Consider the following 461,373-nt stretch of genomic DNA (forward strand, 5'->3'; position numbering starts at 1 on the left):
AGGGCATCGTCCTCCTCCATCAGGTCGGGCTGACGCAGGAGGCGGGCGCAGCGCAGCGTGCGATCGATCACGAAGAGGTCGGGCAGCCGCTCCGCGCACATGCCGCAGGAGACACAGGCGGTGCTGTCGATGGATAGGGTCATTATGTCCTCCAAACAAAAACTGCGGTGTGGCGTATGATTCCACACCGCAGCTACTCTGCATAGATTTTTCAGAGAATCACGGATCAGCGATTCTTCAGATCTTCGCGCTGGCGTCCGATGCCTCGAGCGTCTTGTGCATGTAGGCGCGGATATCGACGCCGTGCTCCATCTTCATCACATCGTCGAGGAGCTGCTTTGCCTGTTCCATGGTGACGGAGCGGATCATCTCCTTGACGCGCGGAATGGACGGCGCGCTCATGGAGAGCTCCGAGATGCCCATGCCGAGGAGGAGGACGGCAGCGTACGGGTCGCTTGCCATCTCGCCGCACATGCCCGCCCAGATGCCCGCTTCGCGCGCACTCTCGATTGTGCGCTTGATGAGACGCAGGACGGCGGGATTGAACGGGTTGTAGAGATGGGCGATCTGCGCGTTGCCGCGGTCGACCGCGAGGGTGTACTGAATGAGATCATTCGTTCCGATGCTGAAGAAGTCCACGTACGGTGCGAGGAGTGAGGAGACGACAGCGGCGGCAGGGGTCTCGACCATGATGCCGACCTGTACGTCGTCGGAGTACTCCTTACCCTCGTGGGCGAGCTCGACCTTGGCCTGCTCGACGAGCTTCTGCACGCGCTGGATCTCGCTGACGCTGATGACCATCGGCACCATCATCGCCGCCTTGCCGTAGAGGCCGGCGCGCAGGATCGCCTTGATCTGCGGGAGGAAGAGGTCGTGCCGGTCGAGGCTGATGCGCAGGGCGCGATAGCCGAGGAATGGGTTCTCCTCCGGGTCGATGTTGAGATAGGGCAGGGGCTTGTCGCCGCCGATGTCCATCGTGCGTATGACGCAGATGTTGCCGCCGCATTTCTCGACCGCAGCGCGGTATGCCTTGAACTGATCCTCCTCCGTCGGGATCGTTGTCGAGCCCATGAAGATGAACTCGGAGCGGAACAGCCCGACGCCCTCCGCACCGTAGGTCAGTGCGTTGTCCACGTCCATGTGCGTGCCGATGTTTGCCGTCAGCTCGACGCGCACGCCGTCCTTTGTGACGGCGGGGAGATCCTTGAGCGCGGCGTAGTGCGCCGCGAGTTTTTTCTGCTCCTCGATCTTCGTCTCGTAGAGGGAGCGCTCCTCCTCCGTCGGGCGGATGACGATGTCGCCGCGGCTGCCGTCGAGGATGACCTCGTCGCCGTCATGGATGAGGTCGATCTTGTCGCCGATGCCGAGGACGGTCGGGATGGCGCGTGCCTTTGCGATGATGACGACGTGGCTCGTCGCGCTGCCCGAGCCGAGGATGACGCCCGCGATCTGCTCGGTGGGCATGCCTGCGACGACGGACGGCTCGATCTCCTCGCCGACGAGGATGACCTGACTGGAGCCGATCTCCGGCTCCTTGACGCCGAGGACGTATTTCGCGATGCGCTTGCCCACGTCGCGCAGATCGACCGCGCGCGCGGCGAAGTACTCGTCCTCCATCTGCTCAAAGAGCTGTGCCTGCTCGTTCGCCGCGTCGAGGATGCCCTGCGGTGCGCTGCCCGTCGCCGCGATCTTGGCGGCGATGTTCTCCGCCATCATGGGGTCCTGCACCATCATGCGGTGCGCCTCGAGAATGGCGGCCTGCTCCGTCTGCTCCTCTTTGCGCAGACGGTCGATGGTTGAGAGCAGCACCTCAGTGACGGCGGAGATTGCCTCATTCGCCTTTGCCTGCTCCTCGTCCACCGTACCTGGTTTATAGGCGGCAAGGTAGCCGTCAAGGTTCTGCCCAGCGAGCAGGACCTGTCCGACAGCGATGCCGGAGATGACGCCTTTTCCACGGATGGTTTCTGCCATAACAATCCCCTTTCCCCATGGGAATCTGCACAGTGAAAATTTTTCTGTGGTGACTGATGAAAAAACGCCGCGAGGAATATGTACCCTCGGGCGTCCTCCGTATGATTTTACTCCTCGCCGAACTTCGAGTTGACGAGATCGGCAAGAGCCTTCACGGCATCTGCCTCATCCTCACCCTCGGCGATGATATTCATCTGCGTGCCCTGCACGAGCCCCATGCTCATCAGCATGAGAATGCTCTTGGCATCGACCTTCTTGCCCTTTGCCTCGATCTGGATCTTGGACTTGAACTTCGTCGCCGTCTGGACGAATACCGATGCGGGACGCGCGTGAATGCCCGTCTTGTTCTCGATGGTTACTGTCTCCTGCGTCATATAAAACCTCTCCCATCCGAATAGATAGATGACCATATCCCCTGTGCCGCACCGATGTGGGGGCACACGTGAACCAATAGTATGGATATTATACTATAAATGAAGGGGCTTTTCAATAACTCTCACCGCTGTGAGCGCGGGATAATTTTGGCGGATGATTGATCCGGTGAAGCCTGCTGACTGCTGTCAATGGTTCGTCTGAGCGGCACTCATTTTTTCTTCAGCGTGCGCAGTGTATCCGCCACGATCTGCTCGGCGGTGAGATGATGCTCCCGCGCCAGTTCCTCGGGATTGTAGCGGTCGTGGAATTCCTTCGAGAGCCCGTAGCAGCGCACGCGGATGTGCTCGTCCATGCCGTAGTATGCGGCGATCTTCTGCCCGAAGCCGCCCTCGAGCGTGCCGTCCTCGAGGGTGAGGATGAGGCGGTGTTTCGCCTTCAGCCTGTCGAGCAGCTCCGTATCGAGCCCCGAGAGGAAGATCGGGTTGATGACCGTCGCGTGCACGCCGTCCTTCGCGAGCTCGGCGGCCGCGTCACTCGCCATCTGTGCGAAGTTGCCGGTACCGATGATGGCGACCTCCGCGCCCTCCGTGACGACCTGATAGCGATTGAGTGCGCTGTAGTCCGTGCGCACGGGGTAGGGCGACGTCTCATAGCCCATGACGGGCACGCGGATCATGACGGGATGCGCCGTCTGCGCGAGCGCCCAGCGCAGCACCGCGAGATACTCCTCGATACCTGCGGGCGCGAGAAAGACGAGGTTCGGGATATTCGCGAAGAGCGGGATGTCGAAGAAGCCGAGATGCGTCACGTCGTTCATGTAGTACATGGATGCTCCGACGGTGAGGAAAACGGCGGGGTTGTTGTTGACCGCGACGTCCTGCGCCATCTGATCGTAGACGCGCTGGAAGAACGTGCTGTACGTACCGAAGATGGGGCGCGCGCCGCCGCGCGCGAGCCCCGATGCCATCGCGACGGCCTGCTCCTCTGCGATGCCCACGTCGACGTACTGCGCGCCGAGCGCCGCGCGGTCGGCGGGCGTGAGCCCGATGCCGCCCATCGTGCCCGCCGCGAGGAAGACAAAGTTCGGATTCCTCTGTGCCTCTGCCTTGACGAAGTCCACCGTCGCCGCGAGGAAGGGATCGGTGTACGGCTGCTTCAGTGCGCCCGTCTCAATGTCAAAAGGCATACGGTAGTGCCACGTCTCATGGTCTTCCTCGGCGAATTTGTAGCCCTTGCCCTTCTGCGTATGGATGTGGACGACGACGGGCGTTTGGCTGTCCTTTACCGCACGGAACGCATCAATCAGTGCCTCGCAGTCGTTGCCGTCGGCGACGTAGCGGTAGTCGAGGCCCATCGCGCGAAAGAGGTTATTCTCCGCCGTGCCGTTCGTCTCGCGCAGGCGGCGGAATTCCTTATACATGCCGCCGTGGTTCTCGGCGATGGACTGATCATTGTCGTTAAAGACGATGATGAAGTTCGTCTGCATCTCGCCCGCGACGTTCAGCCCCTCGAGTGCCTCACCGCCCGACATCGAGCCGTCGCCGATGAAGGCAATGATGTTCTCGTGGCGTCCCGCGAGGTCACGCGCCTTGGCGAGACCCGTCGCGAGGCTGATCGAGGTGGACGTATGTCCGACGTTGAAGAAATCGTGCGGGCTCTCCTCGGGATTCGTATAGCCCGAGACCTCATCGTACTCCTTTTCCACGAGATACGCCTCGACGCGCCCCGTCAGCATCTTATGCGGGTAGGACTGATGCGACACGTCGTAGACGATCTTGTCCGTCGGCGAGTCGAACACTGTGTGCAGGGCGATGATCGCCTCGACTGCGCCAAAGTCGGGGCCGAAGTGCCCGCCGTGAATGCTCGCGCGCTTTAGGAGTGCCTCGCGCATCTCCTGTGCGAGCGCCCTGCGCTGCTCTGCCGTATACCCCTTGATGTCGGCAGGCGACGTGATGTTTTCCAGATACAAAGAAATCCCCCTTTTCCTGTGTTCCAATCCATTCCTATGGCGATTATACCACCGATGGAGCCGCAGGTGTCAAGGAGGATTTTGCCGGTCATCTTTTGTTGCCCATGTGACGGATTTTTTCAGTTAAATATGATAAAATCACTTTGATCTACGTAATTTATGGAAGGGATGGAACAGAATATGAGTGAATGCAAAATGAAGGACAGCCGCATCGTCATCAGCGAGGTCATGATGCCGAGTCAGGCCAACCCGAACGGGAATGTCCACGGCGGTGAGATCATGAAGCTGATGGACTCGGCAGCATACGCGGCGGCGCGGCGCTATGCGCGCTCGAACGTCGTCACGGCGCGCGTCGATGAGCTCGAGTTTCACCTGCCGATCCGCATCGGCGACCTCGTCGTCGTGACGGCAGATATCGTCTACGTCGGACACAGCTCGATGGAGATCTCCGTCAACGTCATCGTCGAGGATCTCGATGAGGGCAGCGATCCGCAGCTCGGACTCTCGGCGTACTTTACCATGGTTGCGCTCGACCGCAATGCACGCCCGAAGACCGTGCCGCCGCTCGAGCTCAAGACCGAGGAGGCGCGTGCCGCCTTCGAGGAGGGCAAACGCCGCTACGAGGCGCACAAGGCGCGCAAGCGCGGCGTCACTATTCCCACGGGCGGCTGTGTCTGTGACGCGATTGCCCAGCAGGCGAAGGCGTCACGTGAACAGAGAGAGGCGGAGAAGCCGTGAAGTAAGTGCGTCGTGAAGCCGCTCGGGGAAACGCTATAGAACCCCCTCAAGCCGCAGCAGATACTCCTTTTTGTCCAGTCCACCCGCGTAGCCCGTCAGACTGCCGTCTGCACCGATGACGCGGTGGCAGGGGATGATGATGGAGATCGGGTTGCGTCCGACCGCGCCGCCGACGGCCTGTGCCGACATCCGACCGCCGCGTGCGGCAGCGATGCGCGCGGCGATCCTGCCATACGTCGTCGTCGTGCCGTAGGGAATCCCGCGCAGGACCTTCCAGACCGCCTGCTGAAATGCTGTGCCGTGCGGCGCAAGCGGCGGCAGAGCACCGGGATCACGCCCCGCGAAGTACACATCGAGCCAACGACAGACCTCTCTAAATACGGGGAGGTCTTTTTGTGTGTGCACAGCAGATACCTCGGGGACTCCTTCGGCGAAGTCCAACTCCGTCAGTGCCGTACCGTTGCTCACGAGGATAATTTTGCCGAGCGGCGAGGAATAGTGTGTCGTGTAGGTCATGCGGATGCGCCCCTTTTCACAGGCGGCAGGAGGAAGGCGAACACAGCGGGGATGAGGGCGATGGCGGCGACGGTGAGGAGTGCTGTCGTGAGTCCCTGTCCATCTGCGATATGGCCGAGCACGGGCGTAAAGACGCCGCCGACACTGACCGCGAGCCCGAGCGTCACGCCTGAGGCGAGCCCCACGCGGTTCGGGAGGTACTGCTGACCGAGCACCACCATCGGGCTGTAGATGAGACTGAGCGACGCCGCAATCGGCAGGAGGAGCAGGGCGGCGAGCACGAGGGAGTGTACCTGCGTAAAGAGGAAGATGCACGGCGGCAGAATCACTGCTCCGATGCGGATCATGCGGTGATAGCCATAGCGGTCGGCGAGCCGCCCGCCGAGCAGCGTGCACGCCGCGCCGATTGCATAGTAGACGCTCAGCACGGCGTTGCCCATCGCCTCCGTCTGTCCGAGCGCCTGAATCCAGTACAGCGCGAGAAAGGTATTGATGCCGAAGAAAATGATCGAACGCCCGAAGACAATGGCGGTCAGACGCAGGAACGAGCTCCACTGATCGACGCCCTGCGGACGTGCCTTTTCCTCCGCCGCCTGCGGTGCAACGTTCAGCTCGTAGAGCCCACGCAGATGATGGCGGAAGACGGCGCAGATGATGACCTCGGGGATGAGAAAGACGAGCGTTCCCACGAGGCCGAACGTTGTCACGGCGGCGGTCATGACCACAGGACCGAGGGCAAAGCCGAGATTGCCGCCAAAAGAAAAGATGCTGATATTCTTCGCGCGCTCGCCCTCCGCCGTGGCGTGATGCACGAGCCGCGCCGCCTGCGGGTGGAACATCGCCGCGCCCGTCCCGCTCACCGCGACTGCTGCGCACAGAGCGGGGAACGTCGTCACCACACCCGTGAGTGCCATGCCGCCGCCGGCGAGGAGGAGCCCGAGCGGAATCAGCCACGGGCGATTGTGTCGATCGGCGAGCTGCCCGAAGATCGGCTGCACCACCGAGCCGACGAGATTTGAGAACAGCACGAGCGTCGCCGCCGTCGCATAGTCGTAGTGATAGGCCGCGATCAGGAACGGCAGCACCGCCGCGAGCGCGCCCTGATTGATGTCCGAGCACAGATGCCCGCACGAGATCAGATAGTTATAGGTCCTTACCTTTGTTGTTGCCACACAAAATGCCCCCTGCCGAATGAGATGCGTTCTATTATAGAACAAAACGGGCACGCATGGTAGGGGGCGTCTGTGACTTAAGGCATCACCGATAGATCAGCAGGCACATTTATAAAGCCACTCAATACTTCCCGCCCGTGTCGCCGTGGCTGCCGCCGCCCGAGGAGGACGATGACGAGGAGGATTTTGCCTTCGCCGTGCGCACGACGCGCGAGGTGATATAGCTGTCGTCGCTCACGGAGGACGACTGGTCGGGCACGCGTGGCCTCGCCGAGGACGTACGCTACTACGGCGAGTGGATGAAGCAGCGGGCGTTTGAGAGGATTGGACACCTCTATCCGAAGGTCAAGGATGCCGATGGCGTGGAGCATACCGTTATCACATGGCTCTGGACAAGGACTGTGAAATGTCCGAATTCTGCGTGTGCTTGCGCAATGCCGCTCGCGAGCAGCTTTGAGCTGTCGAAGAAAAAGGGAAAAGAGGCATACGTTCAGCCGATTATCGAGAGAACACATATTCGCTATTAGGTAAGGCAGGGAAAGGGCCCACCAGAGCCGCCGAAGATGGGGCGCGGCGCGAAGTTTCGCTGCCTTTGCTGTGGGGAGATGGCAACGCCCGAGTATATCAAGATAGAGGCAACAGCGGAGCGCATGGGCGCGGATTTGATGGGGATTGTTGCGAGGGGGTGAATGGACGAACGTATCTGCCCGCTGATGAGGTGCAGACAAATGCCGCAACGGTTCACAAGCCGACGGATGTTCCTGTCCAGTCCTTGGCAAATGACCCCCGCAATATTTGGTGTACGAACTATGGTCTGGATACGGTCGACAAACTCTTTACGAATCGTCAGCTCCTAGCCCTCACGACGTTTAGCGAGCTTGTTGCCGAGGCGCGTGCGCAAGTTGAAGCTGACGGCGGAAGTATGGAATATGCACAGGCATTGTCGGTGTATTTGGCGTTTGGTGTTAGCCGTATGACAGACATTAACAACGTACTATGCCGATGGGAGACAACGAAAACACAGGTACGAAATTTGTTCGGGCGACAGGCGATTCCTATGATGTGGGATTTTGCTGAAAACAATGTATTTGGTGAAGCCGCTGGCGGGTATATGGTCAGCTTGCGCTCAATTATAACAGTCATAGAGCGATTTCAAACGGAAAACGAAAAAAGCGTGGCTGCCCAGTGTGATGCCCAGTCGGACTGTGGTCTCGAAAACATTATGATTTCGACCGACCCGCCCTACTATGATAATATTGCCTATGCGGATCTCTCGGATTTTATTTATGTATGGATGCGCCAGAGTCTCAAAGACATCTATCCCGCGCTGTTTCGGACGATGCTCGTTCCGAAGGCGGAGGAACTCGTTGCAACGCCGTACCGATTCGGGGGGAGTACCGAGAAGGCGAAAATGTTTTTCGAGGATGGCATGGTGAACGCATGCAAACGGATGTATGCAGCTGCCGTTGACGATATTCCCGTTACGATTTACTATGCGTTCAAGCAGCGCGATACAGACACGCAGGATGCGACTGCCTCCATGGGCTGGGAGACGATGCTCTCAGCGATCATCCGAGCGGGATTCTGTATCACGGGCACATGACCGATACGGACGGAGCTTTCCAATCGGATGATTGGACGCGATGCAAACGCTCTCGCCTCCTCCATCGTCCTTGTCTGTCGCAAGCGTCCCGCCGATGCACCGGTCGCTACCCGGCGTGACTTCCTCACGGCGCTCAAGCGTGAGCTAAAGCCCGCCCTTGTGAACCTCCAAGAGAGCAATATCGTACCCGTGGATATTGCGCAGAGTGCCATCGGTCCCGGCATGGCGGTCTACTCGCGCTATCGCGAGGTGCTTGAGGCAGACGGTATGCCGATGACGGTGCGCACGGCCCTCCAGCTCATCAATCAAGAGTGGTATCAATACTTCTTCGAGCAGGAGGGAGAACTCGATCGGGATACGATTTTCTGTGTGGCCCTCTATACGCAGTACGCATTCCGCGAAGGTGAAGTTCGGCGATGTGGATGTGCTCGCGCGTGCGAAGAATACGAGCACCGACCGCCTACGGGAGAAGGGCATTCTCTACGCGGAGCGGGGGACGGTACGCCTCCTGCAGCGCGATGAGATGGCAGCACAGAGGACGTTCGATGCCTCTGTGACATGGCAGGTTGTTCAGCGTCTCGCCCATGCGCTCGATGTGGATGGTGTGGAGGGCGCGGCGCAGATCGTTGTGGGGCTTTCCTCGGAGGACGCAGAGAAGGCACGCGCACTCGCCTATCGCCTGTTCCAGACGGCGGAGCGGCGGGGCTGGGCGCAGGAAGCCTATGCGTATAACACGCTGGTCACGAATTGGCGGGCGGTCCAGGAAGCTGCCGCGCAGATAAAGAAAGAGCAAGCAGCGAATCAGGGCGGGCTCTTTGCCGAGTAGACGTTTCACAGGAGGAATGTAGGATGGGCAGCAATCACGAAAAGGTGCGACAGGGGGAGCGTATTCTGCTCTTTGCACTCTCGGACTATGTCTGCAAGGAGCTAAAGCAGACCTATGGGGCGGACTGGTGGGAGGACGGCGTTCTGGACATCCTCTATGATGATCAGAAGCGCAGTCTGCCGCTGTCGGGGGACTGGGGGACGCTCGTCGACTCGCTCGATATGGCGTTGGCGCTGCTCCTCTTTGACCTGCACTGGGGTGATATCTTCTCCCGCAAGCTGTCGGTGAGCAATCGCACCTGGGTGAAGGAGCTCAAGGGTGTGCGCAATAATCTTGCCCATCTCGGCGGCAAGGATTTCACCGATGATGATACATGGCGTGCGCTCGATACGATGGCGCGTCTCTGTGCGTCGATCGACGCCGATAGTGCAGAGGAGATCCGCGAGATTTTGCGCGAGCTGCGCTATGGCTCGGCTGCCGGCTCGATGAATGGTACGGCAGCGGTCTCTGCCCCCAAAACAGCTGCCCCCAATACGAGCGGCATCCTGCAGTCTGTCCTACTGAGCAGTCTGCCGAGCTGGCGCGACGTAATCAAACCGCATCCGGATGTGGCGGCGGGACGGTACAAGAACGCCGAGTTCGCCGCAGATCTCGCACAGGTCGCACGCGGCGAGGGCTCGTTCGAGTATCGTGACCCCGTGGAGTTCTTTGCGCGTACCTATGTGACCGAGGGCATGGCGGGGCTGCTCATGCAGGCACTTCGACGCATCGGCGGCAAGGACGGCGAGCCCGTGATCCAGCTCAAGACAGCATTCGGCGGCGGCAAGACGCACAGTATGCTCGCACTCTATCACATGCTGCGCGGCACAGTACCGCTCAGCAAGATCCCGGCAGTGCAGCCGGTGCTCGCACGTGCGGGGCTGTCCACACTGCCCAAGGCGAACGTGGCGGTGCTCGTCGGTACTGCCATCGACCCGACGCGGGTGCAGCGTCCGCCGCACATGCCGGGGTTGATGATTCATACACTGTGGGGGGAGATGGCGGCACAGCTCGCTGCATCGGCGGGCAATCCGAAGCTCTACGACTATGTGAAGGAGGCGGACAAGAAGGGGGTATCTCCCGGATCGGAGGCGATCGTAAGTTGTAAAATAAATTGACGCAAAAAGTTCCATTTTGCAAACGGTTCAGTTAAACTTTTAGTCACAACACAAAAAGAAACTGAAAGTGAGACTGCAAAATGGAACAGAATCATTGTACTACAAAAACAGGGAAATGGAAACAGCTGACGGAGCGGGATCGGTACAAAATCGAAGCCTATTTCCAGGCCGGGTTGAAGCCGCAGGAAATCGCTGCGTACATTGGCTGCTCCAAGCGTACGATTGAGAGGGAGCGGCGTCTTGGAATGACAGCACAGCTCAAACCTGCGACGAAGAATATCAAGACCTGCGGAGACCTGCAGGTGCAGTGGGTGTATCTTGCCGATGCAGCACAAAGGCGACACGAGGAAAACGCTGCTCGTAAAGGGCGGGGGCTGAAAATCGATAAAGACCACGCGCTTGCTCGACACATTGAACATAAGATCAAAACAGAAAAATGGTCTCCTGCGGCAGTTATCGGTGAGCTCTGTCAACGCGGCTGGAGCTATGATGTCCGCATTTGTGTCAAGCCCCTGTATAACTATATCGATCAGCAGCTGTTTCTCGAACTCACAAACGACGACCTCCTCTACAAAAAGAATCGAGACAAACAGACAGAAAACAGCAGGCGCGGCGTTGCGTGGAATAACCGGGACGGGAAAAGCATCGACGAGCGCCCTGAGCCGGTGAATCGGAGAGAGGAGTTCGGACATTGGGAGATTGACTTGGTCGTCGGTCGCAAAGGGACAAAGCCGGTAATTTTAACATTGGTCGAACGGCAGACGAGGAAATCGCTCTATGTTCTGATAAAGAACAAGAGCCAAAAAAAGTACTGCAAGCACTTCGTCGGTTGCAGCGGCGCGTCAAAGGAGACTTTACGCACGTATTCAAGAGTATCACGGCGGACAACGGGTCAGAGTTTTTGGATGGCGAAGGAATGAAGCGTGCCGCCAAATGCGGCGAGGTGTATTACGCGCATCCGTACAGCAGCTGGGAGCGTGGAAGCAACGAAAACGGAAATCGGATGCTGCGCAGGTTTCTTCCCAAGGGAACGGACTTCAGCAAATTGAAGCCGAAGGAACTGCAGCGGATCGAAGATTGGGTTAACAACTATCCGCGCAAGATTTTCGGATATAAGTCAGCAAACGATATGTATGCTGCGATGATATAACTCGCTAAAAGTTTAACGAGACCTTGCGACAATTAAACTTGCAATTTGCCATCACGGCATACAATGCAGAAAAATTCCTTGCCATGCACTAGCTCCTATGATATAATGCGACTTGTCGCACAGCGGCATGGAGAGGTGTCCGAGTGGTCGAAGGTGCTTGACTCGAAATCAAGTGTGGTGATGAGCCACCGTGGGTTCGAATCCCACCCTCTCTGCCATTGGAAAATAAGGCTTCGTGGAGATTTCCACGAAGCCTTTTCTGTGTCCTTTTTTGAGTGAAAAACACGATTCTGGGCACATTTTGGGCACACGAGATTTTAAAAGTGGATTTTGGGGTGCTCGAATGAGGGGAGCTGACATAGAAAACGAGGATGCCGTGCAGCATCCTCGCATTCATTTGAGCATCACTTTTGAGGTCTTAGTGGGAGATGTATAATCTCCTCCTCAGCGGACGAAATAGCTAGCTTTGTCCCTTGTCCTGTGTCATTTTTGCAGAATATCCATGTCTATGGGGCTATCCATACCATGTTATTTGCATGGACAGGGCGGACAAGGGGACAATGGCCTAGCGGACAGTGCATCACTTTTTGAAGAAGCATACGAGAAAAGTGACGCAGACTTCTCCTTAGAGGAGTGCCAGATACTTCGGTTGATCGGACTTGGCAATCTTCAGCGCATCCATTGCAGCTTCGGCGGTGATGCCTAGGCTTGAAATGAGGTTCTTGATGCTTTTTATACGTTCTGTTTCTGCACCGCGAATTTCACCACGAACCTCGCCGCGAACTTCGCCAATAGCAATACCGTCGTTGTAGATTTCTTCCATTACCTTGCACATAGCTGCAACCCCCTTTTCGTCTTCTTTGAAAAAGCGTACGCGCTCGGCGAGCACGTCGCTGTACATATCGTTTGGATTGGTGCAGAAAAAGTCGTGCATAAGACGTCCGAGTGGGCTTTCGCTCTGACATTCCCCGTTGACGTAGAGAATGTGTGCACCGTCGTCGAAAACCTCCTCGGTGTCCTCGAATGTTCTCCGCACCTTGTAGAGCGGTTTTCCGCGCTTCCATACGTCATGCTCTGTGATGAAGATGACGTAGGTTTCCGGCAGATCGGGGAAGAGTGTTCCCTTGCTGACCTCACGAGAATCGATCATGCTGCTGTTGTAGCGAGCGCGGCGTGGAATCGCACCCTCGTCGCTGCGCTGAATCTCCACATCGTAGATGCTCTCGCCATCGGTTGCAAGTGCGTCGAATCGTACGGCACGTCCATAGAGATTTGGCACACTCTGCTGCGTAATGACCTCTGTCACACGCAGACGGTCATTGCCCATGACAGCGCGAAGTACGACCTCCATACAGGGGATGTTCCCGTCGAAGCAGCTGTTAAAGAACGTGTCATCCATCAAACGAAGCTGTTTGATTTTCTCAAGGTATCGAATTTTCTTTTGTTCGAGTTCGATGATACTCACCTCAAATCAAATGATCTACCTATATTTTATAGGGATTTTCTCTTTTTTGCAAGATTGTCATTTCTCTTGCGTGCCAAAAACGTAATCGCCAATTTTTCCGGCAGCTTCCTCCTTCGTCTTTTGCATTACGTGTGTATAAAGGTCAGCTGTAATGGCAATCGAACTGTGTCCAAGGATTTCGGAAGCTGTTTTCATGGCAACGCCGGATTGCAGCATCAGCGAAGCGCATGAATGGCGTAAATCGTGAAAACGGATGGTACGCATATTGTGGCGTGCCAAGAAATCCTTGAATGCTTTTGTGAAATTGCCGGGGCGGATCGGCGATCCATTCCCACGGCATAGAACAAGATCGTGCTCGTCGTATGCATTGCCGAGCCATTCCTTACGTTGGTCTAGTTCCTCCTTTCGCCGCCTCAATATGGCGAAAACCTCAGCAGGGGCGTGAATGGTGCGAATGCTTTCAGTACTCTTAGGCGTGGAGAAATGTATTTTGTGATGAATCTCTATAGTTTTGCGGAAACATAGTATATTGAAAAAGAGAAGGAAGTTTGGTATTATACGATTTAAGGAAGTGATAAAATGAAGATATATAACACAGAACTAATTCCCAATGATAGAGAAAATGAGATCAAGGCACTATCATGGTTGGCTGATTCTAAGAGGGGGGGAGATAAAGCCATAGGTTTTTTCTCTAAGAATAATTTTACGCCTGTTTTTCAAAGAATATTGGGAAGGGATAATGTTGAGGATATATGGAAGAAAAAAGAGGTGCAATTGTCTGATGCTGAGAATGCTATGATCGTCACAGCACGAGCTTTGGGAAGAAATCACTATTCAAATGTCGTGTTGTTTTATCCCACTATGGATTGGTTTCATAAACTTGCGGATCAAGAATTTTTTGAACAGGTGCTGATTGTTCCATGGCTTCCTGAAGAGTTAGAAAAGTTGAGAGAGATGGGCTCTGAAGAGATATGATTTTTTGCGCGTAGAAACGGAGAACTAGTTACATACAAAAATTGATATTTCCTGTGGAACATTTCAAGAGTGATCTTGCTCTGCAACTGTGATATTTCATGCCTTAATATAGTTTATCGTCGAAATAGCACTTTGGCAAGTGATTCCAAACGCACAAAAGCGCGGCGTGCGTGCCGCGCTTTTTTTGTGAGGAATGTGCTGTGTTAGTCGATGTTGTCGAGGAAAAGGAGCATTCCGTCGGTTATGTATTTTTGAATATAGTTTCTGTTATACTGATCTAAGTAGATGCCATCGGCTTGTCTCACAGAAACACCCGTTGGTGACCCCGTTCCGTTCAGGTCCCTATTCTCCAACGCGCCGTCTTCGCGAAAGCGGCGATAAGCATACGGCTCATCTCCCGAGCACGCATTATACATCGTGAAGACACCATTTGAATCGTCGTAGGTAAATGCGACCCATTCATGTGAATTGTTTGCGTTGATGAGGATGTAGCGCGGTTCGTTCGAGGCACTCGTCTGCCGGATATTCCTGCGCACGCTGAAATTGCGCCAGCTGCCATCGCCCGGAACGGTGGAGGAGAACGTGACGCCCTCTCCGCTCTCCAAGAAATACTCCATCGCGTCGGTAATGTAGTGCGGAATGGCATGCGAGCCATAGCGGTAGATGCCCGTACCGTCCACCTCATAGACGCCGCTTGCGTCGCTGTTCTCAGGAAGCCGCTCCTTCACTATGATCTGACCGGCGCCGAGGAACTGCAGATCCTCGCTCGGTCCCCGCCCGTCGTAGATGGTGAATGTTTTCGTCTGCCCGTTGTAGTCGAATGTCTTGTCCCAACATGACTGGGAATAGTCCTCGATAAGGTAATCCCCCTGCGGGATGCCCGAACCCGCTGTGCCTGCCGGTGTGTCGCGTTTCAGGATAAATGTGCCGGGGGTGTCGTTTGCGTCCAAACTGTTGTAGCGCAGCCCCTGCTGCTCCCATGCGTACTGTGCGTGGGCAAGCCCGCCCTGTATCAGGAACAGGACGAGGAAGAATCCCGCCGCGAGAAATGTGTGCCGTAGTGCTTTCATGTTCGCTGTCACTCCTTTGATCTGATGGGGGACAATCCTATTCTAAAATCCGCGCCCCTCATCTAATAAGCTCAAAATCTACTAAACCTAGTATATATATATATATATACTGTCAAGTGTTTGCGGGCAATTTTGCGGGAATGAAAAAGGGGCTGTTGCACGAAACTCTCGTGCAGCAGCCTCAATTTTGTTGCAAAAAAACAGTTCCCGGTGTTTTCAAACACCGAGAACTGGCGTAAAATAAGGGTATGAAGAACCAAATTTTACACAAGGATTATACATCCTTCGGAGGCTCATTTCAAGTCAGCCTCCCCCTCAATTTTGAATTTCAAATCGAACGGGACGATCCCGTCCGTCTCCTGCGCCACTGCATCCACCAGATGGATCTTACGGCGCTCTTTTTGAGCTTCCACCGAGCAGAGCGAAACCTCATCGCACCGCACAAACTGCTTGCTATCCTCATCTATGCCTACATGAACCGCATCTACAGTTCCCGCCGCATCGAGGAGGCCTGTCGCAGGGACATCAACTTCATGTACCTCTTGGAGGGCTGTCCTGCGCCCGATCATACGACCATCGCCCGTTTTCGCAAGAAGCACTTCGCTCCCTGTGCCAAGGAGATTCTCGCACAGATGGCACTCCTGCTCGGGGAGGTTGATGCAGTCTCATTTCAGAACCTCTTTGTGGACGGAACTAAGATCGAGTCCGTCTCCAATCGGTACAGCTTCGTCTGGAAGAAGGGCGTCCAAAAGCACTGCAGCAGGCTCATGGAGAAGCTTTCTGCTTTTCTTGCATACGTGGAGAAGGAGTTCGGTATCCATCTGCGCCATGGCGGGGACATCCACATCCGACATCTGAAACGACTGCGCCGCCGCTTGAAGCACGTGCAGAAGGCGCAGGGCATCGTCTTCGTCTATGAGAGCGGAAGACGAAAGAGCGTGCTTCAGCGTGCAATAGAGACACTGGACACGTATCTTCTCCGTCTGAAGGACTACACGAAGAAACTCCACATCTGCGGGGCACGTAACAGCTTTTCAAAGACCGACACGGAGGCAACCTTCATGCGGATGAAAGAAGATGAGATGAAGAACGGTCAGCTAAAGCCCGCCTACAACCTCCAATATGGTGTAGAGGCATCCTTCATCGTATGGGCAGGCATCTATGCGAATCCGACGGATACAAGGACACTCATCCCGTTCTTAGAAGATTTTCAGGAATACATCGGAACAAGGAGCAGGAACATCATCGCTGATGCAGGCTATGAGAGTGAGGAGAACTACCTGTATCTGCGGGACAAGGGACAGGCATCCTACATCAAGCCGAACGACTACGAGATCAGCAAGAAGCGCAAGTGGAAGAACGACATTGGACGGCGTGAGAACATGGTGTATCTTGCAGGAGAGGACGTCTACCTATGTGCTGAGGGCAAACGCCTCAGTGCGGTGGGCACGCGCAAGACAAAGAGTGCGGGCGGATACATCAGTGAAAAGACGCTCTATTCGTGCGCGGAGTGCAGGGGGTGTGAACGGAAGGAGCGGTGTATCCACGGCAACCACAGCAAGATACCGCTTCAGGAGCGGGTAAAACGGTTGGAAGTGAGCAAAGTCTTTCAGCGGGAGCGGGAGGAAAATCTGGCACGGATACGCAGCACGGAGGGAATCCTCCTGCGGATGAACCGGAGCATACAGGTAGAGGGAGCATTTGCACAGATCAAGGAGAACTTCGGATTCCGACGGTTTCTGACGCGGGGACAAGAGAGCGTCTTAGGAGAAGCAATCCTGCTGGCACTTGCTCACAATGTCTTGCGGTTGCACGAAAAGATACAACGGGACACGGTGGGGCGGCATCTTATTGCGCTCAAGGAAGCTGGATAGGACACGGGACAGAAAAACAAATAAGAGCAGAGGAACAAGGGCGAATACAGGGATCGCCCTTGTTCCTCTGCACTGTTTTAATGGATCTTGTCTTTTTTGCTGGGCTTTTACGAAAATGATGCGCTTCCATGAAAAGAGGGCTGCTGTACGAAGACAAATTTGCCTTCGTGCAGCAGCCTCGCTTTCCTTTGTGCATCACTTTTGAGGCCTTAGTTGGAGATGTATAATCTCCTTCTCAGCGGACGAAATAGCTAGTTTTGTCCCTTGTCCTGTGTCATTTTTGCAGAATATCCATGCCTATGGGACTATCCATACCATGTTATTTGCATGGACAGGGCGGACGAGGGGAGGGCTTCCCTCTTTTTTGTAAGATTGTCATTTCTCCTGCATAGCAAATCCATATACCGCTCAAAAGACCGTTGACAGAAAGTGTTCGGCGTAGTAGCCTATACGAACATGGAAGGGGGCGTTTCGTTGCCATTTTATACCTACAGCTATATTGAGCAAGTTGGACAGGCGAGCCATACGGCGTGGTATGTCGTCTCATTCCTCGCGCTCGCTGCACTGCTTGTTGTGAGCATCAAGTATCTGCGCAGCAGCTTTTCCTCGCGCTACCGCGATCTTGTCGTCCTGCTGTTTCTGGCGGTGATCTTCCTCGGGGGCATGCAGTACGGCGACTACAACCGCATGAAGAGCGACCGCGAGCAGACCTCACGCATGGCACAGTTCGTGCAGAGCCTCGGGAAGGATCTCGATGTCCCTGTCAGTGATATCAAGGTGAACTCGACCAATCTGAAGCAGGGCATGCTCGTCGATGTAGAGGGCACGTTCTACGTGATTCATTTCAATGCGGACTACACCGCGTTTCAGTATGAACGCACGCACCTCCTGCGGCGGGATATACAGATCGTAGATAAGGAGGACTGAGATGATCGTTTACTCAATGGTACTCGCAAAACTCGCTCTCGGTCTGCTCTGTCTCATCGTGCAGATCAACCTCCTCGGCAAGGGCAACCTCGCCCCCACGTCCGCGACCGATCAGGTGCAGAACTACGTGCTCGGCGGCATCATCGGCGGCGTCATTTACAACAGTGCCATCTCCATGATTGACTTCCTCCTCGTGCTCGTCGCGTGGACGCTCCTCGTGCTCCTGCTGAAATATATCAAGGCGAACAACCGCCGCGTCAAGGAGATCGTTGACGGCTCGCCTGCCATCCTCATCGAGCGCGGCAAAATCCTCATGGACGAGTGCATGCGGCAGGGGCTCCTCGCGCATGATCTCACGCTGAAACTGCGTCTGGCCGGCGTCTACTATATCAAGGACGTCAAGCGTGCCGTGCTCGAGCCGAACGGACAGCTCACGATCATCCAGTATGGGGAGGAAAATGCGCGCTATCCGCTCATCCTCGACGGACAGGTCGATGAGGATATCCTTGAGCTCATCGAAAAAGACCACGTCTGGCTGAACGCGGCTCTGCGCGATGCGGGCTACGAGCTAAAGAATGTCTACGTTGGCGAATACAAGGACGGCAATCTCGCCATCTATCCATACGCGGCATCGTGAAAAAGGCAAAAAAAGAGCCACGCGAAAGTAACTCTTTCGCGTGGCTCTGCTTATCTATGACAGAAAGGCACGGGATCAGTGGATCTCGATCTGCTTGCGCTCGGGCGCATCTGCCGTCTTCGGCAGGTTCACCTGCAGGACGCCGTCCTTGAACTCGGCGCGGATGTTCGCGTCGTCGATGCCGTCGATGTAGAACGAGCGGCTGACTTCGCCCGTATGACGCTCGCGGCGGATGTAGTTTCCGTTGTCGTCCTTTTCATCCTTTGACTCGTTGCGCGTCGCAGCGATGGTGAGGTAGCCATTCTCGTAGCGGAGACTGATGTCTTCCTTCGCCATGCCCGGCAAGTCGGCGCTCAGCTCGTAGTGGTCGCCGCTGTCCTTCACATCAACCTTGAATGAGGATGCCCCCCAGTTCGCTGCGGGGAAGCTGCTGTCGAAGAAGGAATCGCGCATGGCGTCGAAGAGATCAAACGGGGTATTATGCTCACGTGAGGTAAGCCCGCGATGTCCGCCAAAAGGTACAAGTCCAAACATGATGATCAACTCCTTAGATCTTTTTGTTGGCTGATGCGCTGTTTGGTATTCGCCTCAGCCATGGCATTATCTTTATTGGGAAGGTGCTTCAATCACCTTTCGATTGTTATTATACCACTAAAAGTCAAAAAGTCAATAGATCAAAAAGAAAAAATTGCTAAAGTGCAAAAAATTCCGCTGCTGACATTTTCGTCGGCAGCGAATTTTTTAGTAAGGGCTTGTTATTTTGCTTCGATACGGGCTGCGTACATCTCAAGCAGACCGAGATCGTCGAGCACACCGAGGATGGTGTATTTGTTTCGCACCTCTTTGGCGTGGCGGATGGAGTCGGCAGCTTCCTTATCTGTGAGGTGGATATCTGCGGGCGCTGTCGCTGTGCCTGCGGACTTCAGCATGGCAACGATTTCCTCATGTGCGGGCATGGCGCGGACGATCTCGAGGACTGCCGGCCAGTTCTTCTCAAGTGCCGCTAAGCGACGCGCACGCACATTGGCATCGTAGCGGTGATCGCCGCGAATCTCCTTCAGGATGTCATCGGCATCGCTGCCGAAGTAGTCGTGCACACCGGCTTCCCACGCACGCTCATCGAAGGGAATTGCACGCGCTGCGGCAAAGTCGACCGTCTCTGTTTTGAGCCATCCGTACAGCATCGAGATCAGTGCCTCGCCGACGCCAATCTGAATGCCGTGCGGCGCGAGTTCTTTGCCCTCCTTTGCTGTGCGCAGCTCCCAACAGTGTGAGAGATGGTGCTCGGAGCCGGAGGCGGGACGCGAGTTTCCGATGAAGCTCATCGCAATGCCTGCGAGCACGAGCGCCTCCATGACGGACTGTACGGCGTGCGGTTCACGCAGCTTCAGCGCTTCGAGATTATCGCGGCAGATGCGGACAGAGCGGTATACCATGTCCGCGAGGGTTTCACAGTAGTACTCGTCATTCACGATATGTGAGATCTTCCAGTCGGAGAGACAGGAGAATTTGCCCATGATGTCACACCAGCCGGCGATGATCATGGACATGGGCGCATTTTTCAATACGTCGACATCGCCGACGATGATGGTCGGACAATGTGTGGTAAAGGAGACTTTGAGGCGACCGATGACAAGCGCCGCGTGTTTGGAGGCAAAGCCGTCCACAGAGGGCGCCGTGACAACGGCGGCGGTATCGATGCCCATTTTGTACGAGATCATCTTGCCGATGTCGCACATGACGCCCGTTCCGACAGCGATGATGATGTCCGCATCGCGCGGCGCGTGGATGATGATCTCGCCGATACGCGCCTCATCTGGGACAACGCGTCCCTCAAGGACGAGCGTCTCATAGGGGAAGCCGTCGCGTTCGAGATACTCTGCGACATCCTTTGCCGCGATATCCCATGTGATGCGGTCGGAGAGGATGAGCGCCTTCTTATAGCCGCACTCGCGCAGTGTGCGCGGGATGTCTGCGGTAACGCCGGAGCCGATCAGAACGCGCTTCATGGGAATGCTGTGCGCATGACCGCAGGAACATGTGATCTTCCGTCCGAGCAGCTCGTTGATGGAGAGATCCGCTATATTCTCCCGTGTATGTGTCATATTGTTTCCTCCATTTCCGAAACCATTCTGCAAAATGCGATTTCAGTATAGAGGTTTCTATATACCGTGACGGCTTTCTTTCTTCATATGTTTGATGCAGTCGTTTCTGAAATAAATCTGATGAATTTCGTATATATTGCGAAAAAAGATTGTCATATATAGCAAGAATTTTATGATATGATTCACATATGTCGACGAATCGCCATGCGGCGCCCATGGCAAGGAGTATGATGGATCGAAATTTCTATATTGAGGCGAGGTGATTTGATGAAGATTGTTGTTGTGTCGCACGGTCCTTTTGCCGATGGGCTCGTCAGCAGTGTGCAGATGCTCGTCGGAGCGCAGCAGGAACTGCTTTCTTTTGGTCTCGCCCCGGAGGAGGATCGATCGACACTGCAGGACAAGGTGCGTCAGGTCCTTGAGCGTGCGGGTGGCGAGGAGGTACTCGTCCTTTCGGATCTGTTCCACGGGACGCCGTTCAATGTCTGTGTAGAGCTGATGGAGCACTTTTCGTTCCGTCACATCACGGGGATCAACCTTCCGCTCTTGGTGTCCATTATCATGAACCGCAATGCGGGGATGGGCGCGGAGGAAATCTGCGTGCAGGTACTGAAGGAAGCAGCGGCTACGGTGAAGGATGTCAATCTGCTGCTCACAGAAAATGAGGGGGATGAAGAATGAGAAATATTGTATTGGCACGCGTGGATGACCGCCTGATTCACGGAGAGGTTGTGTCGGTCTGGTCACCGTCGCTCAGCATCAACCGCATCGTCATCGTAGACGACGAGGTCGCCGTGGATGCATTCAACAAGCGCGTTTTGAAAGCCCTTGCCCCCGAGGGGATCAAGGTGCTCGTCTATGATGTGGCGACGGCGAGCGAGAAGCTGAAGGGCGAGCCAAAGCCCGGGGAGAAGATGATGGTGCTCACCAAGACGCCGATCTCCTATCTGCGTCTTGTGGAAAACGGTGTCGGGATCAAGGAGGTCAATCTTGGCGGCATGGGCGTACGCGATGCCCGTAAGCCGTTCATCAAAAATGTTGCCTGTGACGAGGCCGAGATCGAGGCAATACGAAAGCTTGAGTCGCTCGGCGTACGCGTCTACTATCAGCTCGTCCCGGAGCAGCAGGTCATTGAGGCGAAGACTTATATCTGAAGCCTCAACGAAACGGATTTATGTTTCATTTCATTCATTAAGGAGGGAAACTGTATGGATATTTCGGTTACGCAGGCGGTATTGCTTGGTATCACATACTGGCTTGCCGTCGGAAATCTGCCGTTTGCAGGACTTTGGTCTCTTCAGAGACCGCTCGTATGCGGCTTGGTTGCCGGCATTATTCTGGGTGATCCCGTACAAGGTGCGGTGGTTGGCGGCTCCATCAACCTCGTTTACCTTGGATTCATCTCGGCGGGCGGCAGTATGCCCGCAGATATGGGGCTTGCAGGCGTGCTTGGTACGACGTACGCGATTGCGGGCAACCTCGACTCAGGGACGGCGCTTGCGATTGCCGTGCCGCTCGGCGTGCTCGGTACGATCGTCTGGTACGGGCGCATGACACTGGACTCGATTTACGTTCATATTGCGGACCGCTACATTGAGCGCGGCGAGTACGATAAGATCTGGCGCGCGAATATTCTCTTTCCGCAGATGATGTGCTTCCTCATGACGGTTGTCCCGTGCGGACTTGCCGCATACTTCGGTGCATCCTACATCCAGGGGATGCTCAGCCTGCTCAGTGGAACGATCCTGAAGGTGTTCCAGATCATCGGCGGCGTGATGCCGGCACTTGGTATTGCAATCACCCTTCTCTATATCTACAAGGGCGAGGCGAAGGTGTTCCTCTTCCTCGGATTCATCCTTGCGGTATTCTCGGGCTTCAGCCTGCTCACCCTCGGCGTGATCTCTCTGCTGGTGGCGATCGTCTACATGCAGGTTACGAGCGCAAATGAACCCGCCGTCGCCGGTGCTAGAGATGATGACGATGATGACGACGACTGAGAAAGGGTGAAACGACATGCAGGAAAATCAGGTAACAAAAGGCGCGCTGCGCCGCGCATGGTTCATCTGGGAAACGTTTGTGCAGACGTGCTACAATTATGAGCGTATGATGGGGCTTGCCTGCGCGCATACCTTTACGCCCATCGTAAAATGTCTCTATCAGAATGATCCCGAAAAGCAAAAAGAGATGATGAAGCGCGAGATCGAGTTCTTCAACGTGCATCCGGAGTTCGGTGCCTGCATCCTCGGTATGGCGATTGCGCTCGAGGAGGAGAAGGCGAAGGGCGAAAACATCCCGGCGCAGTTCATTACGAACATCAAGACCTCGCTCATGGGCCCTCTCGCGGGCCTCGGCGATACCGTGTGGCAGGGCGTGCTCATCCCGATTCTGCTTGCGATCTGTATTGACATCTCGCTTGCGGGCAGTGGAAATATCTGGGGCGCGATCATCTATGCCGTTCTCATTGTCGCTGCTGCCTATGGATTCAGCTATGTGAACTTCATGTTCGGCTACCGTGCGGGACATGATGCCATCATGGACTTCCTCGAGAGGGGAACCCTGCAGAGGATCCTCAAGGGTGCCTCGATCATGGGCTGCATGGTTATGGGCGGTCTGATTGTGAACTATGTCAAGGTGACCTGCGGCATCGAGATTGCGAGCGAAGCGTCGGTGTTCAGTATCCAAAAGGACTTCCTCGATCACGTCATGCCAAGCATTTTGCCGCTCAGCGTGACCATGGGAATCTACTGGCTGCTCAAGCAGCGCTGGTCGTCGATTAAGATCATCGGTCTGATTGTGGCTCTCGGTATTGTCTGTGGTGTCACGGGGATTCTGACCTTCTGAGGAAAGAGGAGTCGAGACGATGAAGGCAATCGTTTTGAAGAGGCCGGGGGATTTTTCCATAGAGGAGATTCCAACGCCGGAGCCGCAGGCGGATGAGGTGCTCATCCGCATTCACGCGGCGGGGATCTGCACAAACGACGTGCGGGATTTTCGCGGAGACTGCAGCTATTCCTATCCGCGCATCGGCGGTCATGAGTACTGCGGTACGATCGAGCGTCTTGGCAGTGCGGTGAACGCGGAGCGCTTTTCCGTCGGGCAGAAGGTTGTGCAGTATATTATTGACGACTGCAAAGCATGCCATTACTGCAAGCGCGGTGAGGAAAATATCTGTGAGGATTTTCCAAAGACAGAGACCTTCCAAAAGCCGAATGGTATCTCTGGCTATAAGGGCTTTGCCGAATACATTACGGCAAAGGCGGGCGATCTCTACGTCTATCCGAAGGATGCCCGCTTTGAGGATATGGCGTTCACAGAGCCTCTTGCCTGTGTGATCAACAGCATTGAACGAGCGCAGCTGCGCTTTGGTGATGATGTGCTGGTGATCGGCGGCGGAACGATGGGGATGCTGCATGTCATGGCCGCACAGCTGAAGGGCGTGCGCGTCATCCTCAGTGAGCCGCTCGCCGAGCGCCGGGAAAAAGCGCTTCAGCTGGGCGCTGCCGCCGCCATTGATCCCATTCACGAGGATTTACAGGCACGCATCAGAGAGCTCACGGAGGGGCGTGGGGCAGACGTTGTATTCAATACGACGGCAATTCCCGCAATTGCCGGAGACGCAGTGCGGGCGACCGCACCCGGCGGGACGGTCATCATGTTCAGCTCGATTCACCCGAACACGCCTGTGCCCGTCGATCTAGGGTATGTTCATTCCTATCAGCAGCGGATCATCGGTGCCGTGAATCCGTCGATTTCTTCCTACGATCAGTCGGTGCTGCTCATCGGCAAAAAGATCCTGTCACCGGAACCCCTCAGGGAAGCGATATTCGATTACCGGGATTTCGGGCAGGCCATGGAAACGGCGATGCGGCCGGATACCTATAAGGTGCTGTTGAAATTCGGAGAACTCGAATAAGGGCAGCGCGCTTTCCTGGCGCAGAGAGGAGGGGTGGTATGCTGAACGCGCGTCAGGTCAGGATGATGCTCGAGATGTACGAGGCGGGCAGTACGTATTTCACAGCGTCGTATTTCTCGAAGAAGCATGCCGTCAGCGTCCGCACGACACAGGCGGATATGAAGAGTGTGAAGGAGGAGCTGGAACAGACAGGGCTGGCGCGCGTAATCTCTCAGCAGGGACGGGGCAGCTACCTCGCCGTCGAGGATGCGGAGATGTTCTCCGACTGGGTCAACAATCTCTATATGCAGCACACCGTCGGCTCGCTCTCCTACCCGCTCAGCCGTGTGACGAAGATCGTCTTCATTCTGCTCGGCAGGTTTCGCGAGATGCCGATGTATGAACTTGAGGAGGCGCTCTTCATCTCGCGGTCGACACTGCTCACGGACCTGCGCAGCGTTCAGAAGAGCCTTGCGCCGTTTCGACTCAGCGTTCAGCGCAAGGATAATCGCCTGCGCATTGTTGGCTCTGAGATCGACAAGCGCCGCTGTCTTGCGGAAAACGGGCTCTACCTCGCACATCTGCAGGGCATTGAGGAGGAGCGTGACAACCACATCGATCTGCAGCGCATCTCCTATCTCAAGGATGTACTGCTCAATGTGTTCGTGGAGTTCCACTACTACATTCAGGATGCGGATTTCAGCAATGCCGTGCTGACGCTGAACATCATGCTGCACCGTGCGCAAAAACGCTTCTTTATTCAGGAGAAGGAGCTGCGCATTACGGACGATATTGAGAAGGAACTGCGTATCTCGGAGCGCATTTTTGCAAAGCTCTCCGATCGTTTCCTCTGTCGTTTTCCGAGGGAGGAGGTACGTTTCTTTGCCATCTATCTCAAGGGGCAGGAGATCTTCAAGAATCACGATATCATCTCCAAGGAGCTGGACGAATTCATCCGTGATGCGTTTTTGCGGATCAAGGCGAACTACGGCGTGGACTTCACGAACAGCATCAGCCTGCGCATCGCCATCGCACTGCACTGCATCCCGCTCATGATTCGGGTGAAGTATGACATGCAGCTTCAGAGTGCGAGCCTCACGGAGGTGCGCGAGACGTTCCCGCTCGGCTATGAGATTGCGACGTATTTTTCCTATCTGCTGCGCGAAGCATATCTCGATGATGCACGCATTATCGACGATGAGATCGCACTGATCGCGGCGCATTTCTATGGCACGCTGCTTGAGCTGCGTCAAAAGAAGAAGGAGACGCGCGTGCTCGTCATCTCGTCGCTCAAGATGAGCATGACGGTGCTCCTGCGTTCCATTCTGATGAAGTGGTTCTCGCGGGAGATCGCTGCACTCGATTTCATTCATGCCGATGAACTGCATCCGAGTGTGTTGGATGACTACGATGTCTTTCTGACGACGGAGAAGAACGAGGTATATGACAACGGGCTCGCGATGTATATCACACCGTTCCCGACGGAACTTGATCGGCGCAGCATCAAGCTGCTGCTCGACGGCTTTTCGGATATCGAGGACGTGGTCGGGATCTTCTCCAAGGACCTCTTCTTCTATCGGGAACATGCGACCAAGGCAGAGATCCTCGAGCTGCTCTCCGCGCACGCCGAGGAGCACTATGGGCTCAGCGGAATACTTGACGCCGTGCTTGAGCGTGAGAACATCGGCAGCACCTTTTTCAGCCGCGGCATCGCCCTGCCGCATCCCATGCAGGCGGTATCCTCCGATACCTTTGTCAGCACCTGTGTCATTCGGAACCCGGTGTGCTGGGATGAGGAGGGGAGCGAGGTGCAGATCGTCATGCTGATCCACATCGGCAAGAACAATCCGCGCTCGTTTCAGCTCTGGGACTATTTCTCGCATATCTTCGAGGAGAAGAAATTTGCCGAGGAGATCGCGGCGGAGCCGACGTTCGAGCGGTTTACGCAGCGGCTGAAGGAACTCCTGACGGAGCGATTTGTAAAATAAGAAAACAGCGTTTTCCCCCATATAGGAGGAGGGCGCTGTTTTTGATTGCAAATATTTTCTGCGTTTGTATAATGGAAATGACTGCATTTGAAGGAGGAATGACAATGACAAAGAACGATGTGCTCTTTATCGGCTACCCGAAGTGTTCAACGTGTCAAAAGGCGGAGAAGTTCCTGCGTGCGCACGGCTGTGCGGCACCGATGCGCGACATTAAGACACAGAACCCGACGGCAGAGGAGCTGCGTGCGTGGCACAAGAAGAGCGTCCTGCCGCTGAAGCGGTTCTTCAATACGAGCGGGATGATCTACCGCGACCGCGGGCTGAAGGATACGCTGCCGGAGATGTCGGAGGAGCAGCAGTACGCCGCGCTCGCCTCGGACGGAATGCTCGTGAAGCGGCCGCTCCTCATCACGAAGGACCGTGTCTTGGTGGGCTTTCGTGAGGCGGAGTGGGCAGAGCTGTTTGCGTAGGGGATGATCCCGCAGGCGCGTTTTGAAAGAAGGATTTCGATGAAACGAGAGTACATGGACGGCATCCTCTATGCGATGCTGTTTGCCGTGCCGGCCTACGTGCTGGGGCTGTATTTCCCCATCGTGGGCGGACCCGTGTTCGGCATTCTGCTCGGGATGCTGTTCGCGAAAAAGCGGCGTCCGGAGAAGACGGAGAGCGGCATCCGCTTTACGGGCAAGAAGATTCTCCAGTATGCGATCATCCTGCTCGGCTTTGAGATGAATCTCTTTCACGTTGTGGAGGTGGGAGAGCAGTCCCTCTATGTGATGGTCTTTACGCTCGCAGCAGCGTTCCTTGCGGCGCTTGTCGTGGGACGTTTGATGGGGCTTGATCGCGACATGACGGCGCTCGTTGGTGCGGGGACGGCGATCTGCGGCGGCTCGGCGATTGCGGCGGTTGCCCCTGTGATCGGGGCAAAGGATCGGGATGTGGTGATCTCGATTGCGACGATTTTCTTCTTTAACGTGATTGCGGTCTTTCTCTTTCCGTTCCTCGGGCACACGATGGGGATGTCCGATCAGGGCTTTGGCATGTGGGCAGGCACGGCGATCAACGATACGTCGTCCGTGGTTGCGGCAGGCTATGCGTACAGTCACGATGCGGGCGCGTATGCGACGATTGTGAAGCTGACGCGTACGCTGATGATCGTGCCGGTCTGCCTCTTCTTCGCGCTGCTCGTGATGCGCGGGGCGAAAAAGAGCGGCGCAGGGTTCTCTCTTCGGCGCATCTTTCCGATGTTCGTGCTCTACTTCATCGTCGCGTGCATTGTGAATACGACGGGCATTCTCCCCGCAGAGCTCTCGCATGGGCTGGGGATGCTCGGAAAGTTCGCGATTGTGCTCGCGATGAGTGCGATCGGGCTGAACACGGATCTCCCGTCGCTCGTAAAGAATGGGGCGCGGCCGCTTGCTCTCGGGATGGTGTGCTGGGCAGCAGTGGCGGTGACGTCGCTCGTCGTCCAGCACGCATTGGGGCTGCTGTAAGAGGGGACAATGGGGAATAAAAAGACAACGAATCAAAAAAATACCGCAGCGGATGAACAGAACGTCGAGCTGCGGCCGTTCCCGCCGTTTCTGCCGCCGCAGGCGACAGTGCTGATGATGGGGAGCTTTCCGCCGGCAAGGGAAAAACGGGCGATGGCATTCCACTACCCGAACTTTCAGAACGATATGTGGCGCGTCTATGGGCTCGTGTTCTTCGGTGATGCAGCACATTTTCAGGTGCCGGGGGAGAAGGCTTTTGATGCGGAGCGCATCAAGGCGTTTCTCACGGAGCGCGGCATCGGCTCATGTCCCGGCGTGCGGCGCGCCATCCGCACGCACGGCAATGCGTCCGACGCCTATCTGAAGGTCGTGGAGACGGTGGAACTGCCCGAGATTCTGGCGCAGATCCCACAGTGCCGCCGCATCTGCACGACGGGTGGAAAGGCGACGGAGATCCTTTTTGATCTGCTCACGGCGGAGAAGAAGGGCAAGGATGTCAAGACGGGCGAGACCGTGTCCGCACGCTGCGGCGGTCGTGAGCTCCTCGTCACGCGCCTCCCGTCCACTTCGCGTGCCTATCCGATGAAGCTCGAGAAAAAGGCAGAGGCGTATCGGCAGTTCTTCCGCACGGCGGGGTTTACGGTGGCGGAGTAGAACGAAAAATAAAAGACAGGTCAACGGTTGCGTTTCATGCCGTTGACCTGTCTTTTTTTTGTAGAAAAACTTCAAAAATATTTTAATATTAGGCAGGAATATGAAGGGGGGGGGGTTAATAGACATAGATGAGAAACACTGCGCTTTCAGTTGCAAAGGAGATGTTTGTTATGGGGAAGTTTAAGAAGGCACTCTTAGGGCTGGTCGGTATTGTGGTCGTCGCCAGCTTAGTTGGTGGTTGCGGCGGCAGTGGACAGAATAAGGCAAACGATGCGAACAAGAGTGATTCAAGCAGCACAACACAGCAGCAAAAATCGAAACAGAAAGATTATGCAGAAGCGGATATTAATGTACTGTTGAGCGAGGCAAAGGATAATGCTGCCGCTGCGAATCAAAATTATAAGGGAAAGGCAGTAAAGATCATTGGTGGACATATCGGTAATATTGATTCGGATGTGAAGTATATTACCATTGATGGCACAGCAGCAAAGTACACGATGATTCACATTCGTTGTGATGTAGATGCTAAGGATAAGGAACTAAAAGATGCTGTTCTGGCATTGAAAAAAGGGCAGAATGTCACGGTATATGGGACGATAAAGGAAGTCGGAGATATCATGGGATACTCACTGAAACTGGATAAGGTGGAGTCGGCACAGTAAAAGAAGTACCTGACTCGTCAAGAGATGAGAAAAACAGCTTATCCAAAATGTTTATTTCGCAAGGAGAGAAGTGTCTGAGATGCATCCATCAGGATTCCATTCGTGAGGTATTCCTGCTCTGCTTCTGTCATTGCGATATCGATCATACGGGTGAGATGATTTCGCTCTTCTGCGGGGATTTCTTTGGCATTAGTTGATGCTGCCGCTGATGGTTGAGTGTTTATCATCTGTGTGTATCCTCCAGTGGACATCTGAATAAGTCAAACGGCACGATATGAGATGATTCATACCGTGCCGTTTTTGTATTCTCTTAGAACAAGTCGTTTGCAAGGACGATGGTCTGCTCGCGTGAGGGGCCGACGGAGACGATGCCGAGGGCGATGCCCGTGATCTCTGCCATGCGCTCGAGGTATTTGCGTGCCTTTTCGGGGAGGTCGCCGTAGCTGCGGATGCCGGAGATGTCCGTCTTCCAGCCCGGGAAGGTCTCGTAGACCGGCTCGACCTCGGCGAGGACGTTGAGGCTTGCGGGAACGCCCTTGAGGAGCTCTCCCCTATACTTGTAGCCCGTGCAGATCTTGATCTCGTCAAAGCCGTCAAGGATGTCGAGACGCGTGACCGCCATGTAGTCGATGCCCGAGAGCATCCCCGCATGGCGGACGACGACGGCGTCGAGCCAGCCGGTACGACGCGGACGCCCCGTGACGGTGCCGAACTCATGTCCCGCCTCACGCAGTTTCTCTCCGATGGGATTCAGCTGCTCTGTGGGGAAGGGACCCTCGCCGACGCGTGTGCAGTATGCCTTGACAACACCGACGACCTTGTCGATCTTCTTCGGCGCAACCCCCGCGCCGATGGTGACGCCGCCCGAGATGGGGTGTGAGGCGGTGACGTAGGGGTAGGTGCCGTAGTCGATGTCCAGCATGGTCGCCTGTGCGCCCTCGAAGAGAATTTTGCGCCCCGCGGCGATCTCCTCGTTGATGAGGGGGATGGTGTCGGTGACGAGTGGACGCAGACGTTCTGCGTAGCCCTGGTACTCCTTCAGCACCTCGTCATAGTCAAGGGGTTCGTGGTGGTAGACAGCGGCGAGCTCTGCGTTCTTGTTGTCAAGGTTTTTCTTAAGCTTCTTGGCAAACTCTGCGCCGTCCATGAGGTCACAGACGCGGATGCCGATGCGGTCGTCGCGGTCCATGTAGCAGGGGCCGATGCCACGTCCTGTGGTGCCGATTTTGTCCGCGCCGCGCTGGGCGTCGCCAATGCCGTCCATCAGTCGGTGGTAGGGCATGACGACGTGCGCACGGTCGGAGATGCGAATGTTCGATGTGTCGATGCCGCGCGCCGCCATGGCGTCCATCTCCTGCAGACAGACCTCGGGGTCAAAGGCGACGCCGTTCGCGATGATGTTGTGCGTGCCTTTGTAGAGGATGCCTGAGGGCAGAAGGCGGAGTTTATACTCTTCGCCTGCCGCGACGACGGTGTGCCCCGCGTTGCAGCCGCCCTGATAGCGGACGACGGTGTCTGCCTTGCTCGCGAGGTAGTCGACGATTTTCCCTTTGCCCTCGTCGCCCCACTGCGTACCCGTAATAACGATGGTTGACATAATGAGTCCCCCTTATTTCTTCTCCTTAGAGATCAAATCGTGCAAAGATGTCGTCGACGTTGCGCAGGAAGTACTGGTAGTCAAAGCACGCGTCGATTTCCTCCTTCGTGAGGTGGGCGGAGATGTCGGCGTCCTTCTCGACGTTCGTGCGGAAGTCCTCCTTGTCGAGCCAGCGCTTCATGGCGTTGCGCTGCACCCAGACGTAGGCAGTCTGACGCAGGATGCCCTTGTTGACGAGTGCCGTGAGGATGCGCTGACTGTAGATGAGACCACCCGTGCGGTTCATGTTGTGCAGCATGGCGTCTGGGTAGACGAGGAGCTTGTCCACGATGCCGGTCAGCTTGTGCAGACAGTAGTCCACATTGATCGTGCTGTCGGGCAGGATGACGCGCTCGACGGAGGAATGCGAGATGTCGCGTTCATGCCAGAGGGTGATGTCCTCCATCGCCGCGACGGCGTTGCCGCGCACGAGTCGTGCCATGCCCGAGACACGCTCGCAGTTGATCGGATTGCGCTTGTGCGGCATCGCCGACGAGCCCTTCTGTCCCGCCTTGAAGAACTCCTCTGCCTCACGGATGTCCGTGCGCTGGAGGTTGCGGATCTCTGTGGCGATCTTTTCCAAGGTGCTCGCGATGATGGCGAGTGTCGTGACGAACTCGGCGTGGCGGTCACGCTGGATGACCTGTGTCGCCAGACGGACGGGCGTCAGCCCCAGTTTTTTGCACGTCAGTTCCTCGATGCGCGGGTTGATGTTGGAGTAGGTGCCGACGGCTCCCGAGAGCTTGCCGACGGAGACGATTTTCTTGGCATGCGTAAGACGCTCGATGTCGCGCTCGATCTCCGCACTCCAGAGCAGAAGCTTCAGCCCAAAGGTCATCGGCTCCGCGTGGATGCCGTGTGTACGTCCGATGCACGGCGTATGACGGAACTCGTTCGCGCGGCGGCGGAGCACGGTGCGGAATTCCTGCAGATCGTCGAGGATGATGGCGGCGGCGTCGCGCATCATGACGCAGTATGCCGTGTCCTTCACGTCGCTCGAGGTGAGTCCCTTGTGGATGTATTTCGAGTCCTCTCCGATATTCTCCTCGAGGTTCGTGAGAAAGGCAATGATGTCGTGGTCGGTGGTCTTTTCGATCTCGTTGATGCGCGCGACGTCAAACTTCGCCTTTGCCTTGATGTTCTCTACGGCGGCGGCGGGGATCTCGCCCAGTTCCGCCATTGCCTCACACGCAGCGATCTCGACGTTCAGAATGGTCTGCCACTCGTTCTGAATCGACCAGAGATGCCCCATTTCCGGCCGCGTATAGCGTTCTATCATGTGCGTCCTCCTGCCTGAAAATAAACAAATTTATCCTGCACTATCATATATCTCCATGGGACGATTGTCAATGTTATGCGGAGACAGCGTTTTGTATACGGGATATTCTCATGCGGATTTCAGGGTTCTTACGATATAATAGAAATGTTTATTGCGGAGGGGGGCGATCGGATGTTCCGCCGGATTCTTGCTGTCGGCGATGTGCACGGGGAGGCAGACGGGCTCGAACGTCTCTGGAAGAAGATTGCGTTTGACGATGAGCGGGATCTGCTCGTCTTTCTCGGCGACTATATTGACCGCGGCACCGCGCCTGTCCGTGCCCTGCAGTTCGTGCAGCGGCAGGTGGAGAAGTACCGCAATGTCCACGCACTCATGGGCAACCACGAGGCGATGATGCTCAGCTATATTGATGCGTATGGACTGGGGCGCACAATCATGGGGCACTTCGATCTCTGGCTGGCGAACGGCGGCAGGATCACGAGGAAGCAGCTTGCCACTCTGCCAAAGGCAGAGGCGGAATCGCTGACGGCATTCGTTCGGTCACGTCCGATTTCCTTCCGCACATCGCATGCCGGTGAGGACATTCTCTTCGTTCATGCGGGTGTGAATCCTGCGGCGGAGGACTGCCGGGAGGATATGCTTTGGATTCGTGAGAAGTTTTTCGCGGGGTATCACGGCAGCACGCTGGTTGTTGTCGGGCATACGCCGACGCAGATGCTGCGGCGCGGCGGCGCAGCAGTGCCTCTCTTTTTGCCGAACAATATCATCGCCTGCGACACGGGCGCGTATCTGCCCGGCGGACGCATCAGCTGTGTGGACGCGGCACACTATCTGCGCCTGCGAGCGGGCGGACATGCACTCACGGCGGGAGAACGCGCATCCTGCTATATGCAGGCGGAGCGCGGGTAAGGCTCGTGTGATTCCTTAGATGTATCAGTGATTCCTTTATATAGGAGAGAGGAAGAAGTTGATGGAAAGGAAAAAGACGTTTACGCGCCGTACGTTTATCAAGGCAGCGATAGCGGCGGGGACAGCCGCTGCAGGCGGTGCGGCGCTCTGGAAGCTTGCCGGCATGGAGTGGCTGCGCAGGAAGGGGCTGCATCCCTTTCCCAATACTCTCTATATCGAACGCCTGCGGCAGATCATCACCTCGGATCCCGGGAGCAGCCGTGTCCTCATGTGGGAGACCGATGCAGACGAGATGGATCAGATGGTCGAGATACGGGCGGAGAACGCGGAGGAGATACGGCGCATCCCTGTGAACGATACGTGCTTTTCCGATGATGATGTGATGGTACATCAGTATACGGCGGAGATCGACAAGCTGATGCCGGGAACGAAGTATCGCTATCGCATTGAGGCGAATGACGGGACGACGGGCTGGCAGGAACTCTATACCCCTGCTGCTGATGCACCGTATAAGATGCTTCTTTTTCCCGACAGCCAGTCGAGCGACTATGCGGACTGGCAGCAGATGGCGCATCTCGCGTGGGCACGCAATACGGATACGGCACTTTTTGCCTGCCTTGGTGATCTCGTTGACAACGGCGAGGATCGGTTTCAGTGGACAGAGTTCTTTAAGGGCATAGATGAGATGGCCCATGTGATCCCAATGGTGCCTGTCATGGGGAATCACGAGACCTACGACCGCCAGTGGCAGACGCGCCTCCCTGCCGCATATCTGAACTACTTTCAGACCCCGCGCAATGGAAGTAAAGAATTTGAGCGGTATTACTATTCCTTTGACTACGGAGACGTGCACTATGTTGTGCTCTGCACGCAGCAGAAGGAGATCGACGGCTTTAAGAGCGGGATGGTCGAGGAGCAGCTCGCGTGGATCCGCCGCGATCTGAAGGCACATCGGCGTAAGTGGAATATCGTTCTCATGCACAAGGACGTGCTGCGATACCGTATTCATGGACGCCCTGAGCGCAGTGAGGGTATTGATGAGGAGATCGGCCGGGTGTGGATGCCCGTCTTTGACGAGCTGCTCATCGATGTTGTTTTCACAGCGCATCTGCATACCTATCGCAATCGCGGGCATATCTACGCGTTTGTCAAAACGCCGGAGCAGAAGGGACCACTCTACATCCTCACGGGTGTTGCGGGGAATGTGCGCTATCCAAATCTCTGGATCGACCATGCCTTTGACGAGGTGACGCTCCCGCAGCCGGAGACGGACAACTATCTCACGATGGAGGTCCGGGATGATCGGCTTGAGATCGCGTGTTTCCTGTCCGACGGCACGGAGATGGATCGCGTGAAGGTGACGAAACGGTAAGGGGATCGTCCGCTCGTGTGCAAAGTGACTCGATGGAACTGCTGCACAAAGCTTCGGCTTCGTGCAGCAGTCCCGTCTTTTTTATATACAATCGATATACAACTTTAGTAAACCTACATAGAATATTCTGGTTGACAATAAATAAAATAACGAGTAAGATAAAGCAAGTTTATGAGTCTGTCAGTTTTTATGGAGGTATCTAAAGATTATGAAGTTACGTGAAGTAATCCTATGCGGACTATTTATCGCGCTCATTACGGTCGGGACGTTCGTGCGCATCCCTGTAGGTACGGATGTCTACACGCTGCAGTTCCTCTTTACCCTGCTCGCGGGGCTGATGCTCGGTGCGCGGCTCGGTGTGCTCGCCATCGGCACGTATGTACTCATGGGGCTCGTGGGAATTCCCGTGTTCGCCTCGGGCGGCGGCCCTGCCTACGTGCTTCAGCCGACGTTCGGCTATCTCGTCGGCTTCATCCTGCAGGGCTGGGTGACGGGCGCGCTGGCGCGCCGCGGCGTGCCGACGTTCCGGCGTGCACTTGCCGCGTGTGCAGCAGGCATGGTGGTGCTCTATGCCCTCGGCATCCCGTATTTCTACTTCATATCGAACTACATTATCGACGCGCCGATCGGTTTCTGGGTGGCGGTCTGGTACTGCGGCGTGCTGCAGGTTCTGCCGGACTTCCTGCTCTGCGTCGCGGCGGCGTACGTCGGGATTCGCCTCTACAAGGCGGGGCTCTGGATTCGTGAGACGCAGGAGACGCAGAGCACTGCTCCCGTGCAGGGGGCAGCAGTGCATGCGAATCGCATGGATGGCTGACGGGAGGCGTATCATACGTGGGTAAGGCGTTATTTGTCACGGGAACGGGGACGGACATCGGCAAGACGTATGTCACGGGGCTGATTGTGAAGTGTCTCCGTGACGCGGGATTTGCGGCGGGCTACTATAAGGCGGCACTCTCGGGCGCGGAGGTCGCCGCGGACGGTACGCTCCTGCCGGGTGATGCGCTCCATGTGGCGCGTGTCGCGGAGCTCGATGCGGCGGATGTCACTGTCTCCTACGTCTATCGAGATGCGGTCTCGCCGCATCTCGCGGCGCAGATCGAGCACCGCCCGATGGATTTTGCAAAGGTGGCGCAGGACTACCGCCGCGCGAAGGAGCGCACGGACTATCTGACGGTGGAGGGGAGCGGCGGCATTATCTGCCCGCTGCGCTGGGACGGCGATGAGCACGTCGTCCTTGACGATCTTGCCGTGCGGCTGGGGCTCGCTGCGCTCGTTGTTGCCGATGCAGGGCTCGGAACGATCAATGCCGCTGTGCTGACGGCAGAGCATCTCTATGCGCGCGGCATTCCCCTGCGGGGCTTTATCTTCAACAATTGGCAGGGCGGTCTGATGCAGGAGGACAATGTGCGGATGGTCGAGGAGATCACGGGAGCGCGTGTCTTGGCGCGTGTGGCGCACGGCGCGGCGGAACTGCCGATGAGGGCGGATGCGCTTGCCGCGCTGTATGAGTAATGTGTGTTTAGGGAAGCACTGATCAATTCAACCCGCGGCTCTTGACGCCTCTTTTTCCCGCATTTCGGCGGAAAATCTACGCCAATCCGAGGGGACTGTTTTATCCGTGATTCCGCAGGAGGAGAGCTTTTATGCCGACGATTGAGGAGCGTGACCTGCGCCATATCTGGCACCCGTGCGCGCAGATGAAGGACTATGAGCAGCTGCCGCCGATGGTGATCGATCACGCAAAGGGCCCATGGCTCTACGATGTGCACGGCAAGGGCTATCTCGATATTATCAGTTCGTGGTGGGCGAATCTCCTCGGACATACGAACGAGAAGATCGATGCGCGGATTACGGCGCAGCTGAGGCGGCTCGAGCACGTCGTCTTTGCGAATTTCTCCCATCGTCCGGCGATTGAGCTTGCGGAGCGGCTGGCGATGCTCGTGCCCGAGGGACTGACGAAGTTCAATTTCAACGATAACGGCTCGTCCGCTGTAGAGGCGGCGCTCAAGATGGCGTTTCAGTACTGTCAGCAGACAGGGCGTACGAAAAAGACGCGGTTTATGTGCCTTTCTGAAGGGTATCACGGAGGGACAATCGGGGCGCTCTCCGTGGGGGGCGTGGATCTCTTTGCCGAGATGTACAAGACGATGATGATGGACACTATCCATATCGAGGCACCCGACTGCTATCGCTGCTCCTATGGGGAAACGCGCGACAGCTGCTCCTGCGCGTGTTTTGAGCATGCGGAGCGTGCCTTTGCCGCACACGGACACGAGACGGCGGCGATGATCGTCGAGCCGCTCCTGCAGGGGTGCGCGGGGATGCGCATCTACCCCGAGGACTATCTCAGGAAGCTGCGCGCCCTCTGCGACGCATACGATGTCCTGCTCATCGCCGACGAGATTGCGACGGGGTTCGGGCGCACGGGACGGCTCTTTGCGTGTGAGCGTGCGGGCATCACGCCCGATCTCATGTGCCTCTCAAAGGGGCTGACAAGCGGCTATATGCCCACGGCCATCACCGTCGTCAAGGAAAAGATCTACGACGCGTTCTATGCGGACTGGAGCGAGGGCAAGGCGTTCATGCAAGGTCACACGTATGCGGGCAATCCGCTCGGCTGCAGCGCAGCGCTCGCCGTGCTCGACATTCTCGATGAGGAGAATGTTCTGGAGCGGGCGGAGGAGACAGCATCGTGGCTGACTGCGCGCATGACGGAGACGTTCGGTGTGCATCCGAACGTCGGCGAGATCCGCCACATCGGGCTGATTCATGCGGTTGAGCTGGTCGAGGATCGCGAGGCAAAGCGTCCCTTTGATCCCAGTCGCCGCCTTGGCTATGCGATCTATCGCCGTGCGCTCCGGCACGGGCTGCTCCTGCGCCCGCTCGGCGACGTGCTTTACTTCAATCCGCCGCTGAACATCGGGCGTGATGACCTCAGCACCGCCATCGCATGGATGAAGGCGTCGATGGATGAGGTGCTGGGGGCATAGGAACTCTGTAGGGGAAGCTGCCGCACGAAATGAAAAACTTCGTGCTTTGTGTGTAATGTGTGTTTAGGAAAGCACCGCGTGTATCAGTGCTTTCGTAGGAGGGGTCATTTTTATGCCGACAATTGAGGAGCGCGACCTGCGCCGGATTTGGCATCCGTGCGCGCAGATGAAGGACTATGAGGAGCTGCCGCCGATGGTCATCGACCACGCAAAGGGGCCATGGCTCTGCGATGTGCACGGCAAGTCCTACCTCGATATTGTGAGCTCTTGGTGGGCGAATCTCCTTGGTCATTCCAACGAGAAGATCAACGCGCGCATCAAGGCGCAGCTCGACCGCCTCGAGCATGTGATCTTTGCAAATTTCTCACACCGCGGCGCGATCGAACTTGCCGAGCGTCTGACGGCGCTTGTGCCCGAGGGTCTGACGAAGTTCCACTTCAACGACAATGGTTCCTCTGCGGTCGAGGCAGCGCTTAAGATGTCCTTCCAATACTGCCAGCAGACGGGGCGTACGAAAAAAATTCGCTTCATGTGCCTCTCGGAGAGCTATCACGGCGAGACGATCGGCGCGCTCTCGGTGGGGAGCATGGATCTCTTTGCCGAGATGTACAAGCCGATGATGATGGACAACATCCATATCGAGGCGCCCGACTGCTACCGCTGTCCCTATGGGGAGACACGCGGCACCTGCTCCTGTGCGTGCTTTGAGCATGCAGAGCGTGCCTTTGCCGCGCACGGGCACGAGACGGCGGCGATGATCGTCGAGCCGCTCCTGCAGGGGAGTGCGGGGATGCGCATCTATCCCGAGGAATATCTCAGGAAGCTGCGCGCCCTCTGTGACGCCTACGATGTCCTCCTCATCGCCGACGAGATCGCGACGGGATTCGGGCGCACGGGACGGCTCTTTGCGTGTGAGCGTGCGGGGATTACGCCCGATCTCATGTGCCTCTCGAAGGGGCTGACGGGAGGCTATATGCCCATGTCCATTACCGTCGTCAAGGAGAAGATCTACGAGGCATTCTACGCCGACTGGAGCGAGGGCAAGGCGTTCATGCACAGTCATACGTACGCGGGGAATCCGCTCGGCTGCAGTGCGGCGCTCGCCGTGCTCGACATTCTCGATGAGGAGAATATTTTGGAGCGGGCGGAGAACACGGCCTCGTGGCTGACTGCGCGCATGACGGAGACGTTCGGTGCGCATCCGAACGTCGGTGAGATCCGTCACATCGGGCTGATTCATGCGGTTGAGCTGGTCGAGGATCGCGCGGCGAAGCGTTCCTTTGACGGAGGGCGGCGCCTTGGCTATGCGATCTATCGCCGTGCGCTCCGGCATGGGCTGCTCCTGCGCCCGCTCGGTGACGTACTTTACTTCAATCCGCCGCTGAACATCGGGCGCGATGATCTTGACACGGCGATCACGCGGATGAAGCAGTCGATGGATGAGGTGCTGGGGAGATAAAGAAGGATGGCGGACTGCTGTACGAGGGGCGATGAACCTCGTACGGCAGTCTTTTTCGTAGAGAGTAATTTTCACTGATTGAACGGGGGACGTATTCCATGCTATAATAGCATCATTCGAATTCGTGCAAAGGGAGGTGTGGCAATGCCGCTGGATGAGTTTGCGTGGCGCGTGCGCCTCGCACGCCGACGCAGGGCGAGTCAGCGTAAATTTCGCGCGGCAGCAGGGGTGATCGTCCTGGCGATCGCCGTCCTCGCGTGGTATCTCGGCTACTACATACAGCGTCCCGCCTACGCTCTCGAGCAGGCGGCGGCAGCGCTCACCGCGCATGATGCGGAGGCGTTTCAGCGGCGCGTGAATATCAATGCTGCAACGGCGGCGGGATATGACGATCTCACCTATGTCCTCTTTTCGGGCGATACACATCTGAAGGAAAAAGAACGAAATAAATCGGGAAAGTTCTACGAGAGCATCAAGGACAGCGTCGCAGGCGGGATGGCGCAGAGCATTTTGACGGCGGTCGGGAGCGGGACGTGGCCGACCCCTGAGGGCGTAGACCCGCTGAAGGGACGCCAGCTCGGCATCGACTTTGAGTATCTCATGGAGTGCAGCCACCTGCGCGACACGACCCTCCTGCACATCGACAGCGTTGTGCGGGACGGGAGCACCGCAATGGCGAACATTGCCGTGCGCGACGAGGGGACCGACCTAGAGTTCCCCCTGCAGCTGCGCATGGAGCGCGGCGATACGGGCTGGCAGGTCGTGCGCATCGTGAACTATCGTTCCTATCTCGAGGCAGTGCAGAAGGCGGCGGCGAGCAACCTCGGGCGCTACATCGACGCGACGCGTCCTATTGTGGATCGCTATAATGGTGTATTTCGCTCGAAGCAGCGGGAGTTCCGCAATCTGACCGAGACGGGACGCAGTACCTATACGACGGTGTACCGCAAGTCGCTGACACATCTCCTGCAGGAGGATATGATTCCCCTGCTTAAGAAGTATCAAAAGGAGCTGGACGGCGTAGATGTTCCCCACGGCGCACAGTATCTTGCTGCACAGCGCAAGGCGGCGACCGAGGCGTTTATCGGCGCGTATGAGAGCTTTGTGAAGGGGCTGAACGGCGGGACGACCGAGGACTTCGCTCGAGCAGAGACCCTGCACAAGATGGCGCTCTCCTATGATCTGCGTGTCGGCGACATGATCCGCCGCGGTGCGGTAAGTGCGGAGACGCCCGCAACACCATAAATATGAATGAAAGAAGGGGTGTTGTACGAAGCCGAACGCTTCGTACAACACCCCTTTTGTGCCCCTTCCACCGCTTACGCGGTCCCCCTTCCCCGTGATAACGGGGGATGAGGCTAGATTCCTTTGCTCTTACGATCAGAACGCGGGGACAATCGCGCCCTTGTACTTATCGTTGATGAAGTTCTTGACCGTCTCAGAGTGGAGCGCCTTGACGAGCGCCTGAATCTCGGGACGGTTCTCATCGCCCTGGCGGACGACGAGGATGTTGACGTACGGCGAGGTCTTGTCCTCCATGATGAGGGCGTCGCGCGTCGGCACGAGATCCGCCTGCATTGCCCAGTTCGTGTTGATGACGGAGATATCGACGTCATCCAGCGTACGCGGCAGCTGCGGCGCCTCGATCTCCTGGATCTTGAGGTGCTTCGGGTTGTCGACGATGTCCTGCACCGTCGCCGTCGTACCGGCACCGTCCTTCAGCTTGATGAGGTTCGCACGCGCGAGGAGCAGCAGCGCACGGCCGCCGTTCGTCGGATCGCTCGGGATGGAGACGGATGCGCCGTCCTTCAGCTCGTCGAGCTTCTTGATCTTGTGCGAGTAGACGCCCATCGGCTCGATGTGGACACCGAGAACGTTCACGAGCTTCAGCTCGGGGTGTTCCTCAATAAAATTCTTCAGGTATGGCTCATGCTGGAAGAAGTTTGCGTCGATTTCCTTATCGTTCGTGGCGATGTTCGGCTGAACATAGTCGTTGAACTCGACGATTTCGAGCTTTACGCCTTCCTTTTCGAGTTCGGGGCGGATCGCCTCGAGGATCTCCGCATGGGGAACGGGCGATGCACCGACCTTGACGACCTTCTCCGCCTTGGCGTTGTCGGCGGGTTTGTCTGCGCTGCCGCCGCAGCCGGCGAGGGCAAATGCGGTGACGGCAAGCACAAGAGCGAGCAGTTTTTTCATAAAATACCTCCTTAAATAATCTATCTCTTATTCAGCCGCGCAGCGAGGGTGTTGCCCACGAACTGCACGAGCTGGACGAGAACGATGAGAATGACAACGGTCGCGAGCATGATGTCGGGGCGGAACCGCTGATAGCCGTAACGGATCGCGAGATCGCCAAGACCGCCGCCGCCGATCGCACCGGCCATGGCGGACTCGCCGACGAGTGCGATGACGACCGTCGTGAGCTGGCTGACGATGCCGGGCATGGACTCCGGCAGGAGCACGCGCGTCACAATCTGCAGCGGCGTCGCCCCCATGGAGAGCGCCGCCTCGATGAGACCGTGCGGCACCTCGCGCAGCGAGGTCTCCACCTGCCGTCCGATGAACGGGACCGAGGCGATGACGAGCGGCACCATCGCCGCCGTCGTGCCGATCGCCGAGCCGACGATGAGACGAGTCAGCGGGATGATTGCCACCATCAGGATGATGAACGGGATGGAGCGGATCGCGTTGACCACCGCGCCGATCGAGCGGTTCACCGCCGGCGCATCGAGGATCTCGCCCCGCGCTGTCACGTGCAGGAGCACGCCGAGCGGGATGCCGAGCGCACTCGAGATGACCATACTGACCGCGACCATGTAGACGGTCTCTCCGAGTGCCTTAGTCAGCAGGGGAATCATTTCGGCGGACATAGCCGATCACCTCCTGTTTCAAATGCTGTTCCGAGAGATAGTCGATGGCGCGCTGTATCTCCTCCGGTGCGCCGCGCATCCCGATGATCATACGCCCGAACGGCAGCTCCTTGATCTGGTCGAGTGTACCGAAGAGCATCGTCACCTCAATGGTTGGGAAGCGGCGGATCATCTCCGCGAGCACGGGATCGTCCGCGCGCTCGCCGAGGAATGTAAGGCGCAGGAGCATATAGCTCCCCTCGCTCGGCGTTTTCTCGATGGGGTTGCCGCGAAATGCCGTCGGCAGCTCGTTCGATAGGAGCACGCTGATGAACTCCTTCGTGATCGGCTGCTGCGGTGCGGTGAACACGTCCACCACATCGCCCTCCTCGGCGATGATGCCGCCGTCGAGGACGGCAACGCGGTCACAGATATCCTTGATGACCTGCATTTCATGCGTGATGACGACGACGGTCAGTCCCATACGGCGGTTGATGTCGCGGATGAGCGCGAGGATCGACTTCGTCGTCTGTGGGTCGAGCGCCGAGGTTGCCTCGTCGCAGAGCAGCACCTTCGGATCGCCCGCGAGTGCACGTGCAATGCCGACGCGCTGCTTCTGTCCACCCGAGAGGTGGCTCGGATAGGCATCCGCCTTGTCGCCGAGCCCAACGAGCGTGAGCAGTTCCGTCACCTTGGGGCGGATCTCCTCGGCGGATCTCCCCGCGAGCCGCAGCGGAAACGCCACGTTGTCGTAGACCGTCGCGGAGGACAGCAGATTAAAGTGCTGGAAAATCATGCCGATGTGCCGCCGCTCCTCGCGCAGTTCGCTCTCCGAGACCTGCATGAGATCGCGTCCGTCCACGAGGACAGCGCCGCTCGTCGGGCGCTCGAGCATATTGATGCAGCGAATGAGCGTGGACTTCCCTGCACCCGACAGACCGATGATGCCGTAGATGCTGCCGCGCTCAATCGTGAGATCGATGCCGCGCAGAGCGTGCACATCGCCTGCGTATGTTTTGACAATATTCTTTAGCTGTATCATTTGTAGCCTTTCTTTATCGATACCGATTAAACGTAGCATAGACGCGCCGCTTTGTCAATGACTTCGCCATTTGATGAAGGATGTGTCTGTGGGTTTGTCAATCATATATTACCCAAGAGAGAAATAGAGAAAGAGCCTCACGAGGAGACTTCCATTATTGTGACACCGTGCCTATCTGCATAGGAAAGAATCGCTTGATAGTACTCGATGTCTTGTGTTATGTTTTTCATGAGAAAGCCTCCTTTGTGTGTGGCTTGTTTGCGTAGATAGAGCATAACACAAATTGGCTTCCCCTTTTTATTTACTGTGCGTACCATATCTATAGGAATCGCTGATAAAATGAAGTCCGTCGGATTGGTACAGATTTTTTGTCCTGTCAAGGAGACAAACCGGACGCATAGCAGAGGCTATGTGGAGGATTCTAGGGCACAGACAGGGCGAAAAAGATGTGCTAAGACTGCGGTGCTGAATTTATCAGTGCTTCCTATAGTATAGCCAAGCACTATGACGTTGCGATCCGCTTTAGGGAGGAATAACGCATGGACAACCAGATGGTAGAAGTATTAAACCGTATTCGCTTTGTAGAGAGATATCAAGCGCTCCGCATACAGTATTCTTTTGATCTAGAAGAGAGCTTTGAAGACTACGATAATCAGCATGTCTTGGAAATGCTTCAAGAGATAGGTTATACATCTGTGAAATATTGGAGAAAAGAGGATTTTTTTCAAGCCAAAAAGAAGAGCAACATATATGAATTTAGATATCATATATGTATAAAGTATGGTGTCACTGAATTGATGTGGTACGCTATGAAGGATAATAAATATTATGAAGGGGGTACTTTCCCAAATTTAGAATATGAATTGCTGAATTTGGAAAACAGAAATCATCTGCCAATTTTCCGCAACTACGAGGATCTCCACGGAATTCTCACACTTGCATTCCAGATGTGCGAAGATATGACAACTGAGTTTTTGAACGTATATGGTGACCCTATCTCGCGGCGGAGACCCTCGTGCTGAAGGACAAGACACTCTGGAAGCACGGCGCGGCGGAGGAGGTCATCGATGAGGCGGGCATGAGTGCACTCTACGGGCTGCCCGTCTACATCGCTCAGATCGGCACGCGCACGGTCTGCGTCGGCGGGGATATTGCGTGAAAAATTTCCGATAAAGCAGGAAAAACGCGGGGGGGGGGGGGGGAATAACTAATCATCGTTATTATTTTGGAAGCGGCAAAGGAGTGCTGACTATGACAATGCGGGTGAATGGAGAAGCGCCGTCTGTATACGCGGCGGCAAAGACGACGAACGCAAACGCGGCACAGAAAAACGATGCGGCACAGACGGGGCGCGTGGAGACACCCGCGTACCGTGTCGAGATCAGTGCTCGCGGACGCGACGAGAGCGATGGTGCATACATCGCGCGTCTGATGAGTAGCACCACGCGCTACGACGGCGAGATCAAGGCAGGCTCGATGGAGGAGTTCTACACATCGTGGCGTGCGAAGCAGAAGGAGCTGACGGAGTGCGCGGCGGAGAAGAACAGCGAGGTTCTCATATTGCCTGAGCCATATTCGGACGAGTTGTATTGGAAGGGCGATCAGATACTCGGCATCAACATCTACGCCGAGCACTGGACAGAGAAAAAGGGTGTAGAGAATCCTCTGTATGCGGAGGCGGACGAACACTTTGAGTCGTATCGAAATGTCCTCGGCAAGGTGCGTGCAGGCGGTGCATCTGCGTTCCGGCAGTACAATCTGAAGTTCGCGGGGATGGCGGCGCTTGCGAATACCGCCTATGCGGACGAAGAGCTCGGCAAGCGTATCGCGCGTGGACATACAACGAGGGCGGAGTATACGCGTGCAAAGTCGTACGCAAACGAACTCCAAAACCGTGCGGGTGTCTTTGTTGCAGTCGATTTTAGTTCGCCATCGACTAAGTTTGCCGCGCGGATTCGTTACGAGTATAATGGTTCACTTGCGAACATCGGTGTCAAGGAACTGGATTTCATGGCGCGCCATAAGGAAGCGGGTGACGTGTGGGTCAAGGCAGCACAGGGCGCGTACAAGAACCATGCGGAGATTACAGCGGCGCTCAAGGACGCAGGACTGGATGATACAGCCACGGCCTATCAGGAATTTGTCGGCGGCTTGACCCGCCGTCACTATTCTTTGGATGAGGCGATGAGAGCGAACTTCTCTTATGCACATGGCGAACTCTGGGAGGCGGCAACGAACGATGCGGACGGCTATGACCGCTTGCAGCATTCCATGCGCGACAATGATAACGCTTCGATTCGCTATACGCAGGGAGAGATGAGCCGCGCACTTTCGGACGGCGCAGATGAAATCAAGTTCCTTCACCGTCTCAGCCGTCAGCGCGATCCTCTTCACCTCATCCAGACGGCGGATGGTCACTGGGTAAAGGCGAATGAAGCACAGCAGAGCGACAAGAGTGCACGCCGCCATGACAACCCGCTCGATCAGGAACTGGCGAACCTGCACAAACAGCTTGCCGAGGTGAAGAAGTCCGCGATGAGTGACGATCAGAAACAGCCGCTCATCACCTCCATCCAGAACCGCATCAACACCATCCTTGCACAGCGCCTCTCGGAACTGACGGCAGAGAGCAAGAAGAACAAATACACGTGAGCGATGTGCTCCTTTGAACCGCATGGCAAAGTCATGCGGTTTTTGAGCGAAAAAATTCATACGATGAAAAATTTTTCTTGACACGGGTATTGCCAATGTAGTATCATACAATGACCTATTGACGTAAGTATGGGATTTGTGCGCCTTTTTTCAGGGGAGGACGCCGCGCAGTATGCTGTGCGGTTAGAAAGGACAAGAGAGCAAGGTACTCACATGGCTGCCTTGTTCTTTTTGTGTCTGTTCAATCCTGAGAGCGGCGCTCAGATGCCAGAGGATATTCCAGCGAAAGGGTGACAGCGTTCATGTTCAATCCTGTGTCGGTCGGCCGTCGAACCCGCTACAGCTACGCGCGGATCAAAGAAGTGATGGAGATGCCGCATCTTCTTGACATCCAGCGCGAGAGCTATCGGTGGTTTCTCGAGGTGGGGCTTGCGGAGATTTTCCGCGACATCTCGCCCATTCAGGATTTCTCCGGGAATCTCATCCTTTCCTTTGAGTCGTTTGCGCTCGGTGAGCCGAAGTACGATCTCGATGAGTGCAAGGAGCGCGATGTGACGTATGCCGCGCCCCTGCGCGTCAACGTGCGCCTCGTGAACCGTGAGACGGGCGAGATCAAGGAGCAGGAGGTCTTCATGGGTGATTTCCCGCTCATGACGGATACGGGGACGTTCATCATCAACGGCGCAGAGCGCGTCATCGTCAGTCAGCTCGTCCGCTCGCCCGGTACGTACTACGGTGTGGAAATCGATACGACGGGCAAGGAGCTCTACAACGCGACGATGATCCCGAATCGCGGCGCGTGGATCGAGCTGGAGACGGATGCAAACGACATCGTCTCCGTGCGTATCGATCGTACGCGCAAGATGCCCGTGACCTATCTCATCCGCGCCCTCGGCTACGAGACGGACGCGGAGATTCGTGCGCTCTTCGGCGACGATCCGCGCATGCTCGCAACGATCGAGCGCGATACGGACGAAGTCAAGACGCGCAGCCGCGCGGTCATCGAGATCTACCGCCGTCTGCGTCCGGGTGAGCCCGCGAACGAGGACAATGCGCGTCAGCTTCTCGAGACGCTGTTCTTTGACCCGCGCCGCTACGACCTCGCGACGGTCGGCCGCTACAAGCTGACGAAGAAGCTCGGCTGGCGCCGCCGCCTGTTGGGCAAGGTGCTCGCCGAGCCCGTTGTGGACGTGGAGACGGGCGAGATCGTCTTCCCGAAGGGCGAGCCGATCACGCCTGCGATGGTGGATGCGGTCAGCGAGGAGCGCGAGACGGCGCTCTTCGGCGACGGCGAGCTCATCGCATTTCAGGTACAGAAGCCCGACGGTGATATCTATCGGATGCTCTGCGCACCGACGCGCGACTATCAGTACCGCACGGTGACGCGCGAGGACATCATGGCGGCGATCAGCTACCTCCTCGGCCTCATGGACAGCTTTGGCAATACGGACGACATCGACCATCTCGGCAACCGCCGCGTGCGTGCCGTGGGCGAGCTGCTGCAGAACCAGTTCCGCATCGGCCTCTCGCGCATGGAGCGCGTCGTGCGCGAGCGCATGTCGATCCAGGAGACGGAGAGCATCACGCCGCAGGGGCTCATCAATATCCGCCCCGTCGTGGCGGCGGTAAAGGAGTTCTTCGGCTCCTCGCAGCTCTCGCAGTTCATGGATCAGCACAACCCGCTCTCCGAGCTGACGCATAAGCGCCGCCTCTCGGCACTCGGCCCCGGCGGTCTCTCGCGCGAGCGCGCGGGCTTTGAGGTGCGCGACGTTCACAACTCGCACTACGGCCGCATGTGCCCGGTCGAATCGCCGGAAGGTCCGAACATCGGTCTCATCGGCTCGCTCGCCAACTATGCGCGTGTGAACCGTTTCGGCTTTATGGAGACGCCGTATCGCCGCGTGGACAAGGAACATCACCGCGTGACGGAGGATGTGCGCTACCTCACGGCGGACGAGGAGGACGATCTCATCATCGCGCAGGCGAATGAGCCGCTCGATGCGAATGAGTACTTTGTCAACGAGCGCGTGACGGCACGTTTCCACGAGGAGACGGGACTGCATCCGCGCGAGCGTGTGGACTATATGGACGTGTCGCCGCGCCAGGTCTTCTCCATCGCAACGGCGATGATCCCGTTCCTCGAAAACGACGATGCGAACCGTGCCCTCATGGGTGCGAACATGCAGCGTCAGGCGGTGCCGCTCCTGCGGACGCAGGCGCCGCTCGTCGGTACGGGCATGGAGTACAAGGCGGCGTGCGACTCGGGCGTTATGGTGCTCGCAAAGCACGCCGGCGAGGTCACGGACGTTACAGCAGATGCGATCACCGTCCGCTCGGACGAGGGCGCATTTGATACCTATAAACTGCAGAAGTTCATCCGCTCGAACCAGGCGACCTGCATCAACCAGAAGCCGCTCGTCTACGCAGGCGACCGCGTGACGGAGGGGCAGCCCATCGCCGACGGTCCCTCGACGGACAACGGCGAGCTCGCCCTTGGCTACAATATTATTGTTGCCTATATGCCGTGGGAGGGCTACAACTACGAGGACGCCATCCTCCTCAGCGAGAATCTCGTCAAGCGCGATCTCTACACCTCGATCCACATCGAGGAGTATGAGTGCGATGCGCGCGACACGAAGCTCGGCCCCGAGGAGATCACGCGCGACATCCCGAATGTGGCGGAGGAAGCGCTCAAGGATCTCGACGAGGACGGCATCATCTCCATCGGTGCGGACGTGCGCCCCGGCGATATCCTCGTCGGCAAGGTCACCCCCAAGGGCGAGACGGAGCTGACGGCAGAGGAGCGCCTGCTGCGCGCGATCTTCGGCGAGAAGGCGCGCGAGGTGCGCGATACCTCGCTGCGCGTGCCGCACGGCGAGGCGGGCAAGATCATCGACGTGAAGATCTTTACCCGTGAGAACAACGACGAACTGCCGCCCGGCGTCAACCGCCTCGTGCGCGTCTATATTGCACAGAAGCGCAAGATCTCGGTCGGCGACAAGATGTCCGGCCGTCACGGGAACAAGGGTGTCGTCTCGCGCATCATGCGCCAGGAGGACATGCCGTTCCTGCCGGACGGCACGCCGGTCGATATCGTGCTGAACCCGCTCGGAGTTCCGTCGCGTATGAACATCGGTCAGGTCTTGGAGACGCATCTCGGCATGGCGTGCCGCGTCCTCGGCCAGCGCATCAAGGACGGCGATCCAACGGTGGAGGGCGATCTCCGCGCGGCGGGCTATGATTTCGATAAAAACGGGATGCCCGTGCCCGACGTGGCCGGAATCCACATCGCGACCCCGGTCTTTGACGGCGCGGGCGACGACGACGTATTCGGCACGATCCGCGCGGCGGGACTTCCCTCCGACGGCAAGACCGTGCTCTACGACGGCCGCACGGGCGAGCCGTTCGAGAACCGCGTCACGGTCGGCTGCGTCTACATGCTGAAGCTGCATCATCTGGTTGACGACAAGATTCATGCGCGCTCCACGGGGCCGTACTCGCTCGTCACGCAGCAGCCGCTCGGCGGCAAGGCGCAGTTCGGCGGACAGCGTTTCGGCGAGATGGAGGTCTGGGCACTCGAGGCATACGGCGCGGCGTACACCCTGCAGGAGATCCTGACGGTGAAGTCCGACGACGTGGTCGGCCGTGTCAAGGCATACGAATCCATCGTCAAGGGGGACAACATCCCCGAGCCGGGCGTACCCGAGTCGTTCAAGGTGCTCATCAAGGAGCTGCAGGCGATCGGCCTCGACATCAAGGTACTCAATGAGGACGCGAAGGAAATCGCGATCCGCGACGAGGAGGACGAGGACATCAACGAAAAGGCACGTTCTCTCGATCTCGATGTGGAGGGCGTGGACGAGAACGGTGCCGCGCCGCCGCCTCCTGCGGATGACTACGAGGAGAACGTGGAGGCTGAGGAGTCTGCGGATGAGGATCTCATCGCTGACCTCGGCACCGACGAGAATCTCGCGGCGGACGACATGGATGCGATTCTCCATGGCGGACTGGACGACATCGACAATCCTCATGAGGACGATCTATAAGGAAGGGAGTGGCAGCTGTTGCTGGATGTAAACAATTTTGACTCGATGCGGATCGGACTCGCTTCTCCCGATAAAATTCGTGCATGGTCGCACGGCGAGGTGAAAAAGCCGGAGACCATCAACTACCGCACCTTGAAGCCCGAGCGTGACGGCCTTTTCTGCGAGCGCATCTTTGGACCGACGCGCGACTGGGAGTGCCACTGCGGAAAGTACAAGCGCATCCGCTACAAGGGCGTCGTCTGCGATCGCTGCGGCGTCGAGGTGACGCGCGCAAAGGTGCGCCGCGAGCGCATGGGACACATCGAGCTCGCCGCACCCGTCTCCCATATCTGGTACTTCAAGGGCATCCCGAGCCGCATGGGACTCATCCTCGATGTCTCCCCGCGCTCGCTTGAGAAGGTGCTCTACTTCGCCTACTACATCGTCCTCGATGCGGGCGAAACCGATCTCAAGAAAAAGGAACTGCTCTCCGAGCGCGAGTATCACGATGCACTCGAAAAGTACGGCAATACCTTTCGCGTCGGCATGGGTGCGGAGGCGATTAAGGAGCTCCTTGAGGAGCTGGATCTTGAGCAGATGAGCGCACAGCTGAAAAACGACGTGCGGACGACCTCCGGACAGAAGAAGGTGCGTGCCATCCGCCGCCTTGAGGTGGTCGAGGCATTCCGCAAGTCCGGCAATCAGCCCTCGTGGATGATCATGGACGTCGTGCCCGTCATTCCGCCTGACCTGCGCCCCATGGTGCAGCTCGACGGCGGACGCTTCGCGACCTCTGATCTCAACGACCTCTACCGTCGCGTCATCAACCGCAACAACCGCCTGCGCCGACTGCTCGACCTCGGTGCGCCTGACATCATTGTGCGCAACGAGAAGCGCATGCTGCAGGAGGCCGTGGACGCGCTCATCGACAACGGCCGCCGCGGCCGCCCCGTCACGGGACCCGGCAACCGCGCGCTGAAGTCCCTCTCGGATATGCTCAAGGGCAAGCAAGGGCGCTTCCGTCAGAACCTCCTCGGCAAGCGTGTCGACTACTCGGGACGCTCTGTTATCGTCGTCGGCCCGGAGCTGAAGCTCCACCAGTGCGGCCTGCCGAAGGAGATGGCGCTCGAGCTCTTCAAGCCCTTTGTCATGAAAAAACTGCAGGCGGACGGTGCTGCCCACAACATCAAGTCGGCAAAGCGTATGGTCGAGCGTGCGCGCCCCGAGGTCTGGGACGTGCTCGAGGATGTCATCAAGGAGCATCCCGTGCTCCTCAACCGTGCGCCGACGCTGCATCGTCTGGGCATTCAGGCCTTTGAGCCGGTGCTCACCGAGGGGCGTGCCCTGAAGCTGCATCCGCTTGCGTGTACGGCGTACAACGCGGACTTTGACGGCGACCAGATGGCCATCCATCTGCCGCTCTCGGCGGAGGCGCAGACCGAGGCGCGTGTCCTCATGCTCGCCGCAAACCACATCCTCGCGCCGAAGGACGGCAAGCCCATCATCGTCCCCTCGCAGGATATGGTGCTCGGCTCGTACTATCTCACGAAGCTGAGACCCGGCGCGAAGGGCGAGGGCAAGGTGTTCACCGGCATCGCCGAGGCACTCCTCGCGTATCAGGAAAAAGTGCTCGACCTGCAGGCGGAGATCCGCGTGAAGCTCGCGGGCTACGGCCTCGTCCGCAGCTCGCTCGGCCGCCTCATCTTCAACGAGATCCTGCCCGAGGAGCTGCGCCACTACACGCAGGATGCAGAGACCGGCGAGTGGCGCCTCGGAGTCCTCATGAACAAGAAGGCGCTCGGCAAGCTCGTCGCGAACTGCTACGACCACTTCGGCGCGACCAAGACTGCTGAGGTCATCGACAACGTGAAGAACCTCGGCTACCACTACGCCTGCATCGCGGGCATGACGGTCGCCGTCTCCGACGTCATCGTGCCGCCGAAGAAAAAGGAAATCATCGCGGACACGCAGGCGAAGGTCAACAAGGTTGAGCGTCAGTTCTCGCGCGGTCTCATCACCGAGGACGAGCGCTACAAGAAGGTCGTTCAGCTCTGGACACAGGCGACGGACGACGTTGCGGACGCCATGATGGACAACATGGATCCCTTTAACCCCATCTTCATGATGGCGGACTCGGGCGCCCGAGGCAACAAGCAGCAGATGCGTCAGCTCGCGGGTATGCGCGGACTGATGGCTGACCCGTCCGGTAAGATCATCGACCTGCCGATCACGGCGAACTTCCGTGAGGGACTGTCCGTTTCCGACTACTTCATCTCCTCGCATGGTGCGCGCAAGGGTCTTGCCGATACGGCACTCCGTACGGCGGACTCGGGCTACCTCACGCGCCGTCTCGTCGACGTGGCACAGGATGTCATCGTCCGCGAGGAGGACTGTGACGTCTCTGCGATCAACCTCCTGCAGGTGCGTGCGCGCATGGCAGAGTCTGCGTTTGACGCACTCGAACTCCTCGTCGACAGCCTCATGGGACGCCTCCTCGCGGCGGCGATCTATGACCCCGAGACGAAGGAGATCCTCTACCCACAGGATACGACGCTCGACGACGAGGTCCTCGAGACCATCGGCGAACGCGACATCCGCGAGATCATGGTGCGCGGTTCCTCCGTCAACGCGGAGGGGGCGGTCAGCAACGCCATGGTTACGGAGAGCATCACACTCGGCGAGCCGGATGCGAGAAAGCGCAAGAAGGCACACGCTGCCATCGTGCGCGAGCTCAGCGGCAAGGAAGTCGTGCGTGAGGCTGTCCTCGACGACGGCACCGTTCTCGCAGAGGAGGGCGCGATCCTCACTGACAAAATGGTCGAGGCGATCCTCTCCTCCGAGCTCCACGAGATCCACATCCGCAACAACAATGTGCGCGGCATCGAAGTCGAGGCCATCATGGAGGGCGCGGGCGTCATCGAGTCGCTCGCCGACCGCATCGTCGGCCGCGTGCTCGCCGAGGACATCGTGGATGAGGCGACGGGTGAAACCATTGCCCACATCAACGACTCCGTCGATGAGGCACTTGCCAAACGTATCGAGGGCGTCCGAAAGCGCGTTTCCATCCGCAGCGTCCTCACATGCAAGTCACAGTTCGGCGTCTGCATGAAGTGCTACGGCCGCGACCTCGCCAACCAGGCGGAGGTCGAGATCGGCGAGGCGGTCGGCATCATTGCCGCACAGTCCATCGGCGAGCCGGGCACACAGCTCACCATGCGTACCTTCCACTCGGGCGGTGTCGCAGGTGACGACATCACACAGGGGCTTCCGCGCGTCGAGGAGCTCTTCGAGGCACGCAAGCCCAAGCACAACGCCATCATCGCAGAAAACGAGGGCGTCGTCGCCATCGACGATACGGGCAAGGGCATGCGCACAGTCACGATCACACCCGAGGGCGGCGTGCCGCGCGAGTACTCCGTGCCGTTCGGTGCGCGCATGGCCGTGCGTGACGGCATGGTCATGAAGCCCGGTGACAAGATCACCGAGGGCTCCGTGAACCCGCACGACATCCTGCGCGTCTGCGGCCTGCAGGCGACCCAGCGCTACCTCGTCTACGAGGTACAGAAGGTCTACAAATCGCAGGGCGTTGAGATCAATGACAAGCACATCGAGGTCATGGTACGGCAGATGCTGCACAAGGTCAAGATCGAGGAGGCCGGAACCACCGACTTCCTCCCGGGCGAGTACATCGAGATCAACGCATTCGAAGCGGCGAATACCAAGGCAATCGAGGAGGACGGCGAGCCCGCAGTGGCAAAGCCCATCCTGCTCGGCATCACGAAGGCATCGCTCGCCACGGATTCCTTCCTCTCGGCGGCGTCCTTCCAGGAGACCACGCGCGTCCTCACCGACGCCGCGATCAAGGGCAAGATCGACCCGCTCGTCGGCCTCAAGGAAAACGTCATCATCGGCAAACTCATCCCGGCCGGTACGGGCATGACCCGCTACCGCCACCTCGAGATCGTCGACCATGCACCGCAGCCGGTGCCTGAGCCGCCCGCGCCCGAGGAACCTGAGGAGGAGATATACGAAGAAGTTGACCTCTCGCGGCTCGAGAGACTGAGCAGCTGAACCGACATAGAGTCATAAACATACCGCACAGAGGCAATGTGCTCTGTGCGGTATGTTTATCTATATAAATGATAAAGATATATCATTTACACAATAAAATATGATATTTAGATTGCTTTTTTTCTATTGTCGTGCTAGAATGAGGAAGAAAGATCATAGAACATGACTCTTCGTTTTGCAGAAAGGCAGTGCTATCATGGGTGAGACCATTAAAGAGCAGCACATTTGGATCGGGGTAGATGTGGGGACGACGGGCGTCCGCGCTATCGCATACGAGGCGTCCGGGGTGAGCCGTGCGTCGGCGGAGGCATTCTACCCGCTGCGTACACCACATCCGGACTGGGCGGAAGAACGTCCTGCCGAGATCTGTGCCGCGACGGAGCAGGTTGTCCGCGAGACAGCAGATGCGCTGCACTATCAAGGACGGACGGCATCGGGCATCGCATTGAGCACGGTCATGCACAGCCTGATCCCAATGGATGCGGAGAAAGAGCCCCTCACGGATATGCAGACGTGGGCAGACAGCCGCAGCGCAGGCATTGTACGCGAACTCAAGGAAAGTGATCCTGCCCTCTGCCGTGCCTTCTATGAGCACACGGGCTGCCCTATGCATGCCTGCTATCCGCTGGCAAAGATCCTCTGGCTTAGGCGCAATCGTCCCGAGCTCTTTGCACGCACGAAGTACATTGGCTCGATCAAGGATTATCTCTTTCACACGTTTACGGGGGAGTTTCTCATTGACCGTTCAACGGCGAGTACGACGGCTCTTTACAATGCACGAGAACTTGCCTGGGATCAGGAGATCCTGACGTTCATCGGCATTACGGAGGATATGCTGCCGCCCGTCATCTCGACGACGGAGTCACGGCCGCTTACGGCAGAGGCAGCAGAGCGGATGCATCTGCCTGTCGGACTCCCCGTGGTGATCGGCGCGACGGATGGTGTGCTCGTCAACGTCGGTATCGGTGCGGTCGCGGCGGGGCAGCTGAGTGCAACCATTGGGACGAGCGGTGCCGTACGCATGCTTGTCGGCGAGCCACGTGTCGATGAAAAGATGCGCACATGGTGCTACAATCTCGTGGACGATCTATGGGTCGCGGGCGGTGCGATCAACAACGGCGGCATGATCCTGCGCTGGATGCGGGATAAGATCTGCCATTTCAGCAAGGAGCAGATGGCGGCACTGGATGTCGATGCCTACGACCTCATGACAATGAAGGCATCCAAGGCAGCTGCGGGATCGGATGGCCTGATTCTCCTGCCGTTCTTCACGGGCGAGCGTGCCCCCTACTGGAACTCCGATCTGCGCGGGCTCTTCTTCGGACTCTCTCTGAACCACAGTCGATCCCACATGATTCGTGCGGTGATGGAGGGGATTTGTTACGGCATACGCAATGTATTCGAGGCGCTGCAGGAGTTCGGCACAGTGCGTGACATTCGCGCGAGCGGGAGCTTTACGAAGTCGTCGCTCTGGATGCAGATCCTTGCGGATGTTCTCGGCGAGCCGCTTGTCCTTCCTGACAACAGCGAGGGCGCGGCGTATGGCGCGGCAGTGCTGGGCTTTATCTCCGCAGGAGAGATGGCAGGAATTGCCGATACAGCGGATCTCGTACACGCGAAGAAAATCTATACGCCAGATTCCGCAAATACAAAGATCTATGCAAAGCTCGCGGATATCAGTGATCGTCTCTATCACAATCTGCAGCGGGAGTTTGCTGAGATTGCGGAGTATCAGGCCGGAATCTAAGGAATCGCTGATAAAACAGGCTCTCAGATTGGCATAGATTTTTTGTCCGATTTGAGGCAGCAAACCGGACGCATAGCAAGGGCTATGTGGTGGATTTGCTAACGATAAGCGGGCGAAAAAGATACGTCAAGATGGTGGTGCCGAATTTATCAGTGATTCCCTAAGGATAAATCGACAGGATAATGGAGGAAAATCATGACAGAGGAAATGACTGGACAGATGGATATCGGCGTCTACGGCATGGCGGTCATGGGCAGCAATCTCGCGCTGAACATGGCGGATCATGGCTTTAAGGTAGCTGCCTACAACCGCACGGGAGATCTGACCAAAAAGGTCGTGAAAGATCATCCCCACGAGAACATGACCCCATTTTACACATTGGAGGACTTCGTCCATGCGCTCAAGAAGCCGCGTCGCGTTGTTCTGATGGTACAGGCGGGAAAACCGGTGGACATGGTGATCGACTCCCTGTTGAAGGTGATGGAGCCGGGCGATGTCATCATCGACGGCGGCAATTCCTTCTTTAAGGATACGATCCGCCGTACGAAGCTGGTTGAGGAGCATCAGCTCCACTACTTTGGCATGGGGGTTTCGGGCGGTGAGAAGGGCGCACGGCTCGGTCCTGCGCTGATGCCGGGCGGCAGTGCGGCACTCTATGAATCCATCCGGCCCATTCTCGAATCGATCGCGGCACATGTGGGCGGCGAGCCATGCTGTACGTACATCGGTACGGATGGGGCAGGACACTATGTGAAAATGGTGCACAACGGCATCGAGTACGCCGATATGCAGCTCATCGCAGAGTCCTACCTCCTGCTGAAATATCTGGGGGGCAAGACAAATGAAGAGCTGTCGAAGATCTACCATGAGTGGGATGGCGGCGAGCTGAAGAGCTACCTCATCGGCATCACTGCCGACATCTTTGCCGAGCGAGATCCCGCCGGCGGCATGATCGTGGATCACATTGTCGACAGCGCCGGGCAGAAAGGAACGGGGCGCTGGACAAGCATCCAAGCGCTCGAACAGGGTGTGAATACGGCGATGATCACGTCTGCCTGCAACGCACGCGTCATGAGCAACCTCCTAGTAGAGCGCGAGAAGTTCGCCAAGCTCATTCCGTCACCGAAGCAGCCCCCATTGGCGGGGAACATTGTGGAGGATGTGCGCCGCAGTCTGTATACGGCGAAGATCGTGGCGTATGCCCAGGGATTTGCCCTCTATCGTGCGGCGGGACGTGATTTCGGCTGGGATCTCGACCTTGGACGCATTGCTGCCATCTTCCGCGGCGGCTGCATCATCCAGGCAGAGTTCCTCGGAAAGATCACTGAGGCATACCGTTCACAGCCGAATCTTGAGAATCTGATGGAAGCAAAGTTCTTTCTGACGAAGATCAACGCAAACCTTGAGAGCCTGCGCCGCATCGTGGCGGCTGCTGCAGGCGCAGGCATTCCAGTGCCCGCCATGATGAATGCGCTTGCCTACATTGATGCGAGCCGCGCCGCGCACCTTGGCGCGAATCTCATCCAGGCGCAGCGCGACTACTTTGGGGCACACACCTTCCTCCGCACGGACAAGGAGGGCTCGTTCCATCACGAGTGGCAGGAGCACTACGGGAAATAAGGATACAGCGCTTTTGAGAGCTGGCGCACGAGGATATTACTTCGTACGCAGCTCTTTTTATATTCAAAAAAAGAAAATAAAACAACAAAATAAATTTAAATAAATGAAAAAGTATTTACAAATGACGCGACAGCATCTATAATAATATCAACAATTGTTATGGAACTTGCTATTCGGTCAAACGACGGCAAGGAAATGAAGTGTCTGTATCTATGAAAGGGGAGAAATCCTATGCCGCTCATTATTCTTGCAGTGGGCATCCTGCTGCTGTTCTTCCTCATCGTTCGCGTGAAGTTGAACAGCTTCATCTCATTGCTCATCGTTGCAGGTGTCGTTGGCTATGCCGAAGGGCTGCCCGTCACACAGATCATCCCCGTGATTCAGAAGGGGCTCGGCGGAACGCTCGGCGGTCTCGCGATCGTCGTCTCGTTCGGCGCGATACTGGGCAAATTGATGGCAGAGAGCGGCGGTGCACAGCGCATCGCCATGACCCTCATCAATATGTTCGGTCGGGAGAAGGTCAAGTGGGCCGTCTGCTTGACGGGCTTTATCGTCGGCATTGCACTCTTCTATGAAATCGGTTTCGTCCTTCTCATCCCACTTGTCTTTACGATTGCGGCATCCGCACAGATCCGTCTCCTCGAGGTTGGTATTCCGATGGCGGCAGCTCTCTCCGTCACTCACGGTTTCCTGCCTCCGCATCCCGGCCCCACGGCGATCTCGGTGATCTACAATGCGGACATTGGGCTGACACTGGTTTACGGTGCGATTCTCGCCGCTCCGATTGCCATTATTGCCGGCCCTGTGTTCTATAATTTTGTCAAGGATCTCAATCCTGCGATTCCACAGGGACTCTATAACCCGAAGGTGTTCAAGGATGAGGAGATGCCGAGCTTCGGTATCAGCGTATTCACAGCACTCGTTCCCGTTATTCTCATGGCGGGCGCAGCCATTGCGAAAATGACTCTTCCCGCCGGCTCGCATGCACTGGCCATCATGACCTTCCTCGGTTCGCCGGATATGGCACTCACGATTTCCATCTTTATCGCGTTCTACACGTTCGGTATTGCACGCGACAAAAGTATCCCTGAGATCATGAAGATCTGTGAGAATGCAATTCTCGCCATTGCCATGATCCTCCTCATCGTGGGCGGCGGCGGTGCGCTCAAGCAGATTCTCATCGACAGCGGTGTTGGTCGTTATATCGGCGACCTCCTCATGGGCTCGGATCTCTCTCCGCTTGTCCTCGCCTGGTCGATTGCCGCCGTCATCCGCATTGCCTGCGGCAGTGCAACGGTTGCGGCACTTACAGCAGGCGGCATCGCGGCTCCTGTGGTCGCACTTACGGGCGTCAGTCCCGAGCTGATGGTGCTTGCAACCGGGGCGGGCAGTCTCATCATTTCCCCGCCGAACGATCCAGGATTCTGGCTCTTTAAGGAATTCTTCGGCCTCACTGTCAAGGAGACCGTCCGTACATGGTGCACAATGGAGACGATCATCTCGGTACTCGGCCTCGCGGGCGTTCTGATTCTCAACATGTTCGTCGGCTGATCAGGCTGATGCATCGAATTTCGTATCCGAGGGGGCGTGATGACCATGGGATATCTTCTTGGGATTGATGCGGGGTCGACAAACTACAAGGCAATCGCGTGTGATGCGGCGGGACAGTTCCTCGCCTCTGCCCGTCGCCCTGCCAATACCAAGTACCATGAAAATGGATGGGCAGAGACCTCACCGGAACAGATCTGGGAGGGTGTTGCCGCCTGCATCGCAGATGTGGCAGCACAGCTCCCCGGAGAGACATGCGACGGTATTGCCGTCGCAAGCACGGGGGAAGATGTCCTGCTCGACGGCGATGCGCAGTCCGTGCATCCTGCGATTCGCTGGTTCGACACCCGGACGGAGGCTATCGCCTCCGCATGGGAGCCATTCGGACGGGAGTATGTCTATCAGATCACAGGGATCAATCCGAATCCTGTGGCAAGCATCACGAAGATGCAGTGGATCAAACGCTATGTGCCTGAGGCATGGGAACGTGCCCGCCTCTGGATTCCGATTGCAGGGTTTCTCAGTCTGAAACTGACGGGGCAAGCACGTGCCCCTTGGACGAATGCGTGCCGCACGATGGCCTTTGATCTGCGGCAGCGCGACTGGTCGGAGGAGATTCTTGCAGAGGCAGGGATCGACCGCTCCATGCTCGCAGAGCCGATCCGTCCCGGTGCGCAGATTGGCAGCCTCACGGCCGCCGCGGCTGCAGTGACCGGACTCAAGGAGGGAACCCCCGTTTTTGCAGGCGGTGTGGACTATGCCTGCGGCACGTTTGCAACGGGAATCATCCGTCCCGGACAAATGCTCGACTCGACCGGAACGAGCGAACAGCTGCTTGCCATCCTTGACGCCCCCGAGAGCAGCACTGCCTGCATGGAGAAAAACTTTACTTCCGTTGCCTATGTGGTGAATGATGCTTACTATATCATGGGAATGATCGTGGCGTCGGGCGGAATTTTCGAATGGTTCAAGAATACCTTTGCATGTGAGTCTTTCGATCAGCTGGTGGAGGAGGCGGCGCGCGAGCCAATCGGAGCGCGCGGCTGCATGATGCTGCCATATTTTTCGGGGCGGCATACCATGGGCAGTGATCCTGCTGCGCGCGGTGCTTTTCTGGGGCTCACGCGCGGGACGACGCGCGGCGCATTCGTCCGAGCCATTCTCGAGGGCCTTTGCTACGAAATGTATAGTATTGTCGAAGCGATGCAGGAACTTTCGGGGCAGCATGTCGAATCTATCTATACCATCGGCGGCGCGGCGAAGAGCGCGTTCTGGATGCAGATGAAGGCGGATGTCACTGGGATTCCTGTACGGAGTAAGAACGTTCCCGAGGCAGCTGCTCTTGGTGCGGCGATGTTGGCGGGGCTTGGTGCCGGGATCTATACGAGCCCGGAGGATGCCGTGGCACGCGTGCAGTTTGACGAACATCGCTATGCGCCGGATGCAGAGCGTCATGGGCGGTACATGGAGCTGTATGAGACGCTGAACCGTCTGATCTATCCTGCTCTGCGGGAGTTCAATGCGGCAGTGACACATGACCAAGGGACGAATGAAGTGAAGTGAAACGGAGGAGATATGCGATGAAGTATGAAGTAACAGTCACGGGGATTGGGGATTTTGTCCTTCCCTTTATGCAGACACGCGAGTCTGTTATCCTCTTTAACAAAGATGTGCCCTATGAGTATGAGAATATGGTTGTGTCACATACCAAGGCAGTCCTGACGGAAGATGTCGCGGTGGGGGATACGCTCCGCCTCGCGGATCGCAGCTATACTGTGACGGCAGTGGGCGATGAGGCGATAAAGACCCTGCGCGAGAATGGACACTGCACCATCGTCTTTACGGGGAAGGATGCCGTCGAACAGCCGGGACAGATCATGGTCAAGGGCGATGGGGTGCCGCGCTTCATGGTCGGGGATGTCATCCGTTTTGAATGAGGTGAACAATATGAAGACTTTGGTGATTGGGGATCCGCTGCTCTCGTCGGAGCGCTTGGAGACTGCTGTCAAGAAAATCATGGGGGACGTAGAGGTCGCACGTGTGGACTGGAAACCTGCGAGCGATGAGGAATTCTGGTTTCTGCGCAGCGAGGTGGAGAAGAAAGGCCCGTCTGCCGGAAGACCGCCGAAAGAGATTTTCGACCACGTCGGCGATGTCGAGCTGATCATTACCCATCATACGCCGATCAATGCAGAGATTGTGGCGGCTGCGAAGAAATGCCGCATCATCGGGGCATGCCGTGCGGGCGTGGAGAACGTGGATGTCGCGGCAGCGTCGAAGCAGGAGATTGCCGTATTTCACACGATGGGGCGCAATGCCCATGCCGTATCGGACTATGCGATCGGCCTCATGCTTGCCGAGATGCGCAATATTGCCCGTGCTCATGCGGAACTGAAACAGGGGCACTGGAAGAAACAGTATTCGAATGCCGCTTTCGTCGGTGATATGATCGAGAAGAAGATAGGGCTCGTCGGCTTCGGCTATATCGGGCATCTCGTCGCAAAAAAACTGAAGGGCTTCGACGTGGAAATTCTCGTCTACGATCCGTATGCGAAGGCTGCCGATGTTGAGGCAGCGGGTGCACGTCTCGTCTCGCTGGAGGAGCTCTGCAAAGAGGCGGATTTCATCAGTATGCATGCGCGTCTTTCGGAGGCGACGCAGGGGCTTATGGGAGAGAAGGAGTTTGCGCTGATGAAGCCGACGGCGTACGTCATCAATACGGCACGCGCAGGCCTCATTGATGAGCAGGCACTTATCAACGCTCTGTGTGAGAAGCGCATCGGCGGCGCTGCGATCGATGTTTTCTGGACAGAGCCGCCGCCGGCGGATCATCCGTTTATGACGCTCGAGAATGTAACGATCACACCGCATCTCGCAGGCTCGACGCGCGACGCCTTTAACCGTACGCCGTATCTCCTGCTGGAGGAGATCAAGGGCGCGATCGCGGGCGGTACACCGCGCTGGGTCGTCAATGCAGATGCGGTTTCGACGGATTTCTCGGGACTCGCATAAGAGGAGAAGCGTATGAAAGCAGCAATATATCACGGCACGGCAGACGTGCGCGTGGAGGAGGTCGCAAAACCTGTGATCGGTGCGGGGGAGCTACTCGTCAAGGTCAAGGCATGCGCGATCTGCGGCGGCGATCTTCGGACCTTCCGCCACGGGCATAAGGCGATCCATCCGCCCATTATTCTGGGGCATGAGATCGCAGGTGTGATCGAGGAGGTCGGTGCGGGCATTGAGCGCTACCATGTAGGAGATCGCGTTATTGTGGCACCCGGTATCGGCTGCGGTGCATGCTCTTACTGCCTTTCGGGACGGCAACATCTGTGCTATACGCGCGAGACCATTGCGCATCACTATGACGGCGGCTTTGCGGAGTATGTGCGCATCCCTGCGAATGCCGTCCGCGCGGGCAACGTCAATTTTATCCCCGATGAGGTTGACTACCTCGCCGCATCGCTCTCAGAGCCCCTCGCCTGTGTCATCAACGGGCAGGAGGCGATGGATATTCAGCTGGGCGATACGGTGGCGGTCATCGGTGCCGGGCCGATCGGTATCATGCATGCAGAGCTTGCGCGTGCGCGCGGCGCAGGGAAGATCTTCCTGCTGAACCGCAGTAAAAATCGTCTGGACGCGGCACGTGACCTAAACTATGATGCCTATACCGAGACGGGGGAGGACGGCGGCGTGCAGGCCGTCCTCGACGCGACGAACGGGTTGGGGGCGAATGTCGTCATCGTGACAGCAGGAAGTGCCACAGCACAGCGCGCAGGAATTGAAATGACGGGGAAGATGGGTAAGGTCTGCCTCTTTGCGGGATTGCCGAAGGATACGCCGGAACTGACCTTTGATGTCAATTTTGTCCACTACCGTCAGATTACGTTGTATGGGACATTCTCCTCCGCTCCGCGCCACAACGCACTTGCCGTGGAGCTGATCCGCAGCGGCAAGATCAATGCAGACCGGATTCTCACCCATGCGGTCTCACTCGATGATATTGTGCATGGGTTTGATCTGGTGGAGCATCGGGCGGGGATGCGCGTCGCCGTTGTACCGCACCTAGAGGAACTCGCAGAGGATCTTGCACGACATCCGGATCTTGTCGTCTCAAAGGGATGATTTTTATGCAGGCTGCTGTACGATTTTTGTGCGGCAGCTTTGTTTTATTTGTGTATATTGTGTGTATTATATATGGAAGGGTGGAACATCTATGTCGATGGAGAGCCTGTATGCAAAGGACCCTGCAGGACTGTATGATGTCTGTACACGCCGGGAGGGGCCCCAGGGGCAGCTGCCGCTGACAGACGAAATGCTGCGGATGTCACCGAGCGGGAACATCTTCGGTATGACCATCAATGCCGGAATGGGGTGGAATCCCGACGACCTCGCGGGCGGGGATGTTCTAATCATCAGCACGCAGGGCGGTATCCGGCGCGACGATGGAACGACGGTGGCTGTGGGGCTGCACAACGGCCATTTTGAGCTCGGGGGATTGATGAACTCAGCGGCAGAGGAACTCAAGGAGGAGGGCTATGTTCCTCACGCAGCATTTGTCACCGATCCATGTGACGGACGCTGTCAGGGTACCGTCGGCATGTTCGACTCCCTGCCCTACCGCAATGATGCGGCGATGGTTATGCGCCGCCTGATGCGTTCACTCCCGACGCGCAGAGCGGTCATCGGTGTGGCGACCTGTGATAAGGGGCTTCCTGCAATGATGATGGCACTTGCGGGCATGCATGATACACCGGTGATTCTGATCCCCGGCGGGGCGACACTGTCCCCCATCGACAGCGAGGATCTCGGTACAGTGCAGACGCTTGGCGTGCGTTATGCAATGATGAAGTTACTCTTGACTATGCACGGAGAACGGGATGCAGCTCCTGTGCCTCGCCGGGCGGCGGCTGTCAGTTCCTTGGCACGGCGGGGACATCACAGGTGGTCGGAGAGGGACTTGGACTCACGCTGACCCATGCGGCACTCGCTCCATCGGGCGAAGAGATCTGGCGGGAACTCGGACGTGCGCCGGCACGTGCTGTGATGGAGCTCGCTGCGTGCGGCATTACGGCACAGGACATCCTGACGGACAAGGCAATCGAGAATGCGATGGCAGTGCATGCGGCCTTCGGCGGATCGACCAACCTTCTGCTGCATCTTCCCGCCATTGCCCATGCAGCAGGCTGCCATATACCGACGGTTGCCGACTGGTCTCGCATCAACAAGGAAGTGCCTCGTTTGGTGAGCGTCCTGCCGATCGGTCCTGTCAACTATCCGACGGTCTTTGCCTTCATGGCGGGCGGTGTGCCGGAGGTGATGCTCCATCTCCGCAAACGTGGACTTCTGCATGAGGATGTGCTGACGGTGACGGGGACGACTCTCGGCGAGAATCTTGACTGGTGGGAGCACTCCGAGCGGCGCCGCCGGCTGCGCAGACATCTTGAGGAAATCGAGGGGCTCTCTCCGGATGAGGTGATCTTCACTCCAGACGAGGCAAAACGGCGCGGCATCGGCTCGACGGTGACGTTCCCTACAGGCAATATTGCGCCCGAGGGATCGGTGGTGAAGTCCACGGCGATCGACCCCTCGGTGATCGGTGCAGACAAGGTGTTTCGTCATACGGGGAAGGTCAAAACTTTTGTTTCGGAGAAAGCGGCGATCGCCGCCCTCAAAGAACCGGGGCGGATTGTGGCCGGCGATATCATGATTGTCATGGGCGGTGGACCGAAGGGCACTGGAATGGAGGAGACCTATCAGCTCACCTCAGCGCTCAAGACGCTGTCGTTTGGAAAGCATGTCTCTCTCATTACCGACGCGCGTTTTTCGGGTGTTTCGACGGGAGCGTGCTTCGGCCATGTGGGACCTGAGGCGCTCTCCGGCGGACCGATTGGCAAGCTGCGCGATGGGGATGTCGTTGAGATCATCGTCGATACGGAGCATCTCGAAGGAAGTTTGAACTTCATTGGCAGCGAGGAGCATCCTCTGAGTTATGAGGATGGGGCGTGTGTCCTCGCCCAACGTCCCATGCATGAGGGGGTCGGCCCTGATGCGGATCTCCCCGCAGATACGCGCCTCTGGGCAGCACTGCAGGAGGTGAGCGGCGGAACATGGCGCGGCAATGTCTACGATGTGGAACGCATCATTTCTGTACTCGAGGCCGGGAAAAAGGCATTGCGCCGGCAGGTTGACGATTGATATGAAAACGGAGGATATAATGTTTAAGGGAGTCAATTCACCCGTCATTACGATCATGAAGGACGACGGCAGCATCGATTATGCCAATATGGAGCGGCACATCAATCATCTCGTTGAAGCAGGGCTGAACGGGCTGCTCTTCCTCGGCAGTCTGGGGGAGTTTTATGCGCTCAGTGATGCTGAAAAGCGAGCGCTGATCGATTTTTCCGTGCGGACGACTGCGGGGCGGACGCAGGTGGTGATTGGTGTCGGACATACAGAGGAAGCAGAGACCGTTCGCCTCGCTGACTACGCTGCTAGAGCCGGGGCAGATGCGCTCAATATTGTCTCACCCTATTACTTCGGGCTGCCTGACACGGAGGCAGTCGGTTATTTCGAGCGCATGGCAAAGGCGGTCTCTTTGCCCATCATGCTCTATAATTTTCCCGCACGGACGGGGAGCGACCTCAGCCCCGCCATTATCTGTGAGATTGCACAGCGCTGTCCGACGGTCGTGGGGATCAAGGATACGGTGGATAATATCAGCCATACGCGCCGCATCTGCCAGGCGGTAAAGCCTGTGCGCACTGATTTCTCGGTGCTCTCGGGGTTTGATGAATACTATATGGTGAACCGCATCGCAGGCGGCGACGGTGTCCTATGCGGGCTGACGAACGTCGTTCCGGAGCTCTTCGTCCAGATGCACAGGGCGTATGAGAGCGGTGACTGCACCGCAGCACATGACTGTGCCAAAAAGATCGCGGGCCTGATGCGGATTTACGAGGTGACGCCACTCTTTATCACGGGGATGAAGGCGGCGGTCCGTGCTGCGGGACTGCCGATCTCGACCTATACCCGTGCACCGGGAGGTTCACTGACCAAGGAGGAGGATCAGAGGATCCGCACCATTCTCGCGGAGTGCGGTGCCTAGCGTCATCATCAGCAGTAAAGGAATACCACCTGCGAATCATCGTCGGTGGTATTCTTTTGTGCACAATTTTGCTATAATGGAACCAGCTTGTAAAAAGAGGAGGTCACCATGGCGACAGAACTTCTGCCGCTGCCGATTTTGCGCGGCAGCTATGCACATATGACGCGTACGGAAAAGCGGATCGCAGACTATGTATCCGAACATCGCAATGAGGTGATGGAGCAGACGATCTCGGAACTTGCCGCCGGGGTTGGCAGCTCGGAGATCACGATCTCGCGCTTTTGCAAAAAACTTGGCTTCAGCGGGCTGCAGAGCTTTAAGATTGCGCTTGCCGCCGAGCTAAGGCAGACGGATACGGTCTATCGGGACATCACAGGCAATGATGGGACGGAACTGATTGTACAGAAGATTTTTCGCAACATCGCCGAGGGATTGCAGGATACGCTGAAGCTTCTCGATGCGGCGGCGCTTGAACGTGCGGTTGACCAGATTTGCCGCGCCGGGCGTATCGCCGTCTATGGGTTCGGCAACTCTGCGACGGTTTGCCGGGATATAGAGACACGCTTCCTGCGGTTCGGGATGGTCGTTCAGGCATACAGCGATGCACATCAACAGGCAACGTCGGCATCGCTTCTCACCCCACATGATGTGGTGATTGCCGTTTCACATACGGGATCGACGCTCGAACTCCTTGACAGCGTACGCATCGCGCGGGCGGCGGGAGCGGTGGTCGTTGCCATCACCAGTCATGCGAATGCACCGCTGACAAAACTTTCCAACGTCGTGCTGCACGGGATGGGGCGGGAAACGCACTATAGCTCTGAGGCAATCTCCTCGCGGCTTATCCACATGGCGATTGCGGATGCTCTCTATACCGTGATTGCGATGCGTAATCCACAGGAATATCGTCGTAATTTGCAGAAGATGCGTACGGTGATTGCAAAGAAGCGGTCGTAGGGAGAGGTGTTTTCCTAAAAGGAGGTACTATCATGGGGAAAATCTTAGGGATTAAGATTCAAAATTATGGCTCCTTGCAAGATGTTCAAATGGGACGTTTGTTTAGTGACCAATCTGGGAAAGATTTGGATAACATGGTCGCAATTATTGGGGCAAGTGGGAATGGAAAAAGTACCTTAGCGGATGCGTTTGGTTTTATTTCGGACTGTCTTTCCACCGATGTTGAATCCGCCTGTGATGCAAGTCATCGTGGTGGTTATGATCAGCTGATATCACAGGGGGCAGAGGGATCCATTCATTTTGAAATTTATTATCGTGAGACGTCAAATGCGCGTCCGATTACCTACGAATTAACGATCAGTAAAGATGAGAGAGATCGTCCTTTTGTTGCAGAGGAGCGACTCCGGCAACGCAACAAAACACATGGACGACCGCTGTCTTTCCTTTATCTTATCAGCGGGAAAGGCTATGCGTTTGAAGGGACAGAAGGCGGGCAGGAAGACGGCGGGCAGGTACATGGTGAAAAGAAGGAAGTAGAGATGGCTGATTCCAGGAAACTGGGCATCGTTACATTGGGGGCGATGAAGCAGTATTCCAGAATCGAGAAGTTCTTGCTCTTTTTAAGAAGCTGGTATCTTTGCTATTTTACGCCCGATGCGGCGAGAGGTATTCAATCTGCTGCACCGACGCAGTATTTGGATCGTACAGGCAGTAATTTGAATAATGTGGCACAGTATATGTTTCGAGACAACCCAAAAGCTTTTCGGAAGGTTTTGGATGAGATACAGACCAAAATTCCAAATATCGAAAAAATTGAGCCGGCAAAAATGTCGAATGGACAGATGGTTTTGGAGTTCTTGCAGAAAGGCTTTACAGAACCGTTCTTTTCCCCACGGATGTCTGATGGGACGCTGAAACTCTTTGCGTATTATCTCCTGTTGAACGAGAAGACGCCACGTCAACTGGTTTTTGTTGAGGAACCCGAAAATGGCCTCTATCACAAATACTTAGCGCGTCTTGCAATTGAGATGAAAAAAAGTGCAGGGACAGGTTACATCAAGCAACTATTTGTTACAACGCACAGCCCTTTTTTTGTAAATGCTCTGGCGCCAAAACAAGTTTGGGTTCTGGAGAAAGAGCCGGATGGATTTTCTACCATTAAGAGAGCTTCTGATTATGACGCTGTGAGGGAATTGGCGGAAGAAGGCGTGCCTTTGGGAGACCTGTGGTACAGTGACTACTTTGGGTGAGGGGGCGCGGAAGTGCACATTCAATTTATGATAGAGGATCGCTCAAGTGCGGTTCTGATTGACCTTCTCATGGAGAAATTGCAAGGGACATTTCCAGCGTTTACATGGAATATAAAGTCTTTTCGAGGAATCGGCGGATTTACGAAGAAGAATACGATAAAGGAGACGAAGACCGGAAAGCTGTTGAATGATTTGGCAACCTATCTGAGTGCGTTTGACAAGCAGCTTCAAGGAATTGCTGCAGCAGTTTTTATCGTTGTTGATAATGACACACGGGAAACGGCTGATTTTCGCAGGGAGCTGGAGCAAGTTGCACAGAATAAGCGTATTTCGATAGACCATGTTTTTTGCATTGCTGTGGAAGAGGCTGAGGCGTGGCTGTTGGGAGACCGTGATGCTGTAGAGCAAGCGTACCCTTCTGCAAAATCTTCCGTTTTGAACACGTATATACAAGACGGTATTTGTGGAACATGGGAGTTGTTGGCAGATGCTGTTTATCAAGGCGGCAGCCGAAAGCTAAAAAAAGACTGTCCGACCTACATGGAAATTGGCGAAAGAAAAGCTGTTTGGGCTAAAAATATTGGTACATATATGCAGCTGAATAAAAATAAATCACCGAGCTTCCAGTATTTTATCGGCGAGCTAACCAAAAGACTGCGATCTGCATGACGGTTCGTTGTGATTGGGAGACGCGTGAGAGGAACATGAAATGGATGATCTGAGTTTTTACAAGGGCAAGCGCGTCCTCCTCACAGGGCATACGGGCTTTAAGGGAATGTGGCTCACGCTTCTGCTCCTGCGGGCGGGGGCGGAGGTGACAGGATTCTCTCTCGATGCACCGACGGAGGGCGGACAGGAGGCACTGCGCCGCCTCGGCATATTGAAAGAAATACGGGATGTGCGCGGAGATGTGCGCGACCTTGCTGCGCTCTCCCGCGCATTTCACGAGACGCGTCCCGAGGTCGTCTTTCATCTCGCGGCGCAGCCCATCGTGCGCGAGAGCTACCGTCAGCCCGTGGACACCTTTGCGGCGAATGTGATGGGCACGGTCAATGTCCTTGAATGTATCCGCACATCGGACACCGTTCGTTCTGCGCTCATTGTGACGACGGACAAGGTCTACGAAAACAAGGAGTGGGCATGGGGCTACCGCGAGAACGAGCCGCTGATGGGGTACGACCCGTATTCGGCGAGCAAGAGTTGCGCCGAGATTGCCGTCTACAGCTATCGGCAGAGCTTCCTTGCGGCGCAGGACGTGCGTGTCTCAACGGCGCGTGCGGGCAACGTGATCGGCGGCGGCGACTTCGCGCCCGACCGCATCATTCCCGACTGCATTCGCGCCGCCGTGCGCGGGCAGACCATTGACATCCGCAATCCGCATTCGACGCGCCCCTATCAGCATGTCTTAGAGCCGCTCTCCGTGTATCTGATGCTCGCGGCACGGCAGGTGAAGGATGCCGCTCTGGTCGGGGCATGGAATGTCGGCCCCGACGATGCGGACTGCGTGACGACGGGAGAGCTCGCCGATCTCTTCTGCCGGACGTGGGGCGATGGTGTACGTTGGCAGACGCATGCGGATGGCGGTCCACATGAGGCGCATTTTTTGAAACTCGACTGCTCGAAAATAAAGAGTGAACTCGGGTGGAAACCGCGCTGGCATATCGCCGAGGCCGTGGAGAAAACGGTGGAGTGGGCAAAGGCATGGGAAGCGGGCGCGGATATGCGCGTTGTGACTGAGGGGCAGCTGCACGATTTTGGCGCTGCTCCAAAACTAGTGGAAATACTATTGCACTAGTCTGCGTCCAGTTTGCCTTCTCGTTCGGACAAAAATCTGCGCCAATCTGATGGACTTCATTTTATCAGTGATTCCTAAAGTATATAGAAATACATGACGATATTATTTATTAAGATAAGGGTTGGTCGCTTTGCAGGACAGGGGGATGATAAGGATATGGGAAAACAGCGCATTGCGGACTATATCGCAGAGATTTTGGCAGCACGTGGCTTTGATACGGTTTTTACGGTTGTCGGCGGCGGTGCGATGCACCTCAATGATGCATTTGGCGCGTCGAAGCAACTGAAAGACATTCATCATCATCACGAGCAGGCAGCCGCTATGGCGGCAGAAGGCTATGCACGCGTTACAGGAAAGCCCGCGATCGTATGTGTAACAAGCGGTCCTGGCGGAACGAATGCCATCACGGGGGTATTGGGGGCATATCAGGACAGTGTGCCCATGCTCGTTATTTCGGGACAGGTGCGTTATCCCATCACAGTCGAGGCCTCCGGTCTTCGCCTCCGTCACTTCGGCGAGCAGGAGCATGACATCGTGCGAACGGTGCGCCCGTTGACGAAGCATGCGGAGATGGTGCGGCGTCCTGAGGATATTCTCTATGCGCTGGAAAAAGCATTGTACATCATGGAGGAGGGCAGGAAAGGCCCTGTCTGGCTGGATATTCCTCTGGATGTGCAGGGGGCGGAAATTGAGGTGGGAAACCTTCGTCACTTCACGCCGCCCAAGCCTCTGAGACAAGATCATTTGGCATTGGCAGAACTCGTATTGACAAAGCTTCGGACGGCGAAAGCACCGCTGCTTCTCGCGGGTTCATCCATCCGCCTGTCGGATTCATATGCGTCCTTTTGCCGTGTCGTACAGGCACTCGGCATCCCCGTTCTTGCGACGACGTGCACGGCAGATCTCTTCGAGACGGCACACCCCCTGTACTTTGGAAATTTTGGCATACTGGGCGGCCGTGCGGGGAATTTCCTCGTACAGAATGCGGATGTGATCGTCTCCCTCGGCTGCCGCTTTGCCCTGAATCAAATCGGTTTTCGACATGAGGCATTTGCGCCGCAGGGATATAAGATAGCGATTGATATTGATGAGGAGGAGCTCAAGAAGGAAACCATGCGCCCGGATCTTCCGATTCATGCAGATCTGAAGGCGTTTCTCCCCGCCATGGAAGCCTGTCTGGCAGATAAGCCTATGCCGGAAAAAAGGGCGTGGATGTCCTATGCAAGGCGTTTGCGCGATGCCTTTCCCGTCTTGGCGCAGGCAGCGGACAGAACGGGCGTAAATCCCTACCTTCTTGCGGATCGTCTGATGTCGCTGCTCCCTGCGGATGGTATCGTCGTCGTTGGAAGCAACCTCGGCGGCGAAATGGCGATTGAGACGGGCATACGCAAGGATGGACAGCGGCTTTTCTGCAATAAGAACTGCGGCAGCATGGGCTACGGGCTTCCCGCAGCAATCGGAGCGGCGGTGGCGTCGGGTAGAACCGTGTTTTCCTTGGACGGCGATGGCAGCATACAGATGAATTTGCAGGAACTGCAGACCATCGTATGCAATCGACTCCCGGTCAAGATTCTCGTCTACAACAATGGCGGCTATGGCAGCATTGTGCGCACGCAGCGGGGCTTTTTCGATGGCCGACTCACGGGCTGCACAAAGGAATCCGGTCTGGATTGTCCGGATTTTTCCAAAATCGCGTCTGCCTTTGGAATCCCGTACTTTGCCATTCGGGAAAACGGAGAGACGGATGCTGTCCTTTCGGCGCTGCTGGAACAGGATGGCTATGCGTTCTGCGAAATCTTTGAAGATCCGGAGCAGGGGCTTGCCTTTAAGACAACCTCGAAGAGGCTTTCGGATGGATCGATTGTCTCTGCGCCGATTGATGAGTTGGCACCGCCCCTGCCGCCCGAGGAATTTGAAAGATACCGTCTTTTCCGAGAGGAGGAAGAGTTGTGAGCAAGTTTCAAAAGGTCTTGGTCACGGGTGCGGATGGCTTTATCGGATCGCATCTCGCTGAAACCCTGATTCGCAGAGGGAACAGCGTCAAGGCTTTCGTTCAGTACAATTCGTTTAACTCCTGTGGCTGGCTCGATACACTGGATGCGGATGTCGTTCGCGCAATGGAAATCTTCTCGGGAGACGTGCGTGATCCATATGGGGTAAAGACTGCAATGCAGGGGTGTGATGTGGTTTATCATCTCGCGGCGCTCATTGCCATCCCCTATTCGTATCATTCGCCCGATACCTACATTGATACGAACGTCAAAGGGACGCTGAATATCATGCAGGCCGCGCGAGAGCTTGGCGTGGCTAAAATTGTGCAGACCTCCACAAGCGAGGTGTACGGAACGGCGCAGTTCGTTCCGATCACGGAGGAGCACCCGCTCCATGGACAGTCGCCCTATGCAGCGAGCAAGATTGGTGCAGACCAGCTTGCCATGTCCTTTCATTATTCCTTTGGCACGCCTGTTGCAGTCATCCGCCCCTTTAACACCTATGGCCCCCGGCAGTCTGCGCGTGCCGTCATTCCGACGATCATCACACAGATTGCAAACGGCAGGAGGAATCTGCATCTGGGCGCTGTCTCTCCGACACGTGATTTCAACTATGTGGAGGATACGGTGGACGGCTTCATTGCAGTTGGTGAGCAGGACGCTTCCGTCGGAGAGGTCATCAACATCGGGAGTAATTTTGAGATTTCCATTGAGGCAACGGTTCAGCTCATCGCGGACATCATGCAGGCAGATGTGACGATCACGACGGCCGAAGAACGGCTTCGTCCCACGGGGAGCGAGGTAGAGCGCCTTTGGGCAGACAATAGGAAGGCGCGGGAGCTTCTTGGCTGGTCGCCGCATTACGCCGGGCGCGATGGATTCCAACGGGGGCTGGAAAAGACAATCGCGTGGTTCACGGACGAACGAAACCTTCGGAAGTATAAAGCAGACCAATACAATATCTGAGGAGAGAGCATGGAAATGAAAGATTCATCCGATGTGCAGGCGATTGTTGCAGAGATAAGGGACGCAGTACGGAAAAGCGTCGCGCCGCCGTATGCATCGGAGACCGTGCCGCTCGCCCTGCATGAGCCGTGTCTGCAGGGCAACGAGAATGCCTATGTGAAAGAGTGCATCGACACGGGCTGGGTATCCTCTGCGGGTAAGTTCGTTGACCGTTTTGAACAGGAGCTTGCCGACTACACGGGCGTGAAGCGTGCTGTCGCTGTTTCCAATGGGACGGCGGCACTTCACATCGCGCTCCTTCTCGCAGGGGTGGAGGCGGGAGACGAGGTGCTTGTGCCGGCACTGACCTTTGTCGCGACGGCGAATGCTGTCTCCTATCTGGGTGCATCCCCACACTTCGTTGACAGTGAAGATGTGTCTCTCGGAATGGATGCGGAAACACTGGATCGGTACCTCTCTTCGACAGTGATGTTAAGGGATGGACACGCCTTCAACAAATCGACGGGACGCAGGATATCGGTCCTCCTTCCCATGCACACCTTTGGGCATCCCGTCAATCTTGATGCGCTGACTGCAGTTGCAGAGAAATATCATCTCACGCTCGTAGAGGACGCAGCGGAATCCATCGGCTCTTTCTACAAGGGACGCCATACAGGCTGTGTTGGCAAGCTCGCCGCCCTGAGTTTTAATGGCAATAAGACCATCACAACGGGGGGCGGCGGTGCCCTGCTAACAAATGATGATGCTCTGGGGCGGCTTGCCAAGCATCTGACAACGCAGGCGAAGCTGCCTCATGCGTGGGTGTTCATGCATGATTACATCGGCTACAACTATCGCATGCCGAACATCAATGCCGCCCTAGGCTGCGCGCAGCTTGAGGAACTGGACGGCTTTTTGTGTGCGCAGAGAGTGCTGGCGGATCGCTATGAGAGTGCCTTTGCGCCAATCGATGGGATTCGTTTTGTCAAAGAGCCGCCATATACCAGAAGCAATTACTGGCTTCAGGCGATATGCCTTGAGGGCGCAGATTTCGAGATGCGCGATGCGGTCATCTCCGGCCTTCACGCAGCAAATATTTTTGTGCGGCCTGCATGGCGGCTTCTCTACAAGCTGCCGATGTTCGAAAGTGCCCCACGGATGGATTGTGCGACAGCGGAGCGCCTCGAAGCATCCCTCATCAACTTGCCGAGCAGCGTCCGACTGGGGCAGACAGCCTCTGAAACGAGGGAAAAGAATGAGCCGTAACATCTGCGTTGTCACAGGGACACGGGCAGAGTACGGACTCCTGCGCCCCCTTCTTACGGTTCTGGCAAGCGATGCGGGTGTTTCTCTTCAGCTTGTCGTGACAGGTGCGCATCTATCACCGGAATTTGGCAGGACGGAAGAGGAGATTCGGGCGGATGGATTCGCCTTTGAGCGTCTGGAGATGCTCCTTTCGAGCGATACGCCCGTCGGCATGGCGAAATCGACGGGGCTTGCCGTAATCGGCTTCGCTGATCTCTTTTCCCGCCTCGCTCCCGATATCGTCGTCGTCTTAGGCGATCGCTACGAGATCTTGGCGGCAGCTCAGGCGGCTATGCTCATGCGGATCGGACTCGCACACATCCATGGAGGGGAGATTACCGAGGGCGCCGTCGATGATTCCATACGTCATGCCGTGACGAAGATGGCAAACCTTCACTTCGTCAGCGAGGAGGAGCATAGACGGCGCGTCCTGCAGATGGGCGAAGAGCCGCATCGCGTGCATCTCGTCGGTGCGCTCGGCTGGGATGCCATTCTTGGCACGGAAATTCTTTCTTTGTCTGCTTTGGGGAGTTCGCTCACATTTCCGCTACAAAAGGGCTTTTTCCTCTTTACCTATCATCCGGAGACGAGAGGTGAGGAGGGGGGCGCATCCTCTTTAGAGGACATCCTCGCTGCCCTCGATGCCTTTCCTGCGCATCAGGTGCTCATGACGAAGGCGAACAGCGATGCCGGCGGCAGGGCAATCAATCGACGGTTGGAACAATATGCCGAGGAACATCCGGAGCGCTGCGTGCTCTGCGCGTCCTTGGGAACGCTGCGATACCTGTCCGCAATGCGTGCGTGTGCGCTTATGATCGGGAACTCTTCCAGCGCACTGCTCGAGGCACCGCTCTTTGGTGTTCCTGCGGTCAATATCGGAAACAGGCAGAAGGGGCGTCATCACTACGGGAATGTCATTGATGTCGGGACGGCTCGAACAGATATTGAGCGGGGCATCTGTGAGGCACTCTCGCCGCGCTTTCAGGAGACGTGCAGGGATGCTGTCATCCCCCTCGCTGACGGGAATGTTGCAGAGCGCATTGCACATGTCTTGAAGAACGTACCCCTAGAGGATTTATGTCGGAAAAGATTTCATGATTTACAGGGATTGGGACTTTTACCGTCGTAGGGCTGAGTGAGGATAGACAGCCATATGGAAAAATTTTTGGGAAATCATGTGTATATCATTGCCGAAGCCGGCGTGAATCACAACGGATCGCTGCAAACGGCAATGGAGCTTGTGCGTGTCGCAAAGGACGCCGGCGCAGATGCCGTGAAGTTCCAGACCTTTCGGGCGGAAAGCCTTGTTACATCGGATGTGGAAAAGGCACGGTATCAAAAGGCGGCAATGCCATCGGACACCCCTGCGCAGCTTGCCATGTTGAAGCAGTTGGAACTTCCGCCGGAAGCCTTCATTGAGCTGTCGGACTACGCGAAGAGCCTTTCCATCGACTTCCTGTCCACACCGTTTGACGAAGTGAGTCTTTCGTTTCTTACAGAGAAAACGGATATGCCATATCTGAAGATTCCGTCCGGAGAGATTACGAATGCCCCGTTTCTTCTGGCATGCGCGCGAACGAAGATGCCGATCCTCCTGTCCACGGGGATGAGCTTTATGGGGGAGGTGGAGATGGCGCTCGCCGTACTTGCCTATGGATATACAGCAGAGGGAGAGCCTGCGTCTCTTGAGGATTTCTGCCGCGCCTATGCGTCTGCCGAGGGGCAGCGCGTTCTCTCTGAGAAACTGTGCCTGCTCCATTGTACGACGGAATATCCCGCGCCCGTCGATGAGGTCAATCTGTCTGCAATGGATCGGCTGAGAGCCGCATTCTCACTCTGCGTCGGCTACTCAGATCACACGGAGGGTATCGCCGTGCCGATTGCAGCAGCTGCACGGGGGGCTGTGGTCATAGAGAAGCATTTCACGCTGGATCGGGCTCAGGAAGGCCCCGATCACAAGGCCTCTCTGGAACCCTTGGAGCTGTCCGCTATGGTCGAGGGCGTGCGCAGAGCGCACCGTGCCATAGGCTCCATGGTAAAGGCACCTACGACGTCGGAGTGGGACAATCGCTGTATTGCACGCAAGAGTCTTGTTGCCGCGCATGATATTGAGAAAGGAGATGTGTTCACGGGAGACTGCATCACAGCGAAGCGTGCAGGTGCGGGGCGGTCTCCTCTTTCTTATTGGGAGCTTCTGGGAGCGCGTGCAGCGACCGACTATCGAAAGGATGAGCCCTTATGAATCCTTCGAAAGATATGCCTGTCATCCTGCTTGGTTCCGGCGGACACGCAAAAGTTGTCCTCGACCTGCTTTTGGAGACGGGCTTCACCGTCCGAGGGATTACGACCTCGGATCCCGCAGTGCTCCGTGCATCTCTTTGGCGCGGGATTCCCGTTCTGGGAGACGACGAAGTCCTCGCATCATATCCCCCGGAGACCTATGCCCTTGCCAACGGCATCGGCTCTGCCAGAATACCGACGGTGAGAATGCAAATCTATCAGCGCATGAAGGCAAAGGGGTATTTCTTCCCGCCGCTCATTGCACGAAGCGCCATTGTAAAGACGAGCACAGTAATCGGTGAGGGGGCGCAGATTCACGCCGGTGCCGTCGTGCAGACAGATGCCGTTGTGGGGGAAAACGCCGTTGTCAATACACGTACTGTCGTCGAGCATGAGTGTGTCATCGGACCGCATAGTCACGTTGCCACAGGGGCAATTCTCTGCGGTCAGGTGACGCTCGGAGCTTGCGTGCACATTGGTGCAGGGGCGACGGTACGCCAATGTACGACGATTGGGGAAAATGTCTGCGTTGGTGCGGGCGCGGTCGTCACTGCCGCTATTGACGCATCGGGGACCTATTACGGCGTGCCCGCGCGGAAGAATGGAGAATTTCATGAGCAGGTCTAAACTCCTTGCTGTCCTTCCGGCGAGAGGCGGGTCGAAGGGAATACCAAAAAAGAACATCCGCCTTCTTGGCGGGAAGCCTCTCATAGCATATACGATTGAGGCGGCAAAGGGCGTTTCTGCCATCGATCGTCTGATTGTCTCCACAGATGATGCAGAGATTGCAGAGGTCGCAAGAGAATACGGGGCGGATGTACCCTTTCTCCGCCCGAAGGAGCTTGCCGGCGATGCCGCTCCGGTATCGGGTGCAATCCTGCATCTCCTGAGCACTTTTCCGGCGTATGATTCGGTTCTTCTCCTGCAGCCGACAAGTCCCTTTCGGCAGAAAGAGGACATCGAGGGATTCCTTTCGTTCACAAAGAAGAGTGCAGCGAAAGTATGTGTGAGCGTTACCGAAGTGGAGCACAGTCCCTATTGGATGTATACAGTGGAAGCGGAAGACCGCCTCAAGCCCATCCTTCCACTGCCTACTGAGGCAATGTATCAAAGGCAGAAACTGCCGTCTTGCTATCGTCTGAATGGCGCACTCTACTACGCACAGACAGCATACTATAAAGAGCACAAGACATTTTTGACGGAGGACACCCTTGGCTATACGATGGATCGAAGACGCAGTCTCGATATCGATACGGAGGAGGATCTCGTCATGGCGGAGTGGATTCTGGCAAATAGGAGGGAAGAGGCGTGAAAAAAGGCATTGTATACGTTCTGCATTGCATCGATACGGAAGGCCCTCTCTATGAATCCCTCCCCGCGACCTTTGAGAGGATTGCCTATCTGACGGGGGTGCAGCTTCCGCCGACGGCGGAAAACCTGCGGAAGATCCAAAAAAAGGAGATTGCGCTGAACGGCTTCGAGGAGGTCGCAAGCCGTGCGTTCTCCCCCCATATTCTTGGCTATAACAAGCATTGGGGCGAAGTCGATGCGATGCTTGAGCGCATCATGGACAGGAACTACCGCATGCGCCACAGGGACAGCTTTGGCGGCGGCTGGGTGTATAACTGGTTCCTCCTCGACTGGGTTGGATTTACCGTAAATCCTCGATGCAGAGACATTGGATACCATAATATCTACGATCACTATCGGGATTTCTATGCCTCACATGGCACTGTTCCGGAGGAGTGGGGGGATGAGTTTCACTGGCATGCACACCCTATGAGCGTTTATCGGGAGGCGCATAAGTGTGCGACATCCTTCTTGAACTCGCCGCATATTTTCGAGAGCCTTGCAAGGCGTCTGATTGACCGCAAGGACTTTCCGCGCTGTTTCCGCGCAGGATTTCATACGGAGCGTCCGGACAGCCATTGGTTTTTGGAACAGTTCATTCCTTATGATTTCTCGAATCAGGCGATGCTGCTGACGGAAGAAGATGTGAAGCAAAAGGATCTTGCGAACGGGCGGTTCGGAGACTGGCGTCGGGCTCCCGCCAACTGGGACTGGTATCATCCGTCACATGAGGACTATCAGAAGCGGGGACAGTGCAACCGCGTCATATTCCGCTGCCTCAATGTCGGGACGCGTCTGCGCCTTTTGACGCAGAACGAGGTAGACAGGGCGTTCCAACGTGCAGATCACGGGGAAGATACGGTGCTGGCGTTTACCGATCACGACTTCCGCAACCTTGGTACGGGGGTGGAGGAGGTCTATGGCTATTTGCAGAAAGCGCGAGAAAGCTATCCCGATGTCCTATGGAAGAACGCGGGCGCATATGAGGCGGCACGTACGGTGCTCAAGGAGACGAGAGTGCCTGTAGGACTGAGAGCAGAACTTTTCTCTGAGGGCGGCATGCACGGTCTCTCTGTCTCCTGCGATGAGAAGAGCTTTGGTCCGCAGCCCTTCCTTGCACTGAAGCTGTCTACGGGACGCTATCTCATGGACAATCTCGACGTTCAGGAGCCGAGAAGACGTTGGTCGTATATCTTTGATGAGCACAGCGTACCGCTCTCCGATATCGAGAAGATTGGCGTTGCGACGAACTCCTCCTGTGGCAGCGGTGCGCTGATCGTCATAGATGTGAAGCAGAGCGGCATACAGGGCGCAGCCTCTGTGGAGAGGACGTGGTGATATGGATCGCAAGGACTATTGGAATCAGACCTATGTAGACTACTACAAGGCGCGCGTGAAGGAATCGAACATTGAGAAACAGGACGCTTCGAAGCTTGTAGAGGGCGATGTCAAAGTCGCAGATGACCATGTGGCGGAGGTTTTCTTTGATCAAGTGGCGTATGCGCCCGGTATGAAGCTTCTGGATTTTGGATGCAGCTGGGGCAGATTTTCCCCTTTTTTCCGCAAAAAGGGCGTGGACTATTATGGCATTGATATCTCTGAGCAGATGATTGCTTCTGCCTTGGAGGACTATCCCGATCTGGAGGAGAGACTCTTTGTGGCGGAAGGAGAGAATATGCCGTTCTCCTACGGATTTTTTGACCGCATCATCTGCTATGGTACGTTTGATGCCTGTTATCAGGAGAGTGCGCTCGCTGAGATGCTCAGGGTTCTCAAGAAGGGGGGCTGCGTCCTCATTTCTGGAAAGAACGACAACTACTTTGACGATGATGACAAGGCGCTCTTAGCCGAGCACAATGCAAGGGAGAAGGGGCATCCGAACTACTTCACAAATGTTCCCGCGATGCAGGAGGCACTTGTGCGCAGTCATGTTTCTGTTCCCTACGCTGAGTATTTCCTCCGCCGCGGTGACATGGGAAAGCTCGCGTTCTCCCGCGTCATGCCGGAGCAATTCTATGAGTATCGCCTTGTGCTCGAAAAAGAGGGGGATGAGGAAAACTATGCATTTCCCTCCTTTTCTGATGCCTATTCTGCCACCTATCGACGCATTGCACATACGGGGGAGGCAAGATTTGCGTGAGAAAAGAAGCGTTTGAGACTGCAGACGGAAAAGTATGCTGTATTGTGGACGGCATCACCGTTTCCGTGCTCCTATCCATTCTCTTCCAAGGGCGAAAAATTGACTGCTGCATCATGGAGGAGCGCGCGCGCCCCTTCTTCTCCACTGCATCGATTGGAGAGCGGCTCGTCATAGCCCTCATCCTCTCCGAACTTTGCATTGAAACCGTATATGTGGAAAAATGCGATGATGTCAGTCTCGTGGACACGGGAACGGACGAAGGGATGGCTCTCTTGACGAAGAATGCAGCGCGGGCGAGGGAGCTGTGGGAAAAATTTCCGCAGGAGCAGCTGGAACAGATGCATTTCTACGGTGCACCGACATCGACCCTGATGCAATTCCTGCCCATACGAGAGGAGCACATCCATCATCTCGATTCCGGGACAGAAGGGCTTTTCCGTATGCAGGCTGCACGCGGAAAGGATCTTCCATTTTCCTTGGAGGAGACAGCGGCGTCCGCACTGCAAAAGATCCTGCCGAAGCACAATTACCCGAACCGCAATCTCATGGGGCAGGGCTATACGCTTGCAAGTCTGACAGGGGATTTCTATACCCATGTGGACTATCGTGCCTTTCAGAACCGAAAGATGGCAGCGTTGTTCCATGAGAGCAGGGAGAAGGCAAGGCGCATCGGGAAAAAAATTGTCCTCATGTTGCCCGCATCGCAGTTGGAGTATGACATCCTGCAGGCAACCTATCAGGGGGAGCAGAGGACGATTGATTTTTTGGCTGTGTACGAAAAGCTGCTGGCTGCCGTGAATCCTGCCGAGGAGGCTGTGCTCATAAAGCTCCATCCCATATCGTATCTGAAGGGGGCTGGGCAGGTGCAGGAAGTTCTGGAAAGCGTACGTGCCGTCTGCACGAAGCTGTCCATTGCATCGTATTCGGTCGAGGAGTTCTTCGGAGACAGCATTGCAAAAACGATACCTGTGGAGCTTTTTTGCCGCTATTTATCCGTGTCCGCACTCCTCATGATGGGCTCGACGGCAGGGCTCAATGTCGCCATCCCCGACGGGGATGTGCGTTGCTGTAGCTATACGGAGCTTCCCGGGTACGAAGAGGAGTACATGGGCATCTACAAAGAGCTCAATCCGCGCATCGTACATATCAAATAGGATGAGAAAAGGGGGAAGAGGATGGAAATTTGGCAGAGATGCTTGATCGATGTGACGGAAAAATGCCGTAAAGCCGTCGAGGTCGTGGATGCGACTGCGGCACGTATTGCGCTGGTCGTCGAGGACGGATGCCTTGTCGGCGTGGTGACGGACTTTGACATCCGAAAAGCGCTTCTGTGCGGCATTCCTTTGGAGCAGCCGGTCAGAGAGATGATGAACTGCCATCCCACGGTGATGCAGGAAGAGAGTACGGAGAGCGATATCCTGCAGACGATGAAGTGGGAGAATCGAAAGCAGATTCCAATCGTAGATGCCAAGGGGCGGGTAAAGGATCTTCGACTTTTTAAGGATATGATTGCAGAGAGCGGGCCGCGCTTCTCTCTTCCTGTCCTTTTGATGGCAGGGGGGCTTGGTATGCGGCTGCGTCCCTTGACGGACAACTGCCCCAAGCCTCTCCTTAAGGTCGGCGAAAAGCCGATATTGGAAATCATATTGGAGAACTTCATCGAGGGCGGGGCGCGGGAGTTCTATATCTCTGTCAACTATAAGGCGGAGATGATACGGGACTATTTCGGCAATGGACAGAACTACGGGGTATCCATCACGTATATCGAGGAGACCACCCGCCTCGGTACAGCCGGCGCCCTCGGACTTCTCCCCAAGACGATTGACAGCCCCATTCTGGTGATGAATGGGGATCTCCTGACAAAGGTGGACTTCCATCAGCTCGCCTCCTTCCACAGGATACAGAGAGCTGATGCGACGATGTGCGTCCGCGAGTCCTGCTATCAAATCCCCTATGGCGTAGTGAAGTCCAAGGATTTCATTATGGAGGATATTCAGGAAAAACCGATGCGGATGGACTTTGTCAACGCCGGCATATACGTTCTGTCACCTGAGGTCGTAAAGCATGTGAAGGAAAATGAGCATCTCGACATGACAGATCTCTTCCTGCAGTTGCTGAAGGAGAAGAAGCGTGCCCTCGTCTTTCCCATCCGCGAGTACTGGCTTGATGTCGGGCGCATGGAGGATTTCAATCGCGCCAAGGAGGAGTTTTTCTAGGGAATCGCTGATAAAATGAAGTCCGTCAGATTGGCGTAGATTTTTTCGTCCGATTGAGGAGGAAAACCGGACGCAGAGTGGTGCTCTGTGGAGGATTTGCCGACAAAAAGCGGGCAAAAAAGATACGTCAAGATGGCGGCGCTGAATTTATCAGTGCTTCCCTAGGATTGTTCGGCGGTGACGATTGAAAGGCGGTGTGCATGAACGAGAGAGCTTCTTCATTTTCCTTGGATGACCGTGTTCCAGTCGTGCTCTATGGGGGCGGCATGCGCGGCAGACAATTCTTTCACAGGCTGCATGCGAGAGGCGTGCCCGTTCTTGCGTTTTTCGATGCCAATGCAGCCGAGGGGGCGCGTTTCTTTGACCGTCCTGTCTATGCGCCCCAAGCAATCCCTACGCATGAGCTCGGGACGCTGCGTTCAGCGCTCGTCATTATCACACTGCAGAATGCCGGAATTCACGAAGAAGTCGCAGGGCTGTTGGTGCGTCAAGGCTTTACCAAGCTCCTCTATCTCCCATTGACAGGAGATCGCTTTCACGACGAGGCGGATGCCCTCCTCCTGCGAGAGACCTATCTCGCCTATACGGGCGAGCATGGCATCCGTGGAATGTGTACCGTGCTCCCTCTGACAGAAGTGCGTCCCGTGGAGTATACGGAGCATCTCATTCTGGAGGAAAGCGGTGACTTCATGATTGCGGCGCTTCCCTTGGATCTGCTCGCAACGGATGGCCGCAATCATGCTGCCGAGAGCTACGTGCATTCGCCCGTTTTACGCCTGTTTTCCTTTTTCTCTACGGGTATGGGCGATCTTACAACGATAGAGGAGAGCTTTCATGCACATGAAGAGGAATTTGGCTATCTGCTCCAAAAGAGCTTTTGCGAATATGTGAACGACCGGCAGAACCTTTACAGCAGGTTCACGGCGGCGCTCGGTGATGGCATGAAATTTTTTCAGACCTCGCCGGCCTATGGCGTTTGGCGTGACGGCTATTTCGCGATTGAGGACGGCAATCATCGAACTGCATTTCTCTATGAAAAGAACCTCTTTTTTGCACCCGTTCGCGTGACGAGAGACGACTGTCAGAGATGGCGCAATCGAACGGTCGCAGACCGCATCATTCGAGAGCTTCCGGATGAAACGGCAGCGCGCATCTTCTTCTGGCATCCGTACGCCAATAAGAGCCTCATTCCCGCCATGCAGGCAGATCGCATCCTGCTCCGCTTCCTGCTAATCTTGGAGCGGCGACTCTACGATAAAGAAAGTGAATGCCTTTTGTATCGTCTGCCGAAAACGCGTGGATTTGCTGTCTTCTTTGGCTTCCCACCTGTTTCCTATCCGATGCTTGCGCTTTCGATGGAGGGATACAACGTTCTCGCATATTTTGAAGAGAAACAGGATGCGCGCGCGGCAGAGATGTTTTTCTCGCTCTATTATCAAGACATTGCAGTGATGCAAAAAAAGGAACTGCCGTGCATGCCAAAACTCCTTGTTGTCACGTGGGACTGCTTCCACGCGCATGCGCAAGGGTCTGCTCCTTTTCGCTGTCATATCCTCGTTCTCGTGGATATCCCGGAGGGGCAGGGGCCGCCAACATGGCTGTTGGAGAAGAAGGAGATTCTTCGAAAAGATTGCATCAGGGCGAATGGGCACTATTATATCAAAGCTTGGGAGATGAATTAATGGCTACAATCAATCGTAAATTTTATCATGGAGAAAAAGGGCTCGAGTACAAGGATTCGTTAGAAGAGCACATGCTTGCCATCCTGAAGGAGCACCCCGATGACCTCGAAGAGTATCTGTCGATCGGTGAAGAGCGCTTTATCATCGGTGATATGTCACGCCTTCGCGAAAATCTTCTCTCATGGTATCCCTTCAAAAAGAATGCCTCCTGTCTCGAAATCGGTGCAGGTGTCGGTGCACTCACGGGATTCCTTGCAGGGCGGATGAACTCCGTGACATCCATCGAGATGACGGAGTCCCGTGCGAACGTGATTGCTGCGCGCAACCGGGAGCGGGACAATGTCGAAATCGTCCTTGCGAATCTCGATGATGTGGAGTTCGACGAGCCGTTTGACTATGTTGTCGTCGTCGGGGTCATGGAGTATGCACGCCGCTTCATTCAGGCGGAGCACGCTTCGGTTCGCTTTATGGAAAAGGCAAAATCCTTTCTGAAGAAGGATGGCATCATCCTCCTTGCCATCGAAAACCGCCTCGGTCTGAGGTATTTCGCCGGTGCCGGGGAAGAGCATACCAAGCGCCAATTTTTGGGGTTGAACTCCTACGACACATACGATTATGTGCGTACATTCAGCCGATCCGAGTTGGAGAGCATACTTGACCGTTCGGGATTTTCCGATTGGTCGTTCTTCTACCCGTTCCCCGACTATGGAATGCCGTCAGAGATTCACTCCGATGCCTCTCTGGAACTGCTGCCCTATGCACATAAGCACTACAACCCAACGCTCCAGCGCTATCGCTTCTTCGATGAGACGCGGCTGTTCCGCACCTTCCAGAAGGAGGGAATTGCGGCAAATTTTGCTCATCATTTCCTTGTCGAGATTTTCAACGGCAAGCCGTCTGCCCATTACATTCTTTACGCGCACGCACCTCTTGAAAGTGGGGAAAAGGATTTCCTTGTCACATCCTTGGTAAAAAGAGATGGGAAGCTCTTCCTTGAAAAGCGGGAGGTCTATAAAAACGGGAAAGTGCATCAGCTCTACGAGGCGTATCAAAAGCTCATCGAACGGGGGAAATACGCCCTTCGATACAATCCTCTGTCACTGGAGACCGATGCGCACGGGGATGCTGTTCTCGTTCAGTCCTACAGCGAGGGGAAGACACTCAGAGAAGAACTGCTTGAGGCAATGGATCGCGTTTTAGAGTGCAACGATGACCATCTGCCCGCACGCATTGCGGCTTGCCTTGACATCTTTTCCGCGCTTGCCCATATGTGGAGAACGAACGCGGTGCAATGCGGGAACTATGGCAATGAAGAATTTGTTTCCCTGTTTGGAAAGAGTGAGACACCGCCGCTTGCTTGCGCGGAGGGCAGCGCGCTTGCTCTTTCTGCCGGAGATTTTCAAAAGAGCGGCGACGGCAGCTACACTGTCGTTGGGTACGAACACATCGCCCTGTGTGCCGTCCCCGTCGATTTCCTTCTCTATGATTTTATCACGACGTGGTATAAGGAGACGGTCGAGGGGTATCATAATGCCGAGAAACTCATTGCGCCGGAGGCAATTCTGAAGGCTGCTGACATCTCTGAGGAGCATATCGAACTCTACAAGGCTTGGCAGAATCATCTCTATGCAGGGCTGCATTCCAATCACGTGATGGAGCACATGGCGTGCCCCGTGTATGAGCCCGCATTCCTCCATGTGGACGATGTGAAAGCATATGCCGCAGATTCTGCGAGCACATTGCTTGTCTAAAAAGGCGGTTCGGAATGGAACAGAGACAGGTGAGGGAGCTCCTTGATCTCGCAATTGAGGGTGCTGTACAGTGGAGGCCATATCTTGAAAAAATACATCATCACAGGCGCAGCGGGCTTCCTTGGCATGAATCTCGTGGAGCGGCTTCTGCGGGAAGAGAACGTGCATATCTATGCCGTTGTGCGTCCGAATTCGCCGCATAACGCGCGTCTTATCGAGTCGGAGCGGCTGACTCTTGTTCCTGCCGATTTGTCTGAATACGGACATCTGGACGAACGTATTGCAGAGCCGTGCGATGCGTTCTTTCACCTTGCGTGGCAGGGCGGTCGCTATGATTTCGTGGCGCAGTATGGGAATGTCGCGGATACACTGGCGGCGCTCGAGGCGGCTGTGCGGCTCGGATGCCGCCGCTTCATTGCCACGGGGTCGCAGGCGGAGTACGGACCGAAGACGGCACTCATCACAGAGGAGACCTGTCCGCACCCCACAGATGCCTACGGCGCGGCAAAGCTCGCCGCGTGCGCACTCTCGCGTCAGCGTGCCGCTGATCTCGGGATCGAATGGATCTGGGGACGCGTGTTCAGTCTCTATGGGAGATATGAGCAGGAGGGGCGGATGCTGCCCGCACTTGTGAACTCCCTGCGTTTGGAACAGCCCTTTGCACTTTCTTCCTCGGGCGCACAGAATTGGGACTATCTCTATGCGGCGGATGGGGCGGATGCTCTCGCTGCGCTCGCTGAAAAGGGGCGTGCAGGTGAGATCTACAACATCGCACACGGCGGCTATCGTTCCCTATGTGATTTTATTGAGGAGGCGCGCGCAGTGTTCAATTCGCGTGCGCACGTGTCCTATGGGGGCGAGGCCGGTGCATTTTCCCTACAAGCCTCTGTGGAGAAGCTACAGCGGGATACGGGATGGATGCCATCGACGCCATTTTCGGATGGGATACGTGTGGGATATGCTCTTTGAGCGGTAATTTGTATTTGTGTAAGGGAGAGCAAGCGAATGACTGAGCAGGAAATGCGTGGGGAGATTCTTGCGTTGGTACGGGCGTATGCTGAGAAATATCATGCACCGAAGGAGGGCTTTGCGCCGGGGGATCGGCTTCCGTATGCGGCACGGGTCTATGATCACGAGGAGATGGAGAACCTTGTAGAGAGTGCGCTTGAGTTCTGGCTGACGGCAGGGCACTATACGGAGGAGTTCGAGCGCGGTCTTGCGGCATTCTTGGGTGTGAAGCACTGCTCACTCGTCAACTCGGGCTCATCGGCGAATCTTCTCGCCTTTATGGCACTCACCTCGCCGCTCCTCGGGGAGCGGGCTGTGCGGCGCGGCGATGAGGTCATCACGGTCGCGGCGGGATTTCCGACGACGGTTGCGCCGATCATCCTGTACGGAGCTGTTCCCGTCTTTGTGGATGTGACACTGCCGACGTACAATGTCGATGTCAGTCTTCTTGAGGGAGCACGCTCAGAGCGGACAAAGGCGGTGATGATCGCACATACGCTTGGCAATCCGTTCGATCTGGCGGCGGTGAAGGCGTTTTGTGACGCGCACAATCTGTGGCTCGTCGAGGACAACTGCGACGCGCTCGGATCGCAATACACGCTGCATGGGACGGAGCACTATACGGGCACGATCGGCGATATTGGCACGTCGAGCTTCTATCCGCCGCATCATATGACGATGGGCGAGGGTGGCGCAGTCTATACGAATAATGCCCTGCTGCACCGCATTGTGCGCTCCCTGCGTGACTGGGGGCGTGACTGCATCTGCGCGTCAGGGCAGGACAATTTCTGTGGACATCGCTTTGACCGGCAGGACGGGGAACTGCCGCTCGGCTACGATCATAAGTATGTCTATTCGCATTTCGGCTACAATCTGAAGGCGACGGATCTACAGGCGGCGGTCGGCGTCGCGCAGCTTAGGAAACTGCCGTCCTTTGTGGAGCGGCGGCGGCACAATTTTGCGCGTCTGCGCGCGGCGCTTGCGGATATGGAGGAGTTCTTCATCCTGCCGGAGGCGACGGAGCACGCGCATTCGAGCTGGTTCGGCTTTCTCCTGACTTGCCGCAAAGGGATCGACCGCACGAAGATTGTGCGCTATATCGAGGAGCACGGCATTCAGACGCGCATGCTCTTCGCGGGCAATCTGACGAAGCATCCCTGCTTTGATGAGATGCGGCGTTCGGGTGAGGGCTATCGCATTGCGGGCACGCTTGATGTGACCGACCGCATTATGAACGACACGTTCTGGCTCGGGGTCTACCCGGGGCTGACGGATGAGAAGATCGACTATATGGCGCAGACGGTAAAGGACGCTGTGCGCGGATAGCAGACAAAGGACTTTGGGAAAGGCAATGATATGAAACAGGAAGAGATGCGTTCGCTGTTGGATGTTTCCGTTGAGGCAGTGGAATACGTGCAGGGCGTGCTGGCTCGTGGAGAAGAGGATTCTGCTATTGCGGAAATTATGGATCATCTGCGTCGGATTGCAGAGGCGCTCGAAGCTGAATATTCCGGTGCCACAGGGCTTTTGCAAAAAGTGTATCTATATGCGCGCAATATTCAGGCGTCTATAGATGAGCTTCGGTGTGATCCGAGCTTGTTTACACGGATTTTTTCATTGGAGATCCGCCCCTTCGTCCTCGAGATGAATCGGCTCTGGCGCCTTGATGCCGATGTCCTTTCGGATGCGAGGCAATGGAGGGCGCATCAACAGGAACTGATGCAGTCGATGACCGCATTGCACCAAGCACCACGCAAGAACTATCCGTATGAGGTGTCGATCATACTGCTCGCCTATAATAAATTGGAGTATACAAAAGCTGCCGTTGAGAGCCTCTTTGCCCATACGGATTTTTCGGATGGACGGGTCGAGCTCATCACGATCAACAACGGCTCGGATGATGGTACGCGGGAATATTTCGAGCGTCTGCCTCATACGAAGAAGGTGAACCTCAAATACAATGTCCTTGCCATCAATGCGCATCAATATATTGTCGAAGGCAGGTACGTTGTCGGATTCTCAAATGACATTATTGCAACGCCGCATTGGCTCGACCATCTGCTTGTGGCGATGGAATCGGACGCGCGTATTGCCTGTGCTGTTCCGACCTGCAACGAGGGCGGGATATCAAATAACCAGGGGATTCCCGTTCCCTACCCGAATACGTTTGAGGGTGTTGAACGTATGCAGGCATTTGCTGCCGCACATAATCATCTGAATCCTGCGCTTTGGGAGGATCGGTGTCTCCTGATGCCATTCCTTTCGATTATACGGACCGATATCTGTCGGATGGGGGGATCGATCCCATCTATACACGTGCAGAATTTGTGGATGACGATCTGTCTACCCTCCTGCGCCGTACAGGCTGGCGGCAGCTGCTTCTCAAGGATACCTTTATGCACCATTTTGGCGGCGTAACACTCGGCGAGGGACGCCGCAAGGCGGTGGGAAATGCACTCGATGAGATGCGACGTGTCTATTATGAGAAATGGGGCGTGGATGCATGGGATTCACGGGGCTCTTTTATCGCCGTAGAGGATGTGTGGAAGTGGCATGCTTTTCGTGCTGGTGAACACGTGCTGATATTGGAGCCGCGTTTTGGCGATTTTGCCTGTGGTCTGGTCAATGAATATCGGCGCAGCGGATTTGCACCGCATATGACGGCGGCGGTCTTTGATGAGCGCTATCTGCCGGATACGGACTATCTCTTTGATGTGACAGTGACGGCGGAAGGGATTGAAGATGTTGCTGCGGAGGGGGGGCGGTATGATGTAATCTCTGCGGGCTGTTATCTGGACGAGCTCCCTCTTAAGGATGTGATCGCTGATCTGGAGCACCTTTATTCGCTTCTTGCAGAGGACGGAATGCTGCTCCTGCCCGTGCGGAATCCTGGCAGTGCCTATGAACTGGATCATGTCATGAACAAAGGGATGCGGGATGTGTACGGCCTCGAGAACGAAGTAAAGAGCTATCGCAGCTTTTCTTATCGGCATCTCTTGCGTGCGCTCTATGCACATCCTTACCTGCATCGTTATCAAGTTCATTCCATCATGTTCCGTGAGGACGAGCCCCTTGTGGAGCGTATGAAGCCGCTCCTTCGGAGCGATGAGGATGTGCCGTCGGATCTGGAAGTCAGCCTTTCGATACGTATGTTTTTTCTTGGTATTTTCAAAGAAAATGCATAGCTGTACATCGGGCGGAGGTCAGTCCTCCGCTCTTTTTTTGCGCCGCGGGCGGATGGTGATGAGGAAGGCGGTGGTGTAGGCGGTGATGGGGATGGCACAGAGGAGGCCGATACTGCCGACGAGGGAGCGGACGATCTCGGTGGCGATCATGTTGAGATTCAGGACGTGGCGGAGCGGGAGATCGGGCTGCGCGGAGATGAGGAGGATGAGCGGGAGCGCACCGCCAATGTAGGCGAGGACGAGGGTGTTCGCCATGGTGCCCATGACGTCGCGGCCGACGCTCATGCCCGAGGAGACGAGAGCGTCGAATTTCGTCTTGGGGGCGAGTTGTTTCATCTCGTATTGAGCGGAGGCGATGGAGACGGCAACGTCCATGACGGCACCGAGCGCACCGAGGACGATGCCCGCAAAGAGCAGCTCGCGGAAGTCCACCGCCTGCAGGTAGAGTGCCTTGAGCATGCCTGCCTGTTCCTCGGCGATGCCTGTGAGGTAGGTGCCGTGGATGGCGATGACGGCGAGGATGCCCGCGACGAGGATGCCGCCGATGGTGCCGATGATGGCGCCCGCCGCCTTGACATTTCGCCCGCTGACGATGAGCTGGGTAGCGAGGGTGATGATGCTGCCGATGAGGAGCGTCCAGAGGATGATGTGCGAGGGGGCGTAGAGGATGAAGGAGATGAGCCCCTTCGCGATGAGGAGGACGGCGAAGAGGAGGACGAGGAGTGCCTTTGCACCCGTTATGCCGCCGAAGCAGATGAGGAGGGCGGCAAAGAGGGTGAGAAGGAGGAGCATGGCGGGGAGGCGGTCGTAGTCGACGATGGCATAGCTCTCACCTGTTGGGCGGACGAGGATGTGCTCCCCCTCGTCCGGGTGGATGTCAAAGGCGGGATTGTTGAAGGTGTGGTGGAGGATGGTCTCCTCCGTCCCCGCTGCAGGACCTGAGTCTAGGCGGATGCGCACCTCATAGGCGGCGCTGTCAGGCGCAAAGGAGGTTGTGCCGCCCGCCGCATTCTCCACGTGGAGGATTTCTGCCTTATAGGTCGGCGGGTCACCGTCCTCGCCCGCCGGGAGATGGGTGAGGACGGCATAGAGGAGGACGAGGGAGAGCACTGCGATGAGGAGGCGGGGCAGACGGCGAGGATAATGTTTCATGACGAACTCCTTTGAATTGTTACAGTATTTAGGAAGCACTGATAAATTCGGCACAACCATCTTGACGCATCTTTTTCGCCCGCTTTTCGTTAGCAAATCCTCCACATAGCCCTCGCTATGCGTCCGGTTTGCTGCCTCAATCGGACAAAAAATCTACGCCAATATGGCAGACCTCATTTTATCAGTGCTTCCTTTACACATATTATGGCACGAAGAAAAAGTGATTTCAATAGTTATTCCTGATTATGTAAGACCTATTGACAGATACATCATTCTCACATATACTGAGAACAACAAGATGATTCCAGAGAGGATGACGGTTCTGTCATACCTCACGGCGCAGGAATTATCATCGTCTCACGGAGGAATCCATCAAGGCTGCCAGTGGGCGGTCTTTCTTTATTCGGATTCATTTCCGTATGGATTCGTGAGATGCTTGCCCTATGGCGGGACAAGGCGCCAAGGAGGATAAAGGAGCTTTCGACGGGCTGCAGAGGAGGTCTCGGCAGACGCGGGAAAGCGATATGGAAAAGGAGGAGACACGATGTTCTCGAAGACGGATTTTTGGATTGGCCTTGCAGTTGGTGCTGTTGCCGGTATCTTTGGCTATCGTTTCATGCAGGAGCGCACGCAGCAGCTGGCGGCACTCGAGGCCGGCACGGCGGATCTCTCGCTCGCTGAGCTCCAGCGTCAGAAGGAGGAGCTCGAGGATCTGATCGCGGCACAGGCTGCATCGGAGAAGTAAGTTTTCCACGCCACGGGGGCTGCTGCGCATCTCTGCGCGCAGCCCTTTTTCGACAAATATGGATAAAGAGAAGGGGGTTTCAATGAGTATTTTCGATACGATCAAGAATGCGATTCCGCACTCGGCGATGGATCTGTTCATCCGCTCGACGGATGTCGCTTCCTATATGCCGGGACGCGTGCGTCTCTACAGCAAGCAGCTCGTGAACAATGCTTCACTCGAACAGCAGGTGCATGAGCGGCTGAACGCACTCGCCGAGATCGAGTGTGTGGATACGAATATTGCAACAGGATCGATTCTCATCACGTATGAGCCGGAGCGTCTGCGTGCGAATGCAGAGCTGCGCCGCGTGGAGGACTATATGCGCACGCATGCGAGGAGGCGGGCATCATGACGTATCTGTCCGGACTGATGCTCGGCGCATCACTGGCGAATATGGCGCGTCAGATGATTCTCGGCACAGGGGGGCGCCCTGCTGAGGGCAATATCCTGCATGGACTGGGCGGCGGACTGTTCGCCGCATCGGAGCGCTCACATGGAACACATCCACATGTGCTGGCGCGCACGGAGGCGCCGTCTGCCATGCCGGTTTCCTGCGCGGTGCCGACGGCGGTCTTTTCCTGTGTCCACGCCTCGCCGGGACGGCGCCGCTATCGTACGCCGTATTTGACGGAGTCATTTGCCGCGGTGCTGGAGGATCGCCTCCTGCGCCTGCCGTTCATCCGTGCCGTGCGCACGAATACCGTGTCAGGCAACATTCTGCTCATCTATGCGCCCGAGGATGAGGCGCATGTCCTCGTCCTGGCGGAGGGGCTGAGTGCCATCTTTGCCGAGGGCAAGGTGCAGCCGCCTGCGACGCTCGCGAAGAGCGTGCGCCGTTCAGTGGAGTCGCTCAGTGCATGGATCCAGCGGAATACGGGCGGAGCCCTCGATCTGAGTTCGCTTGTCGCCGGGATTTTCATTATGCGCGGCATACGTCAGCTGGTGATTTCCAATAATACGCCCTCGGGCTCGCAGATGCTCTGGTGGGCGCTGTCGCTGATGAGGGGATGGAAGGTATGACACGAGTGATGCACAAGCGGATCCGTCTCTCGGCGGCATTGCCGCGCGAGGATGCACAGCAGCTCGCAGCGCGCCTGCGCCGCTTCCCTGCAGTGGTGGCGGTATCCGCCCATGAGAAATACGTGGATCTCTGGCATGTGGGGACGCTCCCGACGGCGCGCGTCCTCACAGCGGCAGAGCGTGCCGTGCGCGCGGCGGCAGAGAAGGCAGTGACGCCGACGGAGCGGCTGGCGGAGTTCCGCCGCGATGCAGTGATCTCACTCGCGAGCTTTGCGGCGATGGAGCTGCTGCGGCGCGGTGCACCCGAGCTCTTTGCCTCGGTGAAGGTACTGCGCTCGCTGCTCGTGCTCGCGATTTCGCGTAATTTCATCAAGACGGGCATCGGCGGTCTGATCGAGGATCGGCAGCCGAATGCGGATACGCTCACGACGACGGCGGTGATCGCCTCGGTGCTCGCGGGGAAACCCGAGTCGAGCCTCATGCTCCTCGCGCTCAGCAACGGGGCGGAAATGCTGACGAGCTACGCGGCGGAAAAGGCGCGCTCGCACATCTCAGGGCTCCTGTCCCTCGGCCAACGCGATGTCTGGCTCGTGGAGCAGACGCCGAATGGCGAGGTGGAACGCAAGGTGCCCGTGGAGGAGGTACGCCCCGGTGATACGATCGCTGTGCACGCGGGAGAGAAAATCGTCATCGACGGCCGCGTTCTGCGCGGCAATGCGGCGGTGACGCAGGCGTCCGTGACGGGCGAGTCTGCCCCTGCGATGAAGGAGGAGGGCACTCCGGTCTACGCGGGCAGCGTGGTCGAGGCAGGCGAGCTTGTGATCGCCGTGGAGAAGGTGGGCAGTGATACGTCGCTCGCACACATTGTCCACCTCGTCGAGGAGGCGCAGACGCGCCGCGCACCCGTGCAGAATTTTGCCGATCAGATGGCGAACTATCTCGTGCCCGTGTCCTTCCTCGGGGCGGCGATTGTCTACGGGGCGACGCGCGACTGGGGGCGTGTGCTGAACCTGCTCTTCATCGACTTCTCCTGCGGCCTGAAGCTCTCGACGGCGACGGCGATGTCAGCGGCGATTGCGGCAGCGGCCAAGCGCGGGATCCTCGTCAAGGGCGGCAACTACATTGAGGCGCTGGCACGCACGGATACGGTCGTGCTCGACAAGACGGGCACACTGACGGTCGGCATCCCAGAGATCACGTTTATCCGTACGGCGTCAGGGGTGACGGAGAAGGAGATGATTCTGCTCGCGGCATCCGCTGAGGAGCACTCTGTGCATCCGCTCGCCGTGGCAATCCAGAAGTATGTGGAGGAAAAGGCGTGGCAGGCACCGCAGCACCGCTCCTCTAAGACGATCGTGGCGCGCGGAATGCTCGCTGAGGTGCCGGATTTTGAGGGCTTTACGGGCGGAACGATCCGCGTCGGCAGCCGCCGTTTCCTGCAGGAGAACGGCGTGACGGATCCGGAGGATCTCGCCGCGTCGACATCCGGCAAAAATGTGCTCTTTGTTGCGCGCGACACGCGCCTCATCGGCGTGATCGGGATTGAGGATCCCATCCGTCCAAAGATGAAGAAGACGCTGAATCAGCTGCGTCGCTGCGGTGTGGATGAGATCGTCATGCTGACGGGCGATTCTAAGGCGGTCGCGGCAGAGGTGGCGCGCGATATGGATGTGGACTCCTATCATGCGGAGATTCTGCCCGAGGACAAATCGCGCTATGTGAACGAGCTGAAGCAGCGCGGGACAGTGATGATGGTCGGCGACGGCATCAACGATGCGCCCGCACTCGCCTTTGCCGATGTCGGCGTTTCCCTCGGCGGACGCCAGACGGATATTGCGGCCGAGTCCTCGGCGGTGACAATTCACGGGGAGGATCCAATCCGCCTCGTGGAGGCGCTGCGCCTCGGACGGCGGACGATGCATCTCGTGCATCAGAATTTCAAGGCGACGCTGCTCGTCAACTCGTCGGCGATGCTGCTCGGCGCACTCGGCGCGATCAGCCCGCTCGCGGCGGCCGCGATCCACAATACAGCGACGCTCGCGGTGGTGCTGAACAGCTGCCGCATTCTGACGCCCGAGGGCGGTATGTTTGCACGGAAGATGACAAAGTAGAAAGCCGAATCTTTGTTTGTTGATTTTTCTCTCATACTGTTGTAGAATATGACATGTGAAGATGAGATAGGATCTACGATATGCCGATCCGCTGTTTTGAGAGGAGAGTTTGACCGATGGCAGGAAAGATGAAGAACTGCTCGAGCTGCGGGAAGGTGTTCGTTTCAATCAATAACTCCCGCATCTGCGCGGACTGCCGTGAGAAGGAAGAGAAGTGGGAGAAGGAGATCATCGAGTACGTGCGTGACCATCCGAAGAGTCAGATCCCCGAGATTGTTGAGGCAACAGGCATACAGGAGCCTGTCATTCGCCGCATGATCCGGGAGGGACGGTTTCTTTCGAGCGATGTGGAGCTCTTTTATCCGTGTGAGAAATGTGGCTCGCCCATCCAGAAGGGGCAGTACTGCGATAAGTGCCAGAAGGAGATGCGTGATGAGCTGAAGGCAGCTGTCAGCAAGCAGAGTGCCTCGGGCATGCGCACCACCTCGGAAGGCGGCAGCGGCCGCCGCGGCTATGTGACCCTCGGCGGGAAGTAAGAATCCCCGATACGTACTTAAGAAAAAAATCTTAAGTACGTATCTTTTTTTTTCGATAAAGAAGGTGAAAGGATTCCGAACCCATTTCGCAGCGGGAACGCGAAGGCCGCGCAGCGATCGGTTCGGAGATACAGGTGGTGAACGATATGTTAATCAGAAATCAGACAATCGCAGCAGTGAGCAGACTCTACGCCGGTGCACCGGCAGCGGGAACGCGCCGTGTGGACGCGGCGGGTGCCGTGCAGGCACCGGATGCACTCGAGCTTTCGGGTGAGGCACAGAGCTTTGGAGATATCCTGCAGCAGCTGCGCGGCATGAGCGATGTGCGCAAAGAGCGCGTTGCGGAGATCTCCGCACGCGTCGAGAGCGGCTGCTATGCACCGGCCTCGGCGGATATCGCGGCAAAGATGCTCGCCATGCGCTATTGATGGAGCAGCTTATGTGGAATGCCTTTACGGCGACGCTTGAAGAGCTCTCGCGTCAGTATGAGAAGATCCGTGTCGTGCAGGAAAAGAAACGCAAGATTCTCGTCGCACTCGACATGGAGTCGCTCGAAAAACTGACTGCTGAGGAGGATTTTCTCGCGCGTGCGGTGGAGCGGCTCGAGACGGATCGGCTCGCGCATCTCGCCCACATTGCGAAGGCAACGCCGGGCGTGAGCGCCGAGACAAATATGGAGGAACTGGCACTTCTCGCGCCGAGCGATGCCGTACACCGCAGCGTGCTTGCAGCAAGCCGCAGGCTGAGCAAGGTCGTCGCGGAGACAAAGGAACTGCGCGATGGGAATGCCCTCCTCATCGAGGGAGCGCTCATGGCGGTGAACCGCCAGCTCGGACGCATTGGCGGTGCAGTGGTCGACCCCGTGTACGGGAGCGGCGGCACGGAGCAGGTGCGGCATCTGCGCAAGAACCTGGACTATGAGGCGTGAACGGCCATGACGAATGAGACCCGCGCGGCACTCATGCTCCTGAAGGAGCAGCTCGCGGCCGCGGAGGAGGCACTTGCCTCCTATGATGCGCTTGTCGCCGCGCTCCAGCACAGTGCATTTGGTGCGGGGATCAGCGAGGCAACAGCGACAGCTGAGCGGAGCCTCTCTGCGGTACGTGCACTCGCACGGCGGCAGGAAGAGTATCTCGCGGAGGTGCAGGAAGACAGCATGGCGGACGCCGTTGCACGCGAGCCAAATCCACGGGAGCACTTCGCTGCAGTACGTGCCATGCGTGCTGTGCAGACACGGCATGAGAGACTGCGTGAGCGCGTGCGAACGGCAGAGCAGCTGCTGGAAAAGAGTGCAGAGTTTATCCGCTATCAGCTCAACGTCGTTTCGGGCACGATGGCGGATGATACCTACGGATGCTCTCAGCCTGTGGCAGGGCCGCCCGTCGGACTGCGGCGCGAGATCGCCATGTTCGACGCAGATGTATAACGGATGGAATAATCAGGACTTCCAAACAGGGAAAAGAGTGAGGGAATATGCGGTCAACATTTGCCGGGCTTAATACGATGGTGCGGGGTATCCAGAACAATCAGCTCTCGCTTGATACGACCGGTCACAACATTACCAACGCCTCGACAGAGGGGTACTCACGTCAGCGCGTGGACTCGGCGGCGACGAACTATCAGGAGCGGCCGTCCCTCTACGGGAATGTCTACGTCGGCGGCGGTGTCGATGTCGTCGCGCTGAACCGTGCACGCAATATTTATGCAGACAAGCAGTTCTGGTCGGAGACCTCGACGCAGAATCTCTATAAGACGTACAAGACGAACTACGACAAGGCACAGGCCGTCTTTAACGATGCAAAGGAGACGGGCGTTCTTAACGCGATGCAGCAGTTCTACAGCGCGTTGGTCAACCTCTCTGACTACGCGAGCGATTCAGCGTCGCGTACAGCGGTACTGACGAAGGGCAACAACCTCGTGGACCGCATCAAGACGGGTGCACGTCAGCTGCAGGATCAGATCAAGGCGCAGTACGATGAAATGCGCATTCAGGTCGGCAAGGCAAACAGTATCGCGGAAAAGATCGCTGTCCTCAACCAGAACATCATGCTCGCCGAGAACAACGGCGGCAAGGCAAATGATCTGCGTGACCAGCGCGATCTCCTTGTGGACAAGCTTTCGGAGATCACAAACGTCAATGTCTATGAGGAGGCAAACGGCCAGTACACCGTCGTCTCGAACGGCATGACACTCGTCCAGCGCGACAGTCACCTCACCATCGAGATGAGCCCGCCGACCGACAACGTGCGTTATGGTATCAACGACTATACGCTGCGTATCAAGGAGGCGGGCGGTATCGGCTATGTCCCGCAGGGCGGTGTCCTGCGGGCACTACAGGATACGATCGTGCAGGACAAGGGCTATATTGACAATCTTGCCGACATCTCGGCGACGCTCCTTACGACGTTTAACGGCGTACACAAGCTGGGGGCGGGGATTGATGCGGATGCGACGTCGTGGTTGAATTTTTTCGGTCGGAATAAGTTCACCAGCCCGTCGGGCACATACGACCAGATGAACTACGTATGGCATGTGCATCCGACGACGGGCGACAGGTGGCTCGAGGCCTATGGCGTAAATATCACACGCACGACAAGCGGTGGACCTCCTCCGACGTCGGCCACAGTGACAATGGCAACGGCCGCGACACCCGATGAACTGCGCTCCATCCAGATTATCAATGAGCTGCAGGTCAGTGAGCAGCTTATGGCGCAGGGTGGACAGAACCTCGTCGCTGCACGTCAAATCAAGAATGCGACGATCTCTGCCGGCGGTATGACGTATGATTTTGCAAATGTCAACGGAACAGCAGACGGATCACTGGCTGTTGAACTGAGCAAGCTGTTTAACATGGATGTGAAAAACACCATGAATCCGGCAGACATCATGAACCTCACAGGATTTTCTGTGACGCATGACCGCCCGATCGGATCGGTCTCGATTAACCAATATTATAACACGGTGATGAGCCATCTCGGTGCGGATGCCGAGAACCTCGACAAGAAGATGAAGCAGCAGGATGACCTCATGGTGCAGATCAACCAGTGGCGGCAGTCGACGGCAGGCGTAGACTGGAACGAAGAATTGACGAATATGATTAAGTTCCAGACGGGCTACGGCGCATGCTCGCGTGTCCTGACGTCGATGGACGAGATCCTGGATCGCCTCATCAACAGCACGGGTGTCGTCGGAAGGTAGGGGATGAACGATGATTCGTATCAGCAGTAACTACATGGTGCAGCGCTATCAGAAAGACTTGAATGAGCTGGACTACACCAAGTCGAAGCTCATGGAACAGGGCGACGGGAAGAAGCTTCATCGCCCCTCCGACAACTCCGTGGACTATTCGCGCTATCTGCGCTACAACGTCTCCGAAGGCGAAAATGACCGCTATCAGGCGAGCGTCAAGGCGGGCATCTCATGGATGAACACAACCCAGACAGCCCTCAGTTCGATGGAAGACATTCAGAAGACGTTCAAGGCGAAGACCATTCAGGGCGCGAACGACGATAAGGATGAGAACGGCGGCGACTGGCCCGCGATTGCACGTGAGATGAAAGCAGAGATCCAACAGATCGTTTCTCTCGGCAATACACAGCTCGGCGACCGCTATATTTTCTCGGGGCAGGCAGATCTGCGTCAACCGTTCTCCATCTCAGATGAGAACAAGCCGCTGCTTCGCGGTGTTGCCAAGACGCTCGATGACCGGCAGGCAGCCTTCTTTAATGACGCAAGCAATGACAAGAGCGCAAACTTCCTGCATCAGATGATCTCCCTCGACGGCAGTGACGGAGAGAACTACTATATGAACACCCTGACGGGCGCAGTCTACTCGCGGCAATTTGTGCAGGAAGGGTATAAGGCTCTGCTCGCCAAGGGGTATAAGACGGTGGGAGAAGCTGCCGCGGCCGGCGAAGCGACATCCATCGGGAATGGCGGCGCAGGCCCGAACTTTATCAAGAATAATTTTAAGAATACAGGAGAGGTACTCAATCCCGGATGGTCGGTCGGTGTGGGCGGTGTGACGATGAAATTCTCGACCGTACGCCAGCAGATCGTTTCCTACAACGGCGATTTTCGCTACATTTCGATGGTTAAGCAAAATGGATCGGTTGAACCGACGGCAGACACGGTGAACAAGACGGGGCTCGATATCTTTGGGCGTGACCTCTTCGATGACGAGAATTCGGGCAACGAGCCCTCGGGGACCGCGATGGTGAACAGTATGCTGACCGTGTACGCCAAGACGAAATCTGCCGACCCGCATTGGCTTAGCTCGGACGGCATCTCGCTCGCCGATGCGGCGAACCAGGTAACGCTGCAGGCCCATACGGAGACGGGCGCACGCACCCAGCTCTACAAGAATATGACCGATGTTCTCACCGATTATAAGGAAAACATCACGCGCGATATCACAAATGTTTCGTCGGCGGACGTCGCGGAGCTCGCGATGAAGATGATGCAGCAGCAGACAGTCATGAGCATGTCGCTCTCGATGGGCGCGCGCATCCTGCCGCTCTCGCTCGTGGACTATCTGCGGTAGGACGCCACACGGATGATATGATGGGAAAGGATGCCCAAGATGCCGATGCTCTACCTCAATGTGCGCCATACGCTGCCGATGATCGGGATTCAGTCGCAAAAGAATACACTGGACTCCGGTATTCAGCAGCCGCAGTATGACCAGGAAACGCAGAATGCGCGTTCCAATCTGTACGCGACCCAGCCAAAACTCGATATTGACAGCTATCCGAGCCGGCATAGCTATGGATGCACCAGCAATTCGGATTTTGCCCGCGAGAATATGGAGCGGGGCTTTGAAGGGGTTCAGGAGGGGACGTCGAAGCACACGCAGATGGGCTGGTCGCTCGCCGAGGATGGGCCGAAGCCCGGGCGTCAGATAGCGATCGAGCAGATTTACCGTGATATGATGAGCATTGCCGACCAGAACCGCGTGCTCGTCGCACAGGCAATCCCTGATCCCGAGGTGCATTTCACTATCGGCGAGGTCGCCGGCGAGCCGGCCGTCGGGCGCACAACACCGCACTGGAATGTGACAAGCCGTGCGCGCGTCGAGTACAACCGCGGCAATATCGAGATCTATCTGCAGCAGAAGGGCAGCATCCGCGCGTGGGTCAGCGAAGGAAAATATGATATACTTGCGTAACAGGAGTCTCTGACGATGAAGATTATGACCAGCCGTTTCGGTGAGATTGAGGTCGCTGAGGATGCCGTCATCCATTTTGCAGCAGGCATTCCCGCGTTTGAAAAGGAGCACGAGTTCCTCATCATTCCCTATGGGGACGACAGCCCATACTCATTTCTTCAGTCGGTGAAGACCCCGGATCTTGCCTTCTTGATGGCGATGCCGCACACGTTCTTCCCAGACTATGAGGTCACGATTGACGATGATGTGGAGCGCGAGCTTGCACTCAACTCGCCGGATGATGTGTTGATCTACGCAGTGCTGACGCTTTCGGGCAGCAACATCCGTGACCTGACGGCGAATCTCATCGCCCCAATTGTCATCAATGCCAGAACCCGCAAGGGAAAACAGATCGTGCTTGACCGCAGCCCGTATACGACGAAGCATCGGCTCTTCCCACAGGATCAGGAGGAAAAGTAATGCTCGTACTCACACGGAAACCCAGACAGCAGATCATGATCGGCGATAATATCGTCATCAACATTGTGGAGGTTCAGGGCGACAATGTGCGCATTGCCATTGATGCGCCGCGCAGTGTCAAAATTTACCGCGGTGAGATTTATCGTGCCATTCAGGAGGAGAACCAGCGTGCCGCAGCACCGCAGATGATTGATCTCGAAGCGCTGCCCATGCGTTCATCATAAAGATATATCAAAAATAACATGTCCCAAGGAAGGACAGACGGGTGCGCGGGATGTGCACCCCCGTAGCACATGGAGGGATGCCTTATGGCCGTAGGTAGTGTTCAGGATTACATGTTGGCGGCGGTCGCTGTCAGCAGCATGCAGGACGGCGCAGCACCGCAGAGTCCCCTGCCGGGAGACGGGAAAACGGAGGCGGCAGCGCCGCCCAATGCAGCTGCAGCGGCTGCAGAGAAGGCACGGAAGGAAGCCGATGCCGCCGCTGCCCATGAAAAGAAAAAGCCCATCAACGAGGAGCAGGCGGCGTATATTACGAAGCAGCTCAACGAGATCATGCGGCGCATCGACGTGAACCTCAATTTTCAGTATCACAAAGAGATCAACATTATGTCGGTACGCATGCTGGACAAGAAGACGGGCGAGCTCTTGCGCGAGATTCCGGCGGAATCTCTGGTCGAGCACATGATCAAGGTGCGTGACTGGCTCGGCGCATTCCTGGATAAGACGGCGTAAGGCGATAAGGAGGAAATCATGGCAGGAGCAAGAGGTATCTACGGACTTTCGGGTTCGGGGATTGATGTGGAGTCACTGGTCAAGGTCGGCATGATGTCCGAACAGAAGAAGTATGACCGTATCTATAAGAAGGAAGTCGAGACGGAGTGGCGCAAAGAGGCCTTTGCTGATGTCTACAGCGCGGTGAATACATTCCGCAGCAGTATGTCTGACATGCGCCTAAGCTCGCGGACGAAGCCGATGACGGCGACGAGCTCCCTCTCAGATGCTGTGACGGCAACGGCAAATGCAAATGCCGGCGTGATGTCGCATACCGTGGAGGTCACGCAGGCAGCGTCGAACGCCTATCTGATGACTGCCTCGGGGCAGAAGGTGGCGCGTACGAACACGGCAGCTCCCACGAGCGTCGCACTGAAGGATGTTGCCTTTGCGGGCGGCACAATGCCGGCAGGCATGACGAGCACCGATACGGCGCTCAGCTTTAAACTTTCAAACGGGACGGGCACGACGGAGATCAAGTTTACGGCGGAGGAGGTATTCACAAAGAACCTTACGCTCAACGATCTCGCGAAGCGCATCAACAATGCACGCTTTATTGGCAGCGACGGCAAGAAGTCAGCGCTCAGCATTACGGCGAGCTACGATGCCGTATCCGATGCGTTCTCCATCGTGAACACGAAGTCGGGCAGTGACAATAAGGTCAGCCTTTCCGTGGATACGGGGGCACCCTCGGCAACGTACACGACGGCACTGCTCAACAACTTGAAGCTCGGGCAGGTCAGCGGCGGGTCGATCAGCGCACCGCTTTCATTTACGATTTCGGGCACGACGGCCAAGCTTGAGGCAGCGGGCGCGAATGCGAGCGTCAAGGTCGACGGCCGCACCTACACGAATCTGCAGGACAATAAGCTGCAGGTCAACGGCGTCACCTACACCTTTAAGAAGGCAACGCCTGTAGGGACGCCGGCACAGGTTACGATCGCACAGGATCAGGACAAACTCGTCGAGAACGTCAAGAAGTTCGTCGAGGACTACAACAAGCTGCTCGATGATCTCCACGGACGTTACAACAACAATAAGTATCCGGACTACGGCGTTCTGACGAAGGAGCAGGAGGCCGGGATGTCGCGTGAACAGGTCGACAAGTGGAACGAGCGTGCCAAGTCGGGGCTGCTCTACCGCGACGGCTACCTCCGTTCGATCATCAGCGATATGCGCGATGCCGTGACCAATCGTGTCGGCTCTGCGCCGGGACGCTACAACAACCTCGCGGCAATCGGCATCACGTCGAAGGATCAGAGCGGGCATCTGAAGCTCGATGAGAACAAGCTTCGCACGGCGATCGCAGCGGAGCCGGATGCGGTCAACCAGATCTTCTCCCATACGGATGACGACGACAACTACGGCGACAACGGTGTCGCTACACGCCTTGCCGAGCGCCTCGGCAAGCGCATGGAGTCGCTCAAGAGCCATGCGGGCATTACGGCGGACAAGTCCGACCGCAGTGAGCTCGGCAAGCTCATCGAAAACTACGAGAAGCAGATGAGCGATTTCAAGCAGCTCATGAGCTCCTTTGAGAATCAGCTCTACAAGAAGTACAATGCGATGGAGGAAGCAATCTCGAAGCTCTCCTCGCAGTTTGGCTTCTTCTCCAGACAGTGATGCTAGGAGGATTCCCACATGGTCAACAGTGCCGCGGAGGCCTATAAGAAGCAGCAGATCATGACGGCAACGCCCGAGGCGCTGACGCTCATGCTTTACAACGGCTGCCTGAAGTTCATCAAGGAGGGGGCCGACGCGCTCGCCGAAAAGAACTATGAGGCGGCAAACACCTCGCTGCAGAAGGCACAGAACATCATCTCCGAGTTCCGCGTCACCCTCAATATGGACTACGAGATCTCGCATCAGCTCCTGCCGCTCTACAACTATGCGTACGACCGCCTGGTCGAAGGAAATCTCGATGACAATTTCGACGCGATCAAGGAGGCGACGGACATCATCACCGAGCTTCGCGATGCGTGGGCACAGGCGATGAAAAAGGCACGGGAAGAAAAGGGCCGGCAGGGAACAGAGGGGAGCGGCGTCTATGCCGGATAACGTCTACGAAGAGGCGCGTTCCCTCTGGGAAAAGTACCGTATGCTGACCCATGAACTCATGAAGTTCATCGATGAGGAGGAGGTCGATACCTTCCTCGCCCTCGTCGATCAGCGCGGGCAGGTCATCGAGATGCTGCAGGCACTCCCGTCGGATCCCTATCGGGACAGTACGGATTTTGCCGCACTCGACGCGGAACTCCGTCCGCTTGAGATGCAGATCCAGTACAAGGCACGCGCGTGGCTGAACCGCTCGCGCCGCCGCAATGCGGCCGTGCACAGCTACGATACAGGCGAAGGAAGCCCTGTGGGCGGCTATCTCAACCGGCGGCACTGAGATACGGGACTTACTTCCCGACGACCCTTGACAAACGATCATAAAAAAAGTAAAATTTTTTATGAAAGTCGCTTAAGAATGTCGCTGCTTTGACGATATACTATATGTAACAGGGTAATACGCAAGCGGTGCGGCTGCCATGGATGGCCAGCTAGCAGCCAACCAGGATAGACGCGTCACTTGCATATTATACAGCGGGCATGGATGTCCGCACATAAAAGTTAAGATTCCGGATCATCCGGAAACACACCAGGGAGGAATTTTCACATGGCAATGGTAGTTAAGAACAACATGTCGGCGGTCAACACGCTCAACATCCTGAACAAGAACCAGTCGGCTCTTGCGAAGAGCCTGCAGAAGGTCTCTTCGGGCATGAAGATCAACGATGCCGGCGACGATGCATCGGGCTATGCCATCTCCGAGCGTATGCGCGTCCAGATCCGTTCGCTCGATCAGGATAAGCAGAACACGCAGAACGGCAACAGCATGATGAAGACGGCCGAGGGTGCTGTCGCAAGCACGGTCGAGATCCTCAAGACCCTGAAGGAAAAGGCCATCAACGCTGCGAACGACACGAACACGGACGAGGATCGCCGCACGATCCAGAAAGAGATCAACCAGATGGTTGACCAGATCGACGACAATGCGCTTGCTACGTACAACGGCAAGTACCTCGTCGATGGTTCGCGCAACAGCATCGGTACGGCAACCTGCACGACGCTGACGAACAGTGCACTGAGCACGGCTGCGGATTGGAGTTCTGCGCTGACGGCTCTTCAGAGCCGCCAGAACGAAGGCCTCAACATCCAGTCGACGGATAACGTCACGGTCTCCTATGTCCGCCAGGGCAAGACCTACACGACGACGTTCTCGGTCGGCACGAATGCACTGTCGGATATCATCGCGAAGACGGCATACAACGGCACGGATTCCCTCAAGGGCTCGGCTCTTGTTGATACCGGGAAGGTGACGGCTGGTGCTTGGATCGGTCTCGACAAGGCCGGCAACAGCGTCTACACGGCGGACAACAAGACGGCACTCTCGATCAACTCTGCTGGTGCTGGTACGTCCTATCAGATCTCGGCATTCACGATCGGCATCACGGACAACACGGGTGCTCTCCGCAAGACGGCGAACACGGCGCTCGATGCATTCAACGAGCGTATCCGCTCCGAGAACAAGTCCGAGGACAACGCTCTCGTCCTCCAGACGGGCGTGAAGTCGAACCAGGCGATCAAGGTCAGCATGACGGATATGCGTTCGCTCGCACTCGGCATGAAGGGCATGGATGGCTCGGTCATCAGCGTCCAGACCCAGGAGAAGGCAAACGCGGCGATCAACTCGATCGACTCCGCTCTCCAGAAGGCGCTCGACGAGCAGGCCAACATCGGTGCTGTTCAGACGCGTCTCCGCTACACGTCTTCGAACCTCACGACGGCTTCCGAGAACGTCCAGAACTCCGAGTCCACGATTCGCGATGCGGATATGGCAAAGGAGATGACGGAGTACACGAAGAACAACGTTCTTCTCCAGGCTGCTCAGTCGATGCTCGCACAGGCGAACCAGAACAGCTCTGCTGTCCTCTCGCTCCTCCGCTAATTCGTTTCGACGATTTATACGGATGTCAGGAATCCCTCCCCTCGGGGAGGGGTTCTTTTTTTGCCAAAAATCCCTGTATCGCGTATAATAGAGCGTAGAGAGAGGGTGTACCGGATGAGGATATCTGCGTGCTATATTGTCAAGGATGAAGCAGAGGAGCTGCGCCGTTCTCTTGCCTCTGTACGAGCTGTCGTGGATGAGATCATCGTTGTTTCAACGGCGGGCAGCTCCGCTGTGCGGGACGTATGTGCTGCATTTTCGGCAGAGGTTCATGACTTCGCATGGGTGAATGATTTTTCTCTTGCCCGGAATAAGGCGCTGCGGTATGTAACGGGAAATATTGTTATTTTCTTGGATGCAGACGAATATTTTCTGCATCCGAAACATTTGCGTGGAGCCATTGAAGATATTGTTCAAACCTCACGCGGTTTTGATATTATCATGCTGCGACGATATTCATTCGTTACGGATGAATCGATGATCGATGCCCAGCAGGATTACAGTCCGCGTATTCTTCGTATGCCGGGAATGCACTACGAGGGAATGATTCACGAACAGTTGGTACGCGACGACGGAGAGCAGTGGATTCTTGTCTATGCAGATGAGGACCTTTCTCTTGGTCATACGGGATATCTATCGGAACGAGGACCCGAGAAGATAAAACGCAATATTGCCATGCTGGAGGAGGATGCGGCGCGGCATGGGCATACGACGATGCACGATGCCTATCTGGCGGACTGCTACTTTGGGTTGCAGGATTATGCACGTGTTCTTTCCCTCTCACGTAAGGTGCTGGCAAGTGATGTGATTCTTGTCGGGACAGGGAGCAAGATCTATCATCAGATGATCGAGTCGATGCGTGCGCTGCACTATTCTGATTCGGAAATGCTTGTCCTTGCTGACGAGGCGCTTGCGAAGTATCCGGATCTTCCCGATTTTTATGCGCAGCGCGGGATGATCCTCTGTGGACTAATACGATATCCTGAGGCGGCAGAGTGCCTGCGGACGGCACTATATAAATTCGATCATGGCTTTTCCGCGCTTCACGATTCGAGCTTCTTTAACCCCATGGTGGCTGCGCGTGTGGCAGCGCGTCTCGCTCAGATCGATACGCATCTGGGGAATGCAGTACAGGCAAAGCACTGGCAGGAGAGAGAAAGGGCATATATGCAGGGAAATACTGTTGAAAACGCAGAGAATATTCGCATCAGTGCTTGCTATATTGTGCGCGATGATGCTGTGCATCTGAAAAAATCAATCGAAAGCATCAGGGATGCTGTGGATGAGATCATCGTCGTTGATACGGGCTCGCATGACGACACTGTGGCAGCCGCGCAGACCTGCGGAGCTGCTGTGTACGAATTCCCTTGGGCGGATGACTTTGCTGCGGCGCGCAATGCAGCGCTTTCCCGTGCCACAGGGGATTGGATTGTTTTTATCGACGCAGACGAATACTTTTCAGATGAGACAAAAGGAAATCTCCGCACAGCAATCACGGCGGCGGATGCCGAGGGCACGGAGGTGCTTCTCATCCCTTGGCATAATATCGACGAGGTGACGGGTGAAGTGCTGCTGGACTCCTATGCGCCGCGCATCTTTCGCCGCTGTGCAGGGCAATGCTATGTTGGCCGTATTCACGAAGAGCTGCGTGATGCCGATGGCACTGTGCCCAAAACCAATGCCGTTGCCCCTGCCATGCTGACACTCGTACATACTGGTTACTCTGCTGTGCTCACACGTGAAAAGGGAGAGCGCAATCTGCGCATTCTACTGGCGGAACTCGCAGCGACCAAGGAGCCGGAGCGGATCTGGGGCTATCTCGCGGAGACCTATGATAATCTGGGCGACGCCTATCATGCGGAGCAGTACGCACGCAAAGATGTGGCACTCGGACGGCGCAGCATCGTCTATGCGAGTCGCTGCTGGCGTATTCTGCTGCGCATCTATGGCGTACAGCCGGAGCGGCGGGATGCGTATCTGGCTCTTGCGGAAAAGGCCGTGCAGGTGTTTCCGGAGCTGCCCGAGATGCATGCGGAGTATGCGGAGGCACTGGCGGCATTTCATCGCTACCATGAGGCGGCAGCGGCGGCTGTGCCGGCACTGGAGATGCCGCTCCCGACGGGAACGGAACAGTCCCTTTTTACGGATGAGATGAGAGCGGAGCTGCGGCGGCGCATGGCGATCTGGCAGCGCATCGACGCTCATGCACGAGAGATCCGCATCGCAGCCTGTGTTTTTGCCCGCAATGATCGTCAGGATATGGAGCGCTGGCTTGAAAATGCCGCGGCCTATGCGGATGAACGCATCGTCCTCGACACGGGATCGACGGACGGTACACGGGAATGTGCGGAGAGCGCAGGTGCGAAGGTCTATGATTTCCTCTGGCAGGACGACTTCGCCGCTGCGCGCAATGCCGTGCTGGCACATGCGAATGCAAGTTGGGCAGCCGTGCTCGATGTGGATGAGAGCTTTTTTGACCCCTCCGAACTGCGCTCTTATCTAGCGATGATGGATGTCGTGATGCCGCATAAAGATGCTGTCCTTCTGCCGATTGTGCATGTGGATGAGGATGATGATGACCATGAGATCGGGCGTGCGCCGCACATCCGCCTCCTGCGGATGGGCCGTGAGCTTTTCTACGAGGGAAGGGTGCATGAGGCACTGCAGAAGAAGGACGGTGCGCCGCAGCTCTATCATGAGCCCGTCGCCCTCGCCATCCGCCACGTGGGGTACTCGGCAGGGCGGATCCGTGCCAAGCACGCGCGCAACCTTGCCCTGATGGAGCGGCGGATCCATGAGGAGGGCCTTCGTCCGGGGGACTATCGCTATCTCGCCGATATCTATTATGGTCTTGGACAGTACGCATCGGCGCTGCTCTATGTGCGTGCGGCCTTGGAGGAAAATGTCACGTCCGTCGGCGCGCAAAGTCACCTCCATCACCTCCTGCTCGGTGCGATGGAGAAGGAGAATGTTCCTCTTGCCGAGCAGATCGCAGCGGCGCATGCGGCATGCGAGGCCTTTCCGCATCTGCCGGACTTTTATGGGCGGCTTGGCCTTCTCCTGGATGCAGCGGGAGAGGATGCACTTCCTATATTGACGCGTGCGATGGAGCTCTATGCGCAGCCCGAGGATACGGGCGGCGAAACATCGGCATTCGTTGCATGGGCAGGTGCGGTGTCGGCGGCACGCGCGCGTATTCTTGCCGCGGCGGGAGCGCGTACGGCGGCTGAGGAGGAGCTTGCGCGCGCGTTCTCGCTCGGGACGGCGATGGAGGAGACCATGGATGCCTTGGTCGAGCTGCATCGCGATATGGATACGGGCGCGTTGCTCACAGCACTCCGCGAGCGGCTCGGCAGAGGTCGGGAGAGCCTTTCGTATCTTATCCGTTTTGCTGACAGCTACGGCTGGCTGCATTTGGGTGAGGCGGCACGTGATGCGTATCAGCAGGAGACGGGCACAGAGTTTCCAGAACCCCTGCCCTATCGGTGGCTGCGTTCGGATGCACCCGTGGAACTGGGACAGCATATCGTTGGAATGCTTGCGGGAAACGTACGGGAGATGCCCGAGGTATTGCTCCGCCTCGAACAATCCACGCACGCGGAAAGTCCGCGTCTCTATGAGCGGCTGCGCGGCCTTCTGCCGCGGGAGATGCAGGAGTTCTGGCGGCATTACGATGAACCGGATGCCGTCCCGCGCCCGCAGCGCGCGGAGGGACTTCATCTCGTGCGCGAGGCGTTTGTACGCCATGCGGATACGGCGCAGACGGAGCGTTTCCTGCGCATTGTGGTATCATACGGCGTGGAGGAACTGCGTATTGCTGCCGATGCCTATATGGCGGCGGGACGCCATGCGGCGGCGCGTGCGGCATGGGAACTCTGTGCGCAGCAGGAGCAGGATGCGGATGCTCTCTATGGTGCGGGGCTTTGCACGATACGCATGGATGACACGGACGCGGGACGTGAGTATCTCATGCAGGCACTGGCAGCGGATCCCGCATATCGTAAGGCGAGAGAATTGATGGAGTGGATCGGATGAAAATCTCAGCGTGTGTCATTGTCAAGAATGAGGCGGAGAACCTTCCGCGCTGGCTCACCTCGATGCGCAGTTTTGCCGACGAGATGATTGTCGTCGATACGGGCTCGACGGATCAGAGTGTGGCGATTGCACGTGCAGGCGGTGCACGGGTGCTCCGTTTCGACTGGATCAACGATTTTTCCGCAGCGAAAAATTTTGCGCTCGATGCGGCGATGGGCGACTGGATCGTCTTCCCCGATGCCGATGAGTACTTTACGGAGGAGAGCAATCCGCGCGTGCGCCCTCTGCTTGAGGAGTACGACGCACATCCGTATCTTGACGGCTTCATCGTGCATCTCGTCAATATCGACGTGGATACGGGGGCGCTTCTCGGGACGAGTGCCGAGGTGCAGCGGATCTTCCGCCGCGCACCGCACATCCGCTTTGTGGGCAGCATTCATGAACACATAGAGAATCTCAGCGGCGATACGGCGCGGCAGATGATGATCGCGCCCGGTCTGACACTCTATCACACGGGCTACTCGCCGCGCATCATCAAGGGCAAGTCGCAGCGCGATCTGGAGCTCCTCCTTGCGCGCCGTGCACGCGGAGAGTGTGCGAGACTCGACGAATACCATCTGATGGACTGCTATTATACGCTTGAGGACTATCCGCAGGCGGCACACTATGCACGCCTTGCACGGGACAGTGCGGATCGGCCGGTCGGCTCGGAAAACCGCCCCCATGCGGTTCTCCTGCAGTCTCTCATTCTGATGGGGGCATCGGACGCGGAGATTCGAGAGGCGTATGATGCGGCGCGCGCGGCTCTTCCGGAAAAGGCGGACTATCCGCTGATCTACGGGACGTATGCGTGGGATCAGTCGTATATCATGACGGCATGTGCCGCCTACGCGGAGGGGATCCATCTGCATGAGGAACACTATCGTGAGGGGGACTTCTCTGCCGTGCTTCTTCCAACGGCGTATATGCGTCTCGGCGAGGCGGCACTGCTGCGCAATGCACGGGAGGAGGCGATCCTATCGGCAGAGCATGCACTCCGCCTGAATCCGCGCCATGCACCACTCCTCGCCGCGTTTCTGCGGATCATGGCGGCGGTCGGCGCAGACGATGCCGCCATGATCGAGATCTTGAACGGGATCTATGATCGTGAGGCAGATGCGGCATTTCTCGCTTCGGTGCTGGCAGGCGCGGACGTTCCCCTCGCAGCGCTCTACTATGATCGGCGTAGTACGGCAAAGTTTCCGCCGCGCCGCCGCCTCCTGCTCGCAGGGGATGCAAATGCGGCAGCGGCATCGCTCATCGAGGAAATGGAGTGCGCCGCTGCGGTCGGTGCGGCCTGTGGAGTGACGCTTTCTCCCGAACAGCAGAGCGCACTCGCCATGCTTCTGCCGCGTTCCTGTACCGAGGTCCTCGCGGCACCCGAAGCACAGCGGATGCTGCGGCGCGTTGCACGGCTGGCGGAGGTGCGGCAATGAACGGACAGAAGCTTGAGGCGCTGCGCGACCGTATCTTTGCGGCACTTGAGCGCGGGGCCGTGCGGGAAGCGCGGCGCAGCATCGAGAAGCTGCGTCGCTATGAGCCGGCGGAGGCGGCAAGTCTCCTGACGGCGCTCTGCATTGAGGAGAGGGATGCGAAGGGTGCCATGAAGGCGTGGCAGGAGTGCAGGGCGCGTGCGCCGCACGAGCCCTATACGATCTTTCTGCGTGCACGCATCCACCTCCTTATGGGAGAGCGCAGGGCGGCACTGCGTGTCCTGACCCCTCTTTTCGGCGCGCCCATGTCTGCGGAGGTCGCGGAGAAAGTCTATAATCTCGCGGGGCAGTGCGCGCGTTTTCTTGGTGCTGCGGATAAGGCCGTCGCGTTCTATGCGCGTGCGCGCGATGCCGCGCCAAATCTCGCACTGCGTGCACTCAACGCGAGCAATGTGCTCTTTAACCGTCACTATCTTCCTGCTGCGCCCGCGGAGGAGCGGAAGGCGGCAGAGGAATACGGCAGTCTCTTTGCTGCGATTCAGGGGCTTGATCACCGTGCACACCAACGAGGGCAGCGGCTTCGCATCGGCTATCTCTCTCCCGATGTCAGAGAGCATGTGGTGCTCTCGTTTTCGTATGCGCTGATGACGGCGCTCGACCCTGCGCGCTTTGCGGTGACCGTCTATGCGCTCGGCGCGGAGGACGCCTATACGGAGCAGGTTAAGCGTTCGGTGCAGGACTTTCGTAATCTGTCACGCCTCACACCGGAGGCGGCAGCGTATGCGATCTATCGCGACGGGATCGACATCCTCGTTGACCTTGCGGGGCATACGGCGGGCAGTACGCTGCCGATTCTCGCCTATCGTCCCGCGCCCGTCCAGATCTCGGGCATCGGCTATTTCGCCTCCACGGGGCTCAGAGCGGTGGATTACTTCCTCGCCGATCCCGTCCTTGCCGCAGGAGATGCAGAGCAGGGCTTTACCGAGGAACTGCTCGTTCTCCCCGCGACGCATTTCTGCTGGCAGCCGCTCCGCCCCGCTCCCGCCGCCGTGCATCCGCCGGCCGCCGGCCGCGGCATTGTGTTTGGCAGCTTTAATAACTTTACCAAGGTCAATGACCGTGTCCTGCGCGTATGGGCGGAGATCCTGCGCCGTGTGCCGGAGAGCCGGCTCTTTCTCAAGGCGGACATTTTTTCCGAGAATGATGCGCACGCGGAGGTGCTGGAACGGATTGCCGCGGCAGGCATTCCCACGAGCTGTGTGGATGCAGAGGGAAATTCTCCGGACTATCTCGCGGCGTACAACCGCATGGACATTGCGCTCGATCCATTCCCCTATCCCGGCGGCGGGACGACCTGTGATGCGCTCTATATGGGCGTGCCCGTGGTGACGCTTTCAGGGGAAACACTTGGCAGCCGCTTTGGTGCATCGCTCCTCACGAACATCGGGGCAGAGGCACTGATCGCTCATACGGAAGAGGAGTACATCGCCTTGGCCGTTTCTCTTGCGGGGGATATACAGACGCTGGATGCACTGCATACGGGGCTGCGCGGGATGCTGGTCCAGTCGCCCGTGATGGATGCGGCAGGATACGGCGCGGCGGTCGGCGCGGCATACGAACAGGTATGGTCAATCTATGAACAGCACAGTGAACAGCTAAAGTCCATTGATGATCATGACGATAGTATCTATAAGGATAGTAAGGCTCTGCGGGAGCGGCTCTTTGCCCTCCTTCGGGCAGAGCAGTATACTGCGGCGCAGGAGCTCGCGGAGGATGCCATGGCATATGGCGCAGCGGAGGATATGCTCCGCTATCTTCACACCTACGCCATAGAACGGCAGGGGGATCTGCCGCGCGCGATGGCTCTCGCGGAGGCGTATCTGAAGACGGGGAGCAATGCGCTGCGCCATGAGTTCATGCGGCTGCGTGCTGCCGTCGCTTATCGGATGGGGGATGTGCGGGCGGCGGAGTACTATCGCTGCGCCTATGAGGAGGAGCCGTCCGATCCGGCGCTGTATAGTTCCTTCCTTTTGGCGAAGAATGCACAGGATGTGGATGACGAGGAGCTCTTTCGGGCGCATTGTGCCTACGGTGAGCTCCTCGCTCACGTGCCGCAGTATACCTACCGGAAATCATACGCGCATCCAAAAATTCGCGTGGGCTATATTTCGCCGGACTTTCGCCGCAATGTGTTGCAGCATTTCGTGCAGCCCTTTCTGACGATGTATGATCACACGCGCTTTGCGGTCTATGTATACAGCACGGCGGAGCAGCCGGATGAGGTGACGGCTGGGCTGCGTCCACATGCGGATCAGTGGCGGGAGATGGGCGGACGCACGGCGGAGGAGATCGCCGCGCAGATTCATGCGGATGAGGTCGATATTCTTGTCGATCTGGCGGGACACGCGGCGGGCGGCGCCTTGCCCGTGCTCGCACGCCGTCCCGCTCCCGTACAGATGATGGGACTCGGCTATATGGCGACATCGGGGCTTTCTGCCGTCGATTACTTCCTCACGGATGCGCTGTGCGACCCCATTGGTGGTGAGAGTGAACGGTATTTCACCGAGAAGCTGATCCGTCTGCCGAGCCAGTTTGTCTATGTGCCGCGCGCGGGGCTGCCCGCGCCGACGGGGACGCCCGCGCGTCAGCGTGGATCGATCCTCTTCGGGGGGTTCAACCAGTACCGCAAGTGGACCGACGAGATGCTCTGTGTATGGCGGGAGATTTTGGAACGCGTACCGCAGGCCAAACTGCTGCTGAAGTCACAGGTGTTCTTTGCCGCTGCGATGCGGCGGGAGGCAGAGAAACGCCTTGCGCGGCTGGGATTTGATCTTGACCGCATCGTACTGGAACCTGCGACGACGGACTATATGGAGCGCTATCTCGATGTGGATATTGCGCTCGATACCTATCCGTGGCCGGGCGGTGGGACGACCTGCGACGCGCTCTATATGGGCGTGCCCGTGGTGACGATGTACGGCATGCGGCGCAGTACGCGCTTTTCCGATGCGATGCTGCATCTCGTCGGTGCGGAGGAGCTGGCGGTCACATCTGTCGCGGCATACATCTCCTGCGCCGTCTCACTGGCGGAGGATCTGGATCGTCTGGACGAAATGCACCGCACGCTGCGCAGGAAGATGGAGACATCACCGCTCATGGATCAGAGGGGCTATATGCGCGCACTGGAAGAGGCTTATATCATGGCATTGAGAAATGCTGGACAGGGGCTATGATGAAAAAGAAGAAAAAGCAGAAGGCGCGAGTGGAGGCAGGGAGCGGCCTGCAGAAGATTCGACTGGGCTATCTCTCCGCCGATCTGGGTGAAGGGCGACTGCGCGAATGGCTGCCCATGTTCTTCACAGCGTACGATGCCTTTCGCTATGAAATTTATGCCTATCATACAGAGATGGGCGGCGATTCGTCACGTTTTGCTGAGAAGGCGACGGTACGTGAGGTTGGTACGTGTACGCCCGAAGAAGCGGCGGAGCGCATTCGTCGCGATCATCTCGATCTGCTCGTCGATCTTTCACTCGATGCGGTCAGCGCACATCATGCTGCGGTGATCCAGCAGAGGCCGGCAGAGCATATCGTGTCGCTGGCAGAGCATATTCCCGCAGGGCTTGCCGTGCGTCTTCCGATGGTTGAGGGACAGGAGGTTTTCCCCTACTGCTATACGCAGATCGAGGAAAAAACAGCATATACCTATCGCCCCCCGCTGCTCGATGCGGGCATCCCAACCATCGGCGTGAGCGGCAGCATGACGGCAGGCGAATCCTCCCATTTTTTGGAACTACTGTCGTATCTGCTGCCCGCGATCGGCGATGTGCATCTCGTTTTGCCCGCGTCCATCGCGGGGGCACTGGGGGCAGAGGACATCGAGCAGATTGCTGCGCGCGGCAGTGCGGGGTCGTCCCTTGACTTCGTGGATGAGCTCTCATACGATACACTGGATGTTATGCTTGGCCTGTCGGTCGATCTCGTCGATGTCTGCCGTGCGGCAGAGCATGGGATTCCCTTGATTACGGCAGAGCATCTTGTGCGGGATCGCTATGCAAAAAAACTGCTGTGTCAACTGGAGCTTCCCCCACGATGCGACGTACAAGGAGCGGCAGCTGCGTGCCTGGCTCTGTGCGCTGACCGTGAACGACTGTCCGCGTACCATGGTCTGCTGCGCTGGCGGCTGATTGATTTTTGCGATGCGGGAGCGATTCAATTTGCACTGGAGCGTGCTTACGAGCGCGTTCTTGCACAGGGAGATGGACGAACTGCCGCTGCGCTGAGTGATGGACTTGCCCGTGCCGCCTCCCGTCAAGACTGGGATGCGGTTCTCACTGCGGCACATCAACTGGATGGGTATGATGCACTCACGGCGGAGCAGCGTATGAGCCTTGCATGGGGCTATTACTTTCGCGGCGCCGCCCCGCTGGCGGCACGGTGGGCAATGTCTGCACAGGGGCTTCCCGCGGACCGTGAGGGGGCGCGGCTCTACCTCTCGGTTTCGGGGATTGTGCCGGGAACACAGAATGGCGTGTTTGAACGTGTACAGCATGGGCTAAAGTGCATCGAGGAAGGGCTCCATGTTGTGCCGGAGGTTCGCGCGGCACTTTTGAAAGCCTGTGTGGATCAGTCTCCCGCCGATTATGATCCAGAACAGGTTTCGCAGTATGCAATCGCCTATGCACGTGAGGCGGCAGATTCTTTTCTGCAGCGTGTTTATTATGGTGCGGGGCTGATGAAACTCAACGCTGCTGATGTCAGTGCACAGGAGGTGTATGAGAAGAGCCTAGGCTATGGCGCACTCTTTGCTGATGTTCGGCCCTGCACGCATCAGGGACGACGAAAAAAGGATAAGATTCGCATCGGCTATATCTCCGGGGACTTTCGGCAGCATGTCATGCAGTATTTTATATGGCCGTTTCTTGCCGGATATGATGCAAATGCGTTTGACGTTTACGTATACAGTCTTGGGAAGTCGGATCAGTATACGGACTTCTTTAAGACCCTCGTGACAAAATGGCGCGATCTTTCCGCGCATGAGCGGGATATGGAGCGGATTGCGCGCGAGATCCATGCGGATGAGGTGGATATTCTATTCGATCTTGCGGGACATACGGCGGGCACAGGGCTTGCCGCTCTCGCATGGAAGCCGGCACCTGTCCAGATCTCGGGGCTTGGCTACATGGCGACGACAGGTCTGCCTGCCGTGGACTACTTCGTGACGGATCACTGCTGCGACCCCGAGGGCAGCGGCAGCGAGGAGCTCTATGTGGAAAAACTCCTGCGCCTGACGAGTCAGTTCTGCTATAATGGGTATACGAATCTCCCCGCACCAACGGGAACGCCGGCGCGGGGGCGCGGCTATATCCAGTTCGCCTCCTTCAACCAGTACCAAAAATTCTATGATCCTATGCTGCGTGCGTGGCAGGAGATTATGGAACGTGTGCCGCAGTCGCGACTTCTTCTCAAAAACAACGCCTATGCAAAACCAGGGGTGGTGCAGTCGGCCTACGAGCGACTGCAGCGGCTCGGCTTTGATATGAGCCGCGTGCAGTTTGAATGTGCAACCAAGGACTATATGTGGCGCTATCTCGATGAGGATATTGCGCTCGACACCTTTCCGTGGCCAGGCGGCGGGACGACCTGCGACGCGCTCTATATGGGCGTTCCCGTCGTCTCCTACTATACGGAACGGCACAGCACGCGTTTCACGTACAGTATTCTGGCGAACATCGGGCTCTCCGATCTCGCGTCGACCAGCCTCTCGGACTATGTCGAGACGGCCGTGGCTCTGGCGGGGAATCTCGACCTCCTCGATGCCCTGCATCGTGAGCTTCGCGATCGGATGAAGGCATCGCCCGTCATGGATCAGGCGGGGTATATCCGTGAAATGGAGGAATGCTATCATGCCATCTGGGCAAAGTGGGAGAGCGAAAACAAAGGCCTTTCAGCAGGCATATCGTCGTGTCAAACGGGAGTTAGGTGCCGGTCATCTAGGGAAGGGGCTGAACCTCCTGCGAGAGATGGAGCAGGAGCGTTTGTTTCCGGCGGAACGCCAGTGGGAACTGCATGACCTCATAGGACAGGCACTCTATTGGCTGGCGGATCTTCCTGCGGCTCTGCCGCATCTGCGGCTGGCGTGGGAACTGCCGCGCGAGCATCATGCCGATCGCCTTGCTGCACTGAGCAACTATCTCATGTATCTCCACTATGCGGATGGAGTCACGGATGAGATGATGCGTGATGCTCATGCCGCCTATGCGAAAATGCTTGGATCTCTGCCGCTGTTTTCCCACACGGTACGCAAACACGGAAAACTGAGAATTGGGTATCTCTCACCGAATCTGACCGACCATATTGTTCTGAACTTTGCGATACAGCTTTTTTCTGCCTATAACCGCAGTCGATATGAGGTTCGTCTCTACGACATAGGAACGCTCCAATGTGAGACGACAGATTGGGTCGCCGGCATGGTGGATGGTTACACAGATCTCTCCAAGTGCCGTCCGCAGGAGGCGGCGGCACGTATTCATGCGGATGAGATCGACATCCTCTTTGATCTGGCGGGACATTCGGCAGGCGGGAAGACGCTGATGATTGCGGCGTATAAGCCTGCCCCCATACAGCTCTCAGGCATCGGGTACTTCAATACGACGGGCCTCTCTGCGATGGATTACTTCCTGGGTGATCCATTCTGTGATCCGCCCGGGGAAGAGGCCAATTTCACAGAGCAGATTCTGCGTCTGCCGCAGACGCATTTGTGCTTTACCCCGTCGGAGCGGTTCCGTCCCTATGAGCACCTGCAGCGCACCCCGCATGAGAACGTCGTCTTTGCCAGTTTCAACAACTTCGCAAAGATCACGGATGCGATGCTGACGGCGTGGGGGGAGATCCTGCGCGCTGTGCCCACGGCGCGGCTCCTGCTGAAGAATGTGCATCCGCTGAAGGAGACGCTGACGCGGATGAAGAAGCGCGCCGTGCGGGCGGGGATCGATCCGGCGCGGCTTGAGCTGCGGCCGGGGTCAAAGGACTACCTCGCGGACTATCTGGATGCGGATGTGATTCTGGATACATTTCCGTACCAGGGTGGTGGGACGACGTGTGAGGCGCTCTGTATGGGGCTTCCTATCGTTGTGCGGGCAGGGGCGCGTCATGGTGCACGGTTCGGTGTGAGCCTCCTGCACAATGCAGGCCTTTCCGAGTTGATTGCGGGCAGCACAGAGGAGTATATCGAGCGAGCCATTTTGCTGGCGCGTGACAGGGAGCTCCTCCGTGCACTGCAGACGGCTGTTCCGCACATGATGCGCGCCTCTCCGCTGATGAACGGCATGGGCTATGTGCGTGCGATGGAAGCAGCGTATCAGATGATATGGGAGCGGTATCTTCATGAAAAAACGTAAGAGAAACAGCGCAGAACGTGCACGCAAAAAACGTGCGCGGCGGGAAGAGAAACGGCAGATGAAAGGGACGATGACGATGGCAGAGAAGAAAATCATTACGGCAGAGCAGATTCATGCGTACGTAAAGAAGGAGAAGTACGCAGAGGCGATCAATGCCTTTGCCGATGCGCTTGCACAGGGAGAGCCGCCGAAGGAGTGCTACGCTGATGTGGCACGTGCCTACTTTGAACTGGGCGACTACAAACGCGCGGCGGACTGGGTGTCGAATGCCCTCTCGGTGGATCCGGGCAATGTCGATGTGCGCATCCTGCTGGCACGCATCTGCCAGCGTGAGCGCCGGACAGATGACGCGCTGAAGATCTATGAGAATATTCTTGCGGTACATGCGGCCGCACTTACCGCTGCACAGCGTGCGGAGATCGAGCAGCGTGCAGGGCTCGACGCACGTCTCGCGCAGGACAAGACGCGCACGGCGTACCCCCATCTCGCGGCACTTCTGGGACTTGCCCCCGCACCGGCTGCACCGGGGGCACAGACCGTATCCGCTGCGCCGGCTGTATCCGCTGCGGCGCCGATCGCGCGCGTATCCGTTCCGGCCGCACCGGCAGCTCAGTCCTCCGGCAGCGCTAAGGCGCAGGCCGCACAGATCCTAGCGCAGCCCATCCGCCCCGCCGAGAAGATGGCGGCACTCAATGCCTTTGCGGGTGCGGCATACGTGCAGAATGACTATGCGGGGGCACGGGAGCTCCTGACGGCAGCGCTTGAGCTTGATCCTGGCTGTGATGTGACGCTGCGCAATATGGCGCTCCTCCTGCATGAGATTGGCGAACGGGAAAAGGCTCTCCAGGTCGCGGCAAAGATGGGGCAGACAGACTTCATGCTCCTGCGCACGCTGAAATCATGAGCGCACTCAGCCTTATCCTTACGCTGACGGAGGCGGGGGAATATCTGCGGGAGACGGCGGAGTCCGCCCTTGCGGCGGCGTCTGCGGCAAATCTTACGGCGGAGATGATCGTCCCCGTTCCGCAGGGAGCGGCGGACGCCGTGCGGGCGGAGCTCCATGATCTGCCCTGCCGTGTTCTCCCTGTGGCGGAGGAGTATCCTGCTGCATGGAACAATCGCGGGGCAGAGGCGGCGTCGGGCGATCTGCTGCTCTTCCTGCAGGAGGGGGTAATCCTCACCGCAGTCGGTCTGGAAAAAATGGCGGAGGTGCTTCTCCCCGATGCGCAGATCGCTGCGGTTGGTCCATTTACGGACCATACCATATTTTCATGGCAGTATCTGAATGCGGAACGGATGAGCGCACAGAAAATAGAGGTGGAGCAGTGGGTACGAACGAATTTGCCATACCCGACGGAGAGCCTGTTTCTCGAACACTTTGCACTCCTCATGCGCCGTACGTTATTTTGTCAGTACGGCGAGTTTGATGAAGCATTTGAGGGGAGCAGCGGCGCCGATATTGATCTCTCGTTTCGCTTGCGCTATGCAGGATATACGCTTCTGCGTGTTCCAGCATACGTTGTCCATCGTGCAGCGGGAAAATGCGAGCTCTGGGATCTGACGCTGACATCCATGCGTGCGCCGCTTATAGAGCGATGGGGGCTAGACGTCGGTGTGCCGGAGATGCTCTGGCAGAGAGCGCTCGACGGCATTGGCAGAGCGTGGGATCCTGCCCTCGTGCGCGCTACCTGTCGCAGTGCGGCGCTGTGTGCGCCGCTCGTCAGCATCATGATTCCGACGTATAATCGTCCCCGTTATTTCCGTGAGACACTCGAATCTGCACGCGCACAGACCTATCCGAACATCGAGATCATCGTCTGTGACAACAGCACGGATGAGCGGACGGCGGAGCTGATGCAGGCGTACGAGGACGATGTGCGCATCCGCTATGTGCGCAATCGCGCGGCGCGGAAAAAGGCGGAGAATTTTATGCCGTTCGAGCATCTGGCACAGGGGGAGTATCTACAGTGGTGCATGGATGATGATATCCTCCTGCCCGACAAGATCACGCGGATGATGGATGCCTTCCTGCGCGAGCCGGGCATTGCCTTGGTTACGTCACTGCGCGGCGTGGTCGACGGCGGCGGAAATTATCTTGGACTATGGCAGGGGAATGTGCCGGTGCATGGCCTGTATGAGTGTTATCGCGGCGCGGATGTCGGGCGGGCAATGCTGATGGATCGCTCGAATTTCCTCGGTGAACCATCTGCTGTACTCTTTCGGCGCAGTGATCTCCCGCACCACTATTGGCGGGCAGAGGTGCGCGGATATCAGACCATTTCGGACTGTGCCATGTGGCTGGAGCTCATGGAGTGCGGCGATGCGGTCATCTTTGCGCGTCCGCTCAGTCTCTACCGCCGCCATGAAGGGCAGGAGGGCGCACAGGCAGAGGTCATCGTACGCAGTCGTGTGGAGTGGCGCCGCCTGATCGAAGAATATTGGCATAAACGCATGTTTTTGACAGAGCACGAGGAGTATCTGTCCGTCCTTGCACGGCTTAGAGAGGAGCGCAGCAGGATTGCCACTCTGCTTCCTCAGGTTCCCGCAGCGCTGCGGAAGGCATACGAGCAGGAGACGCCTCCATTTTCCGTCATTCTGATGAATCGTGTGGAGGAATGCGCCCCTGTGCGGATGGATGCTCCACTGAATCTGCTCGCCGCGCGCGGCAGCGTTTCGCTTACGGGGTGTATGAGTGCGAAAGATACGCCGCTTGAACTGTATGATGTGACAAGCATGCATGACAGCATCATCCTATTTGAGCGTGCCAACCTCATGCCCACAGCCAACGTGCGGCAGATGCTGGCAGAGGCTGTATCACATGGCAGCATCGTATTGCAGGAGATGGACGATCATCCTAATGTGAATGAAGCGGCGGCGCGTGATCATTATTTTCTCTTCCGCGCCGTTTCTGCGGTACAGACCTCAACGAAGTATTTGGCCGATTATCTGCGGAAATTTAATCCTTATGTCTATCTCTTTGAAAATCAACTGGCAGAGCTGCCGTTCGCGCGCAGCTATGAGGGGAATGCATCGCAGGTGACGATTTTCTTCGGTGCGCTGAATCGCCGCGCGGACTGGGAACCCCTGATGCCAAGCATCAATGCAGCGATTCAGGGGCATGGAGATCGCCTGTATTTTCGCGTGGTGTCGGACTACACATTCTATCAGCAGCTGCGGACGGAGCAGAAATCATACGTCGGCGGCACGCAGGATGGATCTGTCGTTGCCCCCTATGAGCGCTATGTGGAGGAACTCCACGCCTCGGACATCGCGCTCCTGCCGCTTAATGATACGGAGTTCAACCGCGCCAAGTCCGACCTCAAGTTCATCGAGGCAGCAGGGAACGGTGCGGCGGTGCTCGCCGCGCCGACGGTCTACGCGGCGACCGTGCGCGACGGGGAGACGGGGCTGATCTACCGCAGTCAGAAGGAGTTCGCACAGAAACTCGATCTCCTGATCCGCCGCGCTGATCTCAGGCGCACGCTCGCGGAGAATGCCTACCGCTATGTGGCAGAGCATCGGCTTCTCGCAGGGCACCTTGATGAATACATGAATGTCTATCGGGAACTCTTTGACCGCAGGGAGGAGCTGGAACGGGAGCGGCTGCGGCGTGTGGCGGAGTTTTTTCCCCATCTGTAATATAACGATAGAAAAGCTGTTGTTTTTCACAGGGAAAGACAGCAGCTATTTTGATTATGCATCTGCGGCATGTCAAAGAGTATGAATAATTGCTCTTCGCTGTGACTTTGGATAATGATTGACAGATGTTTCGGCGGCTTTTATAATAAAGACAGGTTATGTGTAAATGGGGAAGGATTCTGCCTTTTTTGCACGATGATTCTATCATGGAAAGGAGAGCCGACATGACGGGAAAAGTAAAATGGTTTAGTGCGGACAAGGGATATGGATTTATCTCCCGCGAGGATGGCGATGATGTGTTCGTCCACTTTTCTTCGATTCAGGGTGAGGGATATAAGACGCTGAGCGAAGGACAGGAAGTGGAGTTCGACATTGTCGAGGGTGCACGCGGTCCGCAGGCGGACAATGTGGTCAAAAAGGAATAAGACAAAAAATCTGAAAAGCCCGGCTTACACAGCGGGCTTTTTCCTTTGACGATGGATGAGAAAAATCCTGGGAAAAATCTGAATTTAACAAAGTGAGCGTGATTTTTTTGCAGGTATTTTCTCCTTTATGTCGAACTAAACAGGTAAAAGAGGGAGTTCCTGCTCCCGTAGATAGAAAGGGGCTGTGTTTCATGGCTGCATTCACGATTCGAGGAAAGAATGTCGAGGTTACCCCCGCCCTGCGCGACTATGTGGAAAAGCGCGTCGGCAAGATCACGAAGTACTTCGATAATGTCGGTGAGATTGCGGTTCTGCTCTCTGTGGAAGGGAAGCATCACAAGGTGGAAGTGACTGCCCCCGTCGCACGCGGTATCCTGCTGCGCGGCGAGGAGCATTCAGAGGATATGTACAGCTCCATTGATCTGGTCATCGAGAAGCTTGAGCGTCAGATTCGCAAACAGAAAACGAAGCTTGCGCGGCGTTTCCGTCAGGGCGGGTTCAAGGCAGAGGCGGTCGAGACGTTTGCCCAGCCGATTCCGGAGGAGGATGAGCTCTACCCCGTTGTCAAGACGAAGCGTTTCACGCTCCAGCCGATGGATGTGCAGGAGGCGATCATGCAGATGAATCTCCTCAACCATCATTTCTTCGTGTTCCGCAACGCGGAGTCGGAGGAGGTCAACATTGTCTATGGGCGTCACGATGGAAAGTATGCGCTGATCGAGGTCGAAGAGGGCTGATCGCGCGATCGGATTCTGAGGAAAAGGACGGCTGCGGCCGTCTTTTTTGCTGTCCCTTTTCGGCAGATGTGCTATAATGCAGCCATTGGGATAGGAGGAAACGATGCGAAGAATCTATGTTGTTCACCAGTGGGTAAGTCTGATCTGTGCGCTCTTTTTGCTGCTGCTGACGCTGACGGGGCTGCCGCTGCTCTTTCGCGGGGAGATCAATGCCTGGAACACGGTGAATATGCCGCAGAGCGGGGAACCCATGCCGATGGCGGAGCTCTGGCAGGCACTGCCCGAAGGAGAGGCGGCGGTGCGTGCGGCGTATCCGACGAAGGATATCCTGGCAGTGACGCCGGACGATACGGATGGGACGCTCTATTTCCGCGTCGTGGAGCGCGGCGGCGCGGCAGGGCGTTCCCACATGCGCATGGGCGGCGAGCAGATCATGTACGATGTGCGTACGCATACGGCATTTGACCGCAAGGAACGCATTTATCGCTCCGAGGGTGTACAGACCTTTATGCACACGATGCACATCCTTCATGTCCGCATGGGGCTGGAGGAGGGCGGGCGTGACTTTCTCGCTCTGATGTGCGCCCTCTCGGTCGTCTCCATTGTGACGGGCATTTATCTCTATCTGCCGATGATGAAGAGCATGGCGTTCGGTACACACCGGCGCAGGACCAGCCGCGTGTTTTGGTCGGACTGGCACAAGATCACGTCGATCTTCGCAGGAACATGGGCGACGGTCATGTGCGTGAGCGGGATTGTGATCGTCCTCTACTCGGTCGGGATGCGGGACTATCACCGCACGGCGCATATTGCGGCGATGGAGCATTTTGCCGCGCAGGAGCAGCAGGCGGAGACGCTCCGTCCCGCAGATGCACTGGCACTCGCAGAGGAGAGCAGTCCCGCGCGGGATGTGATCTCCATGCAGCTGCCGACGGCATCATATCCCTTCTACGTCTTTCAGACCGCCGACCCGCCTGTGCGCGCGACGGACTTTGTGCTGGGCGAGCAGACCTATCTTCCGGCGGGCGGCGGCACGCCGCTTACCGTCCCCGTGCCGGCATGGATGAAGGCGGCGCCGTTCTTCTTGAACATCCACATCCACAATCATGAGCTCTTTGCCGTAAAGATTTTCTGGGGGCTGCTGATCCTCATGACGGCGGCGATGATTGTCACGGGCATTGTGCTCTGGCTGACGCGCTGGCAGAGGTGCATCGCGGCGGCCGCTGAGATCGCCGTTGAGAAACGCTCCAATGCGTCGTGGGAGGAGCCCGCACGCATCGCATTGGTGAGCCTTGTGATCTTCATCGCGCCGATTTACGGTGGATGGGCAGGCGAGGGTCTGGCACTTGTACTCAGTGCGTACCTTATCGTGTATTTCGTACGCGCCGTGTGCAGATGATCGTTTGCCGCTGTGAGGCGGCGCTGCATCGGGGAGGAGAACAGCGTTGACGCATAGAGGACTGACAACGGCGGAGGCGGAGGCCTCGCGCCGTATCCATGGGGCGAATGTTCTGCCGGAGCCGGCGCGGCTGACCTTCGGGCAGGCGTTTTTGGAGACCTTCCGCGACCCGATGATCCGCATCCTGCTCGTGATGGTCGCACTCATGGTCGCGATGTACTTCGTCGGCTATGCGGAGATCTATGAACCGGTCGGTACGATTGTCACAGTGCTCATTGTGGCGACGGTGACCGCGCGAACGAGCCTGACGAGCGACAGCGAATACCATGCGCTGCGCGCGCGTACGGCAAAGGACAGGGCAAAACTGCGCCGCGACGGCGGACTCCATGTCCTGCCCGTGGATGAGATCGTGGCGGGCGATCTCGTCATCCTGCAGGGGGGCGACAAGATCCCCGCCGACGGCGTGCTTATTGTCGGTGATCTGCGCGTGAGCAACGCGGCGCTGAACGGCGAAACGGAGGAGTGTCATAAGTGCGCCGATGCAGCTGCCGCATTTCCGGAGAAGACGACGGGGGATACCTTTGTCGATGGCACGACGCTCTTTCGCGGGAGCGTCGTCTTTGACGGCGAGGGCGTACTGAAGGTATGCCGTGTCGGCACGGCGACCGTGATGGGGCAGATGGCGTCGGAGATGCAGGGGCGTGAGCCCGCGTCTCCGCTGCAGGTCAAGCTCGCCAAGCTCGCCGATCAGATCTCGGCGTTCGGCTATATCTCGGGCATCGTGATCGTCGCGCTCTACATGATGTTCTTCGCCCTGCGTGCGGGCGGCATCGAGTCGTATGTCCTCCTCGGCTGGGGACAGATCCTCGTGGACGTGATTGAGGCGGTCTCGCTCGCCATCCTCATCATCGTCTGTGCCGTGCCCGAGGGGCTGCCGCTCATGATCTCCATCGTCCTGATGCAGAATACGAGCCGCATGCTCTCGCGCGGCGTGCTCGTGCGCCGTGCCGTCGGCATCGAGACGGCGGGTGCGCTGAACATCCTCTTCAGCGACAAGACGGGGACGATCACGGGCGGGCGGCTCTCGGTGGTCGAGTTTTTTACGGCAGACGGTGCGGTGTACGGCGCAGATCTCCTCGCGGGAGAGACGGCGCTCGCGGAGCAGCTGCGGCTTGCCATCGGCAGAAACACTGCCTCCATGTACGATGAGAGCGGGACTGTCGTCGGCGGGAATCCGACCGATCAGGCGGTTATGTATGCATTGGGGAAAAAATACTATCGTGCTCTGCAGGCGGATGAAAACGCGCGTACGGGGCAGCGGCAGACGTTCAACTCGGTGAATAAATTCAGCCAGGCAGAGCTGCCCGCGCGCGGCGTTGTCGTCTATAAGGGCGCCCCCGAGGTGCTCCTTGCCCGCGCACAGTATGCACTCAATGCGGCGGGAAATGTCGTACCCTACGATGCCGGCGCCCTGACGGAGACGATCAACGCCTACGCCGCGCGCGCCATGCGCGTCCTTGCGTTCGGGTATTCTGCATCGGCATTCTGCACGAATGAGGTGAATGCGGACACCGTGCTCATCGGCTTTGCCGCGATTCGCGACGATGTACGCCCCGAGGCGCGTGCGGCGATCGCCGAGGTGCAGGCGGCGGGCATCCAGGTCGTCATGGTGACGGGCGACCGCCGCGAGACAGCGGTCGCGATCGCACGTGATGCAGGCCTCCTGCGTGCGGACGGGGAGCTCGTTTTGACGAGCAGCGACCTCGCGCAGATGGACGATACTGCCGTGCAGCGCGTCCTGCCGCAGCTGCGCGTGATTGCGCGTGCCCTGCCGACAGACAAGTCGCGCATCGTGCGCCTCGCACAGCAGATGAATCTCGTCGTCGGCATGACGGGAGACGGGGTCAATGACTCGCCTGCCCTGCGGCGCGCCGATGTCGGCTTTGCGATGGGGAGCGGCACGGAGGCGGCGCGGGATGCGGGCGACATCGTTATCCTCGACGATAATTTCCGCTCAATCAAGGACGCGATCCTCTATGGACGCACGATCTACAACAACATCCTGAAGTTCTGCCGCTTTCAGCTCGTCATCAACATTGCCGCCGTTGTCGTCAGCGCACTCGCGCCGTTCTTCGGCATCATGGAGCCGCTGCGCGTGACGCATCTGCTCTTCATCAACCTCGTCATGGACAGTCTCGGGGCGATCATGCTCGGCAACGAGCCCGCCCATGAGAGCTATATGCACGAGAAGCCGCGCCGCCGCGACGCGAGCATCATCAGCCCCGCGATGGCAGCACAGATTCTCTGGATGGGGACGTGGCTGGTGCTGCTCAGCTTTGCCTTCCTCACACAGCCAGTTTTTGCCGCATGCTTTGCGGGGCAGTCGGAGCAGTACACGGCGTACTTCCTGCTGTTCGTGCTGGCCTCGCTGATGAACGGGTTCAATGTGCGGTCGAGCGGCTTCGGCATCTTCCGCGATCTCGGGGCAAATCCGGGATTTCTGCGGGTTTGGGGCGGCATCGTCCTCATCATGGCGGCCATCATCAATGCACCGCTTTTCCCGCATGAGGTCGGCGCGTGGATCGGTGCAATGTTCAGCTGCACGCCCATCCATGCAGGCGGCTGGGTGCTCGCCTTCCTCCTCGCCGCAACGATGCTCCCCGTCGACCTCCTCCGCAAGGCGATGGTACGCGGCCTGCGGTGAGGGGGAATCAGTGATTCCCTAAACGAAAGCCTCCCCCGTGGTCACGGGGAGGGGGAGAGATCACAGGGGTAGGGGCACAAGAATCCATTATCTAAAGTCGGGTACGTACTCTGTGCCGACCGCCTCCGCACCCTGCACGTAGACCTGCGTCATGCCAAGATCACGTGCGGCATCGACGACGGACTCGTACTCGAAGGTCGTGAGCCGACGGTGGAGCGGCGGGAACTCCGCCGCGCGATAGAGCGGGGTATACTGCCGCATGAGACTGAGCTGTATGCACTCACCGAACGCCTTCCAGAGACGCCGTACGAGGGCGATGCTCTCGTGACGGTGTCCCGGCAGGACGAGATGACGGACGAGGACGCCGCGCAGGAGCCGTCCGTCCGCGGCAAACTGCAGTGCGCCGACCTGCTCGACCATGGCACGGAGCGCGACAAATGCGGCTGCTGCGTAATCGGGAGCAGCAGAGTAGAGCCGTCCGCTCTCCTCCGCGTTGTACTTGAGATCGGGCAGGTAGATATCCACCACTCCCGCGAGGCGTGCGATATTCTCCTCCGTCTCATAGCCGCCCGTGTTCCAGACGACAGGGAGGGTCAGCCCTTCTGATCGTGCACGCGCGAGTGCGGTGAGAATCTGCGGCGTGTAGTGCGTCGGCGTCACGAGATCGAGGGTTGCGGCGCCCTGCGCCTGCAGCGTGAGAAACGCCGCCGCAAGCTCCTCCTCCGTCATCTCTCTGCCGTGTCCCTCGTGGCTGATCTCGTAGTTCTGACAGTAGACACAGCGGAGTGTGCAGTGGGCGAAGAACACCGCCCCTGCGCCGTGCGCTCCCACAAGACATGGCTCCTCCCATGTGTGCAGCATCGTGCGCGCGACGCACGCCAGCCGCCCTGCGCCGCAGAACCCGCGCCTGCCTGCCGTGCGGTCGACGCCGCAGCGCCGCGGGCAGAGCGTACAGTGTTTCAGTAAATCAATCAATCGTTTCCCCTTGTATGTTTACGGTTTTCCCCAACCTTTCATCGAGGTTATTCACCCTGCACCGTGCAGTGCTCTGCAGCAAACCTTAGTGGAGCAGGCGGGAAAAGCACACGTTTTGCCCCCTGCGGATTTCTGCCGTTCAAGCGAAGCGCGTTTAGGAATCCGCAGGTATTTAGGCAGATAAGTGTACGACCGCCTGTGCAGCGAAGTGTTTGCGAGGAGCACGCACCGTAACTATAGGAAGCACTGATAAATTCGGTACAACCATCTTGACGCATCTTTTTTGCCCGCACTTCGGCGGAAAATCCTCCACAGAGCACCACTCTGCGTCCGGTTTTCCACCTCGTTCGGACGAAAAAATCTACGCCAATCTGGCAGACCTCATTTTATCAGTGTTTCCTATATTTTCGCACAAGAAAACCGAGACGGCAAGCCCGTCTCGGTTCTGTCCGATCAATGAGAGATGTTACGGAAGTACGACATCAACCCCCAGGTCTGCGGCAGCGGCACGAATGTCGGATGGTGGTTCCGTATCCGTGACGAGCCCCGACAGGGAATTGAGCGGTGCATAGTCATAGTTGCCGTCCGCAGCGAGCTTGCGCGCCTCCGCGAGTACGTAGGAACGCTTGCTGCGTGCGATAATGGTTGCCTTGTTGAGTCCGTCGTCGATGTCGTAGGTGGAGACACTGTTTGCCTTAACGTTGACGCCGACGGCGCCGACAAAGGCAATATCGGGCTTCAGCTTTCCGATGAAGTCCTGCGTCATACCGCCCCAGAATCCGTCACGTCCGCGGTTGATCTGCCCGCCGGCAAAGATCAGCTCGATGCGGGGATTGCGTGCCAGGACGCCGAGCACATCGACCATGTTCGTGACAACGGTCAAATCACGGTCGCTCTTCATGAGCAGTTCTGCAATGGCAAGGTTGCTCGTGGACACGTCGAGGAAGACCATATCCTTGTCATGGATGAGAGAGACAGCTGCCTGCGCGATGCGCCGCTTTGCCTCGACATCCATGTGACGATGACGGCTTACCTCGATCATGTGAACGCTTTGGGTCAGTTTCACAGCACCACCGTAGGTGCGCTTGAGGCGTCCTTGCCGCTCCAGTGACCCGAGATCCTTGCGGATGCAGTCCTCGGTGACTTTGAATTTGGCGCTGAGCTCCTTGACCTTAACCTTGCCGTCACGCTCCACCATGCGGACGATGAGCTCTTGACGCTCCTCCAGAAACATGATATTCACTCCCTTTACGCAGATGAAAATAGAAACGCTCATATATCTGCGATTCAATGTAGCGTCCATCCTTTGCGTTCAGTGTAACGCAAAACAGACAAAATAGCAAGACAATTTTATCTATTGAATTAAATTTATAGGAGTGAAATCGTTATTTATATTCTATTATAATAAACAAATTCCTGTATTTCGTAGTATTAAATTATGATTATATGGGAATAACAAGAAAAATCCCCCGATCACGATGATTTCCATTGTCCTGTATACAATGTTGATATCGCAGTAGGACGTGTCTGATCGGGGGAATTCTTATTCGAAAAAAACCATTCTGTTTACTAATCGAAAGAAGATGCTTTACGCACCGACTTTCAGCTTATCGCGTCCGAAGACGTGGCGATTGAAACCGATCTCTTCCTGTGTCATGCCGAGTGCGAGCCCGACGAGCTGCTGCAGGTGGAGGATGGGCATGTCGGTCTCACCGCGGACCGCGTCGCGTCCCTCGGGTCCGTACATATCGAGCTGCATCTGGCAGAGCGGGCATGGGGTGGCGATGAGATCGGCATCTGCGTGTGCCGCACTTGCGGCGATCTGTCCCGTGACGGTCAGCACGTCGTGCTCGGCGGTGAACTGTGCGTGAAAGCCGCAGCACTTGCGCCCCGCATCGAACCAGACCGGCTCCCCCCCGAGACGGCGTACGAGACGCTCGAAGGACTCGGGATAGTCGCCTTCCTCATAGTGCATCTGCGGTTTCGGGCGCAGAATGTGGCAGCCGTAGTAGCAGGCGACCTTTGTCCCCTGCAGTGCGTCCGTGATCTTTCCGTCGAGCACCTCGGGATGCTCATCGAGGACCCAGAGGAAATGCGTGATGTCGCTCGTCCCCTGATATGCGTACGGATGACCTGCTTCCTCCAGGATGGCGTTCACCTTGTCCTTCAGCCCCGGCTCATGGTCGAGTCGGTATTTTGCCGTGCGCAGCTGCAGCGTGCAGGTATTGCAGACAGTGAGGATGGGGAGTCCCATATTCTCTGCGATGGAGATGTTGCGTGCGTTTATGGCGAGCATGGCGAGGTCGTTCACGCCCTGCCCGTGGGATGCGCCGCAGCACGTCCAGTTCGGGATTTCTTCGATCTCAATGCCGAGCTTTTCGCAGACCTTCTTGAGCGAGGTATATGCCTCGGCTGCCGCGCCGTCGAGGACGCAGCCCGGGAATAGTGCGTATTTCATTATGCGTCCTCCTTATCGGCGTTCTCCGCCGCCTTGACAATGGCGTCGATGGTCTTGATCTCGGGATTGACGGGATGCTTGGCGAGCGGATCCATCTTGCCGACGTTCATGAGGCGCAGTGCCATCGGCAGGCGCAGGCTCGACATGAGGTATCCCTCGGATTTGATGTTGAGCTTCGACTCATCAAGCGTGCCGGAGGTCTGGATGTCATCGTAGATCGCCTTTGCGTGGCGTGCACCGACGTTGTCGTCGAGGTGATGCTTAAAGGTCTCTGCCTTCAGCTTCTCGATGGCACCGGCGGGGTCGAGCCCCTTCGGACATTTTGCCGTGCACTCCTGACAGTTGAAGCAGCGCCACAGCCCGGCCTCGATGACGGCCTTCAGATGCTCCTCGGGGCTTTTGCTGCGCGAGTCGGCGACGAGCTTCTCCGCCTTGACGAAGGCAAAGGGATCGAGGAAGTCGTCCTGATTCAGTGTGTTCTTGTTGCACTCGGAGACGCAGGATCCGCAGAGAATGCAGCCTGCGTATTTTTTGTACTTGTTGAAGTCCTCGGGGGACTGGAGACAGCCCGTTTCCGCCGTGAACTCGTCCTTCGGATGGAGGGAGGGTTTTACCTTTTTGAGGCGCGCGTATTTTGGATCCCAGTCGACGATGAGGTCGCGGATCACGCGGAAGTTGCCGAGCGGCTCGATCGTGAGCTCGTCGCTCTGATAGCGTGCCGTGAGGTCGTCAATCAGCACTTCGCAGGAGAGCTCGGCGTTGCCGTTGACGCGCACGGCACATGCGCCGCAGATGCTCGAACGGCAGGAGCAGGTGAAGGAGAGCGTCGGATCCTGCTGCTCCTTGATGTAGGTCAGTGCGCCGAGAACAGTAAGTCCTGTGGAGCGCGGCACGGTGAACGTGTCCACCCACGATTTGCCCTCGACATAGCGATGGATTTTGAGTGTTGCGTCCATGTCAATACTTCCTTTCCTTTGGCGGATACTTCGTGATGACGACGTCCTTGTACTCCGCCGTGTACTTCCCGTCGGGCTGCTTGTAGATCAGCGTATGCTTGAGGAAGTTCACATCGTCGCGCTTCGGGAAATCGCGGCGCGAGTGTCCGCCGCGGCTCTCCTTGCGTGCCGCCGCGCCCTGCACGATGGCATGGGAGATCTGCAGGAGATTGCCGAGCTCGACATACTGCTCGAATGCTGTGTTGTAGACATGGGAGCTGTCGCCGACATAGCAGTTCTTGTAGTCCTCTTCAAGCGCACGCAGTTCCTTCGATGCTGCTTCGAGCTGCGCACCGTCACGGAACACGCCCGCCTTGTACCACATCGTGTTGACCATGGCATCGCGGATCTCGGGAACCGTGCGGTTCGTCGTGTGCGGACGTGCGGTCACCTTGTCAAAGTGATCCTTCCACTTCGTGCACGCTGCAGCGAGCTGATCCTGTGTGCCCTCGTAGCTGTGTTCCTTGGCGTAAGCGGCGGCACCCTCGCCTGCCGTCTTGCCAAAGACGAGCACCTCGGAGAGACTGTTTGCCCCAAGGCGGTTCGCACCGTGGACGGAGACGCAGCTGCACTCGCCCGCCGTAAAGATGCCGGGGATGCGCGTCGCGCCCGTCTTGTAGTCGGCCATCTCAAGGCCTCCCATGGAGTAGTGGCAGGTCGGGCTGATGAGGACAGGCTCCTTCGTAATATCAACGCCCGCAAAACGCTTTGCGAGGCCGTAGACCTGCCCGAGGCGTTCGTGGATGCGCTCGGGCGGGATCTTTGTAAAGTCGAGGTAGACGCCGGCAGTCAGCCCCTCGCCGATGCCGCGTCCCTGCTCGATCTCCGTGGCGATGGCGCGTGCGACAATGTCGCGCGTCGCGAGCTCCATCTTCTCCGGGGCATATTTCGACATGAAGCGTTCGCCGTTCTTGTTGAAGAGCTGTGCGCCCTCGGAGCGGCTGGACTCGGAGAGCAGAACGCCGTTGACGGAGAGACCTGTCGGATGGAACTGCACCATTTCGGGATCCTTGAACGGGATCCCGACGTTCATGCCTGCGACGATGCCGTCGCCCGTCGAGCTATACGGATTGGAGGTACGCACCCAGTAGGCACGGCCGTAGCCGCCTGTGGCAATGATGATCGTTTTTGCGGGAATGCCGATGAGGTCGCCCGAGCGCATATCCATCGCGACAATGCCCGCGAGTTTGCCGGCGTCCGTCATGCTGATCTCGAGCATCTGGCACTCGGAGATGAAATCAATATTGTGTGCAAGGCACTGTTCGAAGAGTGCGTGCACCATGGCGTGTCCCGCACGATCCTCGAAGTATGCTGCACGCGGATAGGATGAGCCGCCCATCTTGCGCTGATGGAAGTGACCATCCTTCTGACGGTTGTACGGATAGCCCATGTAGTCCATCTCGAAGATGGTTTTGCCCGCGTTCTCCGCGAAATACTCGACTGCGTCCTGATCACATAGATAGTCGCCGCCCTTGATCGTGTCGAATGTGTGCGACTCGATACTGTCATTAGGGTCGGTGACGCCCGTCACGCCGTTCATGCCGCCCTGCGCCATCGTCGATGCCGAGCGCGTCGGGACGAGCTTCGTCAGGACAGCGACTTTCAGATCCTTGTTCTGAGCTGCCGCGAGTCCTGCACGCATCCCTGCACCGCCGCTGCCGATGACGAGCACGTCATAGGTCACGTCGCCGCGCCGTACCTGCTCCGGGATGTTCTTTCCCCCGCAGCCGAGATAGGCACCGGACATGAGGACAACGCCCGCCGCTGCTGTTCCCTTGATAAAGGTGCGGCGTGAGATTTCCATTGCCATTGCTTTTCCCTCCTAATGATACATAGAATCTATTTCAATTATAAATAAATCCTATAATAGATTCCTATTTCGTTCTTGGAGAAAGAACTCCTTCTTTTTGGATAAAAGAAGTACTTTACTGAATATTGCGGAGCATAAGGGCTAAAATGGCATAAAAAAGCTCCCCTGACAGAGCAGGGGAGGGGCTATGCGGCGGTGGGCGTGCTGTGAACGGAGGCTGCGTGTGTGCTGCTGCATCAGAACTGACAGTATGCCGGCATTCCCGTGCTTGCGCAGCGCGCGGGATGTTGTTAGAATACAAGGGAATCGCTGATAAAATGAGGTATGCCAGATTGGCGTAGATTTTTTGTCCGATTGAGGCAGCAAACCGGACGCATAGCGAGGGCTATGTGGAGGATCGCGGGCGATAAGCGGGCGAAAAAGATGCGCTGGGAAGTACTGATAAAATAAAGTCCGTCGAATTGGTGCAGATTTTTTGTCCTGTCAAGGAGACAAACCGGACGCATAGCAGAGGCTATGTGGAGGATTTGTCGACACAGACAGGGCGAAAAAGATGTACTAAGACGGCGGTGCTGAGTTTATCAGTACTTCCCTAAGATGGTCGTGCCGAATTTATCAGTGCTTCCCAAGATATCAGTACTTCCTTAGCTGCGCAGGGCACGGCGCTTGAGGACGTAGTTCCACACGGTGACGATGCCGGCGGCAATGATCTTGGCGAGCATGTAGTAGACGCTGAGTCCGTCGACGAGCACCCACATGAGGAGCTGGTTGAGGGCAAGTCCTGCGATGCTCGAACCGAAGAAGAGGATTTTCGCGCGGTGCGTTTCGGCGGATGCGCCATGAAAGACGTAGATGAGGCAGAGACGATAGTTGACAAAGACGGAGATGCTGAAGGAGATCCCCGACGAGAGGAGATAGTAGAGCCCTGCATACTCTGTGAGGATGTAGAGCAGTCCGTAGTCGAGCAGAAAGCAGCCGCCCCCGACGAGGAGGAAACGGAGAATTTCATGAAATCTGGATGGCATGGGTCACCTCGGAGGATTGAACTGCGGCGTGAATATCGTCTGCTGTTTCTGCATGCTGCACAGAGGCACTTGCTCTGCTAAGGTTCACTTAGGAACATGGTGCTCTCTTGCTTCGATATATTGGTGCAGAAGGATGATCATACGATATCGCCGCTGAAGAAAGGAATCCTATATATGATACAAAAGTTTTTCCGGTTGTTCAAGTCGCCCCTTGTTCTTCTGCTCGGCATGGCACTCTTCCTCGGCGGGTGCGGGGGGGATGTGACGGCGGAGGAGACGCGGATCGTGATGGGGACGGTGGCACGTTTGACCGTGCGTGCGGATGAGATCACGTCGCAGGCGGCGCTGCGGGACGGGATGGCGGTGCTCACGGCGACGGAGGAGGATGCGGACGGTGCGGTGCTCGCCCGTGTGGAGGCGGCGGCAGGAACGGGGGAATGGACGGAGGTGCCGTCCGGGCTCTATGAGACGCTTGCCCTTGCGCAGGAGATGGCGCGCCAGTCGGACGGCGCGTTTGATATCACTTCGGGCACGCTGACGGAGCTGTGGGATGCGGCGCGTGCCGCGCAGTATCCGCCGACGGCGGAGGAGGTCGCCGCGGCGCGCGCACATGTCGATTGGCATGCGCTTGAGCTGCGAAAGCGTGCCGCTGATGATGGAGATCACACGGAGGTGCGGCTTCTGCGCGCGGGGATGAAGATCGACCGCGGCGCACTCATCAAGGGGCTGGCACTCGACGGCATCGCGCGCAGCTGGGCGGCAGGCGGCGCAGTGAATGCTCTTGCCGATCTCGGCAGCAGCTCGATTCTCGCGTGCGGCGTGAATGCGGAGGGGGAGCCGTGGCATATCGGCATCCGCAATCCGCGCGGGGAAAGCCGCAGCGATCTCGCTGCGGCGGCGCAGCTCTCGGATGCCATGCTCTCCACATCGGGCGACGATGAGCGGTATTTCCTCTGCGAGGGGCGGCGGTATCACCATCTCGTCAACCCGCGCACGGGCTATCCCGCAGAGACGGGACTCGCGTCCGTCACCGTCATTCTGCCGCAGAATGCGATGGCGGGGACCGCGTGGGCAGGGCATGAGGGACAGCTCTCGGATATGCTCTCGACGGCAATCTTCGTCATGGGCGCGGAGCGTGGGCGCAGCCTCCTCTCGGAGATTCCGGGTGCACAGCTCATCTTGATTGGGACAGATGGACATGTGATCGAGTGACAAAAAGGCCTGCCATTCGGAAGCGTATTCCGAATGGCAGGCCTTTGCTGCAGAGAAGGTCACCCGATCTGTGTGACGTGGCTGACGTTGAAGCCCTTTGCCGCGAGACGCTCCCTGACTGTCTCCACATCCGGTATGTCGGCGCGGATGATGATGTCGTAGGTGCCGCTCGGCTGGGGGATGGTGACCATGCTGTCGATACTGATGTCAAGATCGGCGAGTATGGTGGCAATGTCGCGGAGGACGCCCTTGCGGTCGGTGACCGCGATGGTCAGGCGCGTCTTGCCGCTGTCGAGTCCCATGATGGTGACGAAGGCGCGGAAGATATCCGTGGAGGAGATGATGCCGACGACTTTGCCGATCTCGGAGAGGACGGGCATGCCGCCGATCTTTTCGCGCGCCATGATGAGCGCCGCTTCCTCGATCGTCGTTGTGTCGGTCACGGTGATGACGTTCTTCTGCATGACGTCGGCGACCTTGATCTTCGAGAGCAGGGTGCGCAGCTCAAAGCGGTCGAGCGTGGTTGCTGCCGAAGGCGAGGCACGCAGGAGGTCGCGGTTTGTGAAGAAGCCGACGAGCTTTCCGTGCTCGACGACAGGCAGGCGGCGGAAATGCCCCTTGTCCATGATCTTTGCCGCCTCGTCGATCCCCACATCGGGGGCAATGGTGATGGGGTTCTTGGTCATGCAGTTGGCAACAAACATAATGCTCCTCCTTGCAGGGATGAATTTGTATATTACTGTAATATTCGCGCTTTAGGGCGTGTTTTCCTTCTTTTCTTATCCGCCCAGATAGGCCTTGCGTACCTCCTCGCTCGCCGCGAGATCCTTTGCGCCGCCCGAGAGCGTGATGCGTCCCGTCTCGAGAACGTAGGCACGGTTTGCGATGGAGAGCGCCATATTGGCGTTCTGCTCGACGAGCAGGATGGTTGTGCCCGCCTTGTTGATGTCAACGATGATGGAGAAGATTTCCTTGATGAGGAGCGGCGCAAGCCCCATCGACGGCTCATCGAGGAGCAGGAGACGCGGACGGCTCATGAGTGCGCGTCCCATGGCGAGCATCTGCTGCTCACCGCCCGAGAGCGTGCCCGCCTGCTGGGAGATGCGCTCCTTCAGACGCGGAAAACGCGTAAAGACCATCTCCATGTCGCTCGCGATGCCGTCCTTGTCATTGCGGATGAAGGCACCGAGCTCGAGATTCTCGAGGACGGTCATATCGGCAAAGATGCGCCGCCCCTCGGGCACCTGTGAGATGCCGCGGCGTACGATGTCGTGGGCGCCGAGCCCCGCGATGCCCTGACCCTCAAAGTCGACAGCGCCGCTCTTCGGAGCGATCAGCCCCGAGATCGTGCGCAGCGTCGTGGACTTGCCCGCACCGTTTGCACCGATGAGGGTGACGATCTCCCCCTGATGCACCTCAAGCGAGATGCCCTTCAGTGCGTGGATTGCACCGTAGTAGACGTTGAGATCCGCGATGCGGAGCATGGGGGTGCCGTTCTGCGGCTGTGTTGCTTCGTTTGCCATGATTATTCCTCCGACCCCAGATACGCGCGAATGACCTCGGGGTTTTTCCGAATCTCGTCCGGCGTGCCGTTTGCGATAATTGCACCGTACTCGAGCACGTAGATGCGCTCGCAGATGCCCATGACAAGTGACATATCGTGCTCGATCAGGAGAATCGTGATGCCGAACTCCTTCTTCACCCAGCGGATCATCTCCATGAGTTCGATCGTTTCCTGCGGGTTCATGCCTGCCGCCGGTTCGTCGAGGAGCAGGAGGGACGGCTGTGCCGCGAGGGCACGCGCGATCTCGAGACGGCGCTGTGCTCCGTAGGGGAGGTTCTTCGCCTTCTCCTGCGCCATGCCGTCGAGATGGAAGATCTCGAGCAGACGATGTGCCTCCTCTGTGAGTTTATCCTCCTCCGTGCGATAGCGTCCGACGCGCAGTATCGCCTCGATGAGACCGTAGTTCATGTGGCAGTGATAGGCGATCTTGACGTTGTCGAGGACGGAGAGCTCGCCAAAGAGGCGGATGTTCTGGAACGTGCGGGCGATGCCGCGTGCCGTGATCTGGTAGGGAGAGAGTCCGACGATACTCTTGTCCTTGAATAGGATTTCGCCTGTCGTGGGATGGTAGACGCCCGTAAGGAGATTGAACGCAGTGGTCTTGCCGGCGCCGTTCGGTCCGATGAGTCCGATCAGCTCACCGTATTTGATGTGCATGTTAAAGTCGGCGACCGCTTTGAGTCCGCCGAAGACCATGGAGACATCCGTTGCTGAGAGCAGGTTTTTTGCCATTATGCTTCTCCTCCCTTCCGAAAGAAGCGGCGCAGCGGCTGCATCGCCGTGACCTCAACGTAGCCGAAGAGGCCCTGCGGACGGTAGAACATGAGCAGGATGAGCGCGAGCGCATAGATGATCATGCGCGCATTCGGGAAGCTCGCGAGAGCCGCCGAGAGGAAGGTCACGACAAGTGCGCCCGCGATCGATCCCGTCATCGAGCCGAGACCGCCCATGACGACCATGATGAGGATATTGAACGACTGCATGAAGGTAAAGGATGCGGGGCTGAGGATGTACATGTTGTGCCCGAAAAGGCAGCCCGCCACGCCCGCAAAGAATGCGCCGATGGTAAAGGCAAGCACCTTGTATTTCGTCGTGTTGATGCCCATGGACTCCGCCGCGATCTCGTTCTCACGGATGGCGAGGCAGGCACGGCCGTGGCGGGAGTTTACAAAGTTCTTGATGATGCAAAGCGTGGCCAGCATGAGGAAGAACACCCATGTGAAGTTCGTGAGGTGCGGGATGCCCTTGAATCCTGCCGCACCGCCGACATAGGGAACGTTGATGATGATGATGCGGACGATCTCGCCAAGTCCCAGGGTCGCGATGGCGAGATAGTCGCCGCGCAGACGCAGCGTCGGCAGACCGATCAGAGCGCCGAGCAGTCCTGCCGCAGCGCCGCCCGCGAGGAGTGCCGCCGCAAAGGGCAGGTGGAAATTCGTTGTGAGCACGACGCCGACATAGGCACCGATCGCCATAAAGCCCGCGTGCCCAAGGGAAAACTGTCCCGTGTAGCCGTTGATGAGGTTGAGGCTCGCCGCAAGGATGATGTTGATGCCCGCGAAGATGAGATTGAGCTGCCAGAAGGCGTTCAGCATCCCCGCACTCGTCAGTCCCATGATGACGGCGTAAATGATGAGGGCAAAGACGAGCATTTTGAGATCATTTTTCGTTGATGGATTCATCGTCACCCCTCCTTAGACCTTTTCCTTAACATTCTTGCCGAAGATGCCCGCAGGGCGTATGAGCAGGACGAGAATCAGGATGGCGAAAGCCGCTGCATCGCGGAACATGGAGAAGCCGAGCCCCGAGATAAACGCCTCGACAATGCCGAGAACGATGCCGCCGACGACGGCGCCCGGCAGGATGCCGATGCCGCCGAACACCGCCGCGACGAACGCCTTGATGCCGGGCATGATGCCCATGAGCGGATCGATCGAGTTGTAGTAGATGCCGATGAGTACGCCTGCAACAGCGGCGAGCGCCGAGCCAATGGCAAACGTGATCGAGATGATGCGGTTCGCATTGATCCCCATGAGCTGTGCCGCTTCCGTATCGTAGGAGGCGGCACGCATCGCCTTGCCGATCTTTGTCGAGCGGACGATGTAGGTGAGGATGAGCATCAGCAGGAGGGTGACGCCCATGATGAGCATCTGCTGGCCGCTGATGATGAGCCCGCCGAGGTCAAACGACACGTCGCTGAGTGTGGCGGGGAACGTGCGCGGCGTCGGTGAGACAATCGCCATCATCACGTACTCGAGGAGGAAAGACACGCCGATTGCCGTGATGAGCACGGAAATGCGCGGCGCGTGGCGCAGCGGACGGTAGGCCAGCCGCTCCACCACGACACCGAGCAGGGACGTGACCGCCATGGAGATGAGAATCGCCGGCACAACGGGGATCCCGAGCGTGATCGCGTAGAAGCCGAGGTATGCCCCGACCATGTAGATATCGCCATGGGCGAAGTTGATGAGCTTGATGATGCCGTAGATCATCGTATAGCCGAGAGCGATCAGCGCGTAGATGCTGCCGAGCGAAATCCCGTTGATGAGCTGCTGCAGAATCTGTTGCAGTACCTCCATAGAAAAACCTCCCTGAGATGATGAAAAGAGCCGCAGGATGCGGCTCTTTGAACGTTTCTGTGCAGATTAGTTTGCGCTCGGCATGATCTTTGCGACCACCGCGCGGTCGCCATCCTTATTCTCGAGGATGACTGCCTGCTTGATCGGGTTGTGGTTTGCATCCATCGTGATCGTGCCCGTGCCGACGATGAGGTCCTTTGTCTCCTCGAGGGCTTTGCGCAGCGCCTCGGGATCGTCGGAGCCTGCACGCTTCAGCGCATCAACGAGCAGCTTGCCGGCGTCATAGCCGAGGGCAGCAAAGACGTTCGGCATGTGGCCGTATTCCTTCTGATAGGCATCGATGAAGGGGCGCACTGACTCATCCTTGTCGGAGTAGTGTGTGCTGAAGTACGTGTTGTTCAGCGCATCCGCTCCTGCGAGTGCGGCGACCTTTGGATCATCCCAGCCGTCCGTGCCGATGATGGGTGCTGTGATGCCGATCTCACGCGCCTGCTTGACGATCTTGCCGACTTCCTCATAGTAGGCGGGGACGAAGATCACATCTGCATTCGCCTCGCGCAGACGCGTCAGCGTCGCCTTGAAGTCCTGATCCTTGCCCAGGAATGCCTCGGTCATGAGCACCTTGCCGCCGCCGGCGGTGAAGACCTTCTCAAAGACCTGTGCGAGGCTCTTGGAATAGTCCGTCGAATTGTCGAGGTAGATGACCGCCGTCTTTGCTTTCAGTGTATCGAGGGCAAACTTCGCCATGACATCGCCCTGCTGCGGGTCGATGAAGCAGCTGCGGAAGATCCACTGCTTCACCTGACCATTCTCGACCGTGACGTCCACGGCCGTTGCATCCGGGGCGATGACGGGGATCTTGTTGTCCGCCGCAATCTGTGACTCGGCGATGACGTTTGCGGTTGTCGCAGGGCCTACGATGGCGCGGACATGATCGTCGGAGATCAGCTTTGTCGCTGCATTGACGGACTCTGCCGCTTCGGACTTGTTGTCCGCCTCAACGAGGGTGATCTTTTTGCCATTGATGCCGCCGGCATCATTGGCTTCTTTGATCGCGAGCTTCAGCCCTTCGAGCGTCGATGTGCCGTAGTTCGCCGTGTTGCCGGTCATTTCAAAGTTTGCGCCGATGCGGATCTCGTCCGAGTTCGCCGTATTTCCTCCGCAGCCGGCAAGTGCCGAGCCAAGAAGAGCCGTGCCGACGAGTGCAGCGGCAAGACGCAAGGCTTTTCCTCCGAATCTCATGGATATACCCCCTTAGATAATGCCTATGAAAAATATAGTCCACATTATACGGGAGCGCACGCCGTTCGTCAAGGGATACATTTGACAGAGAGGATTTTTCATTGCTATAATAACGGAACTTCATATATATATCTTTCTCACAGCTATGGGGGAAGAGGGATTTACACCAAGGGAGAATAATATGAATGAGAAGAAATTTCCGCTCACGAAGGAGGAGACGCTGCGTCTCATCGAGCGGTACCCGACCCCGTTTCATCTCTACGACGAGGCAAAGATCCGTGCGAACTTCCGCCGTCTGCGCGAGACATTCGCATGGGCGCCGAGCTTCCGTGAGCACTTTGCCGTAAAAGCACTGCCAAATCCGCGCATTGTTCAGATTCTGCATGAGGACGGCGCGGGCACGGACTGCAGCAGCACCCCCGAACTCATTATCTCTGCCGCAGCGGGCGTCAAGGGCGAGGAGATCATGCTCACCTCGAACGATACGCCGTATGAGGAGTTCCAGAAGGCGATCGAGCTCGGTGCCGTCATCAACCTCGATGACCTCAGTCACCTTGACTATATGGCGGAGCACGCCGGCCTGCCGAACCTCCTCTGCTTCCGCTACAACCCCGGCAACCTCGTCGAGGGCAACGATATTATCGGAAAGCCCGTCGAGGCAAAATACGGGCTCACGCGTGAGCAGATGTTCGAGGGCTATCGGCGCGCCCTTGAGATGGGCGTGAAGCGGTTCGGCGTGCACACGATGGTGATCTCTGCCGAGCTGCGCACGGAGGCATTCCTCCTCACGGCGCGCCTCATGTTCGAGCTGGCGGCGGAGCTGAAGGAAAAACTCGGCATCCACGTTGAGTTTGTCAACCTCGGCGGCGGCTTCGGCATCCCGTACCGCCCCGAGCAGGACGGCATCGACTATGACGCCGTCGGTGCGGGCATCGAAAGGCTCTACAATGAGATCATGCGCCCCGCCGGGCTCGGCGATGTCGGCATCCGTACGGAGAGTGCACGCGGCATCACGGGTGATGCGGGCTGGCTCGTCTCCACCGTGCTCCATGAGAAGGACACGTACAAGAAGTACATCGGACTCGACTCCTGCATGGCGAACCTCATGCGCCCTGCGATCTACGGCGCCTATCATCACATCACCATCCTCGGCAAGGAGAATGCACCTGCCGACCACGTCTATGATGTGACGGGATCGCTCTGCGAGAACAACGACAAATTTGCCATTGACCGCGCCCTGCCGAAGATCGACATCGGCGACATCCTCATCATCCACGATACGGGGGCGCACGGCAGTGCGATGGGATTCAACTACAACGCAAAGCTCCACTGCGCGGAGCTCCTGCGCCGCATGGACGGCAGCATCGAGCTGATCCGCCGTCCTCAGACCATTGACGACTACTTCGCCACGCTGAAATATGAGGGCTCACTGATGAAGTGAGACGGTGAAGGGGGCTAGGACTGCACACTCCACGCAAACACCTCGTTCGCAAGCGGTCGTGCGCTTGTACGCTTAAATACCGACGAATTTCTTAACGCGCTTCGCTTGAACGGGCGAAATCCGTCGGGGCGTACCGCGCACTATATCCGCTTGCTCCACTAAGGTTTGCTTAGGAGTATTGCAGTTACGCCTCTACGTAAGGCTTATATACCGTTATCCTAAGCCTTCCCCGTTATCACGGGGAAGGGGGACCGCGAGCGGTCAACGTCAACCAATCACACGTCGCTAACGCTCGTGTTCTTGGGACGTTTTCGCATACGACCTGTTTCCCAATCAGCTGCGCCCTATGGGCTTGCTTCTTGGACAGGTCAGCAAGCGGTGGAAGGGGCAAAAAAAGGACTGCTGCACGAAATTCGAAGCTTCGTGCAGCAGCCTTTTTATTAGGGAAGCACTGATAAATTCGGCACAGCCATCTTGACGTATCTTTTTCGCCCGCTTTTCGTTAGCAAATCCTCCACATAGCCCTCGCTATGCGTCCGGTTTGCTGCCTCAATCGGACAAAAAATCTACGCCAATCTGGCAGACCTCATTTTATCAGCGATTCCGTAAATATTTCTCTCTATGCGTCAGCGCAGCACCATGCTCAGGAGGGCGATCTCGACCATGGCGGCGATGCCGAGGACGAGCGTGCCCATCGTCTGGACGCGGTAGCCCTGATCGGGAGTGAGACCGCTGAACTCGGAGACGACCCAGAAGTACGAGTCGTTCGCATGAGAGACGGTCATTGCTCCTGCGCCGATCGCCATGCAGACGAGCGTCGCCTGCAGCGGCGTATCAAAGCCGAGCACCGTGAGCAGCGGCGCAATGATGCCCGCCGTCGTAATCATGGCAACGGTGGACGAGCCCTGCGCGGTCTTGAGCACCGCAGAGAGCAGGAATGGGAAGAAAATGCCCAGACCGCCGAACACATCTGCGTGTGCCGAGATGTATTTCACCATGTCGGAGGTCGCAATTACCTTGCCGAGCACGCCGCCTGCCGCCGTGATGAAGAGGATGGGGCCGACGGTCATGAGGCTGTCATTGCAGATGGCGTAGAACTCCTCCGACCGTCCGACGGAAAAGAGCTGCATCGTTGCGAATACCATGCCGACGCCAAGGGCGATGATCGGCGTACCGAGGAACCTGATTACCTCGGCAGAGAGACCGGTCATGCCCGCCATAGTGACAATGGAAGACAGCGCCATGAGCGCAATGGGGACGACGATCGGGGCAAGTGTGCTGAATCCGGAGGGGAGTTTGCCGTAGGAGGCGATGAGCGCGGTGTAGCTCTTTGTTGCCTCGTCAGGCTGTACCTCATCCTTCGACTGTACTTTTGTCCCAATCCAGCGCGCGTAAAAGTATCCTGCGATCAGCGGAAAGATCGAGCAGAGAAGACCAAGCCCAATCACCTGCAGGAGATAGTCGCCGATGCCGAGTGTGCTTGCCGCAGCGATAGGGCCGGGGGTCGGCGGGATAAAGACGTGTGAGATAAAGAGTCCCGAGCTCAGGGCAAATGTCATGGCGACGGCGGAGACTGCCGTGCGGCGGACGAGTGCTTTGCGGATGGGGCTCAGGATAACAAAGCCCGAGTCGCAGAACACGGGGATGGAGACGACCCAGCCCATGAGCTGTACGGCGATGACAGGCTTTGTCTTGCCGACGAGGCGGATCATCATGTCTGCGAGCTTCAATGCGCCGCCCGTCTTTTCGAGCACGGTACCGATCATCGCACCAAGGATAATGACGATGCCGATGCTTGTGAAGGTCCCCGAAAAGCCCTGTCCGATGATGGTGGCAAGACCATGCTGCACCGTTCCGTTTTCGAGTTTGTGATCGACAAGCGGGATGCCGGCAGCAAGTCCAAGTCCCAGGGAGACAAGCATGATGGAGATGAACGGATGGATACGCAGCTTTGAGATCATGACGATCATGATGACGATCGCCAGCCAAAAAGCGAAAATCAGCGGTAATCCGGTCATAGCAATACCTCCTTACGACGGGAAGACAGAGGTCTTTTCCCCTTTCAACGAAATATCAATGCACTTTTATTTTAATCCTATTAGAAGCGTTTGGCAAGTGCGAAAAAATAAAAAACGGATGCAATGTCCTGCATCCGTCGTCTTTGCTTGTCTTGTTTATCCTGTAATCCCGAGAATCTTGTCCAGTTTCTCGCGGTCATAGCTGACGGCAAAGTCCTTGCCGTCAGCCGTCGTCACGGGGACGATCGTGTCGCCTGAAAGCGCTCTGCACTCCGCGAGGGCGGCGGGGTCATGCTCGATGTTGTGCTCTTCGTAGGGGATGCCACGATATTTCAGGTAGCGTTTCACCTTCGTGCACCATGGACAGACCGTGATGGAGTAGACCTTTACCATGGGAACCTCCTTATGCTCCGATGAGCTTGTCGATGGCGGGCTGGTCAAAGCCGCGCACGTACTCTCCGCTGTCGGCGAGGATGACAGGGCATGCACCCTCGCCCGTGAGTTTCACGAGCTCGTCGTAGGCGGCAGGCTCCTTTTCAATGTCGCGCACCTTGTAGGCGACGCCCTTCTTGTCGAGATACTTCTTTGCCTTCGCGCACCACGGGCACGCATCGAATGAAAAAACCTGAATCATGGGAATTCCTCCTTGTTGCTTGTATCAAATAGCGCGCTACTTCTGAACGCCCCTATCAGCGCACAGACCCGCCGCTTCCCTTCATTACTTCTTCAAACCCGCGAGATACTTCTCCGCGTGGAGAGCGGCGGTTGTGCCGTCGGCGGCAGCGGTCGTCAGCTGGTGAATCTCCTTGACACGGATATCGCCGGCAGCGAAGACCCCCGGGATCTCCGTGCGGCAGTCCTCACCCGCCGGGATGTAGCCCGCCTCCGTGAGGGCGAGCTGCCCCTTGAAGAGCTCCGTGTTCGGGATAACGCCGATGTTGACGAAAATCGCATCGACCGGCAGCGTCTCCTTCGCGCCCGTATCCTTGTGCAGGAGATCGACGGACGTGAGGCGATCCTCGCCATTCAGATGCGTGATCTCCGTCTCGAGCATGACCGTCACCTTTGGATTGGCATAGAGCGCATCCTGTGAGGACTTATCCGCGCGCAGCTGGGAGCGGTGGATGAGGTAGAGGTGCTTGGCGTACTTCGTGAGGAAATTCGCTGCATCGACCGCCGCGTTGCCGCCGCCCATGACGGAGATCACCTTGTCCTGATACGTGTGCCCATCGCACAGCTCGCAGTAGTGCACGCCGCGATTGAAGTAGTGAGGCTCCTGCGATAGGGGGAGCTTGCGGCGGTTCATGCCCGAGGCAATGATGATGACGGGCGTCTCGTAGACGCCCGTCTCGGTCTCCACGATCTTCGGCGTACTCTTTAGATCAACGCGCTCAATGCGGTCGAACTCGTCGATCTCCGCACCGAAATTCATCGCCTGCTTTTCGAGCGTGCCGATCAGTTCCATCCCGCTCACGCGCTCGAAGCCCGGGAAGTTCTCAATATCCGCCGCCGTGGCGATCTGACCGCCGACGAGCGAGTTCTCGAGCACGAGCGTCTTGAGATTCATGCGCCCCGCATAGAGCGCGGCAGTCAGCCCCGCCATGCCGGCACCGATGATGATAATATCCTTTTCGATATGTTCTTTTGCCATAGGTTCATCTCCCTGTGATCCACGATATTGACCTTTTGATTTATTATAGCATGGCTGTCAATAGAGTATTTCTGTTTTTGGAGAGTTGTTGTTAAAAAATAACACAAAAATAGCCCACACTCCACTGTGGACTATCTTTGCTGTGTATTATATTTTAGGAGAGCTTTGGAAACATCCGAGGATGTTTCCTCAACGAAAGCTTGTATAGAATATATCACATATGAGAAAGAAAATCAATAGGATTTTGAGAAAAATTTTCAATAATTTTTTAGGGTAAGCGTTTTTTATTTCTCAGCTACATCGAGAGAGGTGAGCGGCGTCCCCGCGGGACTCTCGGCAAGACGCTGCAGGAGCAGGGCATAGAGTGCCTCGATGGGGAGTGTGCCGCCCGAGAGAGCGCCGAGCTCTGCCGCCCGCACGCCGACCTCATAGCGGCGGATGTCCGCGCCGCCCTCAATGCACTGCGTTGTGAGGACGACGGTGCAGCCCGCCTCGCGCGCGAGCTGCAGGGCGGGGAGGAAGCTCGCCTCCGCATCCCCTGTGGGGACGCTGCCGAGGCCGTAGCCCTCAATGATGAGGCCGCGGCAGCCCGCCTTGATGCAGGTTGTGACGGCGTCGGGGGACATCCCCGGGTAGAGACGGAGGACGGCGACGCGCCGCTCCAGTGTCCCATGCAGACAGAAGGGGGCAGATGGCGGGACGGGCGCGGCATCGAGGTCGATCTCTGTACGCCCGATGCTGCGGAAGGCATCGTCGGCGAGGGAGTGAACTTTCTTTGCGGCGTTGCCGTGAATGATGCGTCCGCCGAACGCGATCATGACGCCCGCATGTCCGCTGAGCGCAGCGCGTGCAGCGAGGCGCAGATTTGCCCCCGCATCCGAGTCCGCCGTGCCGAGTGGCCGCTGCGCCCCCGTGAGGACGACAGGGCGGTCGATATGCTCGAGCATATAGTAGAGGGCAGCGGCGGTGTACGCCATGGTATCTGTGCCGTGTGAGATAATGATGCCGTCGTGTGCCTGACGACAGTCGGCAACGCACCGGGCGATCCGCTCCCAGTGCGGCGGGGCGATGTTGGTCGAGTCGAGGGCGAGGAGGTCGAGTGTATCCACGGCGGCGTCTTTCACGCCCATCGCAGCGCGCAGGTCATCTGCGGAGAGTGCGGGACGCAGACCGTGTTCCGTTTCCCGCGAAGCAATGGTGCCGCCCGTGGCGATCAGCAGGATTTTTTTCATGGATGCTGCTCCTTTTTCTCGCGACGTCGTGAACGGTAGTCAATCCACATGTGATGCAGGGTCATGAGCGGGTGATGCAGGAGCATGCGAGGTCCGCTCCAGCGCATCACCTCACGGATTTTCTCCCGCATTTCTCGGCTGTAACAGTGGACGGGACAGGCAGAGCAGAACGACTTGACATCCATGCGCGGGCATGCCGTGATACGGCTGCGGGCATAGGTGAGGAGGCGGCGGCAGTCGGGACAGAGCGAGGGCTCGCTCTCAGATGCAGCACTGCGATTCGCGTGATGGTGTCCGCGGCAGTAGATGCCGATGATCGTCTCCATGACCTCCATTTCGAGGTGTCGTTTCTTCTCTGTATTCATCATTCCTCCGTTGTGTACGAATGAAAGCAACCGGCACTTGCGCACGGGCGCAAGTGCCGGCTGCTTTTTGCTGTGTTATTTTGCGGATAGGGGCAATCATTCTGCTACTCGATCGTGAGGGTATCACCGACCATGATGCGCGGCAGTCCGCTGCCGACGAGGAGAATTTCGCCGGGCTGGACAATGGCTTCACTGCTTTCCTCGACAAAGCGAAGGGTGACGTGCCCGCTTTCGCGCAGGTTCGCATTTGCATCCTCGCCGACGTCCGAGACCGTATAGGTGCGTTCTGCGATAACGAGACGATCCCCTGCACAGATATCAGCATTCAGCGTTCCCTTCGTATGTGAGATGACCACGTCTTCATAGGAGTAATGCACGTCCTTGTCAAAGATGATGAGGCTGCGCCGGTTCTTCAGCAGTTGGAGTGCAAAATTTCCGATGGCGGTGAATGTGACGGTGTACTTCATAGAAAATCTCCCCCTTTATGACACTAATCCTACGCTTATCTTACTCCTTTGTGTGGGGAATGGCAAGAGAGTTCCGCTGTGTACTTATCCGTGTGCGTGCTTCTTCGCTTCCTGTGCCTTCAAAAATTTCTCCAGCAGATCCATTTTGTGCTCCATTTTGTGGACGAATTCACGTGCGGCAGCGCGATCCGCTTCGTTTGGATGCTCGGCGGCACGCACCCAGCGCTCCTGCGCCTCGGGGCTGTTGTGGGTGTCGTCGGGATCGGATTTCTTGCGTCGCTCGATGAGGGCGGGCGCGAGCTTTCCCTGCGCGGAGAATGTGCCGAGGATTTCGCAGCCCTTTCCGAGGAGGTAGGCGGCACGCGCAAAGGAGGTGACGGCGTGCTCTGAGCCGACGTCCGTTCCGTGCGTCTGGAAGAGGACAACGCGCGCATCTGCGACCTGCGGCAGGTATGCCTTCATGCGGTCGTCGGGACCGCCGCGCCGTATCCAGTAGCCGAGGGCGACAACCTCGTAGGCGGAGAGATCCGTTGGCGCGTTCTGGATGGGGAAGAGGTCAGCCCCTGCCGTCCCGGCGATCTCCTCGGCAATCGTTTTGGTGTTTCCAGAGGCGGACGAATAGATGACGGCCCATTTTCTCATGTGACAATACTCCTTTACATTTCCCTGCGGTTTGCTAAAATTATATTCTGTTGGAATTATTACAACATACTTTTGCGTATTGTGCAAGGAAATCAATCACAGGAGGCAATATGAGATGAAATATGAGATACGTCATGCGGCGGCCCTGCTCTCGACGGGACATGGGATGGTGGATTTCTATGGAAACTTTCTGCCCATCCTGCTCCCGCTGCTCATGACGCAGTTCGGTCTGTCCCTGACGATGTGCGGCGTGCTTGTCATGGTCTCGTCGGTGACGACGAATATGCTCCAGCCCGTCATCGGCAGCGTGATGGATCGGCGGAACTTCAGCCCGCTCCTCCCGTGGCTCGTGCCTGCCGCCGCTGCTCCCATGTGTCTGGTGGGGTACGTATCGCATACGGCACTTCTCTTCCTCGTTGTCGCCGTGACGGGCATCGCTGTTGCGGCGTATCATCCGCTCTCCTCCATGCTCATCGGACGGACAGCGGCGGAGGGGCGCGGAAACGGGATGATGAGCTACTTCATCGCAGGGGGGAACGCGGGCATGGCGTTTGTCCCGCTGATCCTCGTCGCCTTCCTCGACTTCTTTCCGTTGCGTGCTCTGCCTCTTTTGCTCCTCCCGACGATCCTGATCGCTGTGCTGTTTCTGCGCTCGGGGCTCTGCGCCGTCTCCTCGCTGCCCGAACACACACCCGCACATCCGTCGAAGCTCTCGCACGTTCTCTTTGCCCGTACGACGATCACGCTGAACCTCGCGATGGGGCTGCGCTGCTGGACACACGGTGCATTCGGGACGTTCCTCCCGCTCCTCCTCGTCCGCAGCGGCGAGGATACGCACGCAGCGGGGCTCTTTCTCATGATTTTCATGGTCGGCGGCATGGTCGGCGGACTCGTCGGCGGCAACCTCGCCGATTCTCTCTCGGGGCGCAGAATCATCGTGGGGGCGCTCCTCCTCGGGATTCTTCCATGCGCCTACTACTTCACTCATGTTAGTGCAGACATCGTGGGCGGCATCCTGCTCTTTGCCGCAGGATTTATGCTGATGGCACCGCAGCCGAGCTCGATTATCTGGGCCCAGCAGGCGCTCCCCGAGAATGCGGGCATGGCGTCGGGGATGATGCTCGGCATGTCGTTTGGCCTCGGCAGCCTTGGTGTCGCGGCGACGGCGGCACTCGGCGACCACATCGGGCTCGCGCCTGCGCTCCTCGTCTCTGTCATCGCGCTGCCGCTGGCGGCTCTTCTTGCATTCGTGACACCGGAGCCGGGGGCGGAGCGGGAATAGCTCTATTTTATGAGCTCATGAGGAATGCTGCGGTCATAGCGGACGGCGATGATACTCCGCAGCAGCCTTTCGTGGGGCAGGCATACAACTGCCTGCGTCGGGAAATTTGCACGGCGGATGCTGTCTGTCTTTTTTGCTGCAGAACCTATATTGTTTTTTTATGATTTTCATGAAAAATATTGATATCGTTTATCTTCTGAAAGATATTGAAAAGTGAATGTGATTCAAGTATCATAAAAGTACCGAATGAGGGATTTTCTCAATAATAAATAACAGGAGGTATATTATGCTGCACAGCAAATATTGGGATGGATTCACAGGCGGCGTGTGGCAGGAGGAGGTCAATGTCCGTGACTTCATCCAGCGCAACTATACACCGTATGACGGCGACGAGTCCTTCCTTGCGCCGCCGACGGATGCGACGAATCGTCTGTGGGCACGCGTGCAGGAACTCCAGAAGGAGGAACGTGCCAAGGGCGGCGTTCTCGACATGGAGACGGAGGTCGTTTCAGGGCTGACGGCATACGGCCCGGGCTATATCGATCCCGCACATAAAGACCTTGAAAAGGTGGTCGGTCTCCAGACAGACAAACCGCTGAAGCAGGCATTTATGCCGTACGGCGGCATCCGCATGGCGGAGGAGGCTCTTGAGAACTACGGCTACAAGGTCAGCCCGAAGCTTCACGAGATCTTTACAAAGTACCATAAGACGCACAATCAGGCAGTTTTTGACGCGTATACGGACGAGATCCGCGCGGCACGCCGCAGCCACATCATCACGGGACTGCCCGACACCTACGGACGCGGGCGCATCGTGGGCGATTACCGCCGCGTCGCGCTCTACGGCATCGATCACCTCATCGCGTTCAAGCAGGAGGATCTCCTGAACTATGGCGACGGCATCATGAGCGACGATGTGATCCGTCAGCGCGAGGAGGTCGCGGAGCAGATTCGTGCGCTGAAGGGCATGAAGGAGATGGCGGCGAGCTACGGCTTCGACATCGCGCAGCCGGCGCAGAATGCACGCGAGGCAGTGCAGTGGCTCTATTTCGGCTACCTCGCGGCGATCAAGACGCAGAACGGCGCAGCGATGAGCGTCGGACGCATCTCGACCTTCCTCGACATCTACATTCAGCGTGATCTCGCACGCGGCCTCCTCTCCGAGGAAGAGGCGCAGGAGCTGATCGACCACCTTGTGCTGAAATTCCGCATGGTGAAATTCGCGCGCATCACCTCCTATAATGAGCTCTTTTCGGGCGACCCGATCTGGGCGACGCTCGAGATGGCGGGCATCGGCATGGACGGCCGCCACATGGTCACGAAGAACGACTACCGCTTCCTCCACACGCTCGAGAACATGGGGCCTTCCCCCGAGCCGAACCTCACCGTCCTCTACTCCTCGCGCCTGCCCGAGACGTTCAAGAACTATGCGGCGCGCATCTCCATCCGCACGAGCTCGATCCAGTACGAGAACGACGATGTGATGAAGCCCGCATGGGGCGACGACTACTCCATCTGCTGCTGCGTATCGGCGACACAGACGGGCAAGGAGATGCAGTTCTTCGGCGCACGCGCGAACCTCGCAAAATGCCTGCTCTACGCGATCAACGGCGGCATGGACGAAATGACGGGTGTGCAGGTCGGTCCTGCCTACCGCCCGATCCGCACGGAGTACCTCGAATATGACAACGTCATCGTGAAGTACGAGCGCATGATGGACTGGCTCGCACATGTCTACGTGAATGCGCTGAACATCATCCAGTACATGCACGACAAGTACTACTACGAGGCGGCCGAGATGGCGCTCATCGACACGGATGTGCGCCGCACGTTCGCAACGGGCATTGCGGGCTTCTCGCATGTTGTTGACTCGCTTTCCGCGATCAAGTACGCGAAAGTAAAGCCGATCTACAATGACCGCATCGTCGTGGACTACGAGGTCGAGGGCGACTTCCCGCGCTACGGCAACGACGACGACCGCGCGGACGAGATCGCAAAGTGGGTGCTCAAGACCTTCCTCTCGAAGATCAAGGCGCGCCACACCTACCGTCATTCCGAACCGACGACCTCGATCCTCACGATCACGTCGAACGTCGTCTACGGCAAGTACACGGGCGCGATGCCCGACGGCCGCAAGGCAGGGACACCGCTCGCCCCGGGGGCAAACCCAAGCTACGGTGCGGAGTGCTGCGGGCTGCTTGCCTCGCTCAACTCCGTGGCAAAGCTGCCGTACCACTGGGCACTCGACGGCATCTCGAATACGCAGAGCATGACACCAGCCTCGCTCGGCCACAACGAGGACGAGCGCGTGCAGAACCTTGTGAGTGCGATGGACGGCTACTTCGATCAGGGGGCGCACCATCTGAACGTCAACGTATTTGGGCGCGAGACGCTCGAGCATATCATGGAGCATCCCGAGGATCCCGCCTATGCGAACTTTACCATCCGCGTCTCGGGCTATGCCGTCAAGTTCATCAGTCTGACGCGCGAGCAGCAGCAGGATGTGATCTCGCGTACCTTCCATGACCGGATGTAACGGTCGGATCAGCTCCACGGAGAGCTTTGGCTCGGTGGACGGCCCCGGCATCCGCTTCATCGTCTTTGTGCAGGGGTGCCGCTTTCGCTGCCGCTACTGTCACAACCCCGAGACATGGGAGACAGAGGGCGGCGAGGAGCGCACGCCGGCAGATGTGCTGCGGCAGGCACTGCGCTATCGTCCGTACTGGAAGGAGCGCGGCGGTATCACCGTCAGCGGCGGCGAGCCGCTGCTGCAGCTCCCGTTTGTGACGGAGTTCTTTCGCCTGGCGAAGGAGCAGCAGGTCAGCACGGTCATCGACACGGCGGGCGGCCCCTTTACCGAGGATGAGCCATTCTTCAGCGCGTTTCGGGCGCTGCTGCCGCTCACCGATCTCTTTCTCCTCGACATCAAACACATCGACCCCGCGCAGCATCGTGCGCTGACGGGCACGTCCAATGCACCGGTACTGGCACTCGCGCGGTACCTATCGGAGCAGGGGAAAAGCATGTGGATCCGTCACGTGCTCGTGCCGGGATGGACGACGGATGCCGATGACCTGCACCGGCTGGCGGACTTCATCAGGACGCTGCGGACGGTCGAGCGCGTGGAGGTGCTGCCCTATCATGCGATGGCGCGGCACAAATATGAGGCACTTCATCTGCCGTACCCGCTCGGGGATACGCCCGTGCCGACGGCAGAGGAGATCGCGCGCGCCGAGGCAATCCTGTGCGGGGGAAATGACCCGTCGCGCGGAGGATAAATAATGGAAGCACTGATAAATTCAGCACCGCCATCTTAGCGCATCTTTTTTGCCCGCACTTCGGCGGAAAATCCTCCACAGAGCACCACTCTGCGTCCGGTTTTCCACCTCGTTCGGACGAAAAAATCTACGCCAATCTGACGGACTTCATTTTATCAGCGATTCCATAAAAAACTGCGGTATGGAGCACGATGCTCTGTACCGCTTTTTTTATCAAAGTGGCGCGCAAACTCGGAAAATGGCTCTCAATTTTAACTCACATCCCATTCTTCATGAAAAATTCAGGTCAAAGTGGGAAAATACCTCCAACAAAAGGGGGAATTCTATGCAGTGGAACAGCGTAGGAAAATACATCCAATCCAAGAAGAACACGGTGCTCTGTGCGGCGCTGGCGGGCATGATGCTGATGTCCAGCGGCTTCACGATGAACGGCTTGCCGAAGAATATGCACCGCGTGAGTGTGCATGTCGATGGAGAGACGATCAACGACATGACGGTGCAGACGCAGCCTAACGATATTTTTGCAAAACTTGGCGTTACGCTCGGCGAGAAGGACACCTACGAGGTGCAGGAGAGCAAGGATCCGCCGCGTACGGACATCTCCGTACGGCGCGCCGTGCCCGTCACCATCTCCTTCTGGGACGATACGCAGCAGGTTATGACGAGCGGACATACCGTCGGCGACGTTGTGGCCGAGTATGGCTACAATATGAACGAGGTTGATGTGAACCCCGGTGTTGATACACCAGTCACCGCAAACCTTGCGATACAGCTCACAGAGAATGAGCAGGCGGCGGAGCAGCGGCGCGCGCGTGAGCGCGAGGCCGAACGCGTAAGTCGGGGGATTCCCCGCTATCGTGCAGCCTATACAATGCACGCATCCGCCTATCTCCCGAGTGACGGGGGCGGCAGCGGCATTACGGCGACCGGCATGGCGGCGCGCCGCGGTGTTGTCGCCGTCGATCCGAACGTCATTCCGCTCGGCTCGCGGCTTTATATCCCGGGCTACGGCGAGGCAATCGCTGCGGATACGGGCGGGGCGATCGTCGGCAACACGATTGACCTCTGCATGGAGAGCTATGACGAGGCAATCCAGTTCGGCCGGCGCTCGGTTGAGGTCTACGTCCTCGAGTAACAAAAGAGAGAATCACTGTGGAATTATTCACACAGTGATTCTTTTTTATTGACAAGAAGTGCTTTCAGTGGTACTATTCTATCGTACCATAAAAATTACATATAGAAATTGGATCAAGTGCAGAGGTTTTGCTGTGCAAAGCCTTAATGCTTCATAGGGAATCCGGTAGGGAGATATGATCTCATAAGCCGGAGCGGTCACGCCACTGTAACAGTGAGCAAATTCGCACGCCAGCGCGAGCCGGCAGTCACTGGGGAAGCCCCCCCGGGAAGATGCGAAGGAGCGATGAACTGGAGCCAGGAGACCTGCTTGATTAACAATCACCGATTGACCTGCGAGTGATGGGGATGGAGATTTTGCGGATTCGTTCGCTTGATATAAAGTTTGGCGCAGCCGCGACCAAACGACACGAGAACTGAGTGACGATACCGAAAAAGACCCATTCTGCTGCTGCGGGATGGGCTTTTTCTATGCAAGGCTCGATTCCCTGCGCGATCCTGCGGAGATCTGTGCGCACGTATGGGAACATGCGCAGAGATTTCCCCGGGATGAAGGAGCATTGCTCCTTGGGGAAACATTGCTCATCTTTTCAGTTCTCGTTTTTCCCTCGTGATGGGGGAACGCTCTGAGGGTGGAAGCTCAGGGCGATTTTTTTTCAAGGAATGCAATTCCGCGCGTTTATCTTTTTGCCGCTCTCTGCTTCGCTGCGCCTCCACGTAGTTCCTTCTACGCGTTCGGCACATCTCATTGACAGCGGCAAAAATTCAGGGAATCGCTGATAAAATGAAGTCCGTCAGATTGGTGCAGAATTTTTGTCCTGCCAAGGAAACAAACTGGACGCAGAGTGGTACTCTGTGGAGGTTTGTTAACACAGGCAGGGCGAAAAGAATGCGCTAAGATGGCGGTGCTGAATTTATCAGTGCTTCCCTAACCCGCACAGAATTGCTTTTTTCTACGTCAGTTCATCCATTGAACTGACAGAGCCTTCCCGGAATAAATTAAAGGAGGACGTACTATGCCGGAAGAAAAAGAGCGGTCGAGCGACGAGGAACTTCAGAAGCTTCTGAAGAAATCAGCGGATGTCGAGGATTTCCCCGATGTTCCGCTCGATGAATTCACGCCGCCCACGGATGAGGAGTGGAAAGCCGCCTGTGAGGCACTCCTGAAGGGTGCACCGTTCGAAAAGAAGATGTTCACGAAGACCTATGAGGGGATCACCTTTGACCCCATGTACACGCGGAAGCATACGGAGGACATCCTGCCGAAGGGAGTTATGCCCGGCATGGGGGACTATCTGCGCGGCGTGGATGCGGCGGGCTACATCGGCAAGCCGTGGGGCATCGCGCAGGCGTGTGACGAGACGCTCCCGGCGGAGAACAACGAGCTCCTGCGCCATGAGAACGACAAGGGCGCAACGATCTACCACATTGTGCTCGATACGGCGTCGCGCGCCGGTGTGGATGCGCGTCAGGCGGAGAAGGTCGGCGACACGGGGACGAGTGTGACGACGGTCGAGGATATGCACGTCCTCCTCACGGGACTTGACCTCGCGAAGTTCCCCCTCTACGTCTACGCGGGCGCGAACGCCGTGCCTCTGCTTGCATTCGTCGCGGCGGCACGCCGTGCAGCAGGCGAGGATATGAAGAATGTGCGGGGCATTGTCGGTGCAGATCCCATCGGCGCTCTTGTGACGGACGGGAAACTGCCCGCGTCCCTTGACTCATACTATGACAGTCTCGCGTCGGCGGCGCGCTGGGCGACGGTGAACGCACCGCATCTGCGTACGGTATTCGTGCGCAGCGATGTCTACAGCAGGGGCGGAGCGAACGATGTACAGGAGGTCGCGGCAGTTCTCGCCGCGGCGACGGCGTATCTGCGCGCCCTCTGTGAGCGGGGCCTCACGATCGATGCGGCGGCATCGCAGATTGCCTTTGCGTTCTCAATGGGGGCAAACTTCTTCCTGCAGATCGCTAAGCTGCGCGCGGTGCGCCCGCTCTGGGCACAGATCGTCAAGGCGTTCGGCGGGAATGCCGAGGCGCAGAAGATGCGCATCCATGCGCGCCCCGCACTCTTCTTCAAGACCGTTTACGATCCGTATGTCAACATGCTCCGCAACACGACGGAGATCTTCTCGGGCGTTGTCGGCGGCATCGACTCCTTTGAGAGTGCGCCGTTTGATGAACCCATCCGCAAGGGCGATGAGTTTTCGCGCCGCATTGCGCGCAACGTCCAGATCATGCTCCAGGAGGAATTCGGTCTCCTGCAGCCGATCGACCCCGCCGGCGGCTCGTGGGCGGTTGAGACGCTGACGCGCCAGATGAAGGAAAAAATCTGGGCGGCGTTCCAAGGCATCGAGAAAGAGGGCGGCATCGCTGCGGCACTGCGTGCAGGCACGGTTCAGGAGGGCATCGCGAAGGTGCTCGCCGACCGCTTTAAGAATGCCGACCTGCGCCGTGACCGCATTGTCGGCAACAACATGTATCCGAACATGACGGAGACGCTGCTCGAGACACGCGCCGAGGATACGGCAGCGCTCAAGGCACAGCGCACGAAAGATATCGAGGCATATCTCTCCGACATCGACACAAAGCACCGCGACGAGGCACTTGCGGCGTTCAAGGCAGATGGTTCCGTTCAGAATGCTGTTGAGGCGGCGCTTGCGGGGGCGACGATTGCCGAGCTGATGGCGGCGCTCACGGCGGGGAAAGGTGCGGAGACGGTCGCGGCGATTGCCCCGCATCGCTGGAGCGAACGCTTTGAGGCACTGCGCCGGCGCACAGAGGACTACAAGGCAGCGAAGGATGACAATGTGAAGATCTTCCTCGCGAACATGGGCCCTATCCCGCAGCACAAGGCGCGCGCAGATTTTACCACAGGCTTCCTGCAAGTCGGTGCATTCGAGGTACTCGGCAACGACGGCTTTAAGACCGTCGATGAGGCAGCGGAGGCGGCGCGTGCAAGCGGTGCGGATGCCGTCGTCATCTGCTCTACGGATGCGACCTATCCCGAGATCGTCCCTGCCCTTGCACCAAAGCTCCACAAGGTGCTGCCGCAGGCACGCGTTTTTCTCGCGGGCGCCGCGCCGAAGGATCTGCTTGAGACGTACAAGGAAGCGGGCATTGACGAATATATTTCCGTCCGCGCGAACTGCTATGAGATCCTTGAGGGTCTCCAGAAACAGAAAGGGATGATTGCGTAATGGCAGGCTTTACGAACCCGGATTTCACGGGCATGAGCCTCGGCGAAAGCCCGTCCGCAGACTCCAAGGAATGGCGCGCCCTTTTCGAAGGCGGTACGGGACGGACGTTTGAGGCACTCACACACAAGACGATGGAGCGCATCCCCGTGAAACCGTTCTACGATCACGATGTCTATGCGCACATGAACCACCTCGACTTTGCGAGCGGGATTCCGCCCTGTCTGCGCGGGCCCTACTCCACGATGTACGTGTTCCGTCCGTGGACGGTGCGCCAGTACGCTGGCTTCTCGACGGCCGAGGAGTCGAACGCCTTCTATCGGCGCAACCTCGCCGCCGGGCAGAAGGGACTCTCGATCGCATTTGACCTCCCGACGCACCGCGGCTATGATGCGGACAATCCGCGCGTGGTCGGCGACGTGGGCAAGGCAGGCGTCTCGGTCTGCTCCATGCTGGACATGAACATCCTGTTCTCGGGCATTCCGCTCGACCAGATGTCCGTTTCCATGACGATGAACGGCGCAGTGCTGCCGATCCTCGCGTTCTTCATCGTTTCGGGCGAAGAACAGGGCGTCGATAAGAAGATCATGGCGGGCACGATTCAGAACGATATTCTGAAAGAGTTCATGGTGCGCAATACCTACATCTACCCGCCGGAGATGTCCATGCGCATCATCGGCGACATCTTCGAGTACACGACGAAGTATATGCCGAAGTTCAACAGCATCTCCATCTCCGGCTACCACATGCAGGAGGCTGGTGCGCCGGCGGACATCGAGCTGGGCTACACGCTCGCGGATGGTCTTGAGTACATCCGCACGGGCATCAAGGCGGGACTTGCCGTTGACGACTTCGCGAAGCGTCTCTCATTCTTCTGGGCGATCGGCAAGAACTACTTTATGGAGGTTGCCAAGATGCGTGCGGCGCGCGTTCTCTGGGCGAAGATTGTCAAGTCCTTCGGCGCGAAGAACGACAAATCGATGGCGCTCCGCACGCACAGCCAGACCTCGGGGTGGTCACTCACAGCGCAGGATCCGTTCAACAATATCGCGCGCACGGCGATGGAGGCGATGGGAGCGGCACTCGGGCACACACAGTCGCTCCATACGAATGCGCTCGATGAGGCGATCGCCCTGCCGACGGACTTCTCGGCACGCATCGCACGCAACACGCAGCTTTACATTCAGGACGAGACGAGCGTCTGCAAGATCATCGACCCGTGGGGCGGCTCCTACTACGTCGAGTCACTCACAAACGAGATCATTCGCCGTGCTTGGGCACACATCCAGGAGGTCGAGTCCCTCGGCGGCATGGCAAAGGCGATCTCGACGGGACTGCCGAAGATGCGCATTGAGGAGGCGGCGGCACGCCGTCAGGCGCAGATCGACTCTGGGCTGGAGAGCATTGTCGGCGTGAACAAGTATCGCCTCGAAAAGGAAGATCCCCTGCAGATCCTCGCGATCGACAATACAGCGGTGCGCCAGGCACAGGTGGAACGTCTCGAAAAACTGCGCGCAGAGCGCAACGCAGACGACGTGCGCCGATGCCTTGAGGGCATCACGAAGGCGGCAGAGAGCCGCGACAACGGCAACCTCCTCGAGGCGGCCGTCGATGCGGCGCGCGCACGCGCCTCGCTCGGCGAGATCTCCGATGCGGTGGAGAAAGTCTCCGGACGCTTCCAGGCGGTCATTCATACGATCTCTGGCGTTTACTCCTCCGAGTTCACAGATAAGACCGAGCTTGACCGCGCCCGTGAGATGGCGGACGAGTTCGAGGAACTCACGGGCCGCCGCCCGCGTATCTTCGTCGCGAAGATGGGACAGGACGGACACGACCGCGGACAGAAAGTCATCGCGTCCTCCTTCGCCGACATGGGCTGGGACGTCGACGTGGGGCCCCTGTTCCAGACGCCCGCAGAGACGGCGCAGGACGCGGTCGACAACGACGTGCACATGGTCGGGTTCAGCTCTCTCGCAGCGGGACACAACACGCTCCTGCCGCAGCTCGTCGATGAACTGAAGAAGCTCGGACGTGACGACATCATGGTCTGCATCGGCGGCGTCATCCCCGTGCAGGACTATGACAACCTCTACGAGCACGGCGCGGTCGCGATCTTCGCACCGGGTACGAACATCCCCGAGGCGGGCATCAAGCTCCTGACCCTTCTCATCGCACGCGCGAAGGAAGAAGCCGCAGGATAAGGCAAATAGCGGCGCCGCTCTCTGCATGAGGGCGGCGTTTTGCCGCCATACAACAGAATGGTTGCCGTGCGTGCCCCTTCGCAGAACCCTCGTTACGCAAGCGGTCGGACACTTATCTGCCAAAACACCTGCGGATTCCAAACGCGCTCCGCTTGAACGGTTAAAATCCGCAGGGGGCAGAACGTGTCCTCTTTTCCGCTTGCTTCTCTAGGGTTTGCTCAGGGGAACTGCACGTCTATACAATACAGAAAATATCAACGCCATAATTTTTCCTAGTAGGAAAGGAGGCTTTATGAGCGAAAAATATACCACAGAACGGCCCGACTGGGTACCCGAGGACGCCGACGCGAAGTTTACGACGAGCGTCATGGGCGGCATCGAGGGCATCAAGGATCTGACCGTCGGCAACATCAATCCGAAATTGCTGAACGGGACAGGGATGTCCCACCGCAAACTTGTCCTCAGTGAAGATGACTATGTTGAGGGCGTGGCCCGCGGCGACCGCATGACACTCTCTCGTGCGATCACGCTCATCGAGAGCAACAGCAGCAAGCACTTCAAGCGTGCCCAACGCGTGCTTCAGCGCCTGCTGCCGAAGACGGGCAATGCTCTGCGCATCGGCATCACAGGCGTGCCGGGGGCAGGCAAGTCCACGATGATCGAGGCGTTCGGCAATATGCTCTGCGATGCGGGACACCGTGTCGCTGTGCTCACCGTTGATCCCACAAGTTCCGTCACGAAGGGCTCGATCCTCGGCGACAAGACACGTATGGGAACCCTCTCGCGCCGTCCCGAGGCATTCATCCGCCCCTCTCCTGCAGGTGGAACACTCGGTGGTGTCGCGCGCAAGAGCCGTGAAACCATGCTGCTCTGTGAGGCGGCAGGCTATGATGTCATCATCATCGAGACGGTCGGTGTCGGTCAGTCCGAGACGACCGTACGCTCGATGGTGGATTTCTTCCTGCTCGTCGTGCTGACGGGCGCGGGCGACGAACTGCAGGGCATCAAGAAGGGCATCATGGAGCTTGCGGACGCGATCGTCATCAACAAGGCGGACGGGGACAACCTCATCAAGGCGAAGGTCGCACGCGGGCAGTATGAGCGCATGATCGAGTTTATCCGCCCCGCGACACCGGGCTGGGAGACGCACGCCTATCTTGCCTCCGCGATCGAGAAGACAGGACTTGCCGAGCTGTGGGAGATCATCCGCATCTTCCGTGAGAAGACCACGAAGAGCGGCGTGTGGAAGAAGCGGCGCGACGGGCAGCTGCTCGACTGGATGAACAGCATGATCGACGAGCATCTGCACAACCTGTTCTTTGACGATGCCGTTGTGCGCGGGCGCATGCCTGAGGTAAAGGATGCGGTCCTCTCGGGCGGCATCTCACCGACCCAGGCAGTTGCGGAGCTGCTCAGTGTATTCGATGTGCACCGTGCGGCGGGACGGCAGGTCGACCTCTTTACGAATTGAGGAGGTGTACCCATGATGAAACGCATCTGCCTTTCGGGTGCGGATATGTACGAGCTCGAGGAGGTATTTCGCGGACGGCGCGGCATCGTCTCCGTCCGCACGGGCTACATCAACGCTGCGCCGCAGACCGCGCATGAGGACGCTCTGACAGGCGCGTCGGGCGGTCGTGTGGGCGTTGAGATCGTTTACGATCCCAAAAAGACGGACATCTCACAGTTGCTCGATCTGCATTTTTCCGTCGTTACGCCGTACAGCATCGATGGGCAGGGCTATGTGCGCGGTGCCGTGTATCGCGCGGGCATCTTCTACGAGAGTGCGGAGGACGAGCCGCAGATTGCGCTCTACCTCACCTTTCTCGCAGGCAAGGGACGCTGCCCCGCGACGGGGGAGCACCTGACGCTCAATGACCCAAACAGCAGTGCGGCAGCACGGCGCGTTATGCACGCAACGATGGAGCGGCTGACCTCTTTCCAGCCAGCAGCGGACGAGCATCAGGGCTATCTGCAGCGGCATCCCGAGACGGAGACCTACATCGACCTTGCACGTCTGCGCGAACTTGTTAAACTATAGGAAGTACTGATAAATCCAGCACTGCCGTCTTAGCGCATTTTTTGCCCGCACTGTGTCGGCAAATTGGACAAAAATCTGCGCTAATCTGACAGATTTTATTTTATCAGCGATTCCCCCAAAAGACCATTGGCCTGTGGGACCAGTGGTCTTTTTTTGGAATCATAGACGATTTTTATTTTCATACAGAATTATTTTATGCTATAATCAAAAAAATAAAAAAGTTCTATAGTGTCGTTCCATACGCGCATGTGTCGGATCTTGCGACAGTGTGCAGAATGGACGGGGAAACCAAAGGGGAGACGGGTATGAGCATACGCACGAAACTACAGTCGATTCTTATTCTGCTGTTTGTATTCATCGTGGGATTAGTTGGGCTGAACTTCTTTACGTTCAATGAACTCAAGGGGGATGCGCCTGCGGTCAACGCTTCCGGCTCGCTGCGGATGCGCGCCTATCAGCTTTCGTGGGGGGCAGCACGGCTCGTGTCGGCAGATGAGGGCGACGCACAGACGCTGCGCGCGGCGATGCAGAAGAATCTGGAGGACTACGATCGTATTCTGAAGGGGCTGGAGCAGGGCGATGCGGCGATGGGGCTGACGGCACCCTCGGATGAGGCGGTCCAGCGACAGCTCGGCGTTGTGAAGCCGCTGTGGGAGGCGTACCGCGCTGATATCCGTGCCGCTGCCGAGGGAACGGATGAGGAGGCGCGCCGCACCGCAGAGGCAAAGGCAGCAAAAGAGGTTGCGCCCTTTGTGGCAGAGGTCAACAAGTTGGTCGCTGCCTACGATGCCGCCGGACAGGCGAAGATCGAGAGGTCCAAGGACATCCAGCTCGGCGTGATTCTGCTTGCTGTTCTTGTGGTGGGTGGTGCACTCTGGCTGATTCTCACACAGATTCTGCGCCCCCTGGCGGCGCTGACGGATTCGTTTCGCGGCATTTCTGAGGGCGAGGGGGATCTGACGCAGCAGCTTCACGCAGAGCGCGATGATGAAATCGGACGGATCGTCCTCTACTTCAACACTTTCGTCGGGAAACTGCGTACGATCATACGCGGCGCACAGGAGAGTGCAGCGGAGGTTGCACAGATCTCCGGTGCACTCTCGCAGGCAAGCGGTGAGAGCAGTAAGGCCGTCGAAGTGGTCGCCGGCTCCGTCACCGATGTCGCAGGGCGGGCGAATGAACAGAATACGGATATGCAGGCTCTCGCGGACCATGTGGCACAGATCGCGGAACACATGGCGCAGATGCTCGCGGCTGCCAAACGCTCTGCCGCACTCTCGGCGGATTCTGAGGAAAAGGCAGCGGATGGAAGGGACGGTGCGGCACGTGTTGCATCCCAGACCGATGGCCTGCGCGATATTGTCATGACGATGGATCGGAATGTGCAGACGCTCACGCAGTATGCGGAGGACATCAATCAGATCATCGATCTCATTAAGGGCATCTCGGGGCAGACGAATCTGCTCGCGCTCAACGCTGCGATCGAAGCTGCACGTGCGGGGGAGAGCGGACGTGGTTTTGCTGTCGTCGCGGAGGAGGTGCGCAAGCTCGCTGAGAGCTCGAGCCTTGCGGCGGACGATGTCACGGAAAAGATGACCGGCATTCGTCAGCAGGTGCATGAGACGCGCAGTGCAAATCAGGAGCTGGTCAGCGAGCTCGAGAAGATCACGGAGGCGGTTGCTGCAGTGCGTGCCTCGCTGAATGCCATCGCCGCGAGCTCCGAGGAGAGCCGTCGCGCGGCAGCTGAGATCGTGCAGCTGAATCAGACGGCATCGACAGGCGCACAGAACGTTGTGGGCACGTCGGGGAATGTCGCATCAGCGGCAAAACAGATCGCGGGGCTCACCGAGGACTCGGCGGCTGCCATCGAGGAGCAGAGCGCGACCATGGAACAGGTCGTCGCTACTGCAGAGCGCTTGTCCGGTTTGTCGGCGAAGTTGGACGGTCTTGTCGGAAAGTTCAAGGTCTGAGAAAATATCCAAAATAAATCCGTGTGAATACATTGTAGTTCACACGGATTTATTTGGATGGGGTATTGCACAGGCTACATTCTGCGATATAATACAAGAGAGGAATTTTTTGAAACGAGAGGAAAAATGTCAATCCATAATAAATTACGAATCACGCTTGTTGCCCTCTTCGTCTTCATCATCGGACTTGTCGGACTGAACTTTGCCACCTTTGCCCAGATTGAGGGGGATTCTCCCGCCGTCAATGCCTCCGGCTCGCTGCGCATGCGTGCCTATCAGCTTGCATGGCTCTCGGCACGTATGGTCTCCGCCGATGCAGCGGAGGCAGCGGAGCTCCGCAGTATGATGATGGTGCAGATCGAGATGTATGACCGCATCCTTGCGGGGCTGCGCAGGGGAGATGCCGAGCTCGGCCTTCGTCCGGCATCGGATGAGGCGATCAAGGAACAGCTGCGCACGCTGCAGCCTCTCTGGGAGGAGTACCGCACAAATGTGTTCGCCGTCACGGGGGCTGTGGGGACGGAGGAAAAGCACGAGGCGAATGCCGTCGTTGCTGCCGAAGTTGACGGCTATGTGACCGAGGTGGACAAGCTCGTCACGGCGTATGACAATGCCAGCCAGGCAAAGATCGGCGTTTCCAAGGAGATCGGCGTGGGCGTGATCGTCCTTGCGTTCCTTGTCTTTGCCGTGTCCTCCTACTGCATCATCATGGAGGTACTGCGGCCGATTGCGGCACTGACTGCATCGTTCCGCGAGGTCGCGGGCAAGGAGGCGGATCTCACCCAGCAGCTCACCACCAGACGATTTGACGAGATCGGGCGCATCGTGCAGTCCTTCAACACCTTTGTCAGCGAGCTGCGCCGGATCATGCAGCGTGCGCAGACTTGCGCAGCCGAGGTCGCGGGGCTGTCGGATACGATGTGGCGGGCAAGTGTTGAGAACAGCAAGGCAGTCGAGTACAATGCGCTTGCCATCACCCATGTTGCCGCGCACACCAGCGAGCAGGATGAGAATGTCCAGATGCTCGCGTCGAGTGTGACCGGCATCTCTACACATCTGGAGGAGATGCAGGTACTTGCACAGGCGGAGAACGTGAACCGTACGGCGCTTCTCACCTCTATTGAAGCGGTACGCGCCTGCGCACAGGTCGCAGCAGCGGCATCGGAGGAGGTCGCCAAGGCCTCACATGAGATCGCGGGACATACAACGGATGCGGCGGCCGCAATCGAGCAGGAAACCGCCTCTCTCGATGCCTTTGCCGCAACGGCCGAGCATCTCAAGGGCCACGCTGCCGAGCTGGATGAGCTGGTTGGCAAGTTCAAGGTGTAGCACGGTCGATTCTTGCCTCGCATGGAGCAATGCCGTACCATAGGATCGGGATTTGGATGTGTATGAAATAGGAGGTATACCATGGAGGTCAAGGCAGATCTTGCGCAGGATGTGTTCAAGGATGCGGGGGAGAGCGTCATTTTTGTCATGCTCTCGTTGAAGCGTGAGGACATCGAGAAGGAACGGGAGATCATCGCCGATATGGCGGACCGCATCGGTGCGATTCAGCGATCGATGAACATCCGCGTTGCGCCGGAGACGGTGAAGCTCTCGTTTGGCTTCAGCAACCGCGCGTGGGAATATCTCTTCCCGCATGCCGCGAAACCGAAGGAATTAGAGGATTTCAAGGGCGTCAATGGGAAGAACCATCAGGCCCCGACAACGCCTGCCGATCTTTTCCTGCACGTACGTGCAGATGAGGCATCGACGACCTATCTCGTCGTCGATCAGATCATGGGCTTCCTGCGCCCCATCGTGGATGTTGTGGATGAGACGCACGGTTTTCACTATCGTGAGGGGCGCGCCATCATCGACTTTATCGACGGGACGGAGAATCCCGTCGGTGAGGAGGCGAAGGAGTGGGCGATCATTGGCGCGGAGGATCCGGAGTTCATCAACGGCTCCTATGCCTTCGCGCAGAAATACGTCCACGACCTTGACGCGTGGCGGGCACTGCCGACGGAGGTACAGGAAAAATACGTCGGACGCCGCAAGTACAGCGATCTCGAGCTCTCCGACGAGGAGAAGGATCCGCGCGCACACAATATCATCTCGCAGGACAACCGCGACGACGAGGAACACAAGATCGTGCGCATGAACGTCGTCTATGCGCATCCGGGCGAAGGCGTGCGCGGCACTTACTTTATCGGCTATGCACGCCACTGGGATGTGACGCGGCAGATGCTCACCAATATGTTTACGCAGGACGATCGTCTGCTTGAGTACTCGACGGCACTGAAGGGACAGCTCTTCTTCATCCCGTCGAAGGAGCTCATGGGGCGCATCGCCGAGAGTGAATTGTTCTAAAACGGAAAATACCGCCGTGCCGAGGATCTCGGTGCGGCGGTATTTTCTATGCCGTTATTCTTTGATCGGTTTTTTGAGCATCGACAGGATGACAGCACCGACGAGGGCGCCGATGATGATGCTCACGAGGTACATGAGCGGGTTGCCGATGGTCGGGACGACGAAGATGCCGCCGTGCGGGGCGCGCAGGGTGCAGTCAAAGACCATGGTGAGTGCGCCCGCGAGTGCCGAGCCGACGACCATCGAGGGGATGACGCGCACAGGGTCTGCCGCCGCGAAGGGGATTGCACCCTCCGTGATGAAGGAGAGCCCCATGACGTAGTTCGTGATGCCCGCCTTGCGCTGGCTCTCGGTGAAGCGGTTCTTAAAGAGGGTGGTGGCGAGGGCAATCGCGAGCGGCGGAACCATGCCGCCGGCCATGACTGCTGCCATGACGTGATACTCGCCCGAGGCGAGGAGCCCCGTGCCCGTGACATACGCCGCCTTGTTGATCGGGCCGCCCATGTCGATTGCCATCATTCCACCGACGACGATGCCCATAAGGACGCGCGCTGAGGGATCCATGCTGCCGAGTGTTGCGACCATCCATGTGTTGATGGCGGCGACGGGCGGCGTGATGATGAAAAGGGTGATAAAGCCGATGATGAGGATGCCGAAGAACGGATAGAGCAGGACAGGCTTGATGCCGTCGAGTGCGGCGGGCAGTCCCGCAAAGCCCTTCTTCAGCAGGTTGACGGCGTAGCCGCCGATGAAGCCCGCGAGGAGCGCGCCGAGGAAGCCCGTGCCGTGCGCGCCCGCGAGTGCACCGCCGACGAAGCCGACGGCAAGGCCGGGGCGGTCAGCGATGGACATGGCGATGAAGCCCGCGAGAACGGGGAGCATGAAGCCGAACGATGCGCCGCCGACATCCATGAAGAATTTGGCGAGCGGGGTGTTCGAGCCGAAATACGACGGGTCAATCGTGTAGTCGTCAAAGAGGAAGGCGAGGGCGATGAGGATACCGCCGCCGACGACGAACGGGAGCATGTGCGAGACGCCGTTCATAAGGTGCTTGTAGATCTGGCGCCCGAGGCTTTCCTCCTCGGATGCATCCGCCCCCTCTGCCGTATCCGCACCGTTCGCGTGATAGACGGGCGCAGAGCCCGCGAGAGCACGGTCGATGAGCTCATCTGCCTTGTTGATGCCGTCCGCAACCTTCGTGATGACGACGCGGTGTCCGTCAAAGCGCGACATGGCGACGTTCTTGTCCGCCGCAACGATGATGCCGTCGGCAGCGGCGATCTCCTCCGGTGTGAGGACGTTCTTCACGCCCGCCGATCCGTTCGTCTCGACCTTGATGGAGATGCCGCGTTTCTTCGCGTGCTGTTCCAGGCTCTCTGCCGCCATAAAGGTGTGCGCGATGCCCGTGGGGCAGGCGGTGACGGCGAGGATCTGGATGTGGTCGGCGGCAGGTGCGCTTTCCGTGCTCTCCTCCGCCGCGTTCGGTGCGGTGAAGGTGCCGTTTTCCTTCGCGTCGATGAGGCTGCGGAATTCCTCGACGGTCTTGGCGGCGATGAGTGCCTCCTTGAAGTCAGGATCCATAATCATGGTCGCAAGGCTGGAGAGGATGGTGAGGTGCTCATCGTTCGCGCCGTTCGGTGCGGCGATCATGAAGAAGAGGCGGCTTGGGTTGCCGTCCATCGCGGCAAAGTCCATCCCGTCGGGGATGGTCATGGCGGCGAGCCCTGCTGTCTTTACGCCGTCGCTCTTGGCGTGCGGCGTTGCAATACCGTCGCCGAGGCCTGTCGTGCCGCTCGCCTCACGTGCGAGTACGTCCTTGACGTACTGTTCCTTGTCACTGAGGTTTCCGCCCTTTTCCATGCAGTCCGCGAGCAGGCGGATAGCTGCCTCTTTGGAGGCGGGGGCGGAGACGCCGAGGGCAATGCTCTCGGGCTTCAAAAGGTCGTTGATATGCAAAGGGAAAACCCTCCTTTTTTATCGTGTTGTATGTGCTGTGCAATACTCCTCGCAGAACATTCATGTTGTTTGGAGTGGCGTGCAGTCCTTTAGCAAACCCTAGTGGAGCAAGCGGCACAGAGTGTGCGACCCGCCCCCTGCGGATTTTAATCGATCAAGCGCAGCGCGTTTGGAATCCGCAGGTATTTTGGCGGACGAGCACACGACCGCTTGCGTAACGAGGGTTCTGCGTAGGACGCACGCCACATGGACTGCACAGGTGCGATGGGGGTGGATTCATTTGCGTAGGACGCACGCCACCATTACCTCACTCGATGGTTTTCAGCAGCGCGAGAGCCTCCTCGCGTGTGGCGAGGTTCGGCGAGAATGCCGAGGCGGAGCCGGTCGCAACGCCCATGTAGAAGGCGCGCTCGTAGTCGCCGTCCGACTCCATATAGCCCGCGAGGAAGCCCGCGACCATCGAGTCGCCCGCGCCGACGGAGTTGACGAGGGTGCCCTTCGGCGCGGCAGAGCGATAGAATACGCCTTCCTCTGTGAGGAGGATCGCGCCGTCGCCCGCCATGGAGATGAGGACGTTCGTCGCACCCTCGTCCTGCAGGCGTTTTGCGTGTTCGATGATCTCGTCGTCTGTTTTCAGCGTCACGCCAAACATCTCGCCGAGCTCATGATTGTTCGGCTTGATGAGGAACGGGTGATACTTCAATACGCGCCGCAGGAGATTTTTGGTCGCGTCGACGGCGATGCGGATGCCGCGTCCGTCGAGGTGCTCCATGATGCGCTCATAGATGTCGTCGGGCAGTGTGTTCGGAATCGAGCCTGCGAGGACGAGTGTATCGCCGCGCTTCAGCCGATCGAGTTTTTCAAACAGCGCGCGCTGCGCTTCGGGTGGAATCTTCGGCCCCTGCCCGTTGATCTCCGTCTCACGCTCCGCCTTGATCTTGACGTTGATGCGTGAGAACCCTTCGTCGAGATGTACGAAGTCCTCCGTCACATTGAATGAGCGGAGCTGCTGCTGCATCGCCGTACCTGTGAATCCCGCGAGGAAGCCGAGTGCCGTTGCATCATGCCCGAGATTTTTCAGTACGATGGCGACGTTGATGCCCTTGCCTCCCGGCAGGATCTGCTCATAGTTCACGCGGTTGATCTCGCCCGGGGTGAACTGCTCCAATCGGACGATGTAGTCAATCGACGGATTGAAGGTGACCGTGTAGATCATATACATCCCTCCTGTCCCATTACAGATGAATCTCTTTCCGATATTGCCATCATATAATGCAGGTATAGTAAAGTCAAGAAAGTCGTTCTCATAGCGGTGGACTTGTCAGCGGATTTTCTTTCCTCTATAATAAAAAAGAAAGGTACAGCGTTTTTGGGGAATGGGAGGACGTATGAACGAAATCGTAGACAGCAGTACTGAGCAGGTGCTCGTGGAGGCACAGGAAAAGCCGGCACCGACGCCGCGCCCCAAGAAGGCAGCTCCGAAGGGGGCATTTTTCTACATCAAAAAATGCCTGCGGCTCATTCTCGGCGCGTTCATCACTGCCGTAGGACTCGATCTTTTCCTCATCCCGAACAATGTCATCGACGGTGGTGTTGTGGGTCTGTCGATCATGTCGCAGACCATCACGGGCATGAGTCTCGGTGTGTTTCTCGTGCTCTATAATATTCCCTTTGTCTTTATGGGGTACAAACAGATCGGCAAGAGTTTCGCGCTCTCGACGGTCTTTGCCATCATCATGCTCTCGATCTGGTCGAGTGTGCTTCACGACGTACCGCAGGTGACGAATGACCCGTTCCTCGCTGCGATCTTCGGCGGCGTGGTGACGGGGCTCGGCGTCGGCATCGTCATGCGTACGGGCGGCTGCTTCGACGGGACAGAGATCGTCGCGATCATCATGGATGCGCGGACCCAGTTCTCCGTCGGCGAGGTGGTCATGTTCATCAACCTCTTTATCCTCTCCTCGGCGGGACTGCTCTACGGCTGGGACAAGGCGATGTACTCGCTCTTTGCCTACTTCGTCATCGCGAAGATGATCGACGTGGTGCTCAAGGGTCTCGACGAATCGTACGCCGTCATGATCGTCACGAGCGAGCACGAGGAGATGACCATTGCGCTCAATGAGCGGCTCGGGCGCGGTGTGACCCTGCTGCACGGGGCTGGCGGCTACACGGGCGAGGCGAAGGAAGTCCTCTACTGCGTCGTCACGCGCCTTGAGCTCGACAAGCTGAAGGAAATCGTCCTCGACAAGGACGAGCGCGCCTTTGTGACCATCAATGCCGTGCATGACATCGTGGGTGGACGGTTCAAGAAAAAGGCGATTCACTAAGGATTCCCCAAAGCCTCCCCCGTACACGCGGGGGAGGGGGCCGCGAGCGGTCAACGTCAACCAATCACACGTCGCTAACGCTCGTGTTCTTGAGACGTTTTCGCATACGACCTGTTTCCAAATCAGCTGCGCCCTATGGGCTTGCCTCTTGGACAGGTCAGCAAGCGGTGGAAGGGGCATCGTCTGCAATGTATCCGTGCTTTCTTGGGGGAGATTGATCGGTGATGAAACAGTTTCTCAGATATACGGCTCTGCTGAGCTTCTTTCTCCTGCTCCTGCCCACGGCACCTGCGCTTGGCGCTGCGCGCATCGCACAGCTGCCGCTCGTGGTGGAGGGCGGTGCAGGGGATGTCGATGCGGAGACGGTGGATGCGCTCGAGGAGATGGTCGCGCGCGATCTCTACATGCCGCTGAACGATACGGTGGGCTGGCTCACCTACGTCGATGACCGTGCGCTGATGGATGCGTATGATAGTGCCTGTGGGCAGTATGCCACGCGGCGCGGCTATGACTATCCTGCTGTCCTGCGTGCGACGGCAGATGCCGTGGAGGCAGACCTCGTCGTTCTGCCGATCCTCACGACCTACTATGAGGAGATATATTACACGAGTATCTTCTATGAGGAGAATTTTCTGCACAGCGGTGCCGCCGTCCGCCTACTCGTCTATGACCGCGCAGCGGGGGAGATCATTGACCGCCGCGATGCGCGCTCATACGCGGATGAGGATCAGCCGAGCGGCAGGGCGTATGTCCTCGCGGGCGAGGTGATGCGTAACGTCCTCGCCGCGGCTAATCTCCGTGCGCACGTGCGCGATCTGCGCGAGACGGCGCGGGGCGCAGAGGGGCAGCAGTAAGATAACTGAAAAACCGCATCACGCGAGATGGTGAATCTCAGTGTGATGCGGTTTTTTGATGTGTTGAGAAAGTGTGACTAAGATGATGAAGAATTTATCCGTGATACACTAATTGTTCAGCTTCGGATAGAGCCGTTCTGCGTTCTCTGTCGTATAGCGTGCTACGTCCTCGATGGTCTCGCCGCGGAGCTCGGCGATCTTGGCGGCGATATGCGTGACGCAGGCGGGCTCGTTGCGTTTGCCGCGCAGGGGGACGGGAGCGAGGTAGGGGCAGTCCGTCTCGACGAGGAGTTTGTCTGCCGGAGCCTCGCGGACGATGTCGGGCAGTTTCGCCGCATTCTTGTACGTGAGCGGCCCGTCAATGCCAATGTACCAGCCCATCTTCCACAGCTCACGAGCCATCTCAAGACTGCCCGAGTAGCAGTGGAGGACGCCCGTGAGTCCCGCCCCCTCGGCGCGCAGTATGGCGAGTGTGTCGCCGTGCGCCTCGCGGTCATGGATGCAGACGGGAAGACCCGCCTCGCGTGCGAGGTCAAGCTGCGCTGCAAGGAGGTCACGCTGCAGGGCGCGGCGCGACGCGTCCTTTTCCCAGTAGTAGTCGAGTCCGATCTCGCCGATGGCGACGACCTTCGGATGCTGTGCCCATGTGAGGAGCTGACGGCGCATCTCGTCCGTCAGCACACATGCGCTCTCGGGGTGGATGCCGACGGCGGCATAGAGTGCGGGATATTCCTCCGCATCCTGCACCACCTGCGCGGATGCCGCCATCGTATCGCCCATGCTGATGATCTTCGTTACGCCCGCCTCATGCGCGCGTGCGATCACATCGATGCGGTCATCGTCGAATTTTTCATCGCAGAGGTGGGCGTGCGTGTCGATGAGTGTCATGCCTTCTCGACCTCGATGCGCGGGAAGAGCTGCTCTGCCGTGCCGACCGCATGCCCGTCAGGCGTTGTGCCCCATGCGGCGATGTCCGCCAGCTGCACGCCGTCAAAGTCCGCATGGAAGCCGAGCTGCTCGTGGGTGCGGCGTGCCGTCGTCGGCATGAACGGCGCGATGAGGACGCTGACGATGTGCAGCGTCTCGACAAGGTGATAGAGCACAGCGTCAAGCTGCGCCGCCTTCGCTTCGTCCTTGGCGAGCGTCCACGGCGCAGTTTCGTCGATGTATTTGTTCGTACGCGAGATCAGCGCCCAGACGGTCTTTACTGCGGCGGAGAGCTCCATCGCGTCCATCTGCTCCGTATAGTCGTGCACCGTCGCCGCCGTCATCGTTTCGAGTGCCGCGTCGAAGTCCGTGCGCCCTTCACCCTTTGTGATAACGCCCTTCCGATATTTTTTTGCCATGGAGAGCGTGCGGTGAAGCAGGTTGCCGAGATCGTTCGCCAGATCGGAGTTGATGCGTCCGATGAGCGCATCGCGCGAGATGTTGCCGTCCTGTCCGAGTGCGATCTCGCGCAGGAGAAAGTAGCGGATGGCGTCCGCGCCGAACTCCTCGATGAGGGCAATCGGATCGACCACGTTGCCGACCGACTTCGACATCTTGGCGCCGTTGACGATGAGCCAGCCGTGCCCGTAGACCTTTTTCGGCAGGTCAAGCCCGAGCGCCATAAGCATACAGCCCCAGATGATCGTGTGAAAGCGCACGATTTCCTTGCCGACGAGATGCACGTCCGCCGGCCAGTATTTATGGAACATTTCCTTGTCGTGGAGATAGCCGATCGGCGTGAGATAGTTCGTGAGTGCGTCGAACCAGACGTAGACGACGTGCTTCGGGTCGAACGGCACGGGGATGCCCCAGTCGAACGAGGTGCGCGAGACGCACAGATCCTCCAAGCCCTGCTCGATGAAGGCGATCATCTCGTTGCGGCGTGAGACGGGCTGGATGAAGTCGGGATGCTCGTTGATGTAGGCGAGCAGACGATCTGCATACTTGCTCATGCGGAAAAAGTATGCCTCCTCGGAGACCTCCTGCACAGGGCGGTGACAGTCGGGGCAGCAGCCGTTCTCGTCGAGCTGCAGCTTCGTCCAGTAGCTCTCGCACGGTGTGCAGTAGAGCCCCGTGTACGCGCCCTTGTAGATGTCGCCCTGATCGTAGATGCGCTGGAAGATGTCCTGCACGAGCTCATGGTGGCGCGGCTGCGTCGTACGGATGAAGTCGTCGTAGGAGATGCCGAGCAGCCGCCACAGCTCCTGAAAGCTCGCAACGATGCGGTCAACGTACTGGATGGGCGTGATGCCCTCCTTCTCCGCCGCCTGCTGGATCTTCTGCCCGTGCTCATCCGAGCCGGTCAGGAAGAACACGTCAAACCCCGCGAGCCGCTTGTAGCGCGCAATGGTATCCGCAACCGTCGTGCAGTAGGCGTGACCGATGTGCAGCTTCGCGCTTGGGTAGTAGATGGGGGTGGTGATGTAAAATGGAGTCTTTTCGCTCATAAATCATGCCTCGTTTCGATTTGATGTATTATATAGTAGCATAGAGTGTGCGGGGTGACAACTGCGGCGGCATTCATATACACAGAGAACTGTATTTATCATATCTACTTTTACAAGAATGATGTGCTCTGGACGAGCATCTCCATCAGCATCTGTGCCGCTGCGGACAATCGTCTGCGCTAGGGAATATTTCTGTATCGGAGGTGAAAGACGACCCCATATGTATCGGCATGGTCAAGCGGAGACATTTTTGATCGCGTGAATGACCTTGTCTGCAACCGCCCGATACACGGCCCAACCGCGATCATAGTGATTGCACTCACAGCAGACATAGCCGATAAACCCTGCCAACTCATCAAGAGCAGGGGCATTCCGCCACGGGGGACATGCCTTCAGCCGCTTGCAGATCAAGTGAACCTCATGCTCATATTCGTCCAGCGGCGCACACGGAAACAAATGCAGGGGGTCCCATTCGTCGATGACCTTTTTCACGGCGAGAAAGGTCTCCAACTGTGGTATTGATGCGCTTAAATACAGATTCATGTATCGCATAGCTTCTCCCCCAGCACCGCCTGATATACCTCCCTGCGTGAGATGCCGCATTCCTGTGCGGTGCGGCGCATGGCTTCCTTCTTGTCGAGGCCTGCGGCGATATGTGCTGCATAGTGCTCTATGAGGGACATCTCCTCCCCATCATCCGCAGCGACATTCTCATCTGCGCCCGCGACGACGATCACGAACTCGCCGCGCGGCTCGTTCTCCCGGTAGTAGTCTGAGAGCTCGCCGAGCGGCGCACGGCGGAACTCTTCGAACTTCTTCGTCAGTTCGCGTGCGGCGCACGCCTGCCGCTCTTTTCCAAGGCACTCTGTGAGAGCGTCAAGCGTTTCACGCAGACGATGCGGCGCCTCGTAGAAGATGAGCGTCGCGGGGGAGGCGGCGACGCGTGCCAGCACCTCGCGCCGTTTCTTTTCCTTGCGCGGGAGAAAGCCGACGAAGGTGAATCCTTCGAGTGGGAGTCCCGCGCAGATGAGTGCGGATAGTGCGGCGTTCGCGCCCGGCAGCGGGGTGACGGAGATGCCGGCGGCGACGGCGCGGCGCACAAGATCCCCGCCGGGATCGGCGATGCCCGGGAGCCCCGCATCGCTGACGCAGACGATGGTCTCCCCTGCCTGCATCCGTGCGATGAGTTCGGGGCCCTTGGCATCCTTGTTGTGCTCATGGTAGCTGGTCATGGGCGTATGGATGTCGTAGTGCGCGAGGAGTCCGCGCGTATGGCGCGTGTCCTCGGCGGCGATGAGATCCGCCGTGCGCAGCATCTCAACGGCACGGTAGGTGATGTCGCCGAGGTTGCCGATGGGCGTTGCACAGAGATAGAGCCGTCCGTTTTCGTTCACTGCTGTTCCTCCATTTTGTCATTCCTACCTTGTTTTATACGGGACGGATGCACTATTGTCAAGGAAAACCAAAAGAAAACCGGGGGAAATCGTCATGTCCTTAAAATTTCGATTATATTTTGCTGTTTTCGCTTTTAATTCTTCCTGCATTCATATATAGTATAGGCATTAAATACATCAATAGGGAAATGATGTGAGGTGTTTCAGATGGAAGAGAAGACACATGTCCTTATCGTGGAGGATGAGACGCGAATTGCCCGTTTTTTGCAGATGGAATTAGAGCACGAGGGCTTTACGGCCGAGATCGAGGGGAACGGTACGCGTGCCTATGAGCGCATCATTCAGGAGAATTTCGACATTATCCTGCTCGATGTGATGTTGCCCGGCATGGACGGGATCGAGATTTGCCGCCGTGTGCGCACGGTGTCAAACGTGCCCATCATCATGCTGACGGCGCGCGATGCGGTGGAGGACAGGGTCGAGGGACTCGACATCGGTGCGGACGACTACATCACGAAGCCGTTTGCCGTGCCTGAGCTGATCGCACGCATCCGCAACGCGCTCCGCCGCCGCGATATCTCGACGGACGATGCATCCGACCGCCTGACGGTGAAAAATCTCATCATGTTCCTCTCGCGCTATGAGGTGCAGGTGGATGGGGAGACGGTCGCGCTTACAAAGCGCGAGTATGACCTCCTGGAGTATCTCCTGCGCAACAAGCGTACAGTGCTGACCCGCGATCAAATTCTGCAGGAGGTATGGGGCTTCGACTACACGGGCGAGACCAACGTCGTCGATGTCTACATTCGCTATCTGCGCGCCAAGCTGGATGACCGCTTCCATAAGAAGTACATTTATACGGTGCGGGGCGTCGGCTATGTGGTGCGCGATTAGGAGACGACTGTCGGACTGGGCTGACCGCTGTCTCTATATCCGCATCTCAACCAAGATCACGTTGATGTATGCCGCCATCCTCTTTTTCGTGCTTATTCTTTCTACGACGATTCTGGGGATGGGCGCATACATCTTTTTTTATCGGCAGGCAGAGGTCGATCTCGACCGCAGTATCCGTCATGTGATGAACAACATCGAGAGCGGAAATGCGGCCGAAGCGAAGTTCTGGTTTGAGGGACCCGTGATCCCCGGCGTGATCGTGCGGATAACGGATGATGCGGGGCGCGTTGTTCTCGATACGGATCCGCACTTTCCGTCGAATGCGGCGATCGAGCAGGGCCGAGTGCAGACGCCGTTCTGGGCAAACCCCGAGATGGAGGTCTCCGAGTTCCGCAACGGCTCGGTCTATCATGCTCAGCGTACGATCGAGTACGGCGGCACCACCTATCGGATTCATTTTTTACGCACGATTACGACGGAAAAGGATTTTTTCTACTCGCTGCAGCGGCTGCTCTTCTATACCGTTGCGATCTGCTTTGTGCTCGCGCTCATCGCAGGGCATTTCATCAGTCGGCGCATTCTGACACCGATTCGCGCGATCACGCGGACGGCGGGCAGCATCGAGGTGGAGCGCCTCGGACAGCGTCTCACGATCCCGCGCGCGCGCGATGAGCTCTCGGAGCTGGCGCGTACGTTCAACCGAATGCTTGAGCGTCTGCAGGAGGGCTTTGTCCAGCAGCAGAGGTTCGTCTCGGATGCCTCCCATGAGCTGCGCACGCCGCTGACGGTCATCCTCGGATACTCCGACATGCTCTCGCGCTGGGGGCGTGAGGATAAGGAGATCCTCGAGGAGGGCATCACGGCGATCCGCTCTGAGGCGGAGAATATGCAGCAGCTCATCGAGAAACTGCTCTTCCTCGCGCGTGCCGACCAGAAGCGTCAGGCAGTGCACAAGGAGACGGTGCTTCTTGCGGAGATTCTCTCGGATACGATGGAAAAGATGCAGATGGTGACGAGCTCGCACGAGGTGGTTCTGGATAGGAACGACGAAGCGGTGGTCAGCGCCGATCCCGTTCTCCTGCGTCAGCTCTTCCGCATCTTCCTCGAAAACAGCCGAAAGTACACGCCTGCCGGAGGCCACATCCGTGCGTCGTCCATCATGGCCGCGGACGGCAAATCCGTCACGGTGACGCTCTCGGACGACGGCATCGGTATCGCGCCGGAACATCAGGCGCATATCTTCGAGCGGTTCTACCGCGTGGACTCCTCGCGTACGAAGGAGACGGGCGGCTCTGGGCTGGGTCTCTCGATCGCCCGATGGATTGCCGAGCAGCATGGCATCCGCATCGCGGTGAAGAGCGCAGAGGGGCAGGGGACTGCCATCTCCCTTGTGATGCCGACACTTAAATCATAGTGTATACTGAAAAGGCGTCGCCCATGGGCGGCGCCTTTGTGATACAATAAGAGCAAGAAATCACGGATAATACGCATGGAAAAGAAAGGACGGATTGCGATGAAAATCCTCATCACGGGAGCGACGGGACAGCTCGGCTATGACTGCGTGAAGGAGTTCCGTGCGCGCGGGCACGAGGTACACGGCGTCTCCTCGGAGCTCTTTCCGCTGTCGGACGAGAATGTCATGCGTGCCGTCATCGAGGCGACCGAGCCGGACGCCATCCTCCATGCAGCCGCATACACCGCCGTGGACAAGGCAGAGGACGAGCCTGCTCGCTGCCGTCTCATCAATGCGGCGGGGACGGAGATCCTCGCACGTCTTGCCGCGGAGCGCGGGATCAGACTCCTCTACATCAGTACGGACTACGTTTTCCCCGGGACGGGCACGACGCCGTATGAGACGGATGATATGACGGGACCGCGCAACGTCTACGGTGCGTCGAAGCTCATGGGCGAGGAGGCGGTCATGGCGCATCTCTCCCAGTACTTCATCGTCCGCATTTCGTGGGTGTTCGGCATCCACGGCAAGAATTTTGTCAAGACCATGCTGACCCTCGCGCAGGAGCACAAGAGTCTCTCCGTCGTCGGCGATCAGGTTGGCTCACCGACCTATACACATGACCTCGCTTCGCTGCTCGCCGATATGATTGCATCGGAGAAGTACGGCATCTACCACGCGACCAACGAGGGCTTCTGCTCGTGGGCGCAGTTCGCTGCTGAGGTCTTCCGTGCGGCAGGGAAGGCGGTGAGCGTCACCTCTGTGCCCACGCACAGCTATCCGACAAAGGCGGTGCGCCCGCTGAACTCGCGCCTCAGCAAGAAGAGTCTCGATGCGGCGGGGTTCCGCCGTCTGCCCCCGTGGCAGAATGCCGTGGCGCGGTACATCGAGGAGCTGCGGCGGGAGGAGGGAGGATCTCCGTCCATGATGCAGAATGCAGAAGCCTAATCAGAATACAGTAGGTCTGATGTTGACGGGGGCGTGACAAGACACGCCCATTCTGCTATAATAACGGATGTTTTTTTATATCCCATCATCGATTCCCTAAGGAGGAGATTTTTTGTTCAGAAGTATCAGCCGCAAATACCGTGAGACGGCACTCATCAAGCTCATCGCGGTCGGACTTATCATCGGTATCCTCATCGCGCTCTATGCGCCCGCCGCAATCCCACTCGTCGCCGTGCTCGGCGACGTGTTCGTGCGTGCCCTGAAGGGCGTCGCACCGATCCTCGTCTTTGTGCTCGTCATGAATGCCATGGCGCAGCGCACGGTCGGTGCGGGATCAGCGCTCAAGCCCATCGTGCGCCTCTACGTTATCGCGACGTTCCTTGCGTCCATCGTCGCCGTAGCGTTCTCGTTTGCCTTTCCCTCGTCTCTCCACCTCGTCGTGGCAGAGGCGTCGGTTACACCGCCGAGCGGCATCGTCGAGGTTGTTCACAATCTGATCCTCAACGTCGTTGACAATCCACTCCACGCCATTGCAAACGCGAACTACATCGGCATCCTCGCGTGGAGTATTCTTGCAGGCGTCGCCCTGCAGAAGGCAAATGCAACGACAAAGAATACCGTGCGCGACTTTGCCGTCGTCATGACGCAGATCGTCCTCTGGGTCATCCGCTTTGCCCCGTTCGGCATCATGGGACTCGTGGCGGACGCGGTCGGCACGAATGGCACGGATGCGATTGTCAGCTATCTGCATCTGCTCGCCGTCCTCCTCGGGGCATTCTTCTCTGTTGCGCTTATCATGAACCCGATCATCGTCTGGCTGCACATTCGCCGCAACCCGTTCCCCCTCGTTATCACGACGCTGCGCGAGAGTGGCATTTACGCGTTCTTTACGCGCAGCTCGGCGGCGAATATCCCCGTCAATATGCAGCTGTGCAAGCGCCTCGGACTGAACCCGGACGTCTACTCCATCTCCATCCCGCTCGGCGCGACGATCAACATGAGCGGCGCGGCGATCACGATTGCCGTCCTTTCCCTCGCAGCAGCATATACGCTGAACGTCACAGTCGATCTGCCGACGGCACTTCTGCTCTGCCTTGTCGCCACCGTCGGCGCGTGCGGCGCATCGGGCGTTGCGGGCGGATCGCTGCTCCTCATCCCCGTTGCCTGCTCCTCGTTCGGCATCAGCAACGACATTGCGATGCAGGTCGTCGGCGTCGGCTTTATCATCGGCGTTCTGCAGGATTCCTGTGAGACGGCGCTCAACAGCTCGACCGACGTGCTCTTTACCGCGACGGCAGAGTTTGCCGACCGTGCGCGTGCGGGCACACTCAAGGATGAGGACATGGTACCGAAAGACGAGACCTGATCCTCCCGGTAAGACAAGAACCTGCCATAGATTTTATGACCTATGGCAGGTTCTTTTTGCCTGTATCTTTTTAGAAATAGCGAAGCCGCCGATTAAGTGTCACGCCGAGCGCTGCTGCAGCAACGGCTTTGATGAGATCGCCCGGGATGAACTGGACGAGCGCCATGAAGGCGGCGCTAATGCCGACGAATTTATCGCCGAAGAGAATGGTCAGCCACAGCGTCGCAAAGAGATATGTGATGGGGACGCTGATGAGCGCGCCGACGAGGGCGTAGCGTGGAAAGGACGGCGTATGTCCCTTGAGGAGGCTCATCAGTGTATAGGCGACAAGAAACCCGATGAAAAAGCCACCGCGCGGTCCCATGATGATGCCGAGTCCGCCGACACCGCCCGCAAAGACGGGCAGGCCAATCGCGCCGATCAGTGTGTAGCCGATGAGCACGACGGCGGTCTGGCGCGGGGTCAGGACGAGTGCCGCGAGGCACATGACGAAGGTCTGCATCGTCAGCGGTGCCATGAAGGGGACGGGAATGGCGATATAGGCACTCACGCAGATCAGCGCGATGCAGAGCGCCATCCGCGTGGTATTCCGGACGGAGAAAAAACGATCATCGTACGATATCATAACAATAATGCCTTCTTTCTTATATGGAGAAATTATTTGCGGCACAGGCGGATGATGATGTCCTCGAGCAGTTCGTCGCCCGCCTGTCCTGTCTTCAGCAGGTAGTCGGCATCGGCGAGGGCGAGGACGGCATCCCGCAGCGTGGATTCTCGAAAGCCGCGCGCGTGCCCGCCGAGTTTTTCGGCGATGAAGGGGTGCAGCCCCATGACCTTGCCGAGTCCCTTCGGGGGCGTACCATTCATGAGAAGGCGCTTCGCCTGCCAGAGCTGGCGGACGTGGCGCACGAGGAGTGCGAGGAGCACGGTAAAGTGCACGCCGTCCGCGCGGCAGCGTGCAAGGAGGTCGAGTGCCTGCCGCACATCGCGCGCACTCACGGCATCCATCAGCGCAAAGACGGACACTTCGGGCATCTCCGAGAAGGCCGCGCGCAGATCCGCCTCCGTGAACTGTTTGTTGTCGGTGTAGAGCGTGAGCTTTTCCAGCTGACGGTCGAGGAATTCCAGTGAGATCGTCTGCATCATGCCGACGACATTCAGAAAGAATGTACGCGCCTCGCGCTGCATGGAGCGTCCCATCTCGCGCAGACGCTCGTTCAGCCATCCCTCGACGTTCCACGGGCGCACGGGTTCGCTCTCGAGGATGCGTCCCGCCTTCTGCACTGTCTGATAGAGTTTGCGCCGCTTGTCGGGCTTTGCATTGAGGGTAAATACGACATAGGTCGTCGGCAGGAGGTTCGTCAGGAGGGCGAGAAGACGCTCCGCCGCAGCGTCCTTCGGCGCAGGTGTATCGCCCTCCGCCGCCTTTTTCCCCGCGCGAAAGACGGCGGCGTCATGGACGAGGACGACGATCTTGTCCGTGAAAAAGGGGGCGGTCTCCAGTGACTCGGCCAGCGCGTCGATGGCGGGCATCTCCTCATAGCGGATGAGCGCGTCTGCACGCTCGGCGGCATCGGGCAGGAGACGGCGCAGGATCGCCTCCTCGGCGCGGCGGATGTAGTACGGTTCCTCCCCGGCGAGGAGGTAGATCTGCGGCGGCGTGCCCTGTGCGAGCGACGCCATAAACTCATGAGCGTTCATCGGCGATAGCGTGCCAGCTCATCGCCGACCGTCGTCGGCTCCGTGTGCCCCGAGTAGAGCACTGTATCGGGCGGCAGGGTAAAGACCTGCGTCCGAATGCTCTCCCAGAGTGCCGACGTGTCGCCGCCCGGGAAGTCTGTGCGCCCGACGCTCGCGAAAAAGATCGTGTCGCCGACGAACGCGATACCGTCGTGTGCGCTGTAAAAGATGCAGGAGTCCGTCGTATGCCCCGGCGTATAGCGCACCTCAAGTGACAGCGCAGGATTTGCTGCGAGTGCGATGTGCGCGCCGTTGGCGAACGTCTCCACATCGGCGAGCGTCACGGGCGCACCGCCCCATGTGGAGAGATTCCAGTTCGGGTCGCTGCAGTAGCGCGGGCTCTCCGCAGCGGCACAGACGGGACAGGGAATGTGTGCACGGAAGTCGTCCACGCCGCCGATATGGTCGAAGTGACAGTGCGTGAGGAGCAGCCGCTCGATCGTCCAGCCGCGCTCTGCGGCGTGTGCAGCGAGGCGGCCGCCCTCTGCTCCTGCGTCGATGAGAAAGCCGTGCTTTGACGCGTCGTCGATGTAGAAATAGGAATTGGTCGGGATCATATCGCCGACGGTGACGCATTCGATCATGGGTGAGACTCCTTTGTCCATTCGTAGGCACGGCGCGGGGTGCCGTCCGCGACATAGATCGTGCCGCAGAAGACGAATCCGGCCGCGCACAATAGATGCTGCATGGGGTGATTGTCCTCGTGTGTATCGGCACGCAGATGGCTGTACTGTGTGCGTGCAAAGTCCAATACGGCGCGGAATGTACCGCGGTGCGAGCCGTCGCTGCCCACGCGGTGGAGCGTGGCGTACGGCGTATCGTCGCGCCACGCTCCGTTCTCGATGTGCGCGTAGGTCGGATCATCACCCGCGATGAGGGCAAAGACGGCATGAGGCGCGGCGCCTGCATCTTGCAGGACATAGCTCACGCCGCGCGCGATGTCCGCGCGGAGGAGGTCCTCTGCGGGATAGCCGCCGCTCCACTGCGTTGGGTTGCCCGCCGCGCGCATCGCGGCGCGTGCCGCGTCGTAGATGCGCAGCATCTCCGGGATGTCCTGTACTGCTGCCTGTCGTATCATGAAATTTCCCCCCATATTTTCCCTTATTTTACACGATCGGGAGGGATTTTGAAAGCCATGTTTGTCGATGTGTGCTATACTGTCAAGGTTAAGGAAGCAGGGATCAATTCAGCACCGCCGTCTTCGTCCATCTTTTTCGCCCTGTGCCGGCAAATCCTCCGCATAGCCTCTGCTGTGCGTCCGGTTTGCTGCCTCCATCGGAAAAAAATCTACGCCAATCTGAGACACTGTTTTATCAGAGATTCCTTAAATTCCTCGCAGGGAGGGGAAATCCATGCGCTTATGGCTCATCTATGCACTGCTCTCGGCGCTGTGCGCGGCGTTTGTCTCGATCTTCGGCAAGGTTGGGCTTGCGGGGTTCGACAGCAGTGCCGCGACGGCGGTGCGCGCCGTCATCATGGCACTGTTCCTCATCGGCGTGGTCATCGCCGAGGGACATGCGGGCAGCCTGCCGCAGGTCTTCGCCGACACGAAGGCACTTGGCTTTATCGCGCTCAGCGGCATTGCGGGCGCGCTCTCGTGGCTCTTTTACTTCATGGCACTCAAGGAGGGAGCTGTCTCACAGGTCGCGCCGATCGACAAACTCAGTGTCGTCTTTGCCGTCCTCCTTGCGATCCTGATCTTCGGCGACAAGATCAGCGTCCTGCACGGCGTCGCCATTGCGCTGATCGCGGCAGGCGGACTCATCTTGGCGATATTTCCCTGAGAAATATCATCTGTATTTGTACACAAAAAAAGAACCCCACATGCCGATCTTTTGCATGTGGGGCGACTTTATTCCTCTTTTTCGTGAATCTTTTTTGCAGCGCGTGCCAAATAGTCTGCGATTTCGCCCGTGTGCTCTGCGGGCACCCAAACGGGAGCCTTCGGTTTCCACATATCATCGCTTTTCTTGCGCCAGAATGGCGTGATGGCGGTGTAGCGCCGCCCACGTGAGCGGATGATCGAGACGCGGATCGCCTGCGTTGCTGAGATCTCGAGCATTCCGATCTCCGTGGTCGCGTCGATGCTCAGTGCAAAATCCTGTGCCTTTTTCAGGTTTTGCGCTCGTGTTGTCTTTGTTGCCATACTTATTTCCTCCCGATAAATTCATTCTCTCCTGTTCATCATACCAATTTTTGGAGGAATTGCAATGTTTTTTATAGGAAATACCCCGCGTGGAAGCGTTCTGTTCCTATGCGGGGTATTCCGTATGGCCATTATTCATCTGTGTACCGCAGGGTCAGCCGCCCCGTCGCGCGCGTTGCAGCGAGATCGATGACGCGCTGGTTGCGCGAGCCGCGAAAATGGAGGGTGAGGTCGCGCTCCTCCTCGCGGTAGTCGCCGTCGACGAGGACGTCGAGCTCGTCGAGGAGGGCATCCACGGCGGGGTTTTTCTGTGCACGCAGCTCCTCAAGGGTGTAGCCTGTGTAGCTCCAGACATCGAGACCCCGTTCGTGCGCCGCGCGTGCGAGAGGAAGCAGTGCTGCGGGCTGCAGAAAGGGCTCACCGCCGCTGAGGGTGAGCCCTGTGAGAAGAGGATTGGCGTCGAGGTCTTGAAGCACCGCGCCGACGGTGGTGACCCGTCCGCCGTCCGTCGGCTGTGTATCAGGGTTGTGACAGCCGGGACAGCGGCGCGGGCAGCCTTGGGTAAAGACGGTTAGCCGTATCCCCTCACCGTCGACGATGGAGTCGCGCGCAATCCCTGCGATACGGATCTCAGTGGAGTCCGTGCTTGACACGCTCATGCTCTTCTGCCTGCTTTGCGTTGTTCCAGCGATCCGTCGTGCCAACGAGGTAGCCCGTGATGCGGCGGATGCGCTCGAACTTCGGCTGACGCATCTCGTAGCCGAGGGTGACGCGGCCGTCGTCCGCTCCCGTAATGGAGAGACGGTCGAGCTTCTCGTTGGTCTGCCCCTCGATGTAGGCGATGTAGTTCTCAACCTCGTGCGGGGTGATGTCCGAAAGTCCGTTGACGGTGACGTTGATGTCGTTGACGATCATGCTTCATTCTCCTTTTCCCGCGCGGCGGCGGGTCTTTGTTAGCGTTTGCAGCTCTGTGCCGCTGCGAGTAGAATTATACAACATCTTGTGTATGAACGTCAATAGAAAATCTATATATAGTTGTTTGTGCACAAAGTTATCCACAAGGATTTTTAGGAACAGCATAGGACTTTCATAAAAAAACCCGCTGTCATGCGGCTTGAGGGGGCATGACAACAGGTTGTAGTTATCCACAGTTTCCCTAGGGAAAAGCTGTGCATTCTGTGGATAAGAGTGGACGGATGTGTGATGTTCCATTAGATACTATGAGCAGCTGCTTCGCATGGACAACGCGTCATGCATTTTGTGCCTTTGTCGGGGCAGGTGTCTCTGCGGGTGCATCCTCCTGTTCCTGGATGACTGTGCGGATGGGGTAGGGGATGTCGATGCCCTCGATGCGGTAGCGGTCGGTGAGTGCCTTGATGAAATCGTGGATGATGAGCCCCTGCTGATCGAACTGGCTCGACGGGAGGATCACGGCGAAGTCGATGGAGGAGTCATTGAATTTGGTATAGCGCACGAGCGGCTCGGCGTTGGGGTTGTTGTCGACGTGCGCGAGCACTTCCTTTGCCGTCTCGATGGTGACGCGCTCGACCAGTGCAAGGTCACTGTCATAGGCAACGCCGACGGGGACGCTGATGTTGAGATTGCGCGTGGGCATGCTGAAGTTTGTGATGTTCGCACCTGCGATGGTCTTGTTCGGAATGACGACGGTACTACTTGCACCGAGCGGGATGATGGTGGTGAAACGCCATGTGATGTCGGTGACGCGTCCCTCCTCGCCCGTGCCGAGGCGGATGTAGTCGCCGATGCGGATCTGCTTTGAGAGGATGAGGTGCAGGCCTGCGAAGATGTTTGCGAGTGTCTCCTGCAGAGCGAGGGCGACCGCCATGCCGCCGACACCGGCGGCCGTGAGGATGGGCGCGATGGAGATGCCGTAGTACTGGAGAATGACGAGGACGCCCATGACGTAGATGACGCCGATGAGGATGTTGTTGAGCAGAGTGGTCTTCGGGAGATCCTTGTTCGACCGCTCAAAGTACATGGTGACGACGCCGTCCACCGTACGCGCAAGGACGCGCGTGATGGTGATGACGTTGCTCGTGAAGAGCAGATAGGACAGCAGCTTCGTCAGGGTCGGCGAGATCTCGACGGCTCCGATCGCCCAATAGAGGCCGATGATGAAGCTGAAGAAGATCGGCACGCCGTGCATGGATCGGATAAAGACGTATTTCCATGTGCTCTCATCGACGGCAAGATGATGGTTGATGTAGCGGCGGATGAGACGGTCGGCGATGATGCCGACGGTGAGTGCGCCGAGGACGATGCATGTCGGGACGAGAAGGAGCGCGACGATCGCCCCGATGTCAAGGGACTGCAGAGATGTAAACAAGAGGGTCTCCTTTCATGAGAGACAAAAAATGATTATGGAAGAAATTCTTCGCGCGATGCCATGAGCTGCATCGTGCCCGACGGACACGCGATGGAGAGACTGAACAGGGGCGCGGCGGGCACAGCGCTGCCGAGCGCATGGCGCGGCGGGTCGATGATGGAGACGGCAGAGCCGTGCGCGCGCATCTGTGAGGAGAAATGTCCGTTGATGACGTTGAACAGCTCGCAGGCAGCATCGACGGCGAGGTCACCCATGCCGCTGAGGGAGATGCCGCTGTACCCCGAGGCGAGCGCGTAAAATGTGTCGAGCGAGGCGGCGAGCGCGACGATGAGCGGACTGCCGTTCATCGTGAGATGCTGGGATATGGTGATGTAGGGCGGATCTTCCGCTGCCTGTTCCGCCGTCGCCGTGATGTGGGCATAGGCGGACAGCCCCGCGAGAAAGCTCTCCATATACGTTGCATGCAGCTCGGTCATACGTCCTCCAGGCGCCGCCGCATCTTGCCGATGGCGGCGGTGATCTCGCTGTCCGCGTATGGCTTTCGGATAAAGAGGAGTGCGCCGCACTCCTCTGCGGCGGCGATGTTCTCCTCCGTGGCGGCGGTGGAGAGGATGGTGACGGGCAGCTGCGGCCGCGCAGCGTGCAGGCGCCGCAGAACGCTGATGCCGTCGAGCTTCGGCAGGATGAGGTCGAGGAATACTGCATCGGGTGCGTCGGCGTCGACGCGCGCAAGCGCCTCCTCTCCGTCGCGTGCCTCGACGACGCTGTGGCCGCGGTCACAGAGCTCCGCTTTGAGCTTCATGCGCACGAGGCGCGAGTCGTCAACGATGAGAAATTTCATCGTGTTCCTCCTTTGCAGGCAGTGCCGCCGCCCCGAAGGCGCAGGGCAATAGCTCGGCGGGGGTCATGACGCGCACCGCACCCGCCGTGTTTGCAAGCAGGATGCGGCGGATGGGGAACTCCATAAGCATCTGCCGGCACATGCCGCAGGGCGCGCAGACGTCGGGGCTGTCCGCGATGACGGCGAGTGCTGCAAAACGCTGCTCGCCGTGGCTGACCGCTGCCGCGAGGGCGGCGCGCTCGGCACAGATGCCGACGGGGTAGGAGGCGTTCTCGACGTTGACGCCCTCGTAGACGTTGCCGCTCTCGGTGAGGAGTGCCGCACCGACGGCAAAGCCGGAGTACGGAGCGTAGGCGCGTGCGCGTGCGGCAGCGGCACGCGCGATGAGTTCATCGTCCGTCATGCGGCTGCCCTCCCTCTAGCTCAAGCCCCGCACGCTTGCGCGCGGCATACTCGCGGTCGAGGATGCCGAGAATGACAAGGTTTTCGTAGGTATTCTGATAGAGAATGGTCTCGCGGATGAGTGCCTCGCGCACCATGCCCTCGCTCTCATAGAGGTGGAGGGCACGCGCGTTGTAGTCCTTGCAGTCGAGCCATGCGCGGTGTGCGCCCATGTCCTCAAACGCCCATGCCTTGAGGAGCTTCATCGTCTCGTGCCCGTAGCCGAGCCCCTTCTTTGCGATGACGACGTGCGTCCACTCCTGCTCCTTGGACGGGAGCAGCAGCCCACCAACGTGCAGGTAGCCAACGCGCTCGCCGCTGCCGCGCTCTTCGACAATGATGTCGAGGGCGGCCTTTGCCTGCGTGATAATGATCGTGTGCTCTTCGCGCGTGAACGGAACGATGTAGTTCCTGTTGTCCGCGTCCTCCTGCAGGGCACATATATAGTCGATGTCCTCCTCGGCGGCGCGGCGCAGGATGAGGCGCGGCCCCTCTCTTAGTAGTTCAGCCATAGTATATCCTCCCACTCGTGACAATAATGTTCCTCTATTTTACATGGAAGGGAGGGGAAAATGCAAATCTTTCCTCATGAGCAGGGAATGATGTTGACGATACGGAATGAAAAACATATAATGAAGATTACAGCTTAGGGAATGTAAATAGAAGCGGAGGGCAACCATGGAGGAGCAGAAAAAACTGTCGGTACGCGATGTGCTGTGGCGCAAAAAACACGCGCGGGACAAGGTGCTCGATGCCGTGGGAAAATTGTGCGAAGAGGCGTGGGCTGTGGTAGAGAAGCTCGCCAATGACCGTACATCGTCGGCGAAGGACGCCGCGCAGGCAAGGGAACTGGGGTTGCGGCTGCGCGCGCTCGGCTATCTCATCGAGGGCGAGCACTACATCGACCGCATTGCCTTTGAACTGCGCAGCAAGGAGGTTTATCTCAAGACAAACGAGGTCTCGCAGGCATATGTCGCAGAGATGGTCGTCTCCTTTTTGGATACGATCATTGCCTATGTTACGCAGAGTACATGGGACGACAGAGATCTGCGCGGCCCGTACACGGATGCACTCAAGCAGTCGCTGAATGCGATCCGCCAGTCGCTGGTTCCGGAAGAAGAAAAGCAGGACGATTCTAAGGAATCACTGATAAAATGAAGTCCGTCAGATTGGCGTAGATTTTTCGTCCGAACGAGGTGGAAAACCGGACGCAGAGTAGTGCTCTGTGGAGGATTTTCCGCCGAAGTGCGGGCAAAAAAGATGCGTCAAGATGGCGCGGCTGAATTTATCAGTGCTTCCTTAAGGAGGATCGTTGATTAGGGGGATTTCCATACATGTTTGGTATGTCAATGGACATAGGAATTGATCTGGGGACGGCAAATGTGCTCGTCTATGTGAAGCGGAAGGGGGTTGTCCTGAAGGAACCGTCGGTCGTGGCGGTGAACCGCGATACGAATCAGGTGCTCGCCATCGGCGAGGAGGCACGGCAGATGATCGGGCGCACGCCCGGCAATATCGTCGCTATCCGCCCGCTGCGCGACGGCGTGATTGCGGACTATGACATCACGGAGAGCATGCTGCGCTTCTTCATCGACAAGGTGGTTGGACGCAGCATAGTCTTTCGTCCGCGCATCATGATCTGCATCCCCTCGGGGGTGACGATGGTGGAGCAGCGTGCCGTACAGGAAGCCGCTGAGCAGGCGGGCGCGCGCCACATCCAGCTCATCGAGGAGCCGCTCGCAGCGGCGATGGGCGCGGGCCTTGACATCGTGGAGGCACAGGGCTCGATGGTCGTCGACATCGGCGGCGGCACCTCAGACATCGCCGTCATCAGTCTCGGCGGCGTTGTGACGAGCGCGAGTATCCGCGTCGCGGGCGATACCTTCGATGAGGACATCATCGACTATGTCAAGCGCGAGTTCAACCTGCTCATCGGCGAGCGCACGGCGGAGGAGATCAAGATCCGCGTCGGCGCGGCATATACGGCGGCGCGGCGCGAGCAGATGGAGATCCGCGGCCGCGACCTCCTCTCGGGGCTGCCGAAGAACATTACCATCTCCACGGCGCAGGCGTCGTCCGCCATCGAGACCTCGGTCATGCGCATTGTGGACTGCGTGAAAAAGGTGCTCGAGGAGACACCGCCGGAGCTCGCTGCCGACATCATGGATCGCGGCATCGTTCTGACGGGCGGCGGCGCTCTGCTCTATGGCATGGCAGAGCTCATCCTGCGCGAGACGGGGACGCCGACGATTGTCGCCGATGACCCCATGTCCTGCGTTGCCCTCGGCTGCGGCAAGGCTCTCGATATTTTCGATAAATTCGACGGCAAGGCGACGAACACATCGTTTGGACGTAAGAAATAAATAAATAGAGGGAAAACGAAATTTACAGCGAAATTAACACTAGGAGAGTATATTTCGTTCGGGAAAAGAGGGAAACGCTATGTGGAGAGGACTCTATATCGCCGCCTCCGGCATGATTACAGAGACGAAGCACACGGATATGATCGCGAATAACCTCGCCAACGCCGCGACGACGGGCTACAAGCGCGACGATATGGCGGTGCGTGAGTTCGAGCCGATGCTGCTGCGCCGCATCAATGACCACGCGGCAGACACGGATGTGACGAGCTTTAAGGGGTTCCGCATCCGCTCGGGTGCGCCGATCGTCGGCACGCTTGGCCTCGGTTCCGCCGTGGATGAGATCGCGACCGACCACATTCAGGGTGCGCTCCAGACGACGGGGAACACCTACGACTTCGGCATCTCGGGGCAGGGGTATTTCATCATTGATACGCCGCAGGGACAGCGCTACACGCGCGACGGCAGCTTCTACCGCTCCTCCACGGGGCAGCTTCAGAATGTGCGCGGACAGGCCGTGCTCTCGCCGCAGGGACAGCCGATCACGATTCCCGCCGATGCGCGAAACGTGACGGTGTCGAGCGACGGGCGCATCTATGCGAACGGCAGACAGATCGCGCAGCTCGGCTTCGTCCAGTTCGATGAGGAAAAGGCGGTCATCAAGGAGGGCGACAACCTCTATAAACCTCAGCCCGGGGCACAGCCGCAGCAGGCGACGGGCGTCATTGAGCAGGGGATGCTCGAGATGTCGAACACGAGCGTTGTCACGGAGATGGTCGAGCTCATCAACAACTACCGCGTTTATGAGGCGGGCTCAAAGGCTGTGCAGACGCAGGATGCCCTGCTCGACAAGGCAGTCAACGATGTCGGACGTACGAGTTAAAAATACTTAAGGAAGCACTGATAAATTCGGCACAACCATCTTGACGCATCTTTTTCGCCCGCTTATCGTTAGCAAATCCTCCACATAGCCCTCGCTATGCGTCCGGTTTGCTGCCTCAATCGGACAAAAAATCTACGCCAATCTGGCAGACCTCATTTTATCAGCGATTCCTTAAGAAATTCATCAAAACTTCCGATATAAAAGTGAGTAAACTGTCATCCAAAATTCTTGGAGGGGGATATCGACTATGATGCGAGCACTTTGGTCTGCGGCGTCCGGCATGAAGGCGCAGCAGTCCCAGATGGATGTCGTCGCGCACAATATTGCCAACGTCAACACCTACGGCGGCAAGAAGGTACGTGCCGAGTTCCAGGATCTTGTCTACCAGACGCTCCGTGAGGCGGGCGCACGAAACGGCGCGGATTCGCAGTACCCGACGGCACTGCAGATCGGTCTTGGAACACGCCTGGCGGCGACCCAGCGCGTCTTTACACAGGGCGCACTTCAGACGACGGATAACCCGACCGACATCGGCATCCAAGGCGAGGGCTTCTTCCGCGTCACGATGCCCGACGGGACGACCGCATACACGCGTGACGGCACATGGAAGCTCGACAGCGACCGCCGCATGGTCACGACGGACGGCTACCTGCTCGCCGACGGCATTACGATCGGGCAGAATGCACCGCTGGACTCCATCACGATCTCCGGCGATGGCCGTGTCTCCTACCGTGAGGCAGGGCAGAACCAGCAGCAGGAGGCGGGACAGATCACGCTTGCCCGCTTTGTCAACCCCGCAGGGCTGACGTCCGTCGGCAAGAATCTCTTCGTCGTCTCCGATGCATCGGGCGAGGCGATTGAGTCGAACCCGGGCGAGGACGGTGCAGGGACGCTGACGCAGGGCACGCTCGAGATGAGCAACGTGCAGATCGTGGAGGAAATGGTCAACATGATCGTCTCCCAGCGTGCGTACGAGTCCAACTCCAAGGCGATCACGACCTCCGACTCGATGTTGGAGATCGCGAACCAGCTGAAGCGTTGATTCGGCACAGAATTTTTACAGCCATTCTATTCCTATGGAGTGGCTTATTCGCTTTTTTGTGGACGGGTACGGGGGTTGCTGCCTCCTACGGGTACGGGCAGGCCGTCCGCTTCCCGAACATCCTTTCCGCCGCACAGCTTGCGGAGCTCGCGCAGCAGAAGATCGAGGAGCAACTCGCCGCGGTCGGTGAGACGCGCCGCCACGAGGTGCATCTCCAGCACCGGGCGGGGACGATGCGTCTGCCGGCAGGCGAGGTGACAGCCGTTGTCGCCTTCCCGCGCGGCGTTCCCTACGGGCGGGAGTTCCCCGCCGCCATTACCGTCTATGTGGACGGTGTACTGCAGCGGCGCGCCGCGTGCTACTATCAGGTCACGGTCTATGACCATGTGCTCGTCGCGATGACGGACATTCGCATGGACGAGGCGATCACGCCTGCCAATGCGCACGTCGAGGAGAGCGCGGTGGATACCCTGCCCGAGACGACGGTCACGGACTTTGACCGTCTCGCGGGACGCGTCGCGGGACGCTACATCCGCAAGGGCACGGTCATCACGCCAACCCTCCTCGCGATGCCGCGCGTCTTGACTGCGGGCAGTCCTGTGACGCTCGTCGCGGAGAATGGCGGCATCACGATCCGCGCAGAGGGCGTAGCACTGGAGGCGGGACGCATCGGCTATGTGATCCGCGTGCGCAATGCACGATCGGGGAAGATCATGCGCGGGCGTGTAGTCGACGAGAAGACGGTTCAGATTATTGCATGATCTGCAGCAGGATAGAGAGAGTTCCATAAGGAGTTCATCATGCGTAAAGAAAAATGGCTAGCGGGCGTGCTCGCCGCCACGCTTGCGGTGGCAAGTTTTGCACCGACCGCAGCGGCGGAATCCCTGTGGAAAAACGCCAACGGCTATACGACGAAGTCCGTGTTTACCGACCACCGGGCATCGAACGTCGGCGACATTGTGACCATCGTCATCAGCGAGTCGACGACGACCTCGGCGACGCGCAACAGCTCGAACGAGAAGAGCGGCTCGGTGAAGCTCGGCGGCGGTATCGGCATCTTTGATTTCCTCCAGGCGGCATCGGCGAGCGGCTCGGATAAGTTCACCGCAAAGGGATCCGCCTCGGCGACGAATCGTGTCGCGGGCAATGTCACCGTCACGATCTCAGAGATCACGCCGGCGGGCAACTTCGTCCTCGAGGGAACGCAGTCGATATGGCAGAACCGCAACGAGCACAAGATCACGTTCCGCGGCATCTGCCGCCCCGAGGACATCTCCGCATCGAATACGGTGCTCTCGACGCGTGTCGCGGATGCCACCGTGCGCTTTGACGGCAAGGGACCGCTCAACGCGAAGCAGCGGCAGGGCATCCTCACGCAGATCTTCAATATTCTCTTCTGACGGGAGGCGCTCTTTATGAAGAAAATATCCGTCCTTCTGCTCCTCCTTGCGCTCCTCATCGGGGCTCTGCCGGGCGTTGCCGCGGCGGATTCCGCCGTGACGCGCATCAAGGACATCACGAAAGTGCAGGGCGTGCGCAGCAACCAGCTCATGGGCTATGGTCTTGTCGTCGGACTTGAGGGGACGGGCGACGGCTCGAGCTCGGGCGAGACGGTGCAGTCCATCGCCAATATGCTTGTCAGCTACGGCATCAATGTCAATGCGTCGTCCATCAAGCTGAAGAACGTGGCTGCCGTCATGGTGACGGCGACGCTTCCGCCGTTCGTACGCGAGGGCGACAGCCTCGATGTGACGGTCTCCTCCATCGGTGACGCGAAGAGCCTGCGCGGCGGAACGCTCCTCCAGACACCGCTGCGTGCGGGCAATGGCGAGGTCTACGTCGTGGCACAGGGCGCAGTCTCTACGGGTGGCTTCTCCGCATCGAGCGGCGGTAGCAGCACGACGAAGGCATTCCCGACAGTCGGTATCGCCGTGAATGCGGGCATCGTCGAGCGCACGGTGGAGGATGACATCGGCACGGATGGGCATATTGCGCTCTCCATCGCAAAGTCGGACTTCACGACGGCGGCACGCGTCGCAGGTGCCATCAATGCGCAGTACGGGAACATTGCCCAGGCGACGAACCCGGGACGTGTGGACGTTGCCGTGCCCTCGTACTATCGCGGCAACGTGGTCGGCTTTGTTGCCTCGATCGAGGATCTGCCGGTACGTCCCGACAACATTGCGCGCGTTGTGGTCAACGAGCGTACGGGAACGATCATCATGGGAGGCGATGTCTCCGTTGATGCGTGTGCGATCACGCAGGGTGGGCTGACCATCCGCATCCAGGGAAACCCCGATGTCTCGCAGCCGGGACCGTTCAGTTACGGCAATACCGTTGTGACGGACAGCCCGGACGTTAAGGCAACGGAGACGAAGGGCAACACGATTGTGCTTCCGGCGACGACAAACGTCAGCGATATTGTCGGCGCACTCAACACGGTCGGTGCGACGCCGCGTGATACCATTTCGATTTTGCAGGCGATGAAGGCGGCGGGAGCGCTGCACGCTGAGTTGGATATTGTATGACAGGGAGACAGTGATATGACCATACAGCCAATCGGAGATGGTTCACTGCTCGGCAACGCGGTACAGACCTCCTATGATGCGGCGCGCATGAGTGCCGAGGGAAAGTCGTTCAAGGCGACGCTCGATGAGCTGCAGCGCAAGGCAGATGCTGTGCAGAGCCGCACGAGCGAGACCGCGCAGACGGGCTACGTGCCAAAGAATCCCATGACGGCGGACGAGCTGCAGCAGAAGAAGCTGCGCGAGGCGTGCGAAGGGTTCGAGGCAATGTTCCTCAGTATGATGTATAAGCAGATGCGCGCGACTGTACCCGAGAGCGATCTCTTTGGGAAGAAGTCAAATGCGATCAAGATCTTCGAGGATATGCGCGACACGGAGCTGATGAATCAGGCCGCAAAGAGCGGCGGCATCGGTCTTGCAGACATGATGATGAAACAGCTGTCGCCGACCATCCGCAAGAGATGAAAGAGTAAAAAAAAGGGGAGCTGGAACAGCATCCCCTTTTCTGTTGTATTCATTGGAATGAATGTGGAGCGATCAATGAAAATTTTTAAGAAAGTCTCTGTCCTCGCCGTCGTCGTCCTCGTGGCGCTGTCCTCCTATGTGGCGGCAGCAGCATCCCTGACGGGACTGCGTTCCTCGAGCACGGCGGCGCGTGACCGCATCGTCTTCGATCTCTCGGAGATGCCGCTCTATCAGGCGCGTCCCTCCGACGACGGGCGTTCCCTCACCCTCGATTTTGCCGATGTGGATACGGCACTCTTCAAGCGTATCGCTGTGCGGACATCTCGCATTGAGGCGATTTCCTACGAGCGGCATCACGGGCATTTCTATGTGACCGTTGCGCTGGCGAAGGGGATGGATTATTCCATTGGGAATCTGACGAATCCATTCCGTATCTTCGTCGATGTTGCACCGAAAGGCGCATTGACTGCGCAGCGGCATGCGAGCGTGCCGCGTCCGTCCGTATCGTCTACGGATACGGACACATCCCCCGCAAAGGCAGAGCTGCCCCGCATGGAGGAGAAACAGCTCGCCGCGGGGCTGACGCAGCGGGAGTACGTCTATGAGGACGAGGATGGGCAGGTGACGGCGTACTTTATCGAGGCGAATCCCGCACGTTATCGCGTGCGCCCCGCGCTTGCCCGTGGCGTTATCCCAGGGCGGCAGACAGTGAGCGGCATCGCACAGGATACGAATGCAGCGGCGGCGATCAACGCCTCCTACTTTGCACTCAGCGGAGAGCTCATCGGCATCACGAAGATCGATGGGACGGTCGTGAGCAGTACGTATTTTGACCGCAGTGCCTTCGGTGTAATGCCCGATAACTCCTTTGTGTTCGGTACGGTATCCTATAACGGCACGGTGAAGCTCGATCAGACGAGCCTGCCCGTCTCAGGGGTCAACGCCGAGCGCGGCGCGGACAACCTCATCATCTACAACCGCGCCTATGGTCGATCGACGGGGACGAATCCCTATGGCCTTGAGTATGTCGTTCGCAATGGGCGCGTGGCGGAGATCAATACGAATGATTCGCTGATCCCGTCCGATGGCTATGTCGTCTCGGTGCACGGCACGTCGATGGATGCATTCGCTGCAGCAGGTGTGCGCGTGGGTGATCCGGCTGTGCTGACGGAGGATCTGGGGGAGCCGTGGAATCGTGCCGTGCAGGTGCTCGGTGCTGGGCCGCGCCTTGTCGAGAATGGCAGTGTCCACGTGACGGCGGGCGAGGAGCAGTTCCCGGGTGACATCCGCTACGGGCGTGCACCGCGTACAGCGGTCGGTGTGACGCAGAAGGGGAACATCCTCTTCGCCGTCGTCGATGGGCGGCAGTCGCACAGTCATGGGCTGACACTGACCGAGTTCGCAGATCTGCTCGTGCAGTTCGGCGTGCGCGACGCGATCAATCTGGACGGCGGCGGCTCCTCGGAGATCTATGCGGATGGGGATGTGCTGAACTCCCCCTCGGATGGGTCGGAGCGCGCCGTGGGGAGTGCGCTGATATTGCAGAAGAAGTAAAATGTAGACGAGGAGATTGCAATAAAAAGGGGACTGCTGCGCGTCCCCCTATCGGCTCGCTGTGCTCGCCACTTCCCCCGTAAACGGGGGAAGCTTTTATGCCGTTATCTTGTAAGCCTTCCCCGTTATCACGGGGAAGGGGGACCGCGCAAGCGGTGGAAGGAGCACAAAAAAAGACGTTGTACGAAGTTTTTAGCTCCGTACAACGTCTTTTTTATATTTTAGGAAAGCACTGATACATTCGGCACAACCATATACCCCTGCCGTGCGTCTGGTTTGCTGCCTCAATCAACAAAAATCTACGCCAATCCGGCATAGCTCATTTTATCAGTGCTTCCTTAGTTCGTCACATAGAGTGCCTTATATGGATTGCTGCTGCTCGGAACGATCTTCGTGAAACCCTCCTCCATGACCACGTTCTTGTCGTAGCTGAAGATCGTGCAGAACTCCGTCAGGCGCTCGTCGATTGCGGCGATGTCCTCTGCGTCCGCCCGTGACACCTCAACGCTCTGAGGGAAGCGGATCGCGTCGCAGCTGCCGCGCAGGAACATCGTCCCGCCGTGCATCCCCGTGCAGGGGAAATTGCTGACGATAGGCCTTTCCTGTGCCGTCAGTCCGAGGACGATGATCGTGCCGCCCGCCTGATACTCGCCGAGGAAGCTGCCGCACGTACCGCCGATGATCATGGTCGGCGACTTGTCCTCATACGCCTTGATGTGGATGCCCGCGCGGTAGCCCGCGTTCCCCTTGACGTAGATCTTTCCGCCGCGCATGGCGTAGCCCGCCGCGTCGCCGATGCTGCCGTGGACGATGATCGTGCCGTCGTTCATCGTGTCGCCGACGGCGTCCTGTGCGTTGCCGTGCACGACGATCTTTCCGCCGTTCAGATACGCGCCCAGCGCGTTGCCGGGCACGCCCGTGATCGAGAGGGAGACGGGCGCCATGCCCGCTGCGATGAACCGCTGCCCGCAGCAGTTCGTCAGCTGCACCGGCGCCTTGATGCCGCGCAGGCGGTCGTTGAGTGCCTTGTGATCCAGATGGTCTGCATCAATAGAAATCATATCGTTCTCCCTCCCCTCATTCGCCTGCGTGCGCGACGCCGAGAATCTCAAGTTCCTTCTCCGTGAGACCGATGCCGCGCAGCATGAGGCGGTTGCCGCGCAGCGCCTCGATGGAGTTGATGCCCATGCCGCCGAGCATCTCCTTGATCTCGTGCCGCCATGCGGTCATGAGATTGACGAGACGCTGACTGCCCTCGTCGGGATTGAGTCGCTTGACGAGCGCAGGATCCTGTGTAGCGATGCCCCAGTTGCAGCGGCCGATCTGGCAGCTGCGGCAGAGGTGGCAGCCGAGCGCCATGAGTGCCGCCGTGGCGACATAGCAGGCGTCAGCGCCGAGCGCAATCGCCTTGATGACATCGGCCGCCGAGCGGATGCTTCCGCCGACGACGAGGGAGACATCGTTGCGGATGCCCTCCTCGCGCAGACGCTTGTCGCACGCCGCGAGGGCAAGCTCGATGGGGATGCCGACATTGTCGCGGATGCGTGTCGGAGCAGCCCCCGTGCCGCCGCGGAAACCGTCGATGGCAATGATGTCCGCGCCGCTGCGCGCGATGCCGCTCGTGATGGCAGCGATGTTGTGCACCGCTGCGACCTTGACGATGATCGGCACGGTGTAGTTGGTCGCCTCCTTCAGGGAGTAAACGAGCTGGCGCAGATCCTCGATCGAGTAAATGTCGTGATGCGGTGCGGGCGAGATCGCGTCCGAGCCCTCGGGGATCATGCGCGTACGTGACACGTCGCCGATGCTCTTTGTACCGGGCAGATGCCCGCCGATGCCGGGCTTTGCGCCCTGTCCCATCTTGACCTCGATGGCGGCACCCGCGTTGAGGTAGCGCTCGTGCACGCCGAAGCGTCCCGACGCGACCTGTACGATCGTGTTGTCGCCGTAGGCGTAGAAATCCTCGTGCAGACCGCCCTCGCCCGTGTTGTAGTAGATGCCGAGCTGCTGCGCCGCCATCGCAAGGCTCTTGTGCGCGTTGTAGCTGATGGCACCGTAGCTCATCGCCGCAAACATAACGGGCATGGACAGCTCAAGCTGCGGGGCGAGATTTGACGTGTCGATGCGCCCCGCGGCGTCGCGGACGATGGCGTTCGGCTTTTTCCCGAGGAACACACGTGTCTCCATCGGCTCACGCAGCGGATCGATGGGGGGATTCGTCACTTGCGAGGCGTTGATGAGAAGGCGATCCCAGTAGATCGGCATGCGCTTCGGGCTGCCCATGGAGGACAGCAGGATGCCGCCGCTCTCCGCCTGCTTGTAGATCTCCTTGATGGTCTGGTTCGTCCAGTTGTCATCGTCGCGGTAGGTGCAGTTGGTGCGCGCAATCTTGAGTGCCTTGACGGGGCAGATCGAGACGCAGCGATGGCAGTTCACACATTTCTCGTCGTCGGCGACCATGACCTTTAGTGTCGCGTCGTAGTGGTGCACCTTGTTGGAGCACTCCTTTTCGCAGAGGCGGCACTTCGTGCAGCGGGGGTGACGCAGCACTTCAAACTCGGGGTACAGATAGTTCAGACTCATTTAGAAACACCCCTCTTTTACGTTGACGATAAACGGCTCGCCGCCGGCGGGCGCGTAGATATTCTCGGCATCCGGCTCCATGGCACGGATGGCGGCCTCCTCACTCGCGATGCAGACGCAGTCATCCTTGCTGCCGGTCACCATCGAGCGCAGCTTCAGGCGGTCGTTCAGCGCCATCATGCCGCCCGTGTAGCCGAGGATGATGGAGAAGGGGCCCGTGATGAGCAGCCCCGCAAAGACTGTGCGCAGATACGTGTGGATCTTCTGTGCCGCCGGGTCTTTGCGCGCGATCGTATCCCAGAACGGCGCGGCGATGACAGCCGCGAGCTCATGGAGTGAGAGCTTCTGGCGGCGGAGCAGGAAGTCGGCGATGTAGGTGATGACCTCCGTGTCCGTCTGCAGGGTGCATTTGTAGCCGTACATCTCGATAAAGCGGCGGTTGGCATCATAGGACGAGATCTCGCCGTTGTGCACGATCGTGCGGTCGAGAAGGCCAAAGGGATGCGCGCCGCCCCACCAGCCCGGCGTATTGGTCGGATATCTGCCGTGCGCCGTCCAGGAGTAGGCCTCGTACGTATCGAGGCGGTAGAACGTACCGACATCCTCGGGGAAGCCGACCGCCTTGAAGATGCCCATGTTCTTCCCGCAGGAAAAAACGTAGCAGCCCGAAAGCTCCGCATTGAGCTTCGTGACCGTGCGCACCATGTACTCCTCCTCGTCCTGCTGCGCAGCGGCGAGCACCGAGCGCAGGGGGGAGACGAAGTACCGCCAGATCATCGGCTCGTCCGTAATGGCAGGAATCTTGCGCGTGGGAATGCGCTCTGCGCGAACGACCTCAAAGCTCTCGCGCAGAATCCCCTCGCAGACGCTGCGGCGATCCTTGCTGTCAAAGAAGATGTGCAGGGCATACTGATCCCGATGCTCCGGATAGATGCCGTATGCCGCGAACCCGCCGCCGAGCCCGTTGGAGCGGTCATGCATCGTCGCGATTCCGCGGATGATGACATCGCCTGGGATCATGCGCCCCTCCTTGGAGATGAGTGCGGCAATCGCACAGCCTGCGGGGATCCTGACCGATCCTTCCCGTTCCATATCCAACAACCCTTTCTGAAAACGATTCCTATTATATAGGAGAAATGTCCTGTACTGATGGACGCGGGGCATAGACTATCATAGATGAAGTAAGAAGTCAATTTGCACACCTGTATACATGCGGAGGTAATAATTCTGTGACAAAAGTTATGAACGAATCCTCGCGCTTGTGTGTATGGTGTCATGTCACAGCATTTCCATGAAGCAGGGTTGACACTTGCACAACGGGGAAAAAGCGAGTAGAATCGGTACGCATGGAAAACTATGGAAAGAGGGATAGCATGACACCGAATATGAATTACAGCAAGTTGAAGGACTCCTACCTGTTCTACAACATTGCGCAGAAGACCAAGGCGTATCTCGCCGAACATCCCGGCACGCATCTCTACCGCATGGGCATCGGCGATGTCTCCCTGCCGCTCTGCCGCACGGTCATCGACGCACTGCATCACGCCGTGGACGATCAGGCGGTGCAGGAGAGCTTTCACGGCTATATGCCCGAGTGCGGCGCACCGGAGCTGCGCGCGACAATCGCGGCCTACTATGCGCGGCGCGGCGTGCAGCTGGCGCCCGAGGATGTATTCGTCTCGAGCGGCGCGAGCGATGAGCTGGGCGACATCCTTGACATCCTCGGCAGAGATCAGCGCGTTCTCATCATGGAGCCAGCATATCCTGCCTACGTCGATGCGAACATCATTGCAGGAAACGAGATCATCCATGTCGCATCGAGCCGTGAGGATGGCTTCTTAGCACTGCCCGATCCGTCCGTGCATGCCGACATCATCTACATCTGCTCGCCGAACAATCCGACGGGCGCAGTCTTCTCACGTACGCATCTGAAAGCATGGGTGGATTACGCGAACAAAACCGATGCGATCATCCTCTTTGATGCCGCCTACGAGGCGTTCATTGAGGATGCGGAGATCCCGCACAGCATTTTTGAGATCGAGGGCGCAAAGACCTGTGCCATTGAGATCTGCTCCCTCTCCAAGACGGCAGGATTTACGGGGACGCGCTTCGGCTATACGGTCATCCCGCAGGAGCTCATGCGCGGCGGCCTCTCGCTGAATGCGATGTGGGTGCGCAACCGCACGACCAAGACGAACGGTGTCTCCTACATCTTGCAAAAAGGCGCGGCGGCGGTCTTTACGGAGGAAGGCCAGCGCGAGATCCACGAGAATATCCGCGTCTATAAAAAGAACGCAGCGCATCTGATGGCGGCGCTCGATACGCTCGGGATATGGTACTGCGGCGGCAAGAATGCACCCTACATCTGGATGCAGTGCCCGAAGAACATGGGAAGCTGGGCATTCTTCGACTATCTCCTGCATGAGATTCAGGTCATCGGCACGCCGGGTGAGGGCTTCGGCAGCGCAGGCGAGGGTTATTTCCGATTCTCGACCTTCGGCTCGCCCGAGGACACCGAGGAGGCAGCGCGGCGTCTGGTCGCCCTGCTGGGGAAGTAAAAAAGAACGGATTGTTTTATCATTATCTAAAGGACTGTTGCACGAAGCTATAAACTTCGTACCAAAGTCCTTTTCTTTGTGCTCCTTTCCTGCAATAATAGCATAATAGCTTCCCCCGTTTACGGGGGAAGTGGCGAGCGCAGCGAGCCGATGGGGGGGATATATGCAACTGCGCCTTTTTTCATGACAGAAATAATTTTGACGCTATAGATGCAATATGTTAAAATGTGAAGAGATTTGTCTGTGTCACAATGGATGGAAAGCGACGCTCTGTGCGGCGTCGAATGTAGGTGGTAGAACGTTGAAAAGCGACATGTTTGATGTCATACAGGAGGATCTCGCAGCACTTGAGCCTGCGCTGGAGGAGGCGATTGTCTCCGAGACGCCGCTCATCACGGATGTTGGGATGCACCTTGTCTCCTCGGGCGGCAAGCGACTGCGTCCCGCCCTCTTCCTGCTGGCAGCGCGCGGCGGAGCGTCGTTTGACCGTGCGCGTGCGATGCCCGTGGCCGTGGCGCTCGAGCTCATCCACACGGCATCCCTCGTACACGACGATGTGATCGACGAGGCGGATACGCGGCGCGGTGCTGAGACGACGAATGCGAAGTGGGGCAACCAGATTGCCATCCTGAGCGGAGACTATATCTTTGCGCGCGCGTTCAAGCTCGTCGCGGAGGAGGGCTATGACTCATCCGTCTATGTCAAGCTGGCGCATCTGGTCTGCACGCTGAGCGAGGGCGAGATCCTGCAGGATCATACGGTCTATCAGATCCCCACGGGGGAGGATGCCTACTATGAGCGCATCCGCAAGAAAACGGCGGACTTCCTTGAGATCTGCTGTGAGCTCGGCGGCTTCATCGGCGGGATGAGCCCTGCCGATACGGCACAGATGGCGGAGTACGGCCGTGATATCGGCATGGCGTTCCAGATCACGGACGATCTGCTCGACTTCCGCCGCAGCTCCGAGGACATCGGAAAACCCGCGGGACATGACCTCGCACAGGGCTATGTGACGCTGCCCGTCATCCGTGCACTCTCCGTGCTTGGCGCGGGGGAGCGGGAGGAGCTCGCGGCACTCATTACGAATCCGAAGAAACCCGTAGAGGAGGTCGCGCGTGCGCTTGCGCTCGTGCGTGCCTCGGATGGGCTGGACTATGCGCAGGAACAGGCGGATGCCTATCTGGTGCGTGCTAAGGCGGCGCTGCCTGCGAGCCTTGACCCGCGGATTCGTGAGACCTGCCTCATGGCGGCGGATTTTATCGGTCGGAGAGAGTTTTAGACATCGCTGCGCGGCGCAGCAATTTTGCAGTGCGTACCTCGATGTACGCATACAGGAGGATGTATTATGTTCGGCATCGGTGCACCGGAGCTGGTATTGATTTTGATCGTAGGGCTGATTGTCTTCGGCCCGGGGAAGCTGCCCGAGATGGGGCGGACGCTGGGCAAGGGCCTGCGCGAGTTCCGCAAGGCGTCAAACGCGCTGACGACGGCGATCAACACACCTGATCCACCGTCTGCACAGAATGCAGCGGCACAGCCGCAGCCTGCCGCAGCACCGACGGCGCAGCAGGCTGCACCAGTAGTGGCAGCAGAGCCGGCTGCACCGGCGGCACAGCAGAGTGCTCCCGCGCCGGCGGCGACCTCGCCGACGACGGAGACCGCAGCTGCTGCGGTCGAGGCACACCGCGCCGAGCAGAAGGCCGCAGAGACGAAGCAGTCCTAAGGAATCACTGAGCTTCCCTAACACGGCTGCGCAGAACATCACGATGATATTGTGCCGAACGGCATGGTTTAGGAGGATATTATGTTTGGATTGGGCGTTCCCGAACTCGTACTTATTTTGATCATCGGCCTCGTTGTCTTTGGCCCCGGCCGTCTCCCCGACATCGGGAAGGCGCTCGGCAAGAGCATCAAGGAGTTTAAGTCGGCAAATAGTGCAAAGGACGAGCCGCCGGCGGAGATCAACGTGACGCATGAGACGAAGCAGCTGCCCGAGAATGCAAAAAAAGAGGAAAAGATCTGATCCATGGCAGAGGAAATGAAAGCGGACGGCGCGGGGGAGGCCTCGGCCGAAGAGACGTCGGTGCCTGCGGTGCAGGAAACAGGGGTCAAGCCGCTGCCGCCGGAGGACGCGGACACGCCGCAGGATGACGACGGCAGCATGTCGCTCATCGCGCATCTGACCGAGCTGCGTTCGCGGCTCATCAAGTGCCTGCTCGCCGTCGCTGTCGGCTCGGCGGTCGGCTACTACTTCATCGGCGACATCATGCACTATCTGACCCTGCCGGTCGGAAAACTCTACTATATGCAGCCCGCCGAGGCGTTTTTTACCTACATCAAGATCGCCGTCGTCGTGGGCTTCCTTCTTGCGCTGCCCGTGATCTTCTATCACGTCTGGCGCTTTTTTCTGCCCGCGCTCACACCGTCAGAACGCATGGTGCTCGCCATCGTTGTTCCCGTCTCGGTGGTGCTCTTCTTCCTCGGGCTGGCATTCTCGTTCTTCCTCGTCTTCCCTGCGGCGATCATGTTCTTCAAGGGCTTCGGCAACGATGAACTCGAGGCGCTCTTTTCCGTCAATCGGTATTTTGAGTTTGTCATCATGTTTGTCCTGCCGTTCGGCTTTGTCTTTGAGCTGCCGCTCGTCATTACGATTCTCGGGAAATTGGGCTTTATCACATCCAAATTTTTGAAGAAGTACGCGCGCATCGTCATTTTTCTCTCGTTCGTCATCGCCGCCGTGATCTCGCCGACACCCGATGTGTTCACGCAGTCGATGATCGCTGTGCCGATGATTGCGCTCTACGGCGTGGGGTATTTGATTGTGCGTTTTATCCTCCGAAAATAGGGAATTGACGGCACATTACAAAAAACACGATATATTTAGGAGGGAATACCTTGGCATATAAGGATCTGCGCGAATACATCGCGACACTTGAGGAGCGCGGACTGCTCCGCCGCATCACGGCGGAGGTTGACCCGGAGCTCGAGATCACGGAGATCACGGACCGCATCTCGAAGCGTGAGGGCGCGGAGAACGTCGCCCTGCTCTTTGAGAATGTAAAGGGCTCAAAGATGCCCGTCCTCATGAACGCGTTCGGCAGCTACGAGCGCATGGCACTCGCCTTCGGTGTGGAGAAGCTCGACGACGTGGCGGATGAGCTGACGGAGATCCTCAAGATCCCGCACATCTCCCTACAGAACAAGATGAACCTCATGACGCTCATCCCGATGGCGCGCAAGGCGATCAATTTCCCGAAGTATGTAAAGAATGCACCATGTCAGGAAGTCATCGAGACGGAGAACCCGAATCTTGACGAGATTCCCATTCTGAAGTGCTGGCCGGATGACGGCGGCCCCTTTGTGACGCTGCCGCTCGTCTTTACGAAGAATCCCGAGACGGGCAAGCGCAACGTCGGGATGTACCGCCTGCAGAAGTACGACAGCCGTACGACGGGGATGCACTGGCACATCCACAAGAACGGGGCGGAGAACTTCCGCGCGATGAAGGCACAGGGCGGCAAACGCATCGAGGCGGCGGTCGCCATCGGCACGGATCCCGTCGTGACTTACGCGGCGACGGCACCGCTGCCGCGCGATATCGACGAAATGGTCTTTGCGGGCTTCCTGCGGCATAAATCGGTCGAGCTCGTGAAGTGCGTTACGGTCGATCTCGAGGTGCCCGCAACGGCGGAGATCATCCTCGAGGGGTATGTCGATACGGACGAGATGCGCCGTGAGGGGCCGTTCGGCGACCACACGGGCTACTACTCCCTCGCAGACGACTATCCTGTCTTTCACATCACGGCAATCACGCATCGTAAGGATCCCATCTACTCTGCGACGGTCGTCGGACGTCCGCCGATGGAGGACTGCTTCCTCGCGAAGGCGACGGAGCGCATTTTCCTGCCGCTCTTGAAGCAGATGCTGCCCGAGGTCGTCGATGTCAACATGCCGCTCGAGGGCGTGTTCCACGACTGCGTTGTCGTCTCCATCAAGAAACAGTTCCCGATGCACGCGCGCAAGGTCATGCACGCACTCTGGGGCATGGGACAGATGATGAACGTGAAGATGATCATCGTCGTGGACGCCCACGTCAATGTGCAGGACATGAAGGAAGTCTGGTGGCGCGTCTTCAACAACATCGATGCGAAATATGACCTCGAGATCGTGCAGGGACCGCTCGATGTGCTCGACCACTCCTCGCCCATGGCAAAGTGGGGGTCGAAGCTCGGCATCGACGCGACGAAGACGTGGCCGGAGGAAGGCCATGCGCGTGAGTGGCCGGATGAGATCACGATGTCGAAGGAGATCACGGAGCGCGTGACGGCGCGGTGGAAGGAGTTCGGTCTGGATTGAGCTGGTGGATGGAGTGCCTGCGGGCGCATATGAACAACACAGCGTTTCACCATACCGTGTTCTCTCTGCCGTTCGCCCTCATGGGGGCACTCCTCGCCGCAGGCGGTGATCCGCCGCTCGGGACGCTCGGCTGGGTCGTGCTCGCCATCACGGCGGCACGGTCGGCGGCACTCGCCCTCGACAACCTCGCCGATCTGAAGTATGACAAGCAGCAGCCCCGCCTCGCCTACCGTGCGATGGTGCAGGGGCGCGTCACGAAGAAGGAGGCGCTCGTCTTTATCGGCGTGTGCCTCCTTGTGCTTATATTCGCCGTGCTGCAGGTGCATCCGGTCTGCATCCGTCTCCTGCCGTTCGCCGCTGTGCCCTTCCTCATCTACCCGTACATGAAGCGCGTGACGGGATGGGTACATCTCTTCCTCGGCATCGCCATCGGCATGGCGCCGGCGGGCGGCTGGGTGGCGGTCAGCGGGAAAATCGAGCTGCCGATGCTCGTGCTCTTTCTCGCGGTCGCCCTCTGGATCGCTGCGTTTGACGCAATGTACGGGGCGCAGGACGAGGCGTTTGACCGCAGTCAGGGACTCCACTCCCTCGCGGTGTCGTTCGGTGCACGCGGTGCATTCCAGATCGCGCGGGCAATGCACGTCCTCTCGATCCTGCTCTTTATCGCCCTCGGCGCGATGATGCATCTGCACTGGCCGTACTTCATCGGCGTCGCGATTGCAGCAGCGACCCTCGTCTACCAGCACCGCATCGCAGGGCCGACGGACTTCTCACGCGTGACGCAGGTGTACTTCATGCGCAACGGCATCGTTTCAATTGCAATTTTTGTCTTTACGTGGATCAGCTATATCGTATAAAGGAGAGCATGATGGCACGAATTCTTTCGGGCAAGGAATTTGCCGCACGGATAAAGGAAGATGCCGCACGCGGCGTTGCAGAGCTGAAGGCGGAGGGCGTCTTGCCGCGCCTTGCCGTCATCATCGTCGGCAGCGACCCTGCCTCCGAGGTCTACGTCCGCAACAAACAGCGGACGTGTGATGAGCTCGGCATTCGTTCGGATCACATTTCCCTCCCCGCCGAGACGACGAAGGAGGAGCTCCTCGCGTGCATTGAGGAGCTGAACGTCGATCCGGAGGTGCACGGCATCCTCGTACAGCTGCCGCTGCCCGCGCAGATCGCGGAGGACGAGGAGGAGATCCTCTCTCATATCGATCCGCGCAAGGACGTGGACGGCTTCCATCCCGTCAACGTCGGACATCTGGTGCTCGGCGCACCGGGGCCGCGCCCCTGCACACCGGCGGGCTGCATCCGTATGCTCGACTACGCGGGCATCCCCATCGAGGGGGCGCACGCCGTCATCATCGGGCGCAGCAACATCGTCGGCAAGCCCATGGCGCATCTCCTCCTCGAACGCAACGCAACCGTGACGATCTGTCACTCGCGCACGCAGAACCTTGCCGCGATCGCGCGCACGGCGGACATCCTCGTCGCTGCGGTCGGGCGGCCGCGCTTTGTCACGGCGGATATGGTGAAGGAGGGCGCGACGGTGATCGACGTCGGCATCAACCGCATCGCGCCGAAGAAGCTCGTCGGCGACGTGGACTTTGACGCCGCGGCGGCTGTCGCGGGGGCGATCACGCCCGTGCCGGGCGGCGTCGGACTTCTCACCGTCGCCATGCTGATGGAGAATGTAGTACAGGCAGCCAAAGCGCAGAACCCCTAAGGAGGATACACCATGAAATCCGATGTCGAAATCGCGCGCGAAGCCAAACTTCGCCCCATTACAGAAATTGCGGCCACGCTGGGCATTGATGCGGATACGATCGAGCCGTACGGCAGGTACAAGGCAAAGTTGACGCGCGAATCCCTTGCGGGCGCCCATGGAAAACAGGGAAAGCTCATCCTCGTCACGGCGATCAACCCGACCCCCGCAGGTGAGGGCAAGACGACGACGAGCGTCGGGCTTGCCGATGCCCTCCATCGGCAGGGCAAAAAGACCATCGTTGCCCTGCGCGAGCCGTCGCTCGGCCCATGCTTCGGCATGAAGGGCGGCGCGGCGGGCGGGGGCTATGCGCAGGTCGTCCCCATGGAGGACATCAACCTCCACTTTACAGGGGACTTTCACGCCATCACGACGGCGCACAACCTTCTTGCCGCACTCATCGACAACCACATCTTTCAGGGCAACCCACTCGATCTCGACGTGAACCGCATCGTGTGGAAGCGCGTTCTCGACATCAACGACCGCGCCCTGCGTCACGTCGTCACGGGGCTCGGCGGGCGCGTCCACGGCGTGCCGCGGGAGTCCGGCTTTGACATCACCGTCGCCTCGGAGATGATGGCGATCCTCTGTCTGGCGGAGGACCTCGCCGACATGAAGCGGCGCCTTGGGCGCATCCTCATCGGCTATACGCGCGGCGGACGTCCCGTGCACGCGGAGGAGATCGGTGCGACGGGGGCCTTGACCCTCCTCTTTAAGGATGCCGTGAAGCCCAACCTCGTGCAGACCATCGAGGGGACACCCGCCCTCATCCACGGCGGCCCCTTCGCGAACATCGCCCATGGGTGCAGCAGCGTCGCAGCGACCAAGGCAGCACTGCGCTGTGCGGACTACGTCGTCACGGAGGCAGGCTTCGGTGCGGATCTCGGCGCGGAGAAATTCTTCGACATCAAATGCCGCCTTGCGGGGCTCACCCCCGATGCCGTCGTCATTGTCGCCACCGTGCGTGCGCTCAAGATGAACGGCGGCGCGGCAAAGAGTGACCTCGGCACGGAGAATCTGGACGCCCTGCAGCGTGGCGCGGCGAACCTCGAAAAGCACATCGAGAACATCGGAAAGTTCGGCGTGCCCGCCGTCGTCGCCGTCAACGTATTTCCGACGGACACCGAGGCGGAGCTCGCTCTCCTCGAGGAGCTCTGCGCGCGCCTCGGTGCACCTGCCGTGCGCTCCGAGGTCTGGGCAAAGGGCGGCGAGGGCGGACTTGCCATGGCAGATGCGGTAGACGCAGCACTCCGGCAGCCGGCGCATTTTCACCCCATCTACGATGCGGAAAAGCCCATCGCGGAGAAGATCGAGACCATCGCGCGGGAGATCTACGGCGCGGACGGCGTGGACTTTACCGATGCAGCAAAGAAGCAGCTCGTGGAGATGGATGCGCTCGGCATGACGGAGACACCCGTCTGCATGGCTAAGACGCAGTACTCCTTCTCCGACAACCCCGAACTCCTCGGACGTCCGTCGGGCTTCCGCATCACTGTGCGCGAGCTGCGCGCCTCCTGCGGAGCGGGCTTCGTCGTCGCCCTCACGGGCAATGTCCTCACCATGCCGGGACTGCCGAAAGTGCCCGCCGCGATGGGCATGGACATCACGGCGGACGGTGTGATCACGGGACTGTTCTAAGTGAGATAGGGGGCACGGCAGAGATGGACATCGCAAAGCGACTGCAGGAGCTGGCAGAGTGCGGCGCATACGGGGAACTTTGTGCGGAAGCACGGGCATATCTTGCGCTCGATGCAGAGAGACAGGACGAGGATACGGCCTATATGGCGCGCGTGCGCCTCGGCGAGACATTGCTCGCTCTGTCGGCAGAGTCCTTCGATGCCGAAGGCTATGCGGAGGGCGTGCGCCTTTTGATGACGGCGTACAATGAGCGCGGCAATACGGGCCTCTTTGAGCTGCTCTCTTCCGTTGTCTATCAGCCCAATGAGGCGGCGCTGCGGGAGAACTACGCCGAAAATTGCCGTACATTTGCCCTGCTGCGCCCCGATGCAGCTTTGCCGGACTACGATCATCTCCCTGTGCTTTGCTTTCCCATATCCAATACAAACGCGGTGCTCTTTACAAAGGAGCACCGACGTTTTCTTCTGGAGGAACGGGAAGACGGCTGGCAGATGCTCCATCATGCGCTGCTCTTTTTTCGTGGTGATGCAGACGAACTGACACGGGCGACAGAACGCTTTTCACGTGCTGTCCGCGATGCACGTGTGCAGGAATGCGCCGCACAGCTGATGGATGCGGTACAGCGGAATGACTTTGGTGCGGCGATGCAGCGCTGTGCCGAGGAGTATCATCAGCTCTGTCCCGAGGGAGAGGAATATGAGATCTTCCGTGCTGAGGAAGCTCTTGCACGGAAGGATATGGATGCGGCACTTTCCTATGGGAAGGCAGCGTACAAAAAACGGAAAATGAGTCCACATGCATGTGCTGTGCTCTCCCGTGTGTATCAGCAGGCAGGACGTCCGGATCGTGCCATGCTCTTTATGATGCTGTCGGTGGATCGAGATTATCTCAGTTTCCCGGAAGATCCTGACGCGATGGAGAATTGTATCTATGCGCTCAAGGCGGCTTTCACGAACGCACAGTTTGCACCATTCATCACCAATGTAGTCATAGATTCTCATGGGGTCACGAAAAAATTTTGGATTCATGTGTGTGAGGAGCTTCCACGTTTTTCTGATGCGCTGCCACGCTATCGTACTGGGCTCTACAATCCCTATGGGGTTATGTTTATCAAAAGCAAAGTCATTGACCTGATGAATCCGGCAATGGAACAATATAATTATCCGATTGTGAATGATTTTGTCTTCGACATCATGAAGGCAGATGAGACCTCGGAGATCCGTGTCGTACCGCAGAAAAGTGCAGAAATTCTTCCGCTTGCGGCGAAAGAGGATAAACAAAAAATCTCGTTCCACAGGGAAAACATGGATCGAACGATGCAGCTCAGCCGCGGTGAGTTTAATTTTTATCGCGTGGAGGAGCCGACGACCATTCGCTCGGATTCCACCTTCCTCGTCGGGCAGCCGATCGTTCTTCAGCATAGCTCGCGGCGCAGAAAACTGGTGCTGAATATTCTCGCTGATGGTCTTGCATGGAACGCCCTGCGGGATGAGGCAGAAGAGCTGATGCCAAATCTTCTGCATTTCTTTTCCAAGGGAATCATTTTCGAAAACAATTTCAGTGCTTCGGAGTATACGTATCCGTCACTTGCAAGCATCGAGACAGGGCTGTATCAGCATCATACGCAGATTGCACGACCGGGGGTGCCCTTTGCGCTCGACCCATCCGTTGTGACGCTGTCCGAGCAGATGAAGCATCTCGGCTACTACTGCACCAACATTCAGGGGGATGCCCAGGGAATTTACAACGGTGTGACGCGTGGTTACGATCGCCTGATTGTCAATCATTGGATGCTGCACGCGGCGGATGGAGTGGAGCGTACGATTTGTCACCTTCAGACATTTAATGAGTGCGATAATTTCCTGTTTCTTCATTTTGCAGATACGCATCCGTATAATGCAGATGTCAGTACGCCGCCTAATGCTTCGACACATTTACCGCTTGCCGATGTCCTGCAGTCACAAGACTTGGTGGCGTCCGTATTTCTGAAGAATAATCCGCTCAGCCAATATGTCAATCGTTACGAGGTGCAGGCATCAGACCGCCAGCTCGGCTATCTTTTTGATTACATTACCGCGCATTACGATGACGATGAGTACGTTGTCCTGCTCTACTCCGATCACGGTGCGCCTGTGTATGCACGCAGTCCGTATCTCCTCAGTGAGGAACAGACGGGGGCAGCACTGATGGCGCGGGGTGCGGGGGTACCGGCGCGCGGGCGCGTGGACGAGCTGACGAGTACGGTGGACATCTACAAGATCCTCGGTAAACTCGCGGGCTATCCGATTGATGCGCCGTATCTTGACGGGAATTTGCCTGCGGTGTTCGGCGGACAGCGGCGTGCCTATACGGTCAGCAACTCCATCTATCCCGGACAGACGTATAAGATCTGCGTGCGCACGGAGCAGCATGCATTTCATCTCGAGACGACGGAATTTACGCGTGAGGATGGGACGGTATCGTTGGATTCATATACCTACCATATTCACGAGCGAAATGATGACTATCGTGAGATATTTGACGATGCACTGGCGCGGCAGTTCCTTGACATCGTGTGGAACTATACCAAGAGCTTTCGTCGGTAAATCATCGGAACAGGCCGTACCTAGGTCTGCATCTTGCAAAAAACGCGGTTTTGTGCTACTCTAACGAGTGCAATTCATAGATGAGCGGACGCCTTCGTCCCCGCGGGACGAGGGCGTTTCTTTCGGGAGGAATAGATCGATGAGTCAGGAATCCGGTGCCAATATTCCAAAGACATACGACCCGCAGAGCTTTGAGCGGAAGTGGTATGATTACTGGGAGAAGCATAAGCTGTTCCACGACGAGGCAGACGAGAGCCGTACGCCGTACAGCGTGGTGATCCCGCCGCCGAATGTGACGGGCCAGCTCCACATGGGGCACGCCCTCGACAATACGCTGCAGGACATCCTCGTGCGCTATCAGCGCATGCGCGGCAAGAATGTGGTCTGGATTCCGGGCTGCGACCATGCGGGGATCGCGACACAGGCAAAGGTGGAGGCGGCACTGCGCGAGGAGGGCACGACGCGCTTTGACCTCGGCAGAGAGAAGTTCCTTACGCGTGTCTGGGACTGGAAGCAGCAGTACGGCGACCGTATTATGTATCAGCTGCGGATGCTCGGCGCGTCCTGTGACTGGGACCGTGAGCGGTTCACGATGGACGAGGGCTGTTCCCGCGCTGTGCGCGAGGTCTTTGTCAGTCTCTATGAACAGGGCCTGATCTATCAGGGGACGCGCATCACGAACTGGTGCCCCTCCTGCATGACGGCGATCTCGGACATCGAGGTCGAGCATGAGACGGAGGCGGGACACCTTTGGCATCTGCGCTATCCGATTGAGGGTACGGACGATTATGTGGAGATTGCGACGACGCGCCCCGAGACGATGTTCGGCGATACGGGCGTGGCGGTACACCCCGATGATGAACGGTACAAGGCACTCGTCGGCAAGACGCTGATCCTGCCTGTGGTGGGACGCCGCATCCCGCTCTTTGCCGATGCCTACGTCGATCCTGCCTTCGGAACGGGCGCAGTCAAGGTGACGCCTGCGCACGATCCGAACGACTTCGAAATGGGACAGCGACACAATCTCGAACAGGTCATCGTCATCAATGCCGACGGCACAATGAACGAGAACGCGGGACGCTATGCGGGGATGGATCGCTATGCGTGCCGCAAGGCACTCGTGAAGGAGCTCGAGGAGACGGGCGCCCTCGTGCGCACGGAACAGCATGAGCACGCCGTCGGACACTGCTCGCGCTGCAGGACGACGATCGAGCCGCTCGTATCGAAGCAGTGGTTCGTCCGCATGGAGAGCCTCGCGAAGCCCGCGATTGAGGCGGTGCGTGACGGCAGGATCCGTTTTGTCCCCGAGCGTTTCACGAAAATCTACGAAAACTGGCTTGAAAATATTCGCGACTGGTGTATCTCGCGCCAGCTCTGGTGGGGACACCGCATCCCCGCGTGGCACTGTGCGCACTGCGGCGAGACCTCCGTATCGCGCGATGACCTCACGGCGTGCCCGCACTGCGGCAGTACGGACCTTCACCAGGACGAGGACGTGCTCGACACGTGGTTCAGCTCCGCCCTCTGGCCGTTCGAGACGCTCGGCTGGCCGGAGCAGACGGTCGATCTGCGTCACTTCTATCCGACGTCAGTGCTCGTGACGGGCTATGACATCATCTTCTTCTGGGTGGCGCGCATGGTCATGATGGGGCTGCGCTTCGGCGGCGATGTGCCGTTCCGCGATGTCTTTATCCACGGGCTCGTGCGCGACAGCGAGGGGCGCAAGATGTCGAAATCCCTCGGCAACGGCATCGATCCCGTGGAGGTCATTGAAAAGTACGGTGCGGATACGCTCCGCTTCATGCTCATCACGGGCAATACGCCCGGCAACGACATGCGCTTCTACTGGGAGCGCGTCGAGGCGGCGCGCAATTTTGCGAACAAGATCTGGAATGCCTCGCGCTACATGCTGATGAATCTCGAGGGATCGGACGCATCGTTCGTGCCGACGGCGGAGGACTATACGCTCGCCGACCGCTGGATCCTCTCGCGCGCGGAGGAGACGACGCGCGACGTGACGGCAAACCTCGAGCACTATGAGCTCGGTGAGGCGGGACGCACGATCTACGAGTTCCTGTGGAGCGAGTTCTGCGACTGGTATATCGAGCTGACGAAGGCACGCCTCTATGACAAGGAGAATGTCCGCGCGAAGAATACGGCGCTCTATGTTCTGCGTACCGTGCTGGAGCGTACGATGCGCCTTTTGCATCCCTTCATGCCGTTCCTGACCGAGGAGATCTGGCAGAAACTGCCGCACGAGGGCGAGAGCATTATGCGTGCGCCGTGGCCCGAGGTGTCGGAGGCGGAAATCGACGCGGAGGCAGAGGCGTCGATGACGGCGATCATGGAGGTCATTAAGACGACGCGCAATCTGCGTGCGGAGCTCGGCACGCCGCCGAGCAAAAAGAGCTCGCTCATCCTGCGCGTGCGCGACGCGGCTCTCGCCGATGTGTTTGCCGCGCACGAGGACTACTTCTTTGCCCTCGCATCCGCTTCGGAGGTCTCCTTCCTCGCGGCGGATGCCCCCGATCCGGAGAATGTGGTGACGGGGGCACTCGCGGGCGCGGCGGTCTATCTGCCGCTCGCGGGGCTGATTGATGTGGAGAAGGAGACGGCGCGCCTGACGAAGGAGCGTGCGAATCTCGAAAAGGAGATCGCACGCCTGACGGGCAAACTCTCGAATGAGGGCTTTACGTCGAAGGCTCCTGCCGCCGTCGTTGCCGCAGAGCGTGAGAAGCTGGCTGGCTATGAGGAGAAGATCGCCCTCATACGGACGCGCCTCACGGATCTCGAGAAGCTCTGAGGTGATTCGATGAACTACGAGGAGTCACTGCATTATCTGGATGAACTGAATACCTTCGGCATTCGCCTCGGGCTCGCGCGCATGGAGGAGCTGTGCGCACGGCTTGGACATCCCGAGCGCAGCTATCGCGTCATTCATATCGCAGGAACAAACGGCAAGGGCTCCGTCACGCAGATGATGGACGCCGTATGCCGCGCGTCCGGCATCCGCTCCGGGCGGTACCTTTCGCCGCATCTCGTCTCCTATACGGAGCGCATGAGCGTCGGCGGAGAGGAGATCGGAGAGGAGCAGTTTGCGGCGCTTCTTACGCGCGTGCGCGCGGCGGCCGATGCCATGACGGCGGAGGGGCATGAACATCCCACGCAGTTTGAGGCACTGACGGCACTCGCCTTCCTCTATTTTGCGGAAGAAAAGGCGGAGGTCGCCGTGGTCGAAACGGGGCTCGGCGGGCTGCTTGACTCGACGAATGTCGTTCTGCCGGAACTGACGATCATCACAAATGTGGCAATGGATCATGCCGACCGCTGCGGCGGTACGCTCGCGGGCATCGCGGAGCATAAGGCAGGCATCATCAAGGAGGGCGTGCCCGTCATTACGGCGGCAGCGGGCGAGCCCCTTTCCATCATTGCGGCACGCGCGGAGGAGCTGGGTGCCGACCTCTTCGTCTATGGGGAGGACTTCTCTGCGCAGATGCTCCGTATGGAGAACGGCGGTCAGTGCGTTTCGTTCCGCTCCGTCGTCTCTCGTGCACCGGAACCCTTTGAAATCGCTCTTGCGGGACCCTATCAGGCGGAGAACGCCGCGCTCGTCATCATGGCGGCGGAGCTTATGGCTCCTGAGGATGAGCGTATCACCGAGGACGCTGTCCGTACGGCTCTGCGTACAGTGCATCATCCCGCACGTTTTGAGATCCTCTCCTGCGGGGGACAGACTGTCGTCGTGGACGGCGCGCATAATCCCGCCGGAATGCAGGCGCTGCGCGCGGGGCTTGACGCCTATTTTCCTGCGCAGCCGCGCGTCTTTCTGCTCGGCATTCTGAAGGACAAGGACATCGACCGCATGCTGGCGATTCTTCTGCGCCCCGGCGATCAGGTCGTGACCGTACGCCCCAACTCGGAGCGCGCTGCGGGCGCGGATCTCGTCGCCGCTGTGGCGGCGGGCATGGGGGCAGTCACACATGCAGCAGGTGATCCTGCGGCGGGCCTCTCAGAGGCGCTTGCGCGCGCACACGCAGCGGATGCGCTGCTCGTCGCGGCAGGATCACTCTACCTCGTGGGCGGCATTCGCGCCATGCTCACGGCAAGGAGGTGAGGCGTATGGCAGAGGATATCCAGGAACGCCGCCGCAGGCACCGCCGGCAGCGTTGGGGGGCGCGTCTGGGACGCTGCATGATGTATGCCGTCATCGCCGAGGCGTTCCTTATCCCACTCCTGCCGCTTGCGGCTCATGTGGCACTGGGGATTGGCTGTGTTGCGATTCTTCTGCGCCTGTGTATTGAGCGAGATTTCCATCTGTGCCGGATGCCGTACGATGCGCCGGCGCTGCTCTTTCTTGTCATCAGCTTTCTGTCAGTGTTTATTGCGCCGGATGTTTCGTTCAGTCTTTATAATTTCTCCCATCTCGTTCCCATCTATGTCTCAACCTATTTGCTTGTCGGTCAAACGGTACGCACACCCCGTGAGGTGCAGCGCGTTGTGATTGCGATGGCCCTGTCTGCTGCGCTAGTCATTCTCTACGGCTTCTATCAGTTCATCTTCGGCATCGACATCTCGGCGATGAAATGGGTGGACGGCGCGGCATTTCCGGAACTGTCGAAGCGCGTTTTCTCGACGTGGGAGAATCCAAACATCCTCGCGGGCTACCTCGACATCGTCGCCTGCCTGGCACTCGGCCTGGCGGTCGGCCTCTCGGGCTGGCGACGCGGCCTGGCGCTCACGATCCTCGTCCTCGCGCTCGCGTGCCTTGGCATGACCTATGCGCGCGGTGCGTGCCTCGTGATCGGTATCCTCTTGGCGGGGTACGGTGTACTGCGTGACTGGCGCGTGCTCCTCGGCATCGTCGCCATTGGCGCGGGGGTCCTCTTCTTTGACCCCGTACTCTCGGATCGCCTGCTCTCCGTCTTTACGCGGATCGACACCTCCTCGGAGATGCGGCTTGCCTTCTGGGAGAGCACCGTGGCGATGATTATGGATCATCCCTTCCTCGGCATCGGCTGGGGGATGTACTTCATGGTCTACCCAGAGTATGACTTCTATCTGCAGGGAGCACCCGTGCAGATCGTTCACGCGCACAATATGTATCTGAACTATGCGGCGGAGATCGGCATCCCGGGGGCACTCGCCTTCTTCTGGTTCTTCTTCGGCTCGCTGCTGCTCGCCTTCCGCCTGCCGCGCAAAACCCCGCCGTGGGCGGACGTGCTCGCGGCACACGAACACGAGTGGCACGCCGTCGCCGATGTGCGTGAGGCACTCATGGCATGGCGCAGCAAAAAATTTGTGGAGGGCCTTGCCCTCGGCATCGGGCTCGCCATGCTCTCCGTTGCCCTGAACGGGATCACGGATCATCTTCTCTTTAATATACCGTCCTCTATGCTGCTCTGGATGCTCGCCGCGATGGCTGCGGCCGTGCATACGATGGCGGGGGAGATGAAGGAAGGATAACTATGCAGGAACATCCATCGATATCCAAGGCAACCGTCGATCGCCTGCCGCGCTACTACCGCTGCCTGCGGCAGCTCAGTGACGAAGGCGTCAGCATCGCTTCCTCCGAGGAACTCGGCCGCCGTCTCTCGATCAATCCCGAGCAGATCCGCAAGGATCTCACCACCTTCGGACAGTTCGGAAAAAAGGGCGTCGGTTACTACGTCGCAGAGCTCAAGGAGAGTATCGGCGGCATCCTCGGCCTCGACCAGCACCTCAGCCTCGCCATTGTCGGCATGGGGCATCTGGGCGCGGCGCTCGCGAACTATCAGGGCATTGCTCGCCTCGGCTTCCGCCTTGCGGCGATCTTTGACAGCAACCCCGTCGTCATCGGCACGCGTGTCGGGGAACGGCGCGTGGAGGACATTGCCTATCTCGCAGAGATCATCGCCGAGCGGAATATTCAGATCGGTGTGATTGCTGTTCCCGCTGCACAAGCGCAGAGCGCTGCAGATCAGCTCATCGCGGCGGGCATCCGCGGCATCTGGAATTTTGCTCCCGTGAAGCTGCACGTGCCGCCGTCCGTCCCCTTCGTCAGCGAGGATCTCTCGGTGGGACTGAGCGCGCTCTCCTACTACCTGACGCATCGCGGCACGGAAAATGACGTGTTGTCTGAAAAAAATTATAAGGAATCGCCGATAAAATGAAGTACGTCAGATTGGCGTAGATTTTTTCGTCCGATTGAGGAGGCAAACCGGACGCATAGCCAAAGCTATGTGGAGGATTTGCAGGCATTGAGCGGGCAAAAAAGATGCGCTAAGATGGCGGTGCTGAGTTTATCAGTGCTTCCTTACAGGACGAATAAATACTTTTCCTCTTTTTTCACAAATTCACAGAAAATGCCGTCAATGTAATCTTGACGGCATTTTTTTTTCGTGATATTCTTAGGAAAGATATAATTGGCGTAGAGAGGTACGATAATCTACAGTTATTTCGGATACCCCATACAGCCCCTATTTACGGGGGATTTACGAGAAAACAGAGGGATTCAAGATTGCTGTCAAAATTATATGCCGACTGCGTCAGGAGAGTATTCATGGGTGACGGCGGTAAGGGAATCATGAAACAAAAATCACAGTCATGAGACATGTGCTGTGATAGTTCGTGTGTTCCGCGTACTGTCCGCTGTATCTGAGGGAGGTTATTCTATGATCGATATTTCCGATCGCGTACCGAAGTCCCTGACGGATCGAATTGTGAGCGCGGAGACGGCAGCGGAGTACTTTGCCGACGGTATGACCATCGGCGCGAGCGGCTTCACTCCGTCCGGCTATCCGAAGGCAGTGCCGCTTGCCATCGCTGAACGCATGAAGAAGAATCCGTTCAAAGTAAATATCTGGACGGGGGCTTCGACGGGCCCTGAGCTCGACGGTGCACTCGCAGAGGCAGAGGGGATCAAACAGCGCCTCCCGTACCAGACGAACACGGCACTGCGCAGCGCCATCAACTCCGGCAAGATCAACTATATCGACATGCACCTCTCCGAGGTGGCACAGCAGTCGCGCGAAGGCTTCCTCGGCAAGATCGATGTTGCCCTCGTGGAGGCGGTCGCCATCACAGACGAGGGCATCATCCCTTCCACCTCGGTCGGCAATACCCCGTCGTTCGTTCAGAGTGCAGATGTGGTCATCGTCGAGGTGAACACGAGCCAGCCGATGGAACTCGTCGGAATGCACGACATCTATATCCCGCTCGATCCGCCGAATCGTCTGCCCATCCCCATCACAAAGGCGGGCGACCGCATCGGCACGACGTTCATTCCATGTCCGCATGAGAAAATCAAATACATCGTTCCCTGCGACATCACGGACAAGACCCGCGCTCTTGCGCCGGTCGATGATATTGCACGCAAAATGGGCGCGTTCACGGTGGATTTCCTCAAAAAGGAGATCGCCGAGGGGCGCATGCCCAAGGGACTGCTTCCCCTGCAGTCGGGCGTCGGCAATGTGGCGAACGCCGTTATCGCCGGGTTTGTGAACTCCGATTTCACGGATCTCGAGGTCTATACCGAGGTCATTCAGGACGGCATGTTCGACCTCGCCGATGCGGGCAAGCTGAAATTTGCGTCCGGCACGGCGTTCTCGCCGTCGCCTGAGGGACTCCAGCGCTTCTACAAGGACATCGACAAGTACAAGAAGATCATGATGCTGCGTCCGCAGGAAATCTCGAACAACCCTGAGGTTGTCCGCCGTCTCGGCGTCATTGCGATGAACACAGCGATCGAGGTCGACATCTACGGCAACGTCAACTCCACGCACGTCACGGGCTCAAAGATGATGAACGGCATCGGCGGCAGCGGCGACTTCGCACGCAACGCCTACCTCACGATCTTCTACACGCAGTCCGAGGCAAAGGGCGGCAAGATCTCGTCCATCGTTCCGTTCTGTTCGCACGTCGACCACGGCGCACACGACGTGGACGTCGTCATCACGGAGCAGGGCGTTGCCGACCTGCGCGGCAAGTGCCCGCGTGAGCGTGCCCTCGAGATCATCAACCACTGCGCACACCCGGACTTCCGTCCGCTCCTGCTCGACTACTACGAGCGCGCCCTTGCCGCAACGAAGGGCGCACAGACACCGCATCTGCTGGACGAGGCGCTGTCCTTCCATCAGCGCTTCCTCGCAACGGGCTCGATGCAGAAGTAATCCGACGTATCCATCGGTGCTTTCGGGAGCGCGGCATCTGCGCTCCCGTCCACAGTATATATTATATAACCCAATGAGAACTGTAAAAGGTAAAGGAGAAGACTTTCATGAGCAATGAAAAGATCCAGGCGGAGCTTGACAAGTACAATGCTGCCGTAGAAAAAGCCACGGCAAAGTTCCCGGCACGTCCGCACATCCCCGAGCAGGGCCTCTACACCCCGCTCGATATCCAGGAGACGGACTATGCAGAGGACATCAGTTTCCCCGGCGTCTATCCTTACACGCGCGGCGTGCAGCCGACGATGTACCGCGGACGCTTCTGGACGATGCGCATGTACGCAGGATTCTCCACGGCGGAGGAGTCCAACAAGCGCTATCGTTACCTCATCGAGAGCGGTGCGACGGGACTTTCCTGTGCATTTGACCTCCCAACGCAGATCGGCTACGACTCCACGGATCCGATCTCCGAGGGCGAGGTCGGAAAGGTTGGCGTCGCGATCGACTCCCTTGCCGATATGGAGATCCTCTTTGATCAGATCGATCTCGGCAAGGTCTCCACGTCTATGACGATCAACGCTCCTGCATCTGTCCTGCTCGCAATGTATATTGCTGTGGCAGAGAAGCAGGGCGTCTCGGCGGACAAGCTTAAGGGCACCATCCAGAATGACATTCTGAAGGAGTATGCGGCACGCGGCACGTACATCTTCCCGCCGCGCCCGTCCATGCGCCTCATCACGAACATCTTTGAATATTGCTCCAAGAACGTCCCGAACTGGAACACCATCTCCATCTCGGGCTACCACATCCGTGAGGCCGGTTCCACGGCATCGCAGGAGATTGCATTCACCATCGCGGACGGCATTGCCTACGTTGAGGCTGCGATCAAGGCAGGTCTCAGCGTCGATGCGTTTGCCGGACGCCTCTCCTTCTTCTGGAACGCACACAACAACGTCCTCGAGGAGGTTGCGAAGTTCCGCGCCTCCCGCCGCATCTGGGCGAAGGTCATGAAGGAGCGCTTCCATGCAGAGAAGCCGAAATCCATGATGCTCCGCGTCCATACGCAGACGGCAGGCTCGATGCTCACCGCACAGCAGCCGAACAACAATATCGTCCGCGTCGCACTCCAGACCGCAGCGGCGGTCATGGGCGGCACGCAGTCGCTCCATACGAACTCCCGTGATGAGGCGCTCGCGCTTCCGACGGAAGAGTCGGTCATGGTTGCCCTCCGTACGCAGCAGATCGTGGCGTACGAGAGCGGACTTGCCGATGTGGTTGATCCGCTCGCAGGCTCCTACTACGTCGAGGCGATGACGAACCGCATCGAGAAAGAGGCGTGGGAGTACATCAAGAAGATCGACGATCTCGGCGGCGCGGTTGCGGCGATTGAGAAGGGCTACATCCAGAAAGAGATCCAGGACAGCGCGTACAAGTGGCAGATGGACGTCGAGTCCGGTGCACGCGTCATCGTCGGCGTCAACAAGTTCCAGGTGGAGGAGGAAGCTCCGAAGAACCTCCTCAAGGTGGACGCTTCCGTCGGCGAGAAGCAGAAGGCAAAGGTCGAGGCCATGAAGGCAAAGCGCGACAACGCCGCCGTTCAGGCAGCCCTTGCCGCGCTCAAGAAGGCCTGCGCCGACGAGCACGAGAACCTCATGCCGCATATCCTCGCAGCGGTCAAGACCTACGCGACACTCGGCGAAATCTGCGGTGTCATGCGCGAGGTGTTCGGCGAGTACGAGGCACACGTCAATCTCTAAGCGGTACGCGCGAACGGCTGTTGGATGAATGCACAGGGGACGCCGCACGAGGAGTGCGGCGGCTCCGTTCAGGAGGAATAGAAAAATGGCAGAAAAAATCAGAGTGCTCGTTGCAAAACCGGGTCTGGATGGTCATGATCGCGGCGCGAAGGTCGTCGCACGCGCTCTGCGCGATGCCGGCTTTGAGGTCGTCTACACGGGACTTCGCCAGACGCCGGAGGAGATCGCCGAGGCTGCTCTGCAGGAAGACGTCAACGTCGTTGCGCTGAGCATCCTCTCGGGTGCGCATCCGCATCTTTTCCCGAAGGTTGTCGAGCTCATCCGCGGCAAGGGAATGGACGACGTCCTCGTCATCGGCGGCGGCGTGATCCCGGAAGGCGACATCCCTGCACTGAAGGCAGCGGGCATTGCCGAGGTCTTCACGCCGGGCACACCGACGAGCGACGTTGTGAATTTCATCAAGGAACATGTGAAGGCATAAGCGCCTGATTTGCTTGGAGACACTGCCTTGTGCGGTGCTTTCCTGAAAGGATGGATGACAGGCAATCCGATTGTCCGGTCATCCATTCCCTATGTTCTTATGAAATCACAGCGCGAAGGAGGTGGGCGTATGGATATTGCAGCCGAGGTGCTGAAGGGCAGCCGCCTTGCACTCTCGCGCGCCATCACGGCGATCGAGAATGAGCGGGCGGATGCCACCGACATCATGAAGGCGCTCTATCCGCATACCGGTCATGCCTACGTCCTTGGCATCACAGGTCCGCCCGGTGCCGGCAAGAGCACGATGACGGATAAGCTTGCCAAGGAGTACAGAAAGCGCGGGAAGACCGTCGGCATCATTGCCGTCGACCCCACAAGCCCCTTTTCCGGCGGCGCCATACTGGGCGACCGCATCCGTATGAATGATCTGACGCTCGACGAGGGCGTCTTCATCCGCAGCATGGGCACACGCGGCAGCCTCGGCGGCCTCTCCCACAAGACGGCAGATGCGGTCAAGGCGATGGATGCGTTCGGCAAAGATGTCATCTTTGTCGAGACCGTCGGCGTCGGGCAGTCCGAGGTGGATATTGTGCGGGCGGCGGACACGACGATGGTTGTGCTGATTCCGGGCATGGGCGATGACATTCAGGCGATCAAGGCGGGCATTTTGGAGATCGGCGACGTGTTCGCGATCAACAAGTCCGATCTCGACGGGGCAGACAAGCTCGTCCGCGAGATCAACATGATGCTCGATCTGGACGATCACATGTCTGATTGGCGTCCGCCCATCCGCAAGGTCGTCGCGAACCGCGGCGAAGGAATCACGGAGCTCGTCGACACAATCGAGGAGCACCGCAGCCACATCGAGGAGAACGGCGTGCTTGCCGAGCGGCGCACCCGCCGCACGCGCGATGAGATGCTCGACATCCTCCATGCGGGCGTACGGCGGAGCATCGAGAGCCGCATCGTCGATACGGGACGACTGGACGACTATGTGGCGCGAATCAAGGCGCATGAGACCGACCCCTATACCGTAGTGGGCGGGATCATGAGCGAAATGTTAACGAAGTGAGTGAGTGCGCAGAGACGCACTTCTCCAAGGAGGAAGTTTGACATGTTCAAAATTCTTGGTGTAGATCACATCGGCATTGCCGTACAGGATCTCGAAGAAGGAAAGAAACTCTGGTCGGACATCATCGGCATTCCCTGCACGAATCAGGAGACCGTCGCAGAGCAGAAGGTCACGACGACCTTTCATCCGACGCCGAACGGCAGTGAGATTGAGCTGCTGATCGGCACGGCGCCTGACAGCCCGATTACAAAATACATCGAGAAGAAGGGCGAGGGCATCCAGCACGTTGCCCTGCGCGTCGACAACATCGAGAACGCCATTGCTGACCTCATGGCGAAGGGCGTCCGCATGATCGACGAGAAGCCGCGCATCGGTGCGGGCGGCGCAAAGATCGCCTTCCTTCATCCGAAGGCGACGAAGGGCGTTCTCCTCGAAATCTGTGAGCATCCGGATCGCTGAGCAGCATACTGCCGCAGTTGATCTCCTCGGGCAACCCGAGGATTTGACAGAGATACAGGAGGGATAGAATGTCCACAGTCCAGGAAAAAATTGAGCTGATGCTGGCGAAAAAAGAGCATCTCATGCAGGGCGGTGGTGAAAAGAGCATCGCAAAGCAGCACAGCAAGGGCAAACTCACCGCACGTGAGCGCCTGAACCTGCTGTTCGATGAGGACACCTTCGTCGAGCTCGATATGTTCGTGCGCCATCGCTGCACCAATTTTGGACAGGAGAAAAAGGAACTGCCCGGTGAGGGCGTTGTGACGGGCTACGGCACGATTGACGGCCGCCTCGTCTACGCATTTGCACAGGACTTCACGGTCGAGGGCGGCTCGCTCGGCGAAAAGCACGCACATAAGATCTGGAAGGTCATGGACCTCGCCATGAAGATGGGCGCACCCTGCATCGGCATTAACGATTCGGGCGGCGCACGCATCCAGGAGGCGGTCGATGCGCTCTCGGGCTACGGCGGCATCTTCTACCGCAACACGAAGGCATCGGGTGTCATCCCGCAGATCTCCGTCATCATGGGACCCTGCGCGGGCGGCGCGGTCTACAGCCCGGCACTCACGGACTTCATCTTCATGGTGAAGAACACGAGCCAGATGTTCATCACCGGACCTGCCGTCATCAAGTCCGTCACGGCGGAGGAGGTCACGGCGGAGGAGCTTGGCGGTGCGATGACGCACAACTCCCGCTCCGGCGTCGCACACTTCGCGGCGGAGAACGATGAGGACTGCATCGAGCAGATCCGCTACCTGCTCTCCTTCCTCCCAAGCAACAACATGGAGGAAACGCCGCGCGTGGAGACGGGCGACGATCCGAACCGTCAGGATGAGAGCCTCAACACGGTCGTGCCGGACAACCCGAACGCACCGTACGACATGAAGGATGTCATCCGCAGCCTCGTCGACAACGGCGAGTTCTACGAGGTACATCAGCACTTCGCAACGAACATCATCTGCTGCTTCGCGCGCTTTGACGGACGTACCGTCGGCATCATTGCGAACGAGCCGAACGTCATGGCAGGCTGTCTCGATGTCGACGCATCGAACAAGTCCTCGCGCTTCATCCGCTTCTGCGATGCGTTCAACATCCCGCTCGTCAACCTCGTCGATGTTCCGGGCTTCCTGCCGGGCGTCGATCAGGAGTACAGCGGCATCATCCGTCACGGCGCGAAGATGCTCTACGCATACAGCGAAGCAACCGTGCCCAAGATCACGGTCATCACGCGCAAGGCGTACGGCGGTTCCTACATCGCCATGTGCAACCGTGAGCTGGGTGCCGATCAGGTCATGGCATGGCCGACCTCTGAGATCGCCGTCATGGGACCTGCAGGCGCAGCAAACATCATCTTCCGCAAGGATCCCGACAAGGACGCGCGCACGGCAGAGTACATCGAGGAATTCGCGACACCGTACAAGGCGGCAGAGCGCGGCTACATTGACATGGTCATCACGCCGAGCGAGACGCGCCCCTACATCATCACGGCACTCAACGCGCTTTCGAGCAAGCGTGAGGACAACCCCGCGAAGAAGCACGGGAACATTCCGCTTTGATTCAGCAGGAGGGATAGAATGGCTGCAAACAACGTGGCGCCCGAGGTCATCGCCGCCATCACCGCCGCCGTCCAGGCGACGACGGGCAACAAAGTCGTTGCTGTAAGCGTCAAACCCGCCGAGGTCTGGACGCTTGCCAACCGCAGCAGGCGCTGAGCGTCCTGCGGGATAAGAGTATTGTCAATTTTAGCGTTGGAGGAATCACACATGAAAAAGTTCAACATCACGGTCAACGGCACTGCTTATGAAGTTGAGGTTGAGGAAGTACGCGCAGCAGCAGCTGCTGCCCCTGCTGCACCGAAGGCCGCTGCTCCGGCTGCTGCGCCGAAGGCTGCTGCTCCGGCTGCTCCCGCTGCCGCACCGAAGGCCGCTGCTGCCGGTGAGCGCTCGGTGGACGCACCGATGCCGGGCAAGATTGTTGAGGTCAAAGTCTCGGTCGGTCAGACGGTCAAGGCAGGCGACACGCTCCTCATCCTCGAGGCGATGAAGATGCAGAACGAGATCGCTGCGGATGCAGACGGCACGGTCAAGGCGATCAACGTCACGGCGGGCCAGTCTGTCAAGGTACGCGACTCGCTCGTGATCCTCGGCTAAGCTCTTTTATCAAAAACATTGGGAGTCCCGCAAGGGGCTCCTTTTTTGATGCTTATGTTGACCGGAGGGAAGGGATTATCTATAATGAGAGCAGAAGATACAAAATGAAAGGAGGGGCACATGGAAAAGGAATGGGAACGTGAGGCACTGGAAGCATGGAACAAGCTTTCCATTCGGGATAATTTTATCTTTCAGCGCGTCATGCAGAACGAGAAGCTCTGTAAATGGCTGTTGGAGCGCATTTTGAATGTAAGGATTCGCGATATCCACTATCCTGATACGGAGAAAAGTATCGATCTGCGTCTTGACAGCAAGGCCGTGCGTCTCGACGTCTACATTGAAGATGAGGCGGGAACCGTCTATAACATTGAGATGCAGACCACAAAGGGGCGGGATGGAGAACTGCCGCGACGGACACGTTACTATCAGGGCATGATCGATATGGATCTCCTCGATAAAGGAGTCTATTACGATGATTTGCGTCAGACATATATCATCTTTATCTGTACCTTTGATCTCTTTGGCCGGGACGAGCGAATCTATACGTTTCGTCATCGGTGTATAGAGCTGCCTGAACTCGAACTTGGAGACGGCGCAACGAAGATCTTTTTGAACGCAAAAGGGCTGAGAGGAAGAGTGGACAGAGATCTGGAGGACTTCCTGAAATTCGTTGATGGACAGAAGGCACAGAGCGAACTCGCACAGGAAATGGAGCAGGAAGTTGAACGTGTCAAACGACAGGACGAAATGAGGCGGGAATACATGACACTCTATATGGAATACCAGAAACAACACCGTGCTGGCATCGAAGAGGGAATGCGGCGCGGGCGCGCCGAGGGGCGAGCCGAGGGGCGTCAGGCTGGCACACTTCATACCGCATTGCGCTTTATGCGGGCAGGCACACCACTCCATACAGCCGCTCAGATCGCAGAGGTGCCGGAGGATGAACTGCGCGCGTTTGCCCAGGAAAACGGCATGGTTTTCTCCTGATGATCAGGACAAAATCAGATGAGTCGCGTGATGTCCTGTGTATCGTGTCGTACGGAAGAAAGAATGAAAATAAAATAATAGCACATTCTTAAGTTGTCCCTTCCTTTCGTCGATAAAAATATTAGGACGGCGGATTCCGTCTATTTATGCAATCATAGAATGGCATGGACGAACCATAGATAACAGTCAGGGAGGCAGTCTTTATGGCGATGGTGGTCAAAAACAATATGTCGGCGGTGAATACGCTCAACACGTTGAACAAGAATCAGAGCGCGCTGTCACAGAGCCTGCAAAAGGTCTCTTCGGGCATGAAGATCAACAGTGCCGGCGACGATGCCTCGGGGATGGCAATCTCCGAGCGGATGCGCGTGCAGGTGCGCTCCCTCGATCAGGATGATAAGAATACAAAGAACGGCACGGCGCTCCTGCGTACGGCAGAGGGTGCGGTGCAGTCCACGGTGGAAGTTCTGAAGACGCTGAAGGAAAAGGCGATCAACGCTGCGAACGATACGAATACGGACGAGGACCGCAGACTCATCCAGAAAGAGGTTGATAAGCTGATCGACCAGATCGATGAGAATGCCTTGACGACGTACAATGGGAAGTATCTGATTGATGGTTCGAAGAATGGCTTAGTTCGTGGGGAAGCCGGATTAGGAACGCAAACAAGTTTCACAAATATGAGTCTGGCAACCGATACGAATGGTCTAACTCAATTAGCGCGTCTCAAACGACGAGATGGAAATGCTGTAGGCATTGATCCAAGTGATACTCTTACAGCCTCTTGGGTAAAAAATGGTGTTACCTATACAGGTACCCTTTCTCCAATCGGTACGGGTACAATCACAAATATGATCGGTCTTATTACGTCTCAGCATGCATCTTTTCATAGTACTGGTCCAGATGTTGGCGTAGATGAATACGGACGAACGGTATATACGCCGGATAACCAGAATGCACTCACCATTCGAGCGTTTGGTGAAGGGGTCGATGGACAGGTTACGGCAATCACCTTTTCTGTCACCGACAAGGCAGGAAAAATGCGCAATGAGGTTAATGCGGTTCTTGATGCCTTTAAGGAGACCGTACGCGCACAGAATCCTTCCCCAGATAACTCACTCGTTCTACAGACGGGAACGCGTGCGAATCAGGCAGTTAAAATTGGCTTCACTGATATGCGCTCAGCGGCTCTTGGTCTGCAGTCCTCGGACGGAAGAGGATGGAATCACGTTGTTCCCACAGTTACACCACCGGTTACAATAGATGTTGTTGGAGGCGGACCAAAGGTACAGGTCACGACAAAGGAAGCGGCAAATGCTGCGATTAATGTCTTTGAAAACGCGCTGATTCGCGCAACTGATCAGGCGGTCGCGATTGGTGCGGTACAGAACCGTCTCAAATATACGAGCAACAACCTCGTCGTTGCCTCGGAGAACGTGCAGGCGTCAGAGTCAACCATTCGCGATGCGGATATGGCGAAGGAAATGACGGCGTACACGAAGAACAACGTCCTCACGCAGGCGGCACAGGCGATGCTTGCGCAGGCAAACCAGAACTCAAGCACAGTGCTCAGCTTGTTAAAGTAAAATATCATGGGCTTGTGTCCACTACCGCTGAGGCGGTTCGCCTCCCCCGCAACAGCGGGGGAGGCTTTTCTCTTTCGATCTTGCACGCAGGAATAGAATCGGCTAAAATAGTCATAGGGGCGATTTGATGGCACGAGATTTGGATGAAGCACGACGCATGCGCTATCAAGAAGTGATTCAGAGTTTTACACTTCTTGATGATGTCTTTATGACCGCAGTCTTTCAAGACAGTCTCCCGTGCGTAGATTTGGTCTTGCAGATTATTCTCGATCAGCCCAATCTTCGTGCAGAGCGTGTTATTACGCAGGATACGGTGAAGAATCTACGCGGGCATGATGTACGGCTCGATGTGCACGCATTTGCTGACGGGCGTGAGTTTAACATCGAAATCCAACGTGCAAAGAGCGGGGCAGATCCACGCAGAGCACGCTATCACAGCAGTATCATGGATGCGAATGCACTGCCGGCAGGGGTGGACTATGAGAAACTGCCTGAGTCGTATGTTATATTTATCACGGAGACCGATGTCCTTGGCTTCGGACAACCTCTCTACGTGATTCGTCGTATGATAGAGGGATACAGTAATGTGTTTGACGACGGCTCGCACATTATCTATGTAAATAGTGCGATGACAGACACATCGACACCATTGGGGCGGTTGATGCACGACTTTCGCTGCGCCCAGCCGGAGAAGATGTACTACGATGTTCTTGCACAGCGGACGAGAGCATTCAAGCAGAACGAGGAAGGAGTGAGCCACGTGAGTGCGTTATGGGAACAGCTGCTGAAGGAAGAATATGAGCAGGGCAGAGAAGCGGGGATCGAAAAAGGGATCGAGCAGGAACGTCTTTCTTCGATACGCCGTATGATGTCGGAGCTTCAGCTTAGTATGGAGAAAGCAATGGATGTGCTCGCTATTCCACGCTCCGAGTGGGGGCGCTACAAAGCGATGCTCTGATGAGCACATAACAGACTAATCCCGTCGAATGGTCCTAGGACGATTCGACGGGATTTCTTGTCTTCTCCGCGCATCTATGCTATTATAAAATGAGCTATAAGTTTCGATAAATATAGATAAGAAATATCGCATCAGATGGGAGATCGGAATCATGGGAAAGTATCGGACACGGGAATTGACACAGCGTGTGTGCTATGCAATCATCGCCGGTATGGCGGGCGCTTTTTTGATTCCGCAGGTCGGCTTTGCCGCGCCGACGGGTGGGAGCGTTGTTAGTAAGAATACTGATAATACGGTAAATGCCACGATTACGCAGGTTGGAAATGATACGAATATCGTTTCGGTTGGCTCAAATCCTAACAAGGTGATCGAGTGGCGGGATTACTCTATCGCAAGCGGAGAACGTGTGCGCTATGACTATGACGTAAACACAAATAATGTCACGCAGACCAACAACTATCTGAATATCGTCACGGGCGCGAACACCTCGAATATCAATGGTAAGATCGAGGGCGGAAAGAACGTCTACATCGTCAATCCGAACGGCGTAATCTTCGGCAAGACAGCATCCGTGAACGTAGGGAATCTCTACGTCTCCACGCAGGATACCAGTACGGTAAACACTGATGCAGATATGGCGAACAACGTATCACCCCTCAGTGCGAGTGCCGCCGGTCTTTCCGATGTCGTCAATATGGGCAAGATCACGGCGAATACCGTCGAGGTGCACGGCAAGAACATCCGCTTCCTCAATGCGGCAAATGTGCATACAACGAATCCCGTTGTGCTCCATACGGATACAGCAAACGGCGGCTATGCCCATATCGGTTATCGAGGCACTGTGCCGACGAACTATAAGGTCAATCCAACGACTGGCAATCCGGCGGGGGTCAGCCCAGAATATTATCAGCTTGTCGCTAATAAAACAGAGTTCCAGAATATCAAGAATGGTCTCACAAAGAATTATATGCTCGAGAACGATATTGATTTCTTGGGTGGATCAATAACCCCCATTGCCGGTTCAGGGACAACACTCTTTACGGGAAAGTTCGATGGGAATTTCTTTAAGCTGCAAAACTTTACGATTACGGGCGGGACATATACCGCTCCATTTGGCCAGGTCAGTGGATCTCGTATTGAGAACGTTGGTGTTACAGGAGCGATGATCACCGGCGATAAAACTGGAAACCAAGATCGATGGGCGGGAGGTCTTATTGGATACGCGAGCGGAACGAAAATTAAAAATGTCTATATAAAAGATAGTCAAGTAGATGGCGAAGCAGGTCAACATGGTGGTATTGTCGGGCAGACAACGGCAAGCACGACGCTTGACGGTGTTTATAGTAAAGCCCGCATAGGTGAAGGCGGCGCTGTTATAGGAACGTCAGGATTAGGGACTGTAATAAGCAATACCTATAGCGATGCAAGCAAGATTGCCGGAACGATAGGGACAGAACTGGTTTATTTCATAGCTCCGTCCAATGGAACAACAGTTAGAAATAGCTATGTGACTGGTACTAATCCTAGACTTGCAACGAATCAATCAGGGCTGAACCAAAATATAGCGACGAATACATATTTAGTTGATACCTCTACGGGATTGGTAACTAAATTCAAAGAGACAGGCACAATCCCTGTCAGACATACGACCGCAGCGAGTTCTTATGCCGGCTTTGATATCAACAACACGGGGGCGCCCGGTGCGACGTGGCGTATCTACGAGGGGCGTACTACGCCGATGTTGACGGCATTTATGAGTGGGACAGCGACGGCGACGTACAACTATCGCTATTTCAAGCCGGACGGAACGCCCAAGGACGATACGGGCAACACGGTCAAGAGTAATGATGGCAAGGATATCACGGCGGAGTACAACAGCTACTATATGAAGGTTGTGGACGGCTCTACGGCGAATCCAACCGCCGCAGGGACAAAGGCGAATGTCAGCTTTGGTGCGGGTGCGGATACGAGCCGTGTCATTGACTACGTCAACAGCAGTACGAAGGACTACGACCGCACGAACGGCATCCGCAACGCAGGGACGAAGGCAATGCTCTGGTCGGATCAGGACGGCCCGAATCTGAGTGGGGTCAATGTCACAATCACGCCGCGTGATGTCCGCCTTAACAGCGGCAATATCAATCCGAAACGCATGTATAACGGAAAGAGCGACGTGACCAAGGCATTCCGTGATGCGCTCACGAGCGGCCGTATCACCTCCTCGGGATTTACCGAAGAGGATATTGCTGCGGGCTCGGTTCAACTTGATTTTAATAAACCGGGAAAAATTTTCAAGGCCCGTATGGTTGACGGTAGTGGAAATGCTACCAGAAATGTCGGTACGCACGATGTTAAGTTTTCGGGGGAGATCGGTTTCAGCGGCACAGATGCAGGGAACTATACGTTTGTCGGCAGCTCCCTCAGCAACCTGACGGGCAAGGCTACCATTACCAAGGCACCACTCTATCTCACGATCCAAAAGAAGACGGCAGACGACAAAATCTATGACGGCACATCCGTCGTGAAAGACAGCGCGATGTTCCAGACCAGCGGCTCTGAGAATATCAAACTGGATAAAACGAAGACAGGTCTGACCCTCGCACAGATCAATGCAGGCACACCCGCGATGCCCGACGGCGCGATCATGACGGGCGACGATGATACCACGCGGGATGACGTTGCACTCACGAATGTAGGTGGTCCGAAGTATACGAACGAAGCAGGTGTGGAGCAGCTCCATGCGGGTCCCCACAAGCTCCAGTACACGAATGTCGGGCTTACGGGCAATGACGCGGGCAACTATGAGCTGTACTATACCCCTGCAAGTGGGACAAAGACAGCGGTCACGGGCGGCAACGTGTACCTCGATGGCAAGATCATCCCACGCCAGATCCTCAGGGACGACTTCAACGTCTATGACAAGACGACCAATGCAAAGGTCGATGCGAAAAAGGTATACGACGGCAGCGACGAGTATACGCCGACCTCCAATGTCTATCTCTCCTCGAACGCCGTGACCGGCGGCACGACGGGGCTGGTTGCACGCGACCGCAGTCATATCACATTTGCGCTCACAGGCGGCAAGGGGCGTTTTGCGCAGAACGACGGCACCACCTACAGCAAGAACGTGCGGGATGTCGAAAAGCTCGCCTATGAGGTGACGGGGGATACGGATGATGCGACCAACTACCGTCTCTCCGACTACTACATCATGGACGGTACGACCAAGAAGGATCTGGGCAGTACGTTCCGTGCAACGGGCGCAGGCAAGATCACGCCGAAGGCACTGACGGCAACCGTTGTGAATCAGCATATCACGAAGGTCTACGACGCGATGGACGACCAGACCGACGGCAAGCGACACATCATCAAGGGGGATGATCTCGTCACGCTCTCGGGGTGGGTCGCAGGAGATACGGCGCGCACAAATACCTCGACGGCGAAATATGCGACGAAGAACGTTGTACCCGACGGCAGCGGCAATCCGACGACGCAGAGTGTCACCTACACGGCATCCTTTGACGCGGGGACGGGCGTGGAGGCGGATAACTATACCCTCGGCACAGAGGGCGTAACGCCGATCGCGACCACAAAGACGCTCACGAGCGGCTATACGGGCACGATCACGCCGCGCAACGTCACGGTGAAGTTTGCCGATGTGACGAAGGTCTATGACGGTACGGTGACGAACACGCAGATCACGGCCAGCGATCTCGATGACGGACTGAACAAGGACGTTCTGAATGCAGATAGTATCGGCGTCGGCAGTCTGAGCACGGCGGGCGTGACCAGTCGCTACGGCGATAACAAGACGGTGGCGACATTCGCCGAGAACCGCAATGCGGGCAGCCGCAGTGTAGAGTATGCGGGTCTGACGAACTCACTCGGCACGAACTACAAGCTCGATGCGAAGCAGTACGGCGATGGAACGATCACGCGCCGCCGCATCGATCCCTCTTCGTTCAATGTCTACAAGACGAGCGACAATACGCTCGCAACAGCGACGAAGGTCTATGACGGTACCTCGAACTATAGACCGGACAGATCTGTTTATCTCTCTGCGAATGCACCCGCGACCGGCGATACGGGCATCGTGAGTGTGGATCAGAACAAGGTGAAGTTCGAGTTGTTGGATCCGAGCGCTGCGAATTTCACAAAGGCGGACGGCACGACGGAGACAAGCCATGTTTCGGAGGCGGAAAAAATCGCCTACAAGGTCATTGCGACGACAACCAATCCGACCGAAAATCCGCTCACGAACTATGAGTTCGGCACAACGGTCTCGAAGCGCAATCTCGAAACAGTGAATGCAAACGATCCCGGTAGGGTGTCTACTACGGGGTCTATTACCCCTGCTTCGCTGCGTGCAAATACACAGCAGATTGAGAAGGTCTACGACGGACTCACCGCACATACGGACGGCAATCAAAATGTCGTCAAGGGCGATACAGTCGTCAACTTTACGGGATGGGCTGTGCATGGTGGTACGACGGAGAAGCGTACGAACGACTCCACGGCAGTATATGCGACCAAGGATGTCGCGTACGCTGGCAGCGGCAATGTTACCACCAAGTCCGTCACCTATACTGGAAAACTGACGGGTACGTATGCGGACGACTATCAGATCGTCGATGCGGGCAACAATGTCATCAGTACGAAGAGCGGGTCGGGTGCCGCCACGACTGTAACGATGAATGCGCCTATCACGGTTGCCAATGCGGGCAAGATCACCCCGCGCAAGCTGAACGTCACGATGGGCGATGTGTCGAAGACCTACGACGGTACAGCGGGGAACAACTCTGCCACGGTCACGGGCTTTACCGACGATCCTGCCAGCTCGGTACTCGCAGCCGTTCTCGGTGTGGACAATGTCACGGCATCGCGTCTCACGACGCGGTATCAGGGAATGATGACCGCCTCGCCCGCCACGGCAACGAGCACCTATGGGCGTGGCACAACCTCCTTTACGGCAAATGCGAATGCGAGCAACGGGACGGCACATGATGTCCAATATACGAATATGCGCACGGCATTCAACAACGAGTTTGGTGCGAATGCGGGCAACTATACCGTCGACGAGACGGTATACGGCAAGGGAACGATCAACCGCCGCGAGATCACACCGAACAATTTCCAAGTGAAGGATGCCAATGGAAATGTCGCCAATGCGACAAAGGTCTATGACGGCACGACGACATACACGCTAGAAGATGGATGGCATCTCACGCCCGCAGCGGGGCCGGGGACGGGTGTGATTCCTGCGGACTACGGCAAGGTGGTATTCCGCCTCAACGGGGATGCACAGTTTGCGGACAGCTCCGACAACCCGACGGCGAACGTCGCGAGTGCGACAAAGGTGCTCTACAATGTAAAAGCAGAGGGCGATGCCGAGAAGATCAAGAACTATACGCTGAATGGCGTGAACCTTGAGAGCGGTGCGGGCAAGGTCTCGGGCGGCGGCTCGATCTCGCGCCGCGTGCTTGAACTGGACCTCGTGCAGAACGCCGGCATCGGCAAGGTCTATGACGGTACGACCACGCTCAAGAACACGGCGACAAAGAATTGGAATGCGCTGCGGGACAGCGACAGCAAGGGAAATGTGCGCTATGCGACAGGGGCAACGGCCAAGGATAAACTTGTCACTACGGACGGGACGAGTTTCAATATCACGTCGAACTATATGGAAAGCGGCTCTGCAGACAAGAATGTCAAGCGCAGCGGCGGCAATATTGTAGACAAGGATATCCTTTATAAGGTCGCGATCAACGGCAACGCGACGAACTACTCCTTTAAGAAGGGCGGCACGGTCACAAACGCAGAGTCAGGACTCGAACTTTCGGCGAAAGGAAAGATCACGCCGAAGGATCTTTCGGGTGCGTTTGAAAAGATCACGAAGGTGTATGACGGGACGAAGAATGTCCCCGTCGCCGATGTGAAGTTCAAGACGGGCGCGGACGGCGTGATCGCGGGCGATCACATTACCTTTACGCATACGGAGGCATTCCAGAGCGAGAACGTGCGCGGCGACGGCACGACAAAGACCATTGACGGCGCGGCGCAGAAGAACTGGGTCAACTATTCCGGACTCTCGCTCGGCGGCACGTCTGCGGATAACTATACCCTCAATACGACCGCCGTGGGACTGGGCGAGATCATGCCGGTGGTGCTGAACCCCTCGACGGTGACGCTGGTGACCACGCAGGCATCGAAGACCTATGACGGCACAAAGACGGTCAAGTGGACGGACGGCTCGGATGCCATCAGTGCGGTCAAGAACTACATCACGGGTGCGACGGTGAACATCAACGGCAATCCTGTCAATGTTCTGGACGACCTAAAGGTGAACTCCGCCGAATACGATACGAAGGATGTCGATAACGTCAGATCGGCAAACCGCGTGACCTACAATCTGAGCTACACAGGGCAGAGTGGGAACTTCTCGCTCGGCGGGGCATCGACGTTTGCAAAGACGGGCGACGGCGTGATCACGAAGAAGGATGTCACGGTTACGGTCAAGAGCCCGCTGACAAAGACCTACGACGCGACGACGGGTGTACTCGGCGTGGCAAAGAACTCTGCGAACGCAGTCGTCAACACGGCGAACGACATCATCGGCATGACGGGGCTGGTCTCCGGCGACGGCGCGACAAACGAGTCGACGGCGACGTATGCGGACCAGAACGCGGGCACGAACAAGGTCGTCAACTACGATGTCAAGCTCGACAGTGCGAATGCGGGCAACTACAATTTGACGTACAACGGCGCGATTACGTCGTCGATCTCAACGAATAACAATACGATCACGAAGCGCAAGGTAAATGTCACCTTTGGCGATCAGCATAAACCCTATGACGGTCTTTCGAAAAATACGTCGATTGATGCGTCTGTTTCGGCTGCCGATGCAGCAGTGCTGAACCGTGATGTGACGGGGCTTGCCGTCGCCAACAAACTCACGAATCTGGACGCGACGGGCGCGACGCCAAATATCATAAGCGACTATGGCAAGCGTACGGGCACGGGCTTTACCCCCGATGCAAATGCGGGAACGAACAAGGATGTACAGTACGCAGGCCTCGCTGCAGCGATGGGAACAACCCTCGGCAGTGATGCGGCGAACTACGTCTTTGATACGGACGGCTACGGCAAGGGCTCGATCGGCAAGGCGAACATCAATGCGAGTGATGTGACCTTTGCCGCGTCCAATGCAGCGAAGGTCTATGACGGCACGAAGACGGTGAAGTATAACGGTTCGAGTGCGTCCAATGATGTGAAGAACTATATCACGACGGCGAGTGTTGTACTGAACGGGAATACGGTCGACCTGCGCAACGACCTTGTCATGGATACGACGGGGACGCAGTACAGCAGTGCGAACGCGACAAATGGAACGCCGGCGACGGTCACGTATAAATTCTACCTGAACAACAGCAACATCAATATTTCGGGGGACAATAACTTTACCAAGACGGCACAGGGGACGATTGACCGCCGTGTGCTGACGCTTGACCTTGCCCAGAAAACGGGCATCAACAAAATCTACGATGCAAATGCAAACCTTGTGGATACGGATACGCGGCACTACGACAAGTTCATTGACGACGATGCAAAGGGCAATGTTACCTATGCGTCTGGCATGACGAATGGCAACAAGCTCGTACGCACCGCAAACGGCGCTGCGGTCGATGACGGTGCGTCGATGACGATCACGGCGAACTATGTGAATGCGGGTGTCGCGGATAAGAATGCCGGTATCAACAAGAATATTGCATACAAGGTTAAGATTGGTGGGGCGCAGGGGCAGAACTATACCCTTTCGTACAACGGCACGACGGCAAATGCCGAAACAGGCCTTGATCTCACGGGTGCATCGGGCACCATCGCAAAGCGCAAGATCACGCTTGGTTTCGGCGATGTGAATAAGATGTATGACACAACGCCGAACAACAAGACGAAGAACATCACCGCGGTGACGGCGGGCAATACCGATGGACGCGGTGCCGCCACGCTTACGGCGGATGGGATCACGAGTGCGTCGTTTGATACGACCGGCATCGTGAGCTATTATGGTGCAGGCACGGATGCGAGCTTCCAGCGCAATCCGAACGTTGTGACGGATGCAAACGGAAATGTCATCCCGAACGGTAAGGACGTACAGTACTCGAATCTCGCCAATACCCTTGCGGCTCAGCCGTATGCGGGCAACTATGAAGTAGCGGATACCGCCTACGGCAAGGGGACAATCCGCAAGCGTACGGTCACCGCGAACGACTTCAGCTTCAGTATCGACCCCGCTAGGAAGATGTACGACGGCACACGAGATGTCGTATGGACAGACCCTGTAACCCGCAAGTCCTACAAGGATATGGCTCATGTCAAGAAGCATTTCCAAACCAGTACCTTGGATCTTGGCGGCGGGAATACGGTGCCGATCAACCTTGACGATATCAGCCTGAACAGTGCGCAGTACAACGATGCGAACGTGGCGCTTGCGAACAGCGTTGACTACAACGTGACCATCAACACGACGAATTTCGATTTCTCGGGAACGCGCAACAAGAACATCCATCACACGGGCGACACCATCACCAGACGTGACCTTGCGACACTGCTTCCGCAGCATCTCATCAAGGAATACGACGGGCAGACGACATTTGACCAGAACAACCGTGACTATGTGAATGCGATGGCACGGGATAACCTGACGCATATTGTCGAGCGGGATAAGAATAAGATCCAGCTCGCCGTCACGGGGACGTACAGCAATAAGGATGCTTCGGCAGAGACCAAGGCGGAGGCAGAGTCACGCACGCCCGCACAGGCACAGCGCACGGTTGACTACACGATGACCCTTTCGGGTGATGCAGCGACACTTGCCAACTACACGATCGCGGGACACGATACCACGCATACGGTGACGGGCAAGGCTGCTGATATCTATAAGAAGACGCTGACGGTCGATGTCGCACGCAAGGAAAAGGACTATGATACCACGGCGGCTGTCAACAACCTCACAACGGGTGATGTTGTGTTCAACGGACTCGTGAACGGGGAGTCGTTGTCGCTCGACGCCGGCGCATTGAACAAGGTGCAGGGGCAGTATCTCGACTCCGCGGGCAACCCTGACGCGAATGTCAGCCGTGATGCGAACCGTGCGGTGACGGATAAGGCGGTGGAGTACACCGGATTTAACAATGCACTCACGGATCTTGCAACGCGTGACAGCGTCGCGCAGAACTATCGCATGGACAGCGACCGCAAGAACTATACGGCCGCGCAGGCGAAGGGTCGCATCAATCCGCTCACCATCAATCCAGGGAGTGTTACGACGAACTTTGATGCTGTGGGAGCGACGAAGACCTATGACCGCACACGCGCGGTCAAGTACAATGGCCTCAGCACCTCGGATGCGCTCAAGAACTATCTTACGAGCGCGACGGTTCAGGTCGGCACGGAGACGATTGACATCAAGAAAGAGCTCGCCATCGACCCGACGGCGACGCTCTACGATAACAAGAATGCAGGTACGGGCAAGACTGTCACCTATGCATTTAAGTATACAGGCAACAATTTTGCGATCAACGATTTCACGCGCAGCAGCACGGGCGAGATCAAGCAGAAGGATGTCAAGGTTCTGCCGCTCGGCCCGCTCACGAAGGTCTATGATGGGACATCCCATGTATATGTCAATGGGGACGATACCATCCGAACGATGAATGGAACGACGCGAGTGACGAATGGCGACAGTGTCCTGCAGCTTGAGAATGGCGGTATCATCGCGGGTGACAGCGTTCAGAACAACTCGGCGGCGGTCTATGCCGATAAGAATGCAGGTACGGGGAAGACGGTCGTCTATACGGCGTCGATCACCGGCACGGATGCGGGTAATTATCGTCTCGTCGATGCATTTGGCAATGCGATCCCCTCCAGCACACTGACGACAACGAACAACGAGATTACACGGCGTAAGCTGAATATCGCTTTCGATGGGCTGAATGGCGTTCCGCCGGTTCAGAAGGCGTATGATACGACATCGAAGAATGACCGAGTCACGGCGCGTATCATGGACGATGCCGATGGGCATACGCGCAGGGTGCTCGGACGCGATGGCGTGGGCGTATTTAATGACCAGCTCACACAGCTGAACAGCTCGAATATCGAGAGCGACTACGGCTACGGCAGCACGGATGCGACCTTCCGCGCAGATGCGAATGCGGATACGCGCAAGGATGTCCAATACCGCGGTGTTGGCAATGCACTCCGCAATAATGTCCTTGGCAGCAATGCCTCCAACTATGACTTCGCAGAGACGGGGTATGGTGACGGTGCGATTACGCGTGCGAATGTGACACAGAACGATTTTAGGCTGGACTTTGAAAAGGCGACAAAGGAGTATGACGGTACCACGACGGTCACGCAGCCGGAACGGAATCTGAACCGTGATACCAGTCAGGTCTGGCTGAGCGGAAAGTGGCGCAACCTGCAAAATGATGATGTCACCTCGGTGACGGGGGCATATGCCGATAAGAAGGCAGCTGCCTCGCAGCCGGTCAACTACAAGGTGAAGTTCAGCGCGCGCAACTACAATATCACTGATGCTGCGGACAATACCGTTGCAAAGCAGGGGTCAGGCGAGATCCTGCGCCGCAAGATTATGGTCAACCCCGTGACGGCGACGAAGACCTATGACACCACGTCCACGCTGACGGGTGTTGCAAAGGATGCGGACGGCAACACGATTCGCAGCTCTGATGACCTTGTGAAGTTCCGTCACTATGGCGACGAGGGCGCGGCGATTATCGCAAATGACGCCGTAGAAAACCGCTCGACGGGCGCGTATGTTGATAAGAATGTCGCGTGGGAGTCGAACGGGAATACGGATGCGAATGCAAAGTGGCAGGATCGTCACCGCGTCAAGAACAAGGCGGTGAACTATCAGTTCCTGCTCGCTGGAGACGATGCCCTGAACTATGAGCTTGTCGACAGCAATGGAGGCGTTCTCTCGACTGACGGATTGGATTCGTCGGGTAAGGGGACGATTGGCTATACCTCTGCTCCGCTTGAGACAGGGCGGATCAACCCCTATGAGATTCTGCTCAAGGGTGACTCCCAGACGCGCTGGATCAACGAAGGCCTGCCCGACAGCTATACGGGCACGCCGCAGGGCAAGGGCTACGTCACCGAGCTTGGTGAGATGCTGCCGGGCGAGATTCGTTATGGTTCGCCTAGTGCTCGTCTGCGCTGGGGCGACTATCCCATTGAGGGAGAGTATGTACCGGAGACGGACAGCGAGACGGTCTACCAGAACTATCTCTTTAAGTCCTCGGGCACGCTCCACATTGGCCCCTATATCCCCGACTATGAGTACTACAAGACGATGACGCAGGTGAGCAAGATGACGCCGGACGAGTACGCGTATGAGAATGCGTCGCTCGACCGCACGAATCACTACAGCCGCAAGCCAACGGCACAGGTTGATCCCGTTCCGCCCGCCGTCAATGTGATGAGGGATGGAAAGGATATCACGCGGAGCGATATCAACGTCCTTGACGATACGGTCTACACCATCGTTGACGAGGTATTCGGCTGAGATTTACAAAACACAAAATAAAGAGCGCCCCATTGACGATACTGTGTCGATGGGGCGTTCTTTTGCTAGGGGATCGTTGATAAAATGAGGTGTTTATCAGTGCTTCTCTAAAGTCGTTCTTGTCAAACGACTTGGTGTGCTATATAATATAGGAAAAGGGTGAGCCGACACCTGAAAAACTCCACATTAAGACTCAGACATAAGGGCTGAGAAGTCGGAGAGCGACGGTAAAACTCTACAGAAGACCTAGACATGAGGGCTAGGAAGCCGGGGAGCGGCGGTAAAATCGGTATAGTTGGGGGCATTCGTTTGGATGTCCCCAATTTTTATAGTCAGGTGGTTTCGCAAAGATGAAGAAATTTACCCGCGACGAAACAGTAAAAATTCTACATGAGTCGAGTATCGCTTATCGTGAGAAACTCGCGGGACGAGTGTTTGCTGTCATTTATCAAGATTCTTCTGCAGGAGCGGGGACGGAATGGAAACAGATTGTTTTTTTCGGAGAGTAATTTTGCGCATTTGACGGGAGTTCGCTATGCAGAGCAGGTGACGCCGAAGGTGTTCTTTCAGATGTGCTGCAACAATAGATTGTCGCCTACAAAAGTTCAATTCAGAAAAGATGGAGTGACCCATCTGAAACTGGCTGTTCTTCCCTATCTGGCAGACGTTTTGTATCATAAGTTTTGGATTGGTATATCACTCCATAACGATGTGTACATCAATGCTGATTATTTTGTTGGCGATACAAAGAATCGCCTTAGTTTGGGAATCCGTCAGACAGGCAATAAAGATGTTCCTGTGTCCTTAAAGAATCAGTCGGTACGGGACAATGTTGATGTGCTGAGGAAGGTCTATGCAGTATATTCTAAGCGCGCTGGAACAAAAGAAGCGTGGGCATGCGTATACGTTGATGAGAAGATTGTGCATGAAATCAATCAAGATGTGCTTCCGCAGGATATACAGGATGCGATGAAATGAATACGATAAAGAGCGCCCCATCGACGATACTGTGTCGATGGGGCGCCCTTTTGCTAGGGAATCGCTGATAAAATCAGGTGTTTATCAGGACTTCCCTAGTTCCGCGAGCAGTGCGCGGCATCCTGCATCCACGTCGCGGTAGGTCACGTCAAAGTTCCCTGTGTACCACGGGTCGGCGACGTCACGGTTTTCGCCAATGTAGGAGAGGAGGCGGTGTACCTTGCCTTTGGGATCGCCGCCCGTGAGGCGGGCGAGGTCGCGCATATTTTCCTCGTCCATCCCGATGATGATGTCGTATGTGTCGTAGTCGGCGCGTGTCATGAGTGCCGCACTGCGTTTCTCGTATGGGATGGCGTGTGCGTCCAGTACGGCACGCGTGCCATGGTGGGTGTCACTGCCGATTTCATCCGTATGGAGCGCCTTGGATGCGACACGAATGCGATCCGCCAGTCCCACCTCGCGAACGAGATGTTTCATCACGAACTCCGCCATCGGCGAGCGGCAGATGTTGCCGTGGCAGACAAATAGAATATTTACCTTATCTTTCGTTTTTTGTGTCATGCAGATTTTCCTCGTGCCAGTGACTCAACCTCGTGTAGGGGAATATCCAGCAGATCAGCGATCTCTGCTGTTGATTTTCCTTTGGACAGCATACGTAGGATATTATGCCGACGCTCCTCCGTGCGCCCTTTACTAAGTCCCTCCTGACGACCTCTTGCCATCAGTTCTTCCATGATTTCACACACAGAGCTTACCCCCTTTTCCTGTTCCTTGAAAAAAGATGTCCGATCAGCGAGTTCTTTGTAATTCATCTCTGCCGGGGCCGGGCAGAAGATATTCCCATACGTATTATAGCAAATTATGGCGTAATCCCCAAGTTTTTCCGTGAACATGTTAAGCTTTCGTACTTTATTGACGAATCCTGTATTGAATCGGAACTGCGAAAGTTGAAATGTTTTTATGAAGGTGTTAGAATACAAATGGATTTGTGTGCCTAGCACAATGGCACCTCAGATGAGGAAGAGTGTTCGACAGCATCATGTAGGAGTTGAGTTCGATCGTGCATAGTGGAATGTATCATCGCAGATGGAAGAAGGCGCATAGGGGCGCAGCGGCGCTGCTCTGCACGGCGGTGCTCTGTGCGGGGACAGCGGCAGATGCCGCGCCGTCGCTTGCACGGCCCGAGGCGGATATTGCAGGTGAGCTGCTGACGCCGGAGATCGGCGTGGAGGATCGGACGCCGACGTATCAGCAGGATCACTATGATGCGACGTTTACGGTGGAGAACTTCATTCTGGAGGCGCCCGATCTGAATCTAGACAAGGCGCCGCTTGTCACGCTCCTGCAGGAGGGGATGGGCAAGGGCAAGACGATTGCCGATCTGCGCCGTACGGTGGATGCGCTGACGACATACTGCCGTACCCACGGCTATCCCGCCGCGGCGGCGTACCTTCCGCCGCAGGACAGTCCGGACGGGACGGTCGTCCTGCGCATCATCCCGGGACGCTATGATGAGATCACGATTGACAATCGCAGCCGCCTCAAGACGCCCGTGGCACAGCGTATCATTGCGGCGCTGAAGGCGGATGACATCATCACGACGGATAAGCTCGAGACGGCGCTCTACTCGGTGTCGGATGCGACGGGCGCGCGCGCCGTGGGTGTGTTGAGCCCCGGCAGGGAGTTCGGCACGAGCAAGCTGACGGTGCGCATCGAGGACTCGAAGGAGTCCAATACAATTTTCTATGTGGAGAACTACGGCAGCCCCTCGACGGGACGCTATCGCTACGGTCTGCAGGAGACGCTCTACGATCCGTCGGGCACGGGCGACAAGGTGAATGTCGGTGGGCTGATCTCCAATGGGAGTCTGCGCAATTTCTATGCGAACTATGAGACGGTGGTCGGACGCGGCGGCTCGACGCTCGGTGTGGGCATTTCGCGCATGAACTACGAGGTCGGCGGACAGCTCGCAAAGATCGGCGCAGAGGGCAAGTCGACGACGGTGACGATCTTTGGACGCGTGCCGATTTTCCATCAGACGAACCGCAGTCTCGCTCTGCGTTATGGGTACAACTACCGCGATCTGGAGGACGACATTACGGCGTTTGACCTCGAGGGAAAGAAGCATACGCACAGCATCTACGCGGGGCTGGTCGGTTCGCAGCAGTCGGGCGGGCTGAGTCTTGACTACAGCACGAATGTGACGCTTGGCACGTTGAGCTATGATTCGTTCTACAGCACGGTGCTCGGCATGGTCAACAATGTCGACGAGGGGACGTATGCCAAGCTCGAGGCCGACCTGACGGCCGTGCAGAAGATTGGGCACGCGACGGATTTCCTCGTGAAGGTGTCGGGGCAGAAGGCGAGCCGCAATCTCGACAGCTCGGAGGAGTTCTACCTTGGCGGCCCGAATGGCGTGCGTGCCTACGCACAGGGCGAGGGCTCGGGCGATGAGGGCGTGCTCGGCACAGCGGAGCTGCGCTACCATACGCCTGTGCGCGGATTGACGCTCAGCACGTTCTACGATACGGGCGTCGTGCGCGTGAGCAAGAGCCCGGTGGGCGAGGGAGACAACCACGTGTCGCTGCGCGGCTGGGGAATCGGCGCAGCGTACAGCGCACCGGGCGACTGGTTTGCACGTCTCGACTATGCACGGCGCATCGGTTCGGATTCGTCGGTCGCACCGAAGAATAACGCACGCGGCCGCGTCTGGTTCCAGCTGGGCAAGATATGGTAAGCAACGATTGATGCGATGCGCCCCCTCTGCGCGCTTGCTGCGCTGACGGGGGCGCGTTATTCATACGGAGCGGGATGGGGATATGAGACTGAGGAGAAAGCCGTGGATTGACGCGGCGATTTTGGACTATGCGGCGTTTGTCACGCCGCTCGGCGGGGACTGGACGGGCTCAGCCGGGCACTGGGCGGAGCAGTTCGGACGCAGTGCGCCTCTTCACGTGGAGATCGGTGTCGGCAAGGGGGATTTCCTGACGGAGCTTGCGGCACGCCATCCCGAGGTGAATTACGTCGGGCTCGAGGCGCAGCAGGGCGTGCTTTACTTCGCGGCACGTAAGGCCGCAGAGCGGGAGCTGACGAATGTCCGCCTGCTCGTCTTCGACGCGGCGCGTCTGACGGAGCTTTTTGCCCCGCATGAGGTCGATCGCATCTATCTGAACTTCTCCGATCCGTGGCCGAAGGCGCGGCATGCGAAACGCCGCCTGACGAGCGAGGTGTTCCTCGCGCGTTACCGCACGGTGCTCAGGGAGGGCGGCGAGATTCGTTTCAAAACGGATAATACGGGGCTCTTTGCCTACTCGCTTGAGACCATGGAGCGTGAGGGGTGGCGTCTGACGGATGTGACGCACGACCTTCATGCACTCGGCGAGGCGGACAATATCATGACGGAGTATGAGCGAAAGTTCAGCGCACGCGGCGCAAAGATCGGGCGGCTCGTGGCACATCGCCCCGCAGGGGATATGTGATGCACACGCGGTATACGCTCTTTAAGAGCGAGACGGAGCCAATCGTCATTGTTATGGTGATTCTCCTCGTGACAGGAACGATCAATGTGTTCAGTTCGAGCTATGTGCTGGCGGCGATGAACTTCGAGAATCCGTATTATTTTCTGCAGCGGCATCTCCAGTGGCTCTTGCTCGGCACGATTGCCTGCTGGCTCTGCCGGCGGATGAACTATCAGCGACTGCGCGGGCTCATGTTCATTGGGCTGGGGATTAATCTCTTCCTGCTCGTGGCGGTGCTCTTTGTGGGGACGACGATTAACGGCGCGCAGCGATGGATCGCCCTTGGCCCCTTGAGTTTTCAGCCGGCGGAGTTTGCCAAGCTCATGGGCGTGCTCATGGGCTCGTTCTCGATCTCGGCGGTGCTCGCAAAGGAGCGGTTCCGCATGGACCGCGACTGGCCGCGTGTTGCAATTCCGTTTGGCGCGATTCTCCTCATGGCGTTTCTCGTCTATCGTGAGCCGGACTTTGGAACGGCGTGCATCGTGTTCGGTGTGCCGCTTTTTATGGCACTCGTCTTGCTCGTTCCGCCGCGCCGCTGGGTGCTGATCCTGATCCCTGTCGCATTGGCGGCGCTTGCGATCGGAACGCTGCAGCCCTATCGCATGAAGCGCATGGAGGTGTGGCTCGATCCGTGGTCGGATGCACGGAACGCGGGCTATCAGATGGTGCAGTCCCTCTCGACGATCGGCTCGGGCGGTATTTTCGGCATGGGTTTCGGCGATGGCGTGAGTAAATATGAGTACCTTCCTGAGGCGCATACGGATTTCGCCTTTGCAATTTTCAGTCAGGAGCATGGCTTTTTCGGTGTGCTGTTGATCTTCTTCCTGTTCGCCGTTCTGCTGGTCGCGAGCATTCGCGTAGCGACGCGGGCAAAGGATACGTTCGGACAGGTGCTCGCCCTCGGCATCATCTTCCTTGTCGTCGGACAGGCACTCGCCAATCTCGCAATGGTCGCGGGACTGCTCCCTGTCGTGGGTGTGCCGCTGCCGTTCATCAGCTACGGCGGTTCGTCGCTGATCGTGACGATGGCGGGGATGGGGATGCTGCTCGGCATCGCGGACCGCAGCAAGGATGCACCGCCCGTGAAAAAAAAGAAGCATGAGCCGCCGGAGGTGCGGCGGAGCAGGATACACGTGGTGCAATAGGAAAGTATGCAGCTGCAGCATAAGGGGGCGACCCTTCATGCAGCATTTTTCGAGGAGATGTGATGTTCAGTAGTTTTGTTCTGGGGATGCAGCAGGATGTGAAGATGTTCCTCCTGCCGCCGCTGCTATGCGCCGTATTCCGACTGATCTTCATCTTGGTCTATCGTCCGAAGAAGTCACCGTACGGCGAGTGGAGGAAATGGCTGACATGCTTCCGCTACGGTTTCTGGTGGGGGATGGATGTCAACGCATATCTCTATCTCGCCCTCCTGCTCCTCGTCTCTCTGCCGGGAGCGTTTTTTCCTGCGTACTTTGCCGTTGGGGATACCGTGCGGCTGGCGGTATTTCTCCTCTACGCCGCTGTCCTTTATACGGCGTTTCTCGGGAAGATGATTTTCTATTCACATTTTCACGATACGTTCAATCCAATTCTCCTGCTTGGACGCAACGCCGACAAGCGAAATCTGGCGGATATTTTCTTTCATCAGAACCACGGCGCGTGGCTGCTGCTGAGCTATCTGCCCTATCTGGCGTTCTGCTATGCCGCAGGGAATGCTCTTTTGGCACTGCCGCCGTTTGCGTATCCGACACTGGCGGATGGGACGGGGCAGTATGCAGCGAACGCATGTGTATTCGTACTGTCGATTGTGTTTTTTTACTGGCTGCGCTATGGAGGGACGCTGCGTCACCGCAAAAAGCCGGAGTGGGACGAGGTACCGGTCACGGTCAAGGAGGATGTGTTCCTCGGCAAGGCGACGATGGATGACCTCATTGCACTGAAACTGCTGCGGCGGCGCACTGTTCATGCGGCGATGCGGCACACGGATGCGGATACGGCGGCGATCCTGCCCGCCATTATTTCCTCTGATGCACCGCTTCTGCCCGATCCTCTGTGCGCATTTGCGCGGACGGCACGGGGCGCAGTCATCACACCGCCGCGCCGCATTTTCTTTCTGCTCGCAGAGAGCTACGGGCAGGTGCATTTTGATGCACCGTACGCGGCGCTGGGGCTGATGGAGGCAGGGGCGCGATTCCGCGCGGAGGAGCATACCGTCTGCATCGACAATTTTCTCTCGGGCGGCATGATCTCACAGCCGTCGCTCACGAGTCTGCTTGCCGGTGTCTACGATGCGGACTTGGAGCTGAACGAAAATGTGCTCTTCTGGGAGCGCACGCTGCCGACAGCTCTGCCGCTCATCCTCAAGCGTCTCGGCTATCGTACGTCTTTCTGGTATGGCGGGGGACTGAACTGGGGGAGCTTGACGCATTTCATCCCGGCGCTTGGGTTCGATGCGGCGTACGGCGGCCCCGATATATGCCCGCCAGGTGCACCACGCACATGGCTTGGGGTCTACGACCATCTTTTCCTCGCGGAGGTGGGGCGGCGGATACGCGCGGAGGACGATGTCCCATCGTTTCACTTCATCTATACGACGTCGAATCATGGCCCGTATCTGCTCCCGTTTGAGGAGTATGGATTCGACGCGAGGCGACTGACAGACCGCGGCGTGCGGAAGGACTCACTGAAGTATCGCGGTCTTGCCTGTGCATGGTATGCCGATCAGGCACTCTGCCGTTTTATTGACGAAATGCGGGCGGTTTATCCCGACAGCCTCTTCATCGTGACGGGTGATCATGTGGGCGGAGAGTTCCCGTTGATTCCGGGGGTGACAGAACGCAGAGAGCTGCTGCTGCGCGAGCGGCTGCTGACCTCGTTCTCGATGCATCATCCGCAGCTGACGAAAGTGGATTTTGAGGGGAACATGATCGGCGGGCACATGAACATTCTGCCGACACTGACCGAACTGATTGCGCCGCAGGGGTTCTCCTACTGCTCCATTGAAAAACCGCTGACGGAGCGTCTCGAACATGTCGTTACGCCATACGCATGGCTGACGCAGGAGGAGGTCGGGCGCTATCAAGATCGTACGGCACAGGCACTGACGGTGACGGCAGGAACGCTGCCGTGGCAGATCGATACGGCGCGATTTACGGAGGAGCGCGATGCGTACGTCGAGCTGACGGCCTACTATGTGCGGCATCCGGAGCTGCTGATCAGGAAAGAGGATCTTTGAGTTTTTTCTTGCTTTTGATGCAGAAAGATACGCTAGGAAAAGTGTAAATGTAAAACTTTGTAAAATATGCGTTGACAAGGGTTTTTACGAATGATATTATGTGAAAGTCCCTTTTTGGAGGTGAACTATGTCTCTGGAGAAATTGCGCACAGCACGCTGTATTGCGGGCGTCCATCAGGTGTGTAAAGCCGTGCAGAGCGGCGCGGCAGAGGCGGTGTTCATCGCATCGGACGCGGATGATCGCGTGCTTGCTGCGCTGCTTGCGGCGTGTGCGGCGGCGGGCATCGAGCCAAACCGTACGGCGACACGGGCAGAGCTGGGCGAACATGCCCGCCTTGACGTGAGTGCTGCGGCGGTGGCGATTTTACGGAAGCACTGATGCATCCAGTTTGACTGGTGTATCGGCGTCCCTACGGTAAAAACGCAGAATCTGCGTTTTCATACAAAAAGAATTGGAATGACGACAAAGGAAGGAGGTGCAGTATGCCAACGATCAATCAGCTCATTCGCAAGAGCCGGAAGAGCCTTGAGGAGAAATCGAAAGCACCAGCACTGAAGAACAGCCCGCAGAAGCGCGGCGTCTGCACGCGTGTCTACACGTCCACGCCGAAGAAGCCGAACTCTGCTCTTAGAAAGGTTGCTCGTGTTCGCCTGACGAACAGCATCGAGGTGACCGCATATATCCCAGGCATTGGGCACAATCTGCAGGAGCACAGCGTCGTCCTCATTCGCGGCGGCCGTGTCAAGGATCTGCCGGGTGTCCGTTACCACATCATTCGCGGGTCGCTCGATACCGCTGGTGTGCAGGATCGCGCACAGGCGCGCTCGAAGTACGGCGCGAAGCGTGCGAAGAAGAAGTAAGGCAGTATATCGTTAAGGAGGTTGGGCTATGCCACGTAAGGGCCCTGTGCCGAAGAGGGATGTTCTGCCGGATCCGGTATATCATTCCAAGACGGTGACGAAGTTTATCAACAAGGTTATGCTCTCGGGCAAGAAGAGCGTCGCACAGCGCGTCGTCTATGATGCGTTCGAGACGATTCGCGAGAAGACGGGGCAGGATCCGCTCGAGGTGTTCGAGACGGCTCTGCGCAACGTCATGCCCGTGCTCGAGGTCAAGGCACGCCGTGTCGGCGGTGCCAACTATCAGGTGCCGGTCGAGGTTCGTGCGGATCGCCGCATGACACTCGGCATCCGCTGGCTTGTCGGTTATGCGCGTCTGCGCGGCGAGAAGACGATGGATGCACGCCTCTCGGCAGAGCTGATGGACGCTGCGAACAATACGGGAGCGGCAATCAAGAAGAAGGAAGATACGCACAAGATGGCGGAGGCCAACAAGGCATTCGCACATTATCGCTGGTAAGAATCGCTGATGTGAAGCTTGTCGGATTGGCATAGATTTTTCGTTCGATCAAGGAGACAAACCAGACGCAGAGTGCGCTCTGTGGAGGATCTCGGGCGATGAGAGGGCGGAAAAGATTCGCCAAGATGATGGTGCCGGATTTATCAGAGGTTACGTAATATCAGCAGTGTAAGGAGCGATAGGAAACAGTGGCAAGAGAATATTCCCTTGAAAAAACGCGGAATATCGGCATCATGGCGCACATCGATGCCGGCAAGACGACGACCACCGAGCGCATTCTCTTCTACACGGGCGTAACGCACAAGATCGGCGAGGTTCATGAGGGCGCTGCCACCATGGACTGGATGGTTCAGGAACAGGAACGCGGCATTACGATTACGTCGGCGGCGACGACCTGCCACTGGAAAGACCATCGCATCAATATCATTGATACGCCGGGTCACGTTGACTTTACGGTCGAGGTAGAGCGCTCGCTGCGCGTGCTGGATGGCACGGTCGCCGTGCTGACCGCCCGCGGCGGCGTTGAGCCGCAGACGGAGACGGTCTGGCGTCAGGCAGAGCGTTACAATGTCCCGCGCATGGCGTACGTCAACAAGATGGACATCACGGGCGCGGATTTCTTCAACGTCATGAAGATGATGCGCGAGCGTCTCAATGCGAACCCGGTGGCGATTCAGCTGCCGATCGGCGCAGAGGATGAGTTCAAGGGCATCATTGACCTCGTGAAGATGGATGCCATCGTCTACGAGGATGATCTCGGCAAGGTGACCGATGAGGTTGAGATTCCTGCTGAGTACAAGGAGCAGGCAGCAGAGTACCGCGACAAGCTCCTTGAGGCATGCGCTGAGACGGACGATGAGCTGATGGAGAAGTACCTCGGCGGCGAGGAGCTGACCGAGGAGGAGATCCGCGGCGCGATCCGCAAGGCGACCATCGCCTGCGAGATGACGCCGGTGACGTGCGGCACGTCGTACCGCAACAAGGGCGTCCAGCCCCTGCTCGATGCGATCGTTGACTACATGCCTGCCCCGACGGATATCCCGCCGATCGCAGGTGTGAACCCTGACACGGGTGAGGAGGATCACCGTCCGGCGTCGGACAGTGCACCGTTCTCGGCACTCGCGTTTAAGATCATGACGGATCCGTTCGTCGGAAAGCTCGCGTTTTTCCGCGTTTACTCCGGCACGCTGAACTCCGGCTCGTATGTCTACAATGCGACGAAGGACAGCAAGGAGCGTATCGGCCGCATTCTCCAGATGCACGCGAACAACCGCAAGGAGATCGACATCGTCTACAGCGGCGATATCGCGGCGGCGGTCGGTCTGAAGAACACGACGACGGGCGATACGCTCTGCGACGAGAACAATCCGATCATCCTTGAGTCGATGGAGTTTCCGGATCCCGTTATCTCCGTTGCGGTGGAACCCGCGACGAAGAACGATCAGGAGAAGATGGGCATTGCCCTCCAGAAGCTCGCCGAGGAGGATCCGACGTTCCGCGTTCATACGGACGCTGAGACGGGCCAGGTCATCATCTCGGGCATGGGCGAGCTGCATCTGCAGATCATCGTCGACCGTATGCTCCGCGAGTTCAAGGTCGACTGCAAGGTCGGTGAGCCGCAGGTTGCATACCGTGAGACGATTCGCAAGCAGGTCAAGGCGGAAGGCAAGTTCGTCCGTCAGTCCGGCGGTCATGGTCAGTACGGTCACTGCTGGCTCGAGCTCATTCCGCAGGAAGCGGGCGAGGGCTTCAGCTTCGAGAACAAGGTCGTCGGCGGCGTGATTCCGAAGGAGTTCATCAACCCGATCGAGGCCGGTGTTCGTCAGGCAATGGAGAGCGGCGTTGTCGCAGGCTATCCGATGGTCGACATCAAGGTCATCGTCTACGACGGCTCGTTCCACGAAGTCGACTCCTCCGAGGCGGCGTTCAAGGTCGCCGGCTCGATGGCGTTCAAGGCAGGCGCGGAGAAGGCAAACCCCGTTCTCCTCGAGCCGTACGTCAAGGTTGAGGTCACGGTGCCTGAGGAGTATATGGGCGACGTTATCGGCGATCTGAACTCCCGCCGTGGACGCATCGACGGCATGGAGCCGCGCAACGGCGTGCAGGTCATCAATGCGTACGTTCCGCTCTCGGAGATGTTCGGCTACTCGACGGATCTCCGTTCCAAGACCCAGGGTCGCGGGAACTACTCGATGGAAGTTTCCTTCTACGACGAGGTTCCTAAGAATATAGCTGACGCTGTTGTCGCCAAGAACAAAGGCGAATAAGGAGGAATTGTTAAATGGCAAAGGAAAAGTTTAACCGCAGCAAGCCCCATGTCAACATCGGCACGATCGGTCACGTTGACCACGGCAAGACGACGCTGACGGCGGCGATCACGAAGGTTCTCTCCGAGAAGGGCTATGCGAAGTTCGAGGACTATGCGGACATCGATAAGGCACCGGAGGAGCGTGAGCGCGGCATCACGATCAACACGGCACACGTTGAGTATGAGACGGACAAGCGTCACTATGCACACGTGGACTGCCCGGGCCATGCGGACTATGTCAAGAACATGATCACGGGTGCTGCACAGATGGACGGCGCGATCCTCGTCGTCTCCGCAGCAGATGGTCCGATGCCCCAGACGCGTGAGCACATCCTGCTCGCTCGCCAGGTTGGCGTTCCCGCGATCGTTGTCTTCCTCAACAAGGTTGACCAGGTTGACGACCCCGAGCTCCTCGAGCTCGTTGAGATGGAAGTTCGCGAGCTCCTTTCGAGCTATGACTTCCCCGGCGATGAGATCCCCGTCATTGCAGGCTCCGCGCTGAAGGCACTTGAGGGTGACGATGCGATGAAGGCAAAGATCCTGGAGCTCATGGATGCGGTTGACGACTACATCCCGACGCCGACGCGTGACACGGACAAGCCGTTCCTCATGCCGGTCGAGGATGTCTTCACGATCACGGGCCGCGGCACGGTCGCAACGGGGCGTGTGGAGCGCGGTGAGCTGAAGCTGAACGATACGGTTGAGATCGTCGGCCTTCAGGATCAGGCACGCAGCACGGTTGTTACGGGCATCGAGATGTTCCGCAAGCTGCTCGACAGTGCGGTTGCCGGTGACAACATCGGTGCACTGCTCCGCGGTGTGGACCGCAAGGACATCGAGCGCGGCCAGGTTCTCGCAAAGCCGGGTTCCATCAATCCGCACACGAAGTTCAAGGCGCAGGTCTACGTCCTGACGAAGGAAGAGGGCGGCCGTCATACGCCGTTCTTCACGAACTATCGTCCGCAGTTCTACTTCCGTACGACGGACGTGACGGGTGTTGTCCGTCTCCCTGAGGGCACAGAGATGGTCATGCCCGGCGATAACGTCGAGATGGAAGTCGAGCTCATCACCCCGATCGCGATCGAGCAGGGGCTCCGCTTCGCTATCCGCGAGGGCGGCCACACCGTCGGTGCGGGTCGTGTTACGGCGATTGAGGGTTAATTGAATTAACCTTGATATTCCCTAGGGAGAGGAGCGGCGCGCTCGCGTCGCTCCTTTTCGAGGGAAATGACGGTACGATGAAATTGGACCGGAATTTCCGATGGGGAGTAGAATAAAAACTTCTTTTCATCTTTTGGAATCATACGACAAACGACGTACTCCATGCGATGACATGGCAGATGGCTATGCCCCGATGGGGCAGAGGGAACTGCCGTGGAGAAATGTTTGGGGCGGGACCCCGGACGAAGGAGGAAAACTACTTTGGCGAAACAGCAGAAAATCAGAATTCGTTTGAAGGCCTATGACCACAAGGCACTCGATCAGAGTGCGGCGAAGATCGTCGACACGGCGAAGAAGACGGGTGCGATGGTCTCCGGGCCCATTCCACTTCCGACGGAGAAGAATGTCTACACGATTCTCCGTTCCCCGCATGTCAACAAGGACTCGCGTGAGCAGTTCGAGATGCGCACGCACAAGCGTCTCATCGACATCCTGCAGCCGACGAACAAGACGGTCGATTCACTCATGCGTCTCGATCTGCCGGCTGGCGTTGACATCGAGATTAAGCTCTAATAGGAGGTGGATGCCTTGGCTAAGGCTATTTTAGGAAGAAAACTGGGTATGACTCAGATCTTCACAGAGGAAGGCCGCGTCGTCCCCGTGACGGTCGTGGAGTCCGGCAACAACTTCGTGCTCCGCAGCAAGACGGTGGAGTCGGACGGCTACAACGCTGTGCAGATCGGGTTTGGCGACATTAAAGAGAAGAACGTCACGAAGCCGCTCAAGGGTCAGTTTGAGAAGGCGGGCGTGAAGGCAGTGCGCTTCATTCGTGAGATGCGCCTTGCCACTCCTTCCGAATACAATGTAGGCGACACGATCGGCGTCGACATCTTCGCTGAGGGCGACCTCGTCGATGTGGTCGGCACGTCGAAGGGCAAGGGCTTCGCGGGCGGCATCAAGCGTCACAACTTTGCGCGCGGCCCCATGGGCCACGGCTCGAAGTCGCACCGTGAGCCGGGCTCGACGGGTGCAATGATCTCCGGTCCGGGCGGACGCGTCCTCAAGGGCAAGAAGCTCCCGGGCCGCATGGGAGGCGAGCGCGTCACCGTGCAGCGTCTGACGGTCGTCCGTGTGGACGCCGACCGCAACCTCATTCTCATCAAGGGCGCGATTCCGGGCCCGAAGAAGGGATTCGTTGTGATTAAAGATACCGTAAAGCCTGCAAAGGCAGCGAAAGAATAAGGAAGGAGGAATCGCAGTATGGCAAATGTAGCAGTCTATGATATGGCGCACAACCAGGTTGGCGAGATCAGCCTGAACGATGCGTTCTTCAATGTTGAAATGAATGCCGGCCTCCTTCATCAGGCGGTTGTCCTCCAGCTCGCGTCGCAGCGGCTTGGCACGCATGCCACGAAGACGCGCGGTCTCGTGCGCGGCGGCGGACGCAAGCCGTGGCGTCAGAAGGGAACGGGTCGTGCCCGTGCAGGTTCGACGCGCAGCCCTCTGTGGGTCGGCGGCGGCACGGTCTTTGGACCGCATCCGCGTAAGTACGGCTTCACGATGCCGCGCAAGCAGCGCCGTCTCGCTCTGAAGTGTGCGCTCTCCGATAAGGTGCGCACGGGCGATTTCATCGTTCTCGATCACCTCGATTTCGATGCGCCGAAGACGAAGGCAGCAGTTAAGCTCCTGAGCGACTTCGGTGTGGATGCAAAGAGCCTCTTCATCACGGCGGACGAAGCGGTGAACGTGGAGCGTTCGACGAGCAATATTCCGGGTGTAAAAGCCATCACGGCAAGTGGAATCAATGTCTTTGACATTCTCCATCACGACAAGCTCTTCATTACGAAGGATGCCATCACCCGTATCGAGGAGGTATTCGCATAATGGAAGCACGTGATATTCTCGTACGCCCGCTGATCACCGAGCGCACGACGCAGCTCATGGCTGAGGGCAAATACGTCTTCGTCGTTGCGAAGGCTGCCAATAAAATCGAGATCGCCAAGGCGGTCGCAGAGGTCTTCAAGGTGAAGGTCGCAAAGGTCAACACGGTCAACGTCACCGGCAAGAAGAAGCGCATGGGACGTACCGAGGGCAAGCGCCCGGATTACAAGAAGGCCATCGTAAAGCTTGCTCCGGGTGAGACGATCGAGTTCTTTGAAGGCTGAGACGAAAGGAAGGTACGAACGTGGCAGTAAAAACTTTTAAGCCGTATTCTGCCGGCAGACGTTTCATGACGGTCTCTTCCTTCGATGAGATCACGACGGACAAGCCGGAGAAGTCCCTGACCGTCCGCCTCACCAAGACGGGCGGGCGCAACCAGCAGGGCAAGCTGACCGTACGCCATCGCGGCGGCGGACACAAGCGCCTCTACCGCATCATCGATTTTAAGCGCACGAAGGACGGCATCCCCGCCCGTGTGGCGACGATCGAGTACGATCCGAACCGCAGCGCTCGCATTGCTCTCCTGAACTATGCGGACGGTGAGAAGCGCTATATCCTTGCGCCGAACGGCCTCAAGGTCGGCGATGTCGTGGAGTCGGGTGCCGAGGCGGATATCAAGCCGGGCAACGCACTCCCGCTGAAGAACATCCCGCTCGGTACGATCATCCATGCCGTTGAGCTGAAGATTGGAAAGGGCGCACAGCTCGTCCGCAGCGCGGGCACGTCGGCACAGCTCATGGCAAAGGAAGGCGACTATGCACTCCTGCGCATGCCGTCCGGCGAGATCCGCCGCGTGCACGTCAACTGCCGTGCGACGATCGGTGAGGTCGGCAACCTCGAGCATGAGAACATCACCATCGGCAAGGCCGGCCGCAGCCGCTGGCTCGGACGCCGTCCGGAGACGCGCGGTATCGCGATGAACCCGAACGACCATCCGCATGGCGGCGGCGAGGGCCGTTCGCCGGTTGGACGCAAGAGCCCGATGACGAAGTGGGGCAAGATTGCGATGGGCAAGAAGACGCGCCGCAAGAAGAAGGCGTCGAATCGTCTCATTGTGCACCGTAGGAAGTAATTAACGGCTCATGAGGGCGGCACCCATCTTGGGCATCTTTTCCGCCCTGTCTGCGGACAGTAAATCCTCCACATAGCATAATCTATGCGTCCGGTTTGCTGCCTTGACAGAACGAAAAATTTGCTCCAATCTGAGCACCGCCCAAGTAAAGCGGTATAGCATCGTAACTTGCAGATAGAACCTCGTCGGATTGATTACAGTCCGACGAAAGGAGGAAAAACTTTGTCAAGATCGATTAAGAAAGGGCCTTTCGTCGCAGAGAGCCTGATGAAGAAGATCGAGGCACTCAACGAAAAGAATGAGAAGAAGGTTGTGCGCACGTGGTCGCGCAGCTCGACGATCTTCCCGGATTTCGTGGGTCATACGATCGCCGTCCATGACGGACGCAAGCATGTTCCCGTCTACGTGACGGAGGATATGGTCGGACATAAGCTCGGCGAATTTGCGCCGACACGTACATTCAAGGGTCACGCGGGCGAAGAGCGCAAGACCTCGCTGCGCTGATAGAGAGGAGGACGATTCGTGGCACAGGAAGTAAAGGCTACCGCCAAATACATCCGTATCGCCCCGCGCAAGGTTCGCATCGTGATGAACCTCGTGCGCGGCAAGAGCGTTGCTGACGCTCTGGCGATCCTGAAGTTCACGCCGAAGGTCGGCGCGGACGCCGTGGAGAAGGTGCTTCGCTCTGCTATCGCAAACGCGGAGAACAACTTCGACATGGATGTGGATCGACTGTTCATTTCCTCAGCTTTCGTTGACCAGGGGCCGACCTTGAAGCGCATTCATCCGCGTTCGCGTGGACAGGCGTTCAAGATTTTGAAGCACACGTCCCATATCACGGTTGCCGTAAACGAAAAGTAATAGGGAGGGAAACAGTTTGGGTCAGAAAGTAAATCCCCATGGCATTCGCCTTGGCATCGTCAAGGACTGGGATGCCCGCTGGTATGCAGACAAGGATTTCGCGCAGAATCTGCATGAGGACATCAAGATTCGCGATTACCTCAAGAAGAGCCTCCAGACCGCAGGTGTTCCCCGCGTGGAGACGGAGCGCAGCAAGAACCGCCTGAAGCTCACGATCCATACGGCAAAGCCGGGCATGGTCATCGGACGCGGCGGCTCGGGCATCGAGCAGATCAAGGAGGGGCTCAAGGGCCTCACCGAGAAGCGCGTTGACATCAATATCGCAGAGATCAAGCAGCCGGACCTCGATGCGACGCTCGTCGCCGAGAACATCGCAGCACAGCTTGAGCGCCGTATCGCGTTCCGCCGTGCGATGAAGCAGGCGGTCGGACGCACGATGCGTCTCGGCGCGAAGGGAATCAAGATCGCCGTCAGCGGCCGTCTCGGCGGCGCGGAGATCGCCCGCCGCGAGTCCTATCGCGAGGGCAGCATTCCCCTGCATACGCTGCGTGCAGACATCGACTACGGAACAGCTGAGGCACACACGACCTACGGCCGCATCGGCATCAAGGTCTGGATCTTCAAGGGCGAGGTTCTCCCCGACAAGAAGCAGGCACCGAAAAACAATAAGGAAAGGAGCGAGGCGTAATGTTACTTCCAAAGCGTGTCAAGTACCGCAAGCAGTTCCGCGGACGCATGAAGGGGAAGGCACAGCGCGGCAACACGGTCAGCCATGGCCAGTACGGTCTCGTCGCTCTGGAACCTGCATGGATCACGAACCGCCAGATCGAGGCTGCGCGTATCGCGATGACGCGTTACATCAAGCGCGGTGGTAAGGTCTGGATCAAGATTTTTCCGGACAAGCCCGTTACGGCGAAGCCGGCAGAGACCCGCATGGGCTCCGGCAAAGGCTCGCCTGAGTACTGGGTTGCTGTCGTAAAGCCCGGCCGCGTCCTCTTTGAGATGGACGGCGTGTCGCGTGAGGTAGCAGCAGAGGCCATGCGCCTCGCTGGGCATAAGCTCCCGATCAAGACGAAGTTCGTCGTACGTGAAGAAGTAGAGGGCGGTGAAGTGAATGAAGGTTGATGAGATTCGCGGCCTGAGTGCCGATGAGCTCACGGAAAAACTTGCGTCGCTCAAGGAAGAGCTCTTTGGCCTCCGTTTCCAGCACGCCACCGGACAGCTCGACAACCCGATGCGTATCAAGGACGTAAAGAAGACGATTGCCCGCATCAAGACCATTCAGCGCGAGCAGGCAAACGCCTAAGTCTCAGTTAGGTAAACTGGTGAAAGAGTCCTACCGAATTCGCATGGATTTTTCGTCCTGTCAAGAAAACAAGCCGAACGCAGAGTGGTGCTCTGTGGAGGTTGCTCCCGCAGAGAGGGCGGAAAAGATGAAGAAGTCGGTATGATATGCATGGGAAGGAGGCTCACAGAGATGAGCGATAGAAATGTACGCAAGGTACGAGTCGGCAAGGTCGTGTCCGACAAGATGGACAAGACGGTTGTCGTCGCTGTCGAGGAGCTCGAGCAGCATAAGATGTATAAGAAGCCGGTCAAGAAGACGGTGAAGTTCCACGCGCATGACGAGAAGAACGATGCACACATCGGTGATCGCGTGTCGATCATGGAGACGCGTCCGCTCTCGAAGACGAAGCGCTGGCGCGTGGTCGAGATCGTCGAGCGCGCGAAGTAAGGAGGAAACAGATCAATGATACAGCAGGAAACAATCCTGAATGTCGGCGATAACACAGGAGCGAAGGAAATCCTCTGCATTCGCGTACTGGGCGGCTCATACCGTAAGTATGCCAACATCGGCGATGTTATCGTCGCCTCCGTCAAGGCGGCAGCGCCGGGCGGCACGGTGAAGAAGGGCGATGTCGTCAAGGCGGTCGTCGTCCGCAGCGTCAAGGGGATCCGCCGTCCCGACGGTTCCTACATCCGCTTCGACGAGAATGCGGCCGTCATCATCAAGGACGACCACACGCCGCGCGGAACGCGTATCTTTGGACCGGTCGCACGTGAGCTGCGCGAGAAGGATTTCATGAAGATCGTCTCGCTTGCGCCTGAAGTTCTTTAAGGAGGAGGTGTTATTTTGTCGCTGGCAAAACTGAACGTCAAGAAGGGCGATACGGTCGTCGTTCTTTCCGGTAAGGATAAGGGCAAGCAGGGCAAGGTCCTCGTCGCTCAGCCGAAGAAGGGCAAGGTCATCGTGGAGGGCGTCAACAAGGTAAAGCGCCACACGAAGCCGAGCCAGAGCGCACCGCAGGGCGGTATCATCACGAAGGAAGCACCGCTCTTTGCGAGCAAGGTGCAGCTCGTCTGCCCCGCATGCGGCAAGGCGACGCGCGTCGCACACCGCATCATCGGCGAGCGCAAGGTACGCGCCTGCAAGAAGTGCGGCGAGCCCATCGAGCAGTAATTTTCGAGGAAAGGAGGAATACGCAAAGTGGATAGACTCAAAGAGAAGTATCAGAAGGAAGTTGCTCCCGCGCTGACGGAGAAGTTCGGCTACAAGAACGTCATGCAGCTCCCGAAGGTGGAGAAGATCATCATCAACATGGGCGTCGGCGAAGCCGTCGGCAACCCGAAGGCACTCGATGCCGCTGTGACGGATCTCACCGCGATTGCCGGCCAGAAGCCCCAGCTCACGCGCGCGAAGAAGTCGCTCGCTGCATGGAAGCTCCGTGAGGGCATGCCGATCGGCTGCAAGGTCACGCTGCGCGGCACGCGCATGTATCAGTTCCTCGATAAATTCATGAACGTCGCACTTCCGCGCGTCCGCGATTTCCGCGGCGTCAGTGAGAAGGCATTCGACGGGCGCGGCAACTATGCCGTGGGTCTGCGCGAGCAGCTCATTTTCCCCGAGATTGACTACGACAAGATCGACAAGATCCGCGGCATGAACATTGTCATCGTCACGAGCGCGCATACGGACGAAGAGGCCAAAGAGCTCCTGCGTCTCATGGGTATGCCGTTCCGCGCATGACGGGCAAGGAGGAACAACTGTGGCAAAGAAGTCAATGATCGAGAAGTGGAGCAAAGAGCCGAAGTTCTCGACGCGTAAGTACAACCGCTGCAAGATCTGCGGACGTCCGCATGGCTACATCCGCAAGTTTGATATGTGCCGTATCTGCTTCCGTGAGCAGAGTTACAAGGGCGCCATCCCTGGTGTAACCAAGGCAAGTTGGTAATACGTATATAAGGAGGATATCGATTCATGGCAATGACTGATCCTATTGCAGATATGCTGACCCGCATCCGCAACGCGAACTCGGTCTACCACGAGAGCGTCGCGATCCCGGGCTCAAAGGTCAAGACGGCAATCGCCGAGGTCTTGAAAAAGGAAGGCTTCATCGAGAATTACACCTTCCAGGAGGACGGCAAGCAGGGCGTCCTCACCGTCACGCTGAAGTATGGAGCAAAGCGTGAGCATGTCATTTCCGGCCTGAAGCGCGTCTCCAAGCCCGGACTTCGTCAGTACGCCAAGCACGATGCGCTCCCGCGCGTCTACGGCGGTCTCGGCATCTCCGTGATCTCCACATCGAAGGGGATCATGAGCGACAAGGATGCCCGCAAGGCAGGTCTCGGCGGCGAAGTTCTCGCATTCGTATGGTAACGCACAGGCAGGAGGTGTAACAATGTCACGAATTGGAAGAGCACCGATTCACATTCCGTCCGGTGTTACCGTCACGGTCGGTGCGGAGAATCTCGTGAAGGTCAAGGGCCCGAAGGGCGAGCTTTCGCGGGTGATCCATCCGGATATGAAAATAACCGTCGAGGACGGCGTCGTTACGGTCGCACGTCCGTCGGACGATAAAACGCACAGGGCGCTCCACGGCCTTTCCCGTGCGCTGATCCACAACATGGTGGTCGGCGTCTCGGAAGGCTTCACCAAGACCCTTGAGATTAGCGGTGTTGGCTATCGTGCGGCAAAACAGGGCAAGAACCTGAGTCTCTCGCTTGGCTTCTCGCACCCCGTTGTCGTTGAGCCGCCCGAGGGCATCACGTTCGAGTGCCCCTCGGCGACGGTCATCACGGTCTCCGGCATCAGCAAGGAAGCCGTCGGTCAGGTCGCTGCTGAGATCCGCGCGCATCGCGAGCCGGAGCCGTATAAGGGCAAGGGCATCAAGTACGCCGGAGAGCACATCCGCCGCAAGGAAGGCAAAGCCGGCGCGAAGGGCAAGAAATAAGAAGGAGAGGAGTGACACACTGTGCTTATCAAGCAGGATAAGAATCAGGCGCGCCAGAAGCGCCATCTGCGCGTGCGCAATCACATTGCAGGAACGGCGGCACGTCCGCGTCTCAATGTATTCCGCAGCCTAAAGAACATCTACGCACAGATCATCGACGATGAAAAGGGCGTGACGCTCGTCTCCGCGAGCTCAAAGGACAAGGGCTTCTCGCAGTACGGCGGCAACGTCGAGGCCGCAAAGGCCATCGGCGCAGCTGTTGCTAAGAAGGCTCTTGAAAAGGGCATCACCGAGGTCGTCTTTGACCGCGGCGGCTACATCTACCATGGCCGCGTCGCTGCTCTCGCAGAGGCGGCACGCGAAGCCGGACTGAAATTCTAAAGGAGGGAAAGCATGGCTAGACATAACGAAAACGAGACGCCGGAGTTCGAGGAGCGTGTCGTATTCATCAACCGCGTATCGAAGGTTGTCAAGGGCGGCCGACGCTCCTCCTTCAGCGCACTTGTTGTCGTCGGCAACAAGAAGGGCAAGGTTGGCGTCGGACTCGGCAAGGCTGCCGAGGTACCCGAGGCGATCCGCAAGGGCATTGAGGATGCCAAGAAGAGCCTCATCGAGGTGCCGCTGCGCGAAGAGCGTACGGTTCCGCATGAGATCACGGGCATCTTCGGTGCCGGCCGCGTCCTCCTGAAGCCTGCCGCAAAAGGTACCGGCGTTATCGCCGGCGGCCCGGCGCGTGCCGTTCTGGAGCTCGCAGGCGTGCGCGACATCCTCACGAAGTCGCTTGGCTCGTCGAACCCGAACAACATGGTGCGTGCCACGATGGAAGGCCTCATGGGACTCAAGAGCCCCGCAGAGGTCGCAGCACTTCGCGGTAAGTCCGTTCATGAGATTTTTGGCTGATAAGGAGGAACGAACATGGCAAAAGTCAGAGTTACCCTGACGCGCAGCTTGATCGGTCGTCCTGAGACGCAGCGCAAAACGGTAAAATCACTCGGACTGCGCAAGCGCAACTCCGTGACCGAGCTTCCCGACACGCCTGCCGTGCGTGGACAGCTTCACAAAGTCTCCCACCTCATCACGGTGGAAGAGATCGCAGATTGAAGAGGGGAGGCAAGAATCTATGAAACTGCATGAATTACAGCCTGCGGAGGGATCGCGTGCCGTGCGTAAGCGCGTCGGCCGCGGTATCGGCTCCGGCATGGGCAAGACCTCCTGCCGCGGCATGAAGGGGCAGAAGTCCCGCTCAGGCGGCGGTGTCCGCACCGGTTTTGAGGGCGGCCAGATGCCTCTCTACCGTCGTCTGCCGAAGCGCGGCTTCAAGAACGTCTGGGCAAAGACGTTCGCCGAGGTCAACGTCGGCAGCCTGAACTGCTTCGAGGACGGCACGACGGTTGATCCCGTTGCGCTCATCGAGGCGGGCATCCTGAAGAACGTTCGTGACGGCGTCCGCATTCTCGGCGACGGCGAGCTCACGGCGAAGAACCTCACCGTGCGCGCACAGGGCTTTACCCAGAGTGCCGCGGAGAAAATCGCAGCAGCAGGCGGCAAAGTAGAGGTGGTCTAAGGTGCTCAATGCCCTTGGCAACATCTTTCAGATTCCCGAGCTGCGGCAGAAGATCATCTTCACGCTCATCATGTTCGCCGTGTTCCGCATGGGAACGCACATCCCCGTGCCGGGCGTTGACCCCACGGCGATTGAGCAGCTCTTCTCGCAGGGAACGCTGTTCGGCCTCCTCGATCTCTTTTCGGGCGGTGCGTTCAGCAAATTTTCTGTCTTTGCAATGAGCATTACGCCCTACATCAACGCAGCCATCATCATCCAGCTGCTCAACGTCGTTGTACCGACGCTCGAGCAGTGGTCGAAGGAAGGCGCGGAGGGGCATAAGAAAACGACGAAGGTCACGCGCTACCTGACGGTGGTGCTCGCGTTCTTCCAGGCGATCGGCATGTCGATCGGCCTCAAGACCGCGATTCTCAACCCGAACCCCGTGAACATCCTCATCATCGCCATCACACTGACGGCGGGGACGGTGTTCCTCATGTGGCTCGGAGAGCAGATCACAGCGAACGGTGTCGGCAACGGCATCTCGCTCATCATCTTCGCCGGTATCGTCGCAGCGCTGCCGAAGAACATCGGCACGATCCTCGCCTATGTCAAGGCAGGCACAATCAGCTACTTCAGCGTGTTCGCGTTCGGCGTGATTGCATTGGCGATGATCGTCTTCGTCATTCACATTGAGACCGGCTTCCGCCGCATCCCAATCACGTATGCGAAGCGTGTCGTCGGCGGCCGCACGGCGACGGGACATTCGAGCCATATTCCGTTCAAGGTCAATCAGGCGGGCGTTATCCCGATCATCTTTGCCTCGTCGGTGCTCATGTTCCCGATCACGGTGGCACAGTTCGTCGATATTCCGTGGGTCAAGACGGCGGCGTCCTATCTGGAGTGGGGAAAACCCCTCCAGACGACGCTCTATGTCCTCATGATTATCTTCTTCACCTACTTCTACACATCGGTGACGGTGAAGATCCAGGATATGGCGGACAACCTCAAAAAATACGGCGGCTTCGTCCCCGGGCTTCGTCCCGGTCAGGCGACGGCGGACTATCTCGACTATGTGCTGACGCGCATCACCCTCGCGGGTGCGTTCTTCCTCGCGTTCATCGCGGTTCTGCCGAACCTCATCGCAGAGGCGACGCACATCCAGGGCGTGTACTTCGGCGGCACGGCACTTCTCATCGTCGTGGGCGTTGCCCTCCAGACGATGAAGCAGATCGAGTCGATGGTGGTCATGCGCCACTACGAAGGCTTTATGAAATAACGTACGAAGGAGATCCCTATGCAGATCATTTTGATGGGTCCCCCGGGTGCCGGCAAGGGCACGCAGGCGGTAAACCTTGTAAAACGCTACAATGTTCTTCACATCTCCACGGGCGATATGTTTCGTGAAGCCGTGAAAGAGGGGACCCCCTCGGCAAAGAGGCGAAGTCCTACATGGACGCAGGGAAGCTCGTTCCCAATTCCGTCACCATCGGCATCGTGCGTGAGCGGCTCAGTAAGCTGGACTGCAAGGAGAAGGGATTCATCCTCGATGGATTCCCGCGCACCGTCGAGCAGGCGGATGCCCTCGCAGAGATCCTGAAGGACAACGGGATGGCACTCACCGCCGTTCTCAACATCAGCGTCCCCGCCGCCGATCTCATCGAGCGCGCTGTCGGACGCCGCATCTGCAAGAGCTGCGGACATTCCTACCACGTGAAGTTCAACCCGACGAAGGTGGAGGGGGTCTGCGACGACTGCGGTGGTGAGACCTACCAGCGTGCCGACGACAGCGAGGAGACAATGAAGAGCCGTCTTTCCGTCTATGAGTCCTCGACGCGTCCGCTGATCGACTACTATAAGAAAGCGGGCGTCTACAAGGAGATCGACGGCCGACAGGACATCGCAAAGGTGGAGGCGGATCTTGCCGCCGTCCTTGAGGCGTAAAAGGAGCGAAAGGGAAGAATGTCAAAGCAGGATGTCATCGAGGTAGAGGGAAGAGTTGTTGAGAAGCTTCCCAATGCGATGTTCCAGGTCGAGCTTGAGAACGGACACGTCGTCCTCGCTCATGTTTCCGGAAAAATACGCATGAACTTCATCCGTATCCTTCCGGGCGACAAGGTGACCATCGAACTCACCCCGTACGATCTGACCCGTGGACGCATTACCTATCGCTTTAAGTAATACGAGGAAAGCACCGATTATAGGGCGTTCGGCTGATTAGCAGGAAAAACTGGTCAAAACGAAGTTTTTATGCTAGAATAGATAAGATCGACGTTTTCGGGTATGCGGCACAGCTCCGCTGCCCCGTGCGCGCAGGGAGACGGAAGGAGGCAAGCGCAGTGAAGGTAAGACCGTCTGTCAAGAAAATCTGTGAAAAATGCAAGATCATCAAGCGCAAGGGCCGCGTTATGGTCATTTGCGAGAACCCCAAGCATAAACAAAGACAAGGATAAAAAGGAGGTGCACTTATGGCACGTATTGCCGGTGTAGATTTGCCCCGTGACAAGAGAATTGAAATTGCGCTGACGTACATCTTCGGCATTGGTCTCACGACCTCGAAGAAGCTGCTCGCAGCTGCGGACGTGAACCCCGATACGCGTACGCGCGACCTCACGGAGGATGAAGTCGTCAGACTTCGTGATGCCATCGACAAGAACGCCGTGGTGGAGGGCGACCTTCGCCGCGAAATTCAGATGAACATCAAGCGTCTCGTTGATATCGGCTGCTACCGTGGCCGCCGCCACCGTCTCGGCCTGCCTGTCCGCGGACAGAACACGAAGAACAATGCGCGCACGCGCAAGGGCCCGAAGAAGGCCGTCGCAGGCAAGAAAAAGTAAAGGAGGCTCGTAGAGGTGGCTGTTAAGAAAACAACACGTTCCAAGAAAAAAGTTCGCAAGAACATAGAGTCGGGCGTTGCACACATCAGCTCGACGTTCAACAATACGATCGTCACGCTCACCGACAAGAGCGGCAATGCGCTCTCGTGGGCGAGTGCGGGCGGTCTCGGCTTCCGCGGCTCGCGCAAGAGCACGCCGTTCGCTGCACAGATGGCAGCAGAGACGGCGGCAAAGGCCGCAATGGAGCACGGACTCAAGTCCGTTGAGGTCTATGTCAAGGGACCGGGTGCCGGCCGTGAGGCTGCCATTCGCTCGCTGCAGGCAACGGGCCTTGAAGTCAACATGATTAAAGACGTGACGCCCATCCCGCACAATGGATGCCGTCCGCCGAAGCGTCGCCGCGTCTAACAGGAGGTGGATGAAACAACATGGCAATTGATAGAGTACCAGTCTTAAAGCGCTGCCGTGCCCTCGGACTCGAGCCGGCGACCCTCGGTCGTTCGCGCCAGTCGACGCGTCAGCTCCGCCGCACGAACCGCAAGGTCTCTGAGTACGGACTTCAGCTCAAGGAAAAGCAGAAGGCGAAGTTCATCTACGGCGTTCTCGAGCGTCAGTTCCGCGGCTACTATGAGAAGGCAAAGAAGATGTCCGGCGTCACCGGTGAAAACCTCCTCTGCCTCCTCGAGCGCCGCATGGACAACGTCGTGTTCCGCCTCGGCCTCGCTAACACGCGCCGTCAGGCACGTCAGCTCGTTCGCCACGGACACTTCACGGTGAACGGCAAGCGCGTCGACATCCCCTCCGCACTCGTCCATGAGGGCGATGTGATCGAGGTCGCCGAAAAGAGCCGCTCCGGCGCGTTCTTCAAGGAGCTTAAGGAGAGCAGCAATGCACTCTCCGCACCCGCATGGCTCACTGCCGATCAGGCAAACCTGACGGGCACGGTGACACGTTTCCCCCATCGTGAGGAGATTGACGTTCCGGTCAACGAACAGGCCATCGTCGAGCTTTACTCCAAATAATGAATGTGAATGTGTCTGCATTACGCGTTTATTATGGAGGAGGCACATAGATGACAGATATCGAGAAACCGAAAATCGAGATCGCAGAGATCAGCGAGGACGGACGTTACGGCCGCTTCATCTGCGAGCCGCTCGAGCCAGGCTACGGCACGACGTTCGGCAACAGTCTGCGGCGGATGCTGCTCTCGTCCTTGGACGGAGCGGCGGTCACCTCCATCCAAATCGACGGCGTTCTGCACGAGTTCTCCACCATTCCCGGTGTACGGGATGATGTGACGAGCATCGTGCTGGCACTCAAGCAGCTCTGCATCCGCATGCAGGACAGCGAGCCGCGCACGATCCGCATCGAGGCGGCCGGCGCGCGCGAAGTCACCGCCGCCGACATCGAGTGCGGCAGCGACATTGAGATCCTCAACCCCGAACTGCATATTGCAACGATGGGGGAGACGGGGAAACTCAAGATCGAGATGACCGTTGAGCGCGGCCGCGGCTACGTTCCGGCGGATCGGAACAAGAAACCGGATGACGTCATCGGCGTCATCCCCATCGACTCCATCTTCTCACCTGTGCAGCGTGTCAACTACACGGTAGAGGACACGCGTGTCGGCAACGTCACGGACTATGACCGTCTCATCCTCGACGTATGGACGAATGGCTCCATCCGTCCTGAGGAAGCGGTGAGCAAGGCGGCGGCGATCCTCGTCATGCACCTGCGTCTGTTCCAGAACATGGACGGCAGCGTGGTCGAGGAGGAGGAGGAAGTTCCGAACTTCCCGCCCGAGGAGGTCGACGACAGCGCGAAGGTGCTCGAGATGACCATCGATGATCTGGATCTTTCCGTTCGTTCCTTCAACTGCCTCAAGCGCGCCGGCATCAATACGGTTGCCGATCTCGCGCAGAAGACCGAGGACGATATGATGAAGGTGCGCAACCTGGGACGCAAATCTCTGGATGAAGTGAAGAAAAAACTTGAGGAGCTTGGACTCTCCTTGAGACAGGACAACGAATAACGATAGGAGTGGGAAACACATGAGAAAGCTCGGACGCAATTCCGCGGCCCGCAAGGCTCTCTTCAGGAGCATCCTCACATCCTTCTTCAAGCATGGACGCATTGAGACGACCGAGGCAAAGGCAAAGGAGCTGCGCTCCCTCGCCGACGGCCTCATCACGCTCGCGAAGCGCGGCGATCTCAGTGCGCGTCGTCAGGCTCTTGCGGCTCTGGCGGAAGAGGATGTCGTGCGCAAGCTCTTCGGCGAAATCGCAGAGAAGTACACGGACAAGAAGAGCGGTTACACCCGCATCTTGAAGCTCGGCCCTCGTCGCGGCGACGCCGCCCCGATGGTCATCATCGAGCTCGTTTAATCCAATAAAAAGACCGTCTGCGGGCGGTCTTTTTGTGTATTATATCAGTTAACGATAAATTTATTTGAAAAAAAATCGGGGAACTGGTAATATAATAAAACCTACCTACAGTTTTTTTGTGTGTGGGCGGGCAGTGCAGCCTACACCACTGACGTATCTCCATAGAGCGGATGAGGAGGAAATGGACTTGAAGACAAAGGGAACTCTGGCAGGGCGTCTCGCGCGTGCCCTTGCACTCAGTGCGGTGATTGGACTATTTGCCGCGCCCGTGTCGGCAGAGACGGTAAAGCTCAGCCTCGCGGACAGTGTGCAGATGGCGCTCGCAAACAACCGTACGATCAAACAGGCGCTCGCAGATGTGGATACGGCGCATGAGCAGCTGTATGCGGCAAACCGCAGTGCGGGTCCTCGGCTTACATGGGACTGGACGGCGGGTCGTGTCGGCGGGAAGGCGAAGGAGCTCAACCCCACTCCCTACAAGGATACATACGAAAATAAGGCGACTCTTTCGATGGCACTTTTTGATCCGACGATCAATGCCCAGCGTAAGGAGGCACGCTACGGGCTGAATGCGGCCGATCTCACGCTGGAACAGACGAAGCAGTCCATCCGCCTGACGGCAACGACGGATTATTTCAACATCCTGCAGACGCGCAATATGGTGCAGGTGCGCGAGGAAACGGTCGCGACGCTTACGAAGCATCTCGACGATGTGAATGCGCAGTTTCGCGCGGGTACGGTGGCCCGCGCAGATGTGCTCGCCTCCGAGGTGGAGCTCGCGAATGCACAGCAGGCACTGACATCGGCGAAGAACGACTATGCGGTTGCTGTCGCGACGCTGAACAACGTGATCGGTCTGCCGACGGATACGGAACTGGAGACGAGCGACGAGCTGCGCTATACGGTGTATGATCTCGCTTTGTCGGACTGCACGGACTATGGCCTTGTCTACCGCGCGGATGCGGCGGCGGCGCACTATACGGTCAAGCAGGCAGAGGCGGCGGTCGAGCAGGCGGCAGCAGCAAACCTTCCGACGCTGAGTGCAGCGGCGACGCGCTCGATTGCGGGCGAGCACGCCTTTAAGAACAGCATACAGGCACAAGATCAATGGACCCTCGGCCTGAGTGCGGCGTGGAGCATCTTCGACAACGAGGTGACGACGGCGCAGGTGCACGAGGCGAAAGCAAAGCTGCGCAAAGCCGAGGAAGCTCTGGCGGCAACGAATGAGCGCATCCGCCTCGATGTGCATACGGCGTACCTGAATCTGCGTGCGGCCGAACAGAACATCGGGACAACGGAGACGGCGGTCAAGCAGGCGGAGGAGGACTACAACATCGCCCGCGTGCGCTACAATGCGGGCGTCGGGACGAACCTTGAAGTCATGCGCGCCTCGGACAATCTGACGACGGCGCGCACGAATTACGCGACGGCACTCTACAACTACAATACGAGCAAGGCGGCGCTTGACAATGCCATGGGCGTGCCCGTCGATCTCGATGCAATGCAGTATCGTCGTGTGATCGATCATGGCAAGCGCGCCCGTGCCGCCCGTGAGGCAGCCGTGCTCCATGAGGATGCCGTGCTCGAGACCCCGAAGGGGGCGCAGGTACGTCCCGCGGAGCCGGCACCGACGGCGGAGGAGGCAGCTGCCTCCATCGAGCGCGTCCGTGCGGCCAATGCAGCCTACGAGATGACGATGGCAAAATGAGACGGCGGACATCTGCGGATGTCCGTTTAGGGGAGTTCTATGAGACAGAGGACATGGGTCTGCGCGATTGCGCTGGCGGCAGTGCTCCTCTGCGCGGCGGTCGCTGTCCATATTGTGCGGGCAGAGGCCTTTATGGCAGAGGTCGGACGGGCGGCGGGGCGCATCGCGTCGCAGCAGCTTGGGACGGATGTGCAGGTCGGCGCGGTGGAGATACGTTCTCTGCATGAACTCGCCATTGATGATATTGTGATTTACGATAAGCAGACGGAGAAAGTCCTCCGCGCCGACAGGGCGCGGGTGACGCTTCGTCTGTTTTCTCTGCTTTCATCCCCGGCGACCTCGGTGAATGAGATCCTGCTGACGGGGGTGCATGCGCATCTCGTGCAGCGAAAGGACGGCTCGTGGAACTATGCCGATCTCGTCTCGGACGATGCGGAGCCGAGTGCCTTTGTCGGGCGCATCCGCATCGCAGACGGTACGGTGGACGCCGCTGTGGCAGGGCGCAGCTATGAACTGACCGATCTGAGCGGTGCGGTGGACATCGACCGCGGTGCATTCTCCTATGATGCCTCGGCACAGTTCATGGGGATTCCCCTGCGCGTACGCGGAGAGAAAACGAGCGATGTGCAGGATGTGCAGCTCACGGCAGATGATGCAGATCTGACGCCGCTCCTCTCCCTCCTGCCCGAGGGGACACTGCCCGAGCGCGTGCAGATCCGGGCACTGCACGCTGACCGCGTGCGCGCGGGGCTGCGTCTCGTGGACGGGGCGCGTACGATGGAGGGGTGGATCGAGGGGATTCGGGCGGATGCCGATCTCTACGGCACGCAGACGACGCTGACGAGTGCGGCACTGCGCTTTGACGAGCGCGCTCTCTTCGTGGCGGCAACGGCGACGGCGGCGGAGCAGACGGCGCGCGTCGACGGCACGGTGCGCCTCGATACGGATGCGCCCTATCTCGATCTGCGCGTGCGTGCGGAGCGCTTTGCCCCCGCGGCGGTCTATGCCGAGAGCCCCTATACGGGAACTGTCTCTGCCGATGTCCGCGTGACGGGGACGATGGATGCTCCGACGGTCGATGGGCACGTGTCGGCAGAGGGCGGGACGGTCAGCGATATCGATGTCACCCGCGCCGATGCCGATGTTGCATACGCGGACGGAATACTCTCGTTTCAAAATCTTGCAGCGGAGGCGTTCGGCGGGAATATCGCGGGTGAGGGCACGCTTTCGGCGGCAGATCTCTCCTATGCGGCACATCTGAAAATCGAGGGCCTTCCCCTTGACCACCTGCGGACGGACGCACAGCTGCCGCTCCCTGCGGATCTCAGCGGCATACTCTCTGCCGATCTCGGCATCGAGGGACAGGGAACGGAGCGCACGGGGCTTGCCGTTTACGGCAGCGCAGAGGTGCTGGATGGGATGTACCGCGCCGTGCCGATTGAGCGCGCGAATGCATCCTTTTCCCTGCGCGGTCAGGATTTGACGATTGATTTTCTCAGCCTAAACCTTCCCCATGGAACGGATCTTGGCGTCGAGGGGACGATCCGCGGCGGGGCGGCGCTCGATCTCCGCTTTTACGGCGGCCATGTCGATCTCTCCCTGCTAAACCGCCTCGATGATCGGCTGAGCTTTGCAGGACTCGCGGACATCAGCGGCGAGGTGCACGGCGATATCGCGGATCCACACGTGGAGATGAAGGTGTCGGCGACGCGCGGACAGTTGATGTATCAGCCCTTTGACAGCCTGATCTTCCGCGCGGAGGGCTCGCTCTCTGGCATCGGCATCCATGATTTTTCGATGGAGCGGAATGGGCGCGAGGTCTGGCTCGTCAATGGCACGATCGGTTTTACCGGAGAACGGCGCATCAATGTGCAGATCGACACGATGGGGGCGCGCATGGAGGATGTCGCGGCGCTCGTCGCGCCCGACCAGCCGATCACGGGCAACATCGACAACATCATTAAATTCACGGGGACGCTCGACAATCCCCACGCCGTCGGCTACGTGCATTTCTATCGCGGCAGCTACGCGGGTGCATTGCTCTCGGGCATGGACGGCGACTACTTCCTCGATGACGGCGTCATTCGCCTGCAGGTCTTTCACATCTACTCCCCGATGGTGGACATGGTGCTGAACGGCACAATCAGTACGCAGGGAGTGCTCAATCTCGACGCTGAGGTGCGCGATCTGAACTTCAAACGATTTGCGCATAAATTCCCCTATCCTGTCGCAGGGCACGGTGTGTTCCACGGACAGGTCGGCGGGACGATTTCGTATCCCATCTTCCGCGGCGATCTGAAGGCGGACGAGGTGACGATGAACGGCGTGACGCTGACGAAGGTACACAGCCTCGTCTACTACGAGAACGGCATCGTCACGCTCGATCGCACGGGCTTCCATCAAGGGGAGAAAGGGAAGGTGTCGGCGCGCCTGCACTACGACACGCACTCGGATGTGCTGCGCGGCACCATGGATGTGGAGAATTTCGATGTCGGGGCACTCCTCGCGCTGGGCAATCAGAAGGAGGATCGCGTCGGCGGGTCAATCACGAGCCATATCTGGGTCGGCGGGACGCGGGATAATCCGTCCCTCGGCGTAACGGGGGAGATCGCCGCAGGTACGGTCGCAGGCTATCCTGTCACTGATGCGTCGCTGGATGTCTCCCTCTCCAACCATGTGCTGACGATTGACCGTCTCACGGGAAAGCAGGGGGACGGCTCGTTCTCCGCATCGGGGACGGTGGATTTTAACGGCATGATGGATGTCGATGCCACGGCGAACGATATTGCCCTCGGGATCTTTACGGGGCTGGCGGGTATTGATGAACCCGTGTCGGGCACGGCGTCTGTCACGGCGCACGTCGGCGGGACGGCGCAAAGTCCCGTCGCCGATGTGTCGCTCTCGGCGAAAAACGGGGGCGTGCGCGGCGGGACGTTCGATGCGCTGGCAGGCGAGATTCAGGTGCGCGGGAGCGTTGTCCGCGTCAATCAGCTGACGGTGCATAAGTACATTGGCGGCGTGGACTATACGGTAAGTGTGCATGGGACGCTCCCCCTGCACGCGCTCACGGCGGATGCGGATGAGATGCTCAGTGCCGCCGAACAGATCGATCTCACGCTGTCCCTCGACCACGCCGATCTCTCCCTGCTCCCCGTGTTCTCACGGGAGATCGAGTGGGCACTCGGCCGTACCGAGGGTGAGCTGACCATCCGCGGCTCGCTTGCCGCACCGCGCATCAACGGCTCACTGCGTATCAGGGACGGTGCGGTGAAGCTCAAGGCGATTGAGACACCGATTACGGAGATCGAGGTGCAGGTCGATGCGCTCGGCGATTCGATCGCCATACGCGAGTGCACGGGGCGCATGGGCACGGGCAGCTATCTCCTGACGGGGCATACGGGGCTGAGTGGGCTAAGACCTGCGAACTATGAGTTCATGCTCGTGATGAACGCGCTCTCAGTCAAGACGTCGTTCTACGATGGCCCCCTGACGGGCGCGCTGAAGCTGACGGAGGATACCTACTGGGGCGAGACGCTGCCGAAGGTATCGGGCACGGTCGATATCGACCGCGCGCTCATCTCGATCCCAACGATTCCCGATACGGACAGTGAACTTCCGCACATCATTCTTGATGTGGGGGTATCTGTCGGGCGGCATGTGCATTTCTTCAGCCCGAATCTCTACGACATGCATCCGTCGGGGCAGATTCACTTCGGCGGAACAACGCGTCACCCGAAGACGACGGGCATGATCGGCGTGCGACGCGGCGACACGGTCAGCTACCTGCGGACGGTGTTCAAGATCCACGAGGGGACGGCGACGTTCAACCAGATGGAGTCGTTCCTGCCCACGATTGACTTCTATGCCGAGACGCGTCTGACCAATATGCGCATCTATCTGAGCGCGCGCGGCCCGCTCGACCACATGGATTTTCGCCTCGGGTCGTCGCCCGAGATGTCGGAGGAGGAGATCCTCCGCATGCTGACTCTGCGCGGTGCGTCTCAGAACGGGGAGGGGAAATTCAGTGCGGCGGATGTGCTCGCGATCGGGCTGCAGATGAGCGTGCTCTCCGAGGTGGAAAACTCGATGAAGAATATGCTGCATCTCGATGTGTTTCGTCTGTCGAGCGGCAGCGGCAGCCTGTTTGAATCGAAGGAGGATGTCCCCGACGCAGAGCGGCGGAATGAGTACAATCTCGAAATCGGCAAGTACATCGGCGACCGCGTGTTCGTGCGCTATGTGCAGGGGCTCGGTGCGGCGGCGAACAAGAGCCGCTATGGCATCCAGTACGATCTGAGCGATGCGTTCGGCATCTCGTACGACCGCGAGGGTTCGGAGCAGATCATCGGCATGGAGGCGCGGATTCGGTTCTGACCATGTCCCTATCTTTCCCGTCAGTAGGGGGAGGAAGCTGGTGCGTCGTTATCCCATGCCTCCCCCGTCGGTACGGGGGGAGGGGGACCGCGAAGCGGTGGAAGGGGCGCCTGCTGCGCGTTCTATCGATTATTTTGTGTATTTTTTAGCAAAGGAGGTGTGCCCATGTTTTCCGCCTATATGAAAAAACTCTCCGCCGTGCAAAAACTCGCGCCGGAGGAGGAGCGTGCGCTCTGGCGTGCGTATAAGGAGAACGGCGACATGGCGGCACGCCGCCGCATCATCGAGGCCTATCAGCCGCTGGTCTTTCGCGAGGTATATCCGTACCGTGCCCTGCCGGCCGCGATGGATGCGGTGCAGGAGGGGACGATCGGGCTGATCGAGGCGGTGGAACGCTATGACCCGGACTATGGGGCGGCGTTCAGTCTCTATGCCGTGCATCGCGTGCGCGGGCGCGTCCGTGACTTTTTGCGGCGTGAAGGGAATGTCGATCTGCCCTGCCTTGAGGCGGAGACGGAGAGCCATGAGACGGCGAAGGAACTCCTGATGGATGAGCAGCCGTCCGTGGCGGAGCTTGCCGAACACCACGCGCTCGTCGGTGTCGTGGGCGACGCGATGGAGCGTCTCCCTGTGCGCGAACGCCTCGTGCTCGAGGGCGTGACCATCGGCGGCGCAGGTGCGGGCGCGATGGCGGATGCGCTCGGCGTGACGCCGGCGCACGTCTATCGCCTGCAGAAGAACGGCATTCGTCGGATTCGCGGGATGCTCTCGCGTTTCATGCAGCATTGGTGATTCGCAATTTATTTTATACTTATTGAATCCTATCGCTTCTGTGTAGTATAATCGTTGGGAGGGAGAGCGCGATGGAGAGCGAACGCGAGGAGCGCAAGCGGTCCATACGGGCGGCACGCGACTGGCTTGCGGGGGCAGAGGATGCTCTCGCGGGGGCAGACGATGTGTCGGGCGATCTAAAGCTCATGCTTGCCCGCGCCGAGCTTGCGTGTACGACATCGACGCACCGTGCGCGCCTGCGCCGTCGGGCGCGTGTCCTCCTGCCGGCACTTGCTCTCGTTGCCCTCGCGCTGTGGGGGCTGTGGCGCATACAGGTGCAAGAACCTGCTGCCGTGCCTGCCGCAGAAATCGAGGAGCGGGCAGAAATACCGGCAGTACAGTCCCCTGTGGAGGAAGCTCCTGCGCCCACTCCGCAGACCACGGTTGTCGCTGCGCCACTTCCGCCGCATGTGACGGAAGGGGCGGAGACTCCTGCTGTGGTGGCACACGAAACGCCTGCCGCAGTACCCGCTGTCCACGAGAGTGCAGCACCGCCCGCTGCGCATGCGCATGCACCTGCGTCGCGCCTGCCGAGCGCGGATATGCAGCATTTGATGCAGATCGGCGGCAAAATTTTGAGAGAGTAGTTCGTGCATCCATGATGCACGGTGAATGAAGCGCATATCGGAAGCACTGATAAATTCAGCCGCGCCATCTTGACGCATCTTTTTTGCCCGCACTTCGGCGGAAAATCCTCCACAGAGCACCACTCTGCGTCCGGCTTTCCACCTCGTTTGGACGAAAAATCTACGCCAATCTGACGGACTTCATTTTATCAGCGATTCCTATCGCTTGCGTATGGTCTAGGAGGTTTCGCCTTTGAACAGCAAAAAGTACCGCAGACTTGCCCTTGCCGTCACACTTGGTATCGGTGTATCCGCATCCGCTCTGCCGCAGGGTCATGCCGCAGATGCGATGGATCATGAGAGTGCGGCGACCGCTGCGGAGATGGCGGGGACGAAGGCCCCCGTCCTGAGCAATACGCCGAAGGCCGCGCCGGAAGAAGCTCCGGTGCAGCAAGGTCCTGCCCTGACGGACAAGACGCCGCCGGCATCGACAGAGGCACGTGCGTCTGCGTGGGCAAGCACGCGTCCCAGTGAGGATGCTGTGGCACAGGGACTTGCGGCAGAGGTGGGCAAGACAGTCGTCGAGATCAACTTTGTGGGAGGCTCTGAGGCGACGGAGAAGGCAGCGCGTGAGGCGATTGCCATGCACGTCGGAGATGCTCTGGCGGAGGATGTGCTCGTCAAGGATCGCGACGCGATCTACGCGACGGGGTATTTTTACGATCTCTACCCTGTCTTTGAAGAGGTGCCCGAGGGCGTTGTACTGATCTATCACGTGCTGGAAAATCCGGTGCTGAAGGAAGTGCACATCGAGGGCAACACGGTCGAAAAGACGAAGGATCTCATGGATCTCGTGACCGTGCAGAGGGGGCAGCTGCTCAATGGGCGTACCCTGCAGGAGAATGTGCAGGCGATTCAGGAGAAGTACCGCGCGGACGGCTACATCCTCGCCAAGATCACAGATCTCAACATCGCGCAGGACGGGACGCTCACGATCCGCATCAGCGAGGGGACGCTGGAGGGCTATAAGGTCAAGGGCAACAAGAAGACCAAGGAGCGCGTCATCCTCCGCGAAATGCGCCAGAAGCCCGGCGAACCGTTCAACGCCAATCAGGCACGCCGCAGTATGCAGCGTGTCTACAACCTCGGTTTCTTCGAGGATGTCAACGTCAAGATGAATCCGGGCGTGGAGCCGAATGCGGTCGTCATGGAGATCGATGTCAAGGAGAAGCGCACGGGCTCGTTCGGCATCGGTGCGGGCTACTCGAGCTCCGACGGCATGGTCGGCATGGTGAGCATCAGCGACACGAATTTCCGCGGGATGGGCGACACCATCAGTCTCAGCTATGAGATGAGCGGTGACGATACGGATGCGCGCGGCTATACGTTTATGTATCGCCGCCCGTGGCTCGATAAGAAGGAAACGTCGGGGACGGTGCGTCTCTACAACCGCACCTACGAATACGACGACTACAACTCCAATGGCGACCATGTGGAGTCGTTCATGCGCAAATACTCGGGCGGCGAGCTCACCCTGAGCCGACCGATGAGCGAGTACTCGACGAATTTCATCACGCTGAAGAACCGCAAGGATAAGTATGTCCGTCACACGGAGAACGGACTGGCAGGCGACCGCAGCCTCAACGCACCGTGGATCGGCAAGAATTTCGGCACGACGCGCAGCATTACGCTCGAGCACGTGACGGATACGCGCGACAATGTGTACGAGCCGACGACGGGTGCGCGCGCGTCGCTCTCGGCGGAGTTTGCAGGCTTTGGCGGAGACTTCAATTTCCAGAAATACACGATCAGCGATGCCCAGTACTTCAAGGTCGGACACGCACAGGTGCTCGTGGCGCGCGGGCAGTACGGGGTCGGCAACGGGTCGATCTCCGAGTACAATCAGTTCCGTCTCGGCGGACAGGATACGATCCGCGGCTACCGCGAGGATCAGTTCCGTGGCAACCGCATGGCGCTGCTCTCGCTTGAGTACCGCTTCCCAATCGTCTCCAAGGTGACGGGCGCGCTCTTCACGGACTACGGCGGGGCGTGGGATAGTGGCTTTGCGCCGGAGAATCTGCACGGCAGCGTCGGCGTCGGGCTCGGTCTCAACACGCCGATTGGTCCGCTGCGTCTGGACTACGGCCGTGGGTCGCAGGGCGGACGCGTCCACTTCCGCGTCGGCGGCACATTCTGATGCGGCAGGGCATCTCCCTGCTGTGCACTGTGCGTCTGTCGCTCGTGCTGCTTGGCATTCTTGCTGCATGCGCAATCGTTTCTCCTGTTTATGCCGCAGAGACCTCCCGCGTGGAGGAAACTGCGGCTATTGTCGTAGGAGATCAGCCGATCCCGCCCATTGTGCGTGCGCGTATGGAGCGCACGGTCGCTGCGATTGCGGCAGAGCGCATGGAGGGCCGGCGCACGGCGGACATCGCGGCCGGGGAGGAAGCGGAAATCATCGGGGCGGTGTTTGACCGTCTGCTCGTCGGCTACGCGGTGACACGCGTGACGGTGACGCCGGCGGTGCGGACGACGGTGGAGATTCACCTTGCTCCGTGGGCGGATACGATTCGGAGCGTTGCCGTTGTGTCCGAAGTGGAGGGCATGCCGCCCGCAATTGAGGCACTCGTGCGCACGGATCTCGCGGGGGCGGAGCGGGTGTTTTCCGATGCACTCGTCGGCCTGCCCGTCGCGGCAACGGACTGGGCATCGGGGGCACTGAAGCGTCAGCTTGCCGCCTATATGGAGGAGCATCTGCCCGAGTTCCGCGCGGACTACGATGTCGATGTGGCGCCGACGGCGACGGTGCGGCTGACGGTCTATCCGCGCCTGCCGGTCGTGCGGACGGTCGATCTCTCGATGCGCTCGGATACCGTTCCCAATGCCGCACTGCTTTCCCAGCGTACGGCAATGGAGACGGAGGTGAACCGCCTCGTCGGCGTGCCCGTCCCGTTCGTCGCGCGTCACCGTGCGGCGCTTGAGGAACGTCTCGGCACGCAGCTTGACGCCATGCCTGCCCTACGCAGTCTGCATCTCACGTCGCACGTGACGATCACGCCGGGCGAGCGGATGGCGGTCATGAGCCGCAGCGATACGACGCGCTACCGCCTGCGACTCACGGGCTGGCTCGATGTCGGGCGCAGTGCCAAGGACACCCATGGGGAGCGCCGCGATCTCCGTGCGCGGCTGCACGCAGGGCGGATGCTCAGTCCGCGCGATGAACTCTATGCGGAGATGGATGCCGCTCCCGAGGATGTGCGCTTTTCGTGGCGCGTTGGCTATGCCCGCACGCTGCTGCCGCGCCTTACGGGCGAACTCCGCTGGGATGTGACGGACGGCCGGTTCTCGGTGGCGGGCAGCTACGCTTTTCACCCGCGCTGGCTGCTCCGCTATGAGCATTGGACCGATGAGGGTACGGGCGAGTGGGAGCTGCGCTACAAGCTGCACGACTTCCTCAGCATCGCAGGGCTCATCGATCGGGACGATCGGTGGCTGCGTTTGATCGGGAATTTTTAGAAATTATCATAAGGGGACGTGGGAGACATCGTGAAACGCATTTCAATCGTCGTTCCGGTCTACAACGAGGAGGAGAACATCGCGCATTTTGCGGCGACGGTGGAGGAGGTGATGGGGCGTCTGCCCTATGACTATGAGCTGCTCTTCATCGACGACGGTTCCTCCGACCGCAGCCGTGAGATCCTGCGCATGCTGGGTGAGCGAGATGGTCGCATCGGCTCGATTTTTCTCGCACGCAACTATGGGCATCAGCTTGCTCTGACCTGCGGCATCGATCATGCGGACGGCGATGCGGTCATCACGATGGACGGGGATATGCAGCATCCGCCCGAGCTCCTGCCGCAGCTCCTCGAAAAGTGGGAGGAGGGCTTTGACATCGTGCAGACCGTGCGCCTGACGACGGAGGGGGTCTCCGTCTTTAAGCGCATGACCTCTACCTACTACTACCGTCTCCTGAACCTGCTGACGGATGTGGAGATTCAGGAGGGTGGATCGGATTTCCGCCTGATGGACCGCAAGGCGGTGCTCGCACTGCGCCGCTACCGCGAGCACGCGCGCTTTATCCGCGGCATCGTCTGCTCGCTCGGCTTTCGGCGGACGACGGTGGACTTCGTCGCGCAGGCGCGCTATGCGGGCAGCTCGAAGTTCTCGCTGCGGCGCATGATCTCGTTCGCCCTCGACGGCATCCTCGCCTACTCGGTGCAGCCGCTGCGTGCGGGGCTCTATGTGGGGCTGATGTCCGCGCTGCTGGCCGTGGTGCTCTTCCTCCACGTCCTCTTTGAGACGCTGCGCGGGGAGACTGTGCCGGGCTGGTCGACCATCGTCGTATGCAGCCTGTTCTTCGGCGGGATGCAGATGATGATGCTCGGCGTGTGCGGGGAGTATATCGCACGGATTTTGCAGGAGGTCAAGGATCGCCCGCTCTACTTGATTGCGTGTGACAACAGGCCACAGGCGGCGGAAAAGGAGGCGCACGATGGATGATCGGATGCGGCTGGGGGTGGTGCTGCTCTTTTTCACCGCCCTTTTTTTCTGGGGAAATGCAGCTCTTCCCGTGACGGCACCCGTCGAGGTGAACTACGCGCAGACGGCAAAGGAGATGCTCGCGGCGGGGAATTATCTCTCGCCGCAGATCTACGGAAATTACTGGTACGATAAACCCATCTTCTTCTACTGGGAACTGATCGCTGCGTTCTCCGTCTTCGGTGTGACGGACTTTGCCGCACGATTTTTCCCTGCGCTCTTTGCATCGGCGGGACTGCTCCTCACCTACGCGCTCGCGCGGCGGCTCTATGATGCGCGGACGGCGTTCTGGTCGGTGGTCATTCTCGGCTCGTGCGTGCTCTATGGATTCCTTGCCAAACTCATCCTGACCGATCTGACGCTCTTCGTGTTCTTCGGCGGGACGCTCGGCGCGTTCTGCCTCGGCTATCGGGACGGGCGGCGCGGCTATTTCTATCTCGCCTATGCGTGTGCGGGGCTCGGCGTGCTGACGAAGGGGCCTGTCGGCTTTCTCCTGCCGGGGCTCGTGATCCTCGTCTATCTCGCTGTGCGTCGCGATCTGCGCGCGCTCGGACGGATCGCCCTGCCGACGGGGCTGCTCGTGCTCGCAGCAGTCTGTGCGCCGTGGTACATCTATATGTATTTGGCGCATGGGGCAGACTTTGTGAACACCTTCCTCGGGATTCACAATGTCCTGCGTGCAATGGTCTCAGAGCACGCGCAGTGGAATGTGTGGTACTTCTATCTCGGTATCTACTTCCTCGGGATGTTCCCGTGGAGTTTTGCCCTGCCGCTCGCGCTTCTGCGGGCGTGGCGCACACGTCCCGTTCTCGATGCGGGGACGCAGTTTCTCCTCGTCTGGGCGATCGTCGTGCCCGTGTTTTTTCAGCTCATGGCGACGAAGTACCCCACCTACAGTTTTCCCGCCTTCCTGCCGACGGCGATCCTGACGGCACATCTCCTTCGCGAGAATACGCGCGTGCTGCGTGCGGGGGCGCTCCTCGGCGGCGTGCTCTATCTCGCCGTCGTGTTCGGCGCTGTGCACTATGCGCCGCGCGACGGGCATTTCAGCGGCAAGGCGGCGGCGGAACTCCTCATGCAGACGATGCAGGAGGAGGATCTCCTCGTCTCCTGCGGCGACTATACGGCGACGGTTCCCTACTACACGGGACATCCGATGTACGCGCTCGCGACGCGTGAGGAGATCACCGCGCGTGCGCCGAAGGCGATGAGCTGGAACAGCAAGAATGTCATGCCGTTCCTCCCCCTCGACGAACTGCCGCAGGACCGGACGGTGTACCTCGTCGTGGAGCGGCACGCCTTCGCCACGTTCGATGAGATGATGGCAGACGGACGATGGGAGCTGCTCGGCACGATGCCGACGGAGGGCCGTGAGAAACTGCGCGTCTATCGGCGCGTACCGTAATCCTCTCTTCCCCGTGCGGCACTGGAACGAAAGCCGCGGCATGGTGGTGGCACATGCGCGAGCACAGCTTTTGACAGAGAGCCTTCGTCGGGGACGCCTTGAATGTTGGCGTCGATTGGTGTATGATAGGATATAGTGATTTTGCCGCCGGGGGCGGCTTGGTGGAGAAAGAGGGAGAGTACTATGCTGAATAGGAAGAAAATCGGACTTGCCGCGGCGGCCGTCGCCGCATCGGCGGTTCTCGCCGCGGGCTGCGGCAGCCAGCAGACCGCAAACCGTGCACCGATCAACGGCGCACTGCAGGGGGAGCGCGACCATCAGGAGGTCATCACGGCGGATAACTTCGATTCGATCGCGCCGGGCTCCAGCGTCGCCGATGTCGCTGCACTCTACGGCAAGGAGGGCAAGCTCATCCATCAGAGCATCGTCAACGGTATCTATACCTATACCTATCGCTGGCAGAACGGTACGTACAAGGTGGTGGACTGCACCTTTACGGGAAACAACTGCCTGAACGATCCGCTCAGCGGACTCCGCCTGACGCGCAAGGAGCTGCGTGCCTCTGACGCCATTGCTGAGGGCTCCGTCAGCAGCCCTGTGACGAAGGATGCGTGCCGCGATCTCAGCTACGGCATGAGCCTTGCGGAGGCGCAGGCAGTGCTCGGCGGGGTCGGTGAGCAGATCGGCTGGGATGTTATGCCGGGACAGGAGACGGTGACCTACGGATGGCCGATTCGTGACGGCTATGTCGCACGTCTGCGCTTCCAGAACGATGTCCTGGTTGATGTCAACCTCGATACCGGCATCACGCTCGTGGCGATGGATCCCGCTCTCTCGAACGTGCGTCTCGACCCCACGCTGGTTGGCTATCGCGTTGTCAAGTAACAGGATGCGTATTTTATCAGCAAATCTTCATTGAACTATTGTACGCTCTTTGCTATAATGGGGGCGTTCGGTCGAAGGATTGAACATCTTTAGGAGAAAAGGAGAATTCATTCATGATCAAACTCGAACAGAAGCAGGTTAAGATTATCAGCATCCTCATCGCGGTTGTCTTTGTTGGCTCGGTTGTCGCGCTTGCACTGACGCAGAGTGGCTCGGGCATCGCCTCGGCGGCGTCGTCCTCCGTTGGCGTTGTGGACTACCGTCAGGTCGGCAGCCAGCATCCGCAGCTCGCTGCAGCGAACGCCGAGATGCAGAAGGCGTCGCAGGAGGCACAGGCGGATTTTGAGACGAAGTCTGCATCGATGAACGATCAGGAGAAGTCGGATTACTATCAGCAGACGATGCAGCGCCTCCAGCAGAAGAATGAGGAGCTGATGGAGCCGATCGAGAACAGCATTCAGGATGCCGTTAAGAAGGTCGCCGAGAAGAAGGGGCTTTCCGTCGTCATCGAGAAGGGTGCTGTCGTCTATGGCGGACAGGACGTGACGCAGGACGTCATCAAGGAACTGGGCAGCAGCAAGTAAATCGCCGCGACCAGCTATATGTAGCGGACAGAACGATGCCCGGTACATTTTAGGAATCACTGATAAAAGGAAGTCCCTCGGACTGGCGTAAAAGAAGCGTCGGGATGCTGTGACGGATTTTATCAGTGATTCCTTTGTATGAAGTCGCTGTTTCATATGGCAATTTCGTCACGGAGGGAGATGCATGGAGCTCTGGAAGACGCGGCGCAGAGAGATTCTGGCAGGGGGCATCGTGCTCCTCGTGATTGCCGCCGTGTGCTATTTCCTGCCCGCGCAGGAGCAGCCCCGTGCGGCGGAGGATATTGCCGTCATGCGCATCTCCGAGGTGCTCACTGCGCATCCCTCCTATGCGCGCCTCATGGAGCTGCGCGCCGAGGAGGCGACCCTTGCTCTTGCGGTGAGGGATGTCCCGGAGGTGTTTTCTCTGACGCCGCCGGCAGCGGACGATGAACCGTTTCAGGACTCCGTCTGGCAAAAGAATGCGCAGACCGTGATCGGCGCACGCGTAGAGCTTGAGCGTGAGCGCAAACGCCTGACCGAGGTCTACCGCAAACAGACAGAGGACGACTACGAGCGGCGGAAGAAGCAGATCGACGACGAGTATCAAAATGCGATCACAAACATCAACCTGAAGCTCGATAATCAGCGCGCGATGCACGGGCCGCGCGTCTCTGAGGATGAACTGGCGCAGGAGCGTGCAGGGCTTGAGGCGCAGCGTGAGGCGTTGCGGCAGGAGCGCGGCGCACGTCAGGCGGAGCTCTACCGCACATGGCAGGAGGAGATCCGCGCCCGCGTCGCCGCGCGCATCGAGCCGCAGCAGGCGGCGTGGACGGCAAAGGCAAAGGCAACCATCGACGCACAGAAGGCGGAGGCGGATCGCCAGAAGGCGGAGGCGGAGGAACGCAACGCCGCTGCGATGGAACGCGCTGCAAAGGCGCAGGACGCACATGCCGCCGCCGCGAGGCGCGCGGCGCGCCTGGCGCAGGTGCGCCGCGATGCAGATGCACTCGAGGAAGCCATCTGGCGGGATGTGCGCAGCCGTGCGGCAAAGATCGCACTGATGCAGCACCTTTCCCTCATCCTCACCGCCCCGCAGGCGGACGATGCGGCGCATCTCGCTCCCGCACGCCCCTTCGTTCAGCGTCGCTATATGCCGCCCGTTACAGCGGATGCGGCACGGGATGTGACGGCAGATATGGTGCGTGAGATGCAGAGCATTACGACGGAACAGACAACGCGGGAATGAAAGGATATGGATCGATGAAGTATTTCAATAAAGCAGCGGCAGCGCTCCTCCTCGTGGGCAGTACGGTACTGGCGGGCTGCGGTCAGGTGCACGTCGGCACCGTTGACCGTGCGCGCGTCCAGGAGGAAGCTCCGCAGCTGAAGAGTGTGGTCGACGAGGCGAACACGAAGCTCATGGAGGCGCAGCAGGACGCACAGAGCAAGTTCACCGCGAACCCGAACATGACGGCGGAGGAGTCGCAGCAGCTCCAGATGGATACCCAGCGCAAGATGGCGGGGCTGCAGCAGATGTATAGCATCCAGCTCGAACAGAAGCTGAACGCCGCAATGCAGGATATTGTCAAGGAGAAGAAGCTGGACGTCGTCCTAGATAGCTCGAAGAAGTATCCGAGCGTCCTCTCGGGCGGCGTGGACGTCACGGATGAAGTCATCGGCAAACTCCAGTAAGAGGGTAGGGCATGGAAAAGACAGTCAATGAGATCGCACAGCTTGTCGGCGGAACGGTCGGCAGCGGCGGCAGCACGGTCGTTCATCGGCTCGCTTCGCTGGACGAGGCGGGGGCGGGGGATCTCGCCTTTGCCGTTCCACCCCACATCGACGCGGCGCGCGCCGCATCTGCGGCGGCGCTCCTTCTGCCGACGGGAACGGAGGGCTTTTCGTGCCCGCATATCTTCGTCGATGATCCGAAGGCGGCGTTTGCACGTCTCCTCATGATCTTTACCCCTGCCATCGAACACGCTGCCGGGGTCAGTGACGAGGCGTATATCGGTGCAGATGTGCGCATCGGCACGGGAGTGACGGTGCTGCCCTTTGCCTATGTAGACGATCATGCGGTGCTCGGCGACGGTGTGACGATCTATCCGCATGCCTATGTGGGGCAGTACAGTGTGATCGGCGATCATACGGTGCTCTATTCGAATGCAGTCGTGCGCGAGCACTGCCGCATCGGTGCGCGCTGCACGATCCACAGTTGCGCCGTAATCGGGGCGGACGGGTTCGGCTTTACGACCGAGGCGGGGGTGCATACCAAGGTGCCGCAGGTCGGCGGCGTCGTCGTGGAGGACGACGTGGAGATCGGCGCTCATGTCGGAATCGACCGCGCTACCCTCGGGGCAACGGTGATCGGCAAGGGGACGAAGATCGACAACCTCGTCCACATCGGGCATAACTGCCGCATCGGAGAGAACTGCCTCATCGTCGCGCAGACGGGGATCTCCGGCTCGACCAAGGTCGGACATAACGTCACCTTTGGCGGGCAGGTCGGAACGGTCGGACATATCTCCATCGGCGCGAACTCCGTCTATGCGGCGCGCTCCGGCATCATCGGCGATATGCCTGAGGGGGTGTTCTGTGCGGGCTTCCCCGTTCAGTCCCACGCTGAGTGGCTGCGCGTACAGGCGGCGATGCGCCGTCTGCCCGAGATGGTGAAGAAGGTCAAAGCCCTCGAAAAGACCATCGAAGAACTGCGCGGAAAGAGCTGAGATGCTGTCTTACTGGGCGGTCAAACTTCTCAGTCATTTCGTCTGTCTCCTGTCGCACCGCGCCGCCATGATGATCGGCGCGGGACTGGCGCGCCTCCTTTGGCCGTTTATCCCCGCGCGGCGCAAGCGGCTCGCGCAGACGCAGATCGAGCGCTGCCTTCACGTATCGACCGCAGAGGCAGAGCGCATCGCGCGGGAGAGTACGCTGCGCTTTGGACCGATGCTGATGGAGGTGCTGCGCTTTCCCGTCCTGCGCCGTCATATTGAGGACTACGTGACGATTACGGGGGCGCTGGATACGATGCGCGCGGCACTGGCGCAGGGCGAGGGAGCAATCATCGCAACCTCGCACAGCGGCAACTGGGAGCTCATGGGCGGTGCGCTTGCCTTGGCAGGACTGCCGATTGTCGGCGTGGCAAAACGGCAGAGTGCAGCGGGGATGGATCGCTTCATCAATGAGTACCGCATGCTTGTCGGGATGCACGTCACCTATCGTTCAAGCGTGCGTGAGATGTTCCGCATGATCGATCAGGGCTGGATCATCGGGCTGCTCAGCGATCAGGATCCGTCGCGCCGCGACGGCGTCGTCGTCGATTTCTTCGGACAGGAGACGAACGCCTTTACGGGGGCGGCGGCGATTGCACGCCGCTGCGAGGTACCGATCTTTCCCGTCTTTATGCACCGCCGCGCGGACGGACATCATGAGCTTACCATCGAGAAACCGCTCTATGTGGAAAAGACAGATGACCGCGCTGCCGACGTCCTGCGTGTGACGCAGGAGGTGAGTGCGCACATCGAGGCGTGGATTCGCCGCTATCCCGACGAGTGGTTCTGGCTGCATGATCGCTGGAAGTCCATGCGGAAGGAATAAAAAAGGGCTCTGCATATCCCCCATTGGCTCGCTGCGCTCGCCACTCCCCCGTCAAAGGGGAAAGCGAATATACCGTTATCCTAAGCCTTCCCCGTGGTCACGGGGAAGGGGGACCGCGCAAGCGGTGGAAGGGGCACAAAGAAGTGGCTGTTGCACGAAGTTCGCGACTTCGTGCAACAGCCACTTTTCTATATGTTCAATCCATCATCGATCAATCGTAGCGCATCAGCGACTCCACGGTGATCGCTGTGCCTGTGTGCGGTGCCTCTTGAGCGCTTGGTGTTGTCGTATTCTGTGGGGATGGCGGAACGCTTTGATCCCCAGTATTGGCGGCCGCCACAGTGCCGCTCTCCGTCGTTTCGGTCGATGCGTCGAAGAGCGCCGACCCATCCGCGGCCTGTGCCGCACGCGCTGCGATCCCCGAGAGGATCGTGCTCGCTGCGGGAGCAGCGGGATCATCGGCGGGTTTTCCCGTCGTCGCAGAGGCGGATGCAGACGATGTGGGCGGTGCATCAATCGGCGTGAGTACGACCTCCAGCGTGTCCCCTGTGTGGATGGGGCTCGTGAAGTCCGCACGTACCCCGTTGACGAGAATTGCGAAGGTGACGCGGCTGGTCGCGGGCGGCGGGGTAAAGCCAACGGCGAGCAGCGCCTCGCTGACGTTCGCCGTCCCCCGTCCTTTCTGATAGGCGATGACGGAACCGTCCTCGACGATGGTGCCGGGCGATGCCTCACGCCCGTTGATGGTGAGTACCTGCCCCGCCGCAGGAACGCTATGCTCCTTTCCCTCGTAGGTGATGGTCGCATACGAGGCCAGCGAGGAGAGATCGAGCACGGTCTCGAGCGTCGGGATGGCAGTCTCCTCGTAGTCGATGACATCGCCCTCACGCAGGATGGTGGAGAGCGCGGCGGGCGCATCGTTCAGCGTGATTTTCGGGAGGGCGGAGAAGCGGCGTGCCTCCCCGTTCAGCGTGTAGGAGATGCGTCGTCCCGTCGGCGGGAGATGCGCTGCGCGCAGCACCTCACCGAGGGTGCGGTCGCGGCGCGAGACGACGGTGTCGCCGTCTCGCAGAATCGGGTCGCCCTCAGGTACAGCGTCGTTGATGAGAATGCTCGTGGGGACGGAGGTCTCCTCTCCGTTGAGCACGACATTGTAGCCACTCGTGCTGCCGATCACGTCGCTGAGACGCACGGTCGGCTGGGTTCCGTTCTCCCCTGCGACGAGCTTGATGCGGCAGTCGTCGTGAATGGGGGAGTCGAGGCTCGCGCTCTTGCCGTCGATGGTGATCTGGGCGAGCGTTCCCATCGTCCCCGGAAAGCTCCGCCGCTCGCCGTTCACGGTCAGCATCAGCCCCATGCCGGGACGTCCGTTGTACTTGCGCAGGCTGATGCCCGCCGCGAGGAGGGCGTCGGAGACGTTGAGCTCGCGGAAGTTGAAGAGACTGTACTCGATGTCGTTGATCCAGACCGCGAGGAAATGCAGCGTGTTGATCGATGCGATCTTCAGGATGCCGAGCGGCGTGACTGCGTCGGGGGCGCGCAGCTCCTCGGGCAGATCGGCGACGCCGTCCACCGTGTCGGGATGACGCACGGCGACGCGGCCGGCGGGGATGCCGAGAGCCTCTGCTACGAGCTCCGTCATCATCGGTGTGCGTGCACCGCCGCCGACCAGCATGACCGCCTGTGGCGGTTCGCCGTTCAGTTCGAGGATCTGCTTGCCGATCGCCTTCGCGAGATGTTCGACCCCGGGCTTTATGGCGGCGAGCACCTGCTCGGCGGTGAGCGAGAGCTTCATGCCGAGGATGTCGGTAAAGGAGACATCCTGTCCGTCCGCCGCCTTGCGCTTGATGTCCTCGGCGATGTTGAAGTCGAGGAGGTACTCACGCGAGATGGACTCGGTGATCTCGTCGCCTGCCATCGGAACCATGCCGTAGGCGATGACTGAGCCGTTGCGCGTGATGGCGACGTCCGATGTGCCCGCGCCGATATCGACGAGCACGAGATTCAGATGGCGCATCGTCGGCGGGATGAGGACGTTGATGCCCGCAATTGGCTCGAGCGTGAGGGCACGCATCTCGAGGTGCGTCTCGCGCAGTGCCGACTGCATGGAGTCCACGACCTGCCGCGGCAGAAAGGTTGCGATGACGGTCGCCGTCGCCTTGCGCCCGCGCTGTCCGATGAGCGTCTTGAGCTCGTTGCCGTCGAGCGTATAGCGGATCGTGCTGTAGCCGACGCAGTAGTAACGCGTTGGATCATCGACCGTGTGGGAGTGAGCCAGTTTTTTCTGTGCCTCCTGCACGCCTGCAAAGTCGAGGTCGCGCTGCTGTGCAGGTGTGATCGTGCCCGTGAAGTCCTGCTCGGCATCCGCTGTCATCGTGTAGAGGGCACGCCCTGCCGCTGCCACGGCGGCACTGGTCAACGGCCCTGTACGCTCCATGAGGCGGTGCTTGACCTCGCGGATGATGGCAGCGACCTGCGGCACATCGTGAATCTGCCCGTCGAGCATGGCACGCGTGCGGTGCTCGAGGCGGTCGGTCGCCAGGATGTGCAGCAGTCCGTCACGCTGTTCAGCGACAATGCCGATCACGCTGCGCGTCCCGATATCGAGCGCGAAGACTAGCTCCTTCGGACGCTCGCGGCGTGTCGGTGCGGCCTGTTCGGTTTTCTTCGGACGGCCGCGTTTCTTTGCCGCCGTTTCCGGCCCCTCCTGCACACGTTTTTTGGGGCGGCCGCGCCGCTTTGCGGGTGCAGATGCGGCGGCAGAATCTTCGTTCGTTGTATCCAGATCCGACATTTCGATCTCCCTTGTCAAACACATAGTATATTATCTATATTTTTATTCGTGTTATTTTGGAAAATTCCTGCCGTTCCTCACGGGGGAAATATACGACAAAAAGGTCAGAACAAAGCTGCCGTATGGCAGTTCCGCTCTGACCGGAAGAGAGGGGTCTGAAATGCCGTACGCCCTATATGTCTATACCTGCGTAAAGCAGGTGGGTACCCTAAGTTCGGCTTCCGCGTTCACCGAAGTGTTTCACTTTGACCGAAATCAAATCGGATTCCCTAGAAAATCTGTAGGTTAGACATTGATAAGACATACGCACACCTAAGGCGCACCTTCTTGGTCTTTATGATAGCATAAAAAAAAATACGTCGCAAGACTTGACAAATCGGGGAATATAATAAATATATTGCAGGACGCATGGATGCACTCAGTGATATAATTTTTTCGATCATTGCCGAGAAAACGATGTGCTAAGATGGCGGTGCTGAATTTATCCGTGCTTCCCTAAAATGTGTCTCTCCTCTTTTCCTATGGAGAATACCGTGCTATAATGCTAATGAGAATATGGGAGTAATGTATGGAATGTACTGGCAGGCTCAGTACATTGACAACAGGGAAAGACGGTGCAGACAATGGCAAACATACGTGATGCCGTAGATGCAGTGATTGCTGCCATCATGGCACAGAAGGACTATCTGACGGCAGTGGACGCCAAGACGGGAGACGGCGACCACGGTCTTAACATGGCGCGCGGCTTTACGGCGGCGGAGGAACGCCTCGCAGAGCTGCCGGTGGACGCGCCGCTCGCAGAGGTGCTTCACGAGATCGGGCGTGCGTTCATTGAGAATGTCGGCGGAGCGGCGGGACCGCTCTACGGGATTGCCTTTGTACGCGCGGGCGAGGCGGTCGGCGCAAAGACGCGGCTCGATGTGGCGAGCTTTGAAAAGCTGTTCTCTGCCGGCATTGACGCGATCCAGCGGCGCGGAAAGGCCGTGCGCGGGGATAAGACGATGCTCGATACACTGATCCCGATTCGCGACGCATTCCTGCCGGAGAACGCGGAGGGCAAGAGCCTGCGCGAGTGTCTGGAGGATGCGCTCGAGGCGGGACGTGCGGGCGCGGAGTATACGAAGACCATCGCCGCACGGCGCGGACGTGCGGCACTCATCGGTACGCGCAGCATCGGCATCGAGGATCCGGGCGCGATGAGTTCGCTCATCATGTTCCGTGCGCTCTGCGGCTATCTGCGCGGCTGAGCGAAATAACGTAGTCGATTCGTGCCGCCCTGTGACGGCACGATTGTTTTTTGGAGGAAAGTATTTTGGCACAGACGGAAATTCGCACGCGTTTTGCACCCAGCCCGACGGGCTATATGCACATCGGCAATCTGCGCACCGCGCTCTACGGCTATCTGTTCGCGCGCGCGAATGACGGCACATTCATCCTGCGCATCGAGGATACCGACCGCAGCCGCTACGTCGCGGATGCGGTGGACTTCATCCGCCGCACGCTCGACGCGGCGGGCATCATCCCCGACGAGGGACCCGATGAGATCGGCGGAGACTTCGGTCCATACGTGCAGAGCGAGCGCATGGCGATCTACAAGCAGTACGCCGAGCAGCTCGTGGCGGAGGGGCATGCCTATCGCTGCTTCTGCCATCAGACGGAGGAGGCAGAACCGGCAGAGGACGGACAGTCCTACGGCGGCTACCCTCGTACCTGCCGCGACCTCACGCCCGAGGAGGTGCAGGCGCATCTCGACCGGGGCGACGCGTACGTCATTCGGCAGAAGATGCCGCTCGTCGGTGAGACGACGTTCTATGACGTCCTGCATGGGAGCGTGACGATCTCGAACACGGAGCTCGAGGATCAGGTGCTCCTCAAACGCGACGGGATGCCGACATATAACTTTGCCAATGTCATCGACGATCATCTGATGAAGGTGTCGCATATCATTCGCGGGGCGGAGTTCATCACCTCCACGCCGAAGCACGTTCTCCTCTATGAGGCGTTCGGCTGGGAGCCACCCGTATTCGTCCATCTCGCACCCGTCATGGGGCGGGACGACGCGACGGGCAAGACGAGCAAGCTCTCCAAGCGGCATGGGGCGACAAGCTTTGATGATCTCGTGAAGATGGGCTATCCCGCCGCCGCGATCGTCAACTACGTCGCGCTTCTCGGCTGGAGTCCGAAGACGACGAATCAGGAAATTTTCTCGATGGACGAGCTGATCGAGGCGTTCTCGCTGGAGGGGCTGTCGAAGTCTCCCGCCGTGTTCGACTACGATAAGCTCGGCTGGATGAGCGGCGAGTACTTTAAGGCGATGACGGATGCGGCGTTTGCCGAAGCGGCGCGCCCCTATGCGGGCGAGCTTCCCGCGTCGGTCGAGGCGCAGTGGAATGTAATGGCGCGTCTCCTGCGTACGCGCGTCACACGGCTCAGCGATGTGCGTGCGGAGATTGAGTTCTTCGTGACACTGCCGCCCTTTGACGCATCGCTCTATGAGAACAAGCGCAACAAGGTCACACCGGCGGCGGCAGCGGAGCTCCTGCCCGAGCTGATCGGCATCCTCGACGCCCTCGACGGGGATCACTGGGATAACGATCTCCTCTATGCGCTCCTTGAGGAGTGTATCGAGCGTGAGGGCTGGAAGAAAGGCACAGTCATGTGGGTGCTGCGCATCGCGGCGGCAGGGCAGAAGGTCACGCCGGGCGGCGCGACGGAGATCCTCGCCATCCTCGGCAAGGAGGAGAGCCTGCGCCGTCTGCGTGAGGCACAGCGGCAGCTGGCGGAGTGCTGAGGGGATGGATTTCTGCCTTGCAAATTTTGGACTTGACAGCGGCACGGTTTATCGCTATACTGTCTAAGTGTCGCGTCACTGCGGCGCGGGAAGATCATCTGCGGAAGTAGCTCAGTGGTAGAGCACCACCTTGCCAAGGTGGGGGTCGCGAGTTCGAGCCTCGTTTTCCGCTCCATCTTTCGGCGACATAGCCAAGTGGTAAGGCCGAGGTCTGCAAAACCTTTATCCCCAGTTCGATTCTGGGTGTCGCCTCCAATATGAAATGCGGTCTGGAAGGATTCCTTCCAGACTTTTTATGTTATTATGTTATATGCTGCGAAAGGGAAATGAATGCGGGGACGGTATAAAATCCTAGTCTATGGCTGTCAGATGAATGTCGCCGATGCAGAGCGTATGGAGGGACAGCTGCAGGCGGCGGGCTATGTGCGGACGGAGGAGACGGCGGATGCCGATGTCATCCTCATCAATACGTGCTGTGTGCGCGAGACGGCAGAGGACAAGGTCTACGGGAAGATCGGCGAGATCAAGAAGGTCAAGGAACGTCATCCGCAGCTGATCTTTGGGATTACGGGCTGCATGGCGCAGAAGGAGGGGGAAAACCTCATGCGCCGCGCACCGCACATCGACTTTGTGCTCGGTACGGGCAAGGTGCAGGAGCTGGGACGCATTGTCGCTGAGATCGCTGCGGAGCGCGCGCCAGTGGTGGATGTCGCGCTTGATGCGCATGCGGTGGAAGAGGATCTGCCCATCGCGCGCGGCGGGACGCTCTCGGCGTGGGTGCCGATCATGTATGGGTGCAACAATTACTGTACGTATTGCATCGTCCCCTACGTGCGCGGACGTGAGCGCAGCCGCACGCCCGAGGAGGTCGTGACGGAGGTGCGCCGTGCGGCGGCAGACGGCTATCGCGAGGTGACGCTCCTCGGGCAGAATGTCAACTCCTACGGGAAAGATCATGGGCAGGCGGATTTTGCCGATCTCCTGCGCATGGTGGATGCGGTGGAGGGGATTCGCCGCGTGCGCTTTATGACGTCGCATCCGAAGGACATCAGCGATAAGCTGATCGACACGATCAAAAACGGCACGCATATCTGCGAGCACATTCATCTGCCTGTGCAGTACGGGAGCAACCGCATCCTGAAGGCGATGAACCGTGTCTATACAGTGGAGCAGTACCGTGAGCGCGCACGGCGCGTGCGCGAGGCCCTGCCGGGGGCGAGCCTCACGACGGATCTCATCGTGGGCTTCCCGGGGAGACGGAGGAGGACTTCGCAGAGACACTGGATTTCCTGCGCGAGATGCGCTATGACGCGGCGTATACGTTCCTTTACTCGAAGCGCTCGGGCACGCCTGCCGCAGCAATGGCGGCGCAGGTGCCGGATGAGGTGAAGCACGCACGCCTGGAGCGCTTGATGGCAGTGCAGAACGAGATCAGCCGAGCGATCAATGAGGGGCTGCGCAGTGCGCAGGCCGAGGTGATGGTCGAGGGCGCGAGCAAGAACGATCCCGCCGTGTGGAGCGGGCGCACGCGCACGAATAAGATTGTCCTCTTTCCGCATGGGGCGGAGCGCGTGGGCGATTTTGTGCAGGTGAAGATCACGCAGCCGCAGACCTGGGTGCTGAAGGGCGAGGTTGTTCGGTAGTCTTTTGATAGTCTTTCGGTACAGGAGGCGGGTTCCACGCGAACACTTTTCCTCATGGGGCGGAGCGCGTAGGCAAGGTTGTTCGGTAGATTTGCTTATATGGTGTAGCGCTCCATGGCGAACCCTAGTGGAGCAAGTGAGTAAAGTGTGCGTTTCGCCCCCTGCGGATTTTATTCGTTCAAGCGAAGCGCGTTTGGAATCCGCAGGTATTTAGGTGAATAAGCACACGATCACTTGCGCAACTAAGGGTTCGCGAGGAGCGTTATATCGTTAACTGTTATGTTGTTAGCTTTGGGAGGTTTGTGATGGACGCGCAGAATGTGACGCCGATGATGCAGCAGTATCTCGCCGCGAAAGAGGCGCATCCGGGCGAGCTTCTTTTCTTTCGTCTGGGCGATTTCTACGAGATGTTCTTCGACGACGCGAAGGTGGCGGCGAAGGAGCTCGGGCTGACGCTGACGAGCCGCAGCGGCGATCTCGAGAAGAATCCCATGTGCGGCGTTCCCTATCATGCGGCGGACAGCTATATCGCGCGTCTCGTCGCAAAGGGGTTCAAGGTGGCGATTGCCGAGCAGATCGGCGACCCGAAGGCAAAGGGGCTGACGCACCGCGAAGTAGTGAAGGTGGTCACGCCGGGCACGGCGCTCTCCGATGAGGCACTGCGTGATGCGTCCAACATCTACATCGTGCTCCTGCACGAGCCTGCGCCGGGACAGTTCGTCCTCGCGGGCGCGGACATCACGACGGGCGAAGCGTTCTATGCCGTCTACGCGGGCGAGCATGCGGCGCAGCAGATCATGGATGAGCTCTATCGCCGTATGGCGGCAGAGCTGCTCCTGACGGAGGGCTTTTCCCTTGCGGATGAGGTGCGGGCTTTTCTTGCGCACCGTCTGCCGCACTGCGCCGTCTCCGTCGTCAGCAGGGAGGCGGATGCGGCACTTCCCGCGCAGCATTTCCCTGCGGAGGAGATTCCGTGCGATGCGGGGGCGCGGGCGGCACTCGCGGCGCTCCTCACCTATCTGCATGAGACGGTGATGGCGGATCTCTCGCAGATCAATCGCCTCGCCTTCCTCGATGCGGCGGAGACGATGCAGCTCGACACCTATACGCTGCGCAATCTTGAGATCACACGCAGTCTGCGCGACGGCGGGAAAAAGAATACCCTCTTTGACGTGCTCGACTTCACGCGCACGCCGATGGGAACGCGCCTTCTCAAGGCGTGGCTGGAACATCCTCTGCTCACGCCGCACCGCATTGATGCACGGCTGGATGCGGTGGCAGAGCTGGTGGAAAAGAGTACGCTGCGTGATGCCCTGCGCGATGCCCTGCATACGGTCTATGACTTCGAGCGGCTCCTGACACGCATCGAGACGCAGACAGCGAACGCACGCGACCTCGTCGCTCTGCGCATCTCGCTCGCCGCCCTGCCCGCCGTGCGCGCGTGCCTCGCAGCGGCAGTGAGCCGCCTCCTTGTGCGTGCGGCAGGGGAGATCGAGACCTTTGATGCGCTGCGTAACGAGCTTACGCATGCACTCGTGGATGAGCCGGGGCTCTCGGTGCGCGAGGGCGGCATGATCCGTGCGGGCTATAATGCCGATCTCGACGAGCTCCGCCGTTTTTCCCATGACAGCAAGTCCCTCCTGCAGGAGATGGAGGAACGTGAGCGCACGCGGACGGGCATCAAGACGCTCAAGATCGGCTACAACAAGGTGTTCGGCTACTACATCGAGGTGCGCCACAGCGGGCGCGATCAGGTGCCTGAGGGCTATATCCGCAAGCAGACGCTCGCGAATACGGAGCGCTTTATCACGGAGGAGCTGAAGGACTTCGAGGCGAAGATTCTCGGCGCAGAGGAGAAGATCATCGCCCTTGAGTATCATCTCTTCACAGAGCTGCGCGAGCGCGTACGTGAGCAGCTCGTGCCGATTCAAGGCGTCGCCCGTGCGATTGCGCGCGTTGATGTCCTGCAGAGCCTTGCGGCGGCGGCGGCATCGTACCGCTATGTCCGCCCGACCGTGGGCGCAGACGGCGGCATCCGCATCCGCGACGGGCGGCATCCGCTGGTGGAGCGCATTCTGCAGCGCGATGTGTTCGTCCCAAACGATACGGAACTCAGCCACGGCGGAACAGAGACGATGCTCATCACGGGGCCCAACATGGCGGGGAAATCCACCTATATGCGGCAGGTTGCCCTCCTCACGCTCATGGCGCAGGTCGGCAGCTTCGTCCCTGCGCGTACGGCGGAGATCGCACCCGTCGACCGCATCTTTACGCGCATCGGCGCGAGCGACGACCTCGTGAGCGGGCAGAGCACTTTCATGGTGGAGATGAACGAGGTCGCACAGATCCTGCGCGAGGCGACGAGGGACAGCCTCGTGATTCTCGACGAGATCGGGCGCGGCACGAGCACCTTTGACGGCATGAGCATCGCGCGCGCGGTGGTGGAGCATATTGACGGACGCATCCACGCCAAGACGCTGTTTGCGACGCATTACCATGAGCTGACGGAGATGGAGAACGAGCGCATCCGCAACTACTGTATTGCCGTGCGCGAAAAGGGGAAAAATGTCGTATTCCTGCGGCGCATCGTCGCAGGGGCGGCGGATAAGTCTTACGGCATCCACGTTGCACGCCTCGCGGGTCTGCCGCAGCGCGTGACGGAGCGCGCGGAGGAGATCCTGCACGCATTGGAGGCGGCTGCGCCGCAGAGCGCACCGCAGGAGACGTCGGTACAGAAGACATCCGATGCGGGGATGGTGTCGCTCTTTGCGGGCGGGACGCTCGACGAGCTGCGTGCGCTCGATGTGATGACGATGACGCCGCTTGAGGCACTGAATACACTCTATCGTCTGCAGGAACAGGCGAGAAAGGAGGAGGGTGAGGGATGACACGGATTCACGTATTGGACGATGCAACCATCAACAAGATCGCGGCAGGCGAGGTGGTTGAGCGGCCTGCCTCTGTCGTAAAGGAGCTGGTCGAGAACGCGATGGATGCGGGCGCGACAGCGGTCGAGGTCGAGATCATGGGCGGCGGCACGAGCTTTATCCGTGTGACGGACAACGGACGCGGCATGACCGGAGAGGATGCGCGCGCGGCGATTCTGCGCCATGCGACGAGCAAGATTGCCGCCGCCTCCGATCTCGAGACGATTGCGACCCTCGGCTTTCGCGGCGAGGCGCTGCCGACGATCGCGTCCGTGTCACATTTTTCTCTTCTGACGCGGCAGGCGGCGGATGATCTCGGCACGCGCGTCGACATCAGCGGCGGCGGTACGCCCATGATTGAGGACGCGGGCTGTGCGGTCGGGACGAGTGTGCGCGTCGAGGATCTTTTCTTCAACACACCCGCGCGCAAGAAATTTCTCAAGACGAATGCGACCGAGGCGGGGAAGATCAGCGATTACGTGATCCGCCTCGCACTCTCACGCCCCGACATTGCGTTCCGCTTCATCAACAACAACCGCATGACCATCATGACGGCGGGAGACGGAGACCTCGCCCGTACGATTGGGAGCATCTACGGCGGTGATGCGGCGAGCGCACTGATTCCGCTGGATTTTTACGACGATGCGGCGGATATCCGCATCACGGGCTATATTTCGAAGCCGTCCCTGATTCGCAGCAGCCGCGCGTGGCAGACCTACATCGTCAACGGGCGGACGATCCAGAACCGCGCGATTGCGAAGGCGATCGACAATGTGTACCGCTCCCTCGTGCCGAAGATGGGCTTCCCGCTCGCCGTCATCGTCATTACCGTGCCGCAGCGCACGATTGATGTGAATGTGCATCCGCAGAAAACGGAGATGAAGTTTGAGGATGAGGGGCGTATTTTTAAGGCAGTCTACAAGGCGGTGCTCGACGCCATTCGCGGCGCGGCAGGAGAGACGACGGGGATTGCCGCCGCAGTGGAAAAGCCGAAGTTCCACTACGAAGCAGTGCCGCTCGATGTGAGTACGCCGTCCGCATCGCCTGTCTCTGCCCCGGCACGCGGCTATGCCGCTCCGACGCCGCACCCGCAGACCGTCCACGAGGCCGTGCAGTGGGCAGGAGCACGTGTCGATCTGCGTACGGCACAGGATGCTGTGCAGGAGGCCCGCGCACAGGAGCGTGCGGCGTTCTCGGACGTGCCGTCTGCACCGCGGGCGGCGCAGGGGGACGATATCTCCATGGAGGAGCGAATGCTTCCCATCGGGCAGGTCGACCTTACCTACATTATCGCTCAGAGCACTGCGACGCTCTACATCATCGATCAGCATGCGGCGCATGAGCGCATCCTCTTTGACCGCTTTTCGGCGCAGACGGATGGGATTCCCTCCCAGCAGATGCTCGTGCATGCCATTCTTTCGTTCGATGCACACGAGGCACAATATATTGAAGAAAATGCGGAGCTCTTTGATCGCCTCGGCTTTCATCTGGAGGCGGCGGGGGAGCGCACCTACCGCCTGACGGAGACGCCCACCGATGTCCCGACGGAGGAGGCGGAGGGCATCATTTGCGAGATCCTCGCATCCCTCGGCGACCTGCACGCTGCAACCCCTGCGAATTTGCGCGAGGCGGGGATTGCGACGATGGCGTGCCGTGCGGCGATCAAGGCGGGCGAGGAACTGAGCATTCGCCAGATGGAGATCCTCTTGGAGGAGCTGCGTGCGACGCCGTTTCCCTTTACCTGTCCGCATGGGCGTCCGACGATCCTGAAGTTCGGTACGCATGACCTTGCGAAGATGTTCAAGCGCACGGGGTTTGGTCTGTGACGCGCGGGACAGTCAGTGCCGTCGTGACGACCGTGCGGCGCGGGCAGAAATACGCCGCAGCAAATCGTGCACTTGCGGCGCGGACGGCGGCTCAGCTCGGCATACCGAACGTCCCACGCGGCAGTGACTCGCTCGATGAGATGCGAACAGCGTACGGTGTGGATGCCGTGCTCGTCGCGCGGCGCGGTCTCTTGACGGCGGTGACGGCAGAGGGCGAGCTCTTCTTTCATCCCGGCATGGCGCATCTGCGCATCAAGAATCTGCGAAGCGGACAGGGCGATCATCTCGTCCATGCGCTTGGCCTCACGGAGGGGATGCGCGTCCTCGACTGCACGCTCGGCACGGGGGCGGATGCCATCATCGAGAGCTTTGCCGTCGGGGCGGCGGGCAGCGTGACGGCACTCGAGGCGAATCCCATCATCGCGGCGGTGATCGGCGACGGGCTTGCACATGCGACGGGGGATAACTACGAGATGCACGCGGCGATGCGGCGCATCAGCGTCCATGCGGCAGATGCGCTGGACTATTTGCGCGCACAGGCGGACGGGAGCTATGACGCCGTCTACTTTGACCCGATGTTCCGCCGCCCCGTTCATGAGAGCGAGGGGATGAATGCCCTGCGCACCCTCGCCGATGCGCGTGCCCTCACCGCGGAAGTGATCGCCGAGGCGCGGCGCGTCGCACGCCGCCGCGTCGTCATGAAGGAGCGGCAGGGGAGCAGGGAGTTCGCCCGTCTCGGATTTACTGACCTCGCGGGCGGCAAGTACAGCCGCGTCGCCTACGGCGTGATGGAGGTATGATTCCTTAAACTCCGCCAAATAATTTCATAAGTTGTACTTAAGTTTCTTTTATGTTCTGCCGATATACAAGGTGGAACATTTTATTTTTGTGCAAAAAAGGAGGTGAGATGATGAGAATTGCAGACGATTCGATGGCGCTGGTCGGGCAGGGAAGCAGGGGGACCGACCATGGACGAAGAGCGATGGGCAGCAGCGGCGCATCGTTTGCACAGGTACTGGAAGGGGCGAAAGAACGCGTTCGCTTTTCGCAGCATGCGGAGGAGCGGCTGCAGCGGCGCGGTGTGACGCTCACGAACACGGAGCTCGAAAAACTGGGCAGTACGATTGACCGCATGAGGGAAAAGGGGGCGCGCGAAGCGCTCATCTACATGAAGGACAGTACGGCGATGGTCGTCTCCGTGACCAACCGCACCGTCATCACGGCACTTGACGACGTGACGGCGGCAGACAGTATTTTCACGAACATTGACAGTGCAGCCATCATCTGACGAAGCCGGACCTACGGGAGGCTTTTGACCGCGCGCGACTGGTGCGGTCAGCGGGATGCGGGGGCATCCCATCGGTGCATTTCCTCAGGGAGGAGTGTACGCATATCACAGAGGTGGCTCTTCCTTTGCGCTGTCAGACTGGCAAAGGAGAGATTCATTATGATCCGTTCCATGTTTTCGGCTGTTTCCGGCCTCAAAGGCCATCAGACACGCATGGATGTCGTCGGCAACAACATCGCGAACGTCAACACGACGGGCTTCAAGGCGAGCCGCGTTACGTTCGCGGATATGATCTCGCAGAACCTCTCGGGTGCCTCCGCTCCAAACGGAACAATCGGCGGCGTGAACCCGAAGCAGATTGGTCTTGGTATGTCCGTCGCGTCGACTGACCTCCTCTATACCAACGGCTCCGTCCAACAGACGGGCAAGAATACGGACATTGCCATCTCGCGCGGCGACGGTCTCTTCGTCGTTTCGAAGGGGCAGCAGAAGTTTTATACGCGCAACGGTGCGTTCTCGTTTGACGCAGAGGGAAACCTCACGATCCCCAGCACGGGACTCTATGTGCAGGGGTACATGGCAAACAACGGCGTTATCTCGGTCGCGGGCGACAACACGACGAAGATCCGCATCCCCGCAGGAAAGTCCATGGAGGCAACGACGACCGCAACAGCGTCCTATACGAAGAACCTCAATGCGTCGACGCCGGGCTATGAGGTGGCAAATGTCCTCGTGCGCTATGCGGACGGAACTTCTGGTACGGTGCAAAACTACGCCCCGACAGGGGTTGGTAAGCTTGTTCTAACGACGAGTACGGGGAAGAAAATTCGCCTTGGTAGCAATGCTGCAGTACAAAGTGTCGGTTCTACACCGACAGGAACCGCTGCAAATCCCCTCTATTCTTCGACGATCTCAAGCGTTACAGCAAAGACTGGTGGAACCGTTGATTTAAAGCTTAATGTGGATACCAACAACCCCTCCAGTCCAGTTGGTATATACAATGTGTTCACACCGCCAGCAACGCCGACTCCTAAGACGTTGCCTTTAACTCTTAGTGGGGTGACTTCTGGGACGTATACTTATGAAGGAAAGTACAACATCAGCGGAACAGTCGATAAAGTCAGCAGTGTGGGACCAGGATCATCTGATGTGTATTTGACGCTGAAGGAAGACAATAATATTACGCCGGGTACGAAGGTAGTTATACGTGTGCCGAATCCAACGAGTTTTACTTATGCGCAAGGCGACACATATACTGGGCAGCTTAAGATTGCAGAGTTGACGGCTAATGCTGGTGCTACAATTACAACTGCAGATGGTAACAGCGCAGAACTTGGTGCACCTTATACACCTATCCCACTGCCAATTACAAGTAGCACACAGCCTTATGAGCATCTAGGAACGGCTGGCGATGGTACGATTACGTCAATTACCCGTGAGGCTACGTATGAGTATGGCGGCAAGACCGTGTCCAGCGTTGTGCTGAATACAAAGAGTGGAACCTCTATTGATGGTCTGATTGGGAAATCCTACAACGCGGGCGATACCTTCTATCCGTCGGTAGCGACAACGGTTACCGTGTACGATTCCCTTGGGGCGAAGCACGATGTTCCTGTTGTCTATACGAAGGCTGCGAACAATAAGTGGACGCTCTCGCTCGGCAGTGGTGGAGACACATTCAACATCACTGAGGCGGACGGCACGGTGACGACGGTTGCGCTGACCAAGACTGACCTCAACTTTGATACGGCGGGTGGGTATGTCAGCGGCTCGGCGTCGCTGAACCTTACCTATACGAACGGTGCAGCGCCGCAGCAGGTCTCTATGAACCTCGCTGCCATCACGCAGTACTCGGGTACCTCGACGATCGCGGCGGATTCCGACGGACATGCGGCAGGTACGCTCGCGAGTGTCGATATTGACAGTACGGGCGTGATTACTGGCACGTATACGAACGGCGTTCGCCAGAAGGAAGCCCAGATCGCGATGGCGCAGTTCAACAACCCGTCCGGTCTCACGAAGATGGGCGGCAACCTCTATCAGGAGTCGAACAACTCCGGTACGCGTACGATCAGCGGCGCGTCGGATATCGGCACGGAGCTGACGACTTCGGCACTCGAGATGTCGAACGTGGATCTTGCCGATCAGTTCTCAGACATGATCATCACCCAGCGCGGCTTCCAGTCGAACTCGAAGATGATTACGGTCTCGGATGAGATGCTTGAGACGCTGATCAATATGAAGCGGTAAAGCCATATAGCTAGGCGGAGAGTCATCTGTACAGATGACTCTTTTCTATTTCGCTGTGTTTTTGGATATTGAGGAGGTACTGATAAATTCAGCCATTGACGCATTTTTTTGCCCGCATTTCGGCGGGAAATCTAGTGCAGAGCAGTACGCTGCGTCCCGTTTTCCACTTCGTTTGGACGAAAAATCTACGCTAATCTGACGAAGTTCATTTTATCAGTGATTCCTTAACAAAGAGAGATAGTTTTTCTCTATAAAACTTAGACTTTACTAATGATGTATACCTGATGTATAATAAGACACGCTGTTATTATACCTGTGCAGAGTTGGGACTCTGCGCAGCAGAATGGGGGAGTTGTTTTCATGGAAATGATGCTGGGATTCATCGTCCTGCTCGTCTGCCTGATCGTCGGCGTGCGGCATGGTGGATTGGGACTGGCGGTGATCAGCGGCTTCGGTCTCGTGATCTACACGTTTATCTTCGGCTATCAGCCGGGGAAGCCGCCGATCGATGTGATGCTGATCATCCTTGCGGTGGTCACCTGCGCAGGCTTCCTGCAGACCTCGGGCGGACTGACGGTCATGCTGAAGTACGCGGAGAAGTTCCTGCGCAATAACCCAAAGCACGTCACGATTCTCGCGCCGCTGACGACGTGGTTCTTGACGGTGCTCTGCGGCACGGGGCACGTCGTCTATACGATGTTTCCGATCATCTATGATATTGCCATCAAGCAAGGCATCCGCCCCGAGCGTCCGATGGCCGTCTCGTCCGTTGCATCGCAGATGGGGATCTGCGCATCGCCGGTCTCGGTCGCTGTCGTATCGATGGTGGCGTTTCTCTCCGTGTCGGGACACGACTTTACCGTGTTCCAGGTGCTCTCGGTGTCCATTCCTGCCACGGGGCTTGGTGTGTTCTTTGCGGCGCTTTGGAGCTATCGCCGCGGCAAGGATCTTGACCAGGATGAGCGCTTCCAAGAGTTCATCCGTGATCCGGAGAACAAGCAGTATGTCTACGGTGACTCGGAGAGCCTCCTCGATAAGGAGCTGCCGAAGGAATACTACCGTGCGATGATTATCTTCTTCATCGGCATCATTGCGATTGCTGTGCTCGGCAACTTCCCGGAGCTTCTGCCGAAATTCCCGCCGAAACCGGATGCCGCGCCGAAGGCGATCTCGATGGTTGTCGTCATTCAGATGGTCATGCTGCTCGTCGGTGCAGTCATCCTCGTTTCCTGCAAGGTCAAGGCAAAGGATGTCGGCAACTCGCAGGTCTTCCGTTCGGGTGTCGTTGCTCTCGTCTCGGTTTACGGCGTCGCATGGATGGCAGATACCTATTTCATGAATCACATTGCCTTCCTCAAGCAGTTCCTCGGCGCTGCGGTGCAGTCTTATCCGTGGGCGTACGCCGTGCTGGCGTTCCTCACGTCGAAATTGGTGAACTCGCAGGGGGCGGCAATTGCGATTGTCGTGCCGATGGCGATCAACGTCGGGGTTGACCCGATCCTCATCCTTTCGTTCATCTCGGCATGCTACGGCTACTTCTTCCTGCCGACCTATCCGTCCGATCTTGCGTGCATCGGGTTTGACCGCTCGGGTACGACGCGTATCGGCAAGTACATCCTGAACCATTCGTTCATGATCCCCGGACTGATCGGGGTCTCCTCGGGATGCTGCGTCGGCTATGTGATCGCACATCTGCTCTTTTAACAGGAGCTGCTGCATATCCTCGAAGCTGCTATGCCGGTATTCCCCAAGCCTTTCCCGTTATCACGGGGAAGGGGGACCGCGTAAGCGGTGGAAGGGGTACAAAGAGGGCGTTGTACGAAGCTTTTAGCTTCGTACAGCGCCCCTTTTCTTTGAATATGATGTTACTCCGTATGTGATGCGTCGTCCCTGTGGCGGAGGATGTCCTTACTGAAGTCGATGAAGGACTGCGCGGCATTTGAGATGTAGCGGTCGCGCTTCCACGCAAGTCCCACGTCGACGTAGACGGGATTGGCGAGCGGAAGGGCGCGGATGCCGTGCGCGCTGCTGGCAATCATGTCGAGCAGGAAGGCGTTGCCGACACCGCTCGCGACGAGCCCCATAATGGTGACCACCTGATTCGACTCGAGCACGATATTCGGTGTGATGTCTGCCGCAGCCATCTTTTGCAGCATGGTCTGCCGCAGGAAGGAGCCCTCCTTCAGCATGATGAGGTTGTGGTCCGCGACGTCCTGCAGGGTGATCGCCTTACGTGCAGCAAGGTCGCCGTGCTCGGGCACGCAGCAGACGATCTGACGGCGTGCCATCGGCAGGAGCTGCAGATTGGGTGCGGCCTCGGGGATGATGATGATGCCGAAGTCCAGCTCGTCGCGCTCCAGCTGTTCGCGGATGGCGACCGAACCCTCCTCGTGGAGGTAGACGTCGAGATGCGGGTAGCGCCGCTGAAAGCTGGAGAAGATCTCGGGAAACAGATATGCGCCCATCATCGGCGGGATGCCGATTTTGATCGTTCCCTTCAGCAGCTGCTTGTAGTCGTTGATCTCGAGGACGGCATCCTGTATGTTGCGCAGCGCCACTTCGACGCGCTCTAAAAAGACTGCGCCCTCGGGGGTCAGCGAGAGCTGCTTCTGGCTGCGGTCAAAGAGCTGGATGCCAAGTTCGCTTTCGAGCTTTTTTATCGCGACAGTGATGTTCGGCTGGGAGACGCGCAGACGTTCGGCGGCACGCGTGATGTTTTTCAGACGGCTCGCCATTTGGAAGTACTCGAGCTGTCGCAGTTCCATAAGATCACCCTCCAATAAACTTTCTTTATACGTGCTACATTATATCATACCTTTAACCAATATATGATAGGATAAGAAAAATTTATCAAAAAATTTTTCTTTGCTTTTTTTAAGATTTTTTAAAAAGGAGGTAGGATTTTTCCTTGCGTTATGGAATAATATAGGAAGATGTTGACGTGTGTCTGACGGATCAGACGAGTATGCGTTCGGCGACGGCGAGAAATGGAATGGGGGCCTTTGTTTTGGAAAAATCAACAGTCATCGGGCTTGTCATGGGCGTGATCTCGATCTTTGTTGGTATGATTTTGAAGGGAGCACCGCTGACGGCACTCAACAACCCTGCGGCGTTCCTGATCATTATCGGCGGTACGTTTTCGTGTTTGTTCATCGGATTTCGGATGGAACAGCTGGGGAACTTTACCAAACTGATCAAGAAAACCTGCCAAGTCCCGCAGCTCCAGGAGAAGGGGCAGCTCGTACAGCAGTTCATCGAGCTGTCACAGATTGCGCGCCGTGAAGGTATCCTCGCCCTCGAGAGCAAGGCGCAGGAGATCCAGGATCCGTTCTTCCGCACGGGTCTCGGCATGGTCATCGACGGCATGGATCCGGACTTCGTCGGCGATGTTCTCGATGCGGAGCTGGCGATCATGCAGGAGCGTCATGCAGAGGGGCGCTCGATGTTCACGCAGGCCGGTACATACGCACCGACGCTGGGTGTTCTGGGTGCGGTTGTCGGTCTGATCGCGGCACTCGGCAACCTGAATGATATCGACAAGCTCGGACATTCGATCGCAGCGGCGTTCGTTGCAACGATTCTGGGTATCTTTACGGGATACGTTCTCTGGATGCCGTTCGCGAATAAGCTGAAGATTATATCGGAGCAGGAAGTCAGCCAGAAACGCATGATCATCGAAGGGATTCTCTCACTCCAGGCAGGCGACTCGCCGACGGCCATCGAGGCGAAGCTCATGGTGTTCATCCCGCAGACGGAGCGTGAGGCACTGAAGGGAGAGGGCTGATATGGCACGTAAAAAGCATGCAAAGCCCCATGAAGAAGAAGCGGGCGAGGCTTGGCTCCTGCCGTATTCCGACCTCATGACACTCCTTCTGGCTCTCTTCATCGCGCTCTTTGCGATGTCGCAGACGGATGCATCGAAGATGCAGGCACTCGCGCAGGCGTTCACGGCAGCGTTCAATATGGGCGGGCCGTCGTTCTTCAGCGGGATGGGACCGTCGACCTCGATGAGCTCGGCGACCGTGACCACGGGGGCAGACACGGCGGATGCCGCCTATATGAAGGAGAACAATGACCTCTCGGAGGCAAAGGCGAAGCTCGATCAGTACATTCAGGAGAACAATCTCCAGGATCAGGTGAGTACGGAGCTGAACGAGGAGGGGCTGATGATCCGCCTGAAGGAGCGTGCCCTCTTCGCCTCCGGCTCTGCCGCCCTGCAGGGGGATGCGGAGCGCATCGTGCCCGTGATCGCAGGGGTGCTCGCCTCGCTTCCCGAGCGCGTAACGATCTCCGGTCACACGGACAATGTGCCGATTGCAACGGCACAGTATCCGTCGAACTGGGAGCTGAGCTCGGCGCGTGCCGTCAGCCTGATGCGCGGCGTGATGGCAGTGCAGCCCTCGCTGAACCCGGCGCGGTTCAGTGCGCTCGGCTACAGCGAGTATCGTCCGATTGCGTCGAACGATACGGAGGAGGGGCGTGCGCAGAACCGCCGCGTTGAGGTGTTCATCGCGCGCAGTATGCGCTTCTCCGGTGCATCGACCGACGGCAGCGACAATGAGCCAAAGACGGGGACGACGGCACCGACAACGGCTGCGCCTGCAGCGGGCAGCGCGGGAGCGTCCGGCGACGCGTACAAGCTGTCGACGGATATGCGCCCGGCACCGCAGTCGCCCGGCGTCGTGCCCGAGCCGCTGCGTCACTGACAGGCACGGCAGGGATGTATCCATGAATGTTGAAGGGATTATTGCGTGGCGCAATAATCCCTTTTCTGTTATGATAGAGGAGATGTCATGATTCTGGGGGTCGGCTGTGATATTATCCGCGTGGCACGCGTGGCGCGTGCGGCAGAGAAGGAGCATTTCCTCGCACGCGTCTATACGCCCGCTGAACGTGCCTACGCCATGCAGCGCGGCGCAGGGTCCGCTGCAAGTCTCGCCGCGCGATTTGCGGGCAAGGAGGCGGTGCTGAAGGCGTTTGGCACGGGGCTGCGCGGTGGTACGCTCCACGATGTGGAGATTCTGCCCGATGCGCTCGGTGCGCCCAAGGTGCATCTTCACGGATTCTTCGCGGCGCGTGCGGCGGAGATGGGCGTGACGCGCGTCTGGGTTACGCTCAGTCACGAGAAGGAATATGCGACGGCTTACTGTATATTGGAGGGTCAGTGATGAACGTATCGTTTGCAGAGGATATGCGTCGGATCGACGGCGCAGTGGAGGAGAGCTACGGGCTGCCTGCTGCTGCCCTGATGGAGAATGCGGGGCGGCGCTCGGCCGAGGAGGCAGCGCAGTTGATCGGCGGCGCGGTAGGCAAGGTGTTCGCTGTCTTTGCGGGCGGTGGCAATAACGGCGGTGACGCCTTTGCTGCGGCGCGACATCTCATCAATATGGGCGCGCGCGTGAAGATGTTCTTCATTGGGGCAGAGGAGCGTCTCAGTCCTGCGGCTCACGCGATGCACAGCGCGCTGCGGGCGATGGGCATAGAGATTCGTCCTCTTGCGGGTGACCGCGATTGGGATCGTCTGCGCGTTTCGCTGCGCTTTGCCGATGCGGTGGTGGATGGTATCCTCGGCACGGGCGTCAAGGGAGAGCTCCGCAAGACGGCACTGCGCCTGATCGAGGAGATCAATGCAGCGGGCAAGCCAACGCTTGCCATCGATATTCCGAGTGGAGTGGAGGCGGATACGGGTCGGATCGCCTCCATCGCCGTCCGCGCCGATCGGACGCTCGCTCTCGGCCTGCCGAAGGTGGGGCACTTCCTCGGTCAGGGAGCGAATGCGGCGGGCGAGCTGCTCGTCGATGACATCGGCATCCCCTATGCCCTTCTTGCCGGTGAGGGGATGCGGCAGTCGCTCATCACACAGGATGCAGCGGCAAAGCTGCTGCCGCCGCGTGCGCGTGACGCGTACAAGGGGACGTGCGGACGTATTCTCGTGCTCGCCGGTTCGCTCGGCATGACGGGGGCGGCGGCACTCGCAGCAGAGGCGGCACTGCGCGTCGGCGCGGGGCTCGTGACGCTCGCCGTGCCCGAGCGCATCTATCCTGTTCTGGCTGCGAAGCTGACCGAGGTGATGGTCGTTCCGCTGCCCGATGAGGGCATGGGCTATTTTGGTGGAGAGGATGCGCGGCAGAAGGCGCTCTCGCTCGCGGCGCGTGCGGATGCCGTGCTCATCGGTCCCGGCATTGGGCGTGCGGCGGAGACGGGTGAGTTTGTGCGGCTCTTTGCCGCGGAGGTCAAGGCTCCGCTTGTGATGGATGCGGATGCGATCGCAGCGTTCACGGGGCATCTCGATGCACTGCGCGATCTGCCGCAGGTGCCGATTCTGACGCCGCATCTCGGCGAGTTTTCCGCGCTCCTCGGCGTGGAGACGGAGGAGACGTCAGAGGATCTGCTCCGCATGGCACGGGACGCGGCACGTGATCATCAGGCGGTGTTTGTAGTCAAGGGGGCGTGCACCATTGTGGTCTATCCCGATGGCGATGCGTTCTTTACGACCTGCGGCAATGCGGGCATGGCGACGGCGGGCGCAGGTGATGTGCTCGCGGGCGCGATTGTCGGGCTGATGCGCCAGATGGAGAGCGGGATGACGCCGATTGTGGGCGTGTGGCTGCACGGATATGCGGGAGATCGCGGCTACGAGAAGCGCGGAAACGGTCTGATCGCGGGCGATATTCTAAAGCGACTGCCGCGTGCACGCAGGGAGCTGGATGCGGCGCGGTAAAGGAAGCACTGATAAAATCGGCACAGCCATCTTGACGTATCTTTTTCGCCCGCTTTTCGTTAGCAAATCCTCCACATAGCCCTCGCTATGCGTCCGGTTTGCTGCCTCAATCGGACAAAAAATCTACGCCAATCTGGCATACCTCATTTTATCAGCGATTCCTAAATCCATTTGACAAGGACGGATGATGGTACTATGATAGGACGTACATTTTGAAAGAAGGGGGCACTTTTTATGGCAAAGGCGGATTTGGACTGGGAGAATTTGGGGTTTGCCTATCGTTCTCTGCCGCAGCGTTATGTGTCGAACTATGCGAATGGGACGTGGGACAAGGGAGGTCTGACCTCCGACGCAACGGTCGCGATCAGCGAGTGTGCGGGGATTCTGCAGTACTGCCAGGAGGTCTTTGAGGGGCTGAAGGCCTATGAGACGGTGGACGGGCATATTGTGACGTTCCGTCCTGATCTCAATGCAGCGCGCATGTATGACTCGGCAGCGTATCTGGAGATGCCGTCCTTTCCGAAGGAGCGCTTCCTAGAGGCGGTCGATGCGGTGGTCAAGGCGAACCGTGACTACGTTCCGCCCTACGGTACGGATGCGTCGCTCTACCTGCGCCCCTTTATCTTCGCGTCGGGCGAGGTCATCGGTGTAAAGCCCGCCGATGAATATCAGTTTCGCCTTTTCGCGACGCCCGTGGGCTCGTACTTCAAGGGCGGCATCAAGCCGATCCGCCTCTGCGTGAGTGCGTTTGACCGTGCGGCTCCCCATGGCACGGGCCATATCAAGGCGGGGCTGAACTATGCGATGAGCCTGCACGCCTATATGGCCGCACATGCGGCAGGGTTCGACGAGAATATGTTCCTCGATGCGGCGACACGCACGCATGTCGAGGAGACGGGCGGAGCAAACTTCCTCTTCATCAAGAAGGATGGCACAGTGGTGACGCCGAAGTCACCGTCGATCCTGCCGTCTGTGACGCGCCGCTCGCTCGTCTACATCGCAGAGCACGTGCTCGGGCTGAAGGTGGAGCATCGCCCCGTGGCGTTCGAGGAGCTGAATGACTTTGCAGAGTGCGGGCTCTGCGGTACGGCGGCAGTGATCTCTCCCGTCGGCTCGGTGACGCACGGCGACCAGGTGATCGCATTCCCGAGCGGCATGGAGCACATGGGGCCCGTGCTGCAGAAGCTCTACGATACGCTGCGCGGCATTCAGCTCGGTACGGTGGAGGCACCGGAGGGGTGGATCCGCAAGATCTGCTAATTTTAGGAAGCACGGATAAATTCAGCACCAATCTGACGGATTTCATTTTATCAGCATTTCCTTGAATATGTTTCGGGACGGATGTATGTGGAGGCAATTCTACACGCACCGTCCCGAAATTTTTTTTTGAGGGCCCCTCAGGTCACAAGGATTTTTCCCATTCGGCTAGAAGTGTTAATATATACAGAAATGGGATGCAAATGGAATGGGATGCTTGGAACGTGGGGGGTTGCTATGCCACTTGATTTTACGATGCCGACGCAGTTTCGCGGCATCCTTTCGACCATCACGCTGCTGGATGTACTGGACATCCTGATCGTGGCGGTCATTCTCTATCGTGTCTATGTGATGCTGAAGGATACGCGCGCCATTACGCTCGGCAAGGGCATTCTCGTCCTGCTCGGTGTAACGGTTGTGGCGAATTATCTGAATCTGCACGTGATCTCATGGCTGCTGCAAAAGGCGGTGACGCTGCTCTTTGTCGCGCTCCCGATTGTCTTTCAGCCGGAGCTGCGCCGCGCGCTGGAGCATCTCGGGCAGGGCAAGTTTTTCCGCCCCGGTACGCTCCTCGACGATGAGGAGGCGCAGAGCACGATCCGCGAGATTCGCAGCGCGGTAAAGATTCTCTCGGCGAATAAGATCGGCGCACTGCTCGTCATCGAGCGCGACATGGGGCTGAATGATATCAGTGCGACGGGCATCCAGATCGACGGTCTCATCACGTCGGATTTTCTGATGAATGTGTTCATTCCAAATACGCCGCTGCATGACGGTGCGGCGGTCATTCGCGGCAAGCGGCTGATCGCGGCGGGCTGCCTCCTGCCGCTGACAGAGAATCGCTCGCTCTCGACGGAGCTCGGCACGCGCCATCGTGCGGCCATCGGACTCTCGGAGCAGTGCGATGCCCTTATCGTCGTGGTGAGTGAGGAGACGGGGACGATCTCGATCGCGGAGAACGGGCATCTCCACCGCCATCTGGACGGTGAACAGCTGACACATATCCTGACACCTGCGTTTGCCTACAGTTCGCGTTCGTCGATTCTGGATACGATTCGGAGCTGGAGGGAGAAATCATGAGCAGACTTCGCAGCCTTGTGCAGCATAATTTGCTCGCCAGGATCGCGGCACTTATTGTGGCCGTTATTCTCTGGCTCTATGTGATGAACGATCAGAATCCATCCATGGAGGCGTCCTATACCGTCCCCGTGGTGATGGAACATGTGCCTGACGGCTATCAGATGCACGCGGCGGCCGACACGGTGACCCTGCGCGTGCGCGGCCCGCGTTCATCTTTTGTGACAGCGGATAACAGTGATTTCCGTGCGCGTGTGGATTTGTCCGACTTTGCGGAGGGAGATCGGCTCTATGCAGTAGAGACGTCGATCCCATACGGATTCGAGATGGTCAGCGTGTCTCCCGATCGGATCGATGTGACGCTCGACCGCATCATTCAGCGCGTGTTCTCGGTGCTGCTGACGGTCAACGGTACGCCGGCGGAGGGCTTCACGGTGGATCGCGTCCGCCAGTCCGTCGAAAAGGTGACGGTCGAAGGACCGCGCTCCCTCGTCGATCAGGTCGCTTCCGTCGCCGCCTATTTCAATATGAATGGGCGCAAGGAGGACGTGACGATGGGGATTCCATTGGTCGCGTTGAATACGGACGGAAAAGAAGTGCAGGGGCTGACGATGCATCCGGACACGATGGAGATCTCGGTCAAGCTGACGCGCGGTCTCCAGCATAAGGTGGTGGAGGTGCAGGCAAAGCCGCGCAGTGATCTGCCGCCGCAGCTGAAGCTCGAGAGCGTGACGGTGCAGCCGGCGCGCATCGAGATCACGGGAACGAAGGAGGCGCTCGATCAGGTGACGGGAATCGAAACGGAGGAGTTCTCCCTCGCGGATGTGAAGGAGAGCGGTACGCAGCAGGTAAAGCTGCATCTGCCCGCCGGCGTGACGGCGACGAATCCGACGGTGACGGTGGAGATCAAGGTTGGGCCGATGCAATGATACGCATTAAGAATCTCTCTGTGCCGTATGATGAGACACGCATCCTCACAGAGCTTGCCGCAGAGCGACTCGGTGTATCACCCTGTGCAGTGCACGGGGTGATTGTCGTTCATAAGGCGCTGGATGCACGGCGCAGGAATGGGGCGCCGATTCGGTGGAACTATACGCTCGATGTGACGGCAGACGGCGCGCGCGGCATCCTCACGCGTCTGCGTCGCGACGCGCAGGTCGGGCGAGCAGAGGAGCACGGTCCACTCCGTGTTCCACCCTATACGCCGCAAGAAGGACGTGAGCGCCCCGTCGTCGTGGGGTTCGGCCCCGCGGGGATCTTTGCCGCGTGGCTGCTTGCGCGTGCGGGGGCGGCACCGCTCGTCCTCGAGCGTGGGCAGGATGTGGATCGGCGTACGCGTGATGTGGCGCAGTTTTGGCGGACGGGGCGGCTCGATCCCACGTCAAATGTCCAGTTCGGCGAGGGCGGTGCGGGAACGTTCTCCGACGGGAAGCTGACGGCGCGCAATCGCGATCCACGGATGAACGAGATCATCGAGGCGTTCGTCGCGGCAGGTGCGCCCGAGGAGATACGGTATCTGCAAAAGCCGCATATCGGGACGGATGTGCTGCGCACGGTGGTGAAGCGCCTGCGCGAGAAGATCATCGCGATGGGTGGCGAGGTACGCTTTGGCACACAGGTGACGGACATCACGATGACTGCGGGGCGGATCGCCGCGCTCACGGTGAATGGGGCAGAGCAGATCCCCGCACGCGCGGTGTTTCTCGGTATCGGGCACTCGGCGCGTGACACGTATGCGATGCTCCATGGAGCGGGTGTGCGCATGGAGGCGAAGGCGTTTGCCGTCGGAGTGCGCATCGAGCATCCACAGGACTTCGTGGATCGGATGCAGTACGGCGCAGCGGCGGGGAGCCCGTTCCTGCCGACGGCGGACTATGCGTTGACCTATCGGGATGAGGAGGGCGGCCGCGGGGTCTACTCCTTCTGCATGTGTCCCGGCGGTCTGGTGGTCGCAGCGGCGTCGGAGGAGGGGCATCTCGTGACGAATGGGATGAGCAACTACCGTCGCGACGCAGGGACGGCGAACAGTGCCCTCCTGGTGCAGGTCACCCCCGCCGATTTCGGCGGGGCGGTGCTCGGCGGGATCGCTTTTCAGCGAGAGCTGGAGCGGCGCGCTTTCTCTGCGGGCGGCGGAGACTACCGTGCGCCCGTGCAGGCGGTGGGCGATTTCCTGAGCGGGCGGACGGGGACGATGGATTTTGCGGTTGCTCCGACGTACATGCCGGGGGTGCGCCCTGCTGCCTTGGGTACGATCCTGCCCGATGCGTGCAGCGCATCCCTGTCACGTGCCCTGCGCCACTGGGAGCAGCGCGTGCCGGGCTTTGGTGCGGCGGATGTGCCGCTGACGGGCGTGGAGGCACGCTCCTCTGCGCCCTGCCGCATTCTACGCGACGCTGTGACGATGCAGTCGATCAGCGCAGCGGGGCTCTACCCAATCGGCGAGGGCGCAGGCTATGCGGGCGGCATCATGAGTGCCGCACTTGACGGCATGAAAGCCGCACTTGCTTTTTTGGAGCGAATACAGTAGATTATGGTGAGGATAAAGGGGATGTGACTGTGTGGGGATCCGCACATTCCGATGCACAGCAGATGATGCTGAAGATACACAGGAGGCTGTTATTGTGAGACTTTTTGGGACGGATGGTGTGCGAGGCGTCGCAAATACAGAGCTTACACCGGAGCTGGCATATCAGCTCGGACGCGCGGCGACACTTTATTTCGGTGCACATTCCAAGGCGCGTCCGCGCATTCTGATCGGGCGCGATACGCGTGTCTCGGGTGAGATGTTCGAGGCGGCACTGACGGCAGGCATCTGCTCGGCAGGAGGAGTCGCTCTTCTTGCGGGGGTTATGCCAACTCCTGCGATTGCCTACCTTGCGCGGGAACACAAGACCAGTGCAGGCATTGTCATCTCGGCATCGCATAACCCGTTTCACGATAACGGAATCAAGTTCTTTGGCGGGGATGGTTACAAACTGCCCGATGCAGTGGAAGATGAACTGGAATCACTCGTCCGCGGTCTTCAGAGCGGCGACCATGAGGCACGTCCGACGGGGAAGGATGTCGGCGTGGTGGAGTACCGTGACGATCTGCTGAATCAGTACATCGACTATGTTGTGAGTACGTGCACAGAGCGTTTTGATGGGATGAAAATCGTCCTCGACTGTGCGAACGGTGCGGCGTATGAGGCAATGCCGAAGGTCCTGCGCCGCCTCGGTGCCGACGTCAAAGTGATCCACGCGCTCCCCAATGGTGTGAACATCAATGACGGATGCGGATCAACGCATCTGGACTCGCTGTGCCGCACGGTACTCGAATGCGGTGCAGATATCGGCATTGCCCATGACGGCGACGCTGACCGCTGCCTCTGTATTGATGAGACAGGCACGCTGATCGATGGAGACCACATTCTTGTCGCCTGTGCAGCAGAGATGATGCGCACGGGGCATCTGCCGCACAAGACAGTGGTGACGACAGTGATGGCAAACATCGGCTTCCACAAGGCGATTGCGGCACTCGGCGGACGCGTTGAGGTGACGGCGGTCGGAGACCGCTACGTGCTTGAGGCAATGCGCCGCAGCGGCTATGCGATCGGCGGTGAGCAGTCGGGGCATATCATCTTTGCGGAGCATGCGACAACGGGCGACGGCCTCGTCACGGCACTGCAGGTGCTCTCAGCACTGCACCGCAGCGGGAAAAAGGCGTCCGAACTGAACGCCATGATGACAACCTATCCGCAGATCCTCGTTAATGTGCACGTTAAGAGCAAGGAGGGATGGGAGAAAAATCCTGCCATCTGTGATGCAATTGCCGAAGGGAAACGCATTCTCGGCAGTGAGGGTCGCGTTCTCGTGCGCCCCTCGGGCACAGAGCCGCTCATCCGCGTGATGGCGGAGGGCAGTGACCAGAAGCAGTTGGAGGAAGTCTGTACGGCGATTGCCGATGTGGTGAAGCGGGAGCAGGAGGAGGCCTGAGCGCGATGTCTCACGTCTCGGCGGTGCTTCTCGTCCTGCTTGCCGGGACGATGTGGGCGGCGAGCGGGACGGCGGCACAGGATTTTTATGCCCAGTCACATCATCTCCCTGTGGAGCTGACGCAGGTGCGACTCTTCCTTTCGAGCGGGCTGTTCTTCCTGCTCGCGTGGTGGAGCGGGGGACTGCAGCGCGGCGTACGTACCCTGCGCCATAGCCCGCGTCTGCTCCTGCGCATGGCGGTGCACGGCATCCTGGGCATCATGATCGTGCAGTTCTCGTATTTCAAGGGGATTGCGGCGGGGGATGCGGCGGCGACGACGGTGATTTGCTCGACGAGCCCCGCACTGATGATCCTCTATCTCGCCGTGCGCCATCGGCGGCTGCCGCGTATGGCAGAGATGCTGACCGTGGCCGCCGCCGTGGCGGGGGTGTTCCTCCTCGTGACGGGCGGCGATCTCACGCGGCTCTCTGTCCCCTCGGACTGCGTCGTTTGGAGTCTCATCTCAGGGGCGACGTTTGTCTTTGCGATGATCTATCCCGTACATCTTCTGCGGCGCTTTGACCGCTTCTTCCTGCTTGCTGTCTGCATGCTTTTCGGGGGGATTGCCCTGCTGCCCGCGACGCAGGCGATCGCAGATGTCGGCGCGTTCTTTACGGCGCAGACATGGTTTGATCTCTTTGTGATCATCGGACTTGGAACGGTGGTCGCCTTCTTTGCGTTCGCCTTGGGGCTGCGCTGGCTCAGCCCAGCGGAGACGGCGATCACGGCGACAATCGAGCCGGTTGCGAGCGTTTCCTTTGCATGGCTGATCTTTGGCACGCATTTTTCCCCCGTGCAGGCGGGCGGGATTGTGCTCGTCATCCTCGCAATCCTGACGCCGAATCTCCTGCGGAAAGGGGGGTATACATGAAGATTCCTCTGCGCTATCAAATGTCGGAGTACGACTGCGGCCCGACAGCGCTGCTCGACGCGATGAGCTATCTCTTTCCGCGTGCTGAGATCCCGCCCGAGGTCATCCGCAGCGTCATGCTCTACTCCCTCGATTGCTACGGGATGGATGGCACGGCATGCAAGGAGGGGACCTCGCGCATGGCGATGATGTACCTCGCGAACTGGCTTGAAGGGTTCTCGCGTGCTACGCAGTTCCCCCTGACCTGCCAGTATATTGCGGGGCACAGCGTGCGCATCGACGCGCACGGCCACGTCAACGATGCGCTCGTGCGCGGTGGCGTCGCGGTCGTGCGCCTCTTTTACGAGGTCGAGCACTATGCGCTTCTCACGGGCGTGACGGGGGATCGCATCCGTCTTTTTGACCCGTACTATGTGAAGGAGACAGAGCCTGCCTTTGCGCGCGAGGGCATCGAGGTGACGTGCGAACATCCGCATGAGTACAACCGCGTCGTGCCCTTTTCCTGCTTCAACCGCGAGACGAAGGAGCTGTACGCGCTCGGTCCCGTGGCATCGCGTGAGGCGGTGCTGCTCTTTGACCTGCGGACAAGACGCACGGCGGACACGACCATCGAGTATTTTATATAGGAGAGACTGCCTTTGGCGGAGACGACAGATATCATCGAATTTAAGGATCAGCAGGAGGCGTATGCGATTCTCGGCGATCGCGACGCCTTCCTGCAAATCATGCAGGAGGACTTCTCCTGCCGCATGGTGAGCCGCGGCAACAGCATTGCGGTGACGGGCGCAGAAGCGGATGTCGCCGCGGTGCGGACGCTCATTGGCGAGCTGCTCTTCTGCCATCGGCAGGGGATGCGCCTGACGACGCATGAGGTGCACTACGGGGCACGCATGGTGCGGACAGGACGCACGGAGGAGCTGCATGGCCTCCACTTCGAGGTGCTGCTCGTGACGGCAAAGGGGCGGGAGGTGCGCGCGAAGACCGTCGGCCAGCGCGACTATCTTGCGGCGATCCGTCGGAATGCCGTGACGCTCGGCGTGGGGCCTGCGGGAACGGGAAAAACCTATCTCGCCGTCGTCATGGCAGTGGCGGCACTCCGCAACCGTGAGGTCAGCCGCATCATCCTCACGCGCCCTGCGGTGGAGGCGGGGGAACATCTCGGCTTCCTGCCGGGGGATCTGACGGAGAAGATCAACCCCTACCTGCGCCCGCTCTACGATGCCCTGCAGGACATCCTCGGGACGGAGGGCTATCAGAAGATGATGAGCCGTCAGCTGATCGAGGTGGCGCCGCTCGCCTACATGCGCGGGCGTACCCTTGAGGACGCATTCGTCATCCTCGACGAGGCGCAGAATACGACGGGTGCGCAGATGAAGATGTTCCTCACGCGCCTCGGCTTCGGCTCGCGCATGGTCGTGACGGGTGACCTTGAGCAGGTCGATTTGCCGCGCGGTACGGTCTCCGGTCTGCGGCAGGCGTGTCAGATCCTGCGGGGTGTGAAGGGCGTCAGTGTCGTGCGCCTTGAGCCAGTCGACATCATCCGCCACGAGGTCGTCACGCGGATCGTTGAGGCGTACGGTGCATGGGAAAAGAGACGGGAGAAGCACGATGGAGATCACGATCGGACGAGAGCCGGAAAATCTTGACGTACCACAGGAAGCTCTGGACGCTGTGCGCCGTGCCGTGCTGACGGTCGGAGAGCTGTACGGCGTAATGGGTGCAGAGGTCAGTGTGACGCTGACGGATGATGCGCACATCCACGTGCTCAACCGTGACTATCGCAGTGTAGATCGTCCGACGGATGTCCTCTCCTTTGCCCTTACGGAGAGCGAGGAACCCGCGATTCTCGACGCGCCGTACGGCGTGGTGCTCGGCGATCTCGTGATCTCACTTGAGCGTGTGGCGGCACAGGCGGAGGAGTATGGACACAGCGTTCTGCGGGAGCTTTCCTTTCTCACGGTGCACGGGATGCTGCACCTCCTCGGCTATGACCATATCGAGGAGGAAGATCGGGTGGAAATGGAAGAGGAGCAGAGGCATGTGATGGATGTACTGGGGATTGCACGATGAGCACACATAAATCGGGATTTGTCGCCGTCGTCGGACGGCCGAATGTCGGGAAGTCCACGCTGATCAACGCACTGATCGGGCAGAAGATCGCGATCATGAGCGATAAGCCACAGACGACGCGCAGCCGCATCCTCTGCGTCCTGACGGAGAAGGACGCACAGATCATCTTCCTCGATACGCCTGGCATCCACAAGCCGCAGGATGCGCTTGGCAGCTATATGGCGAAGGCGACGGAGGGAGCTCTGCGCGGCGTGGATGTCGTCGTCTTCGTCGTGGATGTGACGGAGAAGATGGGGGCAGGCGAGCGCTATATCCTCGTACAGCTTGCACAGGTACACGCGCCCGTTCTTCTCGCCGTAAACAAGATCGACCGCATCCCACGTGAGGAGAGCTTGCCCGTGATCGCCTCCTATGCGAAGGCGTATGATTTTGCAGCGATTGTCCCGATCTCGGCGCGCGAGGAGGAGAATCTTACAGGGCTGGTCGATGAGATCAAGGCAAAACTTCCCGAGGGGCCGCAGTACTACCCCGAGGACATGGTGACCGATCAGCCCGAGCGGCTGATTATTGCGGAACTCGTGCGTGAAAAGGTGCTTGAACTGACGCGGGACGAGGTGCCCCATGCCGTCGCCGTGGACATCGAGGAGATGACGACGCGCCCTAAGGGGGATGTCTACATCCGTGCCGTGATCTACGTCGAGCGCAGCTCACAGAAGGGGATTATCATCGGGGCGCGCGGCGCACTGCTGCGGACGATCGGGCAGCGGGCACGTGCGGATGTCGAGACGCTGCTCGGCGCGAAGGCCTATCTCGATCTCTGGGTCAAGGTGCGCAAGGACTGGCGCAGCAAGACGGGAGCGCTGCGCGACTTCGGCTTTGCCGAGGAGGACTGACCGCCGCGCCGCATGAGAAGGAAAGGGGGCGGAAGCGATGAGAGGCCAGCTGGGGCATATCTATCGGCGCGCGATGCGGCGTATCTCGCGCCGCTTTGTCAACGGGCTGCTCGTGCTCGTCCCTGTTGTCATCACGGCGTTCGTCATCGAGTGGACGCTGCGATTCACCGAGGGGGTACTTGGGCAGTATTTGCCGTTCTACTTTCCGGGCATGGGGATCATCACGCTCATGGCGGTGATCTATCTCGTCGGTTGGGGCTCGACGAACTGGGCGCTCGCGAAGCTGATCTCTCTCGGCGAGACGATGATCGGGACGATCCCGTTTGTCAAATTTATCTATACGAGTGTCAAGCGGCTCTCCGAGGCGGTGCTCGACTCGAGCAGTAATTTCACGCATGTCGTTCATGTGCCGTACATGGGCGGGCGCGCCCTCGGCTTCGTTATGGCGGATCTGCCGCCGCGCTTTCAGGAGGCACTGGGCGGCGGCTATCTCTGCGTCTTTATCCCGTGGAGCCTCAATATGACCTCGGGGACGACGCTCCTCGTGCGTGAGGAGGATGCCGTGACGATCAACATATCGAAGGAGGAGGCGCTCCAGTATATGCTGACGGCGGGAGCGGTGATGCCGATGGCGGAGCGAAAAAAGGACATCACACAGAAGAATGTCCGCAAGACGCCTGCTGCGATGGACGACGGACCGGAGAGGCACGCGTAGATGGCAATCTACGGAGCGGAGGGGGTCGTCCTCGGTACACGCAGCTGGGGCGAGGCGGACAAGGTCGTGACGCTATATACGAAGGAACATGGGCTCGTGCGGGCGGCGGCATTCGGCTGCCGCCGCCCGCGCAGCCCCCTGGCCGGGGCAATGCAGCTGTTCGTCCATGCGGATCTGCAGCTCGCGGAGGGGACGCGGCTTGAGACAGTCAAGACGGCCTCCGTACGCGCTTCTCACCATCGGATCGCGGATGATCTCGCGGCGCTCGCCTATGCGACCTTTACAGCGGAGGTCGTCTGTGCGTTCATGCCCGAGGGCGTAGAAGATGAGACGTTTTTCGATGCACTCGCGCAGATCATGACGGCGTTTGAGACGCGGCAGCCGCGTGTTACCGCGCTTGCTGCCGTGCTGCGCACGCTGGATGCGGCAGGGCTGCAGCAGACCTATGATCACTGCCTTCACTGCGGCACTAAAATCTCAGGCGATGCGTTCTTTCACGCAGCGGAGGGCGGCGCGCTCTGCGCGGACTGTGCGGGGGAGGGAGCCATGCCGTTTTCCGCAGAGCTGCGCACGCTGCTCACGGAACTACGGCAGATTGACTGGAAGCATCCCGCGCCGCTGCGTGTGCGCGGGGGCACACTGATGGCGGCGGAGAGTCTGGTGCTCGCCCATGTGCAGGAACTCGTCGGCCGACCGCTTCGCTCATTGGCATTTCTCGCGCAGCTCGGATGATTTTTTTGGCGATATATTTTTTTGTTAAAAATTTAAGCTGTGATGAAAAAAACGTCGTAAAAAAAAAGGAAAAGTGAAGACGACGGCGAAAGTATATCAGGTAGAGTTTTCAATGCTTTTTCTGTACGTAGGGAAGACTGAAAAAAGGGAATGGAGGGGAAGCCTGTCATGATCATGCTGACGAAGTTCAACTCCAAGACGAACAAGAAGGGCGAGTTTGTCCTCAATGCAGAGATCATCGAAAGCATCGAGGAGACACCGGACACGGTCATCACACTCACCAACGGAAAAAAGCTGATCGTCGAGGAGCCGATGGAGGAAATCGTGCGCCGCACGGTAAAGTATCGGCGTGCGCTCTATCAAAATTAGTTGGCGAATTTCTATTCCTTTGCTATAATGAAAGAACAGTGTTCTTCTATGCGGCAAGGGAGTGCCCCGGTGTGGAGCCGCTGCGGCTTCGTAGTCATTTTTAGGGAGGGAATTTACTCATGGCGGAGGAAAAGGAAGAGCAGGTAGCAGAACAGCCAAAGCAGAAATCACCGATGTTGATGATGATCGTCGTGGTGGTTGTGGCGGTTCTCGTTGCAGTGGCAGCAGCCGGAGGGATCTCATACTACATCTTCTCACAGGCGGAGTCCCCATCTCATGCGGAGGATGGAGGCAGCAGCAAGGCGAGCCATGATCCGGGCGTGTTCTACAAGCTCGGCGATCCGAAGGAAGGCATCCTGGTCAATGTTGGCGGTGGTCGTGCCGGCAAGTATCTCAAGGCGGGCATTGTCATGGAGCTCAATCCCGGCAAGTCCGATGTGGTGAAGGACGGCAAGGTCAACCCCGTCGCGGAGACGAAGATTCTCGATACGACGATGCAGTTCCTGCGTGCTGCGCCGCTTGAGGAGTTCGACGCAACCAAGCAGGACGCGCTGAAGAAGCAGCTGAAAGACGCCCTGAATGACCGCCTTGGACAGGGATCGGTCTACGATGTTTACATCACGAGCTTCCTGCTGCAGTAAGTTCGATGAAGTGCTGCACAAAGGGAAGGGGGAAGAGTCTTGGCTGAGGACGTACTGTCTCAATCCGAAATAGACAAGCTTCTTTCGGCACTTTCGGATGGCTCGGTTTCCGCCGAGGAAGTCAAGGCGGAGGAAGAGGAACGCAAGGTCAAGGTCTACGACTTCAAACGGCCGGACAGGTTCTCCAAGGATCAGATGCGGACGCTGTTCATGCTGCATGAAAGTTTTTCGCGTCTCCTGAATACCTATCTGTCGGCGAGCCTGCGCACGATGATCGACATCGAGGTGCTGTCCGTCGAGCAGATGACGTATCAGGAATTCGTTCAATCCATGGCGAACCCGTCCGTGATCGGCATCCTTGCACTGCCGCCGCTGAAGGGAAATATCATCATCGAGCTCAGTACGGACATTTCGCTTGCCTACATCGACCGCATCTTCGGCGGTGAGGGCAGGCCGGGCGTGAAGCCCCGTGTGCTGACGGATATTGAGGCGGCGGTGATGCGCCGGTTCATCGATACGGTGACGAACTATTTCCGAGAGGCGTGGAGCAACGTCGTGGAGTTCCGTCCGAACTTCGAGACGATGGAGACGAACCCACAGTTTGCCCAGATCGTTCCGCCGAGCGATATGGTCGTGCTCATCACGATCCATATCAAGATGGGCGAGGTCGAGGGCATGATGAACATCTGTATCCCATATCTGGTGCTCGAGCCGGTGATGTCGAAGCTGACGACATCGTTCTGGGTGGCGTCCTCCATGGAGCGTGAGAGCTCGCCGGAGCAGGTCGCGGAGCTGCAGCGCAAGATTGAGCGCACCTCCGTGCCGTTTGCGGTGCAGCTCGGTGAGATCCACGTGACAATCAACGAGTTTCTGACTCTTGGGTTCGGTGATGTTCTCCAGCTCGATACCATGACAAAGGATGAGCTGGTCTGCTACGTCGGGTCGAATCCAAAGTTCCTCGCGCGTCCGGGTACGGCCGGAAAGCGCATGGCCGTACAGATTTCCGGGATTATAGAAGGGGAGGACGACGCGAATGAGTGACGATATGATCTCCCAGGAGGAGATAGACGCCCTCCTGAACGGTGGAGGCGGCGATGATGCGCCTGCGGATGACGCGGCAGCCTCGGACGACGCATCTGCTGCAGGTGCGGCTCCCACCGGAGATACGATAACGGATATGGAGCGGGATGCCCTCGGTGAGATCGGCAATATCTCCATGGGGGGCGCGGCGACGACACTCTCCGTCCTCCTTGGGCGCAAGGTGTCGATCACGACGCCGACGGTCTCCATCTCCAACATGAGGCAGCTGAAGGAGAAATACCCCATCCCATTCCTCGTGGTTGAGGTCGGCTACAGCATCGGTATCGAGGGAAACAATGTTCTCTGCATCCAGGCAAAGGACGCGGCGATCATTGCCGATCTGATGATGGGCAACGACGGGACGAACCCCGACGAGGAACTCAGCGAGATCCACATGAGTGCGGTCAGCGAGTCCATGAATCAGATGATGGGCAGCGTTGCGACCGCGCTCTCCTCGATGTTCAACAAGAAGGTGGATATCACTCCGCCCGTTGTGACGCTCGTCGATCTCGGGACGGAGGAGGTTGTCTCAAAGCTGCTCGACAAGGCGGATCCCATCGTGCAGGCATCGTTCCGCATGGAGGTGGATGGTCTCATCGACAGCGAGATCATGCAGCTGCTGCCGCTCGATGTCGCACGTGAGATGGTCGATGCGCTGATGAACCAGCAGCCCGATGTCGATAATGAGGAAGAAGCCATCGCAGCCGCTGCGGCATCGCCGCCGGCGGCACCTGCCGCAGCACCCGCTTCGGCACCGGCAGCAGCCGCTGCGGCGCCGGCAAGTAATGGATATGGAGCACAGCCTATGCAGCCACATGTCGCATCGAATGTCCCCGTACAGTCTGCGCAGTTTACGCCGCTCAGCACGGTACCGGTGCAGGTCAATGATGCCAATATCGGCCTAATTCTCGACGTACCTCTGCAGGTCAATGTCGAACTCGGCCGCACAAAGAAGTCCATCAAGGAGATCCTCGATCTGACGAAGGGGTCGATCGTGGAGCTTGATAAACTTGCCGGAGAGACCGTGGACATCATGGTCAACGGAAAGTATCTGGCAAAGGGGGAAGTTGTTGTCATCGACGAGAACTTCGGCGTCCGCATCACGGAGATCGTCAGCCCGCTTGAGCGTGCGGCACGTCTCCAGTGACGGAAAGAATGTCTTGAAGAAGTACGGACAGCCGCGCTGATCCGTATTTCCCGGGGAGTTGCGGCATAGTGATGCAATTCACCGGAAAGAGAAGTGTAGAAAATCCTTGTCACCGAAGGCATATTTCGCTATAATGAGAGCGATTTAGGAAGCACCGCTGTGTGCAGGTAATGCCCTTGGGAATAGGGGATGTTCTGTCGGATTAAGGAGAGATGAGAAAATGGCAACTCGCGTTCTGGTCGTTGATGATGCAGCTTTTATGCGAATGATGGTGAAGGACATCCTGTCGAAGAACGGTTATGAGATCGTTGGTGAGGCAGAGAACGGCATGAAGGCCTTGGAGAAGTACCAGGAGCTCAAGCCGGATCTCGTGACCATGGATATTACGATGCCGGAGATGGATGGCATCACGGCAGTCAAGGAGATCAAGAAGGTCGATCCGGGCGCCAAGGTCGTTATGTGCAGCGCAATGGGACAGCAGGCCATGGTTATCGAGGCCATCCAGGCGGGGGCGCGCGACTTCATCGTGAAGCCGTTCCAGGCAGACCGCGTTCTGGAGGCAATCCGCAAAGCCGTCGGCTGATGCGTGCGTGGATATTGACTCTGTCCTTGCTGCTCGGATGCGTGCTCTTTGCTCTATGTACAGGGGATGTGTCTGCCGCAGGTGAGACGGGCGGCGGATATTTAGCCGGATATCAAGAGGCTGACCCGCGCCCGTCGGCCGTATCATGGTGGTCGACGGTCGCCTATGTGGTCAGCCTTTTTGCTGTCTTTGCATTCGTGGTCATCCTCGCCTATCTCGTCGCACGCGCCTTTGGCAAGAGCTCCATGCGCACGCTTGCGGCGCGCGGCGGACAGGTCTACTTACAGCTGCCGCTTGGCCCGAATCGCTCGGTCTGCGTGGTGGAACTTTTCGGGCGTGTCTTCGTGCTCGGCGTGACGGATGCCAACATCCGTCTGATCACGGAGATCGACGATCCGGAGACGCTTGAGGAGATCCGCAGTGCCGCTCCGATGGAGGGCGGCGTATTCAGCGAGCAGTTCGGGTCTCTTTCGGATTTCGTGCAGAAAATCCCGCCGCTTTTCCGGAAGTAGGCGGACAGAGAGGAATGGGGGAAAGGAATTGGGGCGCATTTTTCTGATGTTGGGTGCTGCGGCGTTCCTGCTCCTCGGTGTGGGGCATGCATCTGCTGCCCCGCTGATCCCAACGGTCAATGTCGGGGTCGGTACGTCCAACAATCCACAGGATGTTGCGACCAGCATGCAGGTGCTTGCCGTGCTCACGGTCATGTCGCTTGCGCCCGCGATCTTTGTTATGACGACGTCCTTTGTCCGCATCGTTGTGGTGATCGGCTTCCTGCGCAACGCGCTCTCGACGCAGAATGTACCGCCGAATCAGGTGGTCATCGCGCTGTCGCTGTTTCTGACGTTTTACATCATGGCGCCCTACTGGGGACAGGCAAACGAGAACGGCATACAGCCCTATCTTGAAGGACAGATTACACAGGAGCAGGCGCTGGAGAACATCGTAGACCCAATGCGTGAATTCATGCTGCGTCAGACGCGGGAGTCTGATCTCGCACTCTTTGTCAACCTGTCGGATGCGCCGCGTCCCGATGGCCCGGAGGATGTGTCGACGTTTACGCTCATTCCCGCGTTCATCATCAGTGAGCTCAAGACGGCATTCCAGATCGGCTTTATGATCTATATTCCGTTTATCGTCATCGATATGATCGTCGCAAGTACCCTCATGTCCATGGGTATGATGATGCTGCCGCCGGTCATGATCTCCCTGCCGTTTAAGATTCTGCTGTTCGTTATGGTCGATGGGTGGCATCTCTTGATTCAGTCGCTCATCATGAGTTTCCGCTGATGGGGAGGCGCTGATATGTCCGGAGATTTGGTCATTCAGCTCGCACAGGAAGCTCTCATGATCGTTCTTCTGGTCTCCGCCCCGATGCTCGGGCTCGGTCTGATCGTCGGCCTCTTGGTGGCGGTGTTCCAGGCGACGACATCGATTCAGGAGCAGACACTGGCGTTCATTCCGAAGATTATTGCGGTGTTTGTCGCCATTCTGATCTTCGGTCCTTGGATGCTGCGCATCATGGTGGAGTATGTATCGAACGTCTTTATCAACCTCCCCATGTACCTGCGATGAGGAGGGCGGCACATGGATCTGTATGAGCTGCTTCAGGGGCATATCGCCGTATTCCTGCTGATGCTTGTACGGGTCAGCGGGATTTTCCTCATATCGCCGTTCTTTGGCAGTATGAACATCTCCATCTATTTTCGCGTAGGTACGGCACTCGCCATCACGATCCTGCTCTTTCCGGTGGTGGATGGGCTGGGAACGCCCTATGTCCCGGAGAATGTCATCATGTTCGGCGTGACTGCCCTCGGTGAACTCTTTATTGGTTGGCTGATCGGCTTTGTGGCGTATATCTCCTTTGCCGCCATCACGATGGCGGGCAAGGTCATGGATATGCAGGTGGGGTTTGCCATCGTCAATGTTGTCGACCCGACTTCCGGTCAGCAGATACCGCTTATCGGAAGTTTTCTTTATAATTTGGCGGTGATCGTCCTCCTTGCGACGAACGGACATCACATGATTCTGGCGGCGCTCGTTGAGAGCTTCCGCGTCGTTCCCCTTGCGGGAATGGAGGGGAATCTGTCGCTGGCGATGCTCATAGCAAACTTCACGGGCACAATTTTCCTCACGGGAATGAAGATCGCCATGCCGATCACTTTCGCCATTCTTCTCACGAATGTGGGCCTCGGCATCCTCTCGCGTACGATGCCGCAGATGAACATCTTTGTTGTCGGCATTCCAATGCAGCTGATGATCGGCATCACCGTGCTCTCAATGATCATTCCGTTCTATGTCTTATTCCTGGATGTGCTGTTCAATGAAATGTATGGAAATATATCACTTGCGATACGCGCCCTCCAATAGGGCGACGTTCGTCTTTGACCTCCAGCGTTTCGCAGGCGGGGAAAAGACGGAAGAGCCGACGGCAAAGAAACGCGCCGACGCGCGAAAGAAGGGGCAGGTCGGACGCAGCCAGGAGCTGAACACGGCATTCGTACTGCTCGTGGGGTTCTTTACACTGAAGCTCCTGTGGGACTCGATCTATCTTTCGATTGCATCCTATACCACGTATGTGTTCACAAATCTGAACCAGAGCGTCGACACGGAGAACATTATTCACATCTTTATCGGCATCATTGTTGTGCTCGCCAAGACCGCTTTTCCCGTCATGTTTGCGATCATGCTGATTGGCTTGGCGATCAATTTCTTTCAGGTCGGGCTCACGTTCAACACCGAGTCCATTGAGTTCAAACTGGACAAGTTGAATCCAATCAACGGCTTCGGGCGCATCTTCTCCAAGCGTTCGCTCGTCGAGCTGGCGAAGTCATTCTTCAAGATTCTCGTCATTGGTTTTTTTCTCTACCGATTCATCCATGAACAGATTCTCGCGATGCCGCAGTTCATGTTCTTCGACCTGACAACGAGCCTTGCACTTGTGGCGGAGATCATCTTCCAGATGGCGTTCATCGTTATCGGTGTCATCATGATTATGGCGCTCATGGACTATGGCTACCAGAAGTGGCAGACGACGCAGGATCTCAAGATGACCAAACAGGAAGTCAAGGATGAGATGAAGCAGTCTGAAGGCGACCCGCAGATCAAGGGAAAGATTCGCCAGAAACAGCGGCAGATGGCGATGGCGCGTATGATGAAGGAAGTGCCAAAGGCGGATGTCATCGTCACAAACCCGACCCACTATGCGATTGCACTCTCCTATCAGCAGGGGATGTCGGCGCCGCTGGTCGTTGCGAAGGGACAGGATCTCGTTGCGCAGCGCATCAAGGAGATCGCACGTGAGGCGCGTGTCCCGATCATCGAGAACAAACCGCTCGCGCGTGCCCTCTATGCGGCCGTGCAGATCGGTGATGCGATTCCGCAGGAGCTCTACCAAGCGGTCGCTGAAGTGCTGGCATACGTTTACCGTCTGAAGCATGCACGACGCGGAGCGTAAGGAAAACAGTGGAAGCAGAACGAACTTCTATGCCACTCGGACAGACTTTGATACACCTGTACAATCAGTGCTCTAAGAACACATTTATCATTTGACGAGATTTCAATATTTGATATAATGTTATATGGTGGATCATATATCCACGTAAGAGAAACGGGAACAAGGGGAGTGAGTAAGAGCATGGCAGCACCGCAGACCGGCAGTGTAAATCCTCTTTCGTCCGGCAGTTTCATACAGCGATACAGCGATGTTCTGATCGCCGTCGCCATCGTGACGATCGTCATTATGATGATCATTCCACTGCCGACGGTCTTATTGGATGTCCTGATCTGTCTCAATATCACCATTGCATTGCTCGTCGTCATGTCGGCGATCTACAATGTGGAGGCACTGGATCTATCCGTCTTTCCATCGCTCCTCCTCATTACGACGCTCTTTCGGCTGGCGCTGAATATCTCGTCAACGCGTCTGATTCTGCTCAATGCGAACGCCGGCGAGGTCATTACGGCATTCGGAAATTTTGTTGTCGGCGGCAATGCGGTCGTCGGCTTTATCGTGTTCGTTATCCTCGTCATTGTGAACTTCATCGTTATCACGAAGGGCTCGGAACGCGTTGCTGAGGTGTCGGCGCGCTTCACCCTCGATGCGATGCCAGGCAAACAGATGGCGATCGACGCGGATCTCAATCAAGGGGCAATTACAGATGCGGAGGCGAAGCGCCGCCGCGAGAAGGTGCAGCGCGAGTCGGACTTCTTCGGCGCAATGGACGGTGCATCGAAGTTTGTCAAGGGCGATGCCATCGCCGCCATTGTCATCATGATGATTAACATCAGCGGCGGTTTTGTCATTGGGATGCTCCAGCGCGATATGGATGCGGCGCAGGCACTCCAGACCTATACGCTGCTGACTGTTGGTGAGGGGCTCGTCGCACAGATCCCTGCGCTCCTCATATCGACGGCAACCGGTATCATCGTCACGCGCTCGGCGGCAGAGGGGAACCTCGGCGGCGATCTCGTCAAGCAGCTCTTCCGCAACGCGCGCATCTTTATGATTCTCACGGGTGTGCTCCTTTTCCTCGCCATCATGCCGGGACTGCCGGGCATTCCGTTCTTTACCCTCGCGGCACTCTGCGGCTTCATCGCATGGAATCTCCATCGTGGTCAGGCGGTGGAGCAGGAAGTCCAGCAGGTCGAGCAGAAAGCCAAGGCAAAGAAGGAAGCAACGACGCCCGAAAATATCGTCTCGCTCCTGCAGGTTGATCCGATGGAGCTCGAGATCGGCTACAGCCTTATCCCGCTCGTCGATACGGGGCAGGGCGGCGATCTCCTCGACCGCATCGTCATGATTCGCCGCCAATGTGCACTGGAGCTCGGACTCGTCGTGCCGACCATCCGCATCCGCGACAATATCCAGATCAAACCCAATGCCTACATCATCAAGCTGAAGGGCGTGGAGATTGCGCGCGGCGAGCTGATGCTCGACCACTATCTCGCGATGAACTCGGGAACCGTCTTTGAGGAGGTGCCGGGCATCGAGACGACGGAGCCGGCGTTCGGTCTCCCCGCACTCTGGATCTCGGAGAACGAACGCGAGCAGGCGGAGCTGAACGGCTACACGGTCGTGGATGCGGTCTCCGTGCTCGCCACCCACCTGACGGAGATCATCAAGGAGCATGCGGCGGAGATCCTCGGGCGTCAGGAGACGCAGAACCTGCTCGACAATCTCCAGAAGACCAACGCGGCTCTCGTCGAGGAGGTCGTTCCGAATCTGCTCACCGTGGGCGAAGTGGAGAAGGTGCTCGCCAATCTCCTGAGCGAGCGCATCTCGATCCGCGATATGAGCACGATTCTGGAGGTGCTTGCCGACTACGCGCCAGCAACGAAGGATACGGACGTCCTGACGGAGTATGTCCGTCACGCCATGGCGCGGCAGATCACGCAGCAGAACGTCCAGAACGGGGTGCTCCCCTGCATTACGCTTGATCCTGCCATCGAGAACAAGATCGCGGGCAGCGTACAGCGGACCGAGCATGGCTCCTATGTCAGCCTCGACCCTGATACGATGCAGAAACTCCTTACGGCGCTGCAGGAACAGCTCCGTAAGCTGACTGATCAGGGCTATCAGCCGATTGTGCTCACGAGTCCGACGGTGCGTCCGTATTTCCGTAATTTAGTTGAGCGCTCGATCGCGGGCCTCATTGTTCTCTCGCACGCGGAAATCGAACAGAATGTTGAAATTCAAATCCTTGGGGTGGTGAAGATCTAAGTGCAGGTTAAAACGGTACGCGCATCCTCGGTCAAGGAGGCCATGGAGCAGATCAAGGACGAACTCGGCAGTAATGCCGTGCTCCTCCACACGAAGAAATATCGTGAGGGGGGTGTTCTTGGCGGCGCGGAGATGATCGAGGTGACTGCTGCGGTGGATGAATCACAGCAGCGGGCGCCGCAGCCGTCTCCGGCCTATGTTCCCCCGGCATCGCCGATCCTGCCGACCAATGTGGTGAACCGATATCGGATGAATGAAACGGCAGGTTCAGAGGGAGGAGCCGCCCCTCAGGCGGGGCCCGTGTACGATGTCTACGCCCCCGACGTGGTGCAGCTGCCCTATGCGGCGCCGCCTGCTGCACCGGTGGAACCACCGGTACCCCCGGCACCCGCCTATCCGCAGGATGGCTATGTTCCGCCGGCACAGCCCCCTGTCGCTGCTCCGGCGCAGGCACCCGCCTATGAGACGGTGCCTCAGCCCACGCCTGTGGCAGAGCTGCCAGCAGCCCAGCCATCTGCCCCTGTGGCAGATGAGGACCGCTCGGCAGAGCGCATCCGCATGCTCGAGGATGAGCTTGCGCAGATGAAGACGATGCTCGCCTCCATGATGGCGGCAAACAAACCCAAAGAGGTGGTCTCCATCCGTGATGCGCTCGTCAAGCAGGATGTCCGTGAGGAACTGTGCGAGGATATGGCGGGGAAGATTCCCATCGCCGATGCGAATCTCGACAGCCTTGACCCCCGCGCTGCAGGTGTTTTGGCGGGCTACCTGTCACAGGTGATGCAGTTCACCGATGGACTGAAACCCGGGACGCACGGCGCGCGTGTCTATGCCTTCATCGGCACGACGGGCGTCGGTAAGACAACGACACTCGCAAAAATCGCCGCGCATTTTGTGCTGGAGCAGAATCTCAAGGGAGCGCTTATCACGGCAGATACCTATCGCATCTCGGCGGTGGAGCAGCTCAAAAAATATGCGGAGATTCTGGGGCTTCCCGTCGAGGTCGTCTACTCGGCAGCAGATCTCAAAAAGGCGATTGCGCGTCACCGCAGCAAGGATTTTGTCCTCGTGGATACGGCGGGGCGCAGCCAGTACAACGAATTCCAGATGGAGGAGCTGACCTCGCTGCTTGCCGCGTATGCGCGGATGGAGAAGCACCTCGTCGTCAGCGCGACGACGAAGGAGCAGGATGCCGTGCAGATCATTGAACGCTTTGCTCCGTGCAAACCCGACTGCATCATCTTTACGAAAATGGATGAGACGCAGACGTTCGGGATGGTGCTCAATCTTCTTGCCAACCGCGGACTGCCTCTTTCGTTTCTCTCCAACGGACAGAGCGTGCCGGACGACATCATTCCGGCGACAGCGGAGCAGCTGGCGGAACTGCTTTTGAGGGAATGATATGACAGATCAGGCAACGCGGCTGCGACAGATGGTCGGTGCCGAGGGAGAGCCTGCCCCCACGGAGGCGCAGCCGCCTCCCCCTGCGCAGCAGACAGTGCCGGAACGGCCGATGCTCTCGTCTGCTCAGGCGAAGGCATGGGCAGATGTACGCGTCGTTGCGATCACCAGCGGGAAGGGCGGTGTCGGAAAGACCAACATCGCCGTCAATCTGGCGATTGCAATGCGCGATAAGGGGTATCGCGTGCTCGTCATCGACGCCGACCTCGGAATGGCGAATGTCGACGTGATGCTCGGCACCTCGTCGCGGCGCCATCTGCTCGATCTCCTGCGGCCGGAGATCAAACTGGACGATGTGATCGTTGCGTCGCCGCATGGTGTTCAGTACATCTCGGGCGGCTCGGGCATTGAGAAGGCTCTGGAATACGATCGTGCGGAGAAGCTGCTCCTGCAGCAGAAGCTCGCCGACTGTGCCGCGCGTGCCGATGTGATCCTCGTTGATACAGGCGCAGGGCTGGGGCGCAATGTGATGGACTTTATCCTCGCGGCGGACGAGGTGATCCTCGTGACGACGCCGGAGCCGACCTCGCTGACAGATGCGTACGCCGTCATGAAGGCGTACAGCATCTACGCCGTACAGAAAAATCTCCGCCTCGTCATCAATCGTGTCTATGAGCCAAAAGAGAGTCGCGAGGTTGCACTGAAACTCCAACGGGCAGCAGAGAAGTTCCTGCACATGCCCGTGGACTGCCTCGGCTATGTCTTTGAGGACGCCTCCGTGACGAGGGCAGTACGGCGTCAGCAGCCGCTCATCAAGGCGGCACCCACATCTGCGGCGGCGCGCTGCATTGATGCACTGGCAGAGGCGATTATCACCGGGGAAGAAATGAAAGTAAAAAGAGGCTGGAAAGGTTTTTTGCAACAAATTTTTAACTTTTCGGCTTAGCCAAGGAGGAAATTTTAGATGGCGGGCGAATTGGTAGAGGCAAGGAGTATTTTATTCATCGGACAGCGATTGGAAATATTCTTTGAAAATACCGAGGAGGGGACTTCCGGATATACCAGCCGCATAGAGGACATTGTCGGCGATGATCTCATCGTCGCGATGCCCGTGGATGAGCGGCTCGTTCCGATCATCCCCCGTGTCGGCGAGAATCTGTATGTACTTGCAGGGGGCGATGGCTGTCACTATCGCTTCTTTAGCGTACACCGCGGGCATGGACGTCATGATGGGCGTATTCCGACGCTGCGCATTTCCATCCCTGAGTTTGTCGAGCGCTTCCAGAAGCGTGGGCTATTCCGTACCAAGGTAAATCTTACGGCGACGATCCGCCACATCGACGCCGAGGGGACGATTGATGCGCCGACGAATGTGCCGATCGTTGATCTCAGCGGCAGCGGACTTTCGTTTATTTGGCCGCAGCGCCTGCCCATCGATACCGGCGTGGCACTCGATATCAATGATATTCCCGGCATTGGGACGATTGAGATGATGTCGAAGGTGATGCGCGTAACGCGCGTGGAGCGTGAGGGCGATACGCCGGTCTATCACATCGGCATCCAGTTTCTGGCATTGTCACGCAGCATGAGGGATAAGATTGTCCGCTATCTCTTCCAAGTGCAGCGTGCTCAAGTGGAGCGCGTGAAGAATGACTGATTTACAGCATTGTAAGGCCCATGTCCGCGGAGCCCCACAGAACCGTCGAATTGTCGCCATCGGCTCATCGACAGGCGGGCCACAGGCACTGCAGACGGTCATTACGGGGCTGCCGGAACATTTCCCCTGTCCCGTCGTCATCGTTCAGCACATGCCGGCAGGATTCACAGGAGCGCTGGCGGAGCGCCTGAACGGAGTTGCCCGTGTTGAGGTTCGGGAGGCCTGCGACGGCGATGTGCTGCGGCCCGGCTGCGTCTATATCGCGCCGGGGAATCGGCAGCTGCGCGTTCGGCAGGAGGCGGGGGGACGGCGTATCGCACTTAGCGATGAGCCGCCCGTTGGAAATCACCGTCCTGCGGTGAATGTCATGTACGACTCTGTGGCGCATCTAGGGAACGATGTCGTCGCCGTCATTCTCACGGGGATGGGATGTGACGGTAGGGAAGGGATGCGCCGGATCAAGCAAAATGGCGGCTACTGCATTGCGCAGGATGAAGCGACCTGTGTCGTCTACGGAATGCCAAAATCCGTGGTCGACGCAGGGCTGGCCGATGAGATATGCCCATTGCCCAAGATCGCGGGAGCGATTCAGGCGGCTGTGAGAAGATAGGAAGTAGGGGGAATATCAATGGATAACCAGTATATGGATATGTTCCTGGATGAGTCGCATGAGCATCTGCAGTCCCTGAACGAAGGCCTTTTGCGCCTCGAAGAGAACATGGAGGAGATCAGTGTCGTCAACGACATCTTCCGCAACGCTCACACGCTGAAGGGCATGTCTGCGACGATGGGCTTCGCGAAGATCGCGGAGCTGACGCATGAGATGGAAGACGTCCTTGACCTTGTCCGCAAGGAACAGCTGAAGCTCAACGAGGACATCATGGACACGCTCTTCAAGTGCCTTGACTCACTGGAGCAGATGGTGGATAGCGTCGGCAACGGTGAGGCGGAGGATGTCGTCGATGTCTCCGACCTCGTCGCTAAGCTCAGCTCTATCTCCAAGGGAACGCCTCCTCCGGCGGCAACTCCTGCTGCAGGGGGAGCTTCGGCTGCCCCGGCGGCGGGTGATGCATCCGGCGGAGCGGGGAGCGATCTCGGCATTGATGACATCGACCTCGATGTCATGAAAAAGGCGAAGGACGCCGGGATGAACGTCTTCCATGTCAAGGTTACGCTGATGGAGAGCTGTGTGCTCAAGGCAGCGCGTTCCGTCATGGTCATGCATGCATTGGATGAGATCGGCGATGTCATCAAGAGCGTTCCCCCGGCAGAGGATCTCGAGCAGGAGAAATTTGAGCGCAGCTTCGATATCGTACTCGCAACGGCAAGCGACGCTGAGGCTGTGACGAATGCCGTTGATACCGTCTCTGAGATCGAGGACATCGGTGTGGAGGAGCTCGATCCTGATGCGCTCGCCAAGCCGGCTGAGCCGGCTCCTGCCGCTCCAGCCGCAGCAGCCGCTGCGCCAAAGAAGGCCGCAGCTCCGGCGAAGAAGGAAGGAGCAAAGGCGGCTCCGAAGAAGCAGCACCAGAGTCAGAGCGTCCGCGTCGACATCGAGAAACTCGATACACTCATGAACCTCATGGGCGAGTTGGTTATCAATAAGGTGCGCCTTGAACAGATCGGACAGACTCATCGCATGAGTGATCTCATGGAGACCCTCGAACAGATGGATCGTGTGACGGGCGATCTGCAGAACATCGTCATGAAGGTCCGCATGGTTCCAGTCAGTGCCGTGTTCAACCGTTTTCCGCGCATGGTGCGCGACGTATCGAAGGAACTGGGCAAGGAGATCAACCTCACCATCGAGGGCGAAGAGACGGAACTTGACCGTACCGTTATCGACGAGATTGGCGATCCGATCATGCATCTTCTGCGAAACTCCCTCGACCACGGCGTTGAGAGTCCCGATGCCCGTGAGGCAAAGGGCAAGCCGCGCGTCGGTGAGGTCGGCCTGATTGCACGTCACGAAGGAAATAACGTCGTCATCATGATTACGGATGACGGCGCGGGCATTGACGCCAATAAGATTCGCCGCAAAGCGGTCGAAAAGGGCATGATCACGCAGGATGAGGCAGACCGCCTTGACGATGCGGATGCCGTCCGCCTCATCTTCCTGCCTGGCTTCTCCACGGCAGAGAAGATCACCGATATCTCGGGACGCGGCGTCGGCATGGACGTTGTACGCAGCAAGATCGAGGCACTCTCCGGGCACGTCGATGTAGAGACGCACATCGACGAGGGCTCCATCTTTAAGATCAAGCTTCCGCTGACGCTCGCGATCATCCAGGCGATGCTTGTCCGTGTACAGGAAGAGATGTACGCTATTCCGCTCACCTCCATCGACAGCACAGTCAACATTGAACCGACGGATATCCAGACCATCCAGAACAAGGAGGTCATCGTCCTGCGTGGTGAGATCATTCCGATCGTCCGCATGGAGGAGGCACTGCAGGTACCGCATGTGAAGGACTCCGAGGAGCTCTTTGTTGTCGTTGTCCATGCCGCCGAGGCGAAGGCAGGCATCGTGGTGGACAACCTCATCGGTCAGCAGGAAATCGTGATCAAGACACTGGGGAACCTCTTCGCCGGACTCAAGCTCTTCGGCGGAGCAACGGTGCTTGGCGACGGTAGAGTTGCACTCATTCTCGATGTCGCAACGATGATTCAGCAGTGAGCAGGGGAGGGAAAAGAAGATGGCAGAGGATATGAATCAGGGCGGCGCGCCGCAGAACAACCAGTACGTGGCATTCAACCTGCGTGATGAAGAATATGGTGTCAGCATTCTGAACGTGCAGGAGATCCGCAATCTCACCGATATCACCCGTGTCCCCTATTCGGCGGACTTCATCAAGGGTGTCATCAACCTGCGTGGTGCTGTTCTTCCGGTCATTGATCTCAAACAGCGCCTTGGTCTCGCGGAGACGCCGTATACCGATCGTACGCGTATCGTTACGGTATCGGTCGAGGATGTCCATGTCGGCATGCTCGTCGATGCAGTGACAGAGGTGCTGAGTCTCGAAAACGCGCCTGTCGATACGAAGAAGGCAACCAATGCGCGCGAGAGCAGCAAGTTTATCAGCAGTATTGGAAATATCAGAGGTCGACTGATCATCCTGCTCAACCTGGAGGAGATCGTCGGGCTCAAGGAGGCAAAGTAACATCGGCGTGTTCAGTGCTTCCTTAAAGAATTGCACCGCATGAGAAAAGGATTGAGTCCATGACTGTAGAAGGGGAAGACCTGACAGATCTGTCGGATATGCAGCTCGATGTGCTGCAGGAGATCGGAAATGTCGGCGCGGGCAACTCCGCAACGGCACTTTCCCGTCTGATCCAGCATCGCATCGAGATGAATGTGCCGCAGGTGGCACTGGTTCCAATTGAAGATGTACCGGAATTTGTCGGCGGACCGGAACTCGTGGTCGTCGGTATTTTCCTGCGCGTTTACGGAAAAGCACCGAGCAACATCCTTTTTCTCATTCCGCGTGACAGCGCGTTTGCTCTCGCGGATACGATGTGCGGGCGTGAGGTTGGAACAACGACGGAGCTCAGTCCGATGGATGAATCCGCATTGATGGAGGTCGGCAACATCCTTGCTGGCTCATACCTCAATGCGTTCTATAGCTTTACGGGGATCAGCATGCTCCCGTCCGTGCCGGCACTTGCCGTGGACATGGCGGGGGCGATTCTCAATGTTGTTCTGGTTCAGCTCGGAGAGATGGGGGATCACGCACTCCTCATAGAGACGAATTTTGTCGCGGATGACCGCAGCATCAAGGGACATTTTTTCCTTGTCCCTGATCCGGGCTCATTGGGCAGCATTATGAATGCGGTAGGAGTTGGATGATATGCCGGATTTGATCAAAGTCGGCATGGCCGACTACAAGGTCGGTGCGGCTCCCGCCACACTCATCAGCTATGGACTGGGTTCCTGCATCGGCCTTTCACTATATGACCCTAAGGAAAAAGTGGGCGGCCTGCTCCACTATATGCTGCCGGACAGTAAGCAGGCACGCCCCTCCGATACACCGGCGAAGTTCATCGATACGGGATTTCCGCTCATGCTGGCGGACGTTCTGAAACTTGGGGGGGTAAAGTCCCGTCTCGTTGCAAAGATCGCGGGCGGAGCGCAGATGTTTGCGTTCTCCAACTCGACAAGTGTCATGCGCGTCGGCGAGCGAAATGCACAGGCGGCAAAGGATCTTCTGGCGGCACATGGCATCCGCCTCATCGCCGAGGATACGGGGCTCAACTATGGACGCACCGTATCCATCGACTTGAATGACGGTACGTATACCGTCAAGACCGTCAGCAAAGGGGATAAAACCATCTAGGGGGAAGGTGATTTCTTGTTTAAAGTGGGGATGGCGCTCGCATTTTCGGTGATCGCTGCTCTCGTCGTCTTCTTGACGGGGCTCTTTACCGATGCGCGTATTGGCACAGCATTTCTGCGCAGCCTCATCGCGTTCGTCTGTGCCGGTGCATTTACCTATCTTGTCACCTTCATTCTCGAGGCAAAAGGTTGGACAGCGTACGACAAGATGCCGGACGAGCGCATGGAAGATATGAAGAAGATCGTTTATGATGCCGATGACATCGACTTTGACGCAGAGGACGACGGCGCAGAGGATGCAATTGCCTTTGCTGAGCCCAAGGATTTCCGTCCGCTGTCGGCGGAGACGCTGACGCACATGACGTCACCGGATGAGGCGCATGAGCCGCCGGTGGATGAGACGTCGACGGGTGAGGAACGCACGGCAGCGGCCCCGGCGTAGAGCTGGCGGATGCGCGGAGAGGAGATGATGCAGATGGCGGAGCCGATAGAAGAGGATATTGAGGCTCTGTGGAAGGCGTATGAGACGGAAAGGACCGTTGAGGTGCGAAACCGTATTGCCGAACACTATCTCCCTCTCGTACGCCTGGTTGCCGGACGCATCGCCATCAGCCTGCCACAGCACGTCGACCGGGAGGATCTTCTGAGCAGTGGGTTCTTTGGCCTGCTCGATGCGATCGAGCGATACGAGCTCACACGCGGCAATAAATTTGAGACCTATGCGGGCGTACGCGTACGCGGCGCGATCCTTGACCACCTGCGTGCAAAGGACTGGATTCCCGTCAGCGTACGTCAGAACATCAAGCGCTATGAAAAAGCTGTAGCTCATCTGGAAGGGACTCTTGGGCGTACGGCGACAGATCAGGAGCTGGCGGAGGAAATGGATCTCAGCATAGAGGAATTACATCGTCTTGAGAGCCAGGTCAGTGCAGCGACCGTGATCCCCCTTGAGGAGTATCTCCGCACCGATGCTCAGGCATCCCTCGAGGATGGTCCTGTGGAGCATGCAGAGTGGACGGAGATCAAGGAAACGCTTGCTGCTGCGATTGAAAAACTCCCCGAGAAGGAGCGGACGGTCGTGGCGCTCTACTATTATGACGAAATGACACTAAAGGAGATTGCGGCTGTTCTCCACCTGTCGGAGGCGCGCATTTCCCAGCTGCATACGAAGGCAATCTTCCGTATGCGGGGCTCTCTGGCACGGATGAATGATGTTGGTTAACCTGCGCATCGCCCCAACGAAAATCGTTGTAATCGAAGCGCAATTATGAAGGATCTGGAGTGGGACTTATGGAACGTATCGTTGGGGGAAGAAAAGAGGGCTTTCAGCTTGCCCTGCGTGAGGATGGCGCCTACCTTACCGTTTATCCGGAGGAGCCGGATGCGGACGTCGTTGACCTGTCCGCTTTGCGTGAGAAGATCGAGGCGGCGGGCGTTACGGACTACGATGTCCTCCAGCTCGCGCATCTCGTGCGTGCGGCGGAGGGGGTTGAGGAAAAACTTAACGCTGCCGCTGAGAATGGGGAGGATAACCTCACCATCCCCTTTACCATCGAGATCCCGAACGATGCAATGTCGGCAGCAGTACGCTTCGACGATAAGAAGGGAAATCTGCCGCCGTCCGTCGCGGATGTATTGGATGCGCTGAAGGAGAAGAAGGTCGTCTACGGCATTGACCGCGCAGCGATTGGGCGCGGCGTTGCGCGTCTCACTCCCTTTATGGCGGCGCGCGGGACAGCACCCGTCGCAGGCGAAGATGCACGGCTCGAAAAGAAATTCGACATGGGCGTCAAGGGGCGTCCCGCAGAGCGAGCCTTTGACCGCGTCGACTACAAGGACATGAACATCTTTCTTCGGGCGGCAATCGGTGATGTCCTTGTCGTCCGTATCCCGGAGACACAGGGCATCCCGGGGAAGAATGTATTCGGCGAGGAGGTTGCGTCGAGACCCGGAAAGCCGATCAATCTTCCACAGGGAAAGAATACCAAGGTGGTCAACAACGACGAGCTGGTCGCCGTCATCGATGGGCAGATCGTCGATGACGGGAAGAAGGTCAGTGTCGACCCACATCTTGTCATCGACAGCAGTGTCGATGTGGGCACGGGCAATATTGACTTTGCCGGCAGTGTGGAGATACGCGGTGACGTCGAGAGCGGCTTCTCCGTCAAGGCCGCGGGCGATGTTGAGATCAAGGGCATGATCGGCGGTGCGGAGGTCGAGGGGCGCAACGTCATCGTACACGGCGGCATCCGCGGCATGAACGTAGGGAAGATCCATGCGCGCGAGGATGTGAGCATTGCCTTCGTTGAGAATGCGAACATCACAGCAGAGCGCGATATCTTCGTCAATGATGTCGTGCTTCACTCGGTGATGCGCGCAGGGCACCATGTCACTGTTGAGGGGCAGCGCGGATTTATTACGGGCGGCTCCGTTGGGGCAGGGGAGTCCATACGCGCAAAAATCCTTGGGAATAACTTCTATGTGCAGACCAACATCAATGTCGGCATCGATCCGAATCTCAAGCACAAATACGACAACCTGCTGAAAGAATATCAGGCGGCGGATAAGCAGTTGATTCAGGTGCGGCTTGCCCTTGAAACGCTGAAAAAACAACCGCTCATGAGTCTGTCGGAACGCCGTAGAGAACAGCTTGCCGAACTGACCCATGTGCAGTTTTCTCTGGCAACTAAGATCAAGCGGATGAAGGAGAAGCTGGAGGAGATGCGCGAGGAACTGGAGCAGATGAAGAACGGCTCCGTCGAGGTGTCGGATACCATTTTCCCGGGGGTCAACATCATCATCAGTGGGGTGAAAAAGACCGTGGACAGCGAACTGCGCCATGCTAAGCTGCAGGTTCTTGAAGGGGAAGTCGTCACAGGCATTCTGTAGAAAAGGAGACAGCACCATGAACGTCACGCCAATCAGCATGCAGATGATGATCCCGCAGTCCAATGAGGCGGGGAATGTTCAAAGCAATATGCAGAACCAGGTCAATGTTCAGCAGACCTTTGAATCCCTGCGCCAGAAACAGGATGCGGAGCTCGCACGTCAGCAGGTGCGTGCGAAGGAAAAGGCGAGTGACGACGCGCGTGTCAAGGACGATCCGGAACGAGAACGCCGTCAGGGACAGCGTGGAAGGGGACAGGGCGGACGAGAGCAGCGGGAGGATCATGGTGCAGAACTCCTTCAGCGGCTTGCTGCTGACCCCAATCGTGGTGTGCATCTTGATATTAGCTTGTAGGGAGGCGGCCTGTTATTATTTCCATCACCGAAATCCTAGGCGCACTCATCATACTGGGAGCTGTACTGCTCCTCATCGTGCGCTACATCATCCATCGCCGCCAGCGCAGCGAGGAAGATGATGAGGAACTGGCAGAATCCATCGAGAAACTAAAAAAAGAGCTCCGACAGTCGGCGGACACCATCATCAAGCGCCTAGGCACCCACGTGACAAAACTCGAAGGACTTCTGCGTGAGGCAGATCAGCGGTGCACGCAGCTGGAAACGCGTGTGGTGGATGCACAGCGCCTCGAGTGGGCACTCCAGCAACGTATCGAAGAACTCGAACGCCGTCTTCGCGACCTCGGCGGAACCGTGCCCCCTGCGGCCTATACCGCATCACACGCGGGCACTGTTCCTCCGATGCCGCCTTCGGTTCAGCTGACGGAGGCGCAGCGCACGGACGGCGATGCCTTTGCCGCCGTCCTGCATCAGTCCATCCTGCGCGAGCAGATGCGCAGTACCGCTCCCGCAGCGATGCCCGCTGCACCGCATCCGCAGCAAACCATGCAGCCTGCGATGCAGGTACAGCCACAGGCACGTCCCGTTGCGCCTCCGCCACCTGTGCCGCAGCAGACGCCGGTTCCCGCATCACGGGAAGAGGACGGTATGCCGGAGGAAGAGATGCAGCCCGCCGCGCAGGAAGATGAGTCCATGGGCAAGGCACGCGCCCTCCTGCGCGCCGGACGCACCATCGAACAGGTTGCGCGTGAGACCGGTGTCGAGATCGGTGCGCTTCGCCTGATGAAGCAGATGACGCAAAAGGCTTGAGAAAGAAACAAATCCGACACTTGACGGACTTCATTTTTATCGGCGATTCCTTGACAAGATGCGAAAAGGTCGGTATAATAGCCACTGTTCGGGACGTAGCTCAGCTTGGTAGAGCGCTTCCTTGGGGTGGAAGAGGCCGCAAGTTCAAATCTTGTCGTTCCGACCATTCTTTTGAACATTGCTGGAGTATTCAGTATGTGATGCTGAGTACTCTTTTTATTATGGGGAAGCGTACGTGTAGGATTGAGCGATGCCGTTTTTCAGAATCAGCGTTGAGGTGACTTGAAAACAGAGGACAAATCTGCTAAGATAAAGATACAAAAAGAGAGACACCGCAAGGCGTCACCTCTTCACGAATTACGGATTAACCGCTCACGTTTTGAAGGACAGGGCGGTTATCTCTTTTTTATAGCAACGATCAAGCTAGTGACGAGTACAATCACTAAGATAAACTCGTAATAACCCATATTGCACCACCTCCCACTTATAGAGTTGGAGAGGTGAAGAGAATAGACGCCCTACTTGTTGTGTCTCTCTTTTGGCATTATACAAACGATGGCGGGAAAGTGCAATTAGCAACGCTTTATAAGAGCATCAACGTTTTACAGAATCCGTGTTGGGATATCTTGAAAAAATGCGCTGTGTCTGCTATGATAGAGGTACAAAAAAAGGAGAACCACCGTAGGGCGGCTACTCCTTCACAGAATAACGGAATAACCGCTTACCGTGTCAAAGTAGGGCGGTTATTTCTTTTTTATGGCAACGATGTAGCCAGTGACGAGAACAATGATTAAAATGAACTCGTAATAACCCATAGTGCACCACCTCCCGCTTATAGAGTTGGAGAGGTGAAGAAGTTAGCCGCCTTTGCCTTTAGTGGTTCTCTTCAGGCATTATACAAATGCTTTTCGGAAAGTGCAAGCAGCAACGATTTGGATGAAAAGTTGGTACATGGTCTTGCTGCTATTGACAGAATCTATACAAACATCTTGCGAACGCTGTGTGAATCTGTTATCATAAAGACAGAAAAGGAGGACCCCTCTCTGGCGGCTGCTTCTTCACATGGCTATGAAATACACCGTTCACGTTTGGGACGTAGGGGCGGTTTTTCTTTTGCAGCGTGATCGGACGGATGGCGTATGCGGCATCTGTCGAAGGAGGGCAGGTATGGATGTTATCGTAGATCGTGGCGTGCTGCAGGTGCTGCTGCTCGCCGTGATGTTTCTATCCATTATGGTAGAGATCAAGACGGGCGGGCTGGGCGTCGGTGTCCTGCTCGGGATTGTCGCGGCAGCGGTGTTCTGGGGCAGCCAGTATACGCGCGGTCTGGTGGAGTTCTATCACATCGCGGTGTTTCTTGTCGGTGTGCTGATGATCATTGTGGAGATCTTGCTGCCAACGGTCGGACTGCTCGCGGGGCTGGGCGTTGCAGCGATGCTCTACAGCATAGTGCTCGCGCTCGGCGGCGACATCGGCGCACTCGCTGCGCTCGGCATCGCGCTTGCCATCTCTGTGGCGGTATTCCTGCTCGTCGTTGCCCGTCTGCCATCGAGCCGGCTGTGGAACAAGCTGGTCCTTCACAATAGCTCGCGCACGGAGGAGGGCTATGTCAGTGCCGTTGGGGCAGTTGATCTCATTGGGAAGATGGGCAAGGTGCTCACGGAGCTGCGGCCTGCGGGAACGGTACAGATTGACGGCCGCCCTGTTGATGTCGTCTCGGAGGGCGCATTTATTGAAAAGGGGACGCGCGTTGTCGTCCTGTCTGTGAGCGGCAGCCGTGTGGTAGTACGTGAGGCATAATATTTCGGATGGATGAACATACATCTAGGAGGTTTTCATGGGTACACTATTCGGAGGAGCATTCCTCGTTGTCATCGTTATCCTGGCGGTTTCGATCTTTCTGCATTTTGTTCCGCTCGGGCTGTGGGTCTCGGCGATCTCGGCAAATGTCTCGGTCGGCATTGTCTCGCTGGTTGGGATGCGCCTGCGCCGCGTTCCGCCGAGCCGCATTGTTCTGCCGCTCATCAAGGCGAATAAGGCAGGGCTGGATGTGAGCGTCAACCAGCTCGAGGCACACTATCTCGCAGGCGGTAATGTGGACAAGGTGGTGGATGCGCTGATCGCGTCGCATCGCGCGCAGATCGCCCTCCCATTCGAGCGCGCAGCGGCAATTGACCTCGCGGGGCGCGATGTGCTCGACGCGGTGCAGATGAGTGTCAATCCAAAGGTCATCGAGACGCCGATTGTCTCCGCTGTGGCAGCGAACGGCATCGAGCTGAAAATCAAGGCGCGCGTTACGGTGCGTGCGAACATCGATCGCCTCGTTGGCGGTGCAGGGGAACCGACGATCATTGCACGTGTTGGCGAAGGCATCGTGACGACGGTCGGCTCCTCGCAGAGTCACAATGACGTGCTTGCCAATCCGGACGACATCTCGAAGACTGTGCTTGGCAAAGGCCTCGACGCAGGAACGGCATTTGAGATTCTTTCCATTGATATTGCCGATGTCGATGTCGGGCGGAACATCGGTGCAGAGCTGCAGACCGATCAGGCGGAGGCGGATAAGCGCATCGCACAGGCAAAGGCGGAGGAACGCCGCGCGATGGCAGTTGCTCGTGAGCAGGAGATGAAGGCGTACACGCAGGAGATGGAGGCCAAGGTGGTCGAGGCGCAGGCAGAGGTGCCGCACGCTATGGCACAGGCGCTGCGCGAGGGCAAGCTCGGTGTCATGGACTATTATCAGCTGAACAACATCCAGTCGGATACGGATATGCGCCATGCGATCAGCGCATCGGGGAAGCAGGATGACAAGCATCCGTCTGTCCCCGTAAAGTGAGGAATGCACCATGGAATTTCTCGTCGTAGTCGGCATCCTGATCGCGATCAGCGTGCTCGATGACCGTGTGCGCGGAAAGAAAAAAGTTCCGCCGCCGACCGTGCCGCAGGAGATTCCCCGTCAGAGGCGCGGGGGACAGAAAGGCGGTGCGTTCGAGATCCCGCCGATGCGCGGCATCCCCAGCCGCATCGAGATCGGGACCGTCGATCCGACGGAGGCGGAGCGCGCCCTGCGCGAAAAGTGGGAGACGGAGCGCAGAGCCACCGAGAAAGCGGCGGCGGCCCACCAGCATGCGGAGAAGCAACGCGCCGCGCAGGAACGGCGCACTGAGATACTGTCTGCTGCAGCATCTCCTGCGATGCAAGGGCTGCCGCAGTGGACGCCGCAGACGATGCAGCAGGCGGTCGTGATGGCGGAGATCTTGGGGAAGCCACGTGCTCTGCGCCGCTTTCCGCAGCGATAGCAAAGAAAAACGAGGATTGCCACATCGGCAATCCTCGTTTTTTTGTGATTCTCTTATTTGATCTTATTCAGCTGATCTGCCATGTCTGCCGCACTGCGGTCACCCTCCACCGCTGTGATGATGGGCTGTGCGCCGAGCATGACCGTGGAGCCGTCCGCGTACGCATCCGCAGCGGCGTGCCCATTCTTATAGGCTGCCGCGAGGTTACCCATAACGAAGTAGGCGCGCTCCGCCGAGGTCATACCGTTGGCAGGGGCGGGGGTCACGAACTCCTTTTTGTTGATATAGACGGTGCCGTTGTTCACTGTGACCTTGCCGCCGCTCATCTCAGTCAGCTTCTTGGCGTAGTTGTCACGGCGCGAGGCATTCGACGGATGATCGGCGGCACCGGACATGATGGAGACGACATTGGCGGAGTTGTTGCCGTCCATATCGATGACACGCTGCCATACCGCTGCCGTTGCTCCTGGGTTGTACGGAGAGTGCGAGATGTAGTCAAAGGCGAGGTTATCTGCCTCCCACTCCATCGGCTTGGTGAGTCCCTGTCCGCTCCATATATTGGCGGCGATTGCACCGAGCACCGTACCCGTCGCACTCGCAAGAATCGCAGGCCCGAGCGAACGCTTCATGCCCCTTGCAGGGTGATCCTTCTGCCCGTGCCCCATCTCATGGGCGAGGACGACGGCGATCTCATCCTCGTTATTGAGGTAGTTGTAAAGCCCCGTATTGACGCTCATATTATGTCCGAGCGTACAGAATGCGTTGAAGCTGTTCTCGTTGTTGATGAAATAGAGGTACGGACGGTCATAGATGGTCGCGTCCTGTGAACCGATCGCCGCCGTCAGATTGGTGAAGATGCGGTCGAGCTGATTGTTGAGCGCGTAGTCGTCATTGACCCCGTACTTTTCGCGCAGCTGATTGTTCAGCGCCTGACGACCTTCCTCAGTTGTGTTGTAGTACTTAATCTCCTTGTTCATCTCAGCGGACGCTGCAATACCGCCGACGATCGCACCGATGATGTTGCCCGTGCTTGCCTCGGCCACGGCTGGGGTACTGAGGGTAATGCCACCCGCCATGGAGATGGAGAGAGCAAGTGCGACACCACTTCGCATCAATTTTTTCTTATTCATAATTCCTCCTAACATATGAACCGATGAACATATTATATCGGATGAAAATATTTCTGTCCAGTACAGAGGGAAAGAAGCGTGTCGCTGTAAGCGCAGAGCAGGTTTTAGGAGAGTAGGACTTTTTTCTCCTGCGTGTGCAGAGGGGGCGCTATTCTTGACACCATCCACAAAACACATTAAAATATATAAGAATATGCGCTTATTTATGAACGAGGAGGTGGCCGTTATCTTTACGGAAATACTCATGATAATTATCGCCATTGGCGTTGGCGCTGCAGCCGGCTATACGGCACGCAAGCGTGCGGCAGAGGCACAGATAGGATCAGCCGAAAGTGAAGCAAAACGCATTGTCGACGAGGCCGGGAAGGCGGCGGAGACGAAGCGGAAGGAAGCACTGCTCGAGGCCAAGGAGGAGATCCAGCGGCAGCGGCAGGACTTTGAGCGTGACACGAAGGAACGCCGCAGTGAACTGCAGCGCATGGAGCGTCGTACGATCCAGAAGGAGGAGAATCTCGACCGCAAGCTGGAATCCATCGAGAAAAAGGAGGAAGGTCTCGCACGTAAGGAAGCACGCATCGACAAGACGCAGGCAGAGGTCAGCGCGCTCTATGAGAGTCAGCGGCAGGAGCTCGAGCGCATCTCTGGGCTCTCCTCCGAGGAGGCACGCACCGTGCTCATGGCAGAGGCAGAGGAAGAGCTGAAGCATGAAAAGGCACGCAAGATCAAGGAATATGTCCAGCAGACGAAGGACGAGGCGGACAAGGCAGCACGTGAGATCCTGAGCGTCGCCATCCAGCGCTGTGCTGCCGATCACGTAGCGGAGACGACGGTCTCGGTCGTTGCTCTGCCGAACGATGAGATGAAGGGGCGCATCATCGGGCGCGAGGGGCGCAACATCCGCACATTGGAGACGCTGACGGGCATCGACCTCATCATCGACGATACGCCCGAGGCGGTCATTCTTTCGGGCTTTGATCCCGTACGCCGTGAGGTGGCGCGTATTGCGCTCGAAAAGCTGATTCAGGACGGTCGTATCCATCCCGCACGCATCGAAGAGATGATCGAGAAGGCGCGCCGTGAGGTCGACCAGCGCATCAAGGAGGCGGGGGAGCAGGCGACGTTCGAGACGGGCGTGCACGGCATCCATCCCGAGCTGGTGCGCCTGCTGGGGCGGATGCGCTATCGCACGAGCTACGGACAGAACGTGCTTGCACACTCCATCGAGGTCGCACATCTTGCAGGGCTGATGGCGGCGGAGCTGGACTGCGATGTCATGCTCGCCAAGCGCGGCGGCCTCCTCCATGACATCGGCAAGGCAGTCAGCCATGAGATCGAGGGCCCGCATGTCACAGTGGGCGCCGAACTCGCACGCAAGTACCGTGAGTCGAAGGAGGTCATCAATATCATTGCTTCACATCACGGTGATGAGGAGGCGACAACGGTGGAGGCCGTGCTCGTCGCGGCGGCGGATGCTGTCTCTGCAGCACGTCCCGGCGCACGGCGAGAGAGCCTTGAGTCCTATATCAAGCGACTGAAGGCGCTCGAGGAGATCGCGGAGTCATTTGACGGCGTAGAGCGCTGCTTTGCCATTCAGGCGGGGCGTGAGATCCGCGTGATGGTAAAGCCGGACAAGGTGGATGATGCGGGAGCGGCAGTTCTCGTTCATGATATTGTAAAGAAGATCGAGGGCGATCTTGAGTATCCGGGGCAGATCAAGGCAACGGTGATCCGTGAGACGCGCGTTGTCGATTATGCGAAGTGAGGCAAGAAACATATAAATAGGGGACATCTGCCCTTTATTTATGGGAAATATGGAGGATGGACAATATCCGCGGTGAAAAAGCGGAACTGCCCGACGTTCAACAAGGAGTGCATCATGCAGCAGCTGACCTATATTGTTTTCGGGACTGCCGATGCGCAGCGCAAGGCGGAACAGGCAAAGGAAAAACTGGATCGGATTCCGCATGTGGAGTCTCTGCTCATTACGATTGCCGCCCCCTGTGATATGCCGGCTGAGAAGGCAGGGAGCATGGTGAATGCTGTGCGGGAGATGTTCCCGCATGCGCGGATCCTGGCGCATACCTGTGCCCTCAAGATGGCGGATCTGTGCCTTGATACGGAAGGGGCCATGCTGACCTTTACGGCGTTTGAGTCATCGCGGGTGGAATTTGTCACGGTCAAAGGAAATACGCCGATATCAGAGGCAAAGGAGAGTATTGCCCGCTTTATCGGCACACGTCCGCATACCAAGGCAGTCGAAATCCTTGTGGTCGGCCTTATGGATCAGCTCGGTGCACTGCTTGAGGAGGGCACTGCGATGGACGAACGCATCGCGGTGTTTGGAGCCTTTGTTGATTCGCCGCCTATGGGAGTGCACGGCTATCTGATTGCGGACGATGCGGAGCTGCGGCTTGGAATGGCCGCCATTGTGTTCCACGGAGAGACGCTGGATGCGCATGCAGTACGCAACTTCGGCTGGAATGAACTCGGCCGTGAGATTGTTGCGACACGTGTAGACGGCTGCACGGTCAAGGAGTTGGACGGCGGCATACCGCTGCGTATCTATGAGCGCTATTTCGGCATCAAGGGGAATGGCGACTTCAGTTCGGATGCGGCACTCTTCCCGCTCTGCTTCGAGGAGGAGGATGGCTCAGTCTCCGCGCGTGTCCCTCTTAAGATAGAGGAGGGATCGGGAGAACTCACCTTCGGCCTGCCCATGCAGGCGGGGACGAAGTTTCGCCTTGCTTACGGCGACCCCTACGGCATTCTCACGAAGGCGGCGGAAAACGCACGTGATATGGCTGCGTTCTCACCGCAGGCAATTTTCGGTGTGGCGTGCATCGGGCACTATCTCCTGCTTGGCGAAGATGTCGTGACGGAAATGTCCCCCTGCGCTGGGCTCCCCTCGTCGACTGTATTTGTATTCGCGGAGGTTCGGCGCGTTGGGCGACGCATTGTTCCGGCAAATTTGAATGTCCTGCTCGTAGGCATGAAGGAGAAATCCAATTACGTCAAGGCCGCAAAGCTGGAGCCAAAGCGCGTGGCACCGCTGTCCTACGATCGGAAAATGCTTGCATTCATGTCGCACTTCATCCGTGTTTCGGAGGAGGAGCTGCATACGGTGAATCAGCAGCTCACGCAGCTTGCCATTCGCGACACGCTGACGAATCTGCTGAACCGCCGCGAGATGGAGCGCCTCCTGAAGGAGGCGGTGTCAGTCTCACAGACGCAAAAGACACCACTCTCGGTCATCCTTATGGACATCGACCACTTCAAGGGCGTCAACGATACCTATGGACATGATATGGGGGACAAGGTACTTCTTACGGTGTCGGATGCAATCTCCCACACGATCCGTGGCTCAGATGCGGGCTGCCGCTGGGGTGGGGACGAGTTCTTCATTATTCTTCAGGGGGCGCCGCTCGCAGTTGCGGGCAGAGTCGGGGAGCGTATTCGCCGCAGGGTGGAGGAGGCGAAAATGCCGTTTCACCACAATGTCACGATCAGTGTCGGCGTAGCTGCCTTCGATCCGGAGCAGGATAATGAGCTCCAGCTATTCAAGAATGCTGACGAAGCACTTTATCAGGCGAAGAAGGCAGGACGCAATGTGGTATATGCGCTCGGCTTTGGGCGTGTGAGCAGTGAGGAATAGTCGGTCATGGAAAGGGGGCGCAACATGTGGGATTCTTTTCGCAGTATGTTTTTAGGGCAAAGATCGGTTCGAACGTCTCGTGAACAGGCACGTCCGGGTGTGCAGCTGCTCGCTTCCGTGCTCGTCTGCTTTCCTGAGATTGCGGCGGTTTCCTACGATCCATGCGAGGGAATGCTGACGATGGCTTTTTTCGTTTGCGCACAGCTGTCACCCGCAGAGGCGGAGGCGTTTACCGCGTTTCTTGGTGAGAGCATTGAGAGCTTTCATGCGATCGAGGGGAGTGTTGTGACGGCGATGGACTTCTCCTATGAGCGGCATGATGGGCTCATGATGCTGCATCTCGCACGGCGGATGGATGAGGTGACGGAGCGGGAGATTGGGCTTACGGTACAGCTTCTGACCGATCGCTTCGGCGATGCGCTGCTCGTGGACGTACATGGGGCGGACCTGCCCGATGCGGAATTCCGACAGATGCAGCATGAGACACTCGATCGCATGCTGACCGCCGTACGCGAGATGCCGCTGCGCGATCGTCTCGTTGGGATTCGGGAGCGCGACCAGGTTGTGGTTTATAACCGCTGATGGAGTAAGAGAGGAGGGGACGCCGTGCGCATACTGATCGTCGGTGATGTCGTCGGACACGCGGGACGGCGTGCCTTTCGTGCTCTTACGCCGCGTCTGCGCGCGGAGCGTGGCATTGATGTCGTCATCGTCAATGGAGAGAATTCGGCTGGCGGCAAGGGCTATACGCGCAAGGCGCTCGATGAGCTCTATGCAGGCGGAGCCGATATTGTCACCTCGGGCAATCACGTCTGGGATAAAAAGGAGGTTTTCTCCTTCGTGGATGATGAGCCGTTTCTCATTCGTCCTGCCAACTATCCTGAGGGGGCGCCAGGAAAAGGATTCTGCGTCTTTCCCGCCAAGACGGCGAGCATCGGCGTGATGAATCTCTCGGGGCGGTCGTTTATGCCGCCGATGGACTGTCCCTTCCAGAAGGCAGATGAGATTCTTGCCGTGCTGGAGGGGCAGGCGGATCTCATCGTACTGGATTTTCACGCGGAGACCACGTCGGAGAAACTCGCGATGGCACATTATCTGGACGGCCGTGCGGACATCGTTGTCGGCACGCATACACATGTCCAGACAGCAGATGCGCGTATCCTGCCGGGCGGGACGGCGTACATCACCGATCTCGGCATGGTCGGGGCACAGAATTCGGTGCTCGGCGTGCGCACGGATCTCGTCATTCAGAAGTTCCGTACGGGGATGCCTGTGCGGTTTGATATGGCAGAAGGTCCTGCGGAATACGCGGCGGTCATCGTGGATATTGATCCCGCGGGGCAGCGCCCTGCAACGATTGAACCGCTTTTGCTGCGCGAAGCGGAATAGGGAGTCGAGGAGAAGATATATGCCAAGCGATTTGCATATCCATACGACCTTCTCCGACGGCAGGAATACGCCGGAGGAGATCATGGAAGCGGCAAAGGCTGCGGGGCTGCGCTACATCTCCATTACGGATCACGACTCGGTTGAGGGCGTGACGGAGCTGTATGAGAGCGGACACATTTCCTCCGGCAGCCTGCGGGTGATCCCCGGGGTGGGATTCAGCACGGGCGATGGCGGGCACGACGTCCATATCCTAGGCTACAACATCGACATCTACGATGCGGGGCTGCAGGAAAAACTCGAGGAGATCAGCGAGGCACGGTGGACGCGCTTCACGAAGATCGTGGAGCTCCTGCGCGGCCTCGGTTATGAGATTGGTGAGACTGAGGTGCTGACGGACGAGGGAATGTGCAAGGCAATCGGTCGCTCTCACGTTGCACGCGTGCTGGTGAAAAAGGGCTATTTTGACTCCGTCCGCACTTGCTTCGACCAGCTGCTGAAGCGTGGGCAGCCTGCCTATGTGCCGCATTTCCGCGTCTCTGCCGAAGAGCTCATCAGCCTCATCCGCGGGGCGGGCGGGATCCCCGTCCTCGCAAATCCCAAGTCTGTCGGCGATGAGACGATCATCATGACTCTCGTCGGGCAGGGACTTCAGGGGGTTGAGGCATTTTATCCCACCTACGACAGGCAGGATACGCAGCACTACCTGGATGTGGCGCAGAAGTATGGACTTCTCGTATCGGGCGGCTCGGATTACCGTGGCTTTCCCGGACGCGGAACAGAGAAGATCGGGCAGTTCACGATCGAGGATGTCTATGCGGAAAATTTTTATCGCCCGCCGCAGCATACGTGAGGATACCGTAAAGGAAGCACTGATAAATTCAGCACTACCATCTTGACGCATCTTTTTTGCCCGCACTGTGTCGGCAAATCCTCCACATAGCCCTTGCTATGCGTCCGGTTTGCCTCCTTGTTCGGACTAAAAATCTACGCCAATCTGGCAGACTTCATTTTATCAGTGATTCCTAAAAAGAGGAGGGACACAATGGACGTAATTGCCCTTGTCGGCCCGAGCGGAACGGGAAAAAGTCACCGCGCACTGTGGGTCGCCCGAAAAAATGGCGCAGATGCCATCATTGATGACGGCATCCTCATCAAAGATGGGAAAGTGGTCGGCGGCACATCAGCAAAGAAGGAAAAGAACCGCATCATGGCGGTACGGCGTGCGATTTTCGTCCTTCCGGGACATGCCGCCGAGGTACGGCGCGCGATTGAAGAGTGTGCGCCGCGCCGCATCCTGATCCTCGGCACCTCGGAGAATATGGTGCAGAAGATCGCGAAGGCACTTGGTATCGGTCCAGTCGGTAAGATCATCCGCATCGAGGACGTCGCCTCCAAGAAGGATATGGAGATCGCCCAGTATCACCGCCTGAAACGCGGCGAGCACATCATTCCCGTACCAAGCATCGAACTGAAGCCACATTTTTCGGGTTATCTCATTGACCCGATCAAGAGCTTTTTCAAGACCTCCTCGTCGAAGCGCCGCAAGCTCGGGGAGCGCTCCATCGTACGCCCTGTATTCAGCTACTATGGAAAACTCATCATCGACGACTCAGTTATCAAGAACATCGTGCGCATTGCCGCCGAGCAGTTCGAGAACGTATACCGTGTCGGTGGGACGCGCGTCCGCCATATTGTGCATGGGGACGACGATCTTGGCATCACGGTCTCATTGGAGGTTGTCTTCGCCTATGGACATGCGATCAAGGAGACCATGGTCGCCTTGCGCCATCGTCTGCAGACGGAGATCGAGCGCATGACGGGGATGGTCGTTCACGAGGTCGATATCCTGGTCAAGAGCCTCTATGTCGACGCGCAGCCCTCTCTGCGTGCCGAAGGATAACGCAGTGACGAAAAGCCTTATCATTTTTTAAGAAAAAAAGGCAGAATCAAAAGGATTTTTTATGGGGACGTAGAACTAAATATATATCTATTACGTATGTCGATTTTTGTGTGCGTAAAAATATCGAGGAAAGGAATGTGACGTTTCATGCTGGAGCAGGTGGTCAATACCTCGGTGATAGATGTCAGCAGCCGTGCCATGGCAGCATCGACACTTCGCCATGAGGTGCTCAGCAACAACATCGCCAACGTGAATACACCGAACTTCAAGCGGAGTCATGTCCGCTTTGAGGATCTGCTGAAGAAGGAATTGGGGCTGGAGGACGATCCGCTGATGCCAGTCGTGCGTACGCATGACCGCCACCTCCCGCTAGCGTATCGCGGAAAGGCACACGGTGTCATCGAGCAGGAGAATACGACCAATATGCGCCTGGATGGCAACAATGTCGACATTGACGTTGAGATGGCAGAGGTCGCAAAGAACCAACTTTATTACAATGTACTTGCCAATCAGCTGGGGGGACACATCAGTAGGATGAAGAGTGTCATCACCAGTGGTCAGGGCTGATCGGAGGGCATGATATGGGAATGTTTTTGGGAATTGATACGGCGGCCTCCGGGCTTACAGCGGAACGCCTTCGCATGGACGTGATCTCCAACAATATCGCGAATGCGAATACGACGCGGACGCAGGGCGGGGGTGCCTATCACCGCCGCTATGTCGTGTTTCAGCCGCGTGAGAAGGGACATGGCATCGGCTTTGAGTCCTTCCTGGCACGTGCGTCGAACCGCATGCGCCCCGGTGACGGCGTACGTGCTGTCGGCATTCGCGCAGACAACACGCAGGGACCTCTGGTCTATGAGCCAGGGCATCCGGATGCAAACGCAGACGGCTACGTGGAGCGCCCAAACGTCAACATCGTCGCTGAGATGGTCGACATGATCTCGGCGTCGCGCGGCTACGAGGCGAATACGACGACGATCAATGCAGCGAAGTCCATGGTCAATGCGGCACTCCGCATCGGCGGCGGAAACTGATGCACACATTGTAAGGGGGATCCATTATGGAAGTACAAGCACTGCAAATGACTCCTGTAACGATGCGTGCACCCAGCCATTTGGGCGAGACCATCGACAAATCCCAACGCAAAGATTTCGGCACCTACCTAAAAGATGCCCTCTCCGAAGTCAATCATCTTCAGCTTGCATCAGAGGAGCAGACGAAGCTGCTCGCTGCGGGTGAGGTGGAAGATGTTTCTCAGGTTATCGTGGCAGGGCAGAAGGCTGAAATTGCCCTGCAGCTTACCTTGCAGATGCGCAATCGTGCCGTTTCTGCCTATCAGGAAATCATGCGGATGCAGGTATAACTGAAACTGCCGTTCTGTTTGCACCCTCGCGGGGAAGCACAACCGCGGTGACTTGAAGGGAAAGAGATTATGGGAGAGTGGAAAGAGCGCAGCCTTGCCTTGTGGAAACGCTTTGACAAGCGGCAGCGCTACATCATGCTCGGCTCGGCACTTGCAATTCTCGTACTGGTCTTCGGCCTTAGTTTCTGGTACGGCAGCAAGCCCGATATGGTTCCGCTGTTTACCGACATGGAGACCAAAGATGCGGGCGAGGTCGCGAATCAGCTGCGTGAATCGAAGATCAGCTACGAAATACAGGAGAATAAGTCGGGCACGACGATTCTCGTTCCGACGGCGAATGTGCATGAGGCTCGCCTCAACCTCGCCGTGCAGGGACTTCCGCACGGGAACAAGGGCTTTGAGATCTTCGACGACAGCAAACTCGGCGTGACCGAGTTCCAGAACCGCGTCAACTATCTGCAGGCACTGCAGGGCGAGCTGACGCGTACCATCGAGCAGATCGAGGCAGTCGATAAGGCACGTGTTCACATCGTGCTGCCCGAGGACAGCCTTTACAAAAAAGAGGAGAAGCCGGCGACGGCTTCCATTATGCTGCGCTTGAAGCCGCATGCAGAGCTGACGAAAAAGGAAATTAAAGGTATTGTCAATCTCGCAGCACACAGCATCAAGGGGCTGACGCCGGAGAACATCACCATCGTCGACGATACGGGCAAGATCCTGAATGATCCAGACGATCAGGATGAGAAGGGGCTTGGCGCAAAGACCATCACCCAGCTTGAGATGACGCGCAAGGTGCAGGACAACATCGAGAAAAAGGTGCAGACCCTGCTCGATCAGACGCTCGGGGAAGGGCGTGCATTTGCCCGCGTCAGTGTGGAGCTGGATTTTGACGACCGCTTGACGGATCGTCAGACCTTTACCCCTGTGGTAGATGATGCAGGCATCATCCGCAGCCAGCAGGACATCTCCGAGAGCTACAACGGCAGTTCGACGAATCCCGGTGGCCCTGCGGGCGTCCAGAGTAACGTCCCAGGCTATGTTGAGCAGGAGTCAAACGCGAACGCTGCCTACGAGAAAAAAGAATCCACGAAGAACTATGAGATCAACGAGGAACGCCAGCACGTAATTGCTTCTCCGGGCTCGATCCGCCGTATGACGGTTGCTGTCCTTGTCAATGACGACGTGACGCAGCCGCAGCAGGAGAGCATCCTGCGCACGGTGAGCAGCGCGGCAGGCATCAATCAGACGCGCGGCGATACGATCTCCGTTGAGCCGCTGCCGTTCAGCACGGAGGCGGCAGACCGCCGTGCGGCGGAGTTGCAGGCAGAGAAAGATCGTCAGGACCGCATCTTCTACATGCAGGTTGGCGCCGTTCTTCTCATCATTGCACTCATCGTTGCCGCGATTCTCATGTATCGCCGCAAGAAGCGTCTCGAGCGCGAGGCTGCCGAGGAGGCAAAGCGTCTCGAAGAAGAGCGCCTTGCCGAGGAGCGTGCCGCCGCAATCGCTGCCGGCGAGGTCGAGGAAGAGGATCTCTCTGAGGAGGAGCAGCAGCAGATGAATCAGAAGCTCGCACTGCTTGCGCTTATTGACAGCAAGCCCGAAGAGGTGGCGCTCCTTGTCAAGACGTGGCTTACGGAGGAGGAGTAACCATGCCGGATCTATATGGCAGCGGTGATCTGACCAACCAGCAGAAGGCGGCGATTCTCTTTATCGCCATTGGTCCTGAGTACTCCGCAAAGCTGTTTCAGCACATGGACGACGACGAGATCGAGCAGCTGACGCTTGAGATCGCCAACCAGAAGCAGGTCTCGTCCGCACTCAAGGCGGAGGTCATCTCGGAGTTTTACTCCATGTGCATGGCACAGGACTACATCTCCTCGGGTGGTTTGCAGTATGCTCAGAACGTCCTGGAAAAGGCCCTCGGTCCGGACAAGGCGCTCGAGATCATCAACCGTCTCACGACGAGTCTGCAGGTGCGTCCGTTCGACTTCCTGCGCAAGACCGACCCAGCACAGCTCATCAACTTTATCCAGAACGAGCATCCCCAGACCATCGCCCTCATCATGGCGTATCTGGAGCCAGATCAGGCAGCAATTGTTCTCGGAGCATTGCCTCCAGAGTCTCAGGTCGAGGTCACGAAGCGTATCGCGACCATGGATCGCACCTCGCCGGACTCCATCCGCGAGGTCGAGCGTGTGCTGGAACGGAAGCTGTCGTCCATGGTAACACAGGACTTTACATCGGCAGGTGGCATCAAGGCGATTGTCGAGGTGCTCAACCGCGTCGACCGTACGACGGAGAAGGCGATTGTCGAAACCCTCGAGGTCGACAGCCCCGAGCTTGCCGAAGAGATCAAAAAGCTCATGTTTGTGTTCGAGGACATCGTCCAGATCGACGACCGCTCCCTGCAGCTTGTCCTGCGTCAGGTCGAGACCAAGGATCTCTCCCTCGCGCTCAAGGCAACGCCACAGGAAGTTGCAGAGAAAGTCTACAAGAATATGTCGACGCGTGCGGCAGATATGCTGCGCGAGGAGATCGAGTTCATGGGCCCGGTCAAGATTCGCGACGTGGAGGAGGCACAGCAGAAGGTTGTCGCCGTCATTCGCGTACTCGAGGACAAGGGCGAGATTGTGATTTCGCGCGGCAAGGGAGACGAGATGATTGTCTAGAGTTATCAAGGCCGCCATCTGGGAGGAGAACCCGCATCTCATCGACGTCCCCGCCCCATCCATTCCGCCGTCCGCAGATGGCATGGAGGATGGTGTCAGCGAGGAGACCGTCCAGTTCCTGCTCTCGCGCATCGAGGAGCGTGAACACGCAATTGATGTCCGCAGTGAAGAGCTGGACATGGAGATCGCCGTACGCCGCGGTGAAATCGAACAGGAGCGGGAGAAGCTTCTCAGCGAGGCGAAAGAGCAGATCGAAAAGGATCGCGAGGAGGCGCGTCAAGCGGGGCACGACGAGGGCTTTGCTGCTGGCAGAGAGGCGGGCGAGGCCGCCGTACGCGAGGAGATGGAGGATTTCATCCGCCAGACCAACGCGAAGGCGGAGAAGACCCTGCGCGATGCACACGACGCGATGCGTGACTACCTCATGCAGGCGGAGGAGGTCATCGTATCTATTGCGATGACTGCCGTGGAGCGCGTTCTTCCGCAGCATTTCATTGATGTGCCGCAGATGGTTCTGCCCATTGTGCGCGATGCCATCGAGCGCGTCAAGGATCAGAAAGAGATTGTCGTCCACGTTCCGCCGGACAGCTATGACTTTGTGCTGATGGCACGCGATGAACTGCGTGGCATTGTGACAGCGGGGGACAGCAGTCTCTCGATTACATCCGATGAGAGCCTGAAGCCGGGCGACTGTTTGGTGGAGACGCCGAACGGCAGCGTTGATGCGCGTTTGCAGACGCAGATCGAACAGCTGAAAAAAGCGGTGCGGGAAGTTATGCTATGAATACGAGTGAAACGGGGGGAAATCCCCCATTTTCCATAAATATCCATAAGTTTAAGGATGCGCTCCGCGCTGCTTCACCGATGAAGCTGACGGGTAAGGTGACGCAGATCATCGGGTTGGTCATCGAGTCGCAGGGGCCGACGGTGACCGTCGGTGAGCTCTGCTATGTGAGCTCTCACTTTGCAGGGATGCCGCCCGTGCCGGCGGAGGTCGTCGGATTTCGCGAGGGGAGCGTTCTCCTCATGCCGGTCGGCGAGATGCAGGGCATTGGCCCTGGCTGCGAGGTTGTCGCAACGGGGCGCCAGCTCCGCGTGAAGGTTGGTATGGAGCTGCTCGGCCGTGTGCTTGACGGACTCGGCAATCCAATCGACGGCAAGGGCCCCATCCTCGCCAAGGAGGAGTATCCCCTGCAGGCGCCGCCGCCGCCTCCGTTGACGCGGCCGCGCATCCATGACAACCTCTACGTTGGTGTGCGCGCGATTGACGGGCTCATCACGATGGGGGACGGACAGCGCATCGGCATCATGGCGGGCTCCGGCGTTGGCAAGTCCACGCTGCTCTCCATGATTGCACGCAATACAGAGGCGGACATCAGTGTCATCACGCTCGTCGGAGAGCGCGGACGTGAGGTGCGCGATTTCATCGAGCGCGATCTCGGCGAGGAGGGGCTGAAACGCTCCGTTGTCGTGGTTGCCACCTCTGACCAGCCGGCACTTGTCCGCATCAAGGGAGCTATGACGGGAACGGCGATTGCGGAGTACTTTCGCGATCAGGGGCGCAAGGTAGTGCTCATGATGGATTCCGTAACACGATTTGCGATGGCGCAGCGTGAGGTCGGGCTCACCATCGGCGAGCCGCCTGCGACACGCGGCTATACCCCATCGGTTTTCGCCATGTTGCCGCGTCTCCTAGAGCGCGCCGGAACGAGCGAAAAGGGATCCATTACGGGCATCTATACCGTGCTGGTTGACGGCGACGATATGAATGAGCCGATCGCTGATGCGGTGCGTTCGATCCTAGACGGGCATATCGTGCTCTCGCGGCGGATCGCCGCGCAGAACCATTTTCCTGCCATCGACGTACTCAGCAGCGTCAGTCGTGTCATGTATGAGGTCGTTGCGAAGAATCATCTCGAGGCGGCGCAGGAAATGCGTCAACTCATGGCCGTCTATCAAGAAGCGGAGGATCTCATCCACATCGGTGCGTACGTCAAGGGCTCCAGCCCGAAGATCGACGCCGCAATCCAGAAGATCGACGGCATCAACGACTTTCTCTGTCAGGACATCTACGAGGTGACTTCCTACGCGGAGACGGAGCAACAGCTCATCGGCCTGACAGGGAAAGAAACGTCCGCAAATGAGGCGGCATCATGAAAAAATTTCGCTTTCAGCTCGAGACCTTGCTCAAGGTGACGCGCATGAAGAAGGAAGAGGCGGAGGTCGCCTTTGCCAAAGCTGTGCGAGCTCTGGAGGAGGAACGTGCCTATCAGCGGCAGCTGCTCGAGGAGATGGCACAGGGACAGCGTGACTACGAGAAGATCTCCAAGGAGGGCACGCACATCAAGATCGGTCGGCTCATGAGTTTTAACCAATTCTTTGGATGGAAACGGCAGCAGATCGAAGATCAGCAACAGGTGATCCTGCGGGCGAACGCCGTGCGCCAGAAAGCACTGAAAGTACTGATGGAGCAGATGAGCGCGCTCAAGAGCATTGAGAAACTAAGGGAAAAACGCCTTGCCGAGTACAAGGCGGAGGCACTGCGGGAAGAGCAGAAGATGCTTGATGAGATCGGCCTGCAGCTGACCATGCGCAATAGGGAATGGGAGGAAGCCGTATGATAGATCTTTCGGGCATTCAGCAGATTCAGGCGCGCATCGCCGAGATCGAGGGAGAATTCAACCTCAAACAGCAGAATCTCCCGGGGTTGGATTTCGCTTCAAAACTCCAGCAGGAGATCGATAAGAACACGGCTGCGGCGGCGTCCAAAGCACAGGCTGCGCAGCGTGTTGACGGGACAAAGCCCGTTGCATCACCGGCGCACGCGGAGAAGGCAGGAAAGGCGGAACTGGCCAATCCCGACCTCACGCAGATGATTCATCAGGCGGCACAGAAGTACCACGTCGACCCAAAACTCGTTTCGGCCGTCGCCGAGGTCGAGTCGGGCGGACATCAGGATGCCGTCTCTCCTGCGGGCGCGGTCGGCGTCATGCAGCTCATGCCGGAGACTGCCGCCGGGCTTGGGGTTGACCCGTACAGTGCGGAGGGCAATGTTGAGGGCGGCGCGAAGTATCTGAGCGAGCTGATGAACACCTTCGGCGGCGATGTGAAGAAGGCGGTTGCTGCCTACAACGCAGGACCCAATGCGGTAAAGGCATACGGCGGCGTACCTCCCTATGCGGAGACGCAGGATTACGTGAATCGCGTCCTCGATATATACCGCTAATCGGATGAGATGGGCAGGATAAGGGGAAGAGAAAGAGGGCAGGAAATCCATGCGGAAAAAACTGAAGATCCTATTGGTGCTGATCTTAATCCTCGTGCTGATTGTAGGCGGATTTGCTCTCGGCGTCTATCTCCGTCTCTTTGATACGAAGGAGCTCAACGAGGAGTATAAACTCCATGAGCTGCCTGTGGTCGGTGAGTACTTTGTGCCGCCGGCGGAGAGCGAGGAAGAGAGTTCGCAGTCCTCGTCCGCATCGTCTTCGACGACGAGCACGGCAACGAAGCAAAAGAAGGTACCGGAGAGCGTCAAGATCACCAAAGAGGAAATCGAAAAGCAGCAGAAGGAACGCGAGACGGCAGAGAAGAAGCGAATCACGAAGCTCGCACGCCTCTACAACGATATGAAGCCGGCGGATGCTGCCAAGGTCATGGAGTCGCTCGACATCAATCTCTGCATTGCCATTCTCCAGCGTATGGACGAAGGAAATGCGGCGAAGGTGCTGACGGAGTTCGAGCCTGACCGTGCGGCGCAGATCACACAGATCATGTATGAGGGCGCACCGCGCCGTGCGACGACACGTCGCAATGCTCCTGTGCCGGGTGAGGCAGAGGAAAGTGCTGTCCCCGGAGAAGCGCAGAGCGCACCGCCAGAACAATAATACACTGATGAAGATGCAGTGCTGAGTGAATCGACACTGCCGCAGAGGGTCAATGGGAGAGCCTGTGAAGCTGCTGGAAGGAATCGCTGAATCGAGCGGTGCTGCCCAAGCTCTTCGCAGGCTTTTTGGAAGTCTGTCCGTGGGGATGGTCAAACTTCCGTTAGGGGGTATACGCTTGCGCCGCATATTTTTACTGGCCGCCGCACTTCTCATCGGGATGCTCGGCGTCCTCCTTCCCGCAGGGACAGCAGATGCCGCGTTCAGCGACCGGACAAAGGATATGGCGAAGATCACGGGCATCCGCATTGGACGCACCGAGGGAAATGTCCGCATCGTGGTGGACTCTGATCATCCCGTCACCTATCGGCAGTTCGTCCTAGCGAACCCGACACGCGTTGTACTGGACGTTCAAAATGCGTGGATCATGCCAGAGGCAAAGAAAAACGTTTCGGTGAATTCGCCCCTCGTTTCGGGGGTCCGCGCCGCACAGTTCGATGAGAAAACGGTGCGCATCGTGGTGGATACGACCGTCGGGAAGGACGGCTGGAAGGTGTTCTCCCTCGATGGTGGAAAGCCGCGCATCGTCCTAGACTTTGGCCGTACGCCGAAGGTCACGGCGGGGACGAAGGCACCGCCGGCAAAGCCTGCCCCAGCGCAGCAGCCGACCAAACCTGTAAAGCCTGCTCCGCCCAAGACGACGTCTCCCTCAGATCAACGGGATGGCGACCATACAGGCGACGATGTCGGCCATGATATCTCCGACATCATCGGCCTCAAGGGGAAGAAGATTGCCATTGACCCCGGTCATGGGGGCAGCGACTCGGGCGCGATTGGTCCGACGGGGGTCATGGAGAAGAATGTGACGATGCGCGTCAGCCGCGAGCTGAAGCGTCTTCTTGAGGCAGAGGGCGCGACGGTCGTGCTCACGCGTACGACGGATACGGAGGTCTCTGACAAGGGGGCAAATGCCACGGCAGTCGAGGAACTGGAGGCGCGCTGCGAGATCGCAAATCGCGCGAATGCGGATATCTTCCTTTCGATTCATGCTGATGCGTTTACCAATCGCGAGGTCAAGGGGACGACCGCGTACTACTATGCAAAGGCATCGGAGAAATCCAAACGCCTTGCCGACTGCGTGCGTCTGGCGCTCATTGACGCCATCGGGACACTCGACCGCGGCACGCAGACCTGCAATTTCTACGTCGTGAAGCATACGGATATGCCCGCCACACTCGTGGAGATCTCCTTCATCTCGAACGCAGATGAGGAGCGGATGATGAACAGTGAGGAGGGCGTCAAAAATATCGCGCGCGGCATTGCGGACGGGATTGCAGACTATTTTGGATGATTGATGAGAGGGGAGGGAGACCTTGAAGGAGGTTCACGGCTATCCGGCACGTGCACGGCAGTTCTTTATCGTGCTCTTTCCCATACTGATCACGCAGATTTCCCTCATGGCACCGGGATTCTTCAATACGGTCATGGCGGGACACATTAGCAAGGAGGATCTCGCGGGTGTTGCCGTCGGCGCGAGCATCTTCTTCCCCGTATTCGGTGCATTCATCGGACTGATTTCGGGACTCACTCCTATCATTGCACAGCACTACGGGGCAGGGCACACGCGTGAGATTCGGAGCGTCGTTCAGCAGAGCTTCTGCTGGGCGACGCTCCTTGCTGTACTGCTCTATGCAATCGGCGCACTCACCGTTCCTCATCTCGTGCACGCACTCGCGCTCGAGCCCGTGGTGGAGGGGATCACCCTGCGCTATCTCTCCTACATTGGTTGGGGGGTCATCCCCATTGCCGTGGCGAGCGTCCTGCGCAACCTCATCGATGCGCATGGGCGGACGCGATTAACCATGCTCATCACCATGACGACCGTGCCGCTCAACATCGTACTCAATTACATCTTCATGTACGGCGCGTGCGGCGTCCCCGCCTTCGGCGGAGCAGGTGCAGGACTGGGGGCGGCGCTCAGCTACTGTGTCAATCTCATCCTCAACATCGTCGTCACACTGCGTATGGCGCAGTTCCGCCGCTATCGCGTCTTTTCGCATCTGCCGCGCCCTGCACTCGGAACATGGCGGGCACTGCTTGCCATCTGCGTCCCCATCGGGCTGACGGTATTTTGTGAGCAGAGCATCTTCGGCGCGGTCGGCCTTTTGATGGCGGCGTACGGGACGACGGTGCTTGCGGCGCATCAGGCGGCGATGAATTTCACCACCATCGTCTATATGCTGCCGCTCTCCGTCTCCATGGCGATTACGATTCTCGTCGGCTATGAGATCGGCGGCGGCCGCGAGAGCGGTGCGCGCGCCTACATCCGCCTCAGCCGCGTACTCACGCTGCTCTTCGTCGGTGTCGTTGCACTCGTCCTCGCAGCCATGCGCGATACGGTCGCCGCGCTCTACACGACGGATCCCGCCGTACAGGAGCTGCTGCAGGTGTTTCTTCTCTACGCGCTCCTCATGCAGTTCAGCGACTGTGTCAATGCGCCGCTGCAGGGGGCGCTGCGCGGGTACAAGGACGTGACGGTGACGTTCTGGCTCGCCATTCTGTCCTTCTGGGGGATCGGACTGCCGAGTGGGTATCTGCTCGCGCTGTATACCAATCTCGGTCCGTATGGCTACTGGGCGGGGCTGATCGGCGGGATCGTCGTCGGCGCGGTGCTCCTCATGATCCGCCTGCGCATCATCGAGCAGCGGATGCGCAGAACGATGCAGGCCGAGCAGTCATAAAGGCTGTGCTCTGTGAAAAAATCCTATTGAATTTACCCTGAAATATGGTATGATAATGCCAATGGAACGGGGGATTCGGTATATAATCTCTTCGTAGGATTGATGTGACATAGCTGTGTGATTTTTTTCACTTTATGAGAAGGGGATTTGTCATGGCAGATCAGAAGCATGTTGTCATCGTTGGTGCGGGGTTTGGCGGAGTGCACCTTGCCAAGGAGTTGGCAAAGGAGAACGTGCGCATTACGCTCGTTGACCGTCACAACTACCATCTGTTTCAGCCGCTGCTCTATCAGGTGAGTACGGCGGTGCTCTCTGCATCTGAGATTGCCTATCCGACGCGTGCGTTTTTCCGGAACAACAACAATGTTAATTTCTTTATGGCAAAAGCGACGGGCGTCGATCAGGGACGGCGCGTCCTGCTGACGGATCACGGCGAGATCTCTTACGATTATCTCGTTCTTGCGGCAGGCGGCACGACGAACTTCTTTGGGAATGAGAGTGTTGCGCGCAACTCCTACGGCATGAAAACGCTGCAGGAGGCGATTGCCCTGCGCGGACACATTGTGCATGAGTTCGAGCGTGCCTCGAAGAAGACCGATCCCTCTCATACGGAAGAGCGCCTTCGCCACCTCAACTTCGTCATCGTCGGCGGCGGTGCGACGGGCATCGAGATGGCAGGTGCGATCATGGAGCTCATCGGCGTATTCAAGAAAGAGTTCCATAACATTGATTTCTCCGAGGTGCACGTTACGCTGCTTGAAGCGATGGGCTCCGTCCTGCCGATGGTGCCGCCCGATCTGCAGCAGCACACCATCGACGTCCTGCGCAATAAGGGCGTTGATGTACGTCTCAACACAGCGGTGACGGCGTATGACGGCAACGATCTCGTCCTCAAGGATGGAGAGATCATTTCAACGAAGACCGTGATCTGGGCGGCAGGCGTGCGTGCGCAGGACTTCATCAAGGACTGCGGCGGCGAGGTTGACCGCGCGGGGCGCATCATTGTCGAGGAGAACCTTCTCGTAAAGGGCAGCGACTGTGTCTTCGCGATCGGCGACTGCGCGAACTTCCAGCACGGAACGGAGCGTCCGCTGCCGACAGTCGCCCCCGTGGCGACGCAGGAGGCAATGCAGGTCAAGGCGAACATCATGGCACTCATCAGTGGGAAGATGCCCGACCAGCTCGGCAAGTTTGTCTACCATGACCTTGGCGCGATGGCGACCATCGGCAGGGGCGAGGCGGTCATGAACGGACCAATGCCCGTACTTGGATTCAATCTCAAGGCAAGCGGCTTCTTTGCGTGGTTTGCGTGGATGCTTGTCCATCTCATCCGACTTGCTGGAAAATATGCAGACTTTACCGTTTCTATCAAGTGGATCTGGAACTTCTTTTTCGGCACGCGTCTTGCCCGCATCATTCACAGCAAGCTGGAGTAGGACTTGCGCATATTAATATTTTATGCTATACTTGCGCGGTAATGAACGCAGGGCGTTTGTTTCCATACGTAAGAAATCACGGATCCGTAAAGCCGCTCAAATGGGCTTCGTATGGGTTTGTGCTTCCTTCACCCGTTCTCGGCGAGACAGTCGAGTTCAACCAAGCGCACATAAGGGTGCTTGTATCCGGCAAAAGAAACGAGGTGTATCAACATGAAAGAAGGCATTCATCCCGAGTACTTCGAGGCGACGGTGACGTGCGGCTGCGGCAATACGTTCACGACCGGTTCGACGAAGAAGGATCTGCGTATCGATGTCTGCTCGAAGTGCCATCCGTTCTTCACGGGGCGTCAGCGTGACGTTCAGGCGGGCGGACGCATCGAGAAGTTCCAGAAGCGCTACGCGAAGAAATAGTGACGGCGGTGAGGTGCACTGCACCTTGCCTCTTCACCGCACGAAAATTAGGAAGAGGCCATTGTGCGAGAGATCGTGCAATGGCCTTTTTTTTATATGACAAAGGAAAACTATGCCAAAGAAAATTACGGATCTTGCCGTCGGTGGGCAGGCGGTCATCGAGGGCGTAATGATGCGCAATGCATCAAAGACAGCGACCGCCGTGCGCCTGCCAAGCGGTGACATCGATGTCGAGACGCGCACGGTCTCCTCCATTCGCGACCGCTATCCGGTGCTCAACCTGCCGCTCATCCGCGGCTCGGTCATCATGGTGGAGTCCCTCATCATCGGGATGCGCGCCCTCTCCTTCTCCGCGCAGGCAGCAGGTGAGGAGGACGAGCAGATGACGAAAAAGGAGATCGCCATGACAATCCTCTTTGCCCTCGTCCTTGCGAGCATCCTCTTTATCGTTATCCCGACCGGAGCGGCACATCTCGCGGCGGCGTATACGGACGATCCCATCGTGTTCAACCTCATTGAGGGCGGCATTCGTCTCATGGTATTCCTCCTCTATATCTGGGGGATCTCCTTCATGGGGGGCATCCGCCGCGTCTTCCAGTACCACGGTGCGGAGCACAAGACCATCCACTGCTACGAGGCAGGGGAGGCACTGACCGTGGAGAACGTGCAGAAGTTTCCGCGCCTGCATCCGCGCTGCGGAACGAATTTCCTGCTCATCGTCATGGTGGTCGCCATCGTCTTTCACGTCTTCTTCGGCTGGCCCGATCTCTGGCTGCGCATTCTGAGCCGCCTTGCGATCCTGCCTATCGTGGCGGGTGCCTCCTACGAGATCATCCGTTTTGCGGGACGCAGTGAGAATCACCTCGTACACATCCTCATCACGCCCGGACTGTGGCTGCAGTACCTGACGACGCGCCCGCCCGCTGATGAGATGGTCGAGGTGGCGATTGAGTCGCTGAAGGCTGTGCTGCCGGTAGAGGATATCCCCGCGGGCAGCGGAAATTATCGGAATGAGCAGAAGGAGACAACGTGCTAAGCAAACTTGCTGCAGTAGAAGATAAATACCGTGAGCTTGAGACACTGCTCAGCGATCCGTCCGTGATGGCGGATATGGCGGTGTGGCAGCGTTATACGCGCGAGCACGCGACGCTCACGCCAATCGTCGAGGCGTACCAATCCTACCGACGGGCGCTGGCTACCATTGATGAGGATAAGGAGATGCTCGCCGAGGCCGATGCCGAGATGAAGGCGATGCTCACGGAGGAGATCGCGGAGGCGGAGGCAGAGCGCGATCGTCTCGCCGCCGAGCTGCCGATTCTCCTCCTGCCGCGCGACCCGAACGACGATAAGAATGTCATCGTCGAGATTCGCGGCGGCGTGGGCGGCGAGGAGGCGGCGCTCTTTGCCGCGAGCCTCTTTCGCATGTATGCACGCTATGCCGAGCGACAGGGATGGCGTACCGAGGTGCTCAGCAGCAATCCGACGGAGATCGGCGGATTCAAGGAGATCACCTTTCTCGTCAGCGGTGCCGGCGCATACAGCAAACTCAAGTATGAGAGCGGGACGCATCGCGTCCAGCGCATTCCTGTCACGGAGTCCGGCGGGCGCATCCACACCTCGGCGGTGACCGTCGCCGTCCTGCCCGAGGCAGAGGAGGTCGAGGTGACCATCGATCCGAACGATCTGCGCATCGACACCTACTGTGCGTCGGGTGCGGGCGGGCAGTATGTCAACCGTACGGAGACGGCGATCCGCATCACGCATATCCCGACGGGTATCGTCGTTCAGTGTCAGGACGAGAAATCCCAGCTGAAAAATCGCGAGAAGGCGATGAAGGTACTGCGGGCGCGTCTCTACGACCGTGCACAGCAGGAGCAGGCAGATGCCGTTGCGGCCGACCGCCGCAGCCAGGTGGGCTCGGGCGACCGCAGCGAACGCATCCGCACCTACAATTTCCCGCAGGGACGCGTGACCGATCACCGTATCGGACTGACGCTCTATAAAATTGATGCAGTGATGGACGGCGAGCTGGATGAGCTGCTGGCGGGGCTGATTACGGCCGATCAGGCAGAACGTCTGAAACAGGTGAACTGATGGCGCAGCGTGTATGGACAATACAGGAACTGCTGACGTGGACAACGAATTTTTTCCGCACGCGCGGCATAGAGACATCGCGCCTCGATGCCGAGGTGCTGCTCGCTGCCGTGCTCGGTCGGGATCGCATGTATCTCTATGTGCATTTTGACGAGCCGCTCGAGCCTGCGGAACTGGCAACGTTTCGCAGCTATGTGAAGGAGCGCGGGGCGCACGTGCCGATTGCCTACATACTCGGCAGACGCGAGTTCATGGGGCTGGCCTTCCGCGTCACGCGCGATACGCTCATCCCGCGTCCCGATACGGAGATTCTGGCGCAGTTCGCCGTGGATACCCTGCGTGCACGAGCAGAGGCAGGGGCGGGGGAGCTGCGCTTTGCCGATATCGGCACGGGGACGGGGGCAATCGCGCTCTCCGTCCTGCACCATACGGAGGGGACGCGCGCAGATGCCGTGGACATCTCTCCCGCTGCCGCGGCAGTTGCCGCAGAGAACGCGGCAACGCTGGGACTGACGGAGCGCATCGAGGTACTGACGGGTGACCTCACGGCGCCGCTCCTCGGACGCAGCTATGCTATGATCCTGTCCAATCCGCCGTATATCCCATCTGCTGATGTAAAAACCCTGATGGAGGATGTGCAGGCGTATGAGCCGCATCTCGCACTTGACGGTGGAGCAGACGGGCTCGCCGTCTATCGTCGCCTCCTGCGGGATGCGCCTGACCTCCTGACGGAGGGCGGCGTTATCGCCGTTGAGGTGGGCATCCATGAGGCAACGGACGTCGCGGCACTCATGGCGGCGCATCCGCGCATCGTGCGGACGAAGACACTCCGCGATCTGGTGGGGATTGAACGCGTGGTCGTTGGAGAGACCGCTTAAGGAGGGAACAACGTGAAGACGGAGATTCTTCGCCCTGCATCCACGGAGGATTTTGCGCGTGCCGCAGCGTTGATCCGCGATGGGCAGTTGGTCGCATTCCCCACGGAGACGGTCTATGGCCTTGGTGCAAATGGGCTCGATGCGGCGGCGTGTGCGCGGATCTACGAGGCGAAGGGACGCCCTTCCGATAATCCGCTCATCCTCCATATCGCCGATCTCTCCATGCTGCACGAGGCGGCAGAGGAGGTGCCGCCCGCTGCAGCACATTTGCTCACGGCATTCGCGCCCGGCCCCATCACCGTCATCGTGCCGAAAGCCGCGCATATTCCGCCGCTGGTCACGGGCGGGTTGTCGACGGTCGGCGTACGCTGTCCCGTCCATGACGTGGCACGGCGGCTCATCCGCGCGGCGGGGGTGCCGATTGCCGCACCCTCGGCGAACATCTCAGGGCGTCCGAGCCCGACGACGGCAGCGATGACGGCGGCGGATATGACGGGGCGGATTCCGCTCATCCTCGACGGCGGCAGCTGCACATGGGGGGTAGAGTCCACCATCGTCGACTGCACGGAGGAGGACTGCGTCACCATCCTGCGCCCCGGTGCGGTGACCCCCGAGATGATCTCTGCCGAGCTGCCGCATCTCACTGTACGCATGGATGCGGCACTCGTTTCGGCGGATACCGCGCCGCGTGCTCCCGGCATGAAGTACACACACTATGCGCCGCGCGTGCCGCTCACGGTCTTTGCGGGGGCAGGGACGGATGTCGTCGGGGCACTGCGGATAGAGATCGAGCGTCGTATGGCGGCAGGCGAGCGGCCTGCACTGATCGCGAGCAACGATACCATCATGGCTCTCAGTGGACTCCTGCCTGCGGCGTATACCTACTACTGCGGCGCACGCGGCAATCAGAGTGCACTTGCCGCCTGCCTCTACGATGCGCTGCGCCATTTTGACGACACGGATGCCACCTCGCTTCTGGCGGAGGGGACAGGTTCGGTCGGACTCGGGATTGCGATCATGAACCGTCTGCGCAAGGCAAGCGGGGGCAACATCATCTATGTTTGAACGCGAAGCCGCTGAATAAAGGAATCGCTGATAAAATGAAGTCCGTCAGATTGGCGTAGATTTTTTCGTCCGAACAAGGAGGAAAACCGGACGCATAGCCAAAGCTATGTGGAGGATTTTCCGACGAAGTGCGGGCAAAAAAGATGCGCTAAGATGGCGGTGCTGAATTTATCAGTGCTTCCTAAAGAAAGTGCCGCCATTACAGCATTGGCGGCAGAGAAACGAAAGAACCGACAGCCGCTCTGTTTCGAGCAAGCTGCCGGTCATTTGGCAATCATAAATGTGTTTCCACGTCCTTATTCAGTTGTGTTTGCTTTTTGCCGCACAGATCACCGCGTGTGTCTGCACAGCCGCATATTGTACGTTCAGCTGAAACCGTTTTGGAGATCTCTGTATCATCCAAGTTGCGCGCGTGGTTTTCGAAAAATGAATCGTACAGTAACACGAGTGTCGTCTGCTCACACTACCCGAGGACGACCGGACCTAGACGGTTCTCATGAGATGATGCCAACGGAGCACCTGCCGATGCAGGCTCAGTTCTTCTTCAAAGATGCATACTGCTCAGGAGACGATACCGCCCTGCCGAAGAATTTGTGTCAATAGACATTCTCCTTTCCAGCATTTATGACTATGAGGAGATATATCTCTTTTCTGAATTTATCATATCATAAATAAACTGGAAATGCAATAGATTTTTACAAGGAAAACAATGCGGAAAGGTCTGAATTGATATATAATTCATGTAGATAGAATTGCTCAGTGGGCTCTTTGTGATGGAGGGGATGCAATTGCTTTCTGCACTTCTCGATTTCCTCTTCCCGCCGCGCTGTCCATCCTGTCACGCCTGTGTAGAGCGGCAGGGATTCTGCCCGGCGTGTGCGCGGCAGCTCATCGGCATGCGCCGCATGATGGAGATGGGCGCGATGGCGGAAGATCTGACGGGCGTCTGGGTCTTGGCACACTATCGTGACGGTATCCGTGATCTTTTGCGCGCGCTGAAATATCACCGAAAGATGGCAGTGCTTGACAATCTGCGTACGATTCTCGCTACGGGGGAGGAGGTACTGGAGGAGCTGCCGCCGTCCCTTATCGCCGTTCCCGTCCCACTTGCACCACAGCGGCAGAAAGAGCGCGGCTTTAACCAGACAGAGGAGATCTTTGCTCCGTGGTTTGCGTCGTATGGCATCCCTTTTGAACCTATTCTTGTCCGCACGCGTGAGACGATGCCGCTCTATGAGATGACACGTACGGAGCGGCGACAGGAACTGCGCAGCGCGTTCGCCCTCGTACATGGTGCAGATGTGCAAGGGAAGGATCTCCTGCTCGTGGATGATATCATGACGACGGGGGCAACGCTGACGGAGTGTGCGCACGTTCTGCGGCACGGCGGAGCACGACGTGTCTATGCAATTGCACTCGCGGGGGAACATCGCTGAGTCCTTCCTTGTCAAATGGACAGAAATGCTCTATAATTCACTCTATGATAAAGGGGGAGTTACTTTGGTGATGAATGGAGCGCGGGCTCTCTTGGAGAGCCTTAGGCAGGAGGGTGTGGAGGTCGTCTTTGGCTATCCCGGCGGCGCCGTCCTCACGCTGTACGATGAAGTATATAAGATGAAATTTCCGCATATCCTTACGCGCCATGAGCAGGGTGCTGCACATGCGGCAGACGGCTACGCGCGCGCCTCGGGCAAGGTTGGCGTGGTCTTTGCGACCTCGGGACCGGGTGCGACGAACCTCGTGACGGGGATTGCAACGGCGAATATGGACTCTGTTCCGATGGTCTGCATCACCGGGCAGGTCGCCAATCCCTACATCGGCAAGGACTCCTTTCAGGAGGCGGACATCGTCGGCGTTACGACACCGATCACGAAGCACAATTACCTCGTCAAGGACGTGCATGATCTGCCGCGCGTGATCAAGGAGGCCTTCTTCATCGCGCGGACGGGACGTCCCGGCGTCGTCGTCATCGACGTGGCAAAGGATGTGTTCGATGCAGAGATCGACTTTGCCTCTCCTGCTGCCGCCGCCTTGCGCGGATACAGTGGCAGTGTCCCGCTGGATGTCGATGCCGTACGCGCGGCAGCGGACGCCCTCCGCACGGCAGAGCGGCCGCTGCTCTTTGTCGGCGGCGGCGTCATCCTCTCGGATACGGCAGCGTATGTACGGGAACTCCTCGCCCTGACGGGGATGCCTGCCGTCTCCACACTGATGGGGCTCGGCGGCGTTTCTGCCGATACGCCCGGCTATACGGGGATGGCGGGGATGCACGGCACCTATGCCTCCAATATGGCGATCCAGGACTGCGACCTGCTGCTCGCCGTCGGTACGCGCTTCAGCGACCGCGTGACGGGCGCAGTGGCAGAGTTTGCCCCGAAGGCACGCATCGTCCACTTTGACATTGACCCTGCCGAGTTCAACAAGAACGTGCGCGCCGACATCCCTGTCCTCGGAGATCTGCGCGAGAGTCTGCCCGCCTTCCTCGATGCCCTGCGTCCTGCGGCGGCAGATGTGGCATCCCGTATGCTGGCGTGGCAGGCGAGTGTCCGCACCATGGAGGAAAAGCATCCGCTCGGATGGAAGGAGTGTGAGGCGATCCGCCCCGAGGAACTCCTGCACCGCGTGCGCGAAATCGTCGGCCCCGATACCATCTGCGTCACGGACGTGGGGCAGCATCAGATGTGGGCAGCACAGTACTATGCGTGTACGGAGCCGCGCCGCTTCCTCACCTCGGGCGGACTCGGCACGATGGGCTACGGGCTTCCTGCGGCGATCGGGGCAAAGCTCGCGCGTCCCGACAAGGAAGTTGTGCTGATTACGGGCGACGGCAGCATCATGATGAACTGCCAAGAGTTTGCGACTATCGCGGACAACGATATTGATGTGAAGGTTGTCATCGTACATAACTCCATCCTCGGCATGGTTGGTCAGTGGCAGCGTCTGTTCTACAATCATCATTACTCCGCATCGGAGCTCAAGGGCAAGACGGACTTCGTCAAGCTCGCTGCGGCGATGGGCGTCGCGGGATGCCGCATCGAAACGCGGGCGGAGTTCGCAGAAGTTCTGCCGCGCGTGCTCCGCGAAAAAGGAGCGCGTCTCATCGACGTCATCGTGCCCGAGGAGGCGGATGTCGTGCCGATGGTGCCGGGCGGAAAGCGTCTCGATCAGATGGTGTTGGGAGGAAGATAAGATGGACAAATATTTGCTTGCCGTCCTCGTCGACAACAAACCGGGCGTCCTGACCCATATCGCAGGGCTCATCAGCCGCCGTGCCTTCAACATCGAGAGCATCTCTGCCGGCTATACAGAGGAAACCTCGGTCACGCGCATCAATATCGTTGTCTCGGTCGCTTCGGAGAACGAACTGCGGCAGGTCGTGACGCAGCTCTCTAAGCTCATCGACGTGGTGAAGATCGTCAACCTCACGCAGTTCGAGTCGATCACGCGTGAACTTGTGCTCATCAAGGTGCACGCAACGAAGGAGAACCGTGCGGAGATCATCGACGTGGTGAACATTTTCCGTGCGCGCATCGTAGATGTCGGCGTGGAGAATGTCGTCATTGAGCTGACGGGCGACGCGAAGAAGATCGATGCCCTCTCGGAGCTGCTGTCCGACTACGGCATCATCGAGATCGCACGAACGGGGGCGATTGCGCTCTCGCGTGGACCTGTGCCCGTCAAGCAGATGTAGTTTTTTTCGGTAGGGAAGGAGTGTTTTGACATGAATCTCAGGGCATGGGGGCTTCTGCTCCTGCCTGCTGCATGCCTTTCGCTGGCGGGCTGCGGGCTGCCGGGGGCGAGTTCGGATCGGGTCATCTACGCAAACTACGATGACAGTGACGGATTCTGCGCGCAGATCAAGGACGCGTTTGCCGCGAAGGCGAAGGCGGACGGCATTGAGGTCGAATTCCTCGACGCGAAGAACGACGGCAATATGCAGATCGACCAGCTGAACGAGGCGATCGGCAGCGGTGCGGGGGCGATCATCCTGCTTGCTGCCGATGGTTCCAGCATCGTTAAGACCATTGAAAAGGCAAACGATGCGGGCATTCCCGTCATCACAGTCAACCGCAGCGTTGCGGGCGGCAAGGTGCTCCGCGCCTATTCCGACGATGTGGAGGCGGGGCGTATGCAGGGCGAGTACATGGCAGCGCATCTGCCTCCGAACGCGAAGATCGTGTATTTGCAGGGCGATGAGACGCAGAGCAGTGCTGTCGGCCGTTGGGAGGGGTTCAAGGCAGCGTGTCTGGACAAGCGCCCCGACATTCAGCTGCTCTCGTTCGTGGATGCCGGATGGAGCAAGGCCGAGGCCTTGAAGACCATGATGCTCTGGATGAATATGTTCCCCGAGATCAACGGTGTCGTTGCAGGAAATGATGAGATGGCACTCGGTGCGATTGCCGCACTCAAGGGGGCAAACCGCCTCAGTGGATGCCTTGTCTCTGCGGTCGATGCCACCCCTGCGGGTCTCGCAGCAGTCGAGGCGGGCGAGATGGCGCAGACGGTCAAGCAGGACGCAAAAGCGCAGGGTGAGGGGGCACTCACACTTGCAGAGGGCTTCCTCAAGGGGAATCCGCCGAGTGGGGATCTTGCGATTCCGTTTACGTCCATAACTGCGGACAATCTTGCGCAGGCGAAGTGAGGAGGGGAGTGCCATGAATCTGCCGTTCATCTCTGCGGAGGCAATGAAGGACTATGCCGTGCGGACAAAGGTGTTCATCCTGTCCGTATTCCTCTTGGCAGCCATCCTCGTTGTCGCCGTCGTCGGTATCTACTCGAACGATCAGGCAAAACAGTCGCTTGACGATATGTATCACCATAATCTCATGTCGACGCAGTATCTGAACGATGCCAATACGCGTCTGCGGAAAATCAGCGTCAACGTGCCGTACATCCTACAGGAGGGCATCACAGCGGACAACCGCAAGATTCTCGTGGACGATGTGCTCGGCAATCTAAACGCGCTCCATCACGACATGGAGGAGCTCAAGAAGATCGACACGAGCGAGCGGGCACAGGCGACGATTGCCGAACTGGAAAAGAATCTGAGCGTCGCGGCGGACAAGGTCGGCGCAGTCAACAATATGGGGACAACCCCCGAGGATCGCGTCGCGATCTTTGACAATCTTGCCTCGCTCACCGTCATCTCAAGCAATATGGCAGTGCTCACGCCCGACAACGTGTTCCAAGGGAAGCAGCTCTTTGAGGCGAACAACGCGCGCTATGACCGTACAGTCTATAGCTTTGCCATCATCATCGTCATTGCGGTGGGGGTTGGTGTTCTTGTGTCGCGCCGCATTGCAGATAACATCTCCGATCCGCTCGCATCCTCCATCGGACATCTGAGTGCCGTCGCGTCCGGCGACCTCTCGCGTGAGATCCCGCGCGAACTCTCTGACCGTGCGGATGAAATCGGTACGGTCGTCAAGGCACTCGGCAAGATGCAGGGCTTTATGAAGCAGGTGCACGAGGAGGCGGAGCAGACCGATGCGATGGTCGCGGAGCTTGAGGAAATGCTGCATGGGCTCAACAATGACACGCAGGACATGTCTGCCGTGACCGAAGAGATGTCCGCAGGCATGGAGGAGACAGCAGCATCTACATCCAGTGTCCAGCATCTCAGCGGGGAGCTGAACGATGGGATCAAGGGAGCAGCGGACGCAGCACGCGAGAGTGAGGAATATACGCGCGAGGTTGCACAGCGTGCCGCCGATCTCCAGACGACGATGGAGCAGTCGCGTCTCAATACGCGTCAGATCTACGGCTCGACGAAGGACTCTGTGGCAGAGGCGATCGAGTCCTCGAAGGTCGTCGACCAGATCGGACAGCTCACGCTGGAGATCTCCGAGATCGCCGAACAGACGAACCTCCTCGCTCTGAACGCAAGCATCGAGGCAGCGCGTGCAGGCGAGCAGGGACGCGGCTTTGCCGTGGTCGCGGGCGAGGTCGGAAAGCTCGCCGAGCAGTCGCGCGGAACGGCAGAGAAGATCAAGGGCCTTACGGGGCAGGTTACGGGCTCGGTGCAGGCTCTCTCCGACGGTACGCATAGGCTGCTCACCTTCATTGATGAAAACATCCGCGGCGATTATGACCTGATGGACAAAACAGCAGAGCAGTACAAGGCAGATGCGGAGTTCTTCCGCAAAACTGCAGAGGCGACAACGTCGCGGTCACAGGAACTCCTTGGCTCGATCAGCGAGATGAATGCGGCGATGGAGGGGATTCGCAACGCGACACACGAGGGTGCGGAGGGCAACACGCGCATCGCGGAGAGAGTCGTCTCCATGGCGGCAGAGTACGAGAATATCCTTGCAAAGATCCAGACCTTCAAGGAAGGGACGGCGCGCCTCAAAAACCTCGTGGCGGCGTTCAAGGAGTAACGCTGCTGGGCATACCGCACACTTTTCTCGTTTGTTCCACTAGGGTTCGCTTAGAGGCATCGCCCATTCGCACGAAAAATTTACATATTATGCAGAGAGCCTTTTATGGCTCTTTGTTGTTTTTTTGACTTTTTTACAAAATACCTATTGACTTTTTGACTAAAAACATTTACTATAGACAACGTAAGTTAGCACTCAGTCAATGAGAGTGCTAACGCGACAAAAAGATTTGGGATAAACTAGGAGGAAGATACCATGATTAAGCCATTGGGCGAACGTGTTGTCATTGAAGTCGCAGAGAGCGATGTCACGACGGCGAGCGGCATTGTGCTCCCCGATACGGCAAAGGAAAAGCCGCAGAAGGGCAAGGTCGTTGCGGTCGGTACGGGCAAGCTCCTCGAGAACGGACAGCGTGCAGGCCTTGAGGTCAAGGAAGGCGACAGCGTCGTTTTCTCGAAGTACTCGGGCTCTGAGATCAAGGTTGACGACAAGGACTACCTCATTGTTCGCGAGAGCGACATTCTGGCAATCCTGTAATTAGGGAAGTACTGATAAATTCGGCACTACCATCTTGACGCATCTTTTTCGCCCGCACTTCGGCGGAAAATCCTCCACAGAGCCCCACTCTGCGTCTGGTTTTCCACCTTGTTCGGACAAAAAATCTACGCCAATTTGGCAGACCTCATTTTATCAGTGTTACCTTAGATAGACGAAACGTGGAGGCAATATAAATGGCAAAGCAGATTCTGTTTGACGAAGAGGCACGCCGCGCTCTTGGCCGCGGCGTTGATGCACTGGCAAATGCGGTCAAGGTAACGCTTGGCCCGAAGGGACGCAACGTTGTCCTCGATAAGAAGTACGGCGCACCGACGATCACGAATGACGGCGTGACGATTGCACGTGACATCGAGCTCGAGGATCCGTTCGAGAACATGGGCGCACAGCTCGTGAAGGAAGTTGCGACGAAGACGAACGACATCGCGGGCGATGGCACGACGACGGCGACGCTCCTCGCACAGGCGATGATCCAGGAGGGCATGCGCAACGTCGTGGCGGGCGCGAACCCGATGATCGTCAAGAAGGGCATCGACATGGCGGTCAAGACGCTGGTCGAGGAGATCAAGAGCAAGGCACAGAAGGTCGAGACGAAGGCAAAGATCGCGCAGGTTGCGTCGATCTCCTCGGCAGACTCCGAGGTCGGCGAGCTCATCGCAGAGGCAATGGAGAAGGTCGGCAAGGACGGCGTCATCACGGTTGAGGAGTCCAAGACCATGGACACGAACCTCTCCGTTGTTGAGGGCATGCAGTTCGATCGCGGCTATATCTCGCCGTACATGGTGACGGATACGGACAAGATGGAAGCCGTCATGGATGATCCCTATGTGCTCATCACCGACCGCAAGATCTCCTCGGTCGCGGATATCCTGCCCGTTCTGGAGCAGGTCGTGAAGCAGGGCAAGCAGATCGTCATTATCGCAGAGGACCTTGACGGTGAGGCTCTTGCGACCATCGTGGTCAACAAGCTGCGCGGCACGTTCAAGGCACTCGCGGTCAAGGCACCGGGCTTTGGCGACCGCCGCAAGGCGATGCTCGAGGATATCGCTATCCTCACGGGCGGCACGGTCATCAGCGAAGAGGTCGGCCGCAAGCTCGACAGCGTCACGATCGAGGATCTCGGCCGTGCACGTCAGGTGCGTTCCTCCAAGGAGGAGACGACGATTGTCGACGGTGCAGGAGACAAGGCACAGATCTCCGCACGCGTGGCACAGCTCAAGAAGCAGATCGCAGAGACCACGTCCGACTTTGACCGTGAGAAGCTGCAGGAGCGTCTGGCAAAGCTCGCCGGCGGTGTTGCTGTGGTCGAGATCGGTGCAGCGACAGAAGTCGAGATGAAGGACAAGAAGTACCGCGTTGAGGATGCACTCAATGCAACGCGTGCGGCAGTCGAAGAGGGCATCGTTGCCGGCGGCGGCACGACGTTCATCGACATCCTCCCGGCACTCGACAAGCTGAACGTCGAGGGCGACGTCAAGGTCGGCGTCGAGATCGTGCGCCGTGCGGTCGAGGCTCCGGTGCGCCAGATCGCTGAGAATGCAGGCCTTGAGGGCTCGGTTGTCGTCGACAGCGTGAAGAAGGCGGGCGATGGCGTTGGCTTCAATGCACTCGAGAACACCTACGTCGACATGATCGGCGCGGGCATTGTCGACCCGGCGAAGGTCACGCGCTCTGCCCTGCAGAATGCGGCATCTATCGCTGCCATGGTGCTCACGACCGAGACGCTCGTCACGGACAAGCCCGAGCCTGAGGCTCCGGCACCTGCAGGTGCACCCGGCATGGGCGGTATGGGCGGCATGATGTAAGGCAGTTGCCCTCGATCATATCGTGAAATAGCGAAGAAGCATGTTTCCTATCAGTGGAGCATGCTTCTTTTTGTTTTACAATCTATATCGACGGATTGTTAAAATACAGATACAGTGCTATACTACAGAGCATGAAGATAATAGAGCTCCATCGACAGAGGAGCAAAAGGAGTTTCGCATGCTGAATATAGATAAGAAACTCGCGAAACGCGAGGCAGAGGGCAAGATCATCCGCACAGGCATCGTGGGTGTGGGGCAGATGGGGCGCGGACTGGTTTCGCAGATGGTGCTCATGAAGGGCATTATGCCTGCCATTGTTGCCGATCATACACTGGATAAGGTCATCAAGGCCTTTCATACCGCGGGTGTCCGTGACGAGGATATCGCCGTCGCAAAGACCATCGATGAGGCAAATCGCTACATGGAGCAGGGCAAGTACGTTGCGACAGAGAACGACACATTTATCTCGCACGCGAACCTCGTCGAGGTCGCCATTGATGTGACAGGCGTGCCCGAAGTCGGCGTGCGGATCGCGATCGACGCACTGAACAACAAAAAGCACGTCGTCATGATGGACGTTGAGACCGATGTGGTCATCGGCAGCTATCTCAAGAAGCTCGGCGACAAGAACGGCGTCATCTATACCGGCTCGGCAGGCGACGAGCCGGGTGCGGTCATGGAGCTCTACTCCTTTGCGTGTGCGATGGGGCTGGATGTCAAGGTCATTGGTAAGGGCAAGAACAACAAGATCGACTATGACTGCAATCCCGATACCGTGTACGAGGAAGCAGTCCGCCGCAAGATGAACCCGCGCATGCTCACCTCGTTCAAGGACGGCACGAAGACCATGGTCGAGATGACGGCGATGTCGAACGCCACAGGCTTTGTCCCCGACGTGATCGGTGCTCACGGTCCCGCGGGCTCGCCGCAGCATTGCTGCGCCGATCTCAACGAACTCTTTAAGCTCAAGAAAGATGGCGGTATCCTGAATCGGCACGGCGTCGTGGAGTATGTCAATGGCATTGCGCCCGGCGTCTTTGTCACCGTCGCATGTCCGAATGAGGATGCTGCCTACGTGATGGACTATCTCCAGATGGGGCATGGCCCCCTCTGGACCCTCTATCGCCCCTATCATCTCTGCAACCTCGAGACGCCGCTCAGCGTGGCGAAAATCGTCATCGACGGCGAACCGACCATCATCCCGCTTGACGGCCCGGTCAGCGAGTGCATCACCGTCGCCAAGCGCGACCTGAAGGCGGGGGAAAGCCTTGATGGCATCGGCGGCTACACGACCTACGCCTCGATTGCGACAGCCGAGGAGACGTACCGAAACGGCTACGTCGTCTACCCCCTCGTCAACAAAAACGCACGCATGAAATGCGATGTCAAAAAGGGCACACTCCTCACACTCGACATGGTCGACCTCGATACGTCCACGCAGCTCTATCAGGTGCGTAAAGAACAGGACAAGATGTATGGCAACGGGTACGCGCTGAAGTAAAGGAATTGCTGAGCTTCCTAAAATACAATGCCCCCCACGATGCAGGCGTGGGGGGTTCACTTTTGAGAAACTGAGATATGAGGATGTAATGTATGTTTTGGCTTGAACTCATTGTTGTGTTGGGGATGCTTCTCGTCGGTGCACGCGTTGGCGGCATCTTTCTCGGCATGTCGAGCGGCGTCTCCCTTGCCGTACTCATCTTTGGCTTTGGCTGCACGCCGGGCAAACCTCCGATTGACGTCGTCATGATCATCATGGCGGTCGTCGTCACTGTCTCCGTCCTACAGGCATCAGGCGGCATGGACTATCTCATCCAGGTGGCGATCCGCATGCTGCGCAGCAATCCGAAGCGGATCAGCATCTACGCGCCGCTTATCAGCTGGCTCTTTACCTTCATGTGCGGAACGGGCTATATTGCCTATGGCATCCTTCCCGTGATTGCAGAAGTATCGCGTGAGGCGGGCGTGCGCCCCGAGCGCCCGATCTCCATCTCCGTCATCGCCTCACAGCAGGCAATCACCGCGTGTCCCATCTCGGCAGCGACCGTCGCACTGCTGAGCTTTCTAGTACCCGTGAATATTTCTCTGATCGACATTCTCCTCGTCTGCGTCCCTGCAACGCTCATCGGCGTACTAGCGGGGGCTCTCTATGCCTCACGCATGGGGGCGGAACTCGCAGAGGATCCTGCCTATCTGGCACGCGTCGCGGCGGGGGATGCTGCACCGATCCATGAAAAGACGGACTTTCAGGAAAAGACCTTTGGGCGTCGGGAAAAGACGGCAGTTGCGCTTTATATCCTCGCCACCGTCATGGTCGTTGCCTTCGGCATCTTCCCTGAGCTGCGCCCAACCTATATGGTGAGCGGTGAGGAGACCGTGCTCCCCATGACCATGACCATCGAGATCATCATGATGATTATGGCGGGCGTCATCCTTCTTGCAGCCAAGGTCGATGTCTACTCCGTCATCGAGCAATCTGTGTTCAAACAGGGACTCATGGGCGTCTACTGCATCTTTGGCCTTGCATGGGCGGGGGATACGCTCGTCGAGAACAATCTCGCCTTCCTGCAGGGCGGTGCACAGGATATCGTCATGGCACATCCGTGGGTCTTTGCCCTCGTCCTCTTCTTCCTCTCCTCGCTGATTCTCAGCCAGGCGGGCACGCTCGGGGCACTCGCACCGCTCGGACTCTCGCTCGGCATCTCTGCACCGATGATGATCGGCATGTTTCCAGCGGTCAGCGGACTCTTTTTCATCCCCAGCTACGCCACCGTCCTCGCAGGCATCGCCTTTGACCGCACGGGAACGACCTGTATCGGCAAATACGTCTTTAACCACAGCTTTATGCTGCCCGGCCTCATCACCTGTACGGTCAGCGTCGCCATCGGTCTGGGGCTTGCAGGCATGCTTCTGTGAGATTCCTTTTTTGGACAGGCAGTCATTGTCACCGCGGAAAAAATGGGTTCCAAAAAAATTTCCTTGATTTTTCCCCATCCCTATGATATAGTACGTCGTGTTGACATATGTGGCGCCTTCGTCAAGTGGTTAAGACACCGCCCTCTCACGGCGGGTTCATGGGTTCGAATCCCATAGGCGTCACCAAATTCGGCGCCTTCGTCAAGTGGTTAAGACACCGCCCTCTCACGGCGGGTTCATGGGTTCGAATCCCATAGGCGTCACCATCGGAATGGATAGGAGCTGATTGCGGCTCCTTTTTTGTTTTCTATCGTAATGAAAAATGGGGGCGGGGCAGGCATGCTCTTCTTATCGATGCTTCTCATGGGCGGAATTATCGGCTTTGTCGGGGCGGGCGGCAGCGGCGTGATCATCACATTGCTCGTCGTCGGATTCGGCGTGCCCATCCATCAGGCGCTTGCCGTCGCCCTCGGATCTATGGCGTTCACGACGCTGTCGGGGGCAGTCAGTCACTACCGCGAGCGTGAAGTCGTCCCTCTGACAGGTGCCGTGCTCGGCGCGGGCGGTCTTCTCGGTGCACTCCTCGGTGCGGTGATTTCCAACCACATGGAGGCACCGAATCTCAGCCTCTTTACGGGCGTCATGCTCCTGTCGAGCGCCTTCCTCCTCTATCTGCGCATTTACCGTGCCGTGTGGCTCTCGGCGCATATCCACGTACGTGAGGAGCTCTTGACGGGGCGGCGGCTCTATCTCTATGGACTGCCCATCGGCTTTCTCTGCGGCGTCCTCTCTGGCGCGTTCGGCATCGGCTCTGCGGCCTATATACAGATCGCCCTCATGGTCGTGTTCGGTGTGCCGCTCCTGCAGGCCATCGGAACAACGATGATGATCATCGTGCCCATCTCGATCAGCGGCGGCATCGGCTATCTCCTCTATGGACAGCTGGAGCCGTGGCTGTTCATCCAGACGCTCGTCGCGCTCTCGCTCGGCTCGTATGCTGGGGCAAAGCTGACGCACCTCGCGCCGCTGCCTGTTTTGCGCTTTTGGATTGTTGCCCTGCCGACCATCGGCGGTGCGATTATGATTCTGTTTCACTGACGGTGTTGCTGCAGAAGTGATATAGAATGATTTGTCATGGAACGAAAAGAGCCGTGATATGGAAATTATGCCGTATCACGGCTCTTTTCGTATGTATTTGTAACGTCTTTGAGCCCTCCGGCAATTAGCGCAGCAGCCAACTGATTCAGACGGATCCCCTCCGCTCTTGCCATCAGAGCAAGATTTCGGTGTGAAAAACAGGTTGAATCTATCAGCGATTACTTACCGCTCAGCGACGACTTCACTGTTGTTCAGCGCGAAATTGAGCAATAGTCCGATCAATTCGTTGCGTGAGCGCCCGGTCTGACCAGCGAGGTCGTCCAGACGGTCAATAATATCTTCCCGTACGCGGATGGATAGGGTTTTATGCCCATCCTCTCCGCGTTTTTTCTTTGTGATTACTAGTTTTGTGGTCATATATATCACCTCATGGTTAGTTTATATATGAGTGGTTATAAAATATATGATTGATATATTGTTGTAAAACATATCTATAAAATGCTTAAGTAAATATGAAATATATACGATATAGTGATTGAAAAATTATGTTATAAAATATGTTATAAAGTGTAGGTGAAAAATGAAAGTAAATCCTGCTGTACAAGGGGGCGCCGAGCAGGGAAGCGCACGCGTCGGCAGGGGACAGGGAGCGTCTCTACCCATGGATGCTTTTCAGGCACTGCTCAATCAGGCGGAGAGCCGTACGCGTTTCTCGGCGCATGCAAAGGCGCGGATCGAACAGCGCGGCGTCGATCTCACGGCAGATGATCTCGCACGGATTGACGATGCGGTTGATCGTATGGCGGCAAAGGGCGTGCGCGATGCGCTCATTTACATGAGTCATGGGCTTGCCATGGTCGTCAGCGTAAAAAATCGCACGGTGATCACGGCACTCGATGACGCGAGTGCGAAGGAAAACATCTTTACCAACATCGACAGTGCTGCCATTTTGTAATATGTGAGGGGAGAGATTTATTATGATGCGTTCACTCTTTTCAGGAGTATCAGGGCTGAAAAGTCATAACACGCGTATGGATGTCATTGGCAACAACATTGCCAATGTAAATACGACGGGGTTCAAGCGGGGGCGTGTGACCTTTGAGGACATGCTCTCACAGACGCTCTCAGGTGCATCGAGCCCGGGCACGACGATTGGCGGAACAAATCCCAAACAGATCGGTCTTGGCGTAAGTGTTGGCGGCATCGATACTATCTTTGGTGACGGCGCTGTACAGGGAACGGGAAAGAATACCGACCTTGCCTTAACGGGAAATGCACTCTTTATGGTGAAGCAGGGGGAGCAGACCTTTTACACGCGTAACGGAGCATTTGAGTTTGACGCAGCAGGAAACTATGTCTTGCCGAGTTCCGGTCTTTATGTTCAGGGCTGGATGAATAAGACGACGGAGCACACCAAGGTCCAGACAAGTGGTGCAACGGAAAATATTGTCATTGAGGCGGGGAAGATGATGGCGCCCAAGGCAACGGAGGTTTCAAAGTACTCTGAGAACCTGGATTCCAACACGCCGATGATTACAGGCTATACATTCATGGACACGAGTACGACACCACCGACGGCGAAAGTGCGAACAAGCGCGAACGATGGCATGTATATTACAGCAAGTAAGGCACAGCCTGTGACATTGTCGCTGAGTGACGGCACGAAGCAGACGGTGACATCGGGGACCTACACAATTGGTCGATCTATGCCAAAAGTAACTTCGTTTGGTTATTTTGACACGCTTGGGCGTAAACATGAAAGTATCGTTTTTTTGGAAAAGGCACTCGTTACAACGGTGACGTATACGGATGAAGATGGCAATACCGTAACGAAGAAAGCCAGTACATGGATTGCCCGTGTTGGCAATCCGGAGGTAAAAAATATCGACGGGTCGAAGACGAAGCATGCGCTGCCGCCGACCACAATTTCCTTTGATGAAGACGGTGTGCTTCGTGCAGGTGCGCTCGGCAGCATTCAGACGGTGACCCCGGATCCGGACAGTCATGTCACGACGCCCGTTGCACCTCCTCCGACGACGACGAGCAGCTCAGAAGTAGCAACGCTGTCTGCTGAGCAGACAGCACCCAATGGTGCACGGCAAGCCAATGAAATTTCGCTCCAGTTCGCCAATGACGAATCTCCGCTCACGCAGTATGCAGGATATGATACGATCAAGGCTGCCGCAGATGGGTACGCAAGCGGTACCCTTGCATCCGTGTCATTTGATTCTGCAGGTGTCATTACGGGTGTATACACGAACGGGGTGCGACGTGCAGAGGCACAGGTGGCGGTAGCCGTTTTTGCGAACCCGTCCGGTTTAACCAAACTCGGTGGAAACCTCTATCAGGACTCGAACAACTCCAACGTGAAAGCTGTTCGCGGGCAGACCGTTGAGAGCGCGGGAGCAAAAATCACACCGTCCTCACTTGAGATGTCAAACGTCGATCTTGCTGACCAGTTCTCCGATATGATTATCACACAACGTGGATTCCAGTCCAACTCCAAAATCATTACCGTCGGAGATGAGATGCTTGAAACATTGATTAACATGAAACGATAAGGCATAACGCAGAGCCGCTGCCTGTCTTGCGCTTTTGGATTGCTGCCCTGCCGACCATCGGCGGTGCGATTATAATTCTGTTTCACTGACGGTGGCCGGCGGCAAAAGGGTAAAGGCACTGCTAAAAATGCCGTACTGCGAAGCGTTATTGCTCCGCAGTACGGCATTCTTTATCTGCTGATGCCGCATTCTCTGCGAATGGCGTTTTGCATCAGTTGGGAGAAGTTGATATTGCGCTCGCGAGCTATGCTGTCCAACCAACGTGGAAGTGTCACACTGCGACGAATGGTCTTTTGATCGTGGCGCTTGCGATAGGCGAGAGTATCTGCCTTAATCATCGTCAGAATAGTTCCATGTGGCACTAGAATTTTCTCCGGCGTTGATGGCGGAGGAATTGTCGCATTTTCTTCTTCGCGATTCCACAGCATCAGGTTCAACACGTCTTCGGCATTCTCGAACGCCTCCTGCATCGTTTCACCGTCTGTAAACGTATCTTCTAGGTCTGGGAATGTGACGATGATACCGTCATCGTTTGCTTTGAAGAGTGCTGGGTATATATACTGCATAGGATACACCTCCAAATTATTTGAGCCCGGCGCATTTGAGAATATTTTGCAGGGTGCCATTTGGAACTTCTTCTTTGTTATGTCGACCGACGGGAAATTGTTTTCCTGTTATGGGGCTGAAGTATATGTCATGGCGACCACCGTTTCGGACGAAGGTGCAGCCATTCTTTTTTAGAAGTTTTAGCAGTTCCGCCGTTGTCATATCCTCACCTCATAAGAGTATTATATATATTTGTATATATTTTTCAATGGCGTTTATGCCGTGTGATGATATTTTTTTAATTAGTTTCTTATTTTAGAGCCGCTGCATCATCATGGTGCGGCGGTTTTTCATATACCGTTTGCAAAAGATCCGGATAACTGTTACAATAAAAGAACAAATCTATTTTGAAGGAGTGATACGATGAGAATATGGATGGTATTGATGTTCGTCGTTATGCTGATGTTGTCTGTCTCCGGCTGCGGCGGAGCACAGTCGTCAGCGGCATCGGAGGGAAAGGAAGAGGCGATGGCAGCATTTCAGCGCGTCGCATCCGATGAGGCGCAGCGGATGATGGCGGAGAATACGAACTATATTATTTTGGACGTGCGGACCGCGGGGGAATATGCAGGCGGACATATTCCGCATGCCATCAATGTGCCGAACGAATCCATTACTACGGTGCCGCCAAAGGAGCTGCCCGACAAGAATCAGATGATCTTTGTCTACTGCCGCAGCGGTGCACGCAGTCGGCAGGCGGCGCAGAAGCTCGCGAATATGGGCTATACGCATATTGTGGAGATGGGCGGGATCAACAACTGGCATGGGGATGTTGTGAAGTAAGGGAAGCACTGATAAATTCAGCCGCGCTGTCTTGACGTATCTTTTTTCCCGCATCTCGGCGGGAAATTCCCCACATAGACTTTGCCGCGTGTCCGGTTTTTCACCATGATCGGACGAAAAAATCACGCCGGGTCTGAAGGCTTCTCTTGTTGGTGATGGATTCCTGGAAAATTAAAGCAGGGCTGCTGTATGAAGATCTTTTAGCTTCGTACAGCAGTTTTTTTATCCTCACTTTGCACAAAACGCCTGCAGTTCCTTTCGAAAAATATCAACGGCGCGGGGGAGGTAGCGGTTCTTTGCACGGGCAAGGATGATTGTGCGATGCGGGTCGCCCTCGATGGCAGCGTAGCAGGGCGGATTGGCGGGCGGTGCAGCGACAATGAGTGTTTCGGGGAGAATCGCGGCACCGAGTCCTGCGCCCGCGAGCGCATGTGCCGTGTTCATGCTGCGCGTCTCAAGCGTGACCTGCGGGAGGAAGCCTGCCGCCTTACAGAACATGAAGAGCGTATCGTGGAGTTTCTGCTCGCGGTGCATCAGGAGGAACGGTGTGTCGCGAAGTGCGGCAAGCGGAACGATTGGCGGTGCTGTACGGTCACCGGGCAACAGTCCGAGAGCCGTGCTTATGGGATGCGCGGGAGGCAGTGCGAGCAGAAGCCGTTCCTTGAAGAGTACATCGTAGTCAAAACGATGCTCGCTTACGGGCAGCAGCGAAATGATGCAGTCCGTCTCCCCCGCCTCGGCAAGCTCCTCGAGTCGGTAGGTCGTGTCCTCGCGAAGATGCAGCATGATCTTTGGATATTTTGCACGAAAGGCGGGCAGCATGGGCGCGAGAAGATGTGTACTGCGGAACTGCGTCAGCCCAACCGTCACATTACCTGCTGCGCCGCGCATGCAGTCGTCCACCTGCTGATGGAACGCTTCGTCGAGTGCGATGATGCTGCGCGCTGTTTCAAGATACAGCCTGCCGACAGCGGTTGGTGTGAGGCATGTGCCGCCGCGGTCGAAAAGCGGTGCCCCGATCTTCTTTTCCTGGGCGGCAAGCATCTGTGAGAGCGATGGCTGTGAGACGTAGAGTTTTTTCGCTGCACTTGAGAGTGTGCCCTCCTCGGCAATTTTTAAGATATAGCGGAACTGTCGGAACTCCATGATGCACCTCGATATAAGATTTTTCTTATCAATAAAATAGGATTTTACGTATTCGACTTATAGGAAAGAATAACGTATAATCAAATATAAGTAAAGAGTCTGTGCAGATGTTCTCGGAGGAATGGGCGAACAACCGTCCACTGTGTATTATATATCATTAAGGGAGGGGACTCTTTTGAGTAAGGGAGTACGATGCTTTCTGACGGCAGGACTGATTGCCGTCCTCTGGTTCATGCCGATACCCGATGGGCTGACTCCTGCGGCATGGCATCTGTTTGCGATCTTCGCGGGTACGATCCTGGGGTTCATTTTGCAGCCATTCCCGCTTGGAACGGTCGCACTTGCGGCGATTACATTTGCGGCGCTGACCAATACGATCAAGCCGGCGGAGGCACTCGCGGGATTCAGCAATACGGTCATTTGGCTGATTGTGTCGGCGTTCCTCTTCGCACAGGGCTTCATCAAGACGGGACTCGGGCGGCGGATCGCCTACTGTCTCATTCTGAAATTCGGATCGAGCAGCCTGAAACTAGCCTATACGCTTGTTCTCAGCGACTTCATCATTGCGCCCGCAACGCCGTCGAACACCGCACGTTCGGGCGGTATTCTCTTTCCGATTGTACGCAGTCTCGCCTCGGTTTTTGGGTCGGAGCCGGGCGCGACAGCGCGCAGAATCGGTGCGTTCCTGCTCGTTGTATCCTTCCAGGTGGATGCGCCGATTGCCGCTGCGTTTTTGACGGCGTGCGCACCGAACCCCCTGATGGCGGAGCTGGCGCGCGACACGGCGGGGATCGAACTCTCGTGGGGACTTTGGGCGACGGCGGGCATCGTGCCCGTCCTGCTTTCGATGATTGTTTTGCCCTATGTCCTCTATAAGTTCTATCCTCCCGAGATTCGGGAAACGCCCGAGGCGCAGTCGCTCGCGCGTGAAAAACTTGCGGAGATGGGCCGGATGACACGCGATGAGAAAATCATCTGCGGCATCTTTGTCGGTGCGCTTCTCCTTTGGAGTACGTCGGGCTATACGGGCGTGAATGCAACCATTGCCGCTTTGCTCGGTGTGACGGCAATGCTCCTCACAGGCGTCCTCACATGGGAGGATGTGCTGAAGGAAAAGGGCGCATGGGATGGCATGATGTGGATGGGCGGCGTCGTCAGCCTTGCGGGTGCACTGAATAAGATTGGCTTTATTCCATGGTTCGCCGCCAGCGTCACGGGGGCGATGACAGGGATTTCATGGGGACTGACACTCGGCATTCTCTTTCTGGTCTACCTCTACAGTCACTATGGTTTTGCGAGCCTCTCGGGGCATGCGACAGCGATGTATGCGGCGTTCCTCGCCGTCGCCGTGGCTGCAGGCGCACCGCCCTATCTCGCCGCGCTCGGACTGGCTTTTCTCTCGAATCTTATGGCGGGGCTGACACATTACTCCACGGGGTCGGCTCCCATCTACTTCGGTGCGGGCTATGTGACGCAGGAACAGTGGTGGAGGATGGGCTTCCTCTGCTCCGTCATCAACGTCCTTATATGGATCGGCATCGGCCCCGTCTGGTGGAAGATCCTCGGTATTTGGTAACGTTGTGTTCGGTAACTCTGTGTATTTATATAAAGGAGAGATTTCTATGACGAAAGCGGAAGCCTCTGCGCGCATGACGGATGTGCTCGCGAAGTTCGTAGCGTACACGGGGAAGCGCTTGCCGGATGATGTGCGGGCCAAGATCGCCGAACTCGCTGGTGAGGAGGATGCTCCTTTGGCGAAGTCAATCTATGAGACGATGGAGAAGAATCAGGAACTTGCGATGAAGCTGAACCGCCCGAGCTGTCAGGACACGGGCGCGGCGCAGTTCTTCCTGAAATGCGGGGCGAACTTCCCATATATGGGCGCGATGGAGGAGATCCTGTACGCGGCTGTCGTACAGGCGACGGCGGACGCGCCTCTCAGACACAACGCCGTGGAGACGTTTGACGAGTTTAACACGGGCAAGAACGTCGGTAAAGAGATTCCGTCGATTTTTTGGGAGATCGTGCCTGACCGTGACGATATCGAGATCCATACCTATATGGCGGGCGGCGGCTGCACGCTGCCGGGCAAGGCAATGGTGCTGATGCCGGGCGAGGGCTACGAGGGCGTGACACGCTTTGTGCTCGATGTTATGACGAGCTATGGGCTGAATGCCTGCCCGCCGCTGCTCGTTGGCGTTGGTGTCGGCACGTCGGTCGAGGTTGCGGCGCTCCACTCAAAGAAGGCACTCATGCGCCCCATTGGGTCACACAATCCAAATCCGCGTGCCGCTAAGATGGAGCAGCTGCTCGAGGACGGCATCAACGCCATCGGGCTTGGTCCGCAGGGACTGATGGGCAAGCACTCCGTCCTCGGCGTCAACATCGAGAACAGCGCGCGCCATCCGTCCGTAATCGGCGTCGCCGTAAACGTCGGCTGCTGGTCGCATCGGCGCGGACACATCATCTTTGACAAGAATCTTGACTATAAGATTCTCTCGCATGCGGAGGTGGATTTCTGATGGAGAAGAAAGTTCTGACGACCCCGATTCAGCCCGAAGATCTCGCGGACATCAACGTTGGTGATGTGATCTACCTCACCGGGTATCTCACAACCTGCCGTGACGTGGCGCATCGCCGCGTCATCGAGGAGGGGAGGAAGCTTCCCGTCGATGTGAAGAACGGTGCCATTCTCCATGCAGGCCCCATCATCCGTAAACGCGGTGAGGGAAAATATGAGATGGTCACGGTCGGACCAACAACCAGTATGCGCATGGAGAAATTCGAAGAGGCGTTTATTGCTGAGACGGGGGTACGGCTCATCATCGGCAAGGGCGGCATGAAGGACGGCACAATGCGTGGCTGTCGTGACCATAAGGCGCTCCACTGCGTCTTTCCGGCTGGCTGCGCCGTCGTCGCCGCAACCTGTGTCGAGGAGATCGTGGACGCGAACTGGCTCGACCTTGGGATGCCCGAAACGCTCTGGACGTGCAAGGTGAAGGAGTTTGGTCCGCTCATTGTCTCCATCGACAGCCACGGGCGCAATCTATTTGAGGAAAACAAGGTGATCTTCAACGAACGTAAGGAAAAGGCGTGCGAAGAAATTTGTAAGCAAGTTGGGTTTATCAAATAAACATGCAAAGAAAACGGCGGCACATCGGTACGAATGACTGATGTGCCGCCGCTGCTGTATCACACGTGCTCACTTCCAGACGGACTCCGCGATCTCCTTGATGAAGCGCAGTTTGTTCCACTGCTCCTCCTCCGTCAGGAGGTTTCCCTCTTCGGTCGAGGAGAAGCCGCACTGCGGGCTGAGACAAAGTTGATCGAGCGGGACGTGCTTTGCCGCCTCGTGGATGCGTGCGACAATATCCTCCTTCTTTTCGAGTGTACCCGATTTCGAGGTGACCAGTCCGAGGACGACGCGCTGATCCTTGATATAGTCGAGGGGGGCAAACCCGCCTGCACGGTCGGAATCGTATTCGAGGAAGAAGCCGTCGACATGGCAGCCGCCGAAGAGAATTTCTGCGACGGGCTCATAGCCGCCCGAGGAGAACCATGTTGAGCGGAAATTCCCGCGGCAGATGTGCATGGTGATCGTCATGTCCGCAGGCTTTGCCTCCAATGCACGGTTGATCATCGCGACGTAGGCGCGCTCGATGCGGTCGAGGTCGAAGCCGCGCGCCTCGTACGCTGCACGCTTCTCCGGGTCACAGAACTCGCCCCAGGATGTGTCATCGAGTTGCAGATAGCGGCAGCCCGCCTCGTAGAATGCACGGATTGCCTTCTGATAGGCGAGGGCGATGTCCTCAAAGAGCGCATCCTCGTTCTCGTAGCGCGGAATCGGCGCGTAGTCCGTCGCACGCACGCAGCAGATGAGGTGCAGCATGCTGGGCGAGGGGATGGTCATCTTTGCGACGGCATCCCCTGCGAGATCGTTCAAAAACCGGAAGTGGTCGAGGAACGGATGCGCTCCGAAGTCCACCTTGTCCACAATTTTTACCGTCGCCGCCTTTGGCTGTGCGCCCTTGAACGCGACCGACCAATGCGCAGCGCCAACCTCCTCCACGCCGCCCAGTGCTGCAAGAAAGTCCAGATGCCAGTAACGGCGGCGGAACTCGCCGTCCGTGACCGCGCGCAGCCCAACCTCCTTCTCCTTTGCGACGAGGTCACGGATTGCTGCATCCTCCGCTGCACGCAGTTCCTCTGCGCCTGCATTTCCTGCGGCGTATGCCTCACGCGTCTTCATGAGTGCGGCGGGGCGCAGAAAGCTCCCCACAATGTCATAGCGAAATGGTGCTTTTGTTTTTGTATGGTTCATTGTCATTTCCCCCCTGATGTACGATTGAAACAATGTCATTATACCACAGACATTCATATCTATGCGAGTAACAAATGGTACAGAAAAAGCAGTCTGCTCATCGACAAACTGCTTTTTCTATGACACGGGGGTCAGATTCTGGCGACAGGATCAAGGGCCTTGATCTCGCCCGTGGCAGTCATTTTGACGCTTGTGCCCTCGGGCAGTCCTGTGAAGATCACAAGGCAGGCGTCCGATGTCGCGTTGGCACGGATGTAGTCGATGTCGAACTCCATCAGCTTGTCGCCTTTCTTTACCTGCTGTCCTGCCTTGACAAAGACGTTGAAGCCCTTGCCTCCGAGCGCGACGGTGTCGACACCGATATGGAGCAGGTACTCCGTGCCGTCCGCACTCTTCATGCCGATGGCGTGCTTCGTGTCGAAGACGAAGACGACCTCACCATCGGCGGGGGCGAGTACCTCACCAACCGTCGGATAGACGAAGAAGCCATCGCCCATCATCTTGCTCGCGAACGCATCGTCCGGTGCCTCCGTGATCGGATGCACCGTTCCTGTGACGGGGCTGCAGAGCGTATGCGTTTCTCCTGCGGAGGGCGGTGCAGTCTCTTGTGCCGCCGCCTCGGCGGGCTTTTCCTCAGCAACTGTGGCGGGGGCGTCCTCCGGCTCGACCTCGGGCGCTGTCTCAAGGTAGGTCTCAAGATTGGACTTGATAACGGCAACCTGCGGTCCATAGATGACTTGTACGCCCGTACCCTTGACGATGACGCCGACGGCACCCGTCGCCTTGAGGATTTTTTCATCCACGAGGGACGCATCTGCGACGGAGCAGCGCAGCCGCGTTGCGCAGCAGTCGACCGAGGTGATGTTACGCTTGCTGCCGAGCCCCTTGGCGATTGCCGCGCTCTTGGCATCGAAACCTGCCTCACCGCCGGCAGCACCGCCCGCTCCCTCGCGTGCCTTGTAGTCCGCCTTGGTGTAGAGTTTTGTCTCCTCGTCATCATCCTCACGCCCCGGCGTTTTGAAGCCGAAGTGCAGGATCATCCAGCGGAAGATGAAGTAGTAGAGGAAGAAGTAGACAATGCCGACGGGGATGACGTACATCCAGCTTGTCTTTGCCTCGCCCTGCAGTATACCGAAGATGAAGAAGTCGAGGAGTCCGCCCGAGAAGGTGAGACCCACGGCGATGTTCAGCATGTGCGCGATCATATATGCCGCGCCCGCGAGTACGACCTGAACGGCGAAGAGGGCAGGAGCAACGAAGAGGAACGAGAACTCGATCGGCTCCGTGATGCCCGTGAGCATGCAGGTGAGTGCCGCCGAGAGGAGCAGTCCGCCCGCAACCTTTTTCTTTTCGGGACGTGCGCAGTGGTACATCGCGAGAGCCGCACCCGGCAGGCCGAAGATCATAAAGATGAACTCACCGGAGAAGTAGCGCGTTGCATCTGCACTGAAATGTGCGACATCCGGCGAGGCGAGCTGCGCGAAGAAGATGTTCTGACCGCCTTGGATGAGTTGTCCGTCGATCATCATCGAGCCGCCGACGCCCGTCTGCCAAAACGGCAGATAGAAGACATGGTGGAGCCCGAAGGGGATGAGCGCGCGCTTGATGATACCGAAGATCAGCGTGCCGATGTAGCCCGTGCCCGTGACAAGGCCGCCGAGGGCGAAGATGCCCTGCTGTGCGAGCGGCCAGACAAAGTACATAGCAATCCCGACGAAGAGAAAGACGATGGTCGAGATGATGGGAATGAAGCGCGAACCGCCGAAGAAGGAGAGTGCATTCGGCAGGATAATCTTATGGTATCGGTTGTGTAGGAGTGCCACGCCGATACCGACGATGATGCCGCCGAAGACGCCCATCTGGAAGGACATGATGCCGCAGGAGGGGGCGATCGTCCCTTCGAGGACGCCCGGTGCGACCGTGCCGTCAGCGAGAATCTGCCCGCCGATTTTCAGCATGGCATTGCAGGATGTGTGCATGACGAAGAAGGCAATCATGGCGGAGAGCGCCGCGACCTCTTTCTCCGCCTTCGCCATGCCGATGGCGACACCAACCGCGAAGATAATCGGCAGATTGCCGAAGATCGTGCTGCCTGCACTCGACATGATCGAGAGCAACGCGTGCAGCGGTGTTCCTGTGCCGAGTACCCCGCCGAGACCGTATGTCGCGATGGTCGTCGGGTTCGTGAACGACGCGCCGATGCCGAGCAGAATGCCCGCGATCGGCAGGATCGCGACAGGCAGCATAAAGCTGCGCCCGACGCGCTGAAGCACACTAAAGATTTCATCTTTCATAGTATTTCCCCTTTCTCCCCGCCTCCACCCCGTGCATCCTCCCCTTTTGATGACACAATGTCAATGCGGCAGATGCGTTGACACGATGAAAACGGTATTGATGAAATGATATATGGAAATTATACTGTAAACGCAGAGGAAGTGCAAAAGAAAATTAGGTTTATTTGTCATAGGATATGTCAGAAATATTTTGTCCTGCGTTGAAGGTATGTTATACTTGTAACAACGCAGTGAAAACTCAGAGATATCGCTCGAAAAAATTCGTGAGATTGGACAGATGCACCACTTGCTCTGAGAATGCGGCGTATGCTATAATATGTGCGACTAATCTGCCAACAAAGGAGTGTCGGATGAAATGAGAGGCGCGGAGGCGGTTCTCGCGTGCCTGCGAGAGCAGGATGTGGATACGGTGTTTGGATACCCCGGCGGCATGATTCTGCCACTCTACGATGCGCTCTATGGGCAGACGGAGATCCGTCAGATCCTCGTGACGCATGAGCAGAATGCGGCGCACGCCGCCGACGGCTATGCGCGTGCGACGGGGCGTGTCGGCGTCTGTATTGCAACCTCGGGTCCCGGCGCGACAAACCTTGTGACGGGCATCGCAACGGCGTACATGGACTCGATCCCGATGGTGGCGATCACGGGACAGGTTGATCTGGAGATGCTCGGCCGCGATGCGTTCCAGGAGACGGATATCCTCGATGTGACGATGCCCGTGACAAAGCATAACTACAAGATTAAGAACGCTGCCGATCTCGTACCGACGATTCGCGAGGCGTTTGCACTCGCACGCAGCGGGCGCCCGGGACCCGTGCTCATCGATGTGCCGCGCAACCTCTTTTTCGAGGAGGTTGCCTATACCGCGCAGAAGCTGGTGGAGCATCAGCCCGGAAAGCCTGATGCGGATTTCATTATCTGCGCAGCGGAGGCGGCAACGGAGATCGTGAATGCAGAACGCCCGCTTGTCATCGTTGGCGGTGGTGTGATCTCAGCCGGGGCATCGGCGGAGACGGCCGCATTCATCGAGAAATACCAGCTCCCGGTGGTTCATACACTGATGGGGATGGGCGCTGTCCCCAGCACGCATCCGCAGATGCTCGGCTTCATCGGCATGCACGGAGCAAAGGCGGCGAACTACGCCGTCGGTGCCGCCGATCTCGTTATTGCGCTCGGCAGCCGCTTTGCCGACCGCCTGACGGGCAATCTCAGCAAGTTTACGGCGAACCGCAGGTTTATCCACATCGACATCGATCCTGCGGAGATTGACAAGATTGTCGGCAGCAGCATCGGACTCGCGGGGGATATGCGCGTTGTGCTGAACCTGCTCATGCGCAAGGAGCCCAAACGCGACCACACGGCATGGTGGCAGCAGATCCATACGTGGCAGGAGGAGTTCGAGGATGACTACCACGTTAACTCTCTGACTGTTCCATGGGCGCTCCATCAGGTGACGCGCATGACGGCGGGGAAGGCCTACGCCTACGCAACGGATGTGGGACAGCATCAGATGTGGGCGGCACTTCATCTGCGCGTGAAGACACCGCGGACGTGGCTGACCTCGGGCGGTCTCGGAACTATGGGCTATGGCCTGCCGGCAGCGATGGGCGCACAGATCGCGTGGGGCGATCAGCGCCGCGTGATTCACATTACCGGTGACGGCAGCATTAAGATGACGGGAAATGAGTTCTATACGATTGCACGTTTGGGGCTCCCCGTGATCTCGATCATCGCGAACAACCACGCACTGGGGATGATTCGCCAGCTACAGAAGGGGCTCTACAAGGAGCATTACATCGCCTGCGAGCTGGATCATGAGATGGATTATGTGAAGTATGCGGAAAGCTTTGGCATCAAGGCAGTGCGTGTGTCAACGCAGGAGGAATTTGCGGCGGCACTGCAGAAGGCGCTCGATGATCGGATGCATCCGCGTGTGATTGTAATGGATGTGTGCCGCAGTTTCGTGTAGCCCATGGCGAAGGGACGGTGTGTGCGATGGAATTGTCGATCACAAATGGACGGCGGACGCGCAGCGAGTGTGGTTTTTCCCTGCTCTCGACCCTCCTTGCCGTGATGATTCTGGCGGTGATCCTTGCGATTGCCGTGCCGCGCTTTTCCTCTGCACTTGCGACGGCAAACACGGTGAAGGTGCAGGCGGATCTCACGGCGCTCGATACGGCAATTGTGCTCTATCAGACGGCAAAAGGGAAGAATCCTGAGGGCATTGATGATCTGAAGGACTATGTGACGGATCTGAAGCATCTGAAGCCGCCTGCGGGGACCATTCATGCGGGGGCGCAGGAACTCTCCATGGAGAACGTCTCCTATCAGGTGGAGAAGAAGGATGGTGTCTGGCGTGCGACCTGCGCAGGCCGCACGGCGGAGGAGTACCATACGCGAAATTAGGACATCGTGGGATTGACCATGATTCCTTGGAGGAGGTTGGCGTGATGCAGGAGACAGCGCACACGTTTTGTCCGTCGCGCTGTGCTGCATCAGCCCTTCTCCTGCTTTGGTGTGCGGGCAGTCTCGGCGTTCTCTCGACTTACGGTGTGGGACTGCACGGCGGATGCGGCGTGCTCTTTACGGCGGTGCTGCTCTGGCTCTCCTATCTCGATCTGCGTGATGGGATGCTCTATGACTGCATCACAATGCCATTTGCCGTCCTCGGACTGATGGTCTCAGGACTGGACTCAATTTCAGATGCACTTTTGGGCGGGACGCTTTGCGGCGTCTTATTTTATTGCCTGTACATTGCCGCGCGCGGCGGACTTGGCGGTGGTGATGTAAAGCTCGCTGCTGGACTTGGTCTTTGGCTCGGCTGGGAGGCAGCGATTGTCGCCGTCTGGACAGCGTTCCTGCTCGGCGGCGCGGCGGCGGCGTTTCTTCTCCTCACAGGGCGCAAGAGCCGGCATGATGGGATCCCGTTTGGTCCATTTCTCGCCGTCGGTGGCTATGTGGGCTATCTCGCGGGGCGGCAGCTCTGGCAGCTCTACTGGGGGCTGCCGTGATGCGGAGGGATGCACGCGGCATGATGCTCCTCCACGTCCTGCTCGCCGCGTCGATCATGGCTGTACTTGCCGCCGTCGCACTCCCGCGTGCGCGCGCTCTTTATGTGCGGGCGGCAGTGGAGTATGAGGCGGTGCATCTCATCGGCGAGCTGCGCCGCATCCAGGCAGTCAGCCGCACGACGGCGATGCCGCTCTACATGCTTGGAGGGACGGCGGCGGGGGCGCGCGAGCCGCAGCTCTATGTGCAGGGCGGCAGCTATGAAATCGTGCCGCACGGCGGGGCAGGGCACGTTCATCGGATGCTTCCGCTCGTGCGGGTCACACAGGTGACCGCGGGCGGGAAACCTATGGCATTCGACCGCAATGGCGGCATCGGGCAGGGGAGCAATAATATGACCATTCGCATCGAGGCAGAGGGATATGCGCGGGATGCGCTGAACGTCATCATCGACAGCGCGGCACGCATCCGGCTCCAGCGCGGAGGCCGCGATGAGGAATGACGCGCGCGGCTGGGTACTCATGGAGGCAGTGATCCTCGGCTGCATTGTGCTTTCCGCCGCCGCCGTGCTCGGAATCTTTGCCCGCAGTGCGCTGCTCGCAGAGCAGTCCGCCGCGCGTGTGGATGCGGCGTTCTTGGCGCGGCAGGAGCTCTCTGGAATGGAGGCAAGACTTGAGCATGGGGCGTTTCCGACGGTCAGCGCGCCCTCGGTTCGCGTGAACGATGTGACCTATACCCTGCGTGCAGATGTTGTGCGGCAGGGAGATTTTTATGATGTGACCCTGCACCTCTCGTGGCGCGTCTTGGGGCGCGCGGAGACGGCAGACTACGTGCGGAGGATGAAGCGATATGATACGCAGGCAGCACCGTAGAGCATGTGGGGAGCGCGGCGTCGTGCTGACAGAGCTCGCCGTCAGTCTGCCGATTTTCGCGCTCCTGCTGACCTTTCTTGTCTTTGCCCTCGTGTGGGGCTGGCGCAGCTATCAGCGTACGGCCGCCGATGCTGAGCTGCGGCAGGAGATGCAGATCGCCATGGCGCGCATTACGGAGTCCGTGCTCTCTTCGTCATACGTTGCGCAGGACACGCAGGGCATCTATCGGATGCGGCACAGCATGGAGGAAAAGCATGTGGGGACGCCGCTGGATTCCTATTGGCTCACCGGCGGCGGACTGGTGTATCAGACGTCCGCTGCGCCGCTGACAGGCGGCTATGCAGGCGCAGGCGTACACATCTCGTCGTTTTCCATACGGCCGGACGCACAATGCCCGCGCCTCTATCACATCGAGATGACGGGCGAGAGCGTGGCGACGGGCAGAAGCTGCACTACTGCAACCTCCGTCTATCTGCGGGAGGATCAAGGTGGGCGGTAAAACATTTCGGTACGGGCAGGATGGTTTCGCCTCGGCGCTCGGACTGTGTATCCTTGCACTGCTTATCCTCATCGCGATGGCCGCCGCGTCCCTGACGCGCAGCGGCGGAACTGTCGCGGCGGAGTATGAGCGTGAGATGCAGCTGCGCCTTGCGGCGGAGAGTGGTGTACTGACGGCAGCAGACACGCTGGAGCGGCATTCACCCGCCGCCGGGAAACTGCCCGCAGGGGGACGGCGGAGCGTCGCCGTGCACGATATCCCCATGGCGGCGGACATCGACCTGCACGTCGTGATCGAGCCGCAGACGGACGGAACGATCTGGGTCACGGCTGCTGCTATAGATCAGCGGCATGATACGAATGTATCGGATGGTGAGCACTGGACGCGGGCGAAGATCGTCCGTGCGCAGATGGAAAAGAAGGATGGGCACTATGTTTGGCGTCGATGGTTTTAGTCTGCGCCCGCGCGAGGCGGTGGGCATCAGCATGACGGCGGAGGGGCTGCGGCTCGTCCGCCTTGCTGCGCCGGAGGAGAGGGATGGTGTGTGGACGGTCACTGCATCATCGGGAGCGGCGTGTTCCTGTGACGGAGCAGATGTCGCTTCTCTCGCTGCTGCCACCTGCGCAGCGCTGGATTCGCTTGGATGGATGCACCTGCCGCTCGGTCTTGCGCTGCCTGCGGAACTTGCCATGACGGCGGAGCGGGAATTTCCCGCCGCACTGACGGGGGCAGAGCTGCAGGCGGCACTCCTCTGGGCGATGCGAGCGGAGGCAGATAGAGAGGGGAGCACACTGCCCGCCGATCTGCGGCTCTGCTGTGCGCCTATGGAGACGGATGCCAACACACACCGCTATTGGACGGCAGCCATGGAGGAGCCCCGTGTGCAGGCATACTTTTCGGCGTTCTCTGCGCGCGGCCTCCGTCTGCGTCGGCTGACGATCTGCCCGCCCGACGGCGGCACTCTTGCCCCCTTGATTGCGGCGGCACGGGAACCGCAGATGCCGTGGGAGGAGCTGGAGGAGCACCCGGGAGAGTGCACGGCAATCTATGCGGGGCTGCTCGTTCCTAAGCCTTCCTCCTCCCTCTCTTGGCAGGCAGAGCATTGCATCTTTCCGCGTCTGCGCCGCCGCGCGCCAGAGCTGACTGCGGGAGCGGCGACGCTCTTCTTTGCCGTAGCCGTGTCGGCGGATGCGGCCGGCCTTATGGCGGAGCGCACAGCGACAGAGACGGTGCAGGAGGAGCTGCGCCTTCATGATGCAGATGTACGCCGCATGGAGGAGTATGCGATGCGGCGTGCCGCTGTGGCAGAGCGTGAGCGTGCGCTGGCGGAAGTACAGGCGGAGTCCCTGCCTCTGTGTGCACTCCTCGTACATCTCGGCACGCTGCCGCTCAAAGGCATTCAGCTCACCGCGCTGCGCGCGGGGCAGATGCTGGAGATTGAGGGGGAGGCGGAGAGCTACGAGGCTCTCGCGACAATGACGGAACAGATCGCAGAGGATGGATTTTTCCGTGCCCCGCCGGTCTTGGCGGAGGTATCACGGGAGGATGGATACATCCGCTTTGTCCTGCGCACGGATGGTGTGGGGCTGTGATGCGGCGGTGGACGAAGCGTCAGCAGATGATGGCGGCGCTGATCTGGGCGTTTTTTCTTGCCCTTTTACACGCGGCACTTCTGTCGACGTATTTTTCTGCGGAGCGGGAGGCCGCGCGGGCGGAGCGCGATGCGGCACGTGCTGTCCTCACGCGGACAGAGGTGTATCAGCGCACGGTCCACGCAGATGAGCAGGCGGAGGACAAGCTGCGTCTGCGTGAGGCACGCCTTGCGGCGGCTCTGCCTGAGGAACATGCACAGGGGGCTTTCTTTTCATCTGTAGAGCGCAGTGCCCGCCATGCCGGGGTTACACTTGTACGCATGGTTCCGCATCCCGCCGTTTCGGATGGGGAGGTCGTACGGCAGAGTGCTGAGATTTACGTGAGCGGCGATTATTTTGCGCTGATCTCCTTTCTGCGCGAGGTGGAAAGCGGGGAACGCACAGCCGTGTTCAAGGCGCTAAGTCTGACAGCGGACGGCACGATGCTCCATGCAGTGATTACACTTGAGACAGCGGCGTTGGTGGCGCACGAGTAGAGGGGTACATGAACTTTTAATTGTTCGTTGGCAGGAAAAGCACGTAATATATCGAAATTATTACAAATATATACATATATATACAAAAAACGAAGTGGGACGATTAGAGGGGGATTCACATGGGACAGCTGCGGTTTATCACGGGGGGAGAATCGCATGGCGCGGCACTGACGGCAATCATCGATGGTCTGCCGGCGGGCCTGCAGCTCTCGCGTGCGGAGCTCGATGCCCAGCTTGCGCGCCGCCAGCGCGGCTATGGACGCGGCGGGCGCATGAAGATCGAGACGGATCGCGTGCTCGTGCTCTCGGGACTGCGCTTTGGCGAGACCATCGGCGCACCGCTTACCCTGCAGGTCGTGAACCGCGACTTTGTGAACTGGACGGATCGCATGGATCCCTTCGGCACACCGACGGGGGAGCGGATCACGGCCGTGCGCCCCGGACACGCCGATCTGGCGGGCGTGCTGAAGTACGACCGCAGGGATGCGCGTGACATCCTCGAGCGGTCGAGTGCACGCGAGACGACGATGCGCGTCGCGGTCGGCGCTGTTTGCCGCCAGCTCCTCGCGGCACTCGGCATTGACATTGCCTCCCACGTCACGGAGATCGGTGGTGTGGCCGTCGATGCGGCGGCCATCCGTGCCGACGATATCGGAGTGACCAACTCCGACGATTTGAACTGCTGTGACGCGGCAGCGGGGGCGCGCATGAGAGAGCGCATCGACGAGGCAAAACTGGCAGGGGATACGCTCGGCGGCATCTTTGAGATCGTCGTGCGTGGCCTGCCCACGGGACTTGGTACGCATACGCAGTGGGATCGGCGGCTCGATGGCCGTCTGGCGGGCGCACTCATGTCCATTCAGGCGATCAAGGGCGTGGAGATTGGCGCGGGCTTTGCGTGCGCACATCTGCCCGGCAGTGAGATCCACGATGAGCTCTATATGGGCGCAGATGGACGTCCCTATCGCAAGACCAACCGTGCGGGCGGCCTTGAGGGCGGCATGACAAACGGAGAGCCGCTCATCGTGCGCGCGGCGATGAAGCCCATCCCGACCCTGATGGCGCCGCTGCGGACCATCGACCTCGCAACGGGGGAGGCGGTCTCGGCGAGCAAGGAGCGCAGCGACACCTGCGCCGTCCCTGCCGCCTCCGTGGTCGGTGAGGCGATGACAGCGTTCGTGCTGGCAGATGCTGTGTGCTCGCAGTTCAGCGCGGACAATATGACGGATCTTTTGGCGTCGCTCGCCGCCTACCGTGCACGGCTCGCCGAGGTGTGGCAGAACGCATGAAGAACATTGTACTGATCGGCTTTATGGGGACGGGCAAGACGAGCGTCGGACGCCTCCTCGCGGGACGGCTCGGCTGCGCCTTTCACGATCTCGATAAAAAGATTGAGGAGGCGTGCGGCATCCCGATTCCACAGATCTTCGCGCAGCATGGCGAGCCATATTTTCGCGCACGGGAAAAGGAAGCCGTACGTGCTGCCGCCGCGCGGAGTGGGCTCGTCATCGCAACGGGCGGCGGAACGGTCAAGGATGCTGGGAACGTTGCGATCCTGCGTGAAAACGGTGTCCTTGTCGCGCTGACGGCCGATGTCGATACCATACTGCAGCGGACAGCGGCACGCGGCGCGCGCCCCGTACTCGATGGTGCCGATGCGGGCGACCGCCGTGCTGCCGTTGTGCAGCTGCTGGAGGAACGCCGCACCCTCTATGCGGGGGCGGACATTACAGTGGATACGAGCCGTCGTTCGCCGCTCGAGGTGGCAGAGTACATCGTACAGGCGACGCGGATATGGAGAAAGTGATATGAGACGTACGGTAGAGGTCGCGCTTGGTGCGCGCAGCTACGCCATCGAGATCGGCAGCGGGATGGATGAAATGCTCACGGCGTTCGTCCGTGGGGCAGGATACTCCGCACGCGGCATGATCGTCACGGATACGAACGTCGGCCCGCGCTATGCTGCCCATACGGCAGAGCAGATCGCACGCGGCGGCGTGGATGCTGCGATCGTCACCGTCCCTGCCGGAGAGTCCTCGAAGAGCCTTACCATAGCGAACGACCTCTATACGCGTGCGATTGAGCTGAGGCTCGACCGCAAATCGCCGATCTTTGCGTTCGGCGGCGGCGTCGTCGGCGATCTTGCGGGCTTTATCGCCGCAACCTACATGCGCGGCGTGCCATTTGTGCAGCTGCCGACGAGCCTCCTTGCACAGGTGGACTCGAGCGTCGGCGGCAAGGTCGCCGTCAACCATGCACTTGGCAAGAACCTCATCGGTGCATTCTACCAGCCCGACGCCGTCATCATGGATCTCGACCGTCTGCGGACGCTGCCTGCGCGCGAGATCGCGACGGGGCTCGGGGAGATCATCAAGTACGGCGTTATTGCGGATGCGGCGTTCTTCGCATGGCTGGAGGAGCATCGTGACGATGTGCTCGCACTCACTCCCACAGCGGCATCTCACATGATCGCGCGCTCCTGTGAAATCAAGGCAGACGTCGTCCGTCAGGATGAGCGCGAGGGTGGCCTGCGCCGCATCCTGAACTTCGGACATACCATCGCCCATGCGATTGAGAAAGAGACGGGTTACACGCACTACCGCCACGGCGAGGCAGTCGCCATCGGCATGATCGGCGCGGCGCGCATCAGTACGGCGATGGGACTCCTCCCTGCGGAGACGTGTGCGCGCATCGAGCAGCTGATTGAAGCGATGGGGCTGCCCTGCTCTGTCGAGGGAGCGTCGCCGGATGCGATGTACGACGATCTCTTTCATGACAAAAAGACTGTGGATGGGCGGATTCACTGGGTCCTCGCCGAGGACATCGGCAGGGTATGTGTGCGCAGCGACGTACCCGAGGAGATCGTTCGCGAAAATATTTTAGGACTTTTTACCCCCCCCGTCCGCTATTAAAAAAAGCATTCAATGAAACGAAACAATAGACAGGAGGTGACGGATGTATGAAGCGAAGCGTGATGTTTTTTCTGTCCCTTGCACTGCTTGTGCTGGTTCTGGGCGTTGGGAGCAGTGCGTCGGCAGAGGATGAAACGCTGACGTGGGAATACTGGCAGGAGAATACCGTTGACACCAATGTCAAGGCGATGAAAGCGCCGCCCTCCTTTTCCTCGAGCGATGGGACGTGGGTGCCGTTCGACCCGCGTGAGGGGGCCTCTGCTCCCGAGGGAACGCGCAGCGCATGGCTGCGTGTCCATGTCCCGGCGGATATGCGGGGCGATGAGAGCTTCTTCTTCGCGACCATTGATCAGTCCGTCCGTGTCTATCTGGATGGATCGGCCATCTACCGCTATGGGAGCAGCGATCCGCAGCTGGAGCAGTACGGGCGTAAGTGGCATCTCGTCAATCTGCCCGCGTGGGCGGCAGGACGGGAGCTCATCATCCGCGTGACCTCGGACAATCCGTGGGTACTCACACAGCTCAACCGCGTGCATATCGATAAGGAGTCCGAACTCGTCAAGCGGCTTTTTATTTATGACTTTCCCTATGTTGCGGGGCTGACGGCCATCGTCATCTTAATGATGGTGATCGGCGTGTACTTTGTCGTCGATGCGGCACGGCGCGGCATCTATCTGCGTCTCATGCTCCTCTTGACGACGTTCTTTGTCTGGATGTTCAGCTCCTCGAACCTCATCTTCATGTGGATGGACTGGCCGGTTTTGTGGTGGCGCACAGAGCTGATCTCATCCTTCCTGCTGCCTATTGCGGGCAGCATCCTCCTCGTCGAGGTCGTGAACCGGCAGTATCGCTTGTGGATCATGCGGTTGAACAACATCTTCGTCGTGCTCCTCGTGGTCGGCATCATCGCTGAAATGATGGGGCAGTTCGGCCTCTACATGATGCGGTTCCCCTACGTGCCGGGACTCGCCGTCTGGGGCAGCTACGTCGCATACGCACTCTGGAAGTCGAGCAAGGCGGGCAACAAGCACGCCGCAGCTCTCCTGATCGCCCTGCTCATCATCGTGCCGCTCGGCATCATCGATGCGCTTGCATTCCAGTATCGGCTGTATGAGGCACAGACCTCATTTACACCGTTCAGTATCTATACGATCTCTTTCTTTATCATCCAGCTTATCCTCGACCGTGCGGAGTCCGAGCGCCGGCTCATGGAGCGCTCCAACACCCTCGAGGGAGAGGTGCAGGCAGTTAAAAAGCGCATGGAGATCGATCCGCTTACGGGGGTTTACAATCGGAACAGATTCCCATCCGCGATGCGCGACTTCACAAAGATCGCGCGAGATACAGGTGAGCCGCTCTCCCTCGTCATGTTCGACATCGACCACTTTAAGTCGATCAACGACACGTACGGACACGATGCCGGCGATGAGGTGCTCTTTGGCTTTGCACAGACCATCCGTTCCTTCCTCGATCGGCGGCACATACTCATTCGTTGGGGCGGTGAGGAATTCATCCTGCTCTGCCTGCACTATGACGGTGCAAAGGCGCAGGCATTTGCCAATCAGATCCGTGAGGGGGTCGCCAAGGCACGGCTGCTGACGGCGCGGCAGGTGACATGCAGCGGCGGCATCGGTGTCTGGCATGGTCCGGACGACGATGCCGCCGCGCTCGTCAAGCGTGCAGATACCGCTCTCTATGCATCGAAGGAGGGGGGGCGCAACCGCATCAGCTGCGAGCCGAAGGATGGGAAGACCCGCATGCCGCCGCCCAGCCCACAGGAATAGGCCCCGGCAAAAGAGAAGCAGGGGGAACATACAAAGAGCAATATAATGAATTTGCAGTGGCGCTAAAAAACGCTTGCACAGAAATCCATCTTATGATATAGTCACTGAGTATGTGTATGGGTGGTCCGCTGGGCGGCAGAGGGTCGCGTATGAACGCCCGATCGAAGGAGGAAAACGTATGAACATCATCGAAGTCCTGGAGAAGGAACAGCTCCGCTCGGATATCCCGCAGTTCGCGCCCGGTGACACAGTACGCGTCCATGCCCGTATCGTCGAGGGCACGCGTGAGCGTATCCAGGTGTTCGAGGGCGTTGTCATCGCCCGCCAGGGCACGGGTGTCCGTGAGACCTTTACCGTGCGCCGCATCGCATCGGGCGTCGGCGTCGAGCGTCTCTTCCCCGTGCACTCTCCACGCATCGCAAAGATCGAGGTGACGCGCCGCGGCATCGTCCGCCGCGCCAAGCTCTACTATCTGCGCGGTCTCACGGGCAAGGCAGCTCGTATTCGGGAAAAACGCTAGGGAATCGCTGATAAAATGAAGTCTGTCAGATTGGTGTAGATTTTTTGTCCTGTCAAGGAGACAAACCGGACGCATAGCCAAAGCTATGTGGAGGATTTGTCGACGATGGCAGGGCGAAAAAGATGCGCCAAGATGACAGGGCTGAATTTATCAGTGCTTCCCTAATCGATGGAAGATGGGGACTGCTGCGGCAGTCCCTATTTTTCGCGTTTCTTTCATCTTTTTTCTTAGGAATCAGGGATAAAATAAAGAGGTAGATTTTATCCGTGCTTCCCGTATGGCTGGAAGGAGGCCTCTATGGAACAGGAAACATCAACGGCGTCCGAGATCAAAGACTGGATTGTCTCCATCGTCGTCGCCGTTGCTCTTGCGATGTTCATTCGCACCTTTATCGTCGAGCTCTATGTCGTTGACGGGCCGTCGATGCGCCCGACGCTCGAATCGGAGCAGCGCCTTGTCGTCAACAAGTTCATCTACCGGTTCCATCCGCCCGAGAAGGGGGACGTACTCGTCTTTCAGTATCCGCGCGATCCGAGCCGTGACTTCATCAAGCGAGTGATCGCCGTGCCGGGGGATACGATCGAGATCCGCGAGGGGCGCGTGCTCGTCAATGATCAGCTGCTCACAGAGGACTATATCCTCGAAAAGACGCGGAGCGAGTACCCCAAGGCGACTGTGCCCGAGGGACATATCTTCGTCATGGGCGACAACCGCAACAACTCTGAGGACAGCCGCTTTGCCGACGTGGGATTCGTTCCGTACGATCTCATCAAGGGGAAGGCGATGCTCGTATTCTGGCCGATTTCGGCGTATAAGACGCTCTGACGGAGGACGACGCGATGCGCTTTGTATCATGGAATGTCAACGGCCTGCGCGCCGCACTCAAAAAGGGATTTATGGAGGCGTTCAAGGAGCTTGACGCCGACGCCTTCTGCCTGCAGGAGACGAAGATGCAGGAGGGGCAAGCGATCCTCGATCTGCCCGGCTACGAGCAGTATTTTTACAGCGCAGAGAAAAAGGGCTACTCGGGCACGGCGATCTTTACGCGCGTGAAGCCGCTCTCCGTGGCGTACGGCATCGGCATCCCCGAGCACGATCACGAGGGGCGCGTCATCACGATGGAGTTTGATGATGTCTATCTTGTCACCGTCTACACACCGAACGCAAAGCGCGCACTCGAGCGCCTCGACTATCGCATGACATGGGAGGATGCGTTCCGCGCATTCCTGCTCGATCTGCGTGCGAAAAAACCTGTCGTCGTCTGCGGCGACCTCAACGTCGCGCATACGGAGATCGACCTCAAGAACCCGAAGAGCAACCGCCGCAACGCGGGCTTTACGGACGAGGAGCGCGGCAAGTTCACGGAGCTGCTCAATGTGGGCTTTGTCGATACGTTCCGCGCGCTCTATCCCGACCTCACGGGGGCGTATACGTGGTGGTCGTATCTGCGCCATGCGCGCGAGACGAATGCAGGGTGGCGCATCGACTACTTCCTCGTCTCCGAGGAGCTGCGTGACCGCATCGCGGCGGCGGAGATCCATGCGGATGTATTCGGAAGCGATCACTGCCCCGTATCACTGACACTAAAGTAAGGGAGATTTATGGGAGCTCTGAAAGAAGAACTCGACCGCGAGATCGCGAAGCGACGCACCTTTGCCATCATCTCGCATCCGGACGCGGGCAAGACGACGCTCACCGAGAAGCTGCTGCTTTACGGCGGGGCAATCCATCTCGCGGGCTCGATCAAGTCGCGCAAGACGCAGCGTCATGCCGTCTCTGACTGGATGGAGATCGAAAAACAGCGCGGCATCTCGGTCACATCCTCCGTGCTGCAGTTCGACTATGACAGCTATCGGATCAACATCCTCGATACGCCGGGGCATCAGGACTTCAGTGAGGACACGTACCGCACGCTGATGGCGGTGGACAGTGCCGTCATGATCATCGACGCGGCAAAGGGCGTTGAGGCACAGACGCGCAAGCTGTTCCGCGTCTGCCGTCAGCGCGGCATCCCCATCTTTACCTTTGTCAACAAGCTCGACCGCTTCGGCAAGGCGCCGCTCGATCTCATGGACGAGCTCGAGAACGTACTCGGCATCCGTTCCTACCCGATGAACTGGCCGATCGGAACGGACGGCACGTATCGCGGCGTCTATGACCGCGAGAAGAATCGCATCGAGCTCTTTGCCGAGGATACGAGCCACGGGCAGGAGACGCGTGTCTCCGAGGTGTTTGAGATGGATGATCCCGCGTGGAAGGAGCGTGTCGGCGCGGAGGCCGCCGCCGCTCTTGCGGATGACATCGAGCTGCTGCGCGACGCGGGCGAGGCATTTGACCGCGCGGCGATTGATGCGGGTGAGCTGACGCCGATGTTCTTCGGCTCTGCGATGACGAATTTCGGCGTGCAGAACTTCCTTGAGGAGTATATCCGTCTCGCGCCGACCCCCGCACCGCGCAATTCCTCGGATGGTGTGATTGCGCCGGACGATGAGCAGTTCTCGGGATTCGTCTTTAAGATTCAGGCGAATATGAACCCCGCGCACCGCGACCGACTCGCTTTTATCCGCATTACCTCGGGAAAATTCGACCGCAATATGAGCGTCTGGCACGCGCCGAGCGGAAAACTTATCAAGCTCGCTCAGCCGCAGCAATTCCTCGCGCAGGATCGCCAGATCATCGACACGGCGTACCCAGGCGACATCGTGGGACTGTTTGACCCCGGCGTATTCGGCATCGGCGATACGCTCTGCGACCCCGCGCACAAGTTCAAGTTCGAGGACTTCCCCGTGTTCCCGCCCGAGCGCTTCGCACGCGTCGCGGCAAAGGATACGATGAAGCGCAAGCAGTTCGTCAAGGGCATCGAGCAGCTGACGCAGGAGGGCGCGATCCAGCTCTTTGAGCAGGTCGGTGCGGGGCTTGACAGCTATATCGTCGGCACGGTCGGCACGCTGCAGTTCGAGGTGCTCGAATACCGTCTGAAGAACGAGTACAACACGGAGATCACGATGCAGATGCAGCCGTTCGAGACGGCGCGCTGGCTCGCGTTCCCCGATGGGCGCGAGATAAAGCCCGCCGATCTGCGCGGCGCAGATCGCGGCATGTTCGTCCACGACAAGAGCGGCAACCCCGTCCTCCTCGTCAACAACGAGTGGGCACTCGGCTGGATCCGCGAGAACAACCCCGACCTCGAGCTGGGGCAGGTTCCGTTTGACCGCAGAGAGGCATAATAGAGAAACAACAAGCGGGAGATATCGTCACTGTGATGATATTTCCCGCTTTCGTATGATTATGGTAGTTCGTTCATATACCGATTCACAAAGTCCCGCATCTCCTCAAGTGCAGCGAAACTTTCCGCAAGTTCGGGCAGAACGAGCGGAAAGACATGGGGCATCTCGGGGTAGATGCTGAGCGTTACAGGCGTACCGTCCGCTGCCGCTTTTGTCGCAAGCACTTCGTCCTCTGTCAGGAGGAGATCATAGCCGCCCGTCTGGATCAGCATTGGCGGCAGTCCGCTGAGATCGGCGTGAATGACAGAGAGACGCGGGTCGTCGAGCGGAAGACTGCCCGCGTAGGGCGGTGCCTTGCGAACAGAGTCTGCGAATGGAGTTCCGGCACCGAGCATTTTGTCTTTTTCAAAATTCTCCGTGCGTGATGTGCCATCCTTGTGTTCGAAATCTACCCATGGCGAGAGCAGAAGCAGCAGGGCGGGCAGTGGAAGCCTTTGTTCTTTTAGATGGAGTGCAAGCGCGAGGGCAAGATTGCCGCCCGAAGAATCTCCGAAAACAATAATGTTTGACGGAGCGATTCCACGTGCGAGCAGTCCGCGATAGACAGCTTCCGCATCCTCCAGTGCGGTCGGATAGACGTGTGCGGGGGCAAGCCGATAGTCTACGTTGTAAACCTCTGCCGCATCCATATACGTTGCCTGACGAATGGACAGTGCACGATAGCGGTCCGTTATGCCGCCCATATAGCCGCCGCCATGCAGCAGTAGGATGACCCTCTGCGTGGCCGATTTTGTCGGCGCGATCCGCTCGACGGGCACATCTCCGATCGTAAGTTTTTCATAGATCCAACCATTGGGCGGTGACCATGGTTTTGCCGCAGTATTCTTGGCAGGGTGGTAGAGTGCGTTCATTTCTTTTTGAATGTAGTCCTGTTTCGCCTCCCCTGACAACACGATGCCGTGCTCCTGTGAAGCGGGTGCACCAAATGCACATGGGGACAGGACGGCAAGCCCGAGCGCAAACACTGCGCAGCTGATGTATTTCTTCCAGTTCTTCATGCAATACCTTTCCTTTATTTTTCTTTTGCTGCGAATGCTTCGTCGCACCATGTCAGGATGGCATCCTCGACACCCTTCTCATGCTCGTTCAGCGTCTGTCCTTCCGAGGTGATGTGCAGGCTGCGTCCGCTTTGATAGGCGATGACGATGTTATAGGCGGGATTCTGCATCGCCTCCGCCCGTGCACCGTAGTCGTTCTCGGCAGCGAGATTGTGCGCGTCGAGCATCGCACGAAAGTCTGCTTCACGCGCCTCTGTCCATGGGACGTAGTGCTCGGCGATATCCTGAAAGCGGCCGTCTGAGAACTCCTTGCCAACGAACTCGCCGAGGCAGGTGATGAAGTGCTCGCCGTCGATGCCGCGTGCCGCGAGCTCCTCAGCGGAGAGCGCATTTTTCGCGGGGACGTCGATCAGGCAGATCATACGCATGAGCGTGCCGTCTGCGACAGGATGGCGAAACTCCATCGAGAGCTGCTGTATAGGAGTGTTCTCGACGGGCGCCGTTCTTGTCGCTGGTATGGGGGCTGTCTCTGGTGCCGCCTCAGCCTCTGCTACGAGGAGGAGCAGCGGGGCGAATATGGCGGCGCAGCAGAATCGCGCCGCTTTGTGTGCAAATGTCATCGATGCCTCCTTAGCTAAACAAATCATTCAGTGCCTCGGTCATGGTCGGGTGGGTGTAGATGGCAGAGCCAAGCGCACCGGCGGTAATGCCGTGGTCGATGGCCATTTTCATGAGGTTGATCATCTCCTGCGACTCGGGACAGAAGAAATGTGCGCCGAGGACGGTGTTGGTCTTTGCGTCAACCACGGCCTTGAGCATGCCGGCGGGCTTCTTGTAGACCTGCGCCTTCGGGATGGCAGCGACCTCTAGGCGGAGAACGCGCACGTCAAAGCCTGCCGCCTCCGCCTGTGCCTCCGTCATGCCGACGCGCGAGAGTGGCGGATCGAGGAAGACGGTGTAGGGGATGGCGCCGCGATTTGCCGTTGTGCGCGTTCCGCTGCCCACAAGTTGATCCTTTACAATGCGGAAGTCGTCGAGAGAGATGTAGGTGAACTGCAGGCCGCCCGTGACATCGCCCATCGCCCATATATACGGGACGTTCGTGCGCAGATGCTCGTCAACGGCGACCGCACCGCGCTCCGTCACAGCAACGCCCGCCGCCGCAAGATTCAGCCCTTCGATGTTCGGGCGGCGGCCCGTGGCAATGAGGATGGCGTTCGCCGCAAGCGTCTTCTCTCCGTCCGCCGTCTGCACGACGACGTTCGCAGCCTCCGCGCTGTCCTCGATGCGCTGCACCTTTGCCCCCATCAGGATATGGATGCCGCGATCATTTGTATGCTGCAGGACGCGGGCGGCGATTTCTGCATCCTCACGCGGGATGAAGGCCGTGCCGTCCTGTACGACGGTGACGGACGACCCGAAGTTGGCGTAGTATGACGCGAACTCCAGCCCAATGTAGCCGCCCCCGATGATGACGAGCTTCTCGGGCAGCTCGTCCAGATCCATCATCGTCTCGCTTGTGTAGACGTGCGTACTCTCTGCCGCACCTTTGATCGGTGGGACAAAGGGAAGCGCGCCCGTATTGATGAAAATACGCTCCGCCGTGACGGTCTGCGCTCCGTCCGCTCCAACAATGCGCACAGTGTGTGCATCGACAAACGATGCCTCTCCGTCAATGACGACAGCACCCGCGCCCGTCACCTTGGCGTAGTTCTTTTCGCGCAGCATTTTCGTGAGGCGGCGTTTCTCTGCAATCGCCGCACGATAGCGCTCTGCCTTTGCCGCAAAGTCGCCGCCCGCCGCCGCCGAGAGACGCGCGCTGTACTCCAGCGACTTCGACGGGATGCAGGCGACGTTGATGCAGGTACCGCCGTAGCGCTCCTTTGACCGTTCGACGAGGGCGACACGCTCGCCCTTCTTTGCGAGAAAGCCCGCGAGCGTCTTGCCTGCCTTGCCAAAGCCGATGATGAGGTTTTGATATGTTGTATTTTGCATAGGGTGCTCCGTTTCTGTTAAACTTTGTATCACTGCAGTTATTATAGCATTTTTTGAGCCCATAAAGAGAATTATTGTGAAAAAAACGGGACTGCTGTACGAAGTTTGCAGCTTCGTGCAGCAGCCCCGATGTACTGGAGCAGATTTGTATGACCTATGTATGACCTAGACTTACACCATCTCCTCGGGATGGAATACCTCGTCGAACTTCTCTGCGGTGAGGAAGCCGAGCGCGACGCATGCCTCCTTCAGGCTGATGTTCTCATCGAACGCCTTGTGTGCCGTCTTGGCGGCGTTCTCGTAGCCGATATACGGATTGAGCGCCGTGACGAGCATGAGCGAGCGGTGCAGGTTCTCGTGCATCTTCTCGCGGTTCGCCTTGATGCCGACGGCGCAGCGGTCGTTGAACGACTTGAGGGAGTCGGTGAGCAGGCGTGTCGACTGCAGGAAGTTGTAGATAATGACGGGCATGAAGACGTTGAGCTCGAAATTGCCCTGTGAGGCGGCAAAGCCGATGGCAGCATCGTTGCCCATGACCTGTACGGCGACCATTGTGACGGACTCGCACTGGGTCGGGTTGACTTTGCCCGGCATGATCGAGCTGCCGGGCTCGTTCGCGGGGATGGTGATCTCGCCGAGTCCGCAGCGCGGTCCCGAGGCGAGCCAGCGCACGTCGTTTGCAATCTTCATCATGTTGGCGGCAAGTCCCTTGAGTGCGCCGTGGGCAAAGACGACGGCATCCTTGCTCGTGAGCGCGTGGAACTTGTTCGCTGCAGTGACGAAGGGCTTGCCCGTCAGCTCGCTCGCCGCGCGTGCGACGGCGACATCAAATCCCTTCGGTGCGTTGAGTCCTGTGCCGACGGCGGTGCCGCCGAGAGCGAGCTCGTGGAGGAAGGGGAGGGATGCCTGCAGCTGTTTCTTCGACTGCTCAAGCATATCAAGCCAGCCGCTGATCTCCTGCATGAAGGAGATGGGGACGGCGTCCTGCAGATGCGTGCGTCCCGTCTTGACGATGCCGTCGTTCTCTGCCATGAGGCGACGGAAGGTTGCGGCGAGGAGGTCGATCGCGGGGAACAGCCCGTCCTCGATGGCGATGACGGCGGCGATGTGCATGGCGGTCGGGAAGGTGTCGTTCGAGCTCTGCGACATATTCGCATGGTCGTTCGGATGGAGGATTTTCTCCCCCGCGATCTCGTTGCCGCGGTTCGCGATGACCTCGTTGACGTTCATATTGGACTGCGTGCCGCTGCCCGTCTGCCATACGGCGAGCGGGAAGTGGGCGGCAAGCTTGCCGTCGAGGATCTCATCACATGCCTTGCAGATGGCAGAGAGTCGTTTTTCGTCCAGTTTGCCGAGCGTGTGGTTCGCGATGGCAGCGGATTTTTTCAGGATGCCGAATGCGTGGATGATCTCGGCTGGCATCTTCTCGATGCCGATGGGGAAGTTCTCGAAGCTGCGCTCCGTCTGCGCCGCCCAATACTTGTCTGCGGGGACCTTGACCTCGCCGAGGGAATCGTGCTCAATGCGATACTCCATGGATATGAACCTCCTATCATGTAGAAAAGGAATATTCTGATAGGAATAGTATAGCACAAAATATTAAAATTGAGAATATTTATCTATTTATTTTTTTCACAATGGATTGTGCGAGGATGCCGATGCCCGTGCCGGTCAGGATGCCGACAACGCCGAGGAGCGGAGCGTAGAGGAGGAGTGCGCTGCTCTCCATGACAGCGGCGGCGACGAACAGCTGCGCCATGTTGTGGAGGAGTCCGCCGACGGCGCTGATGCCGATGAGAGAAAGCTGCGAATGCCGCAGGAGGAGGGCCATCGCAGCAAAACTCGCCAGTCCGCCCGCCATGCTGTAGAGGAGTGGGGCGAATCCGCCGCCAAGGAAGGTGGATAGGAAGATGCGCAGGAGCAGGACGGCGGCAGCGTCGCGCGTACGCGGCAGGATGCGGAGCGCGATGAGGGTGACGATGGCGGCCAGCCCAAGTTTCGCGCCCGGTACAGGAAACGGCAGGGGGAGAAAGCCCTCTAGGAGGAAGAGGATGAGGGAGAGCGCAGTGAGGAGGGCGATGCGCGCCGTAAGACGAAGTGGTCTCATATCATTTCACTTCGATCAGGAGTTTGTGCGGGAGGCAGGCGATCACGTCGCCCTTTTTCTCCGCGCGTCCCGTCCGCACGCAGACCTGATCGGGGCAGTCCGCATGGACGACGGCAATACTCTCCCCCTCAATGCGGATCGTGTTCTCGCCGTGTGCGTCCGCAATCGGTATGTCCTCCGTCCCCGTGTGTCCCGTGAGCGGGATGTCATAGAGCTGTGTGCCGTCCTGCGTGATGACCGCGTGACGTGCTGCACCGTCCGTGCGCAGCGCAAAAAATATTGCGCCGATCCCGCAGAGGAGGAGCAGCGCAGCGATCAGTATGAGGTCATTTTTCTTCATGGTCAGTCCTGCCTTGACGAATGTTTTTTATCACAGTACAATAAATAAGGAATTACTGCATGTATCAGTGCTTCGATAAACAGCAATTTTCTCAAATCCCCTGACTGAGCTCGCGCTGCCAATAGGCGAGGTCGGACTCGTTCAGCGGGAGGTCGACGGTCTGCCCGTTGTCGTAATAGAAGCGCAGTCGAACGCTCACTGCCTTGCGGATGGCGGGCAGGCCGGCGCGCGGGAACACGAGGAACATCTTGTTCTCGTTCTTGTAGGGGCTGTCCGCACCCTCCACGGGATGCGGTGTATACTTTGTCGCCGCCTTCATCTCCCACGCCGCTCCGTCGGTGTAGAGGATGACGTCGGGCAGAAACTTCGCACTGTCGTAGCGATAGTCGAGCAGGGACAGCGTCGCGCCCTCAAGCCGGCCCTCTCCGGTATAGGATGCGCGAAAATCAATGGTCGCGTACGCAGAGAGACTGCGCGCACTGCGATGATCGATACGGTACGTGTACGAGAGCCCGAAGATGCCGACGAGGATGAGGAGCAGGGCGACGACGACGATCAGTTGGCGAAAGATGCTGAGCACAGGAACGCTCCTTTCTTGATTGGGATGATTATAGCATAGGGGAAATGATTTTGTCAGCAGTTTCCCGTGGGATGTGCAGGGGGGATGCTTGGGAAATGGATACGGAGGGGAAGCCATCATGGCGGTAAAGTTATTTGTGTCGGATCTGGATGGTACGATGCTGCCAAACGGCAATGTCGTTTCAGCAGAGAATATCGCGGCTGTGCAGTGTGCCGTGCGTGCGGGGGTCACCGTGACGATTGCGACGGGGCGCATGTTCGAGGCGGCACTGCCCGTCGCTGAGGCGCTCGGCGTCGATGTGCCGATCATCGCCTACAACGGGGCGCTCATCAAGAGCCCGAGCGGACACATCTATGAGGAGTATGCTCTCGACCCGATGCTTGCACGGGACATTATCACCTTTGCACAGGCACGGGGCTGGTACATTCAAAGCTACAGCGGTGGTGTGCTGCGCTATGCCGTCACCTGTGAGGAGTCGCGTTTTTACGAGGATTCACAGAAGATCACCGGCAAGGCTGTTGGGAGAGATGGAATGCTTGCGTACGTGACAGGAAACTGCAAGCTGCTCCTCGTGACGGAGGGGCGCGCCGTGAGTGAGGCGCGTGCACAGATGCTCCTGGATGCGTTCGGCGCACACATCGGCGTGACGCGTTCGGCAGATCGGCTTGTCGAGATCGTTGTGAAGGGCGTCTCGAAGGCATCGGCACTCACGGCACTCGCGGCAAAGCTGGATATCCCCATTGCGGAGACAATGGCGATCGGCGATGCGTACAACGACCTGCCCATGCTGAAGGCAGCAGGCACGAGTGTTGCAATGGGGAACGCCTTCCCCGAGGTCAAGGCGGAGGCAGACTGCGAGACGCTGTCCTGCACGGAGAATGGCCTTGCGGCGGCAATCTATACGTATGTGCTCGGCATGGGTGCGGATGCACCTGTACCAATGCGGAGAGGATAAAGGCATGGCGATCAAACTCATCGCACTCGATCTCGACGGCACGCTCCTGACCTCGGACAAGACGATTACGGTGCGGACGAAGGACATCCTTGCACGCGCCATGGCACGCGGCGTCACCGTCACCATTGCGACGGGGCGGATGCTGTGCTCCGCGCTCCATTTCGCGCGGCTGCTCGGCTCGCGTGCGCCCGTCGTCTGCTGCAACGGGGCATACGTCGGCACGGGGGCGGATGCGCCGCTCTTTGCCCGCTATTTTGACCCCGCATTTGTCGGCGAGTTCCTGACGTTCTGCTACGCGCGGGACTGGTATGTGAACTGGTACAGCGGGGCGGAGATCTATGCGCCCACGTACCGGGAGGACTATTTCACCGCCTATCGGACGACGGCGAATTTCGTGGTGACGGAGGTGGGAAGCGGCTATCTCGGCTGCACGGAGAACGTACCGCAGTTCGTCCTGCGCGAGATGAAAAGCGGGGTTGACTCCTACGTCAGCGAGGTGCGGGCGCACTTCGGCGGACGCCTTGTGCCGCAGCAGAATACGGGCACGAGCGTTGACATCAACCCGCCCGGCATCAACAAGGCGGTCGGCGTGCAGGCGCTTGCGGACGCGATGGGGCTGACACTCGATGAGGTCATGGTTGCAGGCGATGCGGACAACGATGTGGAGATGCTCTCGATGGGCGCATTTTCTGTCGTCCCGGCGAATGGACTCCCCGTGGCGAAGGAGCACGCATCCTATGTCACGGCATCCAACGATGAAAACGGAATTGCCGCCGCTGTGGAAAAATTTGTACTGTAGGAGGTGACGATGATGGATATAAAACATCCCGCAGAGAAATTCCGTCCCGTGATCGTGACGGGACTGTCGGGGGGCGGAAAGTCGCTCGCCGCGCGCTATATGGAGGATCTCGGCTACTTTTGCGTGGACAACCTCCCGCCGGTATTCATTCCAAAGTTCATTAATCTCTGTCGTGAGACGCACGGGCAGATCAGCCGTGCCGCCATCGTGGTGGACACGCGCAGCCGCGAGTTCTTCGACGACTTCGTGCGCGTGCTCGGTGAGCTGGATGCGGGCGGTGTGCCCTACGAGCTGCTCTTTATCGAGGCCTCGGACGATGTGATCATCCGTCGCTACAAGGAGACGCGGCGGCCACATCCGCTCGCCCCGGATGCGCGCATCTCCGAGGGCGTGACGCGCGAGCGGAACCGCCTCGCGCCCATACGGGAACGTGCGACGCAGATCGTCGACACATCGAAGCTGCGCAAGGCGGAGCTGCGCGACATCATCCGCCGCCACTACGATGCGCCGGGCGCGGATGCGCAGATGAGCGTGAACATCCTGTCGTTTGGCTTTAAGTACGGCATCCCGCTCGATGCCGATCTCGTCTTTGACGTGCGCTTTTTGCCGAACCCGTTCTACATCGACTCCCTCCGCAGCAAGAGCGGCACTGTTCCGCAGGTCGCGTCCTACATCGAGTCATGGGATGTGACGCAGAAGTTCGAGGAACATCTCGACAACTTCGTCGATTTTCTCCTGCCGCAGTATGTGAAGGAGGGGAAGAGCCAGCTCGTGATCGCCGTCGGCTGTACGGGCGGGATGCACCGCAGTGTCTTTATCGCAAAGCATCTCTATGACCGCATCAAGAAACACTATGCGGCGCATCTGGAACATCGCGACCTCATGAAGAATGAGGTGCGGGAACACGTGAGCGAGGGATGACGAATCCATGCATTTGATGAAATGGCTCTATCCCGGCATGGGGTTCAAGCGCTGGCTCTTTGTCTTTGCGCTCGGAACGCTCCTTGTCGGACTCGGGGCTGCACTGATCTTTAACTACAAGTACATTGACTCCATCGAGGAGGCAATCTTCCGCTTTGTCTATACGTGGCAGGGCAGCTATGACTACGGTTTCACAGTTGTGGCAGGCGTGCTTGCGTCTCTTGTCGGCAGTGTACTCATGCTCGTGGCGACGCGCCACGTTATCCGCTCCGTCATCACGGCTCTGATGCCCGAGGGAACGTCGGCGCGCCTCGTTGATCTGGTCTATGAAAAAACGCGGCTCAGCCGCGGCCCGACCGTCACGGTGATCGGCGGCGGACATGGGCTCTCGGTGCTCCTGCGCGGTATCAAGGAACTGACGAGCAACGTGACCGCTGTCGTGACGGTGGCGGACGATGGCGGCTCCTCAGGGCGCCTGCGCGAGGAGCTCGGCATCATCCCGCCGGGTGATCTGCGCAACTGTCTCGTCGCGCTTGCCGATACCGAGCCACTGATGGAAAAACTCTTTCAGCACCGCTTTGAGGGCTCAAGCGACCTCGCGGGACACAGCTTCGGCAATCTCTTCCTCGCGGCGATGGCGGAGGTCACGGGTGACATGGAGACGGCGCTGCGCGAGTCCTCGAAGGTTCTCGCGGTCAAGGGACGTGTCCTGCCCGCATCGAAGGAGTCCGTGCGGCTCGACGCGATCCTCGAGGACGGAACGGTCGTCGAAGGCGAGTCACGCATCCCCGAGGCGCCGGGACGCATCCGCCGTGTGCGCCTGTTCCCACAGAATGTCGCGCCCGTACCCTCCGCCCTCGAGGCGATCCGCACGGCGGATGCGATCATCCTCGGCCCCGGCAGTCTCTATACGAGCATCATGCCGAACCTCCTCGTCAGCGGTGTCGCCGAGGAACTGCGCAAAAGCAATGCCCTCAAGATCTACATCTGCAACGTGATGACCCAGCCCGGTGAGACTGACGGCTATACAGCGTCCATGCACGCAGAGGCGATCCTCAAGCACGCAGGGCGCGGGACAATCGACTTCATGCTCGTCAACAACGCGCCGATCTCTGCCGAGCTGCGCAAACAGTACGCCGCACAGGACATCTACCCCGTTGCCGTGGACGAGGAGGCGATCAACGCCCTCGGCATCGGATTCGTCGCGGCGGACATCATCAGTCAGACGGATGCCGTGCGCCACGATCCCGACAAGCTCAGCCGCAACGTCATGCGCATGGTCTACGACTTTCGGGTGAACTGAGATGCCGTCCTTTGCTGCGGATGTGAAAAATGCGCTCTCGCGCACGGATGTCGACCGTGCCTGCTGCCAGACGGCAGAGCTCGCGGCACTCCTGCGCATGGGCGCCTCTGTGCAGACGGACGGTGCGCGTGGGGCGGGGCTGCGCTTTACGGCGGCGAGTGCCGCTGTGGCGCGCCGCGTCATCCGTCTGCTGCGCGCGATGGACGGCGCGATTGAGACCTCTGTTGCGATGGAGCGCATGCCGCAGCTGCGGCGGCGCACCTACATCGTCAATATTGCCGCCGGCGCAGCGGTGACGCCGCTGCTCGCGCAGCTCGGCTTTGCCGGAGGGAGTCTGCGCAGCACGAGCGATCTCGCCCTGCTTCGTAAAAAATGCTGTCGTGCCGCCTATCTGCGCGGCGCATTTCTCGGCGGCGGCAGCGTCAACCGCCCCGAGGCAGCGTGCCACCTCGAGATCACGGCGCGGAGCGAGGAGATGGCGCGCGCACTCCATACACTCCTGCGTCGCCTGCACTTCCCTGTCGGGCTGACCGACCGCCACGAGATGTACGTTGTCTATCTCAAGGAGGGCGATGCCGTCATGGATTTCCTCTCGCTCATCGGCGCGGAGGAGGCGGCAGAGGAGATCGAGGTCGCGCGCAACCTCAAAGAAGTGCGCGCACAGGTGAACCGCCTCGTCAACGTCGAGACGGCGAACCTCCAGCGCGCGGTGGATGCGGCAGCAGATCAGCTCGCGGCGATTGAGCGGCTGGCGCGCAGCGGACGGCTCGCCGCGCTGCCTGCCGACCTGCGCGAGACGGCAGAGATGCGGCGCGCCCATCCCGAGATCAGCATGGCAGAGCTGGCGGCACTCTGCCACATCAGTAAATCAGGCATGAGTCATCGTCTGCGGAAGATCCGCAAGGCGGCGGAGGAGGAACAGAATTGATGCGAGGTATTGCGCGGCGGCTCACCCATGGACTGCCGCTGCCGCTGCTCATTATTTTGGCGGCTGCTGCATGGCTGCTGACGGCACAGCCGTCGGGCTTTCCCATACTGGAATATCACATGGTGAAGGATGACGCAAAACCGGATGAGGTGCGCTACGCCGTTCCGCCCGAGGAGTTCGCCGCACAGCTGGACTACCTCGCGCAGGAGGGCTATACGACCATCACCCCGCAGGACTATGCACGCGCGCGCAAGGGCAAGCAGGAACTGCCTGCAAAGCCCGTGATCCTCTCCTTTGATGATGGCTATGAGGACAACTGGCGCGTCGTGTTCCCGATGCTGCAGGAGCGCGGGATGAAGGCGGTGTTCTACGTCGTGACGAACGACATCGGTCAGCCCGGCTACATGACGTGGGACAACCTGTTTGATCTGGAGCGGAGCGGCATGGAGATCGGCAGCCATACGGCAAATCACATCCCGCTCACAACGCTCACGCCGACAGAGCAGCGCGACGAGCTGCGGCTCTCCAAGCTGCTCCTCGAGTGGCGCGGGATGAAGACGATCTACAGCTTTTCCTATCCGAACGGAGCGTATGACGATACCGTCGTGGCCATGCTCGCGGAGGAGAACTACCTGACGGCGGTGACGGGCGAGGCGGGACTCAATACGTTCGAGACGAATCCGTATCGCCTGCATCGCGTCAACATCCCCGCGCCGCATCTCGGGCTGACAGAGTTCCGCCTGCGGCTGCTGAAGGCAGACCTCGCGGCGCGTGCCGCCGTGCGGGTGGCAGAGCTGCCCGAGGGACTGCGTGCACCGATCGAGAAGCTGTGCAGCGCGGTGCGTGGACATTGATAAGGAAAGGGACTATAGGGGAATGAACAAGGGAATCAAGGGACTATGGGCGGCAGCAATGGCTGCTGTCCTTCTTTGCGCGGGGCATGCGGGAGCTGACCCGCAGCACAGCGAGGGGGCCACTGTGGTACGCGAGCGCGGTGCGGCGGAACAAAATATCCATGAGCGCACGGCAGGAAAGACGAATATCCGTGAACGCGTCGCGGGCATCATCGGAGAAACGACGCCGCCGCAGAACCGTGTATTTGCCTCCGGCAGCTCGCGCATGATGCGACGCTGGGATGTGAGGGCGGAGGATATCGGCGGGACACTGCTCTTTTCAGACAGCCCGGAGTATGTCAAGGAGAGCGGCATCCTCTATCGCGACACGGTGGAGGGCGATGCACGCGTTCTCTACTATCATCTGAACGACACGGCACAGCCGAAGAAGGTCGCTGTCATTCTCGAGACGGATGCCGACCTCGCCATCGTCTCCGTTACGCGCGGGGGCGCGAGCACGCCGAGCACAGACTACCTGCGCGTCGGCAAGGCAACACAGATCGCCTACTTTGATCCCGCGCAGTACGAGGAGCGCATCTACGTGGCAAAGGAGCGGCCGCGCCTTCTCTCCCCTGTGATGAATACGACCGTGCTTGCGCCCGGCGAGCTGGTCTACGGTGTCTACGACTTTCACGCCAATGCCCCCGTGCGTGTCTCCGTTGTCATGTACGGGGCGGATGTCGATCCGTTTTCCTTCCTGCGCACGGCGCGTGTCCTGCCGCGCGATGAGGTCGCTCTGCGCGGCACGTTCCAGCGTATGGACCGCATCGTCACACTGCCGCGCGCCTACGCTCCTATGCGGGACGGCGCGGCGTATTTCCCCATCGGCGACAACGTTCACGATCTCTATCGCAGCGGCGTGGATGCAACGGATGGAACGCCCGTTGTCAACTACGGCAACTACGGTATCCTCTACCACATTGTACTGCCCATTATGGGGCGCGGGCAGGTGCGCTGCTTCCTCAGCCCGCTCGGCGGCGTCTATGCGGGCGCGGTGACGGCTGTCAGCGACGGACAAAGCCGCCTCATCGAGACGCCTGCGTCACGGGCGTACTTCGGCGACCAGACGCTGCCCGAACCGCCGCAGATCGCAAAGGCACGCACGGAAGGACTGCTCGTCCTCACGCAGTATACGGAGCTGGCCGATCTTGGGACGTACAGCGCCGTTCATCCCGTCACCTTTGCCTACTCGCCGCCGGGGGCATCGAATCTGCCCGTGAATATCATTCTCCTGCCCGAATAACGAAAAAAAATCTTTATCATGAGAAGGTATTTTTTTATCTCTGTGGAATAAATAAGTGACAATGAAAGAGAGCATGATCCTCGGGGTGGATCAGGGAGGAAGAGATATGGCAGAAGCAGTGAAAGAGACCAAGGGTGCAGCGGAGACGGTTGGAGCGAAGATCGATCACGAGCGCCTGATGACGTCGATCGAGCAGATCGCGACATCGACCCAGACCGTCTTTCAGGCGATCGAGCAGGTCGCCAAGAGCGCGACGGAGCTCGCAAAGGCAGGGCAGGAGTCCGTCCAGCAGGCGAAATTCCTCCAGGAGCGCAACGCCGACACGATCAAGGTCATCGACTTCATCACGAACATCGCGGGACAGACGAATCTGCTCGGTCTGAACGCAGCCATCGAGGCGGCGCGTGCGGGTGAGCAGGGGCGCGGCTTTGCCGTCGTTGCCGAGGAGGTGCGCAAGCTCGCCGAGCAGTCGCGTGAGGCGACGGAGCGCATCCAGGTGACGCTGACAGAGATGAACCGTGCGGTCGAGGACATCTCGCATTCCATCGAGACGACGGGCTCCATCAGTGAGCAGCAGGCAGCCTCCACGCAGGAGATTACGGCAAACCTCTCGCAGGTGACGCGTGCCACCGAGCAGCTCAGGGACTACGTCAAGAGCCTCGCATAAGCAGTGCATACAAAAGGACGGCAGACGAAGCGGTGACTTCATCTGCCGTCCTTTTTGCGTATCGCTTTACTTCTTCTTTTCCTTGTCCTTGGCGCGCGCCTTTGCCGCCTTCTCCTTCGCCTTTGCCTTATCCGTCGTCTTCTTCTCCTGCTGATACTTTGCGTAGTCCACGCCCATGCTCGCGAGCTTGTGCTTGATCGCCATGACGGGGTGGCGCAGGAACATCCCGCGCTGTGCGGACTTCATGATCGTAAGGAAGTCCTGCGTCGCCTTCGCACCGAAACACGGACGGTCGCAGCGGTCGCAGATCGGCTTTGTGATGCCGTAGGGGCAGCGATCCATTTTCGTAAACACCGTCGCAAGCAGCGCCGTGCAGGCGGGGCAGAGCTTGCCGTTCTTCGGCTTGTGATGCTTCGCACAGTAGACGGCGAAGGTCTTGCGGATGTTCTCCTTCTCCTTCGGGATGTTATTCTTCAGCTCGGGCGGCTTGCGCTTCGGCAGGAAACGTGAAAAAATACTCATCGGGTTCACCTATGCTTTCGTTTCGTGTTCTTGTATTTTTCTCTCCGTTTTGACATTTTACCGATTTTTAGAAGAAAATGCAAGGAGTAAGGGAGCGTGACTTTTCATGATAAATGGGGTACAATAAAGCGCAAAGAGATAGGAGGATATGATGCGCACAACAGACAGACGGCGGATGAGCAGTGCACCCGCAGACGATCAGCCCGTGGAGGGGGTTGAAGAGGGACAGCTGCGCAAACTGCTGACCAATACGATCAACACGATCGAGGACAACAAGACCCAGATCTTTGACATCTATGAAAATACGCGCAGGGAAGTGGAGGGAGCACGGCGCCGTCTCCTGGAGCTGAAAGAACACGTCGCTGCGACCATTGAACGTGTAGATGCACTTACCGCAGAGGAGCAGCAGGCCAAGCGGCGTCTCGCCGAGGTGAGCGAGAAGTTCACGGAATATACGGAGGATGAGATCCGCAAGACGTACGAGGCGGTTTCCATCATCCAGATCAACCTTGCGATTGAGCGCGAGAAAGAGCAGTCCATGCGTGTGGAACGTGACAAGCTTGAGATACGTCTGCGCTATCTTGGCAATGTGGTCGCCCGTGCGGAGCAGATGGCGCTCTCTATCGGCTCGGTACTCAGCTATCTCAGCACACAGGTGAGCGGGGTGATCTGGCAGATCGAGGCGGTACAGAAGGATAAGTTTGTCGGTGCGCGCATCATCAAGGCGACCGAGGAGGAGCGTTACCGCATCTCGCGCGAGATCCACGACGGCCCCGCGCAGGATCTCGCGAACAGCCTGTTCACGACGACCATTGTCGAGCGGCTGATGGATCAGGACATGGCGGAGGCGAAGAAAACGCTCGAAGAGCTGCGCGGCGAGATTCGCAAATGCCTGACGAGCGTCCGCCAGATCATCTTCGATATGCGGCCGATGGCACTCGACGATCTCGGCCTCCCGCAGGCGGTGGAGCAGCTGATCGCCCTCTTTGGCGAGCGCGGAAAACTGCACGGGACATTCAGCCTAGAGGGCGACTACTATGCCCTGCCAAAACATGTGGAGATCGCCGTGTTCCGCATCGTACAGGAGGCACTCAACAACGTCGTTCAGCATGCGCGGACGGATAAGGTGCGCGTGCGCATGCACTACACGCCGCAGGCGCTCACACTCCTGATCGCGGATGAGGGCGTCGGGTTTGCTCCCGATCAGATCGACGAGCCCGAGGATGAGGCGGAGAGCGATTCGCTCGACATGGAGGCGCAGCGCAGGCGGCGCGGGCGGCACTTCGGCATGATCGGCATGGAGGAGAGAGCAAAGCTCATCGGCGCCGAGATCCAGATCCTCTCCGAGCCGGGCAAGGGGACGAAGGTGCATCTGCGCGTGCGCAACCGCATGGTGGAGGACGCGTGAGCGCACCGATTGCCGAGGCTTTGCTCCGCTATGCGGGGCTGGGCGTTGCCCCCTATCACACGCCGGGGCACAAGGGCGGGCGCGGAGTACATCCGCTGCTGCGTCGACTGCTGACGGACGAGGGACTGCGCGCGGATGTCTCGCTCTCGGCAGAGCTCGATGACTTCCATACGCCGACGGGCTGCATCCGTGCGGCGGAGGAGCTGGCGGCGCGCGCATACGGTGCGAACGAGGCATACTTTATGGTGAACGGGACGACGGGCGCTGTCCACACGATGCTGATGGCGGCGGCCGCGCCCGGCGATACCATCCTCGTACCGCGCAACGCACATCGCTCCATCGTCGGCGCGATGATCCTCACGGGCGTGCGCCCCGTCTGGCTTGCCCCCGAGATTGACACACGGCTCGGGATCGCGATGGGCGTATCGTATACGACGGTGGAACGCGCGGTGCGGGAGCATCCCGAGGCGCGTGCCGCGCTCCTCATCCATCCGACCTACTACGGAGTGACCTCGGAGCTGTCGGCGATTGCCGCGCACCTTCACGCGCACGGGATGCTCCTCCTCACAGACAGTGCGCACGGGGCGCATTTTGCCTTTGCGGAGGAGCTGCCGCCGTCTGCCATGGCGGCGGGCGCAGATCTCTCGGCGGAGAGCACGCACAAGATGCTCGGCTCGCTGACGCAGACCTCGATGCTCCTCGCACGCGGCGGACGCGTGCCGCCCGCGCGGATTCGCGCAGCATCGGGCGTACTCCAGACGACCAGTCCAAATGAAATCTTTCTCGCGGCCCTCGATCTGGCGCGGGAGCAGATGGAGCAGGAGGGAGCAGAGCACCTCGGGGCACTCATTCGCCGTGCCGATGATTTGCGGCAGCGCATCAATGACATTCCGGGACTGTGGGCCTTCGGTGCAGAGCACATGGGGGCGCCCGGGATGGAGGCGCTCGATCGCACCAAGCTCACCGTGCAGGTGATGGGGCTCGGCATGACGGGCTTTGCGGCAGAGGAGGAGCTGCGGCGGCAAGGGATCGCCTGTGAGCTGGCGGATGCGCGCAACGTGCTCTTTCTTCTCTCCTATGCGGATGGCGCACAGGAGACGGAGCGGCTCTATGCGGCGCTGCACACGATGGCGGAGACCTGTGCGCCGCTCTGCACCTCGCGCGGAGCGGGGGAGGCGGCGCTCTGCGCGCTGCCCCCGCTGCCGGAGACAGCACTCACGCCGCGTGAGGCGTATTTTGCGCGCACGGAGCACGTATCTGTGACGCATGCCGTGGGGCGTACAGCGGCAGAGACGATTGTGTTCTATCCGCCGGGCATTCCCGTCCTCGCGCCCGGTGACGTGATCGACGCAGAGACGCTCCGCTATCTGCAGATGATGCGCGCGATCGGTGCGCGTGTCGTGGGGGCGGCAGACGCGACTCTCGATACGGTGACGGTAATTGCGAAAGGATAAGTATGGCACGCGGAAAGCTCTTTATCATCGAAGCGGGCGACGGCTCGGGCAAGGAAACGCAGACGCGCCTTCTCACGCAGCGGCTCATACGCGAGGGTCATCGCGTACGCGCCGTTACCTTTCCCGACTACGCGGCGGATGCGTCGATGCCCGTGCGGATGTACCTGCGCGGTGACTTCGGCACGCAGGCGGACGAGGTGAATCCGTATGCTGCCTCGACCTTCTTTGCCGTTGACCGCTACGCCTCCTATCGGATGAAGTGGAGAGAGGACTATGCGGCGGGGATGATCATCCTCGCCGACCGCTATACCACATCGAACATGGTGCATCAGGCCGTGAAGATCGGGGATGCGGCGGAGCGCGATGCCTTTCTCGACTGGCTTTATGACTTCGAGTTCAACAAGCTCGGACTGCCCGTCCCCGACGCCGTATTCTTCCTCGATATGGAGCCGTGCGCGGCAGAGCGCCTGCTCACCGCGCGCGCACAGGCGAAGGGAGAGACGCCCGACATTCACGAGCGCGACGCGGACTACCTGCGCCGCACTCACGATGCCTATGTCCTGCTCACCGCACGCTGCGGCTGGGTGCGCATCCCATCGAGCGCGGACGGCGTACCGCTCCCCATCGAGGAGATTCATGAACGGCTGTATGCGGAGGTGGGGAAGTTTTTGACGACGGGGAGAGAATCTCATGCCTGAAATTAGCCTATTCTTTGGTATCCGTATTACGATTTACCACAACAACCATAATCCCCCGCATATCCATGCAGAATATGCAGGGAATAAAGCCACGATAGATATTCAGAATGCCAGTATTTTGAATGGCTACCTTCCCAACCGACAGCTAAAACTCGTCTTGGCATGGTGTGTTCTCTATCAGGATGAACTCATGCAGGACTGGGAATTGGTCAAGGCTGGCAGAGAGCCTAATCCGATTCCGCCGATGATAAGGAGGTGAGGAAGATGGATTCTCGGTTTTTCCCCGAAGTACTGCAGGTTGTCCCAGGGGATAACTACACCGTCTATGCGTATTTCAACGATGGCACGGTGCGCCGTTACGATGCGTCGGAGCTCGTCATGCGCTCGGGCATCCTCGCACAGCTTCGTGACCGTAAGGTATTCGTGGATCGTCTGACGGTGATGAACGGTACAGTTGCATGGGATATCGCCGGCAATCGCGATGAAACGAAATGTATCGATATTGATCCGTTTACGGTCTACGCATCACCCGTGGTGAATGACCCGCTGGAAGAAGCTGTATGAAGCCTCTCCGTATTACGATAGGAAAGTCAGTATCCTGTAAACGAAAAAGCCTCCCCCGTTTACGGGGGAGGGGGACCGCGTGAGCGGTGGAAGTGGCGAATACAGTGACGTGTCAGGATGAGGAGTGTAAGAGCCGATTGTGATCAAAGAAGTCATCATTGTCGAAGGGAAGATGGACGTTGCGGCGGTGCGGCGTGCCGTCGATGCGGACTGCATCATCACCGACGGATTTCGCCTGCGCAATGCGGCGATCAAAAATATCCGTGCCGCCTATGAAAAGCGCGGTATCATCATCCTCACCGATCCCGATACAGTCGGTGAGCGCATCCGTGCGCGCCTGACCGAGATATTCCCGCGCGCCCGCCACGCCTTTATCCCCGTGGAGGACGCGACGAATGCGGGAGACGGCGACATCGGCGTGGAGCAGGCATCCCCCGCGGCTGTCCGTGCGGCACTCGAAAAGGTGCGCACGCCGGTGGAAGAACCGGAGGAGACTTTTTCCATGAGCGACATGATGCACGCGGGACTGACGGGAACGGATGACGCCGCCGAACGGCGCGCACAGGTCGGACGCCGCTTGGGCCTCGGCTTTGCGAATGCCAAGACCTTTCTGCGCCGTCTCAACACTTACGGCACTACACGCGCGGAGTTTACTGCCGCACTGGAGGATATGGAATGAATGCAGGTATCCCCGTGATCGCCGACCCAAAGGTCACGCACCACATCCTGAATGCCTTTCACCTGCGCGCGAGCAAGCGGCTTGGGCAGAACTTTCTCGTGGATGCGGGCGTGGTGCGCGCCATCGTGGATGCGGCTGACCTCAGCCCTGCAGATACTGTCCTCGAGATCGGCCCCGGCATCGGTACGCTGACGCAGGGACTCGCTGAAAGCGGTGCCCGCGTTGTTGCTGTCGAGCTGGACAAGAAGCTCCCTGCCGTACTTGCCGAGACGCTGAAAGGCTATGACAATGTGACCATTGTGCCGGGGGACATCCTGAAACTGGACATCCTCCGCATCCTGAACCTCGGTGCGGGAGAGCAGTTCAAAGTCGTTGCGAACCTTCCCTACTACATCACGACGCCGATCCTCATGGCACTCCTTGAACAGCATCTGCCCATCGCGCGTATGGTAACCATGGTGCAGAAGGAGGTCGCCGTCCGTATGACGGCGCGCCCCGGCTCGAAGGACTACGGGGCGCTCTCCATCGCTGTGCAGTACTATACGGATGCGCGCATCGTGATGGACGTGCCGCCGCGCGCCTTTATGCCCGCACCCGAGGTCACGAGTGCCGTCATTGTCTGTCGTGTGTGGGAGACACCTTCTGTCTGTCCAACGGATGAAAAGCTGTTCTTCCGTCTCGTTCGCGCTGCCTTCGGACAGCGGCGCAAAACACTCCTTAATGCACTCACGGGGGCGGGACTGACGAAGGAACTGTGCCGTGCAGGACTTGCGGCGGCAGGGATTGCCGAATCGCTGCGCGGCGAGCAGCTCTCCCTCGCGGACTTTGCGCGGCTCTCTGATGCGGTGGGCGGGATTCTTTCGGAGGAGGAATGACCGTGTTCTTTGACAGCCATATTCATACATCGTTTTCTGCTGACTCTGAGATGCGGGCAGAGGAGGCACTTGTCCGTGCAGAGGAGCAGGGAATCGGACTTGTCTTCACCGAGCACCTCGACTATGACTACCCGTCGGCGGGAAAGGAGCAGTTCATCTTTGATCCCGAGGCGTATTGGACGGCGTACGAGCCCCTGCGCGCAGCGGGGAATCTTTCGTTCGGTGTCGAGATGGGAATGATGGCGAGCGCACGCAAAAAAAACGCCGCGTTCGTGCAGCGTGTTCCGTTTGACTTTGTCCTCGGCTCGATTCACTTTTTGGAGTGCAAGGATCTCTACTATCCTGAGACCTTTGCGGGGCGCGAAAAGGCGGAGATGTACCATGAGTACTTTACCGTCATGCGCGACGAGATCTACGCGCATCCCTTCATCGACGCCCTCGCGCACATCGACTACATCGCGAGGAATGCCACGTTCGCTCATCCCGAGATCAGCTATGGCGACTTCACCGACGACATCGACGCCGTCCTGCGTGCGCTCATCGAGACGGACACCGTCATCGAGATCAACACGCGCCGCTTCTCCGCGCCGCGCGGCATCAAGGAACTCGCGCCCGTCTGCCGCCGCTACCGCGAGCTCGGCGGACGCTATGTCACCATTGGCTCGGATGCGCACGTCCCCGAGGGTGTCGGACGAAACTACGACCGCGCACGCGAGCTCGCCTGTGCCTTTGCTTTGCAGATTGTGACGTTTCGAGAGCGGCAGATGCGTATTTGTGAAGGATAGAACACTATTTTAGTTTGTCCACGCGTTTTTGTGCCTCGCTGTAGACTTGTCCATCGGCGCGAATCCCAATGACAATGACCAACATTTGATGGTTCATGCGTATGAGCTGATAAACAACACGCAGTCCATGCGCCCTTAGCTTAATCTTGAGCAGTCCTGATAAATTGCTAGTCGTATGATTTCCCAAGGGCTTTCCGTAGCCGCCTTCATTCGCCGGAAGTGGATTTTGCGAAACACGCAGGAGTGCTTTTGAAACGATTTTTTGCTGACTGCCGTCGAGGCGGCTGAAGTCCTCTGTCGCCTCCTTGAGAAAACGAACGTCCCAATTCATTCGACTTCAACCTCGGCCATTTGTTCAAGGTCGGCGGCAGAAATCCCGACACTTTGGCAGACATCCTCGAAGGAAACGGTATCTTTTTCGTTATGGTTCTGTAAACGTGCTTCGGCAATTGAAAGTAACTCTGCATCGTATCGTGTCTCCAATATTGCCTCGTATTGTGCGGGCGAGAGCAGAATGCACTCCGGTTCGTTGTTCTTCATCACAACGGTCATGCCGTTTTTCTTCACATTCGAGAAAATCTGTCCTGCCTTTCCACGGTTAAACGCTGTAATTGACACTGTGTTGTTTAGTGGCATTGCGTGTGCCATAGTTCATCCCACCTTTCCTTTTTATCTTACTATATATACAAGAAGAATACAACGAATTTGTCGACCTGCACAAGTGCTTTTGTATGTTGTCTCTCCACCTCTTTCCTGTTATAATACAGTCGAGTGGGGGAGGAGGCTTTTTTGTGCTTAGCAATTTTTTTGTCGCGCTTGGCGGTGTCGTTCCACTCTTCTGTCTGATGGCCGTCGGGCTTTTCGTCAAGCACTCGCGTCTCCTTACCGAGGAAGAACTGAAGCACGTGAACCGTATGGTGTTCCGTGTATTCTTCTTCTTCATGATGTTCTACAACATCTACGTCTCTGACCCGCAGAAGGCGTTTCAGCCGATGCTCATGGTCTTCGGTGCGGGCGGCGTCATCCTGACAGCGCTCGTCTTCGGTGCGATCGTCTGCATGATCGAGAAGGACAATGCACGGCGCGGCCCGATGATCCAGGCGAGCTTTCGCGGCAACTACGTCCTCATGGGCGTCCCGCTTGTCGGCAACATCTTTGGGGACGAGGCGATTGCCATCCCGACCATGATGATCGCCGTCATTGTCCCCCTCTACAACATTCTCAGTGTCTTTATTCTTGAGACATTTCGCGGCAGGAAATTCAACCTGCCGCATATCCTGCGCGGCGTTGTCATGAACCCGATGATTCTCGGCGCGATACTAGGGGCATTGTGCCGCGCCGCAGAACTGCCGATTCCTGCGCCCGTCCTGAAGCCCGTCGCACAGATCGCGGCGGCGACCACGCCTGTCGCACTCATCATCCTCGGGGCGTCATTCCACGGCGGCAGCTATCACACGCATCTGCCCCAGCTCATCTTTTCGGTCGCTGCGCGACTTGTCCTCGTACCTGCCGTCGTACTTGCCTGTGCCGTTGCACTCGGCTTTCGCGGCGTCGAGCTTGTCACGCTCATCGCGATCTTTGCCACGCCCTGTGCCGTTGCGGGCTTTGCCATGGCACAGCAGATGCAGGCGGACGCCGAGCTCGCGGGCAACAGCGTTGTCTACAGCAGCGCACTTTCCTGCTTTACCATCTTCGGCTGGGTATTTTTGTTCAAGACATTGGAGCTGTTCTAAGGAATCACTGATAAAATGAGGTCTGCCAGATTGGCGTAGATTTTTCGTCCGAACGAGGTGGAAAACCGGACGCAGAGTGGTGCTCTGTGGAGGATTTTCCGCCGAAGTGCGGGCAAAAAAGATGCGTCAAGATGGTTGTACCGAATTTATCAGTGCTTCCCTAAAGCCTTTTGCATCAAAATAAAGGAGAATTGTACCATGACGTGGGAAAAGAAACGGGCAGGAGTCTGCGCAGTGGCACTTGCCGCATGGCTTATATGGATGCCGCAGGCAGCACAGGCAAACGAGCCTGCACCAAGCACGGATGCGCCGTATCATGTCGTCGAAGGAGGAGACTTCCGGATGGCGACAACGACCGGAGATCGCCATGGCGAGACATACCGACTGAGCAAATATGACGAGATCAGTGTTCAGATCGTTGGATTTAATTCTGCTATAGGAACTGGGGCACTAAGCAGTGCGGCTCTTGATTCTGTCATGATCGGCCCCGATGGCTACGCCCAGCTCCCCTATGCGGGTTCGCTGCGGTTGGCAGGACTCACACTTGATGAGGCTCGGGACTTGATTTCCGAGCGAATGCACCGCTACCTGCGCTTTCCGGAGCTCTCCGTCGGCGTCAAGACATACGGAAAACGGAACATTTATGTCATGGGAGAGGTGCGAGAGCCAGGCATCAAGGAGATGTCTGCCGACACACTGAACGCGTATGCGGCGATCACCTCGGCAGGCGGCTTTACGAATCGTGGACGCAGCACACAGGTACAGGTGATCCGCGTCGTCGGCGATACAATGTACTATAAACAGGTGAACCTGAAGAACTACATCAAGAAGCATGATCTGACGCAGAACCTAGCACTGCAGGACGGCGATATCGTCTACGTTCCGACCTCGAACGGCATCAAGTTCCAAGAGGATGTCCTGCCGTATCTGAACGTATTTACGATGTATAAAGCATTGGCGGACTAGAAAGAGGACAGCATGGATCGCAACGAAGACTCGATTGATCTCTCAAGACTGTTTCAGATCATGTGCGACCACAAGCCTGTGATCTTCTGCATCGTGGGCGTCTGTACGCTGGTTGCCATCGTGATTTCCTTTCTCTTGCCGAAGCAGTATGAGTCGACGACACTTGTTCAGACACGCACGGCGGCAAAGATGGATATCTCGGGTGCGGCAGGTGCGATGGCAGCACTTGGGCTCGGTGGATTGGGCGGGGGGAGCGTTGCCTCGCCCACGACAAACTACATCGAGCTGATGAAGTCGCGCACCGTGCTCGACCCGATCATTGACTCCATTGATTTTGATACAGAGAAAAAGCCCGACGCAAAGTCCTTCGCTAAGAGCCATCTCGATATCAAGAATACCAAAGGGACAAACCTTATCGAGGTGACGGCGCGCGGAAAAAGCCCTGAGGAAGCACAGCAGATCTCGCAGAATGTCGTCGACAACTTCCTCCTCATGCAGACGGATATGAACCAACAGACGCAGTCTCTCCTTATGAAGTTCCTCGATGAACGCATCAACGGAACGAAGCAGGAGGCGGAAGAAGCTGAGGATAAACTCGCGCAGTTCAGCCGTGAGCATAAGGTATACAGCCCTACCGATCAGGCAAAAGCAGCGATCGAGCAGATGGCCGCGTATGACAAGGAGATTGGCAAGGCAGAGGTTGAGGCTGCCTCGGCACAGGCATCGCTCAGTGCAGCCAACGAAAAACTCGGTGAGCAAAAAAGCGGCAGCAAGGCGTATAGCATCTCTGACAACACGACTGTACAGAAAATACGCGATCAGATTGTCAGCAAGCGCGTCGAGCTCGCCGGGCTCGAGCAGAACTACACAGAGCTGCATCCGAGCGTCCAGAAGGCGCAGAAGGAACTGGATCAGCTGCGTGCGAGCCTCAATGCCGAGGTCATCTCGAGTGTCGACTCCGGGGCGACGACGCTGAATCCGACACACTCCGAACTGAGCAAGGAGCGCGCCCTCGCATCGGTTCATCTTGCGGTGGCACAGGCGAGTGAGCAGGCACTGAAGGCACAGCGCAGCAAGAGAGAAGAGGAACTCGGCACGTTCCCCGACGATGTTGCCGAGTATATGCGCCTTAGTCGCGATGTGAAAATTAAGAACGAAGTCTATGCAAACCTCGTTAAGCAGTATGAGCAAAACCGACTGCAGGCAGCGATGGAGAGCATGGATATCCAGATCATCGACCCGGCGAATCTGCCGGATGAGGATAGACCTGCTGCACCGCGCAAGATGCTGATCACAGCGATTGGTTTTGTTCTCGGCATGCTCCTTTCTATGGGGTACGGCATGCTGACCTATAAACGCGAAGCATAACGACTTTAGGAGGTGTACATATTCATGGCGATTGTATCTGAGGCATCAGCCATACTTCGCAGAGTGTGTGCACCTCTTTTGTTTATCATTTTTGACTATCTTGCTATTCTCCTTGCAGAGAGAATGGCATTTGGCATGCATGACATCTATGGGGCGCTGATAGGAATATCCTATCACGTACCTAATGCCTATCTGTTTTTTTGGATACCACTCGTATTCATTGCGTTCCTTGCTATCTCGCAGACCTACACAAAGATGCGGCCAATCATCGCTATGGTGCAGCAGATCTTCTATGCGGTGCTCTATGCACTGATCACCTGCATCCTTATACTTTATTTTATGCAGGCGAGTATGCTTGCCTCGCGTCTTTATGTCATTCTATTTGGCGTTCTCGCACTCTTTAATATCTATGTCGAGCGGTATGTCTTGCTGAAATTCCTTAAGACAACGAACATGTTCATGAAGCCTGTTATCCTAATAGGGGCTGGAAAAACAGCAGAGATTGTTCTTCAGTTCTTTGAAGGGGATTTGGGATACCGCTATCGGATTGTCGGGTTGTTGGACGATGACCCGATCTCGGAGGAGCTTCCGCAGAAGTTCCTGTTGCTGGGCAAAGTGAGCGATGCGGAAAGTATTATTCGAGATTCCGGTGTAAAGACAGTTATTATCACGGCACCGGGTATGGACAGTGCACGATTGGAGAAACTTGTTGCAAAGATTCAGCCTCTCGTCCGCGATATTCTCTTTGTTCCCGACCTCATGATGCTACCCTTGGGGCACGTCGGTGTTGAACCGTTCTATACTGAAAAAGTTTTTATGCTTAGCATCCGCAATAATCTTGCACGTAGGAGGAATCGTCTGGCAAAGCGTGTTTTCGATCTCATTGCGACTATTTGTGGAGGCTTTTTGATCCTACCGATTCTCCTTGTGCTGGCGGTGCTCGTTGGGATTGACAATAAGGGGCATATCATATTTGCTCATCGACGCGTGGGGCAGAATGGAAAACTCTTCCCCTGCTATAAATTTCAGACCATGGTGCCGAACGCACAGGAACGACTGGAAGAGTATCTTGCAAAGAATCCAGAAGCACGAAAAGAATGGGAGGAGTCCTTCAAACTTACGAACGATCCTCGCGTGACGAAATTAGGGGCATTCCTGCGCAAGACCAGTCTCGACGAACTTCCGCAGCTCTGGAATGTGCTGATGGGCGATATGAGTCTCGTCGGGCCTCGTCCGATCGTGACAAAAGAGATCGAGCGCTACGGGGACTATATCCGTGAGTACTACATGGTACCCCCGGGAATTACGGGGATGTGGCAGGTAAACGGGCGCAGCGATACGACCTACGAAGAGCGCGTTGCGATGGATACATGGTATGTGCGAAACTGGTCTGTTTGGATTGATTTGGTTTATCTATTTAAGACTGTAAAGACTGTGTTTACGGGTAAGGGTGCATATTGATAAACAATGTCTGTGCGTCATTTACGCGTGTACATTTGTGAAGAGATAGATTATTAAGGTGGAGTTTTGAGTGGGACAATTCGATATTGGTTTTGTTATATTGACATGGAATTCCGAGCGGTATATCCAGAAATGTATTGAATCTATCTTCCTGTTGAGAGAGTTTCAGGTAATAATTTGTGTGGTAGACAATGGGTCGTCGGATAAAACAATTCAGATATTAGAAAATCTGAGAAAAAAATCTGTTCCGCAAAAAATGGAATTGGATATTATCTCCCTGAAAGAGAATATGGGAACAACGATTAGTCGAAATTTGGGTATCAAGAAAATATCATCGCAGATAAAAAATCTTTGTATTCTTGACTCAGATACAATAATTAATAGAAATGCTGTTCTAGATATGTTGAGTCTGCTGTATAAAGATGAAAAAAATGGAATCGTTGGTCCTAGGATGGAAAACTCTGGGGGGATAGAGCAGCAATCTGGCAGAAATATTCCTACAATGACATTGAAACTACTTAAGGTCATGCCTATAAAGACTTTACGCGAAAAAGGAGAGGCGATGGAGCGAATCTCGAATTTTGATGAGGATGTAGTTCCGGTAGGATATTTGATGTCTGCTTGTTGGCTTATGCGAGCAGATCTTGTACATGAGATTGGCCTTTTGGATGAAAAGATATTTTATGCACCAGAAGATGTAGAATACTGTTTGCGTGCTTGGGAAAATGGATACCGTGTCTTGTTAGACAGACGGGTGAAGATCATTCATGAATGGCAGAGATTATCTCGAAAAAAACTTATAAGCAAACATAATTGGGAACATATCAAAGGGTTGCTTTATTTGTATAATAAGTATGGGTTATGGCATTCTAAAGAAAAATATGATCGTCTAATTCAGTGAGGAGACAAAGATGAAGATTTTTTTTGTAAATCCACCATTTAAGGCAGAGTATGGGAAGTTTTCACGAGAAAATCGAAGCCCCGCATTGACGCGAAGTGGAACATTGTATTATCCCTTGTGGTTGATCTATGCTGCTGCGGTTTGCCAGAAAGACGGCTTTACCGTAGAGTTTTTGGATGCTCCGGCAACCCCTTTGAATCAGGCGCAATCTCTCGATTTTATTGATAAGCATGCAGAAGGTGTTCGCTTATTTGTTGTGGAAACTAGTACACCTTCTCTTTACAGTGATATTCATTTTATTGATGAATTGAAACAGCGCTATCCTAACGCTGTGTTTGTTCTTGTAGGAACGCATCCGTCTGCTCTTCCTGAGGAGACCCTTCAGCTCGGTCAATCCGTCGATGCAATAGCACGTCGGGAATATGATTATATTGTTCGTGATGTGGCGAGAGCTTTGCGTGACGGCGAGGATTTTAGAGCCGTTCCCGGTTTGACGTATCGTAAAGATGAAGAGATAAAAAGCAATCCGGACATGCCTTATATTGAGGATATTGATGAAATACCGTTTGCTTCAAAATTTATAAAGGAATATCTGAACTACAAGGATTATTTCTTTGCAGCATCTTCGTATCCTGAAATCCAGATATTTACAGGACGGGGCTGTGTTGCGCGGTGCAATTTCTGTGTATATCCTCAGACACTGCATGGTCATAAATATCGACTGAGAACACCGGAAAACGTGGTGGAGGAGTTTCGGTACATTTCGGACAATTTTCCCGATGTGAAGGAAGTCGTTATTGAGGATGATACCTTTACTGCGAAAAAAGATCGCGTGATCAATATATGTAAACTGCTTATTGAAAAGGGGCTTCATAAGAAACTATCATGGCTCTGCAATGCACGTGTCGATCTCGATTTAGAGACTATGAAAATGATGAAAAAAGCAGGCTGCCGCCTGATCATTCCAGGCATTGAAAGCGGCAATGAGGAGATCCTGAGAAATATTAAAAAAGGGACAAACCTCAAACTTATTCGCGCCTATATGAAAAATGCAAAAGAAGCTGGTCTTCTCGTTCATGCCTGCTATATGGTGGGAAATCAGGGAGAAACAAAGGAGACTATGGAGAAAACCTTCCAACTGGCGTTGGAACTCAATGCCGATACCGCCCAGTTCTATCCGTTGCTTCCATTTCCGGGAACAGAAGCCTACTTTTGGGCAAAGTCGAACGGCTACATTACGGGAAATTACGACGAATACGTCAAAGAGGATGGAACGATTAACTGCGTCCTGAATCTTCCGGATCTTTCGGCGGAGGAAATGGTCACATTTTGTAATGATGCACGAAGGAGATATTATTTGCGGCCTAGTTATATTTTACACCGTTTGTGGATGGGATTGAAAAGCCCTGATGATTTAAAACGTTCCTTGAAAGCTTTTGGGAAATTGAGGCAATTTTTATTAAAAGGATAAAGTCCAAAGGATGATTCGTTTATGATGGTACATCGTGATGGATTATTTGACTGTATAAAAGGCGGATTGATTCTCCTTGTTGTTCTTGGGCATAGTATCGTATATTCTTTTCCTGATGAGTATTTGACTCGTTGGGATTTTAAGTTGATATATTCATTTCACATGGCGTTCTTTATCCTTGTGAGTGGGTATCTGGTGGAAACATCCAAGAAAGAACGAGGCTGGAAATGGCTCTGGCACCGTTCGTGTAGATTGATGTTGCCGTATTGTGTATGGTCAGCTATTGCGAAGCTTTTTTCAGTTGTGAGCATGCATTTTTTTTTCAAGACGTATGAAGGCCTGGCGGATGTTTATTGGTTTTTGATTGTTCTTTTTTTATGTGATATAACGTATGTGTTTATAAGATTTATGAAAAAAAGGAACTATGGCTTTGCCTTATGTTCTATTGCTATGTTTGTTGGTATATCTATATTGGGGGGGGGATAGATAGTTTTTTGCATATCGTTAAGTTATATGTATTGTATGTGCCCTTTTATTTTTTTGGTGTGTTCTTTTTTCAGTATAAAGAAAAAGCAGAACGAACGCTTCGGCTTGGTGCACCACTCTTCTTTTTGATGTATATCATCATGCTGGGGGGGTTTGATGTGGGAGAGCATCGTGCTCTCCACTCCTTTGTGCAACTATGGTATCCAGAAGTAACTCACGATGAGTTGGTTGCTATGGCTGTTCTGTATAACCGTATTGTATTGTTTTTTGGTGTGCTGGTCTGGTATCTTACCTTTAAGAAAATTTATGCCTTAACCGGTGGAAGTAATGCAGGAGGACTTTCCTTTTTTGGAAAACATACAATGCCAATATATCTGATACATTCTTTTTTCTTTCTAGCATGCGACTTTGCTGGGGAGGTAAATGTCATCTTAGGAGTCTTCTTGGGGATAAGCGGCTCTCTTTTCATTTATTACATAGTGAAGAGATATCGAGGGTTTCGAATATTGTTGTTTGGTGAGGTTTGAACTCAGTTATTACTATGGTTTATGGAGGGGACACGTTGAAAATTGTCATAGATTGTCGATTTATGAATCACTCTGGTTTGGGAAGGTACACTTGTGAGATTGTCTCTCGTCTTGTACACTTTTCTGAGCACGAGTATGTTTTGCTTCTGAATCGGGATGAAATAAATCAAGGTTTTGTGGATGCGTGCCAATTGGATAATGTATCTTTCTTGTATATTAACGCTCCGATGTATAGTGTAAAGGAACAAATACTTTTACCAATTCGCATTCCTTCCTGTGATGTGTTTTGGGCGCTACATTATAATGCGCCCATTCTTCCTGTTCGCGCAAAACATAAGGTGGTTACTATTCACGATGTAGGACATCTAGCCTTACCGGAAGATCTTTCTTTTTTTAAAAGATGTTATGCAAAATTATTGATGTATACATCAACTCATTTTTATGATAGGATTCTTACCGTATCAGAGTTCTCCAAAAGGGAAATTATTCGTTTTGAGAAAATATTGGAGTGGAAGGTCGAGGTTCATCCATGTGCTGTTGATATGAATGAATATTATCCCGTAACAGATCACGAACGCATTTCTGCCGTGTTAAAAAAATATTCTTTGCCTGATAAATATTTCTTATATGTAGGGAATGTAAAACCGCATAAAAATATACTCGGTATGATAAAGGGGTATGCCAAATTTTTACAATCGAAAATAAATACCGAGATATGTTTGGTCGTTGTTGGTAAAAAAGATGGACTGTTAACCGGTGTTCAGGGGCTACCTGTATTGCTGAAGGAATTTAATCTGGAGGATAAAGTTTTTTTCACGGGTTTTGTGGACGAAGAGGATTTGCCCTGCCTATATAGTGGGGCACAGGCTTTTTTATTTCCTTCTCTATATGAAGGCTTCGGTATCCCTGCATTGGAGGCGATGGCTTGCAATTGTATGGTCGTATCTTCTACGGCAGCCTCTTTGCCCGAGGTTTGTAGAGATGCCGCTATATATGTGGATCCTCATAGTGCATCATCTATTGCGGAAGGCTTAATAGCAACTGGAAATAATGCAGAGGAGCTGAAGAAAAAGGGGAATGAACGTGTAAAGATGTTTTCATGGCAGCGTACGGCAGAAAACATACGAGCATTGATACGGAGCTTTGCAGTATAAAATGACCAGTTTATCTACGGTTCCACTATCCATAAAACTCTTGTTGTTTTTTTTAATCCTATGCCCTGGCGTGTATATTGGCGATGTTCTCCTGAATATTTGCGATGTGTACATTCCAGTGTTGTTCTTGTATGTCCTCATAACTCGTAGACCGACGTATTGGTATATGAACAACACAGTCCGTTGGTTATGGCTTTATGTAGGCGTCGCAATTCTGTCAATATGTGTCGCTTCTGTGGGTCTGGAGGAGGTACAGTGGGGAGCATTGCTGAAATGGCTACGCTTATTGTATTTGCCTGCGATTTACATCATAGTAGTACATTTGATTGATAGACAGCAAATCCGCGCTTGCTTGAATAACATTGTTGTCTTAGGTGGATGTACAGCTTTACTCGGGATTATCCTATATATCCAGCAAAGTGAGTGGTACAGGGCACCACAGACAATGATCTCTTTGACGGGGGAGGTTATTTATCGTGCAGGAGGTGTGTTTGCTGAACCTGGCCAGTTTTCTTTGGTTCTGGTGATGGTTTTTATCATCACAAATGTGATGTGGACTGCAGATGTAAGGTATCGCTTCTTGTATGTGGTTGTGATGCTCCTTTGCCTGTGGGGGCTCATGGTGACGTATAGTCGAATTGCTGTTATAGCATTGATGGTGTTCTTTTTATATAGGATTTGCATGTCCTGGTTGATATCATGGCGAGCACGCGTGAAATCGCTTGCAGGAATTGCTGTTCTTGTTGCACTTGCAATCTCCTTTTATCAGTTCAATGAGGAGGTTGCATATATTGTCAATGAAAGAGTCTTGCCGCTGATGGAAATTTCGTCACAGGCAGAACTTGCTGATCTTTCAGCGGGAAGAGCGGGTACATGGATCGATAATCTGACGCATTTTCTTTATCAAGAGCAAGAATACTGGATCTTCGGACGGGGATATAAGATTGAAGAATATAATATAGGGATTTACTCTATAGATAATAATTTTTTGTATGCACTGCTGCATACTGGCTTTATTGGTGGCAGTATATTTCTGTTTTTTTGGATTTGCCTGTTATATGATTGCTTGTATAGGCGCTTTGATAAAACGGATTTATTTGCCATAATCATGGGGGGATGCACACTGGCTCTCTTTTTGTATTGCCTTACCTCCGATGCAGTAACGATGTATCGCGGCATGGGGGTATTTATGCTTTTATATGCTATGAGTCATGTCAGAGTGACTGATCGCTAAATACGGGAGGCGATGTTCGATTGAAAAAAATATTTCAATCATATTGGACTAAATTTCGATATGCATTATTTGTAGGATTGAAGAAGCCCATTATGAGTCATCCTAAATTGTATTGTATTCAAAGAGTTCTACGCAAATTGGATGATGAGTCATTTGTTGAAAGAATTACTGGGTCAGATACGATATTGATCCGACATTATGGAGAACAGAATAAGAATCGCAATGTATATTTAATTCGTATCACACATCGAGCTGGTTTCTGTTCGGCTCTTCGATCTGTGCAGCGAGGTCTTTTTGATGCGGATAATTTGGGGGGGGTTCCTGTTGTGGAATTTGTTCCGAATTCTATCTATGCTGAGAAAGAACCTCTTTTTAATACCACAAATCCATTTGAATATTACTTTTGTCAGACTTCTGAAATTTCTTTAGAGGAAGCGTATCATAGCAATCGTGTGTTTGTTTTTGAAGAGTCATTTTGTTTACCGCGGATCGAACGGGACTTAATCGAGGGTGATGTAAATAGTTCAGCATATATTGTAACAGATGACTATTTGAAGAAACTGGCTAAAGTTCACAAAAAATATGTTACATTAAATGAACGGACACAGAAATATATTTCAGATAGTGTGCAGAGTCTATATTCGGGTGATTGGAAAAATGTAATTGGTGTACATATTAGGGGAACCGATTTTTTGCATAAATGGAAAGAGCATCCAATAGCAGTACTACCTGAGGATTATTTTCCGGAGATTGATAATGCTTTGAATACAGGCTTTCAACAGGTTTTTCTTGCTACTGATGATGAAAATTATTTGACTTTATTTCGGGAGCGGTATGGGACAAAGTTACTCAGTTTCGATGATGTATGTCGCGGGACAGGAGAAATAAATATTGCTTTTGTTGAGAATGAGCGGAAACACCATGCTTATTTAAATGGGTTGGAAGTCTTAAGAGACGCTTATGTGTTAGCAAGATGTGGCGGTCTGATTGCAGGATTATCTCAAGTATCAATGCAGGCGCGCATTCTAAAGTTTAGCCAATGTGAGGAATATCGTTTTATTAGAATATTGGACAAAGGAATTTACTAGGGATAAACGATGCGGGTAGCGAATGTATTGCGCAACAGCATGTACTCCATGATGCTTTATGTCGTACTTGCTGTTCTTGGCATATTGATACGACAGGCGTTCACACGGAATCTGCCCATTGAGCTCCTTGGGCTTGAGGGGCTGTTTACGAATGTGATATCCTTGCTGTCCATCGCTGAAATGGGCATCAGTACCGTGATCAGCTATGGGCTCTATCGAGAAATTGCCAACAAGAACGAATCCGAAGTCAATATGCTGATGAGTATTTATCGGTATATTTATCTTATTATCGGCACATTGGTTGCACTGGTTGGTGTTGTCCTGTTTTTCTTTTTGCCGTGGATCGTACGGGATAACAGTGTTGAATGGAGTTATGTTCAACTTGTTTATGTCATCCAGATTTGTACCGTACTTAGTACTTACTTTCTGGCATATCGACGCACCTTATTTGCAGCAGATCAAAAAGACTACATCTGTGTTCGTATTGATCTTGTTTGTACTTTTGCGGCGAATCTCGTGAAGTTTGCGGCTATTGTTGTTTGGCAGAGTTATACGATGTATGCGCTCTCTGCGCTCGGATTCAATATCTTGGCGAATCTGATCATTTCGCATCGTTTGGGGAAGGAGTATCCATTCCTACATACCGTTAAGGTTACGGTACAGGATTTGCGGCAACGAAAATTTTTTGTGGATGTAAAAAACTTCCTAATTCATAAGCTGTCGTATATTGTCTACAGTGGAACCGATGCAATTATTATTTCGTCTATTCTTGGACTTAGAACAGCAGGCTTGGTAGCGAACTATGTCCTCCTTTGCGATGGTGTCTACAAACTCTTATATAAGATGTTGCAGGGAATTATTCCCTCTGTCGCGAATCTTGTCTATACGGACGATAGGGAAAAGAGCTATCGTGTTTACCGTATGTTGGATTTTGCCTACTTCTTGATGGGGGGATATGTTGCCTGTATCTATTTCACCGTACTGCAGCCTTTTGTGGCACTGTTCTTTGGAACAGATTTCTTGCTTGACGATGCCTATGTGATGGCGCTGGCGTTCAATGTGTTTCTTGGGATGCAGTTTGAGAATGCCTATAACTTCAGAAGCACGCATGGTGTATTTGAAAATGACCGTGGCTATATGGTTTTGTCCGCTGTGACAAATTTAATTCTGTCAGTGGTATTAGCTCATTATCTCGGGGTTGTCGGCGTTATGATCGGGACGATTGCGGGGTTGGCGTTTATCGTATATGGTCGCGTTCAGTTCGTCTTTCGAGTCATCTTCCGGCGCAGCATGAAGGCATACTGGTGGAATCATGCTTGGTGGAGTATCGTGGTTTTGCTGGAAATCCTACTGATTGACCAGATACTAAATGATGCTTTTTTCTCATCGACGTATATGGGACTGCTGATCAAGTGTCTCTGTGCGGCCGGTTTGATGCTTGGAATGCAAATTCTTGTGTTTCATCGGCGTGAGGAGTTCCGAAGCATGTGTATGTACGCAGGCGAAGCTCGGGCAGTTCTTATGAGTAAAATTCGGGGGAGGAAATCTCAGTGAAAAAAGCGTTGATTACAGGAATTACAGGACAGGATGGCTCGTATCTTACAGAATTGTTGTTGGAAAAGGGATATGAGGTACACGGTATCATTCGCAGACAGAGCAGTCAGAATACGGAGCGGATCGATCATATTTTAGGCGATCCGGTATTTGCCGATCGCGTTTTCCTGCACTATGGCGATATGACGGATTCAAGCAATGCACACCGCTTGATTCAGGAGATCCGGCCAGATGAGGTCTACAACCTTGCCGCTCAGTCCCATGTGGCTGTATCGTTCGAGGTGCCGGAATATACGGCGGAGGCGACAGGGGTAGGGACGATTCGTCTGCTTGAGGCAGTACGCCAGAGCGGGCTGCCGATACGCTTCTATCAAGCATCGACTTCAGAACTTTTTGGGGGCTTGCCCGAGACGGCGCCTCAGAGCGAGGCAACTCCATTCTATCCGAAGAGTCCTTATGGGGCGGCGAAACTCTACTCTTTTTGGATTACAAAGAACTACCGCGAGTCCTATGGAATGTTTGCGTGCAACGGAATCCTTTTCAACCATGAGTCACCGCGTCGCGGGGAGACGTTTGTGACACGCAAGATTACGCTTGCAGTTGCTCGGATTACGAAGGGCTTGCAGGAGAAACTGACCCTTGGAAATCTTGAGGCGAAGCGCGATTGGGGCTTTGCGGGGGATTACGTAGAGGGGATGTGGCGGATACTTCAGCAGGAGCATCCGGAGGACTATGTACTTGCCACGAATGAGACCCATACTGTGCGTGAGTTTGTTGAGAAAGCTTTTGCTGAGACGGGCGTTTCGATTCGCTGGGAAGGCGAGGGCATCAATGAGAAAGGCTACGATGCCAAAACGGGAAAGCTTCTTGTCAATGTGGCAGAGCAGTTCTATCGTCCGGCAGAGGTCGAGCTTCTTTGGGGAGATTCGACGAAGGCAGAGAGAGAGCTGGGCTGGAAGCGCAAGATTGGATTTGCCGAACTGGTCAAAATGATGGTTGCAGCGGATTTGGATAAATTATCATAAATCGGAGGATGATAGCATGAATTGCTCGTTGTCTGAGAAAAAAATCAAAAGTTTGAAACGAATTATATTGGAAACTGCCCATAAAACGAAAGAAGGGCATATTCCGAGCGCCTTTTCCATTCTGGACATATTGTATGTACTTTATGATTCTGTTTTGCAGGTGGATCCAAAGAATCCGGAGAAAGAGGATCGGGATTATCTCTTGGTAAGCAAAGGCCATTCTGCCATTGGTCTTTATGCCGTGCTGGCAGACCAAGGCTTTTTCCCTGTGAGTGAGCTAGAGACGTTTGGTCACTTTAACAGCCGATTGGGGGGGCATCCGGATCGCAATAAGGTTCCCGGGGTGGAGGCGTCTACAGGATCTCTGGGGCATGGCCTTCCGATCGCTGTAGGAATCGCAATGGGGCTTGGTTACAGGAATGAGCAGCAACGTGTGTTTTGCATCATTGGCGATGGCGAATTGAACGAGGGCAGTATGTGGGAGGCTATTTTACTGGCGGGCGAGCATAAATGTAAAAACCTTACCTGTATTGTGGATTATAATCATTCTATTGATCGCTCGATTCTATGGGGGGATCTTACGGAAAAGTTCAAGGCGTTCGGCTGGGATACACTTGAGGTAGATGGGCATGACCACGTTGAACTCAAAGAAGCATTCCAACGGAATGATCGCGAACGCCCTCTTGCTGTTATTGCGAATACCATCAAGGGCAATGGTTGCAAAAGCATGGAGAACGAACCGGGATGGCATCATCGTAGTCCGAATGAAGAGGAACTGACGCAGCTGCTGAAGGAGTTGGAACAATGAGTGTGAATATGAGGCAACAGCTTACGGCAACAGTAACTGCTCTGGAAGAAAAGGATGAGCGCGTTGTCTTGCTGTTAAATGACATTGGCGTGTGGGCATTCCGACATCTTAAGGCGCAATATCCAAATCGTGTGCATAATTTAGGAATACTGGAGCAGGCATCTATTGGTGTGTCGGCAGGACTGGCTCTTACGGGATATGTACCTATTTTTCACACGATAGCCCCTTTCATCGTGGAGCGTGGTTATGAACAACTCAAGGATGATTTTGGCTATCAAAACCTCAATGGTAATTTTGTAAGTGTTGGAGGTTCGTTTGACTACAGTGCGTTGGGAATGACGCATTATTGTCCTGGTGATGTCGGCGCTCTCATGCAGATTCCGAATATGCAGATTGTCCTACCGGGGACTGCAAAAGAAATGGATCGTTTGATGATGGAGGCCTATGACAACGGAAGCCCGACGTATTTCCGACTGAGCGAATCGTCTAATGCGGTGGAGCATGATGTTTCGTTTACACAGGCGGTTGTCGTGAAGCGGGGGACAAAGGCAACAATCATTGCGGTCGGGACGATGTTGTCGGCGGTCATGGAGGCTGCCGCGGATCTGGATGTTACGATTTTGTACTATACCACCGTTCGTCCTTTTGATCGGAAAACGCTTCTGCAAAATCTGCCGACGAATAAGATTTTACTTTGTGAGCCCTATTATACAGGGGCACTGACTACTGAGATTGTTATGACTTGCCGGGATAACCCCGTTCGTTTGGATTTTGTAGGGATGTCTTGTGAGGTACCGAAGACATATGGGACAGTGCAGGAAAATTTAACGGTCTTTGGGATGGACGCAAAGAGTATTCGTGAAAAAACATTCGTATTAATGGATTCGTAAGCGGAGGTTGCACAATGGGAAATAGAATTATTGTAGAGGATATTGAGTCGATATGGTCTGAGATAGATTTATCTCCCTTGGCGGACAAAAGCGTGCTGATTACAGGAGCAAGTGGCTTGATTGGGACTTACATGATCTATTCGCTTCTTCGTTGGAACAGCGCTTCGTCAAGAAAAATCCATATCTCTCTTGTGACACATAGGGAATTGCCGATTCATTTGCAGGAGTTGGAGCAGCATTCTGAAGTTACACTTTATCGCGGGGATTTGTCCGACTACCACTTTTATGAATCACTACCGAATTTTGACTGCATTATTCATGCAGCAGGGTACGGACAGCCGGGACTTTTTATGGAGAATCAGGTCAAGACAATTCGCCTGAACACAATGGCAACCGATCTTTTGTTGGCGCACCTTACTCCTACAGGACGATTCCTTTTTATCAGCACCAGTGAAGTGTACAGTGGATCTGTTGAAACGCCGTATGCAGAGACCACGGTTGGGGCTACGATGCCGGATCATATGCGTGCTTGTTATATTGAAGGGAAGCGCTGTGGTGAGGCGATTTGTCATGCGTATATGATGGGAACAGATAAGACTGTCAAAATAGGGCGTGTATCCTTAGCGTATGGTCCCGGCGTTCGTAAGACGGATAAACGCGTATTGTATAATTTTATTGAAAAGGGATTGCATGGCTCCATTCAGATGATGGATGCGGGCAAGGCAAAACGAGTTTATTGTTATGTTGCGGATACAGTATCCATCCTGTGGAATATTCTCTTGCGTGGAAAAGAACATACCTATAATGTTGGTGGAATATCCCATACGACGATTGCAGAACTTGCTGTCTTGATTGGCGAAAATCTCGAAGTCCCAGTTGTGTTTCCCAAGGAGGAGCAAGGAATGCGTGGTGCTCCGGGAGAAGTCTTCGTTGATATGAATCGCGCGATTTCGGAATTTGGTAAAGCGAACTTTGTTTCGTTGCGTGATGGTTTAGATCGAACAATCGAGTGGTATCGTGAAAATCTATCTTGATGGGGGTGTAGAGAATGAAAATCTCAGATAAGATTTATGTTGCCGGTCATACAGGAATGGTTGGCTCTGCTATTGTACGTCATTTGCAGAAGCTCGGCTATAACAACTTGTTGCTAAGAACGCATCGTGAACTTGATCTGACAGATCAGCAGGCCACGAAAAATTTTTTTGAGCAGGAACGGCCGGACTATGTGTTCATCGCTGCAGCAAAAGTGGGGGGGATTCAGGCGAATAGTTCTTTTCCCGCAGATTTTCTGTATGTTAATTTGATGATCAATGCAAATATCATCCATGCAGCTCATGAGGTTGGTGTAAAAAAACTCTTGGCATTGGGGAGCTCCTGTATTTATCCAAAGTTTGCCGAGCAGCCGATCCGTGAGGAGGCACTTTTGGATGGTAAGCCGGAGCCTACGAACGAGGGCTATGCCATTGCAAAAATTTCGGCGTTGGAGCTGGTGAAGTTCTTTCATCGTCAATATAATGATCCCTTTATTAGCTGTATGCCGACGAACATTTATGGCGAAAATGACAACTTTGACTTGCAAGGCTCTCATGTTATCCCCGCGATGATTCGTAAATTCCACACGGCAAAAGTGGAGGGGGCGGATTCCGTTACGCTTTGGGGAACAGGCAGTCCGAAGCGTGAATTCCTCTATGTGGACGACCTCGCGGATGCGTGTGTCTTCCTTATGGAGAATTATGACGAGGCGGAACATATCAACATAGGCAGCGGTGAAGAAGTCTCGATGAAGGCGCTTGCAGAGGAAATTTCTTCCGTTGTCGGTTTTGAGGGGGCGCTGGATTATGATACAGAAAAGCCGGATGGCGCTCCTCGTCGTCTTGTAGATTCCACACGTATTCATGAACTAGGGTGGAAACATAAAGTAATGCTACGTGAGGGGCTGGAGCGCTCATATCGGTATTTCTTGAATACTTGCGTCGATAAGTGAGTGATTTAACACAGGCTGTGTATATATGAGATGGGTAATTTTTCTGATACAATGATATTTTAGGGGGGCACGCGAGTATGGAAAAAATTGGAGTAGGATATGCATATGTCAGTGATGCTGAGAAGCGCTATGTAAATGAGGCGTTGGACGCAGGACGGCTTTCGCAGGGCAAGATGGTTCATAAGTTTGAGAAAGAGTTTGCGCGGCTTCATGACCAGCGATATGGTGTCGCCTGTAATAGTGGAACGTCTGCCCTGCACGTTTGCCTAGAGGCAATGAAAGAAGTGTACAGTTGGGAAGACGGTAGTGAGGTTCTCGTTCCGGCGATTACTTTTATTGCCACATCGAATGCCTGTATTCATGCAGGATTGAAACCTGTCTTTGTCGATGTGGATCCAATCTCGTATAACATGGATGCCTCCAAAATGGAGGCGCGCATCACAGACAAGACTGTTGCGGCAATTCCGGTGCATACATTTGGACAGCCGTGTGAGATGGATGCGATCATGGCTGTAGCAGAAAAGCATGGTCTGCGTATTTTGGAGGACTGTGCGGAGGCTCATTTTGCCACCTATAAAGACAAGAAGGTCGGTAGCTTTGGTGATATGACTGCATTCAGCACCTATGTTGCGCATACGATCACCACAGGCATCGGGGGCATTATCACGACGAATAATCTGACGCTGACGGAGATTTCTCGCTCACTTATCGCGCATGGACGTGCCTGTACCTGTGAGACTTGCTTGGCATCTGATCCGAGACAGGTGTGCAAGCTGCGTATGCAGACCGAGATGGATAAGCGATTTATGATGGTTCGTATGGGCTATAGCTACCGCATTGGAGAGTTGGAAGGCGCTCTGGGACTTGGTCAGTTGGAAAATCGCGACCTCATTATGAATACGCGTAAGGAGAACGCGCATTATCTTAGTGAGGGGCTGCAGGGAACGGAGAAATATTTGCAGCTGCCTGAATATCCGGATTATGTTGATCATTCCTTTATGATGTATCCAATTGTCATAAGGAAAGATGCCCCATTCACACGGGATGAGTTTACGCATTTCTTGGAGAAGAATAATATCGAAACGCGCCCGATGCTTCCGCTGTTGAATCAGCCTGTGTATAAGAAGCTTTTTGGCGACATCGAGAGTGACTATCCTGTTGCTGAGTGGCTGGATCATTATGGCCTTTATGTGGGATGCCATCACGGGCTGAGCAAGGAACAGCTCGATAAGATTGTAGCGACAATCAAAGAGTTCTTGCGGGATAAAGCATAAAAGTATGGAATACGGGAGGCTTCTGAGGATGAGGTTTCCCGTATTCCATAATGTATATTGTGGGAGAGACAGTGATGAATATCCTTATTATAGGGAATGGTTTTGATATTGCACATGGTATACCGAGTAGCTATAAGAATTTTTTAGATTTCGTTATCGCTTATAAAAAAGGTATATAAATATTATGCTTCTTTGAATACAATAGAAAAGAATAACTTTTCAAACGGTATAACTAAAATTTCTAGTATATATAAAGATGCCTCGTTCATAATGAATGAAATGACATTATCAAATTCTCGTGCAAGTGAGTTTGGCAAGATGATCAACCATAATTGTTGGATAGAGTATTTTTTTGGACGGACCTCTCAACTTGAGAGAAAACATAATTGGGTTGATATTGAGGAAGAAATCTCACGAGTGATAAAAGCACTTACTCAATTACATAAGACGAATAAGGGAATAGACTTTTCTGCAGAGGAAATGTATAAAATAGACTGCGTGCTTGATAGTGAAGTTCATGGAAGGACAGATGGATTTGATAGAGAAAACGAAGTTTTATTAACTTTTATGAACAGACTAATGGAAGAGCAGCCTGGGCATCAAACAACAAATCAGAAAAGAAGAGAGTATTGGCAGAAATTTACATCCATACTATTGGCTGATTTTTCTAAGCTGGTTCGATCATTGGAACTTTATCTGGATTATTTTATTGATTTTATGAAACTGAGCAAAAGTGATATTTTTGATGGAATAAAATTTGATCACCTTGTAACTTTTAATTACACAAATACATACCGAGTTCTATATAACTCTATAATATCTGGAGATTTTATTCATGGACGAGCTCAAGCATGTCGCGATAAGGAAGAAGGCGATGTGGTTTTGGGAATTGAAGAGTTTCTGGATGAAGATCAGAAGAATAAAGATGTAGAGTTTATTGCCTATAGAAAGTATTATCAGCGAATTATAAAACACTGTGATTTTTCTTATAGAAAAGTATTAGAGAACTCGAATAATGCAATCAGTACATGGTTTTTTGGACACTCACTCGCCTCGTCCGATAAAGATATTCTTACCCACCTACTTCCTAGTTCGGATTTAGCATCTCAATTTTCTTCCCCCCCAAAAAGCAATGTGAAAAAGTCTTATATTTGTTATTATAGTCAGCATACATTGGAGCAACAAGTTGCAAACTTAGTTCAAATTTTAGGGCAGGAGGCTCTAAATGATTTAGTTTGCGGTCCAGACCCTAAAATTAAATTCGTATTTCAAGATAATTTTAAGAAAGAACGTATGATATCAATGAATGAGGAAAGGACATATAGGACATAACATGCAAATTGTATTACTTTCGGGCGGTGCGGGGAAGCGGCTATGGCCTCTGTCCAATGATCTTTATTCTAAGCAATTTCTCCGTATCTTGAGACGCGAAGATGGAACGCTGGAATCGATGATTCAGCGTGTTTGCCGCCAAGTGCAGTGCGCTGCGCCGGATACGCCCATCACTGTTGCGACAGGTCGCGAGCAAGTCTCGTTGATTCGCCGTCAGCTTGGTTCTGGTGTGAACATTTCGGTAGAGCCGTGCCGGCGCGATACGTTTCCTGCGATAGCGTTGGTCTCCGCCTATTTGCATGAGGTGCGCGGTGTTCCTCTCGATGAGGCTGTGGCAATTTGTCCTGCCGATCCTTATGTTGATGAAGTATATTTTCGTGCCGTTGTGCAGTTGCTTCAGGAAGCGGAAAGGGAAGGTTCTGCGAATCTTGTCTTGATGGGCATCGAGCCGACGTATCCGAGCGAGAAGTATGGCTATATCATGCCTGTTTCGCAAGAGTCGCAGAGCATGGTGCAGTCGTTCAAAGAGAAGCCGAATAAGGAGAAGGCTGCAGAATACATCGAACAGGGCGCTTTGTGGAACAGCGGCGTCTTCGCGTTCAAGCTTGGCTATGCGCTTGATCAGGCGCGTGAGTTGCTGGATTATACGGATTACGAGGATCTTTTCAACCGCTATGAAGAGCTTTCCAAGATCAGCTTTGATTATGCTGTAGTTGAGAAAGAGGAGAATATTGCAGTTCAACGTTACAGTGGCACTTGGCTTGATATAGGCACATGGAATACGCTCGCTGAGGTGATGCCGGAGCATACGATTGGTCGCGTCACGATGGATGAGACTTGCAGGAATGTTCATGTCGTGAATACATTGCCGATGCCCATCCTTTGCATGGGACTGAAAGATGTTGTGGTGGCGGCAAGTCCGGAAGGTATCCTCGTTTCGGACAAGGAGCGATCCAGCGCAATGAAGCCCTATGCGGAGCGGCTTCATACGCCGGTGATGTATACGGAAAAGTCATGGGGCGAATTTCAGATTGTCGATGCGGAGACGGAAAGTTTGACCATAAAGATCACACTAAGTCCGGGGCGAGCGCTCACCTATCATCTGCACGAACGGCGTGATGAGACATGGACGGTGATTGAGGGACGTGGCTGGGTGAAGCTCGACGGCAACGAGTTCGCGGTTGCTGAAGGGCAGACGGTGCGTATCCCGAGGGGGGCTTTCCATACGATACGCGCGGAGACACTGCTGAAGGTGATGGAGATCCAGACGGGGGAGGATATCGATGCGGAGGATAAGATTGTGTGGGGAAAGGCGTAGTGGGAGGATTTTTCATGAGCATACGGCAGGGGGGAGCTACAAAACCATATTTTTCAAGCTGTGACGAATGCTTTTGATATGCGAAGGTTGAGTTTGTTTACAAAAAATACTTGATACATAGTCGCACTAAATCCTACAATTTTTCTATGCGAAGAAAGGTATATGAGCTAAAAGAACACATGCTTTCTTTAATTGCCCGTATCAAACAGCGAAGAATCACAAAAAATGACGATGCCGTGAAGAGGGATATTTCAAGGATGAAAATTTCTAGCTGAGAAGACCTTGTGCCTACGGAGATATTTGGAGAGAATTCAAGATTATATGGGAGAATAATAACGATGAGAGTTTATATTAGTGCTGATTATGCTGAATATAGTGGTGATCGGCAGGTGGTTGATATTCTGAATGCTTGGGGAAAGGATGCTCTACATAAAGTTGAGTTTGTAGATACTGCAAAAGTTAATTCGGGTAGTGTTTCAAAGAAGTCGGATTGTCGAATTTGTGATTTGAAAGCGGAGTTTAATCGACAAATTAATGTATCTTCGCATGTTATTATTGTGATTGGGGATAGAACGGCTCAACGAATGGCCGGGAGTAAATGCGAGCGCAATAAAAAGTGTCAACGAGATTGTTTCTGTACACCATATAAGCAGAATATCAATGGACCGTGTCAGTGTAAAGTATACGATACATGTCCCGCAGTTGACGATGTTGGATGTATTAATGATTATTCTTATCTTCGTCATGAATTTGAGCAAGCTAAGAAAAAGAAGATAATAGTTGTATATAATTCTCTCTATAAAAAAACTTGTTGGCTGCCTGATTATATGAGTGAATATGCACCTCTGGCAGGACCGTTTTGGATAAAAAATGAAGCAGGAAGGAAGATTGGTAATTATGGATTTATAAAGAGAGAATTAGGCTATGAATAAATTTGTAAAAATCTTCTTTAATAGGGGAAGTTCTCTTGCATATGCAATAATTACAGCAGTTTTTACTTTCGTGCCGGAAGGAGCATTTTCATCATTTAAGGTTTATGCTGATTGGTCTGACGTCATGAGCTGTATGGTTAATCGACTAATCGTTGGCGCATTTATCTTTTTTTAGTGAATATTCTATATTGCGTTTATCGTGGAAAGCGGAGAAAGGTTTCCGTGAGAGGACATAATTTTTCTATTAAAATCGAATACGGAGATATTTTTAATATAACTGGTGGTAAAAAAGTAATCGCGTTTGATGAGTGCTTTACGGTTAAAATTGGCGATAGACCTGAAGATGTAAAGGAAAATTCTGTTTGTGGACAGTATTTGAGAAGATCTCCGATGTTGAATATTCAAGAATTGATTGATGCTGCGAAAATAAAACCTACAGAGAGCAAATCAGCATTTAATGGGAAAACAAGATACGGATTGGGAACGCTAGTACCTAATGGTGAATTCCTTTTAATGGCATTTACTAAATTGGATGAAAATGGACGAGGTTATTTGACATATGAGGATTATTTAGGTTGCCTTGAGAAACTTTGGGAACAGATAGATATTTATCATGGGACAGATGATGTTTACATCACGATTCTCGGATCTAAAATAACGCGGTTTGATATGGAACTTACTCAGCAACAACTTTTGGATATAATGATTAGTTCTTACAGATTAAGCCCAAAGAAAATGCAAAGTCAATATACGTTACATATTATATGCAAAAAGTGTGAAGGCTTTTCTTTGAATAATATATTTGGTGCAGACTGAAAATAACGATTCAATGACTCGACCTATTATACAATTGTGAATGTCAATGAAAAAGTGAGCCGCTTGATCACGAATTTTTGAGCCACATTTGATCAAGAAAAAGTGAGCCATGTGATCATGAATCATTGAGTCATTAAGACATATTCAGACGTTGCTGCTGGTTCGACAGACGGTAAGATTCACCGTTCAATTTCGCTTGTCAAGGGCGCTGCATTTCTTGTAGCGAGTAGGCAGGCGCGTTTATGCTGAATGCCGTCATCAAGTGCGTCTTGCCTGTGCCGGGGTTGCCCATCAGCACGAGGTTCTCGTGCTGGTCGTGGCCGGTCGTCTGGGAGGATATGCGGCGGACTTCCGTGCATCTGCGTCGTAGGGATGCTTGGGTAGTGGCAAGAGGGGCTGGTCGATGAGGTTTTCCATGAGTCCCTTTTTCGTTGCCGCTCCTGGCATTGCAGAAGTTCGTTTGTAAGCAGTAGTGTGCCGCGAGTGCCGTATTGATTTCCAGCGGCACTCGCGACATGGTTTGTATTTCATTCCATCGTCAACCGATGGCATCAAAGTGTAAAATAAGCCTAGAGCTGTTGCAGGAAAAAAGTGAAAATTATCGAATTTTAGTAAAAGTATAAAGGAAATGAGGCTCCGCGCTGTTTGATATGGATAGCCAAAAAGAAACGAATGTTCTTTGTGCTCGTATACTTCCCTGATAGTGGACAGATTATGGGTTTTGGACGTCTAGGTTCAGTTTGCCACATTCTAGATATACGAGCAATCTGGACGAATTTGAGATGGCGCCAGGTTCTCGGTGCGGCGTCGTAAGCAGGATAGCTTTTGCCGCAATGGCCTTGCGGGCAGGGAAACTTCCCTCCACGTCGAATAAAACGCCGTTTTTAGGCGTTGCCCATAGTGAACAGTGAAAGGTTCGTTTGTATTTTTATCAGGAGAAGGATTATGGCCCTTATTGAAGGAATTCGCATTCAAAATTATTGTGCATTACGAGACGTTACCTTGGGGAGGATTGGAACAATACCGGAGTATCGTGATGCTGAGGCGCTTACACCTTTGACAGTAGTAATAGGAAAAAATGGAGCAGGGAAAAGTTCTATTTTCGATGCATTTGGCTTTTTGGCAGATTGTATGGAAAAAGATATTGAGTCTGCTTGCAATGCACGTGGCAGAGGCGGTTTTGATAAACTAATCTCATCCGGAAAAGAGTCTGAGAATATCAGTATCACCGTATATTATCGCGAGTCTCATAACGATCGGCCGATTACGTATGAAGTTTCTATTGGACGTGTAGATGATGATGGTCTTCCTATCGTAAAAACAGAACGGCTAAGACAAAGGCCTAAAAGCAATAAGACGGGAAAACCTCTATCCTTTTTATATCTAGATCACGGAAAAGGCTCTGTTTGGATCGGAGATGAGGCAGTAGAGGGGGACAATCTGGAAAGAAAGGACGTTGAACTTGACCCGCATCGTCTGGCAATTGCATCTTTGGCAGAGCAAGTAAAGGAAAATCCCCGTATTGCGAAGTTTAAGCGCTTTATACGAAGTTGGTATTTAAGCTATTTTACTCCTGATGCAGCACGGCAGATTCCACAGGCGGGGATGCAGGAACATTTGAATTTGCATGCAGATAATGTGGGAAATTTTGTTCAGTATTTGGCACGGAAACACGAACGAACATTTCGAAAAATACTGGAAAGTATTTCAGAAAAGATTCCTGGAATTGGCAGAATTGAGCCATATCGAGATGAAGTGACAAATAATCTCTATCTTTTGTTTAGGGATAAAGGTTTCGCAAAACCGTTTAATCAACGACAGATGTCGGATGGAACATTAAAAATGCTTTGTTATTTGCTTTTAATTTACGATCCGAATCCGGCTCCGTTTATTTGCATCGAGGAACCTGAAAATGGTCTCTATCATCAGTTGGTGTCAGCTTTGGTGAATGAATTGCGAGATCATGCTACTGGGAGGAAGAACGGTTCTCAGATTTTTATTACAACCCACCAACCCTACTTGGTTGATGCAATGCAACCGGAAGAAGTGTGGATTTTAAAAAAGGGAGAAAATGGATTTTCGTCTATACAACGTGTTAGTGAAATTCCTTATGTAAAAGAAATGGTAGCGGAAGGTCAACCTTTAGGTGCATTATGGTATAGTGACTATCTGGATTGAAGAGGAAATTTATGCATTATGAGATTTTGGTGGAGGGACAATCTGAGCTGACTCTGCTTTCCACTATTATGCCGCAGATCCTTGGAGCATATAACGAGCCGCATACATGGAAAATACATAAACACCGAGGTATTGGCAAATTACCACAAGATCTGGCTGCAAATCCAAACCCGACCAATCCGAGTTTATTGCATAATTTGCCTGCGAAATTACGAGCGTATGGACGTCGTACAGATGATCAATTAACGGTTGTTGTTCTAGTGGATTTGGATGATCATTCAGATTGTCGAATACTGAAGCAGATGTTGCTCCGCACTCTGGATTTTTGCCCACAACGGCCACGGTGTTTGTTTCGAATTGCAATTGAGGAACTGGAAGCTTGGATGCTTGGAGATCGCGAGGCTTTGATTGCTGCCTATCCAGATATAAATTTAGAGATTTTAGATACGTATGTTCAAGATTCTCAGTGCGGTACGTGGGAACTTTTAATACGCGCTGTGCATGGAGAGGGGGCTCTGCGACAGCATCGTTCACTGGGGTTGATGCATAAAAAAACAGATGTGGCAAAGAATATTTCGAGACATATGCTCGTGGATAAGAATTGTTCTGCGAGTTTTCAGGAATTTTGTAACGGACTAAAGAAGATGCAGTTTTAGAAGTGTTCTGCCGATAAGGAGGAGTGGAGAGAATATTGCTATGTTCCAGTGATCTTGGCGTGGAAAGCGGGAGAATATCATGAACTATCGTACAATCGTATTTCCGGAAAACAGTTTATTCCTCGTCACTGGCGGGGCAGGCTTTATCGGCTCGAATCTGGCAGAGGCGATTCTCTCGATGGGGCATAGGGTGCGCGTGCTGGATAATCTGCTGACGGGATATGTGAAGAATATCGCAGGATTTCGTGACAACCCGAAGTTTGAATTTATCCAGGGGGATATTCGCGATGTCGCGACGTGCAATCGTGCGTGTGAGGGCGTGGACTATGTGCTGCATCAGGCGGCAGAGGTGAGTGTTCCGGAGAGCATCGAGCAGCCGGTCAGCTATACGATGACGAATATCATCGGCACGGTGAATGTGATGGAGGCGGCGGCGAAGCATGGCGTAAAGAAGATGACCTATGCCTCAAGCGCAGCCGTCTACGGCGACGATGAGACGATGCCAAAGCGGGAGGAGATCGTCGGGCGGCGACTCTCGACGTATGCGGTGACGAAATTCGTTGATGAGGAGTATGCGTATCAGTATACGCTGAATTATGGGCTCGACTGCTATGGGATGCGCTACTTCAACGTCTATGGGCGGCGACAGGATCCGAATGGCGCGTATGCTGCGGTCATTCCGAAGTTCATCGAGTGCCTCCTGCGTGATGAGCCGCCGACAATCAACGGCGATGGGGAGCAGTCGCGTGACTTCGTCTATGTGGAGGATGTCGTGCAGGCGAATCTCCTTGCGTGCGCCGCGCCGCATGAGGTGGCAGGGCAGGCGTACAACGTCGCGGCGGGCAAGCGTTCAAGTCTCAATGAGATGTATGCGGTGCTCAGTGCACTGTTCGAGAAGGACTTGAAGCCGATCTTTGGACCTGAGCGCAAGGGCGATATCCGTCACAGCGGGGCGGACATCTCGAAGATCTGTCAGAACCTCGGCTATGCGCCGGAGTATGATTTCGAGAAGGGGATCAAAGAGGCGATACAGTGGTATAAAGAGAATCTGTAAGGAATGCTTCAAGAAAGTGCTGATAAGTTCAGCCCCATCGTCTTGGTATATCTTTTTGTTCTGCTATCGTCAATAAGAGTTGTAACATATGGATGTTTTTTTCTCTGACTCAGGACTGACGTTACTGAAAATGATATATTTTCAAAACACCTATCATTCATTCAAAGAAAGCGTGGTTGTCGTCGTGGTACATGAAATTTGCGTAAAGAATTTCAAGGGATTTCGGAATATAGAAATCAAGGGGATGGCTCCCATAACTTTGTTGGGGGGGAGGAATTGTGTTGGAAAGACGGCGGTTCTAGAGGCTCTGTTCTTGTTCTTTTCTCGCTATAGCCCAATTGCGTTTCTGCAGCAGCTGGGGTTTCGGAGCATGAATTTTCAGAAGGAACTCTCCGAGGAGATATGGCGACATCTGTTTTATCAGTTCGACATGCAGAAAGTGATAGAAATCGATATTGTTCGTGACTTAGAAGGGCGGGCAATACAAAAGGAGCATTTGGAACTGAGCTATATAAAAGAACATAAGACGCAGGTAATCCTTGCAGATGAAGATATTCCGGAAAATCAAACGTCCAATATCCTTGGTCCGATTCCAGCAATAAAATTGGCTTATCGCAATGACGAATCAAAGCATGAACATTTTGCCATGATGCGGGGAAGAAATATCGGGATGGAGTATAAAGACAGGCTGCCGGAGGAAGTCCAATCTGTTATATTCCTTGGAACTCGAAATACTGATGATGATGCCGAAAGGCTTAGCAATATAGATAGGCTGAACAGAAAGGATATTGTCATCAGAACTCTGCAAATAATTGATGAAAGAGTCAGAGATGTTTCCGTTATCGTTGAAAATGGGCAAGGCGTTATTTATGCCGATATAGGATTAGCCAGAAAGATTCCTGTACGCCTGATGGGGGATGGGATTGGCCGGGTATTATCTTTTATCTTGCGCATCATCGAGCTGGAAGGGGGGGTTGTCTTTATTGACGAAATCGAAAATGGGATACATTACTCAGTACTCCATGATTTTTGGGAAAAAATAGGGAGCATTGCAAGAGCGTTTCGATGTCAAATCATTGCAACAACTCATAGTTATGAATGTATCAAGGCGCTCGCAGATTATAGTGCCGGTATGGAAGACTCTTCTGATGATTGTGCTTATTTTCGATTAGAACAGAGAGCTGAGGGAGTCGGGGGTGCAGAAAGGTTTTCTGGAAATGAGATGAGCCTGGCAACGAGGTCGGATATGGAGGTTCGGTGAGGTGGAGCGGGAGAGACTGCAAATAAAATATAACAAGCAGATTTTGGTGGAAGGACGTGATGCGTATTATTTTTTTATCCAGGCACTTGAAGCATATAAGATTGACAATGTCCAAGTGGTCGATTTTGGCGGAATTAAAGATTTAACTGCCTTTATTGGAACGTGGAAAAAACTGGAGCATTTCCACACAATACGCAGCCTTTTGATTGTCAGAGATGCAGAGCAATCTGCTGTCAATGCGATGAGGAGTATTGGAGGAGCTCTTAGAGAACATCATTTTCCTTGCCCTGAAGATTCATATCGTTTTTGTTCGGGCGATATGCCGTCTGGTCAGAAAATCCGTGTAGGAATTATATTGTTGCCTCACATGGGAGCAAGCCATGGGACTTTGGAGGATTTGTGCATTGAAACAGTAGTAGATGATGAATATATGGACGCGGTGAATGAATTTTTGGACACTGCGAGTCAGATAGAAAAGTTGTCACATGAACATAAATCCAGAGTGCATGCATATCTGTCTGTAAAGAACAAATACGTTGGGATGAAGATTGGTGAAGCCGCTAAAGCAGGAGCGTGGGATTGGGATTCTAAGGCGATGAAGGATATCTGCCGTATGATGGAGGCTTTATAGCTGGGGAAGTACTGATGAATTCAGAACGGCTATCTCAGCCACTCTTCTTACACTTGATTTTTCGTATAGTGCCGCTAGGCGTCCGATTTGCCTCCTTGATAGAATGAAAAAATTGCGCTAATCTGACAGCCTTTATGTTAGCAATGATTCCTGCAGTCTGCCTTCCTTCCATATCCCCTCCTCCGTCACAATCGCCGTAATCAGCTCGTGATCTGTGACATCAAACGCAGGGTTATACACGTTCACGCCCTTTGGTGCCATGCGTTCTTTGTACCACATGTCGGTGACTTCCTCGGGTGGACGCTGTTCGATCTGGATGTCGCTCCCAGTAAGGGTGGCGAGGTCGATGGTGGAACTGGGGGCGCAGACGTAGAAGGGGATGCCGTAGTGTTTGGCGAGTATGGCGACCCCGGAGGTGCCGATTTTGTTCGCTGCATCTCCGTTGGCGGCAACGCGGTCGCAGCCGACGAAGACGGCGTCGATCCAGCCGTTTTTCATGACGGTGGCTGCCATGTTGTCGCAGATGAGGGTGACGTCCATGCCAGCCGCACTGAGTTCATACGCGGTGAGGCGCGCGCCCTGGAGTAGGGGGCGTGTCTCGTCGGCAAAGATGCGGAAGTTGTAGCTTTTTTCGTGTCCAAGGTACATGACGGCGGTGGCAGTGCCATATTTGGCGGTGGCGAGCTGGCCTGCGTTGCAGTGAGTGAGGAGTCCGTCGCCAGGCTTTACGAGGGTGAGCGCGTGCTCTCCTATTTTTTTGCAGATGTCGATGTCCTCCTGTTTGATGTGGAGCGCTTCATCGCGAAGGAGACTGCGGATCTCTTGGATGGATTTCCCCGCGTTGGCCTTGACGATGCGCTCCATACGGTTCAGTGCCCATGAGAGATTGACGGCGGTGGGGCGAGAGGAGTTCAGGTAGTCGGACGCCGCGTGAAAGCGGCACGCGAATGTGTCGTAGTCCTCGGTGTCGATTTCGAGTGCGGCGAGGTAGATGCCGATGGCAGCGGCGTCGCCGATGGCAGGTGCACCGCGCACCTGCAGTTCACGGATGGCCGTCCAGATTTCGCCCTGTGTTTTGAGATGGAGGTATTCGGCGCAGTTCGGGAGCTTTGTTTGGTCAATGATGACGAGGGCGTGTTCGCTGTCGTCGAGGGCGACGGTTTCCATGGCGAGGATGTTTGTGTTCATTGTGTGCCTCTTTTCGTAATTCTATAGTCATATTTTAGCGAAAATTCACGAGGCTTTGCAAGTATTTTCCGTCAAGAAATCATGAAAATGAGTGCCAATCAAAGGATAAATGGTTTGACTTTTATTGGGAATGGTTTATAATATAAAGCGTAATGAGCGCGCGGCAGGAAAGCCCTGCGGCGCATGTTGTATAGGGACACACAGGGGGTATTTCAATGGC

At 57.3% G+C, this 461,373-nt stretch carries 442 protein-coding genes, 6 tRNA genes, 6 pseudogenes and 1 riboswitch (2 of these 455 cut by a window edge); of the genes and pseudogenes, 369 read left to right on the top strand and 85 right to left on the bottom strand.

All coding sequences use genetic code 11. From position 1 onward, the window contains the following. The 4 genes from AXE86_RS06805 to AXE86_RS06820 form a co-directional block, all read right to left on the bottom strand. Window positions 1-143, bottom strand: partial view of a ferredoxin gene (locus AXE86_RS06805; RefSeq protein ID WP_061945818.1) — the 5' portion only. 64 nt of this gene lie to the left of the window's left edge; 143 of the gene's 207 nt are visible here — the first part of the coding sequence; its start codon is at window positions 141-143; its stop codon lies beyond the left edge, outside the window. A gap of 94 nt (window positions 144-237) precedes the next feature. Continuing rightward, entirely contained in the window at window positions 238-1,971 is a 1,734-nt protein-coding gene (gene ptsP, locus AXE86_RS06810; RefSeq protein WP_061945819.1) for a phosphoenolpyruvate--protein phosphotransferase, read from the bottom strand. Between the two features lie 107 nt (window positions 1,972-2,078). Beyond that, window positions 2,079-2,345, bottom strand: a complete 267-nt coding sequence (locus AXE86_RS06815; RefSeq protein WP_039981290.1) for an HPr family phosphocarrier protein — start codon at window positions 2,343-2,345, stop codon at window positions 2,079-2,081. 209 nt (window positions 2,346-2,554) lie between these two features. Beyond that, the gene (locus tag AXE86_RS06820; protein ID WP_061945821.1) at window positions 2,555-4,315 is read right to left on the bottom strand and encodes a 1-deoxy-D-xylulose-5-phosphate synthase; all 1,761 of its coding nucleotides are present in this window, start codon (window positions 4,313-4,315) and stop codon (window positions 2,555-2,557) included. Window positions 4,316-4,495: 180 nt separating this feature from the next. Here AXE86_RS06820 and AXE86_RS06825 point away from each other — a divergent pair, with 180 nt between their 5' ends. Beyond that, complete coding sequence (locus tag AXE86_RS06825) at window positions 4,496-5,053, top strand: acyl-CoA thioesterase (RefSeq protein WP_061946965.1); 558 nt, start codon at window positions 4,496-4,498, stop codon at window positions 5,051-5,053. Window positions 5,054-5,086: 33 nt separating this feature from the next. On the opposite strand, the gene AXE86_RS06830 is transcribed toward AXE86_RS06825, so the two are convergent. From AXE86_RS06830 to AXE86_RS12740, 3 genes are all read right to left on the bottom strand, one after another. After that, window positions 5,087-5,569: a methylated-DNA--[protein]-cysteine S-methyltransferase gene (locus AXE86_RS06830; protein WP_061945823.1), complete on the bottom strand. Its 483-nt coding sequence runs from the start codon at window positions 5,567-5,569 to the stop codon at window positions 5,087-5,089. Beyond that, a complete protein-coding gene (locus AXE86_RS06835) occupies window positions 5,566-6,741 on the bottom strand; it encodes an MFS transporter (RefSeq protein ID WP_071884707.1) in 1,176 nt (391 codons plus the stop codon). Before AXE86_RS06835 ends, AXE86_RS06830 begins: the two co-directional genes overlap by 4 nt. A gap of 121 nt (window positions 6,742-6,862) precedes the next feature. Beyond that, a complete protein-coding gene (locus tag AXE86_RS12740) occupies window positions 6,863-7,000 on the bottom strand; it encodes a hypothetical protein (RefSeq protein WP_157064429.1) in 138 nt (45 codons plus the stop codon). Window positions 7,001-7,040: 40 nt separating this feature from the next. Here AXE86_RS12740 and AXE86_RS12890 point away from each other — a divergent pair, with 40 nt between their 5' ends. The 8 genes and pseudogenes from AXE86_RS12890 to AXE86_RS06875 all read left to right on the top strand — a co-directional run bounded on the left by AXE86_RS12890 (window position 7,041) and on the right by AXE86_RS06875 (window position 11,695). Further along, window positions 7,041-7,268, top strand: coding sequence for a hypothetical protein (locus AXE86_RS12890; protein ID WP_061945827.1), 228 nt, complete (start codon window positions 7,041-7,043; stop codon window positions 7,266-7,268). A gap of 36 nt (window positions 7,269-7,304) precedes the next feature. Continuing rightward, window positions 7,305-7,430, top strand: a complete 126-nt coding sequence (locus AXE86_RS13490) for a hypothetical protein (RefSeq protein WP_257721066.1) — start codon at window positions 7,305-7,307, stop codon at window positions 7,428-7,430. Continuing rightward, complete coding sequence (locus AXE86_RS12895) at window positions 7,427-8,344, top strand: DUF1156 domain-containing protein (protein ID WP_198145247.1); 918 nt, start codon at window positions 7,427-7,429, stop codon at window positions 8,342-8,344. Before AXE86_RS13490 ends, AXE86_RS12895 begins: the two co-directional genes overlap by 4 nt. 27 nt (window positions 8,345-8,371) lie before the next feature. Continuing rightward, window positions 8,372-8,866, top strand: coding sequence for a hypothetical protein (locus AXE86_RS12900; RefSeq protein ID WP_061945831.1), 495 nt, complete (start codon window positions 8,372-8,374; stop codon window positions 8,864-8,866). Between the two features lies 1 nt (window position 8,867). Continuing rightward, entirely contained in the window at window positions 8,868-9,170 is a 303-nt protein-coding gene (locus AXE86_RS12905) for a hypothetical protein (RefSeq protein ID WP_061945833.1), read from the top strand. A gap of 23 nt (window positions 9,171-9,193) precedes the next feature. Further along, a complete protein-coding gene (locus tag AXE86_RS06860; RefSeq protein WP_061945835.1) occupies window positions 9,194-10,327 on the top strand; it encodes a Swt1 family HEPN domain-containing protein in 1,134 nt (377 codons plus the stop codon). 80 nt (window positions 10,328-10,407) lie between these two features. Beyond that, window positions 10,408-11,477, top strand: a pseudogene (locus AXE86_RS06865) (IS30 family transposase). 129 nt (window positions 11,478-11,606) lie between these two features. Further along, window positions 11,607-11,695 (top strand) — tRNA-Ser (locus AXE86_RS06875). 407 nt (window positions 11,696-12,102) lie between these two features. Here the strand turns inward: AXE86_RS06875 and AXE86_RS06880 are convergent. Further along, window positions 12,103-12,828, bottom strand: coding sequence for an Rpn family recombination-promoting nuclease/putative transposase (locus tag AXE86_RS06880; RefSeq protein ID WP_232294858.1), 726 nt, complete (start codon window positions 12,826-12,828; stop codon window positions 12,103-12,105). Window positions 12,829-12,999: 171 nt separating this feature from the next. Further along, a complete protein-coding gene (locus AXE86_RS06885; RefSeq protein ID WP_061945843.1) occupies window positions 13,000-13,359 on the bottom strand; it encodes a tyrosine-type recombinase/integrase in 360 nt (119 codons plus the stop codon). A 162-nt stretch (window positions 13,360-13,521) separates the two neighbouring features. Between AXE86_RS06885 and AXE86_RS06890 the strand changes: the two genes are divergently transcribed. Continuing rightward, window positions 13,522-13,917 carry a hypothetical protein gene (locus AXE86_RS06890; RefSeq protein ID WP_061945845.1) on the top strand — a complete coding sequence of 132 codons (396 nt, stop codon included), beginning with the start codon at window positions 13,522-13,524 and terminating at the stop codon, window positions 13,915-13,917. A 203-nt stretch (window positions 13,918-14,120) separates the two neighbouring features. Here the strand turns inward: AXE86_RS06890 and AXE86_RS06895 are convergent, their stop codons facing one another. Continuing rightward, entirely contained in the window at window positions 14,121-14,987 is an 867-nt protein-coding gene (locus tag AXE86_RS06895; protein WP_061945847.1) for a hypothetical protein, read from the bottom strand. Window positions 14,988-15,235: 248 nt separating this feature from the next. On the opposite strand from AXE86_RS06895, the gene AXE86_RS06900 reads away from it, so the two are divergent. The 3 genes from AXE86_RS06900 to AXE86_RS06910 all read left to right on the top strand — a co-directional run bounded on the left by AXE86_RS06900 (window position 15,236) and on the right by AXE86_RS06910 (window position 18,425). Next, a complete protein-coding gene (locus AXE86_RS06900; protein WP_061945850.1) occupies window positions 15,236-16,861 on the top strand; it encodes an IS1182 family transposase in 1,626 nt (541 codons plus the stop codon). 474 nt (window positions 16,862-17,335) lie between these two features. Continuing rightward, window positions 17,336-17,788, top strand: a complete 453-nt coding sequence (locus AXE86_RS06905; protein WP_061945852.1) for a DUF3290 domain-containing protein — start codon at window positions 17,336-17,338, stop codon at window positions 17,786-17,788. A 1-nt stretch (window position 17,789) separates the two neighbouring features. Next, entirely contained in the window at window positions 17,790-18,425 is a 636-nt protein-coding gene (locus tag AXE86_RS06910) for a DUF421 domain-containing protein (protein ID WP_061945854.1), read from the top strand. A gap of 75 nt (window positions 18,426-18,500) precedes the next feature. On the opposite strand, the gene AXE86_RS06915 is transcribed toward AXE86_RS06910, so the two are convergent. Further along, entirely contained in the window at window positions 18,501-18,959 is a 459-nt protein-coding gene (locus AXE86_RS06915) for an Hsp20/alpha crystallin family protein (protein ID WP_061945856.1), read from the bottom strand. 221 nt (window positions 18,960-19,180) lie between these two features. After that, window positions 19,181-20,530: a sn-glycerol-1-phosphate dehydrogenase gene (locus tag AXE86_RS06920; RefSeq protein ID WP_061945857.1), complete on the bottom strand. Its 1,350-nt coding sequence runs from the start codon at window positions 20,528-20,530 to the stop codon at window positions 19,181-19,183. A gap of 267 nt (window positions 20,531-20,797) precedes the next feature. On the opposite strand from AXE86_RS06920, the gene AXE86_RS06925 reads away from it, so the two are divergent. From AXE86_RS06925 to AXE86_RS06970, 10 genes are all read left to right on the top strand, one after another. Continuing rightward, window positions 20,798-21,211, top strand: a complete 414-nt coding sequence (locus tag AXE86_RS06925) for a PTS sugar transporter subunit IIA (protein ID WP_061945858.1) — start codon at window positions 20,798-20,800, stop codon at window positions 21,209-21,211. Next, complete coding sequence (locus AXE86_RS06930; RefSeq protein ID WP_061945859.1) at window positions 21,208-21,684, top strand: PTS system mannose/fructose/N-acetylgalactosamine-transporter subunit IIB; 477 nt, start codon at window positions 21,208-21,210, stop codon at window positions 21,682-21,684. The genes AXE86_RS06925 and AXE86_RS06930 overlap by 4 nt, the downstream gene beginning before the upstream one ends. Window positions 21,685-21,738: 54 nt before the next feature. After that, window positions 21,739-22,527 carry a PTS mannose/fructose/sorbose/N-acetylgalactosamine transporter subunit IIC gene (locus AXE86_RS06935; protein ID WP_232294859.1) on the top strand — a complete coding sequence of 263 codons (789 nt, stop codon included), beginning with the start codon at window positions 21,739-21,741 and terminating at the stop codon, window positions 22,525-22,527. Window positions 22,528-22,543: 16 nt separating this feature from the next. Next, on the top strand, window positions 22,544-23,371 hold the full coding sequence (locus AXE86_RS06940) for a PTS system mannose/fructose/sorbose family transporter subunit IID (RefSeq protein WP_061945861.1): 828 nt from the start codon (window positions 22,544-22,546) through the stop codon (window positions 23,369-23,371). 19 nt (window positions 23,372-23,390) lie between these two features. Next, a complete protein-coding gene (locus AXE86_RS06945; RefSeq protein WP_061945863.1) occupies window positions 23,391-24,443 on the top strand; it encodes a zinc-dependent alcohol dehydrogenase in 1,053 nt (350 codons plus the stop codon). A gap of 38 nt (window positions 24,444-24,481) precedes the next feature. Next, entirely contained in the window at window positions 24,482-26,410 is a 1,929-nt protein-coding gene (locus AXE86_RS06950) for a BglG family transcription antiterminator (RefSeq protein ID WP_061945865.1), read from the top strand. A gap of 104 nt (window positions 26,411-26,514) precedes the next feature. Beyond that, on the top strand, window positions 26,515-26,880 hold the full coding sequence (locus AXE86_RS06955) for an arsenate reductase family protein (protein ID WP_061945867.1): 366 nt from the start codon (window positions 26,515-26,517) through the stop codon (window positions 26,878-26,880). 39 nt (window positions 26,881-26,919) lie between these two features. Further along, complete coding sequence (locus tag AXE86_RS06960) at window positions 26,920-27,903, top strand: YeiH family protein (RefSeq protein WP_040572538.1); 984 nt, start codon at window positions 26,920-26,922, stop codon at window positions 27,901-27,903. Window positions 27,904-27,912: 9 nt separating this feature from the next. Then, window positions 27,913-28,557 carry a hypothetical protein gene (locus AXE86_RS06965; protein ID WP_061945868.1) on the top strand — a complete coding sequence of 215 codons (645 nt, stop codon included), beginning with the start codon at window positions 27,913-27,915 and terminating at the stop codon, window positions 28,555-28,557. A 170-nt stretch (window positions 28,558-28,727) separates the two neighbouring features. Further along, on the top strand, window positions 28,728-29,219 hold the full coding sequence (locus AXE86_RS06970) for an OB-fold protein (protein WP_061945870.1): 492 nt from the start codon (window positions 28,728-28,730) through the stop codon (window positions 29,217-29,219). 38 nt (window positions 29,220-29,257) lie between these two features. Here the strand turns inward: AXE86_RS06970 and AXE86_RS12745 are convergent, their stop codons facing one another. From AXE86_RS12745 to purB, 3 genes are all read right to left on the bottom strand, one after another. Continuing rightward, a complete protein-coding gene (locus tag AXE86_RS12745; RefSeq protein WP_157064431.1) occupies window positions 29,258-29,446 on the bottom strand; it encodes a hypothetical protein in 189 nt (62 codons plus the stop codon). Between the two features lie 83 nt (window positions 29,447-29,529). Further along, window positions 29,530-30,816: an adenylosuccinate synthase gene (locus AXE86_RS06975; protein WP_061945872.1), complete on the bottom strand. Its 1,287-nt coding sequence runs from the start codon at window positions 30,814-30,816 to the stop codon at window positions 29,530-29,532. Between the two features lie 25 nt (window positions 30,817-30,841). After that, window positions 30,842-32,134 carry an adenylosuccinate lyase gene (purB, locus tag AXE86_RS06980; RefSeq protein ID WP_006690502.1) on the bottom strand — a complete coding sequence of 431 codons (1,293 nt, stop codon included), beginning with the start codon at window positions 32,132-32,134 and terminating at the stop codon, window positions 30,842-30,844. A 171-nt stretch (window positions 32,135-32,305) separates the two neighbouring features. Here purB and AXE86_RS06985 point away from each other — a divergent pair, with 171 nt between their 5' ends. The 7 genes from AXE86_RS06985 to AXE86_RS07015 all read left to right on the top strand — a co-directional run bounded on the left by AXE86_RS06985 (window position 32,306) and on the right by AXE86_RS07015 (window position 40,112). Beyond that, complete coding sequence (locus tag AXE86_RS06985; RefSeq protein WP_061945874.1) at window positions 32,306-33,043, top strand: metallophosphoesterase family protein; 738 nt, start codon at window positions 32,306-32,308, stop codon at window positions 33,041-33,043. 61 nt (window positions 33,044-33,104) lie between these two features. Beyond that, entirely contained in the window at window positions 33,105-34,415 is a 1,311-nt protein-coding gene (locus tag AXE86_RS06990; RefSeq protein WP_061945876.1) for a purple acid phosphatase family protein, read from the top strand. Window positions 34,416-34,623: 208 nt separating this feature from the next. Then, entirely contained in the window at window positions 34,624-35,232 is a 609-nt protein-coding gene (locus tag AXE86_RS06995; protein ID WP_061945878.1) for a biotin transporter BioY, read from the top strand. Between the two features lie 17 nt (window positions 35,233-35,249). Then, window positions 35,250-35,930 (top strand): dethiobiotin synthase, encoded by a 681-nt coding sequence (gene bioD / locus AXE86_RS07000; protein ID WP_061945880.1) that lies wholly within the window; start codon window positions 35,250-35,252, stop codon window positions 35,928-35,930. Window positions 35,931-36,061: 131 nt separating this feature from the next. Next, entirely contained in the window at window positions 36,062-37,408 is a 1,347-nt protein-coding gene (gene bioA, locus AXE86_RS07005) for an adenosylmethionine--8-amino-7-oxononanoate transaminase (protein ID WP_061945882.1), read from the top strand. 112 nt (window positions 37,409-37,520) lie between these two features. Next, a complete protein-coding gene (bioA, locus tag AXE86_RS07010; protein WP_061945884.1) occupies window positions 37,521-38,867 on the top strand; it encodes an adenosylmethionine--8-amino-7-oxononanoate transaminase in 1,347 nt (448 codons plus the stop codon). A gap of 144 nt (window positions 38,868-39,011) precedes the next feature. Beyond that, window positions 39,012-40,112, top strand: a complete 1,101-nt coding sequence (locus AXE86_RS07015; RefSeq protein WP_061945886.1) for a hypothetical protein — start codon at window positions 39,012-39,014, stop codon at window positions 40,110-40,112. Between the two features lie 135 nt (window positions 40,113-40,247). On the opposite strand, the gene AXE86_RS07020 is transcribed toward AXE86_RS07015, so the two are convergent. Genes AXE86_RS07020 through AXE86_RS07030 form a run of 3 tightly spaced genes read right to left on the bottom strand, consistent with a single transcriptional unit; the run spans window position 40,248 to window position 42,761 of the window. Further along, window positions 40,248-41,066, bottom strand: a complete 819-nt coding sequence (locus AXE86_RS07020; RefSeq protein WP_009753697.1) for a MetQ/NlpA family ABC transporter substrate-binding protein — start codon at window positions 41,064-41,066, stop codon at window positions 40,248-40,250. Window positions 41,067-41,086: 20 nt separating this feature from the next. Next, window positions 41,087-41,740, bottom strand: coding sequence for a methionine ABC transporter permease (locus AXE86_RS07025; protein WP_009753698.1), 654 nt, complete (start codon window positions 41,738-41,740; stop codon window positions 41,087-41,089). Next, complete coding sequence (locus tag AXE86_RS07030; protein WP_061945888.1) at window positions 41,709-42,761, bottom strand: methionine ABC transporter ATP-binding protein; 1,053 nt, start codon at window positions 42,759-42,761, stop codon at window positions 41,709-41,711. The genes AXE86_RS07025 and AXE86_RS07030 overlap by 32 nt, the downstream gene beginning before the upstream one ends. A gap of 339 nt (window positions 42,762-43,100) precedes the next feature. Here AXE86_RS07030 and AXE86_RS13305 point away from each other — a divergent pair, with 339 nt between their 5' ends. The 38 genes and pseudogenes from AXE86_RS13305 to AXE86_RS13320 all read left to right on the top strand — a co-directional run bounded on the left by AXE86_RS13305 (window position 43,101) and on the right by AXE86_RS13320 (window position 89,384). Then, window positions 43,101-43,256 carry a secretion protein HlyD gene (locus AXE86_RS13305; protein WP_071884708.1) on the top strand — a complete coding sequence of 52 codons (156 nt, stop codon included), beginning with the start codon at window positions 43,101-43,103 and terminating at the stop codon, window positions 43,254-43,256. 44 nt (window positions 43,257-43,300) lie between these two features. Continuing rightward, window positions 43,301-43,783, top strand: a complete 483-nt coding sequence (locus tag AXE86_RS07035) for a hypothetical protein (RefSeq protein ID WP_061945890.1) — start codon at window positions 43,301-43,303, stop codon at window positions 43,781-43,783. Next, window positions 43,777-43,920 carry a hypothetical protein gene (locus tag AXE86_RS12755; protein ID WP_232294860.1) on the top strand — a complete coding sequence of 48 codons (144 nt, stop codon included), beginning with the start codon at window positions 43,777-43,779 and terminating at the stop codon, window positions 43,918-43,920. The genes AXE86_RS07035 and AXE86_RS12755 overlap by 7 nt, the downstream gene beginning before the upstream one ends. A gap of 92 nt (window positions 43,921-44,012) precedes the next feature. Continuing rightward, the gene (locus AXE86_RS07040) at window positions 44,013-45,413 is read left to right on the top strand and encodes a hypothetical protein (RefSeq protein WP_009753703.1); all 1,401 of its coding nucleotides are present in this window, start codon (window positions 44,013-44,015) and stop codon (window positions 45,411-45,413) included. Window positions 45,414-45,715: 302 nt separating this feature from the next. Further along, on the top strand, window positions 45,716-49,459 hold the full coding sequence (gene rpoB / locus AXE86_RS07045) for a DNA-directed RNA polymerase subunit beta (RefSeq protein WP_061945892.1): 3,744 nt from the start codon (window positions 45,716-45,718) through the stop codon (window positions 49,457-49,459). 45 nt (window positions 49,460-49,504) lie between these two features. Then, on the top strand, window positions 49,505-53,509 hold the full coding sequence (gene rpoC / locus AXE86_RS07050) for a DNA-directed RNA polymerase subunit beta' (protein WP_198145310.1): 4,005 nt from the start codon (window positions 49,505-49,507) through the stop codon (window positions 53,507-53,509). Window positions 53,510-53,705: 196 nt separating this feature from the next. Next, a complete protein-coding gene (locus AXE86_RS07055; protein WP_061945897.1) occupies window positions 53,706-55,256 on the top strand; it encodes a gluconokinase in 1,551 nt (516 codons plus the stop codon). 195 nt (window positions 55,257-55,451) lie between these two features. Further along, the gene (gene gndA, locus AXE86_RS07060) at window positions 55,452-56,876 is read left to right on the top strand and encodes an NADP-dependent phosphogluconate dehydrogenase (protein ID WP_083501172.1); all 1,425 of its coding nucleotides are present in this window, start codon (window positions 55,452-55,454) and stop codon (window positions 56,874-56,876) included. A gap of 231 nt (window positions 56,877-57,107) precedes the next feature. Beyond that, on the top strand, window positions 57,108-58,427 hold the full coding sequence (locus tag AXE86_RS07065; protein ID WP_061945899.1) for a gluconate:H+ symporter: 1,320 nt from the start codon (window positions 57,108-57,110) through the stop codon (window positions 58,425-58,427). A gap of 39 nt (window positions 58,428-58,466) precedes the next feature. Further along, a complete protein-coding gene (locus tag AXE86_RS07070) occupies window positions 58,467-59,987 on the top strand; it encodes an FGGY-family carbohydrate kinase (protein WP_232294861.1) in 1,521 nt (506 codons plus the stop codon). Between the two features lie 17 nt (window positions 59,988-60,004). Then, window positions 60,005-60,361, top strand: coding sequence for a PTS glucitol/sorbitol transporter subunit IIA (locus tag AXE86_RS07075; RefSeq protein ID WP_061945903.1), 357 nt, complete (start codon window positions 60,005-60,007; stop codon window positions 60,359-60,361). A gap of 10 nt (window positions 60,362-60,371) precedes the next feature. Then, the gene (locus tag AXE86_RS07080; RefSeq protein ID WP_061945905.1) at window positions 60,372-61,436 is read left to right on the top strand and encodes a 2-hydroxyacid dehydrogenase; all 1,065 of its coding nucleotides are present in this window, start codon (window positions 60,372-60,374) and stop codon (window positions 61,434-61,436) included. 12 nt (window positions 61,437-61,448) lie between these two features. Then, on the top strand, window positions 61,449-62,546 hold the full coding sequence (locus AXE86_RS07085; RefSeq protein WP_061945907.1) for a zinc-dependent dehydrogenase: 1,098 nt from the start codon (window positions 61,449-61,451) through the stop codon (window positions 62,544-62,546). Between the two features lie 376 nt (window positions 62,547-62,922). Then, a complete protein-coding gene (locus AXE86_RS13515; RefSeq protein WP_269465286.1) occupies window positions 62,923-63,396 on the top strand; it encodes a dihydroxy-acid dehydratase domain-containing protein in 474 nt (157 codons plus the stop codon). After that, window positions 63,300-63,755 (top strand): annotated as a pseudogene (locus AXE86_RS13590) (dihydroxy-acid dehydratase domain-containing protein); the annotation flags it as partial. The gene AXE86_RS13515 and the pseudogene AXE86_RS13590, both read left to right, overlap by 97 nt. Next, a complete protein-coding gene (locus tag AXE86_RS07090) occupies window positions 63,741-64,619 on the top strand; it encodes a hypothetical protein (protein WP_442983647.1) in 879 nt (292 codons plus the stop codon). The pseudogene AXE86_RS13590 and the gene AXE86_RS07090, both read left to right, overlap by 15 nt. Before the next feature lie 19 nt (window positions 64,620-64,638). Then, window positions 64,639-65,529, top strand: a complete 891-nt coding sequence (locus AXE86_RS07095) for a dihydrodipicolinate synthase family protein (RefSeq protein ID WP_061945909.1) — start codon at window positions 64,639-64,641, stop codon at window positions 65,527-65,529. 108 nt (window positions 65,530-65,637) lie between these two features. Continuing rightward, window positions 65,638-66,486 (top strand): MurR/RpiR family transcriptional regulator, encoded by an 849-nt coding sequence (locus AXE86_RS07100; protein WP_061945918.1) that lies wholly within the window; start codon window positions 65,638-65,640, stop codon window positions 66,484-66,486. A gap of 32 nt (window positions 66,487-66,518) precedes the next feature. Beyond that, window positions 66,519-67,736, top strand: coding sequence for an AAA family ATPase (locus tag AXE86_RS07105; protein ID WP_061945920.1), 1,218 nt, complete (start codon window positions 66,519-66,521; stop codon window positions 67,734-67,736). A 27-nt stretch (window positions 67,737-67,763) separates the two neighbouring features. Next, window positions 67,764-68,405, top strand: a complete 642-nt coding sequence (locus tag AXE86_RS07110) for a DUF4276 family protein (protein WP_071884754.1) — start codon at window positions 67,764-67,766, stop codon at window positions 68,403-68,405. A gap of 40 nt (window positions 68,406-68,445) precedes the next feature. Further along, window positions 68,446-69,531, top strand: coding sequence for a CDP-glucose 4,6-dehydratase (rfbG, locus tag AXE86_RS07115; RefSeq protein ID WP_061945924.1), 1,086 nt, complete (start codon window positions 68,446-68,448; stop codon window positions 69,529-69,531). Between the two features lie 156 nt (window positions 69,532-69,687). Beyond that, window positions 69,688-71,484 carry a thiamine pyrophosphate-binding protein gene (locus AXE86_RS07120; RefSeq protein WP_071884709.1) on the top strand — a complete coding sequence of 599 codons (1,797 nt, stop codon included), beginning with the start codon at window positions 69,688-69,690 and terminating at the stop codon, window positions 71,482-71,484. Next, window positions 71,481-72,488, top strand: a complete 1,008-nt coding sequence (locus tag AXE86_RS07125) for an NAD-dependent 4,6-dehydratase LegB (RefSeq protein WP_061945927.1) — start codon at window positions 71,481-71,483, stop codon at window positions 72,486-72,488. The genes AXE86_RS07120 and AXE86_RS07125 overlap by 4 nt, the downstream gene beginning before the upstream one ends. Before the next feature lie 9 nt (window positions 72,489-72,497). Continuing rightward, on the top strand, window positions 72,498-73,733 hold the full coding sequence (locus tag AXE86_RS07130) for a LegC family aminotransferase (RefSeq protein WP_083501173.1): 1,236 nt from the start codon (window positions 72,498-72,500) through the stop codon (window positions 73,731-73,733). Then, window positions 73,723-74,901 carry a UDP-N-acetylglucosamine 2-epimerase gene (neuC, locus tag AXE86_RS07135; protein WP_061945931.1) on the top strand — a complete coding sequence of 393 codons (1,179 nt, stop codon included), beginning with the start codon at window positions 73,723-73,725 and terminating at the stop codon, window positions 74,899-74,901. Before AXE86_RS07130 ends, neuC begins: the two co-directional genes overlap by 11 nt. A 24-nt stretch (window positions 74,902-74,925) precedes the next feature. Further along, complete coding sequence (gene neuB, locus AXE86_RS07140; protein ID WP_061945933.1) at window positions 74,926-76,014, top strand: N-acetylneuraminate synthase; 1,089 nt, start codon at window positions 74,926-74,928, stop codon at window positions 76,012-76,014. After that, complete coding sequence (locus tag AXE86_RS07145) at window positions 76,011-76,679, top strand: acetyltransferase (RefSeq protein WP_061945935.1); 669 nt, start codon at window positions 76,011-76,013, stop codon at window positions 76,677-76,679. The genes neuB and AXE86_RS07145 overlap by 4 nt, the downstream gene beginning before the upstream one ends. Continuing rightward, complete coding sequence (locus AXE86_RS07150; protein WP_232294862.1) at window positions 76,666-77,364, top strand: acylneuraminate cytidylyltransferase family protein; 699 nt, start codon at window positions 76,666-76,668, stop codon at window positions 77,362-77,364. The genes AXE86_RS07145 and AXE86_RS07150 overlap by 14 nt, the downstream gene beginning before the upstream one ends. After that, window positions 77,361-78,740, top strand: coding sequence for a hypothetical protein (locus AXE86_RS07155; RefSeq protein ID WP_061945939.1), 1,380 nt, complete (start codon window positions 77,361-77,363; stop codon window positions 78,738-78,740). The genes AXE86_RS07150 and AXE86_RS07155 overlap by 4 nt, the downstream gene beginning before the upstream one ends. 1 nt (window position 78,741) lies before the next feature. Beyond that, window positions 78,742-79,542 carry a class I SAM-dependent methyltransferase gene (locus AXE86_RS07160; RefSeq protein ID WP_061945941.1) on the top strand — a complete coding sequence of 267 codons (801 nt, stop codon included), beginning with the start codon at window positions 78,742-78,744 and terminating at the stop codon, window positions 79,540-79,542. Then, window positions 79,539-80,696 (top strand): hypothetical protein, encoded by a 1,158-nt coding sequence (locus tag AXE86_RS07165; protein ID WP_061945943.1) that lies wholly within the window; start codon window positions 79,539-79,541, stop codon window positions 80,694-80,696. Before AXE86_RS07160 ends, AXE86_RS07165 begins: the two co-directional genes overlap by 4 nt. Window positions 80,697-80,717: 21 nt before the next feature. Then, a complete protein-coding gene (locus AXE86_RS07170; RefSeq protein WP_061945945.1) occupies window positions 80,718-81,758 on the top strand; it encodes a nucleotidyltransferase family protein in 1,041 nt (346 codons plus the stop codon). 200 nt (window positions 81,759-81,958) lie between these two features. Continuing rightward, complete coding sequence (locus AXE86_RS12760) at window positions 81,959-83,440, top strand: hypothetical protein (protein ID WP_157064432.1); 1,482 nt, start codon at window positions 81,959-81,961, stop codon at window positions 83,438-83,440. Beyond that, window positions 83,440-85,191: an SAM-dependent methyltransferase gene (locus AXE86_RS07180; protein WP_061945948.1), complete on the top strand. Its 1,752-nt coding sequence runs from the start codon at window positions 83,440-83,442 to the stop codon at window positions 85,189-85,191. The genes AXE86_RS12760 and AXE86_RS07180 overlap by 1 nt, the downstream gene beginning before the upstream one ends. Before the next feature lie 84 nt (window positions 85,192-85,275). Beyond that, complete coding sequence (locus AXE86_RS07185; protein WP_061945950.1) at window positions 85,276-86,160, top strand: NAD-dependent epimerase/dehydratase family protein; 885 nt, start codon at window positions 85,276-85,278, stop codon at window positions 86,158-86,160. A 36-nt stretch (window positions 86,161-86,196) separates the two neighbouring features. Next, complete coding sequence (gene rfbH / locus AXE86_RS07190) at window positions 86,197-87,525, top strand: lipopolysaccharide biosynthesis protein RfbH (protein ID WP_061945952.1); 1,329 nt, start codon at window positions 86,197-86,199, stop codon at window positions 87,523-87,525. Between the two features lie 30 nt (window positions 87,526-87,555). Continuing rightward, the gene (locus tag AXE86_RS13315; RefSeq protein ID WP_232294863.1) at window positions 87,556-88,617 is read left to right on the top strand and encodes a glycosyltransferase; all 1,062 of its coding nucleotides are present in this window, start codon (window positions 87,556-87,558) and stop codon (window positions 88,615-88,617) included. Continuing rightward, on the top strand, window positions 88,527-89,384 hold the full coding sequence (locus tag AXE86_RS13320; RefSeq protein ID WP_232294864.1) for a hypothetical protein: 858 nt from the start codon (window positions 88,527-88,529) through the stop codon (window positions 89,382-89,384). Before AXE86_RS13315 ends, AXE86_RS13320 begins: the two co-directional genes overlap by 91 nt. Before the next feature lie 18 nt (window positions 89,385-89,402). On the opposite strand, the gene AXE86_RS07200 is transcribed toward AXE86_RS13320, so the two are convergent. Beyond that, window positions 89,403-90,536 (bottom strand): YibE/F family protein, encoded by a 1,134-nt coding sequence (locus AXE86_RS07200; protein ID WP_061945954.1) that lies wholly within the window; start codon window positions 90,534-90,536, stop codon window positions 89,403-89,405. A 544-nt stretch (window positions 90,537-91,080) separates the two neighbouring features. Between AXE86_RS07200 and AXE86_RS07205 the strand changes: the two genes are divergently transcribed. The 29 genes from AXE86_RS07205 (at window position 91,081) to AXE86_RS07345 (ending at window position 127,188) form a co-directional block, all read left to right on the top strand. Further along, window positions 91,081-91,281, top strand: coding sequence for a 50S ribosomal protein L9 (locus AXE86_RS07205; protein ID WP_050341801.1), 201 nt, complete (start codon window positions 91,081-91,083; stop codon window positions 91,279-91,281). An 82-nt stretch (window positions 91,282-91,363) separates the two neighbouring features. Beyond that, complete coding sequence (locus AXE86_RS07210) at window positions 91,364-91,675, top strand: HMA2 domain-containing protein (protein WP_061945956.1); 312 nt, start codon at window positions 91,364-91,366, stop codon at window positions 91,673-91,675. Then, complete coding sequence (locus AXE86_RS07215) at window positions 91,672-92,343, top strand: HMA2 domain-containing protein (protein ID WP_061945958.1); 672 nt, start codon at window positions 91,672-91,674, stop codon at window positions 92,341-92,343. The genes AXE86_RS07210 and AXE86_RS07215 overlap by 4 nt, the downstream gene beginning before the upstream one ends. Next, the gene (locus AXE86_RS07220; RefSeq protein WP_061945960.1) at window positions 92,331-94,454 is read left to right on the top strand and encodes a heavy metal translocating P-type ATPase; all 2,124 of its coding nucleotides are present in this window, start codon (window positions 92,331-92,333) and stop codon (window positions 94,452-94,454) included. The genes AXE86_RS07215 and AXE86_RS07220 overlap by 13 nt, the downstream gene beginning before the upstream one ends. A gap of 116 nt (window positions 94,455-94,570) precedes the next feature. Next, window positions 94,571-94,990: a hypothetical protein gene (locus tag AXE86_RS07225; protein ID WP_061945962.1), complete on the top strand. Its 420-nt coding sequence runs from the start codon at window positions 94,571-94,573 to the stop codon at window positions 94,988-94,990. Window positions 94,991-95,136: 146 nt separating this feature from the next. Beyond that, entirely contained in the window at window positions 95,137-95,418 is a 282-nt protein-coding gene (gene flgM, locus AXE86_RS07230; protein ID WP_061945965.1) for a flagellar biosynthesis anti-sigma factor FlgM, read from the top strand. An 11-nt stretch (window positions 95,419-95,429) separates the two neighbouring features. Beyond that, window positions 95,430-95,918 (top strand): flagellar protein FlgN, encoded by a 489-nt coding sequence (locus AXE86_RS07235; RefSeq protein WP_061945967.1) that lies wholly within the window; start codon window positions 95,430-95,432, stop codon window positions 95,916-95,918. Between the two features lie 6 nt (window positions 95,919-95,924). Continuing rightward, entirely contained in the window at window positions 95,925-96,416 is a 492-nt protein-coding gene (locus tag AXE86_RS07240) for a hypothetical protein (RefSeq protein WP_009753745.1), read from the top strand. Window positions 96,417-96,463: 47 nt separating this feature from the next. After that, window positions 96,464-98,188 carry a flagellar hook-associated protein FlgK gene (flgK, locus tag AXE86_RS07245; RefSeq protein WP_061945969.1) on the top strand — a complete coding sequence of 575 codons (1,725 nt, stop codon included), beginning with the start codon at window positions 96,464-96,466 and terminating at the stop codon, window positions 98,186-98,188. Between the two features lie 10 nt (window positions 98,189-98,198). Then, a complete protein-coding gene (locus AXE86_RS07250) occupies window positions 98,199-99,533 on the top strand; it encodes a flagellin N-terminal helical domain-containing protein (protein WP_061945971.1) in 1,335 nt (444 codons plus the stop codon). A gap of 39 nt (window positions 99,534-99,572) precedes the next feature. Continuing rightward, complete coding sequence (locus AXE86_RS07255) at window positions 99,573-100,157, top strand: DUF6470 family protein (protein ID WP_061945973.1); 585 nt, start codon at window positions 99,573-99,575, stop codon at window positions 100,155-100,157. Between the two features lie 15 nt (window positions 100,158-100,172). Beyond that, window positions 100,173-100,616, top strand: coding sequence for a flagellar assembly protein FliW (gene fliW / locus AXE86_RS07260; RefSeq protein ID WP_009753749.1), 444 nt, complete (start codon window positions 100,173-100,175; stop codon window positions 100,614-100,616). Beyond that, the gene (gene csrA, locus AXE86_RS07265) at window positions 100,616-100,840 is read left to right on the top strand and encodes a carbon storage regulator CsrA (RefSeq protein ID WP_061945975.1); all 225 of its coding nucleotides are present in this window, start codon (window positions 100,616-100,618) and stop codon (window positions 100,838-100,840) included. Before fliW ends, csrA begins: the two co-directional genes overlap by 1 nt. An 84-nt stretch (window positions 100,841-100,924) precedes the next feature. Continuing rightward, a complete protein-coding gene (locus AXE86_RS07270) occupies window positions 100,925-101,350 on the top strand; it encodes a flagellar protein FlaG (protein WP_061945977.1) in 426 nt (141 codons plus the stop codon). 18 nt (window positions 101,351-101,368) lie between these two features. After that, complete coding sequence (fliD, locus tag AXE86_RS07275) at window positions 101,369-103,012, top strand: flagellar filament capping protein FliD (protein ID WP_061945979.1); 1,644 nt, start codon at window positions 101,369-101,371, stop codon at window positions 103,010-103,012. Window positions 103,013-103,030: 18 nt separating this feature from the next. Then, complete coding sequence (fliS, locus tag AXE86_RS07280) at window positions 103,031-103,447, top strand: flagellar export chaperone FliS (RefSeq protein ID WP_009753753.1); 417 nt, start codon at window positions 103,031-103,033, stop codon at window positions 103,445-103,447. Then, window positions 103,437-103,781 carry a hypothetical protein gene (locus tag AXE86_RS07285; protein ID WP_061945981.1) on the top strand — a complete coding sequence of 115 codons (345 nt, stop codon included), beginning with the start codon at window positions 103,437-103,439 and terminating at the stop codon, window positions 103,779-103,781. Before fliS ends, AXE86_RS07285 begins: the two co-directional genes overlap by 11 nt. Window positions 103,782-104,048: 267 nt before the next feature. Next, window positions 104,049-105,380, top strand: coding sequence for a flagellin N-terminal helical domain-containing protein (locus AXE86_RS07290; protein ID WP_061945982.1), 1,332 nt, complete (start codon window positions 104,049-104,051; stop codon window positions 105,378-105,380). A gap of 114 nt (window positions 105,381-105,494) precedes the next feature. Further along, window positions 105,495-109,415 carry a glycosyltransferase gene (locus tag AXE86_RS07295; protein ID WP_061945983.1) on the top strand — a complete coding sequence of 1,307 codons (3,921 nt, stop codon included), beginning with the start codon at window positions 105,495-105,497 and terminating at the stop codon, window positions 109,413-109,415. Beyond that, entirely contained in the window at window positions 109,412-110,890 is a 1,479-nt protein-coding gene (locus AXE86_RS07300) for a tetratricopeptide repeat-containing glycosyltransferase family 2 protein (RefSeq protein ID WP_061945984.1), read from the top strand. The genes AXE86_RS07295 and AXE86_RS07300 overlap by 4 nt, the downstream gene beginning before the upstream one ends. Beyond that, window positions 110,887-114,120, top strand: a complete 3,234-nt coding sequence (locus tag AXE86_RS07305; RefSeq protein ID WP_061945985.1) for an O-linked N-acetylglucosamine transferase, SPINDLY family protein — start codon at window positions 110,887-110,889, stop codon at window positions 114,118-114,120. Before AXE86_RS07300 ends, AXE86_RS07305 begins: the two co-directional genes overlap by 4 nt. Beyond that, entirely contained in the window at window positions 114,117-116,957 is a 2,841-nt protein-coding gene (locus AXE86_RS07310; protein ID WP_061945986.1) for an O-linked N-acetylglucosamine transferase, SPINDLY family protein, read from the top strand. The genes AXE86_RS07305 and AXE86_RS07310 overlap by 4 nt, the downstream gene beginning before the upstream one ends. After that, window positions 116,908-118,284, top strand: a complete 1,377-nt coding sequence (locus AXE86_RS07315) for an O-linked N-acetylglucosamine transferase, SPINDLY family protein (protein ID WP_061945987.1) — start codon at window positions 116,908-116,910, stop codon at window positions 118,282-118,284. The genes AXE86_RS07310 and AXE86_RS07315 overlap by 50 nt, the downstream gene beginning before the upstream one ends. Beyond that, window positions 118,271-119,188 (top strand): tetratricopeptide repeat protein, encoded by a 918-nt coding sequence (locus AXE86_RS07320; protein ID WP_061945989.1) that lies wholly within the window; start codon window positions 118,271-118,273, stop codon window positions 119,186-119,188. Before AXE86_RS07315 ends, AXE86_RS07320 begins: the two co-directional genes overlap by 14 nt. Next, window positions 119,185-121,923: a glycosyltransferase gene (locus AXE86_RS07325; protein WP_061945991.1), complete on the top strand. Its 2,739-nt coding sequence runs from the start codon at window positions 119,185-119,187 to the stop codon at window positions 121,921-121,923. Before AXE86_RS07320 ends, AXE86_RS07325 begins: the two co-directional genes overlap by 4 nt. A 224-nt stretch (window positions 121,924-122,147) precedes the next feature. Beyond that, window positions 122,148-122,348, top strand: coding sequence for a cold shock domain-containing protein (locus AXE86_RS07330; RefSeq protein WP_006304954.1), 201 nt, complete (start codon window positions 122,148-122,150; stop codon window positions 122,346-122,348). A gap of 191 nt (window positions 122,349-122,539) precedes the next feature. Then, window positions 122,540-123,085: a ribosome hibernation-promoting factor, HPF/YfiA family gene (gene hpf / locus AXE86_RS07335; RefSeq protein WP_006690299.1), complete on the top strand. Its 546-nt coding sequence runs from the start codon at window positions 122,540-122,542 to the stop codon at window positions 123,083-123,085. 103 nt (window positions 123,086-123,188) lie between these two features. Beyond that, entirely contained in the window at window positions 123,189-124,484 is a 1,296-nt protein-coding gene (locus tag AXE86_RS07340; RefSeq protein ID WP_061945993.1) for a PepSY-associated TM helix domain-containing protein, read from the top strand. Between the two features lie 46 nt (window positions 124,485-124,530). Further along, a complete protein-coding gene (locus AXE86_RS07345; protein ID WP_061945995.1) occupies window positions 124,531-127,188 on the top strand; it encodes a cation-translocating P-type ATPase in 2,658 nt (885 codons plus the stop codon). Between the two features lie 87 nt (window positions 127,189-127,275). Here AXE86_RS07345 and AXE86_RS07350 read toward each other — a convergent pair whose 3' ends face one another. From AXE86_RS07350 to AXE86_RS07370, 5 genes are all read right to left on the bottom strand, one after another. Beyond that, window positions 127,276-128,163, bottom strand: coding sequence for a radical SAM protein (locus AXE86_RS07350; RefSeq protein ID WP_061945997.1), 888 nt, complete (start codon window positions 128,161-128,163; stop codon window positions 127,276-127,278). 466 nt (window positions 128,164-128,629) lie between these two features. Next, window positions 128,630-129,397, bottom strand: a complete 768-nt coding sequence (locus tag AXE86_RS07355) for a DeoR/GlpR family DNA-binding transcription regulator (protein WP_040572524.1) — start codon at window positions 129,395-129,397, stop codon at window positions 128,630-128,632. Window positions 129,398-129,751: 354 nt separating this feature from the next. Further along, complete coding sequence (locus tag AXE86_RS07360) at window positions 129,752-130,621, bottom strand: CoB--CoM heterodisulfide reductase iron-sulfur subunit B family protein (RefSeq protein WP_006690294.1); 870 nt, start codon at window positions 130,619-130,621, stop codon at window positions 129,752-129,754. After that, window positions 130,621-131,577, bottom strand: a complete 957-nt coding sequence (locus AXE86_RS07365; RefSeq protein WP_061945999.1) for a succinate dehydrogenase/fumarate reductase iron-sulfur subunit — start codon at window positions 131,575-131,577, stop codon at window positions 130,621-130,623. The genes AXE86_RS07360 and AXE86_RS07365 overlap by 1 nt, the downstream gene beginning before the upstream one ends. Window position 131,578: 1 nt before the next feature. Continuing rightward, window positions 131,579-133,426, bottom strand: a complete 1,848-nt coding sequence (locus tag AXE86_RS07370) for an FAD-binding protein (protein WP_050341736.1) — start codon at window positions 133,424-133,426, stop codon at window positions 131,579-131,581. A 446-nt stretch (window positions 133,427-133,872) separates the two neighbouring features. Here AXE86_RS07370 and AXE86_RS13330 point away from each other — a divergent pair, with 446 nt between their 5' ends. Then, the gene (locus AXE86_RS13330) at window positions 133,873-134,022 is read left to right on the top strand and encodes a secretion protein HlyD (protein WP_071884711.1); all 150 of its coding nucleotides are present in this window, start codon (window positions 133,873-133,875) and stop codon (window positions 134,020-134,022) included. Between the two features lie 48 nt (window positions 134,023-134,070). Here AXE86_RS13330 and AXE86_RS07375 read toward each other — a convergent pair whose 3' ends face one another. Continuing rightward, on the bottom strand, window positions 134,071-134,451 hold the full coding sequence (locus tag AXE86_RS07375; protein ID WP_061946001.1) for a GtrA family protein: 381 nt from the start codon (window positions 134,449-134,451) through the stop codon (window positions 134,071-134,073). Window positions 134,452-134,625: 174 nt separating this feature from the next. Here AXE86_RS07375 and AXE86_RS07380 point away from each other — a divergent pair, with 174 nt between their 5' ends. Further along, complete coding sequence (locus AXE86_RS07380; RefSeq protein ID WP_061946968.1) at window positions 134,626-135,663, top strand: FAD:protein FMN transferase; 1,038 nt, start codon at window positions 134,626-134,628, stop codon at window positions 135,661-135,663. Window positions 135,664-135,722: 59 nt separating this feature from the next. On the opposite strand, the gene AXE86_RS07385 is transcribed toward AXE86_RS07380, so the two are convergent. From AXE86_RS07385 to AXE86_RS07410, 6 genes are all read right to left on the bottom strand, one after another. Then, window positions 135,723-136,367, bottom strand: a complete 645-nt coding sequence (locus AXE86_RS07385) for a CBS domain-containing protein (RefSeq protein WP_009753773.1) — start codon at window positions 136,365-136,367, stop codon at window positions 135,723-135,725. 75 nt (window positions 136,368-136,442) lie between these two features. Beyond that, entirely contained in the window at window positions 136,443-137,186 is a 744-nt protein-coding gene (locus AXE86_RS07390) for an ABC transporter ATP-binding protein (protein ID WP_061946003.1), read from the bottom strand. 2 nt (window positions 137,187-137,188) lie between these two features. After that, entirely contained in the window at window positions 137,189-137,959 is a 771-nt protein-coding gene (locus AXE86_RS07395) for an ABC transporter ATP-binding protein (protein WP_006690287.1), read from the bottom strand. Next, window positions 137,959-138,909: a branched-chain amino acid ABC transporter permease gene (locus AXE86_RS07400; protein WP_009753776.1), complete on the bottom strand. Its 951-nt coding sequence runs from the start codon at window positions 138,907-138,909 to the stop codon at window positions 137,959-137,961. The genes AXE86_RS07395 and AXE86_RS07400 overlap by 1 nt, the downstream gene beginning before the upstream one ends. Window positions 138,910-138,921: 12 nt before the next feature. After that, the gene (locus tag AXE86_RS07405; protein WP_006690285.1) at window positions 138,922-139,806 is read right to left on the bottom strand and encodes a branched-chain amino acid ABC transporter permease; all 885 of its coding nucleotides are present in this window, start codon (window positions 139,804-139,806) and stop codon (window positions 138,922-138,924) included. Window positions 139,807-139,872: 66 nt separating this feature from the next. Next, a complete protein-coding gene (locus AXE86_RS07410) occupies window positions 139,873-141,048 on the bottom strand; it encodes an ABC transporter substrate-binding protein (RefSeq protein ID WP_061946005.1) in 1,176 nt (391 codons plus the stop codon). A 181-nt stretch (window positions 141,049-141,229) separates the two neighbouring features. Here AXE86_RS07410 and AXE86_RS07415 point away from each other — a divergent pair, with 181 nt between their 5' ends. Next, a complete protein-coding gene (locus AXE86_RS07415) occupies window positions 141,230-142,489 on the top strand; it encodes a diaminopimelate decarboxylase family protein (protein WP_050341723.1) in 1,260 nt (419 codons plus the stop codon). A 440-nt stretch (window positions 142,490-142,929) separates the two neighbouring features. Here the strand turns inward: AXE86_RS07415 and AXE86_RS13335 are convergent, their stop codons facing one another. The 9 genes from AXE86_RS13335 to AXE86_RS07455 all read right to left on the bottom strand — a co-directional run bounded on the left by AXE86_RS13335 (window position 142,930) and on the right by AXE86_RS07455 (window position 148,864). Beyond that, window positions 142,930-143,055 carry a secretion protein HlyD gene (locus tag AXE86_RS13335; RefSeq protein WP_071884733.1) on the bottom strand — a complete coding sequence of 42 codons (126 nt, stop codon included), beginning with the start codon at window positions 143,053-143,055 and terminating at the stop codon, window positions 142,930-142,932. 60 nt (window positions 143,056-143,115) lie between these two features. Then, window positions 143,116-144,507: a GntP family permease gene (locus tag AXE86_RS07420; RefSeq protein ID WP_061946007.1), complete on the bottom strand. Its 1,392-nt coding sequence runs from the start codon at window positions 144,505-144,507 to the stop codon at window positions 143,116-143,118. A 156-nt stretch (window positions 144,508-144,663) separates the two neighbouring features. Then, entirely contained in the window at window positions 144,664-144,900 is a 237-nt protein-coding gene (locus AXE86_RS07425; RefSeq protein ID WP_061946009.1) for a glutaredoxin family protein, read from the bottom strand. Window positions 144,901-144,910: 10 nt separating this feature from the next. Further along, window positions 144,911-145,141: a glutaredoxin family protein gene (locus AXE86_RS07430; protein WP_061946011.1), complete on the bottom strand. Its 231-nt coding sequence runs from the start codon at window positions 145,139-145,141 to the stop codon at window positions 144,911-144,913. A gap of 84 nt (window positions 145,142-145,225) precedes the next feature. Next, on the bottom strand, window positions 145,226-146,158 hold the full coding sequence (locus AXE86_RS07435) for an NAD(P)/FAD-dependent oxidoreductase (RefSeq protein WP_061946013.1): 933 nt from the start codon (window positions 146,156-146,158) through the stop codon (window positions 145,226-145,228). A 284-nt stretch (window positions 146,159-146,442) separates the two neighbouring features. Beyond that, window positions 146,443-147,390: an asparaginase gene (locus AXE86_RS07440; protein WP_061946015.1), complete on the bottom strand. Its 948-nt coding sequence runs from the start codon at window positions 147,388-147,390 to the stop codon at window positions 146,443-146,445. Then, the gene (locus tag AXE86_RS07445; protein WP_061946017.1) at window positions 147,387-147,755 is read right to left on the bottom strand and encodes a nitrous oxide-stimulated promoter family protein; all 369 of its coding nucleotides are present in this window, start codon (window positions 147,753-147,755) and stop codon (window positions 147,387-147,389) included. Before AXE86_RS07445 ends, AXE86_RS07440 begins: the two co-directional genes overlap by 4 nt. Window positions 147,756-147,859: 104 nt before the next feature. Then, the gene (locus tag AXE86_RS07450) at window positions 147,860-148,222 is read right to left on the bottom strand and encodes a PTS glucitol/sorbitol transporter subunit IIA (protein ID WP_006690273.1); all 363 of its coding nucleotides are present in this window, start codon (window positions 148,220-148,222) and stop codon (window positions 147,860-147,862) included. A gap of 84 nt (window positions 148,223-148,306) precedes the next feature. Then, the gene (locus tag AXE86_RS07455; RefSeq protein WP_061946019.1) at window positions 148,307-148,864 is read right to left on the bottom strand and encodes a flavodoxin family protein; all 558 of its coding nucleotides are present in this window, start codon (window positions 148,862-148,864) and stop codon (window positions 148,307-148,309) included. Between the two features lie 115 nt (window positions 148,865-148,979). On the opposite strand from AXE86_RS07455, the gene AXE86_RS07460 reads away from it, so the two are divergent. The 11 genes from AXE86_RS07460 to AXE86_RS07510 all read left to right on the top strand — a co-directional run bounded on the left by AXE86_RS07460 (window position 148,980) and on the right by AXE86_RS07510 (window position 166,322). After that, window positions 148,980-150,146, top strand: coding sequence for an MFS transporter (locus tag AXE86_RS07460; RefSeq protein ID WP_061946021.1), 1,167 nt, complete (start codon window positions 148,980-148,982; stop codon window positions 150,144-150,146). Window positions 150,147-150,432: 286 nt separating this feature from the next. Next, window positions 150,433-152,682, top strand: coding sequence for a formate C-acetyltransferase (gene pflB, locus AXE86_RS07465; RefSeq protein ID WP_061946023.1), 2,250 nt, complete (start codon window positions 150,433-150,435; stop codon window positions 152,680-152,682). Beyond that, entirely contained in the window at window positions 152,669-153,424 is a 756-nt protein-coding gene (gene pflA / locus AXE86_RS07470) for a pyruvate formate-lyase-activating protein (RefSeq protein ID WP_061946025.1), read from the top strand. The genes pflB and pflA overlap by 14 nt, the downstream gene beginning before the upstream one ends. A gap of 325 nt (window positions 153,425-153,749) precedes the next feature. Further along, window positions 153,750-154,559: a G5 and 3D domain-containing protein gene (locus tag AXE86_RS07475; RefSeq protein ID WP_061946028.1), complete on the top strand. Its 810-nt coding sequence runs from the start codon at window positions 153,750-153,752 to the stop codon at window positions 154,557-154,559. Between the two features lie 98 nt (window positions 154,560-154,657). Continuing rightward, window positions 154,658-154,886, top strand: a riboswitch (cobalamin riboswitch). 688 nt (window positions 154,887-155,574) lie between these two features. Next, window positions 155,575-157,758 (top strand): methylmalonyl-CoA mutase family protein, encoded by a 2,184-nt coding sequence (locus tag AXE86_RS07480; protein WP_061946030.1) that lies wholly within the window; start codon window positions 155,575-155,577, stop codon window positions 157,756-157,758. Further along, entirely contained in the window at window positions 157,758-159,956 is a 2,199-nt protein-coding gene (gene scpA, locus AXE86_RS07485) for a methylmalonyl-CoA mutase (protein WP_006690341.1), read from the top strand. Before AXE86_RS07480 ends, scpA begins: the two co-directional genes overlap by 1 nt. A 292-nt stretch (window positions 159,957-160,248) precedes the next feature. Beyond that, a complete protein-coding gene (gene meaB / locus AXE86_RS07490) occupies window positions 160,249-161,427 on the top strand; it encodes a methylmalonyl Co-A mutase-associated GTPase MeaB (protein WP_009753794.1) in 1,179 nt (392 codons plus the stop codon). Between the two features lie 12 nt (window positions 161,428-161,439). After that, window positions 161,440-161,997, top strand: coding sequence for a peptide-methionine (S)-S-oxide reductase (locus AXE86_RS07495; protein ID WP_061946032.1), 558 nt, complete (start codon window positions 161,440-161,442; stop codon window positions 161,995-161,997). A gap of 305 nt (window positions 161,998-162,302) precedes the next feature. Next, window positions 162,303-163,967, top strand: coding sequence for a methyl-accepting chemotaxis protein (locus AXE86_RS07500; RefSeq protein ID WP_061946034.1), 1,665 nt, complete (start codon window positions 162,303-162,305; stop codon window positions 163,965-163,967). Between the two features lie 126 nt (window positions 163,968-164,093). After that, the gene (locus AXE86_RS07505) at window positions 164,094-165,296 is read left to right on the top strand and encodes a type IV pili methyl-accepting chemotaxis transducer N-terminal domain-containing protein (protein ID WP_061946036.1); all 1,203 of its coding nucleotides are present in this window, start codon (window positions 164,094-164,096) and stop codon (window positions 165,294-165,296) included. Between the two features lie 81 nt (window positions 165,297-165,377). Then, window positions 165,378-166,322 (top strand): Dyp-type peroxidase, encoded by a 945-nt coding sequence (locus AXE86_RS07510; protein ID WP_061946038.1) that lies wholly within the window; start codon window positions 165,378-165,380, stop codon window positions 166,320-166,322. Between the two features lie 54 nt (window positions 166,323-166,376). Here AXE86_RS07510 and AXE86_RS07515 read toward each other — a convergent pair whose 3' ends face one another. Both AXE86_RS07515 and pfkB read right to left on the bottom strand, forming a co-directional pair. Further along, the gene (locus tag AXE86_RS07515; protein WP_061946040.1) at window positions 166,377-168,278 is read right to left on the bottom strand and encodes a PTS fructose transporter subunit IIABC; all 1,902 of its coding nucleotides are present in this window, start codon (window positions 168,276-168,278) and stop codon (window positions 166,377-166,379) included. Between the two features lie 307 nt (window positions 168,279-168,585). After that, window positions 168,586-169,494, bottom strand: coding sequence for a 1-phosphofructokinase (pfkB, locus tag AXE86_RS07520; RefSeq protein ID WP_061946042.1), 909 nt, complete (start codon window positions 169,492-169,494; stop codon window positions 168,586-168,588). Window positions 169,495-169,666: 172 nt separating this feature from the next. Between pfkB and AXE86_RS07525 the strand changes: the two genes are divergently transcribed. Together AXE86_RS07525 and AXE86_RS07530 are read left to right on the top strand one after the other, a co-directional pair. Beyond that, complete coding sequence (locus tag AXE86_RS07525) at window positions 169,667-170,605, top strand: YitT family protein (protein ID WP_061946044.1); 939 nt, start codon at window positions 169,667-169,669, stop codon at window positions 170,603-170,605. A gap of 221 nt (window positions 170,606-170,826) precedes the next feature. Continuing rightward, a complete protein-coding gene (locus AXE86_RS07530) occupies window positions 170,827-171,459 on the top strand; it encodes a hypothetical protein (protein ID WP_157064435.1) in 633 nt (210 codons plus the stop codon). 108 nt (window positions 171,460-171,567) lie between these two features. On the opposite strand, the gene AXE86_RS07535 is transcribed toward AXE86_RS07530, so the two are convergent. From AXE86_RS07535 to rsmI, 4 genes are all read right to left on the bottom strand, one after another. After that, a complete protein-coding gene (locus AXE86_RS07535) occupies window positions 171,568-172,347 on the bottom strand; it encodes a TatD family hydrolase (protein ID WP_061946048.1) in 780 nt (259 codons plus the stop codon). Continuing rightward, the gene (gene metG, locus AXE86_RS07540; protein ID WP_061946050.1) at window positions 172,344-173,894 is read right to left on the bottom strand and encodes a methionine--tRNA ligase; all 1,551 of its coding nucleotides are present in this window, start codon (window positions 173,892-173,894) and stop codon (window positions 172,344-172,346) included. Before metG ends, AXE86_RS07535 begins: the two co-directional genes overlap by 4 nt. A 234-nt stretch (window positions 173,895-174,128) precedes the next feature. Then, window positions 174,129-174,437, bottom strand: a complete 309-nt coding sequence (locus AXE86_RS07545; RefSeq protein WP_061946969.1) for a hypothetical protein — start codon at window positions 174,435-174,437, stop codon at window positions 174,129-174,131. Then, window positions 174,434-175,288 (bottom strand): 16S rRNA (cytidine(1402)-2'-O)-methyltransferase, encoded by an 855-nt coding sequence (rsmI, locus tag AXE86_RS07550; RefSeq protein WP_061946052.1) that lies wholly within the window; start codon window positions 175,286-175,288, stop codon window positions 174,434-174,436. Before rsmI ends, AXE86_RS07545 begins: the two co-directional genes overlap by 4 nt. Window positions 175,289-175,495: 207 nt before the next feature. Here rsmI and AXE86_RS07555 point away from each other — a divergent pair, with 207 nt between their 5' ends. The 4 genes from AXE86_RS07555 (at window position 175,496) to sstT (ending at window position 179,949) form a co-directional block, all read left to right on the top strand. Beyond that, complete coding sequence (locus AXE86_RS07555) at window positions 175,496-176,182, top strand: response regulator transcription factor (protein WP_009753811.1); 687 nt, start codon at window positions 175,496-175,498, stop codon at window positions 176,180-176,182. After that, on the top strand, window positions 176,166-177,596 hold the full coding sequence (locus AXE86_RS07560) for a sensor histidine kinase (RefSeq protein WP_039981333.1): 1,431 nt from the start codon (window positions 176,166-176,168) through the stop codon (window positions 177,594-177,596). The genes AXE86_RS07555 and AXE86_RS07560 overlap by 17 nt, the downstream gene beginning before the upstream one ends. 99 nt (window positions 177,597-177,695) lie before the next feature. Further along, window positions 177,696-178,583 (top strand): dTDP-4-dehydrorhamnose reductase, encoded by an 888-nt coding sequence (gene rfbD / locus AXE86_RS07565; protein ID WP_061946970.1) that lies wholly within the window; start codon window positions 177,696-177,698, stop codon window positions 178,581-178,583. A 112-nt stretch (window positions 178,584-178,695) separates the two neighbouring features. Then, the gene (gene sstT / locus AXE86_RS07570; RefSeq protein ID WP_061946054.1) at window positions 178,696-179,949 is read left to right on the top strand and encodes a serine/threonine transporter SstT; all 1,254 of its coding nucleotides are present in this window, start codon (window positions 178,696-178,698) and stop codon (window positions 179,947-179,949) included. 70 nt (window positions 179,950-180,019) lie between these two features. On the opposite strand, the gene AXE86_RS07575 is transcribed toward sstT, so the two are convergent. The 4 genes from AXE86_RS07575 to AXE86_RS07590 are packed head-to-tail and all read right to left on the bottom strand — an operon-like array spanning window position 180,020 to window position 182,767. Then, window positions 180,020-180,574 carry a biotin transporter BioY gene (locus tag AXE86_RS07575; protein WP_009753815.1) on the bottom strand — a complete coding sequence of 185 codons (555 nt, stop codon included), beginning with the start codon at window positions 180,572-180,574 and terminating at the stop codon, window positions 180,020-180,022. 32 nt (window positions 180,575-180,606) lie between these two features. Then, entirely contained in the window at window positions 180,607-181,650 is a 1,044-nt protein-coding gene (holA, locus tag AXE86_RS07580) for a DNA polymerase III subunit delta (protein ID WP_061946055.1), read from the bottom strand. Further along, window positions 181,647-182,273, bottom strand: a complete 627-nt coding sequence (locus tag AXE86_RS07585; RefSeq protein ID WP_061946057.1) for an MBL fold metallo-hydrolase — start codon at window positions 182,271-182,273, stop codon at window positions 181,647-181,649. The genes holA and AXE86_RS07585 overlap by 4 nt, the downstream gene beginning before the upstream one ends. After that, entirely contained in the window at window positions 182,270-182,767 is a 498-nt protein-coding gene (locus AXE86_RS07590) for an N-acetyltransferase (RefSeq protein WP_232294865.1), read from the bottom strand. Before AXE86_RS07590 ends, AXE86_RS07585 begins: the two co-directional genes overlap by 4 nt. 274 nt (window positions 182,768-183,041) lie before the next feature. Here AXE86_RS07590 and AXE86_RS07595 point away from each other — a divergent pair, with 274 nt between their 5' ends. Further along, the gene (locus tag AXE86_RS07595) at window positions 183,042-183,473 is read left to right on the top strand and encodes an EamA family transporter (RefSeq protein WP_061946061.1); all 432 of its coding nucleotides are present in this window, start codon (window positions 183,042-183,044) and stop codon (window positions 183,471-183,473) included. Window positions 183,474-183,541: 68 nt separating this feature from the next. On the opposite strand, the gene AXE86_RS07600 is transcribed toward AXE86_RS07595, so the two are convergent. From AXE86_RS07600 to AXE86_RS07635, 8 genes are all read right to left on the bottom strand, one after another. Next, a complete protein-coding gene (locus AXE86_RS07600; RefSeq protein ID WP_009753821.1) occupies window positions 183,542-183,835 on the bottom strand; it encodes a hypothetical protein in 294 nt (97 codons plus the stop codon). Window positions 183,836-183,966: 131 nt separating this feature from the next. Continuing rightward, window positions 183,967-184,494, bottom strand: coding sequence for an anaerobic ribonucleoside-triphosphate reductase activating protein (gene nrdG / locus AXE86_RS07605; RefSeq protein ID WP_009753822.1), 528 nt, complete (start codon window positions 184,492-184,494; stop codon window positions 183,967-183,969). Further along, on the bottom strand, window positions 184,466-184,750 hold the full coding sequence (nrdD, locus tag AXE86_RS07610; RefSeq protein WP_006690262.1) for an anaerobic ribonucleoside-triphosphate reductase: 285 nt from the start codon (window positions 184,748-184,750) through the stop codon (window positions 184,466-184,468). The genes nrdG and nrdD overlap by 29 nt, the downstream gene beginning before the upstream one ends. Window positions 184,751-185,084: 334 nt before the next feature. Beyond that, window positions 185,085-186,182 carry a mechanosensitive ion channel family protein gene (locus AXE86_RS07615; protein ID WP_061946063.1) on the bottom strand — a complete coding sequence of 366 codons (1,098 nt, stop codon included), beginning with the start codon at window positions 186,180-186,182 and terminating at the stop codon, window positions 185,085-185,087. A gap of 32 nt (window positions 186,183-186,214) precedes the next feature. Next, on the bottom strand, window positions 186,215-186,658 hold the full coding sequence (locus tag AXE86_RS07620) for a hypothetical protein (RefSeq protein WP_061946065.1): 444 nt from the start codon (window positions 186,656-186,658) through the stop codon (window positions 186,215-186,217). Continuing rightward, window positions 186,655-187,023, bottom strand: a complete 369-nt coding sequence (locus AXE86_RS07625; RefSeq protein ID WP_009753826.1) for a response regulator transcription factor — start codon at window positions 187,021-187,023, stop codon at window positions 186,655-186,657. The genes AXE86_RS07620 and AXE86_RS07625 overlap by 4 nt, the downstream gene beginning before the upstream one ends. Next, window positions 187,004-187,426: a cytidine deaminase gene (locus tag AXE86_RS07630; RefSeq protein WP_061946067.1), complete on the bottom strand. Its 423-nt coding sequence runs from the start codon at window positions 187,424-187,426 to the stop codon at window positions 187,004-187,006. The genes AXE86_RS07625 and AXE86_RS07630 overlap by 20 nt, the downstream gene beginning before the upstream one ends. Then, a complete protein-coding gene (locus AXE86_RS07635; RefSeq protein ID WP_050341661.1) occupies window positions 187,413-187,976 on the bottom strand; it encodes a GNAT family N-acetyltransferase in 564 nt (187 codons plus the stop codon). Before AXE86_RS07635 ends, AXE86_RS07630 begins: the two co-directional genes overlap by 14 nt. Before the next feature lie 166 nt (window positions 187,977-188,142). On the opposite strand from AXE86_RS07635, the gene AXE86_RS07640 reads away from it, so the two are divergent. The 9 genes from AXE86_RS07640 (at window position 188,143) to AXE86_RS07680 (ending at window position 196,293) form a co-directional block, all read left to right on the top strand. Continuing rightward, window positions 188,143-188,622, top strand: coding sequence for a hypothetical protein (locus AXE86_RS07640; RefSeq protein WP_061946069.1), 480 nt, complete (start codon window positions 188,143-188,145; stop codon window positions 188,620-188,622). A gap of 176 nt (window positions 188,623-188,798) precedes the next feature. After that, on the top strand, window positions 188,799-189,827 hold the full coding sequence (locus AXE86_RS07645) for a rod shape-determining protein (RefSeq protein WP_061946071.1): 1,029 nt from the start codon (window positions 188,799-188,801) through the stop codon (window positions 189,825-189,827). Between the two features lie 79 nt (window positions 189,828-189,906). After that, window positions 189,907-190,707, top strand: a complete 801-nt coding sequence (flgF, locus tag AXE86_RS07650) for a flagellar basal-body rod protein FlgF (RefSeq protein WP_050341655.1) — start codon at window positions 189,907-189,909, stop codon at window positions 190,705-190,707. 247 nt (window positions 190,708-190,954) lie between these two features. Beyond that, a complete protein-coding gene (flgG, locus tag AXE86_RS07655) occupies window positions 190,955-191,749 on the top strand; it encodes a flagellar basal-body rod protein FlgG (RefSeq protein WP_009753832.1) in 795 nt (264 codons plus the stop codon). Then, window positions 191,746-192,510, top strand: a complete 765-nt coding sequence (flgA, locus tag AXE86_RS07660; protein WP_061946073.1) for a flagellar basal body P-ring formation chaperone FlgA — start codon at window positions 191,746-191,748, stop codon at window positions 192,508-192,510. Before flgG ends, flgA begins: the two co-directional genes overlap by 4 nt. A 39-nt stretch (window positions 192,511-192,549) precedes the next feature. Next, on the top strand, window positions 192,550-193,149 hold the full coding sequence (locus tag AXE86_RS07665; RefSeq protein WP_009753834.1) for a flagellar basal body L-ring protein FlgH: 600 nt from the start codon (window positions 192,550-192,552) through the stop codon (window positions 193,147-193,149). A 15-nt stretch (window positions 193,150-193,164) separates the two neighbouring features. Further along, window positions 193,165-194,277 carry a flagellar basal body P-ring protein FlgI gene (locus AXE86_RS07670; protein ID WP_061946075.1) on the top strand — a complete coding sequence of 371 codons (1,113 nt, stop codon included), beginning with the start codon at window positions 193,165-193,167 and terminating at the stop codon, window positions 194,275-194,277. Between the two features lie 15 nt (window positions 194,278-194,292). Beyond that, complete coding sequence (locus AXE86_RS07675) at window positions 194,293-194,739, top strand: rod-binding protein (RefSeq protein ID WP_061946077.1); 447 nt, start codon at window positions 194,293-194,295, stop codon at window positions 194,737-194,739. 75 nt (window positions 194,740-194,814) lie between these two features. Continuing rightward, window positions 194,815-196,293: a phosphodiester glycosidase family protein gene (locus AXE86_RS07680; RefSeq protein WP_198145249.1), complete on the top strand. Its 1,479-nt coding sequence runs from the start codon at window positions 194,815-194,817 to the stop codon at window positions 196,291-196,293. A 338-nt stretch (window positions 196,294-196,631) separates the two neighbouring features. Here AXE86_RS07680 and AXE86_RS07685 read toward each other — a convergent pair whose 3' ends face one another. The 3 genes from AXE86_RS07685 to AXE86_RS07695 are packed head-to-tail and all read right to left on the bottom strand — an operon-like array spanning window position 196,632 to window position 199,968. Further along, window positions 196,632-197,354 carry a glutamate synthase gene (locus AXE86_RS07685; protein WP_039981337.1) on the bottom strand — a complete coding sequence of 241 codons (723 nt, stop codon included), beginning with the start codon at window positions 197,352-197,354 and terminating at the stop codon, window positions 196,632-196,634. A gap of 16 nt (window positions 197,355-197,370) precedes the next feature. After that, the gene (locus AXE86_RS07690) at window positions 197,371-198,876 is read right to left on the bottom strand and encodes a glutamate synthase-related protein (protein WP_061946081.1); all 1,506 of its coding nucleotides are present in this window, start codon (window positions 198,874-198,876) and stop codon (window positions 197,371-197,373) included. After that, window positions 198,877-199,968 carry a class II glutamine amidotransferase gene (locus AXE86_RS07695; RefSeq protein WP_039981338.1) on the bottom strand — a complete coding sequence of 364 codons (1,092 nt, stop codon included), beginning with the start codon at window positions 199,966-199,968 and terminating at the stop codon, window positions 198,877-198,879. A 281-nt stretch (window positions 199,969-200,249) separates the two neighbouring features. Between AXE86_RS07695 and AXE86_RS07700 the strand changes: the two genes are divergently transcribed. The 29 genes and pseudogenes from AXE86_RS07700 to AXE86_RS07825 all read left to right on the top strand — a co-directional run bounded on the left by AXE86_RS07700 (window position 200,250) and on the right by AXE86_RS07825 (window position 241,978). Beyond that, on the top strand, window positions 200,250-201,434 hold the full coding sequence (locus tag AXE86_RS07700; protein WP_061946083.1) for an LL-diaminopimelate aminotransferase: 1,185 nt from the start codon (window positions 200,250-200,252) through the stop codon (window positions 201,432-201,434). A 313-nt stretch (window positions 201,435-201,747) separates the two neighbouring features. Beyond that, window positions 201,748-202,713 carry a polyprenyl synthetase family protein gene (locus AXE86_RS07705; RefSeq protein WP_009753842.1) on the top strand — a complete coding sequence of 322 codons (966 nt, stop codon included), beginning with the start codon at window positions 201,748-201,750 and terminating at the stop codon, window positions 202,711-202,713. Between the two features lie 66 nt (window positions 202,714-202,779). Further along, complete coding sequence (locus tag AXE86_RS07710) at window positions 202,780-203,157, top strand: Sec-independent protein translocase subunit TatA/TatB (protein WP_061946085.1); 378 nt, start codon at window positions 202,780-202,782, stop codon at window positions 203,155-203,157. 81 nt (window positions 203,158-203,238) lie between these two features. Continuing rightward, window positions 203,239-203,457: a twin-arginine translocase TatA/TatE family subunit gene (locus tag AXE86_RS07715; RefSeq protein WP_009753844.1), complete on the top strand. Its 219-nt coding sequence runs from the start codon at window positions 203,239-203,241 to the stop codon at window positions 203,455-203,457. A 3-nt stretch (window positions 203,458-203,460) separates the two neighbouring features. Next, a complete protein-coding gene (gene tatC, locus AXE86_RS07720) occupies window positions 203,461-204,279 on the top strand; it encodes a twin-arginine translocase subunit TatC (protein ID WP_061946087.1) in 819 nt (272 codons plus the stop codon). Between the two features lie 50 nt (window positions 204,280-204,329). Further along, window positions 204,330-205,790 carry a menaquinone biosynthesis decarboxylase gene (locus AXE86_RS07725; RefSeq protein WP_061946089.1) on the top strand — a complete coding sequence of 487 codons (1,461 nt, stop codon included), beginning with the start codon at window positions 204,330-204,332 and terminating at the stop codon, window positions 205,788-205,790. Between the two features lie 8 nt (window positions 205,791-205,798). Beyond that, window positions 205,799-206,647, top strand: coding sequence for a 4-hydroxybenzoate octaprenyltransferase (locus tag AXE86_RS07730; protein WP_061946091.1), 849 nt, complete (start codon window positions 205,799-205,801; stop codon window positions 206,645-206,647). Between the two features lie 11 nt (window positions 206,648-206,658). Continuing rightward, window positions 206,659-207,513: a bifunctional methylenetetrahydrofolate dehydrogenase/methenyltetrahydrofolate cyclohydrolase FolD gene (gene folD, locus AXE86_RS07735; RefSeq protein WP_061946092.1), complete on the top strand. Its 855-nt coding sequence runs from the start codon at window positions 206,659-206,661 to the stop codon at window positions 207,511-207,513. Between the two features lie 12 nt (window positions 207,514-207,525). Beyond that, window positions 207,526-209,190, top strand: a complete 1,665-nt coding sequence (locus tag AXE86_RS07740; RefSeq protein WP_061946093.1) for a formate--tetrahydrofolate ligase — start codon at window positions 207,526-207,528, stop codon at window positions 209,188-209,190. A 23-nt stretch (window positions 209,191-209,213) separates the two neighbouring features. Continuing rightward, window positions 209,214-211,775 carry a sulfatase-like hydrolase/transferase gene (locus AXE86_RS07745; protein WP_232294867.1) on the top strand — a complete coding sequence of 854 codons (2,562 nt, stop codon included), beginning with the start codon at window positions 209,214-209,216 and terminating at the stop codon, window positions 211,773-211,775. Window positions 211,776-211,914: 139 nt separating this feature from the next. Next, on the top strand, window positions 211,915-214,578 hold the full coding sequence (locus AXE86_RS07750) for a valine--tRNA ligase (RefSeq protein ID WP_061946095.1): 2,664 nt from the start codon (window positions 211,915-211,917) through the stop codon (window positions 214,576-214,578). Between the two features lie 9 nt (window positions 214,579-214,587). Then, entirely contained in the window at window positions 214,588-215,889 is a 1,302-nt protein-coding gene (locus AXE86_RS07755) for a bifunctional folylpolyglutamate synthase/dihydrofolate synthase (protein ID WP_061946096.1), read from the top strand. Window positions 215,890-215,894: 5 nt separating this feature from the next. Further along, complete coding sequence (locus AXE86_RS07760; RefSeq protein ID WP_061946098.1) at window positions 215,895-217,238, top strand: O-antigen ligase family protein; 1,344 nt, start codon at window positions 215,895-215,897, stop codon at window positions 217,236-217,238. A 2-nt stretch (window positions 217,239-217,240) separates the two neighbouring features. Further along, the gene (locus AXE86_RS07765) at window positions 217,241-217,924 is read left to right on the top strand and encodes a redox-sensing transcriptional repressor Rex (RefSeq protein WP_009753854.1); all 684 of its coding nucleotides are present in this window, start codon (window positions 217,241-217,243) and stop codon (window positions 217,922-217,924) included. Between the two features lie 33 nt (window positions 217,925-217,957). Beyond that, a pseudogene (locus AXE86_RS13355) lies at window positions 217,958-218,068 on the top strand (secretion protein HlyD); the annotation flags it as partial. Window positions 218,069-218,425: 357 nt separating this feature from the next. Beyond that, window positions 218,426-219,922 (top strand): acetyl-CoA hydrolase/transferase family protein, encoded by a 1,497-nt coding sequence (locus AXE86_RS07770; RefSeq protein WP_061946100.1) that lies wholly within the window; start codon window positions 218,426-218,428, stop codon window positions 219,920-219,922. Window positions 219,923-220,029: 107 nt separating this feature from the next. Beyond that, window positions 220,030-221,676 (top strand): acyl-CoA mutase large subunit family protein, encoded by a 1,647-nt coding sequence (locus AXE86_RS07775; protein ID WP_006690227.1) that lies wholly within the window; start codon window positions 220,030-220,032, stop codon window positions 221,674-221,676. A gap of 85 nt (window positions 221,677-221,761) precedes the next feature. Next, window positions 221,762-222,157, top strand: coding sequence for a cobalamin B12-binding domain-containing protein (locus AXE86_RS07780; RefSeq protein WP_009753856.1), 396 nt, complete (start codon window positions 221,762-221,764; stop codon window positions 222,155-222,157). Window positions 222,158-222,286: 129 nt separating this feature from the next. Further along, complete coding sequence (meaB, locus tag AXE86_RS07785; RefSeq protein ID WP_061946102.1) at window positions 222,287-223,228, top strand: methylmalonyl Co-A mutase-associated GTPase MeaB; 942 nt, start codon at window positions 222,287-222,289, stop codon at window positions 223,226-223,228. Between the two features lie 42 nt (window positions 223,229-223,270). Further along, complete coding sequence (mce, locus tag AXE86_RS07790; protein WP_006690224.1) at window positions 223,271-223,687, top strand: methylmalonyl-CoA epimerase; 417 nt, start codon at window positions 223,271-223,273, stop codon at window positions 223,685-223,687. A 68-nt stretch (window positions 223,688-223,755) separates the two neighbouring features. After that, on the top strand, window positions 223,756-225,285 hold the full coding sequence (mmdA, locus tag AXE86_RS07795; protein ID WP_061946104.1) for a methylmalonyl-CoA decarboxylase subunit alpha: 1,530 nt from the start codon (window positions 223,756-223,758) through the stop codon (window positions 225,283-225,285). Between the two features lie 18 nt (window positions 225,286-225,303). After that, entirely contained in the window at window positions 225,304-225,441 is a 138-nt protein-coding gene (locus tag AXE86_RS12910) for a hypothetical protein (protein ID WP_006690222.1), read from the top strand. Between the two features lie 51 nt (window positions 225,442-225,492). Continuing rightward, window positions 225,493-225,879 (top strand): biotin/lipoyl-containing protein, encoded by a 387-nt coding sequence (locus AXE86_RS07800; protein ID WP_039981347.1) that lies wholly within the window; start codon window positions 225,493-225,495, stop codon window positions 225,877-225,879. Between the two features lie 120 nt (window positions 225,880-225,999). Continuing rightward, window positions 226,000-226,869, top strand: coding sequence for an Rpn family recombination-promoting nuclease/putative transposase (locus AXE86_RS07805; protein WP_061946106.1), 870 nt, complete (start codon window positions 226,000-226,002; stop codon window positions 226,867-226,869). A gap of 203 nt (window positions 226,870-227,072) precedes the next feature. Next, window positions 227,073-228,455, top strand: coding sequence for a flagellin N-terminal helical domain-containing protein (locus AXE86_RS07810; RefSeq protein WP_061946108.1), 1,383 nt, complete (start codon window positions 227,073-227,075; stop codon window positions 228,453-228,455). Window positions 228,456-228,582: 127 nt separating this feature from the next. Then, entirely contained in the window at window positions 228,583-229,413 is an 831-nt protein-coding gene (locus AXE86_RS07815) for a PD-(D/E)XK nuclease family transposase (RefSeq protein ID WP_061946110.1), read from the top strand. 151 nt (window positions 229,414-229,564) lie between these two features. After that, complete coding sequence (locus AXE86_RS07820; protein WP_061946112.1) at window positions 229,565-241,000, top strand: YDG domain-containing protein; 11,436 nt, start codon at window positions 229,565-229,567, stop codon at window positions 240,998-241,000. A 350-nt stretch (window positions 241,001-241,350) separates the two neighbouring features. Beyond that, window positions 241,351-241,509, top strand: coding sequence for a hypothetical protein (locus tag AXE86_RS12915; RefSeq protein WP_198145251.1), 159 nt, complete (start codon window positions 241,351-241,353; stop codon window positions 241,507-241,509). Between the two features lie 37 nt (window positions 241,510-241,546). After that, window positions 241,547-241,978: a PBECR4 domain-containing protein gene (locus tag AXE86_RS07825; protein WP_442983648.1), complete on the top strand. Its 432-nt coding sequence runs from the start codon at window positions 241,547-241,549 to the stop codon at window positions 241,976-241,978. Between the two features lie 84 nt (window positions 241,979-242,062). Here the strand turns inward: AXE86_RS07825 and AXE86_RS07830 are convergent, their stop codons facing one another. Together AXE86_RS07830 and AXE86_RS12920 are read right to left on the bottom strand one after the other, a co-directional pair. Continuing rightward, on the bottom strand, window positions 242,063-242,539 hold the full coding sequence (locus AXE86_RS07830; protein ID WP_061946116.1) for a low molecular weight protein-tyrosine-phosphatase: 477 nt from the start codon (window positions 242,537-242,539) through the stop codon (window positions 242,063-242,065). Then, window positions 242,536-242,712: a hypothetical protein gene (locus AXE86_RS12920; protein WP_157040576.1), complete on the bottom strand. Its 177-nt coding sequence runs from the start codon at window positions 242,710-242,712 to the stop codon at window positions 242,536-242,538. Before AXE86_RS12920 ends, AXE86_RS07830 begins: the two co-directional genes overlap by 4 nt. Window positions 242,713-243,050: 338 nt before the next feature. Between AXE86_RS12920 and AXE86_RS07840 the strand changes: the two genes are divergently transcribed. From AXE86_RS07840 to AXE86_RS08100, 53 genes and pseudogenes are all read left to right on the top strand, one after another. Further along, a complete protein-coding gene (locus tag AXE86_RS07840; RefSeq protein ID WP_061946120.1) occupies window positions 243,051-244,715 on the top strand; it encodes a ShlB/FhaC/HecB family hemolysin secretion/activation protein in 1,665 nt (554 codons plus the stop codon). 82 nt (window positions 244,716-244,797) lie between these two features. Beyond that, complete coding sequence (gene trmB / locus AXE86_RS07845; protein WP_009753867.1) at window positions 244,798-245,457, top strand: tRNA (guanosine(46)-N7)-methyltransferase TrmB; 660 nt, start codon at window positions 244,798-244,800, stop codon at window positions 245,455-245,457. Beyond that, on the top strand, window positions 245,457-246,641 hold the full coding sequence (locus tag AXE86_RS07850) for an FtsW/RodA/SpoVE family cell cycle protein (RefSeq protein ID WP_009753868.1): 1,185 nt from the start codon (window positions 245,457-245,459) through the stop codon (window positions 246,639-246,641). The genes trmB and AXE86_RS07850 overlap by 1 nt, the downstream gene beginning before the upstream one ends. A 62-nt stretch (window positions 246,642-246,703) precedes the next feature. After that, window positions 246,704-248,716: an LTA synthase family protein gene (locus AXE86_RS07855; RefSeq protein ID WP_061946122.1), complete on the top strand. Its 2,013-nt coding sequence runs from the start codon at window positions 246,704-246,706 to the stop codon at window positions 248,714-248,716. A 127-nt stretch (window positions 248,717-248,843) separates the two neighbouring features. Beyond that, entirely contained in the window at window positions 248,844-249,095 is a 252-nt protein-coding gene (locus tag AXE86_RS07860; RefSeq protein WP_009753870.1) for a ribosomal L7Ae/L30e/S12e/Gadd45 family protein, read from the top strand. A gap of 104 nt (window positions 249,096-249,199) precedes the next feature. After that, a complete protein-coding gene (rpsL, locus tag AXE86_RS07865) occupies window positions 249,200-249,577 on the top strand; it encodes a 30S ribosomal protein S12 (protein ID WP_006691184.1) in 378 nt (125 codons plus the stop codon). Window positions 249,578-249,605: 28 nt separating this feature from the next. Next, complete coding sequence (gene rpsG, locus AXE86_RS07870; protein ID WP_006691183.1) at window positions 249,606-250,076, top strand: 30S ribosomal protein S7; 471 nt, start codon at window positions 249,606-249,608, stop codon at window positions 250,074-250,076. A gap of 188 nt (window positions 250,077-250,264) precedes the next feature. Then, complete coding sequence (gene fusA, locus AXE86_RS07875; protein WP_050341610.1) at window positions 250,265-252,343, top strand: elongation factor G; 2,079 nt, start codon at window positions 250,265-250,267, stop codon at window positions 252,341-252,343. Window positions 252,344-252,357: 14 nt separating this feature from the next. Then, a complete protein-coding gene (tuf, locus tag AXE86_RS07880) occupies window positions 252,358-253,545 on the top strand; it encodes an elongation factor Tu (protein WP_061946124.1) in 1,188 nt (395 codons plus the stop codon). Between the two features lie 261 nt (window positions 253,546-253,806). After that, window positions 253,807-254,118: a 30S ribosomal protein S10 gene (gene rpsJ / locus AXE86_RS07885; RefSeq protein WP_006695835.1), complete on the top strand. Its 312-nt coding sequence runs from the start codon at window positions 253,807-253,809 to the stop codon at window positions 254,116-254,118. 15 nt (window positions 254,119-254,133) lie between these two features. Beyond that, window positions 254,134-254,787, top strand: a complete 654-nt coding sequence (gene rplC, locus AXE86_RS07890) for a 50S ribosomal protein L3 (protein ID WP_061946126.1) — start codon at window positions 254,134-254,136, stop codon at window positions 254,785-254,787. Window positions 254,788-254,805: 18 nt separating this feature from the next. After that, on the top strand, window positions 254,806-255,429 hold the full coding sequence (rplD, locus tag AXE86_RS07895) for a 50S ribosomal protein L4 (protein WP_009753873.1): 624 nt from the start codon (window positions 254,806-254,808) through the stop codon (window positions 255,427-255,429). Beyond that, window positions 255,429-255,710 carry a 50S ribosomal protein L23 gene (gene rplW, locus AXE86_RS07900; protein ID WP_009753874.1) on the top strand — a complete coding sequence of 94 codons (282 nt, stop codon included), beginning with the start codon at window positions 255,429-255,431 and terminating at the stop codon, window positions 255,708-255,710. Before rplD ends, rplW begins: the two co-directional genes overlap by 1 nt. 20 nt (window positions 255,711-255,730) lie before the next feature. Beyond that, the gene (gene rplB / locus AXE86_RS07905) at window positions 255,731-256,558 is read left to right on the top strand and encodes a 50S ribosomal protein L2 (RefSeq protein WP_009753875.1); all 828 of its coding nucleotides are present in this window, start codon (window positions 255,731-255,733) and stop codon (window positions 256,556-256,558) included. A 222-nt stretch (window positions 256,559-256,780) separates the two neighbouring features. After that, a complete protein-coding gene (gene rpsS, locus AXE86_RS07910; protein ID WP_006695832.1) occupies window positions 256,781-257,062 on the top strand; it encodes a 30S ribosomal protein S19 in 282 nt (93 codons plus the stop codon). A gap of 18 nt (window positions 257,063-257,080) precedes the next feature. After that, the gene (gene rplV, locus AXE86_RS07915) at window positions 257,081-257,419 is read left to right on the top strand and encodes a 50S ribosomal protein L22 (RefSeq protein ID WP_009753876.1); all 339 of its coding nucleotides are present in this window, start codon (window positions 257,081-257,083) and stop codon (window positions 257,417-257,419) included. 16 nt (window positions 257,420-257,435) lie between these two features. Continuing rightward, the gene (gene rpsC / locus AXE86_RS07920) at window positions 257,436-258,107 is read left to right on the top strand and encodes a 30S ribosomal protein S3 (protein WP_009753877.1); all 672 of its coding nucleotides are present in this window, start codon (window positions 257,436-257,438) and stop codon (window positions 258,105-258,107) included. Continuing rightward, window positions 258,107-258,544 (top strand): 50S ribosomal protein L16, encoded by a 438-nt coding sequence (gene rplP, locus AXE86_RS07925; RefSeq protein ID WP_009753878.1) that lies wholly within the window; start codon window positions 258,107-258,109, stop codon window positions 258,542-258,544. Before rpsC ends, rplP begins: the two co-directional genes overlap by 1 nt. Beyond that, complete coding sequence (rpmC, locus tag AXE86_RS07930; RefSeq protein WP_006307553.1) at window positions 258,534-258,725, top strand: 50S ribosomal protein L29; 192 nt, start codon at window positions 258,534-258,536, stop codon at window positions 258,723-258,725. Before rplP ends, rpmC begins: the two co-directional genes overlap by 11 nt. Before the next feature lie 171 nt (window positions 258,726-258,896). Then, window positions 258,897-259,154, top strand: a complete 258-nt coding sequence (gene rpsQ, locus AXE86_RS07935; RefSeq protein ID WP_006691170.1) for a 30S ribosomal protein S17 — start codon at window positions 258,897-258,899, stop codon at window positions 259,152-259,154. A 15-nt stretch (window positions 259,155-259,169) separates the two neighbouring features. Next, on the top strand, window positions 259,170-259,538 hold the full coding sequence (gene rplN / locus AXE86_RS07940; RefSeq protein WP_009753880.1) for a 50S ribosomal protein L14: 369 nt from the start codon (window positions 259,170-259,172) through the stop codon (window positions 259,536-259,538). Between the two features lie 15 nt (window positions 259,539-259,553). After that, window positions 259,554-259,880, top strand: a complete 327-nt coding sequence (gene rplX, locus AXE86_RS07945; RefSeq protein WP_009753881.1) for a 50S ribosomal protein L24 — start codon at window positions 259,554-259,556, stop codon at window positions 259,878-259,880. A gap of 27 nt (window positions 259,881-259,907) precedes the next feature. Then, the gene (gene rplE, locus AXE86_RS07950; RefSeq protein ID WP_006691167.1) at window positions 259,908-260,447 is read left to right on the top strand and encodes a 50S ribosomal protein L5; all 540 of its coding nucleotides are present in this window, start codon (window positions 259,908-259,910) and stop codon (window positions 260,445-260,447) included. 19 nt (window positions 260,448-260,466) lie between these two features. After that, window positions 260,467-260,652, top strand: coding sequence for a type Z 30S ribosomal protein S14 (locus tag AXE86_RS07955; protein ID WP_009753882.1), 186 nt, complete (start codon window positions 260,467-260,469; stop codon window positions 260,650-260,652). A gap of 26 nt (window positions 260,653-260,678) precedes the next feature. Continuing rightward, window positions 260,679-261,077 (top strand): 30S ribosomal protein S8, encoded by a 399-nt coding sequence (gene rpsH / locus AXE86_RS07960; RefSeq protein ID WP_009753883.1) that lies wholly within the window; start codon window positions 260,679-260,681, stop codon window positions 261,075-261,077. 22 nt (window positions 261,078-261,099) lie between these two features. Then, on the top strand, window positions 261,100-261,651 hold the full coding sequence (gene rplF, locus AXE86_RS07965) for a 50S ribosomal protein L6 (protein WP_061946128.1): 552 nt from the start codon (window positions 261,100-261,102) through the stop codon (window positions 261,649-261,651). A 21-nt stretch (window positions 261,652-261,672) separates the two neighbouring features. Next, window positions 261,673-262,032: a 50S ribosomal protein L18 gene (gene rplR, locus AXE86_RS07970; protein WP_009753885.1), complete on the top strand. Its 360-nt coding sequence runs from the start codon at window positions 261,673-261,675 to the stop codon at window positions 262,030-262,032. Window positions 262,033-262,044: 12 nt separating this feature from the next. Then, on the top strand, window positions 262,045-262,551 hold the full coding sequence (rpsE, locus tag AXE86_RS07975; protein ID WP_009753886.1) for a 30S ribosomal protein S5: 507 nt from the start codon (window positions 262,045-262,047) through the stop codon (window positions 262,549-262,551). A gap of 15 nt (window positions 262,552-262,566) precedes the next feature. Further along, the gene (gene rpmD / locus AXE86_RS07980) at window positions 262,567-262,752 is read left to right on the top strand and encodes a 50S ribosomal protein L30 (RefSeq protein WP_006692907.1); all 186 of its coding nucleotides are present in this window, start codon (window positions 262,567-262,569) and stop codon (window positions 262,750-262,752) included. A 19-nt stretch (window positions 262,753-262,771) separates the two neighbouring features. Continuing rightward, on the top strand, window positions 262,772-263,215 hold the full coding sequence (gene rplO, locus AXE86_RS07985; protein ID WP_009753887.1) for a 50S ribosomal protein L15: 444 nt from the start codon (window positions 262,772-262,774) through the stop codon (window positions 263,213-263,215). A 1-nt stretch (window position 263,216) separates the two neighbouring features. After that, window positions 263,217-264,473 (top strand): preprotein translocase subunit SecY, encoded by a 1,257-nt coding sequence (secY, locus tag AXE86_RS07990; protein ID WP_061946130.1) that lies wholly within the window; start codon window positions 263,217-263,219, stop codon window positions 264,471-264,473. 18 nt (window positions 264,474-264,491) lie between these two features. Continuing rightward, a pseudogene (locus tag AXE86_RS07995) lies at window positions 264,492-265,138 on the top strand (adenylate kinase). An 18-nt stretch (window positions 265,139-265,156) separates the two neighbouring features. Further along, a complete protein-coding gene (gene infA, locus AXE86_RS08000; RefSeq protein ID WP_006307539.1) occupies window positions 265,157-265,375 on the top strand; it encodes a translation initiation factor IF-1 in 219 nt (72 codons plus the stop codon). 158 nt (window positions 265,376-265,533) lie between these two features. Continuing rightward, complete coding sequence (rpmJ, locus tag AXE86_RS08005) at window positions 265,534-265,647, top strand: 50S ribosomal protein L36 (protein ID WP_006307538.1); 114 nt, start codon at window positions 265,534-265,536, stop codon at window positions 265,645-265,647. Window positions 265,648-265,662: 15 nt separating this feature from the next. After that, entirely contained in the window at window positions 265,663-266,031 is a 369-nt protein-coding gene (gene rpsM / locus AXE86_RS08010) for a 30S ribosomal protein S13 (protein WP_050341598.1), read from the top strand. A 15-nt stretch (window positions 266,032-266,046) separates the two neighbouring features. Next, window positions 266,047-266,439, top strand: coding sequence for a 30S ribosomal protein S11 (gene rpsK, locus AXE86_RS08015; RefSeq protein ID WP_006307536.1), 393 nt, complete (start codon window positions 266,047-266,049; stop codon window positions 266,437-266,439). A gap of 20 nt (window positions 266,440-266,459) precedes the next feature. Next, complete coding sequence (gene rpsD / locus AXE86_RS08020; protein ID WP_009753891.1) at window positions 266,460-267,053, top strand: 30S ribosomal protein S4; 594 nt, start codon at window positions 266,460-266,462, stop codon at window positions 267,051-267,053. A gap of 50 nt (window positions 267,054-267,103) precedes the next feature. Then, window positions 267,104-268,063 (top strand): DNA-directed RNA polymerase subunit alpha, encoded by a 960-nt coding sequence (locus AXE86_RS08025; protein WP_050341591.1) that lies wholly within the window; start codon window positions 267,104-267,106, stop codon window positions 268,061-268,063. A gap of 19 nt (window positions 268,064-268,082) precedes the next feature. After that, a complete protein-coding gene (rplQ, locus tag AXE86_RS08030) occupies window positions 268,083-268,415 on the top strand; it encodes a 50S ribosomal protein L17 (protein WP_061946132.1) in 333 nt (110 codons plus the stop codon). Window positions 268,416-268,596: 181 nt separating this feature from the next. Continuing rightward, on the top strand, window positions 268,597-270,123 hold the full coding sequence (locus AXE86_RS08035) for a TolC family protein (protein ID WP_061946133.1): 1,527 nt from the start codon (window positions 268,597-268,599) through the stop codon (window positions 270,121-270,123). Window positions 270,124-270,162: 39 nt separating this feature from the next. Next, the gene (locus AXE86_RS08040; protein WP_061946135.1) at window positions 270,163-274,497 is read left to right on the top strand and encodes a translocation/assembly module TamB domain-containing protein; all 4,335 of its coding nucleotides are present in this window, start codon (window positions 270,163-270,165) and stop codon (window positions 274,495-274,497) included. 165 nt (window positions 274,498-274,662) lie between these two features. Continuing rightward, window positions 274,663-275,289, top strand: coding sequence for a sigma-70 family RNA polymerase sigma factor (locus tag AXE86_RS08045; protein WP_061946137.1), 627 nt, complete (start codon window positions 274,663-274,665; stop codon window positions 275,287-275,289). A gap of 71 nt (window positions 275,290-275,360) precedes the next feature. Beyond that, window positions 275,361-275,915, top strand: coding sequence for a hypothetical protein (locus AXE86_RS08050; protein WP_061946139.1), 555 nt, complete (start codon window positions 275,361-275,363; stop codon window positions 275,913-275,915). A gap of 232 nt (window positions 275,916-276,147) precedes the next feature. After that, window positions 276,148-278,091 carry a BamA/OMP85 family outer membrane protein gene (locus AXE86_RS08055; protein WP_061946141.1) on the top strand — a complete coding sequence of 648 codons (1,944 nt, stop codon included), beginning with the start codon at window positions 276,148-276,150 and terminating at the stop codon, window positions 278,089-278,091. Then, window positions 278,091-279,410: a hypothetical protein gene (locus tag AXE86_RS08060; protein ID WP_061946143.1), complete on the top strand. Its 1,320-nt coding sequence runs from the start codon at window positions 278,091-278,093 to the stop codon at window positions 279,408-279,410. The genes AXE86_RS08055 and AXE86_RS08060 overlap by 1 nt, the downstream gene beginning before the upstream one ends. 30 nt (window positions 279,411-279,440) lie before the next feature. Further along, window positions 279,441-280,394, top strand: coding sequence for a glycosyltransferase family 2 protein (locus tag AXE86_RS08065; protein WP_061946971.1), 954 nt, complete (start codon window positions 279,441-279,443; stop codon window positions 280,392-280,394). Next, complete coding sequence (locus AXE86_RS08070) at window positions 280,387-281,838, top strand: ArnT family glycosyltransferase (protein WP_061946145.1); 1,452 nt, start codon at window positions 280,387-280,389, stop codon at window positions 281,836-281,838. Before AXE86_RS08065 ends, AXE86_RS08070 begins: the two co-directional genes overlap by 8 nt. A 183-nt stretch (window positions 281,839-282,021) precedes the next feature. Continuing rightward, window positions 282,022-282,723: a hypothetical protein gene (locus tag AXE86_RS08075; protein ID WP_061946147.1), complete on the top strand. Its 702-nt coding sequence runs from the start codon at window positions 282,022-282,024 to the stop codon at window positions 282,721-282,723. 113 nt (window positions 282,724-282,836) lie between these two features. Further along, window positions 282,837-283,307, top strand: coding sequence for an OmpH family outer membrane protein (locus tag AXE86_RS08080; protein WP_009753904.1), 471 nt, complete (start codon window positions 282,837-282,839; stop codon window positions 283,305-283,307). A 184-nt stretch (window positions 283,308-283,491) separates the two neighbouring features. Continuing rightward, window positions 283,492-284,553, top strand: coding sequence for a hypothetical protein (locus AXE86_RS08085; RefSeq protein WP_061946149.1), 1,062 nt, complete (start codon window positions 283,492-283,494; stop codon window positions 284,551-284,553). 14 nt (window positions 284,554-284,567) lie between these two features. Beyond that, window positions 284,568-284,999 (top strand): OmpH family outer membrane protein, encoded by a 432-nt coding sequence (locus AXE86_RS08090; protein ID WP_050341571.1) that lies wholly within the window; start codon window positions 284,568-284,570, stop codon window positions 284,997-284,999. A gap of 11 nt (window positions 285,000-285,010) precedes the next feature. Then, window positions 285,011-286,033, top strand: a complete 1,023-nt coding sequence (gene lpxD, locus AXE86_RS08095) for a UDP-3-O-(3-hydroxymyristoyl)glucosamine N-acyltransferase (protein ID WP_061946151.1) — start codon at window positions 285,011-285,013, stop codon at window positions 286,031-286,033. A gap of 1 nt (window position 286,034) precedes the next feature. Continuing rightward, entirely contained in the window at window positions 286,035-286,904 is an 870-nt protein-coding gene (locus tag AXE86_RS08100) for a lysophospholipid acyltransferase family protein (protein ID WP_061946153.1), read from the top strand. A 211-nt stretch (window positions 286,905-287,115) separates the two neighbouring features. On the opposite strand, the gene AXE86_RS08105 is transcribed toward AXE86_RS08100, so the two are convergent. Continuing rightward, entirely contained in the window at window positions 287,116-289,698 is a 2,583-nt protein-coding gene (locus AXE86_RS08105; RefSeq protein WP_061946155.1) for a cell division FtsA domain-containing protein, read from the bottom strand. Between the two features lie 623 nt (window positions 289,699-290,321). Between AXE86_RS08105 and dhaL the strand changes: the two genes are divergently transcribed. The 11 genes and pseudogenes from dhaL (at window position 290,322) to AXE86_RS08165 (ending at window position 304,127) form a co-directional block, all read left to right on the top strand. Then, a complete protein-coding gene (dhaL, locus tag AXE86_RS08115) occupies window positions 290,322-290,945 on the top strand; it encodes a dihydroxyacetone kinase subunit DhaL (RefSeq protein WP_039981364.1) in 624 nt (207 codons plus the stop codon). Window positions 290,946-291,010: 65 nt separating this feature from the next. Then, the gene (gltX, locus tag AXE86_RS08120) at window positions 291,011-292,489 is read left to right on the top strand and encodes a glutamate--tRNA ligase (protein WP_071884712.1); all 1,479 of its coding nucleotides are present in this window, start codon (window positions 291,011-291,013) and stop codon (window positions 292,487-292,489) included. A 100-nt stretch (window positions 292,490-292,589) separates the two neighbouring features. Continuing rightward, window positions 292,590-292,664, top strand: a tRNA-Gly gene (locus AXE86_RS08125). A gap of 6 nt (window positions 292,665-292,670) precedes the next feature. Continuing rightward, window positions 292,671-292,744: transfer RNA gene (locus AXE86_RS08130), tRNA-Cys, on the top strand. A gap of 75 nt (window positions 292,745-292,819) precedes the next feature. Beyond that, window positions 292,820-294,132: pseudogene (gene miaB / locus AXE86_RS08135) on the top strand (tRNA (N6-isopentenyl adenosine(37)-C2)-methylthiotransferase MiaB). A gap of 305 nt (window positions 294,133-294,437) precedes the next feature. Next, window positions 294,438-297,020: a DNA mismatch repair protein MutS gene (mutS, locus tag AXE86_RS08140; RefSeq protein WP_061946157.1), complete on the top strand. Its 2,583-nt coding sequence runs from the start codon at window positions 294,438-294,440 to the stop codon at window positions 297,018-297,020. After that, on the top strand, window positions 297,017-298,885 hold the full coding sequence (gene mutL, locus AXE86_RS08145; protein WP_061946159.1) for a DNA mismatch repair endonuclease MutL: 1,869 nt from the start codon (window positions 297,017-297,019) through the stop codon (window positions 298,883-298,885). The genes mutS and mutL overlap by 4 nt, the downstream gene beginning before the upstream one ends. Next, on the top strand, window positions 298,882-299,685 hold the full coding sequence (locus AXE86_RS08150) for a class I SAM-dependent methyltransferase (RefSeq protein ID WP_061946161.1): 804 nt from the start codon (window positions 298,882-298,884) through the stop codon (window positions 299,683-299,685). The genes mutL and AXE86_RS08150 overlap by 4 nt, the downstream gene beginning before the upstream one ends. A gap of 110 nt (window positions 299,686-299,795) precedes the next feature. Continuing rightward, window positions 299,796-300,173, top strand: coding sequence for a TIGR02530 family flagellar biosynthesis protein (locus tag AXE86_RS08155; protein WP_050341553.1), 378 nt, complete (start codon window positions 299,796-299,798; stop codon window positions 300,171-300,173). A gap of 159 nt (window positions 300,174-300,332) precedes the next feature. After that, window positions 300,333-302,423 carry a flagellar hook-basal body complex protein gene (locus tag AXE86_RS08160; protein ID WP_061946163.1) on the top strand — a complete coding sequence of 697 codons (2,091 nt, stop codon included), beginning with the start codon at window positions 300,333-300,335 and terminating at the stop codon, window positions 302,421-302,423. A 360-nt stretch (window positions 302,424-302,783) separates the two neighbouring features. Continuing rightward, window positions 302,784-304,127, top strand: a complete 1,344-nt coding sequence (locus AXE86_RS08165) for an anaerobic C4-dicarboxylate transporter (protein ID WP_039981368.1) — start codon at window positions 302,784-302,786, stop codon at window positions 304,125-304,127. A 161-nt stretch (window positions 304,128-304,288) separates the two neighbouring features. Here AXE86_RS08165 and AXE86_RS08170 read toward each other — a convergent pair whose 3' ends face one another. Next, window positions 304,289-305,188, bottom strand: coding sequence for a LysR family transcriptional regulator (locus tag AXE86_RS08170; RefSeq protein WP_061946165.1), 900 nt, complete (start codon window positions 305,186-305,188; stop codon window positions 304,289-304,291). Between the two features lie 227 nt (window positions 305,189-305,415). On the opposite strand from AXE86_RS08170, the gene motA reads away from it, so the two are divergent. The 45 genes from motA to AXE86_RS08395 all read left to right on the top strand — a co-directional run bounded on the left by motA (window position 305,416) and on the right by AXE86_RS08395 (window position 345,055). Next, window positions 305,416-306,207 (top strand): flagellar motor stator protein MotA, encoded by a 792-nt coding sequence (gene motA / locus AXE86_RS08175; protein ID WP_061946973.1) that lies wholly within the window; start codon window positions 305,416-305,418, stop codon window positions 306,205-306,207. A 1-nt stretch (window position 306,208) separates the two neighbouring features. Beyond that, complete coding sequence (locus AXE86_RS08180; protein WP_061946167.1) at window positions 306,209-307,129, top strand: flagellar motor protein MotB; 921 nt, start codon at window positions 306,209-306,211, stop codon at window positions 307,127-307,129. Between the two features lie 87 nt (window positions 307,130-307,216). Further along, window positions 307,217-307,591 (top strand): holo-ACP synthase, encoded by a 375-nt coding sequence (gene acpS / locus AXE86_RS08185; RefSeq protein ID WP_061946169.1) that lies wholly within the window; start codon window positions 307,217-307,219, stop codon window positions 307,589-307,591. Beyond that, complete coding sequence (locus tag AXE86_RS08190) at window positions 307,591-309,144, top strand: bifunctional ADP-dependent NAD(P)H-hydrate dehydratase/NAD(P)H-hydrate epimerase (protein ID WP_061946171.1); 1,554 nt, start codon at window positions 307,591-307,593, stop codon at window positions 309,142-309,144. The genes acpS and AXE86_RS08190 overlap by 1 nt, the downstream gene beginning before the upstream one ends. 234 nt (window positions 309,145-309,378) lie before the next feature. After that, window positions 309,379-310,404 carry a branched-chain amino acid aminotransferase gene (locus tag AXE86_RS08195; protein ID WP_061946173.1) on the top strand — a complete coding sequence of 342 codons (1,026 nt, stop codon included), beginning with the start codon at window positions 309,379-309,381 and terminating at the stop codon, window positions 310,402-310,404. A gap of 234 nt (window positions 310,405-310,638) precedes the next feature. Further along, window positions 310,639-311,481 (top strand): diadenylate cyclase CdaA, encoded by an 843-nt coding sequence (gene cdaA / locus AXE86_RS08200; protein ID WP_039981369.1) that lies wholly within the window; start codon window positions 310,639-310,641, stop codon window positions 311,479-311,481. Beyond that, window positions 311,478-312,407, top strand: coding sequence for a CdaR family protein (locus AXE86_RS08205; protein ID WP_198145253.1), 930 nt, complete (start codon window positions 311,478-311,480; stop codon window positions 312,405-312,407). The genes cdaA and AXE86_RS08205 overlap by 4 nt, the downstream gene beginning before the upstream one ends. Further along, a complete protein-coding gene (locus tag AXE86_RS08210) occupies window positions 312,404-314,005 on the top strand; it encodes an NAD(P)/FAD-dependent oxidoreductase (protein ID WP_061946177.1) in 1,602 nt (533 codons plus the stop codon). The genes AXE86_RS08205 and AXE86_RS08210 overlap by 4 nt, the downstream gene beginning before the upstream one ends. A 91-nt stretch (window positions 314,006-314,096) precedes the next feature. Further along, window positions 314,097-315,452: a phosphoglucosamine mutase gene (gene glmM, locus AXE86_RS08215; RefSeq protein ID WP_061946974.1), complete on the top strand. Its 1,356-nt coding sequence runs from the start codon at window positions 314,097-314,099 to the stop codon at window positions 315,450-315,452. 5 nt (window positions 315,453-315,457) lie between these two features. Then, the gene (locus AXE86_RS08220) at window positions 315,458-316,363 is read left to right on the top strand and encodes a DMT family transporter (RefSeq protein WP_061946179.1); all 906 of its coding nucleotides are present in this window, start codon (window positions 315,458-315,460) and stop codon (window positions 316,361-316,363) included. Next, complete coding sequence (locus AXE86_RS08225; protein WP_009753930.1) at window positions 316,360-316,989, top strand: hypothetical protein; 630 nt, start codon at window positions 316,360-316,362, stop codon at window positions 316,987-316,989. Before AXE86_RS08220 ends, AXE86_RS08225 begins: the two co-directional genes overlap by 4 nt. 12 nt (window positions 316,990-317,001) lie before the next feature. Continuing rightward, window positions 317,002-318,009 (top strand): PhoH family protein, encoded by a 1,008-nt coding sequence (locus AXE86_RS08230; RefSeq protein WP_061946181.1) that lies wholly within the window; start codon window positions 317,002-317,004, stop codon window positions 318,007-318,009. Next, window positions 317,972-318,433 (top strand): rRNA maturation RNase YbeY, encoded by a 462-nt coding sequence (ybeY, locus tag AXE86_RS08235; protein ID WP_061946183.1) that lies wholly within the window; start codon window positions 317,972-317,974, stop codon window positions 318,431-318,433. Before AXE86_RS08230 ends, ybeY begins: the two co-directional genes overlap by 38 nt. Then, window positions 318,430-319,326 carry a GTPase Era gene (era, locus tag AXE86_RS08240; protein WP_061946185.1) on the top strand — a complete coding sequence of 299 codons (897 nt, stop codon included), beginning with the start codon at window positions 318,430-318,432 and terminating at the stop codon, window positions 319,324-319,326. The genes ybeY and era overlap by 4 nt, the downstream gene beginning before the upstream one ends. Window positions 319,327-319,363: 37 nt before the next feature. Then, window positions 319,364-320,041, top strand: a complete 678-nt coding sequence (locus AXE86_RS08245) for a DUF502 domain-containing protein (protein WP_050341520.1) — start codon at window positions 319,364-319,366, stop codon at window positions 320,039-320,041. Continuing rightward, window positions 320,042-320,773 (top strand): DNA repair protein RecO, encoded by a 732-nt coding sequence (gene recO / locus AXE86_RS08250; protein WP_061946187.1) that lies wholly within the window; start codon window positions 320,042-320,044, stop codon window positions 320,771-320,773. It begins immediately after the preceding gene. A 168-nt stretch (window positions 320,774-320,941) separates the two neighbouring features. After that, on the top strand, window positions 320,942-321,142 hold the full coding sequence (locus AXE86_RS08255; protein ID WP_039981373.1) for a flagellar FlbD family protein: 201 nt from the start codon (window positions 320,942-320,944) through the stop codon (window positions 321,140-321,142). Between the two features lie 119 nt (window positions 321,143-321,261). Continuing rightward, entirely contained in the window at window positions 321,262-321,783 is a 522-nt protein-coding gene (locus AXE86_RS08260; protein WP_009753937.1) for a flagellar basal body-associated FliL family protein, read from the top strand. Between the two features lie 39 nt (window positions 321,784-321,822). After that, the gene (fliM, locus tag AXE86_RS08265; protein ID WP_061946189.1) at window positions 321,823-322,824 is read left to right on the top strand and encodes a flagellar motor switch protein FliM; all 1,002 of its coding nucleotides are present in this window, start codon (window positions 321,823-321,825) and stop codon (window positions 322,822-322,824) included. Then, window positions 322,817-324,010: a flagellar motor switch phosphatase FliY gene (gene fliY / locus AXE86_RS08270; protein ID WP_061946191.1), complete on the top strand. Its 1,194-nt coding sequence runs from the start codon at window positions 322,817-322,819 to the stop codon at window positions 324,008-324,010. Before fliM ends, fliY begins: the two co-directional genes overlap by 8 nt. A 220-nt stretch (window positions 324,011-324,230) precedes the next feature. Continuing rightward, window positions 324,231-324,593: a response regulator gene (locus tag AXE86_RS08275; RefSeq protein ID WP_009753940.1), complete on the top strand. Its 363-nt coding sequence runs from the start codon at window positions 324,231-324,233 to the stop codon at window positions 324,591-324,593. Beyond that, complete coding sequence (locus tag AXE86_RS08280) at window positions 324,593-325,105, top strand: FliO/MopB family protein (RefSeq protein WP_061946193.1); 513 nt, start codon at window positions 324,593-324,595, stop codon at window positions 325,103-325,105. The genes AXE86_RS08275 and AXE86_RS08280 overlap by 1 nt, the downstream gene beginning before the upstream one ends. 46 nt (window positions 325,106-325,151) lie before the next feature. Then, window positions 325,152-325,883, top strand: a complete 732-nt coding sequence (gene fliP / locus AXE86_RS08285; protein WP_399563395.1) for a flagellar type III secretion system pore protein FliP — start codon at window positions 325,152-325,154, stop codon at window positions 325,881-325,883. A gap of 15 nt (window positions 325,884-325,898) precedes the next feature. After that, window positions 325,899-326,168 carry a flagellar biosynthesis protein FliQ gene (gene fliQ, locus AXE86_RS08290; protein ID WP_006307428.1) on the top strand — a complete coding sequence of 90 codons (270 nt, stop codon included), beginning with the start codon at window positions 325,899-325,901 and terminating at the stop codon, window positions 326,166-326,168. A 12-nt stretch (window positions 326,169-326,180) separates the two neighbouring features. Next, on the top strand, window positions 326,181-326,963 hold the full coding sequence (gene fliR / locus AXE86_RS08295) for a flagellar biosynthetic protein FliR (RefSeq protein ID WP_061946197.1): 783 nt from the start codon (window positions 326,181-326,183) through the stop codon (window positions 326,961-326,963). Beyond that, window positions 326,926-328,050 (top strand): flagellar biosynthesis protein FlhB, encoded by a 1,125-nt coding sequence (flhB, locus tag AXE86_RS08300; protein ID WP_061946199.1) that lies wholly within the window; start codon window positions 326,926-326,928, stop codon window positions 328,048-328,050. Before fliR ends, flhB begins: the two co-directional genes overlap by 38 nt. Before the next feature lie 180 nt (window positions 328,051-328,230). Further along, on the top strand, window positions 328,231-330,315 hold the full coding sequence (gene flhA, locus AXE86_RS08305) for a flagellar biosynthesis protein FlhA (protein ID WP_061946201.1): 2,085 nt from the start codon (window positions 328,231-328,233) through the stop codon (window positions 330,313-330,315). Continuing rightward, window positions 330,316-331,716, top strand: coding sequence for a flagellar biosynthesis protein FlhF (flhF, locus tag AXE86_RS08310; protein WP_061946203.1), 1,401 nt, complete (start codon window positions 330,316-330,318; stop codon window positions 331,714-331,716). Between the two features lies 1 nt (window position 331,717). Further along, entirely contained in the window at window positions 331,718-332,662 is a 945-nt protein-coding gene (locus AXE86_RS08315; protein WP_061946205.1) for a MinD/ParA family protein, read from the top strand. Window positions 332,663-332,680: 18 nt separating this feature from the next. After that, entirely contained in the window at window positions 332,681-333,373 is a 693-nt protein-coding gene (locus tag AXE86_RS08320; protein WP_061946207.1) for a flagellar brake protein, read from the top strand. Continuing rightward, window positions 333,366-333,983, top strand: a complete 618-nt coding sequence (locus tag AXE86_RS08325) for a CheB methylesterase domain-containing protein (protein WP_061946209.1) — start codon at window positions 333,366-333,368, stop codon at window positions 333,981-333,983. Before AXE86_RS08320 ends, AXE86_RS08325 begins: the two co-directional genes overlap by 8 nt. 18 nt (window positions 333,984-334,001) lie before the next feature. Next, window positions 334,002-336,050, top strand: a complete 2,049-nt coding sequence (locus tag AXE86_RS08330) for a chemotaxis protein CheA (RefSeq protein ID WP_061946211.1) — start codon at window positions 334,002-334,004, stop codon at window positions 336,048-336,050. 19 nt (window positions 336,051-336,069) lie between these two features. Further along, entirely contained in the window at window positions 336,070-336,534 is a 465-nt protein-coding gene (locus AXE86_RS08335; RefSeq protein ID WP_061946213.1) for a chemotaxis protein CheW, read from the top strand. Window positions 336,535-336,593: 59 nt separating this feature from the next. Further along, the gene (locus AXE86_RS08340) at window positions 336,594-337,220 is read left to right on the top strand and encodes a chemotaxis protein CheC (RefSeq protein WP_061946215.1); all 627 of its coding nucleotides are present in this window, start codon (window positions 336,594-336,596) and stop codon (window positions 337,218-337,220) included. Window position 337,221: 1 nt separating this feature from the next. Further along, a complete protein-coding gene (locus AXE86_RS08345) occupies window positions 337,222-337,707 on the top strand; it encodes a chemotaxis protein CheD (protein WP_061946217.1) in 486 nt (161 codons plus the stop codon). 15 nt (window positions 337,708-337,722) lie between these two features. Further along, on the top strand, window positions 337,723-338,148 hold the full coding sequence (locus AXE86_RS08350; protein ID WP_061946219.1) for a hypothetical protein: 426 nt from the start codon (window positions 337,723-337,725) through the stop codon (window positions 338,146-338,148). Window positions 338,149-338,172: 24 nt separating this feature from the next. Beyond that, window positions 338,173-338,928, top strand: coding sequence for a FliA/WhiG family RNA polymerase sigma factor (locus AXE86_RS08355; protein WP_170950799.1), 756 nt, complete (start codon window positions 338,173-338,175; stop codon window positions 338,926-338,928). Between the two features lie 68 nt (window positions 338,929-338,996). After that, window positions 338,997-340,595, top strand: a complete 1,599-nt coding sequence (locus AXE86_RS08360) for a DUF342 domain-containing protein (protein WP_061946221.1) — start codon at window positions 338,997-338,999, stop codon at window positions 340,593-340,595. 16 nt (window positions 340,596-340,611) lie between these two features. Then, window positions 340,612-340,947 carry a hypothetical protein gene (locus AXE86_RS08365; RefSeq protein ID WP_009753957.1) on the top strand — a complete coding sequence of 112 codons (336 nt, stop codon included), beginning with the start codon at window positions 340,612-340,614 and terminating at the stop codon, window positions 340,945-340,947. Between the two features lie 77 nt (window positions 340,948-341,024). Continuing rightward, on the top strand, window positions 341,025-341,756 hold the full coding sequence (locus AXE86_RS08370) for a hypothetical protein (RefSeq protein WP_198145254.1): 732 nt from the start codon (window positions 341,025-341,027) through the stop codon (window positions 341,754-341,756). Between the two features lie 89 nt (window positions 341,757-341,845). Next, window positions 341,846-341,922, top strand: a tRNA-Pro gene (locus AXE86_RS08375). Window positions 341,923-342,604: 682 nt separating this feature from the next. Then, window positions 342,605-342,880: a hypothetical protein gene (locus AXE86_RS12780; protein WP_138774477.1), complete on the top strand. Its 276-nt coding sequence runs from the start codon at window positions 342,605-342,607 to the stop codon at window positions 342,878-342,880. Window positions 342,881-342,923: 43 nt separating this feature from the next. Further along, a complete protein-coding gene (locus AXE86_RS08385; RefSeq protein ID WP_009753960.1) occupies window positions 342,924-343,556 on the top strand; it encodes an NfeD family protein in 633 nt (210 codons plus the stop codon). Window positions 343,557-343,593: 37 nt separating this feature from the next. Then, complete coding sequence (gene floA / locus AXE86_RS08390) at window positions 343,594-344,592, top strand: flotillin-like protein FloA (RefSeq protein WP_009753961.1); 999 nt, start codon at window positions 343,594-343,596, stop codon at window positions 344,590-344,592. A gap of 10 nt (window positions 344,593-344,602) precedes the next feature. After that, on the top strand, window positions 344,603-345,055 hold the full coding sequence (locus AXE86_RS08395) for a hypothetical protein (RefSeq protein WP_050341480.1): 453 nt from the start codon (window positions 344,603-344,605) through the stop codon (window positions 345,053-345,055). Window positions 345,056-345,108: 53 nt separating this feature from the next. On the opposite strand, the gene AXE86_RS08400 is transcribed toward AXE86_RS08395, so the two are convergent. Next, complete coding sequence (locus AXE86_RS08400) at window positions 345,109-346,185, bottom strand: M48 family metalloprotease (RefSeq protein ID WP_039981378.1); 1,077 nt, start codon at window positions 346,183-346,185, stop codon at window positions 345,109-345,111. A gap of 205 nt (window positions 346,186-346,390) precedes the next feature. On the opposite strand from AXE86_RS08400, the gene rny reads away from it, so the two are divergent. From rny to AXE86_RS08425, 5 genes are all read left to right on the top strand, one after another. After that, on the top strand, window positions 346,391-347,947 hold the full coding sequence (gene rny, locus AXE86_RS08405; protein ID WP_170950782.1) for a ribonuclease Y: 1,557 nt from the start codon (window positions 346,391-346,393) through the stop codon (window positions 347,945-347,947). Between the two features lie 114 nt (window positions 347,948-348,061). After that, window positions 348,062-349,837: a sensor domain-containing diguanylate cyclase gene (locus tag AXE86_RS08410; protein ID WP_061946975.1), complete on the top strand. Its 1,776-nt coding sequence runs from the start codon at window positions 348,062-348,064 to the stop codon at window positions 349,835-349,837. Between the two features lie 24 nt (window positions 349,838-349,861). After that, entirely contained in the window at window positions 349,862-350,419 is a 558-nt protein-coding gene (locus tag AXE86_RS08415) for a hypothetical protein (protein ID WP_039981380.1), read from the top strand. A gap of 24 nt (window positions 350,420-350,443) precedes the next feature. Continuing rightward, complete coding sequence (locus tag AXE86_RS08420; RefSeq protein ID WP_009753967.1) at window positions 350,444-351,226, top strand: TIGR00282 family metallophosphoesterase; 783 nt, start codon at window positions 350,444-350,446, stop codon at window positions 351,224-351,226. 19 nt (window positions 351,227-351,245) lie between these two features. Continuing rightward, the gene (locus AXE86_RS08425; RefSeq protein ID WP_061946225.1) at window positions 351,246-352,076 is read left to right on the top strand and encodes a PHP domain-containing protein; all 831 of its coding nucleotides are present in this window, start codon (window positions 351,246-351,248) and stop codon (window positions 352,074-352,076) included. Here AXE86_RS08425 and AXE86_RS13365 read toward each other — a convergent pair. Beyond that, complete coding sequence (locus AXE86_RS13365) at window positions 352,052-352,210, bottom strand: secretion protein HlyD (protein ID WP_071884715.1); 159 nt, start codon at window positions 352,208-352,210, stop codon at window positions 352,052-352,054. The genes AXE86_RS08425 and AXE86_RS13365 overlap by 25 nt on opposite strands. Window positions 352,211-352,268: 58 nt before the next feature. Between AXE86_RS13365 and AXE86_RS08430 the strand changes: the two genes are divergently transcribed. From AXE86_RS08430 to AXE86_RS08580, 31 genes are all read left to right on the top strand, one after another. Continuing rightward, entirely contained in the window at window positions 352,269-353,126 is an 858-nt protein-coding gene (locus AXE86_RS08430) for an Asp23/Gls24 family envelope stress response protein (RefSeq protein ID WP_061946227.1), read from the top strand. A 147-nt stretch (window positions 353,127-353,273) separates the two neighbouring features. Next, window positions 353,274-353,693, top strand: coding sequence for a flagellar basal body rod protein FlgB (flgB, locus tag AXE86_RS08435; protein ID WP_061946229.1), 420 nt, complete (start codon window positions 353,274-353,276; stop codon window positions 353,691-353,693). A gap of 14 nt (window positions 353,694-353,707) precedes the next feature. After that, the gene (flgC, locus tag AXE86_RS08440; protein ID WP_050341467.1) at window positions 353,708-354,163 is read left to right on the top strand and encodes a flagellar basal body rod protein FlgC; all 456 of its coding nucleotides are present in this window, start codon (window positions 353,708-353,710) and stop codon (window positions 354,161-354,163) included. A gap of 26 nt (window positions 354,164-354,189) precedes the next feature. After that, window positions 354,190-354,492, top strand: a complete 303-nt coding sequence (gene fliE, locus AXE86_RS08445) for a flagellar hook-basal body complex protein FliE (protein WP_009753972.1) — start codon at window positions 354,190-354,192, stop codon at window positions 354,490-354,492. A 69-nt stretch (window positions 354,493-354,561) separates the two neighbouring features. Beyond that, window positions 354,562-356,142: a flagellar basal-body MS-ring/collar protein FliF gene (gene fliF, locus AXE86_RS08450; RefSeq protein WP_061946231.1), complete on the top strand. Its 1,581-nt coding sequence runs from the start codon at window positions 354,562-354,564 to the stop codon at window positions 356,140-356,142. Between the two features lie 2 nt (window positions 356,143-356,144). Continuing rightward, window positions 356,145-357,164: a flagellar motor switch protein FliG gene (fliG, locus tag AXE86_RS08455; protein WP_009753974.1), complete on the top strand. Its 1,020-nt coding sequence runs from the start codon at window positions 356,145-356,147 to the stop codon at window positions 357,162-357,164. Next, the gene (locus tag AXE86_RS08460) at window positions 357,157-357,948 is read left to right on the top strand and encodes a FliH/SctL family protein (protein ID WP_061946232.1); all 792 of its coding nucleotides are present in this window, start codon (window positions 357,157-357,159) and stop codon (window positions 357,946-357,948) included. Before fliG ends, AXE86_RS08460 begins: the two co-directional genes overlap by 8 nt. Then, window positions 357,945-359,321, top strand: coding sequence for a flagellar protein export ATPase FliI (fliI, locus tag AXE86_RS08465; RefSeq protein ID WP_061946233.1), 1,377 nt, complete (start codon window positions 357,945-357,947; stop codon window positions 359,319-359,321). The genes AXE86_RS08460 and fliI overlap by 4 nt, the downstream gene beginning before the upstream one ends. After that, entirely contained in the window at window positions 359,318-359,785 is a 468-nt protein-coding gene (gene fliJ / locus AXE86_RS08470) for a flagellar export protein FliJ (protein ID WP_009753977.1), read from the top strand. The genes fliI and fliJ overlap by 4 nt, the downstream gene beginning before the upstream one ends. Beyond that, window positions 359,782-360,390, top strand: a complete 609-nt coding sequence (locus AXE86_RS08475) for a lytic transglycosylase domain-containing protein (RefSeq protein ID WP_061946234.1) — start codon at window positions 359,782-359,784, stop codon at window positions 360,388-360,390. The genes fliJ and AXE86_RS08475 overlap by 4 nt, the downstream gene beginning before the upstream one ends. Before the next feature lie 49 nt (window positions 360,391-360,439). After that, on the top strand, window positions 360,440-361,048 hold the full coding sequence (locus AXE86_RS08480) for a MotE family protein (protein WP_009753979.1): 609 nt from the start codon (window positions 360,440-360,442) through the stop codon (window positions 361,046-361,048). A 175-nt stretch (window positions 361,049-361,223) separates the two neighbouring features. Then, complete coding sequence (locus AXE86_RS08485; RefSeq protein ID WP_061946235.1) at window positions 361,224-362,396, top strand: N-acetylmuramoyl-L-alanine amidase; 1,173 nt, start codon at window positions 361,224-361,226, stop codon at window positions 362,394-362,396. Window positions 362,397-362,418: 22 nt separating this feature from the next. After that, a complete protein-coding gene (locus AXE86_RS08490) occupies window positions 362,419-363,786 on the top strand; it encodes an MATE family efflux transporter (protein WP_061946236.1) in 1,368 nt (455 codons plus the stop codon). Window positions 363,787-363,938: 152 nt separating this feature from the next. Beyond that, window positions 363,939-365,222 (top strand): NAD(P)/FAD-dependent oxidoreductase, encoded by a 1,284-nt coding sequence (locus AXE86_RS08495; protein ID WP_061946237.1) that lies wholly within the window; start codon window positions 363,939-363,941, stop codon window positions 365,220-365,222. 213 nt (window positions 365,223-365,435) lie between these two features. Continuing rightward, window positions 365,436-365,636, top strand: coding sequence for a 50S ribosomal protein L31 (gene rpmE, locus AXE86_RS08500; RefSeq protein WP_009753984.1), 201 nt, complete (start codon window positions 365,436-365,438; stop codon window positions 365,634-365,636). A gap of 112 nt (window positions 365,637-365,748) precedes the next feature. Next, a complete protein-coding gene (locus AXE86_RS08505) occupies window positions 365,749-366,672 on the top strand; it encodes a DUF1385 domain-containing protein (RefSeq protein WP_061946238.1) in 924 nt (307 codons plus the stop codon). Beyond that, window positions 366,666-367,730, top strand: coding sequence for a peptide chain release factor 1 (prfA, locus tag AXE86_RS08510; protein WP_061946239.1), 1,065 nt, complete (start codon window positions 366,666-366,668; stop codon window positions 367,728-367,730). Before AXE86_RS08505 ends, prfA begins: the two co-directional genes overlap by 7 nt. Continuing rightward, window positions 367,730-368,608 (top strand): peptide chain release factor N(5)-glutamine methyltransferase, encoded by an 879-nt coding sequence (gene prmC, locus AXE86_RS08515; RefSeq protein ID WP_061946242.1) that lies wholly within the window; start codon window positions 367,730-367,732, stop codon window positions 368,606-368,608. The genes prfA and prmC overlap by 1 nt, the downstream gene beginning before the upstream one ends. A 12-nt stretch (window positions 368,609-368,620) precedes the next feature. Continuing rightward, complete coding sequence (locus AXE86_RS08520) at window positions 368,621-369,673, top strand: L-threonylcarbamoyladenylate synthase (RefSeq protein WP_061946244.1); 1,053 nt, start codon at window positions 368,621-368,623, stop codon at window positions 369,671-369,673. A gap of 788 nt (window positions 369,674-370,461) precedes the next feature. Beyond that, a complete protein-coding gene (locus AXE86_RS08525; RefSeq protein ID WP_061946246.1) occupies window positions 370,462-371,109 on the top strand; it encodes a ComF family protein in 648 nt (215 codons plus the stop codon). Between the two features lie 70 nt (window positions 371,110-371,179). Next, complete coding sequence (gene ilvB / locus AXE86_RS08530; RefSeq protein WP_061946976.1) at window positions 371,180-372,862, top strand: biosynthetic-type acetolactate synthase large subunit; 1,683 nt, start codon at window positions 371,180-371,182, stop codon at window positions 372,860-372,862. A gap of 1 nt (window position 372,863) precedes the next feature. Continuing rightward, a complete protein-coding gene (gene ilvN / locus AXE86_RS08535; RefSeq protein WP_009753991.1) occupies window positions 372,864-373,364 on the top strand; it encodes an acetolactate synthase small subunit in 501 nt (166 codons plus the stop codon). A 30-nt stretch (window positions 373,365-373,394) separates the two neighbouring features. After that, window positions 373,395-374,315 carry a sugar ABC transporter substrate-binding protein gene (locus AXE86_RS08540; protein ID WP_061946248.1) on the top strand — a complete coding sequence of 307 codons (921 nt, stop codon included), beginning with the start codon at window positions 373,395-373,397 and terminating at the stop codon, window positions 374,313-374,315. Between the two features lie 13 nt (window positions 374,316-374,328). Beyond that, on the top strand, window positions 374,329-376,053 hold the full coding sequence (locus AXE86_RS08545; RefSeq protein WP_061946250.1) for a methyl-accepting chemotaxis protein: 1,725 nt from the start codon (window positions 374,329-374,331) through the stop codon (window positions 376,051-376,053). A gap of 255 nt (window positions 376,054-376,308) precedes the next feature. Beyond that, window positions 376,309-376,590 (top strand): co-chaperone GroES, encoded by a 282-nt coding sequence (groES, locus tag AXE86_RS08550; RefSeq protein WP_009753994.1) that lies wholly within the window; start codon window positions 376,309-376,311, stop codon window positions 376,588-376,590. Window positions 376,591-376,784: 194 nt separating this feature from the next. Then, the gene (groL, locus tag AXE86_RS08555) at window positions 376,785-378,413 is read left to right on the top strand and encodes a chaperonin GroEL (RefSeq protein ID WP_009753995.1); all 1,629 of its coding nucleotides are present in this window, start codon (window positions 376,785-376,787) and stop codon (window positions 378,411-378,413) included. A gap of 178 nt (window positions 378,414-378,591) precedes the next feature. Continuing rightward, complete coding sequence (locus AXE86_RS08560; protein ID WP_050341441.1) at window positions 378,592-379,914, top strand: NAD(P)H-dependent oxidoreductase; 1,323 nt, start codon at window positions 378,592-378,594, stop codon at window positions 379,912-379,914. A gap of 92 nt (window positions 379,915-380,006) precedes the next feature. Further along, a complete protein-coding gene (locus AXE86_RS08565) occupies window positions 380,007-381,329 on the top strand; it encodes an anaerobic C4-dicarboxylate transporter family protein (protein WP_061946251.1) in 1,323 nt (440 codons plus the stop codon). A gap of 111 nt (window positions 381,330-381,440) precedes the next feature. Then, window positions 381,441-381,515: transfer RNA gene (locus AXE86_RS08570), tRNA-Glu, on the top strand. 5 nt (window positions 381,516-381,520) lie between these two features. After that, window positions 381,521-381,595 (top strand) — tRNA-Glu (locus tag AXE86_RS08575). A gap of 73 nt (window positions 381,596-381,668) precedes the next feature. Next, the gene (locus AXE86_RS08580) at window positions 381,669-382,427 is read left to right on the top strand and encodes a sulfite exporter TauE/SafE family protein (RefSeq protein ID WP_061946977.1); all 759 of its coding nucleotides are present in this window, start codon (window positions 381,669-381,671) and stop codon (window positions 382,425-382,427) included. A 222-nt stretch (window positions 382,428-382,649) separates the two neighbouring features. Here AXE86_RS08580 and AXE86_RS08585 read toward each other — a convergent pair whose 3' ends face one another. Then, window positions 382,650-382,844, bottom strand: coding sequence for a ribbon-helix-helix protein, CopG family (locus AXE86_RS08585; RefSeq protein ID WP_009753998.1), 195 nt, complete (start codon window positions 382,842-382,844; stop codon window positions 382,650-382,652). A gap of 244 nt (window positions 382,845-383,088) precedes the next feature. On the opposite strand from AXE86_RS08585, the gene AXE86_RS08590 reads away from it, so the two are divergent. After that, window positions 383,089-383,382, top strand: a complete 294-nt coding sequence (locus AXE86_RS08590; protein ID WP_232294868.1) for a TIGR02530 family flagellar biosynthesis protein — start codon at window positions 383,089-383,091, stop codon at window positions 383,380-383,382. A gap of 22 nt (window positions 383,383-383,404) precedes the next feature. Next, window positions 383,405-384,988: a flagellar hook protein FlgE gene (locus AXE86_RS08595; protein ID WP_061946253.1), complete on the top strand. Its 1,584-nt coding sequence runs from the start codon at window positions 383,405-383,407 to the stop codon at window positions 384,986-384,988. 170 nt (window positions 384,989-385,158) lie between these two features. On the opposite strand, the gene AXE86_RS08600 is transcribed toward AXE86_RS08595, so the two are convergent. Both AXE86_RS08600 and AXE86_RS12280 read right to left on the bottom strand, forming a co-directional pair. Next, on the bottom strand, window positions 385,159-385,554 hold the full coding sequence (locus tag AXE86_RS08600; RefSeq protein WP_061946255.1) for a type II toxin-antitoxin system HicB family antitoxin: 396 nt from the start codon (window positions 385,552-385,554) through the stop codon (window positions 385,159-385,161). A gap of 16 nt (window positions 385,555-385,570) precedes the next feature. Next, entirely contained in the window at window positions 385,571-385,756 is a 186-nt protein-coding gene (locus tag AXE86_RS12280) for a type II toxin-antitoxin system HicA family toxin (RefSeq protein ID WP_071884716.1), read from the bottom strand. 201 nt (window positions 385,757-385,957) lie between these two features. On the opposite strand from AXE86_RS12280, the gene AXE86_RS08605 reads away from it, so the two are divergent. After that, window positions 385,958-386,377: a rhodanese-like domain-containing protein gene (locus AXE86_RS08605; RefSeq protein ID WP_061946256.1), complete on the top strand. Its 420-nt coding sequence runs from the start codon at window positions 385,958-385,960 to the stop codon at window positions 386,375-386,377. 228 nt (window positions 386,378-386,605) lie between these two features. On the opposite strand, the gene AXE86_RS08610 is transcribed toward AXE86_RS08605, so the two are convergent. Continuing rightward, the gene (locus AXE86_RS08610; protein ID WP_061946258.1) at window positions 386,606-387,523 is read right to left on the bottom strand and encodes a LysR family transcriptional regulator; all 918 of its coding nucleotides are present in this window, start codon (window positions 387,521-387,523) and stop codon (window positions 386,606-386,608) included. Between the two features lie 175 nt (window positions 387,524-387,698). Between AXE86_RS08610 and AXE86_RS08615 the strand changes: the two genes are divergently transcribed. Genes AXE86_RS08615 through ttdB form a run of 3 tightly spaced genes read left to right on the top strand, consistent with a single transcriptional unit; the run spans window position 387,699 to window position 390,656 of the window. Beyond that, window positions 387,699-389,099 (top strand): anion permease, encoded by a 1,401-nt coding sequence (locus AXE86_RS08615; protein ID WP_050341429.1) that lies wholly within the window; start codon window positions 387,699-387,701, stop codon window positions 389,097-389,099. A gap of 46 nt (window positions 389,100-389,145) precedes the next feature. Beyond that, window positions 389,146-390,045: a L(+)-tartrate dehydratase subunit alpha gene (gene ttdA, locus AXE86_RS08620; protein ID WP_061946260.1), complete on the top strand. Its 900-nt coding sequence runs from the start codon at window positions 389,146-389,148 to the stop codon at window positions 390,043-390,045. Further along, window positions 390,045-390,656, top strand: coding sequence for a L(+)-tartrate dehydratase subunit beta (gene ttdB, locus AXE86_RS08625; protein WP_006691129.1), 612 nt, complete (start codon window positions 390,045-390,047; stop codon window positions 390,654-390,656). The genes ttdA and ttdB overlap by 1 nt, the downstream gene beginning before the upstream one ends. 69 nt (window positions 390,657-390,725) lie before the next feature. On the opposite strand, the gene AXE86_RS08630 is transcribed toward ttdB, so the two are convergent. Next, window positions 390,726-391,844: a 5-methyltetrahydropteroyltriglutamate--homocysteine S-methyltransferase gene (locus tag AXE86_RS08630; protein ID WP_061946262.1), complete on the bottom strand. Its 1,119-nt coding sequence runs from the start codon at window positions 391,842-391,844 to the stop codon at window positions 390,726-390,728. 131 nt (window positions 391,845-391,975) lie between these two features. Next, window positions 391,976-394,138, bottom strand: a complete 2,163-nt coding sequence (locus tag AXE86_RS08635; RefSeq protein ID WP_071884717.1) for a PTS transporter subunit IIABC — start codon at window positions 394,136-394,138, stop codon at window positions 391,976-391,978. A 355-nt stretch (window positions 394,139-394,493) separates the two neighbouring features. On the opposite strand from AXE86_RS08635, the gene ilvB (AXE86_RS08640) reads away from it, so the two are divergent. From ilvB (AXE86_RS08640) to AXE86_RS08720, 18 genes are all read left to right on the top strand, one after another. Then, the gene (gene ilvB, locus AXE86_RS08640; protein WP_061946264.1) at window positions 394,494-396,107 is read left to right on the top strand and encodes a biosynthetic-type acetolactate synthase large subunit; all 1,614 of its coding nucleotides are present in this window, start codon (window positions 394,494-394,496) and stop codon (window positions 396,105-396,107) included. 26 nt (window positions 396,108-396,133) lie between these two features. Next, window positions 396,134-396,544 (top strand): competence type IV pilus major pilin ComGC, encoded by a 411-nt coding sequence (locus AXE86_RS08645; protein WP_061946266.1) that lies wholly within the window; start codon window positions 396,134-396,136, stop codon window positions 396,542-396,544. Between the two features lie 44 nt (window positions 396,545-396,588). After that, window positions 396,589-397,149: a prepilin peptidase gene (locus AXE86_RS08650; RefSeq protein ID WP_061946268.1), complete on the top strand. Its 561-nt coding sequence runs from the start codon at window positions 396,589-396,591 to the stop codon at window positions 397,147-397,149. Further along, window positions 397,149-397,649, top strand: a complete 501-nt coding sequence (locus AXE86_RS08655) for a pilus assembly FimT family protein (RefSeq protein ID WP_061946270.1) — start codon at window positions 397,149-397,151, stop codon at window positions 397,647-397,649. Before AXE86_RS08650 ends, AXE86_RS08655 begins: the two co-directional genes overlap by 1 nt. Next, window positions 397,639-398,019 (top strand): hypothetical protein, encoded by a 381-nt coding sequence (locus AXE86_RS08660; RefSeq protein ID WP_061946272.1) that lies wholly within the window; start codon window positions 397,639-397,641, stop codon window positions 398,017-398,019. Before AXE86_RS08655 ends, AXE86_RS08660 begins: the two co-directional genes overlap by 11 nt. Continuing rightward, window positions 397,997-398,518 carry a PulJ/GspJ family protein gene (locus AXE86_RS08665; protein WP_061946274.1) on the top strand — a complete coding sequence of 174 codons (522 nt, stop codon included), beginning with the start codon at window positions 397,997-397,999 and terminating at the stop codon, window positions 398,516-398,518. Before AXE86_RS08660 ends, AXE86_RS08665 begins: the two co-directional genes overlap by 23 nt. Further along, a complete protein-coding gene (locus tag AXE86_RS08670) occupies window positions 398,508-398,972 on the top strand; it encodes a hypothetical protein (RefSeq protein WP_050341410.1) in 465 nt (154 codons plus the stop codon). The genes AXE86_RS08665 and AXE86_RS08670 overlap by 11 nt, the downstream gene beginning before the upstream one ends. After that, a complete protein-coding gene (locus AXE86_RS08675; protein WP_061946276.1) occupies window positions 398,950-400,110 on the top strand; it encodes a PilN domain-containing protein in 1,161 nt (386 codons plus the stop codon). Before AXE86_RS08670 ends, AXE86_RS08675 begins: the two co-directional genes overlap by 23 nt. Continuing rightward, window positions 400,110-400,646 (top strand): type 4a pilus biogenesis protein PilO, encoded by a 537-nt coding sequence (gene pilO / locus AXE86_RS08680; RefSeq protein ID WP_061946278.1) that lies wholly within the window; start codon window positions 400,110-400,112, stop codon window positions 400,644-400,646. Before AXE86_RS08675 ends, pilO begins: the two co-directional genes overlap by 1 nt. A gap of 119 nt (window positions 400,647-400,765) precedes the next feature. After that, on the top strand, window positions 400,766-401,935 hold the full coding sequence (gene aroC, locus AXE86_RS08685; protein ID WP_061946280.1) for a chorismate synthase: 1,170 nt from the start codon (window positions 400,766-400,768) through the stop codon (window positions 401,933-401,935). Beyond that, window positions 401,932-402,453 (top strand): shikimate kinase, encoded by a 522-nt coding sequence (locus tag AXE86_RS08690; RefSeq protein WP_061946281.1) that lies wholly within the window; start codon window positions 401,932-401,934, stop codon window positions 402,451-402,453. The genes aroC and AXE86_RS08690 overlap by 4 nt, the downstream gene beginning before the upstream one ends. 1 nt (window position 402,454) lies before the next feature. After that, window positions 402,455-403,558, top strand: a complete 1,104-nt coding sequence (gene aroB, locus AXE86_RS08695; RefSeq protein WP_061946283.1) for a 3-dehydroquinate synthase — start codon at window positions 402,455-402,457, stop codon at window positions 403,556-403,558. A 47-nt stretch (window positions 403,559-403,605) separates the two neighbouring features. Then, window positions 403,606-405,342 (top strand): GGDEF domain-containing protein, encoded by a 1,737-nt coding sequence (locus AXE86_RS08700; protein ID WP_061946285.1) that lies wholly within the window; start codon window positions 403,606-403,608, stop codon window positions 405,340-405,342. 178 nt (window positions 405,343-405,520) lie between these two features. Then, window positions 405,521-405,862: a 50S ribosomal protein L19 gene (rplS, locus tag AXE86_RS08705; RefSeq protein WP_009754020.1), complete on the top strand. Its 342-nt coding sequence runs from the start codon at window positions 405,521-405,523 to the stop codon at window positions 405,860-405,862. Between the two features lie 39 nt (window positions 405,863-405,901). Continuing rightward, window positions 405,902-406,027, top strand: a complete 126-nt coding sequence (locus AXE86_RS13380) for a secretion protein HlyD (RefSeq protein WP_232294947.1) — start codon at window positions 405,902-405,904, stop codon at window positions 406,025-406,027. Window positions 406,028-406,159: 132 nt separating this feature from the next. Then, window positions 406,160-406,687 carry a signal peptidase I gene (gene lepB / locus AXE86_RS08710; protein ID WP_009754021.1) on the top strand — a complete coding sequence of 176 codons (528 nt, stop codon included), beginning with the start codon at window positions 406,160-406,162 and terminating at the stop codon, window positions 406,685-406,687. A gap of 14 nt (window positions 406,688-406,701) precedes the next feature. Then, window positions 406,702-407,454, top strand: a complete 753-nt coding sequence (locus tag AXE86_RS08715) for an exodeoxyribonuclease III (protein ID WP_061946287.1) — start codon at window positions 406,702-406,704, stop codon at window positions 407,452-407,454. Between the two features lie 9 nt (window positions 407,455-407,463). Further along, window positions 407,464-409,089 carry a peptide chain release factor 3 gene (locus tag AXE86_RS08720; protein ID WP_061946289.1) on the top strand — a complete coding sequence of 542 codons (1,626 nt, stop codon included), beginning with the start codon at window positions 407,464-407,466 and terminating at the stop codon, window positions 409,087-409,089. 59 nt (window positions 409,090-409,148) lie between these two features. Here AXE86_RS08720 and AXE86_RS08725 read toward each other — a convergent pair whose 3' ends face one another. The 7 genes from AXE86_RS08725 to AXE86_RS08755 all read right to left on the bottom strand — a co-directional run bounded on the left by AXE86_RS08725 (window position 409,149) and on the right by AXE86_RS08755 (window position 415,169). After that, window positions 409,149-410,147 (bottom strand): alpha/beta hydrolase, encoded by a 999-nt coding sequence (locus AXE86_RS08725; protein ID WP_061946291.1) that lies wholly within the window; start codon window positions 410,145-410,147, stop codon window positions 409,149-409,151. A 14-nt stretch (window positions 410,148-410,161) separates the two neighbouring features. Continuing rightward, a complete protein-coding gene (locus tag AXE86_RS08730; RefSeq protein ID WP_061946293.1) occupies window positions 410,162-410,767 on the bottom strand; it encodes a hypothetical protein in 606 nt (201 codons plus the stop codon). A 10-nt stretch (window positions 410,768-410,777) separates the two neighbouring features. Then, window positions 410,778-412,142, bottom strand: coding sequence for an FAD-dependent oxidoreductase (locus AXE86_RS08735; protein ID WP_061946295.1), 1,365 nt, complete (start codon window positions 412,140-412,142; stop codon window positions 410,778-410,780). A 171-nt stretch (window positions 412,143-412,313) separates the two neighbouring features. Next, the gene (fumC, locus tag AXE86_RS08740) at window positions 412,314-413,678 is read right to left on the bottom strand and encodes a class II fumarate hydratase (protein WP_009754026.1); all 1,365 of its coding nucleotides are present in this window, start codon (window positions 413,676-413,678) and stop codon (window positions 412,314-412,316) included. A 79-nt stretch (window positions 413,679-413,757) separates the two neighbouring features. Continuing rightward, entirely contained in the window at window positions 413,758-414,249 is a 492-nt protein-coding gene (locus tag AXE86_RS08745) for a Gx transporter family protein (RefSeq protein WP_061946297.1), read from the bottom strand. Between the two features lies 1 nt (window position 414,250). Continuing rightward, window positions 414,251-414,589, bottom strand: coding sequence for a NusG domain II-containing protein (locus AXE86_RS08750; RefSeq protein WP_050341390.1), 339 nt, complete (start codon window positions 414,587-414,589; stop codon window positions 414,251-414,253). A 91-nt stretch (window positions 414,590-414,680) separates the two neighbouring features. Continuing rightward, window positions 414,681-415,169 carry a hypothetical protein gene (locus tag AXE86_RS08755; protein WP_009754029.1) on the bottom strand — a complete coding sequence of 163 codons (489 nt, stop codon included), beginning with the start codon at window positions 415,167-415,169 and terminating at the stop codon, window positions 414,681-414,683. A gap of 118 nt (window positions 415,170-415,287) precedes the next feature. On the opposite strand from AXE86_RS08755, the gene AXE86_RS08760 reads away from it, so the two are divergent. The 8 genes from AXE86_RS08760 to AXE86_RS08795 all read left to right on the top strand — a co-directional run bounded on the left by AXE86_RS08760 (window position 415,288) and on the right by AXE86_RS08795 (window position 422,878). Next, window positions 415,288-416,124, top strand: a complete 837-nt coding sequence (locus AXE86_RS08760) for a Cof-type HAD-IIB family hydrolase (protein ID WP_061946299.1) — start codon at window positions 415,288-415,290, stop codon at window positions 416,122-416,124. 4 nt (window positions 416,125-416,128) lie between these two features. Beyond that, window positions 416,129-416,923 carry a Cof-type HAD-IIB family hydrolase gene (locus AXE86_RS08765; RefSeq protein WP_061946301.1) on the top strand — a complete coding sequence of 265 codons (795 nt, stop codon included), beginning with the start codon at window positions 416,129-416,131 and terminating at the stop codon, window positions 416,921-416,923. A 9-nt stretch (window positions 416,924-416,932) separates the two neighbouring features. Next, the gene (rapZ, locus tag AXE86_RS08770; RefSeq protein WP_009754032.1) at window positions 416,933-417,844 is read left to right on the top strand and encodes an RNase adapter RapZ; all 912 of its coding nucleotides are present in this window, start codon (window positions 416,933-416,935) and stop codon (window positions 417,842-417,844) included. Between the two features lie 7 nt (window positions 417,845-417,851). Then, window positions 417,852-419,147, top strand: a complete 1,296-nt coding sequence (locus AXE86_RS08775) for a gluconeogenesis factor YvcK family protein (RefSeq protein ID WP_009754033.1) — start codon at window positions 417,852-417,854, stop codon at window positions 419,145-419,147. 1 nt (window position 419,148) lies between these two features. After that, the gene (gene whiA / locus AXE86_RS08780) at window positions 419,149-420,075 is read left to right on the top strand and encodes a DNA-binding protein WhiA (protein WP_061946304.1); all 927 of its coding nucleotides are present in this window, start codon (window positions 419,149-419,151) and stop codon (window positions 420,073-420,075) included. Next, window positions 420,075-420,929, top strand: a complete 855-nt coding sequence (locus tag AXE86_RS08785; RefSeq protein WP_061946306.1) for a polysaccharide deacetylase family protein — start codon at window positions 420,075-420,077, stop codon at window positions 420,927-420,929. Before whiA ends, AXE86_RS08785 begins: the two co-directional genes overlap by 1 nt. Window positions 420,930-420,951: 22 nt before the next feature. Further along, window positions 420,952-422,211 (top strand): hypothetical protein, encoded by a 1,260-nt coding sequence (locus AXE86_RS08790; protein ID WP_061946308.1) that lies wholly within the window; start codon window positions 420,952-420,954, stop codon window positions 422,209-422,211. Between the two features lie 106 nt (window positions 422,212-422,317). Next, on the top strand, window positions 422,318-422,878 hold the full coding sequence (locus tag AXE86_RS08795) for a methyl-accepting chemotaxis protein (RefSeq protein ID WP_039981396.1): 561 nt from the start codon (window positions 422,318-422,320) through the stop codon (window positions 422,876-422,878). A gap of 66 nt (window positions 422,879-422,944) precedes the next feature. On the opposite strand, the gene AXE86_RS08800 is transcribed toward AXE86_RS08795, so the two are convergent. After that, window positions 422,945-423,400: a nitrous oxide-stimulated promoter family protein gene (locus AXE86_RS08800; RefSeq protein ID WP_009754038.1), complete on the bottom strand. Its 456-nt coding sequence runs from the start codon at window positions 423,398-423,400 to the stop codon at window positions 422,945-422,947. A gap of 151 nt (window positions 423,401-423,551) precedes the next feature. Here AXE86_RS08800 and AXE86_RS08805 point away from each other — a divergent pair, with 151 nt between their 5' ends. The 8 genes from AXE86_RS08805 to AXE86_RS08840 all read left to right on the top strand — a co-directional run bounded on the left by AXE86_RS08805 (window position 423,552) and on the right by AXE86_RS08840 (window position 429,863). Continuing rightward, complete coding sequence (locus AXE86_RS08805; RefSeq protein WP_157064462.1) at window positions 423,552-424,808, top strand: sensor histidine kinase; 1,257 nt, start codon at window positions 423,552-423,554, stop codon at window positions 424,806-424,808. Beyond that, the gene (locus AXE86_RS08810; protein WP_061946312.1) at window positions 424,805-426,262 is read left to right on the top strand and encodes an aminotransferase class I/II-fold pyridoxal phosphate-dependent enzyme; all 1,458 of its coding nucleotides are present in this window, start codon (window positions 424,805-424,807) and stop codon (window positions 426,260-426,262) included. Before AXE86_RS08805 ends, AXE86_RS08810 begins: the two co-directional genes overlap by 4 nt. A gap of 2 nt (window positions 426,263-426,264) precedes the next feature. Further along, entirely contained in the window at window positions 426,265-426,960 is a 696-nt protein-coding gene (locus AXE86_RS08815; protein WP_061946314.1) for a dTMP kinase, read from the top strand. Then, window positions 426,953-427,219, top strand: coding sequence for a DUF4160 domain-containing protein (locus tag AXE86_RS08820; protein WP_061946316.1), 267 nt, complete (start codon window positions 426,953-426,955; stop codon window positions 427,217-427,219). Before AXE86_RS08815 ends, AXE86_RS08820 begins: the two co-directional genes overlap by 8 nt. Before the next feature lie 5 nt (window positions 427,220-427,224). Beyond that, complete coding sequence (locus AXE86_RS08825; protein WP_050341365.1) at window positions 427,225-427,524, top strand: DUF2442 domain-containing protein; 300 nt, start codon at window positions 427,225-427,227, stop codon at window positions 427,522-427,524. 139 nt (window positions 427,525-427,663) lie between these two features. After that, window positions 427,664-428,203: a ribonuclease M5 gene (gene rnmV, locus AXE86_RS08830; protein ID WP_061946318.1), complete on the top strand. Its 540-nt coding sequence runs from the start codon at window positions 427,664-427,666 to the stop codon at window positions 428,201-428,203. After that, entirely contained in the window at window positions 428,200-429,078 is an 879-nt protein-coding gene (gene rsmA / locus AXE86_RS08835) for a 16S rRNA (adenine(1518)-N(6)/adenine(1519)-N(6))-dimethyltransferase RsmA (RefSeq protein WP_061946320.1), read from the top strand. Before rnmV ends, rsmA begins: the two co-directional genes overlap by 4 nt. Beyond that, window positions 429,075-429,863 (top strand): histidinol-phosphatase HisJ family protein, encoded by a 789-nt coding sequence (locus AXE86_RS08840; protein WP_061946322.1) that lies wholly within the window; start codon window positions 429,075-429,077, stop codon window positions 429,861-429,863. Before rsmA ends, AXE86_RS08840 begins: the two co-directional genes overlap by 4 nt. Window positions 429,864-429,867: 4 nt before the next feature. Here AXE86_RS08840 and AXE86_RS08845 read toward each other — a convergent pair whose 3' ends face one another. Beyond that, a complete protein-coding gene (locus tag AXE86_RS08845) occupies window positions 429,868-430,194 on the bottom strand; it encodes a type II toxin-antitoxin system RelE family toxin (RefSeq protein WP_061946324.1) in 327 nt (108 codons plus the stop codon). After that, window positions 430,191-430,511: a type II toxin-antitoxin system Phd/YefM family antitoxin gene (locus AXE86_RS08850; RefSeq protein WP_061946326.1), complete on the bottom strand. Its 321-nt coding sequence runs from the start codon at window positions 430,509-430,511 to the stop codon at window positions 430,191-430,193. The genes AXE86_RS08845 and AXE86_RS08850 overlap by 4 nt, the downstream gene beginning before the upstream one ends. 143 nt (window positions 430,512-430,654) lie before the next feature. On the opposite strand from AXE86_RS08850, the gene AXE86_RS08855 reads away from it, so the two are divergent. The 22 genes and pseudogenes from AXE86_RS08855 (at window position 430,655) to AXE86_RS12490 (ending at window position 454,185) form a co-directional block, all read left to right on the top strand. Further along, window positions 430,655-431,596: an AEC family transporter gene (locus AXE86_RS08855; protein ID WP_061946328.1), complete on the top strand. Its 942-nt coding sequence runs from the start codon at window positions 430,655-430,657 to the stop codon at window positions 431,594-431,596. Between the two features lie 198 nt (window positions 431,597-431,794). After that, window positions 431,795-432,562: a polysaccharide biosynthesis/export family protein gene (locus AXE86_RS08860; RefSeq protein ID WP_061946330.1), complete on the top strand. Its 768-nt coding sequence runs from the start codon at window positions 431,795-431,797 to the stop codon at window positions 432,560-432,562. 12 nt (window positions 432,563-432,574) lie between these two features. Further along, window positions 432,575-433,930: a GumC family protein gene (locus tag AXE86_RS08865; protein ID WP_061946332.1), complete on the top strand. Its 1,356-nt coding sequence runs from the start codon at window positions 432,575-432,577 to the stop codon at window positions 433,928-433,930. 24 nt (window positions 433,931-433,954) lie between these two features. After that, a complete protein-coding gene (gene wbaP / locus AXE86_RS08870; RefSeq protein WP_061946334.1) occupies window positions 433,955-435,391 on the top strand; it encodes an undecaprenyl-phosphate galactose phosphotransferase WbaP in 1,437 nt (478 codons plus the stop codon). A 70-nt stretch (window positions 435,392-435,461) separates the two neighbouring features. Continuing rightward, window positions 435,462-436,292, top strand: coding sequence for a glycosyltransferase family 2 protein (locus AXE86_RS08875; RefSeq protein ID WP_061946336.1), 831 nt, complete (start codon window positions 435,462-435,464; stop codon window positions 436,290-436,292). Window positions 436,293-436,302: 10 nt separating this feature from the next. Further along, the gene (locus tag AXE86_RS08880; RefSeq protein WP_061946338.1) at window positions 436,303-437,763 is read left to right on the top strand and encodes a B12-binding domain-containing radical SAM protein; all 1,461 of its coding nucleotides are present in this window, start codon (window positions 436,303-436,305) and stop codon (window positions 437,761-437,763) included. A gap of 24 nt (window positions 437,764-437,787) precedes the next feature. Continuing rightward, window positions 437,788-438,776 (top strand): annotated as a pseudogene (locus AXE86_RS13525) (acyltransferase family protein). Between the two features lie 35 nt (window positions 438,777-438,811). Continuing rightward, the gene (locus AXE86_RS08895) at window positions 438,812-439,930 is read left to right on the top strand and encodes a glycosyltransferase family 4 protein (RefSeq protein ID WP_061946344.1); all 1,119 of its coding nucleotides are present in this window, start codon (window positions 438,812-438,814) and stop codon (window positions 439,928-439,930) included. 235 nt (window positions 439,931-440,165) lie between these two features. Further along, complete coding sequence (locus tag AXE86_RS08900) at window positions 440,166-441,164, top strand: O-antigen ligase family protein (protein WP_198145255.1); 999 nt, start codon at window positions 440,166-440,168, stop codon at window positions 441,162-441,164. Window positions 441,165-441,184: 20 nt separating this feature from the next. Continuing rightward, complete coding sequence (locus tag AXE86_RS12795) at window positions 441,185-442,252, top strand: O-fucosyltransferase family protein (protein ID WP_157064439.1); 1,068 nt, start codon at window positions 441,185-441,187, stop codon at window positions 442,250-442,252. A gap of 48 nt (window positions 442,253-442,300) precedes the next feature. Further along, window positions 442,301-443,806 carry a lipopolysaccharide biosynthesis protein gene (locus tag AXE86_RS08910; protein ID WP_157064440.1) on the top strand — a complete coding sequence of 502 codons (1,506 nt, stop codon included), beginning with the start codon at window positions 442,301-442,303 and terminating at the stop codon, window positions 443,804-443,806. Further along, window positions 443,803-444,831 carry a GDP-mannose 4,6-dehydratase gene (gene gmd, locus AXE86_RS08915; protein WP_061946350.1) on the top strand — a complete coding sequence of 343 codons (1,029 nt, stop codon included), beginning with the start codon at window positions 443,803-443,805 and terminating at the stop codon, window positions 444,829-444,831. Before AXE86_RS08910 ends, gmd begins: the two co-directional genes overlap by 4 nt. A gap of 16 nt (window positions 444,832-444,847) precedes the next feature. Then, window positions 444,848-445,639 carry a transketolase gene (locus AXE86_RS08920; protein ID WP_071884718.1) on the top strand — a complete coding sequence of 264 codons (792 nt, stop codon included), beginning with the start codon at window positions 444,848-444,850 and terminating at the stop codon, window positions 445,637-445,639. Beyond that, the gene (locus AXE86_RS08925; protein WP_198145256.1) at window positions 445,636-446,529 is read left to right on the top strand and encodes a transketolase family protein; all 894 of its coding nucleotides are present in this window, start codon (window positions 445,636-445,638) and stop codon (window positions 446,527-446,529) included. The genes AXE86_RS08920 and AXE86_RS08925 overlap by 4 nt, the downstream gene beginning before the upstream one ends. 14 nt (window positions 446,530-446,543) lie before the next feature. Further along, the gene (locus tag AXE86_RS08930; protein ID WP_061946352.1) at window positions 446,544-447,563 is read left to right on the top strand and encodes an NAD-dependent epimerase/dehydratase family protein; all 1,020 of its coding nucleotides are present in this window, start codon (window positions 446,544-446,546) and stop codon (window positions 447,561-447,563) included. 14 nt (window positions 447,564-447,577) lie between these two features. Then, window positions 447,578-448,513 (top strand): GDP-L-fucose synthase family protein, encoded by a 936-nt coding sequence (locus tag AXE86_RS08935; protein WP_061946354.1) that lies wholly within the window; start codon window positions 447,578-447,580, stop codon window positions 448,511-448,513. 77 nt (window positions 448,514-448,590) lie between these two features. After that, window positions 448,591-449,787, top strand: a complete 1,197-nt coding sequence (locus AXE86_RS08940) for a DegT/DnrJ/EryC1/StrS family aminotransferase (RefSeq protein ID WP_061946355.1) — start codon at window positions 448,591-448,593, stop codon at window positions 449,785-449,787. A 74-nt stretch (window positions 449,788-449,861) separates the two neighbouring features. Further along, window positions 449,862-449,966, top strand: coding sequence for an AbiH family protein (locus tag AXE86_RS13595; protein WP_071884719.1), 105 nt, complete (start codon window positions 449,862-449,864; stop codon window positions 449,964-449,966). Window positions 449,967-450,057: 91 nt separating this feature from the next. Then, window positions 450,058-451,119, top strand: coding sequence for an AbiH family protein (locus AXE86_RS08945; protein WP_071884720.1), 1,062 nt, complete (start codon window positions 450,058-450,060; stop codon window positions 451,117-451,119). 1 nt (window position 451,120) lies between these two features. Beyond that, the gene (locus AXE86_RS08950) at window positions 451,121-452,437 is read left to right on the top strand and encodes a sugar phosphate nucleotidyltransferase (RefSeq protein ID WP_061946359.1); all 1,317 of its coding nucleotides are present in this window, start codon (window positions 451,121-451,123) and stop codon (window positions 452,435-452,437) included. A gap of 338 nt (window positions 452,438-452,775) precedes the next feature. Beyond that, window positions 452,776-453,369, top strand: a complete 594-nt coding sequence (locus AXE86_RS12300) for a hypothetical protein (RefSeq protein WP_198145257.1) — start codon at window positions 452,776-452,778, stop codon at window positions 453,367-453,369. Window positions 453,370-453,591: 222 nt separating this feature from the next. Continuing rightward, complete coding sequence (locus AXE86_RS12490) at window positions 453,592-454,185, top strand: macro domain-containing protein (protein WP_157064441.1); 594 nt, start codon at window positions 453,592-453,594, stop codon at window positions 454,183-454,185. Window positions 454,186-454,384: 199 nt separating this feature from the next. Here the strand turns inward: AXE86_RS12490 and AXE86_RS13495 are convergent, their stop codons facing one another. After that, window positions 454,385-454,702 carry an ATP-binding protein gene (locus tag AXE86_RS13495; RefSeq protein ID WP_071884721.1) on the bottom strand — a complete coding sequence of 106 codons (318 nt, stop codon included), beginning with the start codon at window positions 454,700-454,702 and terminating at the stop codon, window positions 454,385-454,387. 428 nt (window positions 454,703-455,130) lie between these two features. Here AXE86_RS13495 and AXE86_RS08960 point away from each other — a divergent pair, with 428 nt between their 5' ends. The 5 genes from AXE86_RS08960 to AXE86_RS08980 all read left to right on the top strand — a co-directional run bounded on the left by AXE86_RS08960 (window position 455,131) and on the right by AXE86_RS08980 (window position 459,965). Next, a complete protein-coding gene (locus tag AXE86_RS08960) occupies window positions 455,131-456,363 on the top strand; it encodes an AAA family ATPase (protein ID WP_061946363.1) in 1,233 nt (410 codons plus the stop codon). Window positions 456,364-456,374: 11 nt separating this feature from the next. Next, on the top strand, window positions 456,375-457,019 hold the full coding sequence (locus tag AXE86_RS08965; protein ID WP_061946365.1) for a DUF4276 family protein: 645 nt from the start codon (window positions 456,375-456,377) through the stop codon (window positions 457,017-457,019). A 79-nt stretch (window positions 457,020-457,098) separates the two neighbouring features. Next, complete coding sequence (locus AXE86_RS08970) at window positions 457,099-458,073, top strand: SDR family oxidoreductase (protein ID WP_061946367.1); 975 nt, start codon at window positions 457,099-457,101, stop codon at window positions 458,071-458,073. A gap of 88 nt (window positions 458,074-458,161) precedes the next feature. Further along, window positions 458,162-459,334 (top strand): AAA family ATPase, encoded by a 1,173-nt coding sequence (locus tag AXE86_RS08975; RefSeq protein WP_061946370.1) that lies wholly within the window; start codon window positions 458,162-458,164, stop codon window positions 459,332-459,334. A 1-nt stretch (window position 459,335) separates the two neighbouring features. Then, window positions 459,336-459,965: a DUF3226 domain-containing protein gene (locus AXE86_RS08980; protein WP_061946372.1), complete on the top strand. Its 630-nt coding sequence runs from the start codon at window positions 459,336-459,338 to the stop codon at window positions 459,963-459,965. A gap of 132 nt (window positions 459,966-460,097) precedes the next feature. Here AXE86_RS08980 and mtnA read toward each other — a convergent pair whose 3' ends face one another. After that, window positions 460,098-461,153 (bottom strand): S-methyl-5-thioribose-1-phosphate isomerase, encoded by a 1,056-nt coding sequence (gene mtnA, locus AXE86_RS08985; RefSeq protein WP_061946374.1) that lies wholly within the window; start codon window positions 461,151-461,153, stop codon window positions 460,098-460,100. A 215-nt stretch (window positions 461,154-461,368) separates the two neighbouring features. Here mtnA and gap point away from each other — a divergent pair, with 215 nt between their 5' ends. Then, window positions 461,369-461,373 carry the 5' portion of a type I glyceraldehyde-3-phosphate dehydrogenase gene (gene gap / locus AXE86_RS08990; protein WP_061946376.1) on the top strand. The gene runs 1,009 nt beyond the window's last position, so 5 of the gene's 1,014 nt are visible here — the first part of the coding sequence; it begins with the start codon at window positions 461,369-461,371; its stop codon lies beyond the right edge, outside the window.

This window comes from Selenomonas sp. oral taxon 136, from assembly GCF_001554015.1.
In the GTDB taxonomy this organism is placed as follows: Bacteria; Bacillota; Negativicutes; order Selenomonadales; family Selenomonadaceae; genus Centipeda; species Centipeda felix.

Coding starts and splice junctions, on each gene's coding strand:
- ptsP (WP_061945819.1), bottom strand. CDS start 1,971: ATGGCAGAAACCATCCGTGGAAAAGGCGTCATCTCCGGCATCGCTGTC.
- AXE86_RS06815 (WP_039981290.1), bottom strand. CDS start 2,345: ATGACGCAGGAGACAGTAACCATCGAGAACAAGACGGGCATTCACGCG.
- AXE86_RS06825 (WP_061946965.1), top strand. CDS start 4,496: ATGAGTGAATGCAAAATGAAGGACAGCCGCATCGTCATCAGCGAGGTC.
- AXE86_RS06830 (WP_061945823.1), bottom strand. CDS start 5,569: ATGACCTACACGACACACTATTCCTCGCCGCTCGGCAAAATTATCCTC.
- AXE86_RS12890 (WP_061945827.1), top strand. CDS start 7,041: ATGAAGCAGCGGGCGTTTGAGAGGATTGGACACCTCTATCCGAAGGTC.
- AXE86_RS13490 (WP_257721066.1), top strand. CDS start 7,305: ATGGGGCGCGGCGCGAAGTTTCGCTGCCTTTGCTGTGGGGAGATGGCA.
- AXE86_RS12900 (WP_061945831.1), top strand. CDS start 8,372: ATGATTGGACGCGATGCAAACGCTCTCGCCTCCTCCATCGTCCTTGTC.
- AXE86_RS12905 (WP_061945833.1), top strand. CDS start 8,868: ATGGCAGCACAGAGGACGTTCGATGCCTCTGTGACATGGCAGGTTGTT.
- AXE86_RS06860 (WP_061945835.1), top strand. CDS start 9,194: ATGGGCAGCAATCACGAAAAGGTGCGACAGGGGGAGCGTATTCTGCTC.
- AXE86_RS06880 (WP_232294858.1), bottom strand. CDS start 12,828: ATGGAGGTCGTACTTCGCGCTGTCATGGGCAATGACCGTCTGCGTGTG.
- AXE86_RS06890 (WP_061945845.1), top strand. CDS start 13,522: ATGAAGATATATAACACAGAACTAATTCCCAATGATAGAGAAAATGAG.
- AXE86_RS06895 (WP_061945847.1), bottom strand. CDS start 14,987: ATGAAAGCACTACGGCACACATTTCTCGCGGCGGGATTCTTCCTCGTC.
- AXE86_RS06900 (WP_061945850.1), top strand. CDS start 15,236: ATGAAGAACCAAATTTTACACAAGGATTATACATCCTTCGGAGGCTCA.
- AXE86_RS06910 (WP_061945854.1), top strand. CDS start 17,790: ATGATCGTTTACTCAATGGTACTCGCAAAACTCGCTCTCGGTCTGCTC.
- AXE86_RS06915 (WP_061945856.1), bottom strand. CDS start 18,959: ATGTTTGGACTTGTACCTTTTGGCGGACATCGCGGGCTTACCTCACGT.
- AXE86_RS06920 (WP_061945857.1), bottom strand. CDS start 20,530: ATGACACATACACGGGAGAATATAGCGGATCTCTCCATCAACGAGCTG.
- AXE86_RS06925 (WP_061945858.1), top strand. CDS start 20,798: ATGAAGATTGTTGTTGTGTCGCACGGTCCTTTTGCCGATGGGCTCGTC.
- AXE86_RS06930 (WP_061945859.1), top strand. CDS start 21,208: ATGAGAAATATTGTATTGGCACGCGTGGATGACCGCCTGATTCACGGA.
- AXE86_RS06935 (WP_232294859.1), top strand. CDS start 21,739: ATGGATATTTCGGTTACGCAGGCGGTATTGCTTGGTATCACATACTGG.
- AXE86_RS06940 (WP_061945861.1), top strand. CDS start 22,544: ATGCAGGAAAATCAGGTAACAAAAGGCGCGCTGCGCCGCGCATGGTTC.
- AXE86_RS06945 (WP_061945863.1), top strand. CDS start 23,391: ATGAAGGCAATCGTTTTGAAGAGGCCGGGGGATTTTTCCATAGAGGAG.
- AXE86_RS06950 (WP_061945865.1), top strand. CDS start 24,482: ATGCTGAACGCGCGTCAGGTCAGGATGATGCTCGAGATGTACGAGGCG.
- AXE86_RS06955 (WP_061945867.1), top strand. CDS start 26,515: ATGACAAAGAACGATGTGCTCTTTATCGGCTACCCGAAGTGTTCAACG.
- AXE86_RS06960 (WP_040572538.1), top strand. CDS start 26,920: ATGAAACGAGAGTACATGGACGGCATCCTCTATGCGATGCTGTTTGCC.
- AXE86_RS06965 (WP_061945868.1), top strand. CDS start 27,913: ATGGGGAATAAAAAGACAACGAATCAAAAAAATACCGCAGCGGATGAA.
- AXE86_RS06970 (WP_061945870.1), top strand. CDS start 28,728: ATGGGGAAGTTTAAGAAGGCACTCTTAGGGCTGGTCGGTATTGTGGTC.
- AXE86_RS12745 (WP_157064431.1), bottom strand. CDS start 29,446: ATGATAAACACTCAACCATCAGCGGCAGCATCAACTAATGCCAAAGAA.
- AXE86_RS06975 (WP_061945872.1), bottom strand. CDS start 30,816: ATGTCAACCATCGTTATTACGGGTACGCAGTGGGGCGACGAGGGCAAA.
- purB (WP_006690502.1), bottom strand. CDS start 32,134: ATGATAGAACGCTATACGCGGCCGGAAATGGGGCATCTCTGGTCGATT.
- AXE86_RS06985 (WP_061945874.1), top strand. CDS start 32,306: ATGTTCCGCCGGATTCTTGCTGTCGGCGATGTGCACGGGGAGGCAGAC.
- AXE86_RS06990 (WP_061945876.1), top strand. CDS start 33,105: ATGGAAAGGAAAAAGACGTTTACGCGCCGTACGTTTATCAAGGCAGCG.
- AXE86_RS06995 (WP_061945878.1), top strand. CDS start 34,624: ATGAAGTTACGTGAAGTAATCCTATGCGGACTATTTATCGCGCTCATT.
- bioA (WP_061945882.1), top strand. CDS start 36,062: ATGCCGACGATTGAGGAGCGTGACCTGCGCCATATCTGGCACCCGTGC.
- bioA (WP_061945884.1), top strand. CDS start 37,521: ATGCCGACAATTGAGGAGCGCGACCTGCGCCGGATTTGGCATCCGTGC.
- AXE86_RS07015 (WP_061945886.1), top strand. CDS start 39,012: ATGCCGCTGGATGAGTTTGCGTGGCGCGTGCGCCTCGCACGCCGACGC.
- AXE86_RS07020 (WP_009753697.1), bottom strand. CDS start 41,066: ATGAAAAAACTGCTCGCTCTTGTGCTTGCCGTCACCGCATTTGCCCTC.
- AXE86_RS07025 (WP_009753698.1), bottom strand. CDS start 41,740: ATGTCCGCCGAAATGATTCCCCTGCTGACTAAGGCACTCGGAGAGACC.
- AXE86_RS07030 (WP_061945888.1), bottom strand. CDS start 42,761: ATGATACAGCTAAAGAATATTGTCAAAACATACGCAGGCGATGTGCAC.
- AXE86_RS13305 (WP_071884708.1), top strand. CDS start 43,101: ATGAAGTCCGTCGGATTGGTACAGATTTTTTGTCCTGTCAAGGAGACA.
- AXE86_RS07035 (WP_061945890.1), top strand. CDS start 43,301: ATGGACAACCAGATGGTAGAAGTATTAAACCGTATTCGCTTTGTAGAG.
- AXE86_RS07040 (WP_009753703.1), top strand. CDS start 44,013: ATGACAATGCGGGTGAATGGAGAAGCGCCGTCTGTATACGCGGCGGCA.
- rpoB (WP_061945892.1), top strand. CDS start 45,716: ATGTTCAATCCTGTGTCGGTCGGCCGTCGAACCCGCTACAGCTACGCG.
- rpoC (WP_198145310.1), top strand. CDS start 49,505: ATGCGGATCGGACTCGCTTCTCCCGATAAAATTCGTGCATGGTCGCAC.
- AXE86_RS07055 (WP_061945897.1), top strand. CDS start 53,706: ATGGGTGAGACCATTAAAGAGCAGCACATTTGGATCGGGGTAGATGTG.
- gndA (WP_083501172.1), top strand. CDS start 55,452: ATGACAGAGGAAATGACTGGACAGATGGATATCGGCGTCTACGGCATG.
- AXE86_RS07065 (WP_061945899.1), top strand. CDS start 57,108: ATGCCGCTCATTATTCTTGCAGTGGGCATCCTGCTGCTGTTCTTCCTC.
- AXE86_RS07070 (WP_232294861.1), top strand. CDS start 58,467: ATGACCATGGGATATCTTCTTGGGATTGATGCGGGGTCGACAAACTAC.
- AXE86_RS07075 (WP_061945903.1), top strand. CDS start 60,005: ATGAAGTATGAAGTAACAGTCACGGGGATTGGGGATTTTGTCCTTCCC.
- AXE86_RS07080 (WP_061945905.1), top strand. CDS start 60,372: ATGAAGACTTTGGTGATTGGGGATCCGCTGCTCTCGTCGGAGCGCTTG.
- AXE86_RS07085 (WP_061945907.1), top strand. CDS start 61,449: ATGAAAGCAGCAATATATCACGGCACGGCAGACGTGCGCGTGGAGGAG.
- AXE86_RS13515 (WP_269465286.1), top strand. CDS start 62,923: ATGAACTCAGCGGCAGAGGAACTCAAGGAGGAGGGCTATGTTCCTCAC.
- AXE86_RS07090 (WP_442983647.1), top strand. CDS start 63,741: ATGCTCCATCTCCGCAAACGTGGACTTCTGCATGAGGATGTGCTGACG.
- AXE86_RS07095 (WP_061945909.1), top strand. CDS start 64,639: ATGTTTAAGGGAGTCAATTCACCCGTCATTACGATCATGAAGGACGAC.
- AXE86_RS07100 (WP_061945918.1), top strand. CDS start 65,638: ATGGCGACAGAACTTCTGCCGCTGCCGATTTTGCGCGGCAGCTATGCA.
- AXE86_RS07105 (WP_061945920.1), top strand. CDS start 66,519: ATGGGGAAAATCTTAGGGATTAAGATTCAAAATTATGGCTCCTTGCAA.
- AXE86_RS07110 (WP_071884754.1), top strand. CDS start 67,764: ATGATAGAGGATCGCTCAAGTGCGGTTCTGATTGACCTTCTCATGGAG.
- rfbG (WP_061945924.1), top strand. CDS start 68,446: ATGGATGATCTGAGTTTTTACAAGGGCAAGCGCGTCCTCCTCACAGGG.
- AXE86_RS07120 (WP_071884709.1), top strand. CDS start 69,688: ATGGGAAAACAGCGCATTGCGGACTATATCGCAGAGATTTTGGCAGCA.
- AXE86_RS07130 (WP_083501173.1), top strand. CDS start 72,498: ATGGAAATGAAAGATTCATCCGATGTGCAGGCGATTGTTGCAGAGATA.
- neuC (WP_061945931.1), top strand. CDS start 73,723: ATGAGCCGTAACATCTGCGTTGTCACAGGGACACGGGCAGAGTACGGA.
- neuB (WP_061945933.1), top strand. CDS start 74,926: ATGGAAAAATTTTTGGGAAATCATGTGTATATCATTGCCGAAGCCGGC.
- AXE86_RS07145 (WP_061945935.1), top strand. CDS start 76,011: ATGAATCCTTCGAAAGATATGCCTGTCATCCTGCTTGGTTCCGGCGGA.
- AXE86_RS07150 (WP_232294862.1), top strand. CDS start 76,666: ATGAGCAGGTCTAAACTCCTTGCTGTCCTTCCGGCGAGAGGCGGGTCG.
- AXE86_RS07160 (WP_061945941.1), top strand. CDS start 78,742: ATGGATCGCAAGGACTATTGGAATCAGACCTATGTAGACTACTACAAG.
- AXE86_RS07170 (WP_061945945.1), top strand. CDS start 80,718: ATGGAAATTTGGCAGAGATGCTTGATCGATGTGACGGAAAAATGCCGT.
- AXE86_RS12760 (WP_157064432.1), top strand. CDS start 81,959: ATGAACGAGAGAGCTTCTTCATTTTCCTTGGATGACCGTGTTCCAGTC.
- AXE86_RS07180 (WP_061945948.1), top strand. CDS start 83,440: ATGGCTACAATCAATCGTAAATTTTATCATGGAGAAAAAGGGCTCGAG.
- rfbH (WP_061945952.1), top strand. CDS start 86,197: ATGACTGAGCAGGAAATGCGTGGGGAGATTCTTGCGTTGGTACGGGCG.
- AXE86_RS13315 (WP_232294863.1), top strand. CDS start 87,556: ATGAAACAGGAAGAGATGCGTTCGCTGTTGGATGTTTCCGTTGAGGCA.
- AXE86_RS07200 (WP_061945954.1), bottom strand. CDS start 90,536: ATGAAACATTATCCTCGCCGTCTGCCCCGCCTCCTCATCGCAGTGCTC.
- AXE86_RS07205 (WP_050341801.1), top strand. CDS start 91,081: ATGTTCTCGAAGACGGATTTTTGGATTGGCCTTGCAGTTGGTGCTGTT.
- AXE86_RS07210 (WP_061945956.1), top strand. CDS start 91,364: ATGAGTATTTTCGATACGATCAAGAATGCGATTCCGCACTCGGCGATG.
- AXE86_RS07215 (WP_061945958.1), top strand. CDS start 91,672: ATGACGTATCTGTCCGGACTGATGCTCGGCGCATCACTGGCGAATATG.
- AXE86_RS07220 (WP_061945960.1), top strand. CDS start 92,331: ATGGAAGGTATGACACGAGTGATGCACAAGCGGATCCGTCTCTCGGCG.
- AXE86_RS07225 (WP_061945962.1), top strand. CDS start 94,571: ATGGCAGGAAAGATGAAGAACTGCTCGAGCTGCGGGAAGGTGTTCGTT.
- flgM (WP_061945965.1), top strand. CDS start 95,137: ATGTTAATCAGAAATCAGACAATCGCAGCAGTGAGCAGACTCTACGCC.
- AXE86_RS07235 (WP_061945967.1), top strand. CDS start 95,430: ATGTGGAATGCCTTTACGGCGACGCTTGAAGAGCTCTCGCGTCAGTAT.
- AXE86_RS07240 (WP_009753745.1), top strand. CDS start 95,925: ATGACGAATGAGACCCGCGCGGCACTCATGCTCCTGAAGGAGCAGCTC.
- flgK (WP_061945969.1), top strand. CDS start 96,464: ATGCGGTCAACATTTGCCGGGCTTAATACGATGGTGCGGGGTATCCAG.
- AXE86_RS07250 (WP_061945971.1), top strand. CDS start 98,199: ATGATTCGTATCAGCAGTAACTACATGGTGCAGCGCTATCAGAAAGAC.
- AXE86_RS07255 (WP_061945973.1), top strand. CDS start 99,573: ATGCCGATGCTCTACCTCAATGTGCGCCATACGCTGCCGATGATCGGG.
- fliW (WP_009753749.1), top strand. CDS start 100,173: ATGAAGATTATGACCAGCCGTTTCGGTGAGATTGAGGTCGCTGAGGAT.
- csrA (WP_061945975.1), top strand. CDS start 100,616: ATGCTCGTACTCACACGGAAACCCAGACAGCAGATCATGATCGGCGAT.
- AXE86_RS07270 (WP_061945977.1), top strand. CDS start 100,925: ATGGCCGTAGGTAGTGTTCAGGATTACATGTTGGCGGCGGTCGCTGTC.
- fliD (WP_061945979.1), top strand. CDS start 101,369: ATGGCAGGAGCAAGAGGTATCTACGGACTTTCGGGTTCGGGGATTGAT.
- fliS (WP_009753753.1), top strand. CDS start 103,031: ATGGTCAACAGTGCCGCGGAGGCCTATAAGAAGCAGCAGATCATGACG.
- AXE86_RS07285 (WP_061945981.1), top strand. CDS start 103,437: ATGCCGGATAACGTCTACGAAGAGGCGCGTTCCCTCTGGGAAAAGTAC.
- AXE86_RS07290 (WP_061945982.1), top strand. CDS start 104,049: ATGGCAATGGTAGTTAAGAACAACATGTCGGCGGTCAACACGCTCAAC.
- AXE86_RS07295 (WP_061945983.1), top strand. CDS start 105,495: ATGAGGATATCTGCGTGCTATATTGTCAAGGATGAAGCAGAGGAGCTG.
- AXE86_RS07300 (WP_061945984.1), top strand. CDS start 109,412: ATGAAAATCTCAGCGTGTGTCATTGTCAAGAATGAGGCGGAGAACCTT.
- AXE86_RS07305 (WP_061945985.1), top strand. CDS start 110,887: ATGAACGGACAGAAGCTTGAGGCGCTGCGCGACCGTATCTTTGCGGCA.
- AXE86_RS07310 (WP_061945986.1), top strand. CDS start 114,117: ATGATGAAAAAGAAGAAAAAGCAGAAGGCGCGAGTGGAGGCAGGGAGC.
- AXE86_RS07315 (WP_061945987.1), top strand. CDS start 116,908: ATGGAGCAGGAGCGTTTGTTTCCGGCGGAACGCCAGTGGGAACTGCAT.
- AXE86_RS07320 (WP_061945989.1), top strand. CDS start 118,271: ATGAAAAAACGTAAGAGAAACAGCGCAGAACGTGCACGCAAAAAACGT.
- AXE86_RS07325 (WP_061945991.1), top strand. CDS start 119,185: ATGAGCGCACTCAGCCTTATCCTTACGCTGACGGAGGCGGGGGAATAT.
- AXE86_RS07330 (WP_006304954.1), top strand. CDS start 122,148: ATGACGGGAAAAGTAAAATGGTTTAGTGCGGACAAGGGATATGGATTT.
- hpf (WP_006690299.1), top strand. CDS start 122,540: ATGGCTGCATTCACGATTCGAGGAAAGAATGTCGAGGTTACCCCCGCC.
- AXE86_RS07340 (WP_061945993.1), top strand. CDS start 123,189: ATGCGAAGAATCTATGTTGTTCACCAGTGGGTAAGTCTGATCTGTGCG.
- AXE86_RS07355 (WP_040572524.1), bottom strand. CDS start 129,397: ATGTTTCTGGAGGAGCGTCAAGAGCTCATCGTCCGCATGGTGGAGCGT.
- AXE86_RS07360 (WP_006690294.1), bottom strand. CDS start 130,621: ATGAAATACGCACTATTCCCGGGCTGCGTCCTCGACGGCGCGGCAGCC.
- AXE86_RS07365 (WP_061945999.1), bottom strand. CDS start 131,577: ATGGACGCAACACTCAAAATCCATCGCTATGTCGAGGGCAAATCGTGG.
- AXE86_RS07370 (WP_050341736.1), bottom strand. CDS start 133,426: ATGGCAATGGAAATCTCACGCCGCACCTTTATCAAGGGAACAGCAGCG.
- AXE86_RS07375 (WP_061946001.1), bottom strand. CDS start 134,451: ATGCCATCCAGATTTCATGAAATTCTCCGTTTCCTCCTCGTCGGGGGC.
- AXE86_RS07380 (WP_061946968.1), top strand. CDS start 134,626: ATGATACAAAAGTTTTTCCGGTTGTTCAAGTCGCCCCTTGTTCTTCTG.
- AXE86_RS07385 (WP_009753773.1), bottom strand. CDS start 136,367: ATGTTTGTTGCCAACTGCATGACCAAGAACCCCATCACCATTGCCCCC.
- AXE86_RS07390 (WP_061946003.1), bottom strand. CDS start 137,186: ATGGCAAACGAAGCAACACAGCCGCAGAACGGCACCCCCATGCTCCGC.
- AXE86_RS07395 (WP_006690287.1), bottom strand. CDS start 137,959: ATGGCAAAAAACCTGCTCTCAGCAACGGATGTCTCCATGGTCTTCGGC.
- AXE86_RS07400 (WP_009753776.1), bottom strand. CDS start 138,909: ATGAATCCATCAACGAAAAATGATCTCAAAATGCTCGTCTTTGCCCTC.
- AXE86_RS07405 (WP_006690285.1), bottom strand. CDS start 139,806: ATGGAGGTACTGCAACAGATTCTGCAGCAGCTCATCAACGGGATTTCG.
- AXE86_RS07410 (WP_061946005.1), bottom strand. CDS start 141,048: ATGAGATTCGGAGGAAAAGCCTTGCGTCTTGCCGCTGCACTCGTCGGC.
- AXE86_RS07415 (WP_050341723.1), top strand. CDS start 141,230: ATGAATGAGAAGAAATTTCCGCTCACGAAGGAGGAGACGCTGCGTCTC.
- AXE86_RS07420 (WP_061946007.1), bottom strand. CDS start 144,507: ATGACCGGATTACCGCTGATTTTCGCTTTTTGGCTGGCGATCGTCATC.
- AXE86_RS07425 (WP_061946009.1), bottom strand. CDS start 144,900: ATGGTAAAGGTCTACTCCATCACGGTCTGTCCATGGTGCACGAAGGTG.
- AXE86_RS07430 (WP_061946011.1), bottom strand. CDS start 145,141: ATGATTCAGGTTTTTTCATTCGATGCGTGCCCGTGGTGCGCGAAGGCA.
- AXE86_RS07435 (WP_061946013.1), bottom strand. CDS start 146,158: ATGGCAAAAGAACATATCGAAAAGGATATTATCATCATCGGTGCCGGC.
- AXE86_RS07440 (WP_061946015.1), bottom strand. CDS start 147,390: ATGAAAAAAATCCTGCTGATCGCCACGGGCGGCACCATTGCTTCGCGG.
- AXE86_RS07445 (WP_061946017.1), bottom strand. CDS start 147,755: ATGAATACAGAGAAGAAACGACACCTCGAAATGGAGGTCATGGAGACG.
- AXE86_RS07450 (WP_006690273.1), bottom strand. CDS start 148,222: ATGAAGTACACCGTCACATTCACCGCCATCGGAAATTTTGCACTCCAA.
- AXE86_RS07455 (WP_061946019.1), bottom strand. CDS start 148,864: ATGAGAAAATGGGCCGTCATCTATTCGTCCGCCTCTGGAAACACCAAA.
- AXE86_RS07460 (WP_061946021.1), top strand. CDS start 148,980: ATGAAATATGAGATACGTCATGCGGCGGCCCTGCTCTCGACGGGACAT.
- pflB (WP_061946023.1), top strand. CDS start 150,433: ATGCTGCACAGCAAATATTGGGATGGATTCACAGGCGGCGTGTGGCAG.
- pflA (WP_061946025.1), top strand. CDS start 152,669: ATGACCGGATGTAACGGTCGGATCAGCTCCACGGAGAGCTTTGGCTCG.
- AXE86_RS07475 (WP_061946028.1), top strand. CDS start 153,750: ATGCAGTGGAACAGCGTAGGAAAATACATCCAATCCAAGAAGAACACG.
- AXE86_RS07480 (WP_061946030.1), top strand. CDS start 155,575: ATGCCGGAAGAAAAAGAGCGGTCGAGCGACGAGGAACTTCAGAAGCTT.
- scpA (WP_006690341.1), top strand. CDS start 157,758: ATGGCAGGCTTTACGAACCCGGATTTCACGGGCATGAGCCTCGGCGAA.
- meaB (WP_009753794.1), top strand. CDS start 160,249: ATGAGCGAAAAATATACCACAGAACGGCCCGACTGGGTACCCGAGGAC.
- AXE86_RS07495 (WP_061946032.1), top strand. CDS start 161,440: ATGATGAAACGCATCTGCCTTTCGGGTGCGGATATGTACGAGCTCGAG.
- AXE86_RS07500 (WP_061946034.1), top strand. CDS start 162,303: ATGAGCATACGCACGAAACTACAGTCGATTCTTATTCTGCTGTTTGTA.
- AXE86_RS07505 (WP_061946036.1), top strand. CDS start 164,094: ATGTCAATCCATAATAAATTACGAATCACGCTTGTTGCCCTCTTCGTC.
- AXE86_RS07510 (WP_061946038.1), top strand. CDS start 165,378: ATGGAGGTCAAGGCAGATCTTGCGCAGGATGTGTTCAAGGATGCGGGG.
- pfkB (WP_061946042.1), bottom strand. CDS start 169,494: ATGATCTACACGGTCACCTTCAATCCGTCGATTGACTACATCGTCCGA.
- AXE86_RS07525 (WP_061946044.1), top strand. CDS start 169,667: ATGAACGAAATCGTAGACAGCAGTACTGAGCAGGTGCTCGTGGAGGCA.
- AXE86_RS07535 (WP_061946048.1), bottom strand. CDS start 172,347: ATGACACTCATCGACACGCACGCCCACCTCTGCGATGAAAAATTCGAC.
- metG (WP_061946050.1), bottom strand. CDS start 173,894: ATGAGCGAAAAGACTCCATTTTACATCACCACCCCCATCTACTACCCA.
- AXE86_RS07545 (WP_061946969.1), bottom strand. CDS start 174,437: ATGAATCTGTATTTAAGCGCATCAATACCACAGTTGGAGACCTTTCTC.
- AXE86_RS07555 (WP_009753811.1), top strand. CDS start 175,496: ATGGAAGAGAAGACACATGTCCTTATCGTGGAGGATGAGACGCGAATT.
- AXE86_RS07560 (WP_039981333.1), top strand. CDS start 176,166: ATGTGGTGCGCGATTAGGAGACGACTGTCGGACTGGGCTGACCGCTGT.
- rfbD (WP_061946970.1), top strand. CDS start 177,696: ATGAAAATCCTCATCACGGGAGCGACGGGACAGCTCGGCTATGACTGC.
- AXE86_RS07575 (WP_009753815.1), bottom strand. CDS start 180,574: ATGATATCGTACGATGATCGTTTTTTCTCCGTCCGGAATACCACGCGG.
- holA (WP_061946055.1), bottom strand. CDS start 181,650: ATGAACGCTCATGAGTTTATGGCGTCGCTCGCACAGGGCACGCCGCCG.
- AXE86_RS07585 (WP_061946057.1), bottom strand. CDS start 182,273: ATGATCGAATGCGTCACCGTCGGCGATATGATCCCGACCAATTCCTAT.
- AXE86_RS07590 (WP_232294865.1), bottom strand. CDS start 182,767: ATGATACGACAGGCAGCAGTACAGGACATCCCGGAGATGCTGCGCATC.
- AXE86_RS07595 (WP_061946061.1), top strand. CDS start 183,042: ATGCGCTTATGGCTCATCTATGCACTGCTCTCGGCGCTGTGCGCGGCG.
- AXE86_RS07600 (WP_009753821.1), bottom strand. CDS start 183,835: ATGGCAACAAAGACAACACGAGCGCAAAACCTGAAAAAGGCACAGGAT.
- nrdG (WP_009753822.1), bottom strand. CDS start 184,494: ATGAGCGTGTCAAGCACGGACTCCACTGAGATCCGTATCGCAGGGATT.
- nrdD (WP_006690262.1), bottom strand. CDS start 184,750: ATGATCGTCAACGACATCAACGTCACCGTCAACGGACTTTCGGACATC.
- AXE86_RS07620 (WP_061946065.1), bottom strand. CDS start 186,658: ATGACCGAGCTGCATGCAACGTATATGGAGAGCTTTCTCGCGGGGCTG.
- AXE86_RS07625 (WP_009753826.1), bottom strand. CDS start 187,023: ATGAAATTTCTCATCGTTGACGACTCGCGCCTCGTGCGCATGAAGCTC.
- AXE86_RS07630 (WP_061946067.1), bottom strand. CDS start 187,426: ATGACGGACGATGAACTCATCGCGCGTGCCGCTGCCGCACGCGCACGC.
- AXE86_RS07635 (WP_050341661.1), bottom strand. CDS start 187,976: ATGGCTGAACTACTAAGAGAGGGGCCGCGCCTCATCCTGCGCCGCGCC.
- AXE86_RS07640 (WP_061946069.1), top strand. CDS start 188,143: ATGGAGGAGCAGAAAAAACTGTCGGTACGCGATGTGCTGTGGCGCAAA.
- AXE86_RS07645 (WP_061946071.1), top strand. CDS start 188,799: ATGTTTGGTATGTCAATGGACATAGGAATTGATCTGGGGACGGCAAAT.
- flgF (WP_050341655.1), top strand. CDS start 189,907: ATGTGGAGAGGACTCTATATCGCCGCCTCCGGCATGATTACAGAGACG.
- flgG (WP_009753832.1), top strand. CDS start 190,955: ATGATGCGAGCACTTTGGTCTGCGGCGTCCGGCATGAAGGCGCAGCAG.
- AXE86_RS07665 (WP_009753834.1), top strand. CDS start 192,550: ATGCGTAAAGAAAAATGGCTAGCGGGCGTGCTCGCCGCCACGCTTGCG.
- AXE86_RS07670 (WP_061946075.1), top strand. CDS start 193,165: ATGAAGAAAATATCCGTCCTTCTGCTCCTCCTTGCGCTCCTCATCGGG.
- AXE86_RS07675 (WP_061946077.1), top strand. CDS start 194,293: ATGACCATACAGCCAATCGGAGATGGTTCACTGCTCGGCAACGCGGTA.
- AXE86_RS07680 (WP_198145249.1), top strand. CDS start 194,815: ATGAAAATTTTTAAGAAAGTCTCTGTCCTCGCCGTCGTCGTCCTCGTG.
- AXE86_RS07685 (WP_039981337.1), bottom strand. CDS start 197,354: ATGATTTCTATTGATGCAGACCATCTGGATCACAAGGCACTCAACGAC.
- AXE86_RS07690 (WP_061946081.1), bottom strand. CDS start 198,876: ATGAGTCTGAACTATCTGTACCCCGAGTTTGAAGTGCTGCGTCACCCC.
- AXE86_RS07695 (WP_039981338.1), bottom strand. CDS start 199,968: ATGGAACGGGAAGGATCGGTCAGGATCCCCGCAGGCTGTGCGATTGCC.
- AXE86_RS07700 (WP_061946083.1), top strand. CDS start 200,250: ATGACACCGAATATGAATTACAGCAAGTTGAAGGACTCCTACCTGTTC.
- AXE86_RS07705 (WP_009753842.1), top strand. CDS start 201,748: ATGTTTGATGTCATACAGGAGGATCTCGCAGCACTTGAGCCTGCGCTG.
- AXE86_RS07710 (WP_061946085.1), top strand. CDS start 202,780: ATGTTCGGCATCGGTGCACCGGAGCTGGTATTGATTTTGATCGTAGGG.
- AXE86_RS07715 (WP_009753844.1), top strand. CDS start 203,239: ATGTTTGGATTGGGCGTTCCCGAACTCGTACTTATTTTGATCATCGGC.
- tatC (WP_061946087.1), top strand. CDS start 203,461: ATGGCAGAGGAAATGAAAGCGGACGGCGCGGGGGAGGCCTCGGCCGAA.
- AXE86_RS07730 (WP_061946091.1), top strand. CDS start 205,799: ATGGAGTGCCTGCGGGCGCATATGAACAACACAGCGTTTCACCATACC.
- folD (WP_061946092.1), top strand. CDS start 206,659: ATGGCACGAATTCTTTCGGGCAAGGAATTTGCCGCACGGATAAAGGAA.
- AXE86_RS07740 (WP_061946093.1), top strand. CDS start 207,526: ATGAAATCCGATGTCGAAATCGCGCGCGAAGCCAAACTTCGCCCCATT.
- AXE86_RS07745 (WP_232294867.1), top strand. CDS start 209,214: ATGGACATCGCAAAGCGACTGCAGGAGCTGGCAGAGTGCGGCGCATAC.
- AXE86_RS07750 (WP_061946095.1), top strand. CDS start 211,915: ATGAGTCAGGAATCCGGTGCCAATATTCCAAAGACATACGACCCGCAG.
- AXE86_RS07755 (WP_061946096.1), top strand. CDS start 214,588: ATGAACTACGAGGAGTCACTGCATTATCTGGATGAACTGAATACCTTC.
- AXE86_RS07760 (WP_061946098.1), top strand. CDS start 215,895: ATGGCAGAGGATATCCAGGAACGCCGCCGCAGGCACCGCCGGCAGCGT.
- AXE86_RS07765 (WP_009753854.1), top strand. CDS start 217,241: ATGCAGGAACATCCATCGATATCCAAGGCAACCGTCGATCGCCTGCCG.
- AXE86_RS07770 (WP_061946100.1), top strand. CDS start 218,426: ATGATCGATATTTCCGATCGCGTACCGAAGTCCCTGACGGATCGAATT.
- AXE86_RS07775 (WP_006690227.1), top strand. CDS start 220,030: ATGAGCAATGAAAAGATCCAGGCGGAGCTTGACAAGTACAATGCTGCC.
- AXE86_RS07780 (WP_009753856.1), top strand. CDS start 221,762: ATGGCAGAAAAAATCAGAGTGCTCGTTGCAAAACCGGGTCTGGATGGT.
- meaB (WP_061946102.1), top strand. CDS start 222,287: ATGGATATTGCAGCCGAGGTGCTGAAGGGCAGCCGCCTTGCACTCTCG.
- mce (WP_006690224.1), top strand. CDS start 223,271: ATGTTCAAAATTCTTGGTGTAGATCACATCGGCATTGCCGTACAGGAT.
- mmdA (WP_061946104.1), top strand. CDS start 223,756: ATGTCCACAGTCCAGGAAAAAATTGAGCTGATGCTGGCGAAAAAAGAG.
- AXE86_RS12910 (WP_006690222.1), top strand. CDS start 225,304: ATGGCTGCAAACAACGTGGCGCCCGAGGTCATCGCCGCCATCACCGCC.
- AXE86_RS07800 (WP_039981347.1), top strand. CDS start 225,493: ATGAAAAAGTTCAACATCACGGTCAACGGCACTGCTTATGAAGTTGAG.
- AXE86_RS07805 (WP_061946106.1), top strand. CDS start 226,000: ATGGAAAAGGAATGGGAACGTGAGGCACTGGAAGCATGGAACAAGCTT.
- AXE86_RS07810 (WP_061946108.1), top strand. CDS start 227,073: ATGGCGATGGTGGTCAAAAACAATATGTCGGCGGTGAATACGCTCAAC.
- AXE86_RS07815 (WP_061946110.1), top strand. CDS start 228,583: ATGGCACGAGATTTGGATGAAGCACGACGCATGCGCTATCAAGAAGTG.
- AXE86_RS07820 (WP_061946112.1), top strand. CDS start 229,565: ATGGGAAAGTATCGGACACGGGAATTGACACAGCGTGTGTGCTATGCA.
- AXE86_RS12915 (WP_198145251.1), top strand. CDS start 241,351: ATGAAGAAATTTACCCGCGACGAAACAGTAAAAATTCTACATGAGTCG.
- AXE86_RS07830 (WP_061946116.1), bottom strand. CDS start 242,539: ATGACACAAAAAACGAAAGATAAGGTAAATATTCTATTTGTCTGCCAC.
- AXE86_RS12920 (WP_157040576.1), bottom strand. CDS start 242,712: ATGGAAGAACTGATGGCAAGAGGTCGTCAGGAGGGACTTAGTAAAGGG.
- AXE86_RS07840 (WP_061946120.1), top strand. CDS start 243,051: ATGTATCATCGCAGATGGAAGAAGGCGCATAGGGGCGCAGCGGCGCTG.
- trmB (WP_009753867.1), top strand. CDS start 244,798: ATGAGACTGAGGAGAAAGCCGTGGATTGACGCGGCGATTTTGGACTAT.
- AXE86_RS07850 (WP_009753868.1), top strand. CDS start 245,457: ATGCACACGCGGTATACGCTCTTTAAGAGCGAGACGGAGCCAATCGTC.
- AXE86_RS07855 (WP_061946122.1), top strand. CDS start 246,704: ATGTTCAGTAGTTTTGTTCTGGGGATGCAGCAGGATGTGAAGATGTTC.
- AXE86_RS07860 (WP_009753870.1), top strand. CDS start 248,844: ATGTCTCTGGAGAAATTGCGCACAGCACGCTGTATTGCGGGCGTCCAT.
- rpsL (WP_006691184.1), top strand. CDS start 249,200: ATGCCAACGATCAATCAGCTCATTCGCAAGAGCCGGAAGAGCCTTGAG.
- rpsG (WP_006691183.1), top strand. CDS start 249,606: ATGCCACGTAAGGGCCCTGTGCCGAAGAGGGATGTTCTGCCGGATCCG.
- tuf (WP_061946124.1), top strand. CDS start 252,358: ATGGCAAAGGAAAAGTTTAACCGCAGCAAGCCCCATGTCAACATCGGC.
- rplD (WP_009753873.1), top strand. CDS start 254,806: ATGGCAAATGTAGCAGTCTATGATATGGCGCACAACCAGGTTGGCGAG.
- rplW (WP_009753874.1), top strand. CDS start 255,429: ATGGAAGCACGTGATATTCTCGTACGCCCGCTGATCACCGAGCGCACG.
- rplP (WP_009753878.1), top strand. CDS start 258,107: ATGTTACTTCCAAAGCGTGTCAAGTACCGCAAGCAGTTCCGCGGACGC.
- rpmC (WP_006307553.1), top strand. CDS start 258,534: ATGAAGGTTGATGAGATTCGCGGCCTGAGTGCCGATGAGCTCACGGAA.
- rpsQ (WP_006691170.1), top strand. CDS start 258,897: ATGAGCGATAGAAATGTACGCAAGGTACGAGTCGGCAAGGTCGTGTCC.
- rplN (WP_009753880.1), top strand. CDS start 259,170: ATGATACAGCAGGAAACAATCCTGAATGTCGGCGATAACACAGGAGCG.
- rpsH (WP_009753883.1), top strand. CDS start 260,679: ATGGCAATGACTGATCCTATTGCAGATATGCTGACCCGCATCCGCAAC.
- rplF (WP_061946128.1), top strand. CDS start 261,100: ATGTCACGAATTGGAAGAGCACCGATTCACATTCCGTCCGGTGTTACC.
- rpsE (WP_009753886.1), top strand. CDS start 262,045: ATGGCTAGACATAACGAAAACGAGACGCCGGAGTTCGAGGAGCGTGTC.
- rpmD (WP_006692907.1), top strand. CDS start 262,567: ATGGCAAAAGTCAGAGTTACCCTGACGCGCAGCTTGATCGGTCGTCCT.
- rplO (WP_009753887.1), top strand. CDS start 262,772: ATGAAACTGCATGAATTACAGCCTGCGGAGGGATCGCGTGCCGTGCGT.
- infA (WP_006307539.1), top strand. CDS start 265,157: ATGTCAAAGCAGGATGTCATCGAGGTAGAGGGAAGAGTTGTTGAGAAG.
- rpsM (WP_050341598.1), top strand. CDS start 265,663: ATGGCACGTATTGCCGGTGTAGATTTGCCCCGTGACAAGAGAATTGAA.
- rpsD (WP_009753891.1), top strand. CDS start 266,460: ATGGCAATTGATAGAGTACCAGTCTTAAAGCGCTGCCGTGCCCTCGGA.
- AXE86_RS08025 (WP_050341591.1), top strand. CDS start 267,104: ATGACAGATATCGAGAAACCGAAAATCGAGATCGCAGAGATCAGCGAG.
- rplQ (WP_061946132.1), top strand. CDS start 268,083: ATGAGAAAGCTCGGACGCAATTCCGCGGCCCGCAAGGCTCTCTTCAGG.
- AXE86_RS08035 (WP_061946133.1), top strand. CDS start 268,597: ATGGACTTGAAGACAAAGGGAACTCTGGCAGGGCGTCTCGCGCGTGCC.
- AXE86_RS08040 (WP_061946135.1), top strand. CDS start 270,163: ATGAGACAGAGGACATGGGTCTGCGCGATTGCGCTGGCGGCAGTGCTC.
- AXE86_RS08045 (WP_061946137.1), top strand. CDS start 274,663: ATGTTTTCCGCCTATATGAAAAAACTCTCCGCCGTGCAAAAACTCGCG.
- AXE86_RS08050 (WP_061946139.1), top strand. CDS start 275,361: ATGGAGAGCGAACGCGAGGAGCGCAAGCGGTCCATACGGGCGGCACGC.
- AXE86_RS08060 (WP_061946143.1), top strand. CDS start 278,091: ATGCGGCAGGGCATCTCCCTGCTGTGCACTGTGCGTCTGTCGCTCGTG.
- AXE86_RS08070 (WP_061946145.1), top strand. CDS start 280,387: ATGGATGATCGGATGCGGCTGGGGGTGGTGCTGCTCTTTTTCACCGCC.
- AXE86_RS08075 (WP_061946147.1), top strand. CDS start 282,022: ATGCTGAATAGGAAGAAAATCGGACTTGCCGCGGCGGCCGTCGCCGCA.
- AXE86_RS08080 (WP_009753904.1), top strand. CDS start 282,837: ATGATCAAACTCGAACAGAAGCAGGTTAAGATTATCAGCATCCTCATC.
- AXE86_RS08085 (WP_061946149.1), top strand. CDS start 283,492: ATGGAGCTCTGGAAGACGCGGCGCAGAGAGATTCTGGCAGGGGGCATC.
- AXE86_RS08090 (WP_050341571.1), top strand. CDS start 284,568: ATGAAGTATTTCAATAAAGCAGCGGCAGCGCTCCTCCTCGTGGGCAGT.
- lpxD (WP_061946151.1), top strand. CDS start 285,011: ATGGAAAAGACAGTCAATGAGATCGCACAGCTTGTCGGCGGAACGGTC.
- AXE86_RS08100 (WP_061946153.1), top strand. CDS start 286,035: ATGCTGTCTTACTGGGCGGTCAAACTTCTCAGTCATTTCGTCTGTCTC.
- AXE86_RS08105 (WP_061946155.1), bottom strand. CDS start 289,698: ATGTCGGATCTGGATACAACGAACGAAGATTCTGCCGCCGCATCTGCA.
- dhaL (WP_039981364.1), top strand. CDS start 290,322: ATGGCAAACATACGTGATGCCGTAGATGCAGTGATTGCTGCCATCATG.
- mutS (WP_061946157.1), top strand. CDS start 294,438: ATGGACGCGCAGAATGTGACGCCGATGATGCAGCAGTATCTCGCCGCG.
- mutL (WP_061946159.1), top strand. CDS start 297,017: ATGACACGGATTCACGTATTGGACGATGCAACCATCAACAAGATCGCG.
- AXE86_RS08155 (WP_050341553.1), top strand. CDS start 299,796: ATGAGAATTGCAGACGATTCGATGGCGCTGGTCGGGCAGGGAAGCAGG.
- AXE86_RS08160 (WP_061946163.1), top strand. CDS start 300,333: ATGATCCGTTCCATGTTTTCGGCTGTTTCCGGCCTCAAAGGCCATCAG.
- AXE86_RS08165 (WP_039981368.1), top strand. CDS start 302,784: ATGGAAATGATGCTGGGATTCATCGTCCTGCTCGTCTGCCTGATCGTC.
- AXE86_RS08170 (WP_061946165.1), bottom strand. CDS start 305,188: ATGGAACTGCGACAGCTCGAGTACTTCCAAATGGCGAGCCGTCTGAAA.
- motA (WP_061946973.1), top strand. CDS start 305,416: ATGGGGGCCTTTGTTTTGGAAAAATCAACAGTCATCGGGCTTGTCATG.
- AXE86_RS08180 (WP_061946167.1), top strand. CDS start 306,209: ATGGCACGTAAAAAGCATGCAAAGCCCCATGAAGAAGAAGCGGGCGAG.
- acpS (WP_061946169.1), top strand. CDS start 307,217: ATGATTCTGGGGGTCGGCTGTGATATTATCCGCGTGGCACGCGTGGCG.
- AXE86_RS08190 (WP_061946171.1), top strand. CDS start 307,591: ATGAACGTATCGTTTGCAGAGGATATGCGTCGGATCGACGGCGCAGTG.
- AXE86_RS08195 (WP_061946173.1), top strand. CDS start 309,379: ATGGCAAAGGCGGATTTGGACTGGGAGAATTTGGGGTTTGCCTATCGT.
- cdaA (WP_039981369.1), top strand. CDS start 310,639: ATGCCACTTGATTTTACGATGCCGACGCAGTTTCGCGGCATCCTTTCG.
- AXE86_RS08205 (WP_198145253.1), top strand. CDS start 311,478: ATGAGCAGACTTCGCAGCCTTGTGCAGCATAATTTGCTCGCCAGGATC.
- AXE86_RS08210 (WP_061946177.1), top strand. CDS start 312,404: ATGATACGCATTAAGAATCTCTCTGTGCCGTATGATGAGACACGCATC.
- AXE86_RS08220 (WP_061946179.1), top strand. CDS start 315,458: ATGTCTCACGTCTCGGCGGTGCTTCTCGTCCTGCTTGCCGGGACGATG.
- AXE86_RS08225 (WP_009753930.1), top strand. CDS start 316,360: ATGAAGATTCCTCTGCGCTATCAAATGTCGGAGTACGACTGCGGCCCG.
- ybeY (WP_061946183.1), top strand. CDS start 317,972: ATGGAGATCACGATCGGACGAGAGCCGGAAAATCTTGACGTACCACAG.
- era (WP_061946185.1), top strand. CDS start 318,430: ATGAGCACACATAAATCGGGATTTGTCGCCGTCGTCGGACGGCCGAAT.
- AXE86_RS08245 (WP_050341520.1), top strand. CDS start 319,364: ATGAGAGGCCAGCTGGGGCATATCTATCGGCGCGCGATGCGGCGTATC.
- recO (WP_061946187.1), top strand. CDS start 320,042: ATGGCAATCTACGGAGCGGAGGGGGTCGTCCTCGGTACACGCAGCTGG.
- AXE86_RS08255 (WP_039981373.1), top strand. CDS start 320,942: ATGATCATGCTGACGAAGTTCAACTCCAAGACGAACAAGAAGGGCGAG.
- AXE86_RS08260 (WP_009753937.1), top strand. CDS start 321,262: ATGGCGGAGGAAAAGGAAGAGCAGGTAGCAGAACAGCCAAAGCAGAAA.
- fliY (WP_061946191.1), top strand. CDS start 322,817: ATGAGTGACGATATGATCTCCCAGGAGGAGATAGACGCCCTCCTGAAC.
- AXE86_RS08275 (WP_009753940.1), top strand. CDS start 324,231: ATGGCAACTCGCGTTCTGGTCGTTGATGATGCAGCTTTTATGCGAATG.
- AXE86_RS08280 (WP_061946193.1), top strand. CDS start 324,593: ATGCGTGCGTGGATATTGACTCTGTCCTTGCTGCTCGGATGCGTGCTC.
- fliP (WP_399563395.1), top strand. CDS start 325,152: ATGTTGGGTGCTGCGGCGTTCCTGCTCCTCGGTGTGGGGCATGCATCT.
- fliQ (WP_006307428.1), top strand. CDS start 325,899: ATGTCCGGAGATTTGGTCATTCAGCTCGCACAGGAAGCTCTCATGATC.
- fliR (WP_061946197.1), top strand. CDS start 326,181: ATGGATCTGTATGAGCTGCTTCAGGGGCATATCGCCGTATTCCTGCTG.
- flhB (WP_061946199.1), top strand. CDS start 326,926: ATGGAAATATATCACTTGCGATACGCGCCCTCCAATAGGGCGACGTTC.
- flhA (WP_061946201.1), top strand. CDS start 328,231: ATGGCAGCACCGCAGACCGGCAGTGTAAATCCTCTTTCGTCCGGCAGT.
- AXE86_RS08315 (WP_061946205.1), top strand. CDS start 331,718: ATGACAGATCAGGCAACGCGGCTGCGACAGATGGTCGGTGCCGAGGGA.
- AXE86_RS08320 (WP_061946207.1), top strand. CDS start 332,681: ATGGCGGGCGAATTGGTAGAGGCAAGGAGTATTTTATTCATCGGACAG.
- AXE86_RS08325 (WP_061946209.1), top strand. CDS start 333,366: ATGACTGATTTACAGCATTGTAAGGCCCATGTCCGCGGAGCCCCACAG.
- AXE86_RS08330 (WP_061946211.1), top strand. CDS start 334,002: ATGGATAACCAGTATATGGATATGTTCCTGGATGAGTCGCATGAGCAT.
- AXE86_RS08335 (WP_061946213.1), top strand. CDS start 336,070: ATGGCAGAGGATATGAATCAGGGCGGCGCGCCGCAGAACAACCAGTAC.
- AXE86_RS08340 (WP_061946215.1), top strand. CDS start 336,594: ATGACTGTAGAAGGGGAAGACCTGACAGATCTGTCGGATATGCAGCTC.
- AXE86_RS08345 (WP_061946217.1), top strand. CDS start 337,222: ATGCCGGATTTGATCAAAGTCGGCATGGCCGACTACAAGGTCGGTGCG.
- AXE86_RS08355 (WP_170950799.1), top strand. CDS start 338,173: ATGATGCAGATGGCGGAGCCGATAGAAGAGGATATTGAGGCTCTGTGG.
- AXE86_RS08360 (WP_061946221.1), top strand. CDS start 338,997: ATGGAACGTATCGTTGGGGGAAGAAAAGAGGGCTTTCAGCTTGCCCTG.
- AXE86_RS08365 (WP_009753957.1), top strand. CDS start 340,612: ATGAACGTCACGCCAATCAGCATGCAGATGATGATCCCGCAGTCCAAT.
- AXE86_RS08385 (WP_009753960.1), top strand. CDS start 342,924: ATGGATGTTATCGTAGATCGTGGCGTGCTGCAGGTGCTGCTGCTCGCC.
- floA (WP_009753961.1), top strand. CDS start 343,594: ATGGGTACACTATTCGGAGGAGCATTCCTCGTTGTCATCGTTATCCTG.
- AXE86_RS08395 (WP_050341480.1), top strand. CDS start 344,603: ATGGAATTTCTCGTCGTAGTCGGCATCCTGATCGCGATCAGCGTGCTC.
- AXE86_RS08400 (WP_039981378.1), bottom strand. CDS start 346,185: ATGAATAAGAAAAAATTGATGCGAAGTGGTGTCGCACTTGCTCTCTCC.
- rny (WP_170950782.1), top strand. CDS start 346,391: ATGAACGAGGAGGTGGCCGTTATCTTTACGGAAATACTCATGATAATT.
- AXE86_RS08410 (WP_061946975.1), top strand. CDS start 348,062: ATGCAGCAGCTGACCTATATTGTTTTCGGGACTGCCGATGCGCAGCGC.
- AXE86_RS08415 (WP_039981380.1), top strand. CDS start 349,862: ATGTGGGATTCTTTTCGCAGTATGTTTTTAGGGCAAAGATCGGTTCGA.
- AXE86_RS08425 (WP_061946225.1), top strand. CDS start 351,246: ATGCCAAGCGATTTGCATATCCATACGACCTTCTCCGACGGCAGGAAT.
- AXE86_RS08430 (WP_061946227.1), top strand. CDS start 352,269: ATGGACGTAATTGCCCTTGTCGGCCCGAGCGGAACGGGAAAAAGTCAC.
- flgB (WP_061946229.1), top strand. CDS start 353,274: ATGCTGGAGCAGGTGGTCAATACCTCGGTGATAGATGTCAGCAGCCGT.
- flgC (WP_050341467.1), top strand. CDS start 353,708: ATGGGAATGTTTTTGGGAATTGATACGGCGGCCTCCGGGCTTACAGCG.
- fliE (WP_009753972.1), top strand. CDS start 354,190: ATGGAAGTACAAGCACTGCAAATGACTCCTGTAACGATGCGTGCACCC.
- fliF (WP_061946231.1), top strand. CDS start 354,562: ATGGGAGAGTGGAAAGAGCGCAGCCTTGCCTTGTGGAAACGCTTTGAC.
- fliG (WP_009753974.1), top strand. CDS start 356,145: ATGCCGGATCTATATGGCAGCGGTGATCTGACCAACCAGCAGAAGGCG.
- fliI (WP_061946233.1), top strand. CDS start 357,945: ATGAATACGAGTGAAACGGGGGGAAATCCCCCATTTTCCATAAATATC.
- fliJ (WP_009753977.1), top strand. CDS start 359,318: ATGAAAAAATTTCGCTTTCAGCTCGAGACCTTGCTCAAGGTGACGCGC.
- AXE86_RS08475 (WP_061946234.1), top strand. CDS start 359,782: ATGATAGATCTTTCGGGCATTCAGCAGATTCAGGCGCGCATCGCCGAG.
- AXE86_RS08480 (WP_009753979.1), top strand. CDS start 360,440: ATGCGGAAAAAACTGAAGATCCTATTGGTGCTGATCTTAATCCTCGTG.
- AXE86_RS08495 (WP_061946237.1), top strand. CDS start 363,939: ATGGCAGATCAGAAGCATGTTGTCATCGTTGGTGCGGGGTTTGGCGGA.
- rpmE (WP_009753984.1), top strand. CDS start 365,436: ATGAAAGAAGGCATTCATCCCGAGTACTTCGAGGCGACGGTGACGTGC.
- AXE86_RS08505 (WP_061946238.1), top strand. CDS start 365,749: ATGCCAAAGAAAATTACGGATCTTGCCGTCGGTGGGCAGGCGGTCATC.
- prmC (WP_061946242.1), top strand. CDS start 367,730: ATGGCGCAGCGTGTATGGACAATACAGGAACTGCTGACGTGGACAACG.
- ilvB (WP_061946976.1), top strand. CDS start 371,180: ATGAATGGAGCGCGGGCTCTCTTGGAGAGCCTTAGGCAGGAGGGTGTG.
- ilvN (WP_009753991.1), top strand. CDS start 372,864: ATGGACAAATATTTGCTTGCCGTCCTCGTCGACAACAAACCGGGCGTC.
- AXE86_RS08540 (WP_061946248.1), top strand. CDS start 373,395: ATGAATCTCAGGGCATGGGGGCTTCTGCTCCTGCCTGCTGCATGCCTT.
- AXE86_RS08545 (WP_061946250.1), top strand. CDS start 374,329: ATGAATCTGCCGTTCATCTCTGCGGAGGCAATGAAGGACTATGCCGTG.
- groES (WP_009753994.1), top strand. CDS start 376,309: ATGATTAAGCCATTGGGCGAACGTGTTGTCATTGAAGTCGCAGAGAGC.
- groL (WP_009753995.1), top strand. CDS start 376,785: ATGGCAAAGCAGATTCTGTTTGACGAAGAGGCACGCCGCGCTCTTGGC.
- AXE86_RS08560 (WP_050341441.1), top strand. CDS start 378,592: ATGCTGAATATAGATAAGAAACTCGCGAAACGCGAGGCAGAGGGCAAG.
- AXE86_RS08565 (WP_061946251.1), top strand. CDS start 380,007: ATGTTTTGGCTTGAACTCATTGTTGTGTTGGGGATGCTTCTCGTCGGT.
- AXE86_RS08580 (WP_061946977.1), top strand. CDS start 381,669: ATGCTCTTCTTATCGATGCTTCTCATGGGCGGAATTATCGGCTTTGTC.
- AXE86_RS08585 (WP_009753998.1), bottom strand. CDS start 382,844: ATGACCACAAAACTAGTAATCACAAAGAAAAAACGCGGAGAGGATGGG.
- AXE86_RS08590 (WP_232294868.1), top strand. CDS start 383,089: ATGGATGCTTTTCAGGCACTGCTCAATCAGGCGGAGAGCCGTACGCGT.
- AXE86_RS08595 (WP_061946253.1), top strand. CDS start 383,405: ATGATGCGTTCACTCTTTTCAGGAGTATCAGGGCTGAAAAGTCATAAC.
- AXE86_RS08600 (WP_061946255.1), bottom strand. CDS start 385,554: ATGCAGTATATATACCCAGCACTCTTCAAAGCAAACGATGACGGTATC.
- AXE86_RS12280 (WP_071884716.1), bottom strand. CDS start 385,756: ATGACAACGGCGGAACTGCTAAAACTTCTAAAAAAGAATGGCTGCACC.
- AXE86_RS08605 (WP_061946256.1), top strand. CDS start 385,958: ATGAGAATATGGATGGTATTGATGTTCGTCGTTATGCTGATGTTGTCT.
- AXE86_RS08610 (WP_061946258.1), bottom strand. CDS start 387,523: ATGGAGTTCCGACAGTTCCGCTATATCTTAAAAATTGCCGAGGAGGGC.
- ttdA (WP_061946260.1), top strand. CDS start 389,146: ATGACGAAAGCGGAAGCCTCTGCGCGCATGACGGATGTGCTCGCGAAG.
- ttdB (WP_006691129.1), top strand. CDS start 390,045: ATGGAGAAGAAAGTTCTGACGACCCCGATTCAGCCCGAAGATCTCGCG.
- AXE86_RS08630 (WP_061946262.1), bottom strand. CDS start 391,844: ATGAACCATACAAAAACAAAAGCACCATTTCGCTATGACATTGTGGGG.
- AXE86_RS08635 (WP_071884717.1), bottom strand. CDS start 394,138: ATGAAAGATGAAATCTTTAGTGTGCTTCAGCGCGTCGGGCGCAGCTTT.
- ilvB (WP_061946264.1), top strand. CDS start 394,494: ATGAGAGGCGCGGAGGCGGTTCTCGCGTGCCTGCGAGAGCAGGATGTG.
- AXE86_RS08645 (WP_061946266.1), top strand. CDS start 396,134: ATGGAATTGTCGATCACAAATGGACGGCGGACGCGCAGCGAGTGTGGT.
- AXE86_RS08650 (WP_061946268.1), top strand. CDS start 396,589: ATGCAGGAGACAGCGCACACGTTTTGTCCGTCGCGCTGTGCTGCATCA.
- AXE86_RS08655 (WP_061946270.1), top strand. CDS start 397,149: ATGCGGAGGGATGCACGCGGCATGATGCTCCTCCACGTCCTGCTCGCC.
- AXE86_RS08660 (WP_061946272.1), top strand. CDS start 397,639: ATGAGGAATGACGCGCGCGGCTGGGTACTCATGGAGGCAGTGATCCTC.
- AXE86_RS08665 (WP_061946274.1), top strand. CDS start 397,997: ATGATACGCAGGCAGCACCGTAGAGCATGTGGGGAGCGCGGCGTCGTG.
- AXE86_RS08675 (WP_061946276.1), top strand. CDS start 398,950: ATGTTTGGCGTCGATGGTTTTAGTCTGCGCCCGCGCGAGGCGGTGGGC.
- pilO (WP_061946278.1), top strand. CDS start 400,110: ATGCGGCGGTGGACGAAGCGTCAGCAGATGATGGCGGCGCTGATCTGG.
- aroC (WP_061946280.1), top strand. CDS start 400,766: ATGGGACAGCTGCGGTTTATCACGGGGGGAGAATCGCATGGCGCGGCA.
- AXE86_RS08690 (WP_061946281.1), top strand. CDS start 401,932: ATGAAGAACATTGTACTGATCGGCTTTATGGGGACGGGCAAGACGAGC.
- aroB (WP_061946283.1), top strand. CDS start 402,455: ATGAGACGTACGGTAGAGGTCGCGCTTGGTGCGCGCAGCTACGCCATC.
- AXE86_RS08700 (WP_061946285.1), top strand. CDS start 403,606: ATGAAGCGAAGCGTGATGTTTTTTCTGTCCCTTGCACTGCTTGTGCTG.
- rplS (WP_009754020.1), top strand. CDS start 405,521: ATGAACATCATCGAAGTCCTGGAGAAGGAACAGCTCCGCTCGGATATC.
- lepB (WP_009754021.1), top strand. CDS start 406,160: ATGGAACAGGAAACATCAACGGCGTCCGAGATCAAAGACTGGATTGTC.
- AXE86_RS08715 (WP_061946287.1), top strand. CDS start 406,702: ATGCGCTTTGTATCATGGAATGTCAACGGCCTGCGCGCCGCACTCAAA.
- AXE86_RS08720 (WP_061946289.1), top strand. CDS start 407,464: ATGGGAGCTCTGAAAGAAGAACTCGACCGCGAGATCGCGAAGCGACGC.
- AXE86_RS08725 (WP_061946291.1), bottom strand. CDS start 410,147: ATGAAGAACTGGAAGAAATACATCAGCTGCGCAGTGTTTGCGCTCGGG.
- AXE86_RS08730 (WP_061946293.1), bottom strand. CDS start 410,767: ATGACATTTGCACACAAAGCGGCGCGATTCTGCTGCGCCGCCATATTC.
- AXE86_RS08735 (WP_061946295.1), bottom strand. CDS start 412,142: ATGCAAAATACAACATATCAAAACCTCATCATCGGCTTTGGCAAGGCA.
- fumC (WP_009754026.1), bottom strand. CDS start 413,678: ATGGAGTATCGCATTGAGCACGATTCCCTCGGCGAGGTCAAGGTCCCC.
- AXE86_RS08745 (WP_061946297.1), bottom strand. CDS start 414,249: ATGAGACCACTTCGTCTTACGGCGCGCATCGCCCTCCTCACTGCGCTC.
- AXE86_RS08750 (WP_050341390.1), bottom strand. CDS start 414,589: ATGAAGAAAAATGACCTCATACTGATCGCTGCGCTGCTCCTCCTCTGC.
- AXE86_RS08760 (WP_061946299.1), top strand. CDS start 415,288: ATGGCGGTAAAGTTATTTGTGTCGGATCTGGATGGTACGATGCTGCCA.
- AXE86_RS08765 (WP_061946301.1), top strand. CDS start 416,129: ATGGCGATCAAACTCATCGCACTCGATCTCGACGGCACGCTCCTGACC.
- rapZ (WP_009754032.1), top strand. CDS start 416,933: ATGATGGATATAAAACATCCCGCAGAGAAATTCCGTCCCGTGATCGTG.
- AXE86_RS08775 (WP_009754033.1), top strand. CDS start 417,852: ATGCATTTGATGAAATGGCTCTATCCCGGCATGGGGTTCAAGCGCTGG.
- whiA (WP_061946304.1), top strand. CDS start 419,149: ATGCCGTCCTTTGCTGCGGATGTGAAAAATGCGCTCTCGCGCACGGAT.
- AXE86_RS08785 (WP_061946306.1), top strand. CDS start 420,075: ATGCGAGGTATTGCGCGGCGGCTCACCCATGGACTGCCGCTGCCGCTG.
- AXE86_RS08790 (WP_061946308.1), top strand. CDS start 420,952: ATGAACAAGGGAATCAAGGGACTATGGGCGGCAGCAATGGCTGCTGTC.
- AXE86_RS08795 (WP_039981396.1), top strand. CDS start 422,318: ATGGCAGAAGCAGTGAAAGAGACCAAGGGTGCAGCGGAGACGGTTGGA.
- AXE86_RS08800 (WP_009754038.1), bottom strand. CDS start 423,400: ATGAGTATTTTTTCACGTTTCCTGCCGAAGCGCAAGCCGCCCGAGCTG.
- AXE86_RS08805 (WP_157064462.1), top strand. CDS start 423,552: ATGCGCACAACAGACAGACGGCGGATGAGCAGTGCACCCGCAGACGAT.
- AXE86_RS08815 (WP_061946314.1), top strand. CDS start 426,265: ATGGCACGCGGAAAGCTCTTTATCATCGAAGCGGGCGACGGCTCGGGC.
- AXE86_RS08820 (WP_061946316.1), top strand. CDS start 426,953: ATGCCTGAAATTAGCCTATTCTTTGGTATCCGTATTACGATTTACCAC.
- AXE86_RS08825 (WP_050341365.1), top strand. CDS start 427,225: ATGGATTCTCGGTTTTTCCCCGAAGTACTGCAGGTTGTCCCAGGGGAT.
- rsmA (WP_061946320.1), top strand. CDS start 428,200: ATGAATGCAGGTATCCCCGTGATCGCCGACCCAAAGGTCACGCACCAC.
- AXE86_RS08840 (WP_061946322.1), top strand. CDS start 429,075: ATGACCGTGTTCTTTGACAGCCATATTCATACATCGTTTTCTGCTGAC.
- AXE86_RS08845 (WP_061946324.1), bottom strand. CDS start 430,194: ATGAATTGGGACGTTCGTTTTCTCAAGGAGGCGACAGAGGACTTCAGC.
- AXE86_RS08850 (WP_061946326.1), bottom strand. CDS start 430,511: ATGGCACACGCAATGCCACTAAACAACACAGTGTCAATTACAGCGTTT.
- AXE86_RS08860 (WP_061946330.1), top strand. CDS start 431,795: ATGACGTGGGAAAAGAAACGGGCAGGAGTCTGCGCAGTGGCACTTGCC.
- AXE86_RS08865 (WP_061946332.1), top strand. CDS start 432,575: ATGGATCGCAACGAAGACTCGATTGATCTCTCAAGACTGTTTCAGATC.
- wbaP (WP_061946334.1), top strand. CDS start 433,955: ATGGCGATTGTATCTGAGGCATCAGCCATACTTCGCAGAGTGTGTGCA.
- AXE86_RS08880 (WP_061946338.1), top strand. CDS start 436,303: ATGAAGATTTTTTTTGTAAATCCACCATTTAAGGCAGAGTATGGGAAG.
- AXE86_RS08910 (WP_157064440.1), top strand. CDS start 442,301: ATGATGCTTTATGTCGTACTTGCTGTTCTTGGCATATTGATACGACAG.
- AXE86_RS08920 (WP_071884718.1), top strand. CDS start 444,848: ATGAATTGCTCGTTGTCTGAGAAAAAAATCAAAAGTTTGAAACGAATT.
- AXE86_RS08925 (WP_198145256.1), top strand. CDS start 445,636: ATGAGTGTGAATATGAGGCAACAGCTTACGGCAACAGTAACTGCTCTG.
- AXE86_RS08930 (WP_061946352.1), top strand. CDS start 446,544: ATGGGAAATAGAATTATTGTAGAGGATATTGAGTCGATATGGTCTGAG.
- AXE86_RS08935 (WP_061946354.1), top strand. CDS start 447,578: ATGAAAATCTCAGATAAGATTTATGTTGCCGGTCATACAGGAATGGTT.
- AXE86_RS08940 (WP_061946355.1), top strand. CDS start 448,591: ATGGAAAAAATTGGAGTAGGATATGCATATGTCAGTGATGCTGAGAAG.
- AXE86_RS13595 (WP_071884719.1), top strand. CDS start 449,862: ATGAATATCCTTATTATAGGGAATGGTTTTGATATTGCACATGGTATA.
- AXE86_RS08945 (WP_071884720.1), top strand. CDS start 450,058: ATGAATGAAATGACATTATCAAATTCTCGTGCAAGTGAGTTTGGCAAG.
- AXE86_RS08950 (WP_061946359.1), top strand. CDS start 451,121: ATGCAAATTGTATTACTTTCGGGCGGTGCGGGGAAGCGGCTATGGCCT.
- AXE86_RS12300 (WP_198145257.1), top strand. CDS start 452,776: ATGAGAGTTTATATTAGTGCTGATTATGCTGAATATAGTGGTGATCGG.
- AXE86_RS13495 (WP_071884721.1), bottom strand. CDS start 454,702: ATGTCGCGAGTGCCGCTGGAAATCAATACGGCACTCGCGGCACACTAC.
- AXE86_RS08960 (WP_061946363.1), top strand. CDS start 455,131: ATGGCCCTTATTGAAGGAATTCGCATTCAAAATTATTGTGCATTACGA.
- AXE86_RS08965 (WP_061946365.1), top strand. CDS start 456,375: ATGCATTATGAGATTTTGGTGGAGGGACAATCTGAGCTGACTCTGCTT.
- AXE86_RS08970 (WP_061946367.1), top strand. CDS start 457,099: ATGAACTATCGTACAATCGTATTTCCGGAAAACAGTTTATTCCTCGTC.
- AXE86_RS08975 (WP_061946370.1), top strand. CDS start 458,162: ATGGATGTTTTTTTCTCTGACTCAGGACTGACGTTACTGAAAATGATA.
- mtnA (WP_061946374.1), bottom strand. CDS start 461,153: ATGAACACAAACATCCTCGCCATGGAAACCGTCGCCCTCGACGACAGC.